The 439,889-nt window shown below is 63.0% G+C and carries 452 protein-coding genes, 7 tRNA genes, 7 pseudogenes and 1 riboswitch (1 of these 467 only partly in view); of the genes and pseudogenes, 196 read left to right on the forward strand and 270 right to left on the reverse strand.

Annotated elements, in window-relative coordinates; all coding sequences use genetic code 11:
• The first annotated feature begins 171 nt into the window (after positions 1-171).
• Positions 172-966 (forward strand): nucleoside-binding protein, encoded by a 795-nt coding sequence (locus ACKI1H_RS26180; RefSeq protein ID WP_440468913.1) that lies wholly within the window; start codon positions 172-174, stop codon positions 964-966.
• A 178-nt stretch (positions 967-1,144) separates the two neighbouring features.
• Here the strand turns inward: ACKI1H_RS26180 and ACKI1H_RS26185 are convergent, their stop codons facing one another.
• The 4 genes from ACKI1H_RS26185 to hppD all read right to left on the reverse strand — a co-directional run bounded on the left by ACKI1H_RS26185 (position 1,145) and on the right by hppD (position 4,906).
• Positions 1,145-1,522, reverse strand: a complete 378-nt coding sequence (locus tag ACKI1H_RS26185; RefSeq protein ID WP_440466789.1) for an MliC family protein — start codon at positions 1,520-1,522, stop codon at positions 1,145-1,147.
• 92 nt (positions 1,523-1,614) lie between these two features.
• The gene (locus ACKI1H_RS26190; RefSeq protein ID WP_440466790.1) at positions 1,615-3,030 is read right to left on the reverse strand and encodes an amino acid permease; all 1,416 of its coding nucleotides are present in this window, start codon (positions 3,028-3,030) and stop codon (positions 1,615-1,617) included.
• 100 nt (positions 3,031-3,130) lie between these two features.
• Positions 3,131-3,772, reverse strand: coding sequence for a maleylacetoacetate isomerase (maiA, locus tag ACKI1H_RS26195; protein ID WP_440466791.1), 642 nt, complete (start codon positions 3,770-3,772; stop codon positions 3,131-3,133).
• Positions 3,773-3,823: 51 nt separating this feature from the next.
• Positions 3,824-4,906 (reverse strand): 4-hydroxyphenylpyruvate dioxygenase, encoded by a 1,083-nt coding sequence (gene hppD, locus ACKI1H_RS26200; protein ID WP_440466792.1) that lies wholly within the window; start codon positions 4,904-4,906, stop codon positions 3,824-3,826.
• A 303-nt stretch (positions 4,907-5,209) separates the two neighbouring features.
• Here hppD and ACKI1H_RS26205 point away from each other — a divergent pair, with 303 nt between their 5' ends.
• The 3 genes from ACKI1H_RS26205 to ACKI1H_RS26215 all read left to right on the forward strand — a co-directional run bounded on the left by ACKI1H_RS26205 (position 5,210) and on the right by ACKI1H_RS26215 (position 7,718).
• A complete protein-coding gene (locus tag ACKI1H_RS26205; protein ID WP_440466793.1) occupies positions 5,210-5,977 on the forward strand; it encodes an AraC family transcriptional regulator in 768 nt (255 codons plus the stop codon).
• A 585-nt stretch (positions 5,978-6,562) separates the two neighbouring features.
• Positions 6,563-6,724: a DUF1427 family protein gene (locus ACKI1H_RS26210; RefSeq protein WP_440466794.1), complete on the forward strand. Its 162-nt coding sequence runs from the start codon at positions 6,563-6,565 to the stop codon at positions 6,722-6,724.
• A gap of 37 nt (positions 6,725-6,761) precedes the next feature.
• Positions 6,762-7,718, forward strand: coding sequence for a quinone oxidoreductase family protein (locus tag ACKI1H_RS26215; RefSeq protein ID WP_440466795.1), 957 nt, complete (start codon positions 6,762-6,764; stop codon positions 7,716-7,718).
• Between the two features lie 112 nt (positions 7,719-7,830).
• Here the strand turns inward: ACKI1H_RS26215 and ACKI1H_RS26220 are convergent, their stop codons facing one another.
• Together ACKI1H_RS26220 and ACKI1H_RS26225 are read right to left on the reverse strand one after the other, a co-directional pair.
• Positions 7,831-8,619, reverse strand: a complete 789-nt coding sequence (locus tag ACKI1H_RS26220) for a TenA family transcriptional regulator (protein WP_440466796.1) — start codon at positions 8,617-8,619, stop codon at positions 7,831-7,833.
• A 76-nt stretch (positions 8,620-8,695) separates the two neighbouring features.
• Complete coding sequence (locus ACKI1H_RS26225) at positions 8,696-11,146, reverse strand: EAL domain-containing protein (RefSeq protein ID WP_138520604.1); 2,451 nt, start codon at positions 11,144-11,146, stop codon at positions 8,696-8,698.
• Positions 11,147-11,510: 364 nt separating this feature from the next.
• Between ACKI1H_RS26225 and ACKI1H_RS26230 the strand changes: the two genes are divergently transcribed.
• Together ACKI1H_RS26230 and ACKI1H_RS26235 are read left to right on the forward strand one after the other, a co-directional pair.
• Positions 11,511-12,614, forward strand: coding sequence for a helix-turn-helix transcriptional regulator (locus tag ACKI1H_RS26230; protein ID WP_440466797.1), 1,104 nt, complete (start codon positions 11,511-11,513; stop codon positions 12,612-12,614).
• 124 nt (positions 12,615-12,738) lie between these two features.
• The gene (locus ACKI1H_RS26235) at positions 12,739-13,626 is read left to right on the forward strand and encodes a class I SAM-dependent methyltransferase (RefSeq protein WP_440466798.1); all 888 of its coding nucleotides are present in this window, start codon (positions 12,739-12,741) and stop codon (positions 13,624-13,626) included.
• Here ACKI1H_RS26235 and ACKI1H_RS26240 read toward each other — a convergent pair whose 3' ends face one another.
• The 5 genes and pseudogenes from ACKI1H_RS26240 to ACKI1H_RS26260 form a co-directional block, all read right to left on the reverse strand.
• Positions 13,627-15,420: an ABC transporter ATP-binding protein gene (locus ACKI1H_RS26240; protein ID WP_280055914.1), complete on the reverse strand. Its 1,794-nt coding sequence runs from the start codon at positions 15,418-15,420 to the stop codon at positions 13,627-13,629.
• On the reverse strand, positions 15,413-15,997 hold the full coding sequence (locus tag ACKI1H_RS26245) for a DsbA family protein (RefSeq protein ID WP_440468914.1): 585 nt from the start codon (positions 15,995-15,997) through the stop codon (positions 15,413-15,415). Before ACKI1H_RS26245 ends, ACKI1H_RS26240 begins: the two co-directional genes overlap by 8 nt.
• Positions 15,998-16,033: 36 nt before the next feature.
• Entirely contained in the window at positions 16,034-16,969 is a 936-nt protein-coding gene (trhO, locus tag ACKI1H_RS26250; RefSeq protein WP_440466799.1) for an oxygen-dependent tRNA uridine(34) hydroxylase TrhO, read from the reverse strand.
• Between the two features lie 174 nt (positions 16,970-17,143).
• Entirely contained in the window at positions 17,144-17,452 is a 309-nt protein-coding gene (locus tag ACKI1H_RS26255; protein ID WP_138520457.1) for a BolA family protein, read from the reverse strand.
• A gap of 52 nt (positions 17,453-17,504) precedes the next feature.
• Positions 17,505-18,063, reverse strand: a pseudogene (locus ACKI1H_RS26260) (DUF2059 domain-containing protein).
• Between the two features lie 121 nt (positions 18,064-18,184).
• On the opposite strand from ACKI1H_RS26260, the gene ACKI1H_RS26265 reads away from it, so the two are divergent.
• From ACKI1H_RS26265 to aqpZ, 4 genes are all read left to right on the forward strand, one after another.
• A complete protein-coding gene (locus ACKI1H_RS26265) occupies positions 18,185-19,198 on the forward strand; it encodes a DUF2804 domain-containing protein (protein ID WP_440466800.1) in 1,014 nt (337 codons plus the stop codon).
• A 135-nt stretch (positions 19,199-19,333) separates the two neighbouring features.
• The gene (locus tag ACKI1H_RS26270) at positions 19,334-20,728 is read left to right on the forward strand and encodes a class II fumarate hydratase (protein ID WP_440466801.1); all 1,395 of its coding nucleotides are present in this window, start codon (positions 19,334-19,336) and stop codon (positions 20,726-20,728) included.
• Entirely contained in the window at positions 20,721-21,344 is a 624-nt protein-coding gene (locus tag ACKI1H_RS26275) for an NAD(P)H-dependent oxidoreductase (RefSeq protein ID WP_138520453.1), read from the forward strand. The genes ACKI1H_RS26270 and ACKI1H_RS26275 overlap by 8 nt, the downstream gene beginning before the upstream one ends.
• Positions 21,345-21,506: 162 nt before the next feature.
• Positions 21,507-22,187, forward strand: a complete 681-nt coding sequence (gene aqpZ / locus ACKI1H_RS26280; protein WP_440466802.1) for an aquaporin Z — start codon at positions 21,507-21,509, stop codon at positions 22,185-22,187.
• 161 nt (positions 22,188-22,348) lie between these two features.
• On the opposite strand, the gene ACKI1H_RS26285 is transcribed toward aqpZ, so the two are convergent.
• From ACKI1H_RS26285 to ACKI1H_RS26355, 15 genes are all read right to left on the reverse strand, one after another.
• Positions 22,349-24,907, reverse strand: a complete 2,559-nt coding sequence (locus ACKI1H_RS26285) for a TonB-dependent hemoglobin/transferrin/lactoferrin family receptor (RefSeq protein WP_440466803.1) — start codon at positions 24,905-24,907, stop codon at positions 22,349-22,351.
• Between the two features lie 275 nt (positions 24,908-25,182).
• Positions 25,183-26,133, reverse strand: a complete 951-nt coding sequence (locus ACKI1H_RS26290; protein WP_440466804.1) for a FecR family protein — start codon at positions 26,131-26,133, stop codon at positions 25,183-25,185.
• Complete coding sequence (locus ACKI1H_RS26295) at positions 26,130-26,651, reverse strand: sigma-70 family RNA polymerase sigma factor (protein ID WP_440466805.1); 522 nt, start codon at positions 26,649-26,651, stop codon at positions 26,130-26,132. The genes ACKI1H_RS26290 and ACKI1H_RS26295 overlap by 4 nt, the downstream gene beginning before the upstream one ends.
• Before the next feature lie 188 nt (positions 26,652-26,839).
• Positions 26,840-27,799 (reverse strand): DMT family transporter, encoded by a 960-nt coding sequence (locus tag ACKI1H_RS26300; RefSeq protein ID WP_440466806.1) that lies wholly within the window; start codon positions 27,797-27,799, stop codon positions 26,840-26,842.
• Positions 27,800-27,916: 117 nt separating this feature from the next.
• On the reverse strand, positions 27,917-28,336 hold the full coding sequence (locus ACKI1H_RS26305; RefSeq protein ID WP_440466807.1) for an MAPEG family protein: 420 nt from the start codon (positions 28,334-28,336) through the stop codon (positions 27,917-27,919).
• Positions 28,337-28,589: 253 nt separating this feature from the next.
• Positions 28,590-28,805 carry a TOBE domain-containing protein gene (locus ACKI1H_RS26310; protein ID WP_017517652.1) on the reverse strand — a complete coding sequence of 72 codons (216 nt, stop codon included), beginning with the start codon at positions 28,803-28,805 and terminating at the stop codon, positions 28,590-28,592.
• 33 nt (positions 28,806-28,838) lie between these two features.
• Positions 28,839-29,651, reverse strand: a complete 813-nt coding sequence (gene ssuB, locus ACKI1H_RS26315) for an aliphatic sulfonates ABC transporter ATP-binding protein (protein ID WP_440466808.1) — start codon at positions 29,649-29,651, stop codon at positions 28,839-28,841.
• Positions 29,648-30,436, reverse strand: a complete 789-nt coding sequence (gene ssuC, locus ACKI1H_RS26320; RefSeq protein WP_138520445.1) for an aliphatic sulfonate ABC transporter permease SsuC — start codon at positions 30,434-30,436, stop codon at positions 29,648-29,650. Before ssuC ends, ssuB begins: the two co-directional genes overlap by 4 nt.
• A gap of 101 nt (positions 30,437-30,537) precedes the next feature.
• Positions 30,538-31,686 carry an FMNH2-dependent alkanesulfonate monooxygenase gene (gene ssuD, locus ACKI1H_RS26325; RefSeq protein ID WP_440466809.1) on the reverse strand — a complete coding sequence of 383 codons (1,149 nt, stop codon included), beginning with the start codon at positions 31,684-31,686 and terminating at the stop codon, positions 30,538-30,540.
• A gap of 91 nt (positions 31,687-31,777) precedes the next feature.
• A complete protein-coding gene (locus ACKI1H_RS26330; RefSeq protein WP_138520443.1) occupies positions 31,778-32,743 on the reverse strand; it encodes a sulfonate ABC transporter substrate-binding protein in 966 nt (321 codons plus the stop codon).
• A gap of 133 nt (positions 32,744-32,876) precedes the next feature.
• Positions 32,877-33,470, reverse strand: coding sequence for an NADPH-dependent FMN reductase (gene ssuE, locus ACKI1H_RS26335; RefSeq protein WP_138520442.1), 594 nt, complete (start codon positions 33,468-33,470; stop codon positions 32,877-32,879).
• 196 nt (positions 33,471-33,666) lie between these two features.
• Positions 33,667-34,419: an ABC transporter ATP-binding protein gene (locus ACKI1H_RS26340; protein WP_440466810.1), complete on the reverse strand. Its 753-nt coding sequence runs from the start codon at positions 34,417-34,419 to the stop codon at positions 33,667-33,669.
• Entirely contained in the window at positions 34,419-35,240 is an 822-nt protein-coding gene (locus ACKI1H_RS26345; protein WP_440468915.1) for an ABC transporter permease, read from the reverse strand. Before ACKI1H_RS26345 ends, ACKI1H_RS26340 begins: the two co-directional genes overlap by 1 nt.
• Positions 35,241-35,258: 18 nt before the next feature.
• The gene (locus tag ACKI1H_RS26350; RefSeq protein WP_440466811.1) at positions 35,259-36,275 is read right to left on the reverse strand and encodes an aliphatic sulfonate ABC transporter substrate-binding protein; all 1,017 of its coding nucleotides are present in this window, start codon (positions 36,273-36,275) and stop codon (positions 35,259-35,261) included.
• 181 nt (positions 36,276-36,456) lie between these two features.
• A complete protein-coding gene (locus ACKI1H_RS26355) occupies positions 36,457-37,095 on the reverse strand; it encodes a peroxiredoxin (RefSeq protein ID WP_045212297.1) in 639 nt (212 codons plus the stop codon).
• A gap of 293 nt (positions 37,096-37,388) precedes the next feature.
• Between ACKI1H_RS26355 and ACKI1H_RS26360 the strand changes: the two genes are divergently transcribed.
• Positions 37,389-37,598 (forward strand): DUF6316 family protein, encoded by a 210-nt coding sequence (locus tag ACKI1H_RS26360; protein ID WP_138520439.1) that lies wholly within the window; start codon positions 37,389-37,391, stop codon positions 37,596-37,598.
• 67 nt (positions 37,599-37,665) lie between these two features.
• Here ACKI1H_RS26360 and ACKI1H_RS26365 read toward each other — a convergent pair whose 3' ends face one another.
• The 4 genes from ACKI1H_RS26365 to ACKI1H_RS26380 form a co-directional block, all read right to left on the reverse strand.
• A complete protein-coding gene (locus ACKI1H_RS26365) occupies positions 37,666-37,953 on the reverse strand; it encodes a HigA family addiction module antitoxin (protein WP_440466812.1) in 288 nt (95 codons plus the stop codon).
• Between the two features lie 29 nt (positions 37,954-37,982).
• A complete protein-coding gene (locus ACKI1H_RS26370) occupies positions 37,983-38,261 on the reverse strand; it encodes a type II toxin-antitoxin system RelE/ParE family toxin (protein ID WP_138520437.1) in 279 nt (92 codons plus the stop codon).
• Positions 38,262-38,465: 204 nt separating this feature from the next.
• Positions 38,466-39,650, reverse strand: coding sequence for a thiolase family protein (locus ACKI1H_RS26375; protein WP_138520436.1), 1,185 nt, complete (start codon positions 39,648-39,650; stop codon positions 38,466-38,468).
• 179 nt (positions 39,651-39,829) lie between these two features.
• Positions 39,830-48,016, reverse strand: coding sequence for a retention module-containing protein (locus tag ACKI1H_RS26380; protein ID WP_440466813.1), 8,187 nt, complete (start codon positions 48,014-48,016; stop codon positions 39,830-39,832).
• A gap of 549 nt (positions 48,017-48,565) precedes the next feature.
• On the opposite strand from ACKI1H_RS26380, the gene ACKI1H_RS26385 reads away from it, so the two are divergent.
• The 3 genes from ACKI1H_RS26385 to ACKI1H_RS26395 all read left to right on the forward strand — a co-directional run bounded on the left by ACKI1H_RS26385 (position 48,566) and on the right by ACKI1H_RS26395 (position 53,554).
• On the forward strand, positions 48,566-49,855 hold the full coding sequence (locus ACKI1H_RS26385) for a TolC family outer membrane protein (RefSeq protein ID WP_425049028.1): 1,290 nt from the start codon (positions 48,566-48,568) through the stop codon (positions 49,853-49,855).
• Between the two features lie 178 nt (positions 49,856-50,033).
• On the forward strand, positions 50,034-52,196 hold the full coding sequence (locus ACKI1H_RS26390; RefSeq protein ID WP_138520601.1) for a type I secretion system permease/ATPase: 2,163 nt from the start codon (positions 50,034-50,036) through the stop codon (positions 52,194-52,196).
• A gap of 5 nt (positions 52,197-52,201) precedes the next feature.
• Positions 52,202-53,554, forward strand: a complete 1,353-nt coding sequence (locus ACKI1H_RS26395; RefSeq protein WP_138520433.1) for an HlyD family type I secretion periplasmic adaptor subunit — start codon at positions 52,202-52,204, stop codon at positions 53,552-53,554.
• Positions 53,555-53,633: 79 nt separating this feature from the next.
• Here ACKI1H_RS26395 and soxR read toward each other — a convergent pair whose 3' ends face one another.
• Positions 53,634-54,095, reverse strand: a complete 462-nt coding sequence (gene soxR / locus ACKI1H_RS26400; RefSeq protein WP_440466814.1) for a redox-sensitive transcriptional activator SoxR — start codon at positions 54,093-54,095, stop codon at positions 53,634-53,636.
• Between the two features lie 74 nt (positions 54,096-54,169).
• On the opposite strand from soxR, the gene ACKI1H_RS26405 reads away from it, so the two are divergent.
• Positions 54,170-54,517, forward strand: coding sequence for an antibiotic biosynthesis monooxygenase (locus ACKI1H_RS26405; protein ID WP_138520431.1), 348 nt, complete (start codon positions 54,170-54,172; stop codon positions 54,515-54,517).
• A 164-nt stretch (positions 54,518-54,681) separates the two neighbouring features.
• Here the strand turns inward: ACKI1H_RS26405 and ACKI1H_RS26410 are convergent, their stop codons facing one another.
• Positions 54,682-55,125 carry an acetyltransferase gene (locus ACKI1H_RS26410; RefSeq protein ID WP_440466815.1) on the reverse strand — a complete coding sequence of 148 codons (444 nt, stop codon included), beginning with the start codon at positions 55,123-55,125 and terminating at the stop codon, positions 54,682-54,684.
• Between the two features lie 179 nt (positions 55,126-55,304).
• On the reverse strand, positions 55,305-56,915 hold the full coding sequence (locus tag ACKI1H_RS26415; protein ID WP_440466816.1) for an ABC-F family ATP-binding cassette domain-containing protein: 1,611 nt from the start codon (positions 56,913-56,915) through the stop codon (positions 55,305-55,307).
• A 268-nt stretch (positions 56,916-57,183) separates the two neighbouring features.
• On the opposite strand from ACKI1H_RS26415, the gene ACKI1H_RS26420 reads away from it, so the two are divergent.
• Positions 57,184-57,507 carry a hypothetical protein gene (locus tag ACKI1H_RS26420; protein WP_138520429.1) on the forward strand — a complete coding sequence of 108 codons (324 nt, stop codon included), beginning with the start codon at positions 57,184-57,186 and terminating at the stop codon, positions 57,505-57,507.
• A 156-nt stretch (positions 57,508-57,663) separates the two neighbouring features.
• Here the strand turns inward: ACKI1H_RS26420 and ACKI1H_RS26425 are convergent, their stop codons facing one another.
• Entirely contained in the window at positions 57,664-58,257 is a 594-nt protein-coding gene (locus tag ACKI1H_RS26425) for a tRNA-uridine aminocarboxypropyltransferase (protein ID WP_440466817.1), read from the reverse strand.
• On the reverse strand, positions 58,254-59,150 hold the full coding sequence (locus ACKI1H_RS26430) for a LysR family transcriptional regulator (protein WP_024765259.1): 897 nt from the start codon (positions 59,148-59,150) through the stop codon (positions 58,254-58,256). Before ACKI1H_RS26430 ends, ACKI1H_RS26425 begins: the two co-directional genes overlap by 4 nt.
• Positions 59,151-59,438: 288 nt before the next feature.
• On the opposite strand from ACKI1H_RS26430, the gene speB reads away from it, so the two are divergent.
• The 6 genes from speB (at position 59,439) to ACKI1H_RS26460 (ending at position 66,602) form a co-directional block, all read left to right on the forward strand.
• The gene (gene speB / locus ACKI1H_RS26435) at positions 59,439-60,398 is read left to right on the forward strand and encodes an agmatinase (protein WP_015476374.1); all 960 of its coding nucleotides are present in this window, start codon (positions 59,439-59,441) and stop codon (positions 60,396-60,398) included.
• A gap of 16 nt (positions 60,399-60,414) precedes the next feature.
• On the forward strand, positions 60,415-60,825 hold the full coding sequence (locus ACKI1H_RS26440; RefSeq protein ID WP_088416628.1) for a YybH family protein: 411 nt from the start codon (positions 60,415-60,417) through the stop codon (positions 60,823-60,825).
• Between the two features lie 25 nt (positions 60,826-60,850).
• A complete protein-coding gene (locus ACKI1H_RS26445) occupies positions 60,851-62,365 on the forward strand; it encodes a purine-cytosine permease family protein (protein ID WP_440466818.1) in 1,515 nt (504 codons plus the stop codon).
• 131 nt (positions 62,366-62,496) lie between these two features.
• Positions 62,497-63,876 (forward strand): sodium:solute symporter, encoded by a 1,380-nt coding sequence (locus ACKI1H_RS26450; RefSeq protein WP_440466819.1) that lies wholly within the window; start codon positions 62,497-62,499, stop codon positions 63,874-63,876.
• Between the two features lie 100 nt (positions 63,877-63,976).
• On the forward strand, positions 63,977-65,578 hold the full coding sequence (locus ACKI1H_RS26455; RefSeq protein WP_440466820.1) for a 5-guanidino-2-oxopentanoate decarboxylase: 1,602 nt from the start codon (positions 63,977-63,979) through the stop codon (positions 65,576-65,578).
• A 298-nt stretch (positions 65,579-65,876) separates the two neighbouring features.
• Complete coding sequence (locus ACKI1H_RS26460) at positions 65,877-66,602, forward strand: MBL fold metallo-hydrolase (protein ID WP_138520423.1); 726 nt, start codon at positions 65,877-65,879, stop codon at positions 66,600-66,602.
• A gap of 71 nt (positions 66,603-66,673) precedes the next feature.
• Here the strand turns inward: ACKI1H_RS26460 and ACKI1H_RS26465 are convergent, their stop codons facing one another.
• The 4 genes from ACKI1H_RS26465 to ACKI1H_RS26480 all read right to left on the reverse strand — a co-directional run bounded on the left by ACKI1H_RS26465 (position 66,674) and on the right by ACKI1H_RS26480 (position 70,351).
• Positions 66,674-66,808, reverse strand: a complete 135-nt coding sequence (locus ACKI1H_RS26465) for a PA1414 family protein (protein WP_440466821.1) — start codon at positions 66,806-66,808, stop codon at positions 66,674-66,676.
• 175 nt (positions 66,809-66,983) lie between these two features.
• On the reverse strand, positions 66,984-67,922 hold the full coding sequence (locus ACKI1H_RS26470; RefSeq protein WP_440466822.1) for a DMT family transporter: 939 nt from the start codon (positions 67,920-67,922) through the stop codon (positions 66,984-66,986).
• Positions 67,923-68,106: 184 nt separating this feature from the next.
• Positions 68,107-69,204 (reverse strand): extracellular solute-binding protein, encoded by a 1,098-nt coding sequence (locus ACKI1H_RS26475; RefSeq protein ID WP_138520421.1) that lies wholly within the window; start codon positions 69,202-69,204, stop codon positions 68,107-68,109.
• Between the two features lie 106 nt (positions 69,205-69,310).
• Positions 69,311-70,351, reverse strand: a complete 1,041-nt coding sequence (locus tag ACKI1H_RS26480) for a histone deacetylase family protein (protein ID WP_024765266.1) — start codon at positions 70,349-70,351, stop codon at positions 69,311-69,313.
• Between the two features lie 252 nt (positions 70,352-70,603).
• On the opposite strand from ACKI1H_RS26480, the gene ACKI1H_RS26485 reads away from it, so the two are divergent.
• From ACKI1H_RS26485 to ACKI1H_RS26495, 3 genes are all read left to right on the forward strand, one after another.
• On the forward strand, positions 70,604-73,057 hold the full coding sequence (locus tag ACKI1H_RS26485) for a DUF3772 domain-containing protein (RefSeq protein WP_440466823.1): 2,454 nt from the start codon (positions 70,604-70,606) through the stop codon (positions 73,055-73,057).
• A gap of 206 nt (positions 73,058-73,263) precedes the next feature.
• Positions 73,264-74,310 (forward strand): class I SAM-dependent methyltransferase, encoded by a 1,047-nt coding sequence (locus ACKI1H_RS26490; RefSeq protein WP_440466824.1) that lies wholly within the window; start codon positions 73,264-73,266, stop codon positions 74,308-74,310.
• A 132-nt stretch (positions 74,311-74,442) separates the two neighbouring features.
• Complete coding sequence (locus tag ACKI1H_RS26495; protein WP_138520418.1) at positions 74,443-75,009, forward strand: hypothetical protein; 567 nt, start codon at positions 74,443-74,445, stop codon at positions 75,007-75,009.
• A gap of 77 nt (positions 75,010-75,086) precedes the next feature.
• Here the strand turns inward: ACKI1H_RS26495 and ACKI1H_RS26500 are convergent, their stop codons facing one another.
• From ACKI1H_RS26500 to ACKI1H_RS26515, 4 genes are all read right to left on the reverse strand, one after another.
• A complete protein-coding gene (locus ACKI1H_RS26500) occupies positions 75,087-75,302 on the reverse strand; it encodes a DUF3079 domain-containing protein (RefSeq protein ID WP_138520417.1) in 216 nt (71 codons plus the stop codon).
• Positions 75,303-75,409: 107 nt separating this feature from the next.
• On the reverse strand, positions 75,410-76,429 hold the full coding sequence (locus tag ACKI1H_RS26505) for an AraC family transcriptional regulator ligand-binding domain-containing protein (protein ID WP_440466825.1): 1,020 nt from the start codon (positions 76,427-76,429) through the stop codon (positions 75,410-75,412).
• A 223-nt stretch (positions 76,430-76,652) separates the two neighbouring features.
• Entirely contained in the window at positions 76,653-77,834 is a 1,182-nt protein-coding gene (locus tag ACKI1H_RS26510; protein ID WP_015476361.1) for a vWA domain-containing protein, read from the reverse strand.
• A 119-nt stretch (positions 77,835-77,953) separates the two neighbouring features.
• Positions 77,954-78,799 (reverse strand): AAA family ATPase, encoded by an 846-nt coding sequence (locus ACKI1H_RS26515; RefSeq protein WP_015476360.1) that lies wholly within the window; start codon positions 78,797-78,799, stop codon positions 77,954-77,956.
• Between the two features lie 231 nt (positions 78,800-79,030).
• On the opposite strand from ACKI1H_RS26515, the gene ACKI1H_RS26520 reads away from it, so the two are divergent.
• From ACKI1H_RS26520 to ACKI1H_RS26540, 5 genes are all read left to right on the forward strand, one after another.
• Positions 79,031-79,420 (forward strand): hypothetical protein, encoded by a 390-nt coding sequence (locus tag ACKI1H_RS26520; RefSeq protein ID WP_052969551.1) that lies wholly within the window; start codon positions 79,031-79,033, stop codon positions 79,418-79,420.
• A gap of 9 nt (positions 79,421-79,429) precedes the next feature.
• Entirely contained in the window at positions 79,430-79,630 is a 201-nt protein-coding gene (locus tag ACKI1H_RS26525) for a helix-turn-helix transcriptional regulator (protein ID WP_138520415.1), read from the forward strand.
• A gap of 81 nt (positions 79,631-79,711) precedes the next feature.
• A complete protein-coding gene (gene cysK, locus ACKI1H_RS26530) occupies positions 79,712-80,686 on the forward strand; it encodes a cysteine synthase A (protein ID WP_138520414.1) in 975 nt (324 codons plus the stop codon).
• 211 nt (positions 80,687-80,897) lie between these two features.
• Entirely contained in the window at positions 80,898-81,992 is a 1,095-nt protein-coding gene (locus tag ACKI1H_RS26535) for a polyamine ABC transporter substrate-binding protein (protein WP_045212354.1), read from the forward strand.
• A gap of 438 nt (positions 81,993-82,430) precedes the next feature.
• Positions 82,431-83,336, forward strand: a complete 906-nt coding sequence (locus ACKI1H_RS26540; RefSeq protein WP_440466826.1) for a DMT family transporter — start codon at positions 82,431-82,433, stop codon at positions 83,334-83,336.
• 208 nt (positions 83,337-83,544) lie between these two features.
• Here ACKI1H_RS26540 and ACKI1H_RS26545 read toward each other — a convergent pair whose 3' ends face one another.
• Positions 83,545-84,450, reverse strand: coding sequence for a DMT family transporter (locus ACKI1H_RS26545; RefSeq protein ID WP_440466827.1), 906 nt, complete (start codon positions 84,448-84,450; stop codon positions 83,545-83,547).
• An 85-nt stretch (positions 84,451-84,535) separates the two neighbouring features.
• Positions 84,536-85,033 carry a GNAT family N-acetyltransferase gene (locus ACKI1H_RS26550; RefSeq protein WP_440466828.1) on the reverse strand — a complete coding sequence of 166 codons (498 nt, stop codon included), beginning with the start codon at positions 85,031-85,033 and terminating at the stop codon, positions 84,536-84,538.
• A 179-nt stretch (positions 85,034-85,212) separates the two neighbouring features.
• Here ACKI1H_RS26550 and aceK point away from each other — a divergent pair, with 179 nt between their 5' ends.
• Complete coding sequence (gene aceK / locus ACKI1H_RS26555; protein WP_440466829.1) at positions 85,213-86,961, forward strand: bifunctional isocitrate dehydrogenase kinase/phosphatase; 1,749 nt, start codon at positions 85,213-85,215, stop codon at positions 86,959-86,961.
• Positions 86,962-87,062: 101 nt separating this feature from the next.
• On the opposite strand, the gene ACKI1H_RS26560 is transcribed toward aceK, so the two are convergent.
• The 4 genes from ACKI1H_RS26560 to ACKI1H_RS26575 form a co-directional block, all read right to left on the reverse strand.
• The gene (locus tag ACKI1H_RS26560; protein WP_440466830.1) at positions 87,063-87,587 is read right to left on the reverse strand and encodes a DUF2937 family protein; all 525 of its coding nucleotides are present in this window, start codon (positions 87,585-87,587) and stop codon (positions 87,063-87,065) included.
• Positions 87,588-87,677: 90 nt separating this feature from the next.
• Complete coding sequence (locus ACKI1H_RS26565) at positions 87,678-88,451, reverse strand: class II glutamine amidotransferase (protein WP_138520408.1); 774 nt, start codon at positions 88,449-88,451, stop codon at positions 87,678-87,680.
• 3 nt (positions 88,452-88,454) lie between these two features.
• The gene (locus ACKI1H_RS26570; RefSeq protein WP_138520407.1) at positions 88,455-88,901 is read right to left on the reverse strand and encodes an HIT family protein; all 447 of its coding nucleotides are present in this window, start codon (positions 88,899-88,901) and stop codon (positions 88,455-88,457) included.
• Positions 88,902-88,965: 64 nt separating this feature from the next.
• The gene (locus tag ACKI1H_RS26575) at positions 88,966-89,436 is read right to left on the reverse strand and encodes an MFS transporter (RefSeq protein WP_440466831.1); all 471 of its coding nucleotides are present in this window, start codon (positions 89,434-89,436) and stop codon (positions 88,966-88,968) included.
• Positions 89,437-89,539: 103 nt separating this feature from the next.
• On the opposite strand from ACKI1H_RS26575, the gene ACKI1H_RS26580 reads away from it, so the two are divergent.
• On the forward strand, positions 89,540-91,600 hold the full coding sequence (locus ACKI1H_RS26580) for a S9 family peptidase (RefSeq protein WP_440466832.1): 2,061 nt from the start codon (positions 89,540-89,542) through the stop codon (positions 91,598-91,600).
• Positions 91,600-91,941 (forward strand): CPCC family cysteine-rich protein, encoded by a 342-nt coding sequence (locus ACKI1H_RS26585; protein WP_440466833.1) that lies wholly within the window; start codon positions 91,600-91,602, stop codon positions 91,939-91,941. The genes ACKI1H_RS26580 and ACKI1H_RS26585 overlap by 1 nt, the downstream gene beginning before the upstream one ends.
• A gap of 7 nt (positions 91,942-91,948) precedes the next feature.
• On the opposite strand, the gene ACKI1H_RS26590 is transcribed toward ACKI1H_RS26585, so the two are convergent.
• Together ACKI1H_RS26590 and ACKI1H_RS26595 are read right to left on the reverse strand one after the other, a co-directional pair.
• Positions 91,949-92,578, reverse strand: coding sequence for a LysE family translocator (locus ACKI1H_RS26590; protein WP_138520403.1), 630 nt, complete (start codon positions 92,576-92,578; stop codon positions 91,949-91,951).
• A gap of 60 nt (positions 92,579-92,638) precedes the next feature.
• Entirely contained in the window at positions 92,639-93,088 is a 450-nt protein-coding gene (locus tag ACKI1H_RS26595) for a YcgN family cysteine cluster protein (RefSeq protein ID WP_138520402.1), read from the reverse strand.
• 236 nt (positions 93,089-93,324) lie between these two features.
• On the opposite strand from ACKI1H_RS26595, the gene ACKI1H_RS26600 reads away from it, so the two are divergent.
• Complete coding sequence (locus ACKI1H_RS26600) at positions 93,325-93,918, forward strand: nitroreductase family protein (protein WP_054907202.1); 594 nt, start codon at positions 93,325-93,327, stop codon at positions 93,916-93,918.
• A gap of 133 nt (positions 93,919-94,051) precedes the next feature.
• Here ACKI1H_RS26600 and ACKI1H_RS26605 read toward each other — a convergent pair whose 3' ends face one another.
• The 3 genes from ACKI1H_RS26605 to rnd all read right to left on the reverse strand — a co-directional run bounded on the left by ACKI1H_RS26605 (position 94,052) and on the right by rnd (position 96,768).
• Positions 94,052-94,984, reverse strand: coding sequence for a D-2-hydroxyacid dehydrogenase (locus ACKI1H_RS26605; RefSeq protein WP_138520401.1), 933 nt, complete (start codon positions 94,982-94,984; stop codon positions 94,052-94,054).
• Positions 94,985-95,233: 249 nt separating this feature from the next.
• Entirely contained in the window at positions 95,234-95,527 is a 294-nt protein-coding gene (locus ACKI1H_RS26610; protein WP_138520400.1) for a YcgL domain-containing protein, read from the reverse strand.
• Positions 95,528-95,577: 50 nt separating this feature from the next.
• Entirely contained in the window at positions 95,578-96,768 is a 1,191-nt protein-coding gene (gene rnd / locus ACKI1H_RS26615) for a ribonuclease D (protein ID WP_138520399.1), read from the reverse strand.
• A gap of 83 nt (positions 96,769-96,851) precedes the next feature.
• On the opposite strand from rnd, the gene ACKI1H_RS26620 reads away from it, so the two are divergent.
• Positions 96,852-97,913: an SMP-30/gluconolactonase/LRE family protein gene (locus ACKI1H_RS26620; protein WP_440466834.1), complete on the forward strand. Its 1,062-nt coding sequence runs from the start codon at positions 96,852-96,854 to the stop codon at positions 97,911-97,913.
• Between the two features lie 4 nt (positions 97,914-97,917).
• Here ACKI1H_RS26620 and ACKI1H_RS26625 read toward each other — a convergent pair whose 3' ends face one another.
• The gene (locus ACKI1H_RS26625) at positions 97,918-98,712 is read right to left on the reverse strand and encodes a lysophospholipid acyltransferase family protein (protein ID WP_440466835.1); all 795 of its coding nucleotides are present in this window, start codon (positions 98,710-98,712) and stop codon (positions 97,918-97,920) included.
• Between the two features lie 78 nt (positions 98,713-98,790).
• Between ACKI1H_RS26625 and ACKI1H_RS26630 the strand changes: the two genes are divergently transcribed.
• The 4 genes from ACKI1H_RS26630 (at position 98,791) to ACKI1H_RS26645 (ending at position 102,544) form a co-directional block, all read left to right on the forward strand.
• The gene (locus tag ACKI1H_RS26630) at positions 98,791-99,645 is read left to right on the forward strand and encodes a sulfurtransferase (protein WP_440466836.1); all 855 of its coding nucleotides are present in this window, start codon (positions 98,791-98,793) and stop codon (positions 99,643-99,645) included.
• Between the two features lie 116 nt (positions 99,646-99,761).
• Complete coding sequence (locus tag ACKI1H_RS26635) at positions 99,762-100,415, forward strand: tetratricopeptide repeat protein (RefSeq protein WP_138520395.1); 654 nt, start codon at positions 99,762-99,764, stop codon at positions 100,413-100,415.
• A 182-nt stretch (positions 100,416-100,597) separates the two neighbouring features.
• Positions 100,598-101,077 (forward strand): hypothetical protein, encoded by a 480-nt coding sequence (locus ACKI1H_RS26640; RefSeq protein WP_138520394.1) that lies wholly within the window; start codon positions 100,598-100,600, stop codon positions 101,075-101,077.
• A gap of 189 nt (positions 101,078-101,266) precedes the next feature.
• Positions 101,267-102,544, forward strand: coding sequence for an outer membrane protein transport protein (locus ACKI1H_RS26645; RefSeq protein ID WP_440466837.1), 1,278 nt, complete (start codon positions 101,267-101,269; stop codon positions 102,542-102,544).
• A 74-nt stretch (positions 102,545-102,618) separates the two neighbouring features.
• Here ACKI1H_RS26645 and ACKI1H_RS26650 read toward each other — a convergent pair whose 3' ends face one another.
• Positions 102,619-103,188 carry a MarR family winged helix-turn-helix transcriptional regulator gene (locus ACKI1H_RS26650; protein ID WP_138520392.1) on the reverse strand — a complete coding sequence of 190 codons (570 nt, stop codon included), beginning with the start codon at positions 103,186-103,188 and terminating at the stop codon, positions 102,619-102,621.
• Positions 103,189-103,302: 114 nt separating this feature from the next.
• On the opposite strand from ACKI1H_RS26650, the gene ACKI1H_RS26655 reads away from it, so the two are divergent.
• Both ACKI1H_RS26655 and ACKI1H_RS26660 read left to right on the forward strand, forming a co-directional pair.
• Positions 103,303-103,527: a glutaredoxin family protein gene (locus ACKI1H_RS26655; RefSeq protein WP_138520391.1), complete on the forward strand. Its 225-nt coding sequence runs from the start codon at positions 103,303-103,305 to the stop codon at positions 103,525-103,527.
• Between the two features lie 11 nt (positions 103,528-103,538).
• Entirely contained in the window at positions 103,539-103,820 is a 282-nt protein-coding gene (locus ACKI1H_RS26660) for a Rho-binding antiterminator (RefSeq protein ID WP_440466838.1), read from the forward strand.
• Positions 103,821-103,835: 15 nt separating this feature from the next.
• On the opposite strand, the gene ACKI1H_RS26665 is transcribed toward ACKI1H_RS26660, so the two are convergent.
• Positions 103,836-104,375, reverse strand: coding sequence for a DUF2058 domain-containing protein (locus tag ACKI1H_RS26665; RefSeq protein ID WP_138520389.1), 540 nt, complete (start codon positions 104,373-104,375; stop codon positions 103,836-103,838).
• A gap of 162 nt (positions 104,376-104,537) precedes the next feature.
• Between ACKI1H_RS26665 and ACKI1H_RS26670 the strand changes: the two genes are divergently transcribed.
• Positions 104,538-105,470: an aspartyl/asparaginyl beta-hydroxylase domain-containing protein gene (locus ACKI1H_RS26670; protein ID WP_138520388.1), complete on the forward strand. Its 933-nt coding sequence runs from the start codon at positions 104,538-104,540 to the stop codon at positions 105,468-105,470.
• A 69-nt stretch (positions 105,471-105,539) separates the two neighbouring features.
• Here ACKI1H_RS26670 and mazG read toward each other — a convergent pair whose 3' ends face one another.
• The 6 genes from mazG to ACKI1H_RS26700 form a co-directional block, all read right to left on the reverse strand.
• Complete coding sequence (gene mazG, locus ACKI1H_RS26675) at positions 105,540-106,373, reverse strand: nucleoside triphosphate pyrophosphohydrolase (RefSeq protein ID WP_440466839.1); 834 nt, start codon at positions 106,371-106,373, stop codon at positions 105,540-105,542.
• The gene (relA, locus tag ACKI1H_RS26680) at positions 106,366-108,624 is read right to left on the reverse strand and encodes a GTP diphosphokinase (RefSeq protein WP_138520386.1); all 2,259 of its coding nucleotides are present in this window, start codon (positions 108,622-108,624) and stop codon (positions 106,366-106,368) included. The genes mazG and relA overlap by 8 nt, the downstream gene beginning before the upstream one ends.
• An 89-nt stretch (positions 108,625-108,713) precedes the next feature.
• On the reverse strand, positions 108,714-110,084 hold the full coding sequence (gene rlmD / locus ACKI1H_RS26685; protein ID WP_440466840.1) for a 23S rRNA (uracil(1939)-C(5))-methyltransferase RlmD: 1,371 nt from the start codon (positions 110,082-110,084) through the stop codon (positions 108,714-108,716).
• 1 nt (position 110,085) lies between these two features.
• On the reverse strand, positions 110,086-110,985 hold the full coding sequence (gene cysM / locus ACKI1H_RS26690) for a cysteine synthase CysM (RefSeq protein ID WP_045212424.1): 900 nt from the start codon (positions 110,983-110,985) through the stop codon (positions 110,086-110,088).
• A gap of 101 nt (positions 110,986-111,086) precedes the next feature.
• Complete coding sequence (locus tag ACKI1H_RS26695) at positions 111,087-112,433, reverse strand: HAMP domain-containing sensor histidine kinase (RefSeq protein ID WP_440466841.1); 1,347 nt, start codon at positions 112,431-112,433, stop codon at positions 111,087-111,089.
• Position 112,434: 1 nt separating this feature from the next.
• Positions 112,435-113,145, reverse strand: a complete 711-nt coding sequence (locus ACKI1H_RS26700) for a response regulator transcription factor (protein WP_440466842.1) — start codon at positions 113,143-113,145, stop codon at positions 112,435-112,437.
• Positions 113,146-113,272: 127 nt separating this feature from the next.
• Here ACKI1H_RS26700 and ACKI1H_RS26705 point away from each other — a divergent pair, with 127 nt between their 5' ends.
• The 4 genes from ACKI1H_RS26705 (at position 113,273) to ACKI1H_RS26720 (ending at position 117,948) form a co-directional block, all read left to right on the forward strand.
• Positions 113,273-116,044: a response regulator gene (locus ACKI1H_RS26705; RefSeq protein WP_440466843.1), complete on the forward strand. Its 2,772-nt coding sequence runs from the start codon at positions 113,273-113,275 to the stop codon at positions 116,042-116,044.
• A 16-nt stretch (positions 116,045-116,060) separates the two neighbouring features.
• Complete coding sequence (locus tag ACKI1H_RS26710; protein ID WP_440466844.1) at positions 116,061-117,050, forward strand: 2-hydroxyacid dehydrogenase; 990 nt, start codon at positions 116,061-116,063, stop codon at positions 117,048-117,050.
• Between the two features lie 62 nt (positions 117,051-117,112).
• Positions 117,113-117,553, forward strand: a complete 441-nt coding sequence (locus tag ACKI1H_RS26715) for a hypothetical protein (RefSeq protein ID WP_138520379.1) — start codon at positions 117,113-117,115, stop codon at positions 117,551-117,553.
• The gene (locus ACKI1H_RS26720; protein ID WP_138520378.1) at positions 117,550-117,948 is read left to right on the forward strand and encodes an META domain-containing protein; all 399 of its coding nucleotides are present in this window, start codon (positions 117,550-117,552) and stop codon (positions 117,946-117,948) included. Before ACKI1H_RS26715 ends, ACKI1H_RS26720 begins: the two co-directional genes overlap by 4 nt.
• A 17-nt stretch (positions 117,949-117,965) precedes the next feature.
• Here the strand turns inward: ACKI1H_RS26720 and dinB are convergent, their stop codons facing one another.
• Complete coding sequence (dinB, locus tag ACKI1H_RS26725) at positions 117,966-119,024, reverse strand: DNA polymerase IV (RefSeq protein ID WP_138520377.1); 1,059 nt, start codon at positions 119,022-119,024, stop codon at positions 117,966-117,968.
• Positions 119,025-119,243: 219 nt separating this feature from the next.
• Between dinB and ACKI1H_RS26730 the strand changes: the two genes are divergently transcribed.
• The 6 genes from ACKI1H_RS26730 (at position 119,244) to ACKI1H_RS26755 (ending at position 124,485) form a co-directional block, all read left to right on the forward strand.
• Positions 119,244-119,320, forward strand: a tRNA-Met gene (locus ACKI1H_RS26730).
• A 117-nt stretch (positions 119,321-119,437) separates the two neighbouring features.
• Positions 119,438-119,514, forward strand: a tRNA-Met gene (locus ACKI1H_RS26735).
• A 116-nt stretch (positions 119,515-119,630) separates the two neighbouring features.
• Positions 119,631-119,707: transfer RNA gene (locus ACKI1H_RS26740), tRNA-Met, on the forward strand.
• A gap of 151 nt (positions 119,708-119,858) precedes the next feature.
• Positions 119,859-122,504: a bifunctional lysylphosphatidylglycerol flippase/synthetase MprF gene (mprF, locus tag ACKI1H_RS26745; protein WP_440466845.1), complete on the forward strand. Its 2,646-nt coding sequence runs from the start codon at positions 119,859-119,861 to the stop codon at positions 122,502-122,504.
• 1 nt (position 122,505) lies between these two features.
• Complete coding sequence (locus tag ACKI1H_RS26750; RefSeq protein ID WP_138520375.1) at positions 122,506-123,780, forward strand: virulence factor family protein; 1,275 nt, start codon at positions 122,506-122,508, stop codon at positions 123,778-123,780.
• 141 nt (positions 123,781-123,921) lie between these two features.
• On the forward strand, positions 123,922-124,485 hold the full coding sequence (locus tag ACKI1H_RS26755) for a cytochrome b (protein WP_138520374.1): 564 nt from the start codon (positions 123,922-123,924) through the stop codon (positions 124,483-124,485).
• 55 nt (positions 124,486-124,540) lie between these two features.
• Here ACKI1H_RS26755 and ACKI1H_RS26760 read toward each other — a convergent pair whose 3' ends face one another.
• Positions 124,541-125,665 (reverse strand): GNAT family N-acetyltransferase, encoded by a 1,125-nt coding sequence (locus ACKI1H_RS26760; protein WP_440466846.1) that lies wholly within the window; start codon positions 125,663-125,665, stop codon positions 124,541-124,543.
• A 214-nt stretch (positions 125,666-125,879) separates the two neighbouring features.
• Here ACKI1H_RS26760 and ACKI1H_RS26765 point away from each other — a divergent pair, with 214 nt between their 5' ends.
• Positions 125,880-126,128, forward strand: a complete 249-nt coding sequence (locus ACKI1H_RS26765; RefSeq protein ID WP_138520372.1) for a hypothetical protein — start codon at positions 125,880-125,882, stop codon at positions 126,126-126,128.
• Here ACKI1H_RS26765 and ACKI1H_RS26770 read toward each other — a convergent pair whose 3' ends face one another.
• On the reverse strand, positions 126,129-127,160 hold the full coding sequence (locus tag ACKI1H_RS26770) for a glycosyltransferase family 4 protein (protein ID WP_440466847.1): 1,032 nt from the start codon (positions 127,158-127,160) through the stop codon (positions 126,129-126,131).
• Positions 127,157-127,966, reverse strand: coding sequence for a UDP-2,3-diacylglucosamine diphosphatase (locus tag ACKI1H_RS26775; protein ID WP_138520370.1), 810 nt, complete (start codon positions 127,964-127,966; stop codon positions 127,157-127,159). Before ACKI1H_RS26775 ends, ACKI1H_RS26770 begins: the two co-directional genes overlap by 4 nt.
• A 134-nt stretch (positions 127,967-128,100) precedes the next feature.
• On the opposite strand from ACKI1H_RS26775, the gene ACKI1H_RS26780 reads away from it, so the two are divergent.
• The 3 genes from ACKI1H_RS26780 (at position 128,101) to ACKI1H_RS26790 (ending at position 130,218) form a co-directional block, all read left to right on the forward strand.
• A complete protein-coding gene (locus ACKI1H_RS26780) occupies positions 128,101-128,865 on the forward strand; it encodes an AraC family transcriptional regulator (protein ID WP_440466848.1) in 765 nt (254 codons plus the stop codon).
• Positions 128,866-128,934: 69 nt separating this feature from the next.
• Complete coding sequence (locus ACKI1H_RS26785) at positions 128,935-129,276, forward strand: tRNA-binding protein (protein ID WP_440466849.1); 342 nt, start codon at positions 128,935-128,937, stop codon at positions 129,274-129,276.
• A 75-nt stretch (positions 129,277-129,351) separates the two neighbouring features.
• A complete protein-coding gene (locus tag ACKI1H_RS26790) occupies positions 129,352-130,218 on the forward strand; it encodes a DMT family transporter (RefSeq protein ID WP_138520367.1) in 867 nt (288 codons plus the stop codon).
• Between the two features lie 242 nt (positions 130,219-130,460).
• On the opposite strand, the gene ACKI1H_RS26795 is transcribed toward ACKI1H_RS26790, so the two are convergent.
• From ACKI1H_RS26795 to ACKI1H_RS26805, 3 genes are all read right to left on the reverse strand, one after another.
• The gene (locus ACKI1H_RS26795; protein ID WP_440466850.1) at positions 130,461-130,964 is read right to left on the reverse strand and encodes a hypothetical protein; all 504 of its coding nucleotides are present in this window, start codon (positions 130,962-130,964) and stop codon (positions 130,461-130,463) included.
• A 121-nt stretch (positions 130,965-131,085) separates the two neighbouring features.
• Positions 131,086-132,078: an ADP-glyceromanno-heptose 6-epimerase gene (gene rfaD / locus ACKI1H_RS26800; RefSeq protein WP_440466851.1), complete on the reverse strand. Its 993-nt coding sequence runs from the start codon at positions 132,076-132,078 to the stop codon at positions 131,086-131,088.
• A 123-nt stretch (positions 132,079-132,201) separates the two neighbouring features.
• On the reverse strand, positions 132,202-132,486 hold the full coding sequence (locus ACKI1H_RS26805; protein WP_138520364.1) for a SelT/SelW/SelH family protein: 285 nt from the start codon (positions 132,484-132,486) through the stop codon (positions 132,202-132,204).
• 70 nt (positions 132,487-132,556) lie between these two features.
• Here ACKI1H_RS26805 and ACKI1H_RS26810 point away from each other — a divergent pair, with 70 nt between their 5' ends.
• The gene (locus ACKI1H_RS26810; protein ID WP_138520363.1) at positions 132,557-134,761 is read left to right on the forward strand and encodes a patatin-like phospholipase family protein; all 2,205 of its coding nucleotides are present in this window, start codon (positions 132,557-132,559) and stop codon (positions 134,759-134,761) included.
• Between the two features lie 82 nt (positions 134,762-134,843).
• On the opposite strand, the gene ACKI1H_RS26815 is transcribed toward ACKI1H_RS26810, so the two are convergent.
• The 6 genes from ACKI1H_RS26815 to recQ all read right to left on the reverse strand — a co-directional run bounded on the left by ACKI1H_RS26815 (position 134,844) and on the right by recQ (position 142,850).
• Entirely contained in the window at positions 134,844-137,114 is a 2,271-nt protein-coding gene (locus tag ACKI1H_RS26815) for a FimV/HubP family polar landmark protein (RefSeq protein ID WP_440466852.1), read from the reverse strand.
• Between the two features lie 295 nt (positions 137,115-137,409).
• Positions 137,410-137,844 carry a transcriptional regulator SlyA gene (slyA, locus tag ACKI1H_RS26820; RefSeq protein ID WP_045212475.1) on the reverse strand — a complete coding sequence of 145 codons (435 nt, stop codon included), beginning with the start codon at positions 137,842-137,844 and terminating at the stop codon, positions 137,410-137,412.
• Between the two features lie 107 nt (positions 137,845-137,951).
• Positions 137,952-138,968 (reverse strand): DUF2804 domain-containing protein, encoded by a 1,017-nt coding sequence (locus tag ACKI1H_RS26825; RefSeq protein WP_138520361.1) that lies wholly within the window; start codon positions 138,966-138,968, stop codon positions 137,952-137,954.
• A gap of 97 nt (positions 138,969-139,065) precedes the next feature.
• Positions 139,066-140,262 carry a diguanylate cyclase domain-containing protein gene (locus tag ACKI1H_RS26830; protein WP_440466853.1) on the reverse strand — a complete coding sequence of 399 codons (1,197 nt, stop codon included), beginning with the start codon at positions 140,260-140,262 and terminating at the stop codon, positions 139,066-139,068.
• 67 nt (positions 140,263-140,329) lie between these two features.
• The gene (locus tag ACKI1H_RS26835; protein WP_440466854.1) at positions 140,330-140,602 is read right to left on the reverse strand and encodes a hypothetical protein; all 273 of its coding nucleotides are present in this window, start codon (positions 140,600-140,602) and stop codon (positions 140,330-140,332) included.
• Positions 140,603-140,705: 103 nt separating this feature from the next.
• Entirely contained in the window at positions 140,706-142,850 is a 2,145-nt protein-coding gene (recQ, locus tag ACKI1H_RS26840; protein ID WP_138520358.1) for a DNA helicase RecQ, read from the reverse strand.
• Positions 142,851-143,059: 209 nt separating this feature from the next.
• Here recQ and ACKI1H_RS26845 point away from each other — a divergent pair, with 209 nt between their 5' ends.
• Both ACKI1H_RS26845 and ACKI1H_RS26850 read left to right on the forward strand, forming a co-directional pair.
• Positions 143,060-143,647 (forward strand): UPF0149 family protein, encoded by a 588-nt coding sequence (locus tag ACKI1H_RS26845; protein WP_440466855.1) that lies wholly within the window; start codon positions 143,060-143,062, stop codon positions 143,645-143,647.
• A gap of 55 nt (positions 143,648-143,702) precedes the next feature.
• Positions 143,703-144,101 (forward strand): YbaN family protein, encoded by a 399-nt coding sequence (locus ACKI1H_RS26850; RefSeq protein WP_440466856.1) that lies wholly within the window; start codon positions 143,703-143,705, stop codon positions 144,099-144,101.
• A 176-nt stretch (positions 144,102-144,277) separates the two neighbouring features.
• On the opposite strand, the gene ACKI1H_RS26855 is transcribed toward ACKI1H_RS26850, so the two are convergent.
• Genes ACKI1H_RS26855 through ACKI1H_RS26870 form a run of 4 tightly spaced genes read right to left on the reverse strand, consistent with a single transcriptional unit; the run spans position 144,278 to position 150,684 of the window.
• Complete coding sequence (locus ACKI1H_RS26855; RefSeq protein ID WP_440468916.1) at positions 144,278-145,702, reverse strand: heavy metal sensor histidine kinase; 1,425 nt, start codon at positions 145,700-145,702, stop codon at positions 144,278-144,280.
• Between the two features lie 5 nt (positions 145,703-145,707).
• Complete coding sequence (locus ACKI1H_RS26860) at positions 145,708-146,400, reverse strand: heavy metal response regulator transcription factor (RefSeq protein ID WP_138520355.1); 693 nt, start codon at positions 146,398-146,400, stop codon at positions 145,708-145,710.
• A gap of 49 nt (positions 146,401-146,449) precedes the next feature.
• Positions 146,450-149,542 carry a multidrug efflux RND transporter permease subunit gene (locus ACKI1H_RS26865; RefSeq protein ID WP_138520354.1) on the reverse strand — a complete coding sequence of 1,031 codons (3,093 nt, stop codon included), beginning with the start codon at positions 149,540-149,542 and terminating at the stop codon, positions 146,450-146,452.
• Positions 149,539-150,684 carry an efflux RND transporter periplasmic adaptor subunit gene (locus tag ACKI1H_RS26870; RefSeq protein ID WP_246084808.1) on the reverse strand — a complete coding sequence of 382 codons (1,146 nt, stop codon included), beginning with the start codon at positions 150,682-150,684 and terminating at the stop codon, positions 149,539-149,541. Before ACKI1H_RS26870 ends, ACKI1H_RS26865 begins: the two co-directional genes overlap by 4 nt.
• Positions 150,685-150,892: 208 nt before the next feature.
• On the opposite strand from ACKI1H_RS26870, the gene lapG reads away from it, so the two are divergent.
• Both lapG and lapD read left to right on the forward strand, forming a co-directional pair.
• Positions 150,893-151,594 (forward strand): cysteine protease LapG, encoded by a 702-nt coding sequence (lapG, locus tag ACKI1H_RS26875; RefSeq protein ID WP_138520353.1) that lies wholly within the window; start codon positions 150,893-150,895, stop codon positions 151,592-151,594.
• 12 nt (positions 151,595-151,606) lie between these two features.
• Positions 151,607-153,562, forward strand: a complete 1,956-nt coding sequence (lapD, locus tag ACKI1H_RS26880) for a cyclic di-GMP receptor LapD (RefSeq protein WP_440466857.1) — start codon at positions 151,607-151,609, stop codon at positions 153,560-153,562.
• A gap of 438 nt (positions 153,563-154,000) precedes the next feature.
• Here lapD and pap read toward each other — a convergent pair whose 3' ends face one another.
• Positions 154,001-155,506 carry a polyphosphate:AMP phosphotransferase gene (gene pap, locus ACKI1H_RS26885; protein ID WP_280055931.1) on the reverse strand — a complete coding sequence of 502 codons (1,506 nt, stop codon included), beginning with the start codon at positions 155,504-155,506 and terminating at the stop codon, positions 154,001-154,003.
• Between the two features lie 107 nt (positions 155,507-155,613).
• Between pap and mnmC the strand changes: the two genes are divergently transcribed.
• Positions 155,614-157,581 carry a bifunctional tRNA (5-methylaminomethyl-2-thiouridine)(34)-methyltransferase MnmD/FAD-dependent 5-carboxymethylaminomethyl-2-thiouridine(34) oxidoreductase MnmC gene (gene mnmC / locus ACKI1H_RS26890; RefSeq protein ID WP_440466858.1) on the forward strand — a complete coding sequence of 656 codons (1,968 nt, stop codon included), beginning with the start codon at positions 155,614-155,616 and terminating at the stop codon, positions 157,579-157,581.
• 55 nt (positions 157,582-157,636) lie between these two features.
• The gene (locus ACKI1H_RS26895) at positions 157,637-158,386 is read left to right on the forward strand and encodes a sulfite exporter TauE/SafE family protein (protein ID WP_138520349.1); all 750 of its coding nucleotides are present in this window, start codon (positions 157,637-157,639) and stop codon (positions 158,384-158,386) included.
• 3 nt (positions 158,387-158,389) lie between these two features.
• Here ACKI1H_RS26895 and ACKI1H_RS26900 read toward each other — a convergent pair whose 3' ends face one another.
• Positions 158,390-158,869, reverse strand: a complete 480-nt coding sequence (locus ACKI1H_RS26900; RefSeq protein WP_138520348.1) for a MarR family winged helix-turn-helix transcriptional regulator — start codon at positions 158,867-158,869, stop codon at positions 158,390-158,392.
• A 392-nt stretch (positions 158,870-159,261) separates the two neighbouring features.
• Between ACKI1H_RS26900 and ACKI1H_RS26905 the strand changes: the two genes are divergently transcribed.
• Positions 159,262-159,885 (forward strand): hypothetical protein, encoded by a 624-nt coding sequence (locus ACKI1H_RS26905; protein WP_440466859.1) that lies wholly within the window; start codon positions 159,262-159,264, stop codon positions 159,883-159,885.
• Between the two features lie 10 nt (positions 159,886-159,895).
• Complete coding sequence (locus ACKI1H_RS26910; RefSeq protein WP_440466860.1) at positions 159,896-160,585, forward strand: SOS response-associated peptidase; 690 nt, start codon at positions 159,896-159,898, stop codon at positions 160,583-160,585.
• Here ACKI1H_RS26910 and ACKI1H_RS26915 read toward each other — a convergent pair.
• From ACKI1H_RS26915 to ACKI1H_RS27140, 46 genes are all read right to left on the reverse strand, one after another.
• Positions 160,582-160,998, reverse strand: a complete 417-nt coding sequence (locus ACKI1H_RS26915; protein WP_440466861.1) for a hypothetical protein — start codon at positions 160,996-160,998, stop codon at positions 160,582-160,584. The genes ACKI1H_RS26910 and ACKI1H_RS26915 overlap by 4 nt on opposite strands.
• A gap of 48 nt (positions 160,999-161,046) precedes the next feature.
• Entirely contained in the window at positions 161,047-161,592 is a 546-nt protein-coding gene (locus tag ACKI1H_RS26920) for a lysis system i-spanin subunit Rz (protein WP_440466862.1), read from the reverse strand.
• The gene (locus ACKI1H_RS26925; protein ID WP_440466863.1) at positions 161,589-162,122 is read right to left on the reverse strand and encodes a glycoside hydrolase family 19 protein; all 534 of its coding nucleotides are present in this window, start codon (positions 162,120-162,122) and stop codon (positions 161,589-161,591) included. Before ACKI1H_RS26925 ends, ACKI1H_RS26920 begins: the two co-directional genes overlap by 4 nt.
• Before the next feature lie 9 nt (positions 162,123-162,131).
• Positions 162,132-162,863 carry a LamG domain-containing protein gene (locus tag ACKI1H_RS26930; protein ID WP_440466864.1) on the reverse strand — a complete coding sequence of 244 codons (732 nt, stop codon included), beginning with the start codon at positions 162,861-162,863 and terminating at the stop codon, positions 162,132-162,134.
• A complete protein-coding gene (locus tag ACKI1H_RS26935; RefSeq protein ID WP_440466865.1) occupies positions 162,860-163,567 on the reverse strand; it encodes a DUF2793 domain-containing protein in 708 nt (235 codons plus the stop codon). The genes ACKI1H_RS26930 and ACKI1H_RS26935 overlap by 4 nt, the downstream gene beginning before the upstream one ends.
• Positions 163,564-166,716 (reverse strand): phage tail protein, encoded by a 3,153-nt coding sequence (locus ACKI1H_RS26940; protein ID WP_440466866.1) that lies wholly within the window; start codon positions 166,714-166,716, stop codon positions 163,564-163,566. The genes ACKI1H_RS26935 and ACKI1H_RS26940 overlap by 4 nt, the downstream gene beginning before the upstream one ends.
• Positions 166,713-167,141: a C40 family peptidase gene (locus tag ACKI1H_RS26945; RefSeq protein ID WP_440466867.1), complete on the reverse strand. Its 429-nt coding sequence runs from the start codon at positions 167,139-167,141 to the stop codon at positions 166,713-166,715. The genes ACKI1H_RS26940 and ACKI1H_RS26945 overlap by 4 nt, the downstream gene beginning before the upstream one ends.
• Complete coding sequence (locus tag ACKI1H_RS26950; RefSeq protein WP_440466868.1) at positions 167,138-168,028, reverse strand: DUF2163 domain-containing protein; 891 nt, start codon at positions 168,026-168,028, stop codon at positions 167,138-167,140. Before ACKI1H_RS26950 ends, ACKI1H_RS26945 begins: the two co-directional genes overlap by 4 nt.
• Positions 168,029-168,084: 56 nt before the next feature.
• Positions 168,085-168,942 carry a DUF2460 domain-containing protein gene (locus ACKI1H_RS26955; RefSeq protein WP_440466869.1) on the reverse strand — a complete coding sequence of 286 codons (858 nt, stop codon included), beginning with the start codon at positions 168,940-168,942 and terminating at the stop codon, positions 168,085-168,087.
• Positions 168,942-172,121, reverse strand: coding sequence for a phage tail tape measure protein (locus ACKI1H_RS26960; protein WP_440466870.1), 3,180 nt, complete (start codon positions 172,119-172,121; stop codon positions 168,942-168,944). Before ACKI1H_RS26960 ends, ACKI1H_RS26955 begins: the two co-directional genes overlap by 1 nt.
• A gap of 2 nt (positions 172,122-172,123) precedes the next feature.
• Complete coding sequence (locus ACKI1H_RS26965) at positions 172,124-172,390, reverse strand: DUF1799 domain-containing protein (RefSeq protein ID WP_440466871.1); 267 nt, start codon at positions 172,388-172,390, stop codon at positions 172,124-172,126.
• A 47-nt stretch (positions 172,391-172,437) separates the two neighbouring features.
• Positions 172,438-172,830 carry a phage tail assembly chaperone gene (locus ACKI1H_RS26970; protein ID WP_440466872.1) on the reverse strand — a complete coding sequence of 131 codons (393 nt, stop codon included), beginning with the start codon at positions 172,828-172,830 and terminating at the stop codon, positions 172,438-172,440.
• A 46-nt stretch (positions 172,831-172,876) separates the two neighbouring features.
• Positions 172,877-173,524: a phage tail protein gene (locus ACKI1H_RS26975; RefSeq protein ID WP_440466873.1), complete on the reverse strand. Its 648-nt coding sequence runs from the start codon at positions 173,522-173,524 to the stop codon at positions 172,877-172,879.
• Between the two features lie 65 nt (positions 173,525-173,589).
• A complete protein-coding gene (locus tag ACKI1H_RS26980) occupies positions 173,590-174,009 on the reverse strand; it encodes a phage tail terminator-like protein (RefSeq protein WP_440466874.1) in 420 nt (139 codons plus the stop codon).
• Complete coding sequence (locus ACKI1H_RS26985) at positions 174,006-174,617, reverse strand: hypothetical protein (RefSeq protein WP_440466875.1); 612 nt, start codon at positions 174,615-174,617, stop codon at positions 174,006-174,008. The genes ACKI1H_RS26980 and ACKI1H_RS26985 overlap by 4 nt, the downstream gene beginning before the upstream one ends.
• Complete coding sequence (locus tag ACKI1H_RS26990; protein ID WP_440466876.1) at positions 174,614-175,003, reverse strand: hypothetical protein; 390 nt, start codon at positions 175,001-175,003, stop codon at positions 174,614-174,616. The genes ACKI1H_RS26985 and ACKI1H_RS26990 overlap by 4 nt, the downstream gene beginning before the upstream one ends.
• On the reverse strand, positions 175,000-175,494 hold the full coding sequence (locus ACKI1H_RS26995; protein WP_440466877.1) for a DnaT-like ssDNA-binding protein: 495 nt from the start codon (positions 175,492-175,494) through the stop codon (positions 175,000-175,002). The genes ACKI1H_RS26990 and ACKI1H_RS26995 overlap by 4 nt, the downstream gene beginning before the upstream one ends.
• A gap of 2 nt (positions 175,495-175,496) precedes the next feature.
• Positions 175,497-176,516 carry a capsular polysaccharide export protein, LipB/KpsS family gene (locus ACKI1H_RS27000; protein WP_440466878.1) on the reverse strand — a complete coding sequence of 340 codons (1,020 nt, stop codon included), beginning with the start codon at positions 176,514-176,516 and terminating at the stop codon, positions 175,497-175,499.
• 44 nt (positions 176,517-176,560) lie between these two features.
• Positions 176,561-177,553 carry a major capsid protein gene (locus tag ACKI1H_RS27005; protein WP_440466879.1) on the reverse strand — a complete coding sequence of 331 codons (993 nt, stop codon included), beginning with the start codon at positions 177,551-177,553 and terminating at the stop codon, positions 176,561-176,563.
• A 19-nt stretch (positions 177,554-177,572) separates the two neighbouring features.
• Positions 177,573-178,331, reverse strand: coding sequence for a hypothetical protein (locus ACKI1H_RS27010; protein ID WP_440466880.1), 759 nt, complete (start codon positions 178,329-178,331; stop codon positions 177,573-177,575).
• A gap of 322 nt (positions 178,332-178,653) precedes the next feature.
• On the reverse strand, positions 178,654-178,902 hold the full coding sequence (locus ACKI1H_RS27015) for a hypothetical protein (RefSeq protein WP_440466881.1): 249 nt from the start codon (positions 178,900-178,902) through the stop codon (positions 178,654-178,656).
• 9 nt (positions 178,903-178,911) lie between these two features.
• Positions 178,912-180,027, reverse strand: coding sequence for a phage minor head protein (locus ACKI1H_RS27020; protein ID WP_440466882.1), 1,116 nt, complete (start codon positions 180,025-180,027; stop codon positions 178,912-178,914).
• Positions 180,028-181,401, reverse strand: coding sequence for a DUF4055 domain-containing protein (locus ACKI1H_RS27025; RefSeq protein ID WP_440466883.1), 1,374 nt, complete (start codon positions 181,399-181,401; stop codon positions 180,028-180,030). It abuts the gene before it with no gap.
• 4 nt (positions 181,402-181,405) lie between these two features.
• A complete protein-coding gene (locus ACKI1H_RS27030) occupies positions 181,406-182,899 on the reverse strand; it encodes a terminase (RefSeq protein ID WP_440466884.1) in 1,494 nt (497 codons plus the stop codon).
• A gap of 2 nt (positions 182,900-182,901) precedes the next feature.
• On the reverse strand, positions 182,902-183,501 hold the full coding sequence (locus tag ACKI1H_RS27035) for a hypothetical protein (RefSeq protein WP_440466885.1): 600 nt from the start codon (positions 183,499-183,501) through the stop codon (positions 182,902-182,904).
• A gap of 2 nt (positions 183,502-183,503) precedes the next feature.
• Positions 183,504-183,758, reverse strand: a complete 255-nt coding sequence (locus tag ACKI1H_RS27040; protein WP_440466886.1) for a hypothetical protein — start codon at positions 183,756-183,758, stop codon at positions 183,504-183,506.
• Entirely contained in the window at positions 183,755-183,922 is a 168-nt protein-coding gene (locus tag ACKI1H_RS27045) for a hypothetical protein (RefSeq protein ID WP_440466887.1), read from the reverse strand. The genes ACKI1H_RS27040 and ACKI1H_RS27045 overlap by 4 nt, the downstream gene beginning before the upstream one ends.
• Complete coding sequence (locus ACKI1H_RS27050; RefSeq protein WP_440466888.1) at positions 183,904-184,344, reverse strand: hypothetical protein; 441 nt, start codon at positions 184,342-184,344, stop codon at positions 183,904-183,906. Before ACKI1H_RS27050 ends, ACKI1H_RS27045 begins: the two co-directional genes overlap by 19 nt.
• A complete protein-coding gene (locus ACKI1H_RS27055) occupies positions 184,344-184,619 on the reverse strand; it encodes a hypothetical protein (protein WP_440466889.1) in 276 nt (91 codons plus the stop codon). Before ACKI1H_RS27055 ends, ACKI1H_RS27050 begins: the two co-directional genes overlap by 1 nt.
• Positions 184,609-184,836: a hypothetical protein gene (locus ACKI1H_RS27060; protein WP_440466890.1), complete on the reverse strand. Its 228-nt coding sequence runs from the start codon at positions 184,834-184,836 to the stop codon at positions 184,609-184,611. Before ACKI1H_RS27060 ends, ACKI1H_RS27055 begins: the two co-directional genes overlap by 11 nt.
• A 222-nt stretch (positions 184,837-185,058) precedes the next feature.
• Complete coding sequence (locus ACKI1H_RS27065) at positions 185,059-185,376, reverse strand: hypothetical protein (protein WP_054908757.1); 318 nt, start codon at positions 185,374-185,376, stop codon at positions 185,059-185,061.
• Between the two features lie 34 nt (positions 185,377-185,410).
• Complete coding sequence (locus tag ACKI1H_RS27070) at positions 185,411-185,602, reverse strand: hypothetical protein (RefSeq protein WP_440466891.1); 192 nt, start codon at positions 185,600-185,602, stop codon at positions 185,411-185,413.
• A gap of 135 nt (positions 185,603-185,737) precedes the next feature.
• The gene (locus tag ACKI1H_RS27075; RefSeq protein ID WP_440466892.1) at positions 185,738-186,340 is read right to left on the reverse strand and encodes a hypothetical protein; all 603 of its coding nucleotides are present in this window, start codon (positions 186,338-186,340) and stop codon (positions 185,738-185,740) included.
• A complete protein-coding gene (locus ACKI1H_RS27080; protein ID WP_440466893.1) occupies positions 186,337-186,939 on the reverse strand; it encodes a recombination protein NinG in 603 nt (200 codons plus the stop codon). Before ACKI1H_RS27080 ends, ACKI1H_RS27075 begins: the two co-directional genes overlap by 4 nt.
• Positions 186,936-187,184 (reverse strand): hypothetical protein, encoded by a 249-nt coding sequence (locus tag ACKI1H_RS27085; RefSeq protein WP_440466894.1) that lies wholly within the window; start codon positions 187,182-187,184, stop codon positions 186,936-186,938. The genes ACKI1H_RS27080 and ACKI1H_RS27085 overlap by 4 nt, the downstream gene beginning before the upstream one ends.
• Positions 187,181-187,480: a hypothetical protein gene (locus ACKI1H_RS27090; RefSeq protein ID WP_440466895.1), complete on the reverse strand. Its 300-nt coding sequence runs from the start codon at positions 187,478-187,480 to the stop codon at positions 187,181-187,183. Before ACKI1H_RS27090 ends, ACKI1H_RS27085 begins: the two co-directional genes overlap by 4 nt.
• Entirely contained in the window at positions 187,477-187,953 is a 477-nt protein-coding gene (locus tag ACKI1H_RS27095) for a hypothetical protein (RefSeq protein WP_440466896.1), read from the reverse strand. The genes ACKI1H_RS27090 and ACKI1H_RS27095 overlap by 4 nt, the downstream gene beginning before the upstream one ends.
• Complete coding sequence (locus ACKI1H_RS27100; RefSeq protein WP_440466897.1) at positions 187,946-188,110, reverse strand: hypothetical protein; 165 nt, start codon at positions 188,108-188,110, stop codon at positions 187,946-187,948. The genes ACKI1H_RS27095 and ACKI1H_RS27100 overlap by 8 nt, the downstream gene beginning before the upstream one ends.
• Positions 188,103-188,288, reverse strand: coding sequence for a hypothetical protein (locus tag ACKI1H_RS27105; protein WP_440466898.1), 186 nt, complete (start codon positions 188,286-188,288; stop codon positions 188,103-188,105). The genes ACKI1H_RS27100 and ACKI1H_RS27105 overlap by 8 nt, the downstream gene beginning before the upstream one ends.
• Positions 188,281-188,697 (reverse strand): hypothetical protein, encoded by a 417-nt coding sequence (locus tag ACKI1H_RS27110; protein ID WP_440466899.1) that lies wholly within the window; start codon positions 188,695-188,697, stop codon positions 188,281-188,283. Before ACKI1H_RS27110 ends, ACKI1H_RS27105 begins: the two co-directional genes overlap by 8 nt.
• A 115-nt stretch (positions 188,698-188,812) precedes the next feature.
• On the reverse strand, positions 188,813-188,986 hold the full coding sequence (locus tag ACKI1H_RS27115) for a hypothetical protein (protein WP_440466900.1): 174 nt from the start codon (positions 188,984-188,986) through the stop codon (positions 188,813-188,815).
• Positions 188,986-190,386: a DnaB-like helicase C-terminal domain-containing protein gene (locus ACKI1H_RS27120; protein WP_440466901.1), complete on the reverse strand. Its 1,401-nt coding sequence runs from the start codon at positions 190,384-190,386 to the stop codon at positions 188,986-188,988. Before ACKI1H_RS27120 ends, ACKI1H_RS27115 begins: the two co-directional genes overlap by 1 nt.
• Positions 190,376-191,224, reverse strand: coding sequence for a hypothetical protein (locus ACKI1H_RS27125; RefSeq protein ID WP_440466902.1), 849 nt, complete (start codon positions 191,222-191,224; stop codon positions 190,376-190,378). Before ACKI1H_RS27125 ends, ACKI1H_RS27120 begins: the two co-directional genes overlap by 11 nt.
• Positions 191,224-191,811, reverse strand: a complete 588-nt coding sequence (locus ACKI1H_RS27130; protein ID WP_440466903.1) for a GIY-YIG nuclease family protein — start codon at positions 191,809-191,811, stop codon at positions 191,224-191,226. The genes ACKI1H_RS27125 and ACKI1H_RS27130 overlap by 1 nt, the downstream gene beginning before the upstream one ends.
• A gap of 3 nt (positions 191,812-191,814) precedes the next feature.
• Complete coding sequence (locus ACKI1H_RS27135) at positions 191,815-192,018, reverse strand: hypothetical protein (protein ID WP_440466904.1); 204 nt, start codon at positions 192,016-192,018, stop codon at positions 191,815-191,817.
• A 1-nt stretch (position 192,019) separates the two neighbouring features.
• Positions 192,020-192,622, reverse strand: coding sequence for a hypothetical protein (locus tag ACKI1H_RS27140; RefSeq protein ID WP_440466905.1), 603 nt, complete (start codon positions 192,620-192,622; stop codon positions 192,020-192,022).
• A 63-nt stretch (positions 192,623-192,685) separates the two neighbouring features.
• On the opposite strand from ACKI1H_RS27140, the gene ACKI1H_RS27145 reads away from it, so the two are divergent.
• Complete coding sequence (locus ACKI1H_RS27145) at positions 192,686-192,898, forward strand: hypothetical protein (protein ID WP_440466906.1); 213 nt, start codon at positions 192,686-192,688, stop codon at positions 192,896-192,898.
• On the opposite strand, the gene ACKI1H_RS27150 is transcribed toward ACKI1H_RS27145, so the two are convergent.
• Positions 192,879-193,091 (reverse strand): hypothetical protein, encoded by a 213-nt coding sequence (locus ACKI1H_RS27150; RefSeq protein ID WP_440466907.1) that lies wholly within the window; start codon positions 193,089-193,091, stop codon positions 192,879-192,881. The genes ACKI1H_RS27145 and ACKI1H_RS27150 overlap by 20 nt on opposite strands.
• Before the next feature lie 97 nt (positions 193,092-193,188).
• Between ACKI1H_RS27150 and ACKI1H_RS27155 the strand changes: the two genes are divergently transcribed.
• The 19 genes from ACKI1H_RS27155 (at position 193,189) to ACKI1H_RS27245 (ending at position 205,469) form a co-directional block, all read left to right on the forward strand.
• Complete coding sequence (locus ACKI1H_RS27155) at positions 193,189-193,848, forward strand: DEAD/DEAH box helicase family protein (protein WP_440466908.1); 660 nt, start codon at positions 193,189-193,191, stop codon at positions 193,846-193,848.
• Complete coding sequence (locus tag ACKI1H_RS27160) at positions 193,814-194,605, forward strand: HipA family kinase (RefSeq protein ID WP_440466909.1); 792 nt, start codon at positions 193,814-193,816, stop codon at positions 194,603-194,605. The genes ACKI1H_RS27155 and ACKI1H_RS27160 overlap by 35 nt, the downstream gene beginning before the upstream one ends.
• The gene (locus ACKI1H_RS27165; RefSeq protein WP_440466910.1) at positions 194,602-195,480 is read left to right on the forward strand and encodes a hypothetical protein; all 879 of its coding nucleotides are present in this window, start codon (positions 194,602-194,604) and stop codon (positions 195,478-195,480) included. Before ACKI1H_RS27160 ends, ACKI1H_RS27165 begins: the two co-directional genes overlap by 4 nt.
• A gap of 17 nt (positions 195,481-195,497) precedes the next feature.
• Positions 195,498-195,983 (forward strand): hypothetical protein, encoded by a 486-nt coding sequence (locus tag ACKI1H_RS27170; protein WP_440466911.1) that lies wholly within the window; start codon positions 195,498-195,500, stop codon positions 195,981-195,983.
• Positions 195,984-196,019: 36 nt separating this feature from the next.
• Complete coding sequence (locus ACKI1H_RS27175) at positions 196,020-196,850, forward strand: hypothetical protein (RefSeq protein ID WP_440466912.1); 831 nt, start codon at positions 196,020-196,022, stop codon at positions 196,848-196,850.
• Between the two features lie 575 nt (positions 196,851-197,425).
• Complete coding sequence (locus ACKI1H_RS27180) at positions 197,426-197,953, forward strand: hypothetical protein (protein WP_440466913.1); 528 nt, start codon at positions 197,426-197,428, stop codon at positions 197,951-197,953.
• Positions 197,954-197,992: 39 nt separating this feature from the next.
• Positions 197,993-198,463 (forward strand): hypothetical protein, encoded by a 471-nt coding sequence (locus ACKI1H_RS27185; RefSeq protein WP_440466914.1) that lies wholly within the window; start codon positions 197,993-197,995, stop codon positions 198,461-198,463.
• Positions 198,464-198,603: 140 nt separating this feature from the next.
• Entirely contained in the window at positions 198,604-198,915 is a 312-nt protein-coding gene (locus tag ACKI1H_RS27190) for a hypothetical protein (protein ID WP_440466915.1), read from the forward strand.
• Complete coding sequence (locus ACKI1H_RS27195) at positions 198,912-199,118, forward strand: hypothetical protein (RefSeq protein ID WP_440466916.1); 207 nt, start codon at positions 198,912-198,914, stop codon at positions 199,116-199,118. The genes ACKI1H_RS27190 and ACKI1H_RS27195 overlap by 4 nt, the downstream gene beginning before the upstream one ends.
• 106 nt (positions 199,119-199,224) lie before the next feature.
• Positions 199,225-199,446, forward strand: a complete 222-nt coding sequence (locus ACKI1H_RS27200) for a hypothetical protein (RefSeq protein WP_440466917.1) — start codon at positions 199,225-199,227, stop codon at positions 199,444-199,446.
• Between the two features lie 2 nt (positions 199,447-199,448).
• Positions 199,449-199,607, forward strand: a complete 159-nt coding sequence (locus ACKI1H_RS27205; protein ID WP_440466918.1) for a hypothetical protein — start codon at positions 199,449-199,451, stop codon at positions 199,605-199,607.
• 185 nt (positions 199,608-199,792) lie between these two features.
• Entirely contained in the window at positions 199,793-200,860 is a 1,068-nt protein-coding gene (locus ACKI1H_RS27210; RefSeq protein WP_440466919.1) for a hypothetical protein, read from the forward strand.
• A gap of 8 nt (positions 200,861-200,868) precedes the next feature.
• Positions 200,869-201,624, forward strand: coding sequence for an ERF family protein (locus ACKI1H_RS27215; protein WP_440466920.1), 756 nt, complete (start codon positions 200,869-200,871; stop codon positions 201,622-201,624).
• A 3-nt stretch (positions 201,625-201,627) separates the two neighbouring features.
• Positions 201,628-202,254, forward strand: coding sequence for a YqaJ viral recombinase family protein (locus tag ACKI1H_RS27220; RefSeq protein WP_440466921.1), 627 nt, complete (start codon positions 201,628-201,630; stop codon positions 202,252-202,254).
• The gene (locus ACKI1H_RS27225) at positions 202,251-202,637 is read left to right on the forward strand and encodes a hypothetical protein (protein ID WP_440466922.1); all 387 of its coding nucleotides are present in this window, start codon (positions 202,251-202,253) and stop codon (positions 202,635-202,637) included. The genes ACKI1H_RS27220 and ACKI1H_RS27225 overlap by 4 nt, the downstream gene beginning before the upstream one ends.
• A complete protein-coding gene (locus tag ACKI1H_RS27230) occupies positions 202,634-203,254 on the forward strand; it encodes a DUF1566 domain-containing protein (RefSeq protein WP_440466923.1) in 621 nt (206 codons plus the stop codon). Before ACKI1H_RS27225 ends, ACKI1H_RS27230 begins: the two co-directional genes overlap by 4 nt.
• Before the next feature lie 87 nt (positions 203,255-203,341).
• Positions 203,342-203,950 carry a DUF1566 domain-containing protein gene (locus tag ACKI1H_RS27235; protein ID WP_440466924.1) on the forward strand — a complete coding sequence of 203 codons (609 nt, stop codon included), beginning with the start codon at positions 203,342-203,344 and terminating at the stop codon, positions 203,948-203,950.
• A 75-nt stretch (positions 203,951-204,025) separates the two neighbouring features.
• Positions 204,026-204,472: a hypothetical protein gene (locus tag ACKI1H_RS27240; RefSeq protein WP_440466925.1), complete on the forward strand. Its 447-nt coding sequence runs from the start codon at positions 204,026-204,028 to the stop codon at positions 204,470-204,472.
• 118 nt (positions 204,473-204,590) lie between these two features.
• Complete coding sequence (locus ACKI1H_RS27245) at positions 204,591-205,469, forward strand: hypothetical protein (protein WP_440466926.1); 879 nt, start codon at positions 204,591-204,593, stop codon at positions 205,467-205,469.
• Between the two features lie 20 nt (positions 205,470-205,489).
• Here the strand turns inward: ACKI1H_RS27245 and ACKI1H_RS27250 are convergent, their stop codons facing one another.
• Positions 205,490-205,705 (reverse strand): hypothetical protein, encoded by a 216-nt coding sequence (locus ACKI1H_RS27250; protein WP_440466927.1) that lies wholly within the window; start codon positions 205,703-205,705, stop codon positions 205,490-205,492.
• 88 nt (positions 205,706-205,793) lie between these two features.
• Here ACKI1H_RS27250 and ACKI1H_RS27255 point away from each other — a divergent pair, with 88 nt between their 5' ends.
• The 13 genes from ACKI1H_RS27255 (at position 205,794) to ACKI1H_RS27315 (ending at position 216,153) form a co-directional block, all read left to right on the forward strand.
• Positions 205,794-206,879 (forward strand): hypothetical protein, encoded by a 1,086-nt coding sequence (locus ACKI1H_RS27255; RefSeq protein ID WP_440466928.1) that lies wholly within the window; start codon positions 205,794-205,796, stop codon positions 206,877-206,879.
• Positions 206,876-207,196 (forward strand): DUF4406 domain-containing protein, encoded by a 321-nt coding sequence (locus ACKI1H_RS27260; RefSeq protein WP_440466929.1) that lies wholly within the window; start codon positions 206,876-206,878, stop codon positions 207,194-207,196. Before ACKI1H_RS27255 ends, ACKI1H_RS27260 begins: the two co-directional genes overlap by 4 nt.
• On the forward strand, positions 207,196-207,429 hold the full coding sequence (locus tag ACKI1H_RS27265) for a hypothetical protein (RefSeq protein ID WP_440466930.1): 234 nt from the start codon (positions 207,196-207,198) through the stop codon (positions 207,427-207,429). Before ACKI1H_RS27260 ends, ACKI1H_RS27265 begins: the two co-directional genes overlap by 1 nt.
• 275 nt (positions 207,430-207,704) lie before the next feature.
• Positions 207,705-207,899 (forward strand): hypothetical protein, encoded by a 195-nt coding sequence (locus ACKI1H_RS27270; RefSeq protein ID WP_440466931.1) that lies wholly within the window; start codon positions 207,705-207,707, stop codon positions 207,897-207,899.
• On the forward strand, positions 207,899-208,189 hold the full coding sequence (locus ACKI1H_RS27275) for a hypothetical protein (protein WP_440466932.1): 291 nt from the start codon (positions 207,899-207,901) through the stop codon (positions 208,187-208,189). The genes ACKI1H_RS27270 and ACKI1H_RS27275 overlap by 1 nt, the downstream gene beginning before the upstream one ends.
• Positions 208,190-208,192: 3 nt before the next feature.
• On the forward strand, positions 208,193-208,861 hold the full coding sequence (locus tag ACKI1H_RS27280; protein WP_440466933.1) for a hypothetical protein: 669 nt from the start codon (positions 208,193-208,195) through the stop codon (positions 208,859-208,861).
• Positions 208,858-209,112, forward strand: a complete 255-nt coding sequence (locus tag ACKI1H_RS27285; protein ID WP_440466934.1) for a hypothetical protein — start codon at positions 208,858-208,860, stop codon at positions 209,110-209,112. The genes ACKI1H_RS27280 and ACKI1H_RS27285 overlap by 4 nt, the downstream gene beginning before the upstream one ends.
• The gene (locus tag ACKI1H_RS27290; RefSeq protein ID WP_440466935.1) at positions 209,112-209,552 is read left to right on the forward strand and encodes a hypothetical protein; all 441 of its coding nucleotides are present in this window, start codon (positions 209,112-209,114) and stop codon (positions 209,550-209,552) included. Before ACKI1H_RS27285 ends, ACKI1H_RS27290 begins: the two co-directional genes overlap by 1 nt.
• Positions 209,553-209,784: 232 nt before the next feature.
• On the forward strand, positions 209,785-210,969 hold the full coding sequence (locus ACKI1H_RS27295) for a tyrosine-type recombinase/integrase (RefSeq protein WP_440466936.1): 1,185 nt from the start codon (positions 209,785-209,787) through the stop codon (positions 210,967-210,969).
• A gap of 29 nt (positions 210,970-210,998) precedes the next feature.
• Positions 210,999-212,768, forward strand: coding sequence for an N-acetylglutaminylglutamine amidotransferase (locus tag ACKI1H_RS27300; RefSeq protein ID WP_440466937.1), 1,770 nt, complete (start codon positions 210,999-211,001; stop codon positions 212,766-212,768).
• A gap of 75 nt (positions 212,769-212,843) precedes the next feature.
• Positions 212,844-214,643, forward strand: a complete 1,800-nt coding sequence (gene ngg, locus ACKI1H_RS27305; RefSeq protein WP_440466938.1) for an N-acetylglutaminylglutamine synthetase — start codon at positions 212,844-212,846, stop codon at positions 214,641-214,643.
• Complete coding sequence (locus tag ACKI1H_RS27310; RefSeq protein WP_440466939.1) at positions 214,640-215,863, forward strand: osmoprotectant NAGGN system M42 family peptidase; 1,224 nt, start codon at positions 214,640-214,642, stop codon at positions 215,861-215,863. The genes ngg and ACKI1H_RS27310 overlap by 4 nt, the downstream gene beginning before the upstream one ends.
• Before the next feature lie 59 nt (positions 215,864-215,922).
• Positions 215,923-216,153 (forward strand): YheU family protein, encoded by a 231-nt coding sequence (locus ACKI1H_RS27315; RefSeq protein ID WP_440466940.1) that lies wholly within the window; start codon positions 215,923-215,925, stop codon positions 216,151-216,153.
• Between the two features lie 144 nt (positions 216,154-216,297).
• Here the strand turns inward: ACKI1H_RS27315 and ACKI1H_RS27320 are convergent, their stop codons facing one another.
• The 9 genes from ACKI1H_RS27320 to ACKI1H_RS27360 form a co-directional block, all read right to left on the reverse strand.
• The gene (locus ACKI1H_RS27320) at positions 216,298-216,627 is read right to left on the reverse strand and encodes a YnfA family protein (protein ID WP_138215220.1); all 330 of its coding nucleotides are present in this window, start codon (positions 216,625-216,627) and stop codon (positions 216,298-216,300) included.
• A gap of 32 nt (positions 216,628-216,659) precedes the next feature.
• Positions 216,660-217,085 carry a hypothetical protein gene (locus ACKI1H_RS27325; RefSeq protein WP_017522014.1) on the reverse strand — a complete coding sequence of 142 codons (426 nt, stop codon included), beginning with the start codon at positions 217,083-217,085 and terminating at the stop codon, positions 216,660-216,662.
• Between the two features lie 241 nt (positions 217,086-217,326).
• Complete coding sequence (locus ACKI1H_RS27330) at positions 217,327-218,139, reverse strand: SDR family oxidoreductase (RefSeq protein WP_138520344.1); 813 nt, start codon at positions 218,137-218,139, stop codon at positions 217,327-217,329.
• Positions 218,140-218,306: 167 nt separating this feature from the next.
• On the reverse strand, positions 218,307-218,606 hold the full coding sequence (locus ACKI1H_RS27335) for a hypothetical protein (RefSeq protein WP_138520343.1): 300 nt from the start codon (positions 218,604-218,606) through the stop codon (positions 218,307-218,309).
• 290 nt (positions 218,607-218,896) lie between these two features.
• The gene (locus ACKI1H_RS27340) at positions 218,897-219,055 is read right to left on the reverse strand and encodes a DUF3309 family protein (RefSeq protein ID WP_138520342.1); all 159 of its coding nucleotides are present in this window, start codon (positions 219,053-219,055) and stop codon (positions 218,897-218,899) included.
• Between the two features lie 121 nt (positions 219,056-219,176).
• Complete coding sequence (locus tag ACKI1H_RS27345) at positions 219,177-219,803, reverse strand: 3'-5' exonuclease (RefSeq protein WP_440466941.1); 627 nt, start codon at positions 219,801-219,803, stop codon at positions 219,177-219,179.
• Positions 219,800-221,590: a DUF294 nucleotidyltransferase-like domain-containing protein gene (locus ACKI1H_RS27350; protein ID WP_440466942.1), complete on the reverse strand. Its 1,791-nt coding sequence runs from the start codon at positions 221,588-221,590 to the stop codon at positions 219,800-219,802. The genes ACKI1H_RS27345 and ACKI1H_RS27350 overlap by 4 nt, the downstream gene beginning before the upstream one ends.
• A gap of 75 nt (positions 221,591-221,665) precedes the next feature.
• Complete coding sequence (locus ACKI1H_RS27355) at positions 221,666-223,336, reverse strand: cation acetate symporter (RefSeq protein ID WP_440466943.1); 1,671 nt, start codon at positions 223,334-223,336, stop codon at positions 221,666-221,668.
• Positions 223,333-223,644, reverse strand: a complete 312-nt coding sequence (locus tag ACKI1H_RS27360; protein ID WP_024763446.1) for a DUF485 domain-containing protein — start codon at positions 223,642-223,644, stop codon at positions 223,333-223,335. Before ACKI1H_RS27360 ends, ACKI1H_RS27355 begins: the two co-directional genes overlap by 4 nt.
• Before the next feature lie 587 nt (positions 223,645-224,231).
• Between ACKI1H_RS27360 and ACKI1H_RS27365 the strand changes: the two genes are divergently transcribed.
• From ACKI1H_RS27365 to ACKI1H_RS27380, 4 genes are all read left to right on the forward strand, one after another.
• Positions 224,232-224,729 carry a PAAR domain-containing protein gene (locus ACKI1H_RS27365; protein ID WP_138520338.1) on the forward strand — a complete coding sequence of 166 codons (498 nt, stop codon included), beginning with the start codon at positions 224,232-224,234 and terminating at the stop codon, positions 224,727-224,729.
• Positions 224,726-225,979 carry a PAAR domain-containing protein gene (locus tag ACKI1H_RS27370; protein WP_440466944.1) on the forward strand — a complete coding sequence of 418 codons (1,254 nt, stop codon included), beginning with the start codon at positions 224,726-224,728 and terminating at the stop codon, positions 225,977-225,979. The genes ACKI1H_RS27365 and ACKI1H_RS27370 overlap by 4 nt, the downstream gene beginning before the upstream one ends.
• Before the next feature lie 70 nt (positions 225,980-226,049).
• Positions 226,050-226,538, forward strand: coding sequence for a hypothetical protein (locus ACKI1H_RS27375; RefSeq protein WP_440466945.1), 489 nt, complete (start codon positions 226,050-226,052; stop codon positions 226,536-226,538).
• Between the two features lie 82 nt (positions 226,539-226,620).
• Entirely contained in the window at positions 226,621-227,199 is a 579-nt protein-coding gene (locus ACKI1H_RS27380) for a hypothetical protein (RefSeq protein ID WP_440466946.1), read from the forward strand.
• Positions 227,200-227,326: 127 nt separating this feature from the next.
• Here ACKI1H_RS27380 and ACKI1H_RS27385 read toward each other — a convergent pair whose 3' ends face one another.
• Entirely contained in the window at positions 227,327-228,181 is an 855-nt protein-coding gene (locus tag ACKI1H_RS27385; protein WP_024763445.1) for a glycine betaine ABC transporter substrate-binding protein, read from the reverse strand.
• A 286-nt stretch (positions 228,182-228,467) separates the two neighbouring features.
• Between ACKI1H_RS27385 and ACKI1H_RS27390 the strand changes: the two genes are divergently transcribed.
• Both ACKI1H_RS27390 and ACKI1H_RS27395 read left to right on the forward strand, forming a co-directional pair.
• Positions 228,468-228,689, forward strand: coding sequence for a DUF2061 domain-containing protein (locus ACKI1H_RS27390; protein ID WP_440466947.1), 222 nt, complete (start codon positions 228,468-228,470; stop codon positions 228,687-228,689).
• A 74-nt stretch (positions 228,690-228,763) separates the two neighbouring features.
• Entirely contained in the window at positions 228,764-230,323 is a 1,560-nt protein-coding gene (locus ACKI1H_RS27395; protein WP_440466948.1) for a glycoside hydrolase family 17 protein, read from the forward strand.
• Between the two features lies 1 nt (position 230,324).
• On the opposite strand, the gene ACKI1H_RS27400 is transcribed toward ACKI1H_RS27395, so the two are convergent.
• On the reverse strand, positions 230,325-230,690 hold the full coding sequence (locus ACKI1H_RS27400; protein WP_440466949.1) for a hypothetical protein: 366 nt from the start codon (positions 230,688-230,690) through the stop codon (positions 230,325-230,327).
• A 112-nt stretch (positions 230,691-230,802) separates the two neighbouring features.
• On the opposite strand from ACKI1H_RS27400, the gene ACKI1H_RS27405 reads away from it, so the two are divergent.
• The 5 genes from ACKI1H_RS27405 to ACKI1H_RS27425 all read left to right on the forward strand — a co-directional run bounded on the left by ACKI1H_RS27405 (position 230,803) and on the right by ACKI1H_RS27425 (position 235,178).
• Complete coding sequence (locus ACKI1H_RS27405; RefSeq protein ID WP_440466950.1) at positions 230,803-231,369, forward strand: hypothetical protein; 567 nt, start codon at positions 230,803-230,805, stop codon at positions 231,367-231,369.
• Positions 231,370-231,438: 69 nt separating this feature from the next.
• On the forward strand, positions 231,439-231,924 hold the full coding sequence (locus ACKI1H_RS27410; RefSeq protein ID WP_138526364.1) for a GNAT family N-acetyltransferase: 486 nt from the start codon (positions 231,439-231,441) through the stop codon (positions 231,922-231,924).
• 85 nt (positions 231,925-232,009) lie between these two features.
• Entirely contained in the window at positions 232,010-233,359 is a 1,350-nt protein-coding gene (locus ACKI1H_RS27415; protein ID WP_440466951.1) for a serine/threonine protein kinase, read from the forward strand.
• A 4-nt stretch (positions 233,360-233,363) separates the two neighbouring features.
• On the forward strand, positions 233,364-234,176 hold the full coding sequence (locus ACKI1H_RS27420) for an MlaA family lipoprotein (RefSeq protein ID WP_138526362.1): 813 nt from the start codon (positions 233,364-233,366) through the stop codon (positions 234,174-234,176).
• Between the two features lie 141 nt (positions 234,177-234,317).
• Positions 234,318-235,178: a pirin family protein gene (locus ACKI1H_RS27425; RefSeq protein WP_138526361.1), complete on the forward strand. Its 861-nt coding sequence runs from the start codon at positions 234,318-234,320 to the stop codon at positions 235,176-235,178.
• 111 nt (positions 235,179-235,289) lie between these two features.
• Here the strand turns inward: ACKI1H_RS27425 and ACKI1H_RS27430 are convergent, their stop codons facing one another.
• Together ACKI1H_RS27430 and ACKI1H_RS27435 are read right to left on the reverse strand one after the other, a co-directional pair.
• Positions 235,290-236,477 (reverse strand): patatin-like phospholipase family protein, encoded by a 1,188-nt coding sequence (locus tag ACKI1H_RS27430; protein ID WP_138526360.1) that lies wholly within the window; start codon positions 236,475-236,477, stop codon positions 235,290-235,292.
• Positions 236,478-236,532: 55 nt separating this feature from the next.
• Positions 236,533-237,465: a lipid A biosynthesis lauroyl acyltransferase gene (locus ACKI1H_RS27435; RefSeq protein WP_440466952.1), complete on the reverse strand. Its 933-nt coding sequence runs from the start codon at positions 237,463-237,465 to the stop codon at positions 236,533-236,535.
• Positions 237,466-237,607: 142 nt separating this feature from the next.
• Between ACKI1H_RS27435 and minC the strand changes: the two genes are divergently transcribed.
• The 5 genes from minC to ACKI1H_RS27460 all read left to right on the forward strand — a co-directional run bounded on the left by minC (position 237,608) and on the right by ACKI1H_RS27460 (position 241,843).
• A complete protein-coding gene (gene minC, locus ACKI1H_RS27440) occupies positions 237,608-238,555 on the forward strand; it encodes a septum site-determining protein MinC (RefSeq protein WP_440466953.1) in 948 nt (315 codons plus the stop codon).
• Positions 238,556-238,616: 61 nt separating this feature from the next.
• Positions 238,617-239,432 carry a septum site-determining protein MinD gene (gene minD, locus ACKI1H_RS27445; RefSeq protein WP_017522034.1) on the forward strand — a complete coding sequence of 272 codons (816 nt, stop codon included), beginning with the start codon at positions 238,617-238,619 and terminating at the stop codon, positions 239,430-239,432.
• Positions 239,429-239,683: a cell division topological specificity factor MinE gene (gene minE, locus ACKI1H_RS27450; RefSeq protein WP_015478210.1), complete on the forward strand. Its 255-nt coding sequence runs from the start codon at positions 239,429-239,431 to the stop codon at positions 239,681-239,683. Before minD ends, minE begins: the two co-directional genes overlap by 4 nt.
• Before the next feature lie 76 nt (positions 239,684-239,759).
• Entirely contained in the window at positions 239,760-240,395 is a 636-nt protein-coding gene (locus ACKI1H_RS27455) for an RluA family pseudouridine synthase (RefSeq protein ID WP_138526357.1), read from the forward strand.
• 158 nt (positions 240,396-240,553) lie between these two features.
• Positions 240,554-241,843: a M18 family aminopeptidase gene (locus tag ACKI1H_RS27460; RefSeq protein WP_440466954.1), complete on the forward strand. Its 1,290-nt coding sequence runs from the start codon at positions 240,554-240,556 to the stop codon at positions 241,841-241,843.
• 178 nt (positions 241,844-242,021) lie between these two features.
• Here the strand turns inward: ACKI1H_RS27460 and ACKI1H_RS27465 are convergent, their stop codons facing one another.
• Positions 242,022-242,738 (reverse strand): UTRA domain-containing protein, encoded by a 717-nt coding sequence (locus ACKI1H_RS27465; RefSeq protein ID WP_440466955.1) that lies wholly within the window; start codon positions 242,736-242,738, stop codon positions 242,022-242,024.
• Positions 242,739-243,069: 331 nt separating this feature from the next.
• Between ACKI1H_RS27465 and ACKI1H_RS27470 the strand changes: the two genes are divergently transcribed.
• From ACKI1H_RS27470 to ACKI1H_RS27495, 6 genes are read left to right on the forward strand one after another with little or no spacing between them, the layout of a single operon-like run.
• Entirely contained in the window at positions 243,070-244,128 is a 1,059-nt protein-coding gene (locus ACKI1H_RS27470) for an ABC transporter substrate-binding protein (protein ID WP_138526354.1), read from the forward strand.
• A gap of 57 nt (positions 244,129-244,185) precedes the next feature.
• Positions 244,186-244,995, forward strand: coding sequence for an alkaline phosphatase family protein (locus tag ACKI1H_RS27475; protein ID WP_440466956.1), 810 nt, complete (start codon positions 244,186-244,188; stop codon positions 244,993-244,995).
• Complete coding sequence (locus tag ACKI1H_RS27480; RefSeq protein ID WP_440466957.1) at positions 244,992-245,834, forward strand: ABC transporter permease; 843 nt, start codon at positions 244,992-244,994, stop codon at positions 245,832-245,834. Before ACKI1H_RS27475 ends, ACKI1H_RS27480 begins: the two co-directional genes overlap by 4 nt.
• A complete protein-coding gene (locus ACKI1H_RS27485; protein WP_440466958.1) occupies positions 245,818-246,606 on the forward strand; it encodes an ABC transporter permease in 789 nt (262 codons plus the stop codon). The genes ACKI1H_RS27480 and ACKI1H_RS27485 overlap by 17 nt, the downstream gene beginning before the upstream one ends.
• Positions 246,603-247,598 (forward strand): ABC transporter ATP-binding protein, encoded by a 996-nt coding sequence (locus ACKI1H_RS27490; RefSeq protein ID WP_440466959.1) that lies wholly within the window; start codon positions 246,603-246,605, stop codon positions 247,596-247,598. Before ACKI1H_RS27485 ends, ACKI1H_RS27490 begins: the two co-directional genes overlap by 4 nt.
• Complete coding sequence (locus tag ACKI1H_RS27495) at positions 247,598-248,251, forward strand: HAD family hydrolase (protein ID WP_440466960.1); 654 nt, start codon at positions 247,598-247,600, stop codon at positions 248,249-248,251. Before ACKI1H_RS27490 ends, ACKI1H_RS27495 begins: the two co-directional genes overlap by 1 nt.
• Positions 248,252-248,432: 181 nt before the next feature.
• On the opposite strand, the gene ACKI1H_RS27500 is transcribed toward ACKI1H_RS27495, so the two are convergent.
• Positions 248,433-249,395: an NAD(P)H-quinone oxidoreductase gene (locus ACKI1H_RS27500; RefSeq protein WP_440466961.1), complete on the reverse strand. Its 963-nt coding sequence runs from the start codon at positions 249,393-249,395 to the stop codon at positions 248,433-248,435.
• 138 nt (positions 249,396-249,533) lie between these two features.
• Here ACKI1H_RS27500 and ACKI1H_RS27505 point away from each other — a divergent pair, with 138 nt between their 5' ends.
• Together ACKI1H_RS27505 and ACKI1H_RS27510 are read left to right on the forward strand one after the other, a co-directional pair.
• The gene (locus ACKI1H_RS27505; RefSeq protein ID WP_440466962.1) at positions 249,534-251,612 is read left to right on the forward strand and encodes a carboxy terminal-processing peptidase; all 2,079 of its coding nucleotides are present in this window, start codon (positions 249,534-249,536) and stop codon (positions 251,610-251,612) included.
• 91 nt (positions 251,613-251,703) lie between these two features.
• The gene (locus ACKI1H_RS27510) at positions 251,704-253,452 is read left to right on the forward strand and encodes a bifunctional diguanylate cyclase/phosphodiesterase (protein ID WP_138526346.1); all 1,749 of its coding nucleotides are present in this window, start codon (positions 251,704-251,706) and stop codon (positions 253,450-253,452) included.
• A gap of 1 nt (position 253,453) precedes the next feature.
• Here ACKI1H_RS27510 and ACKI1H_RS27515 read toward each other — a convergent pair whose 3' ends face one another.
• The 3 genes from ACKI1H_RS27515 to ACKI1H_RS27525 form a co-directional block, all read right to left on the reverse strand.
• A complete protein-coding gene (locus ACKI1H_RS27515) occupies positions 253,454-253,870 on the reverse strand; it encodes a sel1 repeat family protein (protein WP_440468917.1) in 417 nt (138 codons plus the stop codon).
• Between the two features lie 70 nt (positions 253,871-253,940).
• On the reverse strand, positions 253,941-254,306 hold the full coding sequence (locus ACKI1H_RS27520; RefSeq protein WP_138526344.1) for a hypothetical protein: 366 nt from the start codon (positions 254,304-254,306) through the stop codon (positions 253,941-253,943).
• Positions 254,303-254,620 (reverse strand): helix-turn-helix domain-containing protein, encoded by a 318-nt coding sequence (locus ACKI1H_RS27525; protein ID WP_440466963.1) that lies wholly within the window; start codon positions 254,618-254,620, stop codon positions 254,303-254,305. Before ACKI1H_RS27525 ends, ACKI1H_RS27520 begins: the two co-directional genes overlap by 4 nt.
• Before the next feature lie 97 nt (positions 254,621-254,717).
• Here ACKI1H_RS27525 and ACKI1H_RS27530 point away from each other — a divergent pair, with 97 nt between their 5' ends.
• Positions 254,718-255,464: a substrate-binding periplasmic protein gene (locus ACKI1H_RS27530; protein WP_246084942.1), complete on the forward strand. Its 747-nt coding sequence runs from the start codon at positions 254,718-254,720 to the stop codon at positions 255,462-255,464.
• Here ACKI1H_RS27530 and ACKI1H_RS27535 read toward each other — a convergent pair.
• From ACKI1H_RS27535 to ACKI1H_RS27550, 4 genes are all read right to left on the reverse strand, one after another.
• Complete coding sequence (locus tag ACKI1H_RS27535; protein WP_045210318.1) at positions 255,452-255,877, reverse strand: YkvA family protein; 426 nt, start codon at positions 255,875-255,877, stop codon at positions 255,452-255,454. The genes ACKI1H_RS27530 and ACKI1H_RS27535 overlap by 13 nt on opposite strands.
• Before the next feature lie 374 nt (positions 255,878-256,251).
• The gene (locus ACKI1H_RS27540) at positions 256,252-256,992 is read right to left on the reverse strand and encodes an FKBP-type peptidyl-prolyl cis-trans isomerase (RefSeq protein WP_138526342.1); all 741 of its coding nucleotides are present in this window, start codon (positions 256,990-256,992) and stop codon (positions 256,252-256,254) included.
• Between the two features lie 285 nt (positions 256,993-257,277).
• Positions 257,278-257,354, reverse strand: a tRNA-Asp gene (locus ACKI1H_RS27545).
• 13 nt (positions 257,355-257,367) lie between these two features.
• Positions 257,368-257,443, reverse strand: a tRNA-Val gene (locus ACKI1H_RS27550).
• A gap of 177 nt (positions 257,444-257,620) precedes the next feature.
• Between ACKI1H_RS27550 and rdgC the strand changes: the two genes are divergently transcribed.
• From rdgC to ACKI1H_RS27570, 4 genes are all read left to right on the forward strand, one after another.
• Positions 257,621-258,541, forward strand: a complete 921-nt coding sequence (gene rdgC, locus ACKI1H_RS27555) for a recombination-associated protein RdgC (RefSeq protein WP_017522054.1) — start codon at positions 257,621-257,623, stop codon at positions 258,539-258,541.
• Between the two features lie 73 nt (positions 258,542-258,614).
• Positions 258,615-259,571 carry a bile acid:sodium symporter family protein gene (locus tag ACKI1H_RS27560; protein ID WP_440466964.1) on the forward strand — a complete coding sequence of 319 codons (957 nt, stop codon included), beginning with the start codon at positions 258,615-258,617 and terminating at the stop codon, positions 259,569-259,571.
• A gap of 134 nt (positions 259,572-259,705) precedes the next feature.
• Positions 259,706-260,020 carry a quaternary ammonium compound efflux SMR transporter SugE gene (gene sugE / locus ACKI1H_RS27565; protein WP_017522056.1) on the forward strand — a complete coding sequence of 105 codons (315 nt, stop codon included), beginning with the start codon at positions 259,706-259,708 and terminating at the stop codon, positions 260,018-260,020.
• A 205-nt stretch (positions 260,021-260,225) separates the two neighbouring features.
• Positions 260,226-260,435, forward strand: a complete 210-nt coding sequence (locus ACKI1H_RS27570; protein WP_045210321.1) for a cold-shock protein — start codon at positions 260,226-260,228, stop codon at positions 260,433-260,435.
• 63 nt (positions 260,436-260,498) lie between these two features.
• Here the strand turns inward: ACKI1H_RS27570 and ACKI1H_RS27575 are convergent, their stop codons facing one another.
• From ACKI1H_RS27575 to ACKI1H_RS27590, 4 genes and pseudogenes are all read right to left on the reverse strand, one after another.
• Positions 260,499-262,373 carry an MFS transporter gene (locus ACKI1H_RS27575; RefSeq protein ID WP_440466965.1) on the reverse strand — a complete coding sequence of 625 codons (1,875 nt, stop codon included), beginning with the start codon at positions 262,371-262,373 and terminating at the stop codon, positions 260,499-260,501.
• 168 nt (positions 262,374-262,541) lie between these two features.
• Positions 262,542-264,707, reverse strand: coding sequence for a TonB-dependent receptor family protein (locus ACKI1H_RS27580; RefSeq protein WP_440466966.1), 2,166 nt, complete (start codon positions 264,705-264,707; stop codon positions 262,542-262,544).
• A gap of 205 nt (positions 264,708-264,912) precedes the next feature.
• Complete coding sequence (locus ACKI1H_RS27585; RefSeq protein ID WP_280056065.1) at positions 264,913-265,764, reverse strand: AraC family transcriptional regulator; 852 nt, start codon at positions 265,762-265,764, stop codon at positions 264,913-264,915.
• Between the two features lie 65 nt (positions 265,765-265,829).
• Positions 265,830-266,431: pseudogene (locus ACKI1H_RS27590) on the reverse strand (GNAT family N-acetyltransferase).
• A 229-nt stretch (positions 266,432-266,660) separates the two neighbouring features.
• Between ACKI1H_RS27590 and ACKI1H_RS27595 the strand changes: the two are divergent.
• Positions 266,661-270,137, forward strand: a complete 3,477-nt coding sequence (locus tag ACKI1H_RS27595; protein ID WP_440466967.1) for a PAS domain-containing hybrid sensor histidine kinase/response regulator — start codon at positions 266,661-266,663, stop codon at positions 270,135-270,137.
• A gap of 187 nt (positions 270,138-270,324) precedes the next feature.
• Here the strand turns inward: ACKI1H_RS27595 and ACKI1H_RS27600 are convergent, their stop codons facing one another.
• Entirely contained in the window at positions 270,325-270,783 is a 459-nt protein-coding gene (locus ACKI1H_RS27600; RefSeq protein WP_440466968.1) for a DMT family transporter, read from the reverse strand.
• Positions 270,784-270,866: 83 nt separating this feature from the next.
• Between ACKI1H_RS27600 and ACKI1H_RS27605 the strand changes: the two genes are divergently transcribed.
• Positions 270,867-271,781 carry a LysR family transcriptional regulator gene (locus tag ACKI1H_RS27605; RefSeq protein ID WP_440466969.1) on the forward strand — a complete coding sequence of 305 codons (915 nt, stop codon included), beginning with the start codon at positions 270,867-270,869 and terminating at the stop codon, positions 271,779-271,781.
• A 4-nt stretch (positions 271,782-271,785) separates the two neighbouring features.
• On the opposite strand, the gene ACKI1H_RS27610 is transcribed toward ACKI1H_RS27605, so the two are convergent.
• Positions 271,786-272,604 (reverse strand): MerR family transcriptional regulator, encoded by an 819-nt coding sequence (locus tag ACKI1H_RS27610; protein ID WP_280056066.1) that lies wholly within the window; start codon positions 272,602-272,604, stop codon positions 271,786-271,788.
• Positions 272,605-272,874: 270 nt separating this feature from the next.
• On the opposite strand from ACKI1H_RS27610, the gene ACKI1H_RS27615 reads away from it, so the two are divergent.
• From ACKI1H_RS27615 to ACKI1H_RS27630, 4 genes are all read left to right on the forward strand, one after another.
• Positions 272,875-273,759 carry a M24 family metallopeptidase gene (locus tag ACKI1H_RS27615; RefSeq protein ID WP_440466970.1) on the forward strand — a complete coding sequence of 295 codons (885 nt, stop codon included), beginning with the start codon at positions 272,875-272,877 and terminating at the stop codon, positions 273,757-273,759.
• Positions 273,756-275,528, forward strand: a complete 1,773-nt coding sequence (locus ACKI1H_RS27620; protein ID WP_440466971.1) for an SDR family oxidoreductase — start codon at positions 273,756-273,758, stop codon at positions 275,526-275,528. Before ACKI1H_RS27615 ends, ACKI1H_RS27620 begins: the two co-directional genes overlap by 4 nt.
• Before the next feature lie 8 nt (positions 275,529-275,536).
• The gene (locus ACKI1H_RS27625; protein ID WP_138526332.1) at positions 275,537-276,427 is read left to right on the forward strand and encodes a metal-dependent hydrolase; all 891 of its coding nucleotides are present in this window, start codon (positions 275,537-275,539) and stop codon (positions 276,425-276,427) included.
• Between the two features lie 94 nt (positions 276,428-276,521).
• Positions 276,522-277,862 carry an NAD(P)/FAD-dependent oxidoreductase gene (locus ACKI1H_RS27630; RefSeq protein ID WP_440466972.1) on the forward strand — a complete coding sequence of 447 codons (1,341 nt, stop codon included), beginning with the start codon at positions 276,522-276,524 and terminating at the stop codon, positions 277,860-277,862.
• A gap of 32 nt (positions 277,863-277,894) precedes the next feature.
• Here ACKI1H_RS27630 and rmuC read toward each other — a convergent pair whose 3' ends face one another.
• The 4 genes from rmuC to ACKI1H_RS27650 form a co-directional block, all read right to left on the reverse strand.
• The gene (gene rmuC / locus ACKI1H_RS27635; protein WP_440468918.1) at positions 277,895-279,259 is read right to left on the reverse strand and encodes a DNA recombination protein RmuC; all 1,365 of its coding nucleotides are present in this window, start codon (positions 279,257-279,259) and stop codon (positions 277,895-277,897) included.
• 570 nt (positions 279,260-279,829) lie between these two features.
• Entirely contained in the window at positions 279,830-280,039 is a 210-nt protein-coding gene (locus tag ACKI1H_RS27640; RefSeq protein WP_138526329.1) for a hypothetical protein, read from the reverse strand.
• Between the two features lie 77 nt (positions 280,040-280,116).
• Positions 280,117-280,881, reverse strand: a complete 765-nt coding sequence (locus ACKI1H_RS27645) for an RES family NAD+ phosphorylase (protein ID WP_440466973.1) — start codon at positions 280,879-280,881, stop codon at positions 280,117-280,119.
• A complete protein-coding gene (locus ACKI1H_RS27650; RefSeq protein WP_045210335.1) occupies positions 280,882-281,250 on the reverse strand; it encodes an MbcA/ParS/Xre antitoxin family protein in 369 nt (122 codons plus the stop codon). It abuts the gene before it with no gap.
• A gap of 269 nt (positions 281,251-281,519) precedes the next feature.
• Between ACKI1H_RS27650 and ACKI1H_RS27655 the strand changes: the two genes are divergently transcribed.
• Positions 281,520-282,011, forward strand: coding sequence for an RcnB family protein (locus ACKI1H_RS27655; RefSeq protein ID WP_440466974.1), 492 nt, complete (start codon positions 281,520-281,522; stop codon positions 282,009-282,011).
• Positions 282,012-282,017: 6 nt separating this feature from the next.
• Here ACKI1H_RS27655 and ACKI1H_RS27660 read toward each other — a convergent pair whose 3' ends face one another.
• Positions 282,018-282,461, reverse strand: a complete 444-nt coding sequence (locus ACKI1H_RS27660; RefSeq protein WP_138526325.1) for a hypothetical protein — start codon at positions 282,459-282,461, stop codon at positions 282,018-282,020.
• 124 nt (positions 282,462-282,585) lie between these two features.
• On the opposite strand from ACKI1H_RS27660, the gene ACKI1H_RS27665 reads away from it, so the two are divergent.
• The 4 genes from ACKI1H_RS27665 (at position 282,586) to ACKI1H_RS27680 (ending at position 285,116) form a co-directional block, all read left to right on the forward strand.
• On the forward strand, positions 282,586-283,068 hold the full coding sequence (locus ACKI1H_RS27665) for a GreA/GreB family elongation factor (protein ID WP_138526324.1): 483 nt from the start codon (positions 282,586-282,588) through the stop codon (positions 283,066-283,068).
• A gap of 143 nt (positions 283,069-283,211) precedes the next feature.
• Positions 283,212-283,559: a carboxymuconolactone decarboxylase family protein gene (locus tag ACKI1H_RS27670; protein WP_017522075.1), complete on the forward strand. Its 348-nt coding sequence runs from the start codon at positions 283,212-283,214 to the stop codon at positions 283,557-283,559.
• A gap of 101 nt (positions 283,560-283,660) precedes the next feature.
• Complete coding sequence (locus tag ACKI1H_RS27675; RefSeq protein ID WP_440466975.1) at positions 283,661-284,029, forward strand: hypothetical protein; 369 nt, start codon at positions 283,661-283,663, stop codon at positions 284,027-284,029.
• A gap of 415 nt (positions 284,030-284,444) precedes the next feature.
• Positions 284,445-285,116 carry a hypothetical protein gene (locus ACKI1H_RS27680; protein WP_440466976.1) on the forward strand — a complete coding sequence of 224 codons (672 nt, stop codon included), beginning with the start codon at positions 284,445-284,447 and terminating at the stop codon, positions 285,114-285,116.
• A gap of 49 nt (positions 285,117-285,165) precedes the next feature.
• Here ACKI1H_RS27680 and ACKI1H_RS27685 read toward each other — a convergent pair whose 3' ends face one another.
• Both ACKI1H_RS27685 and ACKI1H_RS27690 read right to left on the reverse strand, forming a co-directional pair.
• On the reverse strand, positions 285,166-285,399 hold the full coding sequence (locus ACKI1H_RS27685; RefSeq protein ID WP_440468919.1) for a hypothetical protein: 234 nt from the start codon (positions 285,397-285,399) through the stop codon (positions 285,166-285,168).
• A gap of 273 nt (positions 285,400-285,672) precedes the next feature.
• On the reverse strand, positions 285,673-286,206 hold the full coding sequence (locus tag ACKI1H_RS27690; protein ID WP_440466977.1) for a glycoside hydrolase family 19 protein: 534 nt from the start codon (positions 286,204-286,206) through the stop codon (positions 285,673-285,675).
• A 116-nt stretch (positions 286,207-286,322) separates the two neighbouring features.
• Between ACKI1H_RS27690 and ACKI1H_RS27695 the strand changes: the two genes are divergently transcribed.
• On the forward strand, positions 286,323-287,405 hold the full coding sequence (locus ACKI1H_RS27695) for an acyltransferase family protein (RefSeq protein WP_440466978.1): 1,083 nt from the start codon (positions 286,323-286,325) through the stop codon (positions 287,403-287,405).
• A gap of 126 nt (positions 287,406-287,531) precedes the next feature.
• On the opposite strand, the gene ACKI1H_RS27700 is transcribed toward ACKI1H_RS27695, so the two are convergent.
• Together ACKI1H_RS27700 and ACKI1H_RS27705 are read right to left on the reverse strand one after the other, a co-directional pair.
• Complete coding sequence (locus tag ACKI1H_RS27700) at positions 287,532-287,675, reverse strand: hypothetical protein (RefSeq protein WP_440466979.1); 144 nt, start codon at positions 287,673-287,675, stop codon at positions 287,532-287,534.
• 45 nt (positions 287,676-287,720) lie between these two features.
• A pseudogene (locus ACKI1H_RS27705) lies at positions 287,721-287,825 on the reverse strand (phage minor tail protein L); the annotation flags it as partial.
• A gap of 68 nt (positions 287,826-287,893) precedes the next feature.
• Between ACKI1H_RS27705 and ACKI1H_RS27710 the strand changes: the two are divergent.
• A pseudogene (locus ACKI1H_RS27710) lies at positions 287,894-288,296 on the forward strand (hypothetical protein); the annotation flags it as partial.
• A 37-nt stretch (positions 288,297-288,333) separates the two neighbouring features.
• Here the strand turns inward: ACKI1H_RS27710 and ACKI1H_RS27715 are convergent.
• The 7 genes from ACKI1H_RS27715 to ACKI1H_RS27745 all read right to left on the reverse strand — a co-directional run bounded on the left by ACKI1H_RS27715 (position 288,334) and on the right by ACKI1H_RS27745 (position 293,190).
• Positions 288,334-288,687: a YkgJ family cysteine cluster protein gene (locus tag ACKI1H_RS27715; protein WP_083196226.1), complete on the reverse strand. Its 354-nt coding sequence runs from the start codon at positions 288,685-288,687 to the stop codon at positions 288,334-288,336.
• Positions 288,688-288,821: 134 nt separating this feature from the next.
• Entirely contained in the window at positions 288,822-289,127 is a 306-nt protein-coding gene (locus ACKI1H_RS27720) for a hypothetical protein (RefSeq protein WP_440466980.1), read from the reverse strand.
• Positions 289,128-289,279: 152 nt separating this feature from the next.
• Positions 289,280-289,528 (reverse strand): DUF1654 domain-containing protein, encoded by a 249-nt coding sequence (locus tag ACKI1H_RS27725; RefSeq protein ID WP_440466981.1) that lies wholly within the window; start codon positions 289,526-289,528, stop codon positions 289,280-289,282.
• Positions 289,529-290,733: 1,205 nt separating this feature from the next.
• Entirely contained in the window at positions 290,734-291,099 is a 366-nt protein-coding gene (locus tag ACKI1H_RS27730) for a hypothetical protein (RefSeq protein WP_440466982.1), read from the reverse strand.
• A 1,121-nt stretch (positions 291,100-292,220) separates the two neighbouring features.
• Positions 292,221-292,448 (reverse strand): hypothetical protein, encoded by a 228-nt coding sequence (locus ACKI1H_RS27735; RefSeq protein ID WP_440466983.1) that lies wholly within the window; start codon positions 292,446-292,448, stop codon positions 292,221-292,223.
• Positions 292,445-292,786: a hypothetical protein gene (locus tag ACKI1H_RS27740; RefSeq protein ID WP_440466984.1), complete on the reverse strand. Its 342-nt coding sequence runs from the start codon at positions 292,784-292,786 to the stop codon at positions 292,445-292,447. The genes ACKI1H_RS27735 and ACKI1H_RS27740 overlap by 4 nt, the downstream gene beginning before the upstream one ends.
• A 62-nt stretch (positions 292,787-292,848) precedes the next feature.
• Entirely contained in the window at positions 292,849-293,190 is a 342-nt protein-coding gene (locus tag ACKI1H_RS27745; RefSeq protein ID WP_440466985.1) for a YceK/YidQ family lipoprotein, read from the reverse strand.
• Between ACKI1H_RS27745 and ACKI1H_RS27750 the strand changes: the two genes are divergently transcribed.
• Positions 293,189-293,773: a hypothetical protein gene (locus ACKI1H_RS27750; protein ID WP_440466986.1), complete on the forward strand. Its 585-nt coding sequence runs from the start codon at positions 293,189-293,191 to the stop codon at positions 293,771-293,773. The two genes, ACKI1H_RS27745 and ACKI1H_RS27750, sit on opposite strands and share 2 nt — an antisense overlap.
• Here ACKI1H_RS27750 and ACKI1H_RS27755 read toward each other — a convergent pair.
• On the reverse strand, positions 293,758-294,096 hold the full coding sequence (locus tag ACKI1H_RS27755; RefSeq protein ID WP_440466987.1) for a hypothetical protein: 339 nt from the start codon (positions 294,094-294,096) through the stop codon (positions 293,758-293,760). The genes ACKI1H_RS27750 and ACKI1H_RS27755 overlap by 16 nt on opposite strands.
• A 670-nt stretch (positions 294,097-294,766) precedes the next feature.
• Entirely contained in the window at positions 294,767-294,892 is a 126-nt protein-coding gene (locus tag ACKI1H_RS27760) for a hypothetical protein (RefSeq protein ID WP_440466988.1), read from the reverse strand.
• 153 nt (positions 294,893-295,045) lie between these two features.
• On the opposite strand from ACKI1H_RS27760, the gene ACKI1H_RS27765 reads away from it, so the two are divergent.
• The 4 genes from ACKI1H_RS27765 (at position 295,046) to ACKI1H_RS27780 (ending at position 298,182) form a co-directional block, all read left to right on the forward strand.
• The gene (locus ACKI1H_RS27765; protein WP_440466989.1) at positions 295,046-295,261 is read left to right on the forward strand and encodes a DNA-binding protein; all 216 of its coding nucleotides are present in this window, start codon (positions 295,046-295,048) and stop codon (positions 295,259-295,261) included.
• Positions 295,258-295,581 carry an Arm DNA-binding domain-containing protein gene (locus ACKI1H_RS27770; protein ID WP_440466990.1) on the forward strand — a complete coding sequence of 108 codons (324 nt, stop codon included), beginning with the start codon at positions 295,258-295,260 and terminating at the stop codon, positions 295,579-295,581. The genes ACKI1H_RS27765 and ACKI1H_RS27770 overlap by 4 nt, the downstream gene beginning before the upstream one ends.
• Positions 295,582-295,868: 287 nt before the next feature.
• A complete protein-coding gene (locus ACKI1H_RS27775) occupies positions 295,869-296,375 on the forward strand; it encodes a tyrosine-type recombinase/integrase (protein ID WP_440466991.1) in 507 nt (168 codons plus the stop codon).
• Positions 296,376-296,727: 352 nt separating this feature from the next.
• Positions 296,728-298,182 carry a tyrosine-type recombinase/integrase gene (locus tag ACKI1H_RS27780; RefSeq protein ID WP_440466992.1) on the forward strand — a complete coding sequence of 485 codons (1,455 nt, stop codon included), beginning with the start codon at positions 296,728-296,730 and terminating at the stop codon, positions 298,180-298,182.
• A 298-nt stretch (positions 298,183-298,480) separates the two neighbouring features.
• Here ACKI1H_RS27780 and ACKI1H_RS27785 read toward each other — a convergent pair whose 3' ends face one another.
• Positions 298,481-299,038 (reverse strand): recombinase family protein, encoded by a 558-nt coding sequence (locus ACKI1H_RS27785; protein ID WP_316130007.1) that lies wholly within the window; start codon positions 299,036-299,038, stop codon positions 298,481-298,483.
• A 199-nt stretch (positions 299,039-299,237) separates the two neighbouring features.
• On the opposite strand from ACKI1H_RS27785, the gene ACKI1H_RS27790 reads away from it, so the two are divergent.
• On the forward strand, positions 299,238-301,739 hold the full coding sequence (locus ACKI1H_RS27790) for a DEAD/DEAH box helicase (protein WP_316130006.1): 2,502 nt from the start codon (positions 299,238-299,240) through the stop codon (positions 301,737-301,739).
• Positions 301,740-301,815: 76 nt separating this feature from the next.
• Positions 301,816-303,567 (forward strand): ATP-binding protein, encoded by a 1,752-nt coding sequence (locus tag ACKI1H_RS27795; protein ID WP_226285789.1) that lies wholly within the window; start codon positions 301,816-301,818, stop codon positions 303,565-303,567.
• A gap of 54 nt (positions 303,568-303,621) precedes the next feature.
• On the opposite strand, the gene ACKI1H_RS27800 is transcribed toward ACKI1H_RS27795, so the two are convergent.
• A complete protein-coding gene (locus ACKI1H_RS27800) occupies positions 303,622-303,858 on the reverse strand; it encodes a helix-turn-helix domain-containing protein (RefSeq protein ID WP_226285788.1) in 237 nt (78 codons plus the stop codon).
• A gap of 133 nt (positions 303,859-303,991) precedes the next feature.
• Here ACKI1H_RS27800 and ACKI1H_RS27805 point away from each other — a divergent pair, with 133 nt between their 5' ends.
• The 4 genes from ACKI1H_RS27805 (at position 303,992) to ACKI1H_RS27820 (ending at position 306,884) form a co-directional block, all read left to right on the forward strand.
• The gene (locus tag ACKI1H_RS27805) at positions 303,992-304,231 is read left to right on the forward strand and encodes a hypothetical protein (protein WP_316130004.1); all 240 of its coding nucleotides are present in this window, start codon (positions 303,992-303,994) and stop codon (positions 304,229-304,231) included.
• On the forward strand, positions 304,228-304,737 hold the full coding sequence (locus ACKI1H_RS27810) for a hypothetical protein (protein ID WP_440466993.1): 510 nt from the start codon (positions 304,228-304,230) through the stop codon (positions 304,735-304,737). The genes ACKI1H_RS27805 and ACKI1H_RS27810 overlap by 4 nt, the downstream gene beginning before the upstream one ends.
• Before the next feature lie 1,197 nt (positions 304,738-305,934).
• A complete protein-coding gene (locus ACKI1H_RS27815) occupies positions 305,935-306,630 on the forward strand; it encodes a hypothetical protein (protein ID WP_440466994.1) in 696 nt (231 codons plus the stop codon).
• Positions 306,627-306,884 carry a hypothetical protein gene (locus ACKI1H_RS27820; protein ID WP_316130000.1) on the forward strand — a complete coding sequence of 86 codons (258 nt, stop codon included), beginning with the start codon at positions 306,627-306,629 and terminating at the stop codon, positions 306,882-306,884. Before ACKI1H_RS27815 ends, ACKI1H_RS27820 begins: the two co-directional genes overlap by 4 nt.
• Positions 306,885-307,062: 178 nt before the next feature.
• On the opposite strand, the gene ACKI1H_RS27825 is transcribed toward ACKI1H_RS27820, so the two are convergent.
• The 5 genes from ACKI1H_RS27825 to dapA all read right to left on the reverse strand — a co-directional run bounded on the left by ACKI1H_RS27825 (position 307,063) and on the right by dapA (position 310,766).
• A tRNA-Ser gene (locus ACKI1H_RS27825) sits at positions 307,063-307,152 on the reverse strand.
• Between the two features lie 94 nt (positions 307,153-307,246).
• Complete coding sequence (gene purC / locus ACKI1H_RS27830) at positions 307,247-307,957, reverse strand: phosphoribosylaminoimidazolesuccinocarboxamide synthase (protein ID WP_045210340.1); 711 nt, start codon at positions 307,955-307,957, stop codon at positions 307,247-307,249.
• A 29-nt stretch (positions 307,958-307,986) separates the two neighbouring features.
• Positions 307,987-308,745 carry an MBL fold metallo-hydrolase gene (locus ACKI1H_RS27835; RefSeq protein WP_246084954.1) on the reverse strand — a complete coding sequence of 253 codons (759 nt, stop codon included), beginning with the start codon at positions 308,743-308,745 and terminating at the stop codon, positions 307,987-307,989.
• On the reverse strand, positions 308,684-309,874 hold the full coding sequence (gene bamC / locus ACKI1H_RS27840; protein WP_440466995.1) for an outer membrane protein assembly factor BamC: 1,191 nt from the start codon (positions 309,872-309,874) through the stop codon (positions 308,684-308,686). Before bamC ends, ACKI1H_RS27835 begins: the two co-directional genes overlap by 62 nt.
• Before the next feature lie 13 nt (positions 309,875-309,887).
• Complete coding sequence (gene dapA, locus ACKI1H_RS27845; protein WP_440466996.1) at positions 309,888-310,766, reverse strand: 4-hydroxy-tetrahydrodipicolinate synthase; 879 nt, start codon at positions 310,764-310,766, stop codon at positions 309,888-309,890.
• Positions 310,767-310,937: 171 nt separating this feature from the next.
• Between dapA and ACKI1H_RS27850 the strand changes: the two genes are divergently transcribed.
• Positions 310,938-311,495, forward strand: coding sequence for a glycine cleavage system protein R (locus ACKI1H_RS27850; RefSeq protein WP_024763378.1), 558 nt, complete (start codon positions 310,938-310,940; stop codon positions 311,493-311,495).
• 25 nt (positions 311,496-311,520) lie between these two features.
• Positions 311,521-311,994, forward strand: a complete 474-nt coding sequence (locus tag ACKI1H_RS27855; protein WP_440466997.1) for a peroxiredoxin — start codon at positions 311,521-311,523, stop codon at positions 311,992-311,994.
• 48 nt (positions 311,995-312,042) lie between these two features.
• Here the strand turns inward: ACKI1H_RS27855 and ACKI1H_RS27860 are convergent, their stop codons facing one another.
• Both ACKI1H_RS27860 and ACKI1H_RS27865 read right to left on the reverse strand, forming a co-directional pair.
• Complete coding sequence (locus ACKI1H_RS27860) at positions 312,043-313,122, reverse strand: AI-2E family transporter (RefSeq protein ID WP_440466998.1); 1,080 nt, start codon at positions 313,120-313,122, stop codon at positions 312,043-312,045.
• A gap of 56 nt (positions 313,123-313,178) precedes the next feature.
• Entirely contained in the window at positions 313,179-313,430 is a 252-nt protein-coding gene (locus tag ACKI1H_RS27865) for a sulfurtransferase TusA family protein (RefSeq protein ID WP_138526563.1), read from the reverse strand.
• 227 nt (positions 313,431-313,657) lie between these two features.
• On the opposite strand from ACKI1H_RS27865, the gene ACKI1H_RS27870 reads away from it, so the two are divergent.
• On the forward strand, positions 313,658-315,094 hold the full coding sequence (locus ACKI1H_RS27870) for a M48 family metalloprotease (protein WP_138526562.1): 1,437 nt from the start codon (positions 313,658-313,660) through the stop codon (positions 315,092-315,094).
• A 62-nt stretch (positions 315,095-315,156) separates the two neighbouring features.
• On the opposite strand, the gene nadA is transcribed toward ACKI1H_RS27870, so the two are convergent.
• The 17 genes from nadA to ACKI1H_RS27955 form a co-directional block, all read right to left on the reverse strand.
• Positions 315,157-316,215 (reverse strand): quinolinate synthase NadA, encoded by a 1,059-nt coding sequence (gene nadA, locus ACKI1H_RS27875; RefSeq protein ID WP_253444374.1) that lies wholly within the window; start codon positions 316,213-316,215, stop codon positions 315,157-315,159.
• A gap of 157 nt (positions 316,216-316,372) precedes the next feature.
• Positions 316,373-316,448 (reverse strand) — tRNA-Lys (locus ACKI1H_RS27880).
• Positions 316,449-316,507: 59 nt separating this feature from the next.
• A complete protein-coding gene (gene queC, locus ACKI1H_RS27885; RefSeq protein WP_440468920.1) occupies positions 316,508-317,182 on the reverse strand; it encodes a 7-cyano-7-deazaguanine synthase QueC in 675 nt (224 codons plus the stop codon).
• Between the two features lie 37 nt (positions 317,183-317,219).
• Entirely contained in the window at positions 317,220-317,867 is a 648-nt protein-coding gene (queE, locus tag ACKI1H_RS27890; RefSeq protein WP_440466999.1) for a 7-carboxy-7-deazaguanine synthase QueE, read from the reverse strand.
• Positions 317,868-318,060: 193 nt separating this feature from the next.
• The gene (gene ybgF, locus ACKI1H_RS27895) at positions 318,061-318,903 is read right to left on the reverse strand and encodes a tol-pal system protein YbgF (RefSeq protein ID WP_138526549.1); all 843 of its coding nucleotides are present in this window, start codon (positions 318,901-318,903) and stop codon (positions 318,061-318,063) included.
• Positions 318,904-318,909: 6 nt separating this feature from the next.
• Positions 318,910-319,416 (reverse strand): peptidoglycan-associated lipoprotein Pal, encoded by a 507-nt coding sequence (gene pal / locus ACKI1H_RS27900; protein ID WP_017522099.1) that lies wholly within the window; start codon positions 319,414-319,416, stop codon positions 318,910-318,912.
• A 52-nt stretch (positions 319,417-319,468) separates the two neighbouring features.
• Positions 319,469-320,767 carry a Tol-Pal system beta propeller repeat protein TolB gene (gene tolB / locus ACKI1H_RS27905; RefSeq protein ID WP_440467000.1) on the reverse strand — a complete coding sequence of 433 codons (1,299 nt, stop codon included), beginning with the start codon at positions 320,765-320,767 and terminating at the stop codon, positions 319,469-319,471.
• A complete protein-coding gene (gene tolA / locus ACKI1H_RS27910) occupies positions 320,764-321,819 on the reverse strand; it encodes a cell envelope integrity protein TolA (RefSeq protein ID WP_138526548.1) in 1,056 nt (351 codons plus the stop codon). The genes tolB and tolA overlap by 4 nt, the downstream gene beginning before the upstream one ends.
• Positions 321,816-322,280, reverse strand: coding sequence for a protein TolR (gene tolR / locus ACKI1H_RS27915; protein WP_138526547.1), 465 nt, complete (start codon positions 322,278-322,280; stop codon positions 321,816-321,818). Before tolR ends, tolA begins: the two co-directional genes overlap by 4 nt.
• A 23-nt stretch (positions 322,281-322,303) precedes the next feature.
• Complete coding sequence (tolQ, locus tag ACKI1H_RS27920; protein WP_045210353.1) at positions 322,304-322,999, reverse strand: protein TolQ; 696 nt, start codon at positions 322,997-322,999, stop codon at positions 322,304-322,306.
• A 1-nt stretch (position 323,000) separates the two neighbouring features.
• On the reverse strand, positions 323,001-323,447 hold the full coding sequence (gene ybgC / locus ACKI1H_RS27925) for a tol-pal system-associated acyl-CoA thioesterase (RefSeq protein ID WP_081520161.1): 447 nt from the start codon (positions 323,445-323,447) through the stop codon (positions 323,001-323,003).
• A 52-nt stretch (positions 323,448-323,499) separates the two neighbouring features.
• A complete protein-coding gene (ruvB, locus tag ACKI1H_RS27930) occupies positions 323,500-324,558 on the reverse strand; it encodes a Holliday junction branch migration DNA helicase RuvB (protein WP_440467001.1) in 1,059 nt (352 codons plus the stop codon).
• A 10-nt stretch (positions 324,559-324,568) separates the two neighbouring features.
• Positions 324,569-325,174 carry a Holliday junction branch migration protein RuvA gene (gene ruvA, locus ACKI1H_RS27935; protein WP_138526545.1) on the reverse strand — a complete coding sequence of 202 codons (606 nt, stop codon included), beginning with the start codon at positions 325,172-325,174 and terminating at the stop codon, positions 324,569-324,571.
• 34 nt (positions 325,175-325,208) lie between these two features.
• A complete protein-coding gene (gene ruvC, locus ACKI1H_RS27940) occupies positions 325,209-325,733 on the reverse strand; it encodes a crossover junction endodeoxyribonuclease RuvC (RefSeq protein WP_081520158.1) in 525 nt (174 codons plus the stop codon).
• Between the two features lie 116 nt (positions 325,734-325,849).
• On the reverse strand, positions 325,850-326,596 hold the full coding sequence (locus ACKI1H_RS27945; protein ID WP_440467002.1) for a YebC/PmpR family DNA-binding transcriptional regulator: 747 nt from the start codon (positions 326,594-326,596) through the stop codon (positions 325,850-325,852).
• Positions 326,597-326,670: 74 nt separating this feature from the next.
• On the reverse strand, positions 326,671-328,449 hold the full coding sequence (gene aspS, locus ACKI1H_RS27950) for an aspartate--tRNA ligase (protein WP_024763363.1): 1,779 nt from the start codon (positions 328,447-328,449) through the stop codon (positions 326,671-326,673).
• 43 nt (positions 328,450-328,492) lie between these two features.
• Positions 328,493-328,762, reverse strand: coding sequence for an FmdB family zinc ribbon protein (locus ACKI1H_RS27955; protein ID WP_017522110.1), 270 nt, complete (start codon positions 328,760-328,762; stop codon positions 328,493-328,495).
• A 240-nt stretch (positions 328,763-329,002) separates the two neighbouring features.
• On the opposite strand from ACKI1H_RS27955, the gene ACKI1H_RS27960 reads away from it, so the two are divergent.
• From ACKI1H_RS27960 to ACKI1H_RS27970, 3 genes are all read left to right on the forward strand, one after another.
• A complete protein-coding gene (locus ACKI1H_RS27960) occupies positions 329,003-329,473 on the forward strand; it encodes a Dps family protein (RefSeq protein ID WP_017522111.1) in 471 nt (156 codons plus the stop codon).
• Positions 329,474-329,690: 217 nt separating this feature from the next.
• A complete protein-coding gene (locus tag ACKI1H_RS27965) occupies positions 329,691-330,287 on the forward strand; it encodes a cold shock domain-containing protein membrane protein (RefSeq protein ID WP_440467003.1) in 597 nt (198 codons plus the stop codon).
• Positions 330,288-330,813: 526 nt separating this feature from the next.
• Entirely contained in the window at positions 330,814-331,134 is a 321-nt protein-coding gene (locus ACKI1H_RS27970) for a hypothetical protein (RefSeq protein WP_440467004.1), read from the forward strand.
• Positions 331,135-331,795: 661 nt separating this feature from the next.
• On the opposite strand, the gene ACKI1H_RS27975 is transcribed toward ACKI1H_RS27970, so the two are convergent.
• The 12 genes and pseudogenes from ACKI1H_RS27975 to ACKI1H_RS28030 all read right to left on the reverse strand — a co-directional run bounded on the left by ACKI1H_RS27975 (position 331,796) and on the right by ACKI1H_RS28030 (position 352,839).
• The gene (locus tag ACKI1H_RS27975; RefSeq protein ID WP_440467005.1) at positions 331,796-332,251 is read right to left on the reverse strand and encodes a hypothetical protein; all 456 of its coding nucleotides are present in this window, start codon (positions 332,249-332,251) and stop codon (positions 331,796-331,798) included.
• Between the two features lie 180 nt (positions 332,252-332,431).
• Positions 332,432-332,794: a DUF3969 family protein gene (locus ACKI1H_RS27980; protein ID WP_440467006.1), complete on the reverse strand. Its 363-nt coding sequence runs from the start codon at positions 332,792-332,794 to the stop codon at positions 332,432-332,434.
• 150 nt (positions 332,795-332,944) lie between these two features.
• Entirely contained in the window at positions 332,945-333,358 is a 414-nt protein-coding gene (locus tag ACKI1H_RS27985) for a hypothetical protein (RefSeq protein WP_440467007.1), read from the reverse strand.
• 531 nt (positions 333,359-333,889) lie between these two features.
• Positions 333,890-334,207: a hypothetical protein gene (locus tag ACKI1H_RS27990; RefSeq protein WP_065085801.1), complete on the reverse strand. Its 318-nt coding sequence runs from the start codon at positions 334,205-334,207 to the stop codon at positions 333,890-333,892.
• Complete coding sequence (locus ACKI1H_RS27995; protein ID WP_440468921.1) at positions 334,204-335,166, reverse strand: DNA/RNA non-specific endonuclease; 963 nt, start codon at positions 335,164-335,166, stop codon at positions 334,204-334,206. Before ACKI1H_RS27995 ends, ACKI1H_RS27990 begins: the two co-directional genes overlap by 4 nt.
• A gap of 12 nt (positions 335,167-335,178) precedes the next feature.
• Positions 335,179-338,760, reverse strand: a pseudogene (locus tag ACKI1H_RS28000) (hemagglutinin repeat-containing protein); the annotation flags it as partial.
• Between the two features lie 210 nt (positions 338,761-338,970).
• Complete coding sequence (locus tag ACKI1H_RS28005) at positions 338,971-339,330, reverse strand: hypothetical protein (RefSeq protein WP_440467008.1); 360 nt, start codon at positions 339,328-339,330, stop codon at positions 338,971-338,973.
• Between the two features lie 198 nt (positions 339,331-339,528).
• The gene (locus ACKI1H_RS28010; RefSeq protein ID WP_440467009.1) at positions 339,529-340,179 is read right to left on the reverse strand and encodes a hypothetical protein; all 651 of its coding nucleotides are present in this window, start codon (positions 340,177-340,179) and stop codon (positions 339,529-339,531) included.
• Positions 340,169-350,200: a two-partner secretion domain-containing protein gene (locus ACKI1H_RS28015; RefSeq protein WP_440467010.1), complete on the reverse strand. Its 10,032-nt coding sequence runs from the start codon at positions 350,198-350,200 to the stop codon at positions 340,169-340,171. Before ACKI1H_RS28015 ends, ACKI1H_RS28010 begins: the two co-directional genes overlap by 11 nt.
• Before the next feature lie 53 nt (positions 350,201-350,253).
• Positions 350,254-351,930, reverse strand: a complete 1,677-nt coding sequence (locus ACKI1H_RS28020; protein WP_440468922.1) for a ShlB/FhaC/HecB family hemolysin secretion/activation protein — start codon at positions 351,928-351,930, stop codon at positions 350,254-350,256.
• 273 nt (positions 351,931-352,203) lie between these two features.
• Entirely contained in the window at positions 352,204-352,410 is a 207-nt protein-coding gene (locus ACKI1H_RS28025; RefSeq protein ID WP_440467011.1) for a SlyX family protein, read from the reverse strand.
• Positions 352,411-352,413: 3 nt separating this feature from the next.
• Positions 352,414-352,839, reverse strand: a complete 426-nt coding sequence (locus ACKI1H_RS28030; RefSeq protein WP_440467012.1) for an HIT family protein — start codon at positions 352,837-352,839, stop codon at positions 352,414-352,416.
• Between the two features lie 717 nt (positions 352,840-353,556).
• On the opposite strand from ACKI1H_RS28030, the gene ACKI1H_RS28035 reads away from it, so the two are divergent.
• On the forward strand, positions 353,557-354,879 hold the full coding sequence (locus ACKI1H_RS28035; RefSeq protein WP_138526310.1) for an OprD family porin: 1,323 nt from the start codon (positions 353,557-353,559) through the stop codon (positions 354,877-354,879).
• An 85-nt stretch (positions 354,880-354,964) separates the two neighbouring features.
• Here the strand turns inward: ACKI1H_RS28035 and ACKI1H_RS28040 are convergent, their stop codons facing one another.
• A complete protein-coding gene (locus ACKI1H_RS28040; RefSeq protein ID WP_138526320.1) occupies positions 354,965-355,372 on the reverse strand; it encodes a PaaI family thioesterase in 408 nt (135 codons plus the stop codon).
• Between the two features lie 111 nt (positions 355,373-355,483).
• Here ACKI1H_RS28040 and ACKI1H_RS28045 point away from each other — a divergent pair, with 111 nt between their 5' ends.
• Positions 355,484-357,199 (forward strand): proline--tRNA ligase, encoded by a 1,716-nt coding sequence (locus tag ACKI1H_RS28045; protein ID WP_138526309.1) that lies wholly within the window; start codon positions 355,484-355,486, stop codon positions 357,197-357,199.
• An 8-nt stretch (positions 357,200-357,207) separates the two neighbouring features.
• A complete protein-coding gene (locus ACKI1H_RS28050) occupies positions 357,208-358,164 on the forward strand; it encodes a hypothetical protein (RefSeq protein WP_440467013.1) in 957 nt (318 codons plus the stop codon).
• A gap of 3 nt (positions 358,165-358,167) precedes the next feature.
• Here the strand turns inward: ACKI1H_RS28050 and ACKI1H_RS28055 are convergent, their stop codons facing one another.
• Both ACKI1H_RS28055 and ACKI1H_RS28060 read right to left on the reverse strand, forming a co-directional pair.
• Entirely contained in the window at positions 358,168-358,443 is a 276-nt protein-coding gene (locus tag ACKI1H_RS28055; RefSeq protein ID WP_138526307.1) for an acylphosphatase, read from the reverse strand.
• Positions 358,443-358,913, reverse strand: a complete 471-nt coding sequence (locus ACKI1H_RS28060) for a TlpA disulfide reductase family protein (protein ID WP_440467014.1) — start codon at positions 358,911-358,913, stop codon at positions 358,443-358,445. The genes ACKI1H_RS28055 and ACKI1H_RS28060 overlap by 1 nt, the downstream gene beginning before the upstream one ends.
• 30 nt (positions 358,914-358,943) lie before the next feature.
• Here ACKI1H_RS28060 and ACKI1H_RS28065 point away from each other — a divergent pair, with 30 nt between their 5' ends.
• The gene (locus ACKI1H_RS28065) at positions 358,944-360,353 is read left to right on the forward strand and encodes a PilZ domain-containing protein (RefSeq protein ID WP_138526305.1); all 1,410 of its coding nucleotides are present in this window, start codon (positions 358,944-358,946) and stop codon (positions 360,351-360,353) included.
• A 185-nt stretch (positions 360,354-360,538) separates the two neighbouring features.
• Complete coding sequence (locus ACKI1H_RS28070; protein WP_440467015.1) at positions 360,539-360,934, forward strand: hypothetical protein; 396 nt, start codon at positions 360,539-360,541, stop codon at positions 360,932-360,934.
• A gap of 4 nt (positions 360,935-360,938) precedes the next feature.
• Here ACKI1H_RS28070 and ACKI1H_RS28075 read toward each other — a convergent pair whose 3' ends face one another.
• The gene (locus ACKI1H_RS28075; RefSeq protein ID WP_440467016.1) at positions 360,939-361,136 is read right to left on the reverse strand and encodes a hypothetical protein; all 198 of its coding nucleotides are present in this window, start codon (positions 361,134-361,136) and stop codon (positions 360,939-360,941) included.
• A gap of 157 nt (positions 361,137-361,293) precedes the next feature.
• Positions 361,294-362,523: a YihY family inner membrane protein gene (locus ACKI1H_RS28080; protein ID WP_440467017.1), complete on the reverse strand. Its 1,230-nt coding sequence runs from the start codon at positions 362,521-362,523 to the stop codon at positions 361,294-361,296.
• A gap of 125 nt (positions 362,524-362,648) precedes the next feature.
• Between ACKI1H_RS28080 and arsC the strand changes: the two genes are divergently transcribed.
• Genes arsC through ACKI1H_RS28095 form a run of 3 tightly spaced genes read left to right on the forward strand, consistent with a single transcriptional unit; the run spans position 362,649 to position 364,045 of the window.
• A complete protein-coding gene (gene arsC, locus ACKI1H_RS28085; RefSeq protein ID WP_440467018.1) occupies positions 362,649-363,002 on the forward strand; it encodes an arsenate reductase (glutaredoxin) in 354 nt (117 codons plus the stop codon).
• The gene (gene wrbA, locus ACKI1H_RS28090) at positions 362,999-363,595 is read left to right on the forward strand and encodes an NAD(P)H:quinone oxidoreductase (RefSeq protein ID WP_440467019.1); all 597 of its coding nucleotides are present in this window, start codon (positions 362,999-363,001) and stop codon (positions 363,593-363,595) included. Before arsC ends, wrbA begins: the two co-directional genes overlap by 4 nt.
• Positions 363,596-364,045 carry a DUF2069 domain-containing protein gene (locus ACKI1H_RS28095; RefSeq protein ID WP_138526300.1) on the forward strand — a complete coding sequence of 150 codons (450 nt, stop codon included), beginning with the start codon at positions 363,596-363,598 and terminating at the stop codon, positions 364,043-364,045. It abuts the gene before it with no gap.
• 30 nt (positions 364,046-364,075) lie between these two features.
• Here the strand turns inward: ACKI1H_RS28095 and hda are convergent, their stop codons facing one another.
• Both hda and ACKI1H_RS28105 read right to left on the reverse strand, forming a co-directional pair.
• On the reverse strand, positions 364,076-364,780 hold the full coding sequence (gene hda / locus ACKI1H_RS28100; RefSeq protein ID WP_024764559.1) for a DnaA regulatory inactivator Hda: 705 nt from the start codon (positions 364,778-364,780) through the stop codon (positions 364,076-364,078).
• Between the two features lie 145 nt (positions 364,781-364,925).
• Positions 364,926-365,966, reverse strand: coding sequence for a DUF2066 domain-containing protein (locus tag ACKI1H_RS28105; RefSeq protein WP_440467020.1), 1,041 nt, complete (start codon positions 365,964-365,966; stop codon positions 364,926-364,928).
• 212 nt (positions 365,967-366,178) lie between these two features.
• Between ACKI1H_RS28105 and purM the strand changes: the two genes are divergently transcribed.
• The 3 genes from purM to ACKI1H_RS28120 are packed head-to-tail and all read left to right on the forward strand — an operon-like array spanning position 366,179 to position 368,617.
• Positions 366,179-367,240: a phosphoribosylformylglycinamidine cyclo-ligase gene (purM, locus tag ACKI1H_RS28110; RefSeq protein ID WP_440467021.1), complete on the forward strand. Its 1,062-nt coding sequence runs from the start codon at positions 366,179-366,181 to the stop codon at positions 367,238-367,240.
• On the forward strand, positions 367,240-367,890 hold the full coding sequence (gene purN / locus ACKI1H_RS28115) for a phosphoribosylglycinamide formyltransferase (protein WP_138526297.1): 651 nt from the start codon (positions 367,240-367,242) through the stop codon (positions 367,888-367,890). The genes purM and purN overlap by 1 nt, the downstream gene beginning before the upstream one ends.
• Positions 367,891-367,900: 10 nt before the next feature.
• Complete coding sequence (locus ACKI1H_RS28120; RefSeq protein ID WP_138526296.1) at positions 367,901-368,617, forward strand: DUF3108 domain-containing protein; 717 nt, start codon at positions 367,901-367,903, stop codon at positions 368,615-368,617.
• A gap of 172 nt (positions 368,618-368,789) precedes the next feature.
• On the opposite strand, the gene ACKI1H_RS28125 is transcribed toward ACKI1H_RS28120, so the two are convergent.
• From ACKI1H_RS28125 to ACKI1H_RS28145, 5 genes are all read right to left on the reverse strand, one after another.
• On the reverse strand, positions 368,790-369,725 hold the full coding sequence (locus ACKI1H_RS28125) for a DUF2167 domain-containing protein (RefSeq protein WP_440467022.1): 936 nt from the start codon (positions 369,723-369,725) through the stop codon (positions 368,790-368,792).
• Positions 369,726-369,895: 170 nt separating this feature from the next.
• Complete coding sequence (locus ACKI1H_RS28130; RefSeq protein WP_440467023.1) at positions 369,896-370,447, reverse strand: glutathione peroxidase; 552 nt, start codon at positions 370,445-370,447, stop codon at positions 369,896-369,898.
• 48 nt (positions 370,448-370,495) lie between these two features.
• Positions 370,496-370,618: a hypothetical protein gene (locus ACKI1H_RS28135; RefSeq protein ID WP_280055972.1), complete on the reverse strand. Its 123-nt coding sequence runs from the start codon at positions 370,616-370,618 to the stop codon at positions 370,496-370,498.
• The gene (locus ACKI1H_RS28140) at positions 370,615-371,808 is read right to left on the reverse strand and encodes an MFS transporter (protein WP_440468923.1); all 1,194 of its coding nucleotides are present in this window, start codon (positions 371,806-371,808) and stop codon (positions 370,615-370,617) included. The genes ACKI1H_RS28135 and ACKI1H_RS28140 overlap by 4 nt, the downstream gene beginning before the upstream one ends.
• Positions 371,809-371,882: 74 nt before the next feature.
• Positions 371,883-372,299, reverse strand: coding sequence for a MarR family winged helix-turn-helix transcriptional regulator (locus tag ACKI1H_RS28145; RefSeq protein ID WP_440467024.1), 417 nt, complete (start codon positions 372,297-372,299; stop codon positions 371,883-371,885).
• A 191-nt stretch (positions 372,300-372,490) separates the two neighbouring features.
• Between ACKI1H_RS28145 and ACKI1H_RS28150 the strand changes: the two genes are divergently transcribed.
• Complete coding sequence (locus ACKI1H_RS28150; RefSeq protein WP_440467025.1) at positions 372,491-374,311, forward strand: acyl-CoA dehydrogenase C-terminal domain-containing protein; 1,821 nt, start codon at positions 372,491-372,493, stop codon at positions 374,309-374,311.
• Positions 374,312-374,668: 357 nt separating this feature from the next.
• Here ACKI1H_RS28150 and ACKI1H_RS28155 read toward each other — a convergent pair whose 3' ends face one another.
• The 11 genes and pseudogenes from ACKI1H_RS28155 to cobO form a co-directional block, all read right to left on the reverse strand.
• Positions 374,669-375,391, reverse strand: coding sequence for an adenosylcobinamide-GDP ribazoletransferase (locus ACKI1H_RS28155; protein WP_440468924.1), 723 nt, complete (start codon positions 375,389-375,391; stop codon positions 374,669-374,671).
• 98 nt (positions 375,392-375,489) lie between these two features.
• Complete coding sequence (gene cobC, locus ACKI1H_RS28160; RefSeq protein WP_440467026.1) at positions 375,490-376,077, reverse strand: alpha-ribazole phosphatase family protein; 588 nt, start codon at positions 376,075-376,077, stop codon at positions 375,490-375,492.
• Positions 376,074-377,129 carry a nicotinate-nucleotide--dimethylbenzimidazole phosphoribosyltransferase gene (gene cobT / locus ACKI1H_RS28165; protein ID WP_440467027.1) on the reverse strand — a complete coding sequence of 352 codons (1,056 nt, stop codon included), beginning with the start codon at positions 377,127-377,129 and terminating at the stop codon, positions 376,074-376,076. Before cobT ends, cobC begins: the two co-directional genes overlap by 4 nt.
• On the reverse strand, positions 377,126-377,647 hold the full coding sequence (gene cobU, locus ACKI1H_RS28170) for a bifunctional adenosylcobinamide kinase/adenosylcobinamide-phosphate guanylyltransferase (protein WP_440467028.1): 522 nt from the start codon (positions 377,645-377,647) through the stop codon (positions 377,126-377,128). Before cobU ends, cobT begins: the two co-directional genes overlap by 4 nt.
• Positions 377,648-377,851: 204 nt before the next feature.
• Positions 377,852-379,291, reverse strand: coding sequence for a cobyric acid synthase (locus tag ACKI1H_RS28175; protein WP_440468925.1), 1,440 nt, complete (start codon positions 379,289-379,291; stop codon positions 377,852-377,854).
• A gap of 23 nt (positions 379,292-379,314) precedes the next feature.
• Positions 379,315-380,316, reverse strand: a complete 1,002-nt coding sequence (gene cobD / locus ACKI1H_RS28180) for a threonine-phosphate decarboxylase CobD (protein WP_138526288.1) — start codon at positions 380,314-380,316, stop codon at positions 379,315-379,317.
• Positions 380,316-381,104 (reverse strand): annotated as a pseudogene (cbiB, locus tag ACKI1H_RS28185) (adenosylcobinamide-phosphate synthase CbiB); the annotation flags it as partial. The gene cobD and the pseudogene cbiB, both read right to left, overlap by 1 nt.
• A gap of 192 nt (positions 381,105-381,296) precedes the next feature.
• Positions 381,297-381,434, reverse strand: a pseudogene (locus tag ACKI1H_RS28190) (cobalamin biosynthesis protein); the annotation flags it as partial.
• Complete coding sequence (bluB, locus tag ACKI1H_RS28195; protein ID WP_440467029.1) at positions 381,431-382,081, reverse strand: 5,6-dimethylbenzimidazole synthase; 651 nt, start codon at positions 382,079-382,081, stop codon at positions 381,431-381,433. The gene bluB and the pseudogene ACKI1H_RS28190, both read right to left, overlap by 4 nt.
• 13 nt (positions 382,082-382,094) lie before the next feature.
• Entirely contained in the window at positions 382,095-383,387 is a 1,293-nt protein-coding gene (locus ACKI1H_RS28200; RefSeq protein WP_440467030.1) for a cobyrinate a,c-diamide synthase, read from the reverse strand.
• Positions 383,388-383,415: 28 nt separating this feature from the next.
• Positions 383,416-384,027 carry a cob(I)yrinic acid a,c-diamide adenosyltransferase gene (gene cobO, locus ACKI1H_RS28205; RefSeq protein WP_138526284.1) on the reverse strand — a complete coding sequence of 204 codons (612 nt, stop codon included), beginning with the start codon at positions 384,025-384,027 and terminating at the stop codon, positions 383,416-383,418.
• A gap of 270 nt (positions 384,028-384,297) precedes the next feature.
• Positions 384,298-384,523, reverse strand: a riboswitch (cobalamin riboswitch).
• Between the two features lie 130 nt (positions 384,524-384,653).
• On the opposite strand from cobO, the gene ACKI1H_RS28210 reads away from it, so the two are divergent.
• The 5 genes from ACKI1H_RS28210 (at position 384,654) to ACKI1H_RS28230 (ending at position 388,854) form a co-directional block, all read left to right on the forward strand.
• Positions 384,654-385,799, forward strand: coding sequence for an ABC transporter permease (locus ACKI1H_RS28210; RefSeq protein WP_138526283.1), 1,146 nt, complete (start codon positions 384,654-384,656; stop codon positions 385,797-385,799).
• Positions 385,796-386,581, forward strand: a complete 786-nt coding sequence (locus ACKI1H_RS28215; protein WP_138526282.1) for an ABC transporter ATP-binding protein — start codon at positions 385,796-385,798, stop codon at positions 386,579-386,581. Before ACKI1H_RS28210 ends, ACKI1H_RS28215 begins: the two co-directional genes overlap by 4 nt.
• Before the next feature lie 2 nt (positions 386,582-386,583).
• Entirely contained in the window at positions 386,584-387,522 is a 939-nt protein-coding gene (locus ACKI1H_RS28220; RefSeq protein WP_138526281.1) for an MlaD family protein, read from the forward strand.
• The gene (locus tag ACKI1H_RS28225) at positions 387,519-388,142 is read left to right on the forward strand and encodes an ABC-type transport auxiliary lipoprotein family protein (RefSeq protein WP_440467031.1); all 624 of its coding nucleotides are present in this window, start codon (positions 387,519-387,521) and stop codon (positions 388,140-388,142) included. The genes ACKI1H_RS28220 and ACKI1H_RS28225 overlap by 4 nt, the downstream gene beginning before the upstream one ends.
• A gap of 418 nt (positions 388,143-388,560) precedes the next feature.
• Entirely contained in the window at positions 388,561-388,854 is a 294-nt protein-coding gene (locus ACKI1H_RS28230) for a LasR-specific antiactivator QslA (protein ID WP_138526279.1), read from the forward strand.
• 86 nt (positions 388,855-388,940) lie between these two features.
• Here the strand turns inward: ACKI1H_RS28230 and ACKI1H_RS28235 are convergent, their stop codons facing one another.
• The 3 genes from ACKI1H_RS28235 to ACKI1H_RS28245 form a co-directional block, all read right to left on the reverse strand.
• Positions 388,941-389,192: a hypothetical protein gene (locus tag ACKI1H_RS28235; protein WP_138526278.1), complete on the reverse strand. Its 252-nt coding sequence runs from the start codon at positions 389,190-389,192 to the stop codon at positions 388,941-388,943.
• 197 nt (positions 389,193-389,389) lie between these two features.
• A complete protein-coding gene (locus ACKI1H_RS28240; protein WP_138526277.1) occupies positions 389,390-389,596 on the reverse strand; it encodes a hypothetical protein in 207 nt (68 codons plus the stop codon).
• Between the two features lie 117 nt (positions 389,597-389,713).
• The gene (locus ACKI1H_RS28245) at positions 389,714-390,148 is read right to left on the reverse strand and encodes a hypothetical protein (RefSeq protein ID WP_246084941.1); all 435 of its coding nucleotides are present in this window, start codon (positions 390,146-390,148) and stop codon (positions 389,714-389,716) included.
• Positions 390,149-390,390: 242 nt separating this feature from the next.
• Between ACKI1H_RS28245 and ACKI1H_RS28250 the strand changes: the two genes are divergently transcribed.
• The 5 genes from ACKI1H_RS28250 (at position 390,391) to ACKI1H_RS28270 (ending at position 394,572) form a co-directional block, all read left to right on the forward strand.
• The gene (locus ACKI1H_RS28250; protein ID WP_440467032.1) at positions 390,391-391,392 is read left to right on the forward strand and encodes a D-cysteine desulfhydrase; all 1,002 of its coding nucleotides are present in this window, start codon (positions 390,391-390,393) and stop codon (positions 391,390-391,392) included.
• Between the two features lie 119 nt (positions 391,393-391,511).
• Positions 391,512-392,312, forward strand: a complete 801-nt coding sequence (gene tcyJ / locus ACKI1H_RS28255; RefSeq protein WP_138526275.1) for a cystine ABC transporter substrate-binding protein — start codon at positions 391,512-391,514, stop codon at positions 392,310-392,312.
• Positions 392,312-392,983 carry a cystine ABC transporter permease gene (gene tcyL / locus ACKI1H_RS28260; RefSeq protein ID WP_171049556.1) on the forward strand — a complete coding sequence of 224 codons (672 nt, stop codon included), beginning with the start codon at positions 392,312-392,314 and terminating at the stop codon, positions 392,981-392,983. Before tcyJ ends, tcyL begins: the two co-directional genes overlap by 1 nt.
• Positions 392,980-393,747: an L-cystine ABC transporter ATP-binding protein TcyN gene (gene tcyN, locus ACKI1H_RS28265; RefSeq protein ID WP_440467033.1), complete on the forward strand. Its 768-nt coding sequence runs from the start codon at positions 392,980-392,982 to the stop codon at positions 393,745-393,747. Before tcyL ends, tcyN begins: the two co-directional genes overlap by 4 nt.
• A 126-nt stretch (positions 393,748-393,873) precedes the next feature.
• A complete protein-coding gene (locus ACKI1H_RS28270) occupies positions 393,874-394,572 on the forward strand; it encodes a pirin family protein (RefSeq protein ID WP_138526273.1) in 699 nt (232 codons plus the stop codon).
• 63 nt (positions 394,573-394,635) lie between these two features.
• Here ACKI1H_RS28270 and ACKI1H_RS28275 read toward each other — a convergent pair whose 3' ends face one another.
• From ACKI1H_RS28275 to ACKI1H_RS28305, 7 genes are all read right to left on the reverse strand, one after another.
• On the reverse strand, positions 394,636-395,298 hold the full coding sequence (locus tag ACKI1H_RS28275) for an O-methyltransferase (RefSeq protein WP_138526272.1): 663 nt from the start codon (positions 395,296-395,298) through the stop codon (positions 394,636-394,638).
• Between the two features lie 15 nt (positions 395,299-395,313).
• On the reverse strand, positions 395,314-395,844 hold the full coding sequence (locus ACKI1H_RS28280) for a C40 family peptidase (protein ID WP_138526271.1): 531 nt from the start codon (positions 395,842-395,844) through the stop codon (positions 395,314-395,316).
• A gap of 80 nt (positions 395,845-395,924) precedes the next feature.
• On the reverse strand, positions 395,925-396,551 hold the full coding sequence (locus tag ACKI1H_RS28285; RefSeq protein ID WP_138526270.1) for a C40 family peptidase: 627 nt from the start codon (positions 396,549-396,551) through the stop codon (positions 395,925-395,927).
• A gap of 69 nt (positions 396,552-396,620) precedes the next feature.
• Positions 396,621-397,385 carry an NAD-dependent deacylase gene (locus tag ACKI1H_RS28290; RefSeq protein WP_440467034.1) on the reverse strand — a complete coding sequence of 255 codons (765 nt, stop codon included), beginning with the start codon at positions 397,383-397,385 and terminating at the stop codon, positions 396,621-396,623.
• Between the two features lie 29 nt (positions 397,386-397,414).
• Complete coding sequence (locus ACKI1H_RS28295; RefSeq protein ID WP_440467035.1) at positions 397,415-398,086, reverse strand: DNA-3-methyladenine glycosylase I; 672 nt, start codon at positions 398,084-398,086, stop codon at positions 397,415-397,417.
• A 19-nt stretch (positions 398,087-398,105) separates the two neighbouring features.
• A complete protein-coding gene (ttcA, locus tag ACKI1H_RS28300; protein WP_138526267.1) occupies positions 398,106-398,933 on the reverse strand; it encodes a tRNA 2-thiocytidine(32) synthetase TtcA in 828 nt (275 codons plus the stop codon).
• Positions 398,934-399,195: 262 nt separating this feature from the next.
• On the reverse strand, positions 399,196-399,363 hold the full coding sequence (locus tag ACKI1H_RS28305) for a hypothetical protein (RefSeq protein WP_341785695.1): 168 nt from the start codon (positions 399,361-399,363) through the stop codon (positions 399,196-399,198).
• Between the two features lie 277 nt (positions 399,364-399,640).
• Between ACKI1H_RS28305 and ACKI1H_RS28310 the strand changes: the two genes are divergently transcribed.
• Entirely contained in the window at positions 399,641-399,850 is a 210-nt protein-coding gene (locus ACKI1H_RS28310) for a cold-shock protein (RefSeq protein ID WP_280055964.1), read from the forward strand.
• Positions 399,851-399,956: 106 nt separating this feature from the next.
• Here the strand turns inward: ACKI1H_RS28310 and ACKI1H_RS28315 are convergent, their stop codons facing one another.
• The 14 genes from ACKI1H_RS28315 to ACKI1H_RS28380 form a co-directional block, all read right to left on the reverse strand.
• The gene (locus ACKI1H_RS28315) at positions 399,957-400,334 is read right to left on the reverse strand and encodes a response regulator (protein ID WP_440467036.1); all 378 of its coding nucleotides are present in this window, start codon (positions 400,332-400,334) and stop codon (positions 399,957-399,959) included.
• A gap of 365 nt (positions 400,335-400,699) precedes the next feature.
• Positions 400,700-400,921: a hypothetical protein gene (locus ACKI1H_RS28320; RefSeq protein ID WP_280055962.1), complete on the reverse strand. Its 222-nt coding sequence runs from the start codon at positions 400,919-400,921 to the stop codon at positions 400,700-400,702.
• A gap of 110 nt (positions 400,922-401,031) precedes the next feature.
• On the reverse strand, positions 401,032-402,048 hold the full coding sequence (locus ACKI1H_RS28325) for a phage integrase (RefSeq protein ID WP_440467037.1): 1,017 nt from the start codon (positions 402,046-402,048) through the stop codon (positions 401,032-401,034).
• Positions 402,048-403,343, reverse strand: coding sequence for a hypothetical protein (locus ACKI1H_RS28330; RefSeq protein WP_440467038.1), 1,296 nt, complete (start codon positions 403,341-403,343; stop codon positions 402,048-402,050). The genes ACKI1H_RS28325 and ACKI1H_RS28330 overlap by 1 nt, the downstream gene beginning before the upstream one ends.
• 233 nt (positions 403,344-403,576) lie before the next feature.
• Positions 403,577-404,860, reverse strand: coding sequence for a zonular occludens toxin domain-containing protein (locus ACKI1H_RS28335; protein WP_440467039.1), 1,284 nt, complete (start codon positions 404,858-404,860; stop codon positions 403,577-403,579).
• Positions 404,861-404,863: 3 nt separating this feature from the next.
• Complete coding sequence (locus ACKI1H_RS28340; RefSeq protein ID WP_151188328.1) at positions 404,864-405,220, reverse strand: DUF2523 family protein; 357 nt, start codon at positions 405,218-405,220, stop codon at positions 404,864-404,866.
• Positions 405,221-405,224: 4 nt separating this feature from the next.
• Positions 405,225-406,442 (reverse strand): hypothetical protein, encoded by a 1,218-nt coding sequence (locus tag ACKI1H_RS28345; protein ID WP_440467040.1) that lies wholly within the window; start codon positions 406,440-406,442, stop codon positions 405,225-405,227.
• 140 nt (positions 406,443-406,582) lie between these two features.
• A complete protein-coding gene (locus tag ACKI1H_RS28350; protein ID WP_192224048.1) occupies positions 406,583-406,834 on the reverse strand; it encodes a major capsid protein in 252 nt (83 codons plus the stop codon).
• Positions 406,835-406,846: 12 nt separating this feature from the next.
• Positions 406,847-407,098 carry a hypothetical protein gene (locus ACKI1H_RS28355; RefSeq protein WP_192432115.1) on the reverse strand — a complete coding sequence of 84 codons (252 nt, stop codon included), beginning with the start codon at positions 407,096-407,098 and terminating at the stop codon, positions 406,847-406,849.
• A 1-nt stretch (position 407,099) separates the two neighbouring features.
• Entirely contained in the window at positions 407,100-407,321 is a 222-nt protein-coding gene (locus ACKI1H_RS28360; RefSeq protein ID WP_192432117.1) for a hypothetical protein, read from the reverse strand.
• Between the two features lie 16 nt (positions 407,322-407,337).
• Complete coding sequence (locus tag ACKI1H_RS28365; protein ID WP_440467041.1) at positions 407,338-407,766, reverse strand: DNA-binding protein; 429 nt, start codon at positions 407,764-407,766, stop codon at positions 407,338-407,340.
• 224 nt (positions 407,767-407,990) lie between these two features.
• The gene (locus ACKI1H_RS28370; RefSeq protein WP_440467042.1) at positions 407,991-408,284 is read right to left on the reverse strand and encodes a hypothetical protein; all 294 of its coding nucleotides are present in this window, start codon (positions 408,282-408,284) and stop codon (positions 407,991-407,993) included.
• Between the two features lie 3 nt (positions 408,285-408,287).
• On the reverse strand, positions 408,288-408,617 hold the full coding sequence (gene pflM, locus ACKI1H_RS28375) for a lysogeny maintenance protein PflM (RefSeq protein WP_440467043.1): 330 nt from the start codon (positions 408,615-408,617) through the stop codon (positions 408,288-408,290).
• A 267-nt stretch (positions 408,618-408,884) separates the two neighbouring features.
• Positions 408,885-409,010, reverse strand: a complete 126-nt coding sequence (locus tag ACKI1H_RS28380; RefSeq protein ID WP_440467044.1) for a hypothetical protein — start codon at positions 409,008-409,010, stop codon at positions 408,885-408,887.
• 603 nt (positions 409,011-409,613) lie between these two features.
• Here ACKI1H_RS28380 and ACKI1H_RS28385 point away from each other — a divergent pair.
• The 9 genes from ACKI1H_RS28385 to ACKI1H_RS28425 all read left to right on the forward strand — a co-directional run bounded on the left by ACKI1H_RS28385 (position 409,614) and on the right by ACKI1H_RS28425 (position 425,050).
• Positions 409,614-409,952 carry a hypothetical protein gene (locus ACKI1H_RS28385; RefSeq protein WP_440467045.1) on the forward strand — a complete coding sequence of 113 codons (339 nt, stop codon included), beginning with the start codon at positions 409,614-409,616 and terminating at the stop codon, positions 409,950-409,952.
• 320 nt (positions 409,953-410,272) lie between these two features.
• Positions 410,273-411,538, forward strand: a complete 1,266-nt coding sequence (locus ACKI1H_RS28390; RefSeq protein ID WP_440467046.1) for a glycosyltransferase family 4 protein — start codon at positions 410,273-410,275, stop codon at positions 411,536-411,538.
• A 17-nt stretch (positions 411,539-411,555) separates the two neighbouring features.
• Positions 411,556-413,715 (forward strand): type I secretion system permease/ATPase, encoded by a 2,160-nt coding sequence (locus tag ACKI1H_RS28395; RefSeq protein ID WP_440467047.1) that lies wholly within the window; start codon positions 411,556-411,558, stop codon positions 413,713-413,715.
• On the forward strand, positions 413,712-415,127 hold the full coding sequence (locus ACKI1H_RS28400) for an HlyD family type I secretion periplasmic adaptor subunit (RefSeq protein WP_440467048.1): 1,416 nt from the start codon (positions 413,712-413,714) through the stop codon (positions 415,125-415,127). The genes ACKI1H_RS28395 and ACKI1H_RS28400 overlap by 4 nt, the downstream gene beginning before the upstream one ends.
• A gap of 35 nt (positions 415,128-415,162) precedes the next feature.
• Positions 415,163-415,339 (forward strand): hypothetical protein, encoded by a 177-nt coding sequence (locus tag ACKI1H_RS28405; RefSeq protein WP_440467049.1) that lies wholly within the window; start codon positions 415,163-415,165, stop codon positions 415,337-415,339.
• A gap of 3 nt (positions 415,340-415,342) precedes the next feature.
• Entirely contained in the window at positions 415,343-422,728 is a 7,386-nt protein-coding gene (locus ACKI1H_RS28410) for a calcium-binding protein (protein ID WP_440467050.1), read from the forward strand.
• Positions 422,729-423,031: 303 nt separating this feature from the next.
• Positions 423,032-423,628 (forward strand): DNA-J related domain-containing protein, encoded by a 597-nt coding sequence (locus tag ACKI1H_RS28415; RefSeq protein WP_440467051.1) that lies wholly within the window; start codon positions 423,032-423,034, stop codon positions 423,626-423,628.
• 160 nt (positions 423,629-423,788) lie between these two features.
• A complete protein-coding gene (locus ACKI1H_RS28420) occupies positions 423,789-424,385 on the forward strand; it encodes a Yip1 family protein (RefSeq protein WP_024764594.1) in 597 nt (198 codons plus the stop codon).
• A gap of 167 nt (positions 424,386-424,552) precedes the next feature.
• A complete protein-coding gene (locus ACKI1H_RS28425; RefSeq protein WP_138525106.1) occupies positions 424,553-425,050 on the forward strand; it encodes a SprT family zinc-dependent metalloprotease in 498 nt (165 codons plus the stop codon).
• Between the two features lie 6 nt (positions 425,051-425,056).
• Here the strand turns inward: ACKI1H_RS28425 and ACKI1H_RS28430 are convergent, their stop codons facing one another.
• Entirely contained in the window at positions 425,057-426,238 is a 1,182-nt protein-coding gene (locus tag ACKI1H_RS28430) for a CaiB/BaiF CoA transferase family protein (protein WP_138525105.1), read from the reverse strand.
• A 42-nt stretch (positions 426,239-426,280) separates the two neighbouring features.
• The gene (locus ACKI1H_RS28435) at positions 426,281-427,420 is read right to left on the reverse strand and encodes an acyl-CoA dehydrogenase family protein (protein ID WP_440467052.1); all 1,140 of its coding nucleotides are present in this window, start codon (positions 427,418-427,420) and stop codon (positions 426,281-426,283) included.
• Positions 427,421-427,565: 145 nt separating this feature from the next.
• On the opposite strand from ACKI1H_RS28435, the gene ACKI1H_RS28440 reads away from it, so the two are divergent.
• The gene (locus tag ACKI1H_RS28440; protein ID WP_440467053.1) at positions 427,566-428,030 is read left to right on the forward strand and encodes an N-acetyltransferase family protein; all 465 of its coding nucleotides are present in this window, start codon (positions 427,566-427,568) and stop codon (positions 428,028-428,030) included.
• Between the two features lie 104 nt (positions 428,031-428,134).
• On the opposite strand, the gene ACKI1H_RS28445 is transcribed toward ACKI1H_RS28440, so the two are convergent.
• Positions 428,135-429,451: an OprO/OprP family phosphate-selective porin gene (locus ACKI1H_RS28445; RefSeq protein WP_138525102.1), complete on the reverse strand. Its 1,317-nt coding sequence runs from the start codon at positions 429,449-429,451 to the stop codon at positions 428,135-428,137.
• A 301-nt stretch (positions 429,452-429,752) separates the two neighbouring features.
• On the opposite strand from ACKI1H_RS28445, the gene ACKI1H_RS28450 reads away from it, so the two are divergent.
• Positions 429,753-430,667 (forward strand): DedA family protein/thiosulfate sulfurtransferase GlpE, encoded by a 915-nt coding sequence (locus tag ACKI1H_RS28450; protein WP_138525101.1) that lies wholly within the window; start codon positions 429,753-429,755, stop codon positions 430,665-430,667.
• Between the two features lie 215 nt (positions 430,668-430,882).
• Here the strand turns inward: ACKI1H_RS28450 and ACKI1H_RS28455 are convergent, their stop codons facing one another.
• The 3 genes from ACKI1H_RS28455 to ACKI1H_RS28465 are packed head-to-tail and all read right to left on the reverse strand — an operon-like array spanning position 430,883 to position 432,848.
• Positions 430,883-431,122, reverse strand: a complete 240-nt coding sequence (locus ACKI1H_RS28455) for a zf-HC2 domain-containing protein (protein WP_138525100.1) — start codon at positions 431,120-431,122, stop codon at positions 430,883-430,885.
• The gene (locus ACKI1H_RS28460; protein ID WP_440468926.1) at positions 431,116-431,727 is read right to left on the reverse strand and encodes an RNA polymerase sigma factor; all 612 of its coding nucleotides are present in this window, start codon (positions 431,725-431,727) and stop codon (positions 431,116-431,118) included. The genes ACKI1H_RS28455 and ACKI1H_RS28460 overlap by 7 nt, the downstream gene beginning before the upstream one ends.
• The gene (locus tag ACKI1H_RS28465) at positions 431,727-432,848 is read right to left on the reverse strand and encodes a beta-ketoacyl-ACP synthase III (RefSeq protein WP_440467054.1); all 1,122 of its coding nucleotides are present in this window, start codon (positions 432,846-432,848) and stop codon (positions 431,727-431,729) included. Before ACKI1H_RS28465 ends, ACKI1H_RS28460 begins: the two co-directional genes overlap by 1 nt.
• Positions 432,849-433,272: 424 nt before the next feature.
• Between ACKI1H_RS28465 and ACKI1H_RS28470 the strand changes: the two genes are divergently transcribed.
• Positions 433,273-433,785 carry an ankyrin repeat domain-containing protein gene (locus ACKI1H_RS28470; RefSeq protein ID WP_440467055.1) on the forward strand — a complete coding sequence of 171 codons (513 nt, stop codon included), beginning with the start codon at positions 433,273-433,275 and terminating at the stop codon, positions 433,783-433,785.
• A gap of 1 nt (position 433,786) precedes the next feature.
• Here the strand turns inward: ACKI1H_RS28470 and ACKI1H_RS28475 are convergent, their stop codons facing one another.
• A complete protein-coding gene (locus tag ACKI1H_RS28475; RefSeq protein WP_440467056.1) occupies positions 433,787-434,689 on the reverse strand; it encodes a LysR family transcriptional regulator in 903 nt (300 codons plus the stop codon).
• Between the two features lie 103 nt (positions 434,690-434,792).
• On the opposite strand from ACKI1H_RS28475, the gene ACKI1H_RS28480 reads away from it, so the two are divergent.
• A complete protein-coding gene (locus tag ACKI1H_RS28480; RefSeq protein ID WP_440467057.1) occupies positions 434,793-435,977 on the forward strand; it encodes an MFS transporter in 1,185 nt (394 codons plus the stop codon).
• A gap of 88 nt (positions 435,978-436,065) precedes the next feature.
• Complete coding sequence (locus ACKI1H_RS28485) at positions 436,066-437,109, forward strand: acyltransferase family protein (RefSeq protein ID WP_440467058.1); 1,044 nt, start codon at positions 436,066-436,068, stop codon at positions 437,107-437,109.
• Here the strand turns inward: ACKI1H_RS28485 and ACKI1H_RS28490 are convergent.
• Positions 437,091-438,155 (reverse strand): GGDEF domain-containing protein, encoded by a 1,065-nt coding sequence (locus ACKI1H_RS28490; RefSeq protein WP_440467059.1) that lies wholly within the window; start codon positions 438,153-438,155, stop codon positions 437,091-437,093. The two genes, ACKI1H_RS28485 and ACKI1H_RS28490, sit on opposite strands and share 19 nt — an antisense overlap.
• 175 nt (positions 438,156-438,330) lie before the next feature.
• On the opposite strand from ACKI1H_RS28490, the gene ACKI1H_RS28495 reads away from it, so the two are divergent.
• Positions 438,331-438,750 (forward strand): 3-isopropylmalate dehydratase, encoded by a 420-nt coding sequence (locus ACKI1H_RS28495; RefSeq protein ID WP_138525092.1) that lies wholly within the window; start codon positions 438,331-438,333, stop codon positions 438,748-438,750.
• A gap of 19 nt (positions 438,751-438,769) precedes the next feature.
• On the opposite strand, the gene ACKI1H_RS28500 is transcribed toward ACKI1H_RS28495, so the two are convergent.
• Positions 438,770-439,207, reverse strand: coding sequence for an HIT family protein (locus ACKI1H_RS28500; RefSeq protein ID WP_045210424.1), 438 nt, complete (start codon positions 439,205-439,207; stop codon positions 438,770-438,772).
• Between the two features lie 134 nt (positions 439,208-439,341).
• Between ACKI1H_RS28500 and ACKI1H_RS28505 the strand changes: the two genes are divergently transcribed.
• Positions 439,342-439,889: the 5' portion of a glutathione binding-like protein gene (locus ACKI1H_RS28505; protein WP_440467060.1), read on the forward strand. 157 nt of this gene lie beyond the right edge of the window; the window shows 548 of its 705 coding nt (coding positions 1-548); the start codon lies at positions 439,342-439,344; its stop codon lies beyond the right edge, outside the window.

Here is a 439,889-nt window from a genome sequence, read left to right on the forward strand (position 1 = left end):
CGGGACGCCGGTCCCGAAGCCGCAAAAACAAGAAAAATACAGAGGTGCAGCATGGTTTCATCCGCGACGACGGCCCTTGATGCCGCCCGCCCCCAACCGCGTTCCAGCCGCCGCCTGAGCAACGGCCGCCGGTTCGCCCTCGGTACAGCACTGGTGCTCGCCCCGCTGGGCATGGCGCAGGCCGAAGACGACCGCTTCTTCGAGTGGACCAGCAACACGCTGGGCTTCCGCTACGGCAAGGGCTTCACCAACCCCAACAACCCCCACGACATCAGCAAGCGCATCTTCAGCTTCAGCCATGCCGACGGTTACCGCTACGGCAGCAACTTCTTCCACCTCGATGTGCTGCAGTCCGACAGCGACGACCCGCGCAAGGGCACCGACCACGGCAGCAGCGAAGTCTACGGGGTGTTCCGCAGCCAGCTGTTCGCCTCGCGGGTGTTTGACGTGCCGCAAGGCAAGGGGCTGATCAAGGACCACGCGCTGACCTTCGGCTTCGATGCCAGCCGCAACAACAACGTCGCCTCGGCGAAGAAGCGCGCACTGGTGATCGGCCCGACCCTGAAGTTCAACGGCCCCGGCGTGCTGGACCTGTCGCTGTTCTACTACCGCGAGAAGAACCACTCGGGCATTCCCAACGTGAAGCACCCGGACCACACCTTCGACCCGACCTACATGGTCAACCTGACCTGGCTGCGGCCGTTCCAGCTGGGCGACCACGGGGCGAAGTTCCAGGGCTTCCTCAACTACACCGGGGAAAAGGGCGAGGACTACAACGACAACGACACCGCGCCGGAGACGCTGGTCCGCACCTCGCTGATGTTCGCCACCCTGCCGGGCACCAAGCGCCAGCCTAACCTGTGGCTGGGTGTGGGCTACGAGTACTGGCACAACAAGTTCGGCGTGGACGGCGGGCGCGGCACCCGTACCTCGACGCCGACGGTGAACCTGGAGTTCACCTTCTGAGCGAGGGCACGACGTAGGATGGGTGGAGCTTGCGATACCCATCGCCGATACCACGAAGAATTGATGGGTATCGCTGCGCTCCACGCCATCCTACGGGTGCTCCAGCATTGATGTGGATTTGCATACCCATGAAAAAGCCCGGCATCTGCCGGGCTTTTTGTTCGCGCCGCAGGAAGAATCAGTTCTCCTTGCAGGACACGCCATTGCTGGGCTCGCCACCTGTCCACTCGTTGTAGAGGGTGGCGTCCTGGCCCTTGGTCCACCACACGTAGCGCCCCGCCGCGTAGCGGGCACCTGAGGCAGCGATGACGTTGCTGAACACCAGGGTCGAGGCGTCGGTCACCGGCACCACGGCCAGGCTGTTGTCGCCCTTGTTCAGGTACTGCACGCTGATCTTGCGGCCGTCTTCGCACTTGTACGAGACGCTGCGCGAATCCAGCTTGGCGTCGCCGGGCAGGACCAGCGCGTCGACCTGGGGCGCTTTCTTTTCTTCGCCGCCGCAGGCGACGAGGAGAACCGGCACGGCCGCCGCAAGCAGCCAAAGTGCTTTTTTCATGAGTATCCCTCTGACGAAAAATGGCCCGGTCACTCTAGGAAAGGTCGGGGCGCATGGTCAATCTCGAGCAGCCCGTCTCAAAGTCGGGATGCTCAGTCTGCCAACGCCCTCCGCACCTCGCCATGCACCGCACCCTGGCGCTTCAGGCGATAGCAGCCATACATCACCAGCAGCCACACTGGAATTGCATAGACCGACACCTGGATGCCCGGGGTGAGCAGCATGACGCCGAGGATGAACACCACGAAGCCAAGGCACAGCCAGTTGGCCGCCGGATACGCCACGGCGCGGAAGGCAGTGCGCTTGCCATCGGCATCCATCCGCGCGCGGAACTTCAGGTGTGCCAGGCTGATCATCGCCCAGTTGATCACCAGCGCGGCGACCACCAGCGACATCAGCAGCTCCAGCGCACGGGCCGGCACCAGGTAGTTCACCAGCACGGCGAGGAAGGTCACCGCCGCCGAAACCATCAGCGAGCGCACCGGCACGCCACGGCTGTCCACCTTGGCCAGGGCGCGCGGGGCGTCGCCCTGCTCCGCCAGGCCCACCAGCATGCGGCCGTTGCAGTAGGTACCGCTGTTGTAGACCGACAGCGCGGCCGTGAGCACCACGAAGTTGAGGACGTGGGCTGCGGTACTGCTGCCGATCATCGAGAAGATCTGCACGAAGGGGCTGCCGCTGTAGGAGTCGCCGGAGGCATTCAGGGTTTGCAGCAGACTGTCCCAAGGCGTCAGCGAGAGCAGCACGGTGAGCGCGCCGATGTAGAAGATCAGGATGCGGTAGATCACCTGGTTGATCGCCTTGGGGATCACCTTTTTCGGCTGGTCGGCCTCGGCGGCGGTGAAGCCGAGCATCTCCAGCCCGCCGAAGGAGAACATGATGATCGCCATGGCCATCACCAGCCCGCTGATGCCGTTAGGGAAGAAGCCGCCGTGGGCCCACAGGTTGCTCACCGCCGCCTGCTCACCGCCGGTGCCGCTGGCCAGCAGGTAGCAACCCAGGGCGATCATGCCGACGATGGCGGCGACCTTGATGATGGCGAACCAGAACTCCGTCTCGCCGAAGGCCTTCACGTTGAACAGGTTGATGGCGTTGACCACCACGAAGAAGATCGCCGCCGTGGCCCAGGTCGGTACATCCGGCCACCAGTAGTGGATGTACTTGCCCACTGCGGTGAGTTCCGACATGCCCACCAGGATGTACAGCACCCAACAGTTCCAGCCCGAGAGGAAGCCGGCGAAGCCGCCCCAGTACTTGTGCGCGAAGTGACTGAAGGAGCCGGCGACGGGTTCCTCGACGATCATTTCGCCGAGCTGGCGCATGATCAGGAAGGCGATGAAGCCGGCAATGGCATAGCCGAGGATCATCGACGGGCCGGCGGACTTGAGCACCCCGGCCGAGCCGAGGAACAGCCCGGTTCCGATGGCACCGCCCAGGGCAATCAGCTGGATATGGCGGTTCTTCAGGCCGCGCTGGAGCTGGCCTGCGTGTTGAGCTTCACGCGTCATGCGTCACCTGTTGTTTTTATCTGTGACGGGAATCGGCCGCCCGGCTCGTGGCCAGGCGGTGCGGGCAAGGCAAGGCTAAAGAGCGGTGGAGCGAGGGGAATTACTGGGCGTCTGGCTGCACCTCCGGGGCGGCCTGCTGGAAGGCTTCGAGGGATTCGCAGCGCGCGGCGATGGCGAGCAGGCGCGGGCAGCCGGAAAGGTCGCACTCGAAGCGGCGAGCGTTGTACAGCTGGGGAATCAGGCAGGCCTCGAAGTAACCGGGGCGCTCGCCCAGTGACAATGGTCCGGTCCAGTTGGCGACGCCCTCTTCCACCGCACGCAAGCCGGTCTCGACCCAGTGGCGAATCCACTGGGTCTTCGCCTCGTCCGCCACACCCAGCGGGCCACTGAGGTACTGCAGCACGCGCAGGTTGTTCAGCGGGTGGATGTCGCAGGCGATGTGCAGGGACAGCGCGCGGACCTGGGCACGTTGCAGCGGATCGCGCGGCAGCAGGCCGGGTTGCGGGTGGGTTTCGTCGAGGTATTCGAGGATCGCCAGGGACTGGCCAATGCGCGCGTCGCCGTCCACCAGCAACGGCACCAGCTCCTGCGGATTGAGCGACTGGTACTCGACGGCATGCTGTTGCCCGCCGTCCTTCACCAGGTGCACCGGCACCTGGCGGTAGGCCAGGCCTTTCAGTCCGAGGGCGATGCGCACGCGGTAGGCGGCGCTGGAGCGCCAGTAGGAATACAGGGTGAGCATGGCGGTTCTCCGTAGGCGGCCGCGCGGATCTGGCGACCGCCCTCGATCAGGTTACTGCTCGGAGATCACGCCGCGGCGAATCTGGTCTTCCTCGATGGATTCGAACAGGGCCTTGAAGTTGCCCTCGCCGAAGCCCTGGTTGCCCTTGCGCTGGATGATCTCGAAGAAGATCGGGCCGATCACCGTGTTGGTGAAGATCTGCAGCAGGATGCCGTCGTCGCCCGGCGCGCCGTCGATGAGGATGTTCAGCTCGCGCAGTTGCTCCAGCGGCTCGCCGTGGCCGGCGACGCGGGTGTCGACCTTGGCGTAGTAGGTGTCCGGGGTGCTCATGAAGTCCACGCCGTTGGCGCGCAGCTGGCGCACGGTGGCATAGATGTCCTCGGTGGTCAGGGCGATGTGCTGGATGCCTTCGCCGTGGTATTCGCGGATGAATTCCTCGATCTGCGATTTGTCGTCCGCCGACTCGTTGATCGGGATGCGGATCTTCCCGCAGGGCGCGGTCATGGCGCGGGACAGCAGGCCGGTGAGCTTGCCTTCGATGTCGAAGTAGCGGATCTCGCGGAAGTTGGCGATGCGCTCGTAGAAGCCGGACCAGACGTCCATCTGGCCGCGCTTGACGTTGTGGGTCAGGTGGTCGATGCACAACAGGCCGACGGCGTTGTCGTTGGCGCTGCGGCATTCGATGAACTCGAAGTCGACGTCATAGATGCTCTTGTCACCATAACGGTCAACGAGATACAGCAGCGAACCGCCGATGCCTTCGACGCAGGGAATGTTCAGCTCACCGAAGTTGGCGTGGCTGCCGACCAGTTTTGCGCCCTGGGATTCGACGTAGGCGGCGGCCTGGGCTGCATTCTTCACCCGGAAGGCCATGGCGCAGGCGCTGGGACCGTGTTTTTTGGCAAACTCGTGGACGTGGCCGGTGGGGCTGCCGTTGAGCACGATGTTGATGTCGTTCTGCTGGAACAGGAAGACTTCCTTGGAACGGTGCTTGGCGGTCTCGGTGAAGCCCATGCCGGTGAACAGCTGGCGCAGCTGCTGGATGCCCTGGGCGTCGGGGGCAGTGAATTCGACGAACTCGAAGCCGTCTGTGCCGATGGGGTTGTGTTGTTCGATCTTGGTCACGGCGTTCATCCGGCCTCCTCGTTGTCGTTATCGACTGGCTCGGCGCGGGGGCCGTCCAGGCGTCTGGAATGCCTTCATCACAACTGTCGCGGGGCTTTGGAACAAGCCGGGCGTCGAGGGTTTACGGCACGCTTGGCCGCAGAGCCCGGAAAGAAATCCTTACGCGCTGAAAAACCCCGTGCGGCAAGCCGCCGCAGCGTAAAGAAATCGTGACAAGGTGGTGCGCCAGCCTGCCAGTGCGAGTGCCACGCTCTCGTCAGGGCGCCGTGCGGCGGCTACCATGCGGCCCATCTCCCCTGCCCGAACCGTCCCATGGCCCGCGCCGCTCCCCCTGATTTCGAAGCCACTCCGGCGACCCTGCGGGCGTTGGCCCGCAGCTATCCGCGCGGCCTGCACATCGAGCCGCACTCCCACGACTGGGGACAGGTGCTCTACGCCATGTCCGGGGTGATGTGGCTGGAAACGCCGTCCGAAGCGCTGCTGGTTCCGCCCAACCGCGCCGTTTGGCTACCGCCGCAGGTGCCCCACGGCATCCGGGTGGTCAGCGAGCTGCAGATGCGCAACATCTACCTGCGGCCAGGGACAGCGGATTCGCTCGGCGAGCAGGTGCAGGCCTTCGAGGTGGGCGGGCTGCTGCGCGAGCTGATCGTCACCCTGGTGCAGCACGAGAGTGAGCCCGACTCCGAGTATTACCAGGCGCTGTCGCAGCTGGCCGTGCTGGAGTTGCAACGCGCTCGCAGCCTGCTGTTGCGCGTGCCGCTGCCGGATGACTCCGACCGCCGCCTGCTGAGCCTGTGCCTGGCGGTGATGGCCGAGCCGAGCCAGGAGATTTCCTTCGAGCAGCACGCCGCCGACGCCGGCGCCAGCGTGCGCACCCTCGCCCGCCTGTTCCAGCGCAGCCTGGGCATGGGCTTCGCCCAGTGGCGGCGGCAGGTGCAGCTGGCCACGGCAGTGGCGCAGCTCAATGAAGGCCTCGCGGTGAGCCAGATCGCCCATGGGCTGGGGTATCAGCCGGGGAGCTTCAGCGAGATGTTCCGCCGTGAGCTGGGCGTGGCGCCTTCGGAATACTGCGCCCGGTAGGCCAGGCCTTTCGTAGGAGCGAGCTTGCTTGCGAACGGCATTGCACCGTGCCTTGCGGGTCCGCGAGCAAGCTCGCTCCTACAGGAAAAGCGTGCTCCACGCTCCGGCTCCTAGAAGACTTCCAGAGAAACATCCAGGCGCTCCGGAATGCCCCGTTCAGGAGGCCTCGTTGAATTGGAGTTTCAGGGGTTGAGCGACATGGATGTCGCGAGAGCTGCGATGGGCCAGGGATGGCCCTTCGCAGCGTGCCCCTGAAACTCCAATTCAACGAGGGAATTTTTCGCCTAAGCGAAAAACCGGATGTCCGGGGCAAGACCTTTTGGTTCCTTTTGGGGCGTTTGCCAAAAGGGACTCGCCCGAGGGGGCGAAACACGGAATCAATGCGCACACTGAAGCGACGCAGGAAACTTCAGAGCGAGGCTGGCACATCGCGGACGAAGTCCGCTCCTACGCGGGCACACGCCCATCCAATACTCCCACCGACATCTGTCCGATATTCCGAAGCCAATGACCGGCGGCACCAAGGCGCGGCTCCTAGACTGGCTCCATTCCCGCCAGCCGCCGGAACCATCCACGGAGGACACCATGAGCTACCTGATCTCCCTGGCCATCGGCATCGCCGTCGGCCTCGCCTACCACTTCCTCGACTTCCGCTCGCCAGCGCCACCGCTGGTGGCGCTGGTCGGCCTGCTGGGCATGCAGGTCGGCGAGAACGCCCTGCCGCTGCTGACCCGCTGGTTCCACTGATTTCCTCATCTACCACTGATTGCCAAGGACCCGAACCATGAAAGCCCTGCAATTCGACCGCACCGGCGACCTCGCCGCCCTGAGCTTCACCGACATCGCCGACCCGCTGCCCGCCACCGACGAAGTGCTGGTGGAAGTCCACGCCGCTGGCCTGAACCCCAGCGACGTGAAGAACGTCCTTGGCCGCTTCCCCTACACCACCCTGCCGCGCGTGCCGGGCCGCGACTTCGCCGGCACCGTGGTGAAAGGTCCGGCCGAACTGCTGGGCAAATCTGTCTGGGGCACCGGCAAGGGCCTGGGCTTCACCCGCAACGGCAGCCACGCCCAGCTGATGAGCGTGCCGGTCGGCGGTGTGGCGCTGATGCCCGAGCGCATGAGCTTCGCCCAGGCCGCCAGCTGCGGCGTGCCTTTCACCACCGCCTGGGACGCGCTTGAGCGCAGCCAGGTCGGTGATGGTACCCGCCTGCTGGTGATCGGTTCCGGTGCCGTCGGCGCGGCGGCCATTTCCCTGGCCAAGGCCCGTGGCGCCCAGGTGCTGGGCGCGGTACGTCGTGCCGAATCGCAGGTGGAATTGCAGGCCCAGGGCGTGCCGAGCATTCTGCTGGGCTCGGCGGACACTCTGGCGGCGCAGGTGGAAGAGCACTTCGCCGGCGGCGCCGAGGTGATCTTCGATACCACCGGTTTCTGGCTGCCCGCCGCCGTCTCCGCCTTGGCCACCTTCGGCCGCATCGCCATCATTGCCGCGCCGGTGGACGGCCACGTGCAACTGCCGGCCCTGGCGCTGTATCGCCGTGGCGGTTCGGTGGTGGGGGTGAATTCGCTGCTGTACGACACAGTCGCCTGCGCCGCGATGCTGCGCCAGTTCGGCCAGTGGTTCGACGACGGCAGGCTGCCGCTGCCCACCGGCCTGCGCGAAGTGCCGCTGAGCGAGGGCGTGCAGCGCTACCGCGAGATCAATGAAGGCAGCAGCGAGAAGATCATTCTCGTGCCTTGAGGCTGATTTTGACTTCGGTGAAGAGCCCTCACCCCGGCCCTCTCCCTTCAGGGAGAGGATTGGGGAGAGGGCGCACCCCGCGCCAAATCGTCAGGCAAGCCCCGCGAAACCCCTACCCCGCCACCTGCATCGACGTCCTGCGCGCCCCACCCTGTGCCTGCTCCAGCGCCAGGCACTGGTCGAGGAACATGCGCATGTAGCCGTAGCTCTTGCTGATCGCCTCGCGCAGCGCCAGGCAGCGCGGCATGGCGAGCTGCGGACCGCAGAGGGTGCAGATGATCTCCAGGGCTTCCCAGGGATGATCGTCGTCATAGCGGGCGTGCATCTTCAGCCAGCGCATGGCGTCCTTGCGGGTGCCAGCCGGCAGCGTGCGTTCGTAGGTATCCGTGGAGCACACCAGCGCCGACCAGTCGCCAGTCGCACCTTCGATGGCGTAGTTGGTGGCCGCCATGGCCAGGGCCAGCTCCTCGGTAGCGCAGCTGTGCCAGCACCAGTGGCCAAGGGCATGGAGTTCGGCGGGCACCAGCTGGGCCTTGAGTTCGGCCAGGGTCACACCATAGGCCTCGGCCCAGCGCACCCAGTAGTCGGCGTGATTCAGCTCGACGCGGATATTGCGCATCAGCCAGCGTCGCGCCATGTCTTCGCCGGGGCTACGGCCGAAACGGGTCTTGAGCAGGTTGTGGGACATGTACAGGGGGAACTGCTCCACCACCTGCCAGCCGCCAATGAGGAAGGCACGCAGGGTCTGCCGGCTCAGCTGGCCGTCGCGCATGCGCGCATAGAAGGGATGCTCGACCACCGACAGACGGCTGGTTTCGCACTCCTGCACCAGGCGCTGGGCCCAGTGTGGATAGCTGGAAAGCTCCTTGAGCGGCCCACTACGAACAAAGGTGTCGTTCATCCAAGGCTCCGTTGCTGGTCAATCCATGCAAGCACCGGTAATTCAGGCCTCAGGTTAGTCCTGTCCTGGCGGCGCGTCACCGTCCGGAGGTTGTGTCGGATGCTACGGCTGCGACGTGCGTCTCACGCAGGAAGCTCCGATTGAAGGGTTGCGGCCGGGCCAAACCGTAACCCTGGGCGTAATCGATGCCGATTTCCCGCAGCACTTCGAGGATTTCCTGCGTCTCGACGAACTCCGCCACCGTGCGCTTGCCCATCACGTGGCCGATCTGGTTGATCACCTGAACCATGGCGCGGTCGATGGGGTCTTCGAGCATGTCCTTGATGAAGCTGCCGTCGATCTTCAGGTAGTCCACCGGCAGGTGCTTGAGGTAGACGAAGGAGGACATGCCGGCACAGAAGTCGTCCAGCGAGAAGCGATAACCCAGCGCCTTGAGCTCCTGAATGAAGCGCGTGGCGTTGACCAGGTTGGCGATGGCGCTGGTCTCGGTGATCTCGAAGCACACGCTCGAAGGTTCGATGCCGTAGCGCGGCTGCACTTCGCGGAGGAAGTCGAGGAAGGTGTCGTCACCGATGGTCGCGCCAGAGAGGTTGATGGCGCAGGTATGGATCGGTTCGTAACCACCCTCGGCATTGCGCTCGGCCAGGGTCCGGAAGGCATTCTCGACCACCCAGCGGTCGATTTCCGGCATCAGCCCGTAGCGCTCGGCGGCGGGGATGAAGTTGATCGGCGCCACCAACCGGCCGCACTCGTCGTTCAGACGCAGCAGCAACTCGACGTGGGCGCCCTCCCTCACGCGGTCGTCGACCGGGAAGATCGATTGGGCATAGAGACAGAAACGCTCCTCCTCCAGCCCCTGGCGGATACGTTGCACCCAGGCCATCTCGCCGACGCGGTTGGACAACTCGGTATCATCCGGACGAAACACCTGGGCCCGATTGCGGCCCTTTTCCTTGGCCATGTAGCACGCCATGTCGGCGCAGCGTAGCGCCTCCTCCACCGACACCAGCATGGCGGAAATATGCACCACACCGATGCTGACGGTGATGTTGAAGCCACGACCTTCCCACATGAAGTGCAGTGCCTGCACAGTCAGGCGGATGCGTTCGGCGATCTGCACCGCCATGTCCGGCGGACAGTGTTCCAGGAGGATGCCGAACTCGTCGCCACCCAGGCGCGCCAGGGTGTCGCCATCACGCAGGCACTGCTGCAGCACGGAACAGACCTGGCGCAGCAGCTCATCGCCGGCGGCATGGCCACAGGTGTCGTTGACCAGCTTGAACTGGTCCAGGTCCAGGTACATCAGCGAGTGCTGGTCGTGGGAGTCGGCCGAACTCTCCAGTGCCTGCTTGAGGCGGAATTCGAATTCACGGCGATTGGTCAGGCCGGTCAGGGCATCGTGTGTGGCCTGCCACGACAGGCTGGCCATGTACTGGCGCTCGCGGGTCATGTCGTGCAGTACCAGCACCACGCCGACCACGCGGCCTTCGGCGTGGATGGGCGTGGCCACCAGGGTCACCGCGACGCTGGTGCCGTCCAGGCGCTGGATGAGCTTGCTGGTCTCGCTGCCGCCATCCACTTCGCCGCGCAGGATCTGCCCCACCAGCGGCAGGCCCTCGGTCTGTGAGTTCTCGTCGAGTATCCGCAGCAGCGAACGCAGCGGCAGGCCGACAGCCATGGAGTTGTCCCACCCGATCAGGCGTTCCGCTGCCGGGTTGAAGTAGGCAATGCACTCGTGTTCGTCGAGGGTGACCACGCCGTCGCCGATGGCCGCCAGGGTGGTCTGCGCACGCTCCCTCTCGGTGTCCAGGGCACTTTCGAAGGCGCGCTGCTGGTGCAGCAGCTTGCGCGTGCGCCAGACCGCCAGGAGTATCAGTGCCAGGCCGGTCAACCCGTTGGCCGCCAGCAGCACCCACATGATCATCCGCGAGCCCTGCCCCAGCGCGGCGGAGAAGGCCATGGCGGCCGGCGTAACGCCGTCATTGATGGCCTGGATGCGACTGTTCCAGTAGCTCAGGTCGCCCGGGCGGACGTCGTTGGCGCGGATCTTCGCGCTCATCTCGTCGGCCAGATGCTCCAGCTGGTCGAGGTAGGCGTCACCGATGATCCACATCTTCACGGCCTGGTCGAAGTAGCTGTACTCGTGGAAATAGCGGTACAGCCAGATCAGCGCGCCGACATCATCGGGATGAATTCCGCCCTGCAGCGCGCCGGCGCGGGCCAGTTCCAGGTCGGGTTGGCTGAGGTCGAGGGCGGCGCGGAAGGTACGGTCGCCCTGGGGAATCGCAATGGCGGTGCGGTAACGCTCGTAATCCGCCGCGTCACGGCTCTGTCCGTAGAGTTGCAGGTAGTGGATGGCGTCCTTCTGGCCCTTGGACCAGAGGCTCTCGCCGCCGACATAGGCGCGCACCCCCGAGAGGATAAAGAAGCTGCCGCTGCCGATCAGCGTCTGTAGCAGGACCACGACCATGAATGGCCAGACCAGCTTGAGCAGGCGCGTCGTACGCCGGGTCGGCAACAGCCCCATTGCATCCATAACCAGTTTCGACTTCCTTCTTCTGATCCCTGCCAGGCCACAGGGGAGCAGCTACCACTCCACCTCGGGGACTTCTCTGTCAGGCCGCCCCTTTCTTAACTTCTAGCCGATCACAGGAAATCCTCAAACCGAAGGGCATGACGCTTGGTCGGCTGGAGGCTCACCGTCCGGCGGAAAGATGAGGACCGAGGAGCGCTAAGCACCTTCCGTCGCCTGCCTGCCTTACCCGCCCGGCAGCCGATTAGTGGCCTTGCGACAGCGAAGGCCATGTGCCATACCTCAGCCGATCGTGCATTCTGCAAAGTGCAATCTGCATGATGAAAAGTGCCATCCGCAAACAACCGATGGAGCGACCATGCCACGGCGGGATATGGACAGGCGGTACGACCAGCTGGTGGGCCTGACCTACGAGTGTGTGCTCGACGAGGGCAACTGGCTGCCACTGCTGACCGAGCTGATCTGCGCCAGCGGCCGCCAGCAGGGCGCCCTGCTGTTCTGGGACCAGACCGAGAGCGGTGCGCTGGCCAGCGAGATCAACCTCTGCGACCCCGGCGCCATCGAGACCTACAACCGCGAGTTCTGCACCATCGACCCGTCCAAGGGTTTCATGCTTCACCGCCCGGTCGGCCACTGGTATCACGACCGCGAGGAGTACGGCCCGCAGCGAATGGCCCGCGACCCTTATTACCAGGAATTCCAGCGCCCCAACGGCATGCACAACGTGTCCTGCCTGAAGCTCAGCGAGCAGGCCAATTCCGGCGTCTACCTGTCAGTGCTGACCAGTCTCGGCGCACGCTACCCCGACCCGCAGGAGCAGACCCTGCTGGCCCGCCTGAGCGAGCACCTGACTCGCGCCGCGCGGATGTTCGGGCGCATCGACGAGATGCGCCAGCAACTGGCCCACCGCGACCTGCTGCTGGACCAGCACCCCACGCCGTTGTGGCTGCTCGAAGGCAACGCCCGCGTGCTCTACGCCAACCAGGCCGCGCAGCAGCGGCTCGGGCTGCGTGCGGGCCTGTTCCATGAAATCTTCGGCCGCCTGCACTGCCGCCAGCACGACGCGAAACTCCAGGCCCTGGTACGCCACGCTGCGCCTCGCACCGGCAAAGGCAAGGCCGGCTGGCTGCCACTGGGCGATGGCAGCGGGCAGGAACTGCTGGTCACCCCAGTGCCTGCCGAAGCGAACTTCAACCACCCCTTCCAGCGCCCGCTGGTGCTGCTGGCGCTGCTCGATGCGCATCGCCAGAGCCGCCTGCTGGGCGAACTGTTCGGCCTCACTCCGGCCGAGCAGCGCCTGGGCGACCTGCTGGTACGGGGGCTGATGCCCGAACAATGCGCCGACCAGCTCGGCACTTCGATCAATACGGTGCGCAGCCAGCTGCGTGCGTTGTTCCGCAAGACCCACACCAGCCGCCAGGCCGAACTGGTCAGCCTGCTGGTGCGGCTCGGGCAACGCTGAATTTTCGCGGCCGTCATTCATTCAGATGATGGCCCGGGGCCAACCGCCCCCTAAGGTGTTGGACGGATCACCGGCCAGGCCGGTGGCGCTTTCTTCTCACTGAGCGGTATCCCAGGTGGACGGCATGGACAACGGCACCCAGCAGAATCCGAACTCGCTAACCGAAGCCATCGAGCAACTCGAACAGCAGCTGCGTCACCTCAGGGATGACGAGACGGGCCTGCTGGCGCTCGCCACGGGCAGCGCACCGCCGGGCGAAGCCCCGCGCGTAGTGCCTTTCCCCCGGCGTCGCGAACGACCGATGGGTGAAGGCGCCGGCAATGCCGTGCTGATGGACTACCTCTACGGCATCGACAGCACCCTGCGCTCGCTGCTGCCCGACGGGCCTACCGAGGAGTTGTTCCGCTACGCCAGCTCCGCCCCCGCCTCCCGCGCACTGCGCTCGCGCCGCCAGTTGCTGGCAAGGGAGATCGACCGCTGCTGCGACCAGCTCAGCGGCCAGGCGCGCATCCTCTGCGTGGGCTGCGGGCACCTGCGCGAGGTCGAGCTGGCGCGCTCGTTGCGCCATGGCCAGTTCCGCCAGTTCACCGCGCTGGATGCGCAGGCGCTGTCCCTGCAGACGGTGGAAGCCAGCTACGCCGCGCTCGGCATCCAGACACAGCAGTGCAACCTCGATGACCTGTTCTACGGACGCCAGGATCTCAGCCATTTCGACCTGATCTACTCGCCGGGCCTGTACGAGGTGCTGGACGACCACGACGCCCGCGACCTGACCCGCAACCTCTTCGCCCGCCTGCTGCCCGGCGGACGCCTGCTGATGGGCAACTTCCTCCCCGGCGTGCCGGGCATCGCCTACCTCGAAGGCCTGCTGGACTGGCACCCGCACTACCGCAGCGACGCCTGCCTGCTCGACCTGCTGCTGGGCATTCCCTACAACGACATCGGCAGCGCGCGGGTCTTCCACGACCTGGGCAATTGCGTGGCCTTCCTCGAAGTCACCCGCTACGGCTGATCAGCTCTGCTGCAGGTGCCCATACAGGCGCGCGTAGAGCCCGCCTTCGGCGATGAGTTGCTGGTGGTCGCCATCCTCGGCAATACGCCCGCCGTCGAATACCAGCACGCGGTCGGCCTGTTTCACCGCGGACAGGCGGTGGGCGATGATCAGCGTGGTGCGACCTTCGAGGAAGCGCTCCAATGCCTGGTGCAAGGCGTATTCGGTGGCGGCGTCGAGGGCGGAGGTCGCCTCGTCGAGGATCACCACCTTGGGTTCGGCAAGTACCATGCGCGCAATCGCCAGGCGCTGGCGCTGGCCACCGGAGAGCCGCACACCGGAGCGCCCAACCACACTGTCCAGCCCCTGCGGCAGGGCACGGATGGTGTCTGCCAGCTGTGCCACTTCCAGCGCACGCCAGCAGGCTTCGTCACCGCGCTCCCGGCCCATGGTCAGGTTGGCGCGCACCGTGTCGTTGAACAATGCCGGGTGCTGCAGCACAACCGCCACCTGCTCACGCACGCAATCCAGACCGATCTCTTCCAGCGCCGCGCCACCGTAGCGGATGCAGCCGGACTGAGGCTGGTAGAGGCCCAGCAGCAGCTGCACCAGGGTGCTCTTGCCGCCGCCACTGGCACCGACGATGGCGACCTTCTCGCCGGGGGCGATATCCAGGTCAAGGCCATCCAGCACGCGTTCGTCGCGGTAGGCGAAGCTCAGGTCGCGCACCTGGATACCAACGCTGGTGTGCCCGGCGAACGGATCACGACGGTGCTCGTAATGCGGCTCGTCGGCGCGCGCCAGCAACTCGTTGATGCGGGTCAGCGCGCCGCCGGCGGCGTAATAGGCGTACTGCAGGCTGAGCAGCTGCTCCACCGGGCCGATCATGAACCAGAGGTAGCTGAACACCGCGAGCATCTGGCCGATGGACAGGTCGGAAAACAATACGGTGACCATCGCTGCGGCACGGAACAGGTCGATACCGAACTGGAACAGCAGGCCGCTGGCACGCCCGGCGGCGTCGCTCTTCCACTGCGAGGCAACGGCGTAGTCGCGCACCTCGCGGGCACGCACACCCAGGCGGCCGAGGAAGAAGCCCTGGCGGTTGCCGGCACGCACTTCCTGGATGGCTTCGAGGGTTTCGGTCAGTGCCTGGGTGAAGCGCGAGGTGCTGTCGTTCTCCAGCTTCTTCAGGTGCTTCACGCGCTTGCCCAGCTGCACCGTGGCGAAGATCACCAGCGGGTTGAACAACAGGATCAGCAGCGCCAGTTTCCAGTGCATCCAGATCAGGATGCCGGCGGTGCCGCAGAGGGTCAGCAGCGCCACCAGGAAGCGGCTCAGGGTGTCGCCGACGAACTTGTCGAGGGTGTCGAGATCGGTCACCAGGTGCGCGCTGACCGAGCCACCGCCGAGGGTCTCGTACTCGACCAAGGCGATGCGTTTCAGCCGCTCGATCAGGCGCAGGCGGATGCGGTACACCACGTCCTTTGACAGCCGCGCGAACAGCTTGGCCTGCAGCACGTTGAACACCAGCGCGCAGCTGCGCAGCACGAGGGTCACCAGCAGCATCAGGCCGATATAGCCGACCGGTTTGTGCCAGCCGTCAGGCAGCCAGTGGTTCATCACCTGCAGGGCGGCATCACCCTTGCCCAGCAGCACCTCATCGACCAGCAGCGGCAGCAGCAGCGGGATCGGTACGCTGCAGGCGGTCGCCAGTACGGCGACCAGGTTGGCGAGGATCAGAGCCTTGCGATGACGGAACGCGAGCCGGCGAATCTCCGCCCAGCTCAGGCGGTCAGCGGACAGCTCAGGCATGCCGCCCGCGCTCCAGCCAACGATCCAGCAGCGGCTGGTAGCCGTTGGTCAGCAGGGCCAACTGGCCATCGCGTTCGGCCAACACTGTGGGAAAGCCGGCGATACCCAGGTCGCGTGCCCAGGAAAAATCGGCCAGGGTCGCCAGGTGGTTGTCCTGGCTGTCGAAGGCTTCGGCAAACTCGATGCGCGGCAGGCCGACCTGTTCGGCCAGCTCGGTGAGCACGCTGGCCTGGGTGACGTCGCGGCCTTCGGCGTAGAAGGCGCGCTGGATTTCGCCGACCAGCGCCCAGGCGCAGTCCTCGTCCAGGCGGCGTGCGGTGACCACCGCCCGGCAGGCCGGCTCGGTGTCGTAGACGAAGCCGTCAGGCAGGGCGTTTTCGAAGCGGAACGGCTGGCCGGTGGCTTCATGCACCGCCTGCCAGTGTTCGAGGATGTAGCGCTTGGTGGTCGGTTCCAGCGCGGCGCCCTGCCCCGTGCGCAGCCCGCCCATCACCAGCGCCAGCGGCACGCCCGCGGCGCGCGCCTGCTCCACCAGCTTCCCGGCGACCGGAGCGAAGCCCCAGCACCAGGAGCACATCGGGTCCATCACGTAGAGCAGGCGGCTGGTCATGGATCAGTTCTCCGCACGGGGATCACGGCCAATGGGGTGCGGCTGATTGCGCTCGCGCGCCAGCTCGATCTGCTTCTGCCGCTCGCGGGCACTGGCGCGGGTCTTCTCCGACAGCGAGTCCCAGCAGTGCGGGCAGCTGATGCCCGGCGCGTAATGTTCCGAGGCGCGATCCTCGACCGAGATCGGGTTGCGGCAGGCATGGCACTGATCGTAGTCGCCTTCGGTCAGGTCATGGCGCACGGTCACGCGGTTGTCGAACACGAAGCAGTCGCCGCGCCAGAGGGTCTCGGCCTCGGGCACTTCCTCCAGGTACTTGAGGATGCCGCCCTTGAGATGGAACACCTCTTCGAAGCCTTCGTTGAGCATGTAGCTCGAGGCCTTCTCGCAGCGGATGCCGCCAGTGCAGAACATCGCGACCTTCTTGTGCTTCGCCGGGTCGTAATGCTCGCGGATGTAGTCGGGAAACTCGCGGAACGACTTGGTCTTCGGGTCGATGGCGCCCTCGAAGGTGCCGATGGCCACTTCGTAGTCATTACGGGTATCGATCAGCAGGACTTCCGGATCGGAGATCAGCGCGTTCCAGTCCCTGGGCTCGACGTAGGTACCGACCTGCGCGTTCGGGTCCACGCCCGGCACGCCAAGGGTGACGATTTCCTTCTTCAGCTTGACCTTGGTGCGGTAGAAGGGCTGCTCGTCGCAGTAGGACTCCTTGTGGTCCACGTCGGCCAGGCGCGGGTCGGTGCGCAGCCAGGCGAGCAGGCCGTCGATGCCGGCGCGGGTGCCGGAGACGGTGCCGTTGATGCCTTCCTCGGCGAGCAGCAGGGTGCCCTTCACGCCGTTATCCAGCAGGGTCTGCAGCAGGGGTTCGCGCAGGGCGACGTAATCGGGCAGGGAGACGAACTTGTACAACGCCGCGACGACGATTCTTTCGGTGGTCATGCATCACTCCAGTGGTCGCCCGCGTAAAGGGCGGACCGGGCTCTTTGGATCGACAGCCTGAAACGACAGCGGAATCAGAAGCTGAAAATGACAGCGCCGGCCAAAGGCCGGCGCTGGGTATCGCATTCTACACGGAGCGGGGCCAGGCCCGCACGCGCTTGGTCAGCTCGCCAATCAATGCTGATCGTGCTTGCTGCCGCCGCGGCAGGTCGGTGAATCCGGCGCCGCGCCCTGCTGCGCCCACTCCTCGGGGGTGTAGGTGTGCATGGCCAGGGCGTGGAACTGGCTCATCAGATCGCCGAGGGTGGCGTAGACCTTCTGATGCCGCTTCACCGCGTTCAGCCCGGCGAACACCGGGCTGACGATCACGGCCTTGTAGTGCGTTTCCTGTCCGCGGCTGTGCATGTGGCTCTCGTCCAGTACGTCAAGGTGCTGGGGTTCGAGGGCGCTCAGGGCGGTCTGGATACGGTCACGCATGCTCATGTCGGGTCTCGCTGGCAGTCAGTACGGTTCAGGCGGGTGGAAATCAGGACGATCAGGGCTTCTTGGCGGGAGCGGCCGGGGCCTTCACGCCCAGCTCCTTGTCCATATCAGCCATCAGCTTGTTCACCGGCTCGACTGCGGTCTGCAGTTTGGCCTGGGTCAGCTGGGCGGATTCGGCGGTCAGGCGCGGCATCTTCTCCAGGACCTTGCGGCCCAGGGGCGATGCGTAGAAATCGTTCAGCTGCTTGAGCTCGGACTCGCTGAAGTTGGCGGTGTAGAGCTTGACCAGTTCAGGCTTGAGCTTGTCCCAGCCCACGGCGCGGTCCAGTTCGGCGTTGGCCTTGGCCTGGTAACGGTCGAGCACGGCCTTCTTGCTGTCCGGCGCCTTGGCCTGGGCGAAGCGCTGGGCGAGCATCTGCTGGACTTGCGCGTAGACCGGCACGGTCAGCTTGTCGGCATGGACCTGCTTGAGGAATTTCTCCGCCTCGGCGTTGGCGTCAGCCAGTGCCACGGAACTGAAGCCAACCAGAAGTGCTGCGGTGCAGAGGGAACGAAGAACGGTCATGGGGCAGTCCTGTGAGTCTGAAGGGTGTCCGGGTGGGACCCGCCATTCTGCGCCTAAGTTCGGAATGTGCTCAAGAGAGTGCCAAATGGCCTGGAAGTGACCGGCTTCTCTTGTCGTACAGTTCCCGAAACGGCATGCTGCGGCGCGTTGCCACACGGATGTGACCGATGAACACCCTCACCCACCCGCCGACGCTCGTCGCCGCGCCGCCCCTGTGCGATGCGCGTGGCCGCCTGAACAGCGCGGCCGTGGGCTGGTCGTCGCGGCCACAGACGCTCTGCCAGCTCTCCGGCAACGCCGGCCGGCGCAAGCGCTGGAACCACTGGTGCATCAACGCGCCGGGCTGGATGCTCTCGATCACCATCGCCGACCTCGACTACCTGGGCTACGGCGCCGTGTACTTCCTCGACCTGGAAACCGGACAGTCGGTGCACCGCACCCAGTTCAGCCCCTTCGGCCTGGGCTGCCACCTGCCGGACACGCCGAACCAGAGCCACCGCTTCGAACACGGCCAGCTGTGCCTGGGCTTCGACGAGCAGCCCGGCCAGCTGCGCATCACCGCCTGCGCGCCGAACCTGGGCGGCCAGCCGCTGAACCTCTCCCTGGAAGTACAGCGCCCGGCTCACCTGGAGTCAGTCAACCTGGTGGTGCCCATGGGCGGCAAGTGCTTCCATGCCTGCAGCCGGCAGATGGGCTTGCCGATCAGTGGCAGCCTGACCCTCGGCCACAAGACCTACCGCTGCACCGACGGCCAGAGCTTCGCCGCGCTGGATTTCGGCCGGGGCGTCTGGCCGTTCAATACTCAATGGACCCGCGCCGCCTTTGCCGCGCCCGGGGGCATCGCCGGCAACTTCGGCGCTGGCTGGACGGAAAACAGCCACCTGAGCGAGAACGCCCTGTGGTTCGGCGGCGAGTTGCAGGCGCTGGACGGCCCTGTGGATATCCGCCAGGTGCCGCACGACCCGTTGTCGCCTTGGCAATTGCACGGCAGCGACGATCGCGTCGACCTCACCTTCACGCCGCGCAAGCTGCACCGCGCCTGCCCGCGGCTGGGCCCGCTGTTCGCCGAGACCTGCCAGTGGTTCGGCCGTTTCGACGGATCCCTGCGCAGCGCCGAGGGCGACCTGGTGCCGGTCAATGGCGCACTGGGCTGGGTCGGTTCGACGCACGCTCGCTGGTGACGGTCTTCGGCTCCCTGCTTGTCGCTGAGCACGACACGCCACTGAAACCGCTCTATCACGGCCATTGAGCCAGAGTGGAACCCGGAAGCCCCGTAGCGGCCTAAACTGGCCGAGACCCTTTTCCGGAGAAGCACCATGAGCCGCACCGAAACCGACAGCCTTGGTCCCATTGAGGTCCCCGAAGACGCCTACTGGGGCGCGCAGACCCAGCGCTCGCTGGAGAACTTCGCCATCGGCGGGCAGCGCATGCCGCTGGCCGTGGTGCATGCCCTGGCGCTGATCAAGAAAGCCGCCGCGCGGGTCAACGCGCAATTGGGCGAGTTACCGGAGAACATCACCAGCCTGATCGAGGAAGCCGCCGACGAAGTGCTCGCGGGCGAGCACGACGACCAGTTCCCCCTCGTCGTCTGGCAGACCGGCAGCGGTACCCAGAGCAACATGAACGTCAATGAGGTGATCGCCGGGCGCGCCAACGAGATCGCCGGCAACGGCCGCGGCGGCAAGAAGCCGGTGCACCCCAACGACCACGTCAACCGCGCGCAGAGCTCCAACGACAGTTTCCCCACTGCCATGCACATCGCCGCCGCGCAAGCGGTGCAGAACGACCTGCTGCCGGCCATTGCCGAGCTCAGCGGTGGCCTCGCCCAGCAGGCCGCGCGCCACGCCAATCTGGTGAAGACCGGGCGCACCCACCTGATGGACGCCACACCGGTCACCTTCGGCCAGGAACTCTCTGCCTTCGTCGCCCAGTTGGACTACGCCGAGCGCGCCCTTCGCGCGGCACTGCCGGCTGTCTACGAGCTGGCCCAGGGCGGCACTGCCGTCGGCACCGGGCTGAACGCCCCCAAGGAATTCGCCGACGCCATTGCCGCCGAGCTGGCCGACCTTTCCGGCCTGCCCTTCGTTTCCGCACCGAACAAGTTCGCCGCCCTCGCCGGCCACGAACCGCTGGTGACCCTGGCCGGAGCCATGAAGACCCTCGCCGTGGCCCTGATGAAGATCGCCAACGACCTGCGCCTGCTCGGCTCCGGCCCCCGCGCGGGATTCGCCGAGGTGAAGCTGCCGGCCAACGAACCGGGCTCCTCGATCATGCCCGGCAAGGTCAACCCGACCCAATGCGAGGCGTTGTCGATGCTCGCCTGCCAGGTCTTCGGCAACGATGCCGCCATCACCTTCGCCGCCAGCCAGGGCCACCTGCAGCTCAACGTCTACAAGCCGGTGATCATCCACAACCTGCTGGAATCCGCGCGCCTGCTGGCCGACGGTTGCCGCAACTTCAACACCCACTGCATCGCCGGCATGGAGCCGGACGCAGCGAAGATGCGCGAGCACCTTGACCGCGGACTGATGCTGGTGACCGCGCTGAATCCGCACATCGGTTACGACAAGGCCGCCGAGATCGCCAAGAAGGCCTACGCCGAAGGCAAGACCTTGCGCGAAGCCGCACTGGAGCTGGGCTACCTGACCGACGCCGAGTTCGACCAGTGGGTGCGCCCGGAAACCATGCTGGAGGCAGGCCAGAATGGCTGAAGCGGCCAAGCATGGCGCCACACCCTTCGAGGGCGACGGCAAGCGCGTGCTGTTGGTACTGGGCTCGCCCAAACCCGGCGGCTTCTGCCACGCGGTGGCCGACGCCTATGCCCATGGCGCCCGCGCCAAGGGCCATGTGGTGCACACGCTCAAGCTCGGCGAGATGAACTTCGACCCGGTGCTGCGCGGCGGCTACGAACTGGGGCAGACGTTGGAGCCGGATGTGCTCGAAGCCCAGCGACAGATCCACTGGGCGCAACACATCGCCTTCGTCTACCCGGTCTGGTGGGGCGGCCTGCCGGCGCTGCTGCAGGGGTTCTTCGATCGCGTACTGCAGCCAGGCTTCGCCTTCCGCTACCGCTCGATGGAATCCCGCGAGTTCGAGCCACTGCTGGGTGGACGCAGCGCCGACCTGCTGGTCAGCCATGACCAGACCCACTGGCACTATCGCCTGCGCCAGGGTGCCCCGGCCCACCGGCAGATGACCCGCTGCATCCTCGCGCCCTGCGGCATCGCCCTGCACCACCTGGAGGAGTTCAGCCCGGTACGCGGCTCCGGCGAGGAGCAGCGGCAAGGCTGGCTGCGGCGGGCGGAACAACTGGGCACGCAGGTGTAATGGGGTGGTGGATAGCGCGTGAGGCGCTATCCACCCTACCGTCGGCACTCCATTCGGAAGGCACTCCCTACGCGTTGGGAATTCCCCTACACCGCGCCAACCCTCGACTTCCCTAGCATGCGCTCGCCCCAATTCGGGGTTCCTCTTGCCCCTGGAGGCAGCATGCTTCGCAAACTTTCCGCCGAAATGATCGGCACGTTCTGGCTGGTGTTCGGTGGTTGCGGCAGCGCCATCTTCGCCGCCCACGCCATTGGCGTCCTGGGTGTCGCCCTCGCCTTCGGCCTGACCGTGGTCACCATGGCCTATGCCATCGGCCCGATCTCCGGTTGCCACCTGAACCCCGCCGTCACCCTTGGCCTGTGGGCCGGCGGCCGCGTCCGCACACTGGATGTGGTGCCGTACATCGTCGCCCAGTGCATCGGCGGCGTGATCGCCGGTGCCGTCCTGTTCTACATCGCCTCCGGCAAACCGGGCTTCGATGCGCTGGCCGGCTTTGCCGCCAACGGTTATGAGGCCCTGTCGCCGACCGGATACAGCCTGCACTCGGCGATGGCCATCGAAGTGCTGCTGACCGCGTTCTTCTTGTTCGTGATCATGGGCGCCACCGACAGCAAGCTGGCCCCGGCCGGTTTCGCGCCGATCGCCATCGGCCTGACGCTGACCCTGATCCACCTGATCAGCATCCCGATCGACAACACCTCGGTGAACCCGGCGCGCAGCCTGGGCGTTGCGCTGTTCGCCGACCCGCTGTTCATGAAGCAGCTGTGGCTGTTCTGGGTCGGCCCGCTGGTGGGCGGCGTGATCGGTGCCCTGGCGTACCGCGTGGTACGCCCGGCGGCCTGAGCCTGCTACCTGCTACAAAAAACGGGCGCCTTCGGGCGCCCGTTTTCGTTGGTGCTCGGCCTGTCTGTAGGAGCGAGCTTGCTCGCGAACCCGCCCCGCTCCGCTGCTGCCGGGAAATTCGTTCGCGAGCAAGCTCGCTCCTACAGTCGACAGGGAGCATCTCAGAAGTACTGGGTCAGGCTGAACTTGGCGTTGCGGCCCTGGCTGTAGACGCTGTCACCAGCCAGCGCCGGGTGATAGTCACGGTTGAACAGGTTATCCACGGTGAAGTTCAGCTCGGTGTTCTCCAGGCCCAGGCGGCGCGGCTTCCAGCTGGCGAAGACACGGTGGGTGTCGTAGCTGTCGTTGACGGTCTGGTCCCAGAAGATGTCGCCGACACTGGTGCCCATGCCGCCGGAGTACTTGTCGCTGGGCAGGCGGTCGGTCTTGCGGACGAACTCACCCTGCCAGCCGATCTGCGCATCCCAGGACGGGATCTTGGTGCCCAGGGTGGCGACCCACTTGGCCGGCGGCACGTCGCGCGCCCACACATTCGGGCCCCAGGGGTTGCTGTAGGCGCCGTCGTGCTTGCCGGTCACCCATGAATACGACAGCCCGCCGAACAGCCAGGGGCTGTCGTAGAAGCTCTCGATCTCGAAGCCCTTGTAGGTCACACCCGGCAGGTTGCGGTAGTTGGACAGCGGCAGGTCGTCGCCGCAGCTGCCGGAGATGGTGCCGTTGTCGATGGCCTGCTGCTCGCAACCGACGCTGCGGGTGCGAAAGATTTCGTCCTTGATCTTGTTCTGGAACAGCGTGGTCCGCACCTGCAGGTTGTCACCGTTGATGAACAGGTCCGGCAGGTTGACCAGCGAGCCGAAGCGCAGCGCGTGGATGCGTTCGGGGTCGAGGTCGCGGCTGGTAGCGCTGACGGTGCTGCTGTTCTGCACCTCGTACATCTCGTCGATCACCGGCGCGCGCCAGGTGCGGCTGTAGTCGGCGAAGAAGCCCAGGCGCTCGGTGGCGGTCCAGAACAGCGACAGGCGCGGCGACCAGCCACTGTAGGTCTGCGAGCTGTAGTCGTGGCCCTGGGCGGCATTGTTGTAGAGCGGCGCGTCGTTGTCCTTGCCCTGGTTGCGCACGTGGTCAAAGCGCAACGACGGGGTGATGGTCACGCTGCCCAGGGTCAGCGCGTCCTGGATGTAGGCGCTGTTGGTGTTCTGCTTGCCGCTGGGCATGAAGGTCGGCTGGAAGTGGCCGTAGTTGTAGCGCGCGGTGTCGTAGGTGGAGCCGGGGATGTACATGTCGGTGGTGCGGGTGTGGCGGTGGAACTGCGTACCCACGGTAAAGGCATGCTGCACCTGGCCGGTGGCGAACAGGCTGGTGTTGCGCAGCTCGAGCACCTTGTCCTTGTAGTCGGTGTCCATCTTGCGGCCACCGGTGGAGACCTGGAAGAAGGCGTCCGGGTTGCGCTCGTCAGTCTGGTCGATGTGCGACTCGGAGTACTGCACCATCAGGTCGATCAGCGGGTTGTCGATGGGGTGGTATTCGTACTTGCCGGACCAGGTGGTGTCGGTGGTGTCGCGATGCGCCAGCAGACGCTTGAGCGCGGCCTCGTAGCCGTAGCGGTCGATGCTCGACTGGGTCGGCGGCGTCGGGTAGGAAGCCGAGGAGAACGGCGTCCAGCGAGTACTGTGGGAGCGGCTGTAGGCCAGACTGATGTCGTTGTCGAGGTTGGGGTGCAGGTTCAGCTTGAACAGCCCGGCGTCCAGGTCCTGGGCGCTGTTGGGCAGGCGACTGGGGTTGATCGGATAGCTGTTGTTCGGATCGGGGATGTGCCCGGCGAGCTTGATGTCGCGGCCATCGCGCGCGGTGAGGTAGGCCAGCGCATCGACCTTGCGGTCCTCGGTGCGGCCGTAGACAGCGCCGCTGTAGATCTTCTGCTGGTCGTTGGAGTGGTAGCCGTACTTGAGCATGGCGCCGACGTTCTGGTCATCGCGCAGCATGTCCGGAGCATCCTTGGTCTCCATGTGCACGGTGCCGCCGAAGCCGCCATTGCCGTTGTAGACCGAGTGCGGGCCCTTCTCCACTTCGATGCGCTTGATCAGCTCCGGCTCGATGAACACGGTGCCCTGCTGGTAGCGCTCGAAGCCGCTCTTGGGCGCACCATCGAGGGTGAAGGGCACGTCCTCGGCATCGCCCAGGCCCCAGATGTTCACAGTCTGCCCGCCCGGCTTGGGCGAGCCGCCCATGGTCACGCCAGGCAGGGTCTGCAAGAGGCTGGGAATGTTGTCGGCCTGGATGCGCTCGATGTCCTTGCGGGTCAGGGTCGAACGGCCGACGTTGCTGGAGTCCACGGACAGGCCGCTGCCAACAATGGTCTGCGAATCCAGTTCGATGGCGTTGTCGCTGAACTTGTCGACCTTGCCCGAACGTCGCACGACGAAGCCGTCACCCGCCTCCACCAGCTCCAGCGAAGAGCCCTTGAGCAGATGCTCCAGCGCTTCCCGCACGCTGTAGCGGCCGCTCACCGCTGGCGCCTTGAGACCATCCAATTGGGAGGCGTCGTAGAGCACCTGCACGCCGGCCTGCTGTGACAGGCTGCCGATGGATTCACTCAGCGCCTGCGCCGGCAGGTCGACCTGCCAGTCGGCGGCGCGGCTGTACTCGGCCATCATCAGGCTGCCGAGCAGCACGGCGCAGCCCAGCGGGCGCGCGAACGGGAAGTTGAATCGAAACTGCATGCAAGGCCCTCCCCAGGGTCGAAAAGCGCTGCGCGTTTCGCAGCGAATGACGGGGAAGACCCTCATTCGAGAAAAACCCACACCTGCAAATAAAAATATTTCTCAAAAAAGATTCCGAGCACGTGCGAGCGGAAACGGATTCGGGATTCGGGATTCGGGATTCGGGATTCGGGATTCGGGATTTTCGTAGGAGCGAGCTTGCTCGCGAACCGGCCCAGCTCGGGTGCTGCCGGGAAACACATTCGCGAGCAAGCTCGCTCCTACAAAAAAAGCGATCAGCGCGGCAGGATGACGGCGCTGCCGTCGGCCTTGCGCTGCACGCGCACGTCCAGCAGCACCGGTAGGGCAGCGAGGAAGTCGTCCGGGTGGGCCAGGCGCACGTTGCCGGAGATGGGCTTGTTCGCCAGGCGCTCATCGCCCAGGCGGATGGGCGCTGCGCGGTACTGCGACAGCTCGTCGACCAGCGCACCCAGCGGCTGGTTGCGGAAGGCGAGCATGCCGTCACGCCAGGCGGCGATGGAGGCGACGGGCACGCGGTCCACTTGCGCCTCCCCTGCTCCGCTCGACAACCGGGCGCGGTCGCCCGCCGTCAGCGTCTGCTCGCCCGACACACCGAGCTGCGCCTGCAACGCCACCTTGCCGTGGCGCACGGCGACGCTCAGCCCATCGCTCTCGCGATGCACATCGAAGCCGGTGCCGAGCACCCGCACTCGACTATCGCCGGCGGTCACGCGGAAAGGCCGGTCAGCCTCGTGGGTCACTTCGAAATAGGCTTCGCCGCGCAGCAGCTGCACATCGCGGAAACGGGTGGAGTAATCCACCCTCAGTGCCGAATCCGCCGCCAGGAATACTCGTGTGCCGTCGTTCAGCGTTACCTCACGCTGTTCGCCTGGCGCAGTGGATTGCACCTGCTGCGGATCGGCCAGCCGACCGCCACTGAAGTCGTTGGCCAACAACAATGCGCCGAGGAACAGACTGGCGGCGGCGAGCCCGCGCCAGGGCAGCGCAGGCCGGCGAGTCGGTGCGAGCGCGGGCCGACGAACCTGGTCGAGGTCAGTCCACAGTTGTTCGATTTCACGGTAAGCACACTCATGGGCAGCGTCTTCCGCCAACCAGTCGGAAAAGGCCTGGCGCTCGCGGGCATCCCAGGCTCCCGAGCGCTGGCGGCTGAACCACTTGGCGGCCAGTTCGTCGATCACTCGCTGGCGCTCTTCTAGCGGCGTCATGCTTCGCCCTCCCCCTGAACCTGACGCTTGCAATGCAGCAGCGCACTGGCGACGTGCTTCTCCACCATGCTCAATGAAATCCCCATGCGCCTGGCCACCTCGGGCTGCGAGAGGCCATCGAACTTGTGCAGGATGAACGCCTCGCGACGCCGTGGCGGCAAGCTGTCCAGTGCCCTGGAAAGCTCGCGAAGATACCGTTGTCGCTCGAACTGCACCACGGGTTCGCCCCCTTCGGCGGCCGGTTGCTGGTCGGTGTCGCTGGCCGTTTCCGGCTCGCTGGTGAAACGCCGGGAGCGCTGCCAGTGATCGCGCAGCAGGTTGCGCGCGACCTGGAACAGGAAGGCGCGCGGCTGCTCCACTTCATGCCGCGAGGAGGACTTGAGCCACTGGGCGAAGGCGTCCTGGGCGAGGTCCGCGGCGTCCGCCGAGCTGCCCAGCTGCTTGCGCAGGAAGCGCAGCAACTCGCCGTGGAAGGAGCGATAGGCCTGGGATACCGAACGGGAAAAGCGCTCATCCATCGACGCCCGCCTCCCGGCGTCGCTGCCCTGCCCTGCTGTTGCCCGCTGCCACTTCGCCCCCGAACCGAGGCCCTGGGCCCCGACAACCATCGAATGGCACAAATGATAATACATATCATTTGCGAAAATGAAGTCGAACGCGAGCGATGGATGGCAGAAGGCCGCCTCACGGCGGCCTTTCCTCGGAATCAGACGTTGGCGATACGCGCCCTTCGTGCCCGGTAGCTGCGTAACAGCGAAGGCGCCAGCGCGGTCAGCGCCGAGCCACTGACCACCAGCAGTGCGCCGACATAGGCCAGGCCGTTGAGGTCTTCCGGCAGTACGAACTCCGGCCAGATCGAAGCGGCCAGCGCCACCGAGGCGAAGGTCACGAGCGGCGTGATCGCCAGGGTCGCGCTGACCCGCGAGGCTTCCCAGTGCGCCAGCGCCTCGGCAAAGGCGCCGTAGGCCACCAGGGTGTTCAGGCAGCAGGCCAGCAGCAGCCAGCCCTGTAGCGGCGACAGGTCCAGCGCCTCCAGCGGATGCGCCCAGGGCGTGAGCAGCGCGCCGCAGCCCAGGTAGATCACCATCATCACCTGCACCGAGGTCCACTGGGTCAGCAGCTGTTTTTGTGCGAGACCATAGAAGGTCCAGATGAAGGCGGCGAAGACCACGATCAGCACGCCAGTGGTGTACTCACCGAGCGAGCCGAACAGCTCGGTCAGGCGCTGGTTGAAGAACAGCCCGAAGCCGAAGATCAGCACCGCAAGACCCAGCGCCTGGCCAATGCTGAAGCTCTCCTTGAAGACGAACAGGCTGCCCAGGAGCAGGAGGATCGGCGCGATCTGGATCACCAGTTGCGTGGTCCCCGGCGTCAGCATGCGCAGGCCGATGAGGTAGCAGACGTAGTTGCCGGTGAGACCGAGAATGGCAACCAGCACCAACCCCTTGCCGCGCTTTCCCAGCGGCGAGAAGCTCGGCAGCTGGCGGGTGAAACCCAGGTAGATCAACAACAGTCCACCCGACACCACCAGGCGAAACCAGGTGACGGTGATCGGGTCCATGACCTTCAGGACTTCCTTGAGCTTGATCGGCAGGATGCCCCAGAGGACGGCGGTGACCAGGGCCAGGAACAGGCCGAATTGCCAGCGGCCGGATGAAACGTGCATGAGTGCCTCGACGCGTGTGCGGTCCGCCATGCTAAGTCATGGCGGTATCGCCCCATAGGAACAGTTGCGCGGTGCAACTGTTCCGGTCGCCGGTCGACAACGGCGCGTCGCTGACAGTCAGACCAGCGTGGAGAGGCGCAGCAGCCACCAGATCAGGATGATCAGCTGGACGAAGAAGGCAGCAAAGCGCACCCACACCGCCAGCGCCGAAGTACTGAGCAGGTGCACCACCGACTGGACGATGCGCGCCACCAGCAGGGTTGGCGCCAGCGGGTCGGTGATCACCGTCTGCTGGGTGACCATCGCATAGAGCAGCACCGCGCAAAACAGTGGCACGTTCTCCACGCAATTGGCGTGGGCACGCACCAGGCGCTGGCCGAAGGTGCCGGGGGTGTTGCTGCCGTCAGCGGCGAAGACGTTGACCTTCATGCGGCCGGACATCACCAGCAGGCCGCGCTGGTTGACCAGCAGCAGGACCAGCAGCACGGTCCAGGCAACCAGGCCGAGCAACGCGAAGGCAGAGGGACTCAGGGACATGCGGGACTCCTTTCTCTTGTTGGTTTGAGCGGAGTCTAGGGGAAATAGAGCAATTGCTCTAGCCAGCGATCACCGGCGCAACGGTGGGCCTGACCTGTAGGAGCGAGCTTGCTCGCGAATCGATTCCAGGCTGCTTCGGCGTTGAGCAGGTTCGCGAGCAAGCTCGCTCCTACAACAGCAGCCCGGATACCGCGCGCACAAAAGAAAACGGGCAGCCCGTTTCCGGGTTGCCCGTTGGGTTCCAGCGCCGCACTCACAGCTTGGCGATGGAGACCTCGGTGGATTTCACGAAGGCGATCACTTCACTGCCAATGGCCAGTTCCAGCTCTTTCACGGAACGGGTGGTGATCACCGAGGTGACGATGCCGGCGGCGGTCTGCACGTCGATTTCCGACAGCACATCGCCTTCGACGATTTCCTTGATGGTGCCTTTGAACTGGTTGCGGACGTTGATGGCTTTGATGGTCATGGCGTAGCTCCTTGGGAGAATGCGAACGTTGGATCAGAGCGCCCAGCGCAGTTGCGTGGGCAGTGGGGATACGGGCTCCGGCTCGGGTGGCTGGGCCGGCAGCGAAAGCACGCGCTCGAGCACTTCGGCTTCCAGCGTGGCCAGGCGTGCCGAACCACGGGCGCGCGGCCGGTGCAGGTCGACGTTGAGGTCCAGGCCGATCTCGCCGTCCTCGATGAGGATCACCCGGTCGGCGATGGCCACGGCCTCGGCGACGTCGTGGGTGACCAGCAGCACCGTGAAGCCATGCTGCTGCCAGAGACCTTCGATCAGCTGTTGCATCTCGATGCGGGTCAGGGCATCCAGCGCACCCAGTGGCTCGTCGAGCAACAGCAGGCGCGGCTGGTGGATCAGCGCACGGGCCAGTGCCACGCGCTGCTTCTGGCCACCGGACAGACCCGCCGGCCATTCGTGGGCACGGTCGGACAGGCCCACCGCCGCCAACGCTTCCAGCGCCTTGGGACGCCAGTCGCCTTTCAGGCCGAGGCCGACGTTGTCGATCACCCGCTTCCAGGGCAGCAAGCGCGAATCCTGGAACATCAGGCGAGTCTCTTCGCGGGCGCTTTCCAGCGGCGCGGAGCCGGCCAGCAACTGGCCGTCGCTGGCTTCATCCAGCCCGGCTAGCAGACGCAGCAGGGTGCTCTTGCCGCAACCGCTGCGGCCGACGATGGCGACGAACTGGCCGGCGGGAATCCGCAGGTCGATGCCCTTGAGCACCTCACGCTCGCCGAAGCGCTTGCGCACGTTTTCCAGCGCCAGCGGGATGCCTTTCTTGAGTTGTTGCGGCAACTGATTCACTGCGTTCATGCCGCACCTCCTTTCACCTGATAGGCCGGGTGCCAGCGCAGCCAGATGCGTTCCAATCCACGGGCTGCCAGGTCAGCCAGCTTGCCAAGCACGGCGTAGAGCAGAATCGCCAGCACCACCACATCGGTCTGCAGGAATTCACGGGCGTTCATTGCCAGGTAACCGATGCCGGAGTTGGCGGAGATGGTCTCGGCGACGATCAGGGTCAGCCACATGAAGCCCAGGGCGAAGCGCACGCCGACCAGGATCGAGGGCAGCGCGCCGGGCAGGATCACCTGGCGGAACAGGGCGAAGCCGGACAGCCCGTAGCTGCGCGACATTTCCAGCAGGCCCGGATCAATGTTGCGGATGCCGTGGTAGGTGTTGAGGTAGATCGGGAACAGGGTGCCGAGGGCAACCAGGAAGATCTTCGCCGACTCGTCGATGCCGAACCACAGGATCACCAGCGGGATCAGCGCCAGGTGCGGTACGTTGCGGATCATCTGCACGGAGCTGTCGAGGAAGCGCTCGCCCCATTTCGACAGGCCGGTGATCAGCCCCAGCACCAGGCCGATACTGCCACCGATGACAAAGCCGACAGCGGCGCGCCAGGTGCTGATCGCCAGGTGCTGCCAGAGCTCGCCGCTGACCACCAGGTGGTAGCCGGCCTCGGCCACGGCACTGGGTGCCGGCAGGATTCGGCTGGACAGCCAGCCGAATTCCACAGCCAGTTGCCAGATGACCACCAGGCCCACCGGCAGGGCCCAGGGCGCGAGGCGCTGGGCAAGGTTGTTGGAAACGCTCATCTCTTCTCTCCGGATTCTTCGGTCGCTACGTAGGGCGCATAACGCGCCAGCGTTATCCGCCACGGCGAATGAAGCGTTCCGCTTCATTCGCCCTACGGGTGTCAACTCGCCGATGCCGCCTTGGGCAGGATGTCGTTGGCCACCATCTCGCCGAACGGGCTGACATAGCCACGCGCCTGCGGTGCCTGCGCCTGAGCCAGTTCCAGGTGCGGGAAGAGCAGTTCGGCGACCCGGTAGGACTCTTCCAGGTGCGGGTAGCCGGAGAAGATGAAGGTGTCGATGCCGAGGTCCGCGTACTCCTTCACACGGGCCGCCACGGTCGCGCCATCGCCCACCAGCGCGGTACCGGCGCCGCCACGCACCAGGCCGACACCGGCCCAGAGGTTGGGGCTGACTTCCAGCTTGTCCTTGCTGCCACCGTGCAGGGCGGCCATGCGTTGCTGGCCGACGGAATCGAAGCGCGCCAGGGACGCCTGGGCGCGGTCGATGGTGTCCTGGTCGAGGTGCGAAATCAGGCGGTCGGCGGCCTGCCAGGCTTCCTCGTTGGTCTCGCGGACGATCACGTGCAGGCGAATGCCGAAGCGCACGCTGCGGCCCTGCTTGGCGGCCTTCTCGCGCACCTGGGCGATCTTCTCGGCGACGGCGGCCGGCGGTTCGCCCCAGGTCAGGTACAGCTCGACCTGCTCGGCGGCGAGGTCCTGGGCGGCATCGGAGGATCCACCGAAGTACAGCGGCGGGCGCGGTTGCTGGATCGGCGGATAGAGCAGCTTGGCGCCCTTCACCTGCAGGTGCTTGCCGTCGTAGTCGACGGTCTCGCCTTCCAGTACGCGACGCCAGATGCGGGTGAACTCGACCGAGGCTTCATAGCGCTCGGCATGGCTCAGATGCAGGCCGTCACCGGCCAGTTCGTCCGGGTCGCCGCCGGTCACCAGGTTGAACAGCGCGCGCCCCCCGGAGAGCCGGTCGAGGGTGGCGGCCTGGCGGGCGGCCACGGTCGGGGAAATGATGCCCGGACGCAGGGCGACCAGGAATTTCAGGCGCTGGGTCACCGGAATCAGCGAGGCGGCGACCAGCCAGGAGTCCTCGCAGGAACGGCCGGTGGGGATCAGCACGCCGCCGAAACCAAGACGGTCAGCGGCCTGGGCGACCTGTTGCAGATAACCGTGGTCCACGGCACGGGCGCCTTCGGCGGTGCCCAGGTAATGGCCGTCGCCGTGGGTCGGCAGGAACCAGAAGATGTTGAGACTCATCGCAGTAACTCCAGATAAGCGCGCCGGCGTGGCGTAGCCGCGCGATGATGGGATTGGTGTACGTGGTGCTGCTGTTCTTCGTAGGAGCGTGTCACTGGGCCGCAGCCACCTTGGCTGGCGCGGTCCACACCACATCCTTGATGCTCAGTTGCTTGGGAATGAGCTTCAGCTGAGTGAAGGTGTCGGCGATCTTCTGCTGCGCCGCAGTGACTTCCGGGGTGATCGGCTGGGCGCCGTAGCCCTGGCGTTTCACGGCGGTGAAGGTGATGTCCGCCGGCAGGCCGAGCAGCGGCGCAACCTGGTCGGTCACCTGCTGCGGGTTCTGCTGCGACCACTCGCCCACCGAGCGCACTTCGTCGATCAGGGTGGTGATCACCTGTGGGTGGTTGGTCGCGTAGGGGCGGGTCGCCAGGTAGAACTGGTGGTTATCCACAAGGCCGGTGCCATCCACCAGGGTGCGGGCGGAAAGCTGCTTCTCGGCGGCGGCCTGGTACGGGTCCCAGATCACCCAGGCATCCACGCTGCCACGCTCGAAGGCGGCGCGGGCGTCGGCCGGCGGCAGGTAGACGGGCTGGATGTCGGTGTATTTCAGGCCGGCTTTCTCCAGGGCGCGTACCAGCAGGTAGTGCACGTTGGAGCCTTTATTCAGGGCGACCTTCTTGCCCTTGAGTTCGGCGACGGATTTGATCGGCGAGTCCTTCGGCAGCAGGATCGCCTCGCTGGTCGGCGCCGGCGGCTCATGAGCGACGTAGACGAGATCGGCGCCGGCGGCCTGGGCAAATACCGGTGGAGTTTCGCCGGTGACGCCGAAGTCGATGCTGCCGACGTTCAGGCCTTCCAGCAGCTGCGGGCCGCCGGGGAATTCGGTCCACTGCACCTTGACGCCCTGCTCGGCCAGGCGCTTCTCCAGCGTGCCGCGGGCCTTGAGCAGCACCAGGGTGCCGTACTTCTGGTAACCGATACGCAGGGTGCCGGGCTGTTCGTCCGCCTGCGCGTTGTAGGACAGGGCCGCGATCAGCAGGGCCGCCAGTCCACTACGCAAAGTGAGAGTCCGCATGGGAGTGATCCTTCGTCGAGTGTGATTGCCGGACCTGCGGTCCCGTTGTCGGGACGGTGAGGGCCTTTTATTTTTGACGCAGTGGGCGCCTGCCGGGTCGGGGCTTGGCGTTCACCTGCGTGGGTTTTATCGGTCAGATGCTCCAGCGGGCGTTGATCAGCCGTTCATTGAGCAGGTTGGGGTCGATGGGTTTCGGTCGGCGCGCGAGGGCGCCGTGGAACTGTTCCAGCGATTCCAGCAGTCGGTGTTCGAGGGTCGACTCCAGGCGCGCCGGGGTAGTGCCCTCGGGGTATTGCACCTGGCTCTCCTCGGCGAACACGCCGTGCAGGGTTTCCTGAGCTTTCAATGCAGCGAGGACCGGCTTGAGCGCGTAATCCACTGCCAGCATGTGGGCGTTGCTGCCACCGGTGGCCAGGGGCAGCACCACCTTGTGCGCCAGCGCCCGCTCCGGCAGCAGGTCGAGAATGACCTTCAGCGCACCGGCGATGGACGCCTTGTACACCGGGGTAGAAATCACCAAGCCGTCGGCACGCAGGACTTGCTCGATCAGCTCGACCACCCGAGGGCTGTCGAAGCGCGCGTGCAGCAGGTCCTCGGCCGGGAAGTCGTGCACGCTGTAGGAGCGCACCTCGGCGCCGTGGGCGTGCAGCCAGTTCCGCGCGATGTCCAGGAGGACACCGGAACGGGAACGCTGGCTCGGGCTGCCGGCAAGGGTGACTACATACATCTGCACGCTTCCTTATAACGATCAGACCGGTACAAATGCCGGCCTGCTAACCAATGTGCATAGACCTTAACAGCCCTTCGCATATTCCAATAAATGTTATTTATTCATTTAGTTATGCTTTTTTGTTAGATAAACAGACACACACCCTGCGCACGAATCGCGGGCAGGGTGCGTCGAACAAGGAAAATGGCGGGCGTCAGATGACGTGGGACTGGTGCAACTCGGTCAGCGCTTCGCCGCGCAGGAAGGCCAGTTCCACGGCGCGACGGTCGCGCGGGCGCGGCAGCGGAACGGGGAATTCGCGGCGCAGGCGGCTGGGCGTGCCGCCCAGAAGCAGGACGCGATCACTGAGGTAGAAGGCTTCGTCGAGGTCGTGGGTGACCAGCAGGATGCTGATGTCATATTCCAGCGCCAGTTGCTGGATCAGGTCCTGCAGGCGGATGCGGGTGAAGGCGTCCACCGCGCTGAACGGTTCGTCCAGCAGCAACACCTGCGGGCGGCCGTAGAGGCCACGGGCGATGGCAGCACGCTGGGCCATGCCGCCGGAGAGCTGCTTGGGCAGCAGGTCGCCCTTGCCATCCAGCCCCACGTCGCGCAGCAGGTGCTCGATGCGATGATCGTCCGCCAGCCAGCCGTCGGCGAAGCCGATGTTCTGCGCCACGGTGAGCCAGGGCAGCAGGCGCGGCTCCTGGAACACCACGCCAACGCCACCACCGCCCCGGCCGCTGTCGCCGTCCGGGCCGAAGCCCAGCAGCGGGTTGCGTTCCAGGCTGCCGGCGAACTCATCGTCAAGCCCGGCGGCGATGCGCAGCAGGGTGCTTTTTCCACAGCCACTGGGGCCGAGCAGGCTGACCACTTCGCCCGGCGCCAGACTCAGGCTGACGTCGTCCAATACCTTCACGCCGGAGAAGCTCTTGCGAATATCACGCAGTTCGAGCAGAGCGCTCATCAGCTGTCTCCATTGCCCAGGAAGGTGTCGCGCCAGGCCAGCGCGCGCTGCTCCAGCGCCTTCAGCAGACCGTCGCTGAGCTTGCCCAGCACCGCCAGCACCAGGATGGCGGCGATGACGATGTCCGGCCGCGAGGTTTCCCGGCCGTCGCTGAGCAGGTAGCCCAGGCCGCGGGTGGCAGCGATCAGTTCGGCGGCAACGAGGAACATCCAGCTCAGGCTCAGCGCGCCGCGCAGCCCGGTGAACAGGCTCGGTAGCGCCGCCGGCAGGAGGATGCGCCGTACCAGCGCAAACGGCGACAGGTGATACAACCGGCCCAGCTCCACCCACTTGCGGTCGACATTGCGCACGCCGGCCACCAACGAGAGGTACACGGGGAAGAACGCGCCGAGGGCGATCAGTACGATCTTCGGGGTTTCATCGATACCCAGCCAGAGCAGCAGCAAGGGTACCCAGGCCAGGCTGGGTATGGCCCGCAGCGCCTGGAAGGTCGGTTCGAGATAGGCCTCGGCGCGCTGGCTGAGCCCCACCCAGGTTCCAATCAGGACGGCAGCGGTCGAACCGATGAAGAATCCGGCAGCAACCCGCGCCAGGCTCGCCGCGACGTGCTTCCAGAGCTCACCCTGGGCCAGTTGCCAGAGGGTCAGCGCGACGCTGCTGGGTGCCGGCATCTGGTGCTCGGCCAGCCAGCCGACGCGCACCGACAGCTCCAGTACCGCGCACATCAGCAACGGCACCAGCCACGCACGCCAGCTCAGCCGCGGCCAGCGCAGCTTCTGCGCGCGACGTTGGCGAGCCACACGCAGGCCCTGGGATGGCAAGCTCTGGGGGGGCATCGGTTATGGCTCCGCCTTGGCGACGGCACCGGCCTTGCCGATCACTTCACCGGCCAGTTGCGGCGCGATCAGCTGATCGACCACGGCAGTGACGTCGGTCCCCGGACGCACCAGTTGCTCGTCCAGCAGGATCGGTGCAGCCGCCTTCAATGCGGCGATCTGTTCGGCGCCCGGCAGCGGTCTGCTGAAGTCAGTGCGCGAGAGTTGCAGCTTGGCCACTTCCAGCGGCAACTTGGCTTCTTCGGCGAGCAGTTTCGCAGTCTCTTCCGGGTGCGCCACGGCCCACTGACGCGCTTCTTCATAGGCGGCGATGACCTGTTTGATCAGCGCCGGCTGCTCCTTCTCGAATTTCTCGGTGACGCTGAGCACGCCGTAGCTGTTGAAGTCGACGTTGCGGTACAGCAATCGCGAACCGGCCTGCAGCTCGCTGGCAGCCATGTGCGGGTCGAGACCGGCCCACGCGTCCACCCGGCCCTGCTCCAGCGCCGCGCGGCCGTCCGGGTGCTGCAGGTGGACGATCTCCACGTCGCTCTTGTCCAGCCCCGCCTGTTGCAGGCTGCGCAGGAGGAACAGGTAGGGATCGGTACCCTTGGTGGCGGCGATCTTCTTGCCTTTCAGGTCGGCAACGGATTTCAGCGGCGATTCCTTGGGCACCACCAGCGCGGTCCATTCCGGGCGACTGGCGATGTAGACGGTCTTCAGCGGGCTGCCGTTGGCGCGGCTGAGCACGGCGGCAAGGCCTGCAGTGGAGGCGAAGTCGGTGCTGCCGGCGTTGAGGTATTCCAGCGAACGGTTGCTGCCCTGGCTGAACACCCAGCGCACTTCGGTGCCTTGCGGCTTGAGGGATTTCTCCAGCCAGCCGAAATGCTTGAGCACAAGGCTGGTGGGCGCGTAGTAGGCGTAGTCCAGGCGCACCTCTTTCGGTGCGTCGGCGGCTTGGGCGGAGCTGTTGTAGGCGCCGATCGGCAGGCTCGCGAGAAGAGCGACGGCCAGGCTGCGGCGCCAGGTGGAATGACCCATGGTCGTTCTCCTTGGCGTGGGCTGACGTCTTCTTCCCGTATGGCGGGCAAGTCAGGACGGGGATGTGGAGCGAATAAAAAAGCGCGGCGTGGTCCGCGCGTGAAAGATAAAAAAGGGGCCGGCTAACCGGCCCGATTTCCCGCTCGAGGCATCAGTGATTCCCCGGATGGGGAGCGGAGAATCACTTGTTCGGTTGAGGGGTGAGGCGCAGATACGGCTTGATCGCGCGGTAGCCCTTGGGGAAACGCTGCTTGATCTCTTCCTCGTCCTTGAGCGAGGGCACGATCACCACGTCGTCGCCGTCCTGCCAGTTGCCCGGTGTGGCGACCTTGTGGTTGTCGGTGAGCTGCAACGAGTCGATGACGCGCAGGATCTCGTTGAAGTTGCGCCCGGTGCTCGCCGGGTAGGTGATGGTCAGGCGCACCTTCTTGTTCGGGTCGATGACGAACAGCGAACGCACGGTGAGGGTGTCGTTGGCGTTCGGGTGGATCAGGTCGTACAGCTCGGACACCTTGCGGTCGGCGTCGGCGATGATCGGGAAGTTGACCACGGTGTTCTGGGTCTCGTTGATGTCTTCGATCCACTTCACGTGGGAGTCCACCGGGTCGACGGACAGGGCGATCACCTTCACGCCCTTGGCGGCGAACTGGTCCTTGAGCTTGGCGGTCAGGCCCAGCTCGGTGGTGCACACCGGGGTGAAGTCGGCCGGGTGGGAGAACAGAACGCCCCAGCTGTTGCCGAGCCATTCATGGAAACGGATGCGGCCTTCGCTGGATTCCTGTTCGAAGTCGGGGGCGATGTCGCCGAGTCGCAAGCTCATGGGTCTCTCCTTGTTCGTGTTGGTAGCCACTATGCACAAGGTCTTATCTCATTAAAAAGAATATATTTTGATTTTCTTATAACCAAAAACAACCATTCTTACCGACCCTGTTCCAGCGGCATCGGCCGCCGGAGCTCAAGCATAGTCAAGGGAATGTGAAGACCCTGCAGCCAAGTGTTTCACCGCTGAGACGAAATCCCGCCGTTCGTCGCCAATCGCCGGCAGCCCAGGCACGACGGGGCCTTGCGGCATACACTCGAATCAATTAATCCTTTCGTTCGGGAGGTCAGCTCATGTTGGGACAACGCGTCGGCGACGGTCAGGCGGCCACCCATTACCGCAGCGACCGCATCAGTGCGGTCAATGGCCAGTACTTCTTCTCCACCCGCGAGGGCACCCTCGAAGGCCCCTATTTCACCCGCTTCGATGCCGAGCGCGAGGTGATGCTGTACATCACCCGGATGCAGCAGGCATCCGATCTGTACGCCCGCGTCGGACGCTGATCTCCCAAGCGGTACGCACCACGGAAACCCCGGCCCGTCGGCCGGGGTTTTCATTGCGGGGAGAACATCAGGCGCTACTGGCCAGTCGCTCGATCGGCGGGTGTTCGCGGTGCTGCGCCTGCCACAGATCGTAATCAATCTGCACTCCGAGCCAGACGCGCGCGCTGCCAATTCCAGCCAGTTCCAGGCGCCACGCGAGGTCAGGACCAACAGGAGCGTGCCCATGCAGGACACGTGACAATGTTTCGCGCGCATAGCCCAAGTGCCGCGCCAGCGCTGTCACGCTCAAGCCCAGTTCGGGGAGAACGTCTTCCAGCAGCGTTTCACCTGGATGCGGGGGGTTGGCCATTGCCATGAATGCGCCTCCTCTTCGAGCCTGCATGCTCAGTGGTAATCGAGGTAGTCGAGCAGTTCGACGTCGCTACCGATAAAGCGGAAGACCAGCCGCCAATTGCCGCTGACCGACAACGACCAGCATCCCTCCAGATCGCCCTTCAGCGGGTGCAGGCGCCAGCCGGGTATGGCGAGATCCGCCGCCCCTGCTGCGTTGTCCAGAAACGGCAGCATGCGCGCCAGGCGACGTGCATGGTCGGCGCGAATCCCTCGCGTCGTCCCCGTTTCGTAAAAGGCCTGCAGACCCTTGTGGCGGAAGCTGATGATCATCGTGCAAGTGTGATGTCATGCATCACACTTGCACGATCATACCATTCCGGCGCATGGCGTCGACCCTGCCTTGCGTCGCGCAGGAAAAGTCCGTGAATGAAAAACCCCCGGCGTCACCGCCGGGGGCTCTTCATCGACACCGGACCGCTTGCGTGGAGCGGTCGGTGCCAACCAGGCAAGGGCCTGCGCCCTCGCCCGCCGTGCTCAGCGAACGGCCTCGAACAGACCGGTGGCACCCATGCCGCCACCCACGCACATGGTGACGATGCCGTAGCGCAGGTTGCGGCGCTGCAGTTCGCGCACCAGGTGGCCGACCTGGCGCGACCCGGTCATGCCAAAGGGGTGGCCGATGGAGATGGAGCCACCGTTGACGTTGTACTTGTCGTTATCGATGCCCAGGTGGTCGCGGGCGTACAGGCACTGCGAGGCGAAGGCTTCGTTGAGCTCCCAGAGGTCGATGTCGGCGACCTGCAGGCCCTTGGCCTTGAGCAGCTTGGGTACCGAGAACACCGGGCCGATGCCCATCTCGTCCGGTTCGCAGCCGGCGACGGTGAAGCCGCGGAAGAAGGCCTTCGGCTTGAGGCCCAGTTCCAGGGCCTTGTCCAGGCTCATGATCAGGGTCATCGAGGCGCCGTCGGAGAGTTGCGAAGCGTTGCCGGCGGTGACCGAACCGTCTTCGGCGAACACCGGCTTGAGGGAGTTCAGGCCTTCGAGGGTGGTGTCCGGGCGGTTGCAGTCGTCGCGATCGACCACACCGTCGAGTACTTTCTTCTCGCCGGTGGCCTTGTCTTCAACCAGGTACTTCACGCTCATCGGCACGATTTCATCGTCGAACAGGCCTTCTGCCTGGGCGCGGGCGGTACGCTGCTGGCTCTGCAGGGAATACAGGTCCTGCTGCTCGCGGGTGACGTTGTAGCGACGGGCGACGATCTCGGCAGTCTGGCCCATGGGGTAGTAGATACCGGGGAACTCGTCCTTCAGGCGCGGGTTCACGAAATTGTCGAGGTTCTGCTTGCCCATGGTCAGGGTGATGGACTCGACACCGCCGGCCACCAGGATGTCACTGCAGCCCGAAGCCACCTGGTTGGCAGCAATGGCAATGGCCTGCAGGCCCGAGGAGCAGTAACGGTTCAGGGTCATGCCGGCGACATGGGTGCCCAGGCGCGACAGCACCGCTGCGTTGCGACCGATGTTGTGGCCCTGGGCGCCTTCGTTGGAGCCGGCGCCGACCACGCAGTCGTCCACCAGCAGCGGATCCAGGTTGTTGCGCGCCAGCAGCGCGTCGATGCAATGGGCGACCATGTCGTCCGGACGGGTCATGTTGAATTTGCCACGGAAGGACTTGGCCAGGCCGGTACGGACGCTGTCGACGATCACCACTTCGCGCATGGGAAACCTCGTTGCTTGTTGTTCGTTGGGGAGGATGGTGTGGCCCCGAGCATAGGCGCCAGTGAGGACACAGGGCGACGATCATTCACCAGCCGTATAGCCGTGCCCCCACCCTCGTTGGGCGGGCCACAGACGAAACCGCCGCCCGAAGGCGGCGGTTTCAACCGGTATTGCGCCGGTCAGACGGTGTCGGTCTTGATCGCGTGATCGCCCAGCAGGCCGTTGAGCACGGTCTGGGTATCCCCCGCCGAGAGCACGCCGTTGCCGGCATGGCCCGCGTACTTGGCAGCGAGGTCGACGTTGGCCAGGTCGACGGTCTGGGTAACGGCGCCACCACTGGTGGGGCTGACGCCGATAGTGGTGGTGCCGGCGGCGACCGAGAAGGTCAGGTAATGCGCCAGCGACGAGGCCGTGGCGGCCTCCCCTTGCAGCAGGTCGGCGAAGTTCAGTACGTCATGCTCGGCGATGTTGAAGTCCTTGATCACATCGTGGCCGGTATCGCCGGACTTCCAGATGAACTCGTCCGCGCCGGTGCCGCCGTACATGATGTCGTCACCGGGCCCACCGATCAGCTTGTCGTTGCCGCCCTGGCCGAACATCAGGTCATTGCCGGCGCCGCCTTCGAGGATGTCGTCGCCACCGCGGGTGTCACCGGCGACGTTGAGCTGATCCGCATGCTGGATGATGTAGTTGCTGATCGTCGCAGCCGTCGGCGCCGTACCATTGGTAGCAGTCAGGTAGTCCACCAGTCCCTGGAAGCCCTGGCCGTTGTGTGTGCCGGCAGCATGTCCGGCCCAGGCCAGCTGGTCGGTGTTGATGACATCACCGAACAGGATGTCGTTGCCCGCGCCACCGACCAGATGATCGTTGCCCACGGTCACTGGAGTGCTGGTGCTGAAGCCTTCCTGCAAGGCCGCCTGCAACTGCTCGGCGGTGTTGATGATCTGCGGCTGGCCAACGGTGTTGGTGATGTTCTGACCGTCAACGGTCACCGAACCGGACCCGGTGGTGTCGGTGTTGTCGAAGAACTTCAGGTAGTTGCTGTTGATGCCGCTGCCGATGCCGATGGCGTTGACGTCCACCGCATTGGCGCCGCTGAGAACACCGGCACCATGGAGCATGTCATTACCGGAAGTCAGCGCGGCGTTGATGTCGTTGTAGTTGGTGGTATCGCCACTGCCGTTGTAGCCGTTCCACACGGTCGGGTTGCCATCGGTGAGGAAGAAGGCCAGGTTGACGTAGCCATGGGCCGCGTCCGCATGGTTGGTGCTGACCTGGCTGTTGAACCAGGACGAGGCCTTCTGCATGGCGTCATCGTAATTGGTCGCCCCGTTGGCGCTGAGCGCGTTGATGGCGGCGATCAGTGCCGTCACGTTAGCGGCACTCAGGCCATTGAAGGTGGTGATGTGGGCGTTGTCGCTGAAGGACACCAGGCTGACATTGATCACCCCGTCGTGGCCCTTGATGGTGTTCACCAGGTTGACCAGCGCGTTCTTGGCCAGGGCCATGCGTGACATGTTGCTGCCCGACGGATCGGCCATGCTGCCGGAGGTATCGACGATCAGCGAGATGTTGTAGTTCTTGCCCGGCTGGGTATAGACCGACACCCCACCCGGATCGCCGATCAGCACGTCGCTGCCAGCGCCGCCGCTGATGGTCCCGGCCTTGTCCACATCCTGCGGGTTGGGCAAGGTGTGCTGGGTGCTCGAACCATCGACATCACCGCTGTTGCTGCCGACTACCAGCAGGGGTTGCGGTGCGCTCAGGTCCACGCACAGGTTCAGCCCGGTACTGTCACCATCGCCGTCGGTGATGCCAACGTGGAAGTTGAGGTCGATATCCTCGGGCAGAACCGACTGCCCGGCGGAGACGGTGACAACACGGTAATCACCGCTATTGCTGCTCAGCACCACGCTGTTGAAGCCACCTTCGGACAGCTGGAAGGCCGAGCCGGTAGTGAAGTGCCCGTCGGTGAGCAGGTTGAAGGACACCGAGCTGTTCTCGCCATTGCCGGCCGGCGGCGAGTAGGTGCCGGTCGCCAGCACCACGCCGCCTTCACCCAGCACTTTCCAGCTCAGCACATCACTGCTGGAGAGTTTCTGCACGTCGAAGCTGGCGTCGTAGATCTTCTCGCTGAACGCGATGTTGAGAGACTCCCCGGGGGTGATCAGGTTGTTGCCACCCACGCCCATGCCATTGTCGGAGGGGTTCACGTTGCCGTTGGGGCTACTGAAGACCACCGACAGGCCATCGGCCGTCAGGGTGATCGAAGGACGCGGACCGCCGGCGGAAACCTGGGTGAGGTCATACTCCACCTCGGAGATCGGCCGCGAATTGAGCACCTCGAAGCTGTAGGTGCCATCGGCGTTGACCTTGAGGACGAAGAAGGCCTCGTTGTTACCGTCGTAGGCAGTCAGTTGCGAGCCACCACCCGCCAGTTGGGTGACCACATAGGTCAGGCCATCCGGCGCGGTATTGCCACTGAGATCGAAGGCTCCCAGGCCATCACCGCCGAAGCTCACATCGAGCGTGCCACCCAGCACGAAACCGGGGACTTCGGCCACGTCCTGGCACGGTGGTTCGCTGTGCACTACCGGCAGGTCGTCCTGCACGTTGATCACCAGCGAGCCGCTGCCCAGGCTGACCGGGTCGCCGTCGCCGTCGGAGGCCTTGATCACTCCGCCAAGGTTGAGCGAGAGCTGCTCCGTGTCACTGCCATTGTGCAGCGGATGGTCCAGCGGGCCGGACAGCTTGAACTCGTAGTTGCCCGCCGCATCCACCGACAGAGTGAAGACGGTCTTGGAGCCCGCCATGGCGGTCAGCACGTTGCCGACCACGCTGTAGGCCAGAGCCACACCGCCGGAGGTCAGGTGCTGCGAGGTCAGCGAGGAGTAGTCGCCGGTCAGCGAAAAGGCGCCGGGGCCGTCCGCACCAAAGTTCACCAGGCCGGCGAGCGTGCCCTTGGCCACGGTGGTGTCGGCGGCTCCATCGGGGTTGCCGCTGGGCAGGGCATCTTCCATGACCTGGCCGGTCACGTTGCCACCGGCGATGAGCACGGGGCCATCGTCCTTGAAGACCAGCTTGTCGCCCAGGTCGATGCTGGCGGACTTGTGGTCGCCATCGCCATCGGTGATGGTCGCCACCAGGGAGACCTTGCTGCCCGGCAGGTTGACCGAATCGTTGGGGTTGGTGGTGTCCGCGTGCTTGAGCGCCAGTTGCTGGTCGAGCTTGAGCTCGCCGGTGACGCTGTTAAGGGTCAGGCTGAAGGCAGTCGCGCCATTGACGCCGCCAACGCGGCCCTCCACCACGGTGTCGCTGACCTTGACCAGCACGATGCTCTGCCCGCTGGTGGTCTGCAGCCCGCTGGCCGTGCCGTTGGTGGCGGCCAGGCTGTAGGCGACGCTGCCGCCATCGGCACCGCCGCTGGAGGTGAAGGCGCCACTGAAGTTGCCAGTGGCGTCGGTGGCCAGCGCAGTCTCGTCCACCGTCAGGGTCGGCGCCTGGCCGGCGTTGGCGCTGATGCTCGGCGCATCGTCATGGAACACCAGCTTGCTGCCCAGGTCGATGGAGGCGTTGTCGCTGTCACCGTCCTTGTCGGTGATGGTCGCAGTCAGGGTGATCTTGCCCTCGGCGATGCTCAAGCCCTCATTGTCGCTGAGCTTGTCGGGATGGATGAAAGCCACGCGCTGATCCAGCGTGAGTGCGCCGCCGTCGGGGCGCACCACGAAGGCCACGGCGCCGGTGCCTTCGACCTTGCCGACCACGCCGTTACCGTCGTTGAACAGCAGGATGCGCGCGCCGCCGGCGCTTTCGCGCAGGCCGCTGTCGGTCCCATCCACGGTCGTGACCTTGTAGGCGACCGAACCGGCTCCGTCAGCGCCGAAGCTGGTGGTGAACAGCTCCGACACCAACGGGGCTTCGACACGTGCATCGCTGGCCAGGTTGGTCTCGTCCACTTCCAGGCGAATGTCGGCGTCGGTGCATGGCTCGATGTGCGGCCCATCGTCGAGGAAGGTCAGCTTGCCGCCCAGGTCGATGCTGGCCGAAGCGTGGTCGCCGTCGCCATCGGTAATGGTGGCGGTGAGGCTGATCTTGTCAGTGCCAAGACTCAGTGGATCGTTGGCATCGGTGTCAATCGGGTGCACCAGCGCCCGTTGCTGGTCGAGGGTGATCACGCCGTTATGCTGGGTCACGCTGAAGGCCACCAGGTTGGTGCCCTCCACTCGGCCTTCGACGCCATTGGCGGTGTTGTAGAGGAAGATCTTGCTACCGGTGGCGGTGTCCTTCAGGCCGCTGTCGGTGCCATCGGTGGTAGTGACCTTGTAGGTGATGGAGCCTGCGCCGTCGTTGCCGAAGTGGGCAGTGAACAGCGCAGAAACATCACCTGCCGAGGCCTGCGCGTCGACACCCAGCCTGGTCTCGTCCACGGTCAGCCTGATATCGGCATCGGTGCACGGCTCGATCTGCGGGCCATCGTCGTAGAACACCATCTTGCTGCCCAGGTCGACATGGGCCGAAGCCTTGTCGCCATCACCATCGGTGATGGTGGCGGTGAGGGTGATCTTGCCGGTGTCCAGGCGCAGCGGATCATCGGAATCATTTGCGTCGGGATGCTTGAGCGCCAGGCGCTGGTCGAGCATGAGCGCACCCTGGTCCTCGCTGACCACGAAGGCGATCGCACCGCTGCCCTGCACCTTGCCGACCACCGCGCCATCCACGTTGTACAGCAGGATGGAGTCGCCCTGGGTCGTTTTCAGGCCACTGTCGGTACCATCCACCGTGCTGACCTTGTAGGTGATGCTGCCCGGACCATCGGCGCCGAAGTGCGACTCGAACAGCAACGAGACCAGGCTGGACTCGACGCGGGCGTCATTGGAGAGATCGGACTCGTCCACCTCCAGGCTGATGTCATAGATGCTCGACGGAGCGATGCTCGGGCCGTCATCGAGGAAGGTCAGCTTGCTGCCCAGGTCGACATGGGCACTGGCGCTGTCGCCATCCTTGTCGGTGATGGTGGCGGTCAGGGTGACCTGGCCACTGAGGTTGAGCGCATCGTCGGCGTCATGGGTATCGGGGTGCGCCAGAGCGCGCAACTGCTCCAGGCTGACCTTGCCATCACCGTCGATGGACACGCGGAAGGCCACGGTGCTGGTGCCCTCCAGGCGCCCTTCGATACCGTTGGCGGTGTTGTAGAGGAAGATCTTGCTGCCGGTGGCGGTGTCCTTCAGTCCGGTGTCGGTGTTGTCGGCCCCGGCCAGTTTGTAGGTGATCGTGCCGGCGCCATCGGCACCGAAGTGGGTGGTGAACAGGTCGGCCACCGAGGCCGTGCTGGTGTCCGGCACGCCCAGGTGAGTCTCGTCCACGGTCAGCTTGATATCGGCGTCCTGGCACGGCGTGATGCTCGGGCCGTCGTCGAGGAAGGTCAGCTTGCCGCTCAGGTCGATGTGGGCCTGGGCGCTGTCGCCGTCCTTGTCCGTGATGGTCGCCGTCAGGGTCACACTGTTCGGGTCGAGGCTGACACCCTCGTTGGCATCGGCTGTTGGATGAACCACAGCGCGCACCTGGTCGAGGGTGATCTTGCCGTCTGCGCCGAGGGTTACGCGGAAGGCCACGTCAGCGCTGTCACCGACCCGCCCTTCCACGCCATTGGCGGTGTTGTAGAGGAAGATCTTCTCACCCGTGGCGGTATCGGTCAGGCCGCTGTCCTTGCCGTCTTCGGTGGTGAGCTTGTAGGTGATGTCGCCCGCGCCATCCGCGCCGAAGTGCGAGGTGAACAGGTCGGACACCGTGATCGTGCTGGTGTCGTTCACGTTCAGGTGGGTCTCATCCACCGTCAGCTTGATGTCGGCGTCCGTACAAGGCTCGATGCTCGGGCCGTCGTCGAGGAAGGTCAGCTTGCCGCTCAGGTCGATGTGGGCCTGGGCGCTGTCGCCGTCCTTGTCGGTGATGGTCGCCGTCAGGGTCACACTGTTCGGGTCGAGGCTGACACCCTCGTTGGCATCGGCTGTTGGATGAACCACAGCGCGCACCTGGTCGAGGGTGATCTTGCCGTCTGCGCCGAGGGTCACGCGGAAGGCCACGTCAGCGCTGTCACCGACCCGCCCTTCCACGCCGTTGGCGGTGTTGTAGAGGAAGATCTTCTCGCCCGTGGCGGTATCGGTCAGGCCGCTGTCCTTGCCGTCTTCGGTGGTCAGCTTGTAGGTGATCTGCCCCGGACCGTCGGCACCGAAATGCGAGGTGAACAGGTCGGATACCGTGACCGAACTGGTGTCGTTCACGTTCAGGTGGGTCTCATCCACCGTCAGCTTGATGTCGGCGTCCGTGGAGGGCGCGATGCTCGGGCCGTCATCAAGGAAGGTCAGCTTGCCACCCAGGTCGAGCCCGGCGCTCTGATGGTCGCCATCGGCATCGGTCACGGTAGCGGTCAGCGTAATCTTGCCTTCACCGAGGCTGAGCGGATCGTTGGCGTCGGTGTTGTCCGGATGCACCAGGGCGCGGACCTGGTCGAGGGTGATCTTGCCATCCTGTCCGAGGGTCACACGGAACGCGACTTCACCGTTCGCACCACCCACACGGCCTTCCACACCGTTGGCGGTGTTGAACAGGAAGATCGAATTGCCAGTGGCGCTGTCCTTCAGGCCGCTGTCGGTGTTGTCCTGGGTCTCGACCTTGTAGGTGATCGAGCCGGCGCCATCTGCGCCGAACTGGGCATTGAACAGATCGCCTGCCGAGACGCTGCTGGTGGCGTCGGTACCCAGGGAGGACTCGTCCACCGTCAGGTGCAGGCCTTCGGTATCACCCACGGCAATGGTCGGGCCGTCGTCGGTGAAGCTCACCCGGCCGCCGAGGTCGATGGAGCTGCTGGAAGAAACGCTGTCGCCATCACGGTCGGTAACCGTCAGGTTGCCCTGCAGTTGCACCAGGCCGGAATCGAGCGCCACGCTTTGACTGGCATAACCACTTTCACTGCCCGGCAAGGCATGGTCGATGGCACTGTACTGGGTCAGGGTGACCACCCCGCTGCTGCCGTTCACCGACAGACTGAAGATGGTGTTCTCGCCAGTGATACCGGCAGCACTGGCCGAGGTGGACGCGACGATCGCGCCGCCCACGCTGTACAGGTAGATGGTGGCACCGCCACTGGTCAGGCCCGAGTTGGCGCCATTTCCGCCCACCAGGTTCAGGCTGTAGCTCAGCTGAGTGGTGCCGGCGCCATCGCCGCCGTAGTTGGCAGTCACCTGGAAAGCCGAGCTGTAATCGGCGGTGGACGTGTCGAAGGCCGCCCCGGCGGTGTTGGCGTCGTGGGTCTGCAGCAGCACGTCCACGCCGTTATCGGCGGACAGGCTGGCCTGCGGCGCATCGTCGACGATGCCCACGGTGAGACTGCCGTTGGCGGGTGTGCCGTTGCCGTCGGTGATGGTGTAGGGAATATCGAAGGTCAGGGTATCTTCGCTGCCCTTCACCGGATGGTCCACCGGCTGCAGCAGGGTGACTTCGAAGGCGCCAGTGTTGATATCGGTGAGGGTCACGGTGAAGACCGGCGTGCCATTGGCGCTGCCGGTGAGGACGTGACCGTCCGGGCTGACGCTGTAGGTGATGGCGACGCCACCGGAGGTCAGGCTGGGCAGCCCGACGGTGCCCCAGGAGAAGCTGCCAACACCATCGCTGCCGAAGTCATAGCCCAGGTTGCCGGAGAGAGTCGCCCCCTCGCCGGCACCATCGGGAATACCGCCGGGCAGGCCGGCCTCGAACACACTGGCGGCGCCAGGTCCGCTGGGGCCAGCGGTCGGCTGGCCATCCGGCGGAACCACGGGAGGTTCAGCCTCGGGGCGTACATCCGGGGTGCCGTCGAACTCGCGCAGAGGCAAGGGACCGGAACCGATTGGCCCAGTGGGGAAGCCGATGACCGGGTCGATGTGCCCACCGACTTCCGTCAGCAGAACGAAGGAGTGCCCGCCACCGGGCTTGCCATTGGCAGCGCCCGCAGCGCTCGGGCCGGCGGCAGTGGCTTCTGCAGCCTGGGTCGGGTCGACGCCCGCGGCAATGGCGGCCTGCAAGGCCTTCACATCCGTGACGTCCTGATGGGTCGGCGTCGCCGGCTGCTGCTGGGCAACCGCCTGGTCCCCCTGTTCCGCCTGGTGTGCAGCGGCAAGCATCTGTGAGGTCAGCGGCAGGGCGCTGTCGCGGCCCAGCGTGATCTCGCCGCCGCCGGCGACCTTCAGCGCGACTGCGCCATTGGCGCCGGTGACCAGTTGCTCACCGACAAAAACCTTGTCTCCCTGTTCCAAAGGACGACGCGATCCATCGGCGGCTACCGCAAACACTTCGCCGATTACCTTGCTGACGACACCCATCAAAGTAGCCATGAGTCCTTCCTCCGCTGCACATCCAGCGGCCGGTTCCACCGGCACGCAATTGACCGAAACAGGCCATGGCACGCTTGTATCCGGATGCTGCGAAGTAAGTTGCGAAGGGAGCAAAAAGGACTGCTAGCGTTTTTGCATCAAAAAGCCAGCGACAATTTTTTGTCATGCTGGCCACGCATTTCTTGTCCTTCTGCGGTGGTCCCCGCCCTAACTGCTACAAACCGTACCTGGCTTCTTCTGCAAGCGCCTTATCCGGCCCATACCCAGGAAACACGAGGGCTTGCACGTTCAAACAATGTGCGGTTTTTCACAGGGCTCATAAGATTTTTTCCGAATAACCCATGTGAAAAATTCTTCTGAGGTTTTCGAAAAGTTGTTCTTAGCTCTGATGTTACAGGCGTGAAACGCTTGATAAGAGAAAAAAGCCAATAAATTGGCGATCCGAGAGCATCGAAGTACGAGAACACCAGGAGCAAAGCCATGCGCAGTCGTAACGCGGCACTATGGAGCGGTGTATTTTTGGCGGTGTCGGGGACTCATGGGCAAGCCATGACGCTGACCGAAGCTATACAAAGCACGCTGCAATACCACCCGGAAATCAGCCAGAGCGTAAACAGCCGCCTCACCGCGGATGAAGAGCTCAAATTCGCCAGGGGCGGCTACCTGCCGACTGTCGACCTTGTCGCGGGCTATGGCCGCGAGAACACCGACAGCCCCAGCACCCGTGCACTGGGCAACCACAACGATGAAACCCTGACCCGCGGTGATGCGGAAATCCGTCTGCGGCAGATGCTGTTCGACGGCTTCGGCACCCCTAACGAGGTCAAGCGCAACGAGTCCAACGTCAACTCCAAGGCCTTCCGTATTCTCGGCACCTCGGAAACCGCCGCCCTGCGCACCGTCGAGGTCTACCTCGATGTGCTCAAGCGCCGCGAGATGGTGACGCTGGCCAAGAACAACCTGCAGGCCCACGAACGTATCGGCGATCAGATTCGCCTGCGCAGCGAGCGCGGCGTCGGCTCCACTGCCGACAACGACCAGGCCATCGCGCGCCTGGCCCTGGCGCAGAACAACCTCTACACCGAGGAAGTGAACCTGGCCGACGCCGAGGCCAGCTTCTATAGCGCCACCGGCCGCATGCCGGACCAGCTGGAGGCACCCTCCACGGTCAAGGCCGAAGTCCCGCCGGACCTGCTGGTCGCCCGGCAGAACATGCTCACCGACAACCCCCTGCTGAAATCGGCCCAGGCCGACGTGAATGCCGCCGAAGCCCAGTACGAGGCCGCCAAGGCGCCCTTCTACCCGCGCTTCGACGCCGAACTGGCCAAGGCGGCCAACAACAACGTCGACGGCGACGAAGGCCACTACAACAGCTGGGAAGCCCAGGTCGTGATGCGCTACAACCTGTTCAACGGGATGCGCGACAAGGCCCACCTGAACGCCACCTCGCACCAGATCAACGAGGCCCAGGACATCCGCAACAACGCACTGCGGCTGCTCAACGAGAACCTCTCGCTGGCCTGGGATGCGATGGAGAACGCCAAGAAGCAGACCCAACCGGCCCGCGAATACGCCGACTACACCCGCAAGGTGCGCGAGGCGTACCAGCAACAGTTCACCCTTGGCCAGCGCACCCTGCTCGACCTGCTGGATAGCGAGAACGAACTGTTCACCGCCAACCGTCGCTACACCGAGGTCCGCTACACCGAGGAATACTCGATGTACCGCGTGCTCGGCAGCATGGGCTACCTGCTGAAGTCGCAGCACGTGGTGGCCCCGCACGAGGCCGTGGCCCTGTCGGATGTGAAGAACGAGGCGCGCCTGCCTGACCTGAAATAAGAAAGTCGCACGCGTTCGTCACCTTGCCCCGCGCCGCCCGGCGTCGGGGCGACGAGCGTGAAGCGATACGACGGGGCACGGAAAACCCGGCGTCCGGCAAGGACCGGCGAGCACCTGCAAGTGCTCGCCGGCGGCTGCTGGCGTGGGCTGGCCCGGCCCGGGAGGAAGTAGCGTGACCATGATCATCCAGGAGCGCGGCGCACCCGCGCCGGGCGATCCGCGCCTGAGCCATGACGATCCCCTGCTCGACGGCCTGCTGATCCTCTGCCGACTGCACGGCTGCGCGGTCAGTCGCAACAGCCTGGCCGCCGGCCTGCCGCTGCCCAATCAGCGCCTTTCCGCCAGCCTGCTGCCACGCGCTGCCGCGCGCGCCGGGCTGCAAGGCCGCCTGTTGCGCCGCGAGCTGAAAAGCATCTCCAGCCTCAACCTGCCGGTCCTGCTGCTGCTCAACGACGGCCGCAGCGCCGTGCTGCGCCAATGGCGTGACGACGGTCAGGCACTGATCCTGCCCTGCGAAACCGAAGGCGGCGAACAGGCGGTGAGCGCCGACGAACTGGCCGCCCAGTACAGTGGCCAGGCTCTCTTCGCCCGCCCGCGCCACGAGCTGGAAGCCGCGCGCAAACCCCTGGTACCGCGCGTCGAAGCCTGGTTCCGCGACACCCTGCGACTCTCGCGCTGGCTGTACACCGATGCCCTGGTCGCCAGCCTGCTGATCAACCTGCTGGGCATGCTGGTGCCGCTGTTCGTCATGCAGACCTACGACCGCGTGGTGCCCAACCAGGCCATCTCGACGCTCTGGGTGCTCGCCGCCGGCCTGTTGCTGGGGACGCTGTTCGAGCTGTTGCTGCGCGTGCTGCGCTCCAACCTGCTGGACATGGCCGGCAAGAAGACCGACGTGGTGCTCTCCGCCACCCTCTTCGAACGCATCACGGGCATGTCGCTCAAGGCCAAGCCGGAAACCATCGGCGGCTTCGCCCAGAGCATCCATGACTTCCAGGGCCTGCGCGAATTCCTCACCGCGCTGACCCTGACCAGCCTGATCGACCTGCCCTTCTCGCTACTGATGATCCTGGTCATCGGCCTGCTCGGCGGCTGGCTGGTCGCCGTGCCGCTGCTGGCCTTCCCCATCACCATCGTCTTCGCCCTGATCATCCAGAGCCGCCTGCGCGACACCGTACAGAAGAGCCTGACCCTGGGCGCCGAGCGCCAGGCCCTGCTGATCGAAACCCTCGGCGGCCTGGAGACCCTCAAGGCCTGCGGCGCCGAAAGCGAGCGCCAGTACCGCTGGGAAGCCACCCATGGCGCCCTGGCGCGGCTGGATAACCACGCGCGCTTCCTCTCCGCGCTGGCTACCAACGGCACCCTGTTCCTGCAGCAGTTCGCCGGCATGGCGATGATCTGCGCCGGGGTCTACAGCATCCTCGACGGCAACCTCAGCGTTGGCGCACTGGTAGCCAGCTACATGCTCAACAGCCGCGTGCTCGCTCCGCTGGGACAGATCGCCGGGCTGATCACTCGCTACCAGCAGGCGCGGCTGACCATGAAGAGCACCGACGCGCTGATGGAGCTGCCGCAGGAGCGCCAGGCCCGCCAGCGCCCGCTGGAGCGCACGCAGTTGCACGGCGCGCTGGAAGTCCGCCAACTCAGCTTCAGCTACCCGGAGCAGACCACCCCGGCGCTGAACCACGTCAGCCTGCGACTCGCCCCCGGCGAGAAGATCGGCATCATCGGCAAGAGCGGCTCGGGCAAGAGCACCTTCGGCCGCCTGCTGATGGGCTTCTATCACCCCGACGAAGGGCAGATCCTGCTCGACGGCCTGGACCTGCGCCAACTCGACGTCTCCGACCTGCGCCAGCAGATCGGCTATGTGGCCCACGACCTGCCATTGCTGGCCGGTAGCCTGCGCGACAACCTGACCCTCGGAGCGCGTTACGTCAGCGATGCGCGGATGCTCGAAGTGGCCGAGCTGACCGGCGTCAGCGAACTGGCCCGGCAACACCCGGCCGGCTTCGACCGCCCGGTGGGCGAGCGCGGCCAACTGCTATCCGGCGGCCAGCGCCAGGCCGTGCTGATGGCCCGCGCCCTGCTGCTCGATCCGCCGATCCTGCTGCTGGACGAGCCCACCAGCGCCATGGACAACAGCAGCGAGGAAATCCTGCGCAAGCGCCTGCACGAGGCCTGCCGCGACAAGACCCTGCTGCTGGTCACCCACCGCACCTCGATGCTCAGCCTGGTCGACCGCCTGCTGGTGCTCGACAGTGGCCGCATCGTCGCCGACGGCCCGAAAGACGCGGTCATCGAAGCATTGCGCAAGGGCCACGTCGGCCCGGCAGCGGGGTAATGGCCATGCACTTCTCGCAATCGATCCGCGGCTACCTGGGCGGCAACGGCGCCCGCGACACCGAATTCATGCCCGAGGTCCAGGGCACCCTGCTGGAGGACTCGCCCAACGCCACCCGCATCACCCTCTGGGCAGCGCTCGGCCTGCTGGTGGTCGCCATCACCTGGGCCTACTTCGCCGACATAGAAGAAGTGACCAAGGGCGAAGGCAAGGCCATTCCGTCCTCCAAGGTGCAGACCATCCAGAACCTGGAAGGCGGCATCGTCTCGGAAATCTTCGTCCGCGAAGGCCAGGTGGTGAACAAGGGCCAGCCGTTGCTGCGCCTGGACGACACCCGCTTCTCTTCCAACAAGGGCGAGACCGAGGCCGACCGCAACTCCCTGGAAGCCCGTGTCGAACGACTCAGCGCGGAAGCCGAAGGGCGCGAGCCGGTCTTCACCGACGACCTGAAGAAGGACGCACCGCAGGTGGTGGAAGACCAGTTGGCGCTCTACCAGACCCGTATGCAGCGGCAGAACAGCGAGCTCAACATCCTCCAGGAACAGCTGCGGCAGAAGAGCCAGGAGCTGCAGGAGTTCCGCGCCAAGACCCAGCAGTACCGTTCGAGCCTGGGGCTGGTGCAGCAGGAGATCAACATGTCCGAGCCGCTGGTGAAAGCCGGCGCGGTCTCCCCTGTCGAACTGCTGCGCCTGCGTCGCAGCGCCGTGGAAATCAGTGGCGACCTGAACGCTACCAACCTCGCCATCCCCCGCGCCGAAGCGGCGGTGAACGAGATTCAGCGCAAGGTCGAGGAATCGAAACTGGGCTTCCGCAGCGACGCGCTGAAGGAGCTGAACGACGTCCGCACCGACCTCAACAAGCTCACTGCCACCAGCCGCGCCATCGACGACAAGGTCAACCGCACCCTGGTCGTCGCGCCCCTGCGCGGCATCGTCAAGCAACTCAAGGTCAACACCATCGGCGGCGTGGTACAGCCGGGCAACGACATGGTGGAAATCGTCCCACTGGAGGACAACCTGCTGGTGGAGGCGCGGGTACGCCCGCAGGACATCGCCTTCCTCCACCCCGGCCAGCCGGCCACGGTGAAGTTCACCGCCTACGACTACACCATCTACGGCGGGCTCAAGGCCAAGCTGGAAATGATCAGCGCCGACACCATCACCGACGACAAGGGCAACAGCTTCTACCTGATCCAGGTGCGCACCGACAAGAACCACCTGGGCACCGACGCCAAGCCCTTGCTGATCATCCCCGGCATGGTGGCGACGGTGGACATCATCACCGGCGAGAAGAGCGTGTTGGACTACATCCTCAAGCCGGTGCTCAAGGCGCGGTGGGAGGCCTTGCGGGAACGCTGAGTCCAGCATTCGCGAGCAAGCTCGCTCCTACAGGTACCAGGGGCTTCAGGTAGGAGCGAGCTTGCTCGCGAACAATCCCTCACTCTTCCGCTTGCCAGTGCGCCCCCGGCCCCTCCTCCGCCAACTTGTCTCCCGGATTGCGCAGTGGGCAGGCCTCCATCGACAGGCAGCCGCAGCCGATGCAGCCATCGAGCTGATCGCGCAGCAGCAGCAATTTCTCGATCCGCTCGTTCAGGTCCTCCCGCCAGCGCGCCGACAAGCGTGCCCAGTCCGCCGCCGACGGGTTGTGCCCCTTCGGCAGCGAGCCCAGCGCCTCGGCGATCTCGCCCAGGGGAATGCCGACCCGTTGCGCGACCTTGATCACCGCCACCCGGCGCAGCGTATCGCGCGAATAGCGGCGCTGGTTGCCGGCGTTGCGCGAGCTGCTGATCAGGCCCTTGGCCTCGTAGAAGTGCAGCGCGGAAACCGCTACGCCGGCACGCTTGGCCAGCTCGCCGACGCTCAGCTCGCGGTGCATGGAGCAGGAAGAAGATTCTTTCATGGGCTATTGACCTCAACTTAAGTTGAGGTTTTACCCTCGCCAGGCATTCGGTTCAAGCCAGGGAGCCCAGGAACATGACGCAACCCGCCCCGATCACCGCCCATGCCTGCGTGGACAACCCGCACTTCATCCTGCAGATCGAGATCGACGTAACGCCCCAGCAACGCCCGCACATCGCCGCGCGCCTGTGCGATTACCTGTCGCACTTGCAGGAATTGTTCTACCGGCGCCCTGGCTACCTCGCCAGCGAGCTGCATGCCGAAGGCGAACCGCAGCGCCTGGTCGGCCGCCTGCACTGGCGCCGCCGGGAAGACTGGGAAGCCGCCTGGGACTGCCGCCAGACCGCCAGCGACCTGTTTGCCGACAGCCTGCTCAAGCTCGGTGCGCGGAGCATCCGCTTCGGCAGCGGTGAGACGGCATAGGGCGCACGACCGTCCGAAGCTATAAGGCGACATTGCGAGTCGCTTTCACGGCCGCCAGGAAGCAGACACTAGGATGGGTGGAGCTTGCGATACCCATCAGCTTTGCCTGACGGCCTGGTGATGGGTATCGCTTCGCTCCACGCCATCCTACAAAAGCGGATCGTTTACGCCCCGGCCGGCAAGCTCATGTGCAGCAACGGGAACGGCCGCCCTTCGCCATCGAGGGGCGAGCGCCCGGTCTGGGCGAAGCCATAGTGCAGATAAAAACCTACCGCCTGAGGATTCTGTTCGTTGACGTCGACACTCAAGGTATCGCGCGATTCGCGCACGAAGTCCAGCAGCGCGCGGCCAAGGCCCCGCCCCCGGCTATCCGGGTCGATGAAGAGCATCTCCACATGGGTATCGTTGAGGCCGATGAAGCCTTGCGGACAGTCATCGGCATCGACCGCCACCCATACCTCGACAGCGGGCAGATAAAGGTCGCGGACCTGCGGCAGGAGCCCGTCGATGTCGGCGGGCTGAAGGAAGTGGTGGGTCGCGCGCACGGCGCCCAGCCAGATATCGAGCAGCCGCGGGTTGTCCGCAGCAATGCGTTGGCGAATGAGCATGAAATCATCCTGATTCAGCGGATCACAAAAGGGATAGCACGCCACGCGCGGTGACGGCCGTTGGAGCGTCGGCAGCATGAATGCCCGCTTCGCGATTCAACGCCTGGGCGGAGCACGGCAGAGGCAGCCGGAAAGAGAGGGAGGTCGATCCTACCCAGCCATTACCGGACGGTAAAGCCTCACTCGGATAGCCAGCGCCAGCCGCTCTCCCCGCACTCCAGCCGCGCCTCCAGGCCCAGCCGTCCCAGAAACGCCTCGCCATGGGACACCACCAGCAGCGCACCGCGGTATTGCTGGAGCAGGTTTTCCAACGCCTCGCGGGACGGCAGATCGAGGTGGTTGTCCGGCTCATCCAGGAGCAGCAGCTGCGCCGGCTGTTCGGCGTACAGCTCGCAGGCCAGCGCCGCCTTCAGCCGCTCGCCGCCACTGAGCAGCGCGCTGGGCAACTCGACCCGTGCCGCCGGCAACCCCAGCTGCGCCAGCCGTGTGCGCAGCACCGAAGGGTCAGCCACACGATTGCGCTCCTGTAGCAGTTCCAGCACCGAGCGCTCGGGCAACAGGGCGGTGAGATGCTGATCCAGATAAGCGCTGCGCACCTTCACTTCGCACAAGCCGGCGGCGGGGCTGAGCCCGCCCGCGATCACCTTGAGCAGGGTCGACTTGCCACTGCCGTTGCGACCGGTCACCGCCACTCGGCGCGGGCCGCACAACGACAAGTCCAACGGCGTGGCATTGCCGAACGGCAGACGTAGCGCTTCCAGCAGCAACACGCCACGGGATTCGGGCAACTCACAGTCCGGCGCGTTGAGGACCACCGCGACGTCTTCGCGCAACTGCCCGAAAGCCTCCTGTACCTCCCGTGCCAGGCGTTCCCGACGCTCATCCTGCTGCGTGGCCAGGCGCGCCATGCTGGTCTGGCTGCGCTCCTTCTGCCGGTCGACGAGGATCTTCGCCTGATTGGCTTGCTTCGCGTCCTTGCGTCCCTTCGCCTGCCGGTGCTCCTGGCGCTCGCGCTGTTCCTGCATGGCGTGCTGCTGGCGATCACGCTCCAGCTTGCGCCGCTGCAACTCACGCTGGGCGGCGTCCTGCTCCTGCTGGCGCATCTCTCGGTAAAAGGCATAGCCACCGGCATAACTGCGCAGGCCCGAGGCAGACAACTCGACGATGCGCTGCATGTCGTCCAGCAGCAGAGGGTCATGACTGATGAGGATCAGGCCGCCGCGCCAGCGTTGCAGTTGCTCACGCAGGGCATCACGGCCGGCCCGGTCCAGATGGTTGCTCGGTTCGTCGAGGATCAGCCAGTCCGCATCACTGAGCCAGGCGCCAAGCAACGCCACCCGCGTGCATTCGCCGCCGCTGAGGTGCGAGGCGGGCGTGTCTGGCTGCAGATGGGCGAGTCCGGCGGCAGCCAGCTCGGCTTGCAGGCGGGCGCGGATATCCCAGTGGCCGTCGAGGCACTCGAAGTCTGCCGGGTCGACTCCACCGGCTTCGACACGCACCAGCGCATCCAGCAGCGGTTGTACGCCGGCCAACTCCGCGACGCGGCGGAACGCTTGCGGCGGGATATGTTGCGGCAGGTAATGCACCGGCCCGGACGCCAGGCAGCGACCCGCGCTGGCGGCCAGCTCGCCGGCCATGATCCCTGCCAGCACGGACTTGCCCGCGCCATTGCGCCCGACCAGCGCGGTGCGGCGGTCGTCGAAGGTTTCGTTAAGGTCACTCAGCAGCAGCTCGCCGCTGGGCAATTGGAAAGAGACGCCTTGCAGCGCCAGGGTGAACGGGCTCGTCATGCGCAGTACCAGATTGATGCCGGAAATCCCCCGGAAACGGACCAGGGAAGGAAACGGGCCGTGAAACCACGGCGGCATCAATTGCGCATCGGACGAACACCTCGCGAAGAGGAATGAGCGGCGCAGTATAACGGCAGCGACGGCTCAGGCATGCCCGTCGGGCAGAAATCAGCGGACAGAGAACCTTTCCAGGCGCCCTCGCGAGCGGCGACACTGCCCTCCCCGCCAGCGCGCGGCAGTCAAGAACGCAGCACAAGGAAGTCAGCCCATGTCCCGCCCCGCCTCCGTCGCCGAACTGTTCCGCGAAGAACCCATCCAGTGGGGACTGCGCGGTGACCCGTATCTGTGGCGGGAAATGGCCGAGCACCTCGCCGATACACCCTGGCCCGTCAGCGAAGAGGAGCTGACGCAACGACTCATGCAGCTGTTCGAGCAGCTTGCCGGCATCTCGCTGGATGATCCCAGACCCGTGCACCTGCCGCGCCATGCCCATGGCGGCATGTCCAGCGGGATGATCAGCAGCACCTTCTGGCGCGAGCGGGCCATCCCTCTGCTGGTGGAGCGCTATCGGACGATGTCCCGGCAAACGTAAGTATTCACGGTACCGACACGACGTAGGATGGCGTGGAGCGCAGCGATACCCATCAAATCCTTGCGCAAACAGCATGGGTATCGCTGCGCTCCACCCATCCTACAAATGCGCCCCCGGACCACCGGGTGCGCAACAGCACCGTAGAGCGGATTCGGGTCAGCGGCGCGGCCCGTGGTTGCGCAGGAAGGTCTCTTCACCCATCGCGGCGATCTGCCCGTCGATCAGTGCATCGAACGGGCGCAACAGGTCGACGTGGGAACGCGGCGCATCCAGCGTATCGAGCGCCTGCACCACCGCCTCGATGGTCGACAGCGCGCCCTCGGCCGGCGCCTTGCGCAGGCGGTAGCGCGAGGTGAGCCCTTCCGGCAGGACGACCCGCGGCAGCAACGCGAGGTTCGGGTTGAGGTGCAGCAGCTTGCGCGCCTTGCGCCAGGTGCCGTCGGGTACCACCAGCAGCCTTGGTTTATCCACAGGCCGGGCGGCCAGTTCGGCCAGCGCCACGGCGGACTCGCCGGGGAACAGCAGCCAGGCGTCCCAGGCGGACAGGTCGAGGTCGCTGAAATCCTCGCCGACCATCAGTTCCGCATTGCTCAGGCCAAGCATCGCCAGGCGCGCAGTGTTCAGCGCATGTCCGACCTCGCTCGGGTGCTGCAACAGGAGTACGCGGGTGCGGTTGTCCAGGCGCGGGATCAGCGCGCACAGACAATGGTTCAGCGGGCGCTCGCAGCGCGGGCAACGGGCGCGGCTCATGACTGGCTCGGCTGGGTGCGCAGCAGGTCGCGGAAATTCTGGATCAGCGGCTCGCGGGAACGGCCACGGCGCAGGATCAGCGAAAACGGCGCCTGGTAACCGAAGGTCGCCGGCAGCAACGCGCGCAGGCGGCCCTGCTCCACCCAGGGATGGGCGTAGTGCTCGGGCAGGTAGCCGATGTAGCCGCCGGAAAGAATCAGGATCAGCTGCGCCTCCATACTCTCCACGGTGCCGGCGCTATGCTTGAAACCATGCCGCGCCAGCTCCGCCTGGCTCCAGTAGCCACGGCCGACCATGCGCTGCTGGGTGATCAGCTCGGCCGGAATGCGCCGGCCGTCGAACAGCGGGTGGCGGTCGCTGCAGTACAACCAATGCTGCTCTCTATAAAGAGGCTGGTAGACCAGGCCGTTCATCCGACTGAAGAAGGAGCCGATGGCCAGATCCAGGCGGTTATCCAGCACCGCCAGTTGCAGCTCGTACGGGCTCTGCACCTGCAGGTGCAGGTGCACCGCCGGGTGCAGGCTGCTGAAGGAACCGATCACGTCCGCCAGCGGCAGCGCCGGATCGCTGACGGTGGAGTCCAGCACGCCGAGGTTCAGGGTGCCGCGCAACTCCCCTTTCAGGGTCGCCGCGTAGCGCTCGAAGCCTTCCAGTTCACCGAGAATGCGCAGGGTTTCCTGGTGGAACAGCTCACCCTTGCTGGTCAGCCCGAAACCGCCGCGGCCACGGTGGCAGAGCACGATACCCAGTTGGTTCTCCAACTGGCTCATGTAGGTACTGATCGCCGACGTCGACAGGTTCAGCTCCTGCTGGGCGGCAGCGAAGCCCTGGCTACGCACCACGCAGGCGAAAATCCGCAGCAGTTTGACGTCGGGCAATGCGCTCGCGCTCATGAAGACTCCGCAAAACCGCGGCCGGGCCGCTCTAGTTCAGTACTTTCTGTACCTGAAAAACGGATGATAGCAAGCCAGCTATCTATTCAGGAACCGCAGGCCACAGGCCCGGCGGGCCGTCTACTGCGGCAAGGTGGCGCAGTCTAGCGCCCCCCTTTAGTTTAGAAAACTCTGAAGTGATTATTTGTAGCCAGCGATTTTTTCCACTACCGCCCGTGACGAGAATCGACCCTCAGTATTCAACAAGCCTGTTTCCACGAAGACAGCGATCAGCCTGAGGCCCTCCCCATGGACAAGAAACTTCACCAGCCCCTGGGCGGTAACGAAATGCCGCGTTTCGGCGGCATCGCCACCATGATGCGCCTGCCGCATATCCAGTCCCCCGAAGAGCTCAACGAGCTCGATGCCGCCTTCGTCGGCGTGCCCCTGGACATCGGCACCTCCCTGCGCTCCGGCACTCGTTTCGGGCCGCGCGAAATCCGCGCCGAGTCGGTGATGATCCGTCCGTACAACATGGCCACCGGCGCTGCACCGTTCGACTCGCTGAACATCGCCGACATCGGTGACGTGGCGATCAACACCTTCAACCTGATGGAGGCCGTACGCATCATCGAAGAGGCGTACGACAAGATCCTCGACCACGGCATCCTCCCGCTGACCCTGGGCGGCGATCACACCATCACCCTGCCGATCCTGCGTGCCATCCACAAGAAGCACGGCAAGGTCGGCCTGGTCCACATCGACGCCCACGCCGACGTGAACGACCACATGTTCGGCGAGAAGATCGCCCATGGCACCACCTTCCGCCGTGCGGTGGAAGAAGGCCTGCTGGACTGCGACCGCGTGGTGCAGATCGGCCTGCGCGCTCAGGGCTACACCGCCGAAGACTTCAACTGGAGCCGCAAGCAGGGCTTCCGCGTGGTCCAGGCCGAAGAGTGCTGGCACAAGTCGCTGGAACCGCTGATGGCCGAAGTCCGCGAGAAAGTCGGCGGCGGCCCGGTGTACCTGTCCTTCGACATCGACGGCATCGACCCGGCCTGGGCGCCCGGTACCGGTACCCCGGAAATCGGCGGCCTGACCACCATCCAGGCGATCGAGATCGTCCGTGGCTGCCAGGGCCTGGACATCATCGGCTGCGACCTGGTCGAGGTCTCCCCGCCCTACGACACCACCGGCAACACCTCGTTGCTCGGCGCCAACCTGCTGTACGAAATGCTCTGCATCCTCCCGGGCGTAGAGCGCCGCTGAGCGCACGAGCACACCCATGAATAACGACGCCTGCGTAGCACAGGTGCTGGAGGCTGCCCGCGATCTCGTGGCAGCCTTCGCGCGCACCGACACCGAAGCCTACTTCGCCGCGTTCAGCGAAGACGCCTCCTTCATTTTCCACACCTGGCCGGTGCCGCTGCTCTCGCGCGCGGCCTACCGCGAGGTGTGGGAAGGCTGGCTGCGTGACGATGGTTTCGAAGTCCTTGACTGCCTTTCGAGCAACACCTTTGTGAGCCTGCAGAGCGAAGACGTGGCGGTGTTCTGCCACGACGTCGCCACGCGGCTGCGCATCCAGGGAGAGGAAAGCCTGAACCACGAACGGGAGACCATCGTCTTCCGCCGTGATCCGAAACAGGGCCGCTGGCTGGCCACACACGAGCACCTGTCACCGTCTCCGACGCCATAAAGACAGGGCTCCCCGGGAGGAAGTCATGGATAACAAGAACAACGCACACGCAATCACAACGATCGAGACATTCGGGGTCGAACAGATCCCGGACAACGAACGCAACGCCACGCCCACCGACCTGTTCCGCATGATCTTCGGTGGTGCCAACACCTTCGCCACCGCCGTGCTCGGCAGCTTCCCGGTTCTGTTCGGGCTGTCGTTCCAGGCCGGCGTCTGGGCCATCGTTCTCGGCGTGCTGGTCGGCTCGCTGATCCTCGCACCGATGGGCCTGTTCGGCCCACTCAACGGCACCAACAACGCGGTCTCCTCGGGCGCCCACTTCGGCGTGCACGGGCGGATCGTCGGTTCGTTCCTGTCGCTGCTCACCGCCGTCGCCTTCTTCTCCCTCTCCGTGTGGAGCTCGGGCGATGCGCTGATCGGTGGTGCCAAGCGCTTGTTCGACCTGCCGGAAACCGACCTGACCCTGGGCCTGGCCTACGGTCTGTTCGCCGTGCTGGTGCTGATCGTCTGCATCTACGGCTTCCGCTTCATGCTGATGGTCAACAAGATCGCCGTCTGGGCCGCCAGCCTGCTGTTCCTGCTCGGCCTGTTCGCCTTCTCCGGCCCGTTCGATGCGGGCTACGCCGGCACCGTGCAGATGGGTAGCGAAGGTTTCTGGGCCGCCTTCATCGGCGCAGCCCTGCTGGCCATGAGCAACCCGGTATCGTTCGGCGCCTTCCTCGGTGACTGGGCGCGCTACATCCCGCGCGAGACCTCGCAGAAGCGCATCATGCTGGCGGTGATCTGTGCCCAGCTGGCCACCCTGATCCCGTTCCTGTTCGGCCTGGCCACCGCGACCATCGTGGCGGTGAACGCTCCGGACTACATCGCGCAGAACAACTACGTCGGCGGCCTGCTGGCCGTTTCGCCGAGCTGGTTCTTCCTGCCGGTGTGCCTGATCGCGGTGATCGGCGGCATGTCCACCGGCACCACCTCGCTCTACGGCACCGGCCTGGACATGTCCAGCGTGTTCCCGCGCCTGCTCAACCGCGTGCAGGCCACCCTGCTGATCGGCCTGCTGTCCATCGCCTTCATCTTCATCGGTCGCTTCGCCGCAAACCTGGTGCAGAGCGTGTCCACCTTCGCCGTGCTGATCATCACCTGCACCAGCCCCTGGATGGTCATCATGATCCTCGGCCTGGTGATCCGCCGTGGCTTCTACCACGCCGACGACCTGCAGGTGTTCACCCGTGGCCAGGAAGGTGGCGCCTACTGGTTCCACAACGGCTGGAACTGGCGCGGCATGGGTGCGTGGATCCCGAGTGCAGCCCTGGGCCTGTGCTTCGTCAACCTGCCGGGTCAGTTCGTCGGCCCGCTGGGCAACCTGGCCGGCGGTATCGACATCAGCCTGCCGGTCACCCTCGGCGTCGCCGCCCTGCTCTACATCACCCTGCTGCGAACCTTCCCGGAACCGGCTGGCGTCTACGGCCCCAAGGGTCCGCGCTGGGTCGGCAGCCATGACCGTCCGGTACGCAGCATCAGCGAGCCGACGGCCTGATCCAGGCTTCGCGGCCTGACGCGAAACGCACCACCTGAAAGCCCCATCGGACCGGTTGCCGCCGGTCCGATGCCCTACCGCACGCCACAAGCGCGCGGCAACAATGACAATGCAAGTGTGAGGAGCCGACCATGGCGTTAGATCTGATCGTCGTACTGATATATGCCGCTGGCATGTTGTGGCTGGGTTATTACGGCATGCGCCGAGCCAAGACCCACGAAGACTACCTCGTGGCCGGCCGCAACCTCGGCCCGGCGTTCTACATGGGCACCATGGCCGCCACCGTGCTGGGCGGCGCCTCCACCGTCGGCACCGTGCGCCTGGGCTACGTCCATGGCATCTCCGGCTTCTGGCTGTGCGCCGCCCTCGGCGCCGGCATCATCGCGCTGAACCTGTTCCTGGCCAAGCCGCTGCTCAAGCTGCGCATCTTCACCGTCACCCAGGTCCTTGAGCGTCGCTACAACCCCATGGCCCGCCAGGCGTCCGCGGTGATCATGTTCGCCTACGCGCTGATGATCGGCGTGGTCTCCACCCTGGCCATCGGCACCGTCATGCAAGTGCTGTTCGGCCTGCCGTTCTGGGTGTCCGTGCTGCTGGGCGGCGGCGTCGTGGTGATCTACTCCACCATTGGTGGCATGTGGTCCCTGACCCTGACCGACATCGTGCAGTTCATCATCAAGACCGTTGGCCTGATGTTCATCCTGCTGCCGATCTGCCTGTACCGCGTGGGCGGCTGGGACGAACTGGTGGCCAAGCTGCCGGCAACCGCCTTCAGCTTCCACACCATCGGCTACGACACCATCATCACTTACTTCCTGATCTACTTCTTCGGCATCCTGATCGGCCAGGACATCTGGCAGCGCGTGTTCACTGCGCGCGACGAGAAAGTCACCAAGTACGCCGGCACCGCCGCAGGCGTGTATTGCGTCATCTACGGCCTGGTCGGCGCGCTGATCGGCATGTGCGCCAAGGTCCTGCTGCCTGACCTGGACAACGTCAACAACGCCTTCGCCGCCATCGTCAGCGCTGCACTGCCGGATGGCATCCGTGGCCTGGTGATCGCCGCTGCACTGGCAGCCATGATGTCCACCGCCAGCGCGGGCCTGCTCGCCGCCTCCACCACCATCACCGAAGACCTGCTGCCGATCTTCACCGGCCAGCGTTCGACCCGCCTGAGCCTGAACCGCATCTGCACCCTGCTCACCGGCGTGGTGGTGCTGGCCATCGCCCTGGTGGTGAACGATGTGCTCAGCGCCCTGACCCTGGCCTACAACCTGCTGGTGGGCGGCATGCTGATCCCGCTGATCGGCGCCATCTACTGGAAGCGCGCCACCACCGCCGGCGCCATCACCAGCATGGCCCTGGGCTTCGTCACCGCGCTGGTGTTCATGCTCAAGGACGGCTTCGACGCCAACACCCCGATCTACTACAGCCTGGCCATCGGCCTGGTCAGCTTCATCGTCGTCAGCCTGCTGTCGCCCCGTCCGGCGGCGGTCGCTGACGCGGCCTGATAAGAAATTGCGCTAGGCAAGAGGGCGCGGCGAGCTGATCTCCGCGCCCTTTTGCATGAATGATGACCACGACCTCACCCACGAACTCCAAGGAACTGCCATGACCACCTGCGGCGAATTCCTCGTCAAGCAACTCGAAGCCTGGGGCGTCGATACCGTCTTCGGCATCCCCGGCGTGCACACCGTCGAGCTGTACCGCGGCCTGCCCCACAGCAACATCCGCCACATCACCCCGCGCCACGAGCAGGGCGCCGGCTTCATGTCCGACGGCTACGCGCGCGTCACCGGCAAGCCGGGCGTGTGCTTCATCATCACCGGCCCGGGCATGACCAACATCCTCACCGCCATGGGCCAGGCCTACGCCGACTCGATCCCCATGCTGGTGATCTCCAGCGTCAACGAGCGCTCGCGTCTCGCCCATGGCAACGGCTACCTGCACGAGCTGCCGAACCAGCGCGCCATGGTCGCCGGCGTCAGTGCCTTCAGCCACACGCTGATGAGCGTCGACGAGCTGCCGGCGGTGCTGGCCCGCGCCTTCGCCGTGTTCGACAGCGAGCGCCCGCGCCCGGTGCACATCGAGCTGCCGCTGGACATCATCACCGCCCCGGCCGACCACATGCAGGTACGCCCGCGCGCCCAGCTGGCCCGCCCGGCCCCGGCACGCTCGCCGCTGCACGAGGCCGCCGCCAAGCTGGCCAAGGCGAAGAACCCGCTGCTGCTGCTCGGTGGCGGCTGCGTAGCCGCCCAGGCCGAAGCCCGCGCGCTGGCTATTGCCCTGGATGCACCGACCGCGCAGACCATCAACGCCAAGGGCCTGCTGCAGCCGGACCATCCGCTGCTGATCGGCAGCAACCAGTCGCTGATTCCGGTCCGCGAACTCGCGCTGGAAGCCGACGTCGTACTGGCCATCGGCACCGAGCTGGGCGAGACCGACTACGACGTGGTGTTCGACGGCAACTTCAAGATCGGCGGCGAGCTGATCCGCATCGACATCGACCCGCAACAGCTGATGCGCAACTACGCACCGAGCATCGCCATCCACAGCGATGCCCGCACCGCCATGCGCGCCCTTCTGGACCTGCTGCCGGCCCGTGAGGCCGACACCTCCAGCCCCGGAGCGCAGCGCGCAGCCAAGGTGCGTGCGCAACTGGCTGAGGACTTCAGCGGCTGGGCGCACTACCGCACCCTGTTCGACAAGATCCTCGAAGTGCTGCCCGACGCGCGCTTCGTCGGCGACTCGACCCAGACCGTCTACAGCGGCAATCACCTGGTGGAACTGGACGGCGGCCGCCGCTGGTTCAACGCCTCCACCGGCTACGGCACCCTGGGCTATGGCCTGCCGGCGGCCATCGGCGCCAAGCTCGGCGAGCCGGGCCGTCCGGTGATCAGCCTGATGGGCGACGGCGGCCTGCAGTTCACCATGACCGAACTGGCCAGCGCCGTGGAAGCCAAGGTGGGCATCATCGTCCTACTGTGGAACAACCACGGCTACGGCGAGATCAAGCGCTACATGGAACGCCGCGACATCACCCCGCTGGGCGTGGATATCTACACCCCGGACTTCCTCACCATCGCCAAGGGCTTCGGCTGCGCCGCCGAGCGCGCCCGCGATCACGATCACCTGCAGGAGCTGCTGCGCACCGCGCCGAGCGACCGTCCGCTGATCGTGGAAGTAATGGAAGCGGCACCCTTCGCGCCGTAACGCTGCCGTAGGATGGGTGGAGCCTGCGATACCCATCCTACGTTCAAGCCACTCACCCTGCCCTGCCCTCTCCCAGGGGGAGCGGGAATCCGCCAGAGCCGAGCGGCCGCGCAGCTACCGGCAACGCCGCTCCACCCCCCAGGCTCCGAACGGTTCCCTCTCCCCCTGGGAGAGGTTAGGGTGAAGCCTCCTTGCAGGAGCGAGGGGGACGCCTAGTCATTGCTCGCGAACCTGGCCTCGCAGCGGGGTTTGTTCGCGAGCAAGCTCGCTCCTACAAAAACTCAGGAAAGGCGCAACCATGAAGATCGTCACCCGCGACCGCTGGTTCGAGGTCCGTCACTGCTACGACGGCGTCAGCCTGATCCACGAGCCCTACGTCCGCCCCTTCTACCGCTGCAACATGTGGCATATCCAGGGACGCGAACGCGACGTGCTGGTGGACAGCGGCTCCGGCCTGGTGAGCCTGCGCGAGCAACTGCCCTGGCTCACCGACCGCCCGCTGCTGGCGGTGGCCAGCCACACCCACTTCGACCACATCGCCGGCCACCACGAGTTCGACGAGCGCCTGGTACACCCGGCCGAAGCCGACATACTCGCCAGCCCCGATGGCGAACGCACGCTAGCCACCGCCTTCGTCGACGACGAGATGTTCGACGCGCACCCGGACTGCCCGCTGTGCTACGCCGAATACCGCGTCAAGGCCGCTCCGGCGACCCGCACCATCGAAGAAGGCGATGTGCTCGACCTCGGCGACCGTACCCTGCAGGTGCTGCACACCCCCGGTCACTCGCCGGGCGGCATCAGCCTCTGGGAAGAGAAGACGCAGACGCTGTTCTCCGGCGACATCATCTACGACGGCCCACTGATCGAGGATGCCTACCACTCCAATCTCGACGACTACGCCGCCAGTCTGGCGCGCCTGCGAGAGCTGCCGGTGCGCACCGTGCACGGCGGGCACTTCGACAGCTTCTCCGGGGAGCGCTTGAAGGGAATGATCGACGACTGGTTCAGGGCCCACGAATGACGGGCGATCCGCCAGGAGCCCATAAAAAAACCCGCCATCAGGCGGGTTTTTCGTGTCCAACGCGGGCGCCATCAGTAACGGCGGCGCCGCTCCACCCGACGACGTTGCTCGTCGCTGCGGACAGGGATGGGTTGCAGACGTGGAGGCTCGATCAGGCCGAGCGCGATACCGAGTTTCCACGCAACGCTTTGCAGCCAGACTTTCATGGAATGCCTCCTCGTTCGAATTCAGGTCGGGCGACCCGTTACCACCATGGGCCGCCCTAGGAAGAATAGCCCGGCGTCCCACTCTCCGCCCGTGCCACTCACTCCTTGCAACAAAGACTATCGTCTTCCCTCGCCGCGGCGCCTGACCTGAATCAAGAGCGCGACATTTCCCAAGTCAGCGGCGAAGCATCCGGCGGATCCACTGCTCGCTGCTCACCAGCGTGATGCCGGCTAGCACCAGCGCGGCGCCAGCGACGAAATTCAGGGTCAGCGGCTCGCCAAGGATCAGCACGCCGAAGGCGATACCGAACATCGGTGTCATGAAGGAAAACACCGCCAGGTTCGACGCGAGATATCGGCGTAGGAGCCAGAACCAGGTGAAGTAGCTGAAGAACGACACCACCAGTCCCTGGAACAGCACGCTGCCCACGCCGATGGGGGTGAAACTCACGTCCTGGGTCTTGCCCAGCGCCAGCGCGGCGAAGGGCAGCAGCAACGCTGCGATCAGCAGCTGGTAGAACAACGTCAGGATCGGTTTCGCCTCGGACAGCCGCGTGGTGCGCACCGCCACGGTGGTCATGCCCCAGGCGAAACCGGCCAGCACGCCAAAAGCGTCGCCCAGCAGCATGCGGCTGTCCAGGTTGGCGAAGTCGAAGCCGCCCCCGAAGCACATCGCGATGCCACCGAAGCACACGCCGATTCCCAGCCACTGCAGTGGCCGCAGGCGTTCGCTGGGCAACAGGAAGTGCAGCGCCAGCGCGGAGAAGATCGGCGCGGTGTAGATGAACACCGCCATGTGCGAGGCCGATGTATAGACCAGCCCCTGGGCGATGAAGAAGAACTCGGCGGCGAACAGCACGCCAGCCAGCAGCCCGCCCTTGAGCGTGCCGTGGCGCAGGAAGCCTTCCCAGCCACCGCGCCAGCACATGATCAGGCCTACGGCCACGGCAGCCACCAGATTGCGCCCGAAGGCCTGCATGATCGGCGCAATGTCAGGGGCGGCGAGTTTCACCATCACCGCCTGGATGCCCCAGATGATGCACAGGCCGGTCATGACCTGGATGGCGAAGGCGTCGGCGCCCTTGCGCTCGACGATGTTGGCGGGCGTATTCATGAGCGCCTCCTTGCGAAGGCGTGGGCAACATTCGGGCAGGTCATGGCAAGGCTCGGCAGTTCAACAGAAGCGGGAAGCCCAAATAAGAATCGGCGGACTTCCTCAAAGAAAGTCCGCCGATCATGCCAGCTCGCGGCGCCTGCCCGCCAACGGAAATCCGCTGTTCAGAGCGCCGCCAGCGAGATTATTTCCCGGATTTCACCTGCGTCCAGGTACGAGTGCGGATGCGCTCGAGCTTGGGCGGCAGCATCTCTACCGAGAACAGCTTGGCCTGCACGTCCGCCGGCGGGTAGACGTTGGGGTTGTCGTGCAGCTCCTTGGAGATCAGCCCATCCGCTGCCTGGTTGGGGTTGGCGTAGGCGACGTAGTCGGAGATCGGCGCGACCACTTCCGGGCGCAGCAGGTAGTTGAGGAAGGCGTGGGCCTGCTCGACGTTCTTCGAGTCCTTCGGAATCGCCAGCACGTCGAACCAGGCCGCCGCACCTTCCTTGGGAATGCGGTACTCGATGTGGATGCCGTTGCCGGCTTCCTTGGCGCGGTTGGCCGCCTGCATCGCGCCGCCGGACCAGGCCAGGGCCACGCAGACGTCGCCGTTGGCGAGGTCGGTGACGAACTTCGAGGAACTGAAGTAGGTAATGTTCGGGCGCAGCTTCGCCAGCAGTTGCTCGGCCTTCTTGTAGTCGTCCGGGTTGTGGCTGTTGGGCGACAGGCCCAGGTAATGCAGCACCTGCGGGATCACCTCGGTGGGCGAGTCGAGGAAGGCCACGCCGCAGGATTTGAGCTTGGCGAGATTCTCCGGTTTGAACACCAGGTCCCACGAGTCCAGCGGCGCGTTGTCGCCGAGCACGGCCTTGACCTTGTCGACGTTGTAGGCGATGCCGTTGGTGCCCCACATGTAGGGCATCACGTACTGGTTGCCCGGGTCCTTGCTCTCCAGCACCTTGAGCAGGGCGGGATTGAGATTCTTCCAGTTCGGCAGCTTGCTCTTGTCCAGCGGCTGGAACACGCCGGCCTTGAGGTAATTGGGGAGGAAGCTGTCGCTGGGCACGACCACGTCGTAGCCCGAGTGCCCGGACAGCAACTTGGCTTCCAGCACTTCGTTGCTGTCGTAGACGTCGTATTGCGGCTTGATGCCAGTCTCGCCCTGGAAACCCTTGAGGGTGTCCGGACCGATGTAGTCGAACCAGTTGTAGATGCGCACTTCCGGCGCGGCGCTGGCAGCGCTGGCGGTGACGAGGGTGGCGGCGGCGAGCAGGCCGCGCAGCGCAGTATTCTTGTTCATGTCCTTCCCCGGTTGGATGCGCTCGCACTCTGACCATTACAAACAGCGGATCGCGAGCAATCAAAAGCAATCGGGCGGATAGTTATCCGCCCGATCTTCTCTCTATTTAGCGTGCAGCGCCTTCGTAGCCCTGCAGCACGTTCACCGCGTTGACGCCGATGGCCTCCACCGCGTAACCGCCTTCCATGATGAACAGGGTCGGAATACCCAGTGCGGCGATGCGCTCGCCCATCTTCAGGTAGTCCGGGCTGTCCAGCTTGAACTCGGAAATCGGGTCGTCCTTATACGTATCCACGCCCAGCGATACAACCACGGCGTCCGGTGCGTAGTCGGCAATCTTTCGGCAAGCGTCGTCCAGCGCGGCGAACCAGCCGTCCCAGCCGGTGCCATGGGGCAGCGGGTAGTTGTGGTTGTAGCCCTCGCCGGCGCCTTCGCCGTGCTCATTGGCGTGGCCGAGGAAGTACGGGTACTCCACCAGCGGGTCGCCGTGGATCGAGGCGAACAGCACGTCGTTGCGGCGGTAGAAGATGTCCTGGGTGCCGTTGCCGTGGTGGTAGTCCACGTCGAGGATGGCCACGCGCTTGGCGCCCTGGTCGAGGAACGCCTGGCTGACGATGGCGGCGTTGTTCAGGAAGCAATAGCCGCCCATGAAGTCGCTGCCGGCGTGGTGGCCCGGCGGACGGCACAGAGCGAACGCCGTGCTCGCGCCCTGGCGCATGTGGTCCTGGGCAGTCAGCGCGACCTGGGCCGAGCTGTAAACGGCCTGCCAGGTGCCGGCGGTGATCGGCGCCTCGGTGTCGAAGCTGTAGTGCCCCACTTCGCCCATCAGCGCAGTCGGGATCGGACCGTCACGCAGCAGGCGGCGGCCCGGGAAGGTAGTGGAGACCAGATCACCGGTGTGGCCTTCGGCTGCCCAGCGGGCCCAGGCGCCCTTGAGGAATTCGACGTAGCGGGTGTTGTGGGCGCGCAGGATGGGTTCGAGGCCAAAATCCTTCGGCTCGATGATCTCGCCCAGGTTCTGCGACTTCACACGGGCCAGCACGGTGTCCGCACGGCTGGGCATCTCGAAGCAGGGCTGCAGTTTGCCGTCGACCAGTTCGGACTGGCCGAAATGCAGGCGGTGATCATCGCTGTACACGGTAAGCATGGGAGTACCCTCTGAAGGATTCTTGTTGTCCGGTGACGGGAATTCTGCCCAGCGACTGCCTCGCACAGAACAGCGGAAGCGGCCAAAAGGGGATCGATGTGGCCAGAATTTATGACCCTTAACCATCTGCATGCATTGATTGTCCGCTTTCGCCCGGCAAAGACCCACCACTGCGGCGCTATGCTCAGGGAATTGTCCGGGCCTGAAGCCGGTCGAACATCATCAAGCGTTTTGACCACAGGATGGGGGAAGATGCGGGAAACCTTCGTACGCGCCTGCAGCCGTGCGCTGCTGATGCTGACTTTATCGCTGGCGGGCGCTGGCGCCGTGCTGGCGGGCGAGCCGACTGATGTGCAGGCCGGCTCCCTGATCGAACTGCCAGCGCTACCCGACGACGCCAGTCTGGATCAGCTGAGCGACCGCCTGGAATTGATCCGCCAACGGGTCTCCACCGACAGCGACGACGGTCTGCTGTCGAACCTGCGCCAGGCCGCGCTGAACGTCCAGGCCCGGGCCGAACAGAGCGCCAGCGATATCGGCGCACAACTGGTACGCACCGAGGACCAGCTCAAGGTGCTGGGCCCGGTAACCCCCAATGAAGCCCCCAGCCTGACCAACCAGCGCAATGACCTGCTGGCCGACCAGAAGCAGCAGCAGAAGCAGCAGGACCGCGCCAACCAGCTGGACAAGAATGCCCAGGACCTCGCCGCGCAGATCGTCAACCTGCGCCGCAGTCAGTTCAACTCGCAGATCGCCACCCGCTATCCACCGCCGTTGAGCCCGCGCTTCTGGTCCAGCCTGATCCGTCCCACCGACGATGACCTGGCACGCCTGCAAGCCATGCGCGAGCAGATCGGCGAGGGCCTTGCGACGACCTGGCAACCCCAGCACCGCTGGCCCTTCATCGTTTGCCTGGGCCTTGCCGCGCTGTTGTGGATTCCGGGGCGGCGCCTGCTGGAACAGTTGCTGACCAAGGCGATGATCCGCTGGATTCCGGTCGGCCGCCTGCGCCGCAGCGCCCTGGCAGTGGCCGTCAGCCTGGCAACCATCCTCACCCTGGGCGGCGGCGCCCTGCTGATCCGCGAGGGCCTGGACTGGCACGAGCAGCTCAATGGCAGCATGGCCAATCTGGGTGACCAGTTGCTTTCGCTGGTGATCTTCTGCACCTTCACCGCCGGCCTGGGCCGCGCCCTGCTGGCCGTGCAGCGGCCGTCCTGGCGCCTGCCGGACCTGCCTGACCCGGTCGCCACGGCGCTGTCGCCGTTCCCCTGGCTGATGGCCTGGCTGCTCCTCCTGCTGGGCACGATGGACCGCATCAACAGCGCCAGCGGCGCAAGCCTGGCGCTGACCGTGGCGGTCAACGGCATTACCGCGATCGCCACCGCCGTGCTGTACGCCACCGCCCTCTACCGCTACCGTCGCGCCCGCCGGGCCGTCGAGGGCCACGAAACCTCGCCGCTGTCGGGGATCATCGTCCTGGCGATCCTTCTCACGGTCCTGCTGATCGTCCTGGCGCTGGTCAGCGGCTACCTCTCACTGGCCTATTTCCTCGCCGGCAAGCTGCTCTGGGCCAGCGTGGTCTGCGCCACCGGCTACCTGCTGACGACCCTGTTCGTCGATCTCTGCGAAGCGCTGCTATCGCCCCGGCAGAAGATCGGTGCGCGGCTGGCCGAGAACCTCGGTGTCGATCCGCGTCACCAGGCGCAGTTCGCGACCCTGCTGACCGGCGCCGGGCGCACGCTACTGGTGCTGTCCACCCTGCTGATCGCCTTCTCCACCTCGGGCACCAGCCCCGGCGAACTGCTCCAGGGCCTGGTACAGCTGGTGGAAAGCGGCCAGTCCCTGGGCCGCCTGAATATCGTCCCGCAGGACATCCTGCTCGCCCTTGGCACCCTGGCAGCCGGCCTGTTCGGTCTGCGCCTGCTCAAGCGCTGGCTGGCCGACGAGTTGTTGCCGGAAACCAGCATGGACGCCGGTATGCGCGCCTCGCTGGTGACCCTGGTGGGCTACATCGGCATGGTCATCCTGGTACTGCTGGTGCTCTCGGCGCTACGCATCAACCTCACCAGCCTGACCTGGGTAGTCAGCGCCTTGTCGGTGGGTATCGGTTTCGGCCTCCAGGCCATCGTGCAGAACTTCATTTCCGGCCTGATCCTGCTCACCGAGCGCCCGGTGAAGGTGGGTGACTGGGTCAGCCTGACCGGCGGCGTGGAAGGCGATATCCGACGGATCAACGTACGCGCCACGGAAATCCAGATGTCCGACCAGTCCACGGTGATCGTGCCCAACTCCCAGTTCATTTCGCAGAACGTGCGCAACGTGACCATGGGCAGCGCGCTGGGCGTAGTTGGCATCAACCTGACCCTGCCGCTGGACACCGATGTGCAGAAGGTCCGCGAACTGATGCTCAAGGCGTACACCGAGCACGAAAACATAGTCGATACACCCGCCCCCTCGGTGACCTTCAAGGACCTCAGCGCCACCGGCCTGACCCTGGCCGCCTCGGGGAATGTCAGCAGCCCACGCGCGGTGTACTCGACCAAGAGCGATCTGCTGTTCACCATTTTCAGCGGTCTGCGCGAAGCCGGCATCAGCCTCTCTTCGCCGCAGAACCTGGTCCTGCAGCGGCCCATGCGCGCCACACCAACCGACGAAGAAACCGCACCGCAGGTCGGCGATGACACCGGGCTGAAACCGTCGCCGTAACATAGGGATGTTCACCGGCGTGCCGCCCCGGCCCGCCGGACTTCGCGCAACAGTCCCGTGCGGGAGTCGTCGTTGTGCCTCAAGCGCCCTGAGCCCGCCTTTGGCCGGCGCCCGTCGCGGCAAGGGCCGCACGCGCCCCCTGCCGTCCCTCAATCACGGTTGGCCACCGCGGCATTGCCCGGTGGCTTCGCAGGGGAGATCGCGCGATGGACGAAGCCAGACTCAACGAATTCATGGGTAAGCTGGTCACCGACATGGGGGGTGCGGCGATGCTCGCCAACATCATCCTGGGCGAAGAACTGGGCCTCTACAAAGCCATGGCCGACGGCCAGTGGCTGAGCCCGACGCAACTGGCCGAGCGCAGCGGCTGCAATGCCCGCCTGCTGCGCGAATGGCTCAGCGCCCACGCCGCATCCGGCTACATGGAGCACCAGGACGGCAACTTCCGCCTGCCCGAGGAGCAGGCCATGGCCCTGGCTATCGAGGACTCGCCGGTCTACGTCGCCGGCGGCGCTTCCGTGGTCGCCGCGCTCTACCACGACAAGGACAAGCTGGTCGCCGCCATGCGCGGGGACGGCGGCCTGGCCTGGGGCGATCACCATCCCTGCATGTTCTCCGGCACCGAGAAGTTCTTCCGCCCCGGCTACCGCGCCCATCTGGTCGCCGAGTGGCTGCCAGCCCTGGAAGATGTGGTCGGCAAGCTCGAACGCGGCGCGCGGGTCGCCGACGTCGGTTGCGGCCACGGTGCCTCCACCATCGTCATGGCGCAGTCTTTCCCGAGTTCGAGCTTCGTCGGCTTCGACTACCACCAGCCGTCCATCGACGTCGCCAACCAGCGCGCCGGCCAGGCCGAAGTCTCCGAGCGCGCCAGCTTCAAGCGCGCCAGCGCCAAGGACTACCCCGGCAACGACTACGACCTGATCTGCTTCTTCGACTGCCTGCACGACATGGGCGACCCGGTGGGCGCCGCGCAGCACGCACGCCAGGCCCTCAAGCCGGACGGCACGGTGCTGCTGGTGGAACCCTTCGCCAATGACCAGCTGGACGACAATCAGAACCCGGTCGGCCGGCTGTTCTATGCCGCCTCGACCTTCATCTGCACACCCAACTCGCTGTCCCAGGAGGTCGGGCTGGGGCTGGGTGCCCAGGCCGGCGAAGCGCGTCTGCGCCAGGTGTTCGAGGAAGCCGGTTTCAGCCGCTTCCGCCGGGCCGCCGAAACGCCGTTCAACCTCATTCTCGAAGCCCGTCCATAACGCCTCACCGATCAGCTACAGCGCCCGGATTCCGGGCGCTGTAGCTCGGAAACAATTCGTCATTTCGCCGTCATCAATCCGTTATGTGGCCCGTTGAAACTCGCAGGCTTTCAACCCAGGGAAGCCCCCGAGATGTTCAACAAGAAAGCCAACACTGCCGCATCCATCGCCCTGCTCGCCGCCGCCCTCGCCGGCTGCGCCGCCCAGGCACCGGTGGCCAGCAAGGAAGCCACGCCCAACAATGACGACTGGTACCTGGTGCGTACCGAGTCGACCCTTTATGTATTCGACGACGCCACCGTCTATCGCGACTACCTGGTGACCGGCAAGACCGAGCACACCAAGGCCGTCGGCGAGAAGGACAAGTTCGGCCAGGACATCGTGCTGGTGGTGCGCGCCGAGGACCAGGGCAAGGACGTGAAGAAGATCGCCGGCTACCAGTTCCTCAAGCAGAGCCTGCCGCCGGCCGCCGGCTTCTACGGCGAAATTCGCCAGGAAGGCGTGATCTACGTGGCCCAGCGCTACGGTGACATGGTCGACATGAATGGCCTGGGCGAGCCGATCTTCCGCCACACCGAAATTGCCAGCGGCCCCAACGGCGAGCGCGTGGTCTACCTGATGCAGAAGGAAGAGAAGAAGCCGGTCGGCCTGATCGCCCGCTTCCAGAAGATCTACGGCATCACCCCCGCCAAGGGCTGATGACGAAAAAGCGCGCATTCCGGGGAGGGAATGCGCGCTTTTTACTTTAGCCGGCGCCGCAACGGCGCGGGTGTGCTTTAGCTGGAAGGCTCCAGCTGCACCGCGGGAATGGTTTTCGGCGCCTCGATGCCCCAGTCGCCGAACAGGTACCAGTCATCGCCGAGCATCTCGGCCGGGTGCATGGTGCGGTCCGCGCCGTTGCCGCAGGCCAGGTTGGTCGCCGGGCAATAGCGGTCGCAGCCCCAGCAGATGCGTTCGGGGTGCGGCGGGTTGAGCGGGAATTTCTTGGCCATGGTCAGGCCCTCGGTGGTTTCCTTGTGGGATTCCTGAAGGCTATGCCTGTCGGACCGGCCGGCTCCTTGATCTGAGACAAGCGCGTCCGGATTTCACCCGCGGCGGTTTATGCGCGGAAGTGACTCGGCGGCTGGCCGCTCCAGCGCTGGAAGGCGTGGCGCAGGCTGGCGGTTTCGCTGAAGCCCAGTTCCTCGGCGATGCGGTAGATCGGCATATCGCCGCCCTGCAGCAGTTCCTTGGCGCGGGCGAAGCGCAGTTCGTCGAGCAGTTGCTGGTAGCTGGTCTGCTGTTGCTGCAGGTGGCGGCGCAGGCTGCGCGAGGAGCAGTTGAGGCGACGCGCCAGTTCTTCCAGGCCCGGCGGCTCCTGCAGGCGTTCGCCAAGGATCGCGCGGACCTTGTCCAGCCAGGCGCGGCGTGCGGCCAGATCGATGTTCTGGCGGCGGCACTGTTCGAGCATCTCGCGGTGGGTCACGGCGTCGGCCAGTGGCAAGCGCATGTCGAGCCAACTGGCGGGGAAGCCGATGGCGCTGCGCGAACAATTGAAGCTCAACTGGCAACCAAACAACGTGGCGTACGCCGCGCGACGATCGACCGGGCCTTCGTAGTCGAACTCGGCGCGCACCAGCGGCAACGGCTGGCCGAGCAGGTCGGCGCAGGCCACCTTCAGCGAACCCAGGCACAGTTCGGTATTGAACGGGCGCAGCTCCTCCTCTTCGCCATAGCCGGTGGCGACCAGCCAGGCCATGTCGCCGTCCACTTCCAGCGCGAGGTGGAAATAGGTGCCCAGCAGCACCGGATAGCTCAGGCCGATACGCAGCGCTTCACCCAGGGTCGGCGCGGAGATCAGCGCATACCCCAGCAGCCCGTATGCGGTGATCCGTGTGCGCACGCCCAGTCGCAGGCCGAGGGCCGGCTCGCCCGCGAGGTTCTGCACGTTGCCGAAGACCTGCTGCTCCTGCCAGGGGCTGACCAGCCGACGCAGGTCGAGCAGGTCATCGCCGGTGATGCCACTGCCCTCGAGGATGGACTCGCGGCTGTGCCCCTCGGACTCCATCAGCGCGACGGTCAGCGAGGTCATGTGCAGGGAGTTGAGCCAGGTGGAGCGGGAGAAGGTCAGAGGATTCATTCGATGCCCATCGTAGACGCTACGGCGCGCCGCCGGGTGTTACCGCGACAGGCGCAGGTCAGGAGCAGGCAAGTTGCGTGCCGGCCACCCAGCGTGGCCGGATCGATCCCTATGTTACGGGGCTTGGGATGTCGGGCGGAAGCGATTCCACCCAATGGCGGGGTTACCTTTGCGGACACAGGACGGTGCGGGCGCACCGTCCTGATGCTCAATCGCCGTGGAGTTAACCGCGAGAGAGGAAGCGCATGCCCTCTTCCAGGCCACTCAGGGTCAGCGGGAACATCTGTTCCTTCACCAGCTCGCGCACCAGGCCCGTGGAGGCGGTGTAGTTCCAGGTGTCCTTCGGGTACGGATTGATCCAGATGAGCTTCTTGTACTTCTCCATGAAGCGCTGCATCCAGACGTAGCCGGCCTCTTCGTTCCAGTGTTCGACGCTGCCGCCGGCCTGGGTGATCTCGTAGGGCGCCATGGCGGCGTCGCCGACGAACACTACCTTGTAGTCCGGCCCGTACTTGTGCAGCAGGTCGAAGGTGGCGGTGCGCTCGCTGGAGCGGCGCAGGTTGTTCTTCCACACCGATTCGTAGATGAAGTTGTGGAAGTAGAAGTACTCCAGATGCTTGAACTCGGTCTTGCAGGCCGAGAACAGCTCCTCGCAGACCTTCACGTGGGCATCCATGGAGCCGCCGATATCCAGCAGCAGCAGGAGCTTCACGGTGTTGCGGCGCTCGGGGCGCATCTGGATGTTGAGCAGGCCGGCATCCTTGGCGGTGTGGTCGATGGTGCCGTCGATGTCCAGCTCTTCCGCCGCGCCCTCGCGGGCGAACTTGCGCAGGCGGCGCAGGGCAATCTTGATGTTGCGCGTGCCCAGCTCGACCTGATCATCGAGGTTCTTGTACTCGCGCTGGTCCCAGACCTTGGCGGCCTTGCCCTGGCGCTTGCCGGCGTCGCCGACGCGGATGCCCTCGGGGTTGAAGCCGCCGGAGCCGAACGGGCTGGTACCGCCGGTGCCAATCCACTTGTTGCCGCCGGCGTGGCGTTCCTTCTGCTCTTCCAGGCGTTTCTTGAACTCCTCGATGAGCTTGTCCAGACCGCCGAGCGACTGGATCTGCGCACGCTCCTCGTCGGTCAGCAGGCGCTCGAATTCCTTGCGCAGCCACTCCTCGGGGATCAACGCCTTGAGGTGGTCATCGAGCTTTTCCAGGCCCTTGAAGTAGGCGCCGAAGGCCCGGTCGAACTTATCGAAATGGCGCTCGTCCTTCACCATGATGGTGCGGGCGAGGTAGTAGAACTCGTCCATGTCGGCGAACACGACACGGTGCTTGAGCGCATCGATCAGGTCGAGCAGCTCGCGCACCGACACCGGCACCTTGGCCGCGCGCATTTCGTTGAACAGGTTGAGCAGCATGGCTGCACCCTCTCGTAAAGCGGATGCTCTTCGTAGGAGCGAGCTTGCTCGCGAAGCTCTTTGCGAAGTTCACAGGGTTCGCGAGCAAGCTCGCTCCTACAAAAGAGCAGATTCGTAGATCAGCGCGAAGCGCGGCGGCTCATGAAAGCAAGGCGCTCAAGAAGCTGCACATCCTGCTCGTTCTTCACCAGGGCGCCAGCCAGCGGCGGGATGGCCTTGGTGGGGTCGCGCTCGCGCAGCACGGCTTCGCCGATGTTGTCGGCCATCAGCAGCTTCAGCCAGTCCACCAGCTCGGAGGTGGAGGGCTTCTTCTTCAGGCCCGGCACCTTGCGCACGTCGAAGAAGATATCCAGCGCTTCGCTGACCAGCGTGCCGCTGATCTTGGGGTAGTGCACGTCGACGATCTTCTGCAGGGTCTCGCGGTCGGGGAAGGCGATGTAGTGGAAGAAGCAGCGGCGCAGGAAGGCGTCCGGCAGCTCCTTTTCGTTGTTGGAGGTGATGATGATGATCGGGCGCTGTTTGGCCTTGATGGTCTCGTTGGTCTCGTAAACGAAGAACTCCATCTTGTCGAGTTCCTGCAACAGGTCGTTGGGGAACTCGATGTCGGCCTTGTCGATCTCGTCGATCAGCAGGATCACGCGCTCCTCGGCCTCGAAGGCCTCCCAGAGCTTGCCCTTCTTGATGTAGTTGCGCACGTCGTGGACCTTGTCCACGCCCAGCTGCGAGTCGCGCAGGCGGCTGACCGCGTCGTACTCGTAAAGGCCCTGGTGGGCCTTGGTGGTGGACTTGATGTGCCAGGTGATCAGCTTGGCGCCGAAGGACTCCGCCAACTGCTCAGCGAGCATGGTCTTGCCGGTGCCCGGCTCGCCTTTCACCAGCAGCGGGCGCTGCAGCGTGATGGCGGCGTTGACCGCCAGCTTGAGGTCGTCGGTGGCGACGTAGGACTGGGTGCCTTCGAACTTCATCGGTGAATCCTCGAACGATAGCGGGCCGGGCGTTCTGCCGGGCCGGGCGAATGGTCGGACAAGCTGCGACTATACCGCGCACCCGAGGCGAGTGTGAACGCAGACGCGGCATTCAGTCATTGAATGGCGGGTCAGGGGGTGACTGATCGCAAATGGCCTGACGATGACAAGTTTACTTTACATCGAAGAATTCCAGATGTTAAGTTTACCTTACATCACAAGGAGCCCGCGATGAATCCCGCCCTGCGCCGCTACACCCTGTCCTGCGCCGCCCTGATGTTCATCTATTCCGCCCTGGTCGCGCTGATCAGCTGGGGCCTGGACCTGCAGCAGCTGCCTTATGCCCTGCGTGTCCTCGCCGCTGCCTCTCCGGCGCTGCCGCTACTGGCGATGCTTTACGTGTTCGACCGCTACCTGCGCAGCGAGCCGGACGAATTCCTCCGTTTCCTGCTGTCTCGCGCTGCCATGCTGGCCGGCGGCGTGGTGGTCGGGCTGTTCAGCGCCTGGGGCTTCCTGGAGCAGTACGCCGCCTGGCCACGCTTCCCGGTGATCCTCGCCTTCCCGCTGTTCTGGGCGGCCTATGGCATCGCCGTGGTGCTGCTGCGCCGGCGCTTTGCCTGAGGACGAAACATGCACAATCGCCTCAAGGAGCTGCGTGCCGAGCACGGCTGGAGCCAGCAGGACCTCGCCCTGCAACTGCAGGTTTCGCGGCAGAGCGTGATCGCCATCGAGAGTGGCAAGTTCGATCCCAGCCTGCCGCTGGCCTTTCGTATAGCGCGGGTTTTCGGGCTGCCCATCGAGGCCATCTTCAGCGACGCGCAGCCCGACTGAGACGGGTGCGCCGACTGGACGACGAAGCCCGCCGGGCATAGGCTGCTGGGTCTGCACAGCTCCGAACCTAAGGAACGCATCATGAGCCGCATTTTCGCCGACAACGCGCAGTCCATCGGCAATACGCCGCTGGTCCAGATCAACCGCATCGCCCCGCGCGGCGTCACCATCCTGGCCAAGATCGAAGGCCGCAATCCGGGTTACTCGGTGAAGTGCCGGATCGGCGCCAACATGATCTGGGACGCCGAATCCAGTGGCCGCCTGAAGTCGGGCATGACCATCGTCGAGCCGACCTCCGGCAACACCGGCATCGGCCTGGCCTTCGTCGCCGCTGCCCGCGGCTACAAGATGATCCTGACCATGCCGGCCTCGATGAGCCTGGAGCGCCGCAAGGTACTCAAGGCCCTGGGCGCCGAACTGGTGCTGACCGAGCCAGCCAAGGGCATGAAGGGCGCCATCGCCAAGGCCGAGGAAATCCTCGCCAGCGACCCGGCGAAGTACTTCATGCCGGCGCAGTTCGACAACCCGGCGAACCCGGCGATCCACGAGAAGACCACCGGCCCGGAAATCTGGAACGACACCGATGGTGCGGTGGATGTGCTGGTGGCCGGCGTCGGCACCGGCGGTACCCTTACCGGTGTGTCGCGCTACATCAAGAACACCAGGGGCAAGCCGATCCTGTCGGTCGCCGTGGAGCCGGTCAGTTCGCCGGTGATCAGCCAGACCCTGGCCGGCGAAGAGGTCAAGCCCAGCCCGCACAAGATTCAGGGCATCGGTGCCGGCTTCGTGCCGAAGAACCTCGACCTGTCGCTGGTCGACCGCGTTGCGACCATCACCGACGATGACGCCAAGGCCATGGCCCTGCGCCTGATGCAGGAAGAAGGCATCCTCTGTGGCATCTCCAGCGGCGCCGCCATGGCCGCCGCGGTGAAGCTCGCCGAAGAACCGAACATGCAGGGCAAGACCATCGTCGTCGTGCTGCCGGACTCGGGCGAACGCTACCTCTCCAGCATGCTGTTCGACGGCCTGTTCGAGGACCAGGAACTGGTCCAGTAAGCTCTATTCCGCCTCTCTGCGGGGCGGATTCCTACCAGCCGTTCCGAATCGGTGCGGCTCGGGTCACAGGCGCTGTCTGCGGACCCGCAGGCAGCCATGGCCCCTCGCCATGTTCCGGCAAAATGGTTAATTCTTGCCCAGCCCGCGACGAAGCGTCGCCCATCTTTCGCGGATGGCCCGGGCTTTCCGCACCGTTGTCAGGAACACAAGAATGAAAATTTCCGCCCCGTTGCTCTCCACCCTTGCACTCTCCCTCTCCGTTGCCGCCGGCGCCGCCCAGGCCGACAGCGTCAAGATCTACAACTGGTCCGACTACATCGCCCCGGACACCGTGCCGACCTTCACCAAGGAAACCGGCATCCAGGCGACCTATGACGTCTACGACAGCAACGAGACCCTCGATGGCAAGCTGATGACCGGCAAATCCGGTTACGACATCGTGGTGCCGTCGAACCACTTCATGGCCAAGCAGATCCAGGCCGGCGCGCTGAAGAAGCTGGACAAGAGCCAGCTGCCGAACTGGAAGAACCTCAACCCGGTGCTGATGAAGGCGCTGGAAGTGAACGACCCGGGCAACGAGCACGGCTTCCCCTACCTGTGGGGCACCACCGGCATCGGCTACAACCCGGCGAAGATCAAGGAAGTGCTGGGCGACAACGCGCCGATCGACTCCTGGGACATCTTCTTCAAGCCCGAGTACATGGAGAAGCTGGCCAAGTGTGGCGTAGCGGTGCTGGACAACGGCCCGGAGCTGCTGCCGATCACCCTGAACTACCTGGGCCTGCCGCATCACAGCCAGAAGCTGGATGACTACAAGAAGGCCGAGGAAGCACTGCTCAAGGTGCGTCCGTACATCCGCTACTTCCACTCCTCCAAGTACGTCAGCGACCTGGCCAACGGCGAGATCTGCGTGGCTGTCGGCTTCTCCGGCGACATCCTGCAGGCCGCCACCCGCGCCAAGGAAGCCAAGAACGGCGTGGAAATCCAGTATTCCACGCCGAAGGAAGGCTCGCCGCTGTGGTTCGACATGGTCGCCATGCCCAACGACGCGCCGGATGAGAAAGCCGCCTACGCCTTCATGAACTACCTGCTGCGTCCGGAAGTCATGGCCGGCGTGAGCAACTACGTGCACTACGCCAACGGCAACCTGGCAGCCGATCCGCTGGTGGACAAGGCGATCAAGGCCGACCCGGCGATCTACCCGCCGCAGGACAAGATGGCCAAGCTGTTCGCCCTCGAATCCATGCCGATGAAGATCGACCGCGTGCGTACCCGCACCTGGAACACCATCAAGACCGGCAAGTAAGCATCACCCTTGCCTGACAACGCGCGGCCCCGGCCGCGCGTTGTCGTATTTCGTCGCAGGAATCGCGCTTTGCCGCGTGACTCGCACCAGGCTCGCCTCGACGCAAGAAGCTCGCTATAGTCAGTCCACGCAGCACAGTTGCTGCCCCACTGAACAGGTTCGCCTTCCATGTCCCGATACCCATTGCCCGTTCCGGCAATCAACGTTGCAGCCTCCCCGGCTTGCGGCGCGGGTGCGGGCGCGGCCTGCCCTCCCCCTCCTGTCGTTGCAGTCGCGTCGCCTCCGCCTCCCGGTGCGGCCTACCCGCCACCCGGCGTGAGCTTCTGACGCCACACACGTTTTTCACCGCCTGGTTTTCCGCGCGTCACTGACGCGGCTCCCGGTATGTGTCCGGCCCTCGAAGGCCGGTCGTGATCTGCCTGACGACAGGTGTATTGCATGATTTCGCTCAACCGTTCTTCCCTGGCCGGCCTGGCCAGCACCTCCCTGTTCGTGCTGCTGTGGAGCAGCGCCGCCATTATCAGCAAGTGGGGCCTGGCCCATGCTTCGCCAATGGTGTTCCTCATCGCCCGATTCGGTACCGCACTGGTGGCGCTGCTGATCCTCTCGCCACTGATCGGCCTGCGCTGGCCGCGCGAACGCAAACAGGTGCGCCACGCCGTGCTCACCGGCTTGGTGATGCTGGGCATCTACCCGATTTTCTACCTGATGGCGCTGGACCTGCACGTCACTCCCGGCGTCATCGCCACCGTGCTGGGCGTGCAGCCCATGTTGACCAGCTTCCTGCTTGAACGCCGGCATTCGGCTCCACGCCTGGGCGGCCTCGCGCTGGGCCTGATCGGGTTGGTGATGGTGGTCTACCAGAGCATCGGGTTGTCGGGCCTGACCTTCGCCGGGCTGGCCTGCTGCCTGCTGGCGTTGCTGTCGATCACCGGCGGTTCGATCCTGCAGAAGAACATCCGCGAGAACCCCTTGGGCACCCTGCCCCTGCAATACAGCGCCGGGCTTTTGCTGTGCATTGCCGTTGCGCCCTTCCAGCCGCTGCACGTGGAGTGGAACGCCGCGTTCATCCTCAGTGCGCTGTGGATGGGCCTGATGGTCTCGGTGCTGGCCACGGTACTGCTCTACCGGATGATCGCGGCGGGCAATCTGGTCAACGTCACCAGCCTGTTCTACCTGGTGCCGGCGGTCACGGCGCTGATGGATTACCTGGTGTTCGGCAATCGCCTGTCCGTCCTCGGCCTGCTGGGCATGGGGCTGATCGTGGTGGGGTTGATGCTGGTGTTTCGCCAGGCAGCCCCGGCACGGGCAGCTGAAAACGCACAAGCGGTGGATAACGGGTAGTCCACCGTGGGGCCTGCGCCCTCTCCCTAACCCTTTCCCTTCAGGGAGAGGGGACTGTTCTGCGCTGCCTGGAAGGTCAGAGCGGTCCTGCCAACACCGGAAGAACTCGGGCGTACAGCTCGCAGAGGACAACTCCCTCTCCCTTCAGGGAGAGGGCTGGGGAGAGGGAAACCCGTCGGCACAAACTGTCAGGGAATATCCGTAGCCATCACCCCGCCGCCTCCACCTTCGCCACCGGCGCCGGCCGCAGCACCAGCCACAGCGCCAGGGCGATCAGCACGCCGCCCTGCAGGTGCGCCCAGGACAGCGACTCATCCAGCAGCAGCACGCCCCAGAACACGCCGAAGGGCGGAATCAGGAAGGTCACCGTCATGGTCTTCAGCGGACCGATGCTGGCCAGCAGACGGAAGTACAGGACGTAGGCGAAGGACGTGCAGAGGAAGCCCAGCCCGGCCAGTGCCAGCAGGATCTTCGGCTCGCTCAGCGGCGCCAGCGGCATGTCCAGGCTGGTGCCGAGGAAGAACGGCAGCAGGCACAGGGTTGCACCGGTCTGGCTGCCCAGGGCCGAGACGGCGAAGTCCAGCCCGCCCTGGTCGTTGATCCAGCGCTTGGTGAAATAGCCGGCAAAGCCGTAACAGGTCGTCGCCACCAGGCAGGCAGCGGCCCCCCAGAGCACCTGGGTATCGAAGGGCACGGGCCCGGCGCGGGTCAGCACCGCAACGCCCGCCAGCCCCAGCAGCACACCAAGAGCCTTGCCGCCAGTCAGTGCCTCACCGAAGAACAGCGAACCGATCAGCACGCCCATCAGCGGCGTGGTGGCGTTGAAGATGGCCGAATATCCCGCTGGCAGGAACTGCGCCGCCAGGCTGTACATCAGCACCGGGATGCCGGAGGCGATCACGCCGATCAGCAGGATGCGTGCGAGCTTGCCACGAAAGTCCCAGCGCGTGCGCAGGACCAGCATGATCACCACCAGCCCCAGTGCCGACAGCACGACACGGAAGAAGGCCGTTGGCATTACGCCGATAGCGGGCACCAGTTGGCGCATGAACAGGAAGCTGGCGCCCCAGATGGCGGCCAGCCCGAACATATTCAGCAGAGCAGCGGGATTCATCGCGAAAAGCTCCAGGGCAGGTAAGCCACCAGCCTACGCCGGTGGCGAACACCATCCATCCATAGCTGACTTTCAAAGTCCACCGTCAGATGCGGCGCAGGCGGGCCATGCTCAGTACGTCGGCATAAACACCGTCGCGCAGGGCGAATTCACGCAGCGTGCCTTCCACCTCGAAACCGAACTTGCGGTACAGCGCGATGGCCGGCGCATTGTCGGTATAGACGGTCAGCTCGACGCGACGCAGGCCCATCCAGTTATCGGCCACCTCCATCAGTGCAGCCAGCAGCCGTGTGCCGACTCCGCGTCCCTGCCAAGCCACGGCGACACCCATGCCGATGCTGCCGCATTGACTGCGGCGCACACGCGGGTACTGCTCGAGGCTGGCACTGCCGATGACCTGGTCCTGGTGCATCGCCATCAACGTGATGCGGCGCTCGTCGTCCAGCACCAGCCGCTTGCGCCACAGCTCCGGTGCCTGGTATGGCATCTGCAGCACCTGACGGGCCACGGCCGGATCGTTGTAGAGGGCCGCAAGTCCGTTGATGTGCTGCTCGGTGCAGCGCTCGATGCGAAAGTCTTCCATTGCGTACCGGCTCCTTGCCGAAGGGTCTTTTTCCAGGGCTCCTTATCCAAGAGCGTGGCCGGTCAGCATACGCGTTAATTTCACGGGAAATCGCCAACGATCCTCCGGCGAGATCGCCCTTTCCCTCACCGTTTCCCCTGGCTAAGCTCGCTGCACCAGAACCCAGCAGAGGCGCTCCCATGGCTCAGCACTGGCCGGCGACCGAAATCGCGACCCTGATCCTCGAAGGCTTCGACGACTACCGCGCGAAGTTCCACCAGATCACCGCCGGGGCGCCCGCGCGTTTCGAGCAGGCCCAGTGGCAGGAGGCCCAGCGCGCCTCCGCTGAACGCATCGAACTGTACGAGGAAATGGTCGCCGAGACCGTGGGCCGCCTGACCCGAACCATGGCCGGCATCGACCTGGTGGACGTAGAGCGCTGGCCGATTGCCAAGAGCGCCTACATCACCCTGATCGACCCGCGGCTCGATGACGAACTGGCGGAAACCTGGTTCAACTCGATCTTCTGCGGCCTGTTCAGCCACGACAACATCAGCGACGGCACGATGTTCGTGCACACCACCCGCCCCTCGCTGCGCGCCCATTCGCGTGATCCGCATACGCGCATCTACCGCCCTGGCGGCAAGCTGCGCCAGGCGCTGGAAAGCATCTTCGACGACTACCGGTTCGCCGTGGACTACGACGACCGCGAACGCGACCTCGAACGCATGGACCACCTGTTGCACGCCAACCTGCCGGACTGGGTGTGCAAGGACCCGACCCTGACCATCGAGCTGATCGGTTCGGTGTTCTACCGCAACAAGGGCGCCTACCTGGTGGGCCGCCTGTTCACCCCGGAAGAACAGTGGCCGCTGGTATTTCCGCTGGTGCACCACGAGGGGCGCGGCATCCAGTTCGATACGGTGATCACCGACGAGGCGGAAGTCTCGATCATCTTTTCCTTCACCCGCTCCTACTTCATGGTCGATGCGCCAGTGCCAGCGGAGATGGTGGCCTTCCTCAAGCGCCTGCTGCCGGGCAAGCACATCGCCGAGCTGTACACCTCCATCGGTTTCTACAAGCAGGGCAAGAGCGAGTTCTACCGCGCGCTGATCAACCACCTGGCGACCACCGACGACCGCTTCGTGATGGCCCCGGGCGTGCGCGGCATGGTGATGAGCGTGTTCACCCTGCCGGGCTTCAACACCGTGTTCAAGATCATCAAGGACAACTTCAACCCGGCCAAGACCGTGGACCACGCCACGGTGATCCAGAAGTACCAGTTGGTGAAGAACCACGACCGCGTCGGGCGCCTGGCCGACACCCAGCAGTTCGCCGATTTCCGCTTCCCGGTGAGCAAGTTCGACCCCGAGTGCCTGACGGAGCTGCTGGACGTCGCGCCGTCCACCGTGATGCTGGAAGGTGACGTAGTGCTGATCCGCCACTGCTGGACCGAGCGCCGCATGACCCCGCTGAATCTTTATCTGGAGCACGCCACCGAGGCTCAGGTGCACGAAGCGTTGTACGACTACGGGCTGGCAATCAAGCAACTGGCGGCGGCGAACATCTTCCCCGGCGACATGCTGCTGAAGAACTTCGGCGTCACCCGCCATGGCCGCGTGGTGTTCTACGACTACGACGAGATCTGCTACCTCACCGAAGTACATTTCCGCCACATCCCCCCGGCGCGCTACGAGGAGGACGAGATGTCCTCCGAGCCCTGGTACTCGGTGGGGCCGATGGATGTGTTCCCGGAGGAGTTCCCGCGCTTCCTGTTCGTCGACCTGAAACTGCGCCGGCAGTTCGCCAAGCTGCACGGCAACCTGTTCGACGCGGACTACTGGAAGGAGCTGCAGGAGCAGATTCGAGCGGGGAAGGTCATCGATGTATTCCCTTACCGCCGCCACGAATCGCCGGAGGAAGCCTTGGGGCGTCAGGCCAACCTGTAGGAGCGAGCTTGCTCGCGAACAACGGCGTCCCACCTGACATCGACACGTCGGGCTGATACCGGCTCGCGAGCAAGCTCGCTCCTACGACGAGCCGTCGAAGTTCAGTTCCAGTGGCGCCGCGAAGCGCGACGGTTGTCGCCCAGGCCCACCAGGGCAGCCACCGAAGCCATCAGGACCTCGGCGATCCACGCCAGCAGCAAACCGCCGGCCAGTGCCCAGCCAATGGCCTCGGGCTCCAGCACCACCTGGTAGCGATAGTTCTCGTAGGTCTCCCGCAGCAGCTCCTGGTTGGGCGCGGTCACCATGTGCAGGGCGCGCTGGTACCAGTTGCCCTGCAGGACTTGCCATTCGTTCTCGAACAGCTGGGCGCGGCGCATCAGGCGCTCGATGTTGTCGGCGTCGCGCTGGAATACCGGGTCTGCACTACCGCGGTAATGCGCCACCAGAGCACCCAGGTCGCCCTTGAAGAACTGTCCTGAAGTGTCCTTGAAGCCCTGCAGCGCCTGGGCCGCCTCGATGCGATGGGCGTCGACGCGTTGCGCATAATCCTTGATGAAGCCCGGCACCTGGACCGCGACCATCAGCCCCAGTGCAAACAGCACCATGCGTACATAGCTGCGCAGCATTCTTTTCCCCTTCGTTCTTATGGATGCGCAAGGCGCCGCCGGATTCTCCCGTTTGCCGCACCGGCATTCCGGGAATGCTTCACGTCCCGATCAGATGCGGCCCTGGGTGACGATCTCGCCACGCCACCAGAGCATCCATTCGCCGCCCTGCATCCGGGTCCAGTTCTCGTTATCGGTCAGCGGTTCAGTGGCGATCACCGTGACCACGTCGTTGGGTGTGGTTTCCGACTGGAAGTCCACGGTGACGTCGGCATCGCGCAGGCGTGCCGGACCAAATGGCGCGCGGCGGGTGATCCAGGCCAGCTTGGTCGAACAGAAGGTGAACAGCCAGTCGCCGTCGCTGAGCAGGCAGTTGAACACACCCTTCTCGCGGTAGGACGCACACGCGGTCACTAGCGTGGGCAGCAGTACTTCCACCGGCACCGGCTCGGGGAAGGCGCGGCGCACGCGGTTGAGCAAGTCACAGAAGGCCGCTTCGCTGTCGGTATCGCCCACCGCGCGATACAAGCCGGGCTCGGGATGGAAGTCGGCGAGCTGGCCGTTGTGGGCAAAGGTCCAGTAACGCCCACCCATTTCGCGCACGAACGGGTGAGTGTTGGACAGGCAGACCTGGCCGACGTTGGCTTGGCGGATGTGGCCGATCACTGCCTCACTCTTGATCGGGTAGCGCTGTACCAGCCGCGCGACTTCCGAGTCGACACTGGCGGACGGATCCTGGAACAGCCGCACGCCTCGCCCTTCGTAGAAGGCGATGCCCCAGCCGTCACGGTGCGGGCCGGTGCCGCCGCCGCGCTGCATCAGCCCGGTGAAGCTGAAGACGATGTCCGTCGGGACGTTGGCGCTCATGCCGAGCAACTCGCACATGAATCAGTTCTCCTCCATCAGTGCCTCGCGCAGCTGATGCAGCTCGCGTTCCAGGCGATTCTGCATCCTTTTCCGCCCCAGCGGCAGGAACCGCGTGAGCGTGCGCAGCAGCAGGGCCGGCAGATCACTCAGCTCACGCGGGATAAGGTGCAGATGAAAATGTGGGACGTGCTGGTTGGCCGCGGGGCCGTCATTGACCAGCAGGTTGATGCCGACCCGCCCGTAGCCGGCACGGCGCAACACACGCTCCATGCGCTCGGCCAGCGGGATCAGGTCCTGCTGCGCCGCCTCGGAGAGCTGGTGCAGGAAGGTCGCGTGCTCGCGGGCCACCAGCAGCAGGTGTGCGGGGCGCAGCGGGTAGATGTCCAGCAGCACGATGAAATGATCGTCTTCGTAGAGGATACGGGCCGGCACGCGACCGGCCGCGATGGCACAGAACACGCAGTCCATGGGAACTCCTCGAAAGGCCGTTCAGTTCATGCTGGACGCGTGCGGGGCAGGACGCAAGGCTGGACTACAGACGCGGTTCGATCCGCGCGCGGTTGTCGCGCCGCTCACTGGGATGAGCGTCCACGCCCTCGACCAGCTCAGGCTGCATCAGCTGGCGCAGGGTCGGCTCGTCTTCGGCTTCCTTGTCCTGGCGGCGTTTCTTCAGCGAACGCTCCAGCGGCCAGCGGATGAGCACGAACAGCAGGTACACACCAAACGCCGCCAGCAGCACCAGAGCAAGGTCGGAGACGGCGCGCCAGGCGTTGTTGCCGACCTTGAACACCACATCCAGTGCGGTGATGGCGATCGCCGGGGCGTACAGGTTGTTCGCCGGGTCCACCGGGGTCGGTGTGAACAGCAGGACGATGACGATCACCCGCAGCGGCTCGCGCAGCCAGCGCCACATCCAGCCGGTCATCAGGAACCAGACCAGGGTCAGGCCAAGGCCGGCGGCGATATAGGCGCCCCAGGCAAGCGTGTAATCGTGTTCGTTCATGCGCGTGCGTACGTGCGGTGTCGACAGAGGGGTGCGTATGATAGCTCCTTTTCCCCGTGGGTGCGCAGCCAGGCGTCATCCATGCCGCCGCCGAGGATTCGCCATGACCGACCGCCAGCCCCCCATCGCCCGCCGCGAGGCCGCCGCCGATCCCTATGCCTGGCTGGAGAACCGCGACGCCGAAGATGTCCTCGACTACCTGAAAGCAGAAAATGCCTACCTGGAAGATCAGCTTCTTCCTCAGACAAAACTGCGCGAAACACTCTTCCAGGAGATCAAGGGCCGCATCCGCGAGACCGACCTGTCGCTGCCCACGCCCTGGGGTCCCTGGCTCTACTACCAGCGCACCACAGCCGGCGACGAGTACCCACGTCATTACCGCAGCCCTCGCCCAGCCGATGGTTCGCTGACCGTCGAGGAGAGCGCCGAGCAGTTGTTGCTGGACCCCAACGAACTGGCTGGCGACGGCTTCCTGTCGGTCGGCGCCTTCAGCATCAGCCCCGATCATTCGAAGCTGGCCTACAGCTTGGATACCAGTGGCGACGAGATCTACACCCTCTACGTGAAGGAACTGGCTGACGGCAGCGTGACCACCCTGCCCTTCGACGACTGCGACGGCAGCATGACCTGGGCCAACGACAACCGCACCCTGTTCTTTGGCGAGCTGGACGACACCCATCGACCGCACAAGCTCTATCGCCACCGTCTGGGCGACAGCGGTGCGCAACTGATCTTCGAGGAGCCCGACGGGCGTTTCTTCCTCAACTGCTACCGCGCCAGCTCCGAGCGTCAACTGATCCTGCTGCTGAACAGCAAGACCACCAGCGAAGCCTGGGTGCTGGATGCCAACAAGCCGCAAGGCGAGTTCGTCTGCCTGGCCCCGCGCGAGGAGGGCCACGAGTACTACCCGGACCACGGTCGCCTTGAGGGTGACTGGGCCTGGCTGATCCGCAGCAACCAGACCGGCATCAACTTCGCCCTTTACCACGCCAGCGAGGCACAGCCGTCCCGCGAGCACTGGCGCGAACTGATCGGCCATCGCGACGACGTGATGCTCGAAGGCCTGACCCTGAGCGCCAGCGCCCTGACCCTGAGCCTGCGCGAGGGCGGCCTGCCGATAGTCGAAGTCCACCCGCACGGCCAACCGGCGCACCGCGTCGACCTGCCGGACGCCGCCTACAACCTCTATGTGCAGGACAGCCTGGAGTTCGACAGCACGGTGATCCGCCTGCGCTATGAGGCGCTGAACCGTCCGGCACAGATCCGCCAGCTGGACCTCGCCAGCGGCGAACAGGAAGTCCTCAAGCAAACTCCGGTGGAAGGCCCGTTCGACGCCGATACCTACGAAAGCCGCCGCCTCTGGGCCGAAGCCGCCGATGGCGTGCAGGTGCCGATCAGCCTGGTCGGTCGCCGCGAGGTACTGGAAGACATCGCACGGGGCAAGCCGGCGCCGCTCTACCTCTATGGCTACGGCGCCTACGGCGAGAGTCTCGACCCCTGGTTCTCCCATGCCCGCCTGAGCTTGCTGGAGCGCGGCTTCGTCTTCGCCATCGCCCACGTGCGCGGCGGCGGCGAGCTGGGCGAAGCCTGGTACCGCTCCGGCAAGCTGGAACACAAGCAGAACACCTTCAGCGACTTCATCGCCTGCGCCGAACACCTGCTCAGCCACGGCTACTGCACCCCGGCACAGCTGGCGATCAGCGGCGGCAGCGCCGGTGGTCTGCTGATCGGCGCGGTGCTCAACCAACGCCCGCAGCTGTTCGCCGCGGCCATCGCCGAAGTGCCCTTCGTCGACGTGCTCAACAGCATGCTCAACCCCGACCTGCCGCTGACCGTCACCGAGTACGACGAGTGGGGCAACCCGCAGGAGCCGGAGGTCTACGAGCGCATCCGCGCCTATGCGCCCTACGAGAACGTCAGCGCGCAGGACTACCCTGCCCTGCTGGTAGTAGCCGGCTACAACGACAGCCGCGTGCAGTACTGGGAAGCCGCCAAGTGGGTGGCCAAGCTGCGCGTGAGCAAGACCGACGACCGCCTGCTATTGCTCAAGACCGACCTGGGCGCCGGCCACGGTGGTATGAGCGGCCGCTACCAGGGCCTGAAGGACGTGGCACTGGAATACGCCTTCCTGTTCAAGGTGCTGGGCATCGAAGGCAACGCCTGATGCTCTATACCTGCCCCTGTTGCGGCTACTTCAGTTTCGGCGACCCGCCAGGGTCGTACGAAATCTGCGAGATCTGCTTCTGGGAAGACGACCACCTGCAACTCTGCTTCCCTGACGCACGCGGCGGCGCCAACCCCGTGAGCCTGATCGAAGCACAGGTCAACTTCGTGCAATGGGGCGCCTGCGAACGGCGCTTGCGCACCAAGGTGCGCCCGCCGACCATCGACGACGAGAAGGACGAGCGCTGGTTCCCGCTGTGGGAGAGGCGCGTGGAGCTGCCGGAGGAAGAAGCACCGCTGACCGGTGAGGAAGCCTGTTACTGGCTGCGCGCACCGGCCTGAGTGTGAATCAGCGCCGGCTGCTGAATGCCAGGCCGACACCCATGGCGACGATCAGCCCACCCGAGGCAGTCTGCTGCCAGCGCCGCCAGGACGGATTGCTGCCCACACGGTTGCCGACGCGCCCGGCAACCACCGACACCACGGCGTTCACCAGGCAGCCGCCGAGGTTGAACAGCAGGCCGAGGCAGAGGATCTGCAGCACGAAGTTCGGGCTACCGGCGGGCACGAACTGCGGCAGGAAAGCGAGGAAGAACAGCGCCACCTTGGGATTGAACACGTTGACCATCATGCCCTGCAGGAACACCCGGCTCAGGCGCGCGGGCTCAAGCTCCGTGCGCTTCTGCTCACGCCAGGCGCCCCGGATCAACTGCACGCCGAGCCAGACCAGGTAGAGCGCACCCAACCACTTGAGAACGCCGAAGGCCACGCTGGACATCATCAGCAGCGCCGACAGCCCGAACGCCGCAGCCAGCATGTGCACCACGCAGCCGGCGCCGATCCCGAGCGTCGACATCAGGCCGGCCGCCGTGCCCTGAGCGGCCGAACGCGAGGCGACGTAGAGCATGTCCGGGCCGGGCGTGAGGTTGAGCGCAAGGGTGGCGATGAAGAACAGACTGAGGCTTTCGAGGCTGGGCATGGCGCGGCTCCGGGGCGGAAGACGCGCAGCATGCCATGGGCGCCCAGAGCGACGGAAGGCTCAGCCGGCGCGGAAGATCAGGTGTTCTTCCCAGTCGTCTTCGGGCACCGAGCCCTCGGCGAGCATGCGTCCGGACTGCGAGATGCGCTCGTGGTGCACCGCATCCGGATCACCGCAGACGAGGTGGTGCCAGAGCGGCAAGTCCTTGCCTTCGGAGACCAGGCGATAGCCGCAGGTCGGCGGCAGCCACTGGAACTCGTCGGCCTGGGCCGGGGTGAGCTGGATGCAGTCGGGCACGCTGGCGCGGCGGTTGGCGTAGTCGGTGCAGCGGCAGGTCTTCAGGTCCAGCAGCTTGCAGGCGATGCGCGTGTAGTAGACGGCGCCGTCGTCCTCGTCTTCCAGCTTCTGCAGGCAGCACAGGCCGCAGCCGTCGCACAGCGACTCCCACTCTTCCTGGTCGAGCTGATCGAGGGTCTTGCGTTTCCAGAAGGGCTCTACTTTGGCGGCCATTTTTTGTACAGGGGCAATTTCACGGGGCGCAAAGTCTAAGCCCGCCGCGCTCGCAGGCCAAGTGCAGGCGACCATTGACCGCGCAGCGCTTGCCAGAGCGGGCCGCGCTGGTTAGTTTGACCGACCCACGGGTGCCTTCTACCAGTGCCGCACGCCACACCAGGCGCCCGTTCCCACCGCGATGCCCGGCCGACCACGGCACCATCGGCAGATTCCACGCCCTTCAAGGAGCCACCATGAGCGCCAATCCTCGCGTTTCCGAGCACCCCATCGACCCGCAATTCATCAATCGCTGGTCGCCCCGTGCCTTCAACGGCGAAGCCATTCCCCAAGAGACCCTGCTGAGCTTCATCGAGGCCGCGCGCTGGGCGCCGTCCTCCTTCAACTCGCAGCCTTGGCGCTTCCTCTTCGCCCTGCGCGACACACCGAACTGGCAGCGCTACCTGAACCTGCTGGGCGAGTTCAACCGCGGCTGGGCACAACATGCTTCGGCACTGGTGGTCGTGCTGTCCAAGACCACCTTCGCTCCGCCCGGCTCCAGCGAGGAGAAGCCCGCCCTGTGGCACAGCTTCGATACCGGCTCCGCCTGGGGCTTCCTCGCCCTGCAGGCAAGCCTGGCCGGCTGGCACACCCACGGCATGGCCGGCTTCGACCGCGAGTTGGCGCGTACCGAACTGAAGGTCCCGGCGGACCATGAGATCCACGCGGTGATCGCCATCGGCAAGCTGGGCGACAAGTCGATCCTCTCAGAGAGCCTGCAGGCCCGCGAAGTGCCAAACGCCCGCCGCCCGCTGGCAGAAATCGTGGCCGAGGGTGATTTCTCGCTCTAATGCTACCTGTAGGAGCGAGCTTGCTCGCGAACCGTATAGCTCCGTGCCTTGCAGGTTGGCGAGCAACCTCGTTCCCACGAAAAGCCAAAAGAAAAGGCCCCGATCGGGGCCTTTTTCATGGGCGCGACAGCAGTCAGTAACCGCGGGAGAAATCCACCTCGCCACGCATGGCCTGCCCCGCCCAGAAACGCGTGAGGTTATCGCGGAACAGGTCGATCAGCAGGCTGGGCAGCGTCGGCGCTGCGGTGTGGCCGGTCAGCAGCAGGCGCGGCGTGTGCCAGAACGGATGCGAAGCCGGCAGCGGCTCCTGGCGGCAGACGTCGATCACCGCACCGGCCAACTGGTTGGCTTCCAGCGCTGCGACCAGGTCTTCGTCCACCACCGAAGTGCCTCGTCCCGCGTTGAGGAACAGAGCGGTGGGTTTCATCCGCTGGAAAAGCGCCAGATTGTAGATATCCGCGGTTTCCGGCGTATCGGGCAGCAGGTTGATCACGTAATCGGCGGTTTCGGCCAGGCGCGGCAGGTCATCCAGCCCGCCCATGCGGCCGAACGGCACCAGGGCGCGCGGGTTCTTCGCCACGCCAACCAGATCCACGCCAAAGGGCGCGAGCATGTGCGCCACGGCCTGGCCGATCTCGCCGGTACCGACGATGAGGATCTGCCGGCCGCTGAGGCTACCCGGCGCGCGGTCATCCCACTGCACGCCGACCTGGCTGGCCAGGCGGCCGAGGAACTGGCGTTCGTGGGCAAGCATATAGGTGAGCAGGTATTCGGTCATGACCTGGCCGAAGATGCCGACGGCGCGGGTCAGGGCGTAATCCTTGGGGAGGTCGTCAGCCAGCAGCGGGGTGATGCCCGCCCAGCTGGACTGGATCCAGACCGGGTGCACGCCCTGACGCAGCAGTTGGGCGGCCAGGTTGGGCTCGCCGAGCCAAACAGGGCACTCTGCCGCCGCTTCCACCAGGGTGTCGGGGTTGTTGCCGGAGATCACCGTCAACCGGGGTTCGGCCGCCATCAGCAGGGCGGCGTAGAGGGCGTGTTCGCGATCGAGTACGAGCAGGCGCATGGTCAGGCCTCTCGCTTCGAGCGGTGGAGCATTTCCGGCTGGCGCATCTTGACTCGCTTCAAGGGAGCTTCCCTGGGGAAATCGTCGTCAGTTCTAGGGAAGTCAGGCGGCTATAGACACAGCCAGAGACCAAGCGTTCCGCTCCGTTGAACCCTATTTCTCCGCGCATAATGCGCTCAGGCCGCGTATTTGCACAGTGCCAGCACTGGGCGTAGACGCGGCCTGAGCGGAGTGACGATTCGGTCGCGATCAGACTGGATCGTTTCGACGCAGCAACTCCTCGGGCAAATGCTCGATGTACTCGTCTTCGGCCGGCGGCATTTGCAGGTGGAAGCCCTGCTTCTCGATGTTCTCCAGTACCACGTTGATGTCTTCGCGGGCCAGCTGACGCTCGGGGCTCAGGACCAGATCGAAGGTGTGCTTCGGCGCGCCAAATGCGACGAGCAGCGCCTCGGGCACGCGGCTGAGGGCTTCGCGCTTGTCGACGTACAGGTACATCTCGTTCTTGCGCGGACTCTTGTAGATGGAGCAGATGCGTTTCATATCGGTACTTTCCGCGTTATGGAGTCGGCCGCGTTATTGAGTGGGCCATGTTATTCGGGAGTCTGGGCAGCCAGGCTGTCCAGCAGGGCCTGCCCCATCAGTTCGCGGCGCCAGCCTTGCAGCGAATCGGGCAGTTGGTAGGGGCCGTTGGGCCAGCCAGTCTTGAGCAAGGCCTCGAGAATCTTCTTGCGCAGCATCAGCTCGGGTGCCATCTCCAGACGCTCGGCCTGCTTCTGGCCGACTTCGCGCAGCTTCTTCAGCACCGGGGTGATTTCGCGCGGCAGCGGCTCAGGCAGGGTCTGTGGCCAGACCGCTTCGGGCAGCTTCGCCGCATGGGCCATCAGCGCGATCAGGGTGTCGCCATCCTGGCGCACGGTGCGTGGGTGCATGTCGTCAATACGCGCCAGGGCAACCTTGTCGGCCGGCTGGAAGCGCGCCAGCGGCCACAGGGTGTGCTCGCGCAGCACGTGGTTGCGCGGCTTGTTGCGCAACCGCGCCTGCTCCTCGCGCCAGACACACAGCTCGCGCAGCACGGCCAGTTGTGGGCGATTGAGCTTCCACGCCAGCTTGACGTCGAGGTAAGCCTCCTGCGGGTCGCTGACACGGCTCTGGTTGTTCGTCAGGTCGGTGCCGTCGGCCAGCAGCCACTGCAGCTTCTCGTCGCTCAGGCGCGGCGCGAGCTTCACATAGACCTCAGCCAGGTGCTGTACGTCCTCGGCGGCGTAGCGTACCTGCATGTCGGTCAGCGGACGCTGCAGCCAGTCGGAGCGGGTTTCATCCTTGGGCAGGTCAAGGCCGAGGATTTCCAGCACCAACTTGGAGTAGCCCATGGAATGCGGCATGCCCAGGTAGGCGGCGGCCAACTGGGTGTCGAACAGCGGCTGCGGCAGGCTGCCGGTCAGGCGCTGGAAGACTTCCAGGTCCTCGCCGCAGGCATGGAACACCTTGACCACCACCGGCGATTCCAGCACGGCAGCGAACGGCGACCAGTCGCGGATCAGCAGCGGGTCGATCAGCCACACGCCGCTGCCGTCGCCAACCTGCACCAGCCCGGCGGCCGGGTAGAAGGTATCGACACGCATGAACTCGGTGTCGAGCGCGAGGTACGGCAGTTCTTTCCAGTCCTGGCACTTGCGCTCCAGGGTGGCATCGTCGCGAATCCACTGTATGTCGAGGACGGTCACGAACTTCTCCTTCGTTTCGGTGCGCGCATTATATAGAGATGCATGATGTGCGAGCATTCCACTCGGCCATCGGTCTGTGACGACTGCATGGCAACTTCTACGCTTCGCCCCGCCCACAACTACAAGAAGGCAGCTTGCGCATGAAAAAGCTTCTCGGACTGGTCGTCCTGCTGGTCGTAGCCCTCTCGGTCTACCTGGCGCTGACGCCCAGCCCCATCGACCCGCTGAGCTGGACGCCACCCAAGGCGCCAGCGATGACCGGCGTAATGGAACCCAACGACACGCTGATGAAGGCCGAACTCCTCGCCCAGGGCCAGATCGTCGGCCCCGAAGACACCGCCGTGGACAGCCAGGGCCGTGTTTTTGCCGGACTCGATGACGGACGCATCGTGCGCATCGGCGCCGATGGCAAGGCCGAAACCTTCGTCGAAACTGGCGGCCGCCCGTTGGGTCTGGCTTTCGACAAGGCTGGCAACCTGATCGTCGCCGACGCCTGGAAGGGCCTGCTGGAGATCAATCCGCAGGGCAGGATCCGCATGCTGACCGATTCGGCCGACGGTGTGCCCTTTGCCTTCACCGACGACCTGGACATCGCCAGCGACGGGCGCATCTATTTCAGTGATGCCTCCAGCCGCTTCCACCAGCCCGACTACGTCCTCGACCTGCTCGAAGCCCGCCCACACGGCCGCCTGCTGCGCTATGACCCGGCCACCGGCAAGACCGAGACGCTGCTCAAGGACCTGTATTTCGCCAACGGTGTGGCGTTGTCACAGAACGAGGACTTCGTGCTCGTCAACGAGACGTACCGCTACCGCATCACCCGCTACTGGCTCAAGGGTGAGAAGGCTGGGCAGCACGAGATCTTCATCGACAACCTGCCGGGCCTGCCGGACAACCTCGCCAGTGACCGCAGCGGCACCTTCTGGGTCGCCCTGCCTTCGCCGCGCAAGGCTGACGCCGACGTGATCCAGCAGATGCCCTGGCTGAAACGCCAGCTCACCAAGCTGCCGCGCGCCGTGCTGCCCAAGCCGGTGCCCTACGGCCTGGTGATCCAGGTGAACGAGAAAGGCGAGATCATGCGCAGCCTGCACGACACCAGCGGCCAGCACCTGCGCATGGTGACCTCGGCCAAGCCGGTGAACGGCGTGCTCTACCTGGGCAGCCTGGAGAACGACCGCATCGGCCGGCTACCCATCCACTGACGCCTCAGGCCGGCGTCCGCTCCTTCAGGGCAGGCGCCGGTGTGGGTACTGCGGCAGGCTCCAGCAGCTCCAGCATGCGCTCGCGCACCTCCCCCATCAGCGCATCGACGCCGTGCTCGGTGAACTGGGTGGAATCGATCGGCGCGCCGACGTGCACCTCCACCGGCATGCCGAGGTTCAGCTTCAGTCCGCCGGCCGGCAGCAATTGCTGGATACCGCGAATTGCCACCGGGACGATGATCGCGTCGGTCTGCTGGGCCAGGCGGAAGCAGCCCTTCTTGAACGGCTGCAGCTTGCCATCCTTGGAACGGGTACCCTCGGGCGCGGCCCAGAGCACGATGCCGCTCTCCATCATCTCGCGCGCCTTCGCCAGGTCAGCCATGGCCTGGTGGCGGTTGTGCCGGTCGATGGACGGAAACTCCGCCGCGCGCATCGCCGCGCCCCACACCGGCACCGCAAACAGCTCGCGCTTGGCCAACATGCGGATCGAACCGGGCAGGCTCACGAAGATCGCCGGGATGTCGTAGAAGCTGGAATGGGTGCAGAGGATCATGTAACGACGGCCATCACCGAAGTCCGGCACCTCGCCATGGCGACTCAGGCGTGCCCCCGTCAGGCTCAGCAGGCTGCCTGACCAGTCGCGGGTAAATCCGTCGACCTTGGCGCGGCGCAGCTGGCCGATGGCGCCCAGCACCAGGACCCGGACACTGTAGCCCAGGGTGATCAGAACGGTCGCCAGTCCCACCAGGGCGACGCGCAGCGGGCCCGCCTTGCGCGGTGCCGATTGCTGGTCGTGCATGTTCGCCAACTCCCACAACTTTTCATCGTACAAGCCTTATGATGCGCCTCAGCCCCGTCACGACACAGGAACGCGCCCATGACCCAAGCCCGCCTGCTCACGCCCGAGCAACTGGCCGCCCGCCTCGATGACCCGAATCTTGTCCTGCTCGATTGCCGCTTCTCCCTTGAAGACCCTGCCTACGGCGCGCGCAGCTACCAGGAGAACCACATCCCCGGTGCGCATTTCGCCGACCTCAACCGGGACCTTTCGTCCCCGGTGATCCCAGGCATCACTGGCCGCCATCCGCTGCCCGATCCGCAACACCTGCAGGAACACCTGCGTGCCTGGGGCCTGAACGCCGACAGTGAAGTGGTGCTGTATGACGACGGTCCCGGCGCCTTCGCCGCCCGTGCCTGGTGGCTGCTACTGTGGCTGGGCAAGAGCGAGGGCGTGTATCTGCTTGATGGCGGGCTGACCGCCTGGCGCAACGCGGGCCTGCGCCTGACGACCGCCGAAACGCCGCTGCGCCCTGGTGACTTCAAGGGCGAGCCGGACAACAGCCTGTTGATCAGCGCCAGCGAACTGGCCGCGAAACTCGGCGAGGCCGAACTGCCACTGATCGACGCCCGTGGCCTGCCGCGTTTCCGTGGCGAGGTCGAACCCATCGACCCGGTCGCCGGGCACATTCCCGGCGCCCAGTGCGCGGCCTTCACCGACAACCTCGGCAACGACGGCCGCTTCCTGCGCCCGGAACACCTGCACCAGCGCTTCGCCGGCCTGCTGCGCGGGCGCCCGGCAGAGGATCTGGTCGCCTACTGCGGTTCCGGTGTCACCGCCTGCCACAACCTGTTCGCCTTGAGCCTGGCGGGCTACCCGTTGGGTCGCCTGTACGCTGGTTCCTGGAGCGAATGGATCACCGATACGCGCCGCCCGGTGGCCAAGGGCGACTGATCTCCCCCGCTCTGGCGGAAAAAACGGAAGACGCCTCACGCCAGCGCCTTCCGTTCCTATGGATAGGTGTCAGGGCATCGGTCAGACTCGTGCCCATTCTTCAAAGGAGTGATCCCATGCCTTCGCGCATCCGCCCAATCCTGCTCGCCAGCCTCCTGCTGGGCCTGTGCAGCACCATCCCCGTCCACGCCGCTGAACTGGAAGCGACGCCCTGCGCCATTCAGGACGAGTGGTCCGATCTCTACGGCGAAGACCTGGTGAAGGCCGCCAAGGCCGGCCATGCCAGCGCGCAGTACACACTCGGCCTGGAATACGACTCGGGCAGCGACGAGTACGACCAGGACTACGAGAAAGCGGCCTACTGGTACGAGAAGGCCGCCCAGCAGGGCCATGCCTGCGCCCAGTACAACCTCGGCAACGCCTACGACAATGGCGACGGTGTCGAACAGGACAACGCCAAGGCGGTGTACTGGTACCAGAAAGCCGTCGACCAGGGCGACAAGGATGCCCAGTACAACCTCGCGATCATGTACGAGAACGGCACTGGCGTGACCCGCAGCTACAAGAAGGCCTTCGCCCTCTATCTGCAGTCTGCCGAGCAGGGTGATGTGGATGCCGAGTTCCAGGTGGCGGAGAGCTACGCCAAGGGCCGTGGCGTGGCCAAGAACCCGGCACAGGCCCGTACCTGGTACCAGAAAGCGGCCGACCAGGGACACGAAGAGGCCGAGGAGAAGCTCTCGGCAATGCCGGAGTTACCGTCGAGCATCTAATCGCCAGAAGGCATATGAAGGCTTTCCGCGCCGACGAAACAATTTAAAAACAGTCCTTTACAGCATCTTCATCGCACTACACTTCAATTCGAGCGGCTAAGTCCGCTTCCGGCGGGGCCGAGGATAATCATCAGAAGCTGCCAAGACGCCCAGCCCCGCCGGTCATTGATGACGAGGATGTCATGGGAATCGCCGCGAACGATCTTTGCCAGTATGTGATTCGCCCTACCCTGCACTACCTGGGGCGTCACAGTGTCGCGGCCGAATCGCTGCTGCTGGGGGCAGCGGCCTGTCAGTCGGCGCTGGGGAGCGCCCTCGATGACAGCCATGGCCACGGGCTGTATCGCATTGGTGAACAACGGCACCAGACGCTCTGGGATGGATTCCTGGCGCTGGACCCCGAGCTGGCCAGCCGCGTCAGAGGGCTGGCCAGCCAGCATGCCTTCCTCGACGCACCGCACCTAGAACTCACGGTCAACCTGCGCTACAGCACCGCCATCGCCTGGATGCTGGTGGAGGCGGAGCACCTGCATCTGCCGCTGGCGGACGACCCCATGGAGCTGGCCCGGATCTGGCGCCAGGTTTTCCATCCCCACGGCCGCCTGCACGACTTCGTCGACGCGTGGCACAGCTACGTCGGAAATTTCAGTCGCGTCGCGTAAGCATTTCGGCCAACTCCACTTAGTGACCGATCGGTCAGAAAAAATTTACATACAGCGACGAACGGCCGCCATCCCGATGGAACGTTCGTTTGAGCTTCAAGGCCCAAGGTAGAGCCTTTTTCCGGCACTACCCAAGTAAAGGGAATCTTGATAGCTTGCGCGCCGTTAAACACAGGAGTTGCTCTTACAATGAAAACAACATGGCTCAAGACCACACTAGCCCTGACCATTAGCGCTGCCTCTGCCCAGGCTCTCGCCAACGGCATCGCCATCAACGAGCAGAGCGCCAGCGGCGCCGGTACCGCCTACGCGGGCCGTGCTTCTTCGGCATTGGACGCCAGCACCATCTACGGCAACCCTGCCGGCATGTCCAAGCTCAAGCGCACTGAAGTCAGCGGCGGTCTCGCCGTTGTTTCCGCCAAGGACGACATCAGTGACGCCCACAGCACTGCCTCTGGCTCCAACAAGGGCGACTCCGTCCCGCTGGCTGCTGTGCCGTTCGGCTACTTCGTCACCCCGCTGGACGACAAGGTCAGCGTTGGCCTGGGCATCTATGTGCCCTACGGCATCATCAACGACTACGAAAGTGGCTTCCAGGGCCGTTCCCACGGTTCCTACAGCAAGGTCCAGGTGATCACCGTCCAGCCGACCATCAGCTACAAGTTCAACGACGTGGTGTCGGTCGGCTTCGGCCCGACCATCAACCGCATCGACGGCAAGCTGGAGAACAACCTCGCGACCAAGGGCCTGTTCGGCGCCACGGACGACACCAAGATCAGCATCAAAGGTGACGACACCGCCGCCGGCTTCAACGTCGGCCTGCTGGTCACCCCGACCGAGAGCACCTCCATCGGCGCGACCTACCACTCCAAGGTCAAGTACGAACTCAAGGGCCACACCACCGTCTCCAACTCCCCGGCCGGCCTGTTCGACTCGCGCATGGACGCGAGCCTGGACATCACCCTGCCCGAGTCCCTGGACCTGTCCGTCACCCAGAAGCTGGATGACCGCTGGACCGTCTACGGCGGCACCACCTGGACGCGCTGGAGCCGTCTGAAGTCCATCGAAGTGCAGAACACCGGCGCACCGCTGGCCGCTTTCGATACCATCGGTGAAGACCTGAGCTGGCACGACACCTGGTCGGCCGCGATCGGTACCTCCTACCAGTGGAACGACCAGTGGGTGCTGCGTACCGGCTTCGCCTACGATCCGTCGCCGACCACCAACGAGCACCGTACCGTGCGCATCCCGGTGGGCGATCGCAAGATCTTCACCCTGGGCGCCGGCTACTCGCCCAACGCCGACATGACTATCGACGTGGCTTACGCCTACCTGTGGGAGTCCACCGCCGGCGTGAACCAGCCGGACGGCCAGGAACTGGCAGGCCTGCAACTGCAGCCGGCCTACAGCGCCAAGTACGACAACAGCGCCCACGGCCTGACCGCGCAGATGACCTATCGCTTCTGATAGCTTCTGCGCCATGAAAAAGCCGGGCATCTGCCCGGCTTTTTCATGCCTGCGATTCTGCCAGAGAGGGCCGTTCAGGCCGCTTCATCGGGCGCCGCATGCTCGCGGCAGATCAGCCCGCCTTCGTGCGCATCCAGCCTTTCCCCCGTCAGCCCGCAGAGCGCGCCGTCCTCCCGTTTCTGGTGGAAGCGGCAGGTACGGCACAGGCCGAACCCCGGCACGTTTTCCTGGCGTTGCACGGTCGCCAGCAACTCCTGCAGCAGTTCGACCAGCAACTCGCTGCGCTCCCCCAATGACTCTTCGGCGCGGCGCAGGAAAGCCGGTGGCACCAGCGCATCGATCAGCCCCCTGCCCTCCTGCGTCAGCTCCAGGTGCACACTGCGGCGGTCCTGAGCGTCTGGTCGTTTCTCAATCAGCCCCTTGGCCTCCAGCGCCTTGAGCGACTGGGACACCGTGCCCTTGGTCAACCCGAGGAAATCCGTCACCCCCAACGGCGTGTTCGAATAGCGGTTGCAGCGAGCGAGATAATTCAGCGCGCTCAGCTGGATCGGCTGCAGATCGGCCATCAACGGCTGCTCGCGCGCCCAGGCGCGCATCAGGCTGGCGATGCGTTCGAGGTAGTCGTACAGGGTCGTATCGGTCATGAGCTAATCCTCCCGACAGATAGTATCGATCAAAAACCAGTTTGACAGAAGGCTCATTTCGATCGCAGACTCAACTGGTATCGAATCGATACTTAACTAATCAGGAGAACGATCATGAGCAAAACCGTTTACTACCATGCCGGTTGCCCCGTCTGCGTCGAAGCCGAGCGCGCGCTGCTGCCGTTGCTGAACCGCGAAGTCGAAGTAGTGCACCTGGGCGAGCAGTCGCCGCGTGTGGCCGAAGCCGAGGCCGCCGGGGTGAAATCCGTACCGGCGCTGGTGGTCGATGGGCAGGTGCTGCACCTGAACTTCGGCGCCGCCCTGGCCGATCTGAAATAAGGTTGGCCGACATGAGCCACTACCGGCCGCTGCACTGCGACCTCCACGACTATCTGGAGATCGCCTGCCTCTACCGCTACTGGCTGCGTATCGAGCTGCGTGAAGGCCTGGCGTTCGACGCCCGGGCCTTCACCACGCAGACGCGAAGGAGTGCGGGCGGAGTGCTGGAGGAATTTCTCGAGGTGCGGGTGGACGATGCCAGCCGGGAATTCCGGCTGGACCGTCTGCACGCCATCACGCCGCTGTCGGCGCAGGCGCTGTTTGGAAGGGTGGAGCTGAATGCAGCCCGCTGAGCGGCCGCAACAACCTCACCACATGAGGTCGTCGGGCACCACGTAATCCTTGTACGGATCGTCTTCATCCGGCTCGCCGCTGGGCTCGCTGAGGACGATGATGCGGCGCTCGTCGCGCTCCTGGATGCGCAGCGCGGCATCGCGCGGCACGATCTCGTAGCGACCGTCGTAGCTGACGATGGCCAGGCTGCCGCGGCTGAGCTTGTCGCGGATCAGGTCATTGACCGCGATGCGCTTGACCTTCTTGTTGTCGACGAAGTTGTAGTAGTCGTCCGATTCCAGCTTCGGCAGGCGCGTGCCCTCGATCAGTTGCTTGATCTGTGCGGCCTTGGCCTTCTTGTCGGCCTTCTCCTGCTGTTGGCGGTTCAGCTCGGCATCGCGTGCCTGTTTCTCGGCCTGGGCCTGCAGGGCTGCCTGACGCTGGCTGTCGTCCTTTTCTACCTGGTTCTTGTGCTCCAGGCGCTGCTGTTTCTGCTTCTGCTTGCCGGCCTGCTTGGCCTGCTTCTCGTTGACCAGTCCGGCTTTCAGCAACTGATCACGCAATGACATGCTCATGAATCAAGGCTCTCCAACAGCCCATAATGATGCAGGACAACTCCCAGACCAACGCATAGGTGCGGCGGGACCGTCCTCAGGGGGTATAATCCTCGGGCCTGTGCCAGCGCAGCGCAAGTGCCTGGCTCGAATTCACTCATCTGGAGCGGACTCGTTACCTCCATGCTGAAGCTCATCGTTCTCGCGATACTGGCCATTTTCCTCGTCGCCATCCTCTACGTGCACCTGCGCGGCAAGGTACGGCTGCCCTTCCTGCGCCAGGTGGTGAACCACTCCGCCTGGTTCGCCCCCTACAACTCGCTGATGTACCTGAACTCCAGCGTGCCGTCCAAGCCCTACCTGGACCGCGAGCGCTTCCCCGAGCTCGACAAGCTGCGCGACAACTGGCAGATGATCCGCGAGGAGGCCGAGCAGCTGTTCGACGAGGGCTACATCCGCGACGCCCTGAACAACAACGAGGCCGGCTTCGGCTCCTTCTTCAAGAAGGGCTGGACCCGCTTCTACCTGACCTGGTACGACGGCCCCCTGCCCTCGGCGCAACAGCTGTGCCCCAAGACCGTGGAGCTGGTGAGCAGCATCCCCAACGTCAAGGGCGCGATGTTCACCCGCCTGCCACCGCGCAGCCACCTGAACAAGCACCGCGACCCCTACGGGGGTTCGCTGCGCTACCACCTGGGCCTGGCCACGCCAAACTCCGATGAATGCCGCATCTTCGTCGACGGCCAGCCCTACGCCTGGCGCGACGGCCAGGACGTGATGTTCGACGAGACCTTCGTCCACTGGGTGAAGAACGAGACGGACGAATCGCGCCTGATCCTCTTCTGCGACATCGAGCGCCCGCTCAAGTCGCCGCTGCTGACCCGCATCAACCGCCGCGTCAGCGCCTTCCTCGGGCGTGCCACGGCGCCGCAGAACGTCGAAGGCGAACGGGTAGGCGGGATCAACCAGGCCTACTCGGTGCTGATCCGCTTCGGCGACGCCGTGGGCAGCAAGGTGAAGGTGTTCAAGCGCGCCTATCCCAAGGCCTACCGCATCGGCCGACCGATCCTGGCCGTCGTGCTGCTGGTACTGATCCTGCGCTGGCTGTTCGGCTGATCGGCCTTAGCTGCAGGAGCGCCACAAAAAAGCCCCGCAATCGCGGGGCTTTTTCATGGACGCAAGCACTTATCCACAGCTGAGCGGGTTCTTCTCGTCGCGCTTGGCGGCGCCCCACAGCTCGTCCATCTCTTCCAGGTTGCTGTCTTCCAGCGTACGGCCCTGGTCGCGCAACGCCGTCTCGATGTAGCGGAAGCGGCGTTCGAACTTGGCGTTGGCGGCGCGCAAGGCGGTTTCCGGATCGACCTTGAGCTTGCGCGCCAGGTTGACCACCACGAACAACAGGTCGCCCACTTCCTCGGCCTGGGCCTCGGTGTCGCCGCCAGCCATGGCTTCGAGCACCTCGTCCAGCTCCTCGCGAACCTTGTCCACCACCGGCAGGGCATCGGCCCAGTCGAAGCCGACCTGGGAAGCGCGCCTCTGCAGCTTGGCGGCGCGGCTCAGTGCTGGCAGGGCGTTGGGCACATCGTCCAGCAGGGACAACTGCACCGGTTCGGCGGCCTTGGCGGCGCGCTCCTCAGCCTTGAGCTCTTCCCAGCGTTGCTTGACCGCCGCTTCCGCCAGCTTTGCCGGATCGGACTCACCGTACAGGTCGCCGTCGGGGAACACGTGGGGATGGCGACGGATCAGCTTGGTGGTGATGCCATCGACTACCGCGTCGAACTCGAAGCGCCCCTCTTCCCGCGCCAGTTGCGCGTAGTAGACGACCTGGAAGAGCAGGTCACCCAGCTCCTCGCGCAGGTGGTCGAAATCGCCGCGCTCGATAGCATCGGCGACTTCGTAGGCTTCCTCGAGGGTGTACGGGACGATGGTCGCGTAGCTCTGCTTCAGGTCCCAGGGGCAGCCGTGCTGCGGGTCGCGCAGCCGGGCCATCAGGTACAGCAGGTCGTCGAGCTTATGCATCCTTGGCACCCGCGCGATCACGCCGCGCCTCGATGATGTTGGGCAGTTGGGAGATGCGCGCCAGCAGACGACCCAGCGAATCGAGACCCGGGATCTCGATGGTCAGACGCATCACTGCGGTGTTGTCTTCCTTGTCCGAACGGGTGTTCACCGCCAGCACGTTGATGCGCTCGTTGAGCAGCATCTGCGAGACGTCGCGCAACAGGCCGGAACGGTCGTAGGCCCGGATGACGATATCCACCGGATAGGTGCTGACCGGTACCGGACCCCAGCTGACCTGGATGATCCGCTCCGGCTCGCGGCCGGCCAGTTGCAGCGCGGTGGCACAGTCCTGGCGGTGGATGGTGACACCGCGGCCAAGGGTGATGTAGCCGACGATCGGGTCGCCCGGCAGCGGCTGGCAGCAGCCCGCCATCTGCGTCAGCAGGTTGCCGACGCCCTGGATCTGGATGTCGCCGCGCTTGCCGTGGCCGATCTTGCTCGGCTTGCGCGGGATGAGTTCGAGCTGCTCGGTGCCGCGCTCCGGCTCCACCAGCTGCTGCGCGTAGTTGACCACATGGGCCAGGCGCAGGTCGCCGGCGCCCAGGGCGGCGAACAGGTCTTCACCGGTCTTGTAGTTGGCCTTCTCGGCGAGCTTCTCGAAGTCCACCGGCGGCAGCGCCAGGCGACCCAGCTCGCGCTCCAGCATGGCCTTGCCGGCGGCGACGTTCTGGTCGCGCGCCTGCAGCTTGAACCAGTGGACGATCTTCGCCCGTGCTCGCGACGTGGTGACATAACCCAGGTTCTGGTTCAGCCAGTCGCGGCTCGGCCCGCTCTGCTTGCCGGTGATGATTTCCACCTGCTCGCCGGTCTGCAGGCTGTAGTTCAGCGGCACGATACGGCCGTTGATCTTGGCGCCGCGGCAGTTGTGGCCAACCTCGGTATGCACGCGGTACGCGAAGTCCAGCGGCGTGGAACCCTTGGGCAGGTCGATGGCGTGACCGTCAGGGGTGAAGACGTAGACCCGGTCGGGCTCGATATCCACCCGCAGCTGCTCGGCCAGGCCGCCGATGTCGCCCAGCTCCTCGTGCCATTCGAGCACCTGGCGCAGCCAGGAAATCTTCTCTTCGTAATGGTTGGAGCTGGCCTTGACGTCGGTGCCCTTGTAGCGCCAGTGCGCGCAGACGCCCAACTCGGCTTCCTCGTGCATGGCGTGGGTGCGGATCTGCACTTCCAGCACCTTGCCCTCGGGACCGATCACCGCGGTGTGCAGCGAGCGGTAGCCGTTTTCCTTGGGGTTGGCGATGTAGTCGTCGAATTCCTTGGGGATGTGCCGCCACAGGGTGTGCACGATGCCCAGCGCGGTGTAGCAGTCGCGCATTTCCGGCACCAGCACGCGCACGGCGCGCACGTCGTAGATCTGGCTGAAGTCCAGGCCCTTGCGCTGCATCTTCCGCCAGATGGAATAGATGTGCTTGGCGCGGCCGGACAGGTCCGCCTTGATGCCGGTGGCGGCCAGGGCGTCCTTGAGCTGCTGCATCACGGTGGCAATGTACTGCTCGCGGTCCAGACGGCGCTCGTGCAGCAGCTTGGCGATCTGCTTGTACTGGTCAGGCTCGAGATAACGGAAGGACAGGTCCTCCAGCTCCCACTTGATGTGACCGATGCCCAGACGGTGGGCCAGCGGCGCGTAGATGTCGAACACCTCGCGGGCGACACGCATGCGCTTTTCTTCGTCGCCGTTCTTCACCGCGCGGATCGCGCAGGTGCGCTCGGCCAGCTTGATCAGCGCGACGCGCACGTCGTCGACCATGGCCACCAGCATCTTGCGCAGGTTCTCGATCTGCGCCTGGGTGCCGAGCACCAGGGATTGTCGCGGACTGAGACTGGTGCTGATCGCCGCCATGCGCAGCACGCCCTCGATCAGCTTGGCGACGACAGGGCCGAAGCGCTGCGCCACATCCTCGAGCTTGACCTTGCCCTCGCGCACGCCACGGTAGACCACCGCGGCGACCAGCGACTCCTGGTCGAGCTTGAGGTCCGCCAGGATCTCGGCGATCTCCAGGCCCGTCTGGAAACTGGAGGTTCCGTCCGCCCAGGAGTTGTCAGCCGTGCTGACAGCCCTGTCTTCCACCTCGCGAGCGAACTCGCAGGCTTCCAGCAGGACCTGGCGATCCAGGCCCGGGACCAGGGTCTGGACATGGTCCAGCCAGGCCTCGAGATTGATGCTGCCGTCGGTGTTGACCGGCTGGTGCGCTCTCACCTGTACCATCGTGTCTACCCTTCCCCACGGTGCGCCACAACACACCGCTCACTGCGCCGGCCTTTCTTGCTTGAGCCGGTCGGATTGCGCAGGCCGTCCTAGCCTGCCTCGAACAAAGCCATGGCCTCGACATGGGCCGTCTGCGGGAACATGTCGAGAATGCCGGCGCGCTTCAGACGATAGCCCTGTCGGGCCAACTCGCCAGCGTCGCGCGCCAGGGTCGCCGGGTTGCAGGACACATAGAGTACCCGCTCCGCGCCCAATGAACGCATCTGCCGCGCCGGCTCGAAGGCTCCGTCACGCGGAGGGTCGAGCAGCACGGCGGTGAAATCCTCCGCCGCCCAGGGGGCTTCGGCAAGCGGTTTCGTCAGGTCCGCCTGATGGAACCGGATATTGGCCAAGCCATTGGCGCGGGCATTGGCGGCAGCGCGCTCGACCATGGTCTGCACACCTTCCACACCCACCACCTCGCGCACCTGACTCGCCAGCGGCAGGGCGAAGTTGCCCAGGCCGCAGAAGAGGTCCAGCACACGCTCGTCGCTACCGGGTCTGAGCCAGTCGAGCGCCTGGGCAACCATTGCCTCGTTCACCGGCTCGTTCACCTGAACGAAGTCGCCGGGGCGATAGGCCAGGGTCAGATTCCAGGCTTCGAGCCGGAAGCCGAGCTCGCGGTTCCCACTGTTTTCTGCACCGTCGGAGCAGAGCGTCGGTTCGCCGTCACCCTGCAACCACAGCTGCACATCCCGTGCCGAACAGAATTCCAGCAGTCGCGCGCGATCGCTATCGGACAAAGGTTCGATATGCCGCAGCAGCAACGCGCTGGAAGTACCGTGGAACAGCTCGACATGGCCGAGGCTCTGCGGCTTGGCGAAACCACGCAGCAACTCGGGCAGCTCGCGGGCAAGAACCTGCAGTTCAGGCACCAGCACCAGGCAATCGTCGAAGGCGACGATTGCCTGGCTGGCGGCGGCGCGGAAGCCGACGTCCAGGCGCTTGGCCTTCACGTCCCAGCGCACGGCGAGACGGGCGCGACGGCGGTAGCCGAACTCCGGCCCGACCAGCGGTGCAGCCCACGCTTGCGGGACCAGGCCGGAGAAGCGCTCCAGTTGCTCCGCCAGGGTGCGCTGCTTGAGCGCCAGTTGATCGGCGTGGGACAGGTGCTGCAGGCTGCAGCCGCCACAGCTGCCAGCCACCGGGCAAGGCTCGGCGCGGCGATTGGCGGCGGCGGTGAAGATACGCTCGCTACGGGCGTCGACGATCTGCGCGCGAGCCGAAAGCACACGGGCTTCCACCGACTCACCCGGCAGGGCGTTGTCGACGAACCAGGTGCGGCCGTCGATGTGGGCAATGCCGCGGCCGTCGTGGGCCAGGCGCTCGATGTTCAGGCGCTGCTTCTTGCCCACCGGTACCGCAGGGCTGCGCGCTCCGCCGCTGGGCTGGAAGCGCAGGCCGGATCTCTGCTTGGCCATGTCAGTTGGAGTCGAACACGCCCGAGGACAGGTAACGGTCGCCACGGTCGCAGATGATCGCGACCAGGGTCGCGTTTTCCAGTTCGCGCGACAGGCGCAGCATGGCTGCCACCGCACCGCCGGAGGACACGCCACAGAAGATGCCCTCTTCGCGGGCCAGGCGGCGCATCACGTCCTCGGCTTCGCTCTGCTGCATGTCGACGACGCGGTCGACGCGGGTAGCGTCGAAGATCTTCGGCAGGTACTCCTGCGGCCAGCGGCGGATACCGGGGATGGCCGAGCCTTCCATCGGCTGCAGGCCGACGATCTGCACGTTGGGATTCTGCTCCTTGAGGTAGCGCGACACGCCCATGATGGTGCCGGTGGTGCCCATGGAGCTGACGAAATGGGTGATCTCACCGCCGGTCTGCTGCCAGATTTCCGGGCCGGTGGAGTGGTAGTGGGCAATCGGGTTGTCGCCGTTGGCGAACTGGTCGAGCACCTTGCCCTGGCCTTCGCGCGCCATCTGGTCGGCGAGATCACGAGCGCCTTCCATACCCTGCTCCTTGGTCACCAGGATCAGCTCGGCGCCGTAGGCGGTCATGGCAGCCTTGCGTTCGGCGGTGGAGTTGTCGGGCATGATCAGGATCATGCGGTAGCCCTTGATCGCCGCCGCCATCGCCAGGGCGATGCCGGTATTGCCGGAAGTGGCTTCGATCAGCGTGTCGCCGGGCTTGATGTCGCCGCGCAGTTCGGCACGGGTGATCATCGAGAGCGCCGGGCGATCCTTCACCGAACCCGCGGGGTTGTTACCCTCGAGTTTCACCAGCAGGGTGTTGGAAGTTTCCCCGGCCAGGCGCTGCAGGCGCACCAGCGGGGTATGGCCGACGCAATCGGCGATAGTCGGGTACTGCACGGTCATGGAAGCACTCGGATCTGGAACAGGGCGCCCTATGATACCGGCAAAAGTCGCCCCGCCATACGAAACTTCCTAACAAGCCGTGTGCTGAGCCGGGGTCTGCCTCAGGCCGCCGCCGCGTCGGGCAGGCGCAGGTGCACCCGCAGCCCGGCTTCGGCGCAGTCTGCCCAGAGGTCGCCACCCTGCATGCGCAGCGAGCTGCGGGCGATGCTCAGCCCCAGGCCGAAGCCTTCACCGGTACGCGCGTCGGAAAGCCGGGTGAACGGCAGGAAGATGCGCTCCAGGTCACTTTCCGCCACGCCGGGACCATCGTCCTCCAACCACAGGTGCCAGCCAGCGGACTCGCGCCGGCCACTCAGGCGGATGCGGCCATTTTCCGGCGAATGACGGATGGCGTTGCGCAGCAGGTTTTCCAGGGCCTGGGCCAGACCGTTGAGGTGACCGCGCACGCGGCAATCCGCCGGGACCTGATAAAGGAAGCGCTCGGCACTCCAGCCCGCCTCGAAGCGCGCGTCGTCCACCAGCAGGTCCCACAGCGAGCGCAGGTCGATCTCCTCCAGTTCCAGGCGCGGCCGCTCGGTGTCCAGCCAGGCCAGCTCCAGAGTGTCGGCGACCAGGCGCTGCATCACTTCCACTTCGCGCTCCACGCGTTGGCGCAGCGCAGCCTCACTGATCGGGCTGTCGCCGGCCACGCGCAGGCGGCTGAGCGGTGTGCGCAGTTCGTGGGACAGATCGCGCAGCAACTGGCGCTGCAGGCCGACATGGCCGCGAAGCCGTTCGGCCATGTGGTCCAGCGCGCGGCCCAACTCTCCCAGTTCGTCGCGGCGGGCAATCAGTTCCGGTCCGGCGACCGAGCCAAGGTTATCCGCCTGCAAGGCATTGGCGTGTTCGCGCAGACGTCCAAGCGGACGCACCAGCCGGCGATAGATCAACCCGCAGAGCATCAGGGCAAGAATCGCCGGTACCAGCGCATGGCTGATGGACTGGCGCAGGAAGGTCAGGCCGCCGGGCAGGAAGCGCTGCGGCAGTTGCACGACCAGACGGCCAGCGGAAGGATCGTCCGGGAAGGGAATGCCGATGAACGGAAGGTTCACCGAGCGCGAGCTCACCGGCCAGTCCAGCCCGCGCTGGAAGGTCAGGTGTGCCACGTCGTCCATGGGCAGCGCCTGCGTGCCCAGCGATTGCAGGCGGGCATCCACCACGACCATCCACACCGGCTCGCGCTGCTTCATCTGCGTCAACCAGGCATCGACGCCCGCCGCCCCACCCGTACGCCAGGCTTGCTGGGCCTCGTCGGCATAGCTGGCGAGCACTTGGCGTGCTGCCTCGGACAGGAAGTAACTGTCGCGCTCCATCTGCTTGCCCCAGTTCCAGGACAGCCAGATGACCGACAGGCACAGCACGACCAGGGCGAAGGCGAGTTTCCAGAACAGCGAGTGACGGCCGGGCATGTCAGTCCTCGGCCTCGGCGAACACGTAGCCCTTGCCCCAGACGGTGTGCAACTGGTGGCGAACGTAGCCGATGGCCTGGAGCTTGCGGCGCAGGTGGCTGACGTGCATGTCCAGGCTACGGTCGTGGGCGGTGAAGGCGCGATGCAGCACGTGCTGATAAAGGAAGGGTTTGCTCAGGGTCTCGCCCTGGCTGCCGAGGAAGGTTTCCAGCAGGCGGTATTCGGTCCCGGTCAGGCCGGCCCACTGACCGTCGAGGCCGACGTCGTCCTTCTGCGGGTCCATCTGCAGGCCGGTCGGGGCCGAGCTCAGCGACTGGCTGCCGCGCTCCAGCGCCACACGGCGCAGCACCGCATCCACACGCACGCTCAGCTCGGCAAGACTGAAAGGCTTGGGCAGATAGTCGTCGGCGCCCTGGGAAAAGCCAGCGATACGGTCCTGCTCGGCGCCCAGGGCGGACATCAGGATCACCGGCACCGCGCGCTCGCGGCGCAGGGTGCGGAGGATATCCAGGCCGCCGATGCCAGGCAGCATGATGTCCATCAGCACCAGGTCGTAGTCGCCGCCGCGCGCCTGGGCCAGGCCTTCGTCGCCGTCCTGGCACCAGGTGACCTCGAAGCCGCGTTCGCTCAAGTGGGAAGACAGGTGGGCGCCCAGGGTCGGGTCGTCCTCGATGGTCAGCAGGCGCAAGCCGGACGAAGCGATGGCATTCATATCAAATAAGAGTGATTAGCAATTGCGTGGAGTATTCACGATTCTGCGCGTTCTCGGCAAGGCAAAGGGCTTCCGACGAAGGTCCGAACCGCTACACTGCCGGGGATAAACGCATCGGAGGAAGCGCGTGTTCAAGGATCTCGGCATCAAGGGACGTGTACTGCTGCTCACCCTGCTGCCCACCAGCCTGCTGGCGCTGGTGCTGGGCGGCTATTTCACCTGGGTGCAGCTGTCGGACATGCACGCCCAGTTGATCGAGCGCGGGCAACTGATCGCCGAACAACTCGCGCCGCTGTCGGCCCCGGCGATGGCCAACCACAACAACGAGCTGCTCGAGCGCATCGCCAACGAAGCGCTGGACCAGCCCGACGTGCGCGCCGTGACCTTCCTTGACCCGGACCGGGAAAAACTGGTCCACGCCGGCCCCAGCATCCTCACCCCCATGCCTTCGGGCGACGGCTCGCACCTGAGCATGGCGAGCAACCTGGACACCACCCACTTTCTCCTGCCGGTGCTGGGCAAGCACCGCAGCCTGTCCGGCGACCCGGACGAGGACGCCGAGAAGTTGCTGGGCTGGGTCGAGCTGGAACTGTCGCACCACGGCACCCTGCTGCGCGGCTACCGCAGCCTGTTCACCAGCCTGCTGCTGATCGGCGCGGGACTGGCGGTCACCGCCCTCCTCGCGCTGCGCATGAGCCGCGCGATCAACGCACCCCTGGGGCAGATCGCCCAGGGCGTCGCCCAGCTCAAGGAAGGCCGCCTGGAAACCCGCCTGCCCGCGCTGGGCAGCCACGAACTGGATGAGCTGGCCGGCGGCATCAACCGCATGGCCGAGGCGCTGCAGAGCGCCCAGGAAGAGATGCAGCACAACATCGACCAGGCCACCGAGGACGTGCGGCAGAACCTTGAGACCATCGAGATCCAGAACATCGAGCTGGACCTGGCCCGCAAGGAGGCGCTGGAGGCGAGCCGGATCAAGTCCGAATTCCTCGCCAACATGAGCCACGAGATCCGCACCCCGCTCAACGGCATCCTCGGCTTCACCAACCTGCTGCAGAAGAGCGAGATGACCAGCCGCCAGCAGGACTACCTAGGCACCATCCACAAGTCCGCCGAGAGCCTGCTGGGAATCATCAACGAGATCCTCGACTTCTCGAAGATCGAGGCCGGCAAGCTGGTGCTGGAGAACATCCCGTTCAACCTGCGCGAGCTGATCCAGGACACCCTGACCATCCTCGCCCCCGCCGCCCACGAGAAGCACCTGGAGCTGGTCAGCCTGATCTACCGCGACACCCCATTGCAGCTGGTGGGCGACCCGCAGCGCCTGAAGCAGGTGCTGACCAACCTGGTGAGCAACGCCATCAAGTTCACCCACGATGGCAGCATCGCCGTGCGCGCCATGCTCGAAGACGAGAGCGACGACCGCGCGCAGTTGCGCATCAGCGTCCAGGACACTGGCGTTGGCCTGACCGACGCCGACCTGCGCGCGCTGTTCCAGGCCTTCAGCCAGGCGGATAACTCCCTCTCGCGCCAAGCCGGCGGCACCGGCCTGGGTCTGGTCATCTCCAAGCGCCTGATCGAGCAGATGGGCGGTGAGATCGGCGTGGAAAGCAGCGCCGGCGACGGCTCGGAATTCTGGATCAGCCTCAACCTGCCCAAGGCCCGCGACGACGGCGACGACCTGCCGCACGCCCTGGCCGGCGGCCTGCGCGTGGCACTGTATGAACCCCACGAACTGACCCGCACGGCCCTGCATCACCAGCTGGAAGACTGCGGCCTGGAGGTCACCGAGTTCCCCGACCTCGTCACGCTGGAAAAGACCCTGCTGGCCGGGCCGTCGGACAAGGCGCCAATCACCCTGGCGCTGCTCGGTGTAACCGCCGCAGACCACCCGCCCGAGGCGCTGCGCCAGTCCATCCGCGAGCTGGAACAGCACGGCTGCAAGAGCCTGGTGCTTTGCCCGACCATCGAACAGGCGCACTACAACGACGTGTTGCCCGATGCCCAGGTGCAGAGCAAACCCGCCTGCACGCGCAAGCTGCAGCAGGCACTCAATGAGCTGCTGCACCTGCGGCCGGCGCGCAAGGACAAGGCCGTCAACGGCAAGCTGGAGCGCACGCCACGTCTGCTCTGCGTCGACGACAATCCGGCCAACCTGTTGCTGGTGAAGACCCTGCTGACCGACCTGGGCGCCGAGGTGACTGCCGTGGATAGCGGCCTCGCCGCCGTCGAGGCGGTACAGCGCGAGCGTTTCGACCTGGTCTTCATGGACGTACAGATGCCGATCATGGACGGCCGCCAGGCCACCGAAGCGATCCGCCAGTGGGAAGGCGATCGCGAGGTCAGCCCGGTGCCGATCATCGCCCTCACCGCCCATGCCCTGGCCAACGAGAAGCGTGCCCTGCTGCAGGGCGGCATGGACGACTACCTGACCAAGCCGATCGACGAGCGCCAGCTGGTCCAGGTGATCCTCAAGTGGACAGGCCTCGCGCTGGGCGAGCCGCGCGACGAGCGGCCGCGCCAGGCCCAGTCCTCCCTGGAAGGCCTCAGCGTACTGGACCCGGAGGAAGGCCTGCGCCTGGCCGCCGGCAAGCCGGAACTGGCCGCCGACATGCTCGGCATGCTGCTCGCCTCGCTGTCCGCCGACCGCCAGGTGATCCGCCAGGCCCGAGAGCGCAACGACCGCAACACCCTGCTCGAACGCATCCACCGCCTGCACGGCGCCACCCGCTACTGCGGCGTGCCGATGCTGCGCGCCGCCTGCCAGCGCGCCGAGACACTGCTCAAGCAGAACGAACCGGACAGCCCCGCCGCGCTGGATGAGCTGGACAAGGCCATGGCCGAGCTGGCACAAGCGACCGAAGGCCTCCTGGAAGTCGAAGCCGGCCAGTCGCACTGAAGACGGAATTCAATCGATGCGCATCATCCTGTTCAGCAACCAGACCTATGACCGCGACAGCTTCCTCGCCGCCAACCATGGCCACGGCTTCGAGCTGCATTTCCAGCAGGCGCAGCTGCGCGAGGACACCGTCGCCCTGGCCATGGGCTTCGAGGTGGTCTGCCCCTTCGTCAACGACGATCTGTCACGCCCGGTGCTGGAGCACCTGGCGGCGGGCGGCACCCGGCTGATCGCCCTACGCTCGGCCGGCTACAACCATGTCGACCTCGCCGCCGCCCATGCACTGGGTCTGGCCGTGGTGCGCGTACCGGCCTATTCGCCCCACGCGGTGGCCGAACATGGCGTGGGATTGGTCCTGGCGCTGTGCCGACACCTGCACCGCGCCTACAACCGCACCCGCGAAGGCGACTTTTCCCTGCACGGACTGACGGGCTTCGACCTGCACGGGCGCACCGTCGGGATCATCGGCAGCGGGCAGATCGGCGAAGTCTTCGCCCGCATCATGAGCGGCTTCGGCTGCCACATCCTGGCCTATGACCCGTACCCCAACCGCGCAATCGAGGCGCTGGGCGGGCGCTTCGTCGAGCTGGACGAATTGCTCGCACAATCCGACATCATCAGCCTGCACTGCCCGCTCAACGACGCGACCCGACACCTGATCAATGCCGACAGCCTGGAACGCATGAAGCGCGGCGCCATGCTGATCAACACCGGCCGTGGCGCGCTGGTGGATACCCCGGCATTGATCGAGGCGCTGAAAAGCGGCCAGCTCGGCTACCTCGGCCTGGACGTCTATGAAGAGGAAGCCGACATCTTCTTCGCCGACCGTTCCGACCAGCCGCTGCAGGACGACGTATTGGCGCGCCTGCTGACCTTCCCCAACGTGATCATTACCGCGCACCAGGCCTTTCTGACCCGCGAGGCGCTGGCCGGAATCGCCCAGACCACCCTGGCCAACATCGCCGCCTGGCGGGCCGGCAATCCGGTGAACCTGGTGAAAAACTGAGCAGAAGGCGCTCGCATCCACACGCCACGCGCCCTAGAATGCCGCGCTTTCCCGGAGGACCCATGGCCCAGCACGATTTCCGCTACACCCTGCTCAACCCGCAATTCACCCTCAACGAGTGCCGCGCGCTGACTCCGGGCCGCTATCAGGTCACCGGCATCGGTGGCTCGATCAAGGCCGGCGACACCCTGCTGGTCAGCCTCAAGGGCAGCAAAAGCCTGAGCATGACCCTGGAAGTGGAAAAGGTCCGCCACCTGATCAACCCGCCGGGGCAGTGGATGGCCGTTGCCAAGGGCCCGGTGTTCCGTGAACTGGGTATCCACGAGTGGAAGGTCAACTGCGACGGCTGCGCGGCTACACTGGACTTCGAATTCGCCGTCGATGCCACCCTCGGCAAGGCTGCCCAGCAGCCCGCCGCCGAGCAGCGCATCGCCGAACTCGGATGGGCCAAGGTTGGCAACCGCCACCTCTGCCCGGATTGCCAGAGCAAGGAGACAGCATGAAAGCCCTGATCGCCAGCGCCTGCACCGCGCTGGCCCTGACCGGCTGCGCCAGCAAGCCGGTTCCCGAAGCGGAGCAGACCTACCGCGTGGAATGGGTCGGTGAGCACCCGCTGATCGACTACACGCACATCAGCCTGACCCTGGACGGCAACGGCCGAGCCTACGGCAGCGCCGGCTGCAACCACTGGTTCGCCAGCTACAAGCTCGAAGGCGAGCAGCTGACCTTCGGCCAGCCCGGTGCCACCCGCAAGCTGTGCGCCGACCTGGTGATGGAGCAGGAACAGCAGTTCCTCAAGATGCTCGGCGAAGTGCAGCGCTGGGATATCACCGACGAAGGCGAGCTGCGCCTGTGGCCGGTCTCCGGCCGCGCCATGCGCATGTGGCCCGAAGGCTGAGGCTCCTTCAGCCAGAGCTAGAAGAGCGTGAGCTGCTCGTGGGCGCCGCGCAGGTCGACCAGACGCACGCCCACGCCGATCAGACGCACCGCCTTGTTGCCGCGCTGGAAAGCCTGCCCCAGCAGCAGCCGGTAGCTTTCCAGGTCTCGGGCAGCGCCCGCCTGCTCCAGGGTGGTCTGGGTGAAGTCGTGGAACTTCAGTTTGATGAACGGCTTGCCCGGCCGGTAGCTGGTGTCCAGGCGCGTCATGCGCCGCTCCAGTTCACCCAGCAACGACGGTAATTCCTCCTGACAGGCCGCCAGGTCCGGCAGGTCCTGGTCGAAGGTGTTCTCCACGCTGATCGACTGGCGGCGGCTATCCACCTGCACCGGGCGCTCGTCGATCCCCCGCGACAATCCCCAGAGCCGCTCGCCGAAGCTGCCGAACTCCTTGGCCAGCTGGATGCGCGACCAGTCGCGCAGGTCCGCGCAGGTGCGAATGCCCAGGCGCGCCAGCTTCTCGGCAGTGACTTTGCCCACGCCATGCAGCTTCTTCACCGGCAGTTCGGCGACAAAGCCGTCCACCTCGTCCGGCGTGACCACAAACAGGCCGTTGGGCTTGCGCCAGTCGCTGGCGATCTTGGCGATGAACTTGTTCGGTGCCACCCCGGCAGACACGGTGATATGCAGGGTCTCCCAGACGCGCTGGCGAATCTCCTGGGCGATACGCGTGGCACTGCCGCCACAGCGTTCGCTGTCACTGACGTCGAGATAGGCCTCGTCCAGGGACAGCGGCTCGATCTGGTCGGTGTAATCGCGGAAGATCGCGTGGATGTCCCGCGAAGTCTCGCGGTAGACGTCCATTCGCGGGCGCACGATGGTGAGGTCCGGGCACAGCTTCACCGCCGTGCGCATGGCCATGGCCGAATGCAGCCCGTAGGCGCGCGCCTCGTAGTTGCAGGTGGCGACCACGCCCCGCTTGTCCGGCGATCCACCCACGGCCAGCGGCTTGCCCGCAAGGCTAGGGTCGTCGCGCATCTCGATGGCGGCATAGAAGCAGTCGCAATCGATGTGGATGATCTTTCTCTGCCGAGTCACGAAGAAGGCGCCTGCATCACCGTCGGAAGCCGCCCGAAAAGGCAGCGGAAAACCCGTGCATGGTAATGCAAAAAGCCGTCATCCCGGTTATCCGCAGGCCGGAAAGGCCCTCCTATCAATAGCCACCCCGCTGCCGTTCATCGCGGCTAAATAATTGATAGAAAATCACTTTTTCCATTTTTCGATTGACACCCTGGCGTACCGGCGTAGAATGGCCGTCGCGGGATGGAGCAGTCTGGTAGCTCGTCGGGCTCATAACCCGAAGGTCGTAGGTTCAAATCCTGCTCCCGCAACCAGACACAGAAAAAGGGTCACTCTTCGGAGTGGCCCTTTTTCGTTTGCGCGCGATTTAAATTATTGATCGAAAGCGAAATATCGATTGACAAGACCTTTCACCTGCGTAGAATGGCCGCCGCGGGATGGAGCAGTCTGGTAGCTCGTCGGGCTCATAACCCGAAGGTCGTAGGTTCAAATCCTGCTCCCGCAACCAGACACAGAAAAAGGGTCACTCTTCGGAGTGGCCCTTTTTCGTTTACGCGCGCTTAAATCTTTGATCGAAAACGAAATATCGTTTGACACAAGGCTTCATATCCGTAGAATGGCCGCCGCGGGATGGAGCAGTCTGGTAGCTCGTCGGGCTCATAACCCGAAGGTCGTAGGTTCAAATCCTGCTCCCGCAACCAGACATCAAGAAGAAAGCCACTCTTAGGAGTGGCTTTTTTCGTTGTGCCCAGAAAATGATTGCCCACGGGTGGCGTCTCACGGATCAGGAAAATACTCTTCCGGGGACTTGGGAATTCGCGTCAGTGCCCCTACTCTGTCGCGCTAAATCGATTGAGGTGCCCGATGAGCGCCAACCCCGCCACACCTGAGACATCTGCCACCGAAGACGCTCCCGCCCGAGCGGCCTGGCTCAACTGGGTGAACGCCAACCGCCAGGCACTCGGCCTGGGCGTGACCCTGGTGCTGTTCAGCCTCGCGTTGATCGCCTGCTATCACCTGCTGCGCGACATCGACGCCTACTCCCTGCACGACGCGCTGCTCGACGTGCCCAGCACCTCGCTGCTCGGCGCCTTCGCCGCCACCGTAGTCGGTTTCATTTTCCTGCTTGGCTACGAATGGTCGGCCAGCCGTTTCGCCGGCGTGAAGCTGCCTGTCCCGGCGCTATTGACCGGGGGCTTCTCCGCCTTTGCCATCGGTAATGCCGTGGGCCTGTCGATGCTTTCCGGCGGCTCGGTGCGCTATCGCCTCTATGCCCGCCAGGGGCTGGGCGCTGGCGACGTCGCGTTGATGACCTTGTTCGCCAGCCTGTCGCTGGGCTGCGCATTGCCGGTGCTGGCCGCGCTCGCCGCGCTGAGCGACCTCTCCGACGCCTCGCTGGCCCTGCACCTGCCGGAGTGGCTGGTGGCGGTACTGGCGCTGGGCATCATCGGCTTCTGCCTGCTGCTGGTCGTCGGTATAGAACGCCGCCGCTTGCCCGAGCAGCCCTCGCCCGACAGCCACCTGGTCCGCTTCGGCCGCCGCACCTTGCGCCTGCCGGGCCTGCGCCTGTCGCTGCTGCAATTGCTGATCACCGCGCTGGACGTGGCTGCCGCCGCCACCGTGCTCTATCTGCTGCTGCCCGAAGCCCCGCCTTTCGGCGCCTTCCTGCTGGTCTACCTGATCGCGCTGGCCGCTGGCGTGCTCAGCCATGTGCCGGGCGGCGTCGGCGTGTTTGAAGCGGTGCTGCTGGCGGCCTTCGCCAACCAGTTGGGCGCCGCGCCGCTGGCCGCTGCACTGCTGTTGTATCGACTGATCTACGTGGTGCTGCCGCTGATCGTCGCCTGTCTGCTACTGCTGTTCCTCGAGGCCCGCCGCGTACTGGTGGCCAAACAGGCGGTGCGCATCACCTCCGGCTTTGCCGCGCAGATCCTCTCCTTGCTGGTGTTCATCTCCGGGATCGTGTTGCTGTTCTCCGGGGCCACGCCGTCCATCGACACCCGCCTGGACGAAGTCGGCTTCCTCGTGCCGCACCGCCTTATCGATGCCTCGCACCTCGCCGCCAGCCTGATCGGCGTGCTCTGCCTGCTGCTCGCCTATGGCCTGCGCCGCCGCCTGTCCGCCGCCTGGGCACTGACTCTCGGCCTTCTGATCGCCGGCGCCGCGCTGTCGCTGCTCAAGGGCTTCGACTGGGAAGAAGCGCTGATCCTCAGCTTCACCTCCGCCCTGCTGGTGGTCTTCCGCAGCGCCTTCTACCGCCGCAGCCGCCTGATGGACCTGCCGTTCTCGCCGATCTACCTGGGCGCCGCCGCCTGCGTCGTCGCCGCGTCGATCTGGCTACTGCTGTTCGCCTACCAGGACGTGCCTTACAGCCACGAACTCTGGTGGCAGTTCGCCCTGGACGCCGACGCCCCTCGCGGCCTGCGCGCGGCCCTGGGCAGCTGCGTCCTGCTCGCGGCCCTGGCGCTCTACTGGCTGCTACGCACTGCGCCGCCGGCGATTCATGAGCCCAGCCGCGAAGACCTGGACACCGCCGCTGCCATCCTCGCCAAGTCTTCGCAACCCGACGGCGGGTTGGCCCTGTCGGGCGACAAGGCGCTGCTGTTCCACGAGGGCAACGACGCCTTCCTGATGTACGCGCGCCGCGGCCGCAGCCTGGTGGCGCTGTTCGATCCAGTAGGCCCGGCCCAGGCCCGCGCCGAACTGATCTGGCAGTTCCGCGACCTCTGCGACCTGCATCACGCGCGCCCGGTGTTCTACCAGGTGCGCGCGGAGAACCTGCCGCTGTACATGGACATCGGCCTGACCGCGCTCAAGCTCGGCGAGGAGGCCCGGGTCGACCTGCGCCGCTTCGACCTGGAGAGCAAGGGCAAGGAGATGAAGGACCTGCGCTACACTTGGAACCGTGGCCAGCGCGACGGCTTGAGCCTGGAATTCCATGACGCCGGCAACGCGCCGATGGACGAATTGCGCGCCATCTCCGACGCCTGGCTGGGTGGCAAGAACGTCCGCGAGAAGGGCTTCTCCCTCGGCCGCTTCACTCCCGAATACCTGCGTTATTTCCGCGTCGTCGTGGTGCGTTTCCAGGACCGCGCCGTGGCCTTCGCCAACCTGCTGGAAACCTCCGGCAAGGAGCTGGCGAGCATCGACCTGATGCGCGTGGCCCCCGACGCCCCCAAGCTGACCATGGAATTCCTCATGCTCGGCCTGATCCTGCATTACAAGGAGAGCGGGCACACCCGCTTCAGCCTCGGCATGGTGCCCCTGGCCGGCTTGCAGCCGCGCCGTGGCGCCCCGCTGACCCAACGTCTCGGCGCGCTGGTTTTTCGCCGGGGTGAGCAGTTCTACAATTTCCAGGGGTTGCGACGCTTCAAGGACAAGTTCCAGCCCGACTGGGAACCCCGTTACCTGGCCGTGCCCGCCGGACTGGATCCGCTGGTGGCCCTGGCCGATACGGCCGCCCTCATCGCAGGCGGCCTGAGTGGATTGGTAAAACGCTGATATGTTGAAACGACGCTGGCGACACCTGCTCGCCCTCCTCCTGCTGATCATCATCGCCATCGGCCTGCTGCTGTGGAGCCGCCCGGCTTCCCAGGCCTCCCTGGAACACCGCCAGTTGCCCGACGGCAGCGCCGTCGCCCTGGCCATCCCCGGCAAGGCGCCGAACGCCCGTGTTCTGCTGGCCGTGCAGGCCGACCAGAAACTCGACGACGGCCAGTTGCTGGCACTGGCCCACGACAGCGGCGCTCGCGTGGTGCAGTTCGTCTTCCCGGAAAAGGACTGCACTACCCAGCAGGCTCGCATCCAGGCTGCCAGCGCCCTGCTCGACGGCCAGCCGACCCTGGTCGCCGGCATCGGTCCGGGCAGCGCCTGGGCCTTCCGCTGGCTCGCCGGGCAGACCGATGACAAGGCCAAGGCCCTGTCGGTGGGTTTCTCCCTGGAGAAGCCCGACTGCGCCGCTACCCCGCTGCCGACTACTGCCGCCCACGGCCACTGGCTGGCCGCCTGGAACGACAACCCGGATGACGCCAGCGCGCGCTTCGCCCGCGGCCTGAAAAACGCCGAGACGGTGATCACCGACTACGACACCCCGCTGCCCAAGGTCCTCGCCGACCAACTGCGCCAGCAGTTGCAGGGCGGCGGCGACAACGTGCCGGTGGTCGAAGTCCCGGCCGCCAAGCCCTCGGAAACCGTAACCCTGTTCTACTCGGGCGACGGCGGCTGGCGCGACCTCGACCGCGACGTCGCCGCGCAGATGGCCGAGCTGGGCTATCCGGTGGTAGGCGTCGACGCCCTGCGCTACTTCTGGGAGCACAAGACCCCGGAGCAGAGCGCCGCCGACCTCGCCCTGCTGATGCAGCACTACCGCGAGAAATGGGGCGCCAAGCACTTCGTGCTGGCCGGCTACTCGTTCGGCGCCGACGTGCTGCCGGCGATCTACAACCGCCTGCCGGCAGACGCCAAGAAAGACGTCAGCTCGGTGATCCTGCTGGCCTTCGCCCGCAGCGGCAGCTTCGAGATCGAGGTGCAGGGCTGGCTAGGCAAGGCCGGCCAGGAAGCCTCCACCGGCCCGGAAATGGCCCGTCTGCCTGGGCCGAAGGTGCTCTGCGTGTACGGCATTGAGGAGAAGGACGAAAGCGGCTGCACCCAGCCGCAGGCGGTGGGCGAGAACCTGCAATTGCCCGGCGGCCACCACTTCGATGAAGACTATCCCGCGCTGGCCAAGCGCCTGGTGAACGCCATCCGCTCCCGCCAGTCAGCCGACGACGAAGGCTGACCGACGTCAAAAGGGCCGCACATTGCGGCCCTTTCACTTTGCCTTCACGGTTTTTCAGGCAGGGTTAAGGCTCTATGCTGAGACTGTCAGCCCCGTCGCCAGAACGGGGCGTCACGACTCCGAGCCAAACAAGGAACCGTCATGAGCCTGTCCAAGACCCCGTCCCGCTATGGCAGCCTGTCCATAGCCCTGCACTGGATCATGCTAGTGCTGATCGCCGCCACGTACTTCTGCATGGAGTACCGCACCAACTTCCCCAAAGGCAGCGATACCCGCGCGCTGTTCTCCCAATGGCACTTCATGCTCGGCCTGAGCGTCTTCGTGCTGGTCTGGCTGCGCATCATCGGCCGCTTCATCTATCCCACCCCACCCATCGTTCCCGCGCCGCCGGCCTGGCAGATGATCCCCGCCAAACTGATGCACCTGGCCCTTTACGCCCTGATGATCGGCCTGCCGCTGGCCGGCTGGATCATCCTCAGCGCCGCCGACAAGCCGGTGCCGTTCTGGGGCATGGAGCTGCCGCACCTGGTGGACAAGAACCCGGATCTGGCCAAGCAGGTGAAGTACTGGCACGAGACCATCGCCGTGCTCGGCTACTGGCTGATCGGCCTGCACGCGCTGGCCGCGCTGTTCCACCACTACATCAGCCGTGATAACACCCTGGTGCGGATGCTGCCGGGCAAGGGCGAGGCGAAGCCGGAATAAACCTTCAGCCCCTGCGAGACGTCGGCTCGGCCGGCGGTTCGCAGGGGCAACCCGCTCATTCCTGCCGATACGGCAAAGCCACGCGGGCCTCTTCGGCGTACGCCAGGATGCCCGCCCTCTCCCCCGCCAGGAACTCTTCCACTGCCTCGCGTAGTCCCGGATGCCCCAGGCGATGCCAGGAGCGCGTGATCACCGGTTCGAAGCCCCGGATCAGCTTGTGCTCTCCCTGCGCCCCGGCATCGAAGCGCTTGAGGCCATGGCTGATGGCGAAGTCCAGCCCCTGATAGAAGCAGGTCTCGAAATGCAGGCGGTCGAACTCCGCGAGACAGCCCCAATAACGGCCATAGAGCGTGTCACCACCCAGCAGGCTGAAGGCCATGGCCACGGGCCGGCCATTCTGGTGGGCGAAGACCACGCGGATCGCCTCGGGCATGCGCTCACCAATCAGGCTGAAGAACGCGCGGCTCAGGTAAGGCGCCTGCCCGCGCACCTCATAGGTACTGCTGTAGCAGGCGTAGACGAAGTCCCAGTGCGTCTCGGATAGCTCGCGTCCTTCCATCCAGATGAAGTCCAGCCCGAGCCCGGCGACCTGCTCGCGCTCCTTACGCAATTGCTTGCGCTTGCGCGAGCTGAGCGCGTCGAGGAAGTCCTGGAAGTCGCGGTAACCGCGGTTGTTCCAGTGGTACTGGCAGCCCAGGCGCTCCAGCCAGCCGTCGGCATGGCGCAGCAGCGCATCGGCGGCAGCATCGGTGAAGTTCACGTGCACGCCGGAACAATGCCCCTCGTCCACGTCACCCGCCAGCGCGCCGACCAGGCTCAGGGCCGCTTCCGGCGTACCCAGCAGGCGGGCACCACCAACCGGCGTGAAGGGAATGCCCACCAGCAGCTTGGGGTAGTACGGGATTCCGGCACGCAGGCAGGCATCCGCCCAGCTCCAGTCGAACACGTATTCGCCATAGGAATGGCTCTTCAGATAGGCCGGCGCGGCGGCCAGCAGGTGGCCGTCGTCGCCCAGCAGTACACGATGGGAGGGTGTCCAACCGGTCCGGCCACCGACACTGCCGCTGTCCTCCAGGGCGGAGAGGAAGGCGTGGCGCAGGAACGGCTGGTCGTCCGGCAGCAGGGCGTCCCACTGGTGGGCGTCGACTTCGGCGAGGCGGGAGAGGGTCTGGATAGGCATGGCCGACAGTCTGGCGCGGTGCGCCAACATTGGGAAGATTCGCGCAGGAAATCTCCAGCCAAAGCGACATTCACGTTCGTCGGTATCCACCGGAAAGGCCTGTCGGGTGGTCTATGTTGGGGGTTAGCAAGGCTTGCCGGCACGCGACGTCGGCACCGTTCCGCCCGCCAGCCGCCCGCTTCGGGCCGTTGGCAAACAGCCAGGAGGACGCCCCATGAGCCTGATGCAATGCGAGTACCGCCAGTACACCATCACTGCCGATGTCGTCGAACACCCCGGCATCCCCACTCCCTGGGCCGCCGGCTGCCACATCACCGCACCGGACGGACAGACCACCAGGCGCAAGACACTGCCGGTCGAATTCGCCTTCATGTCGGACCTGGCGAAGGCCCAGCACGCCTCCATCGCCCACGGCAAATGGCTGGTGGACCAGAGCCTGGACCACGATCGCCAGCTGTTCTGATCAGCCGTTCGCGTAGCCCGGTTCGTCACTGACGGGCAGTTCCGTCAGGCGTACCTGAAGCGCCATGAATTCCTGCGCCGATGCCCGCCAGGTCTGCCCGCGCGCCCATTCCACGCAGGTCTGGCGATCCAGTTCCAGCGCCTGCAGGCAGGCACTGCGCAAGTCGGCGTCCATCACCCCGGTTACGCCTTGTTCCAGCACATCCAGCGGTCCCGTCACCGGGAACGCCGCCACTGGCGTGCCGCATGCCAGCGCCTCGTACATCACCAGACCGAGGGTGTCGGTCAGCGACGGGAAGGCCAGCACGCTGGCGTTGCGGTAGGCCTCGGCGAGGTCGTCGCCGTGGCGATAACCGAGGAATTCCACCTGTGGATAAATAGCTTGCAGCTCAGCACGCTGCGGGCCATCGCCCACCACTCGCTTGCGCCCCGGCAGGTCGAGAGCGAGGAAGGCTTCGAGATTCTTTTCCCGCGCCAGCCGGCCGACATAGAGGAACACCGGCTCCTCCGGCGGTGCGCCCACACCCGGCTGGAAGCGCTGGATATCCACACCCTTGCGCCATAGCGCGAGGTTGTCGAAGGCATGATCGGCGAACGTGCCGCGCATCCGTTCGCTGCTCACCAGCACGGCCTGGCTCGGTGCGTGGAAAAGGCGCAGGAAGGCATAGCCCCAGCCCAGCGGCAACCACGGCCACCGCGTGCTCACGTACTCGGGAAAGCGCGTGTGGATGGCGCTGCTGAACTTCAGGCCCCGGCGCACCAGCCAGCGCCGAGCGGCCCAGCCCAGCGGGCCTTCGGTGGCGAGGTGGATACAGTCGGGAGCGAAGCCGGTGATCTTCTCGCCTACCTTCCACAGGTCCCACGCCAGCGGAATCTCCGGGTAACTCGGGCACGGGCGGTGACGAAAGTCCTGCGGGGTGAGCAGGCCGACCACATGGCCCAGCCCTTCCAGCTCGGCCACCAGCGCCCTCAGGCTGGTGACCACGCCATTGACCTGCGGTAGCCAGGCATCGGTGACGATCAGCAGCCTCATGCCGCCGACTCGACCACCACGGGCTCCTCGGCGCGAGCCTGCTCCTCGGCCAGTCGATAGAGCTGGATGCTGCCGTCCCAGTGCTCGATCAGCGCCGAGCAGGATTCCACCCAATCGCCGCAGTTGAGGTATTCCACCTCACCGATCTGGCGGATTTCCGCGTGGTGGATGTGCCCGCAGACCACGCCGTTGAGGCCACGCTTGTGCACCTCGTGGGCAATGGCTTCCTCGAAGTCGCTGATGAAGTTCACCGCCGTCTTCACCTTGTGCTTGAGGTACGCCGACAGCGACCAGTAACCGTAGCCATAACGGCTACGCCAATGGTTGAGCCAGCGATTCAGGGTCAGGGTGAATTCGTAGGCGGAGTCACCGAGGAAGGCCAGCCAGCGGTGGTAGCGGGTGATGACGTCGAACTGGTCGCCGTGGATCACCAGCAGCTGGCGTCCGTCGGCGGTGGTGTGGACGATCTCGTCGACCAGTCGGATGTTGCCCAGCAGCAGCGAGGAATAGCGGCGCAGGAATTCGTCGTGGTTGCCGGTGACGTAGATCACCTCGGTGCCGCGCTTGCTCATGGTCAGCAGGCGGCGGATCACGTTGGTGTGCGCCTGCGGCCAGTAGATGCCGCCGCGCAGCTTCCAGCCGTCGATGATGTCACCTACCAGGTAGATACGGTCGGCGTGGTAGCGCTTGAGGAAGCCGGCCAGGTGCTCGGCCTGGCAGTCGCGGGTGCCCAGGTGGACATCGGATATCCACAGGGTCCGTACCCGTTGTTTCTTCGTCGGCGTCATGCGTTGCGCGCTGCTCATCGTCGGCGACCTCCAGTGGGGTTTCTCCGAGTGTCGGCCCACGCGGTGAAGCGCACATGACCGACTGGCGACAGTCCCGTGACAGCCCGCGGCGCGCTAGACTGTCAGCCTGCCCGCCCGGAAAGTCGCATCGCATGAGCCAGATCCTCTCCCTGCGCCACTACAGCCACGATCACCTCGCCCATAGCCACAGCCATGCGCAGTTGGTGCTGGGGCTGTCCGGCAGCCTGGATTTCGAAGTGGGCGGCCGTGGCAGCCTGGTGACCCGGCAGACCTTCGCCGTGGTGCCGCGTGACGAGCACCATGCCTGCGCCAGCCCCGACGGCAGCCGCTGCCTGGTGGTGGACCTGGAGGACGAGGAAGACCTGCTCGGCGGTCTCGGCCTGCACAGCGATGCTGGCCGGCGCCTGTTGGAAACCCCTGGCCAGCGCCTGCTCAGCCATGACCAGGCGCAACTGGTGCACTGGCTCGCCGGCAGCTCGCTGCATGACCCGGTGCTGGCGCGCCAGGGCGCCATCCTGCTGCTGGCCAACCTCGCCGCCGGCCAGCAGCGCATCGAGGAGCCGGCGCAGCTGCCACTGACCAGTCTCGACAGCTACATCGACCGTCACGCCGCGCACCCGCTGCAGGTCGCCGATCTCGCGCGGCTCGCCGGGCTGTCCGCCGCGCGCTTCCATGCCCGCTTCCTCGCCGAAACCGGGCAGACACCCATGGACTACGTGCGCCAGCGCCGCCTGCAACTGGGCCGCGACCTGCTGCGTGGCTCGCACCAGTCGGTCGGCGAGATCGCCGCGCAGGTCGGCTACGCCTCGCAGAGCGCCTTCACCGCAGCGCTGGTGCGCCAGTTCGGTACCACGCCGCGCCAGCTGCGCCAGCAGGCACGCGACAATTCCCGCTAGCCGCGCGACAGACAGCCGCGCGCCCAGGACCTAGACTGCCGACAACCAAGCAAACCAGTGGGAGCAGCGATGTCGGTAGACACCATCGAGTGGCAGGATTTCGAGCGCGTCGAACTGCGCGTGGGCACCATCGTCCAGGCCGAACCCAACGTGAAGGCGCGCAAGCCCGCCTACATCCTCCAGGTCGACCTCGGCCCGCTGGGGATCAAGACCTCCAGCGCGCAGGTCACCGCGCATTACGAGGCCAACGAACTGATCGGCCGCCAGGTGCTGTGCGTGTGTAACTTCGAGCCCAAGTCCATCGCCGGCGTGCGCTCGGAAGTGCTGGTCACCGGCGCCTACGACAGTGACGAGAAAGTGGTGCTGGCCGGGTTCGACAAGCCGCTGCCCAATGGCTCGCGACTGGCCTGACCTTCGTTTCACCTCGTGCCGGCTGGCCCGGCACGCTTCACTTTCCCGACAAGGCCCTGCCACCGCATTTCAGGCATGAATCGCATTACCCAACTCACTCCCCGTGGCGCCCTGATCGGCCTGCACATCGGCGCCCTGATGTTCGGGCTGTCCGGCATCTTCGGCAAACTCATCCTCGCCGGCCCCCTGGTCATCGTCTTCGGCCGCGCGCTGTTCGGCTCGCTATCACTGGCGGCGGTGTTCGCCGGGCATCTGCGTCAACAGAGGCGCCCCACGCTGAAACAGGCCGCCATGCTGCTGGGTGGCGGCGTACTGCTGTGTACGCACTGGCTGACCTTCTTCCTCGCGGTGAAGGTGGGCAATGTCGCCGTGGCCACTCTCGGCTTCGCCAGCTTCCCTGCCTTCACCGTGCTGCTGGAAGGACTGTTGTTCCGCGAACGCATCCGCAAGGGTGAGTACCTGGTGGTGGTGCTGGTGTGCATCGGCCTGGTGATGGTCACGCCGACCCTGGACCTGCACGACGGCGCCACCGCCGGCCTGCTCTGGGGCACCCTCTCGGGCCTGCTGTTCGCCCTGCTGTCGCTGGCCAACCGGGTGAGCGTGCGCGGGATAGACCCGATCCAGGCGGCGTTGTGCCAGAACCTGACGATCATCGCCTGCCTGCTGCCACTGGTGCTCTTCGACCTGCCCGCGATTCGAGGCATGGACTGGCTCTGGCTGGTCGCGCTGGGCGTGCTCTGTACCGGCGTCGCCCACAGCCTGTTCGTCGCCAGCCTGCGGTTGATCAAGGCGCGCACGGCGGCGGTGATCTTCGCCCTGGAGCCGGTCTACGGCATCGCCTTCGCTGCTGTGCTGTTCGGCGAAGAGCCTAGCCTGCGCATGCTGGCGGGCGGCGTGCTGATCATCTTCGCGACCTTCCTCAGCGCGCGTGGATCGCACTGACCCCGCGTCTTTTCCGTAGGAGCGAGCTTGCTCGCGAACAAGCCTTGCTCCGCTGCCAAGCGGTTCGCGAGCAAGCTCGCTCCTACAAGAGCCTCAAGCGGTGCGTGAGGCAAAAAAGAAGGCCGCCCCGCAGCGTGCGTATCTCGAACCTTGCCCCGGGGAGGGAATGCCAAGGAGTCATCGCACGACAGCCTGCGAGGCGGCCTGTTCGGTGTGGCGCCTGTGGATAAGGCGCCGGGGAATCAGTTGATGCTGTAGCCGCGCCCGCTCAGGCAGGCGCCCAGCGCACGACGGTAGGTGTCGGATTGGCCCGCCGGCGGTGCCTGGGTGGCAGCGGCCGGGTCGAAGCCGCTCTGGCCGACGGCCCAGGTGTGGCATTCATAGCGATCGCGGCTCTGCTGCTCCGGCGACTGGCCACTGGCGGGATAGGCGATCACCTCGTAGCTGGTGGTCGGCGCGGCCTGTACGGCCGGCGGCGTCTCCACCGCGACATACTGGCGGCGGTCGGCGTTCCACAGGTAGTAAGTCCCGGCGGCGACGAAGTAGAGCATGCTGCCGATCCAGACTTCCCGCGCGTAATCCGGCAGGCCATAGCCATGCCCCGGCCCCCAGCCATGGTACGGGCCTGGTCCCGGGCCGCCCGGTCCCCCAGGGCCGCCATGGGGCCCGGCTATGGCCGCAGCCGAAAGGCTCAGGGCCAGCAAGGTGGCGACGGATTTGAGCGCGATGCGCGAGGACAACTTCATTTCACCTCCAGTCACGGGCGATCCACCGCCCGCCGTTCGTGGTGAGAATTGTCTCGCGCCTACCCTCCGCGCAGTGTCAGCAGTCGGTAAAGACTGGGTAAAAAGCCCGATACACGCGGTATCAGTCCTGTTGCAGCAACCAATGGCAATAGCGCCGTACACCCTCCTCCACGCCCATCATCGGCGCACGGTAACCCGCCTCGCGAAGGAAGGCGATGTCGGCGCAGGTGTAACACTGGTACTTGCCGCGCAGCTCATTGGGGAACTCGGTGTATTCCAGCAGCCCCGCGCGGATCGCAGCGTCCAGGGTGAGCGGCTGCAGGTCCTGCTGTTCGCGCAGGGTATTGATCACTGCCAGGGCCACGTCGTTGAACGGTTGGGCACGGCCGCTGCCGAGGTTGAAGATGCCACTGCGCTCGGGGTTGTCGAGGAAGTGAAGGTTGACCTTCGCCACGTCCTCCACCGAAACGAAATCGCGCAGGTGGCCGCCAGCGGGGTAGTCGCCGTATTCGCCGAACAGCTTCACCTTGCCCGTATCGCGGAACTGGTTGAAGCAGTGGAAGGCCACCGAGGCCATGCGTCCCTTGTGCTGCTCACGCGGGCCGTAGACGTTGAAGTAGCGGAAACCGGCCACCTGCGTGCGAGCGGTGGGCAGCACTTTGCGCACGCGCTGGTCGAAGAGGAACTTCGAATAGCCGTAGACGTTCAGCGGCTTCTCACAGGAGCGCATCTCGCGGAACTCGTGCGCGCCGCCGTACACCGCTGCCGACGAGGCATAGAGGAACGGCACGCCCAGTGACAGGCTGGCATCGAGCAGCTCGCCGCTGTAGCGGTAGTTGTTGTCCATCATGTAGCGCCCGTCGCGCTCCATGGTGCTGGAGCAGGCGCCCTGGTGCAGTAACGCGCGCACCACGCCGAAGTCGCCACGGGCGTAGCGCTCGATGAAGTCGCGCTTGTCCAGATAGTCGCTGATGTCGCAGTCGGCGAGGTTGGCGAACTTGTCGCCCTCGGTCAGGTCGTCGACCGCAATGATGTCGGTCTCGCCGCGCTGGTTCAGCGCCTTGACGAGGTTGCTGCCGATGAAGCCGGCGGCGCCTGTGACAATGATGCTCATGAGGGCACCTCCTGTGGAGAATGGGTGCTCTCAGACTAAAAGTGGTACCGGCGTACCCCCTTGATATGAAGCAAGGAAGTTAGCCTGCTATCGAATGGTTCTGCCAGGCGGTACAGCGTCGGTTCAGGAACGGTCGTTATGGCCCAGGTCGCGCTGCGGATCGATGCGGTCACGCACTCGCTGCTTGAGCACCTTGGCCTCGGGGAACCCACCGTCGGTCTTGCGTTCCCAGATCTGCTCGCCGTCGCAGGCAATGTGGAAGACCCCGCCGGTGCCCGGCACCAGGCTGACCTTGCCCAGGTCGTCGCCGAAGGTGCTCAGCAGTTCCTGGGCCAGCCAGGCGGCGCGCAGCAGCCACTGGCACTGGGTGCAATAGGTGATGACGATTTCGGCTTTGGCTTCGGACATGAATCAGACTCTGCTGTAGGACGCGAACCTATAATACCGGTCTGAAACGCCCTACCGGACTCTTCTCTTCATGCGACGACTGCTGTTCGCCCTCCTTCTGCTCCTTCCTCTCGGCGCCCTGGCGGCGAACACCCCACCGAAGATCGGCCTGGTCCTCTCCGGCGGTGCGGCGCGCGGCCTGGCGCACATCGGCGTGCTGAAGGCGCTGGACGAACAGGGCATCCACGTCGACGCCATCGCCGGCACCAGCATGGGCGCGGTGATCGGAGGCCTGTATGCGGCGGGCTACACGCCTAAAGAGCTGGAACAGCTGGCCCTGGGCCTGGACTGGAAGGAGGCGCTGTCCGACTCGCCGCCCCGAGTCGACGTGCCTTTCCGCCGCAAGCAGGACGACCGCGACTTCCTGGTGAAGCAGAAACTCAGCTTCCGCGACGACGGCACCCTCGGCCTGCCGCTGGGAGCGATCCAGGGGCAGAACCTGTCGATGCTGCTGGAAAGCCTGCTGGTGCACACCAGCGACACCCGCAACTTCGACAAACTGGCGATCCCCTTCCGCGCAGTGGCCACCGACATCGCCACCGGCGAGAAGGTGGTGTTCAGCAAGGGCCACCTGCCCCAGGCGATCCGCGCCAGCATGTCGATCCCCGCGGTATTCGCGCCAGTGGAGGTCAACGGCAAGCTGCTGGTGGACGGCGGCATGGTCGACAACATTCCTGTGGACGTGGCGCGGCAGATGGGCGTCGACGTGGTCATCGTGGTCGACATCGGCAACCCGCTGGCAGACCGCAAGCAGCTGACCACAGTGCTGGACATGCTCAATCAGTCCGTCACCCTGATGACCCGCAAGAATTCCGAAGCGCAACTGGCCACCCTCAAGTCCAGCGACATCCTCGTACAGCCACCGCTCAGCGGCTACAGCTCCACCGACTTCGGCCGGGTGCCGCAGCTGATCGATGCCGGCTACCGCGCCGCCAGCATCCTCGCGCCGCGCCTGGCCACCCTGCGCAAACCCGCCGACGCCCAGGCGGTGGCGCTGGACGAGGCACGCACGCCAGGAGAGCGCCAGCCGGTGATCGACCGCATCGAGGTGGAGAACAACTCCAAGGTCAGCGACGACGTGATCCTCCACTACATCCGCCAGCCGCTGGGCGAGCACCTGGACCTGGAGCGCTTGCAGCGCGACATGAGCACCCTGTATGGCCTGGATTACTTCGACCAGGTGCAGTACCGCGTGGTGCATAACAAGACGGGCGTGGATGGCAAGTCCGACAACGTGCTGGTCATCCACGCCTACGGCAAGCGCGGCGGCACCGACTACCTGCGCCTGGGCCTGAACCTCTCCGATGACCTGCGCGGCGACAGTACCTTCAACGTCGGCGGCAGCTACCGCATGAACGGCATCAACCGCCTCGGCGCGGAATGGCTGACGCGCCTGCAGATCGGCGGCCAGCAGGAACTCTACAGCGAGTTCTACCAGCCGCTGGATGTGGGCTCGCGCTACTTCGTCGCGCCCTATGTGTTCAACCAGGCGCAGAACGTCGAGGCCACCGACAACGACGACCCCATCGCCGAGTACCGCCTGGAGCGCTACGGCTACGGGCTGAATCTGGGCCGGCAGATCGCCAACAACGGCGAATTCCGTCTGGGTATCGCCCAGGCCTTCGGCAAGGCCGACGTGCGGGTGGGCGAACAGGACCTGCCCGACTACCACTTCAACGAAGGCTACGCCCAGCTGCAGTACTCCTTCGACACCATGGACAACGTCGACTTCCCCCGCGAGGGCGAGAACATCCAGACCTCCTTCCGTGAACACACGCCGTCCCTGGGCGACGACGACCGTTACCGGCAGTGGGAATTCCACCTGGACAAGGCATTGAGCACGGGCCCGAACACCTGGGTGCTGGGCGGCGGTTACGGACGCACCATCGACGACGCCGACGTGGTGGTGTCGAGCTTCCTCCTCGGCGGGGCGCGGCAGCTTTCGGGTTACCGCCAGGACGCGCTGGCCGGTCAGAACTACAGCCTCGGGCGGGTCATCTACTACCGGAGGATGACGGAGCGATCCTTCCTGCCGCTGGACTTCCCCTTCTACCTGGGCGGCAGCCTGGAACGCGGGCGGGTGTGGAACAACGACAACAGCTACGACACCGGTTACGTCAACGCCGGCAGCCTCCTCATGGGCTTCGAGACGCCACTGGGGCCACTGTCCTTCAGCTACGGCCTCAACGATGCCAGCGAGCACGCGGTGTACATCAACCTGGGCCGCAATTTCTAACCCGCTGTGTGATTCGAGCGGGCAAAATCTGCGCCCAAGAAAAAGCCCGGCATCGGCCGGGCTTTTTTATACGCGGTGAGGATCAGGCTATCAGCGCCAGCAGTTCGCGCGCTTCGGCCTTGGCCTTGGAGTCGCCGCTGGCGATCACCTGCTTGAGGATGCCGTAGGCCTCTTCCAGGTTGCCCTGGTCGATGCACTGGCGAGCGCGATCGAGGCTGGCCAGCAGCTCGTCGTGCTCGTGGCCGATATCATCCGGCAGGTCGAAGCTCAGCTCCTCCTCCACGCCCATGGTCTTGCTGCCATGGCCGAACATCTCGCCGTGCTCGCCCAGGTCCAGCTCGGTGATTTCCGGCAGCTCATGCAGATTGCTGCGGAAGTCCGACGGCACTTCCTGTGCGGCCTTGGGTGCAGCCTTGCCCTGCCGGGTCGATTCGAAGGGGGTGTCGAGCTTGTCCCAATCCAGGTCCAGCGACAGGTCGCTGAGGTTCATGGCGAAATCCGGCTGGTCCTGCGCAGCCCTGGGTTGTTCCACGGGAGTGGCCACAGGCTCGCCCAACTCCAGGTCGTCCCAGTCGGTGAGCGTCTCGCCGGTTGGCGGCTGCAGGGTGTCTTCCGGGCGAATCAGCATCGCCGGGTAGCGCGACTTGAGCTGGTCGATCTGCTTCTGGTCACCGCCGGCCGCGACCAGGGCGTGCTCTTCCTCATGGAAGCCCGCCACGTCGCCCAGTTCGGCCAATACCAGCAGCAGCTTCATGCGCACCTCGCGGCGGTTCGGCTCGGCGTTGACCGCCTTGCGCAGCATGTCGCGGGCCTGGGTGAAGCGGCCGTAGGCGATGTAGATGTCCGCACCTTCCAGGCTGTCCGCGCTGGCCGCGGGCAGACGGGCGACACCCGGCTCCGGCGTGGCGACCACCACCGGATGCGGCGTCGGTACGGGAGCCACAACAGCGGCCGCCAGCGGCTTGACCTGCGGAACCGGTTTCATCGGCTCGGGCGCGGCCGCGCGCTGAGGCGGCATCTCGACCGGCTTTTCCTCGCGCTTGCGGCGGGCGAACAGCAGGCCGACCAGCAGCGCGCCCAGAGCGCCGGCACCCAGCCAGGGCCAGTAATTGAAACCGAAGCCCTGGGCATCCTGCGCCGGGGTTGCCGGCTGTTCGGCGCTTGCTGCCGGAGTGTCCTGCTGCACCGGCGCCACGGAATTGGGAGCGGCGGGCACGGCATTGGTCGGGGCATTGCCAGTGGCTGCGTCAGCTGCCGGAGCATTGGCTCCCGGCACAGTGCCCGAGGCCTCCTCGCCCTGGCGGCGATCCAGCTCGGCCTGCAGTGACTGCACCTGCTGGTCGCGGCTCTGCAGGGCCTGCTGGAGGGATACCAGCTGTTTCTGCAGGTCGTCCATGCGCTGGTCCATCTGGTCGCGCTGCGCGTTGGCCAGGAGCAGGTCGGCCTCCACCTTGGCGGCGCTGGCATCAGCGGCCGGCGCTGTCGGTACGGCAGCATTGCCCTGGGCCTGGGACGGCGCACTGGCTGCAGCGGCCGCAGGTACCTGCGACGCGCTGGCTGGCTGCTCGATGGCCGTAGCAGGAGCTGCGGAAGCGGGCTGCGGCGCCGAGGCCATGTTACCGGTGCCGACGTGTTGCTGGCCCTGCGGCAGGACCAGCGTCTGGCCCACCTTCAGGCGATGTGGGTCACCATTGACGAAGGCCTGCGGGTTCAGCGCGACGATGCTGTCCATCAGCTGCGCGCGGGAAGCGCCGCTGCCGGTCAGCTGCGAACTGATCTTCCACAAGGTGTCATTGCGCACCGTGGTGTAGCGGCCATCACCCGCCGGCAGCGGCGGTTGTGCCGGCGCGCGGCGCACGGGTTCCGGGCGGTAGACGTCCGGACGGTAACCCGAAGAGCGCGAAGGCGAGACGTCGCTCACCCCGACATTGGCGGCCACGCTGCGGTTGGCGCTGTACTCCGGCGGATCGATCAGCACGGTGTACTCACGCAGCATGCGACCGTTGGGGCGCTCCACGGCGATCAGGAAATTCAGGTAAGGCTCGTGCACCGGCTGCGTGGACACCACCTTGATGTAGCCACGACCATTGCGGATCACCGGGGTGAAGCGCAGGTTCTGCAGGAACACGAAGCGGTCGACGCCGGCATTCTCGTAATCGGCGGGACTCGCGAGCTTCGCAATGAGTTCGTCGGAGGTCATGTCGCCGGTCTCGAGCAGGGCGATCTCGGCATCCAGTGGCTGGTTCAGCCCGGAGTGCAGCGTGATATCCCCAAGACCGAGGGCATTCGCGTGAGCGGAGACAAAAACCGAAAGTGCGGCAAGCGTCAGCGGAATTCTATTTATTCGAGCCATAACCCCATCCCATTGTCCGGGTCTGCACGCCATTCCCTGACCACTCGAAAGCAGCAGGCTGAACCTGTCCACACACTTGAAGCCATGCCGGACTGCAGACCGTCACGCACCACCCCTCTGTACCTTGCAGGGTACAGGCCGTCTGATATCACGGATTAGGTGTTGCACGGAGTTTGGTCAAGATAAATCGTCGAAAAACCGGCGAATGGTTAAGGGGTGGATGGCGAATGGCTAGCGGCCCCGTGGAGGACCGCCAGAAAAATGGCTACTTTACCCGAATAACGTGATGAATTGCTCAGTTTCGCTCGAGGTTGCCGAGAATTCGACTGAGCGTTTTCTGACACAGCGCGATTTCTTCTTCCGAAATCCCCGCCAGCACTTCGTTGCGAACGGCGGCGGCGATGTTCTCGATATCGGTGATCAGGACGTCTGCCTTGGGGGTGAGGGCGATGCGCTTGGCACGGCGGTCTTCAGCCACGGCCTGGCGGCGGACCAGCCCCTGGGCTTCCAGGCCATCGAGCAGTCGGGCCAGGGTCGGGCCTTCGACACCGACCGACTGGGCCAGCTCGCGCTGGGTCGGGGCGGCGGAGTGGCGCGCCAGGTGCAGCAGCACCAGCCAGCGAGCCTGGGACAGGCCGAGGTGGCTGAGACGGCGGTCGAGTTCGGCCCGCCATGCACGCGAAGCCTGGGCCAGTTGGGTACCGAAGTAGTGCTTATCGTTGTCTGACATTGTGCTGCGTACGGTAAGAAGTTGGACGGCTAATTGATTTGACTAATTATTAGCCAGCTAATCAAGCTCGTACAATGACAGATTGTCGCAGGTTGTAAATCGCTATCTCACCATTTCGCGTACTGGTCTTCGACGAACCCCCACAAGTTCTCGATGCGCACCTCGGCCTGCCCCGCCGGTCGCAGCACACCGCTGAAGCGTCCGAAGATCTGCTTGAAGTTGCTTGCCAGCACGCCGAGATTGAGGCGTTCCTGGTGCAGCCCGTGGGCCTCGAAGTGCAGCTCGACCTGGCCGTCGTAGGAACGGATGGTCCAGGGTTGCAGCGGATGGTCGCGGTCGAACTCGAAGCGCACCGTGTCGACCTTCACCAACTGGCCGTCGAGCCAATAGCAGTTCTCGGTGAAGCTGGTCTCGTTGACACCGCACGACAGGTTCAGCCCGACGCGCCGCCCTTCCGTCTCGCCGGACAGGCAGGCCCAGTTCCAGAATGTCTCGCGGCGCATGTAGCCAGCGGACCAGTCGTGATGTGCATAGGCATTCAGCTCGCGAAGGTCGTAGTTGCCCAGCGCGCTGCGCACTTCACCGCTGCAGTGCACGCCGGCCACCTTTCGCGCATACACCCAGCCATTCACCGCGGTTGGCGTGCAGAGGCTCATGGGCTGAAATGCCGGCTGCTCCTCGCTGAAGCGCGCGTCGATGCGGGTGCCGTCGTCCAGCTCGACCAGCAGACGCTTCTCGAAGGGCGCGGAGCCGTTCTCCAGACGCAGCAGGTTGCGCCCCTGGCGCAATTCACAGACGCCATCGTTGGGCGTCTGCGAGAAGTTCGAGCCCATGCCCAGTGGGCACTTGAACTGGCGTTCGATCATCCGCCCACTCTCGGGGTGGTAGAGGTAGACGAAACCGATGGTGAGCAGGCTGACATCCGCCAGTGCACAGCCGCCGATCAGCGTCGGGCTGATCAGACCGAAGTACTGGAACTGGTGGAAGCTGCGCCACTTGCTCAGCGCCCCGAGGCGCCGGCCCATGGGCGAGCGGAAGTCGAAGTCGCGGTAATTGATGGTCGCCGGGGTGCCGGGAAAGATGCCGTAGTGCGGTTGGCCGTTGGGCTGGATCAGCTGCTGCATGGGCGCGGGCTCGGTGACGGGGTGCGCCGCATGCTAGCACCGCGCCGGCGCGCACCGCAGTCACGCACGGCGCCAGCTCGGGGGACCGAATGGGCCATCAGGCGACGACCTGGTTGCGTCCGAACGCCTTGGCTTCGTAAAGGGCACGGTCGGCATGCTCGTAGATGCTGCGCAGCGGATGGCCGGTCTCCGGCCACAGGCAGGAAACACCGATGGACAGCGTCACCTCGTCCGCCGTCAGCGACCCCTCATGGGCGATGCCCATGGCCTGCACCGACTCGCGCACGACCTCGGCGCGCTCCCTGGCCTCGCGCTCGCTGGCGCCGTAGAGCAGCACGGCGAATTCCTCGCCCCCCAGGCGCACGGCCATGTCCAGCGGGCGCCGCGCACTGGCCGCCAGGACCTCGCCGATGCGCTGCAACACGCCATCGCCAGCCTGGTGGCCATAGCGGTCGTTGTAGGCCTTGAAGTGATCGACATCGCAGAGCAGCAGCGCCAGCCCTACACTTTCGCGCTGGGCCTGGCGCCACAGGCGCTCCAGTTGACGATTGAAACTGCGGCGGTTGTGCAGGCCGGTCAGGGCGTCGTGCTCGGCCATGACCTTCAGCAGACGGCTGATGAGGAAGTGCTGGCGGGACTTGTAGTCCAGCAGGTAGCACCCCACCGCGCCGACCAGGTTGGCCAGCAGCAGGAACACCACGTTGCTGATCAGCTTGGGCAACGGCAACCCCGCGTACAGCTCGAAGCCCACGTACGCCAGCAGGATCACCGAGGCGCAGCCCACCGCCTCGGCGAAACGCAGACCGATCAGGAAGTAGGCGGCCATGCTGACCAGCAGCAGGCCTTCATAGGGATAGCTCGGGTCCACCGTGTGGGCGATGCCCGCCACGGCCGCAGCGCCGATGCCGACGCTGAGGATGCACGCCAGGCTCAACGGTACCAGCAACTGGGTATGCCGGCGCTGCAGGATGAGCCCGCCACAGACGGTCAGCAGCACCAGCACGCCGATCCGAACGGCGAGCATGTCCCAGTGTTCTACAGTGCGGATCAGAAGGAAGTCGATAGCCGCCAGCGCCAGCCAGATCAGCACGCCGATGGTCAGCGCGGTGCGCTTGAGATCGAAGCTGTCTTCCAGCAGGTAATGGCGGTACTGGGTCTCGAGGTCGGGTTCGAAACGCAGGCGACGAAAGCCCCGTGAGAGCTGTTCGGCATAGGCATTGGAGCGGACGTCGTCCAGCCAGCTTTGTTGTTGTGGCACGCTCACCTCTTCTCGTGGAGGTCTAAGTGCCACCATAGCCGTTCGGGACGTGCGTCACAAGTTTGTCGTTTTGCCCCGTCACGAAACTGACAGGGCAAAACACTCACCAGCGATCATCCCGGGAATTCCGGTAGCGATCGTGGCCGTAGTACGAGTCGTTGCAATAGCGGCGATCGGAGCGGCTATGGTGCTTGCGGCAGTCGCGGTCGTCGTCATCATCGTCCTTGGACATGATCACCAGCCCTGCTACCAGCGCCACCGCTGCAACGCCGATCAAGGCGTTCTTGCCACCTTCTGTCAGCCCGCCAGCACTGGCGCATCCACTGAGTTGCCCAACGACCAGCAGCCCTGCCACTACCCGCACCCAGCTCGCCATCTGTCACTCCGAAAGTGATCCGTACTGATAGCTATGACTGGTGGGGAAAGGCGCCGTTGCTGGCACATTGATATTTCATCTGTAACGCCGTATTTCCGGGCGATCAGACTTCCAGTTCGGCCTGCAGGGCGGCGCGCACGCAATGCAGAACGCCCAGCGGCACGCGACCTTCGAACAGTTCGGCAATGGCGCTCACCGGCGGCAGCTCGCCGTCCTCGTCGAGGAAGGCATCCTGGACTTCGCCAAGTAGCTCCTCGGGCAGGTCAAGCGCCTGCTCCAGAGTCAGTTGCTGCTTGCCGATGGCCTCGGCCAGCAGGCTGTAGACATTCTTCTCGCTGCAATCGAGCTGGCGGGCAATTTGCGCGGGGGTCATGCCGGCACGGGCCAGGGTCACCAGTTCGTGGCGCAGATCGGTGACCGGAGCCGGGGTGTCCGGCGCCTTGTCGGACTCGGTGAGGACATCGAGGAAGGCCTGGCCGTAGCGCTCCAGCTTGCGCGCGCCGACACCGCTGACCTGGGCCATGGCGGACAGCGTGGTGGGCTGGCTGCGGAGCATTTCCAGCAGGGTGGCGTCGGGGAAGATGACGTAGGGCGGCACCGAGTGCTCCTCCGCCAGCTTGCGCCGCAGGGTGCGCAGGGCTTCCCACATCTCGCGCTCTTCCTGGCGCACCAACTGGCTGGCCGGGCTGGCACCGCCGGAAGAAGCGGACTTGCTGCGCTGCGGCTTGGGGTCACGGCGCAGGGCCAGCGTCTCCTCGCCGCGCAGCAGCGGGCGGCAGGCCTCGGTCAGGCGCAGGCCGTTGAAGCCATCGACGTCCACATCGGCGAAGCCACGGGCGACCAGCTGGCGGAACAGCGTGCGCCACTCGTCCTCGCCACGGGATTTGCCGATGCCGAATACTGCCAGGTGCTGATGCCCGACACTGCGCACCTTTTCGGTGTCCTTGCCCAGCAGCACGTCCACCAGGTGGCCGACGCCATAGCGCTGGCCGCTGCGGTAGATGGCCGACAGCGCCTGGCGCGCAGGCTCGGTGGCGTCCCAAGTTTCCACGCCATCGACGCAGATGTCGCAGTGACCGCAGGGATTGGGCATCACCTCGTCGAAGTAGGCCAGCAGCGCCTGACGGCGGCAGCGGGTTTCCTCGCACAGCGCCAGCATGGCTTCGAGCTTGTGCCGCTCGACGCGCTTGTGGCGCTCGTCGCCCTCGGAGTTCTGCATCATCTGCCGCAGCAGCAACACATCCTGCAGGCCGTAGGCCATCCAGGCGTCGGCGGGCAGGCTGTCACGGCCGGCGCGGCCGGTTTCCTGGTAGTACGCCTCCAGGCTCTTGGGCAGGTCCAGGTGCGCGACGAAGCGCACGTTGGGTTTATCGATACCCATGCCGAAGGCGATGGTGGCGACCATGATCAGCCCTTCCTCGTTGAGGAAGCGCTTCTGATGATAGGCGCGCAGGTCGTTGGACAAGCCGGCGTGATAAGGCAGCGCCGGGAAGCCCTGATTGGAGAGGAACTCGGCAACCTCCTCGACCTTCTTGCGCGACATGCAGTAGACGATCCCCGCATCGCCGCGTCGCTCGCTGAGGAAGCCCAGCAGCTGCTTGCGCGGCTGCTCCTTGGGCACGATGCGGTAGAAGATGTTCGGCCGGTCGAAGCTGGAGAGGAACTGCTCGGCGTTCTGCAAGTGCAGGCGCTGGATCATCTCCTCGCGGGTACGCATGTCCGCCGTGGCGGTCAGGGCGATGCGCGGCACATGCGGGAACAGCTCGGCGAGTTGGCCCAGCTGCAGGTATTCAGGACGGAAGTCGTGGCCCCATTGCGACACGCAGTGCGCTTCATCAATGGCGAACAGGCCGATCTCCAGGCGCTGCAGGAAGGCCAGCATGCGCGGCTGCACCAGGCGTTCCGGGGCGAGGTAGAGCAGCTTGATCTCGCCGCGCTGCAGGCGATCGGCGATCTCGCGCTGGGCATCGGGACTCAGCGAGGAGTTCAGCGCCGCCACCGGCACGCCCAGTTCCTCCAGCGTGGCGACCTGGTCTTCCATCAGCGCGATCAGCGGCGACACCACCACCGTCAGTCCTTCGCGCAGCAGCGCCGGGACCTGGAAGCACAGCGACTTGCCGCCGCCGGTGGGCATCAGCACCAGCGCATCACCGCCACCGGCCACGCGCTCGATGATCCGCGCCTGATTGCCGCGGAAGGCGTCGTAACCGAAAACGTCTTTGAGGATGCGCAGGGCCTGATCGAGCATGGGGGACTCCGAATGAAGCCGCGCATTATACGCAAGCCATCCGGTCGCGGCCGGCACCTTGTCCGGGAAACTGCGGAAAAATCCGTCACATGCGTCCGAGCTCTGCGTCGGAGCCCTGCGTCGGCGCGGGCTGCACGGGCATTTGGCTTTTGCCGCGAGCCGGCGGAAAGACTACAATTCGGGACCGATCACCTCCGAGGTAGTACCCGATGTCCTTCGCCGACCAATTGTCCCGCCTGCAAGCCTTTCTCGATGCCGATGACCTGCACGAGGAAGCCTTGGACTACGTGGCGGCACACGGCTACCTGACCGCCCTGGCGATCTGCCCGGAGGAAGTGCCGGAGCGCGAGTGGATCGACGCCCTGTTCGCCGAGCCGCCGCACTACCGCAGCGAGGAAGAGCGCAGCGAGATCGAATCCACCCTGGCTCAGCTCAAGGCGCACATCATCCGCCAGATGGCGGGTGACGAGGAGCTGGAGCTGCCCTGCGAGCCCTACCTGGGCGACGAGCCGGACGACTCCGACATTCGCGGCTGGTGCATCGGCTTCATGGAAGGCGTGTTCCTGCGTGAGGCCATCTGGTTCGAACAGGCCGAGGAAGAAGTCAGCGAGCTGCTGCTGCCGATCATGGTCGGCTCCGGCCTGTTCGACGAACAACCCGAGTTCGACGAGATCGCCAGCGACCGTGGACTGGTGGACGACATGGTCGCGCAGATCCCCGAGCTGCTGACCAACCTGTTCCTGCTGTGCCAGGCCCCGGAAGAGAAACCGGCCCTGCTCAAGCCCCGCACCCACTGATCCGCTACCGGGGCCGCGCAACGCGGCTCCGGGTTCGCTTCGCGTACGTCGATCGATGCCACGAGAAATCCGCCAGAGCCGCCACGCCTGGGTTCGCTACTGCCTGCTCGGCGTGGGCTGGCTCAGCGTGGCGCTGGGCGTGATCGGCATCTTCCTGCCAGTCCTGCCCACCACGCCCTTCCTCCTGCTCGCCGCCGCCTGCTTCATGCGCAGCTCCCAGCGCTTCTACGACTGGCTGGTGAACCACCCCAGACTCGGCCCGTGGATCCGCGACTACCTCGACGGCGAAGGCATCCCGCTCAAGGGCAAGGTCTACGCCATCGGCCTGATGTGGTGCAGCATCCTGGTTTCCGGCTTCATCGTGCAACGCCCGTGGGCCTGGGCCTTCATGCTGACCAGTGCGACGCTGGTGACGATCTATCTGATCCGGGTGAAGACGCGGCGGTTGGATTGAGTCCTCCGCCGGGGCAAGTCCCCTCTCCCCAGCCCTGGCTGCGCGCCCCGCTCCGAAGGGAGAGGGAGCGGCTCGCAGCGTCCGGCTAGCTCGGCAATTCGCCTGAGACCAATCCAGTCCCCTCTCCCTTCAGGGAGAGGGTTGGGGAGAGGGAAAACGTCTCAGTGCCAACGCCATCAAACGAGCACGACTTCCCGCACTTCTCCGTCATCATCCGAACGGTGCCCCACCGCCCCCACCGCCCCCACCGCATCCACGGTGAAGCCAAAGGTATTCACCCCACCCTCGCAGCGCACGAACACCGAGCCGCCATGCATGCTCGCCACCGCCTTGACGATGGACAGCCCCAGCCCGTGGTTGCTCTGGCTGTTGGCGCGGGCCATGTCGGCACGGTAGAAGCGCTCGAACAGGCGCGCGCGCTGCTCGGCGGTGATCGGCTCGCCGGGGTTGCTGACTTCCACCAGCGCCGCGCCACGCTCGCCGCTCAGGCGCACGTCGATGCGACCGCCCGGCGCGGTGTGCTGGGCGGCGTTGTACAGCAGGTTGGTCACCGCGCGCTGGAACAGCGCCCGCTCGACGCAGGCCCGCGCGTCACCGCGCAGGCTCACTTGCACGCCCTGCTCGTCGAAGATCACCTCGAGGAAATCCACGGTGGTCGCTACTTCGGCCGCCAGCGAGGTTTCCACCCGCTCGGCCGCCAGCCCGCCCTGGTCGACACGGGCGAGGAACAGCATGTCGTTGACGATGGCGCGCAGACGCTCCAGTTCTTCCAGATTGGATTGCAGAACCTCTTCGTAATCCTGTGCGCTGCGCTCGCGGGACAGCGCCACCTGGCTCTGGCCGATCAGGTTGGCCAGCGGCGTGCGCAGTTCGTGGGCAACATCGGCGTTGAACGACTCCAGGCGCAGGTAGGCCTGCTCCAGCCGGTCCAGCGCTTCGTTGAAGGCGCCGGCCAATGCCGACAGTTCCGCCGGCAATCCTTCCAGACGCAGGCGCTGGGACAGCTGCTTCGGGCTGATCTGCCGCGCCTCGGCGGACAGTTCGTGCACCGGCCGCAGGCCGACCCGTGCGATCCAGTGCCCGCATAGCGTCGCCAGGGCAATACCCAGTGCGGACAGCACGAAGAGGGTGATCAGGGTGGCATGGCGCGCATGCTGGAAGGCCACGCTGTCGATCGCCGCGAGCAGCACCAGCGCCGGGCGACCGCCACTGGCCGGCAGAACACCGACGCGTGCACTCAGTGGCGAGTCGTGTTCGGGCAACTCCAGTTCAGCGTAGCCATTACCACTGCCCAGCATCCGCCGCACTGCGTCGGTGGGCTGGCCGTAGCGGAAGCGCGAATCGTCGCTGTCGATCCAGAAGCGGATCAGCTGGTACTCCTGGCTCAGGGTATTGAGCTTGAGCTGCATGTGCGGCCAACGCTCGGCGAGGTCCGGCTTGTCGAGCATGCGCGCGACCATGTTGAAGCGGGTGTCGAGTTCCGAACGCTGCAGGCGCTCGATCTGCCCGTCCAGCACGCAGTACAGGGCCGAGCCGATGAGCAGGAAAATACCCAGCGCGGCGGCGGCGAACATGCCGGCCAGGCGGGTCGACAGCGACAGCCCCCTCACGCTTCGCCCCCTTGGGCGGCGCGACTCTCCAGCACGTAGCCCATGCCGCGGATGGTGTGCAGCAGCTTGGTGTCGAAAGGCCCGTCGAGCTTGGCGCGCAGACGCTTGATAGCGACCTCGACAACGTTGGTATCGGTGTCGAAATTGATGTCCCAGACCAACTCGGCGATGGCCGTCTTGGAGAGAATTTCCCCACTGCGCTGGGCCAGCACGCAGAGCAGCGAATACTCCTTGGCGGTCAGTTCCAGGCGCGTTCCGCCACGCTGGACGCGTCGGCTGACCAGATCGATGGCGAGGTCGGCGATGCGCATCTGCGTGGCGCTCTCCAGGTGTGCGCCACGGCGGGTCAGAGCCTGCAGGCGCGCCACCAGCTCAAGGAAGGAGAACGGCTTGATCAGATAGTCGTCGGCGCCTTCGCGCAGGCCGCGCACGCGGTCCTCCACACGCTCGCGGGCGGTGAGCATGATCACCGGCGTCTGCCGCTGTTCGCGCAGGGCGCGCAGCACCCCGTAGCCGTCGATGCCGGGGAGCATCACGTCGAGGACGATGACGTCGTATTCGCCGTTGAGCGCCAGGTGCCGGCCGTCGATGCCATTGCTCGCGACATCCACGGTGAAACCCTGCTCGCTCAGCCCGCGCTGCAGGTAGTCGGCGGTCTTGCTCTCGTCTTCGACAATCAGTACGCGCATGCCCGTTCCTCGTTCGCCACGCCCATCATCCATGCTACCCAGCCCCGCCTCACGCCGCACCTTCGATCAGGGCCGGCGCGGCCTGGCGATGGAACAGCCGGTCCAGCGCCAGGTACACCACCGGGGTGCTGAACAGGGTCAGCGCCTGGCTGAAGATCAGCCCGCCGACCACCGCCACACCCAGCGGCTGGCGCAGTTCCGAGCCGGTGCCGAAGCCGATCATCAGCGGGATCGCACCCAGCAAAGCGGCCAGCGTGGTCATCATGATCGGCCGGAAGCGCGCCAGGCACGCCTCGCGGATCGCGTCATAGGGCGACAGCCCGCGCTGGCGTTGCGCGGCCAGGGCGAAGTCGACCATCAGGATGCCGTTCTTCTTGACGATGCCGATCAGCAGCACCAGGCCGATCAACGCCATCACCGAAAACTCCAGCCCCCAGCCCCAGAGCAGGAACACCGCACCGATGCCCGCCGAGGGCAAGGTGGACAGAATGGTCAGCGGGTGCACGAAGCTCTCGTAGAGCACACCGAGGATCACGTAGACCGCGAACAGCGCCGCGAGGATCAGCAGCGGCTGGCTCGCCAGCGAGCTCTGGAAGGCCGCCGCCGCGCCCTGGAACTCGCCGCTGATGCTGGACGGCATGCCGATCTCCTCCTGCGCGCGCTGCACCAGCCCCACCGCGTCGCCCAGGGCCACGCCCGGCGACAGGTTGAAGGACAGGGTCACCGCCGGGAACATGCCGTTGTGGTTGATCTGCAAGGGCCCCGACTTGTCCGGCGCGACCCGCGCCAGCGCCGCCAGCGGGACCATCTCGCCGGTCAGCGGCGAACGCAGGTGGAACCACCCCAGGCTCTCGGCACGGCCACGCTGCCGCGAGTCCAGTTCGAGGATGACCTTGTACTGGTTGACCTCGGTCTGGAATTCGCCGACCTGGCGCTGGCCGAAGGCGTCATACAGCGTCTGGCTGACGTCCTCGGCGGACAGCCCGAAGCGCGCCGCCGCCACCCGGTCGATCTGCAGCGAGGTGACGCTGGCGCCCATCTGCAGGTCGTTGGAAACATCCTGCAGGCCACCCTCCTCCTTCAACCGCTGGGTCAGCCGGTCCGCCCACAAGGCCAGCGCCGCGCTGTCATTGCTGCGCAGGGCGTACTGGTACTGAGTGCGCACCGGGCCGGTGGCGAGGTTGATGTCCTGGGCCGAGCGCAGATAAAGGACGATACCCGGCACCTTGGCCAGCTTGGGCCGGATGCGGTTGATGAACTCGTCCACGGAGACGTCACGGTCGCCACGGTCCTTGAGCACGATCCAGAAGCGACCATTGGAGAGGCTCTGACTGCCGCCGGTGATACCGATGGCATGGTTGTAGCTCTGCACCGCCGGGTCGGCGGCGATGATGTCCGCCAGCTGCTTGTGTTTCTCGGCCATGTCGGCATAGGAGATGTCTTCGGCGGCCTGGCTGGTGCCAAAGATGAAGGCGGTGTCCTGGGACGGGAAGAAGCCCTTGGGAATGCCGACGTAGCCGGCCACGGCGATGGCCACGCAGACTACGAAGCCGGCGAGCACGGTGCGCTGATGATGCAGCGACCAGTCCAGCCCCTTCGCGTAGCGCGCCAGCAGCCAACCGGCGATACCGCCGTCATCATGCCCATGCTTCGGCGCGCCCATGAAGCGCGAGGCGAGCATCGGCGCCACGGTCAGCGAGGCCAGCACGGAGATGAGGATGGCGGCCGTGACGCTGACGGCGAACTCGCGGAACAGCCGTCCGACGATACCGCCCATGAACAGCAGCGGGATGAACGCGGCGATCAGCGAGAAGCTGATGGACACCACGGTGAAGCTGATCTCCGAGGCGCCGGCCAGCGCCGCCTCGACTCGATCCTTGCCCTGCTCCAGGTGGCGGTGGATGTTCTCCACCACCACGATGGCATCGTCGACGATGAAGCCCACCGCGATGATCAGCGCCACCAGCGTCAGGTTGTTCAGAGTGAAGCCCAGCAGGTACATGGCCGCGAAGCTGGCGCTGAGCGACACTGCCAGCACCGTGGCGACGATCAGGGTAGCCGACAGCTGGCGCAGGAACAGGCCCATCACCAGCACCACCAGGCCCATGGTCAGCAGCAGGGTCAGCTCCACCTCGTGCAGCGAAGCGCGGATGGTCCGTGTCCGATCGTTGAGCACTTCCACTTCGACGCCCGCCGGCAGCATCTCGCGCAGGCGTGGCAGCTCGGCCTGGATGGCATCGGCGGTATCGACGATGTTCGCGCCGGGCTGGCGCAGGATCACCAGTGCCACACCTGGGCGGCCGTCCGGCCAGGACTGCACGTAGTCGTCTTCCGGCGCCTTCACCACCTTCGCCAGATCACGCAGGAACACCGGCGCACCGGCACGGTAGGCCACCACCAGATCGCCGTATTCATCAGGGCTGAACAACTGGTCGTTGGCGGCCAGGGTGGACACGCGGCCATCGCCGAACAACGCGCCCTTGGCCAGGTTGATACTGGCCGACTGCAGCGACTGGCGCAGGTCGGCCAGGGTCAGGCGGTAGGCGGCGAGCTTCTCCGGCTGCGCCTGGATGCGGATCGCCGGGCGCTGCTGGCCAACCACGAAGATCTGACCCACCCCGCTGATCTGGCTGAGCTGACGCGCCAGCAGCGTTTCGGCGTAATCGCTCAGCTCGATCAGCGGCATCAGCTCGGAGTTGACCCGCACGATCATGATCGGGCTGTCCGCCGGATTGATCTTGCGCCAGGTCGGCAGGTTCGGCATGTCCGCCGGCAGGCGCCCGGCGGCAGCGTTGATCGCGGCGGTGACCTCCTGGGCGGCGACGTCGATGTTCTTGTCCAGGTCGAACTGCAGCGTCAGGGTGGTCGATCCCAGCGCGCTGGTGGAGAGCATCTGGGTGATGCCGGGAATAGCGCTGAACTGTACCTCCAGCGGAGTCGCCACCGAAGACGCCATGGTCTCCGGGCTGCCGCCTGGCAGCAGCGCCTGTACCTGAATGGTGGGGAAATCCACCTGCGGCAGCGGCGCTACGCCGAGCCGGAAGAAGGCCAGCAGCCCGAGAAACAGCGAGGCGATGGTCAGCAGGCAAGTGGCGATTGGGTGGCGCACGCACCAGCCGGACATGCCGGCACGCACACTCACGGCTCGCTCCGGCGGGCCAGGGCCTGCACGTCGCCCTGCACTTCCACGCGGGCCCCCGGGGTCAGGCGCGAGTGGCCGTCGAGCACCACCTCATCGTCCACCGCCAGGCCTTCGACGATAGTGCGTCCGTCCACTTCCTCGACGATGCGCACCGGCACCTTCTGTGCCTTGCCGTCTTCGATGCGGAACACGAAGGCCCCATCCAGGCCGCGGCGCACGGCGCGGCTGTCCAGCACCAGACCGTTGTGCAGCACGCCGGACTGCAGGTCGATGGCAACGAACTGCCCCGGCCAGAGCTTGCCGTCCTTGTTGTCGAACACAGCCCGCACGCGGATGGTGCCGGTGCTGCTGGCCACCTGGTTGTCGATGCTGCGCAGATGGCCTTCGCCGAGCAGCTGGCCGCCGTCACGGCTACGCGCGACTACCGGCGAGTCGCCGGCCATCAGCGGCTGCAGTTGCGGCAGGTTTTCCTGCGGCAGGGCGAAGACCACCGAGATCGGCGACATCTGGGTCACGCTGAACAGGCCATTGCTGTCATTGGTGCGCAGCAGGTTGCCGACGTCGACATTGCGAATGCCGACGCGGCCGGCGACGGGTGAGGTTATGCGGGTATAGGACAGGCGCACGCGCTCGGCGTCGATGGTGGCGTCGTTGCCGCGCAGGGTGGCGCGCAGGCGGGCTGCTTCGGCTTCGCTCTGCTCCACCGTCTGCCGGGAAATCGATCCACGCTGGATCAGGGTCTGGTAGCGCGCCAGGTCCTGCTCGACGATGCGCAACTGCGCCTGATTGCTCTGCTTGGTGGCCTCGGCCTGCTCCAGTGCGGCCTTGATGGCTCGGTCGTCGATGGTCGCCAGCAGTTCGCCCTGCTTGACCATCTGCCCTTCCTCGACAAGCAGCGCGGTGAGCTGGCCTTCCACCTGCGGGCGCACCAAAACGCTGGCGAGCGAGGTAACGGTACCGACGCCATCGATGTTCTGCGTCAGGTCTTCGCGGGCAACGCGCGCCAGGGTCACCGGTACCCCGGCTGCCTGGGCTGCGGCCTGCGGCGCTTCGTGCCGGCCGGCAAAGCCCCAGATGCCCGCTCCCAGCGCCGTCACCCCCAGCAACCCTGCTGCCAGCCAAACCCGCCGTTGCCCCTGCATCCCGCTCTCCTGCGTCTGGTTCGGCCACAGCGGCCGCATCCTGGGGTTATAAGCCCGCCGTCGGGACCGGATGCTGACCCTTAAATGACAATTCTGTCAGATTCGCCTCCAAGGCCCGTGGGACGGGGCTTTGCGCTCAATGGCGATACGCCAGCGCAAGTTCTCGAAGAGCGCCTAGACTCCACACATCCCACATGGAGCGCTGGCGATGCAGCCACCCCGAGGAGCCCTCTGGCTGTTCGCCAGCCCGCTGTGTCTGCGGGCCGGTGCTCTGCTGCTCGCGCTCCTCGCACTCACCGCCACCGCCGCCTGGAACTTCGACACCATTCTGAAGAACGCCGAGCAGCGCTACGGCAACCTCGGCACTGCCAAGACCCGCATCGAGTCCTGGGGCCGCCTGATCGCCGACAGCGAGAGTCTCGACGAGATGGCCAAGCTCAAGGCGGTCAATGCCTTCTTCAACGGCGCCCTGGTATTCACCGACGACCGCACCGTCTGGCACCAGGAGGACTACTGGGCGACGCCGGTGGAATCCCTCTACAAGGGCGCCGGCGACTGCGAGGACTACTCCATCGCCAAGTTCGTCACCCTGCGCCGCCTCGGCGTCGCCAGCGACAAGCTGCGCATCACCTACGTCAAGGCGCTGCAGCAGAACCAGGCGCACATGGTGCTCACCTACTACGCCTCCCCCACTGCCGAGCCGCTGGTGCTGGATAACCTGATCCCGCAGATCAAGCCTGCGTCCCAGCGCAAGGACCTCCTGCCCGTCTACGCCTTCAACGCCGAGGGGCTTTGGCTGCCCGGCGCCAACGGTGGCAAGCGCACCGGCGACAGCAAGAAGCTGTCGCGCTGGCAGGACCTGTTGACCAAGATGCGCGCCGAGGGCCTGGACCTCGACGAGACGCGATAGGAGAACCCCGGCATGTCATTGCTCAAGCAACTGTTCCTGGCGATCTGCCTGTTCCTCGTGGTGGCCTTCGCCGGCAGCTTCGCCGCCAGCCTTGAAAGCTCCCGCGAGCAACTGATCGGCCAGTTGCGCTCGCATGCCCAGGACGCCGCCACCGCGCTGGGGCTGTCGCTCACCCCGCACGTGGACGACCCGGCAATGATCGAGCTGATGGTCAGTTCGATCTTCGATTCCGGCTACTTCGCCACCATCCGCGTGGTGAGCATTCCCGAGGGCAAGGTCATCGTCGAACGTGACAGCGACAGCCAGGATCAGAAGGTACCGGCCTGGTTCGCCAAGCTGGTCAACCTCAAGGCCCAGGGCGGCGACGCGCTGATCATGCGCGGCTGGGAACAGGCCGCACGGGTCGAGGTGGTCAGCCATCCGCAGTTCGCCCTGGCCAAGCTGTGGGACGGCGCGCTGGGCAGCCTCGCCTGGCTGCTGGCCTGCGGGCTGGTCAGCGCCATCCTCGGCGGCTGGCTGCTGCGTACCCAGCTCAAGCCGCTGGACCAGATGGTGCAGCAGGCCCACGCCATCACCCGGCGCGAATTCCTCACCCTGCCCAAGGAGCCGCGCACCCCCGAACTCAAGCGCGTGGTGCAAGCGATGAACCAGATGGTCGACAAGCTCAAGGCACTGTTCGCCGAGGAGGCCACCCGCAGCGAGAAGCTGCGCGAGGAGGCCTACCAGGACAGCCTCTCGGGCCTGGCCAACCGCCGCCTGTTCGACGCGCGGCTGGATGCACAGCTGTCCCCCAGCGAACAGAACGCCGCCGGTTACCTCCTGCTGTTGCGCCTGAACGATCTGGGCGGGCTCAACCAGCGCCTGGGTGGGCAGCGCACCGACGCGCTGATCCGAGATGTGGCCGAGCTGCTGGAACGTGAGCGCGAGCAGCACGGCACCCCAGATTGGCTGGCTGCACGCAGCCGCGGCGGAGAGTTCACCCTGCTCGCACCCGGGGTCGACAGCGCCAGCGCCGAACTGCTTGCCGACCAGCTCAGCGCCGCCCTGGAAAACCTGCGCAGTACCGGCGCCAGCGACAGCACACCGGTGGCGCACCTTGGCCTGGCCGCCTTCCGCCCCGGCGAATCGGCCGCCAGTGTGCTGTCCCGTGCGGACCAGGCACTGGCGCAAGCGCAATCCTCGCCTGACCGGCCCTGGCAGCGCCTGGACAGCTCCGGCGGCCAACCCGCGCAAGACTCGCGAGCCTGGCGCGAATGGCTCGACGACGCCCTGCAGAAGGGCAAGCTGCAACTGTGGTTCCAGCCCGTGCGCACCTGCGCCGAGAACGGCGAGGTGCTGCACCAGAAGGTGCTCGCGCGGCTGCTCGACCCCAAGGGCGAGGCCGTCGCCGCCGGGCAGTTCCTGCCGTGGATCGAGCGCTTCGGCTGGTCCGCGCGTTTCGACCTGGCCATGCTCGAACACGCCCTCGCCCACCTCGCCCAGCAGCCAGCGCCACTGGCCCTGTCGCTCTCGGCGGAAACCGTACGCAGCGCCGAGCCCTTGCGTCAGTTGTTCGAAATTCTCCGTGCCCACCCGCAGGAAGCCCAGCTGATGACCCTGGAGGTGGACGAACGCTACCTGCCGCCGCCGGCCGAGCTGGAGAAGCTCGCCCAGTCGGTGCAGGACGTCGGCGCCAAGCTGGGCCTGCAGCATTTCGGCGGGCGCTTCAGCCTGATCGGCAACCTGACCCGCCTGGGCCTGGCGTACCTGAAGATCGACGGCAGCTACATCCGCGCCATCGACCAGGACAACGACAAGCGCCTGTTCATCGAGGCGATGTACCGCGCCTCCAACAGCATCGACCTGCCGCTGATTGCGGAGATGGTGGAAACCGAGGGTGAGCTGCAGGTGCTGCGGGAGATGGGGATTGCCGGGGCGATGGGGCGGCTCATTGGTGCGCCGAAGCCGTCGCAGAAAAACGGGGCATAGATCGGCAGCACGCCTGGCATCGGCATGCCCCTGGAAGAGCGGGCTTGCTCCCGAACCGATTTCGCAATGGGGCCTGTTCGCGAGCAAGCTCGCTCCTACGAAAGCCCTCAATCCCCCGCTTCGGCTCTAAAAAGACTTCCAGAAAAACACCCGAGCACTCCGAACGGCCCCGTTCAGCGCGTGCCCCTGAAACTTCGCTTCAACGAGGGCATTTTTCGCCCCAAGCGAAAAACCGGATGTCCGGGGCAAGACCTTTGCCTACTTTGGGGCGTTTGCCAAAGCAGGTCGCCCGAGGGGGCGAAACAAGAAGTCCGCGCGCCCGCCGAAGCGGCGCTGGATTCCCAACGACAAGCAAGAGCATCGTGGGCAAGGTCCGCTCACACCAGCGTTGATCAGCTTCGCGAGCAAGCTCGCTCCTACAGGTAGCGAGCTGAAGCGTCAGTCCTTCTTGCTCTTCTTCGAACTCCCGTATGCCGCCTCCAGCGCATCGTTGATGGTCCTGAGTACCTTCACCCGCGCATAGCGCTTGTCGTTGGCCTCGATCAGCGTCCAGGGTGCGATCTCGGTGCTGGTGCGGTCGACCATGTCGCCCACCGCGTCCACATAGAGGTCCCACTTGTCACGGTTTCGCCAGTCTTCCTCGGTGATCTTGAAGCGCTTGAAGGGAATCGACTCGCGCTCCTTGAAGCGCTCCAGCTGGGTCTCCTGGTCGATGGACAGCCAGAACTTCACCAGCACGATGTTGTAGTTCGCCAGCTGTTCCTCGAAGTCGTTGATCTCCGCGTAGGCGCGCAGCCAGTCGGCGTCGCTGGCAAAACCCTCGACCCGCTCCACCAGCACGCGGCCGTACCAGGAACGGTCGAAGATGGTGAACTGTCGGCGCGCCGGGATGTGCCGCCAGAAGCGCCACAGGTAGGGCTGCGCGCGCTCCTCCTCGGTGGGCGCGGCGATCGGCACGATGCGGTACTGGCGTGGGTCCAGCGCGTCGGTGACACGGCGGATCGCGCCGCCCTTGCCTGCGGCGTCGTTGCCCTCGAACACGGCGATCAGCGAGTGGCTGCGGAAGCGCTTGTCGCGCATCAGCGTGGCCAGGCGCGCCTGCTCCTTGGCCAACTGCTCCTTGTACTGGTCCTTGTCCAGCGACAGGCTCAGGTCCAGCGCATCCAGCAGGCCCTTGTTGTCCAGGCTGGAGACCAGCGGCGCGGCGTGAGGCTGCGGAGTCGGGCGATCCTTGCGCTTGAGGGCGGCCTGGAGGCTTTCGAGGATGGTGCGGCCGACCGTCAGGCTGCGGTAGCGCTCATCGGAACCTTCCACCACGTACCAGGGAGCATAGTCGCGGCTGGTGCGGCGCAGCACGCGCTCGCCATAGCGCACGAACTTGTCGTAGACCTCGCTCTGCTTCCAGTCCACCTCGCTGAGCTGCCAGCTGCGGCTCGGGTCGTTCTCCAGCGCCTTGAGGCGCTCCTTGAGCTGCTTCTTGGAGAGGTGGAACCAGAACTTGAAGATCAGTGCTCCCTCGTCGGAGTACATGCGTTCGAAGCGCTCGGCATCGCCGATCAGGCCGTCGAGCTGGCTGTCCTTGATCTCGCCCGTCACCCGCGCATAGAGCATCTGGCTGTACCAGTTGCCGAAGAAGATGCCGGTGGTGCCCTTGGGCGGCAGGCGGCGCCAGAAGCGCCACTGCGGCGGCCGGGAGAGCTCCTCGTCAGTGGGCAGCAGGAAGCTCTCCACCCGGATCAGCCGCGGGTCCATCCACTCGTTGAGCAACTTCACCGTCTCGCCCTTGCCGGCGCCCTCGATGCCGTTGATCAGGATGATCACCGGGAAGCGCGCCTGTTGCTTGAGCTCGTACTGCGCCTCGAGCAGGGCCTCGCGCAGCACCGCGACTTCCTTCTCGTAGGTTTCCTTGTCGATGGAATGACCGATCTCAGCGGATTCGAACATGCAGCTCTCCTTGTTTCGAAGTGAATAAAAGGTAGCGGATGTGACGCAGGCTGTCTGCGCGGCGGATCGGCTAAACTGCCGCCTTCGTTTCCCAGCCTTGCCTTCCCATGCCCGACATCAGCAGCGCCCAGATCGACTGGGACGAAAACGGCCAGCCCACGTCCCGCGTCTACGACGACGTGTATTTCTCCCCTGCGTCCGGTGTTGCCGAGACGAACCACGTGTTCATCAACGGCAACCGCCTGCCCGAACGCTTCGCCGCACTGCCCGCTGGCGGGCGCCTGTGCATCGGCGAAACCGGTTTCGGTACCGGGCTGAACTTCCTTTGCGCCTGGCAGCTGTTCGAGGCGCAGGCCCCGCTAGATGCGCAACTGCACTTCGTCAGCACCGAGAAGTACCCGGTGGCGCCGGACGACCTGCACCGCGCTTTTGCCCTCTGGCCGGAGCTGGCGCACCTGTCGGGGCAGTTGCTGGAGCAGTACGTGGCGATCAATCCCGGCTTCCAGCGCTTCGTCTTCGCCGGGGGTCGCGTGGTGCTGACCCTGCTGGTGGGCGACGTGCTGGAGACCCTCCCCGAACTGGACGCGCGCATCGACGCCTGGTTCCTCGACGGCTTCTCCCCGGCGAAGAACCCGGAGATGTGGAACGACGCGCTCTACGCCCAACTCGCCCGCCTCTCGGTGCCGGGCACGAGCATCGCCACCTTCACCAGCGCAGGCTTCGTCCGCCGCGGGCTGGGCGCCGCCGGCTTCAAGATTCGCCGCACCCCGGGCTTCGGCAAGAAATGGGAGATGTCCCAGGGCGAGTTCCTCGGCGTCGAACAGCCGGCCGGCAAACCCTGGTACAGCCGACCAGCCCGACCGAATGGCCCGCGCGAAGCGCTGGTGATCGGCGGCGGCATGGCCGGTTGCGCCAGCGCCGCCAGCCTTGCCGCGCGGGGCTGGCAGGTGACGCTGATCGAGCGTCACTCGGGCCTCGCCGAAGAAGCCTCGGGCAATCCGCAGGGCGTGCTCTACCTCAAACTGTCCGCCCACGGCACGGCGCTGTCGCGGTTGATCGTCAGCGGTTTTGGCCACACGCGACGGCTGATCCAGCGCCTGCGCAAAGGCGAGGAATGGTCCGATTGCGGCGTGTTGCAACTGGGCTTCGATGACGCCGAAACCCAGCGTCAGAGCAAACTGGCCGAAGCTTTCCCGACCACCCTGCTGCGCCAACTGGGCAAGGCCGAGGCCGAATCCATCGCCGGCATCGGCCTGCCCGCCGGCGGGCTGTTCTATCCCGAAGGTGGCTGGGTGCATCCACCCGCGCTGTGCCGCCATCTCGCTCAGCATCCGAACATCCGCGTGCTGACCGGTGAAGAAGTCCGCCTGCAACGCGACGCCGATGGCTGGAGCGCCTGGAGCGGCGAGCAGAAACTCGCCAGCGCGCCCATCGCCATTCTTGCCACCGCCGCCGAAGTGCGCCGCTTCGACGGGGCCCAGACGCTGCCGATGAAGCGCATCCGCGGGCAGATCACCCGCGTACCGGCCACCGCCGAGAGCGCCGCACTGAGTACCGTGGTCTGCGCCGAAGGCTACGTCGCCCCACCGCGCCACGGCGAGCACACCCTGGGCGCCAGTTTCGAATTCAAGCGAGACGACACTGAGCCATCATTGGAAGAACACCTGGGCAACCTCGACCTGCTGGCGGAGATATCCACAGACCTGACCGAGCGCCTGCACATCGCCCAGCTCGATCCGGTAATGCTGCAGGGCCGCGCCGCCTTCCGCTGCACCACCCCGGACTACCTGCCGCTGGTGGGCCCGCTGGCGGATCGCGAAGCCTTCGCCCAGGCTTACGCAGTGCTCGGCAAGGACGCGCGCCAGGTGCCGGAAACGCCCTGCCCCTGGCTCGACGGCCTGTTCCTGAACAGCGCCCATGGCTCACGCGGGCTGGTCACCGCGCCGCTGGCCGGTGAACTGCTGGCGGCCTGGATCGACGACGAACCGCTGCCCGTGGCACGCGCCGTGGCCGAAGCCTGCCACCCGAACCGTTTCTTCCTGCGCGACGTAGTACGCGGCCAGAAGAACTCCTGAACACCTCGCGGTCCATCGATGGGACCGCGACCAGCCTCCAGAGCGGACCACCGACATGGATGCACTGCTGCTTGAATCCTCCGCCATCGGCCTGATCCTCGGGCTGCTGCTGGGCCTGACCGGCGCCGGCGGCTCGCTGGTGGCCCTGCCCCTGCTGCTCAGCCTGCACCTGCCGCTGCACGACGCCATCGGCGTCAGCCTCGGCGCCGTCGCACTGTCCGCGGCCATCGGCGCGGTGCCGCGTGCACGGCAGGGCCAGGTGGCCTGGAAGCCGCTGTTCTGGCTGGTGATCACCGGCTGGCCAGGCAATGCCGTCGGCCAGTGGCTGGGCAAGTTCGTGCCGGACGCCTGGCTGATCATCGGCTTCTGCCTGCTGGTGCTGTGGTCAGCCTGGCGCATGTGGCAGGGGTCCAGCCAACCGCGAGTGTCCGACCAGCCGACGCGCAACGGCCCACTGCTGGGTGTGGGACTGGCGGTGGGCATGTTGTCCGGCCTGATGGGGGTGGGGGGTGGCTTCCTGATCGTGCCGGGCCTGCTGTGGTTCACCCCGCTGTCGATGATGGCCGCAACGGCGACTTCGATGGCGGTAATCGCCCTGGTGTCCGGTGGCGGCTTCCTGCTCTACCTCACCCATGCCCAACCGCCACTGCCGTTGCTGGCCTGCCTGGCGGCGGGCGGCGCGCTCGGTGTGCTGTTCGGCAATCGACTGGCAGTACGCCTGGGCGGCGCGACCTTGCAGCGCCTGTTCGCGTTGATGCTGGTGGCAGTCAGTCTGTCGCTGGCTGCGCAGAAGCTGATGAGCTGAAGCCTAGAACTCTTCTTCCTCGACGCCCACTCCCGGCGTCTCGAACAGCTCGGCGGCGCGCAGCAGGCCCGCGAGGATCGCGTGCTGTTCCCATTCCGGCAGCCCGGCAAAGCGCTCCAAAGCATGCTCGGGCAGCAGCGTCGGCCCGTTCCTGAGCGCCCGCCGACCGACCGCCTCCAGGCTCAGCCACTGCTTGCGGCGGTCATCGTCGTCGCGCCGACGGGTCAGCAACCCTTTGCTTTCCAGGCGTGTCAGCGCGCTGGAAATGGATGACTGCGACAGCGCCACCTGCCGTGCCAACTGACCAGCGGTTATCTCCCCTTCCAGGTCCACAACCTGCAGGATCAACAGCTGCAGCGGCGTCAGCTCACCGTCGCGACCCAGGCTCTTGGAGTGCACTTCCGCCGCCTGCTGCAGCCGTCTCAGGGCCTGCAACATGGAGAGTGCGTGGGCGTTGCGCATCGCGGTCTTGCTCTCGGCCATCTCAGTCCACCTGCTGCTCCGTCATTTTTTCTCAATGAAATCAGATAGAACTCTCGCCAGATCGACGGGTCATCCCCTAAGGCCTCCATGAGGCGCCACCCACTTCATCCCCAACGGAGAACCGGTAAGGACATGTGCGGAATAGCAGGAGTACTAAACATGCGCCCTAGAGGGGATTCTAGGGCCTTCCACAGCCCCTGAATCCCCCTTTAGATCATCGTTTTGGTACAAAAAGTGGTACGAGCTCACCCCCGTCTCGCCCGTTCTGGGCACCTCTTCCATCCCCTCCCAAGCTTCACCTAAACTGTATATCCATACAGCATTACATCTACCCCACCATGCACCCTGAACTCACACAATGGCACGTGCGACTGAACAGCAGGCGTGACCTGATGGCGCACCCAGAGGAACACCGCCAGGCGCTAACCGATGGCGCCCAGTCTCTTCGGGCCCGCGGCGTGGTAACCGCCGACGAATGGCTGGAGCTCTGCGACCTGATCACCGGCGCCTACTCCTTTGCGATCGAGCAGCGAGCCTCCGAACTGTTTCACCAATCGTCCGCGTACGACGTTTTCGATTCCACCTGGTGCAAGGTCGGAACTGCCACACGTGGGGTCCTGCTGTTCACCGGGGCGAAGTGGCCGCTGCTGATGCGGCACGGTGATGACGGGCACCTCCAAGCATTCAGCGGGACGGGCTTCACGTTTCTCGCCGGATCACTGCAGGGCCTGGTGCTGACCATGGAGAACGGTCGTCGCTTCACCCTGGTCGAGGTCGGCCGCTACTTGAAGGGTGGCAAGTACGTCGAGGCAATCAACGACCCCGACTGCTTCCGCCTGGCCCTGGATGCGATCGATGCGGCGCGCGAATCCGGCGACACCGCCAGAGCGAACCGCCTCAGCGAGCGGGCGCGCGTGAGCCCCTTCCGGGTTTGCCCTTCCTGCCTTGACCGCTTCGACGGGCGGGAGGACTGCGTCCGGTGCGCCGGTCTAGGCTTCATTCGGGTTACGGTTTGAGGATCGAGGGATGTGCGGGAGATACGTGACGCCAGAGGAAGCCGCCATGGAGCGGTACTGGCATATCGGGCGGGGGAACTCCGGGCGCTGGATTGATCGCGCATACAACGTCGCACCGACCAGCCAGGTGCCCATGGTGCTCCTGAACGAGGCGGGAGAACAGGAAGTCGTGGCTGCCCGCTGGGGGCTGATCCCGTTCTGGTGGAAGAAGGACAAGCTGCCGGCGCTGACTTTCAACGCACGGAGCGAGGAAGCGCCGGACAAACCGATGTGGCGGGATGCGATCCGGCACAAGCGGTGCCTGATGCCGGCGGCTGGCTGGTATGAATGGAACGAAAAGGAGCCGGTCGAGAACAAGGCCGGCCGGACCGTAAACCAGCCCTACTACCACCACGCCATCGACGGCGACGTGCTGGCGATCGCCGGGATCTGGTCGACCTGGTCACCGCCGGAGGGAGAGCAGATCACCTCCTGCGCGCTGCTGACCAAAGAGGCCGAAGGGCTGGTGTCGGCCGTGCACCACCGGATGCCGGTGATCCTGGCGCCTGAGCAGTGGAAGACCTGGCTATCGCCGAAGACCTCGCTGGAGCTGGCCTACGACACCATCGCCCTAGCAAGGCGGGACTTCGAGGCCTACCGCATATCGACGGATGTCGGCAGCGTCAGGAACCAGGGCCCGCAGCTGATCGAGCCGATCTAAGGCTCATCCTTGCCGAGGCTTCCCAATATGCGTCGCTCCTCCTCTTGCAGCCGGCGCAGGCCCTCGACGCAGTTTGGAACACAGAAGTCAGGAGGTGGGGCCTGTCTTGCTTCTGCTGGCAACGGTGGAATTGCCCAATTCCTGAAACCAGTTTTCGCCTCTGCAGAGAGTTTGATAGGAGAGTAAGCCGTTACTACCTCGAGAGCCCATGACCGGAGAGCCTCATCTTGGCTGCTGCCCTTCTCTCGCAATATCTCCATGGCCATAACGACATAGTCCTTTTTAAGCCCATCATCGGCAATTTGCCGTTGAACTACATAGCCCGCGATTGCAAGGACAATCGGAATCGCGATCGAGGATGCGATTGCAGTGATGGATTGAATCTTCTCTAACGTCGTCTGCTCGCTGGACATTTAGCGGTCTCTTCCTTGATCTGGGGAAAGAACCTGAGAGTATCCAGGTCATCGTTCGAAGGCATCTAGCTGCCTTTCTATCGGATCGCCGGATATTACACGGACATAGGCCTGACAGGCCGTCAGTCGCCGGATGGCGTCGTCTCCTCGGTTGGCGATGGCGACAATTCGTTCAGCAGATCGCGGGTCAATGTCGGCTCGACTGCCTGCATTACCCACGCTTCCGGTGCTGGCGGTACCGGGCACTTGGGCGGCGGGACTGCAACCACTGACCTTGACTGACAGCCGGCGCTGAGCAGTGAGCAGATCAGCACGAAGCTGATCGTTCTGAGCCTTGGCATCGGTGTACTCCTGATATTGTGCGGCACTCTGCTGCTGGATCGCCTTTGCGAGCGCCTGGCGCTGTTCGTTGGCTTCCTGCTGAGCCTTGGCTGCGGCGAGGTTGATCGTGCTCAAGTCAGCCTGGAAAGCGGCCCGCTGTTGCTCGATCTGCTGGCCAAGCCTCCACCCGTTGGATATCCATCCGCCGGCGGCGGACAGGAACAGCAGCAGCGCACACAGCAGCGGCTTCCAGCTGCTGGCCAACCACGTCACGCCAGAACTTCCTTGGCGCGAGCCCAAAGCTCTAGGCGCTCACGCTGACCGTTCAATCCGCCATTGATGCGGCGTGTGATTTGCTCGAACTCGCCAGCGTCGGCCAGTTCGTTGAGGCCGCGGTTGCTCCACCACCAGGCGGCAGACGCCGCGGCCCACTCCGGCTGCTCGAGCAGTTCCGGAGCATCCAGCAGCGGCACGCCCAGCGCTGCCCCCGTCTTCCGGTAGTTTTCCCGCCCGGTGATCTGGATCAGGCCGCGGCCCATGAAGCGCTTCCCATCCCCTGGCTGGGTGTTGCCCAGGTCCTTACGGCCTTCATAGCGAGACTGTGCAGGCGTCGGCCCCCAAATCTCCTTCACCCACTTCAGCTGGCCCGACTCATGCCCGATCTGGGCAAGGAAAGCCGCCTGGCGCGCCGACGTGGTGATCTGGTACCGCTGCATCGCCCTGTTGAGAGCAGGTACAAAAACGCCAGCTCTCTGGCTGGCGTTGGGGTAGATGCGCAGGAGCTGCGCTTCGGTGATTGGCATGCTGACTCCTTAGCTGTTCGGGTACTCGCTGGTTGGGTATCCACCCATGACGGCGAACCCCTTCGATATCCGGGCATCGTCAACACGGCCAGTGAAGAAGAATGACGGCGTGCCAGAGTTGCGAATGGTCCCGATGTAGCTGTTGTCTGCATAGGCATAGAGAGTCACAGCAGCGGCATAGCTCAGGACCTGGACGCCATTGATCTCGGCTGATAGCACTCCGGATTTGCGCTTGGCTCGCACGTGGGTGTACGTGTTCAATGGCAACGTTCCGCCGGTGGCCGACGCAGAGGTGTTGTGCCATGTGGCTACGCCAGTACCGAGAAGCACTGTCAGCGCACCTGTGTTACTGATCGCCATGCGCACCTGGGCATAGGTGGTCGAGTTCGAGTTAATTGCCGCCAGGATGGCCACCGACCCGCCGGCAGGGTATGCCTCAGGACGGAACCAGCCTTCGACGGTAAAGTCTCCGCTGCCGAAATCGAAGTCGCTACTGCTCCCGGTGCTGACATAATCCCCACTGCCATCAAGCAGAAGGCACCCTGAGCCGAACTGCACGTTTGATGTGCTGATCTGGGCGTTACCCGCTGCGGTCCAGGTCTTCCCCTTCTCATCGGTGATCGTAGTGCTGCCGTTCGTGCCGTTGAAGTGCAACAGGGAGCTGACGTTAGCCCACGGCGGATCGCTAGGCGTGATGTTGCCTGCAGCCCCATACGACAGGATGAGCTGCTGAATGCTCATGTCAGGCCAACCCCACTGATGATCCACTCGGTAGCAGTCACCTTGAGGGCGGTGGCCATGCCGTTTGCGGCCAGGGTTCTCGAGCCGGTAGCTCCGGAAACTGCAAGCCGCATCGTGTCCGTGGTGATCGCGATGGTGATGACCCCGGCACCGTTCTGGTTCACGAAGGTGACGGTATCGCCCACGTTGAAAGCCACCGAGGCGTTTGCCGGAATGGTCCAAGTCCGAGCGGTAGTGTCAACGCTTGGGTGAAAGATGTGCTTGCCCGCGTCACCAAGGATCAGGGTGTAGTTGGCCGATTGGCTGTTCTGGGGGATGTTCCCAGTGCCTGAGCCGCCCCCGCCCGTCTCCGGAAGTGCCCACGCACTGCCAGTATGTCCATAGACCTTGGGCACGTTGTTGGCATCAAGCTCATCGAGTACCGATGCACGCCACCCCTTCGCCGGCGTGATGAATGACCAGGCACCAGCAGCAGCTGACCAGTAGGCAATCTTCCCTGCCTGCCCTGACCACGCCCCCGTTGGGCTGCCGGCGACGATATAGGCTGCCTCGTCTGCCGGTGAGCCGGGTGGTGTAGCGAGGTCCTTGTCGACGATCACGCACTGAACCAGTTGGTTCAGCGTCATGAAGGTCAGGTTCGCCAGGGTCTGGTTGGCGGCGTTGTTCTGCAGCAGCTCAAGAGCTAGCTTTGACGTAGCTGTCACAGGGTGATCTCCAATGGATAGCCCCTGCCTACTACGGCACTGAGCTGGTAGATGCGGAAGGTGATCGACGACTGCGGCGATCCGAAGTCGGTCGTCTGGTTGGCGGCTGAGTACGACCAGGCGGGAGAAGTGACCGGGATCGTGCGCTTCACAGTGGCCCCGGACATCACGTCGATTTCGTAGGCCTCGCTGGTTTCCCCAACCGGGGCCACGATTCCGTTCGTCCACCAGGTGTTGCTCAGCCGGCTCCGGCGCGTGAACGTCCCTGAGAAGTTGCTGGAGACATCACGGCTGCCACGGGCATACACCGGGGACAGGCACTCAAGGTTCACGCCACGGTAGGTGAAGGCCTGGTCGGTGGCGGTATCGATGGACTCACCGGTCGTAACCGCGCGGTAGGTGCGAGCCGAACCGATCGACTCCACCGGCATGCCGATGAAGATATTGTCCGGGTCCTCGAGCAGAACGAACCAATCTCCGCTCTGGTGGAGTCCTGACGCCCACTCGGTGCCACGCTGCCCGCGCACGAAGTCAGACACCAGGTACGTACCGTCGGACTGCAGGGCGGCGTTCTGGAAGCGTACGATCTCCCAGCGCTGATCATTCCCATAGGCTGCATAGTTCACGCCTGCCAGCATCTGGTCGCGTGTCACGCTTTCCAACTCGCCGGAGATCAGGCTGACGATGATGCTGCGCCGGTCGATGACCGTGCAGTTGCTCACCGGCAGAGTCCCTGCAACCCGGCCGAACGTGCCGCGGCCGTCGAACCCCTGCAGGTCGCTCCAGGTCTGCCCGCCATCTGGTGACTGAACCAGCACGCCACCGGTCCACCCATCGGTGTATCCGCTCATCGTGGCCACGAATCCAGGAGTGTTCTGGATCGTCTCGTTCACCACAGGAATGTCGAGCAGAAGAGCTTGGGACGGGCCGTCGAGTGGGATGGTTCCGCTTGGCCCAGGCCCTGGTGCGCCAACTGCGCGACTTGTATAGAGCGGCGCGCTGTTTGCCCTGGCCTTGCAGGTCAGGCGTCCGTCTTCTTCATAGTTGACCTCCGTCTGGCGCAGTTCGAAGGTGCCAAACTTTGCCTGAACAGTTACGACGTCAGATGGCTCAAGCGCCAGGTAAGTAGGCGGCAGCGAATAGCTGAAATCGTCGCGCTCAAGCCAGCGAAGGAACAGCAGCTTTTCTGCCATTTGAGCGATTTCGTCATCGCTTAGGACAAGGGGGATATCACGCTGCTCGATGTTGACGGCTGAGGTGTTGAGCCGTTCATAGGCTTGAGTCGCAGAGCCGTATTCTCTGGTTGAGCTGAGCGCAGTTATGGTCACCTTCTGCGGAAGCTGGGAGTCCATTTCGCGGCTATACGGCAACGAATCCCCAATCTCATCCCCGTTGGCTGCTGCAAGGTCTTCCCATGGGATCGTGGCCACAGGCGTTTGACCGCGCGGGACGAACTTGATCTTGTAGCCGGACGGCACGACGTCGAATGGATAGGCGCCCTGCAGCGGTTCGATAACAGATCGAATCGTTCCACCCGAAACTCTGTACCCGTTGATCTGGGCTGTGAGAAGCGAGACATCCAGATCGCCTGGGCCGATCAACTCGGACAGCAAGCACTCAGCGAACACCACATCTGCAAGATCAGTGACACCTGGGCTTACCGGTGCCGCCAGATAGAACTGCCGGTAAGGCCTGGCTCCAGCCTGCACAGCATTCCAAATGATGACCATGCTGCCGGATGTGATGATGTTCGCCTGGCTAGTCCCGTACCCTGCCGGAAGAGTCCAGATCAGCTGATAGGAGGTCGGAGTGACCACATACACATTCGAAGAGAGTATGTAGATCACGCCGTCCTCTACGGCGATCCTGGTGGTCGGTCCAACACCGATCGATGACGAGTAGTTAAATTGGTCGAGAAGCACCAAGTCCTCGTCGAAGATATAGACCTTCCTTGATACAGCTGAAACTGCGTAAATCTTCCCAGAGTCGTAAGCAAGGCCACCGACACGCTCGATGACATTGGAAGTTGCCTCAAGATCTGCCGTCAGCACATACGGTGCTAGCTTGTACTTGCGTAACCTGCCATCCGTGCTGTTTGCCCCACCAAAGACAATGAAGTCTCCATTCTTCACGAAGCGTGCATCTGTCGCGCCATAGTCGTAGGTAGAGATGCTGGTGAAGTTTTGGTAAGTGCTACTCCAGTAGTAGTATGAGCCACTAACTCCATTGGCAAATGAATCCTCATCGGACTGCCCAATGGCGAATGGTTGATTGCTTGCCGATGAAATGGTGGTTTGGTAGTACGACTTCCCGGCGATAACCCGGTACACATCAACTAGGCTGGTCGGGTATGTATTGTCCCAGCGCCCGATGTAGGCCAGCGACGACTCTCCACTGAAATAGGAAATCTGGCCGTTCCAGTCAGGATTGTTCGCGCTTGGATAGTTCGGAATCCGATCAGACTCGAAGTACTGATATGGCGCATCTGCAGCGGTAAGAAGTTCCACCTTGAACTGCGCAGCCTGAAGCGTGTTGGAGTAATCAGCCAGAGCGAAATCGTAGAAGACGAGGTAGGTGTATCCTCTGAAGGCTGGGGCATTGCCAACGCCAACATCTGCCTCGTAGCGCGGATCGGGAAGCTGATCGTCCGTACCGGTATACAGCTTCCAACCCTTGGCCGCCTGATTGCTCGCGATGATCGTCTCCAGATCATCGCTGCCGGCGTTGTAGATCAGCTTATCGCCGCACCAGATACGGCGAACGCCGGCCACCTCTCCCTGGCACAGCATGAGCGCGAAGGTCGCGAAGTAGGTATAGGTCTTCGTGGTCGTACTGCTGCCACCGCCCTTCCCTCCGCTCTTTTTCTTCTTCACAACCTCCTTGAGTTTGTTGTGCTCCAGCCAGACGACGTTACCTGCGAGCGCCACCGTCCCGTAGATGCGCGGGATGTTCGCGCCGTAGGTCGACTGCTGCCAGGCCAGATCATTGAGCCGGGGGCCAGAAACGGTAGGGCCTTTCGGCGGATCGAGCATACCCCCGATGCTGGCTCCATACGCCGCACCATATACAGCGCCGGCCGGCCCGCCATAAGCGAAGAACCCAACGACTGCTCCGACAATCGCGCCGCCGATCTGCCCAGTGCTGCTCATTGCAGGCCCTCAAAGCGATAGGCACGAACGACTCTGGCGCGCCAGAGGCTGTCGATTCGGTGGTGCGCGACTCCTCCGTGCATTTCGCTGGCATGGATGACGCACGGGTAACCGGCTTCATCTCCGGCATGGATGGCGATGTGTTGCGGCTGTTTGGTCATACGCATGACGAGGATGTCGCCCCTTTCCGCATCACCGACATCGATACGGCGGAGTGCCGGCTGGCCGTCGAGTTGACGCTCCAGCTCGCCACCGAATGGGGTGCGCGGGTATCCAGTTGCGTCCTGGTGAGGGATGCCGAGGGTCTGGCAGATGAAAACGAACAAGCCGGCGCAATCCATGCCAAACCCAAGAACGCGGCCCTGATGCCGAAACGGCGTCCCCTTTGCCAGCAATGCGGTGTTCACGACGTCATCGCGAGTCATGCGCCCCTCCCGATCTGCGTGTATTCCGTTGGCGCAGGAATGTGAGGGAAGGCGTTCATGTTCTTGACGTTTGCCCAGGCCTGGCAGTCGACCAGGCGCTTGCGGCAGCCAGGAATGATTTCGTAGGCGTCGCCTGGCTGAATTGGGTAGTAGGCAGCTTCGTGCAGAACGATCTGCCCGCCAGCGGTGGACTGCTTGATCTGGATTGGCTTCAGCCCTGCATTTGCGCCGGAGGTGAAGCGCATCTGCCCGGCTGTGAAGTACTCATCGACCTCGGTGCGCCCGGTATCCTGGAACTGGTACTGGTTGGTTACCGCGGTGATGGTGCCGGTGCGCAGGAAGGTCGCCAGTTGCGGGCCATCTGGTGCAGATCTAGGGCCAGTGCAACGACTGCGAGTGGTGGCAATGAGGTTGCCATCCAGGGTCTGGTCGAACAGCGTGTTTTGGCACTGCGCCGAATAGATCGGCCCGACTGTCTGATTCAGGGCATCGATAAGCCCCATGAACTCAACTACCCATGTGTCATCCCTTAGGGTTGCCTGGCCGAATGTGAAGACGGTGATCGCCTCCTCATCCTCTACCGGAGCCGTCCAGCTGGTTGCGAACACGTAGGCCCGTGCGCTATCCCACTTTCCGACAGCAACCTGATCTCGATCGAGCATGCCAATCGCAGAGCTGACGATGCCCTGCAGATTCACGCTGTCAGGCGACATGCTGGCGGTGGCGCCATAGCCCGTCCACTCAAAGCCAGAACCTGCCAGATAGGACTGCGTATTGCTCATCACGAGGTCAATCGGATAGGTCGTCCAGCGCAGCGTGGTCCCATCCTGAGCCACCAGACGGACGCAGATCGTCCTCGTCTGGTAGTCGGCGACGTGTGCTTTCATAGGGCTCCAGAAACGACAAAGCCCGCACATGGCGGGCTCAGTTGGAAGGCTTGGCGTTAGGGGTTCAGGAGTTCCAGGATCTGGATTCCAGTGGCGTCAATCGTTCCCCAGTCGGAGAAGGCGCCAGATAGGTCGGTGTCGAAACGGCAAGGGATGTCGAAAAGGAAACCAGCTGTGACAGCCTCTCCGCTCTGCGGCGCTGTGTTCACAGTGCCGCCGCTCGTGTAGTTGCTGAACGCAGTGGAGTTGATGGCTACCGTAATCGTTCCTGCAGTTCTGGCAGTGATCAGGGCGCGGAGACCATTAATCTGCGTCATCCCTTCGCATCCGGCGATCCGCACGCTCTCGCCGATTGCCATGCTGTTGGCCACAGTGATGACTGTGGTCGAGCCTTTTGTGATGCCTGTGATGGTGCCGGTCTTGTTGGCATTGAGCGGAACAAGTCCGGTGGTGTAGTCGACCGAATACATGGCCGGCGGGTAAACGGTTCCACCCACTCCGATCAAGGCTGTCCCGCTCACCGGCTTCCTGATCCGGCGCCGCGCGCACATTGGGTCTGCAGAATTCCCATACCAGCGCATCAGCTGATAGGTCGTCCCGCTCACGAGCAGCATTGGCTGGTCGAAAGCCGTCGGGTCCTTGTCGTAGTTGTTGCTGGAGAAGTCTTTGGTGTCCTTCACCCGGAAGCCACGGAACATCCCGTTCGCCCGGGTATAGAGGTCCAGAATCTTCTGACGCACGAAGCCGATATCGCGCTTGTAGGCGATGTCATAGCTCAGCTGCACGAAAGGATGGCGAAGACTCCGGTACTCGTTTCCACCAATCGTGGTGATGGTCTGAACCGAGTGGTTCTCGCTGAAGCTGCCACCCCAGTCGATGGTTGTCGGCAGGCGCTCTTCGAGGAATGCGGCCATTAGCTGAACCTCGCAGAGCGCTGGATGGCACGATTGATTTCACGGCCGATGGTTGCCCCGGCCTGCTTCCGCTCACGCTCGCTTCCATCGCCGGACACGTTGATGTGGAACACGTTGCTAGTGCTGTTCCCACCCTGCATGCGACTCGGCTTCGTATGGTCGATCACTGTTTCCTGCGGGTGCAGGATCGCCATGAAGCCACCCTTCCCGTCCACGCCGCCAAGACGCGGGCTATTCCCTGTGTATCCACCGCCGTCAAACCCGTAGGCGCCCTTGTATCCAGAAGAACCACCATCAAATAGCCCGCCAAGCCCACCAAGCAATCCCGCCAAGCCTCCACTTCCATCCTCCCCACCAACGGCATAGGCTAAGGCCTGGCGCACCTGAATACGGATGAGATCGGAGATGATCGAATCAGCCAGATCGCTGAAGCTCAGCTTTCCGGTGCGGACGAACTCCACAAGGGCATCTTCCGTTCCCTTCAGGGCGTTGTTGAACAGATCGTAGGTCTGACCGGCGACATCCTTTGCCGAATCGAGGTAGTCAGCGAAGGACTCCTTGGCGCCGTTAGCCCAGTCGCCACGCATCTTGTCGAGCTTGCTGTAGTAGTCCTCGTTGGCTGCAAGCGCATCGTTCAGCCCTGACTTGATCTCGGCTGCTGCGGTCTTGTACTGCTCCGAGCCAAGGAGGTCCTTCGGAGTGGCCTTGTCCAGTTGAGCCTGGTAGCGCTGGAACTCGCGGAAGATGGTGGCTTGGCTGCGAACGCGCTCCAGTTGCTCCTTACCCATGCCGAAGGCGTCCAGCTGACGCTGATACTGCTCCTGACGGCTGTCATTGGAGGCAGCCATCGTCTCCTGGAGTTGGGCCGAGCGCTGCTCTAGCTGCAGCAACTCCTTGCGTTTCTGGACCTGATCGTCCAGCGCAACGTTCATCTGTAGCTGGGCGTTGATGGCGTCCTGATTCGCCAGCAGAGACTTCTGATCGGCGGTGAGCTGACCCTTTCCTTTCAGGTCAGTGATCAGTTGTTGGAACTGGACCTGCGCCTTCTGAGAGGCAGTAAGCTTTTCCTGGGTGCCCAGTTGCGCCTGAAGCTCAGCTCCTTGTTCACGAAGGGATTGCAGCATCCGCGTAGCTGCATCATCGGTGAACGCCTTGGCGCTAGGAGCATTCGGTGCTTTCGGGTCCTTATACTTGGACTCAATGTTGGCGATGTTCTTGGCAATCCGGTCTTCATCCAGGCGCGCATCGTTCGGGTTCGCCTTACGGATGTCTTCGAGTTGCTGCCGGTACTCCTTGATCTCCTTGTTCCGCTTCTCGGCATTGGTCAGGAACTGCTTTTCGATCGCATCGACTTCGCGCTGGGCTGCGATGCCCTTGTCCTGCTCCTCGCGGTAGTTCGCTTCTGCCCTGGCAATCGCCTCTTGCGTCTGCTTCTGCTGCTCAAAGAAGGCCAGTTCCTGGCGGGAGTCACCTTCACCGCCGCCACCAAGGCCAAGCTGGAAACGTGCGCGCCCCTGAGGGCCAGACGAGCCAGCAGCAGCAACCTCTGCCAGTCGATCACGGAGTTGTTGAATGCGCTCGTCAAGCGTCGCCTCGCGGCCAATATCGAGAACGGCGTCCCAGGCATTCTTGGCCGCCGATTTGACTGCATTCCAGGCGGTTTCAATGGTGCCGAGGCTTTCTTTTACCTTACCGGCCCGCTCGTTGAGCGCGTCAGCATAGGCATTCTGCGCCGTCTCTGCCGCCTCATCGGTGCGCCCCTGCTCCTGCAGCGCAGCGATCTGCTCGTACACCGCGGCAGTGAGGTAGTGGTACTGCTCGTTCAGCTCCTGCGAGGCCTTCACCGGGTTATCTGCCAACTTGGCGAACTCAGCCACCGTTTCCGAGACTGCTTTCCCTGTGGCGCTTTCCCAAGCTACCGCAGCAGTAGCCAAGCCTTCCAACTGGTCCTGGGCGAACTTGCCGGAGGCAACGAACAGGTTCAGCGCATCAGCGGCTTGGCTCGTCGTGCCTGACGTGGCACTGATCGCCTTCGCCATGCCTGCCAGCTCACTGGTCGTCGTGCCCGCAGCGTTACCAGTGGTGATCAACGACTTCGCAAACGCTGTCTGCTCATCACTGCCTTGCTTGTAGGCCAGGCCAAGAGCGCCAACCGCTGCTGCCGCCAACGTAAACGGGTTGATGAGCCCGACGGCATATCGCCCAACCGCAGAGAAGGCAGGGCCAATGCCGCCGAAGGAGTCCTTAATTTGCCCTCCCTGCTGAAGCAGGACTGTGAAAGGACTCTGTCCACTCGCAAGGCCAACAGAGATGTCGGTGAATTGCGCCGGGAGCATCCGCAGTGCGGCGGCTGTCTGTTTTGCCGAGACGCCTGTGCGCTTAAGCTGGTCGTCTGCGTTGCTCAGTGCATCTCGCGCATCTTTGATCTTTTGAGAGTAGATGCCAAAGTCTTCGGCTCCGATTGCCCCAGACGACTTGAAGCCACGAAGGCTCTCTTCCATCTTGTCCAGGCGACCAAGAGCACCAACTACAGGGTCAATACGCCCCAGAAGCTCAGCGAGCGCATCGCTTTCGTCCTGTACCGCCTTCGTAACCCTGGCAGTGCTCGCCGGCAGATGATTCGAGGCCGTCGCAGTCTTAGAAAGCTCCTCGCGATATCGCTCGATCGAGAACGCAGCAGTCTGGAACGAGGTAGAGGCATTCCCGATTTGCGTGCTAAGCGCAGAAAAGTCGAGCCGCCCAAACGCCGAAATCAGAGGGTCAATTTTCGCAGCCAGAGCCGTCAGGGCATCGCTCTGATGCTCGATTACGGTGGTCGTCTTCTCAACCGCTGGAGCAACTGCAGTTGCTGTTGTGCTGACCTTCGCTGACTCGTCACGGAACTTACCAATTGCCAGTGCGGCAGACTGGAAAGCACCAGACGCAGACTCGATCTGCGTGCTGATTTTCGTAAAGGTCTGGGCTGCAGCATCCTGCCGCGCATTCAGCTGTTGCAGCTCCTTGATGATCTGACCGGTATCGCCGGAGATCTTGGCGGCTGCTTTGCTCCACGCGTCGCCAGCCTTGTCAGCTGCGCCTTCGGACTCCTTGCCCTTCTGGTTCAGATTATCAAGATCATCGGCAGCCTTTTTGACGCTATCCGTTTTGATCTCAATACCGAGCGAGGCGATATCAGGCATGGCTAGTCCTTGGCATGAATGACGGCAAGTGCTGCACGCTCAAGAACCTGGACGCAATCAAACACGTCGCGGCGGTCCTTTTTGCGGACATCCTCGAGCTTCATGACGATGGGAAGTGCGGAGTAATCGAGGCCAGAGGCGCCGGACATGCCGACGCGCCACTGGGTGCTCATGGACTGGAAAATGCGGAGAGGAAGCCAGTTGTCAGGGAGTACAAAAACGACTTGTTGATCCCTGAAGTCTTCGGCCGTAAACCCAAAGGTAGCCAACTCGCTATCGGTAGGCGCTCTCCGATAGATCGCCTCGGCTACCTCTGTCAGTTTCCCAGGCGGGCTGGGTTCAGGCCTTCGAAGTACGCCTTCTTGATGGAGTCCAGGGCGGTAATACTGCTTTGAAGCAGCCTACGGCTGGAGTCCTCATTGCATTCGTCATCGAACTCCCAGGCGCTGACAAGATCAGCAACCTCCTTCGCCTCAATGCCGATCTTCAGTTCGACGCGTTGCTTCATGCTTAGCTCTTCGCCCTTCGTCTCCAACTCCTCGGCCACATCCTTCCGGCGCAGCTCCCACTCTTCCAGTAGTTCTGCAATCTCGGATTGAGTGCGATATTTGAAGGTGAAGCCGACCTCAATGGTCCCTCCGCCAGCACGAGCAATGGTTACTGGCGCGGTGAAGGTCGGGTCTTGGGCGATCTTGAACTTTCCAGCCATGGGCTCTCCTGAAACTAGAAAGCCCGCTTTCGCGGGCTATTGGTGATTACGATGCGTAGCGCACAGGCTCGTTGAGCATCGCCAGCGAGAGCGTCAGAGCCATGACCTGGTTCTTGGTCAGAGTCGGCGTCTTGTTCAGCGAAACGTACATGTTGTAAAGCAGGATGCCGCCGCTTGCGAGGGTGATCCGGAAGGCGCGCGGCAAGCGATCATCATTCGCGGCCTCGATCACCGGGTACTGCGGCAGGTTCGGGTCGTCGGCGATTTGGAACGACAAGGCAGATGCAGATTTCACAGTCGGGATCTGAGTTTCGAAATCCTGCTCCATGAACGAGTAGGTAACGAACTGCTGATCGCCGCCGGAACTGGAACTGTCGAGAACCTGGGCGACCTGCTGGAAGGTGGTCGCCTCACGAGCAGAGCCGATACCGCTGCCGGCCGGGTACAGGGTGGTGCTGATGGTATTGATCCCTTCGAGCACGAAGGTATCAGTGGTGACCGCCCCCACTCGGACGACCTTGTTGTTCAGCCGAGACCAGCCAGAGGTAATTTCGATGATATCGCCGACGGCAAAGCCATGCGCGGTGCTGGATGCTACGGCCGGATTGGCATTGGTGATGGCAGTGATGGTTTTGGCGGCGCCATAGGCAGATGCCATAGCAACCGTCGACCCGTTGGGGAGTGAAACGGCCATGGTGTAGTCCTCTCTTTGGACAATAAAAAACCGCCTCTCGGCGGTCAGGGGTGCCCAACGGGCGGTTAGATGACGTCGGCCCGGTACTCAAATGAGACAGGGATGGTGATGATGTCGGAATCTTGAATGGCCGGCCCCTGCGAGCACGGTGTCCGTATAAAGACGGTGAATGCAGACTTACTCAGGGGCAGGTTGTTCGGGAAAAGCGTTCTTAGCTCATCGGCGATGCCTCCTGCCTCTCCGGTGCCGGTTCCTGACTTGGTAACGATGCTTATCTGAAACACCCCAAAGAAGGCCTCGTGCACTCCTTCAAGGTCTTCGCTATCAGAGTCGGCTGGGAGCAGAAAGCAGCGAAGGTAGGTCTTGCCGTCAGCAGGTGGGTCGAATGGCACATTCTGATATGCAATCCGGAGCGCAGGAGCGCGCGCCGCAGCCCACGTCTTGAGCCGCCCTTCATACAGGGCGCGGATGGTCTTCTGACTCAATCTGGAAGCTCCTGAACGGCTCTGTTGACGAAGCTTTGGAACTCGGCGACGGTGACGCGCACCATGCCAGCAGGCGCTTGGCTCGAATGCCCGTATTCCAATGGTTGGGCATATGGAACGTTGTTCATAAGCCAAATTGATCCGACTTCTGAGTTAAAGGTCTGGATAACGGCCAGACCTTCCTGTTTAGTTTCGTTGCCCTGCTGATCTACGCGCTCAAGCTCTCCGGTTTTCGCCACATTGAACGAGACCTGCCAATTCCCCCGGAATCGGCCGCCCACGTAGTTCTTCCCAGATGTGAGCGGGAACTCCTTCTTCAGCGCGCGCTGGCTCTTCTCTCTGGCCAGTCTTACCGTGCTCTTGAGGTTCCCTTTCTTCGTGTAATTGGCCGGATTGGATTTGATATCGGCGTTTATGGCACCGACGAAAAGGTTATGAGTTTCTCTCGCATAGACCGCGGCCTTGTTTGCTGCCCATAGCTCAGGATTGCCGACCGGGGACCGGTCAACGATCTTGTTCAGCATGTCAATCGAGACCTTCTTCACCACCAGATCGGCGTTAGCCTTCGCCTTCTCGATGAACGCGTTCAGGTCTAGGGAGAAGCTCATTTCCGGCCTTGCACCTCAAAGCCGACAGCCAGGCCCGCATAGTTCCAGGGCTTCACCGTCTGAGCGATGTACTGCTGGCCGTCAAAGAGGATGATGTCTAGGGTCAGCGGTTCTGGCGTATCTGTACCATCGAGCAGCAAAGGCGACACAAGGAACAGGACGTCACCAGCCTTCACAAGGCTCCCGTCTATGTCCTTCAGGTCGTACTCCTGTCGGAATGCCGACCCGGCATAGTCGACAGTCGTGTCCGTGGACGTGCCAGTCTCTGGATCATACTCACCTGCAGTGCGCTTCCGCAGGGTCATCTCCAGGCCTTTTCCGCCGCGACTGCGTGGCGCTAGTTGCCTGGCCGCCATGGCCTTGGCACGGTCGTAGATGTCGCTCATGCACGCACCAGGCGGCCGTTGTACGGGCCAAGCGAATATTTGGCGAAGAAGCCGGACGATTGCCTGCCTGCAGCTGGCTTCGCCTTGTAGCTGTTAAGTTCCGAGTACTCAGTTTCCAGGGGGCCTACCTTCTCGCGAGAAATGGCGCCCTGTCGCTCTTCCGGCGGGTCGATATCGTCCTGGTGGATTTCACAGGCAAGCGCCATCTGCCCCATCTTGATGTTGCGAGGCAGCGATGCGCCATCCGCCATGAAGCCACGGCGGATGGCGTAGTTGCGCGGCCACGGCAGGCCCTGCTCGTCATGAAGCTGGGTACCGACCCACTCCATACCCCACATGGCAACGCCGGCGCGGCGAAGGATTGCCTCACGCGCGGTGGTGTCATCCGGGATTGTCCAGCCGTAGTCACTGGCGAACTGCACCAGTTCATCTACGGTGGCGAAGGAATCGGCATCAGGCAGGCCGGCGCCGGTCTCGATGACGAGCGCCATGATCAGGCCTTACCTTTTGCCAGAGCGTCGGCGGCAGCCTTCTTCAGGCCTTCTGCGACGACAGTGCCATCAGCGCGGACGACGGAGTAGTTGCCTCGGCCCTTCTGGACCACAGTCAGCATCTGCTCGGTCTCGGTCTCGGTCTCGGTCTCGGTCTCGGTCTCGGTCTCGGTCTCGGTCTCGGTCTCGGTCTCGGTCTCGGTCTCGGTCTCGGTCTCGGTCTCGGTCTCGGTCAGAGTGTTCGTGACCTCTTCAACCTGAGCAACCACAGCAGGCTGGCCGAGCAGCTTCTCTAGCACGAAGGCGGCAGCAAGGCCCTCCTCCATCTCCGGTACCGTCCATTGGCCGTAAGCTACGCGGGCGAAATAGGCCTCACGGTCCTTGAGCTCAACGCCGGCATAGGGCGCCGGGCCGTGGGCCTCGACCGGAACACCTGCGAGAAGCGCGTCATGGCCGATGTTGCTGTTCCAGGTGACGATCTTGCCGGCACGGGCTAGAACGTCTGCCAGTGGCTCAGCATCGCCGCCAGCAGCGGGATGAGCACGGAACTCGTCATGCTCGACGGTTTCTGTCCAGGCCTCCAGCTTCGCCTCGGTGTCGAACTGGTGGGCTGCATCGCCGATGACCTGGGCGCAGAGAATGACCGGACCATCGCCCTTCACAGGCTTCTGGATATCCAGCCCCAGCGCCTCAAAACGGTCGCTCGGGCATTCGAATTCGGGGATCTTGTTCAGGCCGCCAAGGCCGACCTGCCAATAGCCTTCTGCATCGTCAGCGGTGGCACGGTTCAGGTAGCCGTAGTCGATGACGAGGACCGGCACGTCGCGCTCCTGGTAGTCACGCAGCGCATCGGCGCCCTTGCCGCGCAGGCCAACGATCACAACGAGATCGAAGTCCTCGATGCAGCCATGCCCGTAGTCCGGCAGAGAGCGGAACAGTGCGCGCTGGCCCTGCAGTTCGAAGCCATGCTTCATGGCCACAGCGGCAACCTGGTGGTCCCGCGCGTAGATACCGATCTTCATTGCAACCTCCAAAAGAAAGCCCCTCCGAAGAGGGGCTTCTGGCCTTAGCGGCTCTGGATGACCACGCCCGCGAAGTCCTTGAAGGAATCGCGGTTCGGGTCCCAGTTGGTGCCGGTACCCAGAGCGGTGTCGGTGGGGTTGGCAGCGCCGTTGGCGATGTCCCACTTGAAGCCGCGGACGCCCAGGTTGTAGGCGAACTCACCCTGCAGGCGGGTGATCAGGTTCTCGTTGCCGGTCACGTTCTCGATGACCAGTTCCTCTTCCTCGGTGTTCTCGACGATCAGACCACCGGCGGTGAGGCCGAGGGTGTAGTAGTCGGTCACAGCGGTGGAACCGGAGCCGGAGTTCACGAGCAGCGCGTCGGAGTCGGTCACCAGAACCGGGCGGTTCAGGGTTACCGGGGTACCGGTGGCCACGTTGAAGTTCGACACGCCGTCGATGTTGGAGGTGATCTGGTTCTGCACCAGGTCGTAGTAGGCCTTGGAGTGCATGACCCAGCACACGATCTGGCTGCCGGCGTCGCCGAACTTCGACAGGCCGGAGACCAAGCCAGCGGTACCGAGGGTGCCGTTGGTGGGGATGGTGTACTTCACCGATGCCTGGGCGTTCAGAGCGGCGCGACCGGCACGCAGGGCGGAGTTGAGCATTTCCACCTGCATGGCCTTGGCTGCCTGCTCACCGAGGATGAAGGACATCTCGTCTTCAGCCAGGCCGGCCATGATCTTGCGGAAGGCGTCCTTGGTCTGGTCGACCGGGCCGATCTTGCGGTTCAGCTTGACGCTGACCCATTCGTCCTGGGTCATGCCGAGAATGGTGGCGGCCGAGGTGCTGGTGGTATCGCGACGGGTGATCAGGTTCGCGACGTTCTTGAAGAACGCCTGTTGCGAGTAGTCACCGCGGCGGCTGATGGTGGACAGGGCGATCGCGCCGGCCGAGGCCGCGTTGAACGCGTTGCTGTTCTGGGTCAGGGTCTCGATGACGCCCGCCTGGAACTGGTCCTGATAGACCTTGAAGTCAGAAGCTTTGCCTGCGGCCATGATTCATTCTCCCAATGGCTTAGGCGGGAAGCGCCAGGTAGGCGTCTTTCCCGTTTTTGCTGATGTATTCGGCCTTCTGCTTGGCGGTCATCTTGGACCGCGGGGTGCCCGGCCGAACGTCGCTACCAGTGCCGCCGGCGCCGCTGCCACTGCCGTTGGCAGGGAACCAGTGCGGGCGAGTCTCTTTCATCTCCGCGAACCACTCCTTGAGGGTCAGCGGCTTGCCGTCTTTGCCGAAGCGACCTTCTTTGGCGATGGGGTTGCCCTCATCGTCCAGCTCGAAGTCGCGCGAAGCAGCCAGCATGGCGTCCTCCATGGCGAACTTGTGGACGCCCGCGTCGGTGGCGGCGCCGATCACTTCGCCCTTGAGCACGCGGGAAGCGAACTTCTCGGTGCGGGACTGGTGACGGGTTGCCTCGTCGCGAGCGGCCTGCAGATCGCGGTCATAGCCGGACTTCATGCGCTCAGTGCGCTTGCTCAGGACTTCGTCGATCTTGCCCGCTGCGATGAGCTGGGCCTCTTCGTCGTCCGAGAAGCGCTGCAGGATGGATTTCACGGCCTCGGGGTCGATGCCGTCGAAGGTCTTCAGCTTGTCGCCCTGCTCTTTCAGCTTGCCCAGGAGTTCGGAGTTCTTGGTCTTGAGACCGCCCACTGCCGCAGTTACCTGCGCGTCGATCAGAGCCTGGATTTCCGGGGTGATCTCTGGCCCTTGGCCGCCACCACCGTTACCGCCGTCGCCGCCTTCTTCCTGCATGAACAGCTGCTTGAGTTGGAACATGTGTTATCCCCTTGGGACTGTTGGCGCCCTTGGCGCATAAAAAAGCCCCGGCATTGCCGAGGCTGGAAAGAAAAAGCCCGCTCAGTGGCGGGCTTTGGGTGATTGATCCGGCTAAGTGACTGCTCCGGGCTTACCGTGTGCTAGGTGAGTGATTCTCGGATCGAATCCAACTGATGAATATCGTCCCACGAGAGCCCCTTCTCCAAGAGTTCATCCGGAGTAAGCTCGCGCAGCGCTCGTATCAGAGCAACTCGAGCGGCCGGCGGAAGCTTGAGAATTGAATCTTCGGACTCATCATCAGCCGGTAAAGGAATTCTGTAGCTCATCCGACCACCACCCTCTCGCCCTTCATGAAGCACAGCGCGCAAAGCAGCTGCTTCGTGCCTCCGGAGGGCTTGCTGTTCTTGATCATGACGCCGATCTTGGTCTCGATTACCTCGATGCAGCCGCAGCGGTGGCAGCTGACGGTATAGCTCGGCCTGGATGCCTTCACGCGATCGATCACGCGCTGCTTTGGCGTGTCCGGTGGCGGCGTGCCGTCGATTACCTTGAATGGGTGCTTATCGGTCATGCAGCGATCTTACGCCGCAATATCGGCGAATGCAGCCTCATCCATCTCCTTCAGTTGATCGATCGTGTACCACTGGCCGGTCGGGCTGTAGAAGTCGTCCAGTTTGATGCCGCCCGACTTGTAGAGCTTGAAGCGTTCAGGGCCAAGCACCTGCTCAATGCGGGCATCCGACTGTTTGCTTAGCCACTGGTTGTAATCCTGATCCGCCGGCACCTGGCCATCCATCGAGGCACGCTGCGAAGGCGTCATCTCATCGATCGGGATTCCCAGCTCACGCCACGACTTTGTGACTGGCGAACTGGTCGAACGGCAGTTGAAGTGCAGCTTGCCTGGGCCTTGGAGCCAGGGAATCTTGTGCCCGATCGGCTTGTGCGTCTCCGCGGTGTATTGCAGCTGATCGCGGATGCGGCACTGCGCCGACGTCTTCGTGTCCAGTGTGCTGACCCATATCTCAGCCTTGATGATGTCGCTGTTGGCCGAGGTGAACTCTTGCCGTGCAGTCGCCGCGGTGTGGCTGATGGCCGTGCGGACGACCGTTTCCAGGTCCTTACGAGGCCGCTGAAGGAAGCCATCTGCATACTTGTTCGCCCGAGTACCGCGAATCTCGCTGACGATCTGTGCGACCGTCTTGCCTTCCATGTAGCCCTGGCGCACCGCGTTGCGCACCTTGGCCAGGCGGTCGGCTTCGATGGTCGAAGCCCAGTCACGCAGCAGGCGCCCCTGGAATGGGCGAGCCATCGCCGCGGCATAGGCCTGCTCGACGCTGACCTGCGCAATCGGGAAGTGAACCTGCGCCGGTGCCGGGATCGTGGTCTGGAACAGCTGGTACTGCCAGTTCAGCTCGTAGCCGGCCAGGTCCTTCAATTCCTTGCCGAGCTCCTGCGCCACTTGGGCGTACGCTGCCGCATTCACCTCGCGGACCGAATCCAGCAGCGTCTCCAGCCGCTCAACGGTGAACGACTCGGCAGGCATCCGATCAAGCGCTTCAGCCAGCGCAACCATCAGCCGAGCATCCGATCGGTTGAGCGTGGCGATGATCTTGCGGACCACGCCAAGGCTGTACTGCTGCAGCGAGACGGCGTGAGCGACCGACTCGTCCTGGATGACCTCGTTGACGGTGGACACTTAAAGAGTCCCCAGGGGCGGCCCTTGGTCAGCGATGCGTTGCTGCTCTTCCGCCCAGTCAAGCTCACTGGAAAGCACACCGCGGCGCTGGTACTCGTGGAACAGCGTTTCGTCGGACAACCTGCTCTGCGCAGCCATGTTCAGCAGCAGCGGCATGGTGGTCTCTGGCACGTAATCCGTTTCGAAGTTGCCGCGCGCCTGGACGTGGCCGCCCTCAGCCTCGCCGATGTAGTCCGCCATGATCTGAAGCATCTGGGCCACAGCATCCTCGAACTGCCCGGACATCATCTGCAGCGGCGACATCTCGATCGCAGCGTCTTCCTGGGCCTGCTCGGCGGTCTTTGGCGCGGCATTCTCCAAGCGGAGGAGCTTGGCGCCGGCGATGCGCATCTCCTCAATCATGTCCTTCAGGGAGTCTCGGCCTGCCTCAATGGCCTTGCCGCCGTGCTCCACGTAGGTGAGCTTGGCGTCCGGGTTGTCGTTCTTGGCCAGCGTGCCACCGCCGATCACGATGGCGTGGTCCTGTTCGAAGCCGGCGCCGAACAGGATTGGTACCCGGGCGTAGTGCAGGATCGTGTCCTGGTCGCTCTGGCTCTGCCAGTGCTTCACGTTCAGGTAGGCCAGTTCCATCAGCGGCGGCTTACCGGTGAGGAAGCCGGTGCGCTTGGTATAGAACGGCACGATCGGGACGTAGCCGAGGCTGGACGCGCCTTCGTCGTAGAGTGTCCAGGCGTCCTTGCCGTCGTTCCGGTAGATGGCCCACTTGCCGGGCTCCAGCACGCGCACCTGCTCGACAGCCTGCTGGGCGAAGGCGCCCTGGTCTTCGTAGACGCATTCCAGGTACCGGAACTGCAGCAGTTGACCGCCGGACTCCTTCCAGCCCAAGACCTGCTCAGGACGGATGTGGATCGCGTACGGCCGGGCGCCAGTGGTGATGACGTCCGCCTCGGTTACGATAGTCTCGCCGTCTGCCTCGCTCGCTGGGCTCTGCGGATAGTCGACGTAGACGAAGCTGATTGCCTTGGCCAGGGCATCTTCGAACCAGGCACGGCCGAACACGGTGCCGCTGTTGCCCTGCTGGTCAATGTCCTGCCAGTACCCCTTCAGCCGTTCCGGCACGTCATCCATCAGGTGGATCGGCTCGGCGAACACCCGGCTGCCCATGTTCATCACGGTTTCCGAGTAAGCAGGCAGCAAGGTCGACGTCATCAGGCGGCACTTGTACGCCTCGGAGTCCTCCGCCGGCCAGCGCGGCAGCAGCGCTTCACCGGCAGCACGCATCGCCCCGGTCCCGCCCATCAGCGGGCTGACGATGGCCCAATGGGCACGCATCTTCTGCACGTCGTCGCTGACGATGCTCGGATCATCGCTCATTGAGTTACATCCTTAGGGGCTCGGAGGTTGCTTTGCGTACGCGTTTGGTCTTGGCCACTGCGAAGTAGCGGAAGGCGTCTGATCCGTGGGACGACCAGTCATGCAGGGGCTTGTCCTTCCAGCACCCGTGCTTCTCGTCCCACTCCTTGCGGTAGTTCTCCAGGGCGTTCAGGCCCTCTTCGCACATGGCCTCGTCGAAGGCGCAGCGCGGCAGAATCTCGCGGACCTGCTCAATGCCTTCGTCGACACCAAGCTTCGGGACCACGTTGAATTTGATGGCGTATCGCTGGCCGTCGATCTCGTAGCCTTCCTTCGCCAGTTCTCGGCGGGTCTTGCCGTCGCTGCCGAATTCGCGGTTGTCGATGTCGTGCGGGCCCCAGTGCTCTCCGTAGGAGTAGCCGCGCTCCTTGGCCTTGTCTCGCAGCACCTTGAGGTAGTGCCGCAGGCCCTCTCCGCTGTTCTCGTAGTAGTCGGCGACGTGGAACTCTTCGCCAACCTCTCGAACGAACCAGATCGCGGTGGAGTCGCCAACACCGATATCCCAGAAGGTGTGGACCGCCTGGTGACTGTTGTCGGGCAGCTCTCCGATGCGATGCTTCTCGTAGAGCTTCGAGAACTGCTTGGCGTAGTAAGCGCCTTCGACCGACTGCTGGAAGGCCTCCGCCGGCGTCGACGGGTATTCCCGCTTCATGTCATCGCCGAGGGTTCGTTCCTTGGCGACGTACCAGGCCTTCTGGCCTTCGCTCAGCTTGATGCCGTGCTTGGCCTCAAGCTCCTTGAAATAGTCCTGCAGGCGCTGCGGTGCAGGCGATAGCGGCTCAACCTGATACTCAGGGCTGCGCCACCAGGGGAAGAAGAAGAACTTCCAGTCCAGCTTGCCCAGTGGCGCGCCGGTGATCTTCTGCTTTTCGGCCGCCTGGCTGAAGTCGAAGAAGTAGCCAGCCCGACCTTCTGCCGTCGACTCAATGGTGACGACGCAATCAGCAGCCACTGCCTCAAAGGCACCAGTGACAATCTCCCGGGCCTTGTCCGGGTACTTGGCGCAGATCTTCCCGAACTCGGAGACGTGCAGGTATCGCAGTGTGCCGCCGCGGAAGGAGGTGCTGACGTACAGCGATCCGCCCTTGGCGAACACCAACTCGCCGGCCGCATCGTTCCTGGCAGGGTTCGCCTTCCTGATCTGCTCGGGCAGATGGTCGTAGGCGTACTTCACCTTCTCGCGGAACAGGCGCTTGGCGTCGTTCAGCGTGTGAGCGATCAGCGCGCACTTGGCCGACTCGAACAGCGCCGCATCCAGCTGGATGATGCACTGCTCAGTCGTGAAGCCCAGCTGGCGGGCCTTCAGGATGATGTTCCGGGTGTGCAGCCCCTCGAAGTAGTCGAGCTGCTCCGGCGTCATCCGGAACCGAACCTTCTTACCGTGTCGATCCGTGATGAAGTAGAGGTTGTTCAGGCGCCATTGCTTGTCCCTGAGCAGCTTCAAGTGCTCGGGCTTCATGCTCAGGCTTCCTTCGATAGCTCATCCATCAGCTTGGACAGCTCGTCCGAATCGGTCGGGGTGTCTTTGTCGTCCAGGCCGAATGCCTGGCGCTCCAGGATTTGCAGGTTCTTCATGGCCGAGGACAGCTGGAACAAGGTCTTGGCGTTGCTGGGCAGCGCGACTGCGGCGAGCATCGTGGCCCTGCGCATTCCGTTCTTGTCCTCGCGCGTCTCGTCCTCGATCGCGTCTTCGATCTCTTCCCGCTTGCGGATGGTCAGCAGCAGGTCGTCCATCAGCAGATCAGCAAGGTTCGTGGCCTTGCGGATGTCGCGGCGATGGGAGCGAACAACGGTGGCACCTTCCTGGGCGGCCTCCTCGATTATCCCTGCATCATCCTCAGGGTTCGCAGGTTGATCGTCGCGAACCTCGCCGCGAACAAGCTTATTGCGAACTTCCTTGCGGACCTGCTCGGAAAGGTCACGCTCCCAACCACCAGCCTTGGCCCGCTTGCGGATGGCGGTGTCGCTCACTCCGTGGCGGTCGGCAATGGTGCGGATCGATAGGGCCCCGGCGCGGAAGGCGCGCTCAATGGCTTCCCAGTCGGTTTGCTTGGTGCTCATCTCTATTCCCGCGCGAACACGGCATCCATCCAGGAAGCTTCGCCGAGCCTGAACATCGCCAATACCTGAAGGTCATCAGCCTTCGGGCCGAAGCCGAAGATCTCGACCTCGCCACTCTCGCCCATCATTGCCAGGGCGCCGATTTCGCATGGCGAGAGCTCGCCGCTCTTCAGTTGAGCGATGATCTTCTCCAACGCTTGGATCGCATCACGCCAGCCTTCACGCTCGAACTGGACGACCTTGAGGTCTGCGCTCATTTGGCATCCTCGAACGCGATCTTCATGCCGCGCGTGACGGTGGAAGCGATCTTCTCGCCGTCAGGCTCCATGCCGGTCAGCCAGGCGAACAGCATGCAGGCGCGCAGGTATGCGATTACCCACCAGGAACGCTTGATGGAGACAGTCAGTGAGCAAACGGCCATGGAGCTTTCCTCGGCCCGTATGTTCTCTTGAGCGCAGCACGCAGAGCATCCATGACCGGTGAAGGCGCTTCGATCCGGTACAAAGCCTGCTGAGCCATGAGCTCGATGGCTTCCCTGGCTGCAGTCACATTCTGGTCGATACGCTCACGCCAACCTGGAATCTGCGGTTGCCCGCTGAACCTGAGCGCATTGCCGAACTTCATCATGCAGCGCTCGACTGCGGTCTCTTCGCGCTCTACCAGCTCGTAGCGCTTGATCACGTCGAAGACGCCGATGGCTTCTTGCTCTGTGGGCAGCATCTCGACCTCAACGCGAACCACGTCGTCGTGGCGCATCTCAAGCTTGATGCTGGTGACCTTGCACTCAGGCAGGCCAAGAGCCTCGATAACTTGCTGGCCAATCTGGCGAGTGGTGACGGCCATCAGCAAGTAACCACCGGCTGGCCGAGGAAGTACGGATCATGCGGCCGACGGAATGGCCACACATCGTGCGATCGCTTCCCGGTCTCGCGGATCGACTCAACGATCTTGTCGAGATCGCCAGTGGGCGCCTTGATATCGACCTTGACCTCTGGCGTCACCTTCACGAAGACGGTCTTCAGGTGATCCTTGATCGACTGCCATTGCTCGGCGGTAGGCTCGGAGCCGTTCAGCTCAACGAAGCCTTGCAGCCAGTAGGAGAACTGTTCAGACGTCATCTTGCTTCACCTCTCGCGGAATCGAGGGCTGAACGATCACCCGGGACACCGCAACCGCCACGCCGAGAACCATGTTCACGGCAGCAAAGATCATCGGGTCAACCGCGCCCTGGAATGCAGACCATCCAGTTGCAGCGGCGTTGAGCGCCACTCCGAGGATGGAAAGCTGCACACTGCTCAGCCGCCACCAGTGCTTGGCTTCAGGGATGAGCTTCATCGGGTTTCACCGCGGGTAGTTGTTCGAGGCTTTCGGCGTAGCGCTTCCACTCGGCCGCTTCTTTCATGGCCTGGCGGAGCTTTCGCCGGATCGGTCCAATTGGTTCGCACTGGCAGTCGCACTCGCGAACTACCGGTGTCGGCGTATACGGCCTGGAGGGCATCGGCGCCCTCACCTGCTGATTCGCGCACCCGGCGAGCAGGAGGACCAGCAGCAGCCGTTTCACTTCGGCCTCGTCTGAAGAACCAGCCCCTTCTGCCATTCCATGATCTGGGCGACTTTGAACCGGCTCTCTTGGGCTTCGACCCTCAGCGAGTCGATGAACTTGTCACTGCTGTCTCTGGCGCGCTCCAAGGCCTCGACCCGTTGGGTCAGAAGAGCCTGGCTTGTCTGGTAGTTGCTGAGCTGGGCGTTGATCGAAGAGAGCGACCCGATCACGAAGGTGAAGGCGCCAATCGCAGCAGCGGACAGGAGGGTCTGAACCACCGGGACCACGAGCTTAAACAAGGGACTGTCCGCAATGCGCGAAACGTCGGTCATTGCGTGTCTCCAGGAAGAAAACGCCGGGGACGTACTAGATAGGCCCGGCAGAGGGCGCTGGGGAGCGCGCGGAAATCTGTGATTGTCCGAGCACGCGAATTGGCAGGAACGGAAATTCCCGGCAGGCTCGGTCGTAGTCGTTGGGGTGGATCAGGATGCTATGGAGCGTGATTCCGCGTCTCTGCGCCTCGTAGTACCAGCGCTTGATGCGGGCTTCGAGGCTCATCCTGATCTCCGAAAACGACAAAGCCCCAGCGATTGGCTGGGGCTTTGGGGGTTGAACTTCTTCAGGGGGAAGTTCGAGTTATGGGAGGAGCATAGCGCCACCCGAGATATTTGGCAATGCTATATCGTTTCGATCTTACGCTGCCTCGCACATGAGGTTGATTGCCTGGCTTACCGGCGCCAATGCGGCCTTATCCAGGTCGTCGCAGGCGAGGAAGCAAGCATCGACAAACCCGCCCCACTCACGACTCCATGACTCACTGGCGAGCAGTGCGCCTCGCTCAGCCAGCAGCCATGCCCTGAAAGCCTCCGGAGAGGACAGAGGATCGACGCCTGAGCTCTGCCCGCCCTGGTGCATCCGGCGATAGCGGAACAGTACGCCGGCGGCGACTGCTTCGGCCTTTGGGATGCGCTTGGCATACATGCGCTCGCCACGGCTGTAGGCCACGTCAAAGACCATCCGCTCCGACCGCTCCCGCAGGTCATCCGGGCAGCCCATGCGGCCTTCCGGTGCGTAGAGGTGATGTCCGAACACCTGGAGCCCAACAGGAAGAGTGCAGATAGCTGTCTGCACCATGCCGGCCAGCGTGCGGTGGACGCAGGCGGCAACCGAACGGTTGATCTCCGACTTCTGCACCGCCACCCCGAGCTCCTGGATCATCGCGAAGTGGGCGGCGTTACCACTCTCCGCAGCGTGGAGGCAGTCGTGCCAGGCTGTGCGTGCGCTATTGAGCTTCATGCGGCTGTTCCCCTTTTCAGCTCGCGCACCTTGGCGCGGAATTCGGCCGTTTTTGCCTTGATCTCGTCGACGGTCCATTTCTGCGGGTCATGCGGCCCCTCGATCCAGAGCACAACCTCCTCACCAACGCGGCGTACCAGTTCAGGCCGGTATCCCATGATGTTGCCGCTCAGGTGGGAGTTGCAGATGGAGCAGGCACGATGCACGTTGCGCGGGTCGAAGCGCAGCGCCGGCGTGGATCCAACGCTGCGATAGTGCGAAGCGTGCCATTGGCCATCCCATGTGGCCTGGCGGCCGCAGCTCACGCAGGGAAGATGCGCGTCCCTGAGACGGATATAGGCGTTGAACGCGGCCTGGCAGTCCTTCAGGTGATCTGCCCTACTCTTCAGCTTCTCCCGGCGCACCTTGATCTCACGGCGTTCCCGCCGCTCGATCGACTTGCGCTCTCTGGCTTGCTTCCTGGCGAGCTTCTCGTTGGCGAGGACGATGGCGCAGTCAGTGCTGCACCAGGTCTGAAAGCCCTTGGCCGGGACGAAGGGGGCGCGGCAGGTCTGCACGGCGCACTTCTTTGCCTTGGGCTGGCGGGTGGAGAGCGTCATTTCGCCTCCTTTGGATCCACCAGGATCAAGACAGGTGCGCCCATGAACCATGTGGAGTCCTGGCCGCACTTACCGCAGGTCAGGCGGTCGTGCATCTGGTCGACCTCTACCGAACCAGCCCACCCGCCGCAGTTCCCCTGCCACGTCTTACAGTGGGGGCACATCTGGTCGCTGAAGCGCGTCTCAAGCCAGCACTGGCGCTCTTTGCGCTCGGCGAACTTCTTCAGCCACGTCCAGAACCTCATACGCTGACCTCCTTCGCCTTCTGCTGCTCGGGCTGGAAGTCGCCGCGGAGGGGCATGAGGTAGCGCTCATTGACCATGCCCCACGACCTTCCGGTGAACGATATGAAGTTTCCGCCCTGAACGATCCAGCAAGGACCATTTGCATCTTTCGAAATCAGCCGCGTTATCCCATCGGGACATTCGACGATGTCGCCTGGGAGAACTCTCGTGGTCACTTCAACCACCTTTCCGATGTTCTCCGGATTGATGCTGCAGCCAACTACCAGAGCGAGATCGCCAGCCTTGAACTTGCTCATGCCGCCACCTCACTCAGCAGATCGTCGAAGACCACGCCCTTCTCCGAGAACTCGGCGGCGATGGCGTCGGTGTAGGCAATGCCCTGGGCGCGATTGAACAGGCGGGTTACCGGGAAGCCGTCCGGGCCGAACATGGCGCACGGGCCCATGAGACGGATCTTCACCTCGTAGGGAAGGTCGAGGCAGATGCGGTTCCAGTCGTCACGGAAGTCGGCGTCGGCCTTGCGCATGATCGGCACGCCGAAGTGCAGCTTGCAGTACCGGCGCGCATCCTCGACGTCGTCCATGCCCATCTGGTCGGAGATGCGCTGGTACATGGCGAACCAGAGGGCGTTCTGATCCAGGGTGCGATCCTTGCCCGGGCGCATCGACACCACGACGAAGCGGTTCTGCTTGTACATGGCGGTAAGGGTACTGATGGCCTGGGACAGCTTCAGTGAGCTATTCACGCTGATCTTCTGGGTATCAGCCATGGTGTTGGTCCTCCAACGCCATCTCGGCCAGCAGCATCAGGATGTAGAGCCAGAAGATCGGCCACAGCAGGATGCAACGCCACGGCCGGCTGCTGCCGGCAGCAAGGGCCGTCAGGAAACAGCCAACCAGGTAGACGGTCACAATCGCCTCAGCCATTGCACGCCCTCCTCTCTACATCGATGCCGGCATCGCCGCGCTCGACGATCTCGTCGCCTATCACGCCGTTGGACTTCATCGACTCGAATGCCTGGTAGGCGTCGCGGTGGTCGTCGGCGAGGATGATCGCCACCCGGTGGGCGCCGTTGTGGATGTACTCGATCTCGAACTCAGCCATGGAGAGCCTCCTTCGCCAGAGCGGCGCGGCCGATGTTCCGAATCGCGCGCTTGGCGTTACCAAGCTCTTCGCGAGTCTGTTTGCGCTGGATGACGAGTTGCCATGCCCTCTGGCAGTGCTCGCATACCGGGTCTTCGGCCAGAAAATCGGCAATCTCCTCCATGTGGAGTCGGACGGGATATCCATGACTGCCAATATCGGTGAAATTCAGGGCCATCCAGACGTGCGTCTTGGAGCGGCCGCCCTGAGCGGTGAGCTCCGCACGGCGCGTCTGCGTGGTTTCCCATTTCCCGAGCTCGACGTTGACCGGGCATTTCGCCAGGGCTTCCCCGATCTCGCGACTGAGACGGGTGTTTGCCTGGGCTGCCCGCTCATGGCGAACGATGGCAGCGAGGTACTTATCAGTCATCACGCCACCTCCGCATTCGGCCAGATCGACTGCACGACCTGCAGCGGGTCGCAGTCTTCCATCAGGATGAGAACGAAGGGCGGATAGCCCGGCAGAATCACGGTCCAGGATCGTTTCATTGGGCGGCCCTCAGGCAGGAGGTGCGCACCAGGGTGAAGGTGCCTTCGAGCTCAGTCTTCGCCTGAGCAGCTGCGGTCTTGCATTGATCCAAGCTCTCCATCGGGACGTTGGTCATTGCCTCGCCCTTGGGGCCGAGGAACAGAACGATCAGGAAGTAGGACGCGATCATCACTGGACACCTCGCGGCTGATAGTTGGCCATCATCGACTTGGCCGAGGGCCGTTGCGGCTTGGCCTGCTGCTGTTGCTGTTCCTCACGCTGCTGGGCGCAGCTGACGAAGCGAGCGAACTCGCCCTGGAACTGCAGCAGGCAGAATCCAGGCTTCGCATGGCGGCACTTCACGACGTCCAGCTCGGTGATCCCGTTCTGGCCATGCGGGGAGTTCATGTCGCGGTGCGCCATGATGATCACGTCGGCGTCCTGCTCGATCTCGCCGGAATCGCGGAGGTCGCTCATCTTCGGCTTGGCGTCAGCACGGGTTTCGATGCTGCGGTTGAGTTGGGCCAGGGCGACTACCGGCACACCAAGCTCCTTGGCCAGGGCCTTCAGGCCGCGACTGATGGCGCCCAGCTCCTGGTTGCGGTTCTGCAGCCGGCTATTCGGCTCAGGGGCAATCAGGCCTAGGTAGTCGATGACGATCAGGCTCAGCGGCTTCGCGCGGTTCTCGAAGCGAGCAATGGCGCAGATGCGGCTAAAGGTCAGCGCGCCCTTGTCGCAGATGCGCACATCCCCATTGGCAACGTGATTCACAGCCGCGGTCATGCGGGTGATGGAGTCATCGCAGAGCAGAGCCTTTCCGGAGTCGATCATCCCTTGAGAAACGCCAGACAGCGCCGACAGAGAGCGCTTCGCCAATTCCGCCTGGGACATCTCCAGGGAAAAGACCAGCGCGGCGCCCTTGTTGCGCACTGCAATCTCGTCGGCCAGGCCAACCCCGAGGACAGTCTTACCGGTGCCAGGTCGGCCAGCGATGATCACCAAGTTGCCTGGGCGAAGGCCTTGGACTACTTCGTCCAGGTCCGGCAGGTTGAACTTCAAGCCGATGGGCTTGGTGCCGTTCAGGCGAATCTCCATGTCATCGAAGACAGGGATCATTGCTTCGCGCAGGGACACCACATCCGGGCGCTCATCCTGAGCGTTCAGGTCAAGGACGATGCCCTGGGCCTCGGCGATCTGCTCGGGAATCTTGCCGCGCTGCTGGGCCAGCTCCATCAGACGCTCGCCAGCGGCGTACAGGCTGCGAGCCTTGGAGCGCTCAACCACGATGCGACCATAGGTCTCGGCATTGGCCGAACTGGCTACGTTCTGCCAGAGCTCAGTCGCATAGACCATGGTCAGTTCGCCGCTGGGCAGTTCGACACGAACCTCAGCCAGCGCCAGGGGATCGGGCACGACCTTCTTCGAGTGGCAGCCGAGGATCATCGTGTACAGCAGGGCGTTGTCGGCTTCGCTGAAGTCGGCCGGCGACAGGAAGGCGCCTACGGTCTCACACAGGTCCGGGCGCTTCATCAGGGCGCCGAGAACACCATGCTCGGCTTCCATCGCGATCAGGGGGCGTTCATGCAGCATCGTACTTGCCCTCCATGAAGCGCTGGATCTTGCTTGCGGTAGTCAGGAACTCGAAGTCGGCGCGCCAGTTGCGGTTGTTCATGCCGAGCATGAACGGGCAGTCCAGGACGTCGTTGAACAGGCCCTCCCAGAACGAAAGGCCGCCATCGCGCACCGGGAACCCACCGTCGAGCTTCAGGTTGTATGCGGCACGGATGTGCTTGCGGTGAGCCTCGGTTAGGCCCATGCAACGCTTGAGCTTTCCGCCAAGGACCTGGTTGTACAGTTCGCGGATTTTCTCGTAGGGGATGCGATCAAGTTGGAACAGCTGGGCGGTCTGGCCGGAGTCTGGCTCTTGCTCTGCTCCCTGCTTCGGATCGGCAGGGGGCGAGGCGGAAGCGTCGACATGCTCTTCCTCTGGAATCAGAGAATCCGGAATCAGAGAATCAGGCGATCCTGGCGATTGCTCGTCACTGCCTTGGTTGTGCTCAGGCACTGCCTTGGTTGTGACTTGTTCTTTCTTTGGCTGTTTATCGCCACTGCCGGGAAGAGAACTGGCCTGCTCGCGGACATGAGGTGTCTGATGCTTGGCGAAGTTCAGCACCTGAATGAGCTTGGCCCCGGAAACCTCATAGCGCTGGATGAATCCAGCCTTGGCAAGGTTTTCCAACATCATGTCAGCGTCTACGTTGTCGTAGGGAAGAGCCTCTGCCTTGATACGCTTCGGGCGATCCTCAATGCGACCTTCCCGATCTGCGAGCATCCAGAGATAGACGAACAGGAGACGAGTTAGCGGATCAAGGTCTGCCAAGTCTTCGTTGGCCATGATCCCTGGTTTGATGTTGCGAGCGCGTGCCATTACCAGTCCTCCTGGTGTTCGAGTACGAGAGCCGGTTTCTGGCGGGCCTGGTATTCAGTAGGTAGGTGCTTGAGCAGGATGTCCTTGCAGACTGCCGCTGAGGCGAGCAACCAACGCGGGACCATGTCTTGGGTCGGTACGTTGAATCGAACCTTTCCATCCTCCGTCCACATCCGGATGCCATCGATGGCGGCACGCTCTGCGAGAATTGAGACCCTTTCCGACTCATCGGAAGCGGCAGTGATCTTGTCCAGGAAGGTTTCGATGGACAGGTAGTAAGCGCCATCGTTGGTGGTGGCCACCGAGAGACACCATTCATGAAGAGCATTCAGATACGTCTCTGCCCGGCCTCGAAAGAACTCACGACTCGGTGATATGCGCTCAAGGCTGAATTGCTCATGGATGGCCCGCTCAATCTGTTGCGGGTTCTCCACCTCTCCATAGAAGAGAAGGGAAAATGGAAGTGGCGCGGCAGTGGCACCGGAGAGTTCCGCACAGCGCTGCGAAGGGGCTCGCTCGGTCATGCCGATCTTGTAGACCCCGGGCATGGCGTCATTGCCCAGGCAGTAGATGAACCCGTAGTTCATGGGTTATGCTTCCTGTGTCAGATTGTTGAAAGCGCTCTCCTCGGCGGCCACCGAAGGACGAGCAATCGAAGCCCGCAGGTGCGCAAGGCACTTCCTGCGGGCTTCTTGTTTGTGGTCTTTGGAATAGCTGGTGCGAACTGCGCGGGCGAAGAGCATCGCCATCGCCTGGTGGTACTCCTTGCTCTGCACTTCAGCCTGGGCGGTCATGTCAGGCGATCTCGGCGGAGACTTTCTCGGCCTTCTCAGCCATCGCCACCGCGTGAGCGGCCAGGGCGCGGCAGGACAAGGCGAAACCGGGAAGGTGCGGCGCGTCGATGTGGTCGATACGACCGTCGGCGAGAATCTGGCCGCCAGCACCGGCGGCGTCACCGAAGTGCCCTACCAGCCCGCTGAAGGCGGTCATGGCGCACACGCCGTCCAGTCCTACCGCACGAACCGCCAGAAGCCCGTAGCGGCTTGCCAGCTCGATCAGGCAACGCTCTCGCCATTCAGGCAGCAGCGACTGAACCCAGGCCTCTTCAATCCAGGACGGGAACTCCACGGTGTCAGCTGCCAGCCAGCGCTGTACGCGCTTCAGCCATGCCCCAGAAAGGCGGGAATAGGTCTGGTGATCAGCCGTCTGGGTCAGTTCTTCAAGATTGGGGACTTCCTTCGCCGCGGCCTTCTCCGGAGCCATGGAATACAGGGCCTTGCTCAGCGCCTCGGCGAAGTCCTCCTTGCTCATGCTGGTGCGGCTGAGCATGTCGGATGCATGAGCGATCAGGACGGAGTCACGGGTGCTGCTGTGGGTTTGCTGTCTGGAAATGGACATTTTGTCGAAGGCCTCCTGGCCCTAACCTGTCATCACTCGATCAACCGACAGGGAAATCACCCCATGGCCGACCTCTCCGAACTACAGGGCGAAGTGCTCGCCCTTCGCTGCTTCGTCGCAGCGCTGATCTCTACCGCCCCGCTCGGCCAGCAAATGCGTGTGTGGCCGGCGTTCAATCACTACTCAGAACTGGTGCAGGACCGGCTGGATGACGCAGGCAAAGCAGCGTTCAACCATGCGGTCGTTAGGCTGTCGGCTAGGCAACAGCGCTGCTGATGCGGTCGGCCTGGTTCTTCGCCTTCGCGTCCAGGTCGGCGAAGACTTCAGGTTTGGCAATTCGAAGGAACATCAACCGAGCGCGAGGGATCCCGTGCTTGCGCCAGTCGCTTACTGACGGCGGCTTCACCTCGCACAGCTCGGCCACGCGGAATGTCCCGCCAAGGGCGTCGATAATCTCGTTGGGGGTCATGTCTGCTTTCTCTGCTGGTCAGATAAAGCAAATATTAGGCATGCCTTTCATTCCGGTCAATAGGAATACCTTAGATGGCGAATGTTAGGCTGCCCTAATGCGCACTCTTCAAGAACGACTCAAATTTGTGATGGCCGGGCCGCCAAAGATTTCCCAGGCGGCCCTTGCTCGCGCCTGCCATGTCAAGGCGCCGTCGGTAAACGATTGGATTTCGGGAAAAACGAAGAGCATCGAGGGGGAAAATCTGCTCAGTGCTGCAGCTTTCCTAAAGGTGCTACCGCTCTGGCTTGCGACGGGGAAGGGGCCAATGCGCGATGATGACGATCGCGCCAGCCGCACCCAAAAGGAAGGTGACTTTGTTCTTCATATGGCAACCGGATCAGGCAAGACCCATTTGCCGATTGCCGCACTGAAGGCAGCCCTTGAGGCTAGGCAGCAGGCGGAGTTACTCGAGACATTTGCGGCGCTGACGCTGATCCAACAGCATTTGCTGAAAGGCGACCTATCTAAGAAGCAAGCCGACCAGATTCGACGGATCAGAAATGATCTTGTGCATGGCCGGAAGCAGAAAGCCGACGACTATGTGGTGGTTCCTGAGCGGACAAAGGGCTTGCTCGAGTCTGCTTTCAGGGCTGAGGAAAGCGGAGAAAGCTCTGACGATCTGTTGAAAATGTACCAATTGAGCATGGAAAAAGAATTCGCACAGGAAGGTGTAGGTGCAGATGAGCCAGATAAATCCGCCGCTGGTCGACGCTGAGGTCGGTCTTTACTTGGGCGGTGACGCGGTCGAAGATCGCGAAATTCGCGGCAAGAATCCACTTTTCTACGGGCTAGTAAAGTTCTCGCAGGGGCGCCGCTTTCATGCCTATGTGAAGGTGCTTCCTCCAAAGCAAATGTATGCCGAAATGCTCAGCTCTGCGCTGGGGAAATACCTCGGACTTCCTGTCCCATACACCTCCGTCGTCGCCGCCCGTGGCGTAGACGTTGGAATAAGCGCCGACATGGTCCCGTGCCTGGCGAGCGTCGACACCGGCGCAATGCCTATTGCGCGCATGGTGCGCGCTGAAGAAGTCAACGACCTGCTCAATAAATGGGCTCATCGACGAACAGCCATCGTCTTCGATGAATTGATCGCAAATAGCGATCGCAACCTCCGCAACCTTTTGATGGGTGGAGATGGCCGTCTCTGGCTGATTGACCATGAAGAAGCCCTAGGCGACCCCCTTACCGCTCCTCATCGGACTGTCTGCAACCACCTGCTTAAGCGCCTCATGGCGGATGTGCAAAAATTCGAGCGCCGTCGCACCGGGCAGCTTTTGAGCGAGCAAGCCATCGCTCTAAACGATTGCGACTTCCGCGCACATGCGCTGAAAAGCCTTCCTGGGAACTGCCGGGTTGATGCCAATCATGTCGAAAGCGTTGTGGAATTTCTCAAGGCGCGCATCCATCATATGCCTCGACTTATTGGCCAAAGCATCGACCCGAATCAAGAGCATTTGGAGCTAGGCACGTGATCGAACACAGCGCCGAATTCTCAGACTTCCCCGAATTCCCAAGCTATGAGGCTTATTGGGCGCCTGTCTATATGGAGCCCGTAGTGCAATCAGGTGAAAGATTGACCATTGCGGTCGTGGCTCATGATGGGAAACAAACATCAGGGCAACTGGCCATCTCACGCAAGGCGCTCGAATGCCTCTATGGTGAGTCTGCGAGTGGTCTGGAAAGGATGATGACTCTCGCCCTGGACCGAGCTATTCGATTTGCTAGTAAGGGGTTCGATGGCGTCTTCTCCTCTGGGATGCATGGCATCACCATGGGCAGGAAACGTTCCTCACTTGGAGATGATCTCGAGGACGTAATCCTTCAGGGGATCAGCCTCACATCTAGCTTGAGCCAGATTCATGCCGAGGAATCTAAGTCGCCTCATGATCGCAGCACCTATTGGAAACGCGTGCAAAAAGCGATGGAGCGAGTGGATAAGTCTCTCGTGCCGCACTTTGGGCGCATGGTGGACGTATCTATCAAGGGATCGACCATATCAATGGCGTGCGATTACTTCTCTTCTAGACTCGCAGTTAACGTCTGCAGTCTTTCGGTCGATTATCGCGGAAGCCAATTATTTGATGCGGCCACCTCTAAGGTCTTCAAGCTAGAGCAATTGAAGGATCATGATGCCCTCCTTCGCCATGATCAGCGCGCCACAATGATGCTCGTCGTTCCATCCGAGTCGCAGATAGAGAACCTTAAGCCGGCAGCCAAGAAGAATTTCGACGATAGGATCCTACTGCTTCAGGACATGGCTGATAAACGTGATTTCGGGATTATCACGGTTCGCTCATCAATCGAAGGAGCGAAATCAATACGCGAGCTTGAACATCAGGCTGCTTAGTTGACAAGGAGGTTTTCATGCGCGCCGTAGCTGCAACAGTAGTTCTGCTAGCACTTGCCGGATGTGCCGGGAACCAGGTGAAGCCGTTGGAATTTGGGACCTTCCCTGCTTCCGAATACGAAGCTCTGCAGAAGTCAGGAAGCTCAACTGTCACAGGCCAGGTCTTCCTCAAAACCCGCGGCGGTGATGTGAAATTTGGCGCAGGAAGCGAAGTTGTGCTGATCCCTGCAACCTCATATTCGGCAACGCTGATGCAGGCTTACACAGAGGATCGACCGGCCGGGACACCAGATCCGCGCGTGAAGCAATATTCGCATCGGACGCAAGCTGACGGCTCTGGATATTTCACGTTCAGAAACGTCCCCGCCGGACGCTATTACGTCAACAGCAGCGTCAACTGGGAGGCCCCGACACAATTCGGCCTATCGCATCAAGGCGGATTCATCCTGGTGCCAGTGTCTGTTGGCGATGGAGAAGAAGCCCGCATCATGGTTACCAGATGAGGCGGCGCCACCGGCAGATCATTGGACAATGACGACATGCTCGAAGGTCTCGATCTAGTCGACAGGTTGATTGAGCTCCAGGTAGTCGATGGGCGCGAAACGGAAATCCGCCTCTGGTTAACGCATGACGACAAAGTAGCGATTTTTGATGCCGTCGAGAAATATGGAGCCCGAGCGCTCGAAAACGTCACCAAGGGCGGCGTAACGCTCTACTCGCGAGAGGTTCAGCAGGCTGTAGGCCACGATGCCAAATTTCTTGAGGCTGTCTTCTTATCAGAGGAGGCTCCTTCAAAGGCCAACGCCATTCGATACATCGGACCGGACAGAATCCTGCTGGCCTGGGCCGATCAAAAATACCCAGATAGCCCCATCCCCGCGATCGACTCCTACTCTCCATTTGCAGACAGGGCTAAGTATCAAACTCCAGGCATGTCCATCGGCGCCAGTCGAGTGATTTATGGAAATGAGTTCGTAGCCACTATGCAGCTACGAACCCCTCTCAAGGTCCTTGAGCAGCACGGTCGAATTGAGCGCTGCGAGGCGGCCGATCTTCCAAGGATTATCAAGGCACGCTGGGAAGGCATCTGGGGGCCTAAGACTTCATCCTTCCGCAGCTTGGGAATCGACATAGATGATTTTCCGCAAGGGAGCATGGCATCTGAGATCGGGCAAATAGACGCCGATGGCGGCGACCTCCTCCGCTTCCTGATTCTCGTAAAGCGCATTGCGCAATGCGATACCGACCGCATCGAGAAGGCAGACCTAATGCTGGCCGCTTCTAGCCTATGCGGGACTGGAGGCCATTCCTTTGACGCGTTTATGAGCAAATGGGGCGGCCCTGGAACTGTTCTTGATCGGCTAGCCTAAATCTCTACGCCACGACAGGCCCGCCATGCGCGGGCTTTTTCATGCCCCAAAGAAAAAAGTTAGGCATACCTATTGACCGACAAAGAAGGAACGCCTAATGTTTTATCAACGCCGAGCAACACACCGCCGGCCAGGCCACCGAGCCGCGCTCTTTAACAACTAGGTAGTGGCAGTAGCAGATAGCGAATCAGGAAACGCCTGACGGGACTCGTGGCGAAGCGCAGAAATGCGCGGGATCGAGGCGGCGAAACGGGTGGACTTGGACTCCCAAACGAGTGAAGCGAAGAGCTCTGCATACGGTTTCTGGATGCGCCAGCACGGGCTAAAACGACCAGATTACTGCCACTTCCTAGTTGCTGAAGAGCATCGCTCTTTAACAACGAGAAGACGAGCCAACAGGCGCCGAGTGAATCCGGCAATTGAGTTCTGTTGGACGGTACGAAATGCGCAATGCGCTCACCACCTGGAACAGGCGTGGGGGTTTGCGAGCTACACGAACGATTTCACTGATGCGCCTTGGAGACAGGGCGCATTGGGAAGTCACCAACGACACCCGGACATGCAGGAGAAACACCATGATCAAGAGCGCACGCGGTCAATTGCTGACTCCAGAAGAGGCCTTGGCTGAAGCAGAGGAGCTGAATCGTTTGGTCGACAGCATGGAGAAAGGCCGGGCGGAGCATCGCGCCCTGATGGCCAAGATGGAGGCTCGCGAGAAGCTGGAGCCTCTGTCCCTCCAGTTCGTCAACGCCGTCAAGCAGCTCTGCAAGGACTTCTCGGACCGGCAAGACCGGCCCTACATGGGTGACGTGTTCAGCGCCCTGGATGCGCTGCTGGTGAATGAGGGGATTCCGGTTTCCGCCACCTGGCAGGTCTCGCCAGAAGCTCAGATCAACGACGCCCCGCCAGAGATATTCAGCAGCGATCCCGACTACGCCTACATGCGCGGCTGGAACGACTGCCGCGCAGCTGGACTCGGCTCTTCGCCAGAGCAGGAGCCTGAGCCATTCCCGCAACCACGGCAGCAGTCGACCCCTTGCAACGAGTGCCACCTACAGCCTGGCGAGCGCTGCGACATCTGCGGAGCGAAAGCCCCAGCCTAACGCGCCCTACGCATACACAACACCGACAAGGACACCGAAATGACCATCACCACCATCAAAGCAGCAGAACTTCCCGCCTTCGGCCAACCCCTGGCCGGCGGCACCTTCTTCGCTCGGCAGTGGTACGGCGATTCCGAATACGCCCTGGTAGCTCTCGGCGCCGACGCTGAAGTCGAAGGCGAATGGGGCAAGTACGGCAAGAGTGTGGCGACCAATCACGGCGACGGCGAGGCAAATACCCGCGCCATGACTGAAGCGGGAAGCGAACTGGCGGCCAAGGTTCTGGCGCTGGATGCCTTCATCCCCTCGGCGCTCGAATCGCACCAGATGATGTTCGCCAAGCAGCAGGGCTACCTGAACGACCTGGACGAGAGCGAGTGGTACTGGTCGAGTTCGCAGCGCTCCGCCAACATCGCCTTCAGCGTGGACTTCCTCGGTGGCTACCAGAACAGCTACTACAAGCACTTCGGGCTTCGCGTCCGCCCCGTCCGCAGAGTGCTTATTCAGTAATTCATTCATTTACAGATGCCACTTCGATGAAGCGGCGAAACCGAACAGCGAATGAGTCGAGGGGCTTGATCGGCCAGACCTGACACGTCCGGGGAGGTGCCCGGCGTTCGCCCTTAATTTCCTCTTAGGAGGGTATCGCCATGACTTACACAGTGAGCATCGAGCAGTACGAACTGACGGTGAAGGTCACCGACTATTCCCCGGGGCGCCCGGGTAGGTTCAGCGGCCCCTGGGAAGATTGCTATCCCGACGAGCCGGAAGAACTGGAGTTCGAAGTTGTTTCTGGACTGGTCTACGACGAGGAAGGAAACGCGGAAGACCTTGGCCGCAACGGCTGCGCATCGGTATCTGAGATGTACGCCGAAGAGATTGAGGCGCGGCTTCTTGACCAACTTGAGCAGGACCGCGACGACGATGACTACGACCGCGGCGACGACTGGGAGGCAGCATGACCCGCTACGAGTTCATTAAGCGCGAGATTGAACTGTGCGCTACCTCGGTCTATCCGCCATCTCAGATCTCATACACGCGCGGCCTTCTGGCCATGGCTGAGATGGATTGCACCGTCACCCCCGGCGAATCCATCCGGCTGATGGCCGACATCATGGCCCAGGACAAGGCGCACACCGACAAGATTCTCGGGAGGGCGACATGACAATCACCATCGACCTGACCAAGGCCGCCAAGACCACCATCTTCGCGGCCTTTTTCGTGGGCAGCGTTCTGGCATTCGCCTGGGCTTTTGTGGGGATGGTGACGCCATGATCGGAGTTCAGCTTTTCGACGGCGACGCCACTTTCGTCAATAGCTTCACGAAGATCTGCTGGGGCGAAGAGTCTGGCCAGAAGTTCACCTTCGGCTTCAAGCCTGAGCGCGGCAAGAAGTTCGTCGTGATGCTGCTTGGCGAGGCCGACAAAGGCGCAACCGAATACGACCTTGAGGCCGCGCTTAATCGCCTTGGTTTCTATCGGAAGGAGGAATGACGATGCTCCGCAAAGCCCTCCGCAACGGTCTGATCCTCGCCCTCTTCTCCATGCTCGCCTTCTTCAAGGCCATCGAGTTCGCCGACTCGCTCACCGGGCGGCACACGGTCGAACAGCCCATCCAGTACCCGGTTCCACACCCGACCTCGGCGGGCCGCTAAGCGGATATCTGTAGGAGGTATTCGCCGGCGAGTGGCCTGGAGTTAACCCCGGCAGCCAAGCACCTAGCCCCTCCAGCCGGTCGGTACGACGGTGATCATCAGCGGGTGTGATTGGCCGAGTGGCGCACGTAACGCGCCTTTCCCCTTCCCTTTCAATCTCTGCCCTCGGGCGGATCGGAGAAATCATGTCTGCTGAAATGCAACTGGCCGCCGTGCCGCCCAAAGAAACCGCCCTGCAGGTCTACTCCACCGAGAATGGCTTGGAGCCGTATCTGCAAATCATCAAGGCCGAAATCGACTCGTTCGTGCCGGATGTGAGCACCCGCAAGGGCCGTGAAGCTATCGCCTCCATCGCCTACAAGGTGGCACGGTCGAAGACAGCCCTGGACAACGCCGGCAAGGAGCTGGTCGCCGAGCTGAAGGAAGTCCCGAAGAAGATCGACGCTGAGCGTAAGCGGATGCGCGATCTGCTAGACGCCTGGCAGGCAGATGTGCGCCGGCCGCTGACGGAGTGGGAAGAGGCTGAGGCGGCGCGTGTTGAAAAGCACACCGACGCGATCGACCACATGAAGTCGCTTTCAGTCGGCCTTGAGGCATTCGACTCCGCCTCAATCAGCAATCGAATCGCTGAAACAGACGCGTTCGTGATCGATGCCTCCTGGGAAGAGTTCGAAGCTGAAGCGCATCGCGTTAAGGCTGCCAGCCTCTCCACTCTTCGGGATGCCTTGGCCGGCCGCCAGAAGTACGAAGCCGAGCAGGCAGAACTGGAACACCTACGTGCCGAAGCTGCAGCCCGCGAGCAGAAAGAGCGCGAGGAGCGCATTGCCCGGGAGGCCGCTGAAGCCGAGCGCATCGCTGCTGAACGCCGCGCCCAGGAAGAACGAGACGCCGCCACTCGCCGCGAAGCAGAAGCAAAGGCAGCAGCAGAGCGCCGCGAGCTTGAACTAAAGCTGCAGGCCGAGCACGCAGAGCGCGAGAAGGTGGAAGCCCAGCGCCGCGCCGAACAGGCAGAGCGGGACGCCCAGACCCGCATTGAGGCAGCCGCTGCAGCGGAGCGCCAGCGACAGGCCGACGAGCAGGCCCGCATCGAGCGCGAAACGGCCGCCCGCGAAGCCGACAAGGCCCACAAGAAAGCCATCAACAACGAGGCCCTGGCAGCACTCATCGCCGGCGGCATGCCCGAGGAATGTGCCAAGCAGGCGATCACCCTGATCGCGCAGCGCAAGGTTCCTCACATCGTCATTCAGTACTGAGGTCAGCCATGAGCAACGCAGTCGCCCAGCGGCAGGAGAATGCCGCAGTCGTTCAGACTGGCGAGTCCGCCACGATTCTCCAGGTCATTCAACGCGCCGCAGCCGATCCGGCGTGCGACATCGAGAAGATGGAACGCCTGATGGCCATGCACGAAAGGATGCAGGCCCGCGGTGCGGAAGCCGAGTTCAACGCATCCATGGCCTCCATGCAAAGCGAACTGCCGAGCATTGCCGAACGTGGTGCCATCACCGTAAACGGCCAAAAGCGCAGTAACTACGCGACCTTCGAAGACATCAACGACATCGTGAAGCCGATCATGCAGCGGTTCGGTTTCGCGGTTAGCTTCCGCGTCGAGACGGTGCAGGCTGGCGTTTCGGTGACTGGAATCCTGATGCACCGCGCCGGACACCGAGAGCAGACGACGATGCTCGTCCCGCTAGACACGAGCGGCAGCAAGAACGCCGTTCAGTCTCTCGGGTCATCGGTCAGTTACGGGAAGCGCTACGTGCTGTCAGCACTGTTGAACATCACCACTCGCGGCGAGGACGACGACGGTAACGCGGCAGTACCGCCGAAGAAACTCGTTACTCCCGCGCAGGCGCAGCAACTGAACTCCCTTCTCTCCCAGTGCCTGCAGGACACCCAGGACGCCTTCGACGCTATGTACGGGTCAGTCGAGGGTGTCCCTTCTGCCGACTTCGACGCGGCATTAGCGCGGCTTACCAAGGCTCGCGAGCGCGCAAAGCAGCGCTCCAAGGAGTGAACCATGCAAGTCTTCAAAGAACTGGAGCAGGGCTCCCAGGCATGGCTGGACTGCCGCCTGGGCATCGCGACCTGTTCAGAACTGGACGTGTTGATGGTGAACGGCAAAGGCCAGGCCGGATTCGGCGTCGGCGCCTTCACCTACATGGACCGTTTGATTGGCGAACGGATCACCGGAGCTGAGGCAGAGCCATGGCGCGGAAACGGCAGCAGTGCGCGCGGTCACGAACTTGAGCCTGTTGTGCGCGACCTGTACTGCCTCCGCACCGAAACGGCACCGGAGCAGATCGAGCAAGTCGGAATCATTCTGAACCACGGCATCGGTTACTCGCCAGACGGATTGATTGGCGACCAAGGCCTGATCGAAGTGAAGACCAAGATCCCGGAAAAGTTGGTCAGCGTGATCATCGCCGGCGAGCTGCCGTCCGAGCACGCAGCCCAATGCTATGGCGGGCTCTGGGTTTCGGAGCGTGAGTGGATCGACTTCCTCGGTTACTGGCCGGGCATGCCGCTCTGCATGGTGCGCGTCCACCGCGACGAGGCCTACATCCGCAAGCTTGCCGAGCGAGTGAAGACCTTCTACGAACTTCTCGACGAACGCATGGAGAAAGTCATGGGGGTCGCAGCATGATCTCCATCGACTACCGCACCACTCCCCTGACCGATATCAACCGAGCGGAGATCGCCGGCTTGGTTGCGCAATTCCTCTCAGGCGGCGGCCAGATCGACATTGTCCCATTCGGCAAATCCGGCGAGACAGACGAACTCTGGAACAAGCGAGGCCGGGAGCCCAGCAAAGCACGCTCCGGCCAAACCGACGCGGCACACGCCAAGTTCCAGGACAACAAGCGCGAGAAGCGCCGATTACTCGCCCGCACAGTTCAATACTGCGCTGAACAGGGTATGACCGTAAGCGCCACTGCAGATGCGATGGACCTTGATCGGGCAACTGTCCGCAAGATCGCCGCCGAACACCTCATCAGCTTCCCACGCAAGAACAAGGAAATCACATGAAACAGGACATGATCACTGTGAAGACCCCGGAAGGCCTGATTCTCAAGGTCCCGGCTCACGTAGTTGCCACCACCTTCGTCGCGGCTGCTCTGGCCCATGTTGGCGTCACTCAGCAGGCGCAGGCCCCAGCAGTCGAGGAGATCACCAGCGACCAAGCTGTTCCGGCAGTCGGCGCTTACTGGCCGGGACAAGGTGGCCACAACGCCGGCTTCGTTCCAGCCCGCGATGGCATCCCCGCGCACTACCTGGTCTTTGCTGCCAAAGACATTGGCGATCGCGCCTGGGGTGGACGCGGCAACGAGTCGAAAGCCACCAGCAAGGTCGATGGCCTGGCCAACACTCAAGCCCTGTTAGCTGAAGGCGGTCACCCCGCAGCTACCGCGTGCACAGAACACCAGGCTGACGGGCATTCTGACTTCTACCTGCCGGCCGCTGCCGAACTGTATCAGGGCTGGGTGAATACCCCCGACCTGTTCGCGAAGGACTGCTACTACTGGTCGAGCACGCAGCGCTCCGCCAACAACGCCTTCCCCATGGACTTCGACGATGGCGACCAGATCACCAGCGTCAAGTACTACGAGCTTCGCGTCCGCCCCGTCCGCAGAGTGTTCATTTGATCATTCAGTAATTCATCTGGCCGCCAGGCCATCACCTTCCCAGGGCGCATAGGCGCCTTTTTTGTTGCCCGAAAAGAGGAATCAACCATGCAAGCAGCAGCACAGGCAGCAACCATCCTTCCCGAGATCGGCCAGCACTACGGCGGCGGCTTCGTCTCCGGCTTCTACCTCCAGGATGGCAGGCGTTACGTCTCCATCACCGCCGGCGCCGAGCATGAACTGACCGGCGAGTGGGGTGAGTACGGCGTCAAGATCGAAGGCGCGGACAGCATGACCGACAGCCGGGCGAACACGGAGGCAATGGCAGCCGCCGGTAGCGAACTGGCGCAGCAGGTTCTCGCGCTGGAGATCGGCGGCCATACCGACTGGGCTATCCCGGCGCGCGACGTACAGGAGCTGCAGTACCGCAACCTGAAGCCGACCACCAACAAGAACTATGCCTGGGGCCGCGACGGCGAGAACCACTCGAGCCTTCCGCCCGGCGATCTGTACAGCGAGGAATCGCCGGTACAGACCACGGTCGAGGCCTTCAAGGCTGGTGGCCAGGAAGCATTCCGACCCGAATGGTACTGGTCGAGTTCGCAGCGCTCCGCCGGCACCGCCTTCGGCATGTACTTCAACGCTGGCTACCAGGACTACTACGGCAAGTACCTCGAGCTTCGCGTCCGCCCCGTCCGCAGCCAGCTCATTCAGTAATTCATTCATTTAACCGCCCGGCAACGGGCGGCTTCCCAAGGAGGGGAATGCCATGGCGATGCACAGGAGTCAAAAATGCGAAATAAGCACGGCGGGTGCGGAACGCTGACCTATGCGCGCTGGAAGTCGATGATGCAGCGCTGCTACACGGAGTCGGCCAGCAACTATCAGTATTACGGAGCCCGCGGCGTGAAGGTATGCGATCGCTGGCACGACTTCGCGAACTTCCGAGAAGACATGGGCGAATGCCCGGACCGATCCATGACGCTGGATCGAATCGAAAACGACAAGGGATATGAGCCTGGGAACTGCAGATGGCTAACCCAGGCGCAGCAGAACAAGAACCGCACTCACTGTGTCCTGCTTGAGCACAACGGAATCACCAAGAACGTAGCCGACTGGGCCTCGGAGATAGGCATGACAGCCAATGCGCTCAGCATGCGCCTGCGTCTCGGATGGAGCGTCGAGAGGGCCTTGACTACTCCGCTCAAGTCTAGCCCCAAGCCACAAAAAGCATCCTGAGCCAATCGCAGAGGGCGCTCGATCAACGGCGCCATCACCAAGACCTTCCGGAAACGCTAACCCATCACCACGCCATCCGCTGCACTCGCGGCGCGGCGGCGCTCTACCTGGAGAAACCATGAACCCCTATTTCATCAAGGGTCCGGCGCAGATCGGTGTCAGCGCAGGACGTACATCGGCTTACATGCTCCACCGAATCCGCCTAGCGCACGGCGGACGGCTTCCAGCCGACGTCCATCCGCTGTTCGAGAACACGGGGAAGGAACGCCTGGAGAGCCTGGATTTCCTGGATGAGATCGATAGGCGCTGGAAAGCCGGGATCACTTATCTGGAATGGTGCAGAGAGTATGGCCAGCCAGAAGACGCGCCATGGTTCCGGGTGGTGGATTACAAAACAGCCAGCCGCCAGGGTGAGCCTTTCGAGATGATGCTCGACTACTACGCCCGCTATCGGCGCGAGGAAAAAGGCTTGCCGCCGGTTCTGCCGAACTTCTCGAACAACATGTGCACTGCCTATCTGAAGATCAAGGTGGCCGAGAAGTACATGCGGAGTCTTGGCTACGACCACTGGGACAGCGTGGCTGGAATCCGCTACGACGAACCACGACGGTATCACCGGATGATGGCGCAGAACGAGAAAGGAAGCGGTCGCTTTGAGTACTACACCCCGCTCTACCTGGACGGAGTTACCAAGGAGCAGGTAATGGAGTTCTGGAGCGAGCAGCCCTTCGACCTTGCCATCGACTCCGACTTTGGCAACTGCGATCTGTGCTGGAAGAAGATGGAAGCAAAACTCTACCGCTCCATCATCGAAGACCCTTCGCGGGTGATCTGGTGGTCAGGTATTGAAGAGAAGTTCGGCCAAGTCTTCCGCCAGGACCGCCCGAAGTACGCCCACATGGGGTGGTACGCCGAGCGGATGGCGACTCAAGAATCATTCGACTTTGAAGCAGCCGGCTTGGTGAGCGAGGACATCGACTGCTTCTGCGGAGACTAATCAGCATCGCGAATTGCTGATCACTCTTTGCTCCACGTCACCGTTCGCCCAAACGGTGGGTACATAGAGGTGCTGTCCTCAACGATGTATTTGGCCACCAACTCGCCGGCCGCGTTGAACTCGTCGTACCAGTAGGTATCGGTGTCTCTGCCGCTCTTCTGCTTCCACGTCGTGTTGGTCTGCTCAACACGGTGATCTTCGGGAATACCAATTTTTGCGCGAAGTTCTGGTTCCATCCTTCTCTCCTTGATCCTGCCCCATGCCGGGCCATCCGAACCTACCCCACTCCATGCCATTGCGCCACTACGGCGCGAGGACACCCCTATGCAAATTGAACGCAGCGGCGTCGTCATGTTTAGCGATGCAAGCCTCACTATTCGCGAGGATCGCGAACACATGGGCTGGAACGAGCAGAAGGCCTGGGAGCGCGATTTTAAGCGCCAGGTGTTCGCGCGCATCGTGCAGACGTTGAACCGCTTGGGCTACACCGTCGGCCCGAACACGCACATATTCACCGACAACAACAACCGTTACGCCAGAAAGGGCGACCTGCGCGCCGATCTGAAACTTTGTGGTCGCAGCATCACCCTTGATTTTTTCCAGAACGTGAGCGCTCCTGATCGGCCAGACCACGCCGGGCGATACCAGTCGGACAAGGAAGCGCACATGCCCTACCTAGTGCGACTTGAGATGGAGCGCACTCGCCGACGCATTCGGGCTTACCTCTGCAACGTTTTCACCGGCTATGTGTTCGACGACTGCTGGCGGGACGGGCGCAGCGAAAAGCGGGGGCCAACCGGAAAGACTGCCATGGAGTTCGTCGAGGGGTGTTGGCGCACAAGCCATCACTTCAATGGTGACTGGCCAGCCTGGCGCGACTCCTACAGCAAACCGGGCCTCATCAGCTGTTTCAACGCCAATCGCAGGACAGCAGATGGAAAGCTTCTCGATCAAGGACAGCGCGTCTACTTCGCCGGGCGGAAGGGCCGGATGCAGACCGGCATCGCCTTCTACAACATCAACAATATGTGGTGGGTGGTCTCTGGGAGGTACGGCGTAACCAACGAGGCAAGCTTCAGCCTGTACGCCGATAACCCGGGAGACCTGCGCTGCAAACGTAACGACGGCATTCGCCGCAAGCGCCTAGAGGCCGAACTGGCAAGGGCCACGAAACAGATGGACTTCCGCCGCGCCGAAGTTCTTCGAGACATCCTCTGGCCGCGCAACGAGCCCATCTATCTGCTCTGGCATAAGGGTCACAACGCTTACCACCGTGCCGGTTTTTCTGGCTACTCCACGAACCCCATCGACGCCGGGCGATTTACGCGTGAAGAGCTAACCGGCTGGGTGAAGAACGGTGCGATGGAAGACGATCTCGGTCGAATCGTCCCAGCTTCGGAGGCCGCATGAATCGCATATACCTCGCCGGCCCCATGACCGGCCTGCCGGAGTTCAACTACCCGGCCTTCCACGCCGAGGCCGCGCGCCTGCGCCAGCTCGGCTACCACGTCGAGAACCCGGCCGAGAACAACGCGCCAGCTGACACCACCTGGTCCGGCTACCTGCGCTTAGCCCTGGCACAGCTGATCACCTGCGACTCGATCGCCATGCTGCCGGGCTGGCACAACTCCGAAGGCGCCTGCCTTGAGTACCACGTTGCCAGCAAGCTGGGCATGCAGGCGCACACCGCCAGCCAGATCACCGAACCAGCAAGGAGCGCAGCCTGATGGGCTACATCAACCCACTCCTGCGCCTACCAGCAGGCAAGGCGCTGCTGGAGCTGCCGGCGGAGGACAGGGCACGAATCGAGGCCGTGATGCGCGAGCTTCGTGACCAGGCGAACGCCGAAGCTGAATGCGCGTGGAAGCGCCGTAAGGGGCCGATGGCTGCCTACTGGCGCGCGGTATCGACCTACGCGCGCCACTTGGCGCACGCCCTGTCGAGCGGAGGCAACCCATGACCAGCCCCACCTTCTGCCGCCGCACTCTCCGCCCCATCCCCGAATGCGACTGCCTGCGCTGCAGGCCTGTCCCGCCGAAAGGTGACAGCGATGGCTGACGGAGAGCGCTGCGACTGCCTGAACCAATGCGGCGACGACCATCGGGTCGGCCTCTATCAGGTCGAGCCGTGCGCTGACCGCTTCCGAATCGCCAAAGCCCGACGGGCTGAACTGGTCCGCCTGGTCAGCCTTTACGAGGACGCCATCCGTTGGCGCCAGCTCCAGGGAGAAACCCCATGCAAGACATCCAACTGACGGTCGAGCACCGCCAGGCAATGGACGGCGGCTATTGCCGAATCGATGGGCTGCCCGAGGCACTCTTCATGGTGCCGGAGGACATTCGCCAGCTCGCCCGCCAGCTGAACCAGATCGCCAACGACGCCGACCAGGGCGCCACCGGCACCATCCAATACCCCGTAGAGGCCGACTGATGGACGTCAAGATCCTGGCCGCCGAAGCGGCTCTACGAAAGATGCTGCAGGGCGGCCACTTCGACATCTGCTGCATCAAGAACGTCGCGGATATGCTGGAGATCATCCCCGACCGCGAGACCATGAACATCCTGAAGACCCTGCACTGCGTCGACTACAACCAGATGCCGGCAGGCCTGCTGGCGGAACTGCCGACGCTGATCCATCGAGTCCTGAACTCGCCTCGCTTCGACACCTCGCGCATCAATATCCTCGAATCGGAAGGCCAGCTGAAGCTGGTCAAGGGGTAAGCCATGACCGAACAACAAGCCTGCACCCTCTGCGGTGCGGGAGGGCACACTGCTGCCCAGTGCAATTGCGATCAGGAAGCGCCAGCCTTTGAGCGCGAGAAGCGCTACATGGTCATCAAGCTGTCGCAGCTCGACGAGGAACCCGATGCCAGTGGGATGACCAGGCAAGAGCAGATCTATCGCCTGGCGCACTTCGGCAAGGCCATGGTGCAGTGCGTGGTGGTCGAAAGCGACTGGCCGGAACACGAAACGGTCTGGCGCATGATTGAAGGGCGCATGACCGGCAAGCAATGCACCAACTGTCCTGGCGCGGCGGATCACGATACGGCGCATTGCCCGCTGCGCGCCACTTCGGACGTCGCCGAGGACCGGTTTGAAATCCCAGTGCACGAATGGGGGGATCCCCTGCCGCCCGATCCGCCGGTGGAATGCCCGCACCACTGCGGCGCCGTGTATGCCAGGGAAAGCTATGGCGCTGGCTTCATCAAGGGCTCTGGCATGTGCCCTGCCTGCGATGCGGCCATGCCCGCAAAGGACATCGTCCGCCCTGGCGATGAGCCTACGCCCCCGAGCTGCTTGCAGCCAAGCTCATCGACACTTGGCGCGTGGTTCACGGCCGGCCAGTCCCCTGGGAGAAGGCGGTCGAGATCACGGCCATCGCCACCAGCATGAGCAACGAAGAGCGCGAGCGTCTGCTGGCGATGGCAGACGCCCCGGTCGCCCAGGCTGGGCAGGTGCCGGAGGAAGTCCGCACCCTGCTGTCCCGCGCGCAATGCGAAATCGAGCACCTGGCCGAGTGCCTAGAGAACGTCTGCGAAGACGATGAAGAGGTTGATGTCCGGGAGGATGTGGCTGATGGCCGAGTGGTTGCCGCCGACATCGCCCATTTGCTAGCCGCTACGGCGGCGCAGGGAGGTGAATGATGACTGAGCAATTCCGCTACTGCTCGTACTTCACCTCCCACCCAGAGAACTGGCAGCCGTGCTCGAAGGAGCACCACGACATGGTCAAGGCACATCCTCACGAATGGCCTGGCTACGAAGTGCGGACGCTGGCGGCTGTTCCTGGTGATTCGCCGCCGGCCGCGAGCGGTTACGACCAACTCTGGCAATGGTTCGGCCTGAGCTACAGCGCCTATGCGGTACTGCCGCGAGTGATGATGCATGCCATGCCTGACGACTGGCAGGGGCGCATGGCCGCGCTACTGGATGAGTGGATCGCGGCCTGGCCAAACCAGCCGGACATCAGCGCCCACATCCAGATCAAGCAGGCGAACCGCTTCATCAAGACCCCGGAATGGCTGCTCAACTACCGGCACCCCGACCAGGCGCAGCTGGAAAGAATGCGCGCCGCGAAGGCATGACTACACCCCAACACTGAACCCGCCGGCGCCAGCCGGCGTAGAGAGGTATCGCCATGGGTGCAGCTGAAAACCTCTTCGACGAGGTGGACAAGGTCACCGAGAAGAAGATGGCCGAGCTGATCGGCACCACTGACAAAGCCCTGAAGCGCAAGCGAGAGCGGGGCATCATCCCGACCACTGTTTGGATGAAAATTGACGGCCGAATCATCTACAGCAAAAGGAGGTACGACGCGTGGCTAGAAAGCCTCTGGACCTGCCGACCGGCGTTGAAGTCATCGGCAAGTCAGTCCGCATTCGATTCCAATGGGGAAAGCGCAGGCGTTGCGAGACGCTTGCCTACCCCCCGACCCCGAAAGGGATCGCAGCAGCAGACGCTGTACGTACTCAGGTAGTCCAGCTCAACAAGCTGGGCGCCCTGACCCACGAGAAGTACCTGGAGCTGTTCCCATCCTCGCGTGCGCAGCTCCCCTCCACTGCATGCCCCACGTTCTTTGATTACGCCCAGGAGTGGCTGGACTCGCTCGAGATCGTGGACAGCACCCGCAAGGGCTACCGGATCGCCCTGCAGCTCTACTGGATTCCTCACCTGGCGCAGCTGCCTATGGACCAGATCCCGCCGCAGATGCTGCGCCGGATCACCACGCAGACGAACTGGCCGTCGCCCGGCCGGCGGAAGTACGCCGTTCGGGTGCTGGCGTGCTTGTTCAAATTGGCCTTGAAGGAGGAACTGGTCCAACGCGATCCCACTCTCTCCATCCCGAAGGCCAGGGTCCCCAAGCGGGAGATTGACCCGCTCACCCGAGAGGAGGCAGACGCGATCATCGATAAACTGTACGTCCTGGCCACCGGCCTGCAGCGGATTTACGCCTGCTTGTTCGAGTTTCTCTTCTACACCGGCATGCGCCCGGGCGAGGCGATGGCCCTGCGCTGGGAGGAGGTCGACACGCGCAGCCGCAAGGCCAGGGTCTGCCGAATCCAGCAACGCGGGAAAATCTACGAGCGCACGAAAACGAAGACCGTTCGGGAAGTTTTGTTGAACGATCGCGCGCTGCATGCCCTCGAACAAGCTAGGCCGCTGACTGCGGCGAGATCGGATTACGTGTTTGCTCCCAGCCTGAAGGCAGAACGCTCCGACCTGTACATCAAGTCGGAGACGGGCCCGAAACGCTATTGGCGCGACGCCTTGCGGAAGCTCGGCATGCGCCAGCGCAGGACGTATGACACTCGCCACACCTACGCGACGATGTGCCTGATGGCTGGCATGAACCCGGCTTTCATTGCATCGCAGCTCGGCCACAGCGTGCCAGTTCTGCTTTCGACTTACGCCAAGTGGCTCAACTCGACTTCCGACTGGAGCGAGATGGAAAAGCTAAAAACTGGTACGAAATTGGTACGGAGGAAAGCTAAGGAGGACTGAGGCCCTGATTTTACTGGGCCCACAGCACTATGTGCGGAATAGCAGGAGAACTACGTTTCGATAACCAGGCTGCGGACCTTGCCGCAGTCGAACGCATCACCCATCACCTCGCCCCGCGAGGCCCCGACGCCTGGGGCTTCCACAGCGAAGGGCCGGTGGCCCTGGGGCACCGGCGGTTGAAGATCATGGACCTGGCCGAAGCCTCCGGTCAGCCGATGATCGACACCTCGCTGGGCCTGTCGCTGGTGTTCAACGGGGCAATCTACAACTACCCCGAACTGCGCGGCGAGCTGGAAGCCCTTGGGTACCGCTTCTTTTCCGGAGGCGACACCGAAGTACTTCTAAAGGGATACCACGCCTGGGGTGAACAACTATTGCCCCGCCTCAATGGCATGTTCGCCTTCGCCATCTGGGAACGCGACAAACGGCGCCTGTTCATCGCCCGCGACCGCCTCGGCATCAAGCCGCTGTACCTGTCGCAGACCGGCAAGCGTCTGCGCTTCGCCTCCAGCCTGCCGGCGTTGCTCAAGGGCGGTGACATCGACCCGGCGCTGGACCCGGTGGCACTCAACCACTACCTGAACTTCCACGCCGTGGTGCCCGCGCCGCGCACCCTGCTGGCCGAAGTGCAGAAGCTGCCGCCGGCCACCTGGATGACCATCGACGCCGACGGCCACACCGAGCGCCAGCGCTGGTGGACTCTGGACTACGGCCCGCTGCCGGACGAGCGCGAGCTGACCCTGGACGACTGGGAAGACCGCCTGCTGTCCAGCCTGCGCGACGCCGTGAGCGTGCGTCAGCGCGCCGCCCGAGAAGTCGGCGTGCTGCTTTCCGGCGGAGTCGACTCCAGTCTGCTGGTCGGCCTGCTGCACGAGGCCGGCGTCGAGGACCTGCTGACCTTCTCCATCGGCTTCGAGGACGCCGGTGGCGAGCGCGGCGACGAATTCCAGTACTCGGACCTGATCGCCCAGCGCTACGGCACCCGCCACCACCAGCTGCGCATCGACGAGAACGAAGTGATCTCGCAGCTGCCCGCGGCCTTCCGCGCCATGAGCGAGCCGATGGTCAGCCATGACTGCATTGCCTTCTACCTCCTCTCGAGGGAGGTCTCGAAGCACTGCAAGGTGGTACAGAGCGGCCAGGGCGCCGACGAGCTGTTTGCCGGCTACCACTGGTACCCGAAAGTGGCCGGCGCCAAGGACCCACTGCAGGCCTACCGCGCGGCCTTCTTCGACCGTAGCCACGGCGAATACCTGGACACCGTGCGCGAAGCCCTGCGGGTGGAGGACGTGGCCAGCGAGTTCGTCCGCGACCACTTCGCCCAGCCTGGCGCGGAGGACCCGGTAGACAAGGCGCTGCGCCTGGACAGCACCATCATGCTGGTCGACGACCCGGTCAAGCGAGTGGACAACATGACCATGGCCTGGGGCCTGGAAGCCCGCGTGCCGTTCCTCGACTATCGCGTCGCGGAGCTGTCGGCGCGCATCCCGTCGCGCTTCAAGCTCGGCGATGGCGGCAAGCAGGTGCTCAAGGCCGCCGCGCGCAAGGTCATCCCCTGCGAGGTGATCGACCGACCCAAGGGTTATTTCCCGGTGCCCGGCCTGAAGCACCTGCAAGGCAATACCCGCGCCTGGGTCAGCGAACTGCTGCTGGACCCGAGCCAGGACCGCGGCCTGTTCGAGACGGCGATGTTCGACCGCCTGCTCAGCGACCCGGCGAGCGACCTTACTCCGCTGCGTGGTTCCAAGTTGTGGCAGTTGGCGGCCCTCAACCTCTGGCTGACGGAACAAGGCCTCTAGAGCCCGGCAACGCCGCCTCGTGCGGCGTTGCCTTTTCTTCCAGCCCAGGACAGATGCCTTATCAGGGAGCGCAAGATGAAAGCCCATTCCAACCTGCCCCATCCCCATAACCAGCGGCTGCTGCGCGGCCAGACGCCGACCTACGAGCGGCTGCAGGCACGTTTCGCCGGCGACCACGCGGAAAGCCACGGCCCACTGATCCTGCAATGCGGCTGGGGCCGCCTGCTGATTGGCCACACCTTTTCCAGCCCCGACAAGCTCGCCGCCGAATTGCTCAACGAGCAGCCCGGTGAGCGCGACATTGCCCTTTACGTAGCCGCTCCGCAGCAGGTGCTGGCGCAGGCACCGCAGCAACTCTTCCTCGATCCATCCGACGCGCTGCGCCTGTGGTTCACCGACTATCGCCCCGCGCGCCGGCCTTTCCGCGGCTTCCGCATCCGCCGCGTGCACAGCGATGAAGACTGGGCAGCGATCAACCGCCTGTACCTGTCGCGCGGCATGCTGCCAGTCGATCCGTCCAACGTCACCCCGCGCCACCAGGGCGGCCCGGCCTACTGGCTGGCGGAAGACGCCGAGACCGGCACGGTGATCGGCACGGTCATGGGCATCAATCACGCCAAGGCCTTCCGCGATCCGGAAGGCGGCTCCAGCCTCTGGTGCCTGGCGGTGGACCCACAGTCCAGCCGGCCCGGCGTCGGCGAAGCGCTGGTGCGCCACCTGATCGAGCACTTCATGAGCCGCGGCCTGGCGTATCTGGACCTGTCGGTGCTGCACGGCAACCGGCAGGCCAAGTCGCTCTACCACAAGCTGCGTTTCCGCGAGCTGCCCACCTTTGCCATCAAGTGCAAGAACGGCATCAACCAGTCGCTGTTCCTCGGCCCCGGCCCGGAGAAAGGTCTGAACCCCTACGCGAAGATCATCGTCGACGAAGCCCATCGGCGCGGCATCGAAGTCCAGGTGCAGGACGCCGACGCCGGCCTCTTCACCCTCACCCAGGGCGGCCGGCGCATCCGCTGCCGGGAGTCGCTGTGCGACCTCACCAGCGCCGTGAGCATGAGCCTGTGCCAGGACAAGACCCTCACCCACCGCGCCCTCGACCGTGCCAGCCTGCGCCAGCCACAACAGCGGCTGGCCGGTAGTGCCCAGGAGAATGCCGCGTTCCTTGAGGAGCACAGCGCACTGGTGGTCAAGCCGGTGGACGGCGAACAGGGCCAGGGCGTCGCCGTGGACCTGCGCACGCCGCAAGAGGTGGAGGAAGCCATCGCCCACGCGAAGCAGTTCGACACCCGCGTGATCCTCGAGAGCTACCACCCCGGCCAGGACCTGCGCATCGTGGTGATCGGCTACGAAGTGGTGGCCGCCGCCATCCGCCGCCCCGCCGAGGTGATCGGCGATGGTCGGCACAGCATCTGCAAGCTGATCGAGGCGCAGAGCCGTCGGCGTATGGCGGCCACCGGCGGAGAGAGTCGCATCCCGCTGGACGGCGAAACCGAGCGCACCCTGAGCGCCGCGGGCTTCACCTACGACGACGTGCTGCCCAGCGGCCAGCGCCTGGCCGTGCGCCGTACCGCCAACCTGCACACCGGCGGCACGCTGGAAGATGTCACCGAACGGCTGCACCCGGCGTTGGCCGACGCCGCCATCCGCGCCGCGCGGGCGCTGGAAATACCCGTCACCGGACTCGATCTGCTGGTCACCGAGGCCGACCAGGCGGACTACGTGATTATCGAAGCCAACGAGCGCCCCGGTCTGGCCAACCATGAGCCACAGCCCACTGCCGAGCGCTTCGTCGACCTGCTTTTCCCGCTGAGCCGCGAACTGCTGCACCGCGACAACCGTGACCAGCCACACCCCAACGTGGAGGCCCCGGCATGACCAAACTGCCGCAACCGGACCTGAACTACCTGCAGCGCGTGCTGCTGGAAATGCTCGCCATCCCCAGCCCCACCGGCTTCACCGACACCATCGTGCGTTACGTTGCCGAGCGGCTGGAGGAGATCGGCGTGCCCTTCGAGATGACCCGCCGCGGGACCATTCGCGCTACCCTCCTGGGCCGGCGCAAGAGTCCGGATCGCGCGGTCTCGGCGCACCTGGACACCATTGGCGCGATCGTCCGCGAGATCAAGCCCAACGGTCGCCTGGCACTGGCGCCGGTGGGTTGCTGGTCGAGCCGCTTCGCCGAGGGCAGCCGCGTCACGGTATTCTGCGAGAACGGCGTGTTCCGTGGCAGCGTGCTGCCGCTGCTGGCTTCCGGGCACGCCTTCAATACTGCCGTGGATACCCTGCCGATCAGCTGGGACCACGTCGAACTGCGTCTGGACACCTACACCGCCAGCCGCGCCGACAGTGAATCCCTGGGCGTGGCCATCGGCGACTTCGTCGCCTTCGACCCCTTGCCGGAATTCACCGAGAGCGGCCACATCAGCGCCCGCCACCTCGACGACAAGGCCGGCGTCGCCGCGCTGCTGGCTTCGCTCAAGGCCATCGTGGAAAGCGGCAACGTTCCACCCATCGATTGCCACCCGCTGTTCACCATCACCGAGGAAATCGGCTCCGGCGCGGCCGGCGCGCTGCCCTGGGACGTCAGCGAGTTCGTCGGCATCGACATCGCCCCGGTGGCCGAAGGACAGAACTCCAGCGAGCACGCGGTGAGCGTGGCCTTGCAGGATTCCGGCGGACCTTACGACTTCCATCTATCGCGACATCTGCTGCGGCTGGGCGAACGCCATGAGGTCCCGGTGCGCCGCGACCTGTTCCGCTATTACCACAGCGACGCGCAGTCGGCGATCACCGCCGGCCACGACATCCGCACCGCCCTGCTGGCGTTCGGCTGCGATGCCACCCACGGCTACGAACGCACCCATATCGACAGCCTTGCCGCGCTGGCAAAACTGCTCACGGCTTACATGCTCAGTCCGCCGGTGTTCGACAGCGACGCGGAGCCCAGCGAAGGCACGCTGGAGCGTTTCAGCAAGCAGCTGGAGCACCCGGTACACATGGAAAGCACAACCCATGTGCCACCGGTGGACGACCTGATCGACAGCGGTGACGCTTCTGACAGGAGCAGCGACAAAGGCAAGGAAGGCAAGGACTGAAGCTGCACGGCGCGCGGCGCGGGACTACAATCCCGCGCTGCAATTCGCGAGTACCTGCCATGTTGATTCCGTACGACCTGATCGAAGCCGACACCCTCAACAACCTGCTGGAAGACTTCGTTACCCGCGAAGGCACCGACAACGGCGACGACACGCCGCTGGACGTGCGCGTGGAGCGCGCGCGGCATGCACTCAAGCGCGGCGAGGCGGTGATCGTCTTCGATCCGGAAAGCCAGCAGTGTCAGCTGATGCTGAAAAGCGAAGTGCCGAAGGAGTGGCTGGAGGACTGACACGCTCCTTCTATGACGCTCAGGCTGAACACTATGTGGGATGGCGTGGAACGCAGCGATACCCATCAATTGCGTGCACCACGGCATGGGTATCGCAAGCTCCACCCATCCTACGACGAAGCTCAGTGGTCAGATGGGAGCGGATCAGGGCGCCAGACGCGGCCCCAGCAGCACCACGCTGGCGCCGATGACGCAGAGCGCCACGCCTACCCAGTCGCTCCACAGCGGGCGACTCTTCTCGACGAAGGCCAGCCAGAACAGCGACGCAGCGACGTAGATACCACCGTACGCGGCATAGGCGCGCCCGGCGTAGTTCGCTTCGACGCGGGTGAGCAGCAGGGCGAAGACCGTCAGGCTGAGCAGGCCGGGAATTATCCACAGGGCGCTCTTGTCCAGACGCAGCCAGAGGTAGAAGGCGTAGCAGCCGGCGATCTCGCAGAAAGCGGCGAGGACGAACCAGAGGTAATTGATCATGGGGGCTCTTTCCGTGACGGGAAGTGCGCCGGTCAGCCGCGCAGGCCGCCCTCGCGCTCCCAGGCGCAGCGCACTTTCAGCTCGCCTTCGCGCGGACTGTGGAAGCCGTTTTCGGACTCCCAGCGGAAGGTGTGGCTGCCGTTGACTTCGGTTTCCAGATGCACCACCGCGCTGGCCCAGTACAGGCGGCGCAGCAGGGCTTCGAACTGTTCGACCCAGAGCTTCCACTCGTACTCGATGGTCTGGTAGCTGGCGCCGAAATGGATCACCTGGGACTGGTACAGGCCCGCGCCCTCGGTCTCGCAGCGGCTGAACATCTCGCGGCCCAGGAACGGCCAGGCCTCGCCCATGGGCAGACTGTCGAGCACCTTGCGGTTGGCGGCGCGGCGCAGGCGGCGCTCCATCGAGTCGCCGGGCCAGTCGCGGATGCAGCCATAGACGATGGATTCAGAGTGCAAGCGGGTTCTTCCTTCAATGACACCGGAGCCTTCTAACACAGGCCTGGCGATGCGCAAAGCACGAATCCCAAGAGCTGGGCAGTAGCCCGAAAAAGCAAAAGCCCCGCGAAATGAGCGGGGCTTTCACCGGGGTCCAACGTACATCAGCCAGGCAGGCCGGTGACTAAAACTAACCCTTTGCACCGGCCTGGGCAAGCCCTCTCTTCCACTGCACCGAAAGGGGGCAAAAAGTGACTGGAAATCAGCCCAGGCTGCGGCGCTTGGCTTGCATCTTCTCGGCCATTTTCGCCATCTCGTCGTACAGCGCCTGCGGGTTCTGCTGCTTGATCTGCCAGGCCATGCGGCCCTGTTCGTGGGGCAGGATCATGAAGACGTCGCGGGCCACTTCCTGGTGGATGTAGTCGGCGATGTCGGCGGCGCTGATGGGCGAGCTTTCCAGCAGCTTGCCGACCTGGGTCTTCATCTCCGGGCTCGGACCACGGAAGGAATCCAGCAGGTTGGTCTGGAAGAACGACGGGCAGACCACGTGGACCTTCACATCCACCAGACTGAGGTCGGCCAGCAGGCTTTCCGAAAGCGCCACCACACCGGCCTTGGCCACGTTGTAGTTGCTCATCGCCGGGCCCTGCATCAGGGCAGCCATGGAGGCGATGTTGATGATCCGGCCCTTGCTCTTCTCCAGCAGCGGCAGGAAGGCCTTGCAGCCCTTGACCACGCCCATCAGGTTGATCGAGATCTGCCAGTCCCAGTCTTCCAGCGAGAGTTCGCTGAAGAAGCCGCCGGAGGCGACACCGGCGTTGTTGACGATGATGTCGATGCCGCCGAATTTCTCTTCGCAGGACTGCGCCAGCTGGGTCAGCTGGCTGTAGTCGCGCACGTCGCAGCGCTGGGTGAAGCCGTCACCGCCGGCCTCGCGTACCAGCTTGAGGGTTTCCTGCAGGCCTGCTTCGTTGACGTCGGCCAGCGCCAGCTTCCAGCCCTCTCGGGCCCAGCGCAGGGCGATTTCGCGTCCGAGGCCGGAACCGGCGCCGGTGATCATGATGCGATTTTGCATAGGGGAGGTCTGCCTTTTCTTGTCTTGTTCGGGACGGGTGTCGACAACGGTCCTGTCGACGACTGTGGCCCGAAGTGTAACCAAGGCTTTCGGCTATCAGCGGCGAAATCAGGGCGCTGAATGCCCCTGGCAAACCGCCGGCGCACTAGCGCTTCGAGGGATACAGATCAGGCCTGGAGCAGCACGCAGAGCTTGCCCAGCACGAGGGCGATGCCGGCGGAGACGAGCAGGTGGGCCGCGCAGTTGATGCGCTCGCGCTTGAACTGGGCGAATTGCCTGATGCGGTAGCGCAACAGGAAGATGCCCAGGGCCACGGGAAAGGCTGGGCCGAGGAAGGCAAACTGCCAATAGCGGTCCGGATTGACCACCGGGTCCAGGGTCATGGCTTCGGCCAGCGGTGGCAGGCCCAGCCCGCACTGGACGAGCAACCACACCACGCCCAGCACAACCAGTACAACGCCCAGCATCCCTACGACTCCCTGATGGCAAAGGCCCAGTATGTTAGTACAGGCACCTCGGAATGGCTGTGCGACGAATCACCCTGTGACGTATCGGCGCTGTGACGAAAGCCGAGTTATCTGACGCCACCGCGCTAGGGCACTCCCCTCACCCAGCCCTCTCCCGCAGGAAAAGGGAGCCGCTCGTGCCGGCTGACAATTCGGTTTCAACCTGTGCCGAACGGTCCCCTCTCCCCTGGGGAGAGGGTGAGGGTGAGGGTGAAGGGTTTAATGGGGCAAACCGATCCGTCCCCGCCCGGTCAGATCCGCCCCAGCAACAACAGCACCAGCAGCACGACCAGCACCACGCCGATCACACCGGAGGGGCCGTAACCCCAATTGCGCGAGTGGGGGAAGACCGGCAGGCCGCCGATCAGCAGCAAGATCAGGATGATCAACAGGATGGTCCCGAGTCCCATATCGTCTCTCCTCTTTCAGTCGACGAGGGGCGATGGCTCGCGGTGGTGCGATAGGCCAGCGCTTATGGTTTCCGACTGGGAGGATGCGCGGAAGATTCAAAGAATCTGCACGTACTCGGGATCAGCTCAGGTCGCGGGGTAGTGAGCCCTTGCGCAGGCGCAGGAACATCAGGGCTGCAGTGCGCGCGTCGCCGATAGCGGTGTGGCGGCCTTCGATGGGGATTTCCAGATGGCGCGCCAGGGTGTCGAAGCGCAGATCCAGGTGCAGGTCGGGGAAGCGCCGGCTCATCTTGCGGTGGTAGATTTCCGAGACTTCCACGCGGGGGTTGTCCAGCCGCGCATCGAGTTGCTCGCGCAGGTGCCGGCGCAACACCGCGACGTCAAAGGACAGGTAGTAGCCCAGCAGCGGCCGATCACCGACGAACGCCTGCACCCGGCGCAGGGCTTCCACCAACGGCAGTTGCCCCTCAAGGTCAGTGCGACGCAGCTTGTGGATACGGATCGACTCGCCGTCCAGCGACGGCGGCGGCTCCACCAGCAGCTCCAGGCGCTCACCGAGAATCAGCTTGCCACGCCGGATCACCACCGCGCCGATGCTGAGGATATCGGCCTTGCGCGGGTCGAGGCTGGTGGTCTCCAGGTCCAGCGACACCAGCTCTTCCGCCTCCGCCGGATCGTGCCGCCACCAGTACAGGCGACGGCGCCAGGCAGACCAGTGCGGATCGGGTGCAGCGACACAAGCGTTCATCGGGTCTCCAGGTGGAATTGGCGGGTCAGGCTCTGCTTGAACTTCTTCACCGTATGCAGCCCGAAGCGCAGCAGATCACGCTCGTGGCGGCTGAGGCGAGAAACATCGAGCCCCTGTTCGCGGCCGTCACGCTGGCCATCCAGTTGCTGGCGCAGGCGCAGTTGCAGGAACAGCTCGAAGGCTTCGGCCAGGTTGTCCACCAGCGAATCGTCCAGCACGCCCAGTGCCTTCAGGGCGACGAGTCGGCCGAGGGTGCCGCGCTCCTCCAGCCCTTCGCGCACGGCCAACACACGGGCGCCGTGAACGATGGGGAAAATGCCGCCACGCTTCACGTCCAGCTGCGCATCCTGGGTTTTCAGCTGGCCGAGGAAGGTCAGTGGCGTGTCGAATTGCAGGGCCGGCAGCGCCAGGTCGCTCATCCAGCGACTGCTGTCGCCGGCCAGCTCGTACAGGCATTCGCGCAGGCTGTCGAACAGCCTTCGGTTGCCCGCCACCGGCCAGGCATCGGCGAGGATCGACAGGCGCATCAGTTGTTCGGAGCGACCTTGCAGCGGCAGCTCGCGCAATTCGCGCTGCCACTCGGACAAGGGTTTGCACCACTCCGGCCGGCTGGCCATCACCCCACCGGGGCAAGGCGGATAGCCGAACTCCAGCAGCGCGGCGGAGAAGCGCTGCATCAGCAACAGGCCCTGCTCCACCGGCAGGCCATCGTCGAGGATCAGCGCGTTGTCCTGGTCGGTCTTGAGCAACTGCTCCGCGCGCCCTTCGCTGCCCATCACCAGCAGGCAGCAACGACCACGGAGGACCGGCGGAACCTGCAACTCGAAGAGGCGCTCGAGCAGTTGTTCGTTGAGAGCACTGACCAGTTGCATGATGAAACGCAGGCGGATGCCATTGCCCGCCAGGGTCGCGATCAGCGTATGCAGGGTCTCGGCGGCGGCGCGCAGCTCAGCCTCGCTTTCGGCGCGGGCAATGCGCAGCGCCAGCACATGGGAGTGGGTGGAGAACAGGCTGAGCACCTGGGTCAGGTGCAGCAGACCGACCACCCTGCCCTCCTCGCATACCGCCACGCGCTCGATGCGCTGGCGGGTCATGAGGATCATCGCATCGAAGAGGAAATCGCCCAGCTCGACGTGACTCAACGGGCGGTGCGCCAGCGGCCCAATCGGTTGCGCCTCGCTGAATCCATCGCGGAAGTGTGCGGTCATCAGGTCCGTGCGGGTGACGATGCCCAGCGCGCCGTCCTCGCGCACCAGCAGCGCGTCCGCGCCGCGGCTGAGTTGCAGGCGCGCGGCGTCGCCCAGGGGCAGCGTCGGCCCCACCTCGATGGCGGGCAACAGGTGTTCGGGCGCAATGCGGGTGAGGATGAATTCGGCGAGGTTCTGCCCGTCGCGGCGTTCCAGCTGGCGCTTGCTGGCCAGGTCCGCGCGGAAGAAGCGGGCGAACTGGGGGTTGTCCGTGCACAGCCGGTGGAACACCGCCGCCGGCAGTTCATAGACGATGCTCTCTTCCACTGCCTGGTAGCGGTGCTTGCTGCTGCCGGAGAACAGCCCGCGCACGTCGAACAGGTCCTCGGCGCCGTACTGGGCGAACAGCTTGCCGTCCTCGCCGCGCTCCTCGATCACGCCCTTCATCAGGACGAACAGGCAGGGCACCGGCGCGCCGGCTTCGAGCAGCACTTCATCGACCGTGTAGTAGCCCACGCTCAGCGCATCGCGCAGCTGTTCGCGCTCCCGCGGGCGGAGCTGGTCGAAGGGCGGCGAGGCGAAGTTGAAATCGTCGGACATCCGTCATCCATCCCTGTCAAAAAAGCGGGGCCGGAGGTGTTTCCACCCCCGGCCCCGGCAGGTTAGCTCAGACGATCAGTGGGCAGCTGCGCCACTGGCACCCAGGCCGGTCTGCGAACGGATGAACTGCGGGAAGAAGCGCGCGCGCTCTTCGTCGGCAGCGGTCGACTTGTCGGTGATGGAGAAGAACCAGATACCGATGAAGGCCACGGCCATGGAGAACAGCGCCGGGTACTCGTACGGGTAGATGGCTTTCTCGTGACCGAGGATCTGCACCCAGATGGTCGGGCCGAGGATCATCAGGGTCACCGCGGTGATCAGGCCGAGCCAGCCACCGATCTTCGCGCCACGGGTGGTCAGCTTCTTCCAGTACATGGAGAGCAGCAGCACCGGGAAGTTGCAGCTGGCGGCGATGGAGAAGGCCAGGCCGACCATGAAGGCGATGTTCTGCTTCTCGAACAGGATGCCGAGCACGATCGCGACCACGCCGAGGCACACGGTGGTGATCTTCGAGACGCGCAGCTCATCTTTCTCGTTGGCCTTGCCGCCTTTCAGCACGCTGGCGTACAGGTCGTGGGACACGGCCGAGGCGCCGGCCAGGGTCAGGCCGGCAACCACCGCGAGGATGGTGGCGAAGGCCACGGCGGAGATGAAGCCCAGGAACAGGCTGCCGCCCACGGCATCGGCCAGGTGCACGGCCGCCATGTTGTTGCCGCCCAGCAGCGCGCCGGTGGCGTCCTTGAAGTCCGGGTTGGTGCTGACCAGCAGGATCGCGCCGAAGCCGATGATGAAGGTCAGGATGTAGAAGTAGCCGATGAAGCCGGTGGCGAAGAACACCGACTTGCGGGCTTCCTTGGCGTCACTGACGGTGAAGAAGCGCATCAGGATGTGCGGCAGGCCAGCGGTGCCGAACATCAGCGCGAAGCCCAGGGAGAACGCGGAGATCGGGTCCTTCACCAGGCCGCCGGGGCTCATGATCGACTCGCCCTTCGGGTGGACCTTGATGGCTTCGGAGAACAGCGTGCTGACATCGAAGTTGACGTGCTTGAGCACCATGATCGCCATGAAGGTGGCGCCCGAGAGCAGCAGCACGGCCTTGATGATCTGTACCCAGGTAGTGGCGAGCATGCCGCCGAACAGCACGTAGAGGACCATCAGGATGCCGACCAGCACCACGGCGACGTGGTAGTTCAGGCCGAACAGCAGTTCGATCAGCTTGCCGGCGCCGACCATCTGCGCGATCAGGTAGAAGGCCACCACCACCAGCGAACCGCAGGCGGACAGGGTGCGGATGTCCTTCTGCTTGAGGCGATAGGACGCCACGTCAGCGAAGGTGTACTTGCCCAGGTTGCGCAGGCGTTCGGCGATCAGGAAGAGGATGATCGGCCAGCCGACGAGGAAGCCGATGGAGTAGATCAGGCCGTCGTAACCGGAGGTGAATACCAGAGCGGAAATGCCGAGGAAGGACGCGGCGGACATGTAGTCGCCGGCGATCGCCAGGCCATTCTGGAAACCGGTGATGCTGCCACCGGCGGTGTAGAAATCGGCGGCGGATTTGCTGCGTTTCGAGGCCCAGTAGGTGATGCACAGGGTCAGGCCGACGAAGGCGACGAACATGACGATGGCGGAGACGTTCAGCGGCTGGCGCTGCACCTCGCCGGTGAGGGCGTCAGCCCAGAGTGCGGGAGCCCACAGGGCGGGAAGAACGGCGGCCAGCGCGAGGGCCGCGGAGTGTCGGCCTTTCATTGCTGGGCCTCCTTGAGGATTTCCTGGTTGAGGCGGTCGAATTCACCGTTCGCCCGGCGCACGTAGATGCCGGTAAGCACGAAGGCAGAGAGAATCAGCCCGACGCCCATGGGGATGCCCCAGGTGACGGACGAATCGGCACTGATCTTCGCGCCGAGCAGCTGCGGCTGGAAGGCGATGAGCAGGATGAAGACCACGTACAGGCCCAACATGATCAGGGAGAGCAACCAGGCGAATCGCTCGCGCTTGGCCACCAACTCTTTGAAGCGCGGATTGGTATCAATCCGCTGGTAGATGCTGTCGTTCATTTTGTTCTTGTCCTCACAGCGGGGATGACGCGGATGTCGTCGATCCCTAATTTATTGGAGCGCTGCAAGGGCTCCAGACGACTTTAGTCGTAGCGATTTGCCCTCTCTTGCGAACAAGCCCGGAATAGACGCTTCGGCATAAGAAAACCGCTGCACCGGCAGGTGAGGGTAATTGCACAACGTCGGTACAGGCAGCCAACACGGGCGATCCGGGAATGGCTGAATTCGTAATCCCACGGGACCTGCAAGAGCCTGACCGGTTGCGGCCGATCAAAACCGCCACGATTCGTTGGCAATTTTTCTTCAGGCTACCCACTCCGGACAAATGCCAATCCCCAACGACGAAAATCGATGAACTCCATGGTATTCGGGCGTAGCCACAATAATCAGATCAACCATTTGCAGCTAGGAGCCTTTCCCAGCTCTCACATCCCGTTCGCCTTCCCGCACTGAATCAGCGTACCCACCACGCAGCCAATTCCTACATACGCAGCAACAACCCCCTAAGTAGAGTCGATTTTTCGGCAACGTATTTCCCCTGAGTCTGGGAAAACGCTGCCATATCACTACTACAAAGAGGCAAGCATATGACGCTCGCAAATACATCAACCCGCTTCTACAACAACGAAGTATCGCCAGAACGCCTGCAGGAACTGAACAAGCCTTGTTTCTCCGAAGAGCAAATAAACACATTCGATGCCGAGGCGGCAGAACTTATTCGGCGGAACCAGGCTGAACAGCAGGAAAACCCCGCAATAGCCATTCGACTATTTGCCTCCGAGGGAAGCCAGAGCAAACGCGGCGGCGTAATAACTCAAGGTACCTCCAGCCTCACCATCACCCTGCCCTCAGGTGAAGCGCTCGCCATCGCCCGGATCGGCGACCCCGTCGAATATCCGGATGGCTCAATTGCCTATATCGAGACTGGTGCGGGAGACGCCTTCTCCAACCTTGCCCTGGTCGGCAGCCGGCTGGATAACGGCGACGAAATCATCAATAGCCGGCAGAACATCGGGCACATCAACCTCCGCAAGCACTCGCCTCCTGCCAGCGACTTCCTCCCCGCGAAGAAGGCCGAGCAATGACAGCGCACCGCCCCGATATCAATGGCAAGGGCCAGGCACTCGGTGGGGATAGAACCACCACCGGCGCACTGCTGATCAGCTACATCACGCACTTCGGCATCTGCGAGGGCAGAGGATTCATTCTCAGAGGCGACAAGACCGGAACATGCCCCAAGTGTGGAAAAGCCGGGACGGTCGCTGAAGGGGACCCCGATTACACCTGGGACGGCATTCCCATGGCCGTCGACAGGAACATGGTCAGTTGCGGCTGCCCGGAGGGGACCAATCGCATTATCGCGCCACTGGGCCCGCTATCATCGAGCAAACCCGCGGAGCCGATGAGAACTGCCGCCCCCTCCGGTCAGAATCTCTTCTCGCCCCCTGCTTCACAGGCGAAGCCATCGCAGTCCCTCGCCGCTGAAGACAACCCCAAAACCAGCGATAAGGCGCCGCTGACTCCCGAGTTGATTGCCGTCGCCGGCAGCCAGCATGACCAGCGTTCGGGCAACAAGATGATGTTCATCGGCCAGGCGGTGCGCGAACTGGGCGAGTTCAAACGCAGCAAGCCCGCCCTGGCGCGGACGCTGGTGGTCTTCACCCCGTTTTACAATGAAGCCATGCTCAGTGCGGCACGCAGCTCCGCCGACTCCTACGGCGCGGACTTCATCACCGTCACAACAGTCAAGGAATTGATCGCCTACCTGAACAGCGGTAAAGATCGGGCCCAGGCCCCTATCGAGCACCTTTCGTTCTTCAGTCATGGCGTACCTCAGCGAATCGCCTTTGGTTATCACACCACCGGGGACTATCAGATGTCCCTGGACGTACTGAACTACAACAAGCTTTCGCCACAGGCATTCTCCCCCACGGCACAGATCGACAGTTATGCCTGTCGCACAGGGATGGGCAATCGTTCGGAATACCCCATCGAAGACGGCATTCAGTTCTTCCCGCAGACCAATGAAAGCCTGGCGCAACTGCTGGCCAATCATCTGCGGGTCAAGGTACGTGCGTTCGTTCGGCGGTCGGACTACAAGAATACTTGGGGGACGTTTGAGGAGCGACAAATAGGAAAATTGTGTAGCGTCACTGATGACACAATGCCAGGAGATGACTGGTGCAAAAGATGGAAGAATCTGGAGCAGGAGCGAAAGAATAGTAACGATTCTTTCAATTTTACCTATCAAAATCTTGGCGCGATAAATCCAGTAATTTCGGGCGATACACCGATCGGAGTACTAGGAGGACACTTTGACTTCCTCCCAAAATAAAGGGAACTTGGTATTAATAATCCTTGTCACCCCACTCCTACTACTCGCCATATACCATTGGTACAAAATCATGACAAGCGCATATAACACCGACCTTGGCAACGGCGTAGTAATCTATGCTGACGACTATGTTAAGACTGGACGTTGGGTTTTTGATTGCAACCGCTCTCGACTTATAAGTCGAGAGCCACTAGCAGTCCCCATAGATGACTTTGAAAAATCCACAAAAATCACCACAGGAAAGATGTATACACTATCAAAACCCAGCATAGAAAAAGCGGAAGAGTTTATCAAATCCATCACTACAACCCCTGAATGGTACAGAAATTTGCACTATCGGTACTCCATACTCGGCGAAAATAGCGACCTCAGCAGTCACTTATTTGGTTTAATTTCAAGCTATGAAGGTAAGCAATGGACTTTTAAAGTTTGGCAAGAAGTCGGCCACGATGGAAACTCAAGCTTCGAAATAACCGCCGAGCCATACGATCCAGAAACATATGTAGACTACTCCAAAGCATTACAAGCCGCTACCAAGAGCTGCCCTAAATCGCAATAAATCATCAGGGCGCCGGACAATCAATTCAACCGCGCCCATTCTCAACTAAACATTGAAAATATTGAAAACCTTGGAGATCTGATTGATCCCTTGTCAAAGCAAAGGCTTCTGGATCACTCTCGCCATTAGCACCGCCTTACTACTGATTACTGCCAACCACTATTTCAGAGTGATGACCAGCGCATTCAAAGAGGACATGGGTAATGGCGTAGTCATCTATGCAGACGAATATGTAAAAACTGGAAACTGGGTGTTTAACTGCAGAAACTCACGACTAATCAGCCGCACACCACTATCTACGCCATTGGCGGAATTGGAAAGCACCAAAAAACTCTCCATCGGAGATATGTTCTACCTGAAGAACTCAGACAAGCAGCCCGCCCTAAATGCACTTACAGCAACCATAGAAACTCGCGACTGGTATAAGAATCTACGCTACCTCTATTCAGCACTTGATGAAGATAGCAACTTGAATTCCCACATGTTCTATCTGATTACCCAGCACGCAGGTCGCTCATGGGCAGTAGAGGTTGATCAGTTAATTGACTACAGCGGGAAATCCAGATTCGAAGTTTACGCAACTCCATACGATGCAGAAACTTATGTGGATCACGCTAAGGCGCTACAAATAGCTGCCAAGAGCTGCCCCGCTCCACAATAAAGAGAAGCCGTAACAAGCACCGATACCACACTGGGTTTATCAAACATGCTGCCCATAAAAAATCCCCCACAAATACCATGGTTCGAGGGGGATTTTTGGGTGTCGCGGGAAAGCAGGGGCTAACGGATTACAGCCACTCCTTCACCCGATCCGGATGCGCCTCGACCCACTTCTTGGCGGCCACTTCCGGCTTCTCGCCGTTCTGCACGGCGAGCATCACTTCGCCGATTTCCTGGCCGTCCTTCCACTGGAATTTCTTCAGGAAGGCCCAGACTTCCGGTGCCTTCTTCTCCAGCGCCGGGTTGGCGACGCTGTCGACGTGCTCTTCTTCGCCATAGACCTTTTTCGGGTCTTCGAGGAACTTCAGTTTCCACTTGGCGAACATCCAGTGCGGAATCCAGCCGGTCACGGCGATGGCCTTCTTGTCGTTCTCGGCGCGGGTCAGCTCGGCGATCATGCCGCTGCCGGAGCTGGCCACCAGCTTGTAGTCCAGGCCGTAGTCCTTGATCGCCTGGTCGGTCTTGAGCATCACCCCGGCGCCGGCGTCGATGCCTACGATGCGACCGCCGAAGTCATCCTTCTGCGCCTTGAGGTCTTCGATGCTGTTGGCTTTCACATACTCGGGCACGATCAGGCCGATCTTCGCGCCCGGGTAGTTCACGCCCAGGTTGGTGACCTTGTCCTTCATCTTCTCGTAGTAGGCGCCATGGGTGACCGGCAGCCAGGCGGAGAGCATGGCGTCGAGTTTGCCGCGCGCCACGCCCTGCCACATGATGCCGGCGGCCACCGGCATCAGCTTGACCTGGTAGCCGAGCTTCTCGCGCATGATCTCGGCGGCGACGTGGGTGGTCGCCACGCTGTCCGACCAGCCGTCCACATAACCGATGGTGATTTCCGGCTTGGCCGCCGCACCGGCCAGCCCGGCCGCCGCCGACAGCACCAGACCTGCGCCCAGGCCCAACAGGCGTCGCATCATTGTCATGGTTTTCTCCCCGTGATTTTTTCGTTGCAGCGTCCGAGTGGCCCCGGCGCCATTCGCGGTCTTGGCCGCCCTTTCATGATCGGCGCCCGCTGATGGCGAACTGCTCTGAGAGCGACGCCAAACGGTCCGATCCACGACAGAACCCGTCCATCCACGACCGCGCCATTCCATCCACGACGGCGGTGCCGGCCTATCGCCGTCATACAGAGGCTCGATTATCCGTCGGGGTTCCCGAGCAGTAGCCTTCAAGCAACGGAGAATCATTCTCACCCGGAGGATCGCCATCATGCTCAAGACCGTCACCTTCACCCTGATGCACTTCGCCATCGCCTTCAGCGTCGCCTATGCGCTGACCGGCAGCATCACCGTGGGCGGCCTGGTGGCAATCGTCGAGCCGCTGTGCAACGCGGTGGGCTTCCACTTCCACGAGAAGTTCTGGAAGCGCATCGAGGGCAACGCCGCGAGTGAATCGGCGCCGGCGCACAACTGGATTCACCGCCACGCCTGAGTGCCCCGCGCGGGCACTGACGGCGGCCAACGGCGTTGCTAAGATGCGCGCCTCGCCACGGTTCGCGTGCCCCCATGCCACAGTCCTCGCGCTTTCCGCTCCTCCCCTACTGCGTCGCCCTGCTGCTTGCCCTGACCGCCCTCTGCGGGCTCTGGTACGGCCTGGGCAAGCCGGTGGTCCTGCCCGACGCGGCCACGCCCACGCACAAGCTGCAATGCGCGTCCTACAGCCCGTTCGCCAAGGACCAGTCGCCCTTCGACCAGCCTTTCGTGCTGCGCCCGGAACAGATGGACGCCGACCTGGCGCTCCTGGCGACGCGCTTCGAGTGTGTGCGCACCTATTCCATGACCGGCCTGGAAGGCATCCCGGCGCTGGCGCGCAAGCACGGCCTGAAGCTGATGCTCGGCGCCTGGGTCAACGCTAACCCGGTGGATACCGAGCGTGAAGTCGAGGCACTGATCAAGGCAGCCAACGAATACCCGGACGTGGTGCAGGCAGTGATCGTCGGTAACGAGACCCTGCTGCGCAAGGAGGTCACCGGGCGTTACCTGGCCGGGCTGATACACAAGGTGAAGGCCCGGGTGGGCCAGCCGGTGACCTATGCGGACGTCTGGGACTTCTGGCACCAGCACCCGGAGATTGCCCCGGCAGTGGACTTCATCACCATCCACCTGCTGCCCTATTGGGAAGACAACCCGCGCAGCATCGACGACGCCCTCGCCCATGTGGCGAAGATCCGCGAGGACTTCGGCCGCGAGTTCGCGCCCAAGGACATTCTCATCGGCGAAACCGGCTGGCCCAGCGAGGGCCGCCAGCGCGAAACAGCCCTGCCCAGCCGGGTCAACGAGGCGCGCTTCATCCGTGGCTTCGTGCACATGGCCGAAGAAAAAGGCTGGCACTACAACCTGATCGAAGCCTTCGACCAGCCCTGGAAGCGCCAGAGCGAAGGCGCGGTGGGTGGTTACTGGGGGCTCTTCAGCGCCGACCGCGAAGAGAAAGGCGTGCTCGCCGGACCGGTCAGCAACCTACCGGGCTGGCCGCTGTGGCTGGGGCTTTCCGGTGTGATCCTGCTCGGCGGGCTGCTGGTGGGTGGCCGCCCCGCTTCTGCCCGTAGTGCTTTTCTGCTGCCTCTGGCCGGCGCGTTGGGTGCCGGCTGCATCGGCTTGTGGCTGGAGCTGTCGGTAATCACCAGCCGCTTCTGGGGCGAATGGCTCTGGGCGGCGGCGCTGACCGTCCTCAACCTGCTGGTGCTGCTGCATGTCAGCCTGGCGTTGTCGGACCGCACGGGCTGGCGCCTGGTAGCCTTCGATTGGCTGCAACGGCGTGCCGGCCTGTGGCTGGCAGCTGCCGGTTTCGCTGGCGCGGTGCTGATGCTCGGGATGGTCTTCGATGCGCGCTATCGCAGTTTCCCCAGTACGGCCCTGCTGTTCCCGTCGCTGGTCTACCTGTGCCGGCCGGTCGCGGCGCCACGTCGCGAAGCGTTGCTGCAGGCACTGATCATCGCCGTCGGAATCCCTGTACAGCTGGCAATGGAAGGGCTGAGCAATCTTCAGGCACTGGGCTGGGCGGCTGTGAGCCTGCTCCTGCTCGGTGCGTTGTTGCGCGGGCTACGCCCGGCAGGACGAAAGACCTGACTCAGCGGGCTGGCGCACGCACCAGGCGCAGCCCGGCCAGCACCACTGCAAATACCGCAAGCCCGGCGTTGTACAGCACCAACGCCGGCAGCGTGACCAGCATTGCCAGCACGGCCAGCCACCAGCCCGCCTGGCGCGGTACAAAGAAGGCCAACAGCGAAAAGCCCAGCGCGAGCTTGCCGAACACGCCGAAGTGGATCGCCCAGCCCAGTTGCGAGCGCACGCCGCATTCCCAGCGCGTGGCTTCATCGGCGCAGAGACCGACCCAGCGACCATCCTCCATCAGCCCGAAACGCACGCCGTAGCTGGCGGCGAGCCAGAGCGCCAAGGCGAGCAGCAGGAGAATCAGGGGCAAACGACGGGACATGGCGCCACTACTCCGGAGCAGGCGGGAAATCGGCGCCCAGCATAACCAGCGCAGGGGCCGATGCAAGAGGGGGCAATCCCTGCGTAAACTTCCCCCACCCACGGAGCCTTCGATGAAGCGATCGACCCTGTTCCTGCTGGTCTGCGTGGCCGCCAGCTTCTGGTGGCTGTGGCCAACCGACCGCCCCCAGGCACCGCAGCAGCACAGCCAGGTGCTGTCCGATGGCGGCTTTCGCGTCGAGCGCTATTCCATCTATCCGTTGCAGGACTTCAGCATCGAGGCTCGCGTGCTGGGCCGCGAGGATTACCGTCTGGGCCGCGAGGCTGAGCTGTCGCCCACCGACCTCGCCCTCGGCTGGGGGCCGATGGAAGACCCGAAAGTACTGGCCGATATCCGCATCACCCAGGGCAACCGCTGGTTCTACTGGCATGCCGACCGGTTGCCGATTCCCCGTCGCGAGCTGGAGACCCACGCCGCCAACATGCACATGATCCCGGCCAATGATGGCGTGGCGCACACCCTGGCCCAGGTCAGCGCCGGCGAGCACGTGCGTTTGTCCGGCAAGCTGGTGCGCGTGGAAGGCGACGACGGCTGGCGCTGGGTCAGCTCGCTGACCCGCGAGGACACGGGCGCCGGCGCCTGCGAGCTGATCTGGCTGGAAAGCCTGGAGCGCTACTGAAGTGACCGGTTGCCAGCAGCGCGAGGCTTTGGGCATGCTCCGGGCATTTCGCTCCGCAAGGAATTACCCATGCCCCACGTCACCCTGCGCCCCGCCGTCCCTGAGGACATCCCGCTGATTCTTGACCTGATTCGCGAACTGGCCGACTACGAAAAACTGGTCCACGAGGTGAAAGCCGATGCCCGGCGCATGCACGACCACCTGTTCGGGCCGCGTCCCTATGCCGAAGTACTGATCGGTGAAGTGGACGGCGAGGCCCAGGGGTTCGCACTGTTCTTCCACAACTACTCGACCTGGCTCAGCCAGCCCGGCCTCTACCTCGAGGACCTCTACGTGCGCCCGGCCGCCCGCGGCGCCGGCCTGGGCAAGGCGCTGCTCACGGAGCTGGCCCGGTTGGCGGTGGAGCGCGACTGCGGGCGCCTGGAATGGTCGGTGCTGGACTGGAACGAACCCGCCATCGGCTTCTACCGCAGTCTCGGCGCACGCCCGCAGGACGAGTGGACCGTCTATCGTCTAACCGGCGATGCCTTGCGTGATCTGGCGCGCAAGGGCTGAAACGCAGATCGCACTTGTGGGAAATGTGCTGGTCTTAATGCGCGGTCACCCTAGAGTTGGCCTCCTCTTGAAAGGACTCCGAACCATGACATTTCTTTGCCGCGTGGCCGCCCTGATCGGCGGCCTCGCACTGGGGCTCGCCGGGCCCGCTTTTGCCCGCGACGTCGATCAGGCCAGCTATGGCTACCCGTTGGTCAACCCATTCGAGGCGACCATCGCCACTACCCCACCGGATCTGCGCCCGCAGTTGCCGTCGGACGACGACATCCGCCAGTCGGACTACGCACTCAAGCTGCGCCCTGAGCGGGAGTACGAGTTGCCGAGCAACTTCTGGCCGGTGAAGAAGCTGCACTACCGGCTGGCCTGGCAGAAACATGAGGCCCCGCTGGTGTTCATCATCGCCGGCACCGGTGCCAACTACTCCAGCACCACGCCGGAGTACCTCAAGCGCCTGTTCTACAACGCCGGCTACCATGTGGTGCAACTGTCCTCACCGACCAGTTGGGACTTCATGGTCGGCGCGTCCCACGTCGCCACGCCCGGCTATACCCCCGACGACGCCGATGACCTGTACCGGGTCATGCAGGCCGTACGCGCGCAGCATCCGGATCTGCCCGTCAGTGATTACTACCTGACCGGCTACAGCCTCGGCGCCCTGCATGCCGCCTTCGTCAGCAAGCTCGATGAAACCCGCCGCAGCTTCAACTTCAAGCGCGTGCTGCTGCTCAACCCGCCAGTGAACCTCTATACCTCGATCAGCAACCTCGACAAGATGGTGCAGACAGAGGTCAAGGGCATCAACGACACCAACACCTTCTACCAGGTGATCCTCGCCAAGCTGACCCGCTACTTCAATCAGAAGGGCTACGTCGACCTCAACGATGCCTTCCTCTTCGACCTGCAGCAGTCCAAGCAGCACCTTTCCAACGAGGAGATGGCGATGCTGATCGGCGCGGTATTCCGCTTCTCCTCTGCCGACATCGCCTTCACCTCCGACCTGATCAACCGCCGCGGCCTGATCACCCCGCCCAAGTACCCGATCACCGAAGGCACCAGCCTGACGCCCTTCTTCAAGCGCGCCATGCAGTGCGACTTCGAGTGCTACATGACCGACCAGCTGATGCCGCTGTGGCGCGCCAAGTACGATGGCGGCAGCTTGCCGCAGCTGATCCAGCAGGTCAGCCTCTACGCGCTCGAGGACTACCTGCGCGACAGTCCGAAGATCGCCGTCATGCACAACGCCGATGACGTCATCCTCGGGCCGGGGGACATCGGCTTCCTGCGCCGCACCTTCGGTGATCGCCTGACGCTCTACCCGCGCGGCGGCCATTGCGGCAACCTCAACTACCGCGTGAACGCCCAGGACATGCTGGGCTTCCTCAAGGGACAGGATGCCTCGGCTACCGGCATCGCCACCGCGCAGACAGGGAACTGACTCCATGCCATTCCGCCACTCCTGGACCCTCGCCCTGTTGCTGGCCTGTGGCCTCGCTCAGGCCGAGACGCCGCAACCGGTGAAGACGCCCACCAGCACCAAATTCGACATGGCGCCGGACGAAGACGGCTTCAAGCACCCGCTGGACGCACTGAAGTTCAACCCCGGCCTGGACCAGCGCGAGTTCGAGCGCGCCACCTTCGATGCCCTCAACGTCTATGACCCCTGGGAGTCGTGGAACCGCCGGGTCTACCACTTCAACTACCGCTTCGACGAATGGGTGTTCCTGCCCGTGGTGAACGGCTACGAGTACGTCACCCCGCGCTTCGTGCGCACCGGCGTGAGCAACTTCTTCAGCAACCTGGGCGAGGTGCCGACCCTGCTCAACAGCGTCGCCCAGCTCAAGGGCGAACGTGCCGCCAATAGCACTGCGCGGCTGCTGTTCAACACCATCCTCGGCATCGGCGGCCTGTGGGACCCGGCCACCGCCATGGGCCTGCCCAAGGTCAGCGAGGACTTCGGCCAGACCCTGGGCTACTGGGGCGTACCGGAAGGCCCGTACCTGATGCTGCCGATCCTCGGCCCGTCCAACCTGCGCGACACGGGCGGGCTGGCCACCGACTTCGTGGCCGCTCGCGAAGTGAACTACCTGAACTATTCCGACCTCAGCAGCGACTACTGGGAGCTGCCGGTACTGGAGATCGTCGACAAGCGTTACAGCAACGGCTTCCGCTACGGGCAGATGAACACGCCCTTCGAGTACGAGAAGCTGCGCTACTTCTACACCGAAGCCCGGCGCCTGCAGATCCAGGAGTAAGCCGGAACCGCCGCCCTCGGGCGGCGGTTTGCTTTTTCGACAAACAATCAATTTTATCGATAGTTAATCCGAAAAACTCGCAACCATTTATCCATCCATTGGGACTAGGATGATCTCCATTCACAGATCAAGGAGGTCCCCATGACCCGCTTACGTACCGTGATCGACCAGCACATCGGCCACCCGGCCTCCGACGGCGCCGGCGTGCGCCTGACTCGAGTGATCGGCGGCCCCGGCATCGAGCGATTCGATCCGTTCCTGATGCTCGACCAGTTCGACACGCAGAACCCCGACGACTACATCGCCGGCTTCCCGGCCCACCCGCACCGTGGCTTCGAGACCGTCACCTACATGCTCGAAGGGCGCATGCGCCATGAGGACCACCTGGGCAATACCGGCCTGCTCAAACCCGGTGGCGTGCAGTGGATGACGGCCGCCCACGGCATCATCCACAGCGAGATGCCCGAGCAGGTGGAAGGCGCCATGCGCGGCTTCCAGCTGTGGCTGAACCTGCCGGCGAAGGACAAGCTCTCTCCGGCCGGCTACCGCGACATCGAACCCGAAGACGTGCCCCGCGTAACCACCGCGCAAGGCGTGGGTGTGACCGTGATCGCCGGGCGCTTCGACGATGGCAAGACGGCCATCGATGGCGCTGTACAACGCCCCGGTACCGAGCCGCACTACTACGACCTCGTGCTGCCGGCGGGCGCCTCCGTGGCTCCGCGCATTCCGGCGGGCCATCGGGTGATGCTGTACGTCTATGAAGGATCGCTGCAGGTGCCGGGCGAGCGAGGTGACGAGACCGTCGCCACCAACCGTCTGGTACGCCTGGACCAGGGCGACGAGATCCAGCTGTCCAGCAACAAGGGCGCACGCGTCCTGCTGCTGGCCGGCAAGCCGCTCAATGAACCGATCGTGCAGTACGGCCCGTTCGTGATGAACAGCCGCGAGGAGATCGAGCAAGCCCTGCGCGATTACCGCGATGGGGTTTTCGCGGTCTGACTGAAGCCGGATGAGCTCTCGTAGGATGGGTGGAGCTTGCGATACCCATCGTCCGGAACGACCGGAAAATGATGGGTATCGCTTCGCTCCACACCATCCTACGAATAACTCCTACAGCGACCAGTCTTCCATCCCCAGAAAGCGCGTGATTTCCGCGCGCTTTTCCATGGCATCGCGGTAACCCAGTTCGATCAGCGCATTGCAGTAGCCCGGTTCGAACAGCAGGTAGCTGAGTACCCCCGCCCCGCTCGCCTTGGTCGCCCCCGGCCCACGCAGGAACAGGCGCAGCGCCTTGGGCAATTCATGGCGATACTGCGCGGCGATCTCGTCCAGCGGCCGACTCGGTGAAATCAGCAATACATCCACCGGCGCCAGCCCCAGCGTCGCGCGGCGCGCTTCTTCGGGCACCAGCGAGCTGAGGAAGTTGATCCGGTGCAGCAGTTCGATATCGCCTTCCAGGCTATCGATGAAGGTGCTGTTCAACAGGTGGATGCCCACCTGTGCCAGGCTCGGCGGCTGGCCCGTGCGGTAGTTGGCCACCTGCTCGTTGGCACTGCCCACCGTGGGGTTGCCGCTGACACCGATCACCAGCACGCGGTTGGCGCCCAGGTGCAGCGCCGGACTGATCGGCGCTTGCTGGCGCACTGCGCCGTCGCCAAAGAACTCGCGGAAGATCTTCACCGGGCGGAACAGCAGCGGAATTGCCGAGCTGGCCAGCAGGTGCTCGATCTGCAGCCGCGTCGGCACGCCGATGCGACGGTGGCGCAGCCAGGGATCGATGGTCGCGCGGCCCTGGTAGAAGGTCACGGCCTGGCCGGACTCGTAGCCGAATGCGGTCACCGCCACCGCGCGCAGGTTGCGCCGGCGTACGGCGGCGGCGATGCCGGAGAGATCCAGTTCGCGTTCGAGGAGATAACGCAGCGGTGTGCTGTCCAGCAGCGCCACCGGTTCGCGCTTGCCTAGCCCCAGCAGGCTGTGGCCAAGAAACTTGAAGGCCTGGCTGAACACACCGGGCCAGTCGGAGCGATAGACCTGCCCGGTGCGAAAGCCCTTCCAGACCTTGGTCAGGCGCTCCACCGCGCCGGTAAAGGACAACGCCCCACAGGCCAGCCCGACGGCATTGATGGCGCCGGCGGAAGTGCCGACGATCACCGGAAACGGATTCTCCGCGCCCTCAGGCAACAGCTCGGCGATGGCGGCCAGCACGCCGACCTGATAGGCCGCCCGCGCACCGCCGCCGGAGAGGATCAGGCCGGTAACGGCCGGAGATTGCTGCGGGAGAGTGGCGGAGTCGGTCACGGCAGAAGTCCTTGTCGCGTCGTTTCCAGCTTAGGCCGCCAGAGGAGTGAACGGCCTACTTCTTCTTGTCGTAGAGCTTCGGCTCGCCCTCGGGGCGGCTCTTGAAGCGGCGGTGCGCCCAGAGGTACTGCTCGGGCTGGCGACGAATCTCGCTTTCTACCCACTGGTTGATGCGCAGGCAATCGGCCTCCTCGCTCTCGCCGGGGAAGTCCTCCAGCGGCGGGTGGATGGTCAGGCGGTAGCCGGAACCATCGGCCAGGCGCGACTGGGTGAACGGCAGCACCAGGGCGCGGCCCAGTCGGGCGAACTTGGTGGTGGCGGTGACAGTGGCCGCCTGGATGCCGAACAGCGGCACGAACAGGCTCTGTTTGATCCCATAGTCCTGGTCCGGCGCATACCAGATGGCGCGGCCGGCGCGCAGCACCTTGAGCATCGCGCGCACGTCCTCGCGCTCGATGGCGGTGGCGTCAGCGTTATGCCGCTCGCGGCCGGTGCGCTGGACGAAATCGAACACCGGGTTATCGTGCTCGCGGTACATGCCATCAATCGTCTGCACCTGGCCCAGCAGCGCTGCGCCGATCTCCAGGGTGGTGAAATGCATGGCCATGAGGATCACGCCCTTGCCTTCGGCCTCGGCCTTCTTCAGGTGCTCGATGCCTTCGATATGGGCGAGCCTGGCCAAACGGGCCTTCGGCCACCACCAGCTCATGGCCATCTCGAAGAAGGCGATGCCGGTGGAGGCGAAGTTCTCCTTGAGCAGGCGCTTGCGCTCGGCGGCGGAGAGCTCCGGGAAGCACAGCTCCAGGTTGCGCGCGGCTATCGCCCGGCGACTGCCGACCACGCGGTACATCACTGCGCCGAGCGCACGGCCCAGGCCCAGCAGAGTCGGGTACGGCAGCTGCACCACCAGCCAGAGCACGCCGAGACCAAGCCAGAGCGGCCAGTGGCGGGGATGGAGGAACTCACGGCGAAAGGTGGGGCGGTCCATGGAACTTTCCGGCTAGGGCAAAGCCCGACATTCTACCCTGCCGGCACGTCCCGTGCCTCACGCGGTCCTAGCCATCGGCCATGCTTGCGGCTGCCGGGGCGGTCCGCTATAAGTCCAACCATTTTGATGACGCAGTCCGACCATGAGCCAAGCTGACCTTCTCGACCACGATCCCGTATTCCAGCTCAAGGGCAGCATGCTGGCCGTCACCGTTCTGGAACTGGCCCACAATGACCTGCCGCGCCTGGACCGCCAGTTGGCCGACAAGGTCGCCCAGGCGCCTAACTTCTTCCGCGATACCCCGCTGGTGCTGGCGCTGGACAAACTTCCCGACGGCGAAGGCCAGCTCGACCTGCAAGGCGTGCTGGACATCTGCCGTCGCCATGGCCTGCGCACCCTGGCTATCCGCGCCAGCCGCGAGGAAGACATCCGCCTGGCCACCATGTTCGACATCCCCGTGCTGCCGCCGTCGGGCTCCTCCCGCGAGCGCGCGGTCGAGCCCAAGGATGCCGTCCCGCAGGTAACTGGCGCCGCGCCGGTACGTCGCCCGCGTGGCGAGAAACTCTCCGAAAAGGTGGTCGAGCAGGCCGCCGGCGCCGGTGTGCAAGCCGAGAAACCGGCCGAGCAGACCACCGAGGCCAAGCCGGAGAAACCGAAAGAGGCAGCCGCCGAGCCAACCGACGCAGCCCAGGAGCCGGCGAAGGAAGCCGCTGCGGAAGCCGCTCCGGAAAAACCGGCCGAGCCGCCGGCGCCGGTCGTCCGTCCGACCAAGCTGGTCACCACTCCGGTACGCGGCGGCGTGCAGATCTACGCCGCCGGCGGCGACCTGATCGTGCTTGCTCCCGTCAGCCCCGGCGCGGAACTTCTCGCCGACGGAAATATCCATGTGTACGGTCCGATGCGCGGTCGTGCCCTGGCCGGAGTCAAGGGCGACACCAGCGCACGTATTTTCTGCCAGCAGCTGGCCGCCGAACTGGTGTCCATCGCCGGTAATTACAAGGTCGCCGAAGACCTTCGACGCAGTCCGCAATGGGGGCAGGCGGTGCACGTCAGCCTGTCGGGTGACGTGTTGAACATCACCCGCCTTTAACGGATACTGCCGCGACTTTCAGGGACCAGAATTCTTCGTTTTTTCTTTGGGGTGAATCACCTTGGCCAAGATCCTCGTAGTCACTTCCGGTAAGGGTGGCGTCGGTAAAACCACCACCAGCGCAGCCATCGGCACCGGCCTGGCCCTGCGCGGCCACAAGACCGTCATCGTCGACTTCGACGTAGGCCTGCGTAACCTCGACCTGATCATGGGCTGCGAACGCCGCGTGGTTTACGACTTCGTCAACGTCATCAACGGCGAAGCGACCCTGACCCAGGCCCTGATCAAGGACAAGCGCCTCGAGAACCTGTTCGTGCTGGCCGCCAGCCAGACCCGCGACAAGGACGCACTCACCCAGGAAGGCGTCGGCAAGGTCATCGAAGAGCTCAAGCAGTCCTTCGACTACGTGATCTGCGACTCCCCGGCCGGCATCGAGAAAGGTGCCCACCTGGCCATGTACTACGCCGACGAGGCGATTGTCGTGACCAACCCGGAAGTTTCCTCGGTCCGCGACTCCGACCGCATGCTCGGCCTGCTGGCCAGCAAATCCGCCCGCGCCGAGAAAGGCGAGGACGCGATCAAGGAACACCTGCTGCTGACCCGCTACAACCCCGAGCGCGTCACCAAGGGCGAAATGCTCGGCGTCGAGGACGTCGAGGAAATCCTGGCCATCCGTCTGCTCGGCGTGATCCCGGAATCCCAGGCGGTGCTCAAGGCATCCAACCAGGGTGTACCGGTCATCCTCGACGAAGAAAGCGATGCCGGCCAGGCGTACAGCGACGCCGTCGAGCGACTGCTGGGCAAAGAAATGCCCCACCGTTTCCTCGACGTGCAGAAGAAAGGATTCCTGCAGAGACTGTTCGGAGGACGTGAATGAGCCTTTTAGATTTCTTCCGCAGCCGGAAGTCGCAAAACAGCGCATCCATCGCGAAAGAAAGACTCCAGATCATCGTCGCCCACGAGCGCGGCAACCGTTCGCAACCGGACTACCTCCCGCAGCTGCAGAAAGACCTGCTGGAAGTGATCCGAAAATACGTGCCCATCGACCAGGAACAAGTCCAGGTCGAGTTGGCCAACCAGGGCAGCTGTTCGATCCTGGAACTCAACATCACCCTGCCGGAGCGTTGATCCGGCCTGGGTGAACCTGCGGCGGCCTCGGCCGCCGCAGTCGTTTTCGTCCTTTTTTATTCGCGCAAGAGCTTCCATGCCGCTTTCCCAGATCGAATTCGTCCATGAGGACGCCGCCCTCCTGGTGGTGAACAAGCCCACCCTGCTGCTCTCCGTGCCCGGCCGCGCGGACGACAACAAGGACTGCCTGATCACCCGCCTGCAGGAGAACGGCTACCCGGAAGCGCGCATCGTCCACCGCCTGGACTGGGAAACCTCCGGCCTGATCGTGCTGGCCCGTGACGCCGACAGCCACCGCGAACTGTCCCGCCAGTTCCACGACCGCGAGACCGAGAAGGCCTATACCGCACTGTGCTGGGGCGAGCCGGAGCTCGACAGCGGCCGTATCGAAGCGCCGCTGCGCTACGACCCGCCGACCAAGCCGCGCCATGTGGTGGACTTCGAGCAGGGCCGCCATGCGCTGACCTTCTGGCGCGTCATGGAACGCCACGGAAACTGGAGCCGCGTGGAGCTCACGCCGATCACCGGCCGCTCACACCAGCTGCGCGTGCACATGCTGACCATTGGTCACCCCCTGCTCGGTGACCGCCTGTATGCCGAAGGCGAAGCCCTGGACCTGCGCGACCGCCTGTGCCTGCACGCCAGCATGCTGGCCCTGACCCACCCGCAGACCGGCGAGCGCCTGCGCTTCGAGTCTCCCGCGCCGTTCTGATTTTTTCTCGCAGGAGCGGGCTTGCTCGCGAACCGCCCTGCACCTGTGTCGCCGGCGAAAAACCTTCGCGGGCAAGCTCGCTCCTACAGGGTCCTACCCAGGCCGCAGATTGGCGCATTTACGTTAAACTTCCGGCCATTCGCTGTCCGGAGTTACCCATGCGTACAGAACTCAACCAGGGCCTGATCGATTTCCTCGCGGCCTCCCCCACCCCCTTCCACGCCACCCAGGCCCTCGCCCGTCGCCTCGAAGAGGCTGGCTACCAGCGCCTGGACGAGCGTGACGCCTGGCGCACCGAAGCCGGCGGCCGCTATTACGTCACCCGCAACGACTCTTCGCTGATCGCTTTCAAGCTCGGCACCGCGCCGCTGCTGGAGAACGGCCTGCGCCTGGTCGGCGCGCATACCGACAGCCCCTGCCTGCGCGTCAAGCCCAACCCCGAACTGGTTCGCAACGGTTACTGGCAACTGGGCGTGGAAGTCTATGGCGGTGCGCTGTTCGCTCCCTGGTTCGACCGCGACCTGTCCCTGGCCGGTCGCGTCACCTTCCGCCTGGCCGGCAAGGTCGAAAGCAAGTTGATCGATTTCAAGGCGCCCATTGCGGTCATCCCCAACTTGGCGATCCACCTCAACCGCGAGGCCAACCTGGGCTGGTCGATCAACGCGCAGACCGAACTGCCGCCGATCCTCGCCCAGGTCGCCGCCGGCGAGACCCGCGACTTCCGCGACCTGCTCGGCGAACAGCTGCAACTGGAGCACGGCATCACCGCTGACGCGATCCTCGACTACGAGCTGAGTTTCTACGACACCCAGCGTGCTGCCGTGATCGGCCTCGATCAGGCGTTCATCGCCGGCGCCCGCCTGGATAACCTGCTGTCCTGCTTCGCCGGCCTACAAGCGCTGCTGGGCAGCAACGACGAGCAGAGCGGCGTGCTGGTCTGCACCGATCACGAAGAAGTGGGCTCCTGCTCCGCCTGCGGCGCCGACGGCCCGTTCCTCGAGCAAGTGCTGCGCCGCCTGCTGCCCGAGGGCGATGCCTTCACCCGTACCGTGCAGCGCTCGCTGCTGGTCTCCGCCGACAACGCCCACGGTGTGCACCCGAACTACGCCGACAAGCACGACAGCAATCACGGCCCGAAGCTCAACAGCGGCCCGGTGATCAAGATCAACAGCAACCAGCGCTACGCCACCAACAGCGAGACCGCCGGATTCTTCCGCCACCTGTGCCTGGAAAACGAAGTGCCGGTACAGAGTTTCGTGACCCGCAGCGACATGGGTTGCGGCTCGACCATCGGTCCGATCACCGCCAGCCAGATTGGCGTGCGCACCGTGGACATCGGCCTGCCGACCTTCGCCATGCATTCCATCCGTGAGCTGGCCGGCAGCCAGGACCTGCACTACCTGGCCAAGGTACTCAGTGCCTTCTACGACAGCGCCGACCTGCCCTGACCCCAACGCCTGGCACCCGCCGGGCGTTTTTCAATCAGACTGCAGCTACCTGCGCGCGACCACGGGCACAGCTTTCTTGTAGGAGCGAGCTTGCTCGCGAATCGCCCCACCCTAGATGACACACGTTGAGTCCGTTCGCGAGCAAGTTCGCTCCTACAGGCTCGCCGCAGACATGGGATCAATCCGGCACCTCCACGCTCACATGGATGGCATCGTGCCGCCAGAACTCCAGGTCGCAATCGATGATGCGCCCGTACTGGTCGCCGTTGATGCGGGTGATCCGCAGCGCCGGACTGCCCTCGGCGACGCGCAGCACGCTCGCCGCCTCGCCGTGCAGGGCGGTGGGCACCATGTCGAAGCGCACACGTCCGTAGCGGATGTCGTAGCGACTGGCGTACAGCTCGGTCAGTGAGCAGGTCAGGTCGCTGTCGAGGATGCCGGGAAAGTACGCCGGGTTGAGATAGTGCTCGACATAGAGCACCAGCCGCCCGTCTACGCGCCGCAGCCGGCGGATCTGGTAGACGCTCGACAACGCCGGTAGCTCCAGCAGCTCGCAGATGGCCGCACTGGCCGGTATCTGCCGAGCCGACAGCACCTCGGTCGCCGGCACGCGCCCCTGCCCTTGCACCATGGCGTGATAGTGGCTGCGCACTAGCGGGTTATAGAGCAGGCGCGGCGGCGAGACGAACCAGCCGCGACGCTCCTCGCGGTAGATCAGCCCTTGAGCCTCCAGTTGCCCCAGAGCCTCGCGCAGGGTGATCCGCGTGGTATCGAACAGCTCGCTCAGCTTGCGTTCGGCCGGCAGCTTGCCGCCGGCGCTGAGCAGGCCGCTGTCGATCTGTTCGATGAGTGCGCGGCAGATCGCCGTGACCGTAGGTAGCGCCGTATCGCGCATTCGATTCCCTCTTTTGGACTAGTCCAGCCCCAGAACAGGGCATTTCTTTACCCCGACGGGGTGCGCTCATCCTAGGAAAGCCCGATGACCATCCCGTGACAATGCCTTTGCAAGCAGCGCCCATGCCAGATAACGACACCAGCGTAGACCAGGCGGATCAAGGCATTGGCCATGGTCTACGCTTTTCCCCGTCGACCCGCAGGGCGCTCAAGGCCGGGCTGGCGCACCTGGGGCTTACATCAAACTGTCATCCGCCCCGCTTAGATTGGCCTGCGTCTTGCTGATCTAGACCACGCTTGAAAACACTGAACTTCATCCGAAGGAGCACCGAATGAAACGCTTGCTTGCTTCACTGCTGGGATCGGCCATTGCCTTGGGCAGCGGCCTCGCCATGGCGGCCAACGCCGATCTGCAATCGCTGGAAGCCGCCGCCCGCAAGGAAGGCCAGGTCAATAGCGTGGGTATGCCCGACAGCTGGGCAAACTGGAAGGACACCTGGAAGGACCTGGAGAGCAAGTACGGCCTCAAGCACATGGACACCGACATGAGCTCGGCCCAGGAGCTGGCCAAGTTCAAGGCCGAGAAGGAAAACGCCAGCGCCGATATCGGCGACGTCGGCGCGGCCTTCGGCCCGATTGCCATGCAGATGGACGTCAGCCAGCCCTACAAGCCCAGCACCTGGGACCAGGTTCCTGATTGGGCCAAGGACAAGGACGGCCATTGGGCGCTCGCCTACACCGGCACCATCGCCTTCATCGTCAACAAGCAGCTGGTGAAGGACGTCCCGCACAGCTGGGCCGACCTGCTCAAGGGCAAGTACAAGGTCACCATCGGTGACGTGAGCGCCGCCGCCCAGGCCGTCAATGGCGTGCTGGCCGCCAGCATCGCCAACGGCGGTGACGAGAAGAACATCAAGCCGGGCCTGGAGTTCTTCGCCCAGCTCGCCAAGCAGGGTCGCCTGTCGCTGACCAACCCGGTGATCAACACCCTGGAGAAGGGTGAGGTGGAAGTCGGCATCGTCTGGGACTTCAACGGCCTGAGCTACCGCGACCAGATCGACCCGTCGCGCTTCGAGGTGCTGATCCCCTCCGACGGCTCGGTGATCTCCGGCTACACCACCATCATCAACAAGTACGCGAAGAACCCGAACGCCGCCAAGCTGGCGCGCGAGTACATCTTCAGCGACGCGGGGCAGATCAACCTGGCCAAGGGCAATGCCCGACCGATCCGCGCCGAGCACCTGACCCTGCCGGCCGAGGTGAAGGCCAAGCTGCTGCCCAACGAGCAGTACGCCAAGGCTCAGCCGATCAAGGACCCCAAGGCCTGGGAAGAGACCTCCAAGCGTCTGCCGCGCCTCTGGCAGGAAAACGTCATCATCAATATGCAATGACGCCCAGCCGCCCCGGTTCGCGCCGGGGCGGCCGCGTTTCACCGAAGGCCCCGCCCCATGCGCCACGACGTCATCCTGGTCGTCCTCGACGGCCTCAACTACAGCGTCGCCCACGACTGCATGGGCCACCTGCAGGCCCTGTGCAACGCCGGCCGCGGCCAGCTCTACCGGCTGGAATGCGAGCTGCCCTCGCTGTCGCGCCCGCTCTACGAATGCATCCTTACCGGCGTGCGCCCCATCGACAGCGGCATCCTGCACAACGATGTTTCGCGCCTGTCCAACCAGCGCAGCCTGTTCCACTATGCCCGCGACGCCGGCCTGACCACCGCCGCGGCGGCCTATCACTGGGTCAGCGAGCTGTACAACTGCACGCCCTTCGACCCGGCGCGCGACCGTCATACCGACGACGAATCCCTGGCGATCCAGCACGGCCACTTCTACTGGACCGACCACTACCCCGACTCGCACCTGTTCACCGACGCCGAGTCGCTGCGCCGCCGCCATGCGCCGAACTGCCTGCTGGTGCATCCGATGAACATCGACGATGCCGGGCACAAGCACGGCCTGGGCACAGCGCAGTACCGCAACAGCGCGCGGCATGCCGACATCATCCTTTCCGAGTACCTGCATCAGTGGCTGGCCGCCGGCTACCAGGTGATGGTCACCGCCGACCACGGCATGAACGACGACCGCAGCCATGGCGGCATCCTCCCCGAGGAGCGCGAAGTGCCGCTGTTTGTCTTCGGCGAGGCGTTCAGCCTCGATGACCAGGCGCGCCCGCGCCAGATCGAACTCTGCGGCACGCTGTGCGAGGTCCTCGGCGCGCCCCACGACAAACCGCTCTGCCGGGAGTTGCTCAAGGCATGAGATCGAACACCGGAAAACTCTTCGCCCTGCTCTGCCTGCTGCCCTTCGCGCTGTTCTTCTTAGCCTTCCAGCTCGCGCCATTGCTGTGGGTGATGATCAACAGCGTGCGCACCGGCGACGGCTGGGGCCTGGGCAACTTCAGCGAGATCTTCGGCTCGCCGTTCTACCTGCAGGCAATCCGCTACAGCCTGGAGATTTCTGTCTGGTCGAGCCTGATCGGGCTGGCCATCGCCATCCTCGGCAGCTACTCGCTGCGCCAGGTGGACAGCAAGCTGCGCGACTTCGTGATGGCCTTCGCCAACATGACCAGCAACTTCGCCGGGGTGCCGCTGGCCTTCGCCTTCATCATCATCCTGGGCTTCAACGGCGCCATCACGCTGCTGTTGAAGCAGGCGGGGATCATCGAGGACTTCAACCTCTACTCGAAGACCGGCCTGATCATCCTCTACACCTACTTCCAGATCCCCCTGGGCGTCATGCTGCTCTACCCCGCCTTCGATGCCCTGCGCGAGGACTGGCGCGAATCCGCGGCACTGCTGGGCGCCAGCCAATGGGCGTTCTGGCGGCACATCGGCATCCCGGTGCTGACGCCTGCGCTGCTGGGCACTTTCGTCATCCTGCTGGCCAACGCGCTAGGCGCCTACGCCACCGTGTACTCGCTGACCACCGGCAACTTCAACGTGGTGCCGATCCGCATCGCCGGGCTGGTCTCGGGCGACGTATTCCTCGACCCGAACATGGCCAGTGCGCTGGCGATGGTGCTGGTCGGCCTGATGAGCATCATTACCCTGGCCCACCAGTGGCTGCTGCGCCGGAGCTACCATGTCCAGAAACGCTAGTTCGCTGTACCACCGCGTGGTGGTCTATGCGCTGTTCCTGATCCTGCTGGTGCCGCTGGCCGCCACCCTGCTCTATTCGCTGGCCACCTCGTGGAGCGCCAGCGTGCTGCCGGACGGCCTGACCCTGAAGTGGTTCATGACCCTGTGGAGCGATCCGCGCTTCCTCGTCGCCTTCGGCCAGTCGCTGCTGGTGTGCTTCGGTGCGCTGATCCTCAGTGTGGCGCTGGTGCTGCCGCTGATGTTCGTCATCCACTACTACTTCCCGCGCCTCGACGCGCTGATGAACGTGCTGATCCTGCTGCCCTTCGCGGTGCCACCAGTGGTGTCGTCGGTCGGCCTGCTGCAGCTCTACGCCTCGGGCCCGGTACCCATCGTGGGCACGCCGTGGATCCTGATCGGCTGCTACTTCACCATCGCCCTGCCCTTCATGTACCGGGCGATCAGCAACAACCTGCAGGCGATCAACCTGCACGACCTGATGGACGCCGCCCACCTGCTCGGCGCGAGCACCTGGCAGGCCGCCCTGCTGGTGGTGCTGCCAAACCTGCGCAAGGGCCTGATGGTGGCGCTGTTCCTGTCCTTCAGCTTCCTCATCGGCGAGTTCGTCTTCGCCAACCTGCTGGTAGGTACCCGCTACGAAACGCTGCAGGTGTTCCTCAACAACATGCGCAACAGCAGCGGCCACTACACCAGCGCGGTGGTGGTCTCGTATTTCCTCTTCGTCCTGCTGCTCACCTGGGCGGCGAACCGATTAAGCAAGGACAAGGCATGAGCTTCCTCAGCGTCGAGACACTGAACAAGAGCTACGGCACCACCACGGTGTTCCAGGACATCGACTTCGCCGCCGAGCGTGGCGAGTTCGTCACCCTGCTCGGCCCCAGCGGCTGCGGCAAGTCCACCCTGCTGCGCTGCATCGCCGGCCTCACCGCGGTGGACAGCGGGCGCATCCTGCTGGACGGTGAGGACATCGTTCCCAAGAGCCCGCAGAAGCGCGGCATCGCCATGGTGTTCCAGAGCTACGCCCTGTTCCCCAACATGACCGTGGAACAGAACGTCGCCTTCGGCCTGCGCATGCAGAAGGTGCCAGCGGCAGAGTCCGCCCAGCGTGTACGCGAGGCCCTTGAGATGGTCGAGCTCGGCCCACTGGCCGCACGCTACCCGCACCAGTTGTCCGGCGGCCAATGCCAGCGCGTCGCCCTGGCCCGCTCGCTGGTCACCCGCCCGCGCCTGCTGCTGCTCGACGAGCCGCTGTCGGCGCTGGACGCACGCATCCGCAAGCACCTGCGCGAGCAGATCCGGCGCATCCAGCAGGAACTGAAGCTGACCACGGTGTTCGTCACCCACGACCAGGAGGAAGCGCTGACGCTGTCCGACCGCATCGTGCTGATGAACGCCGGGCGTATCGTCCAGAGCGGCGACGCCGAGACGCTCTACACCGCCCCGGAAAACGCCTTCGCCGCCGGTTTCATCGGCAACTACAACCTGCTCGATGCGGCCCAGGCGACCCGACTGCTGGACCGTCCTTTCCGCCAGCAGGTGGCGATCCGCCCCGAATCCCTGCGCCTGAGCGTGGAGCCGGACGAAGGCATCCCGGTTCGGGTACTCTCCCACAGCCTGCTGGGCAACGTGATCCGCTACCGGGTCGACGCCAGCGGCGTCGAGCTGACCGTGGACGTCCTCAATCGCAGTGCCGAGCGCCTGTACCCGGCCGGCACCGAGCTCGGCCTGCAAGTAGACATTGAAAGCATTCGGGAGGTGGCCTGATGGCCCTGGTGATATTCGACCTCGACGACACCCTGATCGACGGCGACTGCGCGAGCCTGTGGAGCCAGCGCATGGCCGATCTGGGCTGGGTTGACGCGGAGTCGTTCCTCAAGCGCGACGCCGAGCTGATGGCGCTGTACGCGCAGGGCAAGCTGCCCATGGAGGACTACATGGCCTTCGCCCTGGAGCCGATGGCCGGGCGTAGCGTCGAGGAAATCGAGCGCGACGTGGAAGCCTTCGTCGAGGACGTGATCGAGCCGCTGATCCATAGCGACGCCTGTGCCACCCTGGCGCGCCACCGCGAGGCAGGCGACCGGCCGCTGGTGATCTCCGCCTCCGGCGTGCATCTGGTCAAACCCATCGCTGAACGCATTGGCATCGACGAAGTACTGGCCATCGACCTGGAAGTCGCCAACGGACACTACACCGGCCGCACCGTGGGCGTGCTGACCTACCGCGAAGGCAAGGTACTGCGCCTGCTCGACCTGCTGGAAGGCGATGACAGCCCGCTGGCCGACGCACATTTCTACTCCGACTCGCGCAACGACCTGCCGCTGCTCAAGCTGGTGGGCAAGCCGCACGTGGTGAACGCCGACCCGATGCTGCTGGAGCACGCGCAGAAGATGGGCTGGGATGTGCTGAACTGGAAGTGACTGCTTCACCCAGAAAAAAGGGCCGCTGATGCGGCCCTTTTTCGTTGCCTTCGCGCAGGAGAATCCATGGCGGAGCACCTGCTTTCGTAGGGCGCTCAATGCGCCAGCGTTACCCGCCATCGCAGAAGAAAGCGGATCACCTGTTCCAGGTTATTCGCCCTACGCCGTTATTCCCCGGTCGTCAGCTCAGACTCTCGTCGATCACTACCACCACCTTGCCCTGCACCTGGTTGCTCGCCAGGGCATCGAATGCGCTCTGCGCATCGTGGACCGGGAAGGTGCGCTCCAGTTGGGGGCTGAGTTTGCCGGACTCGAACAGCGGCCAGACCCGCTGTCCCAACTCGGCGATCAACCGCGCCTTGAAGTCGGCATCGCGCGAGCGCAGGGTCGAGCCGATCAGTTGAATGCGCTTGCCCAGCAGCAGGGCCAGGTCCAGTTCGGCCTTGCGACCACCCATCAGGCCGATGACCACCCATCGACCGTCACGGCCGAGGATTTCCAGGTCCAGCTTGGCGTAGTTCGCGCCCACCGGATCGAGGATCACATCGAAAGGCGCGAAATCCCGAAGCGATTCGAGACTCTCGCCGCGCAGCGCGCCGCCCTCGGCGCCCAAAGCCTCGCAGTAGGCCAGGCGATCGGCGGAGCCGACGCTGACCCAGCAAGGGCTGCCAAAGGCCTTGCACAGCTGGATACCGGCCGAGCCGACGCCGCTGGCACCCGCGTGCAGCAGGACCTTTTCACCGGGTTGCAGCGCACCGAGCATGAACAGGTTCAGCCAGGCAGTGGCGTATACCTCGGGCAACGCGGCGGCTTCGGCCAGGCTCAGGCCTGCGGGTACCGGCAGCGCATGGCGCTCGTCCACCACGACTTCCTCGGCCATGCCGCCACCGGCCAGCAGGGCGCAAACGCGGTCGCCCACCTGCCAGGTGCTGCCGGCGCCGACCTCGATCACTACGCCGGAGCATTCCAGGCCAATGATGTCGCTCGCCCCCGGCGGCGGCGGGTAGAGACCGGCCACTTGCAGCAGGTCGGCGCGGTTGAGTCCCGCAGCGGCGACCTGGATGCGAATCTGCCCCTGTGCGCAAGTCGGGTTCGGGCGCTCGGCCCATTCCACTCGCCCTTCGATGCCTTGCAATGCGTTCACGCTGCCTCCATAGTGACCTTGCAGGGCCCGATCCGTAAGGTCGGGCCCTTTCTTCGCGCCGAATTAATCTGCGATTGAACCCGGCGCCGCCAATTAAGGCCTAATATGCGTCATAACTCCGCGATCAGTCGAATCAGCATGAAGCGATTTTTGCCCCGTACCGCCCTGTTGTTCATCCTCGGCGCAACCGCCTTTTCCTCGTTCGCGGCGACCACCAGCTCGAACGTCTGGGACGGTCTGCAGCCCGACCGGGATCAGGTGATCGCCAGCCTCAACATCGTTGAGCTGCTCAAGCGCCATCACTACAACAAGCCGCCGCTGAACGACGAGCGCTCGGCGAAAATCTACGACAGCTACCTGAAGACACTCGATCCGGCGCGGATGTATTTCACCCAGGCCGACATCGACCAGTTCACGCCCTGGCGCACCCAGTTCGACGACTTCCTGAAAAGCGGCGAACTGGAGCCCGGCTTCACCATCTACAAGCGTCACCTCGACCGCCTCAAGGAGCGCCTGGACTTCGCCCTGGCCACCCTGAACAAGGGCGTCGACAAGATGGACTTCAACACCGATGAGTCACTGGAAATCGACCGCGAGAAATCGCCCTGGGCGAAAGACAGCGCCGCGCTCGATGACCTGTGGCGCAAGAAGGTGAAGGACGAAGTCCTTCGCCTGAAGATCGCCGGCAAGGACAACAAGGCCATCCAGGAACAACTGACCAAGCGCTACAAGAACCAGCTGATGCGCCTGGAGCAGACCCGTAGCGAAGACATCTTCCAGGCCTACATCAACGCCTTCGCCCAGACCTATGATCCGCACACCCAATACCTGTCACCGGACAGCGCGGAAAACTTCGACATCAACATGAGCCTGTCTCTGGAAGGCATCGGCGCCGTGCTGCAGAGCGACAACGACTACGTCAAGGTCGTGCGCCTGGTACCGGCCGGCCCCGCCGAGAAGAGCAAGCAGATCGCCACCTCCGACAAGATCATCGGCGTTGCCCAGGGCAAGGGCGAGATGGTCGACGTGGTCGGCTGGCGCCTGGATGAAGTGGTCAAGCTGATCCGCGGCCCGAAAGGCTCGCAGGTGCGCCTGGAAGTGATCCCGTCGACCAACGCGCCGAACGACCAGACCAGCAAGATCGTCACCATCACCCGCGAGGCGGTGAAGCTGGAAGACCAGGCGGCGAAGAAGTCCGAAATCACCATCGACCACGAAGGCAAGCCCTACAAGCTGGGCATCATCGACGTGCCGGCGTTCTACCTCGACTTCAAGGCCTATCGCGCGGGCGACCCGGACTACAAGTCCACCACCCGCGACGTGAAGAAGCTCATCGCCGAATTGCAGAAGGACAAGGTCGACGGCATCGTCATCGACCTGCGCAACAACGGCGGCGGCTCCCTGCAGGAAGCCACCGAGCTGACCGGCCTGTTCATCGACCAGGGCCCGACCGTGCTGGTGCGCAACAGCGACGGCCGTGTCGACGTGCTCAACGATGACGAGGGCAAGGCCTTCTACACCGGCCCGATGACCGTGCTGGTCAACCGCCTCTCCGCCTCGGCTTCGGAGATCTTCGCCGGCGCCATGCAGGACTACCACCGCGCGCTCATCGTCGGCGGCCAGACCTTCGGCAAGGGCACCGTGCAGACCATCCAGCCGCTCAACCATGGCGAGCTGAAGCTGACCCTGGCCAAGTTCTACCGCGTCTCCGGCCAGAGCACCCAGCACCAGGGCGTGATCCCGGACATCAGCTACCCGTCCATCGTCGACGACAAGGAAATCGGCGAGAGCGCCCTGCCCGACTCGATGCCGTGGGACACCATCAAGCCCGCGCTGAAGGCCCAGGCCGATCCGTTCAAGCCGTTCCTCGACCAGCTGCGCACTCGCCACGACGCGCGCACCGAGCACAACGCGGACTTCGTCTATGCCCGCGAGCGTCTCGCCCTGGCCCAGGAGCTGATGAAGGAGAAGACCGTCAGCCTCAACGAAGCCAAGCGTCGCGCCCAGCAGACCAGCATCGAGAACCGCCAGCTGGCCATGGAGAACGCCCTGCGCAAATCCAAGGGCCAGGAGCCGCTCAAGGAGCTGAAGAAGGAAGACGAGAACGCCCTGCCGGAAGAGGACAAGACCAAGCCGCAGGACGACGCCTACCTCACCGAGTCCGGGCACATCCTGATCGACTACCTGAATCTGGACTCCCAGGTCGCCAAACACTGATCGGATGTAATCAAACAGTCATGACGCTGTCGTGAAATGCACAGGGCCGGGAAATCGGCCCTTTTGCTTTTTACAGCCACCGAGAACCGTCATGACCGTCACCGAGCAGTTGAGCGCGCTGGATCAGATCCTCGCTCACGGCGACCTGCACTGCCTGTTCCAGCCCATCCTGTCGCTTTCGGAAAGGCGTCTGGTGGGCTACGAAGCCCTCACCCGCGGCCCGTCCAATGGCCCCCTGCACTCCCCCCTGCCCTTGTTCAGCATCGCTCGCAGCAGCGGCCGCCTCAGCCAACTGGAGCTGCTCTGTCGGCGCAAGGCCTGCGCGCGCTTCCGCGACCTGAAACTGGAGGGCAAGCTGTTCCTCAACGTGTCGCCGGAATCCCTGCTGGAGCCCACCCACCAGCCCGGCCGCACGTTGCAGTTGCTGCAGACCTTCGGCATCTCGCCCAGCGACGTGGTGATCGAGCTGACCGAGCAGACGCCCATCGAGGACTTCACCCTGCTCGACACTGCGCTGCACCACTACCGCGCGATGGGCTTCTCCATCGCCCTGGACGACCTGGGCGCGGGTTATTCCAGCCTGCGCCTGTGGTCCGAGCTGCGCCCCGACTACGTGAAGATCGACCGCCACTTCATCGAAGGCATCCACCTGGATGCGGTGAAGCGCGAGTTCGTTGGCTCTATCCTGAAGATGGCCCACGCCTCCCGCGCCCAGGTAATTGCAGAAGGCATCGAAATTCCGGAAGAGCTGGCCGTGCTTTCGGAGATGGGCGTGGACCTGGTGCAGGGCTACCTGCTCGGCCGTCCTAACGAAACGCCTCCGCGCGATGCCCGTGCCCTGCTGCCAGAGGTGGACAACGCGGGGACATTGCTCACTGAAGATCAGTCCGACCTCGAACCGCTGTTGCTGGAGCAGCCGGCAATGCGCGACAGCACGCCTATCGGCGATGTACTGGAAGCCTTTCGCGCCCAGGCCAACCTCAACTCCCTGGCGGTGCTGGACCGCGACGACCAGCCGGTGGGGATCGTCCACCGACATGCGCTGTCCGACGCCCTGCTCAAGCCCTTCGCTCCGGAGCTGTACGCGCGCAAACCGATCAGCCGACTGATGAGCGATGACTTCCTCGCGGTGGAGCGCAGCCAGTCGCTGCAGCAGGTCAGTCGCCTGTTGACCAGCCGCGCGCGGCAGCGCATCGAGGAAGACTTCATCATCACCCTGAACGGCCGCTACCTCGGTCTGGGCCGGGTGATCGATGTGCTCAAGCTGATTACCGAACAGAAGATCCGCCAAGCCCGCCACGCCAACCCACTGACCCTTCTGCCGGGCAACGTCCCCATCCAGCAGTGCCTGTCACGTCTGTTGCAGCAAGGCCGCGAAGCCGTGGTGTGCTACGTCGACATCGACAGCTTCAAGCCCTTCAACGATCTCTACGGCTACGCGCGCGGCGACGAGGTACTGCTGTGCCTGGCGCAGTGCCTGGGCGAGCGGGTGGATCCGACGCGGGACTTCGTCGGCCACATTGGTGGCGACGACTTCATGCTGGTGCTGGGGACGCAGGACTGGCGCGAACGCCTCAATCACCTGCTGGAGGATTTCCAGGGACAGTGCCGGCGCTTCTACAGCCGCGAGCACCTGGACGCGGGCTGCTTCGTCGCACACAACCGCCAGGGGCGACGCGAGGAATATCCGCTGTTGTCACTGTCGATTGGTGTGGTGCACGTGAAGAGTGGCGCCGGACAGCGCCTGGATGCCAGCCAGTTGGCCGGGCTGGCCTCGGAGGCCAAGCGTCACGCGAAGAATATGCCCGGCTACAGCCTGCACATCCTCACCGCCGAATGAGTCAAAGCCCCAGCTGGCGAGCACGCGTTTCGTAGTGCTCGGCCTGGGCTTCATCGGGCTCCAGGCCGGGGCCGCCACTGCGATACAACTCGCCGAGCTTGCGTGCCGCCAGCGGGTGACCCGCCTCGACCGCCTGCCCCCAGTAGCGCGCGGCTTCCTGTGCATCACCGGCATGGCGGGTATCGCCCTTGAGCGCTTGCACGCCCACTTGGTAAGCCGCCTTGTCGTCCCCCGCCGCAGCGGCGAGGCGCAGCAGACGCAAGCCCTCCTCGCGAGCGCCGTAACCCTGCCCGCGGAACAGCAGCAGGTGCCCATAGAAGCTCTGTGCACCAACGTCCCCCAGCGCTGCCATGCGCGAAAACTGGCCCTGCATCCAGGCCCAGGAACGCGGCTGCCGAACCATCCATGGCCAGCCCATCAGGCGTCGCGCCACGGCATAACTCAACCGCGCACGCAGGCGCCAGAACAGCTCGCGAGGTGTCGCCACGTCAGAGGTCCTCGGGGTACTCGAACTCGAAGACGCGCGCGACTTCTGCTGCGTGCCAACCCGCTGCAGCAGGGCCATCCGGCGCGCCGGAGAAACGACCCAGTCGCTCGACGTACTCGAAGAAGCCGGTCCGTGGCAGGCGGCTGGCACCCTGGCTGATCACCAGCGAGCTGCGCAGCGGACGACCGGCGCGGGCATCCAGCGCAGCCAGGTGTTCCAGCGCAGCGGTCAGCACAGTCATGGCCGGAGTCGGCAGTTGCAGGCGCTCGATCAGCGCGCGGTAGGTGAGCAGATGGCGTTGGCGGCGGGCGTCTTCCAGCTCGCCGAGCAGGCCTTCCCAATGCTTGCGACTGATCTGCACGCTCAAGAAGCCGACTCCCCAGTGCCCAGGGCACGACGCAGGCCATGCTGGATGGCGTCGCTGGCTTCGCGCTCGCCGTTCTCGATCAGGTCCAGGTAGGACGGACTGATACCCACCGAACGCGCCAGCGATTCAATGGATAAGCCACGGGCTTCTCGCAGGGTTTTCCAGTCCGGCTTCTCGTCCAGTGCCGGTGCGGCGACCGGTTTGACGATCTGGGCGGCACCTCGGCCGGCAGCTACCAGCAATGCCTGGTATTCGGCCCAGGGGACCACGGCGTATTCCGCTTCGCCGTCACGCATTATCACTTGCACGTTCATGACAACACTCCTTGCAGACGGCCATCTTAACAGCCTGATGCGTGCCTGTGCCGGCTATACTGCACACCGCCTCACGCCACCAGACAGGGGGGCCGACTTGCAACGCTTCCTTCCGTTCTGCCTATGCCTGGCCAGCGCCCTGTGCGGCGCCGAGGAACTGCGCTGGGGCTATTCGCCAAGCAACGGCATGCCCTACGCAGAAAGTATCGACCATGAATTGGCACCTGGCTTCATCCGCGATCTGGGCGAAATCGTCGGGCAGCATCTGGGGCTTGAGGTTCGCTTCGTCGAAACGCCGGACAAGCGCGCCGAACCTGCACTCGCCCAGGGTGCGATCCACCTGCTGTGCATCAACAATCCGCAGTGGATGAAGGCACCGGAGAAGCTGCACTGGTCGCCGAGCCTGTTCGAGGAAGAAGACGCCCTGGCCCAGCGTGCAGACGCGCCGCCTGTGGACAACCTCGCGCAGTTGCACGACATCCGCATCGGCACCAGCCTGGGCTACGTCTATCCCGCGCCGCTGATGCAAGCCTTCGCTGAAGGTCGGGTGAAACGTACCGACGTGCGCGACCTGGATACCCGCCTGCATATGCTCGAAGCCCATCGTCTCGACGCACTGATCGAGATGCGCCGACCGCTGGAGTTCCTTCTCGCGCAGCACCGCGAACTGCCCGTGGCGATCAACAGCCGCAATGTGCAGCGCTACTCGATCTTCTGCTCGTATGGCCCGGCACTACCGCTACCCGCCGAACGACTGGATGCCGTACTGCAGGCGATGGTGAGTGACGGCTCGATCCAGCGCCTGCTTGGCGAACAGACTGCACGGTTGCATCAAAGGCGCTGAATCGCTTCCGGCGGCGGGAGCTGCTTCAGTGCTTCGCGGGTTTCCACTCCCTGCGCATCGCGCCAGACCTTGAAGGCATCGATCTCCGATTGCCAGCGACGGATCACCCAGGCCAGCACCGCCAGGTCGTCGAGGAAACCGACGCCCAGCAGCCAGTCGGGCACCAGGTCCACCGGCGAGAGGAAGTACAACAGCGCCGCCACCACCGAGACCAGCGCCTGGGAACTGATGCCGCGGTAATCGCCCCGCACCCAGGCCACCAGCAACTCCTGCAGCAGCTTCAGATCGGTCTTGGCCAGCTTGACCCGGCCACTCTTTCGCGACACCGCGAACAGCAGTGCCGGCAATCTCCCGCCAGCGATGAAACGGCTGGCGAGCTTCAGGAAACGGTCAAATCCCGGAGGCTTTTTCATCGACTCACCTCGATAGGAAGATTCGTACAGAGCGGGGTCAGGTTATCCACCTTTCCTGTGGATAACTCTGTTGAAAGCCACCCCCTATATCGCCAAAACGCCCGAGCCACGAGGCCTGCAGACAGATCGGCGATTTTTTGTTCAGCCCTGTAAATGCGTTAAAAATCATGCAGTTGCGGCTAAGCGATGGGCTCATCAATGTCAAGGGGAGGACATTGTTTCAACTGCGTCAAATATGTGCATAAGGGTAACACCACCCCCAAGATTACTCCCTTTCAGACCCGGTGGTCAGCGCAGCGTTCCAGAGCGCTCCCGGCACAAATGAAAACGCCCCGTGGGTAACGGGGCGTTTTCTCTGGTACGAAGGTACTCAGTTACTTCTTCGGTTCTTCCGCCGGAGCTTCGGCAGCGTCAGGCTGGTTCGGGTCCTTGATGGCCAGCAGTTCCAGGTCGAACACCAGGACCGAGTTGGCCGGGATGGTCGGGCTCGGGCTCTGGGCGCCATAGGCCAGCTCGCTCGGGATGAAGAGCTTGATCTTCTCGCCGACGTGCATCAGTTGCAGGGCTTCGACCCAACCCGGAATCACGCCGCCAACCGGCAGGTCGATCGGGCTGCCACGCTGGATGGAGCTGTCGAAGACCGTACCATCGACCAGCTTGCCTTCGTAGTGAACGGTGACGACGTCGGTGGCCTTGGGCTGTGCGCCGTCGGCTTTCTTCACGACTTCGTATTGCAGGCCGGACTTGGTGGTGACCACGCCTTCGCGCTTGCCGTTTTCCTCGAGGAATTTCTTGCCGGCTTCCAGCGCCTCGGAATTCTTCTTGGCGACCTGCTCTTCAGCACGCTTCTGCAGGGCGCTGAAGGCTTCGGTGAGCTCTTCGTCGGTCAGCTTCTGCTTCTGTTTGCCGACAGCGTCTTCGATACCCAGGGCGACGGCTTTCGAATCCAGGTCATTCATGCCTTCCTGGGCGAGGCTCTTGCCCATGTTCAGGCCGATGCCGTAGGACGCTTTCTGCGCAGGAGTCTTGAGTTCCACTTCGGCGGCCTGTTTGTCGCAGCCCGCGAGAACCAGGCCGACCAGCGCGATCGCTGCCGCCAACCGATGTTGTTTCATGCTGAATCCTTGTCTTTGCGCCGTCATGGCTGAAGTAATGAAGCCGCGAGCTTATCAGGCGCTCGTGGCCAGTGGCTATGGGCAATAGGAACCACTGCCAAGGGAGAAGTTCCCACAGCAAACTTATAAGAAAATTAACAGGATAAGTCAGACGGCCAGCACGAAATCGCTGTGATCGAAGCGGGCAACTTTCGGCGGGGAGCTTTTGCGGGAAAAGCATTTGCAGATAAAAGGCAGGCAAAGAAAAAGCCCTCAGGTATTGCTACCTGAGGGCTTTTCGAATTGTGGCGCAGCGGACGGGACTCGAACCCGCGACCCCCGGCGTGACAGGCCGGTATTCTAACCGACTGAACTACCGCTGCGTCGGACCTCGAGTGGTGGGTGATGACGGGATCGAACCGCCGACCCTCTGCTTGTAAGGCAGATGCTCTCCCGGCTGAGCTAATCACCCTTCGTCTCGAAGTGGGGCGCATTCTACGGAGGACATTTGCACCTGGCAAGCCCCCGGATGAAAAAATTTTTCAGATGTTCCAAAGGCTTAGATGAAGAGCGCGAATGACGAAACGGGGTTGGCCTGAACCGCGCCGAACGGAATAATGCATCCTTTGTGTCCAGGAGTTAGCCCCTCATGTGGTTCCGCAACCTGCTCGTATACCGCCTCACCCAGGATCTGCAGATCGACGCCGATGCCCTGGAGAAGGCCCTGGCCAGCAAGCCGGCGCGCTCCTGCGCCAGCCAGGAACTGACCACCTACGGTTTCTCCGCACCTTTCGGCAAGGGCCCGGACGCCCCGCTGGTGCACGCCAGCGAAGGCTTCTTCCTGGTCAGCGCGCGCAAGGAAGAGCGCATCCTCCCTGGCAGCGTGGTGCGTGACGCACTCAAGGAGAAGGTCGACGAGATCGAAGCTGCGCAGATGCGCAAGGTCTATAAAAAGGAGCGCGACCAGCTCAAGGACGAGATTGTCCAGACCCTGCTGCCGCGTGCCTTCATCCGCCGTTCGGTGACCTTCGCCGCCATCGCCCCGAGCCTCGGCCTGATCCTGGTCGATACCTCCAGCGCGAAGAAGGCCGAAGACCTGCTGTCCACTCTGCGCGAAGCCTTGGGCTCGCTGCCGGTTCGTCCGCTGACCGTGAAGACCGCGCCGACCGCCACCCTGACCGACTGGGTGAAGACCCAGGAAGCCGCCGGCGACTTCTTCGTCCTCGACGAGTGCGAGCTGCGTGATACCCACGAAGATGGCGGCGTGGTGCGCTGCAAGCGCCAGGACCTGACCAGCGAGGAAATCCAGTTGCACCTGACCTCCGGCAAGCTGGTCACCCAGCTGTCCCTGGCCTGGTCGGACAAGCTGTCCTTCGTGCTCGACGACAAGGTCGCGATCAAGCGCCTGCGTTTCGAAGACATGCTGCAGGAAAAGGCGGAGCAGGACGGCGGCGAAGACGCCCTCGGCCAGCTCGACGCCAGCTTCACCCTGATGATGCTGACCTTCGCCGAGTTCATTCCGGCACTGATCGAAGCGCTCGGTGGCGAAGCGATGCCCGAAGGCATCTGATGCCCCATCAGGCGCCGCCTCCGCGCGGCGCCTGACAACACAGCAAGGCCCACATTAAAGAGAAGGACGGCCCATGCGTGCTTTCATCCTGCTCAGCCGCTTCATGGGCAACACCTTCGCTCTCTGGGTGCTGCTCTTCGCCATCCTGGCTTTCTTCGCCCCCTCCCTGTTCACTCCGCTCACCGTCGCTATCGTGCCCATGCTCGGCGTGGTGATGTTCGGCATGGGCCTGACGCTCAAGGTCGAGGACTTCGCCGAAGTCGCCCGGCACCCCTGGCGTGTCACCCTCGGCGTGATCGCCCACTTCGTCATCATGCCGGGCATGGCCTGGCTGCTCTGCCAACTGATGCAGCTGCCGCCGGAAATCGCCGTGGGTGTCATCCTGGTCGGTTGCTGCCCCAGCGGCACCGCCTCCAACGTGATGACCTGGCTGTCGCGCGGTGACCTGGCGCTGTCGGTGGCCATCGCTGGCGTCACCACTCTCCTCGCCCCGCTGCTCACCCCGACGCTGATCTGGCTGCTGGCCTCGGCCTGGCTGCCGGTGTCCTTCGGCGCCCTGTTCTGGTCGATCCTGCAGGTCGTCGTGGTACCCATCGTCCTCGGCATCGTCGCCCAGCGCATGCTCGGGGCGCGAGTTCGTCACGTGGTCGATGTGCTGCCGCTGATCTCGGTGATTTCCATCGTGATCATCGTCGCCGCCGTGGTCGCCGCCAGCCAGGCGAAGATCGCCGAGTCCGGCCTGCTGATCATGGCCGTGGTAATCCTGCACAACGGCTTTGGCTTCCTGCTCGGCTACTTCACCGCCAAGGTCTTCCGCCTGCCGCTGGCACAGCGCAAGTCACTGGCGCTGGAAGTCGGCATGCAGAACTCCGGCCTCGGCGCGGCCCTGGCCAGCGCCCACTTCTCACCGCTGGCGGCAGTGCCCAGCGCGCTGTTCAGCGTCTGGCACAACATCTCCGGCGCCACGCTTTCCACCTGGTTCCGCCGCATGACCGACGATCCACCCGTCCAGAAGACCGCCCCGCAATAGGGCAGAAGGCCGGCGCCGGGTTGCCCGGCGCCCCACATTTGTGCAAAATAATGCACATTGTGAGGACGACCTCACCACCTTCCGGTGCTCCAGCGGGGACGGCCCTTTCTTCCATCCACCGTCTGGAGAGCTCCATGTCCTGGATCATCCTGTTCGTCGCCGGCCTGTTCGAAGTCGCCTGGGCCGTCGGATTGAAATACACCGAAGGTTTCACCCGTCCGATACCGACCGCTTTGACCGTGCTGGCGATCATCACCAGCATGGGACTGCTGGGCCTGGCCATGAGAAATCTGCCGCTGGGCACCGCCTACGCCATCTGGACCGGCGTTGGCGCAGTGGGCACCGTCATCGTCGGCATCGTGCTGTTCGGCGAGTCCATGGCGCCGGTACGCCTGCTCAGCGTTGCGCTGATCCTGTGCGGACTGGTCGGCCTGAAATTGAGCCACTGACGCTGTATCGGTTCTCGATACCGGCGGGCTGTCGCTTTCCCGAAAATTTGTCGGTATGCTGCGGGCCACTGTGTTTGCTTGGGTCACTGTGGCTCGTGACCAGGTGGGGCCATGCCCCGCCGCCCGGCTTCGACTGCACCTTGCAACTCAGGACGAGCGCGGACTTTTCCGCAAAACAATATTCAATTGTTCAAGGTGTATTTCCATGTCGAATCGTCAGACCGGCACCGTCAAGTGGTTCAATGACGCCAAGGGCTTCGGCTTCATCACTCCGGAAAGCGGCAACGATGTCTTCGTGCACTTCCGCTCCATCCAGGGCACCGGCTTCAAATCGCTGCAGGAAGGCCAGAAGGTCTCCTTCGTTGTGGTTGAAGGCCAGAAGGGCCTGCAGGCTGACGAAGTTCAGGTTATCTGAACCACGACACGCCCATGAAAAAGCCCCGGCATTGCCGGGGCTTTTTCTTTGCCGCCAATAAAGTCAGCGGGCCGCGCCGCGCAGAGCCGCGACCTGCTCCTGCAGCACCAGGCGCTTGGCCGCCTCCGGTGCCACCGGCTGACCCGCCACCAGGCAGACCCGCGACCACAGGCGACGGAAGAAGCCCTTCTGCGGATCGCGACTGAAGAAGCTGCCCCACAGTCCCTGTAGCGCCATGGGGATCACCGGTACCGGGGTTTCCTCGATGATCCGCTCGATGCCGCCACGGAACTCGTTCATCTCGCCGTCCAGGGTCAGCATGCCCTCGGGGAAGATGCATACCAGCTCCCCTTCGCGCAGGTATTCGGCGACCTTGGCGAACGCCTTCTCGTAGGTCGCGGCATCTTCGTTACGTCCGGCGATGGGCACGGCGCCCGCGGTGCGGAAGATAAAGTTGAGCACCGGAATGCGGAAGATCTTGTAGTACATGACGAAGCGTACCGGACGACGCACGGAGCCGGCGATCAGCAACGCATCGACGAAAGACACGTGGTTGCAAACCAGCACGGCCGGGCCTTCATCGGGGATGGCTTCGAGGTTGCGATGGTCGACCCGGTACATCGAATGGGTCAGCAGCCAGACCAGGAAGCGCATGGTGAACTCGGGCACGATCTTGAAGATGTACACGTTCACCGCGACGTTCATCAGCGAGAGCACGAGGAACAGCTCGGGGATCGTCAGCTTCGCCACCGACAGCAGCAGGATCGAGACGATCGCCGCGACCACCATGAACAGCGCGTTGAGGATATTGTTGGCAGCGATCACCCGTGCGCGCTTGTCCTCCTCGGTGCGCGCCTGGATCAGTGCATACAACGGCACGATATAGAAGCCACCGAAGATGCCGATGCCGAGGATGTCCGCCAGCACTGCCCACGACTGCGAATGCTCCAGCACCGCCAGCCAGTTGTAGGGCTGCTCGCCCTGCGGGAAGCCGCCCGAATGCCACCACAGGAGGATGCCGAACAGGCTCAGGCCGATGGAACCGAAGGGCACCAGGCCGATCTCCACTTTCTTGCCCGAGAGTTTTTCACAGAGCATCGAGCCCAGCGCGATACCCACCGAGAACACCGTGAGAATCAGCGTCACCACACTCTCGTCGCCGTGCAGCAGCTCCTTGGCGTAGGTCGGGATCTGCGTCAGGTAGACCGCGCCGAGGAACCAGAACCAGGAGTTGCCCACCAGCGAGCGCGACACCGCCGGGCGCTGGCGCAGGCCGAGCAGGAGGATGCTCCAGGACTGGCGGAAGATGTTCCAGTCGACCTTCAGGTCCGGCAGCGCGGCGGCGGCACGGGGGATGTTGCGGCTGGCGAGAAAGCCGCAGACGGCCACCAGCACCACGGCGATGCCGACGCCTGCGGCATAGTCCTGCCGCGACATCAGCACGCCCGCACCGATAGTGCCGCAGAGGATGGCGAGGAAGGTGCCCATTTCCACCAGGGCATTGCCACCCACCAGTTCGTCCTCGCGCAGGTGCTGCGGCAGGATCGAGTACTTCACCGGGCCGAACAACGCCGAGTGGGTACCCATGGCGAACAGCGCGAGGAACAGCAGCGGCAGGCTGCCGAATACAAAGCCCGCGGCGCCTACCGCCATGATCACGATCTCGGCCAGCTTCAACGCACGCATCAGCGCGTCCTTGTTGAACTTCTCGCCGAACTGTCCGCCCAGGGCGGAGAACAGGAAGAACGGCAGGATGAACAGCAGCGCGCAGAGGTTGACCAACAGGTTGCGGTCACCGCCGATGGTGAGGTGATAGAGGATCGCCAGGATCAGCGACTGCTTGAAGATGTTGTCGTTGAACGCACCCAGCAGCTGGGTGATGAAGAAGGGCAGGAATCGCTTGGTGCCCAGCAGGGCGAATTGCGAGTGTTGAGACATCGTCCTTGTATACCTGCGTAGCGGCCTTGAGCCGGAATGACAGCACGGATATGACGGCAACAGCGTGAAGAAAAGCCACATTTCCGGCACAAATCCATTCGAACAGTGCAATCCGTGCAAGAAAAAGCCCGTCGCGAAGGACGGGCTTTTTCTTGGGTGGAGGCGACGTCAGAAGCCGACACTGCCCTGCACGTAGAAGGTGCGCGGCTCGCCCAGGTAGATACCCGCGTTGTTGTCGCTGGAGCGGGTGTAGTTCATCTGGTCGAAGATATTCTTCACCCCGGCGGCGACTTTCAGGTTCGACGCCTGCGGGCCGAAATCGTAGCCCACGCGGGCATTCCACAACACGTAGCCGGGAATATCGCCGTACTGGCCATCGGCGCTCGGCTCGGTGATGTAGTTGCCGGTGAAGCTGCCGTTGGAGTTGGTGGTCGGGCCGGGCGCACGCTGCTTCGACTGGGCGAAGCCGTCGAAGTTGTAGGTCCAGCGGTCATGCTCGTAGCGCAGGCCGATGGTCGCCACCTGGCGCGAGTACAGCGGCAGGTCGCGGCCCTTGAACGACGGGATCTCACCTTCGTAGGTGGCGCGGGTATAGGTGAAGGTGCCGTAGGCGGTCAGGCCGGCGAGGACCGGGTCCAACGCAGCCAGGTCGTAGTGCGCCGAGGTCTCGATGCCCTGGTGCTTGGTCGCGCCCAGGTTGGTCCAGCCCACATCATTGCTGATGTACTGCAGTTCGTCGTCGAAGTCGATGTAGAACAGCGTGACTTCGCCACCCCAGGTGCCGTTGTCGTAGCGGGTGCCCACTTCGTAGGTCTTCGCCTTCTCCGGCTGCAGGCCGCTGGCGGTGTCATTGCCGCTACCGCCCTGGCCGAGCTGGAAGTACTGCAGGCTGCCGAAGGAGGTCTCGTAGTTGGCGAACAGCTTCCACTCGTCCGACAGGTGATACATCACCGCCAGCGCTGGCAGCGGCTCGTTGTAGTCCTTGCTGCGGTTCTTCTCCTGGACCGGCTTGCCCTTGTTGTCGAGCACCGGGCGCTCATGCCAGTCGGTGGAGATGCGCTCGAAGCGGATGCCCGGGGTGACGGTCCAGTTGCCCACGTCGATCTTGTCGTCGAGGTAGATGGAGTTCGCCTCGGTGCCACCGGTGCGGTCCTGATAGATGTGGCCGTCAGCGCCCGGCTGCACGGTGGGAATGTTGTTCACCAGGCCGACCTGGCTGGCGCGCTCGTGCATCGCCTCCTTCAGGTAGCGGTAGCCGATGCTGGCTTCCTGGGTGGTCGGGCCGACCATGAAGATCTTCGACACGCGCGGCTCGATGCCGAAGGTGTGGTAGTCGCGCGGATAGGACGCCAGCGTCTTGAGGTCGCGGTTGGCGATGGTGCTGCCACGGAAGCTGTCGCTGTAGTAGGTCAGCACTTCGACCTGGGTGAGATCGTCGATCTGCCGCTTGTACTTGAGCGAGACGTCCTTGCGCCGGCCGGTGAAGTTGTCGTAGTCGCGCACCGACTGGTACGGGTCCTTGTCGAACTGCGCCTGGGTCAGGCCGCCGGGCATGTCGGCGCTGCCGTCGTAGTAATGGAAGTTGGCGGAGAACTCGTCGACGTCGGTGGGCGCCCAGTGGGTCTTGAACATCACGTCGTCGATGTCGGTGGCGTCGTTGCTGTCACGATAGCCCGCGCCCTTCACGCCCGAATACAACAGCGCAGCGCCCATGCCATTGTCGGCAGTACCACCGAGGAAGGCGTTGTAGAGTTTCTTCCAGCCACCGTGGGAAGCGGTTTCCACGGTACTGCCAACATCCCCGGAGAACTCCTTGGGAATCGCGCGGGTGACGAAGTTGATCACCCCGCCGACGTTCTGCGGGCCATAGCGCACGGAACCGGCACCACGCACGACGTCGATACTGTCGAGGTTGCCGACCGACAGCGGGAACATCGACAGTTGTGGCTGGCCGTAGGGCGCCACGGCGGCCGGGACGCCATCGATGAGCACGGTGGAGCGCGGCGACAGGCGCGAGGTCAAACCGCGTACGCCGACGTTGAGGGAGACATCACTGCCGCCGGTACCGTTGTTGTCCTGCACCTGCACGCCGGGAATGCCACGCAGCACGTCGCGCACATTCTGCGCGCCCTCTTCGATCATCTGTTCGCGCCGCACCACGGTGCGCGCGCCGGGGTGGTTCTGCACCACCTGCTGGTCGGCTTCGCCAAGCCAGTCGCCGACCACAGTGACACTCTCCAGCTCCTTGGTCTCTTCCTCGGCCTGCGCCGGCAGCAACGGCGCGGCCAGGGCTACGGCGATCGCCAGGCGCGACCATGAACGAACGTGCGACATGCTTCCCCCTCCCCGGGTACTTCGTGAAGGGGCGGGAAATTAGAACTGATTGTAAATTTTGTAAATGCAAATGTATCGCAAATGAAAAAATATTTCGGTTGACTCAGATTCTCTTTTCAGCATCTCGAACGACTGTTCATCAGGCACAGCAATAGGCCAGCAGCCCTTCAACGACGGGGTCTGGCTGATAACGTCGCAGGAAGAATCAGCCCGAACGGAACGACCGCGCGCAGGCCTGGCGATATTCGCCCGGGCCGACGCCATAGGCCTGCTTGAACTGACGGCTGAGGTGGCTCTGGTCGGCGAAGCCGAGCTGCATGGCCACGTTCACAGGCATGCAGCCCTGCTTGAGCAGCGCCCTCGCCTGTTCCAGCCGACGCTGCTTGAGCCAGGCATGCGGCGGCAGGCCGGTGGCCTTGCGAAACACCCGGGCGAAGTGGAAGGGTGAAAGCCCGACGGCGGCGGCCAGCTCTTCCAGTGATGGTGGTTCCATCAGACGCGAACCCAGCAGCTCACGGGCTCGAGCCACGGCCACCGGCTCGTTGCCCACCGGCGGTGCCTCGGGAATCCGCGCATGACGCTGGAACAGCATCAGCAAGGCCTCGCGCCAGCAGGTCTGGCGCTGCAGCACGGTGGCATCGGAATCCAGCAGGTGGTGTGCGGCGAACAGCGCCTGAACCAGCTCCGGATCGAACACCACGCTGGCATCGAAGGACGGCGTGCCGCGTCCGCCCAACTCCAGCTCCTCCAGTACGCCGGAAACCTGCGCCAGCTCCGGGTAGAAGCCGCGGTAGCGCCAGCCAGCCTCGTCGGCCTTGGAACCGGTATGCACTTCGTCAGGGTTGATCAGCACCACGCTGCCAGCAGGGGCGAAGTGCTCGGCGCCTCGATGGTGAAAGCGCTGCGCGCCCTGCTCGATCATCACGAAGGCAAAACCTTCATGGACGTGGGGCGAGAACACCTGCTCGATGTAGCGCGCGTGCAGCAGCTCGACGCCGCCCAACTCCTGGGCGCGCCAGAAACGGGTGCGTTCGCCGCTCGCGTGGTGTTCTGCCATGGTCCTGCCTCGATGTCACACCGGCGCTCCGGGAGCGAACGGGGCGATCACCTTACACCGCCCCTTCAGCCGTTGAAACCGGCTTCCAGCGCCGCCTTCACCTGCGGCCATTCCTGGTCGGTGATGCTGTAGAGGATGGTGTCATCCAGCCGCCCGCCGGCCAGGCGCCGGTGGTTGCGCAGCACACCCTCGCGCACCGCGCCGAGCTTCTCGATGGCGCGCTGGGAGCGTTCGTTGCTGGCGGCGGTCTTGAACTGCACGCGGACCATCTTCCAGCTGTCGAAGGCGTGGCGCAGCATCAGGTACTTCATCGTGGCGTTGAGCCCGCTGCCGTGCTGGGCCTGGTCCAGCCAGGTGGCACCGATCTCGCAGGCCGGCAGCGCCGGAAGAAAGTCCATGAAGCGTGTGGTGCCGACGATCTGGTTGCCCAGGCGTACTACCAGCGGCAGGGCGCGGCCCTCACGCTGGTCGGCCAGGCCCTGGCGGTACCAGTCCGGGCGCCCCGGTGCACTCATGAACTGCAGGACGTCGCGGTTCTGCTCCGCCAGCGTCACCAGGTCCGGCACGTCGGCCTCCACCATCGGCTCCAGGCGCAGGGCCCCGCGCTGCAAGGTGATGGGTAACGGTCTGAACATGGCGCCCTCCTCGAAGCACGACGCGAAATCATCGCTCACATCAGAGCGTAGCGGCCCGATGAAGTGCCGCGCGCCGGCAGGCGCACGACAGACGGACCGCGAAAAGGCCGGCAAGCTACCAGCCCGGCGCGCCGTCCTCAAGTGTGAGGCGCGACACAGCACCACTGAGACATTGGTAGCAGGCGTCTGACAGTTCCGGACTTTGGTGCGAAACTGCTGCCAGTGCTCCTGCGGGGGAGCCCGTTCACTTCCGGAGTCAGCATGTCGTTGTCCAGTGGGTTGATCGCAACGGTCGCCCTGCTCTACATGGCGGTCCTGTTCGCCATCGCGTTCTATGGCGACCGCCGTCGCGCCCCTCTTTCGCCGCGTGTCCGCGCCTGGGTCTATAGCCTCTCGCTGGCCGTCTACTGCACCAGCTGGACCTTCTTCGGCGCCGTCGGCCAGGCCGCCGACCAGCTCTGGTCATTCCTGCCGATCTACGTCGGCCCCGTGCTGCTGATGCTCTTCGCGCCCTGGGTGCTGCAGAAGATGATCATGATCAGCAAGCAGGAGAACATCACCTCCATCGCCGACTTCATCGCCGCGCGCTACGGCAAGTCCCAGGCGCTGGCGGTCGTGGTGGCGCTGATCTGCGTGGTCTGCGTGCTGCCCTACATCGCCCTGCAGCTCAAGGGCATCGTCCTCGGGGTGAACCTGCTGATCGGCGCTGGCCCCGACTCCACCGGCATTCGCGCCCAGGACACCGCGCTGATCGTGTCGCTGATCCTCGCGCTGTTCACCATCGTCTTCGGCACCCGCAACCTGGACGTCACTGAACACCACCGCGGCATGGTGCTGGCGATTGCCTTCGAGTCGCTGGTCAAGCTCACTGCCTTCCTCGCCGTCGGCATCTTCGTCACCTACGGCCTCTACGACGGCTTCGGCGACCTGGTAGACAAGGCCCGCGTCGCCCCGCAGCTCAACGAATACTGGAAGGAGACCGTGCACTGGCCGGCCATGCTGCTGCAGACCGGCGTGGCGATGACCGCCATCATGTGCCTGCCACGCCAGTTCCACGTGCTGGTGGTGGAGAACATCGAGCCGCGCGACCTGAACCTGGCGCGCTGGGTGTTCCCGATCTACCTGGTGCTGGCCGCGCTGTTCGTGGTGCCGATCGCCCTGGCCGGGCAGATGCACCTGCCGGCCGGCGTGATGCCGGACTCCTTCGTGATCAGCCTGCCGCTGGCCGAGGCCCATCCCGCCCTGGCGCTGCTGGCCTTCATCGGCGGCGCCTCGGCGGCCACCGGCATGGTGATCGTCGCCAGCGTGGCGCTGTCCACCATGGTTTCCAACGACATGCTGCTGCCCTGGCTGCTGCGCCGCAAGGGCGAGGCCGAGCAGCCCTTCGAGGTGTTCCGCCACTGGCTGCTGACCGTGCGCCGGGTGAGCATCGCGCTGATCCTCCTGCTGGCTTACGTCAGTTACCGCCTGCTGGGCTCCACCGCGAGCCTCGCCACCATCGGCCAGATCGCCTTCGCCGCCATCGCCCAGCTCGGCCCGGCGATGATCGGCGCGCTGTACTGGAAGCAGGCCAATCGCCGTGGCGTGTTCGCCGGGCTGGCCGCTGGCTCCTTCCTGTGGGCCTACACGCTGGTGCTGCCGGTGGTCGCCAAGGGCCTGGGCTGGCCATTGGAAACCTTCCCCGGCCTGGCCTGGCTCGCCGGCCGCCCGTTCGGCCTGTCCATCGAACCACTGACCCTCGGCGTGCTGCTCTCGCTGATCGGCAACTTCGCGCTGTTCGGGCTGGTCTCGGTGTTCTCCCGTACCCGTGTTTCCGAGCACTGGCAGGCCAGCCGCTTCATCGGCCAGGAAATCTCCCAGAAGCTCAGCTCGCGCTCGATGCTCGCCGTGCAGTTGGAGGACCTGCTGATGCTCGCCGCCCGCTTCGTCGGTGAGGAACGCGCGCGGCAGAGCTTCATCCGCTTCGCCTACCGCCAGGGCAAGGGCTTCACCCCCAGCCAGAATGCCAACGACGAGTGGATTGCCCACACCGAACGCCTGCTCGCCGGCGTACTCGGCGCTTCCTCCGCGCGCGCCGTGGTGAAGGCTGCCATCGAAGGCCGCGAGATGCAGGTGGAGGACGTGGTGAAGATCGCCGACGAAGCCTCCGAGGTGCTGCAGTTCAATCGTGCACTGCTGCAGGGTGCCATCGAGAACATCACCCAGGGCATCAGCGTGGTCGACCAGTCGCTGCGCCTGGTGGCCTGGAACCACCGCTACATCGAACTGTTCGAGTACCCGGACGGGCTGATCTATGTCGGTCGGCCAATCGCCGACATCATCCGCTACAACGCCGAGCGCAACCTCTGCGGCCCGGGCGACCCGGACCTGCACGTCGCCAAGCGCCTGTACTGGATGCGCCAGGGTACGCCGCACACCTCCGAGCGGCTGTTCCCCAATGGCCGGGTGATCGAGCTGATCGGCAACCCGATGCCCGGCGGCGGCTTCGTCATGAGCTTCACCGACATCACCAACTACCGCGATGCCGAACAGGGCCTGAAGGACGCCAACGAAGGCCTGGAGCAGCGTGTACAGGAACGCACCTTCGAGCTGTCGCAGCTGAACCAGGCACTCACGGAGGCCAAGGGCACGGCCGAGGCGGCGAACCAGTCGAAGTCGCGTTTCCTCGCCGCCGTCAGCCATGACCTGATGCAGCCGTTGAACGCGGCGCGGCTGTTCTCCGCCGCCCTCGCCCACCAGGAAAAACTGCCCGAGGAGGCCACCGAACTGGTGCGCCACCTGGACTCGTCGCTGCGATCGGCAGAAGACCTGATCACCGACCTGCTGGACATCTCGCGTCTCGAGGGAGGCCGCGTCAGCGCCGACGTCGCGGCCTTCCCGCTGAGCAACCTGTACGACACCCTCGGCGTGGAATTCCGTGTACTGGCCCAGGAGCACGGCATCGACTTCCACCTGCGCGGCAGCAAGCTACGGGTGGAGAGCGACATCAAGCTGTTACGCCGCGTGCTGCAGAACTTCCTCACCAACGCCTTCCGCTACGCCAAGGGCCATGTGTTGCTGGGCGTGCGCCGCGAGGCCGGGCACCTGCGGCTGGAAGTCTGGGACCACGGCCCGGGCATTCCGCCAGACAAGCTGCAGGTGATCTTCGAGGAATTCAAACGCCTGGACAGCCACCAGACCCGCGCCGAGAAGGGCCTGGGCCTGGGCCTGGCCATCGCCGACCGGCTGTGCAAGGTGCTCGGCCATCGCCTGGAAGTCCGCTCCTGGCCGGGCAAGGGCAGCGTGTTCAGCGTCAGCGTGCCGCTCGCCCGCCAGCCCGCCCCGGCGCCGCTCAATGGGCACAAGGTGGAAACCCCGGAACAACTCAACGGCGCGCAGGTGCTCTGCGTGGACAACGAGGACAGCATCCTCACCGGCATGAACAGCCTGCTCACTCGCTGGGGCTGCCGCGTGCTCACCGCGCGTAGCCGCGAGGAATGCCAGGCGCTGCTCGACGGCGATGCTCGCCCACAACTGGCTTTGATCGATTACCACCTCGACGACGGCGAACTGGGCACCGACCTCATGGCCTGGCTGCGCACCCGCCTGGGCGAACCGGTTCCCGGTGTGGTGATCAGCGCGGACGCCCGCCCCGAATTGGTGGCGCAGATCCATGCGGCGGGACTGGACTTCCTGCCCAAGCCGGTGAAGCCGGCGGCGTTGCGGGCGTTGTTGAGTCGGCATCTGAGTTTGCGCTGATAGTCCTCAGCGCCGGCTTGGCGCCCTCTCCCCCGCCCTCTCCCTGAAGGGAGAGGGAGTTATCTGTGCCGTTCTTGGTTATGTGCCATCGAGCGAGCGCCGATCTTTCATCGCGCTGCAGACTAGTCCCCTCTCCCTTCAGGGAGAGGGTTAGGGAGAGGGTCCTCCCGGCCGCTCCGTACTCGACTCAAACCACCCTCCCCCGCCACTGCAACAACACCACCCCGGCAATGATCAGCCCGACGGCCAGCAGGCCCTCGGGCGACAACCGCCGCACCGGGAAACCGGCCCATCCGAACTGGTCGCACAACGCCGACATCAGCATCTGCCCCGCCACCACGCAGGCGAGGAAAGTCGCCGCGCCCAGCTGCGGCGCGAGCATCACCGCGACAGTCAGGTAAGCCGCGCCGAACAGTCCGCCCAGCCAGCCCCACCAGGGCGTGGTGGCTATTCCCGCGGCGGCCGGGAGCGGTACGCGGAACGCCAGCAGCGCAATGATCACCGCCGCCAGGCTGACACCCAGCGAGGTCAGGCTGGCACTCAGCGGATGACCCAATTGGCGCCCCAGCAGCGAGTTGCTGCCCGCCTGCAAGGCAACCAGCGCGCCCACACCGATGGCAGGCAGTAGCAGAAGCAGTTTCGACATCGAGTGGTCTCCATGGCTTGTCGATAGGGTTCAGCTTCTGCTATCCATCCTGCGCATGGAAATGAATGATTGGTACAACCTGAATGCACTCGATTCATGACCTGCGCCGCATCGATCTCAACCTGCTGGTGATCCTCGATGCGCTGCTGGAAGAACGCCACGTGTCCCGTGCCGCCGAGCGCCTGGCGATGACGCAGCCGGCGGTGAGCCATGCACTCAACCGCCTGCGTGACCTGCTCGACGACCCGCTGCTGGTGCGCACCGGCAACCAGATGCAGCTGACCCGCCGCGCCTTCGAGCTGGCCGGACCGCTGCGGGAAATCCTCGGCGGCGTGCGCCGGCTGGTGCTGGGCGATGACTTCGATCCGGCCAGCGCCGAGCTGGAGCTGCGCCTGGGCATGTCCGATTATGGCGCCTGGGTGGTGCTGCCCGCGCTGCTGCCGATTCTGCGCCGCGAGGCGCCGGGCATTCATCTGGACATCCGCCAGGCCTCACGCGTGGGCATGGCCGAACAGGTGGCGAGCGGCGAGCTGGACGGTGCCCTTGGGGTCTTCCCGATGCTGTCGGAAGGGCTGCGCGTGCAGCGCCTGTTCGAGGAGCGCTTCGTCTGCCTGTGTTCGAGGGAAATCCTGGGCGACAGAAAGCGCCTGGACCTGGACGCTTACCTTGCCGCGCCGCACCTGCGCGTTGCGCTGCAACAGAGCCCGGCGGAAGAAATCGACAGCCACCTGGAAAAGCTCGGCCGCCGCCGCAGGGTGGGCGCCACCGTTCCGCACTTCAGCGTGGCGCCAAGCCTGTTGGCGGGCACTGACATGGTCCTGACGATCGCCGCGCGGATGCTCCCCGATGATCTCGACAGCCATGGCCTGGCCAGCTTCGCACCACCGCTGAAACTGGCGCCTTTCGACTTCGTGCAGATCTGGTCGGAGACCAGCGAGGACGACCCGGCACGGCGCTGGCTGCGCGGCAAGCTGGCACAGGTCGCCGGCGACAGCTGAGGCGCTAGTCCGGCGTCTCCATGCGCCGGAGGATTTCCCCGACACGCTCGCCGAGCATTTCGTTGGCCGAGCGTTTCAGGCCGCGCGCCAGCTCCACCAGTACCACCTGCTCGGCCACCGGCCGCAGGCGCTGGAAGACTTCGGCGAGGCGCTCCAGATCGGCTGCACCAGGCAGCAGGTCGGCACCGGGCTTGTCCACCAGGTGGGTCACCACCAGCCGCACGATGCCGGCGGCCAGGTGTTCGGTGTCGGTGCGCAGCACCGCCAGATGATCCAGCAACGCCGCCAGCGGAATACCGGCGCGGTACAGTTCGACACCGGCATTGAACAGGCGCGGGCTGGGAATGCTGATGCGTTCGCCGTCGAATGCCAGCAGGCCCTGCGCCAGCGCCTGATCGATCACCGCATCATTCAGCTCGCCACCGAACAACGCTTGCAGGTCGGTGAACTCGATACTGCCGGGGGACTCCAGGTTCCACGGGCCAACGATGGCTTCGTCGAGGCCGAGTACATGGTCCAGGTCATGGCCGCTCTCCCAGCTCTCCAGCAGCTCCTTGATGTTGGCTATGTTGTAACCGCGCTCCAGCAGGCGGTTGATCAGCCGCAGCCGGCGCAGGTGGCCGGCGAAGTACACCCCGGCGCGCCCCCGGCGCTCGGGTGGCGGCAGCAGGCCGCGGTCCTGATAAGCACGCAGGTTGCGCACCGTGGTGCCGCCCTCGCGGGCCAGCTCATCCACGGAATACTCGCGCTCCTCTTCCAGTTCGGAAGGCGCGTCGTCCGGGCGCTGCAGCAGGCGCTGCAAGAGGTTCAGGGGTGTGCTCATGGCCGGATGATAGCCAGCGACATGCCCCCGGAACAATCGGAAGGATTAATCCTTCGGTGATCCTTTTCTCATCTCCCAGGCCCAACCAAAGACGGGAACTGCACCCGCTCGATTCCGCCCGCTCGCTCGGAACCCGCGCCGCCAGTGGCTCGTCGCTGCGGTAACACTCCAGGCCCGCCGCGCACGCATGGCGCAATGGTGAGCGATGGGTCAGCATCGATCATGACATCGACCGATGTAACGATAACAACAACCAGCCTGGAGAAAGTCATGTCCCAAGGCGCCTGGGTGCCCACCCCCGAAGACCTGCGGCACTTCCGCGAGATTCAGCAACTGGCCTACCGCTGCTGCGAAACCATTGCCGGCGAACTGCGCCCGGGCATCAGCGAGCGCGAGACCGCCGCCCTGATGAAGACCTGGCTGCTCGATCACGGCGTGCGCGACTGGTTCCACCAGCCCTTCGCCTGGTTCGGCAGCCGCACCTCGTTCAAGGGCTTCGACGGCCTGCGCCACCTGGGCGGCTTCAACCTGGCCTTCTACCCCGGCAAGCAGCGCCTGGAGGAAGGCATGCCCTTCATCCTCGACTGCGCGCCAACCCTGGGCGCCTACACCGCCGACGTCGGCTACTCCGGCGCACTGGGCCACAACCTGCTGGTGGAGCGCCTGATGGACGACCTGCTGGCGCACCGCAACCTGATCGTCGAACAAGTGCGCCAGCGCCTGCCGCTGGCCGAAGTCAGCCAGTCGGTGGACCGCCTCTGCCAGCGCCAGGGCACCCTGCCCCGACACAAGGCCTACCCTTTCGAAGTCCTGGCCCATCGCGTGGAAAAACTCGGCGCGCGCAACACCGGCCCATCGGTCGCGCGCTTTGGCGTGCGCAACATCGCCACGCTGATGAAGAACGCCCTGATCACCGGCCGCCGCGAAGGCTGGTCGCCGCTGTGGTCGAGCAATGACCGTTCGCAGCACGCGCCAACGCCGGGCCTCTGGGCGGTCGAACCGCACCTGGGCCTGCGCGGCGTGGGCGCCAAATTCGAAGAATTGCTGGTGGTCACCGAGCATGATGCCTACTGGCTGGACGACGACCTGCCCCACGTGCGCCGCTGGACCCAGCGCGGCCTGATCAGCGCCCCGGCGCGGCGGGAGGTGGCATGAACGCCATGCTGGAGAAAGCCCTGCCGGCACCGGAACGGCTGGACGTGCAGTCCGGCAACGTGCGCCTGGCCGTCTGGCGCTGGGGTGAACCGCATTTGCCGATGGTGCTGTTCATCCACGGCTACCCGGATAACCATGAAACCTGGCTGCCGTTGATCCGTCACCTGTCCGGCCGCTATCAACTGGTCGCCTACGACGTCCGCGGCGCTGGCGAATCGGACAAGCCGCGCAAGACCCGCGACTACCGCCTGGAACTGCTCAGCCAGGACCTCAAGGCGGTGCTCGACGCCGTCAGCCCGCAACGCGCGGTGCACCTGGTGGCCCACGACTGGGGTTCGATCCAGACCTGGGAGAGCGTCACCGATCCGCAGTTGCGCGCGCGCATCGCTTCCTACACCAGCGTCTCGGGCCCCTGTCTGGACCACGTCGGCTTCTGGATGCGTGACCGCCTGCGCCGCAAGACACCGCGCGCGTTGCTGCAGATGGCCAGCCAGCTGCTGCACTCCTGGTACATCTACTACTTCCACCTGCCGCTGCTGCCGTCGCTGTCCTGGCGCTTCGGCGCGGCGAAGGCCTGGCCGCAGTACCTGCGCAAGGTCGAAGGCATCCGCAACCCGGTGCGCAACCCGCACCAGGCCAGCGATGGCGAGCACGGGGTGAAGCTCTACCGGGCCAACTTCATCACCTCGATCTTCAAGCCACGCAAACGGCATACCGAGGTGCCGGTGCAACTCATCGTGCCGACCCGCGACCGCTACGTCGGCCAACAATTGTTCCAGCAACTCTCGCTGTGGGCGCCGCGCCTGTGGCGACGCGACGTCACCGCCGGGCACTGGCAGCTGCTTGCCGAGCCCGCTCAACTGGGCAACTGGATCGACGAGTTCGTCAGCCACATCGAGGGCGGCGAAGCCACACCGGAGTTGCAACGCGCCGCACTGAAACCGGGCTCCGGCCCGTTCGCCGGCAAGCTGGTGGTGGTGACTGGTGCGGGCGGCGGCATCGGCCGCTCGACCCTGCTGAGCTTTGCCGAGCGCGGCGCCAGCGTGCTGGCCGCGGACATCGACCCGGCCGCTGCCGAGCGCAGCGCCGAGCTGGCCCGCGCGGTGGGCGCCAGCGCCCACAGCTATTGCGTGGACGTGGGCGACAGCGCCGCCATGGAGCGTTTCGCCCAGTGGGTGAAGAGCAGCCTCGGCGTACCCGACGTGGTGGTGAGCAACGCCGGAATCGGCATGGCCGGGCCGATGCTCAAGACCACCCCGCAGGAATGGGAGCGCCTGCTGCGCATCAACCTCTGGAGCGTGATCGACGGTTGCCGGCTGTTCGGCCAGCAGATGGTCGGGGCCGGCAAGCCGGGACATCTGGTCAACGTTGCCTCCGGCGTGGCCTTCGCGCCCTCGCGCAACTACCCGGCCTACGCCACCAGCAAGGCAGCGGTGTTGATGCTCAGCGAATGTCTACGCGCCGAGCTGGCCGGCCACGGCATCGGCGTCAGCGCGGCGTGCCCGGGCTTCGTCGATACCGGCATCGTCCAGGCCACACGCTTCGCCGGCATGAATGACGAACAACAGGCGAAACACCGCGCCAGGGTGCAGCGCTTCTACCGTCGGCGCCGGCTCAGCCCGGACACCGTCGGCGAGCGCATCACCCGCGCGGTGGAACGCAACCAGCCGGTGGTGAAGGTCGGCAGCGAAGTGCACCTGGGCGCCCTGCAATGGCGCTTCATGCCCTGGCTGTCGCGCCTGTTCGCCCGCCTCAATCTGACTGCCTGAGAACTGCCATGAACGACCATCATCACAAGCTCGTACAACGCAAGGTGCAGTTCGACTACAGCGACTCGCCGCTGCACTGGATTCCCGGCGAGCCCGAGGCGTCCCACGCGATCAACGTCATCCACATGATGCTGCCGGCGGGGGAGTTGTGGTTCTGCCGGCTGTACAACAAGGCCCTGCCCTTCGTGAAGGAAGGCCGCCTGCGCGATGACGTGCAGGGTTTCATTCGCCAGGAAGCGATGCACGCCCGGGCGCACTCCGGTGCCCTGGAACGCTACCTGAGCCACCACGGCATCGACTCCACGCGTTACCTGAAGGTCATGGACTACCTGTTCGAACAACTGCTCAGCGACACACCGCTGGGTATCGAACTGTTCAACCGCACGCCTTGGCTCAAGCGCTGGTGGATCGGCCAGCGCTGCGCCATCGTCGCGGCGGTGGAGCACTTCACCTGCATTCTCGGCAAATGGATTCTCGAAGCCGACGCGCTGGACCGCGCCAAGGCCGACCCGGTGCTGCTCGACCTGTTCCGCTGGCACGGCGCCGAGGAAGTGGAGCACCGCAACGTCGCCCACGACCTGCACGTGCACCTGGGCGGTACCTTTGTCAGCCGACAGTTGTGGATGTTCGTGGTCTGGCCGCTGATCATCTACCTGTTCGCCTTCGGTACCCGCACCCTGTCGCGCCAGGACCCGACCATCGCCAAGCCACGCTCCTTCGCCGCCATCTGGCGCGATGGTTCGAAGACCGGCGTACTGCCGAAGATCAGCTCGCTGGCCACCAGCTTCCTGCGCTACTTCAAGCCCTGGTACCACCCGGACCACGAAGCCAACACCCAGGAAGCGCTGGACTACCTGGCCCGCTCGCCGGCCGCCAGCCGGGCCGCGCGCGCCTCATAGGGCCTGTTCGCGTGCCCGCGCAGTGGATGCGCGGCGCACGCCGAACGCATACTGCGGTCTTCTCCGTTCGTAACAGGGATGCCGACGTATGCCGATGGGAACCTACCCCCTCCACCCCGCCCTTCCCTCCCGCGTGGAGCGCCTGCCGGAGCAAGCGGATGTGGTCATCGCCGGCAGCGGCATCATGGGCTGCGCCACTGCCTGGCAGCTTGCCGGCCGTGGCCTGAGCGTGCTGGTGCTGGACAAGGCTGGCCTCGCCAGCCAACAGTCCACCCGCGCCTGGGGCTTCGTCCGCCAGCAGGCGCGCGACCCGGCGGAAGTGCCGCTGATGATCGCCGCCATCCCACTCTGGGAGCGCCTGGAAGCAGAGCTGCAACTGCCGCTGGAATGGCGCCAGGGCGGCTGCCTGTACCTGGCCGAAACGCCGGAGCAGCAGCGCAAGTACGAGGACTGGCTGAAGGTCGCCGCCAACTTCGGCCTCGGTACCCGGCTGCTGGGGCGTGCGGAAGTCGCAAGGCTGATGCCGGCGCTGAGCGATCCCGCACTCGGCGCCCTCTACACTGCCAACGACGGCCAGGCGGAACCGCGCCGCGTTGCCCCGGGTTATGTACTGCGCGCCACCGAGCGAGGTGCCTTGTTCGTCGAGGGCTGCGGCGTCACCGCAATCGACCGCGCCGCCGGCGCGATCTGCGGCGTGCAGACCGAGCGCGGCTATGTAAAGACCCGGCGATTACTGGTCTGCGCCGGTGCCAGCAGCTGGCGTCTGGTGCAGAGCCTCGGGCTGGAGCTGCCGCAGCAGGCCGTACGCTGTACCGTCTCCCGCACCAGCCCTGGCCCGGACATCGGCGCGCAGAGCTTCATCGGCCATGGTATCGGCTTGCGCCAGCGCACCGACGGCAGCATCAACCTTGCCGACGAAACCCAGGCCGACATCGACCTCAATCTCGATTACCTGCGTGGTGCGCGGCACTACCTGCCGCATCTGCCGGAACACCGCGCGGGCTTCTCCTTCAAGCTCAATGGCGCGCTCTTCCACGACCTGCGCCAGCGCCTGCCCGGCTCCGAGCGTAGCGTGAACGGTCCGGTACTCGGCGAACGTGATCCGCAGGTAAAGGCAAACACCTCGCGCGTGTTCCAGGCGCAGGCCAACCTCGCCAAGGCATTCCCGGCGCTACGCGATGTGAAGGTGGTGGAAAGCTGGGCCGGCCTGATCGACGTGCTGCCCGACGGCATCCCGGTGCTTGATGCTCCGCCTGAAGTGCCGGGCCTGCTGATCGCCACCGGCTTCTGCGGCCACGGTTTCGCCATGGGCCCCATCGTCGGCCAATTGATGAGCCAGTGGATTCACAAGGGCGAAGCCGGGATGGACCTGCATGCCTTCAGGCTGCGGCGCTTCGCCGATGGAACGGCAGGCAAGCCTTACTCGCTGTTCTGATGGAGCGCTTTTCGCTCTTCGTAGGAGCGCCCCTACTCGCCCTCTTCCACCACCGGCGAATCATCGCTCAACGCCCGCTCTAGCCAATCCGTCGGCAGGTTCTTGCTGGCCCGCGCACCGAGCAGCTTCACCTGCTCGGCTCGGCTGATCAGGTTGCCGCGCCCTTCACAGAGCTTGTTGCGCGCCGCCGCGTAAGTCTTGTCCAGTTGCTGCAGCCGGGTGCCCATCTCGTCCAGATCCTGCACGAAGAGCACGAACTTGTCGTACAGCGCCCCGGCACGCTCGGCGATCTCGCGGGCATTCTGGTTCTGCCGCTCCTGGCGCCACAGGCTCTCGATCACCCGCAGCGTCGCCAGCAGGGTGGTCGGGCTGACGATCACGATGTTGCGCTCGAAGGCCTCCTGGAACAGGTTCGGCTCGGCCTGCAGCGCCGCCGAGAAAGCGGCTTCGATCGGCATGAACAGCAGCACGAAGTCGAGGCTGTGCAGTCCCTCCAGGCGACGGTAATCCTTGTCGGACAGACCCTTCACATGGCTGCGCAGCGACAGCACATGCGCCTTGAGTGCCTGCTGGCGGATCACCTCGTCGTCCGCGGCAATGAACTGCTGGTAGGCAGTGAGGCTGACCTTGGCATCCACCACCACCTGCTTGTCGCCAGGCAGGCGGATCAGCACGTCAGGCTGGAAGCGCTCGCCATCCGGCGCGCGCAGGCTCACCTGGGTTTCATACTCGCGGCCCTTCTCCAGGCCGGCGTGTTCCAGTACGCGCTCAAGCACCAGCTCTCCCCAGTTGCCCTGGGTCTTCTGGCCCTTCAGCGCACGGGTCAGGTTGGTGGCTTCCTCGCCCAGACGCAGGTTCAATTGCTGCAGACGCTCCAGCTCCTTGGTCAGCGAGAAGCGCTCACGAGCCTCGGCTTGGTAGCTCTCCTCCACCCGTTTCTCGAAGGACTGGATGCGCTCCTTCAGTGGGTCAAGCAACTGCCCGAGACGCTGCTGGCTGGACTCGGCAAAACGCTGCTCGCGTTCGTCGAAAATCTTCCCGGCCAGCTCGGCGAACTGTGCCCGCAGGTCATCCTTTGCGGCTTGCAGATCGCCCAGGCGCTGCTGGTGATTCTCCTGCTGCTCGCGCAGCTCGGCCGAGAGCGCCGCATGCTCGGCGGAGAGTCGACGCAGTTCGACTTCCTTATCGGCGCGCTCGGCCTGCCAGTCCTGCTCGGCGTTGCCCAGGCGCGCACGCTCGTCTTTGCCCAGCTCGACTTCACGGCGCAATGCCGCTGCCTCGGCGGAGAGTTCGCTGTGTCGGCCGCTAAGGCGCTGGAAAGCCTCGCGGTCCGCTTCGGAGCGGGCGGACAGTCCGTCCTGCGCCAGTTGCGCAGTGGCCAGGCGCTCGCGCAGCAGGGTTGCCTCCTGTTCCACCTCCACCCTGCGCGCCTGCAGGCGCCACGCGAGCGCCGCCATGGGCAGCAATCCGGCGAGCGCACCGAGCAACAGGGCGGAAAGATCGAGAGGCATGCAGGACTCCGAGGTGTGGCAATGGATCGCGCCAGTCTAACAGTCGCCCGCGCGATCAGCCCTCGTCCGCTGTAAGGGCCCTGGGACAAGGCTCCTGAGCAAGCGCTCGGGACAATCCACAGAAGCTGTGGATAACTCAGTGGAGAACTTGCTTAAAACATCCCATACCCCCAGTGAACTGGGGCCGCACGACAGATTGGTGATTTTTTCACCAATAGAAATTTCCTTTATTTTTCAACAAGTTAAAAAACGCAAGGAAATTCACGGGGTGGCCATCTGCAATGTTTCGGGGCCTTGACAGAGTGCGTCAGCATTGTGCACAAGTGCGCGCCACGCAGCAGCCGACCGCCCCGTTTCAGGGCAGTGGATAGGAAGTGTTCTCAGGCAGACAGTGCATTCAACCGGGCTACGTGTGCGTCGGAAGCTCCGTCCTCCGACGCCGATACCCAGAGAATTTCATGCGATCTGAACCTGCCGGCGCGGCATACGCTGCGGCCGGACGATGCGGGGTGGTTCGGGAAGCTGAATCGCCAGCTGCTCGGCGGCACAGACTCGCGCATAAATGCGCTCGGCCGAACTGCGGCTGGTGCAGTCGTAGAAGAATTGATTGAGGTAAACGCGCCAGCGACGATCGTCGCTGGGATGGACGGCTATCCGTATATCCATGGTCTGGCGCTCCCTGCTTGGCCATCCCGCAACATACACCGCTCACCGTGACACGACAGTGGCAAAACGATGAACGGTCAGGCCGGATGCGGCAGCCTGCCATCCACCAGATATTGCTCGCGCCGGTAGAGTCGTGGGCTGTCGGGCACCTGCGCATGCTTGAAGGCGACATACTCGGAAGTCGTCTCGCATAGCCACGGCATCAGGTTACGCGGGCGCTTCTCGGTGAACGCCGAGGGAGCGAACAACGCGACGTTCACGCCGCCCTGCGGGCAGCGTGCCGAACGGTATTCAAAGGCCTCCACGCCCGCCTCGCGCATCGCACTTCCCAGGCCTTGGGTCACACTGTAATCCTGCGGATCGAGCAGTGCTTCGTGCTCACGGAAAGGCGGCAGGTGAAGACGCACCCCCTTCTGCACCTGGAAACGCGCTTCGAACGAGGCGTGCTCGGAAAGGATTCGCCCACTGGGCGGCGGCGTCGCCATCCCCTCCCACAGCACGAAACGGTAGAAAGCTGATTCCGCCATGGCCGTTTCCAACTTGAGCGCGCCGTAGAACAGGCTCGGCTCATGCCGCCGACCGAAGCGCGAGCCCCAGCGCAGCGGCGGATAACGAAACGGCGTCTTCAATAGATAGTGCAGCGGCTCGGCGGCAGGTGGCATGTGCGGCTTGCTGGTTTCCAGCAACTCCTCGAGTAGCGCCTGCTCTTCCAGGGTGTCCACCAACTGCAGCGTCGCCACCTGTCCCTGGCTCTCCACCAAACGCACCAGGCGCCCACGAATGGGAGCGACGACCGAATCCTCATACTTCGCCCAGAGACGGGTGCCAGCGGTGAAGGACATTCAGACCTTGCCCCGGATGGCGTCCAGGTACTCGACCACCGCAACCAGCCCCTGCACCTGCTCCATCAACTGAAGCGGCACGCCGCCCAGGTGGCGGTTCTCGGTACGCAGGAAGTGGCGCATGTCTTCATGGTTGCCACCGAACAGCGCGAACAGCGCGCGGTAGATGCGCACCAGCAATAGCGCCAGCTCGCCGGTCTTGCTGTCGACGCGCAGGCCGTTCTGCTTCCAGCGACTCACCGCGCTGCGGTCCACGCCGACGATGGCGGCCAGTTCCTGCTGGGTCATCGCCAGGTGTTCGCGCGCCGTCAGCACGGCCTTGGCCAGGACGGCATCGGCGACCGGGTTTTCCTTCAGCAGAGCACTCATGGCGAGTCTCCTATCAGTGCATTTGCTGCAAACATATCATCAAATGCTGAAACTGCACAAAGATAGCGGCACAAGGAAATACACCGGATTGCGCTTTCGTCCGCTCTGTATCAGCGAACTGACAAAGCAGAGAATTTCTTTACCGAACATTTACTTACGCTTGGCGTTCGTTGACCCGCCCGCGCGGTCTCATGAAGTACCCGGATCGTCCGGGACGATGAAAGCAGGATTCGCACTCCGGCACTGCCGGATGCTTTAGGAGAAACACCATGAAGAAGTCAGTCGCCCTGATCTGTGCCGCCCTGATGCTCGGCAGCCCGCTGGCGAGTTTCGCCCAGCCGGGGGGCGGCCCGGACAATGGCCCGAACCGTCCGGACAATCGACAGCCGCAGCAGCAACAACAGCGGCCGCCCCAGCAGCAACAGCAACACCCAGGGCAGCAACAGCAATATCAGCAGCGACCTCAGCAGCAACAGCCACACGGCAACTACAACCAGGGGCGCAATGGCCACGGCGATCCGCGCTACTACAAGAACCCGAACTATCGCCCGCAAGCCGGTATGCCCGTGCCTCATCGCGATTGGCGCCGTGGAGTAGTCGTGGAACCGAACTACCGGGGCGACCGTTACTGGGTCACTGACTGGCAAGCCCGCCACCTTTACGCTCCGCCGCGTGACCATCGCTGGCTCTACGTCAACGGCGATTACATCCTGGTTGCCATTGCCAGCGGGCTGATCGTCAACATCCTGGCCGGCTACTGATCCGCTTCAGGCACTGGCGCTGAGCATGGAGCCCGCGCCGCTACCGCCGGCCTTGCGGATCGCCTCGGCCAGTGCCGCGGCGGTCTGCTGCATGGCTGCGCTAGTGCTGGCGATGCGGCTTTGCAGCGCCATGAGCGCAGCAGTGCGCTCGGCATCCGAGGAATAGTGGCGCTTCTGCGCCTCAGCCAGCTCCCGCTGCTCCTGCTGCAACTGCTTCTGCAATTCCTTCAGGCGCTTCTGCAGTTGTTCGACCGTTGTGCTGGAGCCTCCAGAGCTGCCGGAACTCTTGTCGCTCTTGCCGCTGGGCGCTGTGCCGCCAGCTTGCAGGCGCGGGCTATCACCAGTACTACTGGCGCTCTCATTGGTAGTTCCAGCCGATGCTTTGGCATCACTCGCCACACGAAGCTGGGTGGCAAAAGTCTGGATGGCGGGGGTAATGGAAAGGCTCATGCCGGATGTCCTTTGCTCCGGGAATTCAGCCGTTCTATCGGCCGTCGTGGGAAAAACTTGAAAGCGCCTTCGCACAACACGACAAAGCCCCTAGGATAGGCGCCTTTATCTCCAGCCTGTCGCCATGGACAAGAAACGCGCCTATCAACTGATCCTCGTCCGCCTCGCCGAAGACCTCGAGGTCGCCGTACGCGCCGCCCGGACGGCCCACGAAACCGCGACCCACGAGGAGAATGTCGCCGAGAACAAATACGACACCCTTGGCCTGGAAGCGGCCTATCTCGCCGCCGGTCAATCGCGCCGCGTAGAAGAAATCCGTCAGGCCCTGTCGCTGTTCGAGAATCTGCAACTGCGCGATTTCGACGAGGACCAGGGCATCCAGACCAGCGCTCTGGTGCAACTGGTCAACGAGCGGCACCAGCAGCGCTGGGTGTTCCTCGGCCCTGACGGCGCCGGCCTCAAAGTGCAGTACGAAGGTACCGAGATCCTCGTCATCACCACCCGCGCCCCACTGGGCAGCGCCCTGCTCCATCGCCATCCCGGCGACGAAGTGGAAGTGGGCACCGGTGGCGCGCGCCAACGTTACGAAATCCTCGACGCCTGCTGAAAGTCTCTATGCCCGTCCGCTTCTCAGCAGTCGAGCGCATCGATGAAAAAACTGAGCGGAACAGACAATACCCGGCACACAGGCTGGCGCAGACTAAGCTTCAAGGCCACACCTCATCCCTCCCGGCCTCAAGGAGAAGCACCATGCTGTTCAACTGGTCCGAGTACGTCCCTGCCGTGAAAAAAGCCTTCGGTGCCCTGGGCAAGAAACACCCGAAGATGATCGCTGCCTACCAGGCCCTCGAGGCCGCCGCCGCTGACGGCGACGCCCTGGACGCCAAGACCCGCGAACTCATCGCCATTGCCGTGGCAATCACCACCCGCTGCGATGGCTGCATCGGCGTCCACGCCGAAGCCGCGCGCAAGGCCGGCGCCACCGAAGCCGAGATCGCCCAGACCCTGGCCACGGCCATCTCGCTCAACGCCGGCGCCGCCTACATCTACTCCCTGCGCGCCCTCGAAGCCTACGAGTCCGCCGCCGCCCCGAAATGAGTCCTCGCCCGCAGCGCTTCTCCAGCGCCGCGGGCCTGCCTCTTTCCCTTCAGAGCCCGGATGGGGTATCAGTGGGGCCTAACCAGCCAAAGCCTCAGCCCATGTCGCAGCCCACACTCGGTTTCTGGAAACTCACTTTCGCTATTGCCGCCGGCATCTGGCTCGGCAGCCTGGCAGTTGCCGCCACCGCCTGGCTGATCTGGCCCGACCTTCCGCCCGCCGTCATCGCTCGCCTCGCACAACCCTCCGCAGGAACTCCCGCCAGCCCCCTGCCTGCGCGCAGCAATGAAGAGATGTTCCAGCAATACCTGCAACGGCAGCAGGCCACGCAGGAACAGCAGAATCGTCAAATAGAGAAATCGGAGCAGGGAAAACGCTTCAATGGCGCGCCGTGCCAGTTCTGGCTACAGCAGTATCAGGCGAATCCCACGGAGGGGAATCGGGAGAAGATGGATGGGTATTGCGGGTGATGAAGCGCTGGACGGAAATTGTCCGATTGCAGAAAAGACAAAACCCCTGAAACGTCAGCATTTCAGGGGTTTTGGCCATATGTAATGGCGGAGAGATAGAGATTTGAACCATAGGACATCTACCTATACATCCTCGCAGGCCCCGTAAAGTCAGGGCTGCGCATTCCTCAGTGGGCGCAAAAGGAGGGAGAGGGAGCGCAAATCTGTCCTAAGATTTCCCGCGAATTCGGCTCAGCGAGCGGTCGCTGTATGCGGCGGGGACGTTACACCAAACGAAGCTGTCATGGAGCGGTGATGGGATCTCAGGTGGAGCAGCTTCGCTTTGTCGCAGAAGAGCCGCTGCTACCGCCGATGAGGCTCGTGTATTCTCGCCCATTATAGGAAATTACCACCATCTGAAGGATCAGCCCCGGTAATGAAACCACTCGTTGTCGCAATAGTTGTACTCAGCCTCACCGGATGCGGTGCCACCCAGAAGGTCAATGTTCGGAACGAAGCCGAAGCATCCAGATATGACCCCTCGTCTATGGCACGCATTCGTCTCTTCGCCCAAGGGATGATCCAAGGCGGGTATGTCAGCGGCAAAAGTTGCGAGAGCTTCTACAACGACACCACGGCCCAGGCAGATCCTGAACGGGCTGGCTGGAAAAATGGCGATGCACACCTGGGTGAGATGTTCCGGCGAGAGGAAAACTCCGTCGTCGGCATGCCTGCGAGCAAGTCGACTGCCGAGATTAACGAGTCTCGCCTCTATTACAACGAGCACGTCGTTCCCGCAAACCGGCCCCTTATTGTCGGTTACGTGGCGGGCGGACCTGGCTCAGTTTACTGCAAGCCCTTTCCGATCATCTTCACCCCCCAGCCAGGCCAAGATTATGAGGCGTGGTATCAGTACACCCGCAACCAATTCAACCAGCCTGCCTGCACCATCTCTCTACAGAAGATAGTGACTGTTGGTGATGCCCCAGTTGAGCGTCGCGTGATGCCGCTGGCCTGCATCGGCGAAAAGGTCGGCGAGTACCAGACTGCCGACCCATTCGTGAAAGCGGAGTATCTACGGCAGCCCGAGTCGACTGTCGGCCCGTAAGGCATATTCGAACTTCTGTTCCTACAGACTTAGCCATGCGCGACATTCATCAACATACTGACACCGCCGCCTGCAGCTGAAGTTCAAATCCCTTCCTCTGTTCAAGCTCGGCCAGCAAGGCACGGACCTTGTTTTGCAGGCTATCGCCCTTGCGCAGCGAGACCGTCGCCCAGGTGGACACTTCCACTGCCGGCGGGCGGCACGGAACTGCCACCGGCACCTCCACGCGCACTGTGCGCGGCTCAGGCACGACCTGGCCGGCGCATCCCGCCAGCGCGACCATCAGCAACTAGAAGCCACTTCATAGCCTCAACTCCTTGTCGATCAACAACTCGGCCACCGCTGCCGGGTTGCCATCGGCGCGCTCCTGCTGCAGGCGCTGCGCGGCGGCGTAGTGCTGTCCCGCCTGCTGCTGTGCAGGCCGCCAACTTGTTGCTGTTCTCCTGGAGCTGCGGCGCGTATTGCTCGGAACTGAGCCGCGCCCCGCCAGCGGCCCCCAGGCCGATCAGCAGAGCGGCTGTGAGCACTAGCGCAAAAGCCTTCCATGAGATGAGGTTCACGCGAGCACTTCCTTAGCACGCGCCCACAACTCCAGGCGCTCGCGCTGACCATTAAGGCCACCATTGATGCGGCGGGTGATCTGCTCGAACTCGCCGGCATCAGCAAGTTCGTTCAGGCCTCGGCCACTCCACCACCAGACGGCCGACGCCGTAGCCCACTCGACCTGCTCGAGCAGCTCCGGCCTGTCCAGCAGCGAGACGCCAGGGGCAGCGCCAGTACGGCGGTAGTTCTCGCGGCCGGTTACCTGAATCAAGCCGCGGCCAAAGAATCGACGGCCATCGCCTGGTTCCATGTTGCCCACGTCCTTCCGGCCTTCATAGCAAGACTGCGCGGGCGTCGGACCCCAAATCTCCTTCACCCACTTCAGCTGACCAGACTCGTGCCCGATCTGGGCAAGGAATGCAGCCTGGTGCGCCGGCGTGTTGATCTGGCACCGCTCCATCGCCCTGTTGAGCGCAGGAACAGAAACGCCAGCTCTCTGGCTGGCATTGGCGTAGATGCGCAGGAGCTGCGCTTCGGTGAGTGGCATCTGCTTCTCCTGGTACAAAAAAACCGGCACACCTGCCGGCTTTCGGTAGAATCTGGGCCAACTGCTGTTCGATGGATGGTGTTAAGCCATCAGAATCCGCGCAACGGAATATTCAAATGCTTGGAACGATCCGATTTCTTCTTTCATTTTGCGTAATTGCATTCCATTTGACTGCAGCCATTCCAAACTTAGGACAGCTTTCGGTCAACTGCTTTTACGTCATAAGCGGATTCTTAATATCACTCGTCCTCAACGAGTCTTATCAGTTCAAACTGTATCCTTTCGCCGCAAATAGGTTCTTGCGCCTCTACCCGTCATATTTCGCGATCGCAGCATGCAGCGTAGTCTTCTGCGTGGCACTTTCTGGCTACTCTCAATTCCACATCTCCTGGACTTCCAGCATCGGTATAAAAGACACTCTCGGGAACTCTCTAATTTTCCCCTGGGCTCTCTTCTCCGACGACGTTGTTCCAGTTAACTTCCTTGGATCTGGAGCGTTTGAAAGCACATCCCCGCTCTTCAGACTCGTCCCATCCACTTGGTCTGTTGGGGTGGAAATCGCCTGCTACTTCCTTCTCTGGCTTTACTCATCGCGTAGTGTCTTTGCATCACTTTCTACAGTGATGGTCGGGGTGCTATGGCAAGCTTACGTGATCAGCTCGGGGGCTGATATGCGCCTTGGATACTTCCCCGTCCCTGCAGCATTACTGCCATTCGGCCTTGGAGCATTGGCATATCATATCGTAAGGATCAGCAAGCCTAGAAAGCTGAGTGCACGCCAAGCAGTTCCCTGCACACTGCTACTCATAATTGCATTCTCGATAAATTGGAAGCTATCAACCTCAGTAGAGCAAATCGTAGGCTCAATCTATTACTACCTGAATAACGCACTGGCATTCGCTGGAATAATCCTAATAAATCGATCCAGACAGGACGGATCACTTGGATGGCTAGACAAGTGGCTCGGCGACCTTGCCTACCCAATGTTCTTGGGGCAGTACGTATTCGGATTCATCGCTTGGAAGATTATCGGAACCGACCATCCTATAAGAAGCATTCAGGTATTCGCACTTGGATCAACCATCACCATAATCGCCAGCATTGCTGTGGTGCACTTAGTTGACCGGAGGCTAACGAAAGCTAGAAGTGGAATTAGAACATCAGCAAGCCAACACTCCTTGGCAGGCAATGCTGTCTGATATCTGGGTCGGCCACACCATTTCAGGAAGGCCGCCTATCATTTCCTCGACGGACGTAATATCGCACTCACCGGTGTCGTCTTCAGCTAGTAACGCAGCCCCATAGGCGCAATATTTATCACGCCACTAAACCCCAGCCTGCCAGAAGAACTTCGCGGGACCGTTGCCCATCTGGCGGCGGTAGGTGAATCGCGACTCCTGCAGACCGATGGCCAGCAGCATGGCGATCATGTCGGGAATCATCTTCGAATCGTCGCGGCCCTGATACACGGGCTGCTCTTCGGTAAAGCTCCATTCCGCGCCGTCACCAAAAAGGAATCCGCCGACGAGTAACTGGTTGCCCTGCCCCCAACGCTTATTGCAGGACCGATGGAGCCCGGTACACTGGTCCTTCGCCGGGTCGTCGGTCGGGTTGTCGTCGCGGCACTATACGAGATAAAGCCCGCAGCAGTGGAAGCTGCGGTCACCTATGAGCATGGACTGGCCGCTTGAATTTTCTTATCGACAACAACCTCCTCCGTCTCTTGCTAGGGCCCTCAACGAGCTCGGCAAGGCTGATGGTCATGCGGTAGTCCCTTTTGCGGGACAGCCCCATGAGCACACCAGACGTAGATTGGATCGCTGCACTTGCCGCGGAAGGAGGGTGGGCTGTCATATCGCAGGACAAGTTCACGAAGGGGGATATCGGGCGGAGAGCCTTTCGTGAAAGCGGCATCCCGATTTTCTGCCTTGCGAAGCAAGTGAGGCCAAGAGGACTACTGGAAGAAAGCACATAATCTGGTTCGTTGGTGGCCAGTAATCATCAAACAATCATCACTCATTAGTGGTGGCGCAGCGTTCAAGGTCAGTTGGCGATTTACCGAACCTGAGAAGTTCGAGCAGATCAGAATATGGGCCCCGCACCGTGAGGCTTTTGTTTCTGGTCTGTCTAAACCAGAACCTGTCTCGTACTGGCGATCAGCTGATTGACCTGGTGCACAACTGATTCATCAGTAGGGACTTCAGGCCCCCTTCCCTCCGGGCAAGGCATCTTGGGCGTTGTGCCGAACAATCTGCAGATGAGCGGCCGCTGCTCGTAGGCCTCGCATCCATTCGGACCAAGGTGGACACAGTTCCACTCGGCCAGGGCCGCATCATGTTCGGCCTCGCTCTTGGCTGGCAGCCGGGCCAACTCTACCGAAGACGCAGTGACCGGCCCGCAGCAGTCGTGACAGCCAGGCTTACACTCAAAGCCGGGGATTCTCCGACGCAATTGATCAATCCTGCGGCTCACACTGTTCATTGTCGCGTCCTGGTTGGGGGCGCGGATTATACATACGCGCCCACCCGTCACCTTCGGCCAGGAGGTTGTCACCTCAGCGCCAGAGTGCAGACAGTTCCAACACCTCGTAACCTGAGATAGGTTCTATAAGGCAATCAGCCGCCGGTGCAGCCGATGTAGGCCTCGTTGCCGAACTCCTGGGCCGCTTTGAGCTTGGCTTCAGAACCCTCCACGATGGGCCTCTTGTATGCCTTGGCGGCAATGCTCATCGCCACCTTCTTCTGTGCTGCGGGAACGCCCGCCTCGTCCATTGAACGAGAGAGCTCAAGCATCGTGAGCCCAAGCTGGCGTGCCTGCATGGATGCTTCCGCTGCGTCAGCTACTTCTGCACAGGTGTCTCTTTCCGCATGGGCCAGCAGAGCGACCGAGGACAGCACAACAGTAGTCAAAATCCGTTTCATAGAACCTCCGTTAGAAAGCGGTATTGTGCCAGTTTGCTCATCCTGTCAGTCAATCAAAACGGCGCAGGCTGGTCGCGCAGGTACTGCACCTTTAAGTCGGCCCGTAGGTCCTCCCCTTCTCCTTGGGCGCCCTCGCCCTCCTCCTCGGCTGGCTACCACTCCAGCACTGCTGTTGCGTCTTCGAGCTTGGTCATCACCACCAGGCCGTCCGTCTCTGCCAGCTCCCCCATCTCCTGGCTCCACGCCTCATCTGTGTCGCTGTCCAGGCGCCAGATCACCACGCGCCGATCGGCCGGAGCCTTGGAGCTTCCTACCATCGCCGAAATCCGTAGGCACAACCGGTCCAGTTCATGGAGGCCGCTTTCCTTGGTTGCCGAGACCGCTTGCTTCGTCATTGCCATTGCTCCCCGCCAATACTGTATGTGGCGCCGTATTCAGAGGCGAATCATCCCTCAACGGCTTTCCGACTATCTGACGCTGTGGAATTTCCATACGGAAGCGTATTGACATAATCCATACGTCTTCGCATGACTTGCTCAACGCCAACGTATTACGGCGCCAGGCCACCGAGCCGACCGCTCTTTAACAACACACTCAATGACGAACACAGCACCTGTCGCTACCAGAGACCGGCGCCCCCATCCAGAGGCCAACTGAGGGGCAGAAGGGTGGAGCCCGGCGAAGCGCCAAACCGTGTGAATGACCCGGCAAGCAGGTGTGAAGGTCGGCTCCGCCCGCAGTGGCTCCGGCGGAAAGCATCACTGAAGCGCCTTCCCTGGAGGGCGCTTTGGGATGTGCAAGACGCTAAGAACAGGACAGCTTTCGCAGGCAGGCAGCCGAGGCAGCCCCACCTATAGCTCCAGCTATGAAGAATATGGGGATGACAGACCAAAGCGGGGAGAGGATAGCGCTTGCAGCCATGCCCGCGAGAGCGCCGGCAATTAGCCTAAATGGCAGCGCTAATGGCTCTCGCTTTCCTATCGCTAGCAAGAGCACCCCATAGAGCAGTCCGCAGAGTAAGGCTGGCATGGAACCCCAGTAGTACACGAATAGAGTGAATAGCACGACAGCTGTTAGAACGCCGCTGAGACTCGCGGAATGCCACCCATGCCCTAGGAATTTGGCGATTAAGCCAGGCAACAGGGTGCCGAAAGCTCCGAGGGGTGGGCCAATCAGAAGGAATGACAAAGCTGCTTTACGCAACAGCCGAAGATTCGACCATTGCAACCGCCCTACGGTAGCGCCGCGCTCGTCCATGTTTGTCCTAAAACTCCCTGCGCCAAAGCCCGGCGCCTAAACGACGCTTCGAATTCAAGCAGAAAAGCTGAGCATGCGCTGAGCGGGACGGAAAGAAGATGACCACGCAAGCAACGAACTCCCTGACCTGGACACAGCCCTTCCCGCACGTCAGCCGCCTAGGCACACCCGGTGCCCAGCGCTGGGCGACCGTCAGCAGCTACGCAAAGTCTCTACACGTCCTCAGCCGGTGGCAGCCAGGCTGCGGCCTCCCCCCGGACACTGACAACTTCGAAAGCCTCGAAGCCGCCCAGATCGCGGGGGAGTTATGGTCGAGCGAAGGATAGTCATAGGATGAAGGAACGGGAGGTCAAGCCCCCGGCTGATTGGACTCGGCAGCTAGTTTCGAAACCTCACCGCCCTCCTCAGCAGGAGGAGTCGACTCATCTAGAGCTGCACTTTTCATGGGCCTGTTTTTCAGAAGCGAAATGCCCCAGCAGAGACAAACGAAAGCAAAGCCGTAAGTGATTATTGAGTCAGGGACCTTTTTAAGTAGAACCCCCAAAAGCCCAATCATCAGGAAGCCAAAGGTTGGCTTCGGGTGAGTAATCAAGCAATACAGCAACACGATGGCCAGCAGAACAACGAGCGCGGCGTAGATCTTCGTCACAACGGCGAGTACGGCAAGCGCAACGCAGCCCTTAAGAAGCAATCCGCCCAGTTTCCCTTTAGCCAATTTTGTCTCCCGATATTCAATTGCCCTTTCCCTGTGCCGCTCAGGCAGCGTGCACGCCTTATCTCGAATGATAGCAAGACAGCATCACTCAATCAGGCGATTCCACAGAACGGCCGGCGCTTCGAGTGTAAGCACAAACAAGCCACCACCCAGACGAGGTGATCGATATGCAACAGCTGAACATTCGCCCGCCGCTAGCAGAGCTACTGACCCAATCCGCCGCCGCGCGCTGCTTTCCAGGAGCGTCGTACCGTCAAAGTGGAGAAACCGGCCTTCCAGATCAAGTCTGCTGGAAAGGGCTTCTGGCACATCGTCGACAGCGCTACCGATAAGGTTGTGGGCTTCCGGCGCTCCTGGGCCGATGCGGAGGCTTACGCCAAGCGCCTCTCGACCCTCAAGCGCAACGACCTAGGAGCTGAAGGCTAATTGGGTAATTCAGGTCGGGAGGGCGCAGTGGCAGCGTTGTGCTTATATTTTCATGTGACCCAGAACTTGGAGCGGATCATCGTGTGCCCTCGCTCAACCACGCCAGCTCATCAAGACTCAATCAAGCACACTGTTTGATCGAGTAGGAGCGCCACTTCGCGCGAAGCGATGGTCGAGGGGCGCAATCCACCCGAATGGGACAGTCATCCTTCGCGTTTGGCGAGATCGCATATTGCATTGAGCGCTTGCCAAATCACCCCGGACGCCAATGCGTACAACTGACACATTTGCAGAAGTACGAGCACGACCCAAAGAATCTCGGTTACAACGAGCGCTTAGCGCATGTCGAAGCAATTCAACAAGGTGCGCCGTGTCTTCTGGTTCTGTGTGATTCTGTAGACCCTGAAGCCTCGACCAGGCAGATAAAAAAAATTACCCGAGACCCGCTATATCGCGGCGGACTATTGGTTCAACACGACCACGATTGGTGGATCGAAGTCGGCGAAGACGTCAGATTAGCCACCCTGCTCTCCCCCATTTGATAACAGTGCAATGACGCTCTACAACGTAGGGGAAACAGGCACATCTCGGCGTCGTTCAATCCGGCACTTGGAGCTGCGTGATGCACTCGCTGAGTTAAGTTCCCGCCAGAAAGTAAACGTAGCTGCGATCCGCTGCACTCGCGGCACGTTGTTCTATTTCCTAAAGAGCTTTGCCAGGAAACTCCAGAACCGGGACCGCGACGGCGCGTACTCGTGCCAGCGCTTGTTAGCTAACTCAAGCGCTTCCTGGTGAGCTTTCAACTGCGGGAGAAAGTCGGGCGAGTCCTCGTCGTTGCTTTCAACGAACTCATCCAGGGCTCGGATCTTGGCGTTGATCTCTGCATACAACCGGTCCGACTCGGCCATTTCCTTGGCGTTCATGCTGACTCCTTGTTAGCGAGTTTCGGCGTGGAACGGAGATAGAGCAGCGTAGCCGTCAGAGCAACGAGGACATAGGCGAAAATCTGCCCCCAGAGCACTGCTCTTTGGCGCAACACAACCTTGGCGCTGAATTCCTCGTTCAGTCGCTTGGCCTCTTCCATCGCAGCTCCGCCATTTTTTAAGCCGGCATTCAGTTTCGCCACGAAGGCGACCCTATCCTCATCAGAGTTGAACACCGCCCTGGGAAACTGCTTCATTAGAACGCCACCTACGCCACCGATCAGAACTGTGCAGAAGACCAGCGAGCTGAGCAGCAGAAACACCTTCACGAATCGCATCACCACCATCCCTGAGCAGCGCAAAAAGTTCGCCGAGTCTACGACAGCGGCGCGGCGGCGCTCTACCAGTTGCAGGTTCGGTTATCGATCAGGTCGATTGGCAGCAGGACAGTGTCGAGCACTGCAGAGAATGGCAGGTCAACGATCCTCAGAGGCCCCACCACATCCCAGGACTTCAGATCGAGCTGCACGCCAGTGTACGGGCATGGATCGAACAGATGCCCCAACGAACTCGCGCAGCCATTCGTGCTGAGCACCACAAGGGCAACTGATATCGCCCTGAACCACACCCTCATATGAATCCGCTCCTTCGTTGGAGCGAGAACCCTGACGACCAGCCCCCATCGTCGCAATAGGACGTTTCCTAAGTGCGGCGCGGCGGGGCTCCACTCTGGAGAAGCCATGAAAGACGTAGCGATTTTGTTCGCGCGCCAGGACAGCAACTACAAGGCAATGGCCGGAACTGACGTATTCGACACAGATCGCGACGCCCGCACCTTTGCCGGTGACGTGTCAGTTGTGGCACACCCGACGTGCCGAATGTGGGGGCGGCTTCGCCAGTTCGCGAAGGGACGGCCTGACGAAAAAGCGCTGGATATCTGGGCAGTCGACCAAGTCAGAACGTGGGGTGGTGTGCTTGAACATCCAGCGGAAAGCACGCTCTTCAATCACTGCCACATGCCTCATCCCGGCGAGTTTCCCGACGAATTTGGAGGGTGGACAGTCGAGATTGAGCAACTCCACTGGGGCCATCGAGCAGAGAAGGCGACCTGGCTGTACGTCGTCGGCTGCTCTCCATCAGGCATCCCAGTAATCCCATGCCGTACAGACAAGCCAACTCACTGCGTCAAGCCAACCAAGAGCTATCCAAGGCTCCTTTCAATCACCAAGGCCAAGCGGGAACACACGCCACCGGATCTGGCTGAATGGCTGGTTGAACTGGCTAGATGTACTGTGCGGCCAGTTCTCAATCAACGATTCGGATGATTGAGAACATGGTACTGGCCTGCCGCAATAGCCTTTTGAACGATATTAATCCTATCCGCGTTAGCCTGCTTCCTAGTTCCAGAAAGTGTCACCATCACCCGGCCTACAGCAAAGTTCGCGTTAAGTGCAGCGCTCTCCACATCCGTTGGCTGGTTGCCATTCCTAATACGATCGCGGCCAGTGCCACGGAAGTGCCCAAGGATCTTTGCGGAGGGATAAGGAGGACTGTCCTCACCACCAATACCTGATCGGCCAACGGTCTCATACCGGTAGAAGACCTTGGTGTTGTCGAACACGATCTCGACGATTCTGAAATCAGGCATTTCCCCTCCTTGATCCGGCCCCATGCCGGGCCATCCGAACCTATCCCACTCCATGCCATTGCGCCACTACGGCGCGGGGAGCATAGGGCTATCCCTTGAACTCAGCCCCGTAGCAATGCTTGCCGAGCGAAAGCCGAGTCCTGAGCGCTGGAAAAGGTGGGGGTCGCCTCTGCTTCGCCGGAGCCATATATGAGCTCGCGGAGGGCAAGTTCTTCAGCGTCAGTGAGTTGGCGAGAAAGACCGAGCTCAGTAGCTGAGCGCAGTTCAGACAGTTTGTTGATCCGGATCATTGCGAGCACCGCAAATTCATGCAGGCGCGGATTCTATTCTCGCAACCCTACCCCGCCATCCGACTCAAGTCGCATTTCAGCAAGGCGCTCGCCAAGCGGCGACGAACGGCACCGAAGGATATGACCACCCCGCCCCGCCGATGAAGCATCGCCCGATGCCGACGGGACGGGCCAGCCGTATCAGTAGACCCATTCCCCCTAACAAGTTCCGCGCCAGCAGGCGCAAGGATTCATCATGCCCAGAAATTATGAAGAGTCGGCCGCGGCCGGCTTCGATCCCGTCCCACCTTCTGCCGCGGCACCAGAAAAGACTCCGAGAATGAGACTGTCTGCGCTGCTGGCCTGCCCTTACGAAGGTTGCCGCATTGAGGCTATCCGCCTCAGCTCACGCCAAGCAGCAATACCGAAGACACGGCAAACGCGCCTGCAATCAGGGAAAACACGCCGAGCGCTACAACGGCATCGTTACTGCTAATCAGATCTACCAGAGCGGACATAGCTTTCATCTTCAGATCCTTTAGGCAGCGCTCACTGCGCCTGACTTAAGTCTCTTCCTCCCCGCTCGACACCCCACTGATAGATATCAACGCGCGGCCGTTTTCACCAACTCCCCCCAAAACTTAACCCGCCGGCACCTGCTGGTGCAGAGAGGTAACGCCATGGGCGCTGCTGAGAAAATCACGTACCAAGTACAGCCTGGAAAGTGGTTGCGACAGGAACTGCCGAAGCCCATCTGGGGAATCAGCACCGATGCCGCGAAGAAATACCACCTGGCCGGCGTATGGCTGGAGGACAAGCATTGGCGGAAGGCCCCCGCAAACCGCGTGGTCTACTGCTGCAAGGCAATCGACGAGTGGCTGGAGGGCAAGCTGTGACATCGGCAAAGGCAAAGCTCCCCGTCGGCGTAGACAAGCTGCCGGAGGGCATAGAACTCAACGGCAGCAGTGTTCGAATCCACTTCATGTACCGCGGAGAGCGCTGTAGGGAAAAGATCCAGAGCGCCAAGGTGTCCAAGGCGCTCATACGTTACGCCGGCAACAAGCGGTTGCTGATCGTCACCGAGATCGCCGAGGGCCGATTCGACTACGCCGCCCACTTCCCGGAATCGAAGCGGGCGCTGGCCCTGGCCGGCGTCAGCGGCGCCAACGCCGCGCGAACGGTGAAACAGGGTATAGATCGGTGGCTGGACGTCTAGCGCGCGAAGAAGGCAAGCAGCACTGTCGACAACTACGTCAGCAAGGCTGGTCACGTTGAGCGCTGGGCAGGTTCACGGAAGATCGTGGACATCAGCAAGAGCGACCTGGATCTGTTCCAGGCGGGACTGTTGAAGAAGGGCCTGGCGCCCAATACGGTGAACGACATCTTCACCGTGGTCCGGGGTGTGTCGGCGACGGGATCATCAAGAGCAATGCGCTCGAGCGGATCACCAATATCGAGGCGGACGACGAACAGGAGACGGCCGCCCCGTTCACGCGGGAGGAGATGGAGAAGATTGCAGCCGGGGACCCGGCGCGCATGGCCAGCGTACGCATGGTGTTGTTCAACTGTTGGGCCGGACTCAGCCTGAGCGAGATCATTGCCCTGGGCGTCGACGACGTTGATCGAGAGGCTGGCGGGGTTTGGGTACGGCGCGCCCGGGTGATCAGCGAGTCCAAGGCGCCGAAGGAGCGTGCCCGCCTCCGCTTCGTCGAGCTGATCGACCCAGCCCTGACCCTGCTGGACGATATCCTCAAGGATGCAGAGGCCGCCGCGCCAATGCAGATCACGGTCACTCAACGGGACAACGTGACGGAGAAGCAGGAGGAAGCCCGCATACTGCTCCGGAACTGCATCAGCGGGTTGCACTGGGCGGCGAAGACAGTCAGCAAGTGGTTTACCCAGCACCTGAAGCGCTCGGGCGTTCGTCACCGCGGCGCGAACCAATGCCGGCATACATTCGCAAGTCAGGCTCTCTCGAGTTATGTCCCTGTCGAGTGGGTAGCGCGCTAGCTCGGGCACACAGACACAACGATGATGAGTAAGCACTATGGCCGGTGGATTCCGGCGAACACCAAGAGCACGGCGGCGATTGTGTCGCAGATGATGGGATTCAGAGAGCAGGCCTAGGAGGGTGCAGCGGGGCCTGTAAGTGCTGGAATCTGTCCTAAATGGCAGATCCAGAAAAGACAAAGCCCCTGAAACTCTATGAATTTCAGGGGCTTCGGCCATATGTAATGGCGGAGAGATAGGGATACGACATAAAACCATCAATCACCACAGAACCCGCACAGAATCTGCATCTCACGGGTGTTTTACGTACAATAAATACGTACAATCGCTACGTAACCGATGAGAATTCAACATGGCCCATAACCTTGAACTGCAAGGAAGCACGTACCACGTGCGGCTTGCCATCCCCCCTGACGTGCGGAAGGCCTTCGGCGGTCGCCGGATATTGTCACAATCGCTGAAGACCGGCGTCCACCGCGAAGCAATGGAGCTTCGTCTTCCAATCCTTGCCACCTGGAAAGCACAGATCAAACTGGCTCGCCAAAAAAACTCGCTTCCGGAGGGATGGCAAGACAAAGTTCAAAAAACAGTGGCCGAACTTGAAGAATTTAAACGAAACCGAAAACTGAAAATTATTGGGGAGCCACATCCGCCGATTAACGTTTCAGCAGCAGAGGTCGAGGCTTTCGAAAAAAAATACCCAGGCATTGTTAAAAGGCTGGAGAAACTCGTTGAACAGGAATTCCCCAACGGCATCGCAGGCGACCTAAGAATTCAAAACATGCTGCACGAGGCGGCAAAGTTTTCTTTGTTTCTAGATCTAGATACAAAATACAAACTACAGCCAGACCAGAAGAAAGAACTAGATGAAATACTGTCCAGCCCGCAGACATATAAACCAAAATCACCAATTACCAGATCTCGCCTCGCTGCATTCAATGCATTTCGTGACAGCAGGAAAATCGCAAAAAAAACGATTGATCAGCAAGATTCAAAACTGAAGAAACTGTCCGATTATCTTACAGAAACTGGGAAGCCATTGGACTTCGATTCGGTTTCAGCCTGGATTGACTCGCTGAAGCTATCAAGCAAGACCCTTGCACAATATCTTCTATCCGGTAGCGTGTTTTGGAAATGGGCCATGAAATATGATGAACGCTGGCGAATTGATCATAAGGGCAAAGCAAACCCCTTCGAAGGGCATGATTTACCTGTAGTACGTGGCACAGCACGTGTAATGGCCCAGCGACGCGACTTTTCCATGACTGAAATAAAGTTGATTCATTCGGCAGCAGTAAAATCGAATCAATCAACCCTTGCAGATATCATCCTGCTCGGGACATATACCGGTGCTCGAATAGAGGAAATCTGTAAAATCCAGAAACGAGATTTAATAACGATTGATGGCGTAGAAAGCATCGATATAACCGACAGCAAAACTGCAGCTGGCGTCAGGGTTGTCCCCATCCATCCAGCAATTAAAGAAGTCGTATCCGGCCTCATCGAAAGATCAACCGATGAATTCCTAATCCCAAGCAGCAGCCGCAGCAAATACGGAATTCGTTCAGACCCATTCGTCAAGTCTTTCGGCAGACTCAAGACTTCGCTGGGATTCGGCCCTGACCGAGTATTTCACTCCATACGGAAGACTGTCATAACCCAACTAATCAGGGCAGGTGTACCAGGCGTACTGGTCGCTGAGTTAGTAGGCCATGAGACTGGAACTGTGACGTTCGACGTCTACAGCCAAGGTGCGTCAATTAATCAGAAACTGGATGCATTGCTGAAGCTTCCAGCACTAAGCTGATTAATTATTATTGTAAGTGGCGTGAAGGCATTTAATATGTGCAACGAATTTGTTTCACGCCCCCATCAATGGCATGGGTAATAGTAAGACCGGCTGCCGAGCCTCAGTCCCCGTGCCCCTTGTTTTGGCACCATCGAAACGCCCCTTTCCCCCGCCCCTCGCCCCTCGCCCCTACGAAGCCCGCTTCCTGGCCACGTAGAAGCGTTTTCTCGCTGTTTTAGTGTCTCCCCTGCGGTATGCCCCCGATGAGCTTGCCATGGCCCTTAGGCGGCCTTGCTGCTTACCCTGAGGTGTCAAATCACCACAGTCGTTTCACGGTGGAAAGGCTGACACTGAGTTGATTGGCGACTGCTGATTGGGAAAGTCCGTCCGTCTTCAGTTTCTGCACTGCTTCTGATGATGCGGCTTTCGGACGCCCGAGCTTCGTACCTGTAGCCTTGGCTCGTTGCAGCCCGGCTTGGGTTCGTTCGATCAGCAAGTCGCGTTCGAACTCTGCCACCGCCCCTAGTACCTGCATCGTCATTTTCCCCGCTGCCGATGTAAGGTCGACGCCACCCAATGCAAGGCAATGAACCTTGATGCCCTTGGAGTGCAGCATCTCGACTGTTGCACGTACATCCATGGCGTTTCTGCCTAGACGGTCAAGCTTGGTGACGACCAATACGTCGTCATCTTCCATTTTTGCCAACAGACTTTGAAACCCTTTCCGCTCGGAAGTGGGCACGCTGCCGCTGATCTGTTCTTCGACAACCCTAGCTGGTTTGATGTCAAAACCGGCCGTCTTCACCTCGTGCAGCTGGTTTGCTGTGGTCTGATCTGCTGTCGATACGCGGGCGTAGAGAAAAACGCGGCTCATCGCGGACACCTGTGGTCAAAAAGGTGGTGTCATTATTGGCGATAGGATCAAAATGTCAATCCCATATTTTTGACACCAATTCGCCGTAGTCCATGTGCTGGTGTCAAATACGGTCGTTTGTTGTACCTATGTCGATATCCAGTGAATTATGTTGAATCATGTATCTTCGTACGCGCAGCAACGACACGAGGAAACAAGGATGGTGGACTTCAACAAGCTCAAATCGCAGTCCCAGCGGCCCGCGCCAATAGATCCGCTGGAAATCTTCCGGCGAATGCCGAAACCGCAAGGTATTAACGACCTGTATACCAGCCAGGCAGAAGTCCTGGAGGCATGGTTTAACCGCAGGAACGAGCGGGATACGGTCGTAAAGCTACATACCGGAGGCGGGAAGACGCTCGTCGGTCTGCTGATCGCACAGTCGACGCTGAATGAACTCAAAGAACCCGTGCTTTACCTTGCGCCGACAACACAACTGGTCAATCAGACGCTGGATAAAGCTCGGTCTCTGGGGATCGCCGCAGTGCCTTACGCTCGGGGTAAGCCACTGGCGGATGAGTTTGTGAACGGCAAGGCCATCATGGTTGCGTCTTACAAAGCGCTATTCAACGGCTTCAGCAAATTCGGCGTCCGGGGCGGCCGTATGCCGATCAAGACTGGGGCAGTGATCCTTGATGACGCACACGTAGCTTTTTCTGTTGTACGCGAGTCGTTCACGCTCGAAATCTCGTCCAAGGAAGATCAGGAGCGGTACGACGCACTGTGTACACTGTTCCGAGCCTCATTCAGGGACATCGACCGGCTAGGAACCTTCGACGACACCGTTTCCGGTCGCAGCAACGTTGTAATTGAAGTGCCTTACTGGGCATGGCAAGAGCAGATCGATGCAGCTCGTGAGTTACTGCGCTGCGATGGCGATGACACCCCGTTCGCCTGGCCGCTGCTACGCGACAACCTACATCTGTGTCACGCACTGATCAGTAGCACGGCATTTACCGTTACATCGGTACTTCCGCTGGTCAGCAGTTTTCCAACCTTCGCGGATACGCCGCGCCGCATCTACATGTCGGCCACCATCGCCGATGATAGCGAGATTGTGCGGACATTCGATGCCGACCCGCGCCACGTTAACAATGCTTTAACATCAAGATCGCTGGCAGGGATCAGCGAACGCATGGTCCTGATCCCGAGCCTCATGAAGTTCGACTTCAACGCAATCGAGGTCACGAAGCAATTGCTGCAAGATGTCGCGCGCAAAAACCTGGGCGCCATCGTTCTTGTCCACTCCAACTATGCAGCCGAGGCGTGGGAGGATGTCGCCGAATTTGCCGAGGGCCCAAGCCAGGTCGAAGAAAAGATCGAGGCGCTGCAGTTGCGCAAGACTAACGGTCCGGTTGTTTTTGCAAATCGCTACGATGGCATCGACTTGCCCGGGGACTCCTGCAGACTTCTTGTCATGGAAGGTCTTCCGGCAGGCACGTCTGATTATGAATTATTGCGCGCAGCCACTCTATACGGTGGCGCCACGATCAGCCGTATGCTTGCGCAACGCATTGAACAGGGCATAGGACGTGGAGCACGCGGAGCAGGTGACCATTGCGTCGTGTTACTCGTCGGCTCGGACTTGGCTGGATGGATCGCCAAGGACGCCAACTTCAAGCTGCTTACAAGCGCGACCCGCGCTCAATTGGAAATGGGTTCAACAGTCAGCAAAGAAGTGAAAGACGTTAACGATCTATCCCATACGATAATGCTGAGTATCCAGAGGGATGCTGGCTGGGTCGATTATCACGCGGGCACGCTGGCAGAGATTGTTGAGCAAGATGCACCTGATCCCAGTCGTTTCGACGTGGCAGCGGCTGAACGCAAAGCTTTCAACAACTGGGCTGACGGCTACTTCGACAAAGCGATTGCCAGGCTAGATCAGGCAGCGAATGCGCAGGAACCACCAGACGATCAAACACGTGGCTGGCTGCTTCAGTTGGCAGGACGTATCGCAAACAATTGGGGGCAAAATGACCGCAGCGACGAGCTGCAACGTGCGGCATTTGCTGTGAACCGCAACCTCTTGCGTCCGCGTATCACGCCGCCCTACCGACCGCTACCCATGCCTGGGGCTCAAGGTGCAGCTATCGCGTATCAGCTGCGCGGGTACCGCATTCGACGCGGCCTGCTGCAACACTTTGACCAAGTGGTCTCGAAACTCAACCCCAATGCCTCTGCCAATCAATTCGAGCAAGCGTTGACGGAGCTCGGAGGCCTGATAGGCCTTTCGACAGAACGTCATGATGATGGCGGCGAAGGGCCGGACGTCCTGTGGCTGCTGCCAACCAAAACAGCGCTGATTCTAGAAGCCAAGAGCCGCAAGCTGGACAAAAATGCATTGACCAAGGAAGAACACGGTCAACTGCTCGTAGCAGAGCAGTGGTTCGACAAAAATTACGCGGGATATACCTGCCTTCGCGTTGTCGTTCATCCAACGAACAAGGCAACTGCCGCCGCTGCCGCTCATGGCAGTTATGCCCTTACCATAGATCGGTTAATGGCGCTGGCTGCAGATGCCCGCGTGTTGCTGAAAGAACTATGTGAGTCACAACTAACCGATATCGAGTTGGAGGGTCATTGCCAACAGCTGATCGACCGATCACCTGTCAGGGCGGATCGACTGGTTGGGTATCTGACACCTTTCGTCGAAGCTTAAACGCTATCAAAGTAACTCGACAAAATTGCAGCCCATCAGGATGACCGATGGGCTCGCACAAGGAAGTAATTACACAATGGAAAAGCTGCATTTTCAGGTCGACTCACGACTTGCCACCTTGCTGAGCCAGGAATATTCATCAACTGAAAAGGCATTGAAAGAGCTGGTCGACAACGCTTGGGACGCGGATGCCGAGCAGGTATACATCTCCCTACCGGCGCCCCTGAGCAACGAACCGATCATCATTGCCGATGATGGAACCGGTATGACAGGCCAAGAGCTCAGTAGCCAGTATCTGAAAATCGCATCAGATCGGCGAGTAAGGCGAGGGGAACGGACTGCCAGGAAGCAGAGACCGATCAAAGGTCGCAAAGGTGTTGGAAAATTCGCCGGCCTTATGGCTGCCTCTGTGATGAAACTAACAACCCGAGCACGTGGCAGTGAAGTCAGTTTTACTCTGAGCCTGGACGAGTTGGAGCAAGTGACAGATATCGAACATCTGCCCATCAGACCCACTGTTGAAGTTTGCCCCCAAGACCTGCACGGAACCGAAATCATACTGTCCAGCTTGCATCAGGGATTGGTATACCCAAATCCAAATCGACTTCGACAACTTTTGATCCAAGAATATGGGCGACAAAAAGATTTTACCATTGTTATCGATGGCAAGCCTTTGGCCATTGATGATTTAGAGGGAACTTACACCGAGGATACTGCCTGCCTCCCAGAAGCAGGTGATGTGGCACTGCGTTTCTCCATCAGCAGTGGAAAAACAGGCCTTCGCGAACCGGGCATAACTCTGATGGTCGATGGTAAGGCCGTTGGCAAGCCAAGCTTCTTTGGGCTCGATCAATGTGATGATTTCCCGCCAAAACTTCTTCGAAAGATGTATGGGGAAATTGAAGCTGACGGGTTAAGTGAACATGTCACAGCAGGCTGGGACTCTGTGGTGGAGAACAGCGAACGGTTTCAGAAAGTCGCTGAATATGTACAGGAAAAACTGCGTACGGCCTTTACTGAGACTCATGGAACAGAAATCCGTCTGGCCCATGCACGCTTACAGAAAACAGTCCATGAGCGATTAGCTGCATTACCGGAGTTCAAGCGCGCCTACGCAGACCGAGCCATTAAGAAAGTACTCGAAAAATATTATGACGAACCATCCAACAAGGTAGAGTCGATCGTTTTTGTTGTACTAGAAGCATTGGAGCGTTCCGATTATCGAATCGTTGTCGAGCATTTAGCGGAGGCCCCACGACGTGATGTAGTCGCGCTGGCGGAATCTTTGGACTACTTTGGATTGGCAGATATGGCATTCCTTGTGGAACAAGCGTTAGCTCGTTCTACGTTTCTTGATCAACTGGAGCAGTTGACTATCTCTGACAATACCCTTGAATCGACTATCCACAAGGCAATCGAACATAACCTTTGGATTCTCGGCCCAGAGTACTCGCTATTCAGTTCGAACAAAACCTTGCAACGCCAGGTAGAAGACTACTTGATGCAATCATATCAGGGGGAACTGGCAAGCAAGCGCCCAGATCTTTTACTGAACGAGAACCTGAACGGTGAGTATCTATTGATTGAATTCAAACGTCCATCGCATGCGCTGAATTTCTCGGACTACCAGCAAGCCACTGGCTACCGACATGACTTTATCAAGCACGTCAGCAAACCAGTCAAAGTACTTATCATAGGTGGGAAACGGTCGGCGGATTATCCCATGCAGAATATGGAACCCAATGTATCCACAATGCTTTTTTCAGACATAAACTCTACAGCACGGCGACAACTGCAATGGCAGCTACGGATAAAAAGCCAAGAATAGCGGTGTTCCACACAACTGTAATGAAGCAGGAAGCCATAATTTCGAATCGTATAATTACGAAGATCCTGTTTTCAGCTGAATCTCCGCATCTTCAACTAACGAAGATGGACTGCAATTCAGGGCGTCAGCTAGCTTGAATAGAATGGTGATCGTCGGCTGGTTCACACCACGTTCAATCAGACTGACATAATTTCGCTGGATATCTGCTTCATGAGCAAGCTGCTCTTGGGTTAACCCCATTTCCTTCCGCCTTTTGCGGAGAGCCTTTCCGAACGCTTCGATAATATCCAAGTGACCCCCCTTCCACAGGGGAACTGTCACGAAGCTACGCGCCAAGGTCTTCACAACATATTGTGAATTTTCCAAATACGGGGCACCATGACAGCCGAAACGACGACAAGCCATCGGTCAAAAGGAAATGATGATGAAGAAGGTGTATTTCGGTCTGTTCCTAGCAGCTTCCTCGCTCCCAGCAGGCTTCATTACAGGCGCTTTGGCGTTTCAGTACGTGATTGGAACAGGCTGGCCTGGAGCGATCCAAGTTGCCGTGAAGGTCACTGCAACCGTGCTGGGGCTCGGGCTGTTCGTATTCTTGGGCGGGCTGGTCACGAAAGTAGAAGCCGTGAATCCCTCGACTGGTGGCGAAGGCTGGACCAAAAAATGACTATGAAACGCATTCGGCCCATCACCTGGATTTGCGGAGCGGTGTTGACTGCGGTGGCGAGCGGGGCATGCGCCATTGGACCGATGGAAATGGGCGATCTGAAAGAGCGTATCGCTGAGGCAATGGCATCTGAATCTTCAAATGACGCCATCGATATCAAGGTGATACCCGGCGAATGGCAAGCCAATCAAGCCCGTGCAAAAGTCAAATACGATAAACCCCATTATTATGCTGGAACGTTGAAACGGATCGCGATGCGGAACGATTCAGATGCTGATTTGGTGCTTGATGCTGGAGCTGGAAAGGAAATAACCGCGATACTGTTCCCTTACCAACTTGGGCCGTGGGTGAGAAATGCAGACGGTAAGTTTTCCCCACAAGGAGGTTTAACTACGATGGAGTTCGCCGCACAGTATGATGCTGGACAGAAATTCGCTCTGCACTGCAAACAGGCGTTGCCAGTTATGCTGATGGATTGCTTGGCCATGCCCGTTGAGGTTCTGTGATTTTATAAAACCCCGTGAATACGGGGTTTTTCATATGATTCCAAAAACGCTGCATGCTAAGAAAATATACATTCCTGCTGAGATGCAATAAATTGTAGCTGGAAGTGATATTGGTTGCATTTTTGACCCCCTGGAATATCTTGATTTTTCAAATTCTTGGAATTTTTTCTTTGCCCTTCGGGATCGCCTTGTCGTCCATCTTGTGGACTCTGGCGGCGATAATCAATATTTCATCTTCAGAGTTTTGGTGGATTTGAAATTCTTGAATATTTGAAGGTTTTGTATTTTTGAAATTATTAATTCCGTTGAAGAATGTTTGGGCGAATTTATCCTGTCACGGATAAATTCGAAGAATGGTTTGAAGACCGTCCCGGTTCGAATCCGCAATTGACTGCGTATCCATATTTCTATGGTGACGCTCGCCGGGGTAGCCCGATCGGCGATTATTGTCAGTTCTCTGGTGTAGCTACGGAACCCAACTGAATCCATTGCGGCGAATTTCAGTTGAGTCGGCGGTTGAATTTTTGCAGAGCCGCCATCCTATTGGAGTCCGTTATTTTCTTGTTCCTAGTGTGGCGCAGAGGCTGCCGCTTTTACCGATTCCAATTTCCCGGCAAAAGTCTGGTGGTAGCATGATCGCATAGAACTCCACACCCGGCGCGACCAGTCGCCTTTTGGAGTTTTCTATTCGGATTTTTAGTCGAGAACGGTTCCCGACATTGACAGATAAATGGGTTTATTGCGAAGCCAGCCAGCTCCTCGCCGTCGACAGATTTCGATACCCACTTGTATTTATATGACTTAAACGTAGTTTTCTAGAAATTTACAAAAAATATTCTGCCAAAAATACACAATGAATCAGGATCGCCCCAAAAGATTGCCATACTTGCACTGATGAATTTACGAACAAAGCAGATCGCAGAATTAGTGCGGCAGCTCGAAGGCTTGCACCCTTCATGCAAATCAAGATTTTTAATAATCTAGTTCTTTTTAATATCAGTATACAGGGCAGGCCGAGGGAATCTAAACAGAACACCGAAAAATTCAGCGCCATGCGCTGCAAACTACGTAGAACGGTATACGCTTTAAGGAATGCTCGCGTGCCGTATCTCTAGGCTGCCCGAGCGATACTGGACATGGCAACGAAGCCGGAATAGCTGATAGATTCGCCGGAACTACAGGAACGGAGTCTTGACGGTGGATGCGAAAAACCTGGAAGTTCTTCGTCAACTGAAGCGAGCCATGGACGAGGCGAAGGCAGAGCCCACAGCTACAGCCCAATCCCGTCCGCACGTGCCTGGACAGGGCTTCAGCGAAGAGTCGGAGCGAATATTTCAGGAACTCGCAAAAAAACGCCTCGGGCTTCTGATTGATGACGTTACAGGCGATATTGTCAGTGATCCATCCCAACGCCGTACTGAAGCAGAGCGATCCCAGCGCCAGCAGGACAGGCTGAACCGGCTCAGCGAAATCAATCGCGCCCTCAGCGCTACAGAAACAGCCAAGACGAAGGTGTCCAATGGCGGAGCAAATCCTGAGCGTCGCCAACCGGTACGGGATAAAAATTCCGTCCGAACAAAGCCAAAAACTCCCTGGCCTACAGAATCCGTTTTCAGGCCAAATGCAAAGCCGAAACCGGTACCACCACCGATAGTAGCCCCAGCACCAAAGCCCGTTTCGCCGCAGGGTCCGGCGCAATGGGAAACCAAAACTTGCCGGTTCTGCAAATGCAGCTACGTTGTCAATCTGCTGTGGAAGCGGATTCCTATCATGTGCAAAGGCTGCCAAAACGAACGCAGGAACAGCCACTATCAAATACCGGAAGGAGACACCCTCTACACCACTACACAGGTCTTTCATGGTGGAGGGCCCGGAACAGGACGCCGGAAATGACGCAGACGAAGACAGGGAAAAAGAAACGCGCCCCCACCCGGAAACAACGTATCGCCAAGCTGGAGCAACAAATTGCCGAGCTGGAAAAAACCCTTCCTGACGCCGACAAGCTGAAGGGTGGGAGGATCGAGCGCCAGATTCGCTTGCTAAGCGAGCAACTCAGAATCGAAAGGATTCACGCGGTCTCGAAGTTCAGCAGTATTCGTCGATACGCGGTTTCAGGATGCTATGGCACTGGAAGGCGGACAAACTAAACAGCCCTGGAAGCCCCGCCCGAAACACGGTCAGCAATGCCATACCATCAGCACGTCCTTGCTCTGCCACCTAGGTTGCAGGCGGCCACTGCACCAGAATTTTCTACGTACAATCGCTACGTACAGCTACCAAAGAAAAAGCCCCGCAAACCATTGATTTGCGGGGCTTTTCTGTATATGGCGGAGAGATAGGGATTTGAACCCTAGGAACTGTTGCCAGTTCAACGGATTTCGAATCCGTCCCGTTCGGCCACTCCGGCATCTCTCCGTGCGGCGCGCATGATACCAGCTTGAAGCCTGAAGGCGAAGCCCTGTTTCAGGATTTTTTTCGTGGTATCAGGCGCTTGCGTGCGCTCGTCAGATCAGAGCGGTACGCCGAGGCGATGGGCTACTTCTTCGTAGGCCTCGATAACGTCGCCCAACCCCTGACGGAAGCGGTCCTTGTCCATCTTCTTGCGGGTTTCCTTGTCCCACAGGCGGCAGCCGTCGGGGCTGAATTCGTCACCGAGGACGATCTTGCCGTGGAACAGGCCGAACTCGAGCTTGAAGTCCACCAGCAGCAGGCCGGCGTCGTCGAACAGCTTGTTCAGTACTTCGTTGACCTTGAAGGAGTAGGCCTTCATTTCGGCCAGTTGCTCAAGGGTCGCCCAGCCAAACGCCTGAACGTGGGATTCGTTGATGAACGGGTCGCCCAGGGCGTCGTTCTTCAGGAACAGTTCGAAGGTCGGCGGAGTGAGCTGCAGGCCCTCTTCCACGCCCAGACGGCGTACCAGGCTGCCGGCGGCGTAGTTACGCACGACACACTCGACCGGGATCATGGCGAGCTTCTTGACCAGCACTTCGTTGTCCGACAGCAGGGCGTCGAACTGGGTCGGGATGCCAGCGGCTTCGAGCTTCTGCATGATGAAGGCGTTGAACTTGTTGTTCACCATGCCTTTGCGATCAAGCTGCTCGATGCGCTTGCCGTCGAACGCCGAGGTGTCGTTGCGGAACAGCAGGACGAGGCGGTCGGCGTCATCGGTGGTGTAAACCGACTTGGCCTTGCCGCGATAGAGTTCTTCGCGTTTTTCCATGATGGGCTCCGCTTGCTTAGGGGGTGGGCTCAGGCGATGGTGCGCCAGTCGAGTCCAGAATGCTGATCGGCTACCTGCAGCCAGTCCGGGTCGCACCCAAGGGTGTCGACGAAGCTTTGCCGGGCCAGCTGCGGCGAGTTGTTCTTTTCGCTGAGATGCGCCAGCACCAGGTGCTGCAAGCTTTCCCAGCCCAGCTGGGCCACCAGTTCGGCGGCCTGCCGGTTGTTCAAATGTCCCCACTGGCCGCCTACACGGACCTTGAGTGGGTAGGGATACGGACCGCGGGCCAGCATGTCAGTATCGTGATTCGCCTCGATGATCAACGCATCGAGGCCACGATAGCATTCCAGCACTTGCGCCGTGGCGGCTCCCAGATCGGTGAGCTGGCCAAAGCGCTTCCGGCCATCGGAAAACACGTACTGCAGGGGCTCTCGCGCATCGTGGGAGACGCTCACCGCAGTGACTTCCAGGTCTTTCAGTACCAGGCGGTCGCCGCATTTGAGCAGCCCCGCCGGTGTCACCGGCTTGCGCATTCCCTGCAGGGTGCCGGCGCTGAGGTACACGGGTATTCGATGGTGCCGGGCCAGCAGTTCGACGCCGTTGATGTGATCGGAGTGCTCGTGTGTGACCAGTACCGCATCCAGCTGCCCGGGCTCTAAGCCCAGGCGCGCCAGACGGCGGATGGTTTCACGCAGCGGGAAGCCGCAATCGATCAGTATCCGGGTGTCAGAACTGCTCACCAAGGCCGAATTGCCCCGGCTTCCGCTCCCCAGGACCGCGAAGTGCATTCCGCATACTCTCCTGGAGTTTTTCCAACACGCCCTGCGCCACGTCAGCCGGTGCGGAGGTGTTGATGTCTTTGTCGACGGTGATCTGGACGGTGTTGCTCACGCTGGTCAGGCGAACCTGGTAGCGCTGGGCCTTGGCGTCCTCTTCTTCCTTGGTCTTCTCGCCACCGCCGAACAGGCGGCTGAAGAAGCCAGGCTTGTCTTCGTCCTTCTTCTTCGCGCCTTCGGCGATGTTGACGTAGTACACGCCCAGGCTGCGGTTGAGGTCGTCGACACGGATGTCGGCGCGATCCAGTGCACGGCCAACGCTGACCCAGGCACGGTCGAAGTCGGAGTCGACGGTCAGTACCGGGTTGCCGCTGCCGTCCTTGTTCAACTGGACAGCGCCGGGGGTGTCGTAGTCCGAGTGCGCGGCGAGCAGGGAAACGGAGCCGCCCTTCTCGGCGCTGGTGGTCATGCTAGCGATCATTTCGTCGAGCAGCGCGGCGTCCAGGCTCGGTACGGCCGGCTTGGTCGGCCAGTCACCGCTGGCGGTGCTACCGGCCGGGCGGGTTTCGCTCAGCACGTAGACTTCACTGGTGTTGGTCTGCACGCCCGGCTCGATGCGCACGCGAACGCGCGCTTCGCTGTCAGGCTCGACACCCGACACGCGGCTGCTCAGGCGACGCGCCAGGGGCGCGGAGAGCTGCGACAGCGGCTGCCAGTTGGTGCTGAATTCGCCAGTCTGCGGACGTTCGTTGGCGATGGAGAAGCCGTTGTCCTGGAAGAACTGGTGGGCGACCGGCCAGACTTCGGCCGGCGGACGCTGGGCAACCAGCCAGCGCGAGTCGCCGCTCTTCTGCAGGCTGAAATCGCTGACTTCGCCAGCGCCGGAGAGCGGCTGCGGACGCGGTACTTCGAACTCGCCTTCCTTCTCGGTGCTGGTGGCGACGTTCATCGGGATCGGCAGCAGCGGGTCAAGCTGCTTGCTCTGCATGCCCTCGGGCACCTTCATCGGTGCGGTTTCGCGGGCGTTGAGGTAGTCGTCACCGCGGTCGCGGAAGTAGCCTTCCGGGCCCCACAGCCAGCCGCAGCCGGAGGTGTTGCCGATAACCAGGGCGAGCGCAGTCAGTCCTGCCAGTCGCTTCATGCGAGGGAGCTCCTTAAGCCAGGACGCCGGTCTGGCGCATGGCCTGACGCAGCGGTTCGTGGCAGCGCGGGCTGAGCCAGGTCAGAGGCAGGCGGATGCCCTCTGGAATCAGCCCCATTTCGTGCAGGGCGAACTTGACCGGGATGGGGTTGGATTCGATGAACAGCGACTTGTGCAGCGGCATCAGGCGATCGTTGATGGCGCGGGCGGCGGCAGCATCGCCACGCATGGCGGCGGCGCAGAGGTCGCTCATGGCGCGCGGGGCGACGTTGGCGGTCACCGAGATGTTGCCCTTGCCGCCCATCAGCATCAGCTCGACGGCGGTGGCGTCGTCACCGGAGTAGACGAGGAAGTCCTTGCCGACACGGTCCAGAACTTCCTTCCCACGCTGCAGGTCGCCGGTGGCTTCCTTGATGCCGACGATGTTCGGCACCTTGGACAGGCGCTCGACGGTCTCGGGCAGCATGTCGCAGGCGGTACGGCCCGGCACGTTGTAGAGGATCTGCGGGATGGCCACGGCTTCAGCGATGTGGCGGAAGTGCTGGTACAGGCCTTCCTGGGTCGGCTTGTTGTAGTAAGGGGTCACCAGCAGGCAGGCATCGGCACCACCGGACTTGGCAGCCTCGGTCAGCTCGACGGCCTCGCGGGTGGAGTTCGCGCCGGTGCCGGCGATGACCGGGATGCGGCCGTTGACCTGGTCGACCACGCGACGGATCACTTCCAGGTGTTCGTTCACGTCCAGAGTGGCCGATTCACCTGTGGTGCCGACCGCTACGATGGCGTTGGTGCCTTCCTGCAGGTGGAAGTCCACCAGCTTCGCGAGGCTGTCCCAATCCAGTCGACCCTGAGCATCGAAGGGGGTGACCAGCGCCACCATACTGCCCGCAATCATGCAACCGCTCCTGCCGGAAAAAGAAAGCCGTAATGGTACTGTCGCCACCGGCCACGCACAAGGTGACGCAGTGACCCGCGAGCGGCCAGACATTCCCCTCATCGGCGCTTTTCGCTACCCTTTCCCCTTTGTCGATGCGGCCCGCTTGGCCGCCACTCCCAGGAAAGCTGCATGTCCGCCTCTCACCCTCGTGAACAATTTCTTCTGATCAGTGCTCTGGGCCCGAACCCGATGGAGTTGACCAGCGTGCTGTGCCGCACCTGCGTCGACAACCGCTGCTCGGTGGTCAGCAGCCGTCTGACCCGTCACGGCGAGTTCAGCGCGCTGATCCTGCAGATCTCCGGCAGCTGGGATGCCCTGGCCCGTCTGGAGGGTGGCCTGCCGCCCCTGGCCAAACGCCACGGCTTCACCCTCAGCGTCACCCGCAGTAATGTCCACGTCACCCGCGCCCAGGCCTTGCCCTATGTGGCCTATGTCAGCGCCGTCTATCGCCCGGACATCCTCAACGAGCTGTGCCAGTTCTTCATCGATCACAACATCGAGTTGGAGAACCTCACCTGCGACACCTACCAGGCGCCGCACACCAACACCAGCATGCTCAACGCCACCCTCACCGTGACGCTGCCGGCCGGCACCCAGATCAGCTGGCTACGCGATCAGTTCCTCGACTTCGCCGATGCCCTGAACCTGGACGCGCTGATCGAACCCTGGCGTCCGCAGCATCCGTAAGGGTGCTCTCAAGGAGAAAATCCCAATGGCAGTCGAACTGAACAAGCCCGTCGCCGATTTCCAGGCACCGGCCACCAGCGGCGTCGAATTCCGCCTGTCCGAACTCAAGGGCAAGCAGGTCGTCCTGTATTTCTATCCCAAGGACAGCACCCCAGGCTGCACCACCGAAGGCCAAGGCTTCCGCGACAAGATCGAGGACTTCGCCAAGGCAAACACCCTGGTGTTCGGCGTCTCCCGCGATGGCATCAAGTCCCACGAGAACTTCAAGGCCAAGCAGTGCTTCCCCTTCGAGCTGATCAGCGACAAGGACGAAGCCGTCTGCCAGTTGTTCGACGTGATCAAGCTGAAGAAGCTCTACGGCAAGGAATACATGGGTGTTGACCGCAGCACCTTCCTGATCGATGCCAAGGGCGTGCTGCGCCAGGAATGGCGCGGCGTGAAAGTGCCCGGCCACGTGGACGCCGTGCTCGCCGCCGCCCAGGAGCTGAACAAGGCTTGAGCCGCACTGCGAAAATGAAAAAGGCCGCTGATCAGCGGCCTTTTTCTTTTACATCATCGGGCTGACTTGTGGCTCAGCCACCGGCTGGCGCGGCCAGGCATCCAGCACGGCCTTCACCAGGGTCGCCAGCGGGATTGCGAAGAACACGCCCCAGAAGCCCCACAACCCACCGAACAGCAGCACCGCACAGATGATCGCCACCGGGTGCAGGTTCACCGCCTCGGAGAACAGCAGCGGCACCAGCACGTTGCCATCCAGCGCCTGGATGATCGCGTGGGCGACCATCAGGTAGATGAACTGGTCGCTCCAACCCCACTGGAACAGCGCAATCATCGCCACCGGCACGGTGACCACCACGGCCCCGATATAGGGCACGACCACCGACAGACCAACCAACAACGCAAGCAGCGCCGCATAGTTCAGCCCCAGCACGGCGAAGGCAATGTAGGTCGCCACACCGGTAATGAATATCTCGATGACCTTGCCACGGATGTAGTTGGCGATCTGCTGGTTCATCTCGTTCCACACCTGCTTCATCAGCCCGCGTTCGCGGGGCAGGTAGCGGCGGAACCAGTGGTAGAAGCGGCGGCGATCCTTGAGGAAGAAGAACACCAGGATCGGCACCAGCACCAGGTAGATCATGATGTTGACGACCACCGGCAGGCCCGACAGGGAAAAGGTCAGCGCCCACTGGCCCAGTTGGCCCAGTTCACTGCGTGCCGCCTCGACGGTGCGCAGCACCTGTTCTTCGGTGACCATGTCCGGGTAGCGCTCAGGCAGCATCAGCAGGGTCGCCTGCCACTCGCCGAGCATGCCGGGCAGTTCATTGAACAAGGTGAACAACTGCTTCCACACCAACGGCACCAGCACCAGCAGGAATACCGCGAGCAACCCGAGGAACAGCGAATACACCAACCACACCGCAAACAGGTGCGGCACTCGCAGGCGCTCCAGCACGCCGACCATGCCCTGGATCAGGAAGGCGATGACCATCGCCGCCAGCACCGGCGCGAGCATCCCGCCGAAGGCCAGGATGACGGTGAATCCCAGACCGAGAATGACCGCCAGCACTATCGCCTCCTCATCGGAGAAATAGCGCTGCATCCAGTCCTGCAAAACCTTGAGCATGTACAAACCTGCGAAACGACTGAGGGTAACGTCCCGGTTACCCGGAAACTTCAGGACTACTTCTTGCGTAGCCAGTAGCGATAGACGCCGGCTTCGACCTCTTCATGCAGCAGCGAGTGCCCGGCAAGCTCGGCAAAAACGCGAAAGTCGCGCTGGGAGCCAGCGTCGGTGGCAATCACCTTGAGCACCGCCCCACTGGGAAGGCGGTTCAGCTCGAGCTTGGCCTTGAGCAGCGGTAACGGACAATTGAGACCGCTGGCGTCCAGCTCCGCGTCACAGGCGGGGACAGACGGCGTGGAATCGGACATCGAAACGAACTCCGGTCAGGGCGCCCAAGAATACCGAAAGCGTTGGAAAAGTAACCAGGCCCGGCCGAGACGCTGTTCATTAATCAAGCCGTCAGCATCAGGGTCTAGAAGGGCGACAAAGCAGAAAATACCCGATTCGAATTGCGCCGCACTTCCGTCCTGCAAACTAGGCATAGGCGATAGCGTACGGCTAAAGTAGAGCCTTTCTCGGAACGAGCCTCGTGTACATGAAAGTACTCCGCCCTGCCCTGCTGTCGCTCGCTGTCGCTCTCGCCACGCCGGCTCTGGCGGATGACCTTCCTTCCCTGGGGGACGCCAGCTCGTCCATTGTTTCCCCGGAGCAGGAATTCCAGCTAGGCCGCGCCTGGCTGAGCATGCTGCGCAACCAGGTCGACACGCTCAACGATCCGCAACTCAAGGACTACGTCGAGTCCAGCGTCTATCGTCTGGCCGAGTCGAGTGAACTGCAGGACCACCGCCTGGCCTTCATCCTGATCCGCGACAAGCAGATCAACGCCTTCGCCGCCCCCGGCGGCGTGGTTGGCGTGAACGGCGGCCTGTTCATCTATGCCCAGACCGAAGGCGAATACATCGCGGTACTGGCGCACGAACTCGGCCACCTGAGCCAACGCCACTTCGCCCGCGGCATCGAGGCGCAGCAGCGCATGCAGGTACCAGTGATGGCCGCCATGCTCGCCGGCATCATCGCCGCCGCAGCCGGCGCCGGTGACGCCGGTATCGCCGCCATCGCCGGCACCCAGGCCGCAGCCATCCAGAACCAGCTGCGTTTCTCCCGTCAGAACGAGCAGGAAGCAGACCGCGTCGGCGTTGCCACCATGGTCCGCGCAGGCTACGACCCGCGCTCCATGCCCAACATGTTCGAGCGCCTGGCACGCCAGTATCGCTACGAGGGCAAGCCGCCGGAATTCCTGCTGACCCACCCGGTCACCGAATCCCGTATCGCCGACACCCGCAACCGCGCCGAGCAATATCCCAAGGGTGGCAAGGAAGACTCACTGCGTTATGAACTGATGCGCGCCCGCGTCCAGCAGATGTTCGAGGACACTCCGGGCATGGCCAGCAAGCAGTTCCGCGCGCAGCTCGACGAAGACCCGAAGAATGATGCCGCCCGCTACGGCCTGGCGCTGTCGCAGACCAAGATCGGCCAGCTCAACGACGCCCGCAGCAACCTGCAGCAACTGCTCGCCAAGGCGCCCAACGACATCAGCTACAACCTGGCGATGGCCGACGTCGATATCACCGCGAACAAGCTGCCCGACGCCCAGGCACGGGTACAAAAGATGCTCGGCCAGTACCCGGACAGCTACCCGCTGATCCAGGCCAATGCCGACCTGATGATGAAAACCAACCGCGCGGCCGACGCCGAAAAGACGCTGTTCAAGCTATCCCAGCGCCGTCCGCTGGACCCGGACGTCTGGAGCCGCCTGGCCGACGCCTGCACCTTGAGTGGCAACGCCATTGGCGTGTACCAGGCCCGCGCGGAGTACTACGCGCTCACCGGCGACTACAAGCAGGCGATCGAGCAGCTGGACTTCGCCAAGCGCCGAGCCGGCGGCAACTTCACCCTGGCCGCGCGCCTGGATGCCCGACAGCAGGAGTTCCGCGACCAGGAACGCATCCTCAAGGAAATGATGGGCCGCTGAGCCATTCCCTCGCCCATGAAAAAGCCCGGCATCTGCCGGGCTTTTTCATTCATGCAACCTGATCAGGCATTGCCCGCCAGCTTCAGCTTCGCCGCCTGGGTGAAATCGAGCATGCGCTTGAGCGGCTTGATTGCCTTGGGAATCAGCGCCGGGTCGACGAAGATTTCACCCGAACCTTCCTTCAGGCACGCCAGGGTGCGCTCCAGGGTATTCATGGCCATCCACGGGCAGTGCGCACAGCTGCGGCAAGCCGCGCCGTTGCCGGCGGTGGGCGCTTCAATGAACTCCTTGTCCGGGCACAGCTGCTGCATCTTGTAGAAAATGCCGCGGTCGGTGGCGACGATGAAGCGCTTGTTCGGCATCGTCTGTGCGGCCTTGATCAGCTGACTGGTGGAGCCCACGGCGTCGGCCAGGTCCACCACCGCCTCCGGCGACTCGGGGTGCACCAGGATCGCGGCGTCCGGGTAGATCGCCTTGAGGTCTTCCAGCTGCTTGGCCTTGAATTCCTCGTGGACGATGCAGGCACCGTCCCAGAGCAGCATGTCGGCGCCAGTCTCGCGCTGGATGTAGCGGCCCAGGTGCTGGTCCGGTGCCCAGAGGATCGGCTCGCCGTTGTCCATCAGGTGCTCGACGATTTCCACGGCGCAGCTGGAGGTCACCACCCAGTCAGCACGCGCCTTCACCGCTGCCGAGGTATTCGCGTAGACCACCACAGTGCGTTCGGGATGCTTGTCGCAGAAGGCGGAGAACTCCTCCACCGGGCAACCCAGGTCCAGCGAACAGGTTGCCTCCAGGGTCGGCATGAGTACGCGCTTTTCCGGGTTGAGGATTTTTGCGGTCTCGCCCATGAAGCGAACACCGGCCACCACCACGGTCTGCGCCGAGTGCTGGTTGCCGAAGCGGGCCATTTCCAGCGAATCGGAAACGCAGCCACCGGTCTCTTCAGCCAGCGCCTGGATCACCGGATCGCAGTAGTAGTGCGCGACGAGCACGGCGTTCTGCGCTTTCAGCTCGGCGGCGATGGCCGCACGGTAGTCAGCCTCTTCCTGTGCACTCAGGACCCGCGGCTGCTTCGCCGCCAGATGGGCCTGGACCAGCAGGCGTTCGGAAATCTGGGACATCGTGTGAAAACCTCAACAGGCACGGTCTGATTATGCCGGCGATTTTATCACCACCGCCCTTGATGCGATGCGGCGTCGATGGCCGTACAGCAGACTTTTTCCGGCACATGGCAAAAGCCCCGTGATCTTTCGATCACGGGGCTCTCACAGGATTTGATGGTGGGTCGTGTAGGATTCGAACCTACGACCAATTGGTTAAAAGCCAACTGCTCTACCGACTGAGCTAACGACCCGACGTGGTGCGTATAATACTGATTTCTAACGTAAAAACAACACCCCGCGAAAACTTTTTTCAGAAATATCGCGTCGGGTCGGAAATTCCGGCCGCCGCAAAGCCTTCGGAACGCAGTCGGCAGCTGTCGCATTTACCGCACGCACGCCCGTCATCATCGGCCTGATAGCAGGAAACAGTCAGGCTGTAGTCCACGCCCTGAGCGATGCCCGCCTCGATGATCTGCGCCTTGGAGAGGAACTGCAGCGGTGCCTGGATGCGGAAGCCGTCGCCCTCCACACCTGCCTTGGTCGCCAGATTCGCCATGCGCTCGAAGGCTTCGACGAACTCCGGACGGCAGTCCGGATAGCCGGAGTAATCCACGGCATTCACGCCGATAAATATATCGCGCGCACCCAGCACCTCCGCCCATCCCAGAGCAAGGGACAGGAACACAGTGTTGCGCGCCGGCACGTAGGTCACCGGGATGCCTTCGCTTGGCGCCTCAGGCACATCGATGCTGCTATCGGTCAGGGCGGAGCCACCGATACCGTTCAGGTTCAGGCCAATGACCTTATGCTCGATCACGCCCTGCTGCCGAGCGACCCGCTCGGCAGCCTGCAACTCGGCACGGTGACGCTGGCCGTAGTCGAAGCTCATGGTGTAGCAGTCGTAGCCGTCGGCCTTGGCCATGGCGATCACGGTCGCAGAGTCCAGGCCGCCGGAGAGCAGGATTACGGCTTTCTTGTCGTTCACGGGTTGCTTGATGGACATGAGAAGGTCTCCTCCGTGCTCAATGGCCGGGTTCGTCGTTCCAGAGAATCTTGTGCAGCTGCAGTTGCAGGCGCACCGGCAGGTTATTGCTGACAATCCAGTCGGCCAGCGCACGCGCATCCACTTCACGGTGGCTAGGCGAGAACAGGACTTCGCCAGCACGTTGCTCCAGGCGGTACTCGATCAGCTTGGATACCGCCCAGTCGTAGTCCTCGCGGGAACAGATGACGAACTTCACCTGGTCGTTGGCCGTCAGCTCGCCAATATTGTCGTAGCGATTGCGCGAGACCTCGCCGGAGCCCGGTGTCTTGAGGTCGAGCACACGGCTGACACGGCGGTCGGTGGCGGAAATGTCCAGCGCGCCACTGGTTTCCAGCGAGACGTCATAGCCGGCATCGCACAGGCGTTGCAGCAGCGGGATGCAATTGGGCTGGGCCAAGGGCTCGCCGCCGGTCACGCAGACGTAGCGTGGTCGGTACTGGGCGACTTGCTCAAGGATGGCATCGAGAGTCTGGATCTCGCCGCCACTGAAGGCATAGGCGGTATCGCAGTAATTGCAGCGCAGGGGACAGCCGGTCAGGCGTACGAACACGGTCGGCAAGCCGGCGGTGCGCGTTTCCCCCTGCAACGAGTAGAAAATCTCGGTAATGCGCAGGGTCTGTTGCATATCAGCCACGGGCGTGACGGCTACACAGGCCATCCGCCTCCGTTGCGTTGGAGTCGTGGGCGCGCTCACAGGCGCCCGGAAGGCCCGGAACACAGCAGACATCAGCCGAGCTGAAACCACTGGCGCTTTCCAGGGGCGGGAATTCTAACGAAAAAACCCGCGACGGGCGCGGGTTTTCGGACGGTGCGGAACCTTACTTGAGGTTCTTCAGGTCACGCTGGGACAGCTGGGCAGCGGAAGTGCCCGGATACTGGGCCACGACCTGCTGCAGGATGCCACGGGCCTTGTCGGTATTGCCCAGGCGGCGCTCGACATCGGCAAGCTTGTACAGCGAATCCGGCACCTTGGCGCTGCTCGGGTAAGCCTGGCTGACACGGGCAAAGGCCTGGCCGGCACCCTGCAGGTCACCCTTGGCAAGGTTCACTTCACCGAGCCAGTACTGGGCGTTGCCAGCGTACTGGCTGCTCGGGTACTTGCGCAGGAAGGCGCCGAAGGCCTGGCTGGCCTTGTCGAAGTCCTTGGCCTTGATCAGGTCGAAGGCAGCGTCGTAGTACAGCTTTTCTTTTGCCGGGTCACCCGGCTCGCTGCTGGCGGCGGGCTGCTGTTGCTGGGCAGCGGCAGCGCCTGCTCCTGCGGCAGCCCCGGCACTGGCGCCGGCAGCGGGGGAATTGGGTTGAACAGCAGCACCGGCCGCTCCTGCACCTGCACCGCTGGAAAGGCGGCTGTCGATGTCCTGGAAGCGTTCCTGGTTTTCCTGCTTCATCTGCTGGATCTGGTTCTGCTGTTCTTCGAGCATGCCGCGCAGACGGGACATCTCGTCCTGCATCTGCTGCAGCTGCATGAACAGCTGAGCCTGACCGGAGACGGGAGTTGTCATCCCGCCTCCGGCGTAGGCGCCATCAGCGCCTGCGGTGCCATAACCCGAGGGCGGTGTGCTGGCATAGCCACCATTACCGTCCTGTACCGGAACCGCGGCTGCCGCCATGAGGGGCAGTCCGCATGCGATCAAGGTCAGAAAACGCAGGCGCATCGGCATCAGGTCTTACTTCTTCAGCTCAACGCGACGGTTCTGGGCCCAGGACTGCTCGTCATGGCCAGTGGCAACCGGACGCTCTTTGCCGTAGGAAACCAGTTCCAGCTGAGCCGGGGAAACGCCCTGCAGTACCAGGTAGCGCTGAACGGCCTTGGCACGACGCTCGCCCAGAGCCATGTTGTACTCACGGGTGCCGCGCTCGTCAGTGTGACCTTCCAGGACTACGCGCTGGCCGGAACCTTTCAGGTCCTTGGCGTGTACGTCCAGGGCACGCATGGCTTCCGGCTTCAGGTCGGAGCTGTCGTACTCGAAGTAGAAGGTGGTGATAGCGCGCAGAGCAGCTTCGTCGCTCAGGGAGCCGTCAACGGCACCGCTGTTTGCGCCGTAGCCAGCGTTCGGATCAACGCCGCCATTGGCGCCTTCGCCAGTAGCATCGCCTTTCTTGGACGAACAGCCGACGGCAACAGCCATGGCGAGGGCGATAACGGCAAATTTGCCGAATTTCAGCATTTCCATCATGTAACTCCTAATGAACCCCAGTGTATAAATTTGAAACAGTTGGCAACCGTCAGTTCAGGTAAGGGGACCAGGAAGGCTCGCGCACGTCGCCTTGAGCGGTGGGTAGCGGTAACCGAACACGTCCGTTGATGCTCACGAGCATCAACACGCCCCGGTCCTGCTGGCGGGTGGCGTATATTAGCATCGTGCCATTTGGCGCAACAGTGGGCGAATCGTCCAGATTGGTGTTGGAAAGTACCCGGAGATTACCGCGCTGAAGGTCCTGCGCCGCGATCTGGAAGTTGGTGAAACCGTCCTGGCGGTGAACCATGACCAGGGTCTTCTCATCCGCCGAGAGTTTCGGGTTGGCGTTGTAGTTGCCGATGAAGGTCACGCGGTCGGTAGCACCCGAGTTCACGTTCATCTTGTAGATCTGCGGCTTGCCGCCACGATCCGAGGTGAAGTACAGGGTCGAGCCGTCCGCACCCCAGAAGGGCTCGGTGTCGATCGCCGAGTTGTTGGTCAGGCGACGCAGCTGGCGGCTGCCCAGGTCCATCACGTAGATCTCCGGGTTGCCGTCACGCGACAGCACGAAGGCCAGGCGGTTGCCGTCCGGCGAGAAGGCCGGGGCGCCGTTGAGGCCTTCGAAGTTGGAGATCTGCTCGCGACGGCCAGTGTCGACGTACTGCATGAAGATGCGCGGACGCTTCTGCTCGAAGGACACGTAGGCAATGCGACGGCCATCGGGCGAGAAGCGCGGCGAAAGGATCGGCTCGCGCGACTGCAGCAGGGTCACCGGGCGGGCGCCGTCATAGTCGGAGCGCTGCAGGGTGTAGCGGGTGTTATCCACCGAGAAGCGCTCAGCGGTCACGTAGAGCAGCTTGGTGGAGAATGCACCCCTGATGCCGGTCAGCTTCTCGAACGACTGGTCGGCAATGTAGTGCGACATGTCGCGCAGTTGGTCGGTGGTACCACCGACGCTACCGGTCAGGACCTGCTCCTGGGTCGCCACGTTGAGCAGGGCGTACTGGATCTGCAGGCGGCCACCGCTGGGCACGATGCTGCCGACCAGGACGTACTGAGCGCCGAGGGCCTGCCAGTCACGGTAGATCACTTCGCTGGCCTGGGCCGGCTGGCTGATCATGTTCTGGCGCGGAATCGGCTCGAAGTAACCGGAGTTGCGCAGGTCATTGCCGATGATGTTCGACATGTCCTCGGGCAGGACGTTACCGCCCTGCCAGCCGAACGGAACCACGGCGATCGGGACGGCCGAGTCACGACCACTGGAGATCACCAGCGGGTCGGCGGCCTGCGCTGCGCCGGCCACCAGGGCCAGGGCGAAGAGCGCGAAGCGAATCAGGGTACTCACAGATCTAAATCCTCCGGTTTGAAGACCATTCGGCGCTGACGATACAGGCTATCGAAAGTGGCGCGATCCAGTTTTTGCAGTTCGGGAATACGGCCCACATTTCGGACCGCAGCCACCGCCGAATCGTCGAACGGCTTGTCACCACTGGAGCGTGTCACGCTCACATTGGTGATGGCGCCGCTTGGCAGCATCTGAATCAGCACTTCTACGCTCATTCCGTTACGAGCTGAAGGAGGACGGCTCCACTGCTGGCTCACCAGGCTGACGATCAGATCGTCGAAGTTGCCCGCCACCTCGTTACCTTGCTCGTCGGCCAGGGCCTGTTGCCGTTGCGTGTCATCCGACAGCAGTTCGGCCAGCGCCTGGGCCTTCTTGTCTTCCGTTGCCTTGCGGGCTGCGGCGGCGGCTGCAGCGGCAGCCTTCTTCTTCGCAGCCTCGACCGCGGCAGCCTTCTTCTTGGCTTCATCCGCGGCGGCTTTCTTCTTCGCGTCCTCGGCGGCCTTCTTCTTGGCGTCCTCGGCAGCTTTCTTCTTCGCCTCTTCAGCGGCCTCTTTCTTGGCCTCTTCCTCGGCTTTCTTCTTGGCGATATCCGCCTGCTGTTTCTGCTCGGCAGCCTTGGCCTCAGCCGCTTTCTTGGCGGCTGCGGCGGCATCGGCCGCCTTCTTGGCGTCGTCTGCCTTCTTGGCTTCTGCCGCTTTCTCAGCGGCATCTGCAGCCTTTTGAGCCGCATCAGCCTTCTTTTGTTCCTCGGCTTTCGCAGCAGCCAATGCCTGCTGCTCAGCCTTCTTCTGCTCGAGCTGCTCCTGCTCGTATTGCTTGGCCGAAGTCTTCTTCGACTCGCCGGCTATCTTCTGGTTGGTCTGCTGGGTTGCCTGGCTCTTGGACTTCAGCTGGTACAGGGTAGCCTGGACGATCGGCCGCGAAGGCGGCAGTTCAGGCGTACTGGCCCAGCTGACGAACAGCATGGCGAAGATCAGGACGTGCAGGGCCACGGCGAGGACCGTGGGCCAGAAGTAGCCTTCCGATTGAGAGCGCTCGAGCTGGTGCATCAACTACCTGGTGCCTCGGTAATCAGACCGACGTTGCCGACTCCGGCTTTCTGCAGACCGCCCATGACGGCCATGACCGAGCCATAGTCGACTGCCTTGTCCCCACGGACGAAGACCTGGACTTTCTTACCCTGGCGGCTGTTCTCGGCCATGATGCCGGAGGCAGCGTTGACCAGTTGATCGAGGTCCACGGCAGTCTGGCTGCCCTTGCCCTGATCGGGGTCGACTTCCGAACCCATGTTCCAGTAGTAGGTCTTGTCGGCCTTGATGGAGATGGTGAGCACGCGGGAATCGTTATCCTGCGGCAGCGCTTCGCTGGAAACCTTGGGCAGGTCGACCTTGACGCCCTGGTTGAGCATGGGCGCGGTCACCATGAAAATGACCAGCAGCACCAACATCACGTCGATGTAGGGCACCACGTTCATTTCCGCGACCGGCTTGCGCTTGTGACGAACTCTTGCCATGACGGCTTACCTCTTGGTCGTCTTCAATCGTCGCTGGTGTGCACTTTGCGGTGCAGGATGGCCTGGAACTCGTCGGCGAAGGTGTAGTAGCGGCCGATGAGCATTTCCGAGCGAGCGGCGAAACGGTTGTAGGCGATGACCGCGGGAATGGCCGCGAACAGGCCGATGGCGGTAGCGATCAGTGCTTCGGCGATACCCGGCGCCACGGTGGCAAGGGTGGCCTGCTGCACGGTGGCCAGGCCACGGAAGGAGTTCATGATGCCCCATACGGTACCGAACAGGCCGATGTACGGGCTGGTGGAGCCGACGGTGGCGAGGAACGGCAGGCTGGTTTCCAGCTTCTCTTCCTCACGGGAAATGGCAACGCGCATGGCGCGGGAAACGCCTTCCATCACCGCATCCGGGTCAACGCCGGCCTGCTGGCGCAGACGGGAGAATTCCTTGAAGCCGGCACGGAAGATCTGCTCGACCCCCGAGTCCGGATCGGGGTTGCTGCCCGCCTGGCGGTAGAGCTTGGACAGGTCGATGCCCGACCAGAAGCGCTCTTCGAAAGTTTCCAGGGCCTTCTTCGCCGAGCGCATCATGTTGCTGCGCTGGAAAATCATGATCCAGGAAGTGACCGATGCGGCCACCAGGGTCAGCATCACCAGCTGTACCACGACGCTGGCGTTACTGATCAAGCTCCACATGGAAGTATGGTCGACGACGTTCGGTTCCACGTTAATCTCCTGCTGAAAGGGTGTCCGGACTGCCGGCAAATGCCGCACGCAACACATCTGGGATAGCGCGGGGTTTCAGGTTGTCCGCCCGCACGCACGCCACCAGGAATCGCCCCTCGCAGAGCAAGGTCGAATCCGACGCCCGTCGAACCTGTTGACGAAACTTCAGGCTCGCACGGTTCAACTCCTCCACCTCGACGCTGACAAGCAGCTCGTCATCCAGGCGGGCCGGCGCGTGATAGCGCGCTTCGGCCGAATGAACGACGAAAAGCAGGTTCTCCCCCGCCAGCTGTGACTGGGCGAAGCCCAGATCACGCAGCCGCTCGGTACGAGCCCGCTCCATGAACTTGAGGTAGTTGACGTAGTAGACGATGCCGCCGGCGTCGGTGTCTTCGTAATAGACCCGATACCGCTGCTGGAACGGCTGACCCCCGTGTTGCGCGCGCATACTCTAGAACCAAGTAGAGACTTTGCCAATCGGCAATCGTCTACAAATGCAATTAATTACCATCTTCAGGGACGAACAGATCCGGCGTCGCCCCCTCCCCCATCCGCTTCGGCACATTCAGGCCGAAATGCAGGTACGCATGCCGGGTCACGACGCGGCCGCGCGGTGTGCGCATGATATAGCCTTGCTGGATCAGATAGGGCTCCAGCACATCTTCAATCGTATGTCTTTCTTCACTGATGGCCGCCGCCAGGTTATCGATACCCACCGGCCCACCGTCGAACTTGTCGATCATGGTCAACAGCAGGCGGCGGTCCTGGTGATCGAAGCCTCGCTCGTCCACGTCCAGCAGGTTCAGCGCCTTGTCGGCGATGTCGCGGCTGATATGCCCGGTGCCGCGCACCTCGGCGAAATCCCGTACCCGCCGCAGCAGGCGGTTGGCGATCCGTGGCGTGCCCCGTGCGCGCCGCGCGATCTCGAAAGCACCCGCCGGCTCGATCTCCAGACCCAGGATGCCCGCCGAGCGGGCGACGATGCTGGACAGGTCGTCCACACCGTAGAACTCGAGACGCTGGACGATACCGAAGCGGTCACGCAGCGGATTGGTCAGCATGCCGGCACGAGTCGTCGCGCCGACCAGGGTAAAGGGTGGCAGATCGAGCTTGATCGAGCGCGCAGCCGGGCCCTCGCCGATCATGATGTCCAGCTGGAAGTCTTCCATGGCCGGGTACAGCACTTCCTCGACGATGGGCGACAGGCGATGGATCTCGTCCACGAACAGCACGTCGTTGGGTTCGAGGCTGGTGAGGATCGCCGCCAGGTCGCCGGGGCGTTCCAGCACCGGGCCGGAAGTACTCTTGATCGAAACCCCCATCTCCTGGGCGATGATGTTCGCCAGGGTGGTCTTGCCCAGGCCGGGCGGGCCGAAGATCAGCGTGTGATCCAGCGCTTCCTGACGCCCACGGGCCGCCTGGATGAACAGCTCCATCTGTTCGCGCACCACCGGCTGGCCGACGTAGTCCGCCAGCTTGAGCGGGCGGATGGCGCGGTCGAACTGCTCTTCGCGGTCGCGAGTGGAAGCGGAGGAAATCAGGCGATCGGCTTCGATCATCAGTGTCTACCTAGACCATGCCCTTGAGGGAACGGCGGATGAGTTCTTCGCTGGACAAGCCTTCCTCCTGTACGGCGGCCACGGCGCGGCTCGCCTCCTGGGGTTTGAAGCCCAGGGCGATCAGCGCACTGACCGCATCGGACTCGGCGCTTGAGACTGCGGCAGCCCGCAGGGGTTCCACCACCAACGGCGCGATGGAGGGAATATTCTCCCACGCCTTGAATCGATCCTTCAGCTCCACCAGCAGGCGCTCGGCAGTCTTCTTGCCGACGCCGGGAATCTTCACCAGGGTGGAAGTATCCTGCGCCTGCACGCAGCGCACCAGCTCATCGACTTCCAGCCCGGACATCAGCGCCAGTGCCAATTTCGGGCCGACGCCATTGAGGCGGATCAGCTCGCGGAACAGCTCGCGCTCGCGCTTCTCGGCAAAGCCATAGAGCAGGTGGGCATCCTCGCGCACCACCAGGTGGGTGTGCAGGGTCACCGGCTCGCCCAGGCTCGGCAGGCGGTACAGGGTGGTCATCGGCACTTCCAGCTCGTAGCCCACGCCATTCACGTCGACGATCAGGTGCGGCGGCTGCTTTTCCGCCAGGGTGCCACGCAGGCGTCCAATCACGGGTGTTTGTCCTTGCTCAATGTTTTTCCGGATATCACAGGCGCAGGCGTCCGCCACGACGGCGGGCACCCACCAGACCATGCGGCACCAGGCTCTGCCGGGTGTGCGCATGGCACAAGGCGATGGCCAGGGCGTCGGAGGCGTCGATCTGCGGCTTCTGTACCAGTTTGAGCAGGTGCATGACCATCATCTGCACCTGCTGTTTGTCCGCGCCGCCGGTGCCGGCAATGGCCTGCTTGACCTGGCTGGCGGTGTACTCGGCGATCTGCAACCCCTCTTCCGCCGCCGCGACGATAGCCGCGCCGCGCGCCTGCCCCAGCTTCAGCGCCGAGTCGGCGTTGCGCGCCATGAACACCTGCTCGATGCCCATCATGGTCGGCTGGTAGGTCTGGATGACCTCGCGCACGCCACGGAAGACGATCTGCAGGCGTTCGAACAGCTCGCCGTTGCCGGTACGGATACAGCCCGAAGCCACGTACTCGCAGCCACGGCCGGTGTCGCGCACCACGCCGAAACCGGTAATCCGTGAACCTGGGTCGATGCCGAGAATCAGGGTCATGTCCGTCCGATCAAACCTTGTCCGTAACCTGTACTTCAGATAACAAAAACCGGAAGCGGGAGGCGCCGCTGACGACCACTCCCGCTTCCGGCTTCAGCACATCGCCGGTGGTGGGATCAGCCCAGCTGGGCCATCACCTCGTCCGGGATGTCCGCATTGGAGTAGACGTTCTGCACGTCGTCCAGGTCTTCGAGCATGTCGATCAGCTTGAGGACCTTCTGCGCGGTGTCCAGGTCCAGGGTCGCCACGGTCGACGGGATCATGGTGATCTCCGCTTCGTCGCCCTTGAAACCGGCTTCGGTCAGCGCTTCGTTGACCGAGATGAAGTCAGCGAAGGTGGTGAACACGTCGATGGAGCCATCCTCGTTGACCACCACGTCGTCGGCGCCGGCTTCCAGCGCGGCATCCATCAACGCTTCCTCGTTCACGCCCGGCGCGTAGCTGATCTGGCCCTTGCGCTCGAACATGTACGCAACGGAACCGTCAGTGCCCAGGTTGCCGCCGCACTTGCTGAAGGCATGACGCACTTCGGCTGCGGTACGGTTGCGGTTGTCGGTCATCGCTTCGACGATGATCGCCACGCCGCTGGGTGCGTAACCTTCGTAGGTCAGCTCGGCCATGTTGTCGGCTTCGCTGGAGCCCACACCGCGCTGGATGGCACGGTCGATGGTGTCGCGGGTCATGTTGGCGGTCAGCGCCTTGTCCACGGCCAGGCGCAGACGCGGGTTGTCCGCCGGAATGCCCCCGCCCTGCTTGGCAGCGACGGTCAGCTCACGAATGAGCTTGGTGAAGATCTTGCCCTTCTTGGCGTCCTGACGTTCCTTGCGGTGCTTGATGTTGGCCCATTTGGAATGACCAGCCATAACTCACTCCGTATCGCTTGTTTGCTTCGCTGGCGGCGCCCGCAGTGCGGGTACCGCCAGCTATTCGAATCGACTTACTCGGCGGCCTTCTGCTGCTCGCGCAGGCGGATGTTCAGCTCGCGCAGAGCCTTGGCATCCACGGTGCCCGGAGCCTGGGTCATGACGTCGCCAGCGCTCTGGGTTTTCGGGAAGGCGATGACTTCGCGGATCGACGCCGCGCCGGTCATCAGCATCACCAGACGGTCCAGGCCGAAGGCCAGGCCACCGTGCGGCGGTGCGCCGTACTTCAGGGCGTCCAGCAGGAAGCCGAACTTCTCTTCCTGCTCCGCATCGTCGATGCCCAGCACGCGGAACACCGCCTGCTGCATGGCCTTGTCGTGGATACGGATGGAACCGCCGCCCAGTTCGGTGCCGTTGAGCACCATGTCGTAGGCACGGGACAGCTTGCCGGCCGGGTTGGCCTCCAGCTCTTCCGGGGTGCACTTGGGCGCGGTGAACGGGTGGTGCAGCGAGGTCAGGCTGCCGTCGTCGTTCTCTTCGAACATCGGGAAGTCCACGACCCACATCGGCGCCCACTCCTTGGTGAGCAGGTTGAGGTCATGGCCGACCTTGATGCGCAGCGCGCCCAGGGCGTCGCAGACGATCTTGGCCTTGTCGGCGCCGAAGAACACGATGTCGCCATCGACCGCACCGACGCGATCGAGGATCTCGTTCAGGTTCGGCTCGGCGATGTTCTTCACGATCGGCGACTGCAGGCCTTCCACGCCCTTGGCGCGTTCGTTGACCTTGATGTAGGCCAGGCCCTTGGCGCCGTAGATGCCGACGAACTTGGTGTAGTCGTCGATCTGCTTGCGCGGCATGCTCGCACCGCCCGGAACGCGCAGGGCGGCAACGCGGCCCTTCGGATCGTTGGCTGGGCCGGAGAACACCTTGAATTCGACGTCCTTCAGCTGATCGGCCACGTCGACCAGTTCCAGCGGGATACGCAGGTCAGGCTTGTCCGAACCGTAGCGGCGCATGGCCTCTTCGAACGGCATGTGCGGGAACTCGTCGAACTCGACGTTCAGCACTTCCTTGAACAGCTGGCGGACCATCTTCTCGGTGATCTCGATGATGTCGCTTTCTTCGAGGAAGCTGGTCTCGATGTCGATCTGGGTGAATTCCGGCTGGCGGTCGGCACGCAGGTCTTCGTCGCGGAAGCACTTGGCGATCTGGTAGTAACGGTCGAAGCCGGCCACCATCAGCAGCTGCTTGAACAGCTGGGGCGACTGCGGCAGGGCGAAGAAGTGGCCCGGGTAGGTACGGCTCGGCACCAGGTAGTCGCGCGCGCCTTCCGGCGTCGGGCGACCGAGGATCGGGGTTTCCACGTCGAGGAAACCGTTCTCGTCCAGGTAGCGGCGGATGCTGCTGGTGATGCGCGCGCGCAGCTTCAGCTTGGCGGCCATCTCCGGGCGACGCAGGTCGATGAAGCGGTAGCGCAGGCGGGTTTCCTCGCCCACGTCAGAGTACTCGTCCAGCGGGAACGGCGGGGTTTCCGCCTGGTTCAGCACTTCCAGCTCGTGGCCCAGCACTTCGATGGCGCCCGAAGCCATGTTCGAGTTGCGCGCACCCTCGGGGCGCAGACGCACCTTGCCGGTGATCTTCACCACGTACTCGCTGCGCACGCGGTCGGCCTTGGCGAAGGTCTCGACGCGATCCGGGTCGAACACCACCTGGGCCAGACCTTCACGATCACGCACGTCGAGGAAGATCACCCCGCCGTGGTCGCGGCGACGGTGTACCCAACCGCAAAGAGTGACTACCTGGCCGTCCAGGCTCTCGTTCAACTGGCCGCAATAGTGGCTGCGCATCATGGTGTGTTTCGCTTCTCGAAAGTCTTGAATTCTAGGGAACCGCTCATTCGCTGGCGGAGCAGGCGCCGGCACCGCAACCGGTGGCCGGACAGGCCGCTGGGGCATCGCCGGAGGCCAGGTTCTTCTTCGCTCCGGTCTTGAAGTCGGTCTCGTACCAACCGCTGCCGCCCAGGCGGAAGCCCGGAGCCGACAACATCTTCTTCAATTCGGGAGCCTTGCAGGCCGGACAATCGACCAACGGCGCATCGCTGATCTTCTGCAGCGATTCCAGCTGATGCGCGCAGGACTGGCACTGGTACTCGTAAATCGGCATGGAACACCTTGGCTGTGTAACGCCACGGGTCCGCGTCCCGCGGCAAAGAGGCCGATTATAGCCTGAAAAATCCGCAGGTTGCAGCCGGGCTCCGGTGGCGGAAAAGCCAGCCGGGCGCACACCTTTTAATAGAAAACCTCAATCGATTGCCTTGATATAGACCAAGAGCTTCGCACCCGACCTGGTGATAGCCTCGAATCCAACGCTTTGAATCACCCGTGCCACGATGAGGAGATCGCCATGGACATCGATATCGGAATCGCCAAACAGGATCGCGCCGCCATCGCCGACGGCCTGTCCCGCCTGCTGGCCGACACCTACACGCTGTACCTGAAGACCCACAACTTCCACTGGAACGTCACCGGGCCGATGTTCAACACCCTGCACCTGATGTTCGAGGGGCAGTACAACGAACTGGCGCTGGCCGTGGACAGCATCGCCGAACGCATCCGCGCCCTCGGCTTCCCGGCGCCCGGCACCTACGCCGCCTACGCCCGCCTGTCCTCCATCAAGGAAGAAGAGGGCGTACCGGACGCCCAGGAAATGATCCGCCTGCTGGTACAGGGCCAGGAAGCCGTGGTGCGCACCGCCCGCAGCATCTTCCCGCTGGCCGACAAGGTGGCGGATGAACCCACCGCCGACCTGCTGACCCAGCGCATGCAGGTCCACGAAAAGACCGCCTGGATGCTGCGCAGCCTGCTCGCCGAATAACCCCTTCCCTTTATAAGCAGCCGGCCAGAAAGCCGGCTGCCTCCCCCTACGAATGGCCTAAGCGGTTGATTTGAGAAGGCAACTGGATTGCGGTTAAATACCCGCCGTGCGTTTCTCGCATAGGCCGCCCGGCACGCTTTCATTTTTCCTTTCTGGCGTCGCACCCGGGGCTGGCTGCTTCTTTATCTCGTTACCCGCTCAAGGTGAATCCGTAGCCATGTTGAAGATCGTCCATCTCGTGACGGGCGTCGCCGCACTCTTGCTCTCCCTTATCCCGAGTCTGCGTAGTGATGCCCTGCCCTACCTGCAACAGAGCGATGCCATCTACCTGGCCCTGCTCGGTCTGACCAGTCTCCTGCTCGCCCCGAGCAGCCAACTGAAACACCCCTCCGCCCTGCAAAGCCTCGCCACCGCCCTGGTCGTGCTGGCCGTGGTCCTGCAGATACTGATCCTGCTCGCCCCGCTGCCCTTCATCGGCGACCAGCCAGCCATCGTGCTGCCGCTGCTGAGCCTGGCCGGCGCCGTCGTCCTGCAATGGATCGCCAGCCTCAACAAACCGAGCGCCAGCGCCACCATCGAAACCTTCGCTGGCGTCGACCGCGAAACCGGCACTGTGAAGTGGTTCAACACCTCCAAGGGCTTCGGCTTCATCTCCCGCGACTCGGGCGAAGACATCTTCGTCCACTTCCGCGCCATCCGCGGCGAGGGCCACCGCATCCTGATCGAAGGGCAGCGGGTGGAGTTCTCCGTTGTCCAGCGTGACAAGGGATTGCAGGCAGAGGATGTGATTGCTGCGCTGCCTAATCGGCGCTGAGTGTTACGCCCATGAAAAAGCCCGCCGAATGGCGGGCTTTTTCATTCCAGAGCACGCGGATTCTAGCTATCCACCTAAGACTTCGTCCGCGAAATGACTATCCGACCGCAGGCCGCGCACTGGAACAAGGCGAACAATAGAGGGGGCTCACTTTTCCTGTGCCATTCGTGGCCTTCCCTGACCCCGCCTTTCAATTCGCCCCCCGGCACTCCTACAGCCCAACGGCGAACCATATCAGCCATTTCCCAAGGCCTTGCGGGATACGGTGGAAGCCGCTCCTGAGCCTGGATGCGCTACAGCGGTATCAGATAAAATATCGGCATATTTTCGACAATACGCCGCTCATTGCAGACCTATTCCTGAATGATCGCATCACGAGAGCTACGGCGTAGCCACAGAACATGATCCGAAGTGCCGAACGGCGTGGATCACGTAAAGGAGTTTCAACAGACACAAAAGACGCGGCCCCAAGGTGCTAGTAACACCCTGAGGCCGCTAACCACAACCAGCTAATAAGGAGCTGACCATGGCTGACGCGCATCATACGTCACACGACGCTATCCCTGAACATCCCGTTTCTGCCCGATTCTTCCCGTTGGATACGGGGTCACAACACAGCACCTACCCCCGCAATGCCACGCTGTATCTGAAGGCGGACGCACCAGCCGAAACGCTGTATGAAGCGGCGGATTACCGATTGCGGTCGGTGATAGACCTGCTGTCGGCGCTGCGCCTGGGCGACCCGGAACTGAATCCGTATTGCGCCGTCAGCAGCTCGCTGTTGTTGCTGGTCTCCGATGCCTGGTCGTTGTATCAAGCTGATCACGAGCAGAAACGAGGGCGGTAGTTAGTCGCAGACAATAAAAACCCCAGCTTGTTGGCTGGGGTTTTTATTGGAAAATTATAAATAAAAAAAGCGGGTGTTTTTTGATCAATCCGACCGATAAAAATACGACGACCAGAAGGTGAGACGTGGTGGTTCTGCAGGCTTTTCGCAAGCCCCCTCAGTCGACGGAGATAATGGTTTGGACGGAACATCAATACAGAATACAAAGAACAGACAGAGAAAAGCATACAAGCATAAATAAAAATCTACCAACCTGCTCCTCTACTGTATCACCAGAGTATTTCAGATAAAGATGCGGCCCATACATTGTCATATCATACAAATACGCAAATACATTAAATAAAAATATACACTGCAGAACTACTCTAGTGGCACTATCCAAGGCAGACTCCGCCACAACCCCGCTCAATACAAACATAGAAACCAGAAGAACCAAGAACGCCGAAATCTTTATAGAATCAGAAAGCCTATTTATTCTCAAAACCCTCCACATTATTTCTCCCCCTCCTCTGCCGAAAATTCCTTAGCTTTGTTTTTTCAGCGAAAAAGGGGACAGATTTATTTTCTTTACTCTAAACCTAACTCCGCGCCTAGTTTTAGAGTAGAAAAATAAATCTGCCCCCTTTTCAACCGGAAAAATAAATCCGCCCCCTTTTGGAACCTAATCCTTTGGCAAAGAAAAAAGAGAAACCAAATCATTGCAGAATTTCTTCATATCGAGGAAATCAATTTCCGCCTCAAAGCCAAAATACACATTTGATGACTCATCATCTTTTCCTCCAAGATTAAACATAAAGCTTACAAAGAAATATCCATCGTCGTCACTCTCTGCCTCCCCCGCTAAAAAGCCAATTTGAAAGTCATTATCCAAAGGCATATAGAAGTACGGCTCAAGAGACTCTCCCTCAACTACTGCGCCCACGCGCGAATCATAGCAATCCAGCAATCTTGAAGCATCAGCCCTATACAACCGACAATCGAACACTCTATCCAACAGCCCAGAGTACTTACCGTGAAATTCACACTTAATTGAAAAATCAACTATTCCCTCCGAGGGGAAAACCCCCTCCTCACAAAAGGATAAGACTCCCGCACTACTTTTAAGCTCTACGTCCATTTTCGCCAATCTCAAAATGGAAGACTTTCCCAGCCTTGGTTTCGCGCCATTTTCTCCACTTCCAAATTTTTAACAAAAATGGGACAGCTTTACTTTCTGCACTATAACCCTGACTCCGCGCCCAGTTTTAGAGTAGAGAAATGAACCTGCCCCTTTCCGGTCTACCTTTCGCCCTCAAATCTAACTGCAAGATTTTTTGGCGAAAAATCTCCGACCATCTGGAAGTATTTCTTCGATTTTCTTAACCTCACCTAGAGACCCACTTAATATTTCATCTATAACACCTATCAACTTTTGTGGAATTAAGCTTTCTACGTTTTCCAACTCACACCCTCTTTCAATCAAATTAACCAAACCACTAGAGCACCCAGACCGTGCAAGCTGGACCGCCATATATGGAGAAAACAGTATGCGTTCTGCTTCAACTACACTAATTGACTTTTCCTTAAGCGCAAAAGCCAAGCCCACAACAACAATAGAGAAAAACTTGTCCAAAGCATTTGACTCAACTGTATCAATAACAAACTGCTCATCTACTCGCATTACTCCACCCCGGCTTAACTTTAAAAAAAAAGGGAAAGATTTATTTTCCGTACTCTAACCCTGACTCTACGCCTAGCTTTAGAGTAGAAAAATAAATCTATCCCCTTTTCGTGGTCCCCTTTTCGTGCTGTCCCCTTTTCGGTCCTTCGCCTAGCTTTGCATCCCACTATAAGGATCCTCCACACTATCTCTCAACTCTTCTACTGCTTCATGAATCTCTATATACACGTCAGGAGATGTCTGATTGGGGTCAATTTCACTTAGAAATCTAAGAACCCGCCCAAGCCCCAGCCTCGAAACTATAGACACTATCGTTTCTGCTGACTCGATACATCGGCCATCCCACATTGAAATTAAGACATCTGCTACTGAAGACCTCACATCATCACTCAGAACGCAATAAGCATTCCATTGCCTATCACTCAACTCTGAAAGAGCCTCAAGCGCGCTCTCTTTGGATAAATCTCCAGACTTTAAGCATTTCAGCACATCTAAAAACTCAACCTTTATGCCCTCCACGGGCATAGACTCCGGAAGAGCTTGATAGTAACTAGAAGATTTCATCTCTCAAAAATCCACAGGAATATGTGTCAAATTGGATGGTTTTCTATACAGAACCCCATCCTGGCCCAACAACTTATTTCCTTCAACCGTCGCAGCCCCTTTTACAACTTAGAGCCCCAAGCCCTCACGCTCCATAACCGCCCTCAACTCCATCGTTATCATCAACGCCTCCTCTATAGGGACCCCTGCCCTTAACAAATACTCTTTCCGGCCAATTAGAGCAAAAGACTCCCGAAGACATGAAAGAACAAGCTCTAGCTCCCGTGAGTTCAAGATAAGCATAAAATCTTCACCAGAGCCTTTTTGCAAATCCATAAAGACCTCAATATGGAACAGCTTGAGCAGGAAGAGTGGAAGTATACTTTTTCCAGTTTTGGCTGGAACGCTGTACTTTCACCGCCGCTAGAGAAAAAGGGGACGAGAAAAAGGGGACAGATTTATTTCCCGTACTCTAACTCTGACTCAGCGCCTAGTTTTAGAGTAGAAAAATAAATCTGTCCCCTTTCCGCCAGTCCCTTTTCGCCTACAGCGTCAGTAAATGAATTTGGTGTTCGCTTTACCGTTAGGATCAATAGATAGCACGAATTTTCTCCAATCTCCTCCCGTATGCGACTTCATTAGCTCGTGCAATTCGTGCACTAAGCCGGAAGCATTATCCTCGGGATCATCCAGAAGCTCACTCACCGTTACCCCTCCAAGGATGAACTTATATTTAGAGCCTACTGACCATCCACCATTGTAAGCTTCATACTCGAACTCGCAGCACATTTCGTCATAGTTCCCACCGGCTGAGTCATGCATGATCTGCGTGAGGGAATTTAAAATCCTTACCTGCTGTTCAATACTCATTGCCCTGCCTCATTCTTGAATGACCTACGCATTTTCTCTCCGTTAACAGAATAGTCAATCACTAATGAATCTGGTCGCGCCGATGCTGGATCCCCCCTGGTAAAACGCACCGTCACCGCACCAACTTGGTCACCACTATCCAACGCCCTCTTGATGCTCATCTCCCAGCGCTTATAGGCAGAGTTATTAAAATTACTATCCTGCGGGAAAAGATTGAATCGGTCACAGGTTCCACCATATTGGCAACCTTGGATGTGCCCTCCCACGTCTGTTGACAGTCCCTCCTTGCCAACAGCTGTTTGACGCGAGTCTCGAACTCCCTTCTCCAGCGATGGTGTGAACGTAAGTTCATCGACATATCCGCTTGAGTTAGTTTTAAACTCTGTACCATTGCTCAGCTTGACTTGGCTATTTGGTGGTGGCTCGTTCAATACCTTGTATTCGGGCGTACCTTTACTAACCCTGGCCACATCAACCTCAACCAACTCCAATTGAGCTTCCCCTTTGGGCGGCTGATATTTTCCGATTGAAGCGGCCATCCCTTGTTTAACAGCCAAACCACCTATGACCGCGCTCATTCCCCCACGGCCACCGGCACCAGCAGCAGATTGCGCTATGGCCTCGGAGAAATCATTCAGAAATGCGTCAGTACTGTCTCCGCCTTGAATTATGAGTTCTCGGCCGAGCGCGAAGCGAGCCTCTTCGTTACCTTGGATATCTCCCCACATTAGGAAAGCATTGATCGCCTTTTCCTTCCTGACTTCCCGGTTGTAGTCCCAAGCAGCTTGTGCTTCGTCAGCCAGTTGCTGCTTGATCGCTGCACAACGAGTCGGATCACTAGTGCATATGGAAGAAATTTCCTGATCTCGCTCCCGAGAAAGATCGCGATACTCGTCCCGAATCTGCTTACGCTCTTCGTCTGTCTTAGCCTCCGCTAGACGACGCTCACGCTCCTTCATTTCACCGAGATAAAGGTAGTTGTTCTCAACCGCCGTCTTACCCGCCCCGGCCGCCGCCACAACCCCAGCGCTATCCCCCGTCGCCAAGCCACCCGCCATCCCCGCTGCGAGGGTGGAGAGCGCCGAAACGATCTGCCGTTCACTCTCCGTCAGGTCTTCGGGTTTCTTGTTGGGGTACACCGTTGCCGCAATCAGCTCACCCGTCGCAGCCCCCGCAGCGCCGGCCACGCCGGAGTTGCCCTGGGCATTCGCCACAATGGCCCCGAGTACCGCTTGGGCCATGATGCGGGCGGTGTCGTTGTCGCCGGTTTGCTTCTTGATCAGCGTCGCCACATAGGGCGCCGAGGCTCCCGCGACGGCCCCGCCGATATCACCACCAGCCAGGTATTGCAATGCTGCGGTGACGGCCTGGGCAGCCTTCTGGTAATTGCTGCCCGTGCCGTACTCGCGCATTACATCCTGGTAGGCCTTGGAGTTGACCAGAGCGTCGTTGTACTTCTTGATCTCATCGGCCGAGGCGCCTTCACCCGGCGGATACTTGCCGTCTTTCTCCAGCGCCTTGCGCCCTTCTTCGTTCGCCTTCATCTCGCCGTTGGTGCGAATGATGTCCATCGACTGGCTGCCGATCTGGGCAATCAGTTGCACTTCCTGCAGGCGGCGCTGTTCCTTCTCCTTGTCGAAGATGGGGCTGATGCTGCCGTTGGCGTGTTCGACGTCGCGGCTCAGGCTGGCGATGTCCTGCTGCTGGGCTTCACCATTGCGGATGTCGATGGTGCCGGCGCTGATGGCGGAGTGGGTGGTGCCGCTGTCGCTGTCGCCATGGGTGTAGGCGGTGACCATGCCGTTGGGCGCGTTACCGATGAACATCGGCCCATCACCACCGCCGGAGCTGACGCTGACGCCCTGTTGCTGCGTCTTGTAGTCGGCCTCGTTGCGGATATCGCGCCAGCCGAGGGTGTCGGTGCTCAGGCGGTTCTGGTCGGCGTCGGCGGTACTGGAGATGACGGCGCCGTCGAGCTGGGTGTGCTTGCCCACCTCGATGTCGTAGCCGCCCTTGCCGGCGTAGAGCCCGGTCTGCTCCTGCACGCTGTCGTAGTTGGAGTGGATCTTGCTCTTGTCCACCGAGAGGCTGGCGCTGCCGCCAGAGCCGATGATGGCGACGCTGACGCCGGCGCTGACGTTCTTCTGCTCGGACTGGTACTCGTCGGTGTCCTGCAGGCTGCGCAGGGTGAGGTCGCGGCCGACCTTGGCGGTGATCTGCTCGCCACTGACCTGGGCACCGATGAGGCTGGTGTCGCGGCCGCTGACGAGGGTGACCTGGCGGCCGGCATCGACGGTGGTTTCAGTCCAGGTGGTGCCGTTGCCGTGTTCGAAGCCGGTGCCCTTGTTGCCGTTGGCAAAGACGCTCAGACCACCACCACTGCCGCCGAAGCCCAGGCTGACACCGACGTTGCCGCCGCTGCTGCTGTTCTTGCCGTCGAGCTTCTGGGTGTTGGAGGCCGCTTCGAGGATAAGGTCGCGGTTGGCGGCGAGCATGACGTCCTGGCCGGCCTTGAGCTGGCTGCCCTGGATGCGGATATCGCCGTCTTCACCGACCTTGCCCGCGCCGGTGGCGAGGATGTTGAGGTTGTTGCCGGCGGTCAGGGTGCTGCCCTGGCCGATGCTCTGCTCCTGGACGGTTTTCGACTTGGATTGCTGCGAGCCGAGGGAGATGGCAATGCCGACAAACTGGTCAGCGTTAGCGGACGTCATGCCGCCCTGCTCCGCCGCCTGCCAGGCCTGGTAGCCGGTCAGGCCGGCCTGGATGCCCTTGAGGGCGGCCAGGCGGCTGTCGTCTTCATGGCGCGCTTGCTTGGAGGATTCGTAGGCGCTGTTCACCGCGCTGCCGACGCTGCCGGACAGGGCCAGGGTCAGGCCGCTTTTCTTCTGCTCGCGGGTTTCCTCGCTGCGGTTGCGGTTCTGCGCCTCGAGGATGCTGACGTTCTGCCCGATGAGGTTGATGTCCTTACCGGCAACGAGGTCGGAGCCACGGATGGTGAGGTCCTTGCCGGCCTGGATATCGACGTTGCCGAGCACGCTGCCGATGGTGCTGCCGCGGGTCTGTTCGGTGTGGTCATCCTGGGTGGTCTTCAGGCTGCTGGAGCCGATGGTCACGCCGATCCCGCCGCTGCTCATGAGACCGGATTTCTTCTTGGACTCGGCGTGGCTGGTCTCGAAGCTTTCGGTCGCGCCATCGATCAGCACGTTGCGCCCGGCCAACAGGCTGGTGCCGTTGGTGGAAGCGACGTCGCTGCCTTGCACGGCAATGTCCTGGCCGGCGCGGATGGCGATCTTGTCGGCGCTGACCAGAGAGCCGACCTGGGTGGTGCTACTGCTGCTGTCGACGCGGGTCTTGGTGGTGCTGGAGAGGCCGGAGCTACTGGTCTTGGTCTTGCGGTAGTAGCTGTAGTCGCTGTCCTGCTCGGAGACCAGGCTGACGTCGCGCCCGGCGTAGAGATAGGCCTCGCCGGAGGCGCTGACGCTGCTGGCTTTGAGGGCCAGGTCCTGTCCGGCGGCGATGCTGACGTCGCCGCCTGCCGTTAGCTCGGTGCCCTGCTGCTCGACGTGATCCTTCTGGCTGCTGATCTTGCGGGTGTTGCTATAGCTATGGCTCTCATCCGCCGCCGAGGCGAGGGTGACATCGCGGCCGGCGCTGAACGCCGCGTCGCGCGCGGCGTCGAGGCGGCTGGCGACGGCGTTGAGGTCGCGCCCGGCGCTGATGTCGAGGTCACGCCCGGCGCTGGCTTCGGCGCCCAGCTGGGTGGTGGTTTCGCTGTAGTAGCGGCGGCCGTTGAGCTGGCCGTTGGTGACTTCCACCGAGGCGATGTTGACGTCGCGGTCGGCGCCGATGAAAAGGTCGCCACGGCTCTGCAGCACGCCACCGAGGTTGCTGACGTCGCGGCCGGCGCTGATATCGAGGCTGTTGGCGGCCTCGATGCGCGCGGCGCTGTCGGCGAAGCTGGTGGTCCAGGTGCGGTTGGCGCTCTGGGCGCTGTCGATGCGGGTGACGCTGCGTTCGTTGATCACATCGCCGGTCAGCGCGGTGAGGCTGACGTCGCGCCCGGCGATGATGCCGCCGGCGGCGTTACGGATGCTGTCGTCGGCGAGCAGGTCGAGGCGGTTGCCGGCCTGGATCAGCCCGCTGTTGTTCAGGTTACCGGCACTGGCGCTGAGGTTGTTGCTGGCGCGCAGGGTGCCGGCGTTGTTGAGGTTGCCTCCGCTGATGAGGCTGACGTCCTGGCCCTGGATCAGCGCGCCGTTAGGTGCCAGACGGTTTTCCGCCTGGGCGAGGTAGAGCACCGGGACGAGGACCTTCTCGCCATTCACTTCGGCCTCTTCGAGCCAGACGATGTCGTGGGTCAGGGCCGCGACCTGTTCGGCGGAAAGAGCCACGCCGAGGCTCAGGTGGACCTGTTCCTTGTAGGCGATGGCGTTGTCCATCAGGTAGCGGAACAGGGCTTCGTCGCTGGCCATGCCGTCGATGAAGCGCTGGCCGGTGCGCGCGGCCACAGCCTGCTGGATCAGGCGCTGTTCGTAGAGGCCGTCGCCGAGGCGCCCCCAAGGACTGGGCCTCGCTATATTCGAATTCTTAAAGAGCCAGGCACTTCCGAGTTAGAGTAGAAAAATAAATCCGCCCCTTTTTCTGCACCTTTTCTGCTTTCCATATACTTATGCAGAAGCAGAAACTTTATTCAACGAAACCGTCATTTCTAAAGCAATTTTTGAGTAATTGACACCACCATCCAATGCAGGCTGTTTTTTCAATTAATCCAAGGCATAAACAATCTCCACTCGGCAACCGATTTGAAATAGAGGCATGTCCGCTTTATCATTTATATAAATCCCAACATCCCGAACTGAGCCATCGTCCAACAATATTTCAATACCGTTATTCACTTCACTGCCATCTTGGCCTGCAACATACGTGCGACAGATTACTCCAGAAACGAGAAACAATGGAATTTTGCGCTGCTCGATACTTGACCACCACTCTGACGACCCAAAAAGCCCGTGCGTCCCTTTAAGCCCCATCGGCCTAGAGAAATTCAAAATTAGCGCCTGTGCTAAGGCTATTTGTTCTGGGTCATTTTTTAGCTCTTCTGAAAGCTGGTACACCCGCTTCATCGGAACTCCGTAATTATCTAAGCTTAGCAACATTAATTTTTTCCTCTACTAGAGAAAAAGGGCAGAGAAAAAGGGGACAGATTTATTTTCCATACTCTAATCCTGACTCCGAGCCTAGTTTTAGAGTAGAAAAATAAATCTGTCCCCTTTTCTCAGTCCCCTTTTCTCAGGTCTTTGCTTCGACCAGTTTCAGGCTGTTCAAATCCGAGCGCTCCTTCGCCCTGCTATATTTTCTATATTCATTTTATTACCAAAACATAAAAATCCTGACTCAGGATCATCAAACTCCCCCAAAGGTTTCAGAACAACCCCCCCCGAGAAAGCAACATACTCCATATATGTCAAATCATCCTGCACGACACCAGACCATCCAATACGCAAAGCGCAATTCACATCAAAGCCATCAGGAACAGCCAAAACATATGAACAACGCTCTTCCAGGACCAACTTAACCACATCAGATAGAGAAATTCTAGACAATCGAGTTGCGCAGAAAAATTTAACCTCTCCATCTTTATCAACTAGAAACTCTTGCTCAAGGTCATTACCCTTTAGCTCAAACCCTCTAAACTTTAATGAGCCCCACAAGCCTCTATACCTAACAACCCTAGTATCCTTTTGCCATGTCGAGTTAGTGACAAACAACCAAAATTCGTGGCGAGGATATTTCCTCTTGATCAGATCAAACAAAAACTCCAGAACAAAAAATACGGATCCCTCCCGCGCACCTCCACGTAAGAAACTCGCAACAGCCAACTTCCCCTTAGGACGTCCAGAACTCCCAATTTTCACAATATCATTATCAGAAAATACATCGGGACAACTCTTAATAAAAATATCAGTAGTCATAATGATTACCGGCCTCATCGTTAAAATGACGACCTCTATTCTGCGGATCCCCAACACCAAAATCGTGACCACCAGCATCATCACGAATTCTCACTATTTTCGTTCCACCACCCGGAGTAGAAACCTTGAACTCATAAATCCGTCCAGGCTGCGGATTCCCGCGTTTATCGACATTAGGTAAAACGGCACTTGGCTCCTGACTGACTGGAATGCCTGATTGGCGCTTTGCTTCATTAAATGCACCATTCCGCCCTGCACCTACGGGACTCATATTTGGAGGTACGTTTCCCTTTGGAACACCGCCCTTGTTACCTAGCGCCACGCCTACAATAGCAGCTGCTAAATCCCCACCCCAATCAGCTTTTTCCGCCGAGATCCCCATGGACTCTAGGTCAAGAGTCTTGCTTACCTTGATCAACTGCCCAATAGCGGCGATGTTCTGCATGTTGTACCGATGCAGATCCGCCTTCATATCGAGTGGGATCTGATCGTTGGCGTACAGAGCCTCAAATTTCTGTTGGAGCTCTAGCCGCTCAGTGACGAGGTAGCCAAACGCGTTGACGCATCCGCCAGGGTTCACAGAGCAAACTGCTGCCAACTGGTCATTATTGGCAACACTCAACTGCCTAAACTTGTCCTTCACCTCATCGCAATTGTTCTTTGCTCGGCAGGTTGCGGCTTCACGCTCAAAATCGTCCAGCTCGTGCGCAAGGTAGTTGTATTGCGCCGAGTTTTTGGCCACCCAAGCCGCACTCTCAAGGGTTTTGCTGTCTGCATCAGGGTTCTGCAAGGCTCCGGCGAGGACACCTACGACCTGAGCACTCATGGTGACCAGTGCTTCACGATTATCTGGGTTTAGGTTCTTAAAGACCCCATCCAGGCTTGCCACGAGAGCTTCGTTGGCGCCCGCAGCTGCAGCACCTGTAGCAAAACTTCCCCCACTGGCCTCCGCAACCATGCCCCCCATCAAGGCGTGAAGGGCAATCATGGACGGGCTGCCAGACTGCAGATCATAGGCGCCACCAAAGTCGCCTACAGCGTTGAAACCGGCGGCAGCAAAAGTGTTGTAGAGGCTGTTCTGCAGCGCGTCGCCCAGCCCACCACCTTGTCCTAGCGCTTGGTTCAATAGCGCAGAGGTGGTGTTCTGCATGGCCTGGTTTGCCGCAAAACTACCTATGCCGTTCCAGCTACTCAGATCAGCAACGGTTTTTCCGTTGACGATCTTGATGTTCGTGTCAGCGCCGCTCCAATCGTTGAACCAACCTGCTGTGGCACCGCCGACGGCACCGGCAATCGCGGCTTGTTTCAGGCTGTCACTGCCAAAGGTGTCGCTCAGGGTTTGGCCAAGGTTGCCCTTGTTGTTGATAAAGCTGACGCCAGCAGTTCCCGCCAGACTTCCCGCAGCGCCCACGCCAATACCGGTGACAACGGTTCCGGCACCCGCAGCGCTCAGGGCTCCGGCAGCAGCAATGCCGCCAGCCGCAGCCGCCACAATGGCGACGATGAGCTGTGTCGCCGGCCCCATGCCCGAGTGGCTGTAGCTGTAGGAGTCATGTATTTCCTTAACTCGCTGCCAGTCCACATCCCCACGAGCTTCAGCTTCCTTCAACCAACCCAGGCCCGGATCCGCCTGCACCATCGCATCAATGGCCTGGCTGACACTCTTCTGGTCGATGTGCTTGTAGTCGATCTTCAGCCCATCAACCGCTTTGATGGCGATGTTGCCCTGGGCGATCATCTGGGTCTGGCGCAGCGTCTCGTCGGTCTTGCCTTCGCCCTTGGAGCTGGTCCAGGCGAGGTCGCTGTCGCTCTTGGCGTGGCTTTCCTGGTGCAGGTCCTTGACCGCTTCGAAGGTGACTTCGCCGCCGCTGAGGATGGCGATGTCGTTGCCCGCTTCCAGCTTGGCGCCCTGGTACTTCTGGTCGCCGCCGCTGAGCAGGGTGATGTCGGAGCCGGCGCTGATTTCGCTGCCCACGGCGCGGACATCGGTGACTTCGTCGCGCTGGGTCTTCTTCTTGCCCCAGCTGCCCTTTTCCTCCATGTCGTACAGCGAGTAGTCGCTGTCGTTGGCGGCGAGCAGTTCGATCTTGTCGCCGGCGACCAGGTAGGCCTCGTTGCCGGCGCCGATCTTGCTGCTAACGAGGGTGAGGTTTTCACCCGCGCTGATCAGGACGTCGCCGCCGGCGGTGACTTCGGTGGCCTGCTGGCCAACGTGGTCTTCCTGGGTGGTGACCTTCCTGCCGCCGCCCTTGTACTTGGCGTCGCTGTGTTCTTCGTTGGCGGCGGAGGCAAGGACGACGTCGCGCCCGGCGCTCATGGCGATGTCGCGCGCAGCGTCGATGCGGCTGGCGACGGCGCTGAGGTCGCGGCCGGCGTTCAGCTCCAGGTTGCCGCCGACCTGCACGTCGCTGCCGTGCTGGGTGACGCTGGTGACGTTGCCGGTAATGCGGCGGCTATGGAAGTCGAAGCTGTCGACCTCCTGAGCGGCTTCCAGGCGCAGGTCACGCCCGGCGATAAGGTTGGCATTGCCGCTGGCCTGCAGGACGCTGCCGGCGCTGATCAGGTCGCGCCCGGCGGTGATCTCCAGGTCGCCGCGCGCTTCGATACGGGCGGCGTTGTTGGCGATTTCCTTGTGGATGCGGTGGGCGTCGTTGCTGGCGTCGATCGAGGTGATGCTGCGCTCGTTGATGACGTCGCCGGTCAGGGCGGTGAGGCTGACGTCGCGACCGCTGATGATGCCGCCAGCCGCGTTGCGGATGCTGTCGATGGCCAGCAGGTCGAGGCGGTTGCCGGCTTCGATCAGGCCGCTGTTGTTGATTTTGGCGGCGCTGGCGGCGAGGTCGCCGCTGGCGCGCAAGGTGCCCTGGTTGGTCAGGTTACCGCCGCTGATCAGCGACAGGTCGTTGCCCATGATGAGGGCGCCGTTGGCCGCCAGGCGACCATCGGCCTGGGCGAGGTAGAGCACCGGCACCAGGACCTTTTCGCCATTGATGGTGGCTTCTTCGAGCCAGACGATGTCGTGGGTCAGCGCGGCGACCTGTTCGGCGCTCAGGCCAACGCCCAGTTGCAGCTGGAGGCTGTCCTTGTAGGCGATGGCGTTGTCCATCAGGTACTTGAACAGGGCTTCGTCGCTGGCCATGCCGTCGATGTAGCGCTGGCCGGTGCGGGCGACCACCGCCTGCTGGATCAGGCGCTGTTCGTAGAGACCGTCGCCGAGGCGTTTCTGCGCCTTGTCCGGGTCGTAGCCAAGCTGGCCGAGCAGGTAGTCGGAGCCGAGGAAGCTCTTCAGGCTGGTCAGCTCAGGGTTGGTCTCGACCAGGTATTTGTGGCTGTTGTCCGGCGTGGCGCTGCTAGGCAGGCCCTGCACACGCGGGACGTTGATGGCGGCGCCAGACTCTGCGTCCGTGCTGGCTGCGTTATTGCCCAGGGCGACGTTACCAGCGCCGGCGGTGCCGCCGCCCAGGCTCTGCTCGCGCTGCGCTGCGCTGATGGTCTGGCCGTTGAAACTGAGATCGCCGGCGCCCTGTACGGTGCCGGTGTTGCCACCGCTGCCACCCTGGCCGCTGAGGCGGAATAGGCCGTTCTCCCCTTGAGGCAGGCTGAAGCCCGGCAGGGTGACGGGGTTGACCTGCTTCTGGGCGAGGTCCGGCGGCAGCTGCGAGGTGATCGCCAGTTGCACGGTGGTGGCACCATTGGCCACGCCGACGTCGCGCGGGCTGACGGTCTGCACTCCGGCATCGCGCTTCACCACGCTGTTGTCGAAGCTCTGGCTGGCGTTGATCACCACGTCGCCGGTGGCCTGGATCACCGCAGAGGCGGCGGGCGTGCCGGAGACAGGGATGACGGACTCGGTCATGCTCCGAAAGGCTTTTCCCTCCGGATAGCCACCAGACTCAAGAATCTGCAGTCGAGTCAATGCGCCGGGACTGTAGTCTGGCGAACTGGGATCGTTGTAGCGGTTGTAGAGGTCTTTGTTGTTCCGAACGGCCCAATACAGGTTGTCATCACGCGAATAGAAGCTGCCATCAAGGTGACGCTCTTCCCCACCAGCAGCGCCTTGGTTGCGGAAGGTGACCGTCTGGATGTCGATATTGCCGCCCGAGGCGATGCTGCTGTAGAGGTTATCGAAGGAGCCGCCACGGAAGCGGAAGTCACCGCCGGCGGTAATCGAAGCTTGAGGCGCGTCCTTGAGGATGATGTCCTCATAGCGCTCCCAGGACTGGAACTTGAATTCGCAGCCCTTGCCATCGCAGACATCGTCGGCATACATGCGGAAATTGCCGGCAACAATGCGCTCGCCAATCTGGAAGTCGTCGGCACGGCGGTTGTCGAAATCCTGCACCAGCAGGGTCATGGCCCCGCCGCTCTCGAAGCTGCCGGAAATGTTTTGCACGCTGCTCGCCCAGCCTTCCTGGTCGTTGGCGGCGATGTGCAATGTGCCCAGGCTGTAGAGGTCGGCGTTGCGGTTGGTGAAGTTCTGCGTGCGCAGCTGCATGTTGCCGCCGCTGAAGATCAGACCGTTCTCGTTGAGCAGGCTACCGGCACCCAGATACAGATTGCCGGCGTTGCCGAGACTACCGCGGTTGTTGAGGCTGGCTGCGCTGACGCGCAGGTCCTGGGTGGCGGTCAGACGACCGCCGTTGTCGAGGGTGCCGCTGCTGTTGATGACTGTCGTCGCGCCACCGCCTCCAATGCTGCCGCTCAGACCTATACCGATGTAGCCAGCGCCGAGGGACAGGCTGCCCAGGCTGCTCAGGCGGCCATCGGCGGTGTAGTTGCCGCTCAGATCGAGATCGAGCGTGCCGTCGCTGGCGATCAGGCCGCTGTTGGTCCAGTCGCCGCCACGACCGATCAGGCTCTGCGCGGCCAGCAGTTGGCCGTAGAGCCCCTGGTCGAGCTGGCCGATGTCCAGGTTCAGGTTGCGCGCCTGGATGATCGCGTTGTTGGTCCAGTTGTCGGCCTGGTAGGTCAGGCTGCCGTTGGAGGTGAAGTTGCCACCGGCCTGGCCGGCCTGGGCGAGGTCGACGCCAAAGGTGCCAGTGCCGACGTGCAGCACGTTGCCGCCACCGTTCTGCAGGGAACCGGTCTGCAGAAGCAAGTCCTGGGTGGCGCTCTCGATACGACCCAGGTTGTTGTTGAGCAGGCCGCCGCTGGTGATCTTCATCTGCGTCGGGCTGGCCGCGAGCAGCAGGCTGGCAGGTGCCTGGCCGAGTGCGCGGATAGAGCCCAGCACGTTATTGATGCTGGCCGCGCCGAGGGTCAGGTTGCCGCTGCTTTCGATCAGGCCGAACTGGTTGTTCAGCGCGCCAGTGAGGCTGGCGTCGAGGTTGCCGGCGCCAATCTTGCCACCCTGACCGAGAGCCGCGCCGTCGTTGAACAACTGGTTGCCGCGCAGGTAGAGCAGACCGCCGGCATACAGGCCGCCACCCTGGTTATTCAGGTCGGTGGTGCTGATGCGATTGTCGCTGCTGACCGCAGAGAGGTGGCCGGTGCGGTTGTCGATACCGCCGGTGGCGGTGATGTCGAGGCCCTTGGCCTGGGTGGTGCCGGCGTTGTTGCTGAAGGTGCCGGTGACCAGCTTGAGGTCGCCGTTGGCGGCGTTGAGGACGCCGCCATTGGCGTTGTCGAGGCTGGCGCTGTGCAGGTCGAGCTGGCCGTTCTGGCTGATCACCTGGCCGCCCTGGTTGCCGAGGGCGCCAGTGGCCTTGAGGGTGGTGTCGCCCTGGCCTTGCAGGGTGCCGGCGCTGTTGTCGATGCGGCTGGCGCTAGCGCTGAGCTGGCCGGTCTTGGCGAAGATCAGGCCGTCCTGGCCGTTGAGCAGTTCACCGGTAAGGGTCAGGGTCAGGTCGGTTTGCGCGGCCACGGTGCCGCTGGCGCTGTTGTCGAAGGTGCCGGCAATGACCTTGAGCAGGCCCTGGCTGGCGAGCTGGCCGCTGTGGTTCTGCAGGCTGCCGAGGGTCAGGTTGAACGGGCCGCCGCTGGCGATTTTCGAGCCGGCGCCGTTGTTCAGCAGTGCGCCGAGCAGGCCCAGGCGCAGGGCGCCCTGGCTGATCAGGGTGCCACCGCTGTTGTCGAGACTTTTGGCGTCGTAGCCGACGCTGGCGGCGCTGATCTGGCCGCCACCGTTGTTGATGGCCTTGGCGCTGCCGGTCAGGCTGCCTTGCGTGCTGAGCAGGCCGGCGGCGCTGTTGTCCAGATCACCGGTGAGGGTCAGGCCGAGGTCGCCCTGGGTGGAGACGATGCCGCCGGCATTATCAAGGCTGCCGGCGTTGAGGCTGAGTTTGCCCTTGCTGACCAGCGCGCCTTCATCGTGGTTGTCGAGGGCGCCGCTGAGCGTCAGGGTCAGCGCGCCATCGCGGCTGGAGACAGTGCCGCCGCTGCTGTTGTCCAGGCTGGCGGCGTTGACCACCAGCCCCTGCCAACCGGAGAGCAGCCCCTGGTTGGCGTTGCGCAGGGTGTTGGCGTTCAGGTTGAGCTGGCCGGCGCTGATGAGGCGGCCCTGGTCGCGGTTGTCGAGGGTGCCGCTGGCGGTCAGGGTAAAGCCCTGGCTGGCGGAGATTTCTCCACCCCGGTTGTCGAGGTTGCCCAGGCCGTTGATCGTCAGGGGGCCACCTGCGCTGAGCAGGCCGCCGCGGTTGTCAAAGTCGCCGCGCTGGGCGTTGGTGCCCAGGTCGAGGGTGACCTTGCCTTCGCCGATCAGCGCAGCTTGCTGCTGGATCAGTTGGGCGACGATCAGGTGCAGGTCGCCCTTGGCGGAGATTTCACCGCCGCCGGTAGCTTCGAGCTTTCCGCCGCGCAGGGTCAGCGCGCCCTGGCTGGTGATCAGGCCGCCGGGCTTGCCGGTGGCGCTGGTGCCGTTGAATACGTTGCCGCTGCCCAGGTCCAGACCCTGGGCACCGCTGATGACGCCGTCGCGGTTGTCCAGGTCAGCCGTGGTGCCGTCCAGACGCCCCTGGGCAAGCAGACGGCCGTCACGGTTGTCGGTGGTGCCGGTGGCCAGCAGCAGGCTGCCGCTGGCGGAAAGCAGGCCGCCCTGGTTGTTCAGGCTGGCGCTGCCGACATCGAGCTTGCCGCCGGCGACCAGTGCGCCGTCGCCGTGGTTGTCCAGCGCGCCCTGGCTACGTACGAGCAGGTCGCCCCGGCTGGCGAGGGTGCCGCCCTGGCTGTTGTCGAGGCTGGCGGCGGTGACGCTCAGGCCATTGCTGCCCGACAGCACGCCGGCGCTGCTGTTGTTCAGCGCAGCGGTGGCGAGGGTCAGGCGGTCGCTGGAGAGGATCTTGCCGCCCTGGTTGAGCAACGTACCGGTGGTGAGGGTGAAAGCGCGGTCGCTGGAGATTTCCCCGCCCCGATTGTCGAGGCTGGCGACATTGCGCAGCACCAACTGACCCGGGCTGCCGAGCAGGCCGCCAGCGTTGTTGAGGGCACCGCCTTGCAGGTCGAGGTCCACTCCTGCCTGGCCGATCAGCTGGCCGCCGCCGTGCTGGTCGAGGCCAGTCACGCGACCGTCGATGACGCCACGGGCGGACAGGCTGCCGCCCTGGTTGTTGTCCAACTGGGCAGTGGCGAGGTGAATGTCGGCGTCGGTGACGATGCGGCCTTTCTGGCTGTTGTCCAGTGTGGCGCCTTGCAGACTGACGTCGCCCGCCGCACTGATGACGCCACCGGCGTTGTTCAGGTCGGCACCGGCGAGGTCGATGGCCGCGTCGCTGAGCAGCTTGCCGCCCTGGTTGTTCAAGGCGCCGGCGAGGCGCGAGAACAGCAGGCCGGCGCTGGAGACGGTACCGGTACGGTTGTCGAGGCTGCCGGCGTTGAGGGTCAGGGGACCCTGGCTGAGCAGCGCGCCGTTGCCGCTGTTGTCGAGCGCGCCAGACAGTTGCAGCCAGAGATTCTTCTGGCTGCTGAGCAGGCCGCCCTGGCTGTTGTCCAGGCTCTGCCCGGTAACGGTCAGACCGTCGCGGCCGGCCAGGGTGCCGGCGCGGTTGGCGAGGCGCTGGACTTGCAGGTTGAGGCCGGCATCGCCGATGACCTTGCCGGCAGCGTTGTCGAGGCTGGCGGCTTGCACATCGACCTTGGCGCGGCTGGAGATTTCCCCGCCTTGGTTGAGCAGGTCGCCGCCCTTGAGGGTCACGCCGTTATTGGCGGCGACCAGGCCGCCATTACGGTTGTCGAGCTGACCGGCTTCGAGGTTCAGGGCACCCTGGGCCAGCAGTTCGCCGCCCTGCTGGCTGAAGTTGTCTGCCTTGGCGAGCAGGTCGCCCTTGGCGCTGACACTGCCTTTATTGTTGTTCACCTGGCCGGCGGTCAGGTTCAAAGCCGCGCCGCTGTCCAGGCTGCCGCCCTGGCTGTTGTCCAGTTGGCCGACGTCGAGTTTCAGCTCGCCCAGGCTGCTGATCACGCCCAGTGCGCTGTTGTTCAGGCTGGCGCCGGAGACGGTCACGCCGGCATCGCCGACCACCAGTCCGCCGCGGTTATCCAGATTGCCGGCCTGCACGCCGAGCGCGCCCTTGGCCGAGAGCAGGCCGTCGGCCTGGTTGTCGAGTTTCTGTTGGACGCGAGCCTGCAGGGTGCCGTTGCTGACCAGGTTGCCCTTGCCGCTGCTGTCCAGGCTGTCGAGGGTGAAGTTCAGCGATTGCTCGGCAGAGAAAAGACCGAGGCGGTTGTCCAGCGCACCGCCACTGACTTGCAAGTGGTTGGCGACGGCCTTGCCGCTGCGGTTGTCCAGGCGTGCGGCGCTGAGGGTCAGTTGATTGTTGGCCAGCAGGCGGCCCTGGCGGTTGTCCAGGTTAGCTGCAGTCACGCGGGTATCAGCGCCCTTGAGCGCGCCGCCCTGGTTGTCCAGGGTGCCGCTGGCATTGACCTCGAGATTGCGGCTGGCAATCGCGCTGCCACTGTTGCGCAGGTTCTGCGCGGTGATGGTCACGTCCCCCTGAGCGTTGCGGCTGTTGTCCGCGTTGACCCCGGCTTCGACGATGCCGCTGTTGCTGACCTGCGCAGCGCTCAATGCCACGCGCTGGCCGGCGGCCAGGCTCTGGCTGTTGTTCAGTTGGCCGTTGGCGCTCAGATCGACTGTGTTGCCGGCGTAGGTCGGCCCGCTCAGGGCGATGTCCTGCGCCTTGGCGCGCAGGCTGCCGGCAGCGCTGGTCTGCGCCAGGCTCAGTTGGCCGTTGGCGTCGATCTGGATATCGCCGGCACTGGCGGCCATGTTGCCCGCCAGCTTCACGCCCACGCCCTGCTCGGTGCCCACCAGGCGAATCGCCCCGGCGTACATGCCGCCCAGCGCGGAGCTGTCGATGGCCAGTTGCGGCTTGGCGCTGCCGTCGTCGGCCTTGGCGGTGGCGGCCAGGGTCTCGGCGTCGACCTGGTTGCGCCCGGTCACCACGGCGAGCTGCTTGGCGTAGAGGTCGGCGTTGAGCTTGGCGCTGCGGGTGATCAGTTCGAACTGGTCAAGGTTGCTGGCGTTGAGGCCGGCGCCTTCGACGGTGATCTCGCCGCCGTCGACGTCATAACCACGCAGGCGCTCGCCATCCATCAATGGCTTGCCGGTGGTCAGCGTGGCGCGCGGGGTGTTAACAAAACCGCACCCGGCGCAAGTGATGCCGTGTGGATTGGCGACGATGACGTGGGCGGCCTGCCCGGCCACTTCGGTGTAGCCGCGCAGTTGCGACGGGTTGCCGCCCGTGACTTCGTTGAGGATCTTGCTGGCTGCGCCGCCCTTGAGGTTGGGGTTGCCGACGATGATCCCGCCCAGTTGGGTGGACTGGGTCTTGCCGGTGGCGTTGTTGAGAATGAGGCCGTTCTGCCCGACGTTGTAGTCGGTGAACTTGTTGTGGGAGAGCCCCGCGCCGTTAGGCGTGGCGATGTTCACCACGGGCACGCCATTGCCCGCCGCGCCCAGGTGGGTATTGCCACCCGCTGCCGCATCCACCGCCAACTCGGCCGCTGCCGCGACGATGGGGTTGAGGAACAGGATGCCGGTCAGAACACTGGCAATGGCCTGGTACAACGGGTGGCGTACGTCCATGTGGGAATCTCCCAGGTACTAGCTGGTAGCAATCAGCTAAAGAGCGAAGCGGTTCAGAAGAAGACGTCGACCCGGAAATAAACCGGATGCTCACGTCGTTCGATGATGTCGGGGCGCTCCAGCGAGCGCGCCAGGGTCACGGAGGCGGCGGCGTACTGTCCGCGCGCGCTGAACTCCACGCCATGGCCACTCATGCGTCCGGAAAGGCCGGTGTTGTATCGACCGTGCTCGATGGCGCCGAAGTCGTAGGCGTAGGCCACGCCGTACTCCTGCACCCAGGGCAGCAGCGGCTCCCAGGTCACGGCGCGGCGCCAGCGCAGCTGGTTGCGCCAGTAGTAGCCGGAGTCACCGGATAGCGTCTGGTCCTTGAACCCTCGGATCGAGCTCAAGCCCCCCAGGCTGATGCGCTGCGGGCTGTAGAGCAGGTCTTCGCTGTGCTGACCGGTGGCGAGGCTTTCGAAGCTGAACGCTTCGTCCCACAGCTTGAACGGCTGCAGGTAGCTCAGGGTCAGGCTGTATTTGTTGTAGCGGGCAGTGGGGGTGCCGTGGGGCGCACCGTGTTCGTCGTCCTGCGCGCCGAAGGCGCCGATGCCGCGCTGCCAGCCGATGTCGGCGTTGACGAAAGCGCTACCGACGCGCCGGCCGTGGTTGAAACCCAGGCGGAATTCGCTGAGATGAGTGCTGGAAACGTCGAGCAGGGTGTCGTCGATGTAGTTGCGCGTGCGCTGGTGGCTGAGGCCGAAGTTCACGCCGGTCTTGCTCACATCGTCCCGGTGCAGCACGCGCTCCGCGCCCAATTGGTGGGTCTCGTTGTCGCCGTCGTACTTGAAGGCGAAGCCGGCGTCTTCGTTGCGGGTACGGTAGTAGTTGCGGCTGTAGCTGTAGTTGAAGGTCCACCAGCCGTAGGGAACGCTGTACCACAGGCTCTGGTTGTCGGAGTGCTTCCAGTGGTCGCTGACCACGTCCTCGCCATAGCGCAGGCCGAACTGGTCGGCCAGGCCCAGCGGGCTGTCCCAGTCCAGGCCGACGCCGGCCTGCTGCTCGCCGGAGGTCGCATCGCCGTTGTTGTCGCGGCTGGCGGAGACGCGCCAGGGCTTGCTGCGCTCGCCCTTGAGCTGCACGCGGCTGCCGCCCACTTCCTGGCCCGGCACCAGCTCCATCTGCGCCTGACGCGAGGGAAGCCGGTTGATCTGATCGACCAGTTGCTCCAGGTCGCGCAGGTTCAGCACTTCGCCGGTGGCGCCGGGAAAGGTCATCGCCAGCTCGCGCTCGCTGGCCAGTTCCGATTGGTCGAAGCCCTCGAAGCGCCCCTCGACCACGATGATCTTCAGCTCGCCGCTGGAGAGGTCCTGCTGCGGCAGGTAGGCGCGGGTGGTGACAAAGCCGCGCGAGAGGTAGTGGTCGGTGATGCCCTTGAGCAACTCGTTGAGCTGGTTTACCCCCAGGCATTTATCGCGATAGGGCGCCAGCAGCGCCTCGCGCGAGCGCGCATCGAGGTGCTCGGCACCTTCGAGGCTGATGCTGCGGATGGTGAAGCAACGGGTGTCCGGCGCGGCGGTCGGACGCTCCTCGCCGGGCGCCTTGCCAGGGAGCTGCTGAAGCTCTTCCAGGCGCTTCTGCTGCTCACGCAGGAGCTGCTCCTGGCGCTGGCGCTGGAGGTCGTTGTCACCCGGCGTGGGCAATGGTGCGGCAAAGCTTGCCGAGGCAAAGCAGAATGCCAGGACGGGCATCCAGCCACGGTAGAGAACATGCATCCTTACGATCCCTGTCATCTGGCCAAGCGGCCAGTCCATCCCAAAAGACGGATTGGATCATATTTGATACATGATGCCCTTAGGCCATTATCCCGACGAACTGTAGGCTATTTCCCGATTTCCGAGAGACGCAGCGCACAAACGATGCTTGCCTGTGCGCCTGATTGTCACACTCCAGACACCAACGCCAGCCGACAACCAGGAACCGAGTTGCGCCGGGAGGGCGGCGGCGTGGCAGCGGAGCAAAACTCAGTAATGCGGCGGCGGCGCCTCGTCTTCTGCGACGCCGACTTGACCCTGCAGGTCCTCCAGACGCTTGAGCAGCGCCTGCATCTGCAAACGCAGGCGCTCGATCACGCGCTCCTGCTCGTAGACCACATCGCTCAGGGTTTGCAGCGCATCATCCTGGAAGGCCAGCCGGCTCTCCAGATCGGTGACCCGGTTTTCCAGATCCATCATTTACTCCTGACTGAAGCGAAAGCCATCGCCCAGCGCCATGCGCAGTTTCTCACGCACCCGCGCCAGCTCTTCCTTTATATAAGGAACGGCCGGGTGCTTGCCCCAAACCGGCCCCGGCCAGGCCGCGTCATCCTGCTTGCGCACGATAACGTGCATATGCAACTGGCTGACGACGTTGCCGAGATTGGCCACATTCATCTTGTCCGCATCGAAGGTGTCCTTGAGCACTTCGGCCAACTGTGTGGCCTCGCGCCACAACTGTTGCTGGTCAGCAGCGTCCAGCTGGAAGATTTCACTGACGTCTTCGCGACGCGGGACCAGGATGAACCACGGATACTGCGAGTCGTTCATCAGCAGCAGACTGCTCAGGGGAAAATCACCCACCGCGATAGTGTCCTGCTGGAGACGGGAATCCAGGGTGAACATAAGACCTCTCCTGTTCGACGAACCTTGTTTTGAGCCTAGCTCCCGGAGGGAGCCGAAGGGCGCGAAGGATACTAGAGAGCCCCGCGGGCGAACACGCCCGATCGACGCCCCGCGCTGAAGCAGCACATTCCAGCCCCCGCACCAGCATGGGGCGTGACGCGAATGGGCATATCCCGACAGCAGGTGCGTGCAGGAATTCGCACGTGATTCCACGCAAATGGCGGCGAAAAATCGATTCAACCGCCACAACTACGGCATGCCCGAAAACGACATCGCCGCTCGCCCTTGTTGCAAATCCTCAACAGAAGCCGTGAAATGCGTCAACACGTCGCAAGACGAGCACTGTGAAGGCAGCTCCGGGCATTTGTGCACGGTTGTTGCTAGAGGCAAGGACAGCGCACCGACGGCCACCCCTTCTGGAGAAGTGGACGCGGAGGCGGGAGAACTAAAGAAGTGGTCAATGGAATAGAGAGCCACAAGGACTGAAGCATCATTGAAGCAATCAGGGGGCAATCTCTTTTTGCAACATGAGAACTGCTTGAATGCGACATGCGTCATGCAGCTTTGCGACAGTCCCGTAAAGATTTTGTGTGTTCATTTGGGCAACTATCGCCAACTGAACACGCGTGCTATAAGTTAGCGCCGACAAAAAAAGAAAGAGCCGTCACCGCGGCATTAGTGATGGCAAATAATTTCAAAACCAAAGGAGCAATCACAATGAAAGTGATGAAGTGGAGCGCCATCGCCCTGGCGGTATCTGCAGGCAGCACACAACTGGCAATGGCCGAACCCTTCGTAGGCAATCAGGCTGACGCCAAGGGCTTTGTCGAAGACAGCAGCCTGAACTTCCTGGTTCGCAACTACTACTTCAATCGCAACAAGAAAGACGGCGCCACCGACGCCCGTGACTGGACCCAGGGTTTCTGGGCCAATTACAACTCCGGCTTCACCCAAGGCACCGTGGGTTTCGGCGTTGACGCCTTCGGCTACCTGGGTCTGAAACTCGACGGTGGCAGCGGCTACGGCAGCACTGGCAACCTGCCGGTTCACGATGACGGCGACAAGGCTGACGACTTCGGCAAAGCCGGCGCAGCTGTCAAGATCCGCATCTCCAAGACCGAGCTGAAATTCGGCGACATGCAGCCCACCGCTCCGGTGTTCGCTGTAGGCGGTACCCGCCTGCTGCCGCAAACCGCCAGCGGCTTCAGCCTGATGAGCAGCGAAATCGACGGCCTGGACCTGGAAGGCGGTCACTTCTACTCCGGTACCGGTCAGGACACCACCAACCGTGACGGTGAGATCTGGTCCCAGTACGGTGGCGTTACCGCCAACAGCGCTGACTTCGTGGGCGGCAAGTACGCCATCAGCGACCAACTCTCCGCTTCGCTGTACGGCGCCAAGGTCGAAGACCTGTGGGACCAGTACTACGTCAACCTGAACTACACCCTGCCGATCGCTGACAATCAGTCCCTCGGCCTGGACTTCAACTACTACAACACCCGCGACGAAGGTTCCGCCAAACTCGGCGACATCAGCAACAACACCTTCTCGCTGGCCGCTGCTTACACCATCAGCGCGCACACCCTGACCCTCGCCTTCCAGAAAGTGAACGGCAACACTCCGTTCGACTACATCGGTATCGGCGACAACAACGCTGGCGGCGACTCGATCTTCCTCGCCAACTCCGTTCAGTACTCCGACTTCAACGGCCCGGGTGAAAAATCCATCCAAGGCCGTTACGACCTGAACATGGCCGAGTACGGTGTTCCGGGCCTGACCTTCATGGGCCGTTACATCTACGGTAAGGACATCGACGGCGACAAGATCGATCCGAACAGCCCCTACGCCAACTACGGCTATGGTCCGGACGGCAAACACCGTGAGACCAACCTGGAAGCCAAATACGTCATCCAGAGCGGCCCGGCAAAAGACCTGTCCTTCCGTGCTCGTCAGGCTTGGCACCGCGCCAACGCCGACCAGGCTGAAGGCAACGTCGATGAGTTCCGCCTGATCATCGACTACCCGCTGTCCGTTCTGTAATCCAGAACGAACTGCAGGTAACTAAAAAGCCCGGCTTCTGCCGGGCTTTTTTATTGCAACTTACCTACAACTTCGAACGTATCTGTTACATCGGCAATACATAGGTGCCCGTTACATGGGCAACCAACTCTTGCGGATTGCTGACCGAGTAGACAGCTACTTCGCAAACCACCTGCCGACGCCCCAGCTTCAATATCTTCGCTTCCGCCAACAGGTCTTCCGGCTTCGGCTTGCTGAGAAAGTTGATATTGAGATTGGAAGTAACGGCCATCTCGACGTTATCCAGCTGCGCCAGGATCACCGCGTACATCGCCGCGTCCGCCAGCGACATGATGGTGGGGCCGGATACCGTTCCGCCTGGGCGAACCATCCGGTCGTGGAAAGGAACTCGCACGAAGGCACTGCGCCCTTCCAGTGCATCGATGCGTAAATCCATGTCGTCCGCCATGGGTAATCCCGCGCGGATGAACGCCTGTACCTGGGCTGCATTCAAACGACTCACGCCACTCCTCCGTCTCCGCCCGCCGCGCCCTGTACGCAGCCAGACCTGCACCGTACAATGCCCAGCCTATATCTCCCTTCGCAACCGACAAAACGGCCAAAGATGCGTACCAGTCAGTACCTGCTGTCCACCCTGAAAGAAACCCCTTCCGATGCGGTCGTCATCAGCCATCAGCTGATGCTGCGCGCCGGCATGATCCGCAAGCTGGCGTCCGGTCTCTACACCTGGCTGCCAATGGGTCTGCGGGTACTGCGCAAGGTGGAGACCATCGTTCGCGAAGAGATGAACGCCGCCGGCGCCCTGGAAGTGCTGATGCCCGCCATCCAGCCCGCCGAACTGTGGCAGGAATCCGGCCGCTGGCAGCAGTACGGCCCCGAGCTGCTGCGCCTGAAGGATCGCCATGACCGCGACTTCTGCGTCGGCCCGACCCACGAGGAAGTGATCACCGACCTCGCGCGCAACGAACTGAACAGCTACAAGCAGCTGCCGATCAACATGTACCAGATCCAGACCAAGTTCCGTGACGAGATCCGTCCGCGCTTCGGCCTGATGCGCGGTCGCGAGTTCATCATGAAGGACTCCTACTCCTTCCATGCCAGCCAGGACTCGCTGCAGGCAACCTACGACGTGATGTACCAGGCCTACAGCAAGATTTTCACTCGCCTGGGCCTGGACTTCCGCGCCGTACAGGCCGACAACGGCTCCATCGGCGGCAGCGGCTCCCACGAGTTCCACGTGCTGGCCGGCTCCGGTGAGGATGACATCGTCTTCGGCGAATCCACCGACTACGCCGCCAACATCGAGAAGGCCGAGGCCCTGCCCCGCGAAAGCACTCGTGGCGCCGCCAGCGAAGAACTGCGCCTGGTCGACACCCCCGAGACCAAGACCATCGCCGCCCTGGTGGAGAAGTTCGGCCTGCCGATCGAGAAGACCATCAAGACCCTGGTGGTACACGCCGCCGAGGAAGGCAAGCTGATCGCCCTGATCGTTCGTGGCGACCACGAACTCAACGAGATCAAGGCCGGCAACCACCCGCTGGTAGCCGCCCCTCTGCAGATGGCCAGCGAAGCGGACATCAAGGCCGCCATCGGCGCCGCTCCCGGCTCCCTCGGCCCGCTGAACCTGCCGCTGCCCTGCATCATCGACCGCTCCGTGGCGCTGATGAGCGACTTCGCCGCCGGCGCCAACGTCGACGATAAGCACTACTTCGGCGTGAACTGGGAGCGCGACCTGCCGGTACCGGAAGTCGCCGACCTGCGTAACGTCGTCGAAGGCGACCCGAGCCCGGACGGCAAGGGTACCCTGATCATCCGTCGCGGCATCGAAGTCGGTCACATCTTCCAGCTCGGCACCAAGTACAGCGAAGCCATGAAGCTCTCCGTACTGGGCGAGAGCGGCAAGCCGGTCACCCTGATCATGGGTTGCTACGGCATCGGCGTGTCCCGCGTGGTCGCCGCCGCCATCGAGCAGAACTACGACGACCGCGGCATTCTCTGGCCGGCCGCCCTGGCGCCCTTCCAGATCGCCATCGTGCCGATGAAGTACGAGAACGAAGCCGTGCGCGCCGCCACCGACAAGCTCTACGCGGACCTCACCGCCGCCGGCTTCGAAGTGCTGCTGGACGACCGCGACAAGAAGACCAGCCCCGGCGTTAAGTTCGCCGACATGGAGCTGATCGGCATCCCGCACCGCATCGTCGTCAGCGAGCGCGGCCTGGACGAAGGCACCCTGGAGTACAAGGGCCGCCGTGACGCCGAGTCGCAGCCTGTCGCCCTGTCCGACCTGCAAGCCTTCATCACGGCCAAGATCCGCAACTGAGCAGAGCGATGTCCACCGGAAGTACCACAAGCCTCGCGGCTGCCGCCCTGTGCGGCAGCCTCCTGCTGAGCGGCTGCGCCAACCAACTGCCGCAACGCAGCGAGCATGAAGAGCGTGTCGAGCGCAAACTGCTCGACCACAGCCTGCAGATCGATGTGGGCACGCCGGGCACCCTGGAACTGCCGCAGCGCCGCATCCGCGTGCAGGAACAGAAGACCTTCGAAGTCACCGAGTTCGAGGTCACCCGGCGCTACGACCGCTACACGCCCTACCAGGGCTGGCGCAAGGTGTACGAAATGCCGCTGGGCGTCGTGGCCTTCGTCGGCGGTATCGGCGCCAATGTGGTCAACGTGTTCGCCCTGGGCAATCTGCCCGAAAGCGTTACCCGCGGCTGGATCCGCTACGGCATCGACGGCATGAACCCGTTCATGAACGTCGAGTCCAACGGCCGCGCCGAGCAGAACCTGGCCTCGATCGACGAGAAGCAGCGCGATAAGCGCACCGAGTACTCCAGCCTGCCCTGGTCGGAGCGCCCGGTGACCGTCACCGCCGGCAAGAACTCCCAGGAGCTGCTCACTGACCGCCACGGTGTACTGCGCCTGAACCTGCTCGAAGGCCCCTTCAGTGACGATGAAGTCAGCCGCATCGGCCGCCTGCAGTTCAGCGTCCAGGACCCTTCGGACGACACCCGTGCCGACGCCAGCCTGCTGGTCAGCCGTTCCCTGCGCGGCAAGCTGCAGGAAGCCCACGCGCTGATCTACGACGACCTGGAAGGTGACGACGTGCACCACTGGGTACACCGGGTCAAACGCCTTTCCGACCTTGGTCTGGAAGAGGAAGCGAGCGAACTGGAACAGAGCCTGATCGAGCTGACCCGCAACGATCCGGAGCTGCAGAAGGAGTTCCTCCACAGCCTGATGACCGACGCCGGTCGCCTGGCAGCGGACCCCGGCGTCAGCAACTGACGCCTAGCGACGAACGATGAAGCCGGTGATGCCCTGGGGTGTCATCGGCTTCAGCTCCACCGCCGCTACCTTGGCCTTCACCGGGCCGCGCGCCAGCCACTTCTCCAGCTCGCGCACCGCGTCTTCCTCACCTTCGATCAACAGTTCGACGCGCTCGTCCTCGAGGTTGCGAATCCAGCCATCGATGTCCAGGCGTTCGGCCTGCTCCTGGGTGCTCTGGCGGTAATAGACGCCCTGTACCTTGCCGCTGATGTAACCATGCAGACAGATCCTCGCCATCACTGCTTCTCCTCGCGCAATGCGCTCAGGCGCGCTTGCAGGCCCGTGGCGGTCTGCTCACCGAGCAACTGCTCGCGCAGCTTGCCCTCAGGGTCGACGATATAAGTGACAGGCAACGCTTCGCTGCGCGGCAGGCTGTAGCGCGAAGCAGGGTCGTCGGCCAGTACGGTGTATTGCACACCGAGAGCCTGAGATGCCTTCGCCAGGTCTGCGTCGCGCAGTCCATCGAAGTTTACCCCCAGCACCCGGAAGCCCTTCGACTTGCCCTCCTCCGCCAGGTGATTCAGCTCGGGAATTTCCTTGCGGCAGGGTGCACACCACTCCGCCCAGTAATTAATGACTAGCCACTGGCCATCTAAACTCGCAGCGGGTACTTTCTGTCCATGCTGATCGGTGCCATAGTCCGCCGAGCAGCCGGCCAGGATCAGGCCGGCCATCAAGCCCATCACAATACGGAGCCGCACTCCCATGCCTTCAATCCTCGTGTATGCGGGGTGGTCATGATGCTCGATGCCCTGCGCCTGGAGGTGCCGGACATCCTCGAAGAAGATGCCGAGGCAATGAGCAATCTGGCGGTCAGGCTCCAGGAATCGCGACAGCAGCCCCTGCAGGAAGGTTTGCAGAAGGCCCTGGGCACGCTGTTCCGCCTCAACCGATGCGCGCTGACCTTACTGGAAAGACAACGCGCCCTGCAAAGCCTCAGCGAAGAATACCGGCATTACGAACGGCTGATCCGCCAGGAAAAGACCCCTCCGGCGCTCTTCGTGCACTTCTGCAGCGAACTGGCCGCCGGCTTCAAGCGTCTGCTGCTGCAAATCCTGCACGGTCGCAAGCCGTCGCGCCCCCACATGGCCTGGTGCCTGTACATGGCCCAGCACTTCCTCGCCCAGGCCCTGCTACGTCACTATCAGCAGTACCAGCAGCCACCAGGCAGCCTGTGGCGCGATAGCCACCTGCTGTACTGGATCGGCGAACACCAGGAGTGCCTGGACGAGCCGGTGGCGGCGGCTTTCGACCCTATCCCGGCCGGCACCTTGCGTGGGCTGTACCAGCAGATACTGCTGCTGGCCCTGAGCAACCCGTTCCACCTGACCGAGGGCGAAGCGCCTCAGCTGTTTACCGCCCTGGCGCCGCTGGCCACCCTGGGACGCCTGCTGCCCTGGGACGACGAGGAACAGGAAGGCTTTGTCGTGGACCTGGGTTCGGACGAGCCCTGCCTTGCCGCCGAGCGAGCGACGGATGCTCCGGCCGAACAATTGCGCCGACTGGAACTGGGCGCCCTGCTGATTGCCCTGCACGACCCGGCGCCGCTGCGCCGCCTGGACCAGGGCGCGCTGCTGGAGCGTGTCCGTCACCATTGGCTCGGGCACCAGGCGCGCCGCCACGAGCGAGCCGAACAGAGCGGCACTTGCCGCCTGGTGGTCGGCCTGGCAGCCATTCAGCAGCACCTGCTCGACAGCTCCGCCAGCCCCTGCCGGGAAGCGATGCTGATGGACGCCAGCGCCGGCGGCGCACGAATCCTGTGTCCGGGCCAGCAGGCCGGGCAATTCCCCGTCGGTCAGTTGCTGCTGATCCCTGGCAACGCTGGCACCCCCACCCTCGCCGTGGTGCGCTGGCGGCACCTCAACGGCGATGGGCTACATCTTGGTCTGCGCTATCTCAAAGGGCTTCCCCGGCCAGTCTGGCTGCGTCGCGCACCTGACGCCCAGCGTCACCCTGGCGTCCTGCAAAGCACTCCGGAACCCGGCAACGGCTGGTACCACGGACTCTGGGTACCCCAGGGCAACTTCGTCGAAGGCGAGAACCTCTGGTTGCAACTGGCCAGCTTCGACAACCAGACCATCCTGCCGCTGCCCGCGGCCAACCTCAGCACGTCATTGGTAGCTCGCCACCCACTGCGCCTGGCCTGATTGTCGATTTTGGGAGAGATGTCACAGGCAAGATCGGCAGTAGGCCCGGAATGCCTGGGAACCCTGTCCCTATAATTCGAACGTTCGTTCTGACTCTCGGGACGACTCTCGCTCGCCGATTACTCAGCGGCCTTCAGAATGCGACTGGCGCCATGTACGCCAGCCTCCATCGACAGGACAGCCCGATGCAGCCTACAGACCAGCTTGTCAGCAAGGTTCCCAGCCATATTGTCGCCAGCGCACGGCCGGCCAATGCGGCCAACGGGGGGCGACTGGCCGACTTCAATGTCGCGGTCTGGCTGCATTTGCCCGGGGTGGCAGAACTGCCGGTGACGCTGCTGCTCAACTACCGCGATGGCGAGCGCAGCCGGGAAGTGGTGATTGACCATGGCACGGTCAACAAGCAGAGCCGCATCCTGCTGTCAGGCGTGGCGCGCCTGGCGTTTTCCCAGCGGATCGAGGATGCGCAGATCAAGCTGCGCGCGGCCATACCCCTGTCGCGGGTCATCGCCGAAGAGGTCTTCATGCAGGCGGTGGAACAGCAGGCCGGCGCAACGCGCCCGGTAGCCACCAGCCTCTGACGATTCAGCCCAGCTGGCGCACCAGGGTATCGTCGTCCGACGGCTCGACCGCGGCGGATTCGGCAGCTTCCTGCGAGACCGAAGGCAAGAGCGACTCAGGCCAGCTGCTGAATTGCAGACCAGTGATTCTATTCAACCGCTCCAGGGCGCTCGACAGATCGCGCTGATGCAGGTGCACTACGTTGTTCTGGTCTTTTTTCATGGATTCGATGGCCTTGGAGGAACTTCTGAAGGACTCCTGTGTCCTGAAACCTCCATAGCCAGAACTGTGCCAATTCTGAAATAGCGAGAATTGGCGCATTTCTGAAGTGGTACAAAGCCGCAACAGAATCAGATTCGCCGCAAACTGACGTTTTGCGTCACTCGGAATGTGACGGCTTCAACCATTTCGCCAGACTGTCGCCAAACAGCTCCTGCCGATCCGCCTGATAACGCGCCAGCGTCTCACGCAATTCCGGATACCAGGGCTCGTCCAGCTGTGCCGGAAGTGCCTCCAGGCAAGGCAGCGGCCACGGGCTGCGGTTGAGCAAGTGATGCAGGCTGTAGCTGCCCAGATCACGGCACAGCACCCAGGCCGCGGTAGTAGAACCCGCGCGGCAGACCAGTTGCTCACCCTCCAGGAAATCCAGCACCTCTTCCCACTCGTCTTCCGGCAACAGCCATCCCGCGCGGTGCAGGTGCGCCAGGCGCGTCGGCAGACCATGGCGCTGGCGATCGAAGAACACCCTCAGCACCCCCAGCACCACCAGCAAGCGCGGCATCGCCCGATGCCGCCAGAGCCGGGTCGAGGACAGGTTGCAAACCAGCTCCGCACCGAACAGCACGATGAGCCAGGACAACCAGACCCACAGCAGGAACAGCGGTACCGTGGCGAAAGCGCCGTAAATCAGCTTGTAGCCGGGGAAGAAGCTGACATAGAAGCCGAACAGCGACTTGGCCGCTTCGAACAGGATCGCGGTGAAGGCACCGCCGGCCAGGGCATGCAGGAACGGCACCCGCGCGTTGGGAACCGCCGCGTAGATCAGGGTGAAGGCCGCCACGCTGGCCAGCAACGGCATGAACTTCAGCAACATCGCCGCGCCAGGCAACGCGTGGGGGCCGGAGAGCAGCGACAGCGAAGTCACGTAGGTGGATACCGCGAAGCCGGTCCCCAGCAGCAGCGGGCCCAGGCTCAGAATCGCCCAGTACAGGAGGAAGCGCGTTACGCCCCGGCGTGGCTGGCGCACGCGCCAGATGGCGTTGAAAGCCTTTTCGATGGTCACCAGCATGGTGAAGGCAGTGACCGCCAGGAACGCCACGCCCAGCCAGGTCAGATGCCGCGCCTGCACGGTGAAGTTACGCAGGTAGGCCTCGACCGCCTCGCCAGTGGAGGGCACGAAATTACGGAAGATGAACAGCTGGATGCGCTCGCCCATGCCCTCGAAGGCCGGAACGGCCGAGAGCATGGCGAAGGTCACGGTCATCATCGGGACGACCGCGAACAGCGTGGTGTAGGTCAGGGCCGCAGCGCTGTTGGGCGCCTTGTCGGCCAGGAAGCGCTGGACCAGATAGCGGCCGAATTCGACCAGGCCCTGCAAGCGTTCGTGCATGAAGTGTCCTTTGGCTGCACTGAAAAAACCGTCCTCGTAGATCGCGGCGAACGACAGCGGTTCAGTCCAGTCCGAGGAGGCGGTTAGAATAGCCGCCACTTCATCGGCCTTGCGAGTCCCGGCACATGAGCCAGATTTCAATTTTCCACAATCCGCGCTGCTCCAAATCCCGTGGCGCCCTCGAACTGCTCGAGGAACGCGGCATCCAGCCCCAGATCATCCGCTACCTGGAAACCCCTCCCAGCGCCACTGAACTCAAGGTGCTGCTGGGTAAGCTCGGGATCGGCGCGCGCCAGCTGCTGCGCACCGGCGAGGACGAATACAAGGAACTGAACCTGGCCAACCCGGCACTGGGCGATGACCAACTGATCGAGGCGATGGTCAGCCATCCCAAGCTGATCGAGCGTCCGATCGTCATCGTCGGCGACAAGGCAGTGATTGGCCGTCCGCCGGAGAAGGTACTGGAGATCCTGCCTTGAGCGCGCCTTATGTCCTCGTCCTCTACTACAGCCGCCATGGCGCCACCGCCGAAATGGCGCGGCAGATCGCCCGTGGCGTCGAGCAGGGCGGCCTGGAAGCGCGCGTGCGCACGGTGCCCGCAGTGTCTACCGAATGCGAGGCCGTCGCCCCAGACATCCCGGCTGAAGGCGCGCTCTACGCCACCCTGGATGACCTGAAGGACTGTTCCGGCCTGGTCCTCGGCAGCCCGACCCGCTTTGGCAACATGGCCGCGCCGCTCAAGTACTTCCTCGACGGCACCAGCAGCCTGTGGCTCACCGGTGGCCTGGTCGGCAAGCCGGCCGCCGTCTTCACCTCCACCGCCAGCCTGCACGGCGGCCAGGAAACCACCCAGCTGTCGATGATGCTGCCGCTGCTGCACCACGGCATGATCATCACCGGCATCCCCTACAGCGAGCCCGCCCTGCTGGAAACCCGCGGCGGCGGCACGCCCTATGGCGCCAGCCACTTCGCCACTGCCGACGGCAAGCGCAGCCTGGACGAACACGAGATCACCCTGTGCCGCGCGCTCGGAAAGCGCCTGGCCGAAGTCGCCCGCAAACTGGAGAGTTGAATGGCCCGCAAGAACAAACCGCTGCCGCCCATGGAATGGCTCAAACCCCGGCTGGCCGCCAGCCGTGCGGTCGCCCTCGGCAGCTTCATCGGGCTGATCCTGCTCATCGTCATCTGGGACCTGCTGTTCGCCGACGCCCACGGTGGCGCGCGCTGGGTGCCCTGGGCGTTCCTGGGCTTCAAGCTGCTGCCGCTGCTGGTAGTGGCGCCGGGCATCCTGATCGGCAGCGCCCGTGGCCATGCCTGGGCGTGCTACGTGATCAACCTGTACTTCATCCTCGGCGTGCTCAACGCCTTCGATCCCAACCACGCCATTTTCGGCTGGGCGGAGATCATCCTCAGCGTGTCGCTGTTCTGTTCAGCGCTGATGTACACGCGCTGGCGCTTCCAGTACGACCGCAAGCTGGCTGGCGAAGGCCAGGAGCCACAGCAGGAAGCGACGAGCGCCTGATCGGAAACCGGGAATCGGGGAAACCGGGGCTTACCAGCCCATGGTTTCCTTGAGGAAGGGGATGGTCAGCTTGCGCTGGGCTTGCAGCGAGGCCTTGTCCAGTTCGTCCAGCAGATCGAAGAGGAACTGCATGCTGCGCGCGCCGCGAGTGAGGATGAAGCGCCCCACTTCGTCGGTCAGGTGCAGGCCACGGCGCGAAGCGCGCAGCTGAAGGGCGCGCAGCTTCTCGTCGTCGGTCAGCGGGTGCAGCTGGAAGATCAGCGAGAGGGTCAGGCGCGATTTCAGATCCGGCAGCTTCACGCCCAGCTCGCGCGGCGACACCGAGGCCGACAACAGCAGCTTGCGACCGGAATCGCGCAGACGGTTGAACAGGTGGAACAGCGCCTCTTCCCACTCGCGCTTGCCGGCCAGCGCGTCGAGATCATCCAGGCACACCAGCTCACGCTGTTCGAGGTTGTCGAAGATTTCCGGGCCGTAGGCCACCAGGTCCGCCATCGGCAGGTAGACGGACGGCTCACCCAGTTGCTCGGAACGAATGCAGGCAGCCTGCAGCAGGTGGCTGCGGCCCACGCCTTCGGCGCCCCAGAGGTAGATCAGGCTTTCCGTCCACCCCGCCTCGGGCTCGCACAGACGCTCGACATAGCCGAGCGCCGCGGCGTTGGCACCGGGGTAGTAGTTGGCGAACGTTGCGTCATCGCGCAGACGTACGCTGAGTGGGAGCTGCATAGGAGTCATGCCGGGCCGGGCGTTTCTTCAATCGCTTGGGGTGGGCCTTGGTGACTGAAAGTTTATCCAAATCAGAAGGATAACGCAGCTACCACGTGCGACTCAGAGCCACCGGCGCCGGGAAGCGGGACTTTGCCCGCTCCCGGAGTGCTCATCACCAGTGGAAGCGCAGCGTGTTCTGCGTCGGCACGGCCGCGCTCGGTACCGGTTGGCCATTGGCGTCGACCGCCGGTTGCGCCGGTTCGGCCGGGGCCTCCTGCAGTCGGGCCAGTACCAGTTGCGCACGCAGTTGCTCGGTGCTGGCAGTCACGCGGTAGACGAGCTTGTTCCCCTGGACCTCCACCAGCTTGGCACCCATCGGCTCCAGCAGGCGCGAAACTTCGGCGTAGCGGGCCAGGTCGGCGCCCTCGATCTGCAGGACCTGGGCCGAAGCCGAGCCTGCCGAGCCGACGAAACGCTGCGACAGGCGTTGCGACACACCAAGCATCACCGCATCAGCCAGCGCGTCCGGCGTATCACCCTGGGCCTGGCCCTGTTCACGGCTGTCGCCCATCCACACGCGCCAGGTGGCGGTCCACTTGCCGTCGGCTTCCTTGGCGTCCACCGCCAACAGGGCGTCGGCGCCGTAACGCTCGGAGGCTGCTTTGAGTGCATCGGGCTGGGCGGCGTTGAGGTTCTCGGGCGTGCCAACCTGCTGTTCGCCGAGATCGGCCATCGGCAGGCGCAGCGGCAGGCCGCGACGCTGGGCGGCGCGGTTCAGCGGGGCGGAGGCCTCCTGACTGTCGCCTACGAGGCTGCTGCCGTTGGCGCTTTCGTTCAGCCACCAGGCCAGCACGCTCGGACGGCTGGCGCCCCACACCGGCAGGCCGGCCTGGCGCAGGGCGTTGTCGGTGGCGGTCGGATCGAAGTCCACGACCAGCGCCATGGGCGGACCGTTCTCGAAGCCATACTGGCTGATCAGCTGCTGCGGGTCCTTGAAGTAGCCGGCCAGGGCCGGACTCTGTGCAGCACCGGCATTGCCGGTCAGGCGCAGCACCAGGGTCTGCAGGGCGCGGGTCAGGCCGGCGTTGCGCTCGTCCGGCTGCTGGGAGGCCACCGGCTCGTGCACCTGGTACAGGTTGCCCAGCGTTTCAGCGAAGGACGGCAGGCTGAACAGTGACAGGCAGAGGATCAACAGGCGGGCGGTCAGGCGCATGGCGGGCTCTCGCGGCAAAAACGAAGATGCCAGCACGCAGCGAGCTGGCAAGGAAGGCCTATACCTTAAACAGCCGTCCGGCCAGCGGCAACAGCGCGAGATGGCCGCTGCCGGGCAAGCCTGATAAAATCCCGCGCCTCCCGCGCAGGCCGGGAAGCGCGAACGGCGCACCCGGCGGCAAGACGAATCATCCCTTCTATAGGCCTGGATTTATGAGCAACAAGCAACCCTCGTTGAGCTACAAGGACGCCGGTGTGGACATCGACGCCGGCGAAGCCCTGGTCGAACGCATCAAAGGCGTGGCCAAGCGCACGGCACGTCCGGAAGTCATGGGCGGCCTGGGTGGCTTTGGCGCTCTGTGCGAAATCCCGGCCGGTTACAAGCAGCCTGTGCTGGTCTCCGGCACCGACGGCGTCGGCACCAAGCTGCGCCTGGCGCTGAACCTGAACAAGCACGACAGCATCGGCCAGGACCTGGTCGCCATGTGCGTGAACGACCTGGTCGTCTGCGGCGCCGAGCCGCTGTTCTTCCTCGACTACTACGCCACCGGCAAGCTCAATGTCGACGTGGCTGCCACCGTGGTCACCGGCATCGGCGCCGGCTGCGAGCTGGCCGGTTGCTCCCTGGTTGGTGGTGAAACCGCCGAGATGCCAGGCATGTACGAAGGCGAAGACTACGACCTCGCCGGCTTCTGCGTCGGCGTGGTGGAGAAGTCCGAGATCATCGACGGCTCGAAGGTAGTCGCCGGCGACGCCCTGATCGCCCTGCCCTCTTCCGGCCCGCACTCCAACGGCTACTCGCTGATCCGCAAGATCATCGAAGTCTCCGGTGCCGACATCGAAGCCACCCAACTGAACGGCCAGCCCCTGGCCGACCTGCTGATGGCGCCGACCCGCATCTACGTGAAGCCGCTGCTGCAGCTGATCAAGCAGACCGGCGCGGTCAAGGCCATGGCCCACATCACCGGTGGCGGCCTGCTGGACAACATCCCGCGCGTCCTGCCGGACAACGCCCAGGCCGTGGTTGACGTGGCCAGCTGGCAGCGCCCGGCGGTCTTCGACTGGCTGCAGGAAAAAGGCAACGTCGACGAGACCGAAATGCACCGCGTGCTGAACTGCGGCGTGGGCATGGTCATCTGCGTTGCACAGGATCAGGTCGAGGCTTCCCTGAAGGCCCTTCGCGACGCCGGCGAGCAGCCGTGGGTCATCGGCCGCATCGACGCCTGCGCCGCCGACGCCGAGCGCGTGGTCCTGAACAACCTGAAAGGCCACTGATGTCCACACCTTGCAATGTCGTGGTGCTGATTTCCGGCTCCGGCAGCAACCTGCAAGCCCTGATCGACAGTCTCGCCGGCGCTGACACGCCGGCAGTGATCCGTGCGGTGATCTCCAACCGCGCGGACGCCTACGGCCTGGAGCGTGCGCGCCAGGCCGGCATCGAGACTCGCTTCCTCGACCACAAGTCCTACGCCGACCGCGAGAGCTTCGATGCCGCGCTGATCCAGGCCATCGACGGCTTCAACGCCGACCTGGTGCTGCTCGCCGGCTTCATGCGCATCCTCAGCGCGGACTTCGTGCGTCACTACCAGGGTCGCCTGCTGAACATCCACCCGTCCCTGCTGCCCAAGTACAAGGGCCTGCACACCCACCAGCGTGCGCTGGAGGCCGGTGATGCCGAGCACGGCTGCAGCGTGCACTTCGTCACCGAGGAACTTGATGGCGGTCCTCTGGTCGTACAGGCGGCAATCCCGGTAGAGTCTGACGACACGCCGGAAACGCTGGCGCAGCGCGTTCACGTGCAGGAACATGTGATCTATCCGCTGGCCATGCGCTGGTTTGCCGAAGGCCGAGTACGGCTGGGTGAACAAGGCGCCACGCTGGATGGGGAGCTTCTGCCCGCATCCGGCCATTCGTACCGAACCTAGGAGATTCGCGATGCGTAGAGCTCTGTTATTCCTGATGGCCGTGCTGACCTTGCCGGCCCAGGCTTATGAGCTGGAACCGTTCGACGCCAGCTACACCGCCGACTGGAAACAGATGCCCATCAGCGGCACGGCCTCCCGCAGCCTCAAGCAAGGCGACGGTGGCCGCTGGGAGCTGAACTTCAAGGCCTCCATGCTGCTCGCCAGCCTGACCGAAAACAGCACGTTCAAGGTCGAGAACGACACCTACCTGCCGCTGACCTACCGTTGGGCCCGCGAGGGTCTTGGCAAGAACAAGCAGACCGAGCTCGATTTCGACTGGGCCGAGAAGCAGGTGCTGGGCAGCGACCGTGGCGACCAGGTGCGCCAGCCGCTGAACAAGGGCCAGCTGGACAAGTCCACCTACCAGCTCGCGCTGCAGCATGACGTGGCCGTCGGCAAGAAGGCCATGAGCTACCAGGTGATCGAGGGTACCGACACCGATACCTACGACTTCCGCGTGCTCGGCGAGGAGAAGGTCCGCACCCAGGCCGGCCTGATCACCGCCATCAAGGTGGAGCGCGTGCGCGATCCCACCAAGAGCAACCGCAAGACCATCCTCTGGTTCGCCAAGGATTGGGATTTCCTCCTCGTGCGCCTGTACCAGCAGGAGTCCGACGGCAAGGAATACCAGATCATGCTCAAGGAAGGCACCGTGAACGGCAAGGCCGTTCAGGGCGAGAAAGGCTGATCCTTCAGCGCAAACGAAAAAGCCGGGCAATTGCCCGGCTTTTTCATTTTCGCGCGATACGTGCCCCTGACTTTGTAGGAGCGAGCTTGCTCGCGAACCGCTTGAGGCCGGAGCCGTCTGGATACCTGTTCGCGAGCAAGGACTAGGCGTCCCTCGGTCCTACAAAAACGAATCAGCCTTCGCTCGACGGCTTGCGCTTGAAGCGGCGGGCGATCCAGCCAATAGCCAGGGCCGGGACGATCCACAGCTTCTTCAGCAGCACCAGCAGGGTCGCGAACAGGCCGACCTTGGCGGCGACCTTGCCGGCGATCAGCGCACCCAGGCCATAGGCGGCGACCTTGTCGACGCTGGGATTGAAGTCGACATAGCGGCTGCCCGGATTGAACTCGGTCATCGCCAGCACCTTGCTGACGTTCTTCTCGATCTCCGGCAACTGCTCCATGCCGGCGACGAAGTTCAGCACCAGCACGCCTTTGCGGCCCAGCGCGCGGATGTTGTAGTTCAGCGTGTGCTCCTTGACGTCGCCGAACTGCAACTCCTTGGCCCAGTACAGCTTCTTCTCCGCCGCGTCATAGCGCGGAGGCGCGGCCCAGCCGATCAGCTGGATCGACTCGAAGCCCTGCTGCTCACGCTGCGGGTTGGCTTCCTTGAGGTCGTCCTGCATGTCCTTGAGCATTTCCGCGTAGTCGATCTTTGCCGCGTCCTCGTCGGAGACGTAGCCGCTCTCCTCATACTGCACGGTCACCGCCCAGGACTCGGCAGCGAACGGCGAAACGCCGGCCGGCATCAGCATGCCCAGCGGTGGATCGGAGGGCGGGTTGCCCCAGGCTTCCAGCACGCGCTCGGCATCCTTGCCGTCGAGGAAGACGAAGTTCTCCGGCAGATCGAAAGTCGCGAGGTTATCGCCGACCACCACCTTGCCCTTCTGGAAGTGCAGGCTGGCGACGAAGGTCTCGGGCGACATCTCCTCGTCCGACTCGGCGGCGGGAACGGGAGCAGCGGCAGCCGCGGGGGCTTCGCTCTGATTGGCGGTAGCGGGAGCGGCGAACGCCGGGGCGGCGATGGCCTGTGCGAGCAAGGCAGCCAGGAAGAGAGCTTTGCCATCCATAGGGTGAATCTCCTGAATCGTATCCATGACATCAGCGGCCAATTGCCATGCCGCCGGGCGCGAATTGTCGCATTCCATGGCTAAACCTGTAACAGGAAATTTCCCCTCCGCCTGCGCTGGCGCACAAAAAAGCCGGGCATCGGCCCGGCTTCATCGTGATTCCCCGAGTCTCAGGGTTGGCTGGCGATAGCCTTTTCGATGGCCGCCTGCAGCTCCGGATCATCCGGCTTGGTCAGGCTGGAGAACTCCGCCACCACCTTGCCCTGGCGGTCCACCACGTACTTGAAGAAGTTCCAGCGCGGAACCTGATCGGCCTGCTGGGCAAGGTCCTTGAACAGCGGAATCGCCTCGTCGCCGCTGACGTGCTGCACCGAGGTCATGTTGAAGGTCACGCCGTAGTTGCCGTAGCAGATCTTCGCGGTTTCGGCGGCATCGGCATCCTCCTGCTTGAAGTCATCAGAGGGTACGCCGAGCACTTCCAGGCCCTGTCCCTTGTACTTCTGGTAGACAGCTTCGAGGCCCTTGAACTGCGGAGTGAAGCCGCAATGGCTGGCGGTATTCACCACCAGCAAGGGCTTGCCGGCATAGAGCTCGCAAAGGTCGAGCACATCCTTGGAGCGCAACTTGGGCAATTCACCCTGGGTCTTGAGCAGCGCCGGGCAGTCGGCGGCCTGCACGGCCAGGGGCAACAACAGAGACAGGGCGAGCAGGGAAAGGCGCATGGCAGTGATCCTCGAGTTATCCCGCCACGCTACCCCGCGCGCCATGCATCAGCAACTGCCCATGCCCAGCTGCATCAGCGCAAGACCGCCGCGCTGCCAGCCCCACCACGCAATACCAGCCACCGCCAGGCCAAGTCCCAGCACCAGAGCGATCACCAGTGGGCGCTTCACGCCGCCCTCAACGCGGCACGCTCGACCGGGCGCTCACGCACCGGCCAGTTGAGCAGACCGGCCAGCAGGCTGAGGAGGATGGAAACCTGCCAAACCAGGTCGTAGTTGCCGGTGTGGTCATACACGTAACCGCCCAGCCAGCCGCCGAGGAAGGCGCCGATCTGGTGGAACAGGAAGGTGATGCCGCCGAGCATCGACAGGTTGCGCACGCCGAACAGCGTGGCGACCGTACCGTTGGTGAGCGGCACGGTGGACAACCACAGCAGGCCCATGGCGATACCGAAGGCGTAAGCCGTCCAGACGCTCAGCGGCGCCCAGATGAAGGCGACGATCACCACCGCGCGCAACAGGTACAGGCCGGTGAGCAGCCTGGGCTTGCTCATCCGCCCGCCCAGCCAGCCGGCAATGTAGGTGCCAAAGACGTTGAACAGACCTACCAGCGCCAGCACCGTGGTGCCGATGGTGGCGGGCAAATGGCGGTCCACCAGGTAGGCCGGCAGGTGCACGCCGATGAATACCACCTGGAAGCCACAGACGAAAAAGCCCAGGGACAGCAGCCAGAAGCCGGAATGCCCGGCCGCCTCGCGCAGCGCCTCGCCCAAGGTTTGCTCGTGGCCCTGCATCGGTAGCGGCTTGTCCTTCATCAGCGCCGCCAGCGGCACGATGAAGGCCACCAGCAGGCCCAGCGCCAGCAGCGCAGCGGACCAGCCCAGCCAGCCGATCAGCCCGAGGGTGCCCGGCAGCATGGCGAACTGACCGAAGGAACCCGCTGCCGCCGAGATGCCCATCGCCATGCTGCGCCGCTCCAGCGGCACCGCGCGGCCAACCGCGCCGAGGATAACCGAGAACGACGTACCGGACAGGCCGACACCAATCAACAGGCCCGCACTCATCGACAGGCTGAAGGCCGAGTCGGAATAGCCCATCAGCACGAGACCAGTGGCGTAGAGGATGCCGCCAACCACCACCGTGCGCATCGCGCCGAAGCGGTCGGCAATGGCGCCGGTGAAGGGCTGGGCGATGCCCCAGATCAGGTTCTGCAGGGCAATGGCGAAGGCGAAGGTCTCGCGCCCCCAGCCGAATTCGGCGCTCATCGGCGCCAGGAACAGGCCGAAGCCGTGGCGGATGCCCAGGGACAGGGCGAGGATCAGGGCGCCGGATAGCAGTATCCAGAACCCTGTGCGCGACAGCTTCGACATCAGTTGCTCCTACACGGGTATATACCCGCTTTTAATCATTGTTCCACAGTGCACGCAGGCCGCCGCTAGCTCTCCAGCGCGGCCAGTTCATCCAACAAGGCTTCCAGCTGACGGCGCTTTTCATCGCCCAAGTGCGCAGCCACATCTTGCTGCGCCGCATCCCAGGCATCGCGACCGCGCACGATGCGCTCGAGTCCGGCCGGAGTCAGGACCACGATACGGTTGCGCTGATCCTCACCCTCTTCCAGCTTCACCAGGCCATCGGCTTCCAGCGGCTTGAGGTTGCGCCCCAGCGTGCTGCGATCCAGGCCCATGGCATCGGCCAGGTCGGAGATGCTCGGCTGCTCCAGTCGCGACAGGTGCCGCAGCAGGGAAAACTGCGCAGTGGTCAACCCGACGTCCTTCAGGGCATCGTCATAGATGCGGGTCACGGCACGGGCCGAGCGGCGCAGCTTGGTGCAAAGGCATTGGGTGGTCAGCATGAATGCATGTATATACCCGCATTCGCAATTCGGTCAATGGCCGGCGCGACCGATTGTCCCATCTGGCCGATTGTCCCATCTGCCAGTGCTTGCCGTTGGCGCAGCCAAGGGCACCAGCGCGCACCGGCCGTATAACTGCGGCCACCCAGCCCCGCGCTTTCGACGGGGCGCATCACGGTCCGAGGTCCCCGATGCCCGTCTACAAAGCCCCGCTGCGCGACACCCGCTTCCTGCTCAACGAAGTCTTCGATTTCCCCACCCATTACCAGAATCTGGTGAACGGCGGCGAAGCCACGCCGGACATGGTCGACGCCATCCTCGGTGAATGCGCGAAGCTCTGCGAGGAAGTGATCGCCCCGCTCTACCACAGCGGCGACGAGGAAGGCTGCCACCTGGAGAACGGCGAAGTGCGCACGCCCAAGGGTTTCAAGGAAGCCTACGACGCCTACGTCGCCGGCGGCTGGCAGGGCCTGTCGCATCCGGTCGAATACGGTGGCCAGGGCCTGCCGATGAGCCTGGGCGCGCTCAAGCAGGAGATGATGGGCACCGCCAACTGGCCGTTCTCGATGTACCCGGGGCTGTCGCTGGGCGCGATGAACACCGTCATGCAGCATGGCACCGAGGAACAGAAACAGACCTACCTCACCCCGCTCACCGAAGGCCGCTGGGGCGGCACCATGTGCCTGACCGAGCCGCAGTGCGGCACCGACCTGGGCCAGGTTAAGACCCGCGCCGAAACCAACGCCGACGGTAGCTACGCGATCACCGGCACCAAGATCTTCATCTCCTCCGGCGAGCACGACCTCACCGAGAACATCGTGCACATCGTCCTCGCCCGCCTGCCCGATGCGCCCAAGGGCACACGTGGCATCTCGCTGTTCATCGTGCCGAAATTCCTGCCGGGGGCAGGCAATACCCTCGGCCTGCGCAACGGTGTGACCTGTGGCGCGCTGGAAAAGAAGATGGGCATCAAGGCCTCGGCCACCTGCGTGATGAACTTCGACGGCGCCACCGGCTACCTGATCGGTGAGCCGAACAAGGGCCTGGAGTGCATGTTCACCTTCATGAACAGCGCCCGCATCGGCACCGCCATCCAGGGCGTCGCCACCGCCGAACTCGCCTACCAGGGCGCGCTCGCCTATGCCCGTGAGCGCCGCTCCATGCGCGCCCTCTCCGGCACCAAGGAGCCGGGCGAGATCGCTGACACCCTGATGCACCATGGCGACGTGCGCCGCATGCTGCTGACCCAGAAGGCCGTGGCCGAAGGCGGCCGCGCGCTGATCTACCTGGCGACCCAGTACGCCGACAAGATGATTCAGGGCCTGCTGACCAACGACAACGCCGAGTACGACCGCTGGGACGACAAGCTCGGCTTCCTCACCCCGATCCTCAAGGGCTGCCTGACCGAACTGGGCCTGGAAAGCGCCAACCTGGGCATGCAGGTGTTCGGCGGCCACGGCTACATCAAGGAACACGGTATGGAGCAGATCGTCCGCGACGCGCGGATCGCCACGCTCTACGAAGGCACCACCGGCATCCAGGCGCTGGACCTGCTCGGCCGCAAGGTGCTGCTGATGACCCAGGGCAAGGCCGTGCGCGACTTCACCCGGCTGGTGGCGAAGTTCGCCGTCGACCTGCTCAAGCAGGAACCGGCCATGCGCGGGCGCGCGCTCACACTGCTCAGGCTCTGCGCACAGTGGAACCTGCTGACCCTGCGCATCGCCCTGACCGCCCGCAAACAGCGGGACCTGGTAAGCACCGCCAGCCACGATTACCTGATGTTCTCCGGGTACGCCGCGCTGGCGTATTCCTGGGCATTGCAGGAAGCCGCCGCACGCAAGCGACTGCGCCAGGGCGGCAGCGAGTCGAGCGACTTCTACAAGGCCAAGATCGCTACCAGCGACTTCTACTTCGCCCGTCTGCTGCCGCGCGCCAAGGGGCATGCGTCAGCGATGGCCAAGCCGGTGCACTCGATCATGGGATTGAAGACGGAACACTTCGCCTTCGACTGATCGGCAGACGAAAACTCGATCCTGCCGCTATCGGTAGGATGGCGTGGAGCGCAGCGATACCCATCAATCCCGCACACCGGCAGCATGGGTATCGCTGCGCTCCACCCATCCTACGGCCCCACCGATACCGCTCCCGTTGTAGGGCGCATAACGCGTCAGCGTTATCCGCCGCTAAAGGGCCGGCGGATAACCTGTTCCAGGTTATTCGCCCTACGGGGCTCCCATCCGGATGCAAGGGTGGTCAGCGCTTTTTGGTAGGAGCGAGCTTGCTCGCGAACCGCACGACAGCCTCGCAGCCGGGAAACCCGTTCGCGAGCAAGCTCGCTCCTACAGACTCAGGCAGGCCACGCTCATCTGTCAGAGCGCCAACGCCACCAGCACCGCGCACTCGATCAGCTCCAGCATCGCCCCAGCGGTGTCCCCGGTCGTACCGCCCAGGCGGGAGATGAAGCGGCTGCGCAACCAGACGAACACCACCAGCGCCACCACCAGCGCCAGCAGGCCGGTCAGGCCCACCAGCACCATCAGCGCGGCATTGGCCGCGAGCATCCACGGCATTGCGCCGCGCGGCAGGTGATCGGCCAGCGCCTGACCCAGTCCGCCCTTGCGCGCATAGTCGGTGGTGAAGAACAGCAGAGGTAGTGCGCAACGCCCCAACCAGGGCGCCAGCAGCAAACCCCAGTGTTGCTGATTGCCGAGGATGGCGGTGATCGCCGCAAACTTCAGCAACAGCAACAGCACCAGCGCGACCACCGCCGCCGGACCGCAGCGCGGGTCCTTCATGATCGCCAGCGTACGTTCGCGATCCCCTAGCCCGCCGATCCAGGCATCCGCCGTGTCGGCCAGGCCGTCGAGGTGCAGCGCGCCCGTGAAGGCCACCCACACCAGCAGGATCAGCGCCGCCTGCAATAACAGGTGCACGCCACTGAGTAACTCCCCCATGGCAAACAGCACGGCACCGATCAGCAGCCCCACGAGGGGGTAGTACAGCGTGGCGCGGCCGAACTGTTGCGGCGTCGGCATGTGCCCCAGACTCACCGGCAAGCGGGTGAGGAACTGCAATGCCACCAACGGCAACAGCCAGTCGCTGAGCGGTGCCGCGTGCGCGTCCGCCCCGCTCTGCTCGGCGGGCTGGGGTGGCTCTTGCTCTTGCTTGCGGTCCGGGTGCGGAGTGATCATCAATTGCTTGCCTTGTGGATACGCCAGCCTTCGCCCTCGCGAGTCACGTCCAGTGCCATGCATTCGCCGTGGGCCACCACCACCTCCAGCAGACGCTTCGCCGGCAGGCCGCTGGCCAGCGCGCCGAGCAGGCGCATCACACCACCGTGGGTGACGACCAGCACGGACGATCCGACATGGTCCTGGTAGAGGCGCTCCAGCGCTACGAAGACGCGCGATTCGAAGTCACCCATGGCCTCGCCACCGGGCGGCGGGCAGGCGTAGGGATCGTTCCAGAAACGCCCGAGCGCTTCCGCGTCCGTCTCCATCAGCTTAGCTGGCAAAAGGCCTTCCCACTGGCCGAAATCCAGCTCCTGCAGGCCCGGTTCGAAGCCCAACGGCAGGCCGTGCCGCGCCGCCAACTCCTCGGCGAAAGCCGCGCAACGTCGCAATGGCGAGCTGACCAGCGCCGACCAGCGGCACTCATCCCCCAGTGCGCCACGCATCTGCGCCCAGCCGGTTTCGGTCAGCGCATCATCCAGGCGCCCGCGAAAGCCACCGCCAAGTTCGGTCTCGCCATGGCGCAACAACTCCAGGCGCAATGTCATGCCGGGCGGTCCGACACCGCTGCCTCGGCGAAGGTCGCCATGCCGCTGTGCAACCGGCACGCCTGGCGCAGCAACGGCACCGCCAGCGCTGCGCCGCTGCCCTCGCCCAGGCGCAGCCCAAGGTCCAGCAAGGGCTCGGCGTTGAGCGCGGCCAGCACTCGGTTGTGCCCCGGCTCAGCGCCAGCGTGGGCGAACAGCAGCCAATCGCGACAGCCCGGATTCAGGTGCGTGGCGCACAGAGCGGCGGTGGTGCAGATGAAGCCGTCCACCAGCACCGGAATGCCTTTCTGCGCGCAGGCGAGATAGGCGCCCACCAGAGCAGCGATCTCGAAACCGCCGAGGCGGCACAGCGCCTCGAAGGGCTCGTCGCAATGCACGCGGTGCAGCGCCAACGCACGGTCGATCACTTCGACCTTGCGCGCGACGCCCTGCGGGTCCAACCCGGTACCGGGGCCAACCAGTGCCTGCGCCGGTTCGTCCAGCAGGGCGCAGGCCAGCGCCGCCGCCGAACTGGTATTGCCGATCCCCATTTCACCGCCGATGAACAGCTCCGCACCGGCCTGCTGCGCACGGCGCACGGATTCGCGGCCGGCTTCCAGAGCGATCAGGCACTGCGCGGCGGTCATCGCCGGCTCTTTCGTGAAGTTCGCGGTGCCGGCACCGACCATCACATGCAGTACACCCGGCAGCGGCTCCAACGGAGTGGCTGTACCCAGGTCGATCACCTCCAGGCGCGCGTCGAGGTCGCGAGCCAGCACGCTGATCGCTGCACCGCCACGCACGAAGTTGCGCAGCATCTCGACGGTCACTGCTTGCGGATAAGCCGACACACCTTCGGCGACCACGCCATGGTCACCGGCGAACAGGGCGATCCAGATATGCTCCAGGCTTGGCCTTTCGCGGCCCTGCAGGCCGGCGAGACGGATGGTCTCATCCTCCAGCCGGCCCAGCGCACCGCGCGGCTTGGTCAGCTGGTCCTGGCGCGCAGCGGCCTTGCCTTGTGCCACGCGGTCGATCGGCTGGGTGCCTTGCAGCCACCATTGCAGACTCATAACGCTTCCCCCTTCAACACCATGGGCAGGCCGGCGACGGTGAACACCACGCGCTCGCTGACCTCGGCCAGGGACTGGTGCAGCCAGCCGGCCTCGTCGACATATCGGCGGCTGAGTTCGCCCATCGGCACCACCCCCAGCCCGGTTTCGTTGCTGACCAGGATGATTCGCCCCGGCAGTTGCGGCAGCGTTTCCAGCAGCGCATCGATCTCGCCGCGCAGGCGCCAGCCGTCTTCATGGATCAGTAGATTGGTGACCCACAGGGTCAGGCAGTCCACCAGCACGCAATGCTGCGGTGCGGCCAGGCGCTCCAGCACCTCGGCCAGGGCCAGCGGCTCTTCCACCAGGCCCCAATGCTCCGGGCGGCGCTCACGGTGCTGGAGAATGCGCGTGGACATCTCGCCGTCGCCGGCCTGAGCCGTGGCGACGTAGGTGACCGGCAGGCCGCTTTCCAGCGCCAGACGCTCGGCCAGGCGGCTCTTGCCCGAGCGGGCGCCGCCGAGGATCAGTTCAAGCATGGAGACTTCCTGAGTACGGGGCTTTTGTAGGATGGGTGGAGCCTGCGATACCCATCGCGGCTGAGCGCAGGTCTGATGGGTATCGCTGCGCTCCACCCATCCTACGAAGACGCCAGTGCCCCGTAGGGCGCATAACGCCTCCGGCGTTATCCGCCGAAATCGCAGCGAGGCGAGAAGGCGGATAACCGCGAACGGTTATGCGCCCTACAGTCCGCACAGCGCTCTCAATTTTTCGGTATCCAGATGCGCCTCGACCTGGTCGGCCAGGCGCTCGATATCGCGTTCGCGCAGGGCGTGGTAATCGATGCTCTGCACCTCGCGCAGCCCGGCCCAGCGCAGCAGCGCCGAACTGGACGCAGCGGACTCGAACAGCCCGTGCAGATAAGTCCCCATCACCTGCCCGTCGGCACTCAGCGCGCCGTCGCTGCGACCATCGCTCAAGCGCACGGCCGGGTTCGCCAGCGCCGGGCCTTCGGTGACGCCGGCATGGATCTCGTAACCACTCACCGGGGCATCTTCCAGCGCCAACCGGCCGCTGACATTGCGCAGTTGCTTCTCCGGCGCCAGCACGGTGTGGAAATCCAGCAGGCCGAGACCATCGCTCTCCCCTGCCGCGCCTTCCAGGCCATGCGGATCGGCCAGGCTGCGGCCGAGCATCTGCAAGCCGCCGCAGATGCCCAGCAGCTTGCCGCCATAGCGCAGGTGACGGCGGATCGCCTCCTCCCAACCCTGGGCGCGGAGGAAGGTCAGGTCCGGCCTCACGCTCTTGGAGCCGGGCAGGATGATCAGGTCCGCCGGCGGGATCGGTTGGCCGGGGCCGATGAAGGTCAGTTCCACCTGCGGGTGCAGGCGCAACGGATCGAAGTCGGTGTGGTTGCTGATGCGCGGCAGCACCGGCACCACCACGCGCAGGCGCTCGCCGGTCTTGGCGGCCTGACGGGTATCGATGGCGTCCTCGGCTTCCAGGTGGAAATCCATCAGGTACGGAAGCACGCCGAGCACCGGCACGCCGGTACGCTCTTCCAGCCAGTCGAGGCCGTTCTGCAGCAATGCGATGTCGCCGCGGAAACGGTTGATGACGAAGCCCTTCACCCGCGCCCGCTCGCTCTCGGAGAGCAACTCCAGGGTGCCGACCAGGTGGGCGAATACGCCGCCGCGATCGATGTCGGCAATCAGGATCACCGGGCAATCCACCGCCTCGGCGAACCCCATGTTGGCGATGTCATTGGCGCGCAGGTTGATCTCTGCCGGCGACCCCGCGCCCTCCACCATCACCACCGGGTACTGCGCACTCAGGCGCTGATGAGATTCGAGCACCGCCTGCATGGCCACGCGCTTGTAGTCGTGGTACGCCACGGCGTTCATGCTGGTCACCGCGCGGCCGTGGATGATCACCTGGGCGCCGGTGTCGCTGTTGGGCTTGAGCAGCACCGGGTTCATGTCGGTGTGCGGCGCCAGCTGGCAGGCCTGCGCCTGTACCGCCTGGGCGCGACCGATCTCGCCGCCGTCGGCGGTCACCGCACTGTTCAGCGCCATGTTCTGCGGCTTGAACGGCACCACCGCAACACCCTGGCGAACCAGCCAACGGCACAGTGCGGTCACCAGCGTGCTCTTGCCAGCATCCGACGTGGTGCCCTGTACCATCAGCGTCGCGCTTTTCAGGGTACTCAACGCAGGCTCTCCATCTGATTGAAGGTGCGCAGGCCATGCTCCAGGCGTTCCCAGCCCTTCTCATCCGGCGGCAGGCCGAAGCGCAAGCTGCCGGGCGTCTCGAACAAGCGCACGAGAATGCCCTGGCGCGCCAGGTGATCGCGCAGTGCGTGGGCGCGCATGGAAACTACCCACTGGAACAACGCCGTGCCGCCCTGCGGGGCGAAGCCGTGCTCGCCCAGCATCCCGGCCAGATGCCGGCTCGCCTCGTGAAGATCGCGACGCCGCTGAATCTGCTCCTGGAACTCCCCCAGCACGGTCTGCGCGACCCAGCGCGTCGGGCCATTCACCGCCCAGGGGCCGAGCAGTTTCGCCAGGCTTTCCAGCAGGCGAGGCTCGGCGAAGGCGAAGCCCAATCGCGCACCGGCAAGGCCGAAGAACTTGCCGAAGGAGCGCAGCACGATCAGCCCCGGGCGGCTCGCACAGCTGGGCGCAAGGCTGTGCTCGGGCGTGCAGTCCATGAAGGCTTCGTCCACCACCAGCCAGCCGCCGCGCTCCTGCAGGCGCGCATGCCACTCCAGCAGCACGCCGGCCTCGATGCGCTTACCCGTGGGGTTGTTCGGGTTGACCACCACCAGCACGTCGAAGCGCTCCAGGTGATGGGGGACTTCCTGGTCGCTGACCTCGCGCAGGATGTGCCCCGCAGCACGCCAGGATTCGGCGTGCTCGGCATAGCAAGGCGAGATCACGCCGACCTTGCCCGGCCGGCGCAAACGCGGCAGCAACTGGATCGCCGCCTGGCTGCCGGGCAGCGCCAGCAGCTTCTCGGCGCCGTAGTAGCGGCGCGCGGCGGCCTCCAGGCCGTCACTGTCTTCGGGCAGACGCATCCAGGACGCTGCCGGCACGCTGGGCAGCGCCCAGGGCCAAGGCGAAATGCCGGTGGACAGGTCCAGCCATTCGGCGAGCGGAATGCCGTACTGCTGCGCCGCTTTGCGCAACCGGCCGCCATGTTCGAGCATCAGAGCACTCCCAGAATGAGGATGACGACCAGCCAGAGCAGCACGCCCTGGCGCACCAGGGCCAGCGCGCGCCAGATGTCGGTGGCGGTCGGTGCCGGGCCTTCGCCCAGTTGCGGGCGTTCGTGGATTTCACCGTGGTAGCGGGCGGAGCCACCGAGCGACACGCCCAGCGCTCCCGCGCCCGTTGCCATCACGGGGCCGGCGTTGGGGCTGTCCCACTGCGGCGCCTGTGTCCGCCAGCAACGCAAGGCCAGCCGGGTATGGCCGAGCAACGCGTAGGTGAAGGCCACCAGGCGCGCCGGAATATAGTTGAGTACGTCGTCGATCTTCGCCGCCGCCCAGCCGAAGCGTTCGAAGCGCGCGTTGCGGTAGCCCCACATGGCGTCGAGGGTGTTGCTCAGGCGATAGAGCACCACGCCCGGTGCGCCGGCCACGGCGAACCAGAACAGCGCGGCGTACACCGCATCGCTGCCGTTCTCCAGCACCGATTCGGTGGCAGCGCGGGCCACGGCGGTGTCATCCAGTTCGGCGGTTTCGCGGCTGACCATGTAGCCCACCCGCAACCGGGCTTCGTTGAGGTCACCGACGCGCAGGGCCAGCGCCACCGGCTCGGCGTGCTCACCCAGACTGCGCAGGCCCAGCGCGGCGTACAGCGCGAGCGCCTGTACAACCCAGCCGACATAGGGCAGCAGACTGAGCAGCAGCGCGATCAGCGTCAGCGGGATTACTGCGATGATCCAGGCGGTGACGCCGTGGCTGCGCCAGCCGAGGCCGGGGGTGTCACTCCCGGAAACATCGGAGTGGGGAGAAGTACCCTCTCCCCCGCCCTCTCCCTGAAGAGAGAGGGAGCTAGTCTGGAGCTGTAGGCCAGCACTGTGCTCGCCGGGAGTCTCGGAATGTGGCACAGCACGAATATCCCCTCTCCCTTCGGAGCGGGGCGCGCAGCCAGGGTTAGGGAGAGGGAGCTTTTCACCGCTATTGGCAACTCGCGATCGATTGAACCTTCGCTCCAGTCGGTCCGCCAACCGACCAAATGCCACCAACGGATGCCAGCGCTTCGGCTCGCCCAACAGCGCGTCCAGCGCCACGCCGAGCATACTCAACAGAGCCACGCTCATGGCTGTTCTCCCCACTGGTTCTCATACAGCAGTTCGCCCAGCGCACGTGGCTGGCGCCAGCCCTCCAGAGCCAGCATCGGCGCGGGATAGAACTCGCTGACCGGACCCAGGCAGATCACCGCGACCGCCTCGGCTCCGTCCGGCAATCCAAGCAATTCGCCCAGCGCCAGCGGATCGAACAACGACACCCAGCCCATCCCTAGTCCTTCGGCACGAGAAGCCAGCCAGAGATTCTGGATAGCGCAGGACAATGAGGCCAGGTCCATGTTCGGCAGCGTACGACGACCGAAGACGTGCGCCTCGCGGCCATCCATCAGCGCGGCCACCAGCACTTCGGCGCAGTCGAGCACACCCTCGACCTTCAGCCGCATGAACTCGTCGGAACGCTCGCCCAGCGCCTCGGCGGTGCGCACGCGCTCTTCCTCCACCAGCGCATGGATCGATTCACGCAGCTCCCGCGAGGTGACGCGGATGAACCGCCACGGCTGCATCAGCCCGACGCTGGGCGCCTGGTGCGCCGCCTCGAGCAGGCGCGCGAGCAGGTCGGGCGCCACCTCGCCGCCGCTGAAGTGGCGCATGTCACGGCGCTCGGCGATGGCGCGGTAGAGCGCGGCGCGCTCTTCTGGACTGTAAGCGTGCTCGGTCATGGTCTGACGCTCTTCATGGTCTGAGCAGGGCTGCTGCGGCGTCCGGGTCGGACGGCAGGTAGAAGTGAATGTAGGAGGCGGTGAGCCGGCCGCGGCGGAACACCGCTTCGGCCACCGGCTTGTCGTTGGGGCAGATGCCACGGGCGAGCGGCTCCTCGCTACTGTCCAGTAACGAGTGGTGGAAGGTGTGCCCTCGCAGCGTACCCTCGGGCAACGTCACGGCTTGCAGCGCCAATGCAGCGAGGCGCTTCTGCATGCGCGCCTCGCCCGGCAGCAGGCCAAGCAGTGGCGCGCGCTCTCCGGCCACATCGGTCAGCGCGTCGAGCAGATAGAGCATGCCGCCGCACTCCGCGAGGATCGGTTTGGCCATCTCGTGATGCGCGTGGATGGCCAGGGCCATGGCGCGGTTCTCCGCCAGCGCCTGCAGGTGCAGTTCCGGGTAGCCGCCGGGCAGGTAGAGGCTGTCCACCTCCGGCAGCGCCACGTCACGCAGCGGCGAGAAGAACAGCAGCTCGGCGCCCAGCTCGCTCAGCAGGTCGAGGTTGGCCTGATAGAGGAAGGCAAAAGCATTGTCCCGCGCCACGCCGATGCGCACGCCATCGAGACGGGAAGCCCGGTTTCGCAACTCGGGCGCGGCGAAGCTCACGGGCAGCGGAAGCTCGGTGCTGGCGCTGGCCGCCAGGGCATCGGCGGCGGCATCCAGGCGGGCGTCTAGGTCCGCCAGCTCGTCGGCCTGCACCAACCCGAGGTGGCGGCTCGGCAGCTCTACTTCGGTATCGCGAGGCAGCGCGCCGTACCAGCGAATCCACTCCGGCAGGCTGTCGCGCACCAGGTCGCGGTGGCGTTGGCTGCCGATGCGGTTGGCGAGCACGCCGGAGAACGGCAGGTCGCTCTGATAGGTGGCCATGCCGACGGCCATCGCGCCGAAGGTCTGCGCCATGGACTGGCCGTTGATCACCGCCATCACCGGCACATTGAAGCGCCGCGCCAGATCGGCCGCCGAGGGCGAGCCGTCGAACAGGCCCATCACGCCCTCGATGAGGATCAGGTCGGCCTCGCCGGCCGCCTCCCAGAGCAGGCGGCGACTCTCCTCCTCGCCGACCATCCACAGGTCCAGCTGGTAGACCGGCGCGTCACTGGCACGGGCGAGGATCATCGGATCGAGGAAATCCGGGCCGCACTTGAACACCCGCACCTTGCGCCCGAGGCGCGTGTGCAGGCGCGCCAGGGCGGCGGTCACGGTGGTCTTGCCCTGCCCGGAGGCGGGTGCGGCGATCAGCAGTGCGGGGCATTGGCGCGAGGTCATCGAGCGTGCTCCGCCACAACGGGATGCATCAGAATTCCACCCCTTTCTGCGCCTTGATACCGGCCTTGAAGGCGTGTTTCACCAGGCCCATCTCGGTGACGGTGTCGGCCGCCTCGGTCATCGCCGGCTGCACGCCGCGGCCGGTAGCGACCACATGCTGCATCGGCGGACGTGCGGCGATGTCGGCCAACACGGTGTCCAGTTCCAGGTAGCCGTGCTTGAGGGCGATGTTCACTTCGTCCAGCACCACCAGGCCGACCTGCGGGTCGCTCAGCAGTTGCCGCGCCACGTCCCAGGCCGCCTGTGCCTTGGCGATGTCGCGCTGGCGGTCCTGGGTTTCCCAGGTAAAGCCTTCGCCCATGACGTGGAAGCTGACTTCTTCGGGGAAGCGGCGGAAAAACGCTTCCTCGCCCGTGGTCGCGGCGCCCTTGATGAACTGCACGACGCCCACCTTCATGCCATGGCCCAGCGCGCGGGCAACCATGCCAAACGCCGAGCTGCTCTTGCCCTTGCCGTTGCCGCTGTTGACCAGGAACACACCGCGCTCCCCCTGGGCCTGGGCGATCTTCTCGTCAATCACTGCCTTCTTGCGCTGCATGCGCGAGCGGTGGCGGTCGTCCTTTTCCGGGGATTCAGTCATGAGAAGTGGCTCCTGAAAGCGATTGCACAGGCGTCAGGCTGCCGGCCGGGTGGCAGCGAACGGGGGATGGAACAGGCAGGGATGTACCGCTGGCGCGCGCAGGCGCCATGCAGAAGAGATCGCCCAGCACGAAGGCTGTCGACCCGGGGAATAGGGATTTCACCTGAAGGATTCTCCGCCGCTCTCACCCGCGCGGCACTGACCAGTCGGGGCAGGCGGAGGACGGCAACGCGCGGCGCGCAGCGCCGACGTCGGCAGCGCCTCCCGCGATGCCATGCGATGCAGCAGGCCGGTCTCCGGGCTCGCGAGTGGAAGCGCCTGGCGTTTCCGAAGGAACCGCGCCTTCCCATGCCAATGGCACAGTGGCGGATTGCGGTTCGAAGCTCGCTTACCGTTGCGGGGGCAGCGCCGGAATGATCGATTGTGCATCGACTTCACCGGCTTCCCTGTTTCACTCGCGGCTTGCGCCGAGAGCACCTGAAGCAGGCGCGCAGCTTAGTGGCTGGCGGGCTGGGGCGTCAATTGAACAGGATGTCGCCGGGGCCCGCCCTCAGAACCACAAAGGCTCTAAAATGGGTCACACAAGTCAAGTGGTCAGGCCGCATAACTTCGCTAGAATGCGACTCATGACGACGACTGCCCTACCCGGCCAGCTCCAGCTCGACGCCACCGCCAATCCACCGCTGATGCGCATCAGTGGTGATTGGACGCTTGCGCATTTCTCCACGCTCGAAGCTCAGGTGGCCGCACAGCGCACTGCCGAGTCCCCGGGCGCGCTGGACTTCGCCGGCCTCGGCGCATTGGATACCGCCGGTGCCGCCCTGCTCGCCGAGATCATCGGCAGCGCACGCATGAGCCAACTCGATCAGATCGCCCGCAACCTGCCCGCCGAACGCCAGGCGCTGCTGCGCACTGTCGGCAGCGCGATCACCCAGTGCCGGCTCGACGAAAAGGCCCCGCCGCCCGGCAATGCGCTGGTCGATGTGCTGGAGCGGATCGGCATTGCCTCCGTCACCTTCAAGGACCACCTGATCGGTGTATTGGGCTTCATCGGCCTGACTCTCCAGACCCTGCTGCGCAACCTGCTGCGTCCGCGCCGTTGGCGGCTGACCTCGCTGGCCGCGCACATGGAGGAAACCGGCCTGGACGCCGTGCCCATCGTCGCCCTGCTCACCTTCATGGTCGGTGCAGTGGTGGCCTTCCTCGGCGCCACGGTGTTGCAGAAATTCGGCGCGGCGATCTACACCGTCGACCTGGTGGGCTTCTCCTTCCTGCGCGAGTTCGGCGTACTGCTCACCGCCATCCTGATTGCCGGCCGCACCGCCAGCGCCTTCACCGCGCAGATCGGTTCGATGAAGGCCAACCAGGAAATCGACGCGATCCAGGCCCTGGGCCTGGACCCGGTAGAACTGCTGGTACTGCCGCGGGTGCTGGCGCTGCTGCTGACCCTGCCGATGCTGACGTTCCTGGCGATGATTTCCGGCATCTTCGGCGGTGGCGTGGTCTGCGCCCTGAGCCTGGACATCTCGCCGCGCATGTTCCTCTACATGCTGCAGAACGACATCGCCGTGCAGCACTTCCTGGTGGGCATCGTCAAAGCCCCGGTATTCGCCTTCATCATCGCCGTGATCGGCTGCCTGGAAGGCTTCCGCGTCAGCGGCAGCGCGCAGTCGGTGGGCGAGCACACGACCTCCAGCGTGGTCCAGTCGATCTTCGTGGTGATCCTGCTGGATGCCATGTTCGCGCTGTTCTTCATGGAGATGGGCTGGTGAGCGAACCGATCATCGTCGTCCGCGACCTGGCCAACCGCTTCGGCACCCACGCCGTGCACGAGCACCTCGACCTCGACGTGATGAAGGGCGAGATCCTCGGCGTAGTGGGTGGTTCGGGCACCGGCAAGTCGGTGCTGCTGCGCAGCATCATCGGCCTGCGCCAGCCCAGCGAAGGCAGCGTGCATGTCTTCGGGCAGAACCTGCCTGCCTTGCCGCCGCTGGAGCGTTCGAAACTGGAAAGGCGCTTCGGCGTGCTGTTCCAGAACGGCGCGCTGTTCTCCTCGCTGACCGTGAGCGAGAACATCTGCCTGCCGCTGATCGAACACGCCAAACTGTCGCGCAGCGACGCCGAGTTCATGGCCAAGGTGAAGATTTCCCTCGCCGGCCTGCCACCGGATGCGGGCGCCAAGTACCCCTCGGAGCTGTCCGGCGGCATGGTCAAGCGCGCCGCGTTGGCCCGCGCCCTGGCGCTGGACCCGGACATCCTGTTCCTTGACGAACCCACCGCCGGCCTAGACCCCATCGGTGCCGCGGCCTTCGACCAACTCATCCTGACCCTGCGCGACGCCTTCGGCCTCACCGTGTTCCTGGTGACCCACGACCTGGACACCCTCTACACCATCTGCGACCGCGTCGCCGTGCTCTCGCAGAAGCGGGTGCTGGTGGTCGGTCCGCTGGACCAGGTCGCCGAGAACCCGGACGCCTGGGTCCAGGACTACTTCCATGGCCCCCGTGGCCGTGCCGCGCAGCAGGCCACCGAGCACCTGCGGGAGGAAAACTGACAATGGAAACCCGTGCCCATCACGTGCTGATCGGCCTGTTCACCCTGGTGGTGTCGATCGGCGCACTGCTCTTCGCGCTGTGGCTGGCGCAATCGAGCAACGACCAGAAGTACAAGGTCTACGACGTGATCTTCAACGAGGCGGTGACCGGCCTGTCCGAAGGCGGCACCGTGCAGTACAGCGGCATCCGCGTCGGCGATGTGGTCTCCCTGCGCCTGGACCCGAACGACCCGCGCAAGGTCCGCGCACGCATCCGCGTCTACGACAGCACACCGATCCGCGAAGACACGCGCGCCAAGCTGGCTCTCACCGGTGTCACCGGCCAGGCCATCATCCAGCTCTCCAGCGCCGCCCAGGACAGCCCGCCGCTGGCCAGCAAGGACGGCGAGGTGCCGGTGATCAAGACCATCCCTTCACCCTTCGCCAAGCTGCTGGCCAACGGCGAGGACATCGCCACCAACATCAACAACCTGATCAACAACGTGAACCGCATGTTCTCCCAGGAGAACGTCGACCGCATCAGCCGCACCCTGGACCACATCGACCAGGCCACCGGCGTGGTCGCCGAACAGCGCGACGACATCCGCCGGACCTTCAAGGAACTCGCCGCCGCCAGCGAGCAGGCGCGTATCACCCTGGCCAATGCCAGCGAGTTGCTCGACCGCGCCAACCAGACACTGGGCGGAAAAGGCCAGGTCATCATGGACGACGCGCAGAAGACCCTCGCCTCCCTGCGCAGCAGCAGCGAGCGCGTGGATCAACTGCTGAACAGCAACTACGACTCGGTGAACGGCGGCCTCAACGGCCTGGGTGAGATCGGCCCGGCGATCCGCGAACTGCGCTCCACCCTGGAAGACCTGCGCGGCGTCACCCGCCGCCTGCAGGAGAACCCCACCGGCTACCTGCTCGGCCGCGAACGCAACAAGGAGTTCCAGCCATGACCGCCCTTCCCCGCCTGCTCGGCGTCGCCGCCCTGGTCAGCCTGCTGGGCGCCTGCTCGATCCTCCCGGAAGCGGAGAGCCCGGACTTCTACCTGCTGCCGGCAGCGCAACAACCGGCGCGCAGCAGCACAGCGGTGGACTGGTCGCTACGCGTCAGCGCCCCCACCGCCGGCCTGGCGCTGGACAGCAACCGCATCGCCGTGGTCCCGCAGGGCAACCAGCTGAGCAGCTACCAGGGCGCACGCTGGAGCAACCGTGCACCTGGCTTGCTGCGTGACCGCCTGCTCGATGCCTTCACCGCCAACGGCGGCGTCCGCGCCCTGAGCAGCGACGAAGCCAGCCTGCAAGCCGATCTCGACCTGACCGGCGAACTGCGCGCCTTCCAGAGCGAGTACCAGAACGGCAAACCGGTGATCCACATCCGCTACGACGCCCGCCTGGTGCGCACCCTCGGCCAACGCATCGTCGCCTCGCGCAGCTTCGAGGTCCGCCAGCCGGTGGACGGCAAGCAGGTGCCCGAAGTGGTCAGCGCCTTCGGCAAGGCAGCCGACCAGCTTTCCGAGCAAGTGGTGGAGTGGACGTTGCAGCAGGGGCAGCGGCAGAAGCTCACACCACAGTAAGCACAAGGCCGGCGATTGCCGGCCTTTGTCATTGCGGCAGAGCACCCTGCTGAAGCACTTCGCCCTTCATATCTGTAGGACGCAGCCGATACCTCCCTGGCGCGAGCACCTGTTCTTGCCGGCTTGGTAGGCAGCCCCTATGCTGCGCCCGTCACGGCCAAATCCGTGGCCGGGTTTGACAGCCCGTCGAAACGGCGCGATTGCGCCAGCAGGTGCATGCGAAAAGCGGCGAACGCTTTTCGTAGGCCTTGTCACGACTGTGATTTCTGATCGCAGGGTTTATGGCAGATCGCGCGGGGAGACCTCCCCGTGAGGTCTGCCGGTTCCGTTTCCCGGTCTGTCAACCCCGCGTGGTCTGCCTCCATTGTTTGACAGCAATGGCGGCAGCTCCTGACCTCAACGAAACGGAGTAACGCAAATGTCTTCAGACAACAACACCCTCGATCCCGAATCAGCCCAGTTCCATACCCTGCCGGGCCGCGATCACCCCCTCAGATTCGAAACCCCGCCGGGCTGGCCGGAGGAATCTCACCTCGTCATGAGCTATGGCGCGCTGGTCGCCCGCGAATGGCTGTTCGCCCCGGGCGGGGAAACGCTCTGGAGCAACTTCGCCAAGGGCCGCACGCTGCAGCGTTCCATGCTGGACCGCATGGCCTATGAGATTGGTTTCCTCACCCAACTGGAACGACGGTTCGAACGACTGCCGCAATAACGACGAAGCGGCTTGGGAGTATCCCAAGCCGCCTCTTCCAGGCAGGCGGGTTCAGCGGTGGGAGCAGGCTTGCTCGCGAACCACGCTCAGCGACAGTGGTAGGGGCTTTCGCCCTCCAGCTCTTGGTCCGTCTCCACGTCCCTGATGGTAACGATGGCCTTCGGGTAGACCGAGCAGAGTGAGTTGCGCACGGTATAGATGCCGCTGCCGCTGGCAAGGAACTTGCCATTGCTCAGGGCCTTGCCGGACTCGTCATGGGCACTGACTTCGTAGTTGCCGGTCATGGTGATGCAGCCGGCAAGTGCCAGCAGGGAAAGGACGGGTACGAGGACTTTCATGGATTCTCCTTGGACGCGAGGCGCCCCTCTGCCTGGGCATAGGGTGGCGCGGGTGTCGATCCGTGACGGTTCGCGAGAGCGGGAATGGCCAGCCAGCATGGCAAGGCCGCTGCGGATACGACCCATGCCGGTCACCGCAGTTCAGCCAGCGCCCCCGCAAGAGCGCCAGCTGACAGTGTTTCGGACGAGAGGCTGCCTCAGCGCTTGCCCATGGAGCGACGCGAACCACGCGGGTGCGGCGGGCGGTACTCGGCCTGGTCGTGGGGCTTGCGATGCTGGTAGGCGGTTTTCGCCTGCTGCTGCGCAGCAAGGGCTGCCTTGGCCAGCTCGGCCAGGGAGAGTTTGGGTTGTTCCTGCGCGTTGTCGGCGCTGTCGTCGCGGGGCGGCTGCTGAGAGGACGTCATGGTTAGACCGGTTCTGAAAGGTTTGAAACGGTGCACATGATAGCCGAAGTCGCACTCTTCCGGCTGCCCGCCCGCACGAGCGGCACGGGCAGGGCCGTCAACCCGGAGGCAAAGCCATCAGCTCGGCGGGAACAGAGTGTCCGGGCGGGTCACGTACTCGGTCGCTTCGGCTTCGGTCATCACCCAGATCTGGCTGATCCGACTGTCCAGGCCCATCTTGATGCCGACGAACTTGCCGGCGATCTTCGGCAGCATGCCGTAGACCATGAAGCGGTTGGTCTCGTCGCGGATGCGGATGGACACCGACAGCGGGTAGCTGATGGTCTTTTCATACAGGCCGATGGTGATGACCTGGCGCAACAGGCTCGGCTTCGGTCGCTTGAGGGTGATCACCGGGTACACTGCGCTATCGACGAAGCCCACCATCATCCCCGAGGGAATCACCCGGTCAGCCAGCGCCGGGCTGCTCAGCCCCAGCATCAAGGCCACCGCGCCGAGTAGCTGAAGCATCCAGCGTTGCAGCGAAGCGCGTGAAGGTACTGCTGAAGTCATCGGATTTCCCGCCCTGGTTTTCCTGATTTCGTTATCGCCCGGTTAAAGTTTCCGGATCTGAGCGTGGAGCGTAGCGGTTCGCCGCTCCGCTGTCCGCACATTGATTCACAGCCTCTGGAGTTTCCAGCGGTGATCACGCGACATTCCCGTGCAGGTCAGCGTCAAGCGGCCGCCCGCCACATTGCGGCGGGATTTCACGCGCTCTATCGTGATGCATTCCGCCGTCACACCGAGAACCTGCCATGAGCTCCCTGCGTGAAGCCCTCGCCCGCTTTCCCCGCCTCGACCTGGCCGGCGGCCCGACTCCGCTGGACAAGCTGGACCGACTCTCCGCGCACCTGGGCCGCGAGCTGTACGTAAAGCGCGACGACACTACACCGTTCGCCCTGGGCGGCAACAAGGTGCGCAAGCTGGAGTTCCTCGCCGCCGATGCCCTGAAGGCCGGCGCCGACACGCTGGTCACCGCCGGCGCGATCCAGTCCAACCATGTGCGCCAGACTGCCGCCGTCGCGGCGAAGCTCGGCCTGCGCTGCGTGGCGCTGCTGGAAAACCCCATCGGCACCGATGACCGCAATTACCTGAGCAATGGCAACCGCCTGCTGCTGGACCTGTTCGGCACCGAGGTAGAACTCGTCCCCAATCTCGATACCGCCGACGAGCTGCTGGCGCAGACCGGCGAGCGCCTGCGCCGCGAGGGGCACAAGCCTTACATCGTGCCCATCGGCGGCTCCAATGCCCTGGGCGCCCTGGGTTACGTGCGCGCCGGACTGGAACTGGCGGAGCAGATTCACAGCAGCGGCCAGGCGTTCTCCGCCGTGGTGCTCGCCTCCGGCAGCGCTGGCACCCATGCGGGCCTGGCGATCGCGCTGGCCGATGCCTTGCCGGAGCTGGATGTCATCGGCGTAACCGTTTCGCGAACCGACGCGGCACAACGGCCGAAAGTCGAAGGGCTGGTCGCGCGCACGCTGGAACTGCTCGGCCACGACATGCCAGCCGTTCCGAAAGTACAACTGTGGGACGAGTATTTCAGCCCGCGCTACGGCGAAGCGAATGCCGGCACGCTCGAGGCAGTGCGCCTGCTGGCCAGCCAGGAAGGCCTGCTGCTGGACCCGGTGTACACCGGCAAGGCGATGGCTGGATTGCTCGACGGTATTCGCCGTGATCGCTTCTCAAAACCCGGGCCTATCCTGTTCCTGCACACCGGCGGTTCGCCGGCGCTGTTCGCCTATCATTCGGCCACTTGAGTCACATATCCATCAGGACTAGGTATGTAATTTTTTATTATTTTATTGCATAACGATTCCGACCCTATAGTCGCCACGCGTTGACTAACCTGCTTAAAACACCAAAAACGGGGACCACCATGACCTTCTCCGCACTGCGACGTCATTTCCTGCTTGCCAGCCTGACCCTCACCCTGGGTGCCAGCCTCTTCAGCCAGGCCCAGGCCGCGGACGACCTGCTCGCCCAGATCAAGTCCAAGGGCGAAGTCCGCGTCGGTCTCGAGGGCACCTACCCGCCCTTCAGTTTCCAGGACGAGAACGGCAAGCTGGCCGGTTTCGAAGTGGACTTCTCCAACCTGATCGCCAAGGAGCTGGGCGTCACCGCCAAGCTGCAACCGACCAAGTGGGACGGCATCCTCGCCGCGCTGGAATCCAAGCGCCTGGACCTGGTGATCAACCAGGTGACCATTTCCGAGGAGCGCAAGAAGAAGTACGACTTCTCTGACGCCTACACCGTCTCCGGCATCCAGGCGCTGGTGCGCAAGGGTGACGAAGGCAAGTACGACGCGCCGGAGAAACTCGCCGGGGTGAAAGTCGGCGTGGGGCTGGGCACCAACTACGAACAGTGGTTGCGCGAACACGTACCGCAGGCTGACGTGCGTACCTATGAAGACGACCCGACCAAGTTCCAGGACCTGCGCAGCGGCCGCATCGACGTGATCCTGGTGGACCGCCTGGCCGCCTTCGACATGGTCAACAAGACCAAGGGCGCCATGGCGCTGACCGGCGCGCCCTTCGCCCGCCAGGAAGCCGGTATTGCCCTGCGCAAGGGCAACCCCGAACTGCTCGCGGCGCTGAACAAGGCCATCGAGAAGTTCCGCGCCGACGGCACGCTGAAGAAACTCTCGGAGAAATGGTTCCAGGCTGACGTCACCCAATGATCGAAGAAAGCCTGCAGCTTGCACTGGATTCCGCGCCCTTCCTGTTGAAGGGCGCGGTCTTCACGGTAGTCCTCAGCGTAGGCGGCATGTTCTTCGGACTGCTGCTCGGCTTCGTTCTGGCGCTGATGCGCCTGTACGGCTTCACTCCTGTGCGCTGGATCGCGCGCATCTACGTGTCGTTCTTCCGCGGCACGCCATTGCTGGTCCAGCTCTTCATGATCTATTACGGCCTGCCCCAGGCCGGCATTGAACTCGACCCGTTGCCGGCGGCGCTGATCGGCTTCTCGCTGAACATGGCCGCCTATGTCTGCGAAATCCTCCGCGCCGCCATCGGCTCCATCGACAAGGGCCAGTGGGAAGCCGCCGCCAGCATCGGCATGACCCGCGCCGAGACCCTACGCCGGGTGATCCTGCCGCAGGCCGCGCGTACCGCCCTGCCACCGCTGGGCAACAGCTTCATTTCTCTGGTCAAGGACACCGCCCTGGCCGCCACCATCCAGGTCCCGGAACTGTTCCGCCAGGCCCAGCTGATCACCGCGCGTACCTTCGAGGTCTTCACCATGTACCTGGCTGCCGCGCTGATCTACTGGATCCTCGCGAGCATCCTGTCGCACCTGCAGAATCGCCTGGAAGACCGGGTCAACCGTCATGACCAGGAGCACGACGCATGATCGAAGTACGCCAGCTGACCAAGCAGTTTCGCGGCCAGGAGGTGCTCAAGGGCATCGACCTGACCGTGCAGCCCGGCGAAGTGGTCGCGATCATCGGCCCCAGCGGCTCGGGCAAGACTACCCTGCTGCGCTGCCTGAACCTGTTGGAAGTACCCAATGGCGGGACCATCCAGGTTGGCGACATCCTCATCGACGCCTCACGGCCGCTCAGCGGACAGCAGGGACTGATCCGCAAGCTGCGCCAGCACGTGGGCTTCGTCTTCCAGAACTTCAACCTGTTCCCCCACCGCACTGCACTGGAGAACGTGGTGGAGGGCCCGATCATCGTGAAGAAGGAGCCGCGCGCCCAGGCCATTGAGCGCGCCCGCCAGTTGCTGGCGAAGGTGGGGCTGGCCGGCAAGGAGGACTCTTATCCCAAGCGCCTCTCCGGCGGTCAGCAACAGCGCGTCGCCATCGCCCGCGCCCTGGCCATGCAGCCGGACGTGATCCTCTTCGATGAACCCACCTCGGCGCTGGACCCGGAACTGGTCGGTGAGGTCCTGGCGACCATCCGCGGCCTGGCCCAGGAAAAGCGCACCATGGTCATCGTCACCCACGAAATGAGCTTCGCCCGCGACGTTGCGAACCGGGCGATATTCATCGACAAGGGTGTGATCGTCGAGCAGGGCGACGCCAAGGCGCTGTTCGCTCACCCGAAGGAAGAGCGCACCCGCCAGTTCCTCAGCAAGTTCCTCGATCAGGGCGAAAAGCGCCTCACCGAATAAGATCGAATTAATAGATTAATATCTGCCGATATTTGCGCTTTTTCATCGATCGATTGCGAGAGAAGATAGTCCCATGAACCGCGCGGACTGACCCACCAGCCAGCCGCGCCCCACGAGGACTATGTCATGATCGAACGCAGACCCTTCCAGCAACTCGGCGGCGCCAACCACGGCTGGCTCAACGCCAAGCACCACTTCTCCTTCGCCGAGTACTACGACGCCGAGCGCATGGACTGGGGCAACCTCCGCGTCTGGAACGATGACGAAATCGCTGCCGGCACCGGCTTCCCGCCGCACCCGCACCGCGAGATGGAAATCATCACCTACGTCCGCCAGGGTGCGATCACCCACCAGGACAGCCTGGGCAACAAGGGCCGTACTGAAGCGGGCGACGTGCAGGTGATGAGTGCGGGCTCGGGCATCGTGCACTCCGAGTACAACCTGGAGAAGGATGTCACCAAGATCTTCCAGATCTGGATCATCCCGTCGGTACGCGGCGGCACGCCATCCTGGGGCGCCAAACCCTTCCCGAAGGGCGACCGCGCCGGGCGCTTCGTGACCCTGGCCAGCGGCCATGAGAACGACGCCGACGCCTTGCGCATTCGCGCCGACGGTCGCCTGGTCGCCGCCACCCTGAAGGCCGGCCAGACCGCGGAGTACGAACTGGGCAACGGTCGCCGCGCCTACCTCGTGCCGGCAACCGGCAAGGTCGAGGTCAACGGTGTCGAACTGCTGGCTCGCGACGGTGCTGCCATCGCCGACGAGGCGGTGGTAAAGGTCACGGCGCTCGAAGACAGCGAAGTGATCCTGGTCGATGTCGCCTGAGTCAGGCCGCAGCAACGAAAAAGGCACGCCAATTGGCGTGCCTTTTTTCTTCCAGCCCTGGAGTCAGCGCTTGCGGCAAAGACTCATGCCATCACCAATCGGCACCAGCGAGTAATCCACTCGCTCGTCCGTCTTCAAGGCCAGATTGAGCTGCTGGATCGCCCGCGTGTCCGCACTTTCCGGGTTCGCCTCCAGCACCCGCCCGCTCCACAACACGTTGTCGAAGACCACCAGGCCGCCCTCGCGCAGTAAGGTCAGGGCATGCTCCAGGTAAATGGAATAATTGGCCTTGTCGGCATCGATGAAGACCAGGTCGAAACTGCCTTGCTGATCACCGGCTACCAGGGCTTGCAGCGTGGACAGGGCCGGCCCGAGGCGCAGCTCGATGCGAGAATCGACGCCGGCGTCATGCCAGTAGCCTCGAGCGATGTCGTTGTACTCGCCGGGAAGATCGCAACAAAGGATATGGCCGCCCTCTGGCAGTGCCTCGGCCATGCACAAGGCGCTGTAGCCCGTGAAGGTACCGATTTCGAGGATGCGTTTGGCGCCGGTCAGCCTGACCAGCAAGGCGAGGAACTGGCCCTGCTCCGGGGCAACCTGCCAGCGGGACATGGGCAGGTTGGCAGTCTCGCTGCGCAAGCGCGCCTTGACGGGAGAATCGCGTAGGGAAACGTCGAGAAGGTACTGGTAGAGCGAGTCGTCCAGGTTCAGCGTGCGGGTGGTCATGGGCCCTCCTGAGAATCAGGGATGGAGGGCGAGACTCTGCACGGCGAGGACACGCTTGGCTTCCAGGAAGGCTTTCTGCCAATAGGCACTGTCGAGGCTGTCCAGGCGTACGGTCCCGCCCGTTCTGGGCGCATGAACGAAACGCCCTTCCCCGACATAGATACCCGCATGGCTGACACCACGTCCACCATTGGTGGCGAAGAAGATGAGGTCGCCGCTCTGCAACGACTCGCGGCCAACGGTGGGCGCGCGCATGGAAATCATCTCGCGGGTGGAGCGCGGCAGCATCAGGCCGGTGGCATCGCGGTAGACGTAGCCGATCAGGCCGCTGCAATCGAATCCGCCATCAGGCGTGTTGCCGCCCCAGCGATAGGGCGTCCCCACCAGGCCAATGGCACGGATCAGGATATCGTCAGCAGCTTGGGTGTTGTAGACGGGAGCGGCCGGCGCGTTCACCACGGGAGGGGGCGACGGCGGAGTGCGACTGGCGCAGGCGGCCAGCGAGGCGAGAGCAACGAGCAGAATGATGCGCTGAGGAACGAGCATGTGATGGCATCCCGTCAAGGAGTGCCATCACTTTGTACCAACAGCGACTTGAGCGCAATACTTAAAGTAAAACTTTAAGTTTAGCGGATCGCTGTCTTCGGCTCGTAGCCCGGTTCGAGCACACGCTTGGCTTCCATGTAGCTCAAGCGCCAGTAGCTCTCATCCAGGCTATCCACCCGCACACCACCGCCACGGCGGCTGGCGGAGTGGATGAACTGTCCGTCACCGATGTAGATGCCGGCATGACTGACCCGACCGCGACCACGGTTGTTGAAGAAGATCAGGTCGCCCGGTTGCAGGTCCGCTTTGGAGACCAGCGGGACGTCCATATTGATCATCTCACGCGTGGAGCGCGGCAGGCTGATGCCTGCTTCTTCGCGGAACAGATAGCCCACGAAGCCGCTGCAATCGAAGCCGGTCCGCTCCGATTTTCCACCAAAGCGGTACGGAGTACCGATCAGCGAGAACGCGCGATCCAGAATGTCGGATACATGGGCAGTCGAACTGCCGTTATCGTTTTTGGCCCCCTCGTCCTGCGACTCATTCATCAGCGCTATGTTGTGCTGATTTACCTGGAACGCTGCTCGAGTGGCAGGCACTGAAGCGACCTGGTTCGGCTGCGATTCCGGCGAATGGCTGGCGCAAGCTGCCAGCAGCAGAACGAAACTCATGGGCACGAGGGGTGCTAAGCGTTTAAGCATGGGCACGACCGTGTCTCATTAGCTCCATTTATTAGCGGGCTAATTTGCCCGCTCAATGGGGGCAATGCAAGTTTTTTATCGCGGAATGTGACCCAGCAGGCGCGGCATAATGTCTAAGGCTCGACCCACCATTCTTTCTTCGACCACAGAACTGAGGTCGGTCAGCCCAGGATTCACCTCGGCGGTGAAGCCTCCTGCGTCCCGCGTACGCAGCACCGGCTCGATGATGTAGGGGAAGCTCGCAGTGGTCCCCACCAGCAGAACAACGTCGAACCCTTTGCGCAATTGCGCATACAGCGTATCGATCGCCTCCTCCGGCAACATCTCCTCGAACAGCACCACTGGCGGGCGCAGCACGCCTGCGCAGCGCGCGCATTTCGGCGGCAATGGGCCATCCAGGTGCCCGGCCAGCTCCGGGCTTTCCAGCCCGCACGACTGGCAATACAGCGGAGCCAGCTCGCCATGGATCTCGATCAACCGCTCCGACGGCGAACCGGCGCGACGGTGGAAGCCATCAATGTTCTGCGTCAGCACCCAGCACTCCGGCTTGAGCCGTTGCAGCTCCGCGATGGCGCCGTGACCGGCATTGGGTTGCGCACTCAGGCAGGCCTTGCCCAGCTCGGCCAGGTATTTCCAGCACAGCGCCGGGTCCTTCTGCAGCATCGGACCGGAGATCGCCACCTCGATAGGTATTCCTTCCGCTGTGCGTCCGTTGTAAAGACCACCCAGGCCACGATAGGTCGGCATGCCCGAATCGGCGGAGAGCCCAGCGCCGGTGATCACCAGGATGCGTTCAGCGCGAGCCAGTGCCGCACCGGTGCGTTCGATGGCCGAATCCATGCGCCCCTCCTCCGCGGCCGGGCCGCGCGTCAGTGGTTGACCGTGTACGACAGCATCATCGAGATATGGCACAACGGACGGCCGCTTTGCTCCTGCCAGGTGTTGAACGCTGCCTGAACCAGCGCGAGGTCCTTCAGGCTGGTTGGCGTCTTGTCGACGATTTCCTGGGCCTTGAGCGCAGCCACCACGTCATCGCTGAGAACGAAGGTATCCTTGCCGGCCATGCGCAGGAATCGCGGCGCTGACATGCCGCCCAACTGATTGCCCCGCTTGGCCAGCAGCTTCCACAGACCGACGATGTCGCTGGACGGCCAGTCAGCCAGGAGCTTGCCGAAGCTGCCGTACTCGCGGGCTACGTCCAGCACGAACTGGGCGTTGCGCAGCACACTCTTGAGCTTGCCCAGGTGCCGAATCAGCCGGGTGTCCTGCATCAGGTTTTCCAGGCGCTCGCCGCCCATCAGCACGACTTTCTCCGGGTCGAAGCCGAAGAAGACTTCCTCGAAGGCCGGCCACTTGGCGTCTACCAGGCTGTGCTTTAGCCCAGCTCGGAAGATGCGCAGGCTGATCAGCGAGAGGTAGCGATCATCGCCGACCGCTACCAATTGGGCCGGCGACTTGGCCTGCGGCAGGCGGGCTTCCAGCGCTTGGACCGAGCCAAAGCGGTTCAGGCAGTATTCGTACAGCCACTGGTAATCGCGCATCGGGCGTCCTTGCGAGGTCTTACAGGTTCATCACGTCGAGGAAGCGCGGGGTGGCGGTCTCGTCGATGCGCAGGCTGTTGAAGTCGAACAGGTTGCGGTCGGCCAGTTGCGACGGCACCACATTCTGCAGGGCGCGGAACATGATCTCGGTACGGCCCGGCGACTTGCGCTCCCAGTCCAGCAGCATTTCCTTGACCACTTGGCGCTGCAGGTTTTCCTGCGAGCCGCACAGGTTGCACGGGATGATCGGGAATTCCTTGAGCACCGAGTAGGCCTCGATGTCCTTCTCGTTGCAGTACGCCAGCGGGCGGATTACCACGTTGCGGCCGTCGTCGGACAGCAGCTTGGGCGGCATGGCCTTGAGGGTGCCGCCGTAGAACATATTAAGGAAGAAGGTTTCCAGGATGTCGTCGCGGTGGTGCCCCAGCGCCATCTTGGTCGCACCGATCTCATCGGCGTAGGTATAGAGGGTGCCACGGCGCAGGCGCGAGCACAGCGAGCAGGTGGTCTTGCCCTCCGGGATCTTCTCCTTCACCACCGAGTAGGTGTCCTTCTCGATGATGTGATACTGCACGCCGATGGACTCCAGGTACGCCGGCAGCACGTGCTCGGGGAAGCCGGGCTGCTTCTGATCCATGTTCACCGCGACGATCTCGAACTGGATCGGCGCTACCTTCTGCAGGTACAGCAGGACGTCCAGCAGGGTGTAGCTGTCCTTGCCGCCGGACAGGCAGACCATCACTTTGTCGCCGTCCTCGATCATGTTGAAGTCGGTGACCGCCTCGCCAACCTGGCGGCGCAGGCGTTTCTGCAGTTTGTTCTGGTTGACCGAAAGGGTGCTGGCCATGGTGCTCTGGAATCCGAAGGGCAAGACGAAAAGCCGGTCATTTTACGCGCAAATCGCCAATGACGGACACCGCACCTTCAAGCCACTGATCCAAAAGGCCTTCTTTCCGGGGCACGACCCTGAGTGTCGATATAGTGTCGAAAGCTAGAAGAGGCAGCATCAACGAATGGTAAGCACTACGCCAGCCCCGTCCTCCCGAGCAGCCATAGCCTCTTAACAAAAAAGCCGCATCAAGAGGTGCGGCCCTTTCACTTCTGAGGAATTAAGCTTCCGGCTTCTTCTTGCCTATGGTCCACTCGGACCGCTTAAACGGCTCCCTATGGGCATGCTTGCCGGCAGGAATTTCCTGGATTTCACCGCCTTTAGAAAGAAATGCTGAGATTTGCTTATCCAGCTCCGAACGTGCAAATTTGATCTCTGAATTAGACATCAGTTCACCTGAGGTGATGAGCCACCAGATTGGCAGCTAGTGTTCCACTATACACACAAATTATTCCCACCCCCTACCGCCTGACCGAATTCTGAAACCCCCTAAAAATTACCTATCTATTATCTGAAAAGCCTGTATGGTGACCCCCTGCCTGCTCGGTTTAGCGGCACCGATAGATGTTTTGTCTTCTTGATTCTCCATCTTTGCGGCCCTCTTCACTTCGCACCCAGTCATGTTTTGCATTTTGCTTAGCGTGATCATTATTTGGAGATTCATCATGACCACTCGTCAAACCGGAACCGTAAAATGGTTCAACCCCGAAAAAGGTTTTGGGTTCATTACTCCTGAAAGTGGCGCGGACGTTTTTGTTCACTTCCGTGCCATCGAGAGCACTGGTTACAAAACACTGGACGAAGGCCAGCGCGTTAGCTTCTACGTGACCAACGGCGCGAAAGGCCCTCAGGCTGACCAAGTGCAGACAATGTAACGGTCGCTCAGATGAAGAGCCCCGCAAATGCGGGGCTTTCTCGTTACTGCACTTACCAGAACTCACGAATGGCGCACCATCGATATCGCCCCCATTAGCGAACAACTCATCTGGACATGCTTGATTTTATCGCATCGATCAGCTTTTCCATCCCAATAGGTTTTTGTAGAAACATCCGATAGGAATTCTGCTCCATCAAGGGACGGCCGGACATTAGAATAACTGGAATTTCCGGACGTTCGACATCCAAAACCTCAGATAGTGCGACTCCATTCATTTCACCAGGAAGATCTACATCAGTCAGAACCAAACGAACTAAGTGATCATATTTCCTCACCGTTTCGAGAGCATCCTCAGCCGTACCGTACACTTCAGCTGAAATTCCGTTTTCATCCATGACTATCTGAAGCAAAAAAGCGAGAACGCTGTCATCTTCGACGATCAAAACAACAAGATCATCGGCACTACGATCTTCGATATTCACGGTGGAGGCCTTAAAAGCCCACCTCGAATAGGAGGGATAGTACAGTGATCCTCTCTTTTCCCTTAAAGAGCAAGCTATTTCGCACGACAATTAATAAGTAATTAATTAGATCCGCAGCCAATCACTGACGGCGAATATCCATCCATACAAGAAGCATCAAGGCGATCGTACGATTCGACCTTCGTGAATTTCCTTCACGAAAATCTCCAGCGAGTCGGCATCTCGCTCAAGCTGGCTAGCCATCGCCCTCAGCTCGTCTCTCAGAGCAGGAACCATGGCGGCAAGCGATGTGAGACGGTCCGCAACAGCTGCATTATTGAATGAGGTGGTGCGCAGAGCTGTAAGCAGCTGCTTTTCCGCCCTGTTCATTGCAACGCCGCTATACCACCATCTTGCACCCGCTCCGCCAAAGATCGCAGCGACACTGCATGCCTGCGAAGCAACTCGATAACCTCTGTTACCTCGCAACCTAACCCACTCGGCAACTCTAAAGCCGCTCGCTCCAGAACCACCGCCGCTGCCTCGTTCTGGAACGAAAGCTCGGCCAAGGTTACGCGCACCTCTTCAGTAGATCGATTGCGAGACATTACGCACTCCTTCCATAGGCATCAGCACAGACCTGCTGGTAACCATAGACTTGTTTATTCGCCTCGGAAAACACCAGACACCACCATTCCCAGCCGATGACGGAAACCAATCAAATTATCGGATCAACCATTGCCCCCCTGTCGAAGATAGACAGAGGATTGAGCAAAACCGCATCCTGAAGGTACTCGGGGGAGAGATGGGCATAGCGCATCGTCATGTTCAGCGACGTGTGCCCCAGGATCTCCTTCAGCGCGAGGATGTTGCCTCCATTCATCATGAAGTGAGACGCAAAGGTGTGGCGCAGAACGTGGGTGCACTGGCCACGCGGCAGCTCGATATTGCAGCGTTTCACCATGCGAGCGAATGCCTCTCTGCAGAAGGGAAATCGGGTCTTCTTAGCGAAGTAGACCTCCAGACGGTCTTGCAGCTCCTGGGAGATAGGCACCGAGCGGACGCGCTTCGACTTGGTGTTGGCGAAGACCACACAGCCCGCACGAACCATCGGCCAAGTCAGTCGTTGAGCTTCCGACCATCTCGCCCCCGTAGCCAAGCAGATCTCTGATATCAGGGCCAAGTGTGGGAACGTCGAGTAGTTCCGCAGCGCAGATACCAAGGTCGCGACCTGCTCTTTCGACAGGAACGACACCACCTCCTGCTGTGGCTTCAGCGGCTTCAATGTATCCAGGGGATTGGCGTAGTCGATATCACCGAGTCGTCGGAGCTCGGTATAGATGGACTTGAGGTAGGAATACCGCACGTTGATCGAGCGCGGGAGTGCCCCTTCCTCCAACTCCACTTTACGCAGTGCCACCAAGTCAGAGACCGTGAATGTCTGAGCGATAGGATTCCCCAGCTTCGCAGCAATGAACAGCAGCATGTTCTTGCGACGTCGCCCGCTGGTGATCGCATGCCCGTGCAGCTCGAACCAACGCTCGATGAGCTGAGACAAGCGACGCATGTCCTTCGGCCTGGGATTCCACTCCGGTGTTACTGCCAGCTTCGCGCGTACAGAAGCTTCGAAGCGTTGAGCTTCGCCCTTGGTCTTGAACCGTTTGCGGAAGCGCTTCCCCTTGATGGGTTCGACGTCGACGAACCAGCGACCATCCTCCAGCTTAGTGATCGCCATCAGATCGCGTACCCCCGCTTCAAGTACCGATCATTTATGAGTCCAATGATGTGTCTTTCGAGGTCGCGAGTGCTGTAGCCCTTGGCGGTATAGTGATCCTCGATCACATGCCAAAAGGGCAAAGTACGCCCGACCTCTAAGGCTTTTTTTGGTGGTACGCGCTCCCTTGCAATGAGGCTAGCGAACTGGCCCAGGAACATCTCGCAGTTCTTGCCGGAAAAACCCTGAGCCGTCTTGTAGTAGCGGCGATATTCGGTGCGATCAATGAGCGGATCGGCCTCTACCTGCACCTGAGTATCCAGGGTGATGAGCGACCAGAAAGGATTGAACTCCTTCGGGCTGTCCAACAACCGGAAGCTCTCACAGGCGTAGCCCCACAGACCTTGCAGATGCGGGCACAGACCCGCGTAGGTACGGCAGCCGATGACCTCACCAGAGGTCATCCTGGATCCTTCGGAGAACTGCTGTACCACCGAATGGTGGAAACGAAACTCGATACGCCAGACCGTTTCCAGAGGGTTGTAAGCAGGGTCACCATCACCGAAGGGATCGCCATTCAGGTTGGCCCAAACACATTCCCAATAGTCGAGCTTGTCGGTTGTCCGGGCTTGGAGCGTTTTGTTGTAGATGCACAGTTGCAGCCCGCTGGCCGAGCCGAACATGTACGTTTCACCACGGCCGTAGACCGAGGCGTTGCCATCGAACTCGATACGCTCGATGCCACTGATCTGGCGAACACGACGGGACCGGCAATGCATGCGATCCACCAAGTCAGACGGAGGCGTCCAACCCTGCACGTCGAGCGCGAGATGCACGGCGCATTGGTTGGTTTCGCAGGCTGAGAGCACGCCTGCGGCCAGGTCATCGAGCATGCCTTGCAGGATCAATGGATCAGCACCGTCGAGGGCGTGCGGGGACACTTCGATCTTGAGATGCGGGCCGATGTTCTCGAGCTTCACGTTGTGATTCTTGATCAGCAGGATCAGCCCCATATCGGCGTTCTGTAGCCGGTACTGATAGCCGGAGTCGCGACCAATACGGCCCTTGGCCCACTGGTAACCGGCGAACTCTACGATGTCTTCTGGCTCATCGAAGATCGCCATGACCTCGGGTCGAATCAGGCCGTTGTACAACTGGCGGACCGTATCCACGCCGCAGCGCAACAGACGCACACCGGAAAGGTCGGTGAACTCCCCTGCCCTACTGCTGAAAAAGATGCGCCCTTTGGGCGACTCGAAAAACTGCCCGTCTTCCTGAAGTACTGCGCGAATCTGGTGTTCTGCTGCCTTAGTCATGATTCAAACCTATCCAATGCTATCCAATGAGTAACTGAGTTATCCGACGTGTTACAGGGTCGTCGGCCGCGCCTTCGGCCTACCGCTCGTGCCTGGCGCTCCCGGCCGGCGGCGCGGCTCGCCGACTCAAAACGGAAACGCCGCCACCGGCTGCATCACCTGCAAGGCGGTGAGAAAACCGAGCGCATACGCGAGCGCGAGCAGCCCAAGGGCGTTGATCAGGCCGTGCAGGGTCATTGGGTCCTCCAGGGGCGTGCGGGGTATTCGGAATCGGGGACGATGGTCAGCGTTGGCCCTGGGGGTGCTGCTGGAGCGGCTACCAGTTCTACGGGCGTTGCTGCGGGTGGCTGCGCTTGTCTGGGGAAGGCTCCGGCGCACACGATGGTTTCGTGGTACGCGCCGTAGGACAGCTCGGCCACGCATTCCGAACGGGCCTTCACGCCGTAGCCGGACTCGCCCATCTGCCAGGAATTGAGCATCAGCCGGCGTCCTTCGGCATCGGTGATGACGAACATGTACATCTCGCGCTGCATGCCCTTCACCAGCCCTTTCACGCGGGCCGCCACGGCGATTTGTCGGCCCGCGAAGGGATGCTCGGCTAGTGGAAGAGTCGAAACACTTGGTTGGCCAAAAACAGCACCAGCAGGAAGAGTGCTACGCGCAGCAGCAGGCGCTTGAGCAGGTAGAGCAGCCCCTTGAGGATGAGGCTCGCTAGCTGGCTGAGAATGGGCAGGATCAGGGTTTTGCTGAGCGCCACCACCGACGACCTTGAGAGGTCCCATATAGCTGACAAAGCCAATAGTGCCGGCCAGCAGTGCCAGTAGAAGAACCAACTTAGGCGACCGGAACAGACTCTTGCCGGCTTTGGTGTCCTGGGTCTTTCCGGTAGCGGTGGACTGGTAGAGGCGGAAGGTCTGCTTTCGGATTCGCTTGTATTCGACGATGGTGCCGTCAGCGGGTGGTCGGTTGAGCTGGGCGTCATGCTGGGCCTCCTTGTACCGGCCGGGGATGCCGATGACCGCGAGGTTGGAATGCTTGTAGGCCATCTCGCAGGTCATGCGGATGTCGTCGCGGATGTAACTGATGTTGGGCGTCGTCAGGACGATGTCCCAGTTGAAGTGGCGATGCCGGGTCCAGGCATCGAGCCAGCCCATGGGCCGATCCGCTTCGTGCGCCGCCTCGGGTCCGCCTGGGAAATCGAATTTCTCCAGATCACGTTCGCGCCAGGATTTGGGGAACAGCAGCTGGGTTTCGTCGAAGATCAGGAACGCGCCCCGCGGTGCCCACTGAAACCACGTGCGCATCTTTTCGAGATCGGCCAGCGACTCCAGATCGAGGTTGATGATCTGCGCGGTGTTCGGCAGATCGGGAAAGACCGTATAGGCCCGCTCCAGGGTGAACCCACGCACGTTGGTGATGATGACGCGGCCCTCCTTGAGGGCGGGGACGGCATCGTCCTGAATCGCGCCGGAGGTTTTGTACGAGCCGTTGGGGCCGTGGTGAATCTTGATGGACATGACTCACCTCCCTATGAACGGCACGAAGCGCATGCAGAAGCGCGTGGCCAGGGCGGAGAACATGATGTTGAGTGCCTGCGGTACGCCGAGGAATTGCAGCGCCGCAGCGAGCGGACCAGGGAGCGTGGCGTACATGGAGCGGACCATGTTGGAGACGCCGAGGCTGTCGATCAGCTCGCGTGCGACGGTGTAACTGACATCGAGCAGGAACAGGAAACCCTGGAGCGCGCTGTACATCGCCCACTGGGTGGCGACCACAAAGCCGTCCTTGATGAAGTCGTAGATCCCTTGGGTGAAGAACTCCCAGATCCATTGGAGGAACAGGACGATCTGGTCGAAAAAGCTGGATAGCCATTCCATGAGGTCACTCCTTCAAAATGACGAAGGCGGCCAGCACTGATGCCATGAACATCAGCGCGTAGCGCAGGTAGGAGAGCTTTTCTTCGTAGGGGGTGAAGCAGAGGCTGACGGTCTTTTTCCAGACCACGAAGGTGTCGCAGGGGAGCTTGCCGCCGCCTTCGCCAAGGTTCAGATCGAACACACCCTTGAGCTGGTCGGCGTTCTCTTTGATCTTTTCGGAGAACTCCTTTTTGGCGTCCTCGACCTTGCCGGACCATGTCTCCAGGGCTTCGTCCCAGCTACCTTGCTTGGGCTGTACCAGGGATTCTTTGGGGCCGTCGCCGCCGTTGGTGCCGCCATCCCCGCCGCCTGTACCGCCACCCGTGGAGCCGCCGCCGTCACCGTTGCCCGTGCCGGGATCAGTGCCGCCGTCACCTCCGTTGTTTCCGCCATCACCGCCACCGGTATTACCGCCGGGGTTATCGGGGTTTTCGTTGCCGCCGCCCGTGGTGGGGAAGCAGGCGGTGCCGGACCACGAATAGCCATCCGGGCATTTGTCGTCGGGGTCGATATCGGAGGGAGTGGTTTGCGCGCCAGTGCAGCCGACCGTGCCGTTGGCGGTTTTCTCGCACTTGAATTGCTTGGCGAGTTGGTCGAGGTAGTCCTGCAGCTGCTGGTCAGGGTTGTCCGGGTTATCCGACATGTCGTCGTTGCCCACCGGATTCATATCGACGGTGCAGACGTTGTCGTTGCAGTTCTCGGGCGAGCCCGGCTCATACACGCAGCCGTCTTTGATTTCCGGATCGAGGTCGAGCACCGCGCCGCCATCGGTGAAGACGAACTGCACGGCTTTGGTGTACTTGTCGCGGGTCTTGCACTCGGCGTCGCTCGGGCGCTGGATCTCGCAGGCAGCGGTTGCCGGGTTGTACTCACTGCCCTGAGCGCAGCCATCACCGACGCGGGTCAAACCCTGCGAGGCAGCAACCGTTGTGCTGGGCCAAGCCACCGAGAAATTACAGGAGGCTTTGTCTGCACCCACCATGACATAGCCGGAATAACTGACTGTCGCGCCCTGATTGATCCGCTGTAGGTACGCCAAAGTGTCGGAGCAGGCGGACGCCGGAGAGTCGAAGTTCGGGCCACTCCGATCACTGAAAATCCAGTAATACGGCGTCAGTGCGTGAGCACCCCCACTGAACAGCACGACCACGGCGGCGATGGCGAGTCGAAGATGCAGCCCCATGGTTCCTCCAGATAGAAAGAACCCCGCCGAAGCGGGGTCCAGGTTCGGCCACATGAGTGGGGTCAGAAGAATTCGCCGCATCGGTACCCGGTGATGAAGGCGCCGGCGAAGAACGCCCCCAACCACACCGACCAGAGCATTTACGCTTTGCGCAACATGCTGTAGATCAGGCCAGCCACGGCCAGGATGACCAGGGCACCGACGATGTAGCCGCCGATGTTGGACATGTCCGACTTGCCGTCGGTGATGGCCTGCTCGACCGCGCTGGTGTCGATGACGCTGGCCGCCCACACCGGCATCGAGGAGGCAGCGGTGACGGTGCCGGCGATGCACAGGTTGCGGAACGAGCGGACCGGGTTGAACTTGGCGATCTGTTGTTTCATGGCGTTCATGGTGTTTCCTCTCTACTTGGCTTTACGAAGAAGTGACGCGACCCAGCCAGTTAAAAGCCCCGTCACGAATGCCCCCAGAACGCCCGCAGCACCGATGCTGAAGGCCTCCAGGGAGAACCCGCCGTTGACCAGGATTTCAATTGCTCCAGCGGCCTCGGGCGGAATCAGATAGGCCTGTTGCCACTCGATCTGCTGGCAGCGCATGAGGCCGTCCGCTGTGGACGCCCAGCTGGTGCAGACCTGAACGGCAACCACGCCTGACATGTCAGCGGGCCTCCTTACGTGGGCGGTCACACCAGCACCAGAACGAGCGCAGCACGAACCACCACAGGGCGAAGAAGGCGAACGCAGCCGCGACCACAGCGATCACGGAATCCAGCGGGTAGGGTTCGAGGAATTCGCGCACCGCACGCACGGCAGGCGATACGGCGCAGAGAATTGCCACGTACAGAACCCAGCCGAAGGCGAAACGGAGCGGCGCTTTCATCTACCTAACCTCCCCGTCAGGACTTGCTGCTGTCGGAGGGTTTGTCAGCGGCGGGCTTGTCGCTGGCCGGCGGCTGAGTGGGGCGCTGGGCCTGGGGTTGCGGCTGGCGGCTCGGTGCCGGGGTGTGCACGTCCTTGCCGGTCGCGAGCAGTTCGGTCAGGACCTGGGTGTTCTTGGTGTTGCCGAAGCGGTCCTTGGTCGGACGGACGACGCTGGCGAACTTGCAGAGCACCGGGGAGCCTTCGAAGACGATGCCGTCGAGCAGGGTCGGCTCGATGTCGTACTGGGTGATTTCGAAGCCACGGGCATTGCCGCGAGCGCCGTCCGGGATCGGCGAAATGGCCTGAACGCTGGCGTAGATTTCGCCGGAGGTTTTGGAAGTGAAGGTGTCGGTCTGGATGACCCACAGTTCAACGACGCCGCCAGTGGTTGCAAACATGTTCATCTGAAGCTCCTTTGCCTTTTTCGGGCATGAGTTGGCCCGCTGCTGCAAATTGGGCGCGTTGGTGGCCGTCTTTCAGCGGGTGTGGTGGTGCCTGGGTTTTGCGATGGTGCTGGCGGTTAGAGGGGGCAACACAAAGGGCTCTGCCCTTGTCATCCCGCTCTCGCCGCCGAGGGCTCAGGAGCGCGGGGCGGTGATGCTGCCCCTCACTCCCGAGCGGAGGCTATTCAGGGAGGGGGACGGTCAAGGGTGCGCTTCGCCCGGCGCTCCGTTTGTCCGAACGGAAAAGCGCGTTCGGACAAGCCGGTGCGGCGGCCCTGGACCTGATTGGCCTTTGCGCAGGCAATGGCTAGGGCGAGCAGCAACACCGTGGTGGTGCGCAGGCTGCCGTCAGGATCGGCAAAGACGAGCTCGGCTTTGAGGTCTTTCTTCGATGGTTCGAAAACCGCCGCCACCAGCATTAGCAGCAGGCCCAAGGGGCCGAAGAAGAAGAGCAGCCAATTGAAGACTTCATCAAACATGGCTCAGCCCTCCAGCTCGAACGGCTCGCGCACCGGGACGAAGGGCGTTGGCTTCCCGCTGTCGTAGACAACGTGCCAATACTTCGGGGGACGGAGCGCGGGCATGTGTTTCGCGCAGGTAAAACCCGGCTCCACCCGGTACGTCGAGTGGATCGAGCGCCACACTCCCGCGACCAGCGCCATCGTAGTAACGACCGTGAAGACCCGCGTAGGGTGGCACTCGGTGCAGCGTGTGGACTGGGAGGCTGCGGGCTTCCCCAGTTCGCGACGGGACCAGCAGACAGAGCAATCGCAGCCCGGGGCGTGAGGTTGACGAACGTACTTCGACAGCATCGGAAGTCACCTCGCGATCAGTAGGCAGACGCGGATGAATCACAGCGAGAGAGAACAGGCACCGCATAGAAGGAAGAACGTCATCATCGCGGTTGGCTTCGACGGTCAAACGTGCGGAGGCAAGCTCCATCCGCCCTTCCTCATGAAGTCGGCGCGCTGCATCTGCGAAGCCATCGGCCACTGCCTTGTGCATCAGTCGGAACGACAGACGCGCAGCGGCGAGCTTTTCTCGAACACGCTGAGCACTGAGCGGAGAAAGAAGGCTCATCATAGGCCCTCCTGTTCCACCAGACGGCGACTCAGCAGCGCCACATTCACCATGACGCGGTTACCGATCTTGATGCGTGGGATGTAGCCGACGCGAATCCAGCCCTCCACTACCCCCTCGGGCATCCCAATCCACGACGCGAATTTCCGCCAAGGCATCAGTACGGGAGCGTTTTTGACCGCTTCGAGAGAAACCTTGCTTCCGTTCTGTTCCATAACCTCCCCCTAAGTTACGATCAGCTAATTTATGGGAATCTTAAATTGCAGTATTTACAAATCACATACTCCAAACATACCCATAATTGGACCTGATACCTAGGATTATTTGCAAATATTTAAGAACTTTTAGGAATGATAAAGGGAAGAATTGTAAGAATTTGGGAATATAAGTCTCTGACAGCTAAGAAACTGGAAGAGCTGACAGGTATCGACCGCGAAAAGTGGTACGCGCTCCGGAACGACAAAAGGCGAGCTAACGAGGATGACATTGAAGCCATCGTTAGAATTGCCCCGGAATATGCCTTATGGCTCGTGACCGGCGAGATAGCCCCTTCTGTTGGGCAAGTCAGTCCCGACTACGAAGAGGCAGATACCCTCTTACAAGGACCCCACGCGGGATAGAGCTGACAAGGAAAGCAGCCCTCAAGTGGTTCATAGAAAAAAAGGGATAACGCCCTAAGAAGCGTTGTGCTGCGTGCAGTAAGTCAAACCAGCACCCAAGGACGAACGATGAACCGATTAATCGCCCTCCCCTTCTTCTTTATGGTCGGCACAGCATGGGCTGAGCCGAGATCGGCAACCTCTCAGGCAGTAGAGGCCTTAGGCCCTATCGCCAAGCCAATCAGCCAAGCGCTTGACCAGGCCGCCACAGAGCTAACGGCCCAATCAAAACTGTTTGGGAGGAATGCACGGAAGGAGCTTCAGCAAGAGAAAGTGGAAGAGGAAAGCGCCCGCTTCCAGAAAATGCGTCAGATGCGCGTCTACAGCGAAGCGTGTCAATTCTGGCTCGAGCGCGACCAAGTGAACCCAAACTCCAAATCCAAAGCAGGCATCAGAGATAATTGTTAGAAACGGTGAGAATCAGCTACCGACCCAAAGCAGACTGTTCAAACAGCTATTTGTCGCATCGTCTCTCGCTTCGAGGGAGCATCATGCAGAATACGGATGGATAGCCTTCTTTGATGTGTGTATCAGATCTGCCACAAAGTGATGACAAAGTGCTATGAATGCGCTAGTTATCGCTAGCCGAGACTGAGTTCAGCCCGGCTACTCCCCACACCTGCACACCTGCACACCACGGATGGATGCATGCGGGCTATCAATTTGATACGGATGTCAGTTAGCGTGCGCGCTCCCGCGCCTAGCCGGGTATGGCAAGAGGTCCTCTCGTGAACCTCCTGCTCATCCACCAGAATTTCCCCGGTCAGTTTCGACACATAGCGCAGTATTTTTCAGCGCAGCCCGGTCATCGTGTCATTGCCATTGGCCGGGATACTGCCCCAGGCCTGGGCGGTGTCGAGCTACACCGATATCGACCGCATCGTGTCGCATCTCCGCAGACACATCCGTACCTGCAATCTTTCGAATCAGCTGTTCTGCACGGCCAGCAGGTTGCGCGTGTAATCCAGAAACTCAAAGCCGAAGGTGTTCGCCCCGATGTCATTCTGGGCCATCCCGCGTGGGGCGAAACGCTCTACGTGAAGGACGTCTTTCCTGATATCCCGTTGGTGCATTTCTGCGAGTTCTATTACCGCACCCAAGGGGCAGATGTAGGATTCGACCCGGAATTCCCCGCCTCGCTCGATGGCAATTGCAGGCTAAACACGCGTAACGCGCTGCACCTTTTGAACATGCAGCAGTGTGATTGGGGAATATCTCCAACTCACTGGCAGCGCAGTGTGCATCCTGAGCCATACCTGCAGAAGATCAGAGTCGTTCACGAAGGTATTCCGATTCGGCAGCTCGGACCTGATCCGAAAGCCAGTCTGGTGCTTCCTTCCGGGCTCGAGCTGAAAGCGGGTCAGCCCGTTGTCACTTTTGTCGCTCGGAACCTGGAACCGTATCGGGGGTTCCACAGCTTCATGCGAGCCGTGCCGCGAGTCCTGAAAGAGCACCACACTGCTCAGATACTGGTAATCGGTGGAGACGACGTCAGCTACGGCGGCAAGCCGAAAGACGCTGCGAACTGGCGCGAACGAATGCTGAGGGAAGTGCACATTGATCACAAGCGTGTGCACTTTCTTGGCAAGGTCCCTTACGAAACCTACTGCAAGGTACTGCAGGTCTCGGCTGCTCACGTTTACCTGACCTACCCCTTTGTCCTGTCCTGGTCGATGCTCGAAGCGATGGCCTCGGGGTGCCTGGTTATCGGCTCGGATACCGCCCCGGTGCGGGAAGTCGTGCGGCATGGCGAGAACGGCTATCTGGTCGACTTCTTCGATACCCAGGGCATCGCTGATCAAGTGCTACAAGCCCTGAATAGTCCCCAGACACAGCAGGCTCTACGAGCCGAGGCACGTGAAACCGCGTGCCGTTACAGCGTTGAAGCCGGCTTGACCGGCTACCGGGAGTTGATTGCCGAAGCTCTCTCCGCTTCGGGCAAACAGCCCGCACCCACTACCTCCTCCCTGACCCAGTTGGCCTGTCCTCTCTGACACGCCAGGAAAACCGCATGTCCAGTACCGAAGCGCTTTCATCAGAACAAGAACAATCTCAGGCGCCGGACACCGGCTTGATCTGTCTGGTCATGCTGGCCCGTTTTCACAGCGTGGCTGCGTCCGCTGATCAACTGGCCCATGAATTCATGCCGCCAGGTGCTCAGTTTGGAAGTGCCGAGTTGCTGCTGGCAGCACGCAAGCTCGGTCTCAAGGCTAAATCCGTAAAAACCCGCTTTGATCGACTGGCGCAAACGCCTTTGCCCGCCATCGCGCGAAGCAATGACGGTGACTACTTCATCATCGCTCGGATTGATCAGGGCAAGGCCTTGATTCAAAGCCCGCTGGTGCAACGCCCCGAGATCATCAGCCAGGAAGAACTCGAATCAAGATGGAGTGGTGAGCTGCTGTTGTTTCGTTCGGAGGCCTCGCAGGCTTCCGAGCTGTCGAGGTTCGACTTCACCTGGTTCATCCCCGCCATCGTCAAGTACCGCAAGTTGCTGGGGGAGGTACTGGTTGCTTCCTTCGTCCTTCAGATATTTGCGCTGCTGACGCCGCTGTTCTTCCAGGTCGTGATGGACAAGGTGCTGGTCCACCGGGGGCTTTCCACGCTCGATGTCCTTGCAGTGGGCCTGTTGGGCATCATGCTATTCGAGTCGCTGTTGAGCGGCCTACGCAGCTACATTTTTGCCCATACGGCGAGTCGGATCGACGTCGAGCTGGGTGCGCGCTTGTTCCGGCATCTGGTCAGCCTGCCTCTGGCCTATTTCCAGGCCCGCCGGGTAGGCGACTCCGTTGCGCGTGTCAGGGAACTGGAAAACATCCGCAGCTTCCTGACCGGCAACGCGATCACGCTGCTGCTCGATGTACTGTTCTCGGTGGTGTTCATCGCGGTGATGTTCTTCTACAGCGGATGGCTCACCCTGGTAGTGATCCTGTCGTTGCCGTTGTACTTCGTGCTTTCGCTACTCATCACGCCGCTGTTGCGGGCACGGGTTCAAGAAAGCTTCAGCCGCGGTGCTGAGAACCAGGCGTTCCTGGTCGAGTCGATCAATGGCATCGACACGCTCAAATCCATGGCGGTGGAACCGCAGGTCACCCGCAAGTGGGACAACCAACTGGCAGCCTACGTATCTGCCAGTTTCAAGACCCAAACCTTGTCAACGTTTGCCAACGAAGGTGTTTCGCTGATCGGCAAGCTAGTCACCGTAGCGACACTTTGGCTGGGAGCTCGGCTGGTGATCGATGGCCAACTCACTGTCGGGCAACTGGTGGCCTTCAACATGCTGGCGGGGCGGGTGGCGCAACCCATCATGCGTCTTGCCCAACTATGGACCAATTTCCAGCAGACCGGCGTTTCCGTACAGCGCCTGGGCGACATTCTCAACAGCCAGACCGAACTGGCCCAAGCTACCCGCAGCACGCTTCCTCCGCTGCGTGGACAGATCGAGTTCGATCAAGTGCACTTCCGCTACCGACCTGATGGTTCGGAAGTACTGCGCGGTGTGAATCTCGCCATTCACCCCGGTGAGGTTATAGGCATTGTCGGGCGCTCCGGGTCTGGCAAGAGCACGCTGACTCGCTTGCTACAGCGACTCTATGTTCCCGAGCGCGGCCGCGTGTTGGTTGACGGCATGGATCTCGCCCTGGCCGACGTCAGCTCATTGCGACGTCAGATCGGCGTGGTACTGCAGGACAACCTGTTGTTCAACCGCAGCATCCGCGAAAACATCGCGCTGACCGATCCAGGCTCCCCTATGGAGGCAGTCATTCAGGCTGCCAGATTGGCGGGGGCGCATGAGTTCATCCTGGAACTTCCGGAGGGATACGACACGGTAGTAGGCGAACACGGTTCGTCATTGTCCGGTGGCCAACGGCAGCGTATCGCCATCGCGCGAGCACTCATCGGTAATCCGCGCATTCTGATTTTCGACGAAGCGACCAGTGCTTTGGACTATGAGTCGGAACGTGTCATCCAGCAGAACATGAAAGCTATCTGCCAAGGTCGCTCGGTAGTAATCATCGCTCATCGCCTGAGCGCCGTGCGTGACGCCAACCGAATCATCGTCATGGACCGAGGCCAGATCGTCGAACAAGGGACCCACGGAGAATTGCTGACCCTGCAGGCCGGCCACTACTCGCGGCTGCACCGCCTCCAACAAGGAGGCCAGGCATGAGCGCCAAACGCGAACTCCTAAATCGTTACCGGCGCACCTGGTCCCATGCATGGCGAAACCGCAAACAGATGGACGCACCCGTGCGGCTGCCGCATGAGGTGCAATTCCTGCCAGCAGCGCTCTCCCTGCAGGAACAACCGGTTCACCCCGCGGCCCGCAACATCAAATGGTCGATCATTGCGTTCTCGGCACTGGCCGTTTTGTGGGCTTGCCTAGGCGAAATCGATGTTGTGGCGACTGCGCAGGGCAAGATCGTCCCCAGCGGCAAGACCAAGGTCATCCAGCCAAGCGATGTGGCGGTGGTAAAGGACATTCACGTCTACGACGGCCAACAAGTAAAGGCCGGAGATCTGCTGGTAGAACTGGACGGCAGCCAAACGGGGGCTGACGTGGAGCGTCTGAAGACAGACTTGCTAGCCGCTCGGATTGACGCCGCTAGGGCTGCAGCACTGCTGGAGTCGATTCGTACTGCTCTGCCGCCACAGCCACTGACTCCTCGCTTGCCTGATGTGGGCGAGGATCAGCGTCAGGCAGCTCAGCTGTGGCTTCAGGGACAGTATCTCGAGCTGAGCAGCAATGTGGGTCAAACCCAAGCGACGATCGATCAGCGGGCTGCAGAGATTCGTGCGGCTCAGGCGACCGTTGACTCCTTGCGGCAGACCTTGCCGATCGCTGAACAACTGGCCACTGACTACAAGCATCTTCTGGAGCGCAATTTCGTGGCAAAGCACGCTTGGCTGGAAAAGGAACAGGCCAGACTGGATCAGCAGCGTGAACTCGCCGTACAACAAGCGCGTGTAATCGAACTCGATGCATCACAACGCGAAGCCGAGCAGCGTCGTGAAAGTGTCATCGCCCAGACCCGGCGCGCCATGCTCGATCTGCAGCACGAGTCCGAACAGAAAGCAGCAGGGCTTACTCAAGAGCTGCTCAAGGCTGAACAACGGGACCGTTTGACCCGCTTGACTGCTCCGGTCGACGGCACTGTTCAGCAACTGGCAATTCACACCAATGGAGGCGTAGTCACTGAGGCTCAACCGTTGATGGTCATCGTTCCTAAGGACCAGCCGGTTGAGGTGGAGGCCATGCTTGAGAACAAGGACATCGGATTTGTGCGTCCAGGGCAGGAAGTGGAGATCAAGGTGGAGACCTTCACCTTCACCAAGTATGGCGTGGTACATGGTCGAGTTATTAGCGTTTCAGAGGATGCGATTGAGGATGAAAAGCGCGGACTGCTCTATAGCATGCGCATTCAACTTGGCCAGAATCAAATTCGAGTTGGAAGTACAGATGTACCGTTAACGCCGGGAATGGCAGTGAGTGCCGAAGTTAAAACGGACAAGCGAAAAGTTATCGAGTACTTCCTGAGCCCATTAAAGCAGCATGTAGAAGAAGGCTTGGGTGAGCGATGAATTCATGATTCTAACTTTAGACTAAGGAGGCAATCTTGGATGCACTGGTTTATTTTGTATGGGAGGTTCTTTGTTATTTTTCCGGTCTTCTTATTTTGAAGATTGCAACCCTGGGAAAGTACAAAGGAGGCATGAGCGACTTAAAAGTTTCTTTGATAGGCTTTGGTTTTTTTGCTTGTATTTTTATTTATTTTTCTACCAAATGGAATTGACTTATGAAGCTGAAGGATCTCGTGGCGAGTTTGTTAGGAAATCAGGTGGCAGGCGCGCCTGTTTTCTCATTTAAAGGCTGGTTCGGAATAATTTATTCTGAGCGAGTGGGGGACTATCAGAATCCTCACATAATTGACGGGTACGTATATAATCCAGAGGATGGCGGTTGGTATTCAAGCCCACCAGCGCCGGATTATGGGATTTATATTTGGTCGGGAAAAGCGGGAGATGAAAAGTCAGAGGAGCTAAGCATTCGTCGGCAAATTATTATTGAACACAATTCTAGAGAAGGACTTACGCATCCCCCAATGACTTGGACTGATGAGATTGTTAGCGTCTGGCACGATGTGAACAGTTTTTTCAGCTCCGCCAATAAATTTGTGCAACGTGTTGATCCTCTTGCCTTAGATTTGGATAACGATGGGCTTGAAACGATTTCTGCTAACAGTGGAATTACCTTTGATTTCGATGGAGATGGTTTAAAATCCGGAACTGGTTGGCTTGCTAAGGACGATGCTTTCCTAGCCTGGGATCGAGATGGCAACGGAAAAATCGACTCTGGTGCAGAACTCTTCGGTATTGACTACGTCAAGACGAATGGTGAAAAAGCCACAAACGGCTTTGACGCCCTCAAGGACTTAGACTCCAACGGCGACGGTGTTTTTGATGCCAACGACACTCAGTTCGCCAGCGTACAGGTATGGCAAGATCTGAACCAGGACGGAGTCAGTCAGGCCGATGAACTAAAGTCGCTCGCCGATCACCACATAACTTCCATCAATCTCACGGCAACTGACAGCAATCAAAATAGCAACGGCAACATTATCAGTGCCATTGGTAGTTTTATGCGGGATGACGGATCGACCGGCGAAGTCAACGGTAACCAGAGCATTGCTGGCAACTTGGATCTCGCATCTAACCCGTTCTATCGTGAATTCACTGATCATCTGCCATTAGATGAAGCAGCCAAGGCTCTGCCGGACATGAAAGGCTCCGGCGCAGTGCGGGATCTGCGTGAAGCCAGCATGCAAAATACCGCGCTCAAAGGGGTACTGGCGGAATATGCCGGTGCTCAAACCCGCGAGCAGCAGATAGCTTTACTCGACAGTCTGTTGAGTGAGTGGGCCGATAGCTCGAATTACCGGACCTTTGAGCAACGGGTCAGCGATCTGTCTACCGGCATCATGACTGTAGACTTCGAATGGTCATGGGAGCAGGACTTGGGGTTCTCAGGTGGAGGCAGTGGATCCTCTTCCGGGAGTATCGATCCGGGATCGACCAGTAGTGGTCCGACCGCAGCTCAACTTCAGCAGAAAACCCTTCTTGAGCGCGTGCGACTTCTGGAAGTATTTAACGCGCAAAACTTTTTCAATTTCACCAAAGAAGAGAATAGCAGTGGTGGTTTGAGCCGCTTAGGCATCAAGTCCGGCGCATCACTGACAAATATCTCGGGTAGTGCAATCAGCAACAACGGTGGGACCCAGAGCGGTGGTGCGTCCATCGCTTCTCACTGGACGTTAACCGAGAAAAACCTGGTGCTGAACGCAGGCCAGGCGAGCCTCATCAATCAGGCCTATGAGTCCTTGAGAGAGTCCATCTACAACGGACTGCTGCTCCAGACGCGCCTGCGCCCTTACGTCGAGGCAATAGGCATCACGCTTGGTGAAGAGGGCATTAGTCTTGATTTCAGCAAAGTGGCCGCTTTGTTCCAAACCACCTTCGACAACAACCACGTCAATGGCGCGACTGACTTGCTGGAGTTCGTTACTCAGCCAATGGCTGGCAAAGCCATTGCCGAATTGACCTCTCTTACTGAGCGCCTTGTGGCAGGTCTGAGCGCAGATGAGGTTGCAAAGATCAACTCTTTGGGTATTGGACTGCAGGTAGGTACGACAGACAATCAGGGTCTGTCGGGCAAAGACAAACAGGACTATTTGTTCGGACTTGCGGGAAATGACGCGCTAACTGGTGCTGCCGGTAATGATTATGTTGATGGTGGATCCGGTAATGACAGTCTTTATGGCGGCGCTGGTAACGACACCCTCATAGGTGGAAGCGGCAACGACTACCTCAACGGAGACGCCGGCAATGACGTGTACTACTTCGAGCGTGGCTGGGGGGAGGACACGATTTACAACTACGACGCAACGGTCGGAAGGATCGATGCCATCGAGTTTGGCACCGGTATCAGTCAAGGCGATATCCAGTTCGGTCGCTCCAATGACTACCTGGTGCTCAGCCTCAAGGGCAGCACGGACAAGATCTGGGTGCAGAACTTCTTCCAGCAGGATGGGACAGGATCTTATCGCGTGGATGAGGTGCGCTTTGCCGATGGCAGTGTCCTGACCACTGCGGCGATCAAACTGCTCCTGCTACAAGGTGGTGAGGGTAATGACTCCATTACTGGTTATGCCAGCGACGACACCCTTCAGGGTGGCTTGGGCAACGACACCCTCTACTCGAGAGCAGGCAACGATCTGCTGCAAGGCGGCGAGGGAAATGACACCCTTTCCGGTGAGGCCGGTAATGACACCCTCATAGGTGGAAGCGGCAACGACTACCTCAACGGAGACGCCGGCAATGACGTGTACTACTTCGAGCGTGGCTGGGGGGAGGACACGATTTACAACTACGATACGGCAGCCGGAAGAGTCGATGCCATCGAGTTTGGCACCGGTATCAGTCAGGGCGATATCCAGTTCGGTCGTTCCAACGATTTCCTGGTGCTCAGCCTCAAGGGCAGCACGGACAAGATCTGGGTGCAGAACTTCTTCCAGCAGGATGGGACAGGATCTTATCGCGTGGATGAGGTGCGCTTTGCCGATGGCAGTGTCCTGACCACTGCGGCGATCAAACTGCTCCTGCTACAAGGTGGTGAGGGTAATGACTCCATTACTGGTTATGCCAGCGACGACACCCTTCAGGGTGGCTTGGGCAACGACACCCTCTACTCGAGAGCAGGCAACGATCTGCTGCAAGGCGGCGAGGGAAATGACACCCTTTCCGGTGAGGCCGGTAATGACACCCTCATAGGTGGAAGCGGCAACGACTACCTCAACGGAGACGCCGGCAATGACGTGTACTACTTCGAGCGTGGCTGGGGGGAGGACACGATTTACAACTACGACGCAACGGTCGGAAGGATCGATGCCATCGAGTTTGGCACCGGTATCAGTCAAGGCGATATCCAGTTCGGTCGCTCCAATGACTACCTGGTGCTCAGCCTCAAGGGCAGCACGGACAAGATCTGGGTGCAGAACTTCTTCCAGCAGGATGGGACAGGATCTTATCGCGTGGATGAGGTGCGCTTTGCCGATGGCAGTGTCCTGACCACTGCGGCGATCAAACTGCTCCTGCTACAAGGTGGTGAGGGTAATGACTCCATTACTGGTTATGCCAGCGACGACACCCTTCAGGGTGGCTTGGGCAACGACACCCTCTACTCGAGAGCAGGCAACGATCTGCTGCAAGGCGGCGAGGGAAATGACACCCTTTCCGGTGAGGCCGGTAATGACACCCTCATAGGTGGCAGCGGCAATGACTACCTCTCCGGCGATGCTGGCAATGACGTGTACTACTTCGAGCGTGGCTGGGGGGAGGACACGATTTACAACTACGATACGGCAGCCGGAAGAGTCGATGCCATCGAGTTTGGCACCGGTATCAGTCAGGGCGATATCCAGTTCGGTCGTTCCAACGATTTCCTGGTGCTCAGCCTCAAGGGCAGCACGGACAAGATCTGGGTGCAGAACTTCTTCCAGCAGGATGGGACAGGATCTTATCGCGTGGATGAGGTGCGCTTTGCCGATGGCAGTGTCCTGACCACTGCGGCGATCAAACTGCTCCTGCTACAAGGTGGTGAGGGTAATGACTCCATTACTGGTTATGCCAGCGACGACACCCTTCAGGGTGGCTTGGGCAACGACACCCTCTACTCGAGAGCAGGCAACGATCTGCTGCAAGGCGGCGAGGGAAATGACACCCTTTCCGGTGAGGCCGGTAATGACACCCTCATAGGTGGCAGCGGCAATGACTACCTCTCCGGCGATGCTGGCAATGACGTGTACTACTTCGAGCGTGGCTGGGGGGAGGACACGATTTACAACTACGATACGGCAGCCGGAAGAGTCGATGCCATCGAGTTTGGCGCCGGTATCAATCAAGGCGATATCCAGTTCGGTCGTTCCAATGATTTCCTGGTGCTCAGCCTCAAGGGCAGCACGGACAAGATCTGGGTGCAGAACTTCTTCATGCAGGATGGGACAGGGTCTTATCGCGTGGATGAGGTGCGCTTTACCGATGGCAGCGTCCTGACCACTGCTGCAATAAAGCAGCTACTCATCTTGAAAGGTAGCGATGGCAGCGATCGTATTACTGGTTATGCCAGTGACGACACCCTCCAGGGTGGCCTGGGTAACGACACCCTCTATGCTGGAGCAGGCAACGACCTACTGCTAGGGGGTGAAGGTAACGACACCCTTTCTGGTGAGGCCGGTAATGACACCCTGGTGGGTGGCAGCGGCAACGACTACCTCTCCGGCGATGCTGGCAATGACGTGTACTACTTCGAGCGTGGCTGGGGGGAGGACACGATTTACAACTACGATACGGCAGCCGGAAGAGTCGATGCCATCGAGTTTGGCGCCGGTATCAGTCAGGGCGATATCCAGTTCGGTCGTTCCAACGATTTCCTGGTGCTCAGCCTCAAGGGCAGCACAGACAAGATCTGGGTACAAAGCTTCTTCCAGCAGGATGGGACAGGGTCTTATCGCGTGGATGAGGTGCGCTTTGCCGATGGCAGTGTCCTGACCACTGCGGCGATCAAACTGCTCCTGCTACAAGGCGGTGAGGGTAACGACGGCATTACTGGTTATGCCAGCGACGATACCCTTCAGGGTGGCTTGGGCAACGACACCCTCTACTCGAGAGCAGGCAACGATCTGCTGCAAGGCGGCGAGGGTAATGACACGCTCTACGGTGAAGCCGGTAACGACACGCTGGTGGGTGGCAGCGGCAATGACTACCTCTCCGGCGATGCTGGCAATGACGTGTACTACTTCGAGCGAGGCTGGGGGGAGGACACGATTTACAACTACGATGCAGCGGTCGGAAGGATCGATGCCATTGAGTTTGGCGCCGGTATCAATCAAAGCGATATCCAGTTCGGTCGCTACAACGACTATCTGGTGCTCAGCCTCAAGGGCAGCACGGATAAGATCTGGGTACAAAGCTTCTTCCAGCAGGATGGGACAGGGTCTTATCGTGTGGATGAGGTGCGCTTTGCCGATGGCAGTGTCCTGACCACTGCGGCGATCAAACTGCTCCTGCTACAAGGCGGTGAGGGTAACGACGGCATTACTGGTTATGCCAGCGACGATACCCTTCAGGGTGGCTTGGGCAACGACACCCTCTACTCGAGAGCAGGCAACGATCTGCTGCAAGGCGGCGAGGGTAATGACACGCTCTACGGTGAAGCCGGTAACGACACGCTGGTGGGTGGCAGCGGCAATGACTACCTCTCCGGCGATGCTGGCAATGACGTGTACTACTTCGAGCGAGGCTGGGGGGAGGACACGATTTACAACTACGATGCAGCGGTCGGAAGGATCGATGCCATTGAGTTTGGCGCCGGTATCAATCAAAGCGATATCCAGTTCGGTCGCTACAACGACTATCTGGTGCTCAGCCTCAAGGGCAGCACGGATAAGATCTGGGTACAAAGCTTCTTCCAGCAGGATGGGACAGGGTCTTATCGTGTGGATGAGGTGCGCTTTGCCGATGGCAGTGTCCTGACCACTGCGGCGATCAAACTGCTCCTGCTACAAGGCGGTGAGGGTAACGACGGCATTACTGGTTATGCCAGCGACGATACCCTTCAGGGTGGCTTGGGCAACGACACCCTCTACTCGAGAGCAGGCAACGATCTGCTGCAAGGCGGCGAGGGTAATGACACGCTCTACGGTGAAGCCGGTAACGACACGCTGGTGGGTGGCAGCGGCAATGACTACCTCTCCGGCGATGCTGGCAATGACGTGTACTACTTCGAGCGAGGCTGGGGGGAGGACACGATTTACAACTACGATGCAGCGGTCGGAAGGATCGATGCCATTGAGTTTGGCGCCGGTATCAATCAAAGCGATATCCAGTTCGGTCGCTACAACGACTATCTGGTGCTCAGCCTCAAGGGCAGCACGGATAAGATCTGGGTACAAAGCTTCTTCCAGCAGGATGGGACAGGGTCTTATCGTGTGGATGAGGTGCGCTTTGCCGATGGCAGTGTCCTGACCACTGCGGCGATCAAACTGCTCCTGCTACAAGGCGGTGAGGGTAACGACGGCATTACTGGTTATGCCAGCGACGATACCCTTCAGGGTGGCTTGGGCAACGACACCCTCTACTCGAGAGCAGGCAACGATCTGCTGCAAGGCGGCGAGGGTAATGACACGCTCTACGGTGAAGCCGGTAACGACACGCTGGTGGGTGGCAGCGGCAATGACTACCTCTCCGGCGATGCTGGCAATGACGTGTACTACTTCGAGCGAGGCTGGGGGGAGGACACGATTTACAACTACGATGCAGCGGTCGGAAGGATCGATGCCATTGAGTTTGGCGCCGGTATCAATCAAAGCGATATCCAGTTCGGTCGCTACAACGACTATCTGGTGCTCAGCCTCAAGGGCAGCACGGATAAGATCTGGGTACAAAGCTTCTTCCAGCAGGATGGGACAGGGTCTTATCGTGTGGATGAGGTGCGCTTTGCCGATGGCAGTGTCCTGACCACTGCGGCGATCAAACTGCTCCTGCTACAAGGCGGTGAGGGTAACGACGGCATTACTGGTTATGCCAGCGACGATACCCTTCAGGGTGGCTTGGGCAACGACACCCTCTACTCGAGAGCAGGCAACGATCTGCTGCAAGGCGGCGAGGGTAATGACACGCTCTACGGTGAAGCCGGTAACGACACGCTGGTGGGTGGCAGCGGCAATGACTACCTCTCCGGAGATGTCGGCAATGACGTGTACTATTTTGGACGTGGTTCAGGACAGGACGTTATCTACAACTACCACAACGACGCAAACAGCTTTGATCAAATAATCTTCACAGATGGAATAACCGCCGACCAACTTTGGCTCCGCCAAAATGGTAGTAATCTCGATATCAGCTTGATCGGCACTAGCGATAAGGTCACCGTAAGCAATTGGTACACAGGGACAAACTACCATGTCGGTGGAATCACAACCTCTGATGGCAAGACTCTACTAGAGAGTCAAGTGCAAAGTTTGGTCAACGCAATGGCCACTTTCGGTGTACCTGCAGGTGGTGAGTCGACTCTGACGCAAGATCAGCGGCAACAATTGGAGGTGGTGATAGCGGCTAATTGGAAATAGCCATACCTCCTGATTTGAAGATGAGTGATAAGGAGCAAGGTCGTGTTAAAGGCCTTGCTCTTCCTTGCTATCGTGCATCCTTTAATGGCCGATAGCAGACACCTTGAACGTGTCGAAAAAGTGTCGATATCGCTGCCCATTCCTATCCGAAGCTATCCAGCCCCAATGCAGTAAAAAGCCCCAGCCCCCTGATCTATCAAGGCCTATCCGACGCTATCCATCAAAATAACGCTGGCAGACATTTCTACGCGCAAAGCGACGCATACCCCAGCCCCTCTATCGGGCTACTGCTAATCTGACAGCATGATGCCCGACCTCGAACCTTCCCTCGACCTGACGGACCAGCTCCTGCAGTTGCTACAGGAAACGCCTGAAGGAATCTCCGAATTCCAGCTGATCCAGCAACTCAAGGCCCGGCATTCCACTCACGTGCCGAACCTGCCGCTAACGGACAAGCTGGTGCTGTTCCGCACCCATTTCCTCGTATTCAACGCGCTGTACCGCCTGCGCGACCGGCTTTGGGAGGGGAAATCCGCGCACCTGGAGATCGGCCCACTGCAGATCCGTCTCTCCCCTTATATAAGTGGCGTGCAGGCAATTGGTGAACAGGACGAGCTGCGCGCCTACTACCTCGATGAGATGCATCTGAAGGAAACGACTGAACACGACGTGGAGAAGCTGCTGGAAAGCTTCTGGACGCGCATGCAGGGCAACGAGGAAAAGGCCGCAGCCCTGGCTCTTTTCGAGCTGGAGGACGGTCCGGTGGACTACGCGCTGATCAAGCTGCGCTACCGCCAACTGGTCAGCCAGCACCACCCCGATCGGGGCGGCAGCACGACGCGCCTGCAGTCGATCAACAAGGCGATGGAAATTCTGGAGCGCTATTACAGCCGCCCGTGAAACTTCCATTTGCTCTAACCCTACGGACGACGTGGCCTGCGGCCATTCCTATACTGCGACTTAAGGTCGCATAGGTCGGCCGGGCACCGGATGTCGCTGGCTACGCGAATCAGGCGCCTGGCTGGGGGGCGGCCTTCTATAAGAAGAGGAGAATGCTGACATGATCCATCATGTGTGGGGGCTCTTCACCCATCCCGATCAGGAATGGCAGGACATCCGTGGCGAGGAAGAATCCATCAGCCACATGTACCTCACCCACGTCCTGATCCTCGCTGCCATCCCGGTCATTTCCGCCTACATCGGCACCACGCAGGTCGGCTGGGTATTGGGCAATGCGGGACCGGTCAAGCTGACCGCCGCCAGCGCGATCCAGCTGACCATCATGACCTACATCGCCATGCTCGCCGGCGTCGCCGTGATGGGCGCCTTTATCCACTGGATGGCCCGCACCTACGACGCGTCGCCATCGCTGACCCAATGCATCGTCTTCGCTGCGTATACCGCGACCCCGCTGTTCATCGGCGGTCTGGCGGCGCTCTACCCACACCTGTGGCTGGGCATGATCATCGGCACCGCCGCGATCTGCTACACCGTCTACCTGCTCTACGTCGGCATCCCGACCTTCATGAACATTCCCAAGGATGAAGGCTTCCTGTTCTCCAGCTCAGTGCTGGCGGTCGGACTGGTGGTGTTGGTAGCGATGATGGCCCTGTCGGTCATCCTCTGGGGCAGCGGCGTCGGCCCGGAATACACCTGATAGCACAACGTGAACGTAAAACCGGGCCCCAGCGGCCCGGTTTTTTTACGTGCTTGCCTGAAACTCGCCCGGCTTGCCTGAACCTGCACCCCGGACGAGCGGCCGCGAGAAATCCTCCACCCGCGCTCCGACTGCGGCATAATCTGCCCCCGTCGGAGAACCACTGTATGCCTGAACAGCTCAACGCTCGCGTCGAAGCCTGCTACCAGCAGGCCGAAGCCTTCTTCCAGCGGCGCTTTCCCCGCCCGGAAGTGAGCTTCCGGCTACGCGGCCAGAAGGCCGGCGTCGCCCACCTGGATGAAAACCTGCTGCGCTTCAACCCGCAGCTGTACCGGGAAAACCACGAACACTTCCTGCAGCAGACCGTGGCCCATGAGGTGGCGCACCTGATCGCCCACCAGATGTTCGGCCCGCGTATTCGCCCGCACGGCGAAGAGTGGCAGCTGATCATGCGCGGCATCTACGGCCTGCCGCCCGATCGCTGCCACACCTACGAGATCAAGCGCCGCCGCTCTACCCGCTACCTGTATCGCTGCCACTGCGGCGAGGGCAATGAATTCCCCTTTTCCGCCCAGCGCCACAACCTGGTCGCACAGGGCCGCCGCTACTACTGCCGGCGCTGCCGTGCGACGCTGATTTTCACCGGCGAAACCCGCCGCGAATGATGCGAATCAGGCGATGACCTTCGCCGATTTCAACGCCTCGACCTGTTCGGCCGAATAGCCCAGCTCCGCCATCACCTCAGCCGTGTGTGCGCCCAGTGCGGCGCCGATGTGGCGCGGCTCCGGCACACCCGCGGAGAAGCGAATCGGGCAGGCCGCCTGCCGCTGCGTGCCGCCCTGCCTGGTAGGCACCTGAGTGACTACGCCGCGCTCGCGCAATTGCGGATGCTCCACCGCTTCAGCCATGGAGAGCATTGGCTCGACGCAAGCGTCCAACGCGGCGAAACGTTCCTGCCACTCGTGGAAATCGTGCTTTTCGAACTCGATGGCAATCTCGCGCTTGAGCGCCTGCTGCTCTTCCGGCTTGGGTGACAGTCCACGCGCGGCCAGCTCCGGACGACCGATGGCGGCGCAGAATTGCTGCATGAACTGCGGCTCCAGGCTGCCCACCGAGAACCAGCGACCATCGCGAGTACGGTAGTAGTCGTAGAAGCTGCCGCCGTTGAGCGCGAGGCTTTCCATCTCCGGCTCCACGCCCGCCGCGAGATAGCCCGCGCCGGCCATGCCGTGCAGGCTGAAGGCGCAGTCGGTCATGCTCACATCGACCTGTTGCCCCTCCCCCGTCTGCTGCCGGTGGATGACCGCCGCCAGCAGGCCCATCACACCGTGCAGCGAACCGCCACCGATGTCCGCCAGTTGCACGCCCAGAGGCAACGGGCCGCTCTCGCGGCGGCCGGTGTAGCTGGCCACACCGGCCAGCGCCAGGTAGTTGATGTCGTGCCCGGCGCGGTCACGGAACGGGCCGGTCTGGCCGTAGCCGGTAATCGACACGTAGATCAGCTTCGGGTTGATCGCCCTGAGCGCCTCGTAGCCCACGCCCAGCTTGTCCATCACACCGGGGCGGAACTGCTCCAGCACGATGTCGTACTCCTGCACCAGTTGCTTCACCACCTCCACTGCCTCGGCCTGCTTCAGGTCCAGCGCGATGCAGCGCTTGTTGCGATTGAGGTAGGCGTGGCTGGCTGAGGTGCCATCCACGTGCGGCGGTAACACGCGCACCAGGTCCATGCGCGTGGGCGATTCCACCCGCAGTACCTGAGCGCCCATGTCGGCCAGCAACAGCGAGGCGAACGGCCCCGGCAGCAGGGTGGAGAAATCGAGGACTTTCAGGGAGGCGAGCGGGCCGTTCATGGGCACTCCTGTTTCGCTCAATCGATGCGTGGGCGCCGCGCCTCAGAGCTTCATGCCGCGGCTGATGATCTCTTTCATGATCTCCGAGGTGCCGGCGAAGATGCGCTGGATGCGCGCGTTCGCGTACATCTTGCAGATCGGATACTCCCACATGTAACCCCAGCCGCCATGCAGTTGCACGCCTTCATCAACCACCTTGCAAAGCAGTTCGGTGGTGAACAGCTTGGCCTCGGCAGCCACTTCGGGGGTAAGTTTCTTCTGGTTGTGGTCCATCACGCAGCGGTCGGTGAAGACCTGCGCTACGTCGATCTGCGTACGCATCTCGGCGAGTTTGAAACGGGTGTTCTGGAAGTGCGCCACCGGACGGTCGAAGGCCTTGCGCTCCTTCACGTAATCGACGGTGGCGTTCAGCGCCGCCTCTGCACCAGCCACCGCGCCGCAGGCGTTGGTCAGGCGTTCCTGGGCCAGCATGTTCATCAGGTAGAAGAAGCCCCCCTTGGCATCGCCCAGCAGGTTTTCCTTCGGCACTTTCACGTTGTTGAAGAACAACTCGGCGGTGTCCTGGCTCTTCATGCCCAGCTTCTTCAGGTTGCGTCCGCGCTCGAAGCCTTCCATGCCGCGCTCGACCACGAACAGGCCCATGGCGTGCTTGTTATTCGGATCGGTCTTGGCTGCGACTATCACCAGGTCCGCCAGCAGCCCGTTGGAGATGAATACCTTGGAGCCGTTGAGGACGAAGTGGTCGCCCTTGTCCACCGCTGTGGTACGCATGCCGGCGAGGTCGGAGCCCGCGGACGGCTCGGTCATCGCCACCGCCAGGATGCGTTCGCCTCGGATGATGCCCGGCAGCCAGCGAGCCTTCTGCTCGGCGTTGCCGTATTCGGCAATGTAGGGGCCGCACAGCGCCGAGTGCAGCGGGATCATGAAGCCCGGCTCGTTGATGGCGGCCAATTCCTCACACATGATCTGTTCGTAGCGGAAATCCTTCAGACCGGTTCCGCCGTACTCCTCTTCCGCCCAGGGCAGCAGGAAGCCCATCTCCCCCGCCTTGCGCCAGACACTGCGGTCCACTACGCCGGCGTCCTCCCATTCCTCCTGGTGGGGCACCACTTCCTTGTCGAGGAAGGATCGGAACGCATCGCGGAACAGGTTGTGCTCGGTCTCGAAGTGATTGCGCAGCATGGTCGACTCCCGGTGGGTTGAGTGCCCGCAGGGTAGGTGCTGGCCGCACGCGGCCTCAATGACGCGAGCGCTCAGGGTCGATTGACGCAATCGCCCAGCAGATGAGAGTGTGAAACTTCCCAAAGCTGCACCGGAGAGCGCCCGCATGCAGATTCGCCCTTTCCAGGCGGAGGACATCCCGCCGTACGAAAGCTGGTTCGACGATCCGGTGCTCTACGCACAACTGGGCCCGATGGATCGCTATTGGCTGGAACAGGTGCTGAACGATGCGGAAAAGGCTCAGTACAGCATTCTGCGTGGCGACCTACTGGTCGCGGTGGTGGGGGTTTGCCTGCCCAACCCGGCACATCCGTATTACTTCGTCACCGACCTCGCCGTGCGCCCGGAGTTACGCGGCTCTGGCGTAGGACGCAAGGTAATGAAGCTGGTGATGAACCGACCGGAACTGCAAAGCAGCCCCTTGTGGCGGGCCAGCGTGAGGCCGGACAACCCCGCAGCGCTGTCTTTCCTCATCAAGCTGGGCTGGACTCGACTGGAAATGGGCAACCCCTTCGATGAACTCCTCGAGTTCGAATTCCAACGACGGCCCGTGGGCCCCAACTTTCGCTGACCTGGACCCTACAAAGAACGTCCGCTCCTTTGCAAACGCGTATAAAAAAACCCCCGCCGAGGCGGGGGTTCACACAAAGGAGTCAAACGGTAGAGCTGTAGTTCTTAGAACACGTACTGCAGACGGGTCACGACACCGTTGCCGTCATCATCGCCGTTAGCGTTGCGGATGCCGTCGGTGCTGACGTGAACGTAGTCCAGGGAGACCTTCACGGCTTCGTTGGCGTACCAGTTCACACCGATGGTGTTGGTGCTGGCCTTGGTGTCGCCCACGTCGCGAGTGGCGGTAGCCACGACCACGTTCGGGTCATCGACCTTGATGTGGTCGTAACGGTAGAAGACTTCCCAGGCACCGATTTCCTTGTTGGCCGGCTTGATGGTGTCGAACTTGGCGCCATCGAGCTTGTACACGCGGGATTCACCGGTGATGGTGTAGGCCAGTTGGCCGTAGTAGCCGTCAGCCTTGATGTCTTCGTAAGCGTCGGCATCGGCCTTCAGTTTGCGCTTCAGGTATTCGGCCTGAGCGGAGAACGGGCCAAAAGCGTAGGCGAATTCAGCACCCCAGGTGGAGTCGTCCTTGTAGGAACCGGCTGGGCTCAGGGTAGCGCCGCCGAAGGTGGCGCGGTTGCCGTTGTCGCCAGCGTCGTTACCGCCGTTGGTGGCGATACCACGCATGCCCAGACGCGGACGGATGCGGGAGTCGAAGGCTACGTCGTCCAGGTCGCGGTAGGCGTAGTCCACACCAACGTGCAGGACGTTGCCGTCAGTGTTCAGCGGAGCGAACACACCACGGAAGTTGAACTGCTTGACGCTGTCGCCGTCGGTGTCGTCGGCGTCCTTGGCGTATACGCCAGCATCCAGGTAGGCCATGTTGGCAACGACGCCGCCAACCTGGGCACCCATGCCGTCCTGGTGGGTGTTGATCCAGTCAGCCAGTTCGTAGGCGCTGGTACGCTCGGTGGCGGTGACCCACTTGGAGCTGGTGGCTTTTTCCAGGCCGAAGTCCGGGTCGAAGCGGCCGAACTTCAGGGTTACCGGGCTGAATCCGGTGTAGCTGAAGGAAGCCTCGTCGAAGTAACCGTTGTCAGCGTTACCGGAGTTGTGGGACATGTCGTAGTTGATCTGGTATTTCCAGTCTTTGTAGACAGTGCCGCCCAGCTCCAGGTAGGCGCGGCGGAAGTAGGCGCCGTCACCGTTATTGCCGTTCTTGGTGTAGAAACCATCGAAGCGGCTGTAATCCGCTTGCAGACGGCCACCGAGCTTGAAGCTGAATTCCTTGTCGGTGGTGCCGACTTCAAGACCGCCTTTGGTCTTGATCACAATATCGGCGCCATCGGTGGTGACTGTGCCTGCGAAAGCCTGGGCGGAAACGGCCAGTGCCAGGGCAGTGGCGGCGTAACCGGCGAAGTGCTTACGGATCATCGAAGATTCCCCTTAATGGTATTTGCGTTGAACACGCCGAGTGCCTGGCTGCTGCGCGCCCCCCAAGGACCCGCACAGGCCGTTCTGGCGGCCCCCGTTTGTGTTGCTGGGAATCTTGGCGAGGGGTTATTTCAGATCAGTTGCTCGTAGATAAAACTTTTATTACAGAGGAACTTTTGATTTCCTTATGGCATAAAGGTCCTAAGCCACGTCCCACTAGGCTCACGGGCACTTTCTGTAGTCCGCTTTGCCGGTATGCTGTCGCCTACTCCTGGAATTCCTTTCCCGTTCAGGCTTTCCCATGCACGAACTGCAACCCCTGATCCAGCAGCACGGCCTCACCCTGCTGTTCTTCAACGTCCTGCTGGAACAGTTGGGCCTGCCGATTCCGGCTTACCCTGCGCTGATCGTCGCCGGTGCCCTGGCGCTGCAAGGTAGCGGCGTGCCGCTGGGCCAGGCACTGGCGGTGGCTGTGTGCGCCTGCCTGATCGCCGACCTGCTCTGGTTCTGTGCCGGACGGCGCTACGGCGGTTTCATGCTGCGCAGCGTGTGCAAGGTCTCGCTGTCGCCAGACAGCTGCATTCGACAGAGCCAGAGCCTTTACCTACGTATCGGCCCGCGCGCCCTGCTGATCTCGCGCTTCCTCCCCGGCGCCAGCGCGCTGACCACCACCATGGCCGGCATGACGCGTACGCCGCTGCCGCGCTTCCTCGCCTACGACTGCGCCGGAGCAGCGCTCTGGGCCGGTTCTGCACTGATGCTCGGGAGCATCTTCAGCAGCGCGGTGGACCGCATCCTCGACTTGCTCACCGAGTACGCCAGCGTCGGCGTCGCGGCGTTGCTCGGCGCCTTCGCGCTGTTCATCGCCTGGAAGCTCTGGCAGCGCTTCAGCCTGCTCAAGCGCACTTCTCGGATTCCGCGCATCAGCGTCGACGAGTTGCGAGCACGCCTGGATGCTGGAGAGCCGCCGCTGATTCTCGATGTGCGTGCGCAGTTCGATGACGAGGCGATTCCCGGTTCCATCGCCTTCAGCCTGGACGGACAGCTGGATGAGCTCGGCGACAGCCTGGAGGACAAGGACGTGGTGATCTACTGCGCCTGCCCCCATGAGCTTTCCGCGGCGATGCTGGCGGAGCGGTTGCAGGCCTTCGGACACCCGCGCACCTGGGCGCTGTCGGGCGGGCTGGATGCATGGCGGGCTCAAAGTCTGAGCTGAGGATTTTGCTGCAAGAGTGTGCTGCAGAGGCGATCGCGGCATGGCCCGCCCCTGAAGGATCGACATCACTCGGGCGTATCCGGTAAGTGCTTGAGTAGGATGGCGTGGAGCGTAGCGATACCCATCAATCCGAAGCACAGTCAGCATGGGTATCGCTGCGCTCCACCCATCCTACGACATGCTCATCCTGCGCTGACCGCTTAATTCTGTCGTTTTCAGCGGCGCGCACTGTCCCGACGCAACTCGGCGAGATGGTCGGCCAGGCGTTCCGAATCGGGACTCGGCGACTCCGGCAGCAAGCGCAGGGTTGCCTGGGTCAGACGCATCTGCCGCAGATAGCGCCGGCAGTTCCGACAGAGCAGCAGGTGCCGACGCAACGCCAGCTTCTCGCGCCAGCCCAGCTGTTCGTCCAGCAGGTCGCTGGAGCGCGCCACCAGTTCCTTGCAGGTCAGCATTCCCCGGTCTCCTCGAAGTGCTCCACGGTGGCGAATACCTTCAGCCGTGCACGGTGCAGCAGCACCCTGACATTGGAGAGCGAAACCTCCAGCAGATTACAGATCTCCTCCAACTCAAGGCCTTGGCGCTCGCGCAGCAGCAACACACTGCGCTGCAATTCGGAAAGGCTGAGCAGGGTCTTTTCCAGGCATTCGCGCAGTTCATCCTCGGCCAGCAGGGCCTCGGGCGAATCCTCGTGCCAGGCCAGCGGCGCGGTGCTCCAGTGGCCGTCCGCAGCGAAGCGCGAATCATCGATGCTGCCGTGGGGTGCAGGCAGGTCGTCCAGCGATACGTCGCGGCGGACCTTGCGCAGGCGAGACTTGGCGGTATTGGCAGTGATGGTCAGCAGCCAGGTCTTGAGGCTGGAGCGCCCCTGGAAGCCGTCCAGGTTGCGCACGGCGGCGAGCCAGGCATCCTGCACCACCTCATCGGCATGGGCTGCGCCGACGATGGCAATGGCCACGGCGCGCATCGCGCCCTGGTAGGTGGCTACCAGGGTGCGGAAGGCCTGCTGGTCACCGGCCAGCAGGCGCGACAACAGCTCGCTGTCGTCGGCGGGCACGATCAGCGCTTGCGCAGGATCACGCTGCCGATGGAGTAGCCGGCGCCGAAGGAGCTCAGCACGCCGATGGAGCCGGCGGGCAGGTCGTCCTGGTACTTGTGGAAGGCAATGACCGAGCCGGCCGAGCTGGTGTTGGCGTAGGTGTCGAGGATCACCGGCGCTTCGTGCGGTTCGGCATCGCGGCCGATCAGCTTGCGGGTGATCAGCAGGTTCATGTTCAGGTTGGCCTGGTGCAGCCAGTAGCGCTTCACGTCGCTGACCGGGATATCGTTCTGCGCCAGGTGCTCGCCGATCAGCTCGGCCACCATCGGGCAGACGTCCTTGAACACCTTGCGGCCTTCCTGCACGAACAGCTTGTCGCGACTACCGATGCCCTCTTCCGCCGCGCGGTTGAGGAAGCCGAAGTTGTTGCGGATGTTGTTGGAGAACTGCGTCAGCAGCTTGGTGCTCACCACGTCGAACTGGTGCTCGCTGGTGGCCTGGTCGGCACGTTCGATGACCACGGCAGTGGCCGCGTCGCCGAAGATGAAGTGGCTGTCGCGGTCACGGAAGTTCAGGTGGCCAGTGCAGATTTCCGGGTTGACCATCAGGATCGCGCGGGCCTGTCCCAGCTGCACGCTGTTCACCGCGGCCTGGATGCCGAAGGTGGCCGAGGAGCAGGCGACGTTCATGTCGTAGCCGAAGCCCTGGATGCCGAGGGCGGCCTGCACCTCGATGGCCACCGCCGGGTAGGCGCGCTGCAGGTTGGAGCAGGCGACGATCACCCCGTCGATGTCTTCGGCAGTGCGGCCGGCGCGCTGCAGGGCCTGCTTCGCGGCGGCGGTCGCCATCTCGCAGAGGATGCCCCAGTCTTCGTTGGAGCGCTCCGGAATACGCGGCGCCATGCGCTGCGGATCGAGGATGCCTTCCTTGTTCACCACGAAGCGGCTCTTGATGCCGGAAGCCTTTTCGATGAACGCGGAGCTCGATTCGGAGAGCGCTTCCACCTCGCCCTTGGCGATGGCGTCGGCGTGCTGGTCGTTGTGGCTGCGGACGTAGGCGTTGAAGGATTCCACCAGTTCATCGTTGGAGATGCTGAACGGCGGGGTATACAGGCCGGTTCCGCTGATCACGACTTTATGCACGGTCAATCCTCTTCTCAATCTGCGCCGCCGGGCCGGGCGGCAAGGTTAGGCATCAAGGTACCCGCCCATTGGCCGGCACTGGATATTCGTCGCTCCGCGTCCTGGCGCGAAGGCTTCGGGATGGCGATCCCTGCAACCGGGCAGTGTGCCACTCCCACCGACGGTGGGCATCTTTGCCCGCCCGGCGGTTCGCGGTTTCACCCAGGGTGCAACCGCTGATCACTGATTATGCTGCAATTTTCGCCGAAAAGCCGCCGTGCGAAGGCGGCATTTGCGCAAGTTTACGGACGCGAATCACGCCAGACCTGCCCTGAAGCAACGGATTGAAATTTTTCACCGCCACCATAGGCACAGTGTTGGCGCGCCCAGGCGCGCCAGTCCTTATCCTTCAGTGCATTCTCGACTTTGCCAAGGAGACTTCAGGATGAGTGCCGCGAACCGCCCGGAAATGGACGAACAGACCCTGGAATTCGCCAACCAGGTGATCGACCTTGCCCGTCAGGGCGATACCCCGCGCCTGACGGAACTGCTCCAGCAGGGTCTGCCGGCCAACCTGCGCAACCACAAGGGCGACAGCCTGCTGATGCTGGCGAGCTATTACGGCCACCACGACACCGTCGGCGTGCTGCTGGATCACGGCGCCGATCCGGACCTGCGCAACAATGCCGGGCAGACGCCGTTGGCCGGCGCCGCCTTCAAGGGCGACCTGGAAATGGTGCGCCTGCTGCTCAGCCGTGGCGCCCAGGTGGAAGGCGCCTCTCCCGACGGCAAGACCGCCTTGATGATGGCGGCGATGTTCAATCGCCCGGAGATCGTCCGCTGCCTGCTGGAACACGGCGCCGACCGCGAGGCCCGCGACGCCAGCGGTCTGACAGCGTTGGCCGCGGCGAAGATGATGGGTGCGACCGACACCCTGGCGATGCTCGAAGCCGCATGAATCAGTCGATACGAACGTGCTCGGCGAGGAAGTCGAGCACCGCGCGAACTCGCGCCGGCAGGTGGCCCGGCTTGCCCAGATAGAGCGCGTGCATGGGTTTGCGGTCGCCGGGATTGAAGTCCGCCAGCACCTCCACCAGCCGTCCGGCTGCAATATCCTTGCGCACCTGGAACTCCGCCAGTCGCGCCAGCCCCAACCCGGCCAGCGCCAGATGCCGCACGCTGTCACCGTCGCTGGCCAGCAGGTTGCCGCTGGGCTCGGGGGCATCCGCCGGCTTGCCGAGAAAGGGCCAGTCCGGCTCGACGCGCCGGTAGCTGAAGCCCACGCAATTGTATTCGCCCAGCTCACGTGGATGCTGCGGCGTACCGTGCCGCGCCAGGTACTCGGGCGCGGCGACTATCTTGTGTCCGGACTCTCCCAGCGAACGCGCCACCAGCCGCGAATCCCGCAGCGGCCCGCTGCGCACGGCGACGTCGGCGCGCACTTCAAACAGGTCCACCACTTCATCGGTCAACTGCAGGTCGAGGTTGACGCCCGGATAGCGCTCGAAGAACAGCGGCAGCGCCGGAATCAGGAACTGCCGACCCACCGGCAGATTGCAGCTGATCCGCACCCTGCCCTGCGGCTCGGCACTGGCCGAGGCCTCGCGTTCGGCTTCGTCCAGATCGGCGAGGATGCGCAGGCTGCGTTCATAGAACGCCGCCCCCTCGGCGGTGAGCTGCTGGCGCCGGGTGGAGCGATTGAACAGCCGCGCACCGAGACGATCCTCCAGCCGCGCCACCAGCTTGCTCACCGCCGAAGGTGTCATCCCGCACTGCAGCGCGGCGGCAGTGAAGCCGCCGGTTTCCACCACACGGATGAAGACTTCCATTTCGCCGAAGCGGTTGACGTCAGGACGGGCCATGTTGAATTCAATTCACAGGTGATTTGCTCAAAGGCAGTCTATATCAGCAATCCGCACGGCGATAAGGTGGCCATCATTCTTCGAACCACCTGGGAGAGCCACCGTGCCCATTGCCTTGTATGCCTTGACCGCCGGTGCCTTTGGCATCGGCGTTACCGAATTCGTGATCATGGGATTGTTGCTGGAAGTCGGCCATGACTTCGGCGTCTCGATCTCTGCCGCCGGGCTGCTGATCTCCGGCTACGCGCTGGGCGTGGTACTCGGCGCACCACTGCTCACTGCCCTCACCGCGCGCTGGCCGCAACGCCGCACCCTGCTCGGCCTGATGGTGATCTTCACCCTCGGCAACCTGGCCTGCGCCCTGGCGCCGGACTACGCCACGCTGATGGCGGCACGGGTGCTGACCTCCTTCGCCCATGGCACCTTCTTCGGCGTCGGCTCGGTGGTCGCCACCAGCCTGGTGCCGGCTGAACGCCGCGCCTCGGCCATCGCCCTGATGTTCACCGGCCTCACCGTCGCCACCATCCTTGGCGTACCGCTGGGCACCTGGCTCGGCCAACTCTATGGCTGGCGTGCGGCCTTCTGGGTAGTCACCGGCATCGGCGTGCTCGCCCTGGCAATCCTGGCGATCTACCTGCCGCGCAACGGCGCACCGCCGGCCGCCGGCAACCTGCGCGAGGACTTTCGCGTGCTGAAGCGCCCGGCCGTGCTGCTCGGCCTGCTGACCACCGTGCTCGGCTTCGGCGGCGTGTTCACCGTGTTCAGCTATGTCTCGCCGCTGCTGACCCGCCTCGCCGGCTTCTCCGAAAGCGCCGTGTCGCCGGTGCTGCTGGTGTTCGGTGGCGGCCTGGTGCTGGGCAACCTGCTGGGCGGCAAGCTGGCCGACCGCAAGCTGGTGCCCTCCCTGCTCGGTAGCCTGGTGGCACTGGCGGTGGTCATGGGCCTGATGACTTTCTCGCTGCAGAACCAGGTGGCCGTGGTCATCTTCATCGCCCTGCTCGGCGCCGCCGGTTTCGCCACCGTGCCGCCGCTGCAGATGTGGGTGCTGGAGAAGGCCCACGGTGCCGGCCAGAGCGTCGCGGCCAGCTTCAACATCGCCGCATTCAACCTGGGCAATGCGCTGGGCGCTTGGCTCGGCGGCATGACCATCGACCACGGCCCTGGCCTCGCTGCACTGCCGTGGGTCGGCGCGTTGCTGCCGGTCGCAGCCATCGCCACGGCGCTGCTGTGCCTGCGCCTGGAGCGTGAACCGGCACTGCCGGCAGCAACCGTCCAGCAGGCCCGCTGAACGATCGGCGAATCCTGACTGTCGAGGAAAGGGGCGCGCAACGGTCGCGCCCCTTTCTTTTATCCACAGACGGAGGACGCGCCCACCCATGCTGGTTTCGCTTCAGGCTTTACGGGCACTGGCCGCCTGGCTGGTGGTGTTCCATCACTTCATGCAGGTGTTCTTCGACTTCCGCGCCGACAGCCTCGGCGGCAAACTGCTCTCCACCCGCGGTCAGGTCGGGGTGGATATCTTCTTCGTCCTCAGCGGCTTCGTGATCCACCTCTCCAGCGCTGGCCGACCGATGTCGCCGCTGACCTTCCTGGTCCAGCGCCTGGCCCGCGTCGCTCCCGCGTACTGGCTGTACACCGCGATTACCGCGCTGATCCTCTACGCCTTCTCCGACGTGATGCCGATCTACGGCGTCGGCGGCAAGTCGCTGCTGCTGTCCCTGCTGTTCATCCCCAGCGAAAACCCCGGCGGCTTCGGTCTGTACCCGGTACTGCCGGTGGGCTGGACGCTGAACTTCGAGATGCTCTTCTACGGGCTGTTCGCCCTCTCCTTCCTGGTCGCCGAGCGCTGGCGCCCCTGGCTGGTGACTGCCCTGGTGCTGCTGGTGGCGCAGGTGCTGGCGCGCGAGCCGTGGATCAGCCATTTCTACCGCAACCCGATCATCTTCGAATTCCTGCTGGGACTGGGGCTTGCCGCACTGTACCGGCGTGGCTGGCTGAACCTGCCGAAGCCGCTGGCCCTGCTGACGGTCGCCGTCGCAGTAACGACCATCGCGCTGTTCCCCGCCGACCATCCCTGGCGCCTGCTGACCTGGGGCCTGCCCGCCGCTGCGCTGCTCGCCGCGTGCGTAGCGCTGGAGCCGCTGTTCGAGCGCAACAAGGTGCTGCATGCGCTGGGCGATTGGTCCTATTCGGTGTACCTGCTGCATGTCATCGTGCTCTGGCTGGCCGCTTACTGGCTGCACGAACGACTGGGCCTGACGCCCTACCAGACCCTGGGCCTCAGCGTACCGGCGATCCTGCTGCTGTCCTGGCTGAGCTACGAATGGGTGGAGCGGAAGATGGCTCGCCAGGTCCGCGCGGCCTATGCGCGCATCGCCGGGCCGCCGGCGGCGAAACGTGCTCAGGCGGTGTCGCTGTAGACCAGGCGGTTGCGGCCCTCGGCCTTCCCGCGATACAGGCGGCGGTCGGTGCAGCGGTAGAGTTCGTCGGCATCCAGGCCGTCGCCCGGCCACTCGGCGAGGCCGAAGGTCGCGGAAATCTCGATGCGCTCCCCGTGATACGTCAGCGGCGCCTCATCGATGTCGCGGCGCAGGGATTCCACCAGCGGCTTGGCGTCGAAGCGGTCGGTGAAGGGCAGCAGCAGACCGAACTCCTCGCCACCAAGCCGGCCGATCAGGTCGGTGGCACGCAGGCGGTGGCGCAGGCGATTGCACAAATGCTGCAGCGCCTTGTCACCGGCATCGTGCCCCCACTGGTCATTGATGTTCTTGAAGTGGTCGACGTCCAGCACCACCAGCACCAGCCGCGTTTCGTAGCGTGCGGCCTCCTGGATGCAACGACGTAACGTGCGCTGGAAGCTCTCGCGGCTGGCTACACCGGTCAGCGCATCGGTCAGCGCCAGGTGCCGCAGCTGCTTGTAGGCGGCGGCGCGGCGTTCTTCATAGACATGCATGAAAGCGATCACCAGCACGCCGCAGAAAATGCCGTTACCGATGTCGATCAACCCCGGCGCATCCAGTCGCACCCGGTTGGCGTGCAGGTACATGAGCGTGGCGATCAGCATGAACGGCACGGCGAGCAGGAAGCCGCGCCACTTGCCCAGCAGCAGATAGGCCATCACCGGCATCAGATAGACCCAGACGAAAGCCGACGCCGAAGCGTTGGGCATGACGATGATGTAGAGGATGAAACAGAAGGTCGGCAGCAGGTACGCGATGATCCAGGGCACCAGTCGGCGGACGCGCTGGAGCCGGTGCGCCGCCCACAGCAACAGCCCGCAGGTAGCCAGTTCGGCGCCAGCCAGCCAGAGATTGCCGGCAAAGTACTGCAGGATCGAGAACACCCCCAGGGTCGCCCCGGTGCAACCGAAGATCAGCCGCATCAGCAGGCGGTGGTCGGCTTCCTCCAGGCCGGTCGGTCCGGCGCTGGACTCGAACAGGTGGTCGGGGTCGCTGTTGCGGTGCATCGGCCCTGCTCCTTGGCTCGACCGCCCGGCGGGTCGGCCTCAATGGCGGCGGCCGGGCACTCCAGCCCGACTCACATGTGCTGAAGACTACTCCAATTTCCCACAACGCGGAGGCAACCCGACGGAAACCGGCCGGATGGGCTAGCCTAGGCTGCATTGTCCATGGAGGAAGTCTATGCGTTCGATCCTTGCCGTCCTGTCCCTGCTCACGCTTTCCGGCTGTGCTTCGTACCAGAGCGATGAAGTCCAACCTGTCCCCGCCGACCGCCTGCTGGCCTACCAGCAACCGGGCAAGGACAGCGTCAAGGTCGACGTCACCCGTGACGTCGGCTACATCGGCGGCGGCTGCTTCGTCGCCCTCACCATCGACCATGAAATAGCCGCGCGCATCGGCAAGGGCGAGTCGGCCAGCTTCCATGTACCGGTGGGCAAGCACGTGGTCGGCATCATCGGCGACAAGGACGGCGACGGCCTTTGCAGCAAGGCCATGTTGCGCCGTGAACTGCTGGTGCCACTGGAGCCCGGCGGCAACAACGCCTTCCGCATCGTCAGCGACAACCGCACCGGTTTCGACATCAAGCCGGCGGTCGAGTAACCGCCGGCCCAGGTGCGCCTCAGCCGTTCAGGCGGGCAACGAGGCGCGCCTGCAGCTTCTCCAGCTCCCCCGCATCAGCCTTGTTCGCCGCGTGGATGCCCAGGCCCTCGCCGGCATAGCGCGGGACGATATGCACGTGGATGTGGAACACCGTCTGCCCGGCCGGCGCGCCATTGAACTGGGCGACCTGCACGCCATCGGGATTGAGCTCGTCGACAATCACGCCGGTCAGGCGCTGCACCACACGCATCACCTTGGCCAGCGCATCGGGGTCGACTTCGAGGATGTTGCGCGCCGGGGAGTTCTTCGGGATGACCAGGGCATGGCCGTAGGACTGCGGGAACAGATCGAGGAAGGCGAGCACGTCGTCGTCCTCGTACAGCTTGTAGCAGGGAGCCTCGCCACGAATGATCTGGGCGAAGATGTTCTGCGGATCGTAAGTGCCTTGCAGGCTCATGGTGGGTTCCTTTTCCAGTGACCGGGTATGGGCCCGCACCATACCGGTTTGTCGCGCACGGGTCATGACCATCGGCGCACGGAGGACTATCCTGAGGGCCGACTCAAAGTCCCGCTCACCTGACCGGAGTATGCATGCCAGACCTTTCCGCGTTCCCCATCACCCGCAAATGGCCCGCCGAACACCCTGACCGCCTGCAGCTGTACTCGCTGCCCACGCCCAACGGCGTGAAGGTGTCGATCATGCTGGAAGAGCTCGGCCTGCCCTACGAGCCGCACCTGGTCAGCTTCGAGCGCAACGACCAGCTGTCCCCGGAATTCCTCTCGCTGAACCCGAACAACAAGATCCCGGCGATCCTCGACCCCAACGGCCCTGACGGCAAGCCGCTGGCGCTGTTCGAGTCCGGCGCGATCCTGGTCTACCTCGCCGACAAGACTGATTCGCTGATCGCACCCGGCGCCAGCGGCCGCTATGAAACCCTGCAGTGGCTGATGTTCCAGATGGGCGGGATCGGCCCGATGTTCGGGCAAATCGGTTTCTTCAACAAATTCGCCGGCAAGGACTACGAGGACAAGCGCCCGCTGCAGCGCTACGTGGACGAGTCCAGACGCCTGCTGGCCGTGCTCGACCGCCACCTGGAAGGCCGCGACTGGATCATGGGCGAGCGCTACACCATCGCCGA

The sequence above is a fragment of the Pseudomonas sp. YH-1 genome, from assembly GCF_051990045.1.
In the GTDB taxonomy this organism is placed as follows: Bacteria; Pseudomonadota; Gammaproteobacteria; order Pseudomonadales; family Pseudomonadaceae; genus Pseudomonas; species Pseudomonas nicosulfuronedens.

What these genes read in the sequence shown, in the direction of transcription:
- ACKI1H_RS26180 (WP_440468913.1), top strand. Translation starts at nt 172, where the DNA reads ATGGCGCAGGCCGAAGACGACCGCTTCTTCGAGTGGACCAGCAACACG.
- ACKI1H_RS26185 (WP_440466789.1), bottom strand. Translation starts at nt 1,522, where the DNA reads ATGAAAAAAGCACTTTGGCTGCTTGCGGCGGCCGTGCCGGTTCTCCTC.
- ACKI1H_RS26190 (WP_440466790.1), bottom strand. Translation starts at nt 3,030, where the DNA reads ATGACGCGTGAAGCTCAACACGCAGGCCAGCTCCAGCGCGGCCTGAAG.
- maiA (WP_440466791.1), bottom strand. Translation starts at nt 3,772, where the DNA reads ATGCTCACCCTGTATTCCTACTGGCGCTCCAGCGCCGCCTACCGCGTG.
- hppD (WP_440466792.1), bottom strand. Translation starts at nt 4,906, where the DNA reads ATGAACGCCGTGACCAAGATCGAACAACACAACCCCATCGGCACAGAC.
- ACKI1H_RS26205 (WP_440466793.1), top strand. Translation starts at nt 5,210, where the DNA reads ATGGCCCGCGCCGCTCCCCCTGATTTCGAAGCCACTCCGGCGACCCTG.
- ACKI1H_RS26210 (WP_440466794.1), top strand. Translation starts at nt 6,563, where the DNA reads ATGAGCTACCTGATCTCCCTGGCCATCGGCATCGCCGTCGGCCTCGCC.
- ACKI1H_RS26215 (WP_440466795.1), top strand. Translation starts at nt 6,762, where the DNA reads ATGAAAGCCCTGCAATTCGACCGCACCGGCGACCTCGCCGCCCTGAGC.
- ACKI1H_RS26220 (WP_440466796.1), bottom strand. Translation starts at nt 8,619, where the DNA reads ATGAACGACACCTTTGTTCGTAGTGGGCCGCTCAAGGAGCTTTCCAGC.
- ACKI1H_RS26225 (WP_138520604.1), bottom strand. Translation starts at nt 11,146, where the DNA reads ATGGGGCTGTTGCCGACCCGGCGTACGACGCGCCTGCTCAAGCTGGTC.
- ACKI1H_RS26230 (WP_440466797.1), top strand. Translation starts at nt 11,511, where the DNA reads ATGCCACGGCGGGATATGGACAGGCGGTACGACCAGCTGGTGGGCCTG.
- ACKI1H_RS26235 (WP_440466798.1), top strand. Translation starts at nt 12,739, where the DNA reads ATGGACAACGGCACCCAGCAGAATCCGAACTCGCTAACCGAAGCCATC.
- ACKI1H_RS26240 (WP_280055914.1), bottom strand. Translation starts at nt 15,420, where the DNA reads ATGCCTGAGCTGTCCGCTGACCGCCTGAGCTGGGCGGAGATTCGCCGG.
- ACKI1H_RS26245 (WP_440468914.1), bottom strand. Translation starts at nt 15,997, where the DNA reads ATGTGCTCCTGGTGCTGGGGCTTCGCTCCGGTCGCCGGGAAGCTGGTG.
- trhO (WP_440466799.1), bottom strand. Translation starts at nt 16,969, where the DNA reads ATGACCACCGAAAGAATCGTCGTCGCGGCGTTGTACAAGTTCGTCTCC.
- ACKI1H_RS26255 (WP_138520457.1), bottom strand. Translation starts at nt 17,452, where the DNA reads ATGAGCATGCGTGACCGTATCCAGACCGCCCTGAGCGCCCTCGAACCC.
- ACKI1H_RS26265 (WP_440466800.1), top strand. Translation starts at nt 18,185, where the DNA reads ATGAACACCCTCACCCACCCGCCGACGCTCGTCGCCGCGCCGCCCCTG.
- ACKI1H_RS26270 (WP_440466801.1), top strand. Translation starts at nt 19,334, where the DNA reads ATGAGCCGCACCGAAACCGACAGCCTTGGTCCCATTGAGGTCCCCGAA.
- ACKI1H_RS26275 (WP_138520453.1), top strand. Translation starts at nt 20,721, where the DNA reads ATGGCTGAAGCGGCCAAGCATGGCGCCACACCCTTCGAGGGCGACGGC.
- aqpZ (WP_440466802.1), top strand. Translation starts at nt 21,507, where the DNA reads ATGCTTCGCAAACTTTCCGCCGAAATGATCGGCACGTTCTGGCTGGTG.
- ACKI1H_RS26285 (WP_440466803.1), bottom strand. Translation starts at nt 24,907, where the DNA reads ATGCAGTTTCGATTCAACTTCCCGTTCGCGCGCCCGCTGGGCTGCGCC.
- ACKI1H_RS26290 (WP_440466804.1), bottom strand. Translation starts at nt 26,133, where the DNA reads ATGACGCCGCTAGAAGAGCGCCAGCGAGTGATCGACGAACTGGCCGCC.
- ACKI1H_RS26295 (WP_440466805.1), bottom strand. Translation starts at nt 26,651, where the DNA reads ATGGATGAGCGCTTTTCCCGTTCGGTATCCCAGGCCTATCGCTCCTTC.
- ACKI1H_RS26300 (WP_440466806.1), bottom strand. Translation starts at nt 27,799, where the DNA reads ATGCACGTTTCATCCGGCCGCTGGCAATTCGGCCTGTTCCTGGCCCTG.
- ACKI1H_RS26305 (WP_440466807.1), bottom strand. Translation starts at nt 28,336, where the DNA reads ATGTCCCTGAGTCCCTCTGCCTTCGCGTTGCTCGGCCTGGTTGCCTGG.
- ACKI1H_RS26310 (WP_017517652.1), bottom strand. Translation starts at nt 28,805, where the DNA reads ATGACCATCAAAGCCATCAACGTCCGCAACCAGTTCAAAGGCACCATC.
- ssuB (WP_440466808.1), bottom strand. Translation starts at nt 29,651, where the DNA reads ATGAACGCAGTGAATCAGTTGCCGCAACAACTCAAGAAAGGCATCCCG.
- ssuC (WP_138520445.1), bottom strand. Translation starts at nt 30,436, where the DNA reads ATGAGCGTTTCCAACAACCTTGCCCAGCGCCTCGCGCCCTGGGCCCTG.
- ssuD (WP_440466809.1), bottom strand. Translation starts at nt 31,686, where the DNA reads ATGAGTCTCAACATCTTCTGGTTCCTGCCGACCCACGGCGACGGCCAT.
- ACKI1H_RS26330 (WP_138520443.1), bottom strand. Translation starts at nt 32,743, where the DNA reads ATGCGGACTCTCACTTTGCGTAGTGGACTGGCGGCCCTGCTGATCGCG.
- ssuE (WP_138520442.1), bottom strand. Translation starts at nt 33,470, where the DNA reads ATGTATGTAGTCACCCTTGCCGGCAGCCCGAGCCAGCGTTCCCGTTCC.
- ACKI1H_RS26340 (WP_440466810.1), bottom strand. Translation starts at nt 34,419, where the DNA reads ATGAGCGCTCTGCTCGAACTGCGTGATATTCGCAAGAGCTTCTCCGGC.
- ACKI1H_RS26350 (WP_440466811.1), bottom strand. Translation starts at nt 36,275, where the DNA reads ATGGGTCATTCCACCTGGCGCCGCAGCCTGGCCGTCGCTCTTCTCGCG.
- ACKI1H_RS26355 (WP_045212297.1), bottom strand. Translation starts at nt 37,095, where the DNA reads ATGAGCTTGCGACTCGGCGACATCGCCCCCGACTTCGAACAGGAATCC.
- ACKI1H_RS26360 (WP_138520439.1), top strand. Translation starts at nt 37,389, where the DNA reads ATGTTGGGACAACGCGTCGGCGACGGTCAGGCGGCCACCCATTACCGC.
- ACKI1H_RS26365 (WP_440466812.1), bottom strand. Translation starts at nt 37,953, where the DNA reads ATGGCAATGGCCAACCCCCCGCATCCAGGTGAAACGCTGCTGGAAGAC.
- ACKI1H_RS26370 (WP_138520437.1), bottom strand. Translation starts at nt 38,261, where the DNA reads ATGATCATCAGCTTCCGCCACAAGGGTCTGCAGGCCTTTTACGAAACG.
- ACKI1H_RS26375 (WP_138520436.1), bottom strand. Translation starts at nt 39,650, where the DNA reads ATGCGCGAAGTGGTGATCGTCGACAGCGTCCGTACCGGCCTGGCCAAG.
- ACKI1H_RS26380 (WP_440466813.1), bottom strand. Translation starts at nt 48,016, where the DNA reads ATGGCTACTTTGATGGGTGTCGTCAGCAAGGTAATCGGCGAAGTGTTT.
- ACKI1H_RS26385 (WP_425049028.1), top strand. Translation starts at nt 48,566, where the DNA reads ATGACGCTGACCGAAGCTATACAAAGCACGCTGCAATACCACCCGGAA.
- ACKI1H_RS26390 (WP_138520601.1), top strand. Translation starts at nt 50,034, where the DNA reads ATGATCATCCAGGAGCGCGGCGCACCCGCGCCGGGCGATCCGCGCCTG.
- ACKI1H_RS26395 (WP_138520433.1), top strand. Translation starts at nt 52,202, where the DNA reads ATGCACTTCTCGCAATCGATCCGCGGCTACCTGGGCGGCAACGGCGCC.
- soxR (WP_440466814.1), bottom strand. Translation starts at nt 54,095, where the DNA reads ATGAAAGAATCTTCTTCCTGCTCCATGCACCGCGAGCTGAGCGTCGGC.
- ACKI1H_RS26405 (WP_138520431.1), top strand. Translation starts at nt 54,170, where the DNA reads ATGACGCAACCCGCCCCGATCACCGCCCATGCCTGCGTGGACAACCCG.
- ACKI1H_RS26410 (WP_440466815.1), bottom strand. Translation starts at nt 55,125, where the DNA reads ATGCTCATTCGCCAACGCATTGCTGCGGACAACCCGCGGCTGCTCGAT.
- ACKI1H_RS26415 (WP_440466816.1), bottom strand. Translation starts at nt 56,915, where the DNA reads ATGACGAGCCCGTTCACCCTGGCGCTGCAAGGCGTCTCTTTCCAATTG.
- ACKI1H_RS26420 (WP_138520429.1), top strand. Translation starts at nt 57,184, where the DNA reads ATGTCCCGCCCCGCCTCCGTCGCCGAACTGTTCCGCGAAGAACCCATC.
- ACKI1H_RS26425 (WP_440466817.1), bottom strand. Translation starts at nt 58,257, where the DNA reads ATGAGCCGCGCCCGTTGCCCGCGCTGCGAGCGCCCGCTGAACCATTGT.
- ACKI1H_RS26430 (WP_024765259.1), bottom strand. Translation starts at nt 59,150, where the DNA reads ATGAGCGCGAGCGCATTGCCCGACGTCAAACTGCTGCGGATTTTCGCC.
- speB (WP_015476374.1), top strand. Translation starts at nt 59,439, where the DNA reads ATGGACAAGAAACTTCACCAGCCCCTGGGCGGTAACGAAATGCCGCGT.
- ACKI1H_RS26440 (WP_088416628.1), top strand. Translation starts at nt 60,415, where the DNA reads ATGAATAACGACGCCTGCGTAGCACAGGTGCTGGAGGCTGCCCGCGAT.
- ACKI1H_RS26445 (WP_440466818.1), top strand. Translation starts at nt 60,851, where the DNA reads ATGGATAACAAGAACAACGCACACGCAATCACAACGATCGAGACATTC.
- ACKI1H_RS26450 (WP_440466819.1), top strand. Translation starts at nt 62,497, where the DNA reads ATGGCGTTAGATCTGATCGTCGTACTGATATATGCCGCTGGCATGTTG.
- ACKI1H_RS26455 (WP_440466820.1), top strand. Translation starts at nt 63,977, where the DNA reads ATGACCACCTGCGGCGAATTCCTCGTCAAGCAACTCGAAGCCTGGGGC.
- ACKI1H_RS26460 (WP_138520423.1), top strand. Translation starts at nt 65,877, where the DNA reads ATGAAGATCGTCACCCGCGACCGCTGGTTCGAGGTCCGTCACTGCTAC.
- ACKI1H_RS26465 (WP_440466821.1), bottom strand. Translation starts at nt 66,808, where the DNA reads ATGAAAGTCTGGCTGCAAAGCGTTGCGTGGAAACTCGGTATCGCGCTC.
- ACKI1H_RS26470 (WP_440466822.1), bottom strand. Translation starts at nt 67,922, where the DNA reads ATGAATACGCCCGCCAACATCGTCGAGCGCAAGGGCGCCGACGCCTTC.
- ACKI1H_RS26475 (WP_138520421.1), bottom strand. Translation starts at nt 69,204, where the DNA reads ATGAACAAGAATACTGCGCTGCGCGGCCTGCTCGCCGCCGCCACCCTC.
- ACKI1H_RS26480 (WP_024765266.1), bottom strand. Translation starts at nt 70,351, where the DNA reads ATGCTTACCGTGTACAGCGATGATCACCGCCTGCATTTCGGCCAGTCC.
- ACKI1H_RS26485 (WP_440466823.1), top strand. Translation starts at nt 70,604, where the DNA reads ATGCGGGAAACCTTCGTACGCGCCTGCAGCCGTGCGCTGCTGATGCTG.
- ACKI1H_RS26490 (WP_440466824.1), top strand. Translation starts at nt 73,264, where the DNA reads ATGGACGAAGCCAGACTCAACGAATTCATGGGTAAGCTGGTCACCGAC.
- ACKI1H_RS26495 (WP_138520418.1), top strand. Translation starts at nt 74,443, where the DNA reads ATGTTCAACAAGAAAGCCAACACTGCCGCATCCATCGCCCTGCTCGCC.
- ACKI1H_RS26500 (WP_138520417.1), bottom strand. Translation starts at nt 75,302, where the DNA reads ATGGCCAAGAAATTCCCGCTCAACCCGCCGCACCCCGAACGCATCTGC.
- ACKI1H_RS26505 (WP_440466825.1), bottom strand. Translation starts at nt 76,429, where the DNA reads ATGAATCCTCTGACCTTCTCCCGCTCCACCTGGCTCAACTCCCTGCAC.
- ACKI1H_RS26510 (WP_015476361.1), bottom strand. Translation starts at nt 77,834, where the DNA reads ATGCTGCTCAACCTGTTCAACGAAATGCGCGCGGCCAAGGTGCCGGTG.
- ACKI1H_RS26515 (WP_015476360.1), bottom strand. Translation starts at nt 78,799, where the DNA reads ATGAAGTTCGAAGGCACCCAGTCCTACGTCGCCACCGACGACCTCAAG.
- ACKI1H_RS26520 (WP_052969551.1), top strand. Translation starts at nt 79,031, where the DNA reads ATGAATCCCGCCCTGCGCCGCTACACCCTGTCCTGCGCCGCCCTGATG.
- ACKI1H_RS26525 (WP_138520415.1), top strand. Translation starts at nt 79,430, where the DNA reads ATGCACAATCGCCTCAAGGAGCTGCGTGCCGAGCACGGCTGGAGCCAG.
- cysK (WP_138520414.1), top strand. Translation starts at nt 79,712, where the DNA reads ATGAGCCGCATTTTCGCCGACAACGCGCAGTCCATCGGCAATACGCCG.
- ACKI1H_RS26535 (WP_045212354.1), top strand. Translation starts at nt 80,898, where the DNA reads ATGAAAATTTCCGCCCCGTTGCTCTCCACCCTTGCACTCTCCCTCTCC.
- ACKI1H_RS26540 (WP_440466826.1), top strand. Translation starts at nt 82,431, where the DNA reads ATGATTTCGCTCAACCGTTCTTCCCTGGCCGGCCTGGCCAGCACCTCC.
- ACKI1H_RS26545 (WP_440466827.1), bottom strand. Translation starts at nt 84,450, where the DNA reads ATGAATCCCGCTGCTCTGCTGAATATGTTCGGGCTGGCCGCCATCTGG.
- ACKI1H_RS26550 (WP_440466828.1), bottom strand. Translation starts at nt 85,033, where the DNA reads ATGGAAGACTTTCGCATCGAGCGCTGCACCGAGCAGCACATCAACGGA.
- aceK (WP_440466829.1), top strand. Translation starts at nt 85,213, where the DNA reads ATGGCTCAGCACTGGCCGGCGACCGAAATCGCGACCCTGATCCTCGAA.
- ACKI1H_RS26560 (WP_440466830.1), bottom strand. Translation starts at nt 87,587, where the DNA reads ATGCTGCGCAGCTATGTACGCATGGTGCTGTTTGCACTGGGGCTGATG.
- ACKI1H_RS26565 (WP_138520408.1), bottom strand. Translation starts at nt 88,451, where the DNA reads ATGTGCGAGTTGCTCGGCATGAGCGCCAACGTCCCGACGGACATCGTC.
- ACKI1H_RS26570 (WP_138520407.1), bottom strand. Translation starts at nt 88,901, where the DNA reads ATGGACTGCGTGTTCTGTGCCATCGCGGCCGGTCGCGTGCCGGCCCGT.
- ACKI1H_RS26575 (WP_440466831.1), bottom strand. Translation starts at nt 89,436, where the DNA reads ATGAACGAACACGATTACACGCTTGCCTGGGGCGCCTATATCGCCGCC.
- ACKI1H_RS26580 (WP_440466832.1), top strand. Translation starts at nt 89,540, where the DNA reads ATGACCGACCGCCAGCCCCCCATCGCCCGCCGCGAGGCCGCCGCCGAT.
- ACKI1H_RS26585 (WP_440466833.1), top strand. Translation starts at nt 91,600, where the DNA reads ATGCTCTATACCTGCCCCTGTTGCGGCTACTTCAGTTTCGGCGACCCG.
- ACKI1H_RS26590 (WP_138520403.1), bottom strand. Translation starts at nt 92,578, where the DNA reads ATGCCCAGCCTCGAAAGCCTCAGTCTGTTCTTCATCGCCACCCTTGCG.
- ACKI1H_RS26595 (WP_138520402.1), bottom strand. Translation starts at nt 93,088, where the DNA reads ATGGCCGCCAAAGTAGAGCCCTTCTGGAAACGCAAGACCCTCGATCAG.
- ACKI1H_RS26600 (WP_054907202.1), top strand. Translation starts at nt 93,325, where the DNA reads ATGAGCGCCAATCCTCGCGTTTCCGAGCACCCCATCGACCCGCAATTC.
- ACKI1H_RS26605 (WP_138520401.1), bottom strand. Translation starts at nt 94,984, where the DNA reads ATGCGCCTGCTCGTACTCGATCGCGAACACGCCCTCTACGCCGCCCTG.
- ACKI1H_RS26610 (WP_138520400.1), bottom strand. Translation starts at nt 95,527, where the DNA reads ATGAAACGCATCTGCTCCATCTACAAGAGTCCGCGCAAGAACGAGATG.
- rnd (WP_138520399.1), bottom strand. Translation starts at nt 96,768, where the DNA reads ATGCTCGCACATCATGCATCTCTATATAATGCGCGCACCGAAACGAAG.
- ACKI1H_RS26620 (WP_440466834.1), top strand. Translation starts at nt 96,852, where the DNA reads ATGAAAAAGCTTCTCGGACTGGTCGTCCTGCTGGTCGTAGCCCTCTCG.
- ACKI1H_RS26625 (WP_440466835.1), bottom strand. Translation starts at nt 98,712, where the DNA reads ATGCACGACCAGCAATCGGCACCGCGCAAGGCGGGCCCGCTGCGCGTC.
- ACKI1H_RS26630 (WP_440466836.1), top strand. Translation starts at nt 98,791, where the DNA reads ATGACCCAAGCCCGCCTGCTCACGCCCGAGCAACTGGCCGCCCGCCTC.
- ACKI1H_RS26635 (WP_138520395.1), top strand. Translation starts at nt 99,762, where the DNA reads ATGCCTTCGCGCATCCGCCCAATCCTGCTCGCCAGCCTCCTGCTGGGC.
- ACKI1H_RS26640 (WP_138520394.1), top strand. Translation starts at nt 100,598, where the DNA reads ATGGGAATCGCCGCGAACGATCTTTGCCAGTATGTGATTCGCCCTACC.
- ACKI1H_RS26645 (WP_440466837.1), top strand. Translation starts at nt 101,267, where the DNA reads ATGAAAACAACATGGCTCAAGACCACACTAGCCCTGACCATTAGCGCT.
- ACKI1H_RS26650 (WP_138520392.1), bottom strand. Translation starts at nt 103,188, where the DNA reads ATGACCGATACGACCCTGTACGACTACCTCGAACGCATCGCCAGCCTG.
- ACKI1H_RS26655 (WP_138520391.1), top strand. Translation starts at nt 103,303, where the DNA reads ATGAGCAAAACCGTTTACTACCATGCCGGTTGCCCCGTCTGCGTCGAA.
- ACKI1H_RS26660 (WP_440466838.1), top strand. Translation starts at nt 103,539, where the DNA reads ATGAGCCACTACCGGCCGCTGCACTGCGACCTCCACGACTATCTGGAG.
- ACKI1H_RS26665 (WP_138520389.1), bottom strand. Translation starts at nt 104,375, where the DNA reads ATGAGCATGTCATTGCGTGATCAGTTGCTGAAAGCCGGACTGGTCAAC.
- ACKI1H_RS26670 (WP_138520388.1), top strand. Translation starts at nt 104,538, where the DNA reads ATGCTGAAGCTCATCGTTCTCGCGATACTGGCCATTTTCCTCGTCGCC.
- mazG (WP_440466839.1), bottom strand. Translation starts at nt 106,373, where the DNA reads ATGCATAAGCTCGACGACCTGCTGTACCTGATGGCCCGGCTGCGCGAC.
- relA (WP_138520386.1), bottom strand. Translation starts at nt 108,624, where the DNA reads ATGGTACAGGTGAGAGCGCACCAGCCGGTCAACACCGACGGCAGCATC.
- rlmD (WP_440466840.1), bottom strand. Translation starts at nt 110,084, where the DNA reads ATGGCCAAGCAGAGATCCGGCCTGCGCTTCCAGCCCAGCGGCGGAGCG.
- cysM (WP_045212424.1), bottom strand. Translation starts at nt 110,985, where the DNA reads ATGACCGTGCAGTACCCGACTATCGCCGATTGCGTCGGCCATACCCCG.
- ACKI1H_RS26695 (WP_440466841.1), bottom strand. Translation starts at nt 112,433, where the DNA reads ATGCCCGGCCGTCACTCGCTGTTCTGGAAACTCGCCTTCGCCCTGGTC.
- ACKI1H_RS26700 (WP_440466842.1), bottom strand. Translation starts at nt 113,145, where the DNA reads ATGAATGCCATCGCTTCGTCCGGCTTGCGCCTGCTGACCATCGAGGAC.
- ACKI1H_RS26710 (WP_440466844.1), top strand. Translation starts at nt 116,061, where the DNA reads ATGCGCATCATCCTGTTCAGCAACCAGACCTATGACCGCGACAGCTTC.
- ACKI1H_RS26715 (WP_138520379.1), top strand. Translation starts at nt 117,113, where the DNA reads ATGGCCCAGCACGATTTCCGCTACACCCTGCTCAACCCGCAATTCACC.
- ACKI1H_RS26720 (WP_138520378.1), top strand. Translation starts at nt 117,550, where the DNA reads ATGAAAGCCCTGATCGCCAGCGCCTGCACCGCGCTGGCCCTGACCGGC.
- ACKI1H_RS26750 (WP_138520375.1), top strand. Translation starts at nt 122,506, where the DNA reads ATGTTGAAACGACGCTGGCGACACCTGCTCGCCCTCCTCCTGCTGATC.
- ACKI1H_RS26755 (WP_138520374.1), top strand. Translation starts at nt 123,922, where the DNA reads ATGAGCCTGTCCAAGACCCCGTCCCGCTATGGCAGCCTGTCCATAGCC.
- ACKI1H_RS26760 (WP_440466846.1), bottom strand. Translation starts at nt 125,665, where the DNA reads ATGCCTATCCAGACCCTCTCCCGCCTCGCCGAAGTCGACGCCCACCAG.
- ACKI1H_RS26765 (WP_138520372.1), top strand. Translation starts at nt 125,880, where the DNA reads ATGAGCCTGATGCAATGCGAGTACCGCCAGTACACCATCACTGCCGAT.
- ACKI1H_RS26770 (WP_440466847.1), bottom strand. Translation starts at nt 127,160, where the DNA reads ATGAGGCTGCTGATCGTCACCGATGCCTGGCTACCGCAGGTCAATGGC.
- ACKI1H_RS26775 (WP_138520370.1), bottom strand. Translation starts at nt 127,966, where the DNA reads ATGAGCAGCGCGCAACGCATGACGCCGACGAAGAAACAACGGGTACGG.
- ACKI1H_RS26780 (WP_440466848.1), top strand. Translation starts at nt 128,101, where the DNA reads ATGAGCCAGATCCTCTCCCTGCGCCACTACAGCCACGATCACCTCGCC.
- ACKI1H_RS26785 (WP_440466849.1), top strand. Translation starts at nt 128,935, where the DNA reads ATGTCGGTAGACACCATCGAGTGGCAGGATTTCGAGCGCGTCGAACTG.
- ACKI1H_RS26790 (WP_138520367.1), top strand. Translation starts at nt 129,352, where the DNA reads ATGAATCGCATTACCCAACTCACTCCCCGTGGCGCCCTGATCGGCCTG.
- ACKI1H_RS26795 (WP_440466850.1), bottom strand. Translation starts at nt 130,964, where the DNA reads ATGAAGTTGTCCTCGCGCATCGCGCTCAAATCCGTCGCCACCTTGCTG.
- rfaD (WP_440466851.1), bottom strand. Translation starts at nt 132,078, where the DNA reads ATGAGCATCATTGTCACAGGCGCCGCCGGCTTCATCGGCAGCAACCTC.
- ACKI1H_RS26805 (WP_138520364.1), bottom strand. Translation starts at nt 132,486, where the DNA reads ATGTCCGAAGCCAAAGCCGAAATCGTCATCACCTATTGCACCCAGTGC.
- ACKI1H_RS26810 (WP_138520363.1), top strand. Translation starts at nt 132,557, where the DNA reads ATGCGACGACTGCTGTTCGCCCTCCTTCTGCTCCTTCCTCTCGGCGCC.
- ACKI1H_RS26815 (WP_440466852.1), bottom strand. Translation starts at nt 137,114, where the DNA reads ATGGCTCGAATAAATAGAATTCCGCTGACGCTTGCCGCACTTTCGGTT.
- slyA (WP_045212475.1), bottom strand. Translation starts at nt 137,844, where the DNA reads ATGTCAGACAACGATAAGCACTACTTCGGTACCCAACTGGCCCAGGCT.
- ACKI1H_RS26825 (WP_138520361.1), bottom strand. Translation starts at nt 138,968, where the DNA reads ATGCAGCAGCTGATCCAGCCCAACGGCCAACCGCACTACGGCATCTTT.
- ACKI1H_RS26830 (WP_440466853.1), bottom strand. Translation starts at nt 140,262, where the DNA reads ATGGTGGCACTTAGACCTCCACGAGAAGAGGTGAGCGTGCCACAACAA.
- ACKI1H_RS26835 (WP_440466854.1), bottom strand. Translation starts at nt 140,602, where the DNA reads ATGGCGAGCTGGGTGCGGGTAGTGGCAGGGCTGCTGGTCGTTGGGCAA.
- recQ (WP_138520358.1), bottom strand. Translation starts at nt 142,850, where the DNA reads ATGCTCGATCAGGCCCTGCGCATCCTCAAAGACGTTTTCGGTTACGAC.
- ACKI1H_RS26845 (WP_440466855.1), top strand. Translation starts at nt 143,060, where the DNA reads ATGTCCTTCGCCGACCAATTGTCCCGCCTGCAAGCCTTTCTCGATGCC.
- ACKI1H_RS26850 (WP_440466856.1), top strand. Translation starts at nt 143,703, where the DNA reads ATGCCACGAGAAATCCGCCAGAGCCGCCACGCCTGGGTTCGCTACTGC.
- ACKI1H_RS26860 (WP_138520355.1), bottom strand. Translation starts at nt 146,400, where the DNA reads ATGCGCGTACTGATTGTCGAAGACGAGAGCAAGACCGCCGACTACCTG.
- ACKI1H_RS26870 (WP_246084808.1), bottom strand. Translation starts at nt 150,684, where the DNA reads ATGCAGGGGCAACGGCGGGTTTGGCTGGCAGCAGGGTTGCTGGGGGTG.
- lapG (WP_138520353.1), top strand. Translation starts at nt 150,893, where the DNA reads ATGCAGCCACCCCGAGGAGCCCTCTGGCTGTTCGCCAGCCCGCTGTGT.
- lapD (WP_440466857.1), top strand. Translation starts at nt 151,607, where the DNA reads ATGTCATTGCTCAAGCAACTGTTCCTGGCGATCTGCCTGTTCCTCGTG.
- pap (WP_280055931.1), bottom strand. Translation starts at nt 155,506, where the DNA reads ATGTTCGAATCCGCTGAGATCGGTCATTCCATCGACAAGGAAACCTAC.
- mnmC (WP_440466858.1), top strand. Translation starts at nt 155,614, where the DNA reads ATGCCCGACATCAGCAGCGCCCAGATCGACTGGGACGAAAACGGCCAG.
- ACKI1H_RS26895 (WP_138520349.1), top strand. Translation starts at nt 157,637, where the DNA reads ATGGATGCACTGCTGCTTGAATCCTCCGCCATCGGCCTGATCCTCGGG.
- ACKI1H_RS26900 (WP_138520348.1), bottom strand. Translation starts at nt 158,869, where the DNA reads ATGGCCGAGAGCAAGACCGCGATGCGCAACGCCCACGCACTCTCCATG.
- ACKI1H_RS26905 (WP_440466859.1), top strand. Translation starts at nt 159,262, where the DNA reads ATGGCGCACCCAGAGGAACACCGCCAGGCGCTAACCGATGGCGCCCAG.
- ACKI1H_RS26910 (WP_440466860.1), top strand. Translation starts at nt 159,896, where the DNA reads ATGTGCGGGAGATACGTGACGCCAGAGGAAGCCGCCATGGAGCGGTAC.
- ACKI1H_RS26915 (WP_440466861.1), bottom strand. Translation starts at nt 160,998, where the DNA reads ATGTCCAGCGAGCAGACGACGTTAGAGAAGATTCAATCCATCACTGCA.
- ACKI1H_RS26925 (WP_440466863.1), bottom strand. Translation starts at nt 162,122, where the DNA reads ATGCCAATCACCGAAGCGCAGCTCCTGCGCATCTACCCCAACGCCAGC.
- ACKI1H_RS26930 (WP_440466864.1), bottom strand. Translation starts at nt 162,863, where the DNA reads ATGAGCATTCAGCAGCTCATCCTGTCGTATGGGGCTGCAGGCAACATC.
- ACKI1H_RS26940 (WP_440466866.1), bottom strand. Translation starts at nt 166,716, where the DNA reads ATGAGCAGCACTGGGCAGATCGGCGGCGCGATTGTCGGAGCAGTCGTT.
- ACKI1H_RS26945 (WP_440466867.1), bottom strand. Translation starts at nt 167,141, where the DNA reads ATGACTCGCGATGACGTCGTGAACACCGCATTGCTGGCAAAGGGGACG.
- ACKI1H_RS26950 (WP_440466868.1), bottom strand. Translation starts at nt 168,028, where the DNA reads ATGAAAGCACACGTCGCCGACTACCAGACGAGGACGATCTGCGTCCGT.
- ACKI1H_RS26955 (WP_440466869.1), bottom strand. Translation starts at nt 168,942, where the DNA reads ATGGCCGCATTCCTCGAAGAGCGCCTGCCGACAACCATCGACTGGGGT.
- ACKI1H_RS26960 (WP_440466870.1), bottom strand. Translation starts at nt 172,121, where the DNA reads ATGCCTGATATCGCCTCGCTCGGTATTGAGATCAAAACGGATAGCGTC.
- ACKI1H_RS26970 (WP_440466872.1), bottom strand. Translation starts at nt 172,830, where the DNA reads ATGGCTGGAAAGTTCAAGATCGCCCAAGACCCGACCTTCACCGCGCCA.
- ACKI1H_RS26975 (WP_440466873.1), bottom strand. Translation starts at nt 173,524, where the DNA reads ATGGCCGTTTCACTCCCCAACGGGTCGACGGTTGCTATGGCATCTGCC.
- ACKI1H_RS26985 (WP_440466875.1), bottom strand. Translation starts at nt 174,617, where the DNA reads ATGAGCTTCTCCCTAGACCTGAACGCGTTCATCGAGAAGGCGAAGGCT.
- ACKI1H_RS26990 (WP_440466876.1), bottom strand. Translation starts at nt 175,003, where the DNA reads ATGAGCGACATCTACGACCGTGCCAAGGCCATGGCGGCCAGGCAACTA.
- ACKI1H_RS26995 (WP_440466877.1), bottom strand. Translation starts at nt 175,494, where the DNA reads ATGGCGCTCGTCATCGAGACCGGCGCCGGCCTGCCTGATGCCGATTCC.
- ACKI1H_RS27000 (WP_440466878.1), bottom strand. Translation starts at nt 176,516, where the DNA reads ATGAAGATCGGTATCTACGCGCGGGACCACCAGGTTGCCGCTGTGGCC.
- ACKI1H_RS27005 (WP_440466879.1), bottom strand. Translation starts at nt 177,553, where the DNA reads ATGGCCGCAGGCAAAGCTTCTGACTTCAAGGTCTATCAGGACCAGTTC.
- ACKI1H_RS27010 (WP_440466880.1), bottom strand. Translation starts at nt 178,331, where the DNA reads ATGTTCCAACTCAAGCAGCTGTTCATGCAGGAAGAAGGCGGCGACGGC.
- ACKI1H_RS27015 (WP_440466881.1), bottom strand. Translation starts at nt 178,902, where the DNA reads ATGACCGATAAGCACCCATTCAAGGTAATCGACGGCACGCCGCCACCG.
- ACKI1H_RS27025 (WP_440466883.1), bottom strand. Translation starts at nt 181,401, where the DNA reads ATGAGCGATGATCCGAGCATCGTCAGCGACGACGTGCAGAAGATGCGT.
- ACKI1H_RS27030 (WP_440466884.1), bottom strand. Translation starts at nt 182,899, where the DNA reads ATGAAGCCCGAGCACTTGAAGCTGCTCAGGGACAAGCAATGGCGCCTG.
- ACKI1H_RS27035 (WP_440466885.1), bottom strand. Translation starts at nt 183,501, where the DNA reads ATGAGCACCAAGCAAACCGACTGGGAAGCCATTGAGCGCGCCTTCCGC.
- ACKI1H_RS27040 (WP_440466886.1), bottom strand. Translation starts at nt 183,758, where the DNA reads ATGAGCGCAGACCTCAAGGTCGTCCAGTTCGAGCGTGAAGGCTGGCGT.
- ACKI1H_RS27045 (WP_440466887.1), bottom strand. Translation starts at nt 183,922, where the DNA reads ATGGCCGTTTGCTCACTGACTGTCTCCATCAAGCGTTCCTGGTGGGTA.
- ACKI1H_RS27050 (WP_440466888.1), bottom strand. Translation starts at nt 184,344, where the DNA reads ATGGCCGTCACCACTCGCCAGATTGGCCAGCAAGTTATCGAGGCTCTT.
- ACKI1H_RS27055 (WP_440466889.1), bottom strand. Translation starts at nt 184,619, where the DNA reads ATGACGTCTGAACAGTTCTCCTACTGGCTGCAAGGCTTCGTTGAGCTG.
- ACKI1H_RS27060 (WP_440466890.1), bottom strand. Translation starts at nt 184,836, where the DNA reads ATGAAGCTCATCCCTGAAGCCAAGCACTGGTGGCGGCTGAGCAGTGTG.
- ACKI1H_RS27065 (WP_054908757.1), bottom strand. Translation starts at nt 185,376, where the DNA reads ATGACCGACGTTTCGCGCATTGCGGACAGTCCCTTGTTTAAGCTCGTG.
- ACKI1H_RS27070 (WP_440466891.1), bottom strand. Translation starts at nt 185,602, where the DNA reads ATGAGCCTCGAAGCCCGCATCAAGCGCTGGTACTACGAGGCGCAGAGA.
- ACKI1H_RS27075 (WP_440466892.1), bottom strand. Translation starts at nt 186,340, where the DNA reads ATGAAGCTCAATAGCGCACGCACAGCCTGGCACGACTGCCTCCACGCT.
- ACKI1H_RS27080 (WP_440466893.1), bottom strand. Translation starts at nt 186,939, where the DNA reads ATGACGCTCTCCACCCGCCAGCCCAAGGCAAAGAAGTGCGCCGTGCAG.
- ACKI1H_RS27085 (WP_440466894.1), bottom strand. Translation starts at nt 187,184, where the DNA reads ATGAGGTTCTGGACGTGGCTGAAGAAGTTCGCCGAGCGCAAAGAGCGC.
- ACKI1H_RS27090 (WP_440466895.1), bottom strand. Translation starts at nt 187,480, where the DNA reads ATGAGCAAGTTCAAGGCTGGCGATCTCGCTCTGGTAGTTGGCTGCAGC.
- ACKI1H_RS27095 (WP_440466896.1), bottom strand. Translation starts at nt 187,953, where the DNA reads ATGGCTGATACCCAGAAGATCAGCGTGAATAGCTCACTGAAGCTGTCC.
- ACKI1H_RS27100 (WP_440466897.1), bottom strand. Translation starts at nt 188,110, where the DNA reads ATGGCTGAGGCGATTGTGACCGTCTACCTGGTTGGCTGTTTCCTGACG.
- ACKI1H_RS27105 (WP_440466898.1), bottom strand. Translation starts at nt 188,288, where the DNA reads ATGGCTGAGTTCGAGATCGAGTACATCCACAACGGCGCCCACCGGGTG.
- ACKI1H_RS27110 (WP_440466899.1), bottom strand. Translation starts at nt 188,697, where the DNA reads ATGACTGATAAGTACCTCGCTGCCATCGTTCGCCATGAGCGGGCAGCC.
- ACKI1H_RS27115 (WP_440466900.1), bottom strand. Translation starts at nt 188,986, where the DNA reads ATGATCGCGTCCTACTTCCTGATCGTTCTGTTCCTCGGCCCCAAGGGC.
- ACKI1H_RS27120 (WP_440466901.1), bottom strand. Translation starts at nt 190,386, where the DNA reads ATGCTGCATGAACGCCCCCTGATCGCGATGGAAGCCGAGCATGGTGTT.
- ACKI1H_RS27125 (WP_440466902.1), bottom strand. Translation starts at nt 191,224, where the DNA reads ATGGCACGCGCTCGCAACATCAAACCAGGGATCATGGCCAACGAAGAC.
- ACKI1H_RS27130 (WP_440466903.1), bottom strand. Translation starts at nt 191,811, where the DNA reads ATGAACTACGGGTTCATCTACTGCCTGGGCAATGACGCCATGCCCGGG.
- ACKI1H_RS27135 (WP_440466904.1), bottom strand. Translation starts at nt 192,018, where the DNA reads ATGACCGCCCAGGCTGAAGTGCAGAGCAAGGAGTACCACCAGGCGATG.
- ACKI1H_RS27140 (WP_440466905.1), bottom strand. Translation starts at nt 192,622, where the DNA reads ATGTCCATTTCCAGACAGCAAACCCACAGCAGCACCCGTGACTCCGTC.
- ACKI1H_RS27145 (WP_440466906.1), top strand. Translation starts at nt 192,686, where the DNA reads ATGGCCGACCTCTCCGAACTACAGGGCGAAGTGCTCGCCCTTCGCTGC.
- ACKI1H_RS27150 (WP_440466907.1), bottom strand. Translation starts at nt 193,091, where the DNA reads ATGACCCCCAACGAGATTATCGACGCCCTTGGCGGGACATTCCGCGTG.
- ACKI1H_RS27155 (WP_440466908.1), top strand. Translation starts at nt 193,189, where the DNA reads ATGCGCACTCTTCAAGAACGACTCAAATTTGTGATGGCCGGGCCGCCA.
- ACKI1H_RS27160 (WP_440466909.1), top strand. Translation starts at nt 193,814, where the DNA reads ATGAGCCAGATAAATCCGCCGCTGGTCGACGCTGAGGTCGGTCTTTAC.
- ACKI1H_RS27170 (WP_440466911.1), top strand. Translation starts at nt 195,498, where the DNA reads ATGCGCGCCGTAGCTGCAACAGTAGTTCTGCTAGCACTTGCCGGATGT.
- ACKI1H_RS27175 (WP_440466912.1), top strand. Translation starts at nt 196,020, where the DNA reads ATGCTCGAAGGTCTCGATCTAGTCGACAGGTTGATTGAGCTCCAGGTA.
- ACKI1H_RS27180 (WP_440466913.1), top strand. Translation starts at nt 197,426, where the DNA reads ATGATCAAGAGCGCACGCGGTCAATTGCTGACTCCAGAAGAGGCCTTG.
- ACKI1H_RS27185 (WP_440466914.1), top strand. Translation starts at nt 197,993, where the DNA reads ATGACCATCACCACCATCAAAGCAGCAGAACTTCCCGCCTTCGGCCAA.
- ACKI1H_RS27190 (WP_440466915.1), top strand. Translation starts at nt 198,604, where the DNA reads ATGACTTACACAGTGAGCATCGAGCAGTACGAACTGACGGTGAAGGTC.
- ACKI1H_RS27195 (WP_440466916.1), top strand. Translation starts at nt 198,912, where the DNA reads ATGACCCGCTACGAGTTCATTAAGCGCGAGATTGAACTGTGCGCTACC.
- ACKI1H_RS27200 (WP_440466917.1), top strand. Translation starts at nt 199,225, where the DNA reads ATGATCGGAGTTCAGCTTTTCGACGGCGACGCCACTTTCGTCAATAGC.
- ACKI1H_RS27205 (WP_440466918.1), top strand. Translation starts at nt 199,449, where the DNA reads ATGCTCCGCAAAGCCCTCCGCAACGGTCTGATCCTCGCCCTCTTCTCC.
- ACKI1H_RS27210 (WP_440466919.1), top strand. Translation starts at nt 199,793, where the DNA reads ATGTCTGCTGAAATGCAACTGGCCGCCGTGCCGCCCAAAGAAACCGCC.
- ACKI1H_RS27215 (WP_440466920.1), top strand. Translation starts at nt 200,869, where the DNA reads ATGAGCAACGCAGTCGCCCAGCGGCAGGAGAATGCCGCAGTCGTTCAG.
- ACKI1H_RS27220 (WP_440466921.1), top strand. Translation starts at nt 201,628, where the DNA reads ATGCAAGTCTTCAAAGAACTGGAGCAGGGCTCCCAGGCATGGCTGGAC.
- ACKI1H_RS27225 (WP_440466922.1), top strand. Translation starts at nt 202,251, where the DNA reads ATGATCTCCATCGACTACCGCACCACTCCCCTGACCGATATCAACCGA.
- ACKI1H_RS27230 (WP_440466923.1), top strand. Translation starts at nt 202,634, where the DNA reads ATGAAACAGGACATGATCACTGTGAAGACCCCGGAAGGCCTGATTCTC.
- ACKI1H_RS27235 (WP_440466924.1), top strand. Translation starts at nt 203,342, where the DNA reads ATGCAAGCAGCAGCACAGGCAGCAACCATCCTTCCCGAGATCGGCCAG.
- ACKI1H_RS27240 (WP_440466925.1), top strand. Translation starts at nt 204,026, where the DNA reads ATGCGAAATAAGCACGGCGGGTGCGGAACGCTGACCTATGCGCGCTGG.
- ACKI1H_RS27245 (WP_440466926.1), top strand. Translation starts at nt 204,591, where the DNA reads ATGAACCCCTATTTCATCAAGGGTCCGGCGCAGATCGGTGTCAGCGCA.
- ACKI1H_RS27250 (WP_440466927.1), bottom strand. Translation starts at nt 205,705, where the DNA reads ATGGAACCAGAACTTCGCGCAAAAATTGGTATTCCCGAAGATCACCGT.
- ACKI1H_RS27255 (WP_440466928.1), top strand. Translation starts at nt 205,794, where the DNA reads ATGCAAATTGAACGCAGCGGCGTCGTCATGTTTAGCGATGCAAGCCTC.
- ACKI1H_RS27260 (WP_440466929.1), top strand. Translation starts at nt 206,876, where the DNA reads ATGAATCGCATATACCTCGCCGGCCCCATGACCGGCCTGCCGGAGTTC.
- ACKI1H_RS27265 (WP_440466930.1), top strand. Translation starts at nt 207,196, where the DNA reads ATGGGCTACATCAACCCACTCCTGCGCCTACCAGCAGGCAAGGCGCTG.
- ACKI1H_RS27270 (WP_440466931.1), top strand. Translation starts at nt 207,705, where the DNA reads ATGCAAGACATCCAACTGACGGTCGAGCACCGCCAGGCAATGGACGGC.
- ACKI1H_RS27275 (WP_440466932.1), top strand. Translation starts at nt 207,899, where the DNA reads ATGGACGTCAAGATCCTGGCCGCCGAAGCGGCTCTACGAAAGATGCTG.
- ACKI1H_RS27280 (WP_440466933.1), top strand. Translation starts at nt 208,193, where the DNA reads ATGACCGAACAACAAGCCTGCACCCTCTGCGGTGCGGGAGGGCACACT.
- ACKI1H_RS27285 (WP_440466934.1), top strand. Translation starts at nt 208,858, where the DNA reads ATGAGCAACGAAGAGCGCGAGCGTCTGCTGGCGATGGCAGACGCCCCG.
- ACKI1H_RS27290 (WP_440466935.1), top strand. Translation starts at nt 209,112, where the DNA reads ATGACTGAGCAATTCCGCTACTGCTCGTACTTCACCTCCCACCCAGAG.
- ACKI1H_RS27300 (WP_440466937.1), top strand. Translation starts at nt 210,999, where the DNA reads ATGTGCGGAATAGCAGGAGAACTACGTTTCGATAACCAGGCTGCGGAC.
- ngg (WP_440466938.1), top strand. Translation starts at nt 212,844, where the DNA reads ATGAAAGCCCATTCCAACCTGCCCCATCCCCATAACCAGCGGCTGCTG.
- ACKI1H_RS27310 (WP_440466939.1), top strand. Translation starts at nt 214,640, where the DNA reads ATGACCAAACTGCCGCAACCGGACCTGAACTACCTGCAGCGCGTGCTG.
- ACKI1H_RS27315 (WP_440466940.1), top strand. Translation starts at nt 215,923, where the DNA reads ATGTTGATTCCGTACGACCTGATCGAAGCCGACACCCTCAACAACCTG.
- ACKI1H_RS27320 (WP_138215220.1), bottom strand. Translation starts at nt 216,627, where the DNA reads ATGATCAATTACCTCTGGTTCGTCCTCGCCGCTTTCTGCGAGATCGCC.
- ACKI1H_RS27330 (WP_138520344.1), bottom strand. Translation starts at nt 218,139, where the DNA reads ATGCAAAATCGCATCATGATCACCGGCGCCGGTTCCGGCCTCGGACGC.
- ACKI1H_RS27335 (WP_138520343.1), bottom strand. Translation starts at nt 218,606, where the DNA reads ATGCTGGGCGTTGTACTGGTTGTGCTGGGCGTGGTGTGGTTGCTCGTC.
- ACKI1H_RS27340 (WP_138520342.1), bottom strand. Translation starts at nt 219,055, where the DNA reads ATGGGACTCGGGACCATCCTGTTGATCATCCTGATCTTGCTGCTGATC.
- ACKI1H_RS27345 (WP_440466941.1), bottom strand. Translation starts at nt 219,803, where the DNA reads ATGAACGCTTGTGTCGCTGCACCCGATCCGCACTGGTCTGCCTGGCGC.
- ACKI1H_RS27350 (WP_440466942.1), bottom strand. Translation starts at nt 221,590, where the DNA reads ATGTCCGACGATTTCAACTTCGCCTCGCCGCCCTTCGACCAGCTCCGC.
- ACKI1H_RS27355 (WP_440466943.1), bottom strand. Translation starts at nt 223,336, where the DNA reads ATGAAAGGCCGACACTCCGCGGCCCTCGCGCTGGCCGCCGTTCTTCCC.
- ACKI1H_RS27360 (WP_024763446.1), bottom strand. Translation starts at nt 223,644, where the DNA reads ATGAACGACAGCATCTACCAGCGGATTGATACCAATCCGCGCTTCAAA.
- ACKI1H_RS27365 (WP_138520338.1), top strand. Translation starts at nt 224,232, where the DNA reads ATGACGCTCGCAAATACATCAACCCGCTTCTACAACAACGAAGTATCG.
- ACKI1H_RS27370 (WP_440466944.1), top strand. Translation starts at nt 224,726, where the DNA reads ATGACAGCGCACCGCCCCGATATCAATGGCAAGGGCCAGGCACTCGGT.
- ACKI1H_RS27375 (WP_440466945.1), top strand. Translation starts at nt 226,050, where the DNA reads ATGACAAGCGCATATAACACCGACCTTGGCAACGGCGTAGTAATCTAT.
- ACKI1H_RS27385 (WP_024763445.1), bottom strand. Translation starts at nt 228,181, where the DNA reads ATGACAATGATGCGACGCCTGTTGGGCCTGGGCGCAGGTCTGGTGCTG.
- ACKI1H_RS27390 (WP_440466947.1), top strand. Translation starts at nt 228,468, where the DNA reads ATGCTCAAGACCGTCACCTTCACCCTGATGCACTTCGCCATCGCCTTC.
- ACKI1H_RS27395 (WP_440466948.1), top strand. Translation starts at nt 228,764, where the DNA reads ATGCCACAGTCCTCGCGCTTTCCGCTCCTCCCCTACTGCGTCGCCCTG.
- ACKI1H_RS27400 (WP_440466949.1), bottom strand. Translation starts at nt 230,690, where the DNA reads ATGTCCCGTCGTTTGCCCCTGATTCTCCTGCTGCTCGCCTTGGCGCTC.
- ACKI1H_RS27405 (WP_440466950.1), top strand. Translation starts at nt 230,803, where the DNA reads ATGAAGCGATCGACCCTGTTCCTGCTGGTCTGCGTGGCCGCCAGCTTC.
- ACKI1H_RS27410 (WP_138526364.1), top strand. Translation starts at nt 231,439, where the DNA reads ATGCCCCACGTCACCCTGCGCCCCGCCGTCCCTGAGGACATCCCGCTG.
- ACKI1H_RS27415 (WP_440466951.1), top strand. Translation starts at nt 232,010, where the DNA reads ATGACATTTCTTTGCCGCGTGGCCGCCCTGATCGGCGGCCTCGCACTG.
- ACKI1H_RS27420 (WP_138526362.1), top strand. Translation starts at nt 233,364, where the DNA reads ATGCCATTCCGCCACTCCTGGACCCTCGCCCTGTTGCTGGCCTGTGGC.
- ACKI1H_RS27425 (WP_138526361.1), top strand. Translation starts at nt 234,318, where the DNA reads ATGACCCGCTTACGTACCGTGATCGACCAGCACATCGGCCACCCGGCC.
- ACKI1H_RS27435 (WP_440466952.1), bottom strand. Translation starts at nt 237,465, where the DNA reads ATGGACCGCCCCACCTTTCGCCGTGAGTTCCTCCATCCCCGCCACTGG.
- minC (WP_440466953.1), top strand. Translation starts at nt 237,608, where the DNA reads ATGAGCCAAGCTGACCTTCTCGACCACGATCCCGTATTCCAGCTCAAG.
- minE (WP_015478210.1), top strand. Translation starts at nt 239,429, where the DNA reads ATGAGCCTTTTAGATTTCTTCCGCAGCCGGAAGTCGCAAAACAGCGCA.
- ACKI1H_RS27455 (WP_138526357.1), top strand. Translation starts at nt 239,760, where the DNA reads ATGCCGCTTTCCCAGATCGAATTCGTCCATGAGGACGCCGCCCTCCTG.
- ACKI1H_RS27460 (WP_440466954.1), top strand. Translation starts at nt 240,554, where the DNA reads ATGCGTACAGAACTCAACCAGGGCCTGATCGATTTCCTCGCGGCCTCC.
- ACKI1H_RS27465 (WP_440466955.1), bottom strand. Translation starts at nt 242,738, where the DNA reads ATGCGCGATACGGCGCTACCTACGGTCACGGCGATCTGCCGCGCACTC.
- ACKI1H_RS27470 (WP_138526354.1), top strand. Translation starts at nt 243,070, where the DNA reads ATGAAACGCTTGCTTGCTTCACTGCTGGGATCGGCCATTGCCTTGGGC.
- ACKI1H_RS27475 (WP_440466956.1), top strand. Translation starts at nt 244,186, where the DNA reads ATGCGCCACGACGTCATCCTGGTCGTCCTCGACGGCCTCAACTACAGC.
- ACKI1H_RS27480 (WP_440466957.1), top strand. Translation starts at nt 244,992, where the DNA reads ATGAGATCGAACACCGGAAAACTCTTCGCCCTGCTCTGCCTGCTGCCC.
- ACKI1H_RS27485 (WP_440466958.1), top strand. Translation starts at nt 245,818, where the DNA reads ATGTCCAGAAACGCTAGTTCGCTGTACCACCGCGTGGTGGTCTATGCG.
- ACKI1H_RS27490 (WP_440466959.1), top strand. Translation starts at nt 246,603, where the DNA reads ATGAGCTTCCTCAGCGTCGAGACACTGAACAAGAGCTACGGCACCACC.
- ACKI1H_RS27495 (WP_440466960.1), top strand. Translation starts at nt 247,598, where the DNA reads ATGGCCCTGGTGATATTCGACCTCGACGACACCCTGATCGACGGCGAC.
- ACKI1H_RS27505 (WP_440466962.1), top strand. Translation starts at nt 249,534, where the DNA reads ATGAAGCGATTTTTGCCCCGTACCGCCCTGTTGTTCATCCTCGGCGCA.
- ACKI1H_RS27510 (WP_138526346.1), top strand. Translation starts at nt 251,704, where the DNA reads ATGACCGTCACCGAGCAGTTGAGCGCGCTGGATCAGATCCTCGCTCAC.
- ACKI1H_RS27515 (WP_440468917.1), bottom strand. Translation starts at nt 253,870, where the DNA reads ATGGGCTGGCCATGGATGGTTCGGCAGCCGCGTTCCTGGGCCTGGATG.
- ACKI1H_RS27525 (WP_440466963.1), bottom strand. Translation starts at nt 254,620, where the DNA reads ATGAACGTGCAAGTGATAATGCGTGACGGCGAAGCGGAATACGCCGTG.
- ACKI1H_RS27535 (WP_045210318.1), bottom strand. Translation starts at nt 255,877, where the DNA reads ATGAAAAAGCCTCCGGGATTTGACCGTTTCCTGAAGCTCGCCAGCCGT.
- ACKI1H_RS27540 (WP_138526342.1), bottom strand. Translation starts at nt 256,992, where the DNA reads ATGAAACAACATCGGTTGGCGGCAGCGATCGCGCTGGTCGGCCTGGTT.
- rdgC (WP_017522054.1), top strand. Translation starts at nt 257,621, where the DNA reads ATGTGGTTCCGCAACCTGCTCGTATACCGCCTCACCCAGGATCTGCAG.
- ACKI1H_RS27560 (WP_440466964.1), top strand. Translation starts at nt 258,615, where the DNA reads ATGCGTGCTTTCATCCTGCTCAGCCGCTTCATGGGCAACACCTTCGCT.
- sugE (WP_017522056.1), top strand. Translation starts at nt 259,706, where the DNA reads ATGTCCTGGATCATCCTGTTCGTCGCCGGCCTGTTCGAAGTCGCCTGG.
- ACKI1H_RS27570 (WP_045210321.1), top strand. Translation starts at nt 260,226, where the DNA reads ATGTCGAATCGTCAGACCGGCACCGTCAAGTGGTTCAATGACGCCAAG.
- ACKI1H_RS27575 (WP_440466965.1), bottom strand. Translation starts at nt 262,373, where the DNA reads ATGTCTCAACACTCGCAATTCGCCCTGCTGGGCACCAAGCGATTCCTG.
- ACKI1H_RS27580 (WP_440466966.1), bottom strand. Translation starts at nt 264,707, where the DNA reads ATGTCGCACGTTCGTTCATGGTCGCGCCTGGCGATCGCCGTAGCCCTG.
- ACKI1H_RS27585 (WP_280056065.1), bottom strand. Translation starts at nt 265,764, where the DNA reads ATGGCAGAACACCACGCGAGCGGCGAACGCACCCGTTTCTGGCGCGCC.
- ACKI1H_RS27595 (WP_440466967.1), top strand. Translation starts at nt 266,661, where the DNA reads ATGTCGTTGTCCAGTGGGTTGATCGCAACGGTCGCCCTGCTCTACATG.
- ACKI1H_RS27600 (WP_440466968.1), bottom strand. Translation starts at nt 270,783, where the DNA reads ATGTCGAAACTGCTTCTGCTACTGCCTGCCATCGGTGTGGGCGCGCTG.
- ACKI1H_RS27605 (WP_440466969.1), top strand. Translation starts at nt 270,867, where the DNA reads ATGCACTCGATTCATGACCTGCGCCGCATCGATCTCAACCTGCTGGTG.
- ACKI1H_RS27610 (WP_280056066.1), bottom strand. Translation starts at nt 272,604, where the DNA reads ATGAGCACACCCCTGAACCTCTTGCAGCGCCTGCTGCAGCGCCCGGAC.
- ACKI1H_RS27615 (WP_440466970.1), top strand. Translation starts at nt 272,875, where the DNA reads ATGTCCCAAGGCGCCTGGGTGCCCACCCCCGAAGACCTGCGGCACTTC.
- ACKI1H_RS27620 (WP_440466971.1), top strand. Translation starts at nt 273,756, where the DNA reads ATGAACGCCATGCTGGAGAAAGCCCTGCCGGCACCGGAACGGCTGGAC.
- ACKI1H_RS27625 (WP_138526332.1), top strand. Translation starts at nt 275,537, where the DNA reads ATGAACGACCATCATCACAAGCTCGTACAACGCAAGGTGCAGTTCGAC.
- ACKI1H_RS27630 (WP_440466972.1), top strand. Translation starts at nt 276,522, where the DNA reads ATGGGAACCTACCCCCTCCACCCCGCCCTTCCCTCCCGCGTGGAGCGC.
- ACKI1H_RS27640 (WP_138526329.1), bottom strand. Translation starts at nt 280,039, where the DNA reads ATGGATATACGGATAGCCGTCCATCCCAGCGACGATCGTCGCTGGCGC.
- ACKI1H_RS27645 (WP_440466973.1), bottom strand. Translation starts at nt 280,881, where the DNA reads ATGTCCTTCACCGCTGGCACCCGTCTCTGGGCGAAGTATGAGGATTCG.
- ACKI1H_RS27650 (WP_045210335.1), bottom strand. Translation starts at nt 281,250, where the DNA reads ATGAGTGCTCTGCTGAAGGAAAACCCGGTCGCCGATGCCGTCCTGGCC.
- ACKI1H_RS27655 (WP_440466974.1), top strand. Translation starts at nt 281,520, where the DNA reads ATGAAGAAGTCAGTCGCCCTGATCTGTGCCGCCCTGATGCTCGGCAGC.
- ACKI1H_RS27660 (WP_138526325.1), bottom strand. Translation starts at nt 282,461, where the DNA reads ATGAGCCTTTCCATTACCCCCGCCATCCAGACTTTTGCCACCCAGCTT.
- ACKI1H_RS27665 (WP_138526324.1), top strand. Translation starts at nt 282,586, where the DNA reads ATGGACAAGAAACGCGCCTATCAACTGATCCTCGTCCGCCTCGCCGAA.
- ACKI1H_RS27670 (WP_017522075.1), top strand. Translation starts at nt 283,212, where the DNA reads ATGCTGTTCAACTGGTCCGAGTACGTCCCTGCCGTGAAAAAAGCCTTC.
- ACKI1H_RS27675 (WP_440466975.1), top strand. Translation starts at nt 283,661, where the DNA reads ATGTCGCAGCCCACACTCGGTTTCTGGAAACTCACTTTCGCTATTGCC.
- ACKI1H_RS27680 (WP_440466976.1), top strand. Translation starts at nt 284,445, where the DNA reads ATGAAACCACTCGTTGTCGCAATAGTTGTACTCAGCCTCACCGGATGC.
- ACKI1H_RS27685 (WP_440468919.1), bottom strand. Translation starts at nt 285,399, where the DNA reads ATGGTCGCGCTGGCGGGATGCGCCGGCCAGGTCGTGCCTGAGCCGCGC.
- ACKI1H_RS27690 (WP_440466977.1), bottom strand. Translation starts at nt 286,206, where the DNA reads ATGCCACTCACCGAAGCGCAGCTCCTGCGCATCTACGCCAATGCCAGC.
- ACKI1H_RS27695 (WP_440466978.1), top strand. Translation starts at nt 286,323, where the DNA reads ATGCTTGGAACGATCCGATTTCTTCTTTCATTTTGCGTAATTGCATTC.
- ACKI1H_RS27715 (WP_083196226.1), bottom strand. Translation starts at nt 288,687, where the DNA reads ATGAACAGTGTGAGCCGCAGGATTGATCAATTGCGTCGGAGAATCCCC.
- ACKI1H_RS27720 (WP_440466980.1), bottom strand. Translation starts at nt 289,127, where the DNA reads ATGAAACGGATTTTGACTACTGTTGTGCTGTCCTCGGTCGCTCTGCTG.
- ACKI1H_RS27725 (WP_440466981.1), bottom strand. Translation starts at nt 289,528, where the DNA reads ATGGCAATGACGAAGCAAGCGGTCTCGGCAACCAAGGAAAGCGGCCTC.
- ACKI1H_RS27735 (WP_440466983.1), bottom strand. Translation starts at nt 292,448, where the DNA reads ATGAACGCCAAGGAAATGGCCGAGTCGGACCGGTTGTATGCAGAGATC.
- ACKI1H_RS27740 (WP_440466984.1), bottom strand. Translation starts at nt 292,786, where the DNA reads ATGCGATTCGTGAAGGTGTTTCTGCTGCTCAGCTCGCTGGTCTTCTGC.
- ACKI1H_RS27750 (WP_440466986.1), top strand. Translation starts at nt 293,189, where the DNA reads ATGAAAGACGTAGCGATTTTGTTCGCGCGCCAGGACAGCAACTACAAG.
- ACKI1H_RS27745 (WP_440466985.1), bottom strand. Translation starts at nt 293,190, where the DNA reads ATGGCTTCTCCAGAGTGGAGCCCCGCCGCGCCGCACTTAGGAAACGTC.
- ACKI1H_RS27755 (WP_440466987.1), bottom strand. Translation starts at nt 294,096, where the DNA reads ATGCCTGATTTCAGAATCGTCGAGATCGTGTTCGACAACACCAAGGTC.
- ACKI1H_RS27760 (WP_440466988.1), bottom strand. Translation starts at nt 294,892, where the DNA reads ATGAAAGCTATGTCCGCTCTGGTAGATCTGATTAGCAGTAACGATGCC.
- ACKI1H_RS27765 (WP_440466989.1), top strand. Translation starts at nt 295,046, where the DNA reads ATGGGCGCTGCTGAGAAAATCACGTACCAAGTACAGCCTGGAAAGTGG.
- ACKI1H_RS27775 (WP_440466991.1), top strand. Translation starts at nt 295,869, where the DNA reads ATGGAGAAGATTGCAGCCGGGGACCCGGCGCGCATGGCCAGCGTACGC.
- ACKI1H_RS27780 (WP_440466992.1), top strand. Translation starts at nt 296,728, where the DNA reads ATGGCCCATAACCTTGAACTGCAAGGAAGCACGTACCACGTGCGGCTT.
- ACKI1H_RS27785 (WP_316130007.1), bottom strand. Translation starts at nt 299,038, where the DNA reads ATGAGCCGCGTTTTTCTCTACGCCCGCGTATCGACAGCAGATCAGACC.
- ACKI1H_RS27790 (WP_316130006.1), top strand. Translation starts at nt 299,238, where the DNA reads ATGGTGGACTTCAACAAGCTCAAATCGCAGTCCCAGCGGCCCGCGCCA.
- ACKI1H_RS27795 (WP_226285789.1), top strand. Translation starts at nt 301,816, where the DNA reads ATGGAAAAGCTGCATTTTCAGGTCGACTCACGACTTGCCACCTTGCTG.
- ACKI1H_RS27805 (WP_316130004.1), top strand. Translation starts at nt 303,992, where the DNA reads ATGAAGAAGGTGTATTTCGGTCTGTTCCTAGCAGCTTCCTCGCTCCCA.
- ACKI1H_RS27810 (WP_440466993.1), top strand. Translation starts at nt 304,228, where the DNA reads ATGACTATGAAACGCATTCGGCCCATCACCTGGATTTGCGGAGCGGTG.
- ACKI1H_RS27820 (WP_316130000.1), top strand. Translation starts at nt 306,627, where the DNA reads ATGACGCAGACGAAGACAGGGAAAAAGAAACGCGCCCCCACCCGGAAA.
- purC (WP_045210340.1), bottom strand. Translation starts at nt 307,957, where the DNA reads ATGGAAAAACGCGAAGAACTCTATCGCGGCAAGGCCAAGTCGGTTTAC.
- ACKI1H_RS27835 (WP_246084954.1), bottom strand. Translation starts at nt 308,745, where the DNA reads ATGCACTTCGCGGTCCTGGGGAGCGGAAGCCGGGGCAATTCGGCCTTG.
- bamC (WP_440466995.1), bottom strand. Translation starts at nt 309,874, where the DNA reads ATGAAGCGACTGGCAGGACTGACTGCGCTCGCCCTGGTTATCGGCAAC.
- dapA (WP_440466996.1), bottom strand. Translation starts at nt 310,766, where the DNA reads ATGATTGCGGGCAGTATGGTGGCGCTGGTCACCCCCTTCGATGCTCAG.
- ACKI1H_RS27850 (WP_024763378.1), top strand. Translation starts at nt 310,938, where the DNA reads ATGTCCGCCTCTCACCCTCGTGAACAATTTCTTCTGATCAGTGCTCTG.
- ACKI1H_RS27855 (WP_440466997.1), top strand. Translation starts at nt 311,521, where the DNA reads ATGGCAGTCGAACTGAACAAGCCCGTCGCCGATTTCCAGGCACCGGCC.
- ACKI1H_RS27860 (WP_440466998.1), bottom strand. Translation starts at nt 313,122, where the DNA reads ATGCTCAAGGTTTTGCAGGACTGGATGCAGCGCTATTTCTCCGATGAG.
- ACKI1H_RS27865 (WP_138526563.1), bottom strand. Translation starts at nt 313,430, where the DNA reads ATGTCCGATTCCACGCCGTCTGTCCCCGCCTGTGACGCGGAGCTGGAC.
- ACKI1H_RS27870 (WP_138526562.1), top strand. Translation starts at nt 313,658, where the DNA reads ATGAAAGTACTCCGCCCTGCCCTGCTGTCGCTCGCTGTCGCTCTCGCC.
- nadA (WP_253444374.1), bottom strand. Translation starts at nt 316,215, where the DNA reads ATGTCCCAGATTTCCGAACGCCTGCTGGTCCAGGCCCATCTGGCGGCG.
- queE (WP_440466999.1), bottom strand. Translation starts at nt 317,867, where the DNA reads ATGCAACAGACCCTGCGCATTACCGAGATTTTCTACTCGTTGCAGGGG.
- ybgF (WP_138526549.1), bottom strand. Translation starts at nt 318,903, where the DNA reads ATGCCGATGCGCCTGCGTTTTCTGACCTTGATCGCATGCGGACTGCCC.
- pal (WP_017522099.1), bottom strand. Translation starts at nt 319,416, where the DNA reads ATGGAAATGCTGAAATTCGGCAAATTTGCCGTTATCGCCCTCGCCATG.
- tolR (WP_138526547.1), bottom strand. Translation starts at nt 322,280, where the DNA reads ATGGCAAGAGTTCGTCACAAGCGCAAGCCGGTCGCGGAAATGAACGTG.
- ybgC (WP_081520161.1), bottom strand. Translation starts at nt 323,447, where the DNA reads ATGCGCGCGCAACACGGGGGTCAGCCGTTCCAGCAGCGGTATCGGGTC.
- ruvB (WP_440467001.1), bottom strand. Translation starts at nt 324,558, where the DNA reads ATGATCGAAGCCGATCGCCTGATTTCCTCCGCTTCCACTCGCGACCGC.
- ruvC (WP_081520158.1), bottom strand. Translation starts at nt 325,733, where the DNA reads ATGACCCTGATTCTCGGCATCGACCCAGGTTCACGGATTACCGGTTTC.
- ACKI1H_RS27945 (WP_440467002.1), bottom strand. Translation starts at nt 326,596, where the DNA reads ATGGCTGGTCATTCCAAATGGGCCAACATCAAGCACCGCAAGGAACGT.
- aspS (WP_024763363.1), bottom strand. Translation starts at nt 328,449, where the DNA reads ATGATGCGCAGCCACTATTGCGGCCAGTTGAACGAGAGCCTGGACGGC.
- ACKI1H_RS27955 (WP_017522110.1), bottom strand. Translation starts at nt 328,762, where the DNA reads ATGCCGATTTACGAGTACCAGTGCCAGTCCTGCGCGCATCAGCTGGAA.
- ACKI1H_RS27960 (WP_017522111.1), top strand. Translation starts at nt 329,003, where the DNA reads ATGGACATCGATATCGGAATCGCCAAACAGGATCGCGCCGCCATCGCC.
- ACKI1H_RS27965 (WP_440467003.1), top strand. Translation starts at nt 329,691, where the DNA reads ATGTTGAAGATCGTCCATCTCGTGACGGGCGTCGCCGCACTCTTGCTC.
- ACKI1H_RS27970 (WP_440467004.1), top strand. Translation starts at nt 330,814, where the DNA reads ATGGCTGACGCGCATCATACGTCACACGACGCTATCCCTGAACATCCC.
- ACKI1H_RS27975 (WP_440467005.1), bottom strand. Translation starts at nt 332,251, where the DNA reads ATGGACGTAGAGCTTAAAAGTAGTGCGGGAGTCTTATCCTTTTGTGAG.
- ACKI1H_RS27980 (WP_440467006.1), bottom strand. Translation starts at nt 332,794, where the DNA reads ATGCGAGTAGATGAGCAGTTTGTTATTGATACAGTTGAGTCAAATGCT.
- ACKI1H_RS27985 (WP_440467007.1), bottom strand. Translation starts at nt 333,358, where the DNA reads ATGAAATCTTCTAGTTACTATCAAGCTCTTCCGGAGTCTATGCCCGTG.
- ACKI1H_RS27990 (WP_065085801.1), bottom strand. Translation starts at nt 334,207, where the DNA reads ATGAGTATTGAACAGCAGGTAAGGATTTTAAATTCCCTCACGCAGATC.
- ACKI1H_RS27995 (WP_440468921.1), bottom strand. Translation starts at nt 335,166, where the DNA reads ATGAAGGAGCGTGAGCGTCGTCTAGCGGAGGCTAAGACAGACGAAGAG.
- ACKI1H_RS28005 (WP_440467008.1), bottom strand. Translation starts at nt 339,330, where the DNA reads ATGAAGCGGGTGTACCAGCTTTCAGAAGAGCTAAAAAATGACCCAGAA.
- ACKI1H_RS28010 (WP_440467009.1), bottom strand. Translation starts at nt 340,179, where the DNA reads ATGACTACTGATATTTTTATTAAGAGTTGTCCCGATGTATTTTCTGAT.
- ACKI1H_RS28015 (WP_440467010.1), bottom strand. Translation starts at nt 350,200, where the DNA reads ATGGACGTACGCCACCCGTTGTACCAGGCCATTGCCAGTGTTCTGACC.
- ACKI1H_RS28020 (WP_440468922.1), bottom strand. Translation starts at nt 351,930, where the DNA reads ATGCCCGTCCTGGCATTCTGCTTTGCCTCGGCAAGCTTTGCCGCACCA.
- ACKI1H_RS28025 (WP_440467011.1), bottom strand. Translation starts at nt 352,410, where the DNA reads ATGGATCTGGAAAACCGGGTCACCGATCTGGAGAGCCGGCTGGCCTTC.
- ACKI1H_RS28030 (WP_440467012.1), bottom strand. Translation starts at nt 352,839, where the DNA reads ATGTTCACCCTGGATTCCCGTCTCCAGCAGGACACTATCGCGGTGGGT.
- ACKI1H_RS28035 (WP_138526310.1), top strand. Translation starts at nt 353,557, where the DNA reads ATGAAAGTGATGAAGTGGAGCGCCATCGCCCTGGCGGTATCTGCAGGC.
- ACKI1H_RS28045 (WP_138526309.1), top strand. Translation starts at nt 355,484, where the DNA reads ATGCGTACCAGTCAGTACCTGCTGTCCACCCTGAAAGAAACCCCTTCC.
- ACKI1H_RS28050 (WP_440467013.1), top strand. Translation starts at nt 357,208, where the DNA reads ATGTCCACCGGAAGTACCACAAGCCTCGCGGCTGCCGCCCTGTGCGGC.
- ACKI1H_RS28055 (WP_138526307.1), bottom strand. Translation starts at nt 358,443, where the DNA reads ATGGCGAGGATCTGTCTGCATGGTTACATCAGCGGCAAGGTACAGGGC.
- ACKI1H_RS28060 (WP_440467014.1), bottom strand. Translation starts at nt 358,913, where the DNA reads ATGGGAGTGCGGCTCCGTATTGTGATGGGCTTGATGGCCGGCCTGATC.
- ACKI1H_RS28065 (WP_138526305.1), top strand. Translation starts at nt 358,944, where the DNA reads ATGATGCTCGATGCCCTGCGCCTGGAGGTGCCGGACATCCTCGAAGAA.
- ACKI1H_RS28070 (WP_440467015.1), top strand. Translation starts at nt 360,539, where the DNA reads ATGCAGCCTACAGACCAGCTTGTCAGCAAGGTTCCCAGCCATATTGTC.
- ACKI1H_RS28075 (WP_440467016.1), bottom strand. Translation starts at nt 361,136, where the DNA reads ATGAAAAAAGACCAGAACAACGTAGTGCACCTGCATCAGCGCGATCTG.
- ACKI1H_RS28080 (WP_440467017.1), bottom strand. Translation starts at nt 362,523, where the DNA reads ATGCACGAACGCTTGCAGGGCCTGGTCGAATTCGGCCGCTATCTGGTC.
- arsC (WP_440467018.1), top strand. Translation starts at nt 362,649, where the DNA reads ATGAGCCAGATTTCAATTTTCCACAATCCGCGCTGCTCCAAATCCCGT.
- ACKI1H_RS28095 (WP_138526300.1), top strand. Translation starts at nt 363,596, where the DNA reads ATGGCCCGCAAGAACAAACCGCTGCCGCCCATGGAATGGCTCAAACCC.
- hda (WP_024764559.1), bottom strand. Translation starts at nt 364,780, where the DNA reads ATGACTCCTATGCAGCTCCCACTCAGCGTACGTCTGCGCGATGACGCA.
- ACKI1H_RS28105 (WP_440467020.1), bottom strand. Translation starts at nt 365,966, where the DNA reads ATGCGCCTGACCGCCCGCCTGTTGATCCTCTGCCTGTCACTGTTCAGC.
- purM (WP_440467021.1), top strand. Translation starts at nt 366,179, where the DNA reads ATGAGCAACAAGCAACCCTCGTTGAGCTACAAGGACGCCGGTGTGGAC.
- purN (WP_138526297.1), top strand. Translation starts at nt 367,240, where the DNA reads ATGTCCACACCTTGCAATGTCGTGGTGCTGATTTCCGGCTCCGGCAGC.
- ACKI1H_RS28120 (WP_138526296.1), top strand. Translation starts at nt 367,901, where the DNA reads ATGCGTAGAGCTCTGTTATTCCTGATGGCCGTGCTGACCTTGCCGGCC.
- ACKI1H_RS28125 (WP_440467022.1), bottom strand. Translation starts at nt 369,725, where the DNA reads ATGGATGGCAAAGCTCTCTTCCTGGCTGCCTTGCTCGCACAGGCCATC.
- ACKI1H_RS28130 (WP_440467023.1), bottom strand. Translation starts at nt 370,447, where the DNA reads ATGCGCCTTTCCCTGCTCGCCCTGTCTCTGTTGTTGCCCCTGGCCGTG.
- ACKI1H_RS28145 (WP_440467024.1), bottom strand. Translation starts at nt 372,299, where the DNA reads ATGCTGACCACCCAATGCCTTTGCACCAAGCTGCGCCGCTCGGCCCGT.
- ACKI1H_RS28150 (WP_440467025.1), top strand. Translation starts at nt 372,491, where the DNA reads ATGCCCGTCTACAAAGCCCCGCTGCGCGACACCCGCTTCCTGCTCAAC.
- cobC (WP_440467026.1), bottom strand. Translation starts at nt 376,077, where the DNA reads ATGACATTGCGCCTGGAGTTGTTGCGCCATGGCGAGACCGAACTTGGC.
- cobT (WP_440467027.1), bottom strand. Translation starts at nt 377,129, where the DNA reads ATGAGTCTGCAATGGTGGCTGCAAGGCACCCAGCCGATCGACCGCGTG.
- cobU (WP_440467028.1), bottom strand. Translation starts at nt 377,647, where the DNA reads ATGCTTGAACTGATCCTCGGCGGCGCCCGCTCGGGCAAGAGCCGCCTG.
- ACKI1H_RS28175 (WP_440468925.1), bottom strand. Translation starts at nt 379,291, where the DNA reads ATGGTACAGGGCACCACGTCGGATGCTGGCAAGAGCACGCTGGTGACC.
- cobD (WP_138526288.1), bottom strand. Translation starts at nt 380,316, where the DNA reads ATGCTCGAACATGGCGGCCGGTTGCGCAAAGCGGCGCAGCAGTACGGC.
- bluB (WP_440467029.1), bottom strand. Translation starts at nt 382,081, where the DNA reads ATGACCGAGCACGCTTACAGTCCAGAAGAGCGCGCCGCGCTCTACCGC.
- ACKI1H_RS28200 (WP_440467030.1), bottom strand. Translation starts at nt 383,387, where the DNA reads ATGACCTCGCGCCAATGCCCCGCACTGCTGATCGCCGCACCCGCCTCC.
- cobO (WP_138526284.1), bottom strand. Translation starts at nt 384,027, where the DNA reads ATGACTGAATCCCCGGAAAAGGACGACCGCCACCGCTCGCGCATGCAG.
- ACKI1H_RS28210 (WP_138526283.1), top strand. Translation starts at nt 384,654, where the DNA reads ATGACGACGACTGCCCTACCCGGCCAGCTCCAGCTCGACGCCACCGCC.
- ACKI1H_RS28220 (WP_138526281.1), top strand. Translation starts at nt 386,584, where the DNA reads ATGGAAACCCGTGCCCATCACGTGCTGATCGGCCTGTTCACCCTGGTG.
- ACKI1H_RS28225 (WP_440467031.1), top strand. Translation starts at nt 387,519, where the DNA reads ATGACCGCCCTTCCCCGCCTGCTCGGCGTCGCCGCCCTGGTCAGCCTG.
- ACKI1H_RS28230 (WP_138526279.1), top strand. Translation starts at nt 388,561, where the DNA reads ATGTCTTCAGACAACAACACCCTCGATCCCGAATCAGCCCAGTTCCAT.
- ACKI1H_RS28235 (WP_138526278.1), bottom strand. Translation starts at nt 389,192, where the DNA reads ATGAAAGTCCTCGTACCCGTCCTTTCCCTGCTGGCACTTGCCGGCTGC.
- ACKI1H_RS28240 (WP_138526277.1), bottom strand. Translation starts at nt 389,596, where the DNA reads ATGACGTCCTCTCAGCAGCCGCCCCGCGACGACAGCGCCGACAACGCG.
- ACKI1H_RS28245 (WP_246084941.1), bottom strand. Translation starts at nt 390,148, where the DNA reads ATGACTTCAGCAGTACCTTCACGCGCTTCGCTGCAACGCTGGATGCTT.
- ACKI1H_RS28250 (WP_440467032.1), top strand. Translation starts at nt 390,391, where the DNA reads ATGAGCTCCCTGCGTGAAGCCCTCGCCCGCTTTCCCCGCCTCGACCTG.
- tcyJ (WP_138526275.1), top strand. Translation starts at nt 391,512, where the DNA reads ATGACCTTCTCCGCACTGCGACGTCATTTCCTGCTTGCCAGCCTGACC.
- tcyN (WP_440467033.1), top strand. Translation starts at nt 392,980, where the DNA reads ATGATCGAAGTACGCCAGCTGACCAAGCAGTTTCGCGGCCAGGAGGTG.
- ACKI1H_RS28270 (WP_138526273.1), top strand. Translation starts at nt 393,874, where the DNA reads ATGATCGAACGCAGACCCTTCCAGCAACTCGGCGGCGCCAACCACGGC.
- ACKI1H_RS28275 (WP_138526272.1), bottom strand. Translation starts at nt 395,298, where the DNA reads ATGACCACCCGCACGCTGAACCTGGACGACTCGCTCTACCAGTACCTT.
- ACKI1H_RS28280 (WP_138526271.1), bottom strand. Translation starts at nt 395,844, where the DNA reads ATGCTCGTTCCTCAGCGCATCATTCTGCTCGTTGCTCTCGCCTCGCTG.
- ACKI1H_RS28290 (WP_440467034.1), bottom strand. Translation starts at nt 397,385, where the DNA reads ATGGATTCGGCCATCGAACGCACCGGTGCGGCACTGGCTCGCGCTGAA.
- ACKI1H_RS28295 (WP_440467035.1), bottom strand. Translation starts at nt 398,086, where the DNA reads ATGCGCGATTACCAGTGGCTGTACGAATACTGCCTGAACCGCTTTGGC.
- ttcA (WP_138526267.1), bottom strand. Translation starts at nt 398,933, where the DNA reads ATGGCCAGCACCCTTTCGGTCAACCAGAACAAACTGCAGAAACGCCTG.
- ACKI1H_RS28305 (WP_341785695.1), bottom strand. Translation starts at nt 399,363, where the DNA reads ATGTCTAATTCAGAGATCAAATTTGCACGTTCGGAGCTGGATAAGCAA.
- ACKI1H_RS28310 (WP_280055964.1), top strand. Translation starts at nt 399,641, where the DNA reads ATGACCACTCGTCAAACCGGAACCGTAAAATGGTTCAACCCCGAAAAA.
- ACKI1H_RS28320 (WP_280055962.1), bottom strand. Translation starts at nt 400,921, where the DNA reads ATGTCTCGCAATCGATCTACTGAAGAGGTGCGCGTAACCTTGGCCGAG.
- ACKI1H_RS28325 (WP_440467037.1), bottom strand. Translation starts at nt 402,048, where the DNA reads ATGGCGATCACTAAGCTGGAGGATGGTCGCTGGTTCGTCGACGTCGAA.
- ACKI1H_RS28330 (WP_440467038.1), bottom strand. Translation starts at nt 403,343, where the DNA reads ATGACTAAGGCAGCAGAACACCAGATTCGCGCAGTACTTCAGGAAGAC.
- ACKI1H_RS28335 (WP_440467039.1), bottom strand. Translation starts at nt 404,860, where the DNA reads ATGTCCATCAAGATTCACCACGGCCCCAACGGCTCGTACAAAACCTCC.
- ACKI1H_RS28340 (WP_151188328.1), bottom strand. Translation starts at nt 405,220, where the DNA reads ATGGAATGGCTATCCAGCTTTTTCGACCAGATCGTCCTGTTCCTCCAA.
- ACKI1H_RS28345 (WP_440467040.1), bottom strand. Translation starts at nt 406,442, where the DNA reads ATGGGGCTGCATCTTCGACTCGCCATCGCCGCCGTGGTCGTGCTGTTC.
- ACKI1H_RS28350 (WP_192224048.1), bottom strand. Translation starts at nt 406,834, where the DNA reads ATGAACGCCATGAAACAACAGATCGCCAAGTTCAACCCGGTCCGCTCG.
- ACKI1H_RS28355 (WP_192432115.1), bottom strand. Translation starts at nt 407,098, where the DNA reads ATGTCAGGCGTGGTTGCCGTTCAGGTCTGCACCAGCTGGGCGTCCACA.
- ACKI1H_RS28360 (WP_192432117.1), bottom strand. Translation starts at nt 407,321, where the DNA reads ATGAAAGCGCCGCTCCGTTTCGCCTTCGGCTGGGTTCTGTACGTGGCA.
- ACKI1H_RS28365 (WP_440467041.1), bottom strand. Translation starts at nt 407,766, where the DNA reads ATGAACATGTTTGCAACCACTGGCGGCGTCGTTGAACTGTGGGTCATC.
- ACKI1H_RS28370 (WP_440467042.1), bottom strand. Translation starts at nt 408,284, where the DNA reads ATGTTTGATGAAGTCTTCAATTGGCTGCTCTTCTTCTTCGGCCCCTTG.
- pflM (WP_440467043.1), bottom strand. Translation starts at nt 408,617, where the DNA reads ATGCTGTCGAAGTACGTTCGTCAACCTCACGCCCCGGGCTGCGATTGC.
- ACKI1H_RS28380 (WP_440467044.1), bottom strand. Translation starts at nt 409,010, where the DNA reads ATGCCCGAGGGGGTAGTGGAGGGCTGGATTCGCGTCGGCTACATCCCA.
- ACKI1H_RS28385 (WP_440467045.1), top strand. Translation starts at nt 409,614, where the DNA reads ATGAACCGATTAATCGCCCTCCCCTTCTTCTTTATGGTCGGCACAGCA.
- ACKI1H_RS28395 (WP_440467047.1), top strand. Translation starts at nt 411,556, where the DNA reads ATGTCCAGTACCGAAGCGCTTTCATCAGAACAAGAACAATCTCAGGCG.
- ACKI1H_RS28400 (WP_440467048.1), top strand. Translation starts at nt 413,712, where the DNA reads ATGAGCGCCAAACGCGAACTCCTAAATCGTTACCGGCGCACCTGGTCC.
- ACKI1H_RS28410 (WP_440467050.1), top strand. Translation starts at nt 415,343, where the DNA reads ATGAAGCTGAAGGATCTCGTGGCGAGTTTGTTAGGAAATCAGGTGGCA.
- ACKI1H_RS28415 (WP_440467051.1), top strand. Translation starts at nt 423,032, where the DNA reads ATGATGCCCGACCTCGAACCTTCCCTCGACCTGACGGACCAGCTCCTG.
- ACKI1H_RS28420 (WP_024764594.1), top strand. Translation starts at nt 423,789, where the DNA reads ATGATCCATCATGTGTGGGGGCTCTTCACCCATCCCGATCAGGAATGG.
- ACKI1H_RS28425 (WP_138525106.1), top strand. Translation starts at nt 424,553, where the DNA reads ATGCCTGAACAGCTCAACGCTCGCGTCGAAGCCTGCTACCAGCAGGCC.
- ACKI1H_RS28430 (WP_138525105.1), bottom strand. Translation starts at nt 426,238, where the DNA reads ATGAACGGCCCGCTCGCCTCCCTGAAAGTCCTCGATTTCTCCACCCTG.
- ACKI1H_RS28435 (WP_440467052.1), bottom strand. Translation starts at nt 427,420, where the DNA reads ATGCTGCGCAATCACTTCGAGACCGAGCACAACCTGTTCCGCGATGCG.
- ACKI1H_RS28440 (WP_440467053.1), top strand. Translation starts at nt 427,566, where the DNA reads ATGCAGATTCGCCCTTTCCAGGCGGAGGACATCCCGCCGTACGAAAGC.
- ACKI1H_RS28445 (WP_138525102.1), bottom strand. Translation starts at nt 429,451, where the DNA reads ATGATCCGTAAGCACTTCGCCGGTTACGCCGCCACTGCCCTGGCACTG.
- ACKI1H_RS28450 (WP_138525101.1), top strand. Translation starts at nt 429,753, where the DNA reads ATGCACGAACTGCAACCCCTGATCCAGCAGCACGGCCTCACCCTGCTG.
- ACKI1H_RS28455 (WP_138525100.1), bottom strand. Translation starts at nt 431,122, where the DNA reads ATGCTGACCTGCAAGGAACTGGTGGCGCGCTCCAGCGACCTGCTGGAC.
- ACKI1H_RS28470 (WP_440467055.1), top strand. Translation starts at nt 433,273, where the DNA reads ATGAGTGCCGCGAACCGCCCGGAAATGGACGAACAGACCCTGGAATTC.
- ACKI1H_RS28475 (WP_440467056.1), bottom strand. Translation starts at nt 434,689, where the DNA reads ATGGCCCGTCCTGACGTCAACCGCTTCGGCGAAATGGAAGTCTTCATC.
- ACKI1H_RS28485 (WP_440467058.1), top strand. Translation starts at nt 436,066, where the DNA reads ATGCTGGTTTCGCTTCAGGCTTTACGGGCACTGGCCGCCTGGCTGGTG.
- ACKI1H_RS28490 (WP_440467059.1), bottom strand. Translation starts at nt 438,155, where the DNA reads ATGCACCGCAACAGCGACCCCGACCACCTGTTCGAGTCCAGCGCCGGA.
- ACKI1H_RS28495 (WP_138525092.1), top strand. Translation starts at nt 438,331, where the DNA reads ATGCGTTCGATCCTTGCCGTCCTGTCCCTGCTCACGCTTTCCGGCTGT.
- ACKI1H_RS28500 (WP_045210424.1), bottom strand. Translation starts at nt 439,207, where the DNA reads ATGAGCCTGCAAGGCACTTACGATCCGCAGAACATCTTCGCCCAGATC.